This is a genomic window from Sporolactobacillus terrae (assembly GCF_019930545.1).
GTDB lineage: Bacteria > Bacillota > Bacilli > Bacillales > Sporolactobacillaceae > Sporolactobacillus > Sporolactobacillus terrae.
Genome location: NZ_CP082837.1, coordinates 807,400 through 1,268,772 on the forward strand (window position 1 = coordinate 807,400; position 461,373 = coordinate 1,268,772).

Below are 461,373 nucleotides of genomic sequence, written 5' to 3' on the forward strand. Positions count from 1 at the left end.
CTCTAGAAGCTATGATTCATACAGTGGAACAAATTAAAGGCGTGGCAGGACGATTTGAACCCGTTGATGCCGGTCAGGATTTCACAGTCATTGTCGATTACTCGCATACCCCGGACAGCTTAGAAAATGCCCTGAGCACGATCAAAGAATTTGCTCGAAAGCGTGTGATTACGATTGCAGGCTGCGGCGGTGATCGTGAGCGTGGCAAACGACCGATTATGGCAAAAATTGCTGTGGATAACAGCGATCTTGCTATTCTAACTGCTGATAATCCGCGAACCGAGGATCCCGAGCAAATTCTGCTGGAAATGGAAGCCGGCGTAAAGGGTCGGGACTATCGAAAAATTCCCGACCGCCGAGAAGCCATTCGCGATGCGGTAAATGAAGCTGATAGCGGAGATATTCTATTGATCGCCGGTAAAGGGCATGAGGACTATCAGATTATCGGAACAACAAAACACCATTTTGACGATCGAGAAGAAGCACGCAAAGCAATTCTTGAACGATTGAATCGGAATGAATAAACGGACGTACTGTTCGCATTAAGGGAGCGTAACCAATGAGTATTGGTATCGATATAATCAGAGGTCAAGCGATTCAATCGATCGGATCTGCCGATCATTTGATCGGTCGCTTGGCGATCATGACAGACAGCCGCAAGCCGCATCGAAACAGCCTTTTTGTACCTTTAATCGGCGATCATTTCAACGGTCATCAGTTCATCAATAAGGCCATTGAAAATGGAGCTTCAGCAGCGCTCTGGATGGAAAGGGAGCCTCTTCCGCAGGATCTGCCCGCGAATTTTCCTCTCTTTCTCGTTCGCGATACGTTAAAAGCACTTCAGAACATGGCGAAGAGTTATCTGAATCAAGTGCAGCCAAAGGTCATCGCGGTTACCGGATCTAATGGGAAAACGACGACCAAGGACATGCTCTACAGCATCCTTCAAGGCGCGTTTCGGACATTTAAAACGCAAGGAAATTTGAATAATCATATCGGCGTTCCGTTGACGATCCTTGCGATGCCTGAGGACACAGAGGTTCTCGTGCTGGAAATGGGGATGAATCATTTTGGCGAACTGACTTTTCTCAGCCAGATCGCCAAACCGAATGTTGCATTGATCACGAATATCGGCGAGTCGCATATCGAATATCTTGGCAGCCGTGCGGGCATTGCTAAGGCAAAACTCGAAATCGTAAATGGCTTGAAGAAACATGGAACGCTGATCATTGACGGTGACGAACCGCTGCTTGCCCCTGTTCAGACCAACGCTTTTCAGATTGTGCGTTGCGGTTATGGCGATCATAATAATTGGCATATTGAGGATGTCGAGGAGTCGCTGACGGGTACGCGATTCTCTCTAAGAGGACAGAAACATCCGTTTGATCTGCCGGTGCTTGGCAAGCATAATGTGAAAAACGCAGCGCTCAGCTTTGCAGCTGCTCGAGTCATCGGCACAGAAGTTGACACGATTCGTCATGGGCTCGCACATTTGCAACTGACCCATTTGCGGTTTGAACGAATAAACGGACTGAACGGCTCTTTGCTCATTAACGATTGCTATAACGCGAATCCGACATCAATGAAGGCATCGCTTGAAACATTGAAAAATTTGTCTGGATATGATCGGCGTGTTGCTGTGCTTGGCGATATGTATGAGCTTGGAAAAAATGAGAAAGTCATGCATAAAGGTGTTGCAGCAGAATTGACGCCACCGTTAACACATGTAGTTACCATTGGCGACAAAGGGGCTTGGATTGCTGATGGTTTACGCGAACAAAGCAGCGATTCTGCCGTTGAGGTTCGCGTCTATAAAACGAAGAAAGAAGCACTTCCGTACCTTCAATCGCTTCTGGATGCGAGGACTGTTATGTTGTTTAAAGCGTCGCGGCGAATGGCACTTGAACAACTCTCCAGCCATCTTCAGGCAGAAGCGCCTGCAGACTAACGAATCTTTTGATATGATCGAGATAATTGTATGCCGCGTATTTTAAAGGAGCGAAAGGATTTATGACATTGACATTATTATTTGGTTTATCGATCTCTTTTCTTGTAACCCTTGTTTTTGCACCTTTTTTTATCCCGATGCTGCGGAGACTTCACTTTGGTCAGTATATCCGTGAGGAAGGGCCGCAGAGTCATCAAAAAAAGAGCGGAACACCAACAATGGGCGGTGTTATTTTCTTGATTGGACTGCTCATCGGAATTCTGGTTATGGGCCTTAAATACCATGTAACAACACCGGAAACTTACATGCTGCTCTTTGTGACCTTTGGGTTCGGGCTTGTTGGATTACTTGATGATTTTATTAAGATTGTCATGAAACGAAATATGGGACTGACTTCGAAACAGAAAATGGCCGCGCAAATTGTTATTTCTGTGGTTTTCTGGTTCATTTTCACCTCCTATGATTATTCGACTTATCTGTCGTTCCCGGGTACAAATGTTATGATCAATCTTTCTTGGTTTTATCCGGTATTTGTTGTTTTTCTATTGATCGGTGTTCCAAATGCAACGAATTTGACGGATGGCATGGACGGATTGCTGACCGGGCTATCCATCATCGCTTTTGCTGCGTATGCCGTCATTTCATGGTACGCCATGAATCTTGGTGTTGCTGTTTTTGCGATGGTGATGCTGGGTGCGCTGCTGGGTTTTCTCATTTTTAATGCCCATCCTGCTCGTGTGTTCATGGGCGATACCGGATCGCTTGCTATCGGCGGTGCACTTGCCGGTATGGCGATTTTGACAAATACAGAAATTCTTCTGGCCATTATTGGCGGTGTGTTTGCGATTGAAACATTGTCTGTCATTATACAAGTCATTTCATTTAAAACAACTGGACGGCGTATCTTCAAAATGAGTCCGATTCATCATCACTTTGAATTGACCGGATGGTCTGAATGGAAGGTTGTTACGGTATTCTGGCTGGTTGGGCTGGCCCTTGCTGTAATTGGAATCTATTTGAAGGTGGGGATGATCAATTGAAAGCATTGGATACATTTGCAAATAAAAAAGTTCTTGTGCTCGGGTTAGCCAAAAGCGGATATGCTGCCGCTAAATTGATGAATGAACTTGGCGCCGATGTGACCGTTAATGATCGTGGCGACTTAAGCCAGAATGAGCACGCTAAGGCGCTTGTCAAACTGGGTGTACGGATCGTTGACGGCGGCCATCCATTAGAACTCATTGATCAAACGACGGCGTTGATGATCAAAAATCCAGGGATTCCATATTCAAATCCGATGATTAAACGTGCAGAAACGCTCGGTATCCCCGTGGTTACGGAAGTTGAAATCGCCGGTCGGCTTGCCGATGCACAATTTATTGGCATTACCGGATCAAACGGAAAAACCACAACAACCATGCTTATTGGCGAAATGATGAAGGGATCCGCCTATGAACCAATTGTTGCCGGAAATATCGGCACGGCTTTGACTTCGGTTGTTCAAAAGGCGAACGAGAAAAATGTGATTGTCGCCGAACTTTCCAGCTTTCAGCTTCAAGGGACGATAGATTTTCACCCGCATGTTGCGGTTGTCTTGAATATCTTCGACCATCATTTGGATTATCATGGAACCGTTGAAAACTACGCGAAGGCAAAAGCACAGATTACGGTTAATCAGACGGCAGATGACGCGCTGGTTTATAACGCAGACAGCAAGCGGGTAGTTCAGTTCATCGCCGAGAAAACAAAAGCAAAAAAAGTACCTTTTTCACTAAAACAAAAAGTAGCAAATGGTGTATATGTTTCAGAAGAAACGATTTATTTCAAAGATCAGGCGATCATGAAAGTGGAAGAGATGGGGCTTCCTGGAGAGCATAACCTGATGAATGCTTTGGCTGCAGTAGCCGTTGCAGGTGTATACGGCGTTTCAGTTCAGCATATGGCCGATGTTCTACGCTCTTTTAAGGGCGTGCGTCACCGTCTGGAATATGTCGGGGTTGTCCAAGGACGTACGGTCTACAATGATTCAAAAGCAACAAACAGTATTGCTACTTCAAAAGCGTTGCATGCGTTCCCAAAAAAAGAGATTGTATTGCTTGCTGGTGGACTTGATCGTGGGAATAGCTTTGATGTTCTGGTTCCCGATCTTGTCAAAGCGCCGATTAAAGCAGTACTTTTGTTTGGAGAAACCCAACAAAAATTGAAAGATGCCTGTTTGAAAGCCAAGATACCGCTCATTAAAGAAGTGGAAAATGTTGAGGCTGCAGTTCCTGAAGCATTCGCATTGTCACAACCGGGTGACGTCATCTTGCTTTCACCTGCTTGCGCAAGCTGGGATCAATACAAATCTTTTGAACAGCGCGGTGACATTTTTATCGCAGAAGTGAATAAGTTTAGATAAGGGGACAGGCCGGGTAAGGTTTGGTGTCGGCAATTTGGGTCCCCGATCTGAACGGAGTGTTGCACATGCGCAAGTATCGTCAGTCGCCGGATCTCATTCTGCTTGGGATCGCATTCACCTTGCTCATCCTTGGGCTTACGATGGTTTACAGTGCTAGTGCCGTTAAAGCTGCAAGCCAATTCGGCGATTCTTTGTATTTTTTAAAACGACAGTTGCTTTTCGCTGTCGTTGGCGTCGGATTAATGTTTGCTGTGATGCGTATCGACTATCATTTCTGGGGGGCGTGGGCAAAGCTTGCTTTAATCGCATGCTATGTTTTGCTTTGCGTGGTCTTAATTCCAGGCGTTGGTCTTGCGCGAGGCGGGGCACGTAGCTGGCTAGGGGTTGGCGCGTTCTCAATTCAGCCTTCTGAATTTACGAAAGTGGCGCTGATTATCTTTTTAGCCAAGTCTCTTTCCGAACATCAATCGTTGCTTCCCAACTTCTGGAGAGGGCTTGTCCGATCGTTTTTACCGGTACTCCTTGCTTTTGGGCTTATTATGCTCCAACCGGATCTAGGAACAGGGATGGTTCTTGTGCTGACTTGTGTGATCATGATTTTCATTGCCGGAGCGCGGATTAAGCATTTCGTCATGATGGGATCACTCGGAGTTCTTGGATTTGTGGGCCTAATTGTATCTGCTCCATACCGCATTAAGCGCTTGACCTCATTTGTTGACCCGTGGCAAGATCCGAAGCAGGGCGGCTTCCAAATCATCCAGTCGCTGCTTGCGATTGGCCCGGGCGGCTTACTTGGGTTTGGATTGGGCCAGAGCAGACAAAAATATCAGTATCTTCCTGAGCCGCAAACGGATTTTATTTTTTCGATTGTTTCGGAAGAGCTTGGTTTCATTGGTGCATCCTTTGTACTCGTGCTTTTCTTTCTTCTTTTGTGGAGGGGCATCTTAATCGCGATGAAGGCACCGGATTTGTTTGGAACATTGCTCGCGGTAGGCATTACAGGGATGATCGCCATACAGATCATGATCAATATTGCGGTTGTCACGGGTTTAATTCCCGTTACCGGAATTACGCTGCCGTTCCTCAGTTACGGCGGTTCCTCATTAACCTTAATGTTGGTATCGATCGGCATACTGCTGAATGTCAGCAAACACGCACATTAAGCGTCCGCTATATGTGCGAAACAAACCCTGCTTAACGCAGGGTTTGCTGTTTTTCACAAAAAAAAATACAATAGACTCATGAGAAAAAGACAGAGCATGGTGCTGCCATAGAAAATGGTCTTGCCATCAAATGAGGAGGAACATGTCCCATGGACAAGAAAAAGGTTGTCGCACTGGAAGATCGACTGCCCCAATTAAAAAAAGAGCGAAAACAGAAAGCAAATCGGCGTTTTGCGCTTTATGCGACTGTCTTTTTTCTCTTGGTCCTCATCGTCGTTTATATTCAATCTCCGTTAAGCCGGGTACAATCGATTACCGTACAGGGGGAACAAATTACGAGCAGTGCGCGCGTCATAAAAGCGAGCGGCATCTCGAATAAAACACATATATGGGATATTGGGGAAAAGGCCGTTACACGCAAAATTAAAAAATTGCCGGCGGTTCGCTCGGTTACGATTAAGAAGAAATTTCCCAACCATGTGACATTAAGCATCAGAGAATACACGCGCAAGGCATACCTGCAGAAAAACGACGGCTACTACCCGATCCTTCAAAATGGTGCGATGCTGAATAAACTATCAAAAGGAACGTTTCCTTTTGACGCACCGGTACTCATTGGCTTTTCAGAGCAAGACGCGATAAAAAAGGTTGCTGAAGGTTTGTCGGGCATATCAAAACAAATGGCACATAACATTTCTGATATTCACTACATAAAGGCATCAGAAAACAATGAAGATCTTGTTTTGTACATGAATGATGGAAACCAAGTGGTCGCCAGCACGCGAACGTTTGTAAAAAATATTAAACTGTATCCGGAAATTGTAGCCAATCTGCCCAAAGATCAGCGCGGAACGATCCATCTTAGTGTCGGCTCCTATTTTGTTCCAGAAGACGTAGGACAATCTTCACAAGAAAGCTCAAACAAACCGTGAAAACGTCAACAAAGTACGGATACTTTGTTGAAATAGTTAAATAGATCTTTTCTAGTTATTCATCTTGGTGTAGACTATTAAATAGTTAAGACTATTAGTAATGAGTAATACTTTTTGGCTGATTATGAGCGCATTTGCTTTAAAAAGCAAGGGCTAAGACCAGCAGATGCTGTCATGCATCAGGTTATTTTAGACGATTAAATTAAAAGGGAATTGCTCCAATGTGTAGAATACAAACAATAGGGTTTGTTTCTATTAATCGAGGAACAGTGAAAATGTTGGGTTGACTGAAATGTCTTTTAACACAAATCGCAGATGTTTATATGTCGCTTGCTCGATCCAATCATCCCTGAATAGAGAAAGCATCAAAGAGATTCAAGAGAAAAAGGGGGTGCCACAGAATGAACAGTGAGGATGTTTTTGTCAGTCTGGATATCGGAACGTCCAGCATAAAAACCGTGATCGGCGAGATGGCAGGAGAAAGGCTGAATGTTATTGGCGTAGGAGAATCGGTCTCGAACGGAATTAAAAAAGGATCGATTGTCGATATTGACGCAACGGTTCGGTCGATCAAGAATGCTGTTGAGCAAGCGGAACGCATGGTCGGCATTGATATAAAAAGTGTGGTTGTCGGCATCTCAGGCAACCACATCCAGCTCCGCAGTTGTCACGGCGTAGTCGCCGTTTCAGCAGAAACCCATGAAATCGGCAACGAGGACATCGCGCGAGTTATTGACGCTGCACAAGTGATGTCGATTCCTCCTGAACGAGAGATTGTTGATGTAATACCAGAACAGTTCATTGTTGATGGCGTAGATGAAATTCATGATCCAAGAGGTATGATCGGTGTGCGTCTTGAGATGGAAGGGACACTCATCACCGGGTCGAAAACTTTACTTCATAACCTGCTGCGCTGCGTAGAACGTGCGGGTTTGACCATTTCGGATATCTGTCTCCAGCCGCTCGCTCTTGGCTCGGTTGCGTTATCTGAAGATGAGAGAAATTTGGGTGTTGCTCTGATCGATATCGGCGGCGGCTCCACTAGTGTCGCTGTTTTCGATCAGGGGACGCTTATTTCTACATTTGAGCTTCCGATTGGCGGCAATCACGTGACCAAAGACTTGTCTATCATACAAAAAATTCCAATGGATGAAGCAGAACAGACGAAAATCAAGCATGGCGTTGCCTATCTTGGTGCAGCGTCTGATGAAGATACGTTTAGCGTTTCAAAAATTGGCAGTGATAAGAAGCAAACCATGAGTCAGGAAGACTTGGCTGAAATTATTCAAGCGCGTATGGGTGAGATGTTTGACATTGTTCAAGAAGAACTGCATCGGATTGGAATTAAAGAGTTACCGGGAGGCTTTGTCCTCACAGGCGGAGTAACAGCGATGCCCGGCGTTGCCGATCTTGCGGCACATCATTTCAATTCCAGCGTCCGTATTGCGTCACCGGACTACATTGGTGTACGCGAGCCGAAATATACAGCTTGCATCGGACTCATTCAATTCGCCTATCATAATGTCAAAATACAGGGCAAAGAGGTGGCAGCAGCCATCGCTCCTGAAGCAGTACATTATGAGGCTGTACAGAAGCAGCAGAAACAGAAAAAATCAAAACAGGCCCCGAAAGAGCGTGAAGGCGTAACAACCAAAGTGAAAAATTGGTTTAATCTGTTCTTTGACTGATCGGGCGGCGGTATGATTAAATGGGAGGAAATGAACAATGTATGATCACGATACGGAGATGGAACATTTAGCCAAAATCAAAGTCATTGGCGTTGGCGGCGGTGGAAATAACGCGGTTAACCGAATGATTGAAAGTGGCATTCAAGGTGTTGAATTTGTTTGCGGCAATACGGATGCGCAAGCATTAAAATTATCTAAAGCAGATATTAAACTTCAACTTGGCGAAAAACTGACACGCGGTCTAGGCGCCGGAGCGAATCCTGAGGTCGGCAAGAAGGCGGCGGAAGAGAGTCATGACCAGATTGAAGAAGTACTTAAAGGTGCCGATATGGTTTTCGTCACCGCGGGAATGGGCGGTGGAACGGGAACCGGTGCAGCTCCGGTCATTGCTGAAGTTGCAAAAGAAGTCGGCGCCTTAACGGTTGGCGTTGTGACGCGCCCGTTTACCTTTGAAGGAAGAAAAAGGGCAAAACAGGCGCAAAGTGGAATTGCCAATTTGAAGGAAAAAGTGGATACACTGATTGTCATTCCCAACGACCGACTGCTCGAAATTGTTGATAAAAACACACCAATGCTTGATGCATTTCGAGAGGCTGATAATGTGCTCCGTCAAGGGGTTCAAGGAATTTCAGATCTGATTTCCGTACCCGGCTTGATTAACTTGGACTTTGCAGATGTGAAGACGATCATGACCGAAGGCGGTTCGGCACTGATGGCGATCGGCATTGCCTCTGGTGAAAATCGTGCGGCCGAAGCGGCCAAAAAAGCGATATCCAGTCCGCTTCTTGAAAAGTCGATTGATGGAGCAAGAGGCGTCTTGATGAATATTACAGGCGGTACAAATCTAAGCCTCTATGAAGTCAATGAAGCTGCTGATATTGTAGCTACAGCTGCTGACGAAGAGGTCAATATGATCTTTGGTTCCGTCATCCGTGAAGAACTGGATGATGAAATTGTTGTTACTGTGATTGCGACAGGATTTGAAGAGAACAACGCGTCTTCTTCCGGAGAGGATCTTTTCATGCGGAGAAGACAAAGTTCGGAAAATGAGGGTACTGCAAAAGCACGTGACCATCATGATGAGTCTGTAAAACCTGTCGTTCAGCCTTCCAGCAGAAGGTCGCGCAGTGTTATTGATGATGAAGATACTTTGGATATTCCGACGTTCTTGCGCAATCGCCGCAGAAGAAACGAGTAATACGGTATCGCGAAACACGTTTTTGTTTTCTCCCTAATCCATGATTTCAAGCAGATAAGCCTGCGAACAAGGAAGCATAGTTCCCCTGTTCGCAGGCTTTTTTACAGGCTTGAATTGTCAAACTAAGTGCAACACCCGACGATAAAAAGCCTCAAAAAGCGTGCGCCATCCCAGACATTTGCGCGGACGGTGATTCAGTTCATCAGCGCTCTGTTGGACGTCGGCATCGGCATCTTGCTTCAGGTCTTGACCCTTAGGAAAGTATTCGCGCAACAGGTCGTTTGTATTTTCATTGCTGCCGCGTTGCCAGGGCGCATGCGGTGCTGGAAAATAAAAGGGAACGCCCAGTTTTTCAGTGATCCGTCCTGCCTGTCTGAGGAGGCTCGCGGTGCGCCCGCGGCAAGCGAGCAATCGGAGCGATGATTCAACCACCGAACAAGACACGAGCCCATCACACGTGTATGAAGAAACTTTCCCAAAGGAACTTTCGCTAATTTAAAGGAACTTCCGCTAAAGGCGTGTACGTCCTGTGCACAACGCGGAAGTCACCGCATCCTGCGGAAGTTCTGTTCTTTCTCCTTCAGCGTGCGACAAAACCAGCCAAAATAACAATTAATTTCCGACCACAGATTGACAGACTTTCCTCACTAAAGCCCGTATACTGTTCCTAAACACGCAAAGAAGGTGGGATGTTGGTCGTTTATTTAGATGCAGTTTGGGCGCTTAACCTGTTTATTGATGCTTGTCTGCTGAAATTAACGGCGCTGATGCTGAAACGTCAAATGACCTGGCTTCGTCTATGGCTGGGCGCGCTCATTGCTTCCACCATCGTTCTCGTATTGTTTACGCCAGCAGCCTTCATTGTCGAGCATCCGCTGGGAAAACTCGTCTATTCGATGCTGATTATATTCACGGCTTTCGGCTACCGCCGTCTCTCGGTTTTTATGCAAAACCTTGCAGCATTTTATTTTACTGCGTTCGCTATTGGCGGTGGCTTGTTCGCGGCCCATTACTTCTTTCAGGACGCTTCATTTTATGCGAACAGTCGCTTTTTAAACACTATGAATTATGGGGATCCAATCAGCTGGATTTTCGTCGTCCTTGGCTTTCCTTTATTGTGGTATTTTGCGAAAAAGCGTTTGGATCAAACGGTTGTCAGAAAGTGGCACAGCAGTACCATTGCCCAGGTGTCCATACGTTTCTTTGACGACTGGATCCATGCTAAAGCAATGATCGACAGCGGGAACAAACTGGTTGATCCATTGACACAAACGCCGGTTATGTTTCTTGAGAAGAGTGTATGCAGCTCTTGTATTCCTGAGGCGCTTATTCAAAATCGACAGACCTCAGAGCCTCTTCAGCTTGAGTCGATACCGGAAGAGTGGCGACATCGTCTGGCGTGGATTCCTTACCGAGCGGTTGACGGCTCCAGCCAGCTGACGCTTGCAATCCGTCCGGACGAGGTTGTGATTTATAAGGACAATAAGCAAATGGCCTGCAGGAAAGCCTTAGTCGCTTTTACCGATCATGCGCTGAGTTCATCAGGCGATTTTAACAGTATTTTGCATCCGGACATGCTGCTCCACGGAAAAATCATTAAAACGGCTTCATAACAAAAACGGGGAGGTTGAGTCTGTATGAAATTCGGTTTTTTAAAGTTATGGCGCTGGGTATTAATAAAGCTAGGGATCAAGCCTAATGAGATTTATTATATTGGAGGAAGCGACGGACTGCCATCGCCACTAAGCAAAGAAGAAGAGGCAGCATTAATGAAAAAGCTTCCTTCAGGTGATCCAAAGGTGCGCGCAACGTTAATTGAACGAAATCTTCGTCTGGTCGTCTATATCGCTCGAAAGTTTGACAACACGCGGATTAACATTGAAGATTTGATCAGTATTGGAACCATCGGGCTCATTAAAGCTGTCAATACGTTTAATCCGGAAAAAAAGATCAAGCTCGCAACCTATGCGTCACGTTGCATTGAAAATGAAATATTGATGTACTTGCGCCGCAACAACCGTACGCGTTCTGAGGTTTCCTTAGATGAGCCGTTAAATGTTGATTGGGATGGAAATGAATTACTTTTGTCCGATGTGCTGGGCACTGAAAATGACGTGACTACGAAAAATATGGAGCGAAAGGTTGACCGGACATTGCTGAAAAAAGCGATGCTGATGCTTAATGATCGCGAAAAAGAGATCATGACCTTGAGGTTCGGCCTTGCAGGAGGCAAAGAAAAAACACAGAAAGATGTCGCTGATGAGTTAGGTATTTCGCAATCGTACATCTCACGTCTTGAAAAGCGGATTATTAAACGGTTAAAGAAAGAATTCAGCAAAATGGCTTAGCAATACGCATTCGCCGTACACACATTTTTTCACGTGCATAAAATGGACGCCTGCGGAAATACTTGAGGATATAGCAAGGTTGAAAAAGAAGCCGTTCAAGATGATGCAATCATCGATAAACATTCTTTCATCAGCCCGCTATCGCAAGTTTTCGACAGTGGGAGGTCATTTTTATGGCACGGCATAAAGTGGAAATCTGCGGAGTGGACACATCGAAACTTCCGGTTCTGAAAAATGAAGAGATGCGTAAGCTGTTCACTGAGCTTCAGTCAGGAACACTTGAAGCAAGGGAAACATTAGTGAATGGTAATCTACGATTGGTTTTGAGTGTAATTCAGCGTTTCAATCATCGCGGCGAATCGGTCGATGATTTATTTCAAGTCGGATGTATTGGATTGATGAAATCTATTGATAATTTTGATTTAAGTCAAAATGTTCGTTTTTCAACCTATGCGGTGCCGATGATTATCGGTGAAATTCGTCGCTACTTGAGGGACAACAACCCGATTCGTGTTTCCCGTTCTCTGCGGGATATGGCTTACAAAGCGCTTCAGGCAAAAGAACGCTATATTGCGAAACACTCACAAGAACCAACGACACAGGAACTCGCAAAAATACTTGATCTTCCTGTCGAAGATGTGGTTTTTGCCTTAGATGCAATTCAAGACCCAGTTTCGTTGTTTGAGCCAATTTACAGCGATGGCGGAGATCCAATCTTTATCATGGATCAAATCGGCGATGAAAAGCATAAGGATAAAGAGTGGGTCGATAATATCGCACTTAAAGAAGCAATGAACAAGCTGCATGATCGAGAAAAGCGGATTGTTGCGATGCGCTTTTTTTATGGAAAGACGCAGATGGAAGTTGCTCGGGAAATTGGCATTTCACAAGCTCAAGTTTCCCGACTGGAAAAAATGGCGATTAAGGAAATGAACGCAGAAATTGGACCGTGACACTTGCTGCTATGCAAGTGTTTTTTTGCAAGCAAAGAAAGTGTGATGTTGCTTTGTGGTACGACGATTAGCGTCATAAAAAAGGAACTTTCGCTAATTGCACATACGTCCTGTATGCAACGCGAAAGTCACCGCATCCTGCGGAAGTAGGAACTTTCGCTACACGCTACATAAAACAAAAGTTCAAATCATTTATATAAGACCGGTCTTTGCCCGGTTTATGTCGAATTGAATCGGATAAACACTATTTCCTAGGCAATGATCGGGGCAATTTTTTACTTCTCAATACGCCTGCAGCGCCATATATATTAAGGATGGGACCGTAGAGGAGGAATAAAATGCCTAGAATATCGGATTTTCAAACAAAAGAAGTGGTGAATGTTGAGAACGGTAAGCGCTTGGGGCATATCGGCGATCTTGATGTGAATCTGTCATCAGGGAAAATTGATAACTTGATTATACCAGGTGCCGGGAAAATAATGGGGATCTTCGGAAAAGATGAGGACATCGTCGTTCCTTGGAATAACATTGTACGCATCGGTGCTGATGTGATTTTGGTACGCTTTTATAACGAGCATGATTCTTCAATTCAGGGCGAAAATTAAACAATTAAAGAGATTTTTTGCCGTCTATGGTAAAATGAAAGCTAAAGGAAGGTCCTTTGAATGAGAGAGGATGGCAAATCGTGAGTGAACCCTTTTCTTTTCAAAAAGATCCATTGCTTTGTTTAAAGACGGTCGTGTCCAAAAGCCATGCGCTTTATGCGGGTTTTACGCTGCGCTCCGGTGGGACGAGTCAAGGCGCGTTTCACTCAATGAATTTAGGGCTTCATGTCGGCGATCATCCGGAACATGTTGTTGCGAATCGCCGCATTATTGCTGGAAAAACCGGCTTTCCACTTGAGCAGTGGGTATGTGCTGAGCAGGTTCATGGGATTGAAATTGCTCAGGTCGATGCGACATCGGCCGGATCAGGGGCACAATCCCTCGACACGGTCATTCCCGGAGTGGACGGTTTGTTTACAACCGAGCCGGATCTGTTGCTTGCTTTATGTTTTGCGGACTGTGTTCCAATCTTTTACTATGCGAAAGATCCGGATGTTGTCGGCATCATGCACGCAGGTTGGCGCGGTACAGTAGCCGGCGCTGCCGGCCAAATGATTGAGCAAATCTGCCGCGCGGTATCCATAAAACCTGATGCACTTCATGTTGTGATCGGTCCTTCGATCGGCTCTGACTACGAGGTTGATCAGCAGGTGATTGATAAGGTAAAGAAACTCAGAAAATCCCTTTGGACACCTTCTGTTCGTAATTGCGGCAATGGCCATTATTTGCTGAATCTCAAATTGCTCAACCGTTCCATACTTGCTGAGAGCGGAATCCCTGAGCGGCAGATTCAGATGACCGAATACAGCACATACGCCCATCCAAACTTATTTTTCTCTTATCGGCATGATCTTGGAAAAACAGGTCGCATGATGGGGTATGTCGGAATGAAGAAGAAGGAGCATTGAGTCGTGAGAGTTGCAGATAACTTAAGAAACATACAAACGGCGGTTGCCCGTGCTTGCGAACGATCAGGGCGCAGTACAGAGGATGTTACGCTTATCGCAGTCACAAAATATGTGTCGCTAGAACGAGCACAAGAAGCGGTTGATTGCGGCATTTATCACCTTGCAGAAAATCGTAAGGAAGGGCTGCTTGAGAAACAAACGATCCTTCAGGACGATCGCATCATTTGGCATTTGATCGGCACCCTGCAGACGCGTAAAGTGAAAGATATTGTGGGGAAGATCGATTATTTTCATGCTTTAGATCGATTAAAATTAGCGAATGAGTTAAACAAACGGATTGAGGAAGGAATCCTGAATTGTTTTGTCGAAGTAAATGTTTCCGGCGAAGCGTCGAAACATGGCCTTACGGAAGACCAGTTGGATACTTTTATTGATGCATTGGCGCAGTTTGAACATCTGCGCGTGATTGGGTTAATGACCATGGCACCAAATACAGAAGATATCGATGTGATCCGCCATGTTTTTCGTCGACTGCGTGAGCTGCGTGATCAGATTCGCGACCGAAAGATTAGTTATGCACCGTGTTCGGAACTGTCCATGGGTATGTCGCATGATTATGAGATCGCTGTTGAAGAAGGGGCAACATTTATCAGAATTGGCACGGCATTGGTGGGAAACGCATGAAAGGAGAAGAGCAGCATGGGTCTGAAAGGGAAATTGAAACAATTCTTTGATCTTGAGGAAACCGTGGACAGCTCAGAAGACTTTGCAGCAGCAACTGTTGATAAAGAAAAGGAAAAACCGGTTCAAAATCAGCGCTCTGTGGAAAAAAACGGAAAAATTGTTGCGATACAGAACGTCCATCAGCAAACCAAGGTCGTGCTTGTTGAACCGAAGCGTTTTGAAGAGGTTGAAGAGATTGTTGCTTACTTGAAAAGCAAACAAACGGTCATTTGCAACCTTCAAGGAACCAGTAAAGATCAAGGGCAGCGTATCTTGGATTTCATCGGGGGAACGGCCTTCGCTCTGAATGGACAGATTCGCAAAATTGGAAAGAATACATTTCTTTTTGCTCCGGAACAGGTTGATATATCCGGCATGATCAGCAACTGGCCGGAACACTAATACCATTGAGGTGAATCGTTTGATCATAGCAGCTTTTCTTGCACAAGTTATTAATATCTATTCTTGGATTTTAATTATTTACATTTTAATGTCTTGGGTCCCGAGTGTTCAGGATTCGTCGATCGGCAGATTGTTTGCCAGAGTATGCGAGCCGTTTCTTGAGCCGTTTAGGCGCATCATACCGCCAATCGGCGGTGTCATTGACCTGTCGCCAATTATTGCGTTCCTTATATTAAAGCTTGCAACGCGCGGAATCTTTTATTTGGCGTATCTTTTCGGATGAGGCCGTTCTATGTCTGTTTATGAACATTTTCGTCCCGAAGAACGTGCACTGATCGATCATTTCCTTGATTTGATCGACCAGGTGTCACAGCGATATATTCCGAGATTAACCGACTTTATGGATCCAAGACAGCAGACAATATTGAAGTCTTTAATTGGCAAAAACGATGCTGTTCATTTGTCTTTTTTCGGAGGATATGGACATGCGGAGCGTGCACGTGCTTTGTTACTTCCGCCTTATGTTGAACCGGATACAGATCCCTTTCAGCTTGCTTACCTGGACGTTCGTTATCCTGCTAAATTTGGCTCAATTGCTCACCCTGAATTGCTTGGCGCACTCTTAGGTTCGGGTATCTCCAGAAACAAAATCGGCGATCTTTTGATTGGAGACGGACAGGCGCAATTTATTTGTGTTAAAGAACTGGAACCCTATTTTATGCTTCACCTTACATCCGTTGGGAGGATGAGCGTTTCATGCCGATCAATTTCCCAAAAAAGTTTGTTACATACCGACGATGCTTGGACTTATTCAGAGGGGACCGTATCTTCGTTAAGACTGGACACGCTGCTCTCTGAAATCTATCATTTGCCAAGAGCGAAAGCGTCCGAAGCGATTGCGCGCGGCTGGGCAAAAGTAAACTGGGAAATTGTTGAAAAACGTAATTTTGATATTTGTGAGGGCGATGTGATCTCGCTCAGGGGACATGGGCGAAGTAAAATTATATCTTGCGGAGGTTTGACAAAGAAGAACAAAATTCGGTTACAATATGGTAGACTAAACTAAACGAATTATTTGTAAATTGATACGGAGGTGGCCAGGATGCCATTGACACCCTTGGATATTCATAACAAAACGTTTACACGCGGTTTTCGCGGCTATGATGAAGATGAAGTTAATGATTTTCTTGATCAAATCATCAAGGATTACGAAGCGCTGATCCGTGAAAAGAAGGATCTCGAGCAGGAAGTCAAAAATACAAGTGAAAAACTGAGCCACTTTTCCAACATTGAGACAACGTTGAATAAGAGTATTCTCGTTGCTCAGGAAACGGCAGAAGAAGTCAAGCAAAACGCAAACAAAGAAGCAAAGCTGATCGTGATGGAAGCGAAAAAAAATGCTGATCGGATCATCAATGAGGCACTTGAGAAATCACGTAAAGTGACACTGAATATTGAGGAATTGAAGAAGGAAGCCAATGTCTACCGAACACGCTTCCAGATGCTTATTGAAGCGCAATTAGAACTGCTGAAAAGTGATGATTGGAAAAGCATGAGCATTAAATCAGACGATGAAGACGCAAACAATGAAGCAGAAGGCAGCGGAATGATTCAAACGCAGGCTTGACGCAGCACGACGAATTGCATATACTGTGCTTAAATCCATTTTTTATGAGCAACATGGAATGAAAAGGATAATAAATCTGTGAGAGGGAGAGTACTTGTTGCATGGCCACTCAGCGAGCCGGGGGAAGGTGTAAGCCCGGTGTGGACGGCAGCAAGGAAGATCACCCTTGAGTTCGGGTATGAACGATCTTGAGTGAGATCGAGTAGTACTTGACGTTGATTCGCGTTAAGATAATCATGAGTGGCAGACTATTCTTTGCTCTGCTATTAGGGTGGTACCGCGGTCCTTCCGTCCCTTTGGGATGGAAGGATTTTTTATATAGTAAAAAATAGATAACAGAAAGCTGGAGGCGTATTTCTATGGATTACAAGAAGACATTATTGATGCCGAAAACAAAATTTAAAATGCGCGGCGGTCTTCCGATGAAAGAACCCAAAATGCAAGAACAATGGGATCAAGAACATATCTATGAACAATCATTAAAAGTAAACGAAGGCAAACCAACGTTTATTCTCCATGATGGCCCTCCGTATGCAAACGGAAATATCCATATTGGTCATGCTGAAAACAAAGTACTCAAGGACATCATTAACCGATTCAAATCGATGAGCGGTTATCAAACTTATTATGTTCCCGGCTGGGATACACATGGACTTCCAATCGAGCAGCAATTGGCGAAAAAAGGTATTGATCGAAAGAAAATGTCCGTTGCTGATCTTCGTGAAAAATGTAAAGAATATGCTTTGGGTCAAGTTGAACAGCAAAAGAAGCAATTTAAAAGACTGGGTGTTCGCGGGGATTGGGAACATCCTTATCTGACACTTCATAAAGCATTTGAAGCGGAACAGATCAAGGTCTTTGGAGAAATGGCGAAAAATGGATATATCTATAAAGATAAGAAAACGGTTTATTGGTCGCCTTCTTCTGAATCCGCACTTGCTGAAGCAGAAATCGAATATAAGGATGTTAAATCATACTCGATCTATGTTACGTTTCATGTCACGGATGGTAAAGGTGTTTTAAATAATGATGAGGAAGTCATCATCTGGACAACAACGCCTTGGACGATGCCATCGAACTTAGCCATTGCTGTCAATCCGAAATTTGAATACAGCGTTGTTCAAGTTGAGGATCGCAAATTTGTGGTCGCTTCCGAGCTTGTGGAGACATTGACGAAAACCTTTGAGTGGAATGAGCCAAAAGTACTTCGAACGGTGAACGGCAAAGCATTGGAACACGTCGTATGCCGACACCCGTTCTATGATCGCCCATCACTGATGATTCTTGGCGATCATGTCACATTGGATGCCGGTACCGGATGTGTGCACACCGCACCTGGTTTTGGTGCCGACGACTTCTACGTCGGCAAAAAGTATGGATTGGATATTTTGTGCCCGGTTGATGATCACGGTTGCATGACTGATGAAGCGCCTGGTTTCGAAGGGCTGTTCTATGAGAAAACCAACGAACCGGTCATCGAAAAACTAAAACAAGTCGGCGCATTGTTGAAAGTCGGCACGTTTACCCACTCCTATCCGCATGACTGGAGAACAAAAAAGCCGGTGATTTGGCGAGCGACGGAACAATGGTTCGCTTCGATCAAAGCATTCCGAGATGATATTCTCAGTGCAATTCATGAAGTTCATTGGATCCCGTCATGGGGCGATGTCCGGATGACGAACATGATCAAGGATCGCGAAGACTGGTGCATCTCTCGCCAGCGCGCTTGGGGCGTTCCGATTCCGGTATTTTATGGAGAAGACGGAGAAGCGATCATCACTGATCAAACCATCCAGCATGTGGCGGACTTGTTCCGTGAACACGGTTCGAATGTCTGGTTTAAATGGGATGTCAAAGATTTGCTTCCGGAAGGATTTACTTCAGAACATAGTCCGAACGGTATCTTCAAGAAAGAAACGGATATTATGGATGTTTGGTTCGATTCAGGTTCCTCGCACCAAGGCGTTCTGACAACTCGCGAAGGTCTGCGGCGCCCGGCAGATCTATATCTCGAAGGATCCGACCAGTACCGCGGCTGGTTTAACTCATCGCTTGCGACTTCGGTAGCGGTCACCGGCCATGCACCCTACAAACAAGTGCTGAGTCATGGATTTACGCTTGACGGCAAAGGACTTAAAATGAGCAAATCGGTGGGCAACGTCATCGACCCGATGAAAGTGATGCAGCAGTATGGCGCCGACATCATCCGACTATGGGTTGCTTCCGTTGACTATCAGGCGGATGCGCGCGTGTCCAATGAAATTCTTGGTCAGGTTGCAGAAGTTTACCGGAAGATTCGAAATACCGTTCGTTTCATGCTCGGAAACCTGAATGATTTTACCGTTGACAAAATCGTTTCAACACAAGATATGCCGGAACTGGAGCAATATATGCTCGTGAAATTGAATCATTTTATTGATACATGCCTGAACAATTACAATGACTATCAATTCCTGAATGTGTATAAAGCATTGCAGAACTACTGTTCGCTTGATCTCAGTGCTTTTTACATGGATATCGCGAAGGACGCGCTTTATGTTCAGCCTAAGGATTCGCTGGTACGCCGTTCAGCACAAACCGTTCTTTATAAAACCGTTGTTGCGATGACAAAGCTTCTTTCGCCGATTATCCCACATACTGCTGAGGAAATTTGGCAACATATCCCGGATGCGTTGAATGCCTCCAAATATGTTCAACTGACGGATATGCCGGAAAAAGAACCAATTGCCGATGCAGAAGCACTGGAAAAGAAATGGACAGCATTACTTGCTGTACGCGATGATGTGTTTAAATCACTGGAAAAAGCGCGTGATGCTAAACAAATCGGCAAGTCTCTGGAGGCTTCAGTAACCCTTTATGCGAAACCGGAAACAGCTTTTCTTAAAAACATTGAGGATCTAGACAAATTGCTGATCGTTTCTCAAGTATTGGTTAAGGATTGTGAGGGTGCTCCTGAATCTGCAGATCAGTACGATCGTCTTGCTGTTTTGGTTTCAGTAGCAGAAGGACAAAAATGCGAACGCTGCTGGGCTGTATTGCCGAGTGTCGGAGAGGATCCTGAACATCCGACTTTGTGTGCACATTGTGCAGAAACGGTACAACATGATTACCCCGGCGTATCGCTTGACTAAATGTAATGATTAAGTAAATGTTTCCCAAAACATCTAAAAAATACGCGGGCTAAAAATCCTCCTTTACTCCACACTAATTGATGTGCGCGGGTGAAAAAGGGGGATTTTTTATAGTGATGTTTGGCTATCGAAGAATCAGAAAAAGACTTATGAAACGCAAATCCGAACTGGAGCACAAACTGCACAGTGATCAGGAGACAGCCGCTGAACTCGGATCGGTTTCGGATATCGCTTCTGGAGAACTGTCACAGTACGACAATCATCCGGCAGAGTCGGCAACGCAGCTCTATGACCGGGAAAAGGATCTGGCATTTCACAAAATGGAACGGAATGAACTGGAAGAGATCAATCATGCACTGAAAAAAATCGAGAAGGGTATCTATGGGTACGATGAGAAAACCGGCGAAAGAATTCCCCGTGCACGATTAAATGCTTTCCCAACCGCACGTACACAGGTCAGTCATTCAGACCGTACACATCATAATCGGCTTCGTCCCGTGGAGGAATCGGTCATTGCAGATTTGGAAAAACAAGATGTGAACGATTTTCAGAGCAACCGTTTTAATGAAGAAAATGCATTTGATCTTGTTGCACAATTCAACGATCAAGAAGGCGTTTTTGAAGACGCACCATACAGTGATGATGAAGAAGGGATCGGTTTTGTCGAAGAATTTGAAGCATTCGCCGCAACAGATATCGGCGGATTTTCGGGTGATGATGAAATAACGGTTCTGAAAAATCATCATTATGACCATTGGGCTGCGGAGAATGAAGACAACGATTAGTGTGCTCTGTACAGCGGGCAGCTTCCAAGCCCGCTGTGTACATATCTCTTTAGTGATAATTATGCTAAAATAAATTGGATTAACGCATACTTTCACGCAATGGAGGAATTCATTAATGGTTTATTATGCACTTGCGCTTATTATTTTGATTATTGACCAATGTTCAAAAGGGTTGGTTGTACATAATATGGCTCTGGGTCAAAGTATCACGATGATTCCCAATTTTTTTTATTTGACTTCGATACGCAATAATGGTGCTGCCTGGAGTATTTTAGAAGGTCAATTTGTGTTCTTTTTCATCATCACCGCGGTTGTTTTAATCATTGTCACTTATTACATGCAGAAACTTGGCAGAAAACAACCACTTTTGGGTACTTCATTAGGCTTGATCATTGGTGGGACACTTGGCAATTTCGTCGATCGACTCTTCCGCGGTGAAGTTGTCGACTTTCTTCATTTTTATCTGATCCGTTATAACTTTCCTGTGTTTAACCTCGCAGACTCCGCGTTGTTTCTTGGGGTGATCCTACTGATCATCTATCTTTTCCTTGATGGAAAGAAGGAGCGTCAATGAAGGCGATGACTAACACCATTACAGTCGAAGATGAAGGGAAACGAATTGACCGTTGGCTGAGCGGGAAGCTTGCCTCAGAATCGAGAAATCGGATCCAGCAATTAATTAAGAATGGTGACATTCGCGTGAATGGTTCACAAGTAAAAACCAGTTATAAGCTGCGTTTTAGTGATCAAGTCTTAATCCACCTGCCAGAGCCTGAACCCTTGGATGTCGCACCTGAGCAGATTCCGCTCGACATTGTTTTTGAGGATGGGTCAGTGATTGTGGTCAATAAGCCGAGAGGAATGGTGGTTCACCCGGCGCCGGGACATATGAGCGGCACGCTTGTCAATGCTTTACTTGCACATTGCCAGGATCTTTCTGGGATTAATGGAATCTTGCGTCCGGGGATTGTTCATCGAATCGATCGGGAAACCTCGGGTCTGTTGATGGTCGCTAAAACGGATCAAGCCCATCGCTCGCTAGCGAAACAGCTGAAAGATAAGTCAACAAAACGCAAATATCTGGCGATCGTTCACGGAAATCTTCCTCATGACGAAGGAATCATTGATGCTCCGATTGGCCGCTCGGAAAAAGATCGAAAAAAAATGGCGGTCACTGAGAAGAACAGTAAACATGCAGTGACCCATTTTAAAGTTCTTGAACGATTTTCGAATTATACATTTGTTGCGTGTAGGCTTGAAACGGGCCGCACACACCAGATTCGCGTTCATATGGCCTATATCGGTCACCCGCTTGCAGGAGATCCGAAGTACGGACCGCGAAAAACGCTGCCGATCAACGGTCAAGCACTACACGCAGCAGAACTTGGTTTTATCCATCCGGTGACCCGCCAACAGATGCGCTTTTGCGCAGCGCTTCCGGACGATATGGCGCGTTTGTTGGAAGAGTTGCGCAGCGGGCGTTATTCATAGAAAAAGAATTATTTTTTACGTTGACAAATTGTAGCGGTTTTGCGATACTATTCGTAGCCTAAATGAATTGAATGAATTCCTTTTAAATTTAGTCCAGAGAGACTAAGAAAGGTGATGTTTGTCAATGATTGACAACACTGCGGTCTCTTGCTCGAAACAGCAAGACTTTTTTTATGCTGTCAGAGGCAAAAAATGGAAAAGTGATCCGCTAAGAAATCGCAAACAATTGGCAGGTGACGATTCGTGGATGCAAAAGAAATTTTAGATGAAAAGGCAATAAGCCGAGCGCTGACACGGCTTGCGCATGAAGTGATTGAGCGTAATGAGGGTGTCGATTCCGTTGTGCTAGTCGGGATTAAAACGCGTGGCATCTACCTGGCGAATCGGCTCGCTGCACGAATTAAATCGATTGAAAAAAAAGAAGTTGCCGTCGGCGAACTGGACATCACGAATTATCGAGATGACCTTAAGGATAAAATGCTAGACCCTACATTGCTTGGCAGCATTCTGCCAATGTCCATTGAATCGAAAACAGTGATTCTTGTCGATGATGTCCTGTTTACAGGGCGGACAATCCGCGCCGCTATGGATGCTCTGATGGATGTGGGAAGACCACAACGTATCCAGCTGGCTGTACTGATTGATCGAGGGCATCGCGAATTGCCGATCCGGCCCGATTATATAGGTAAGAATGTTCCGACCTCCAAAGAAGAAGCAATTGCGGTTCAACTCAGTGAAGTGGATGGCAGTGATAAGGTTACGATTGAATCAAAAAATGAATAAAGAGATCCATGGAAGCACATCGAACACCTTTTAAAAGGCAGTCCCGTGAGACTGACAAAGAGTGGCTTGAGCGAACGATACGGCTTATTTGCAAAACCTCTTTGTCGAAAAATGACAAAGAGGTTTTTTTGTACGATAAGAAAGGAAAAGGCTATGGATTACAGTATAAGGGCAACTGAGGCTTCGCCGAGGTTTCTTTATAGGGGAAAACGGCACATGGTTGCATGTGTTAAGAAGCAGAATAACGCTTAGAGGGGGATTTTCAAATGGCTCATTTACTTCGCTTGAATGATCTATCGGTAGAAGAAATCCATTCACTATTGGACCGTGCAGAGCAAATCAATGCCATGAGTGATGAAGGATGGCTTGAACCAAACCATACATTAGTTGCTAATCTGTTTTACGAACCGAGTACGCGTACGCGCTTCAGCTTTGAAACGGCTGAACGACGTCTTGGCTTCCAAGTCCTTAATTTCAGCAGTAAAACGTCAAGTGCACAAAAAGGCGAGAGCCTTTACGACACGGTTCGGACGATGGAATCACTCGGTGCAAAAGCCGTAGTCATTCGCCATCAGCAGGAGGCATACTACGAGCAGCTTAGAACGATTAATATTCCGATTCTAAATGCTGGAGACGGTACAGGAAATCATCCGACTCAAGCCTTGCTGGATTTACTGACTCTGCGCGAAGCGTTCACTCACTTAAAAGGACGGACAGTCGCGATCATTGGTGACCTGCGCTACAGCAGAGTTGCAAATGCTGATGCCGAGGTGCTGCAACGCTTCGGCTGCCGCGTCCTGCTTTCCGGCCCAAAAGAATGGAGCAATTCTGCGCTGCCCGGAACCTATGTGACGGTCGATCAAGCGGTTGAGGAAGCTGATGCGGTGATCATGCTTCGTATACAACACGAGCGTCACCAACACACCATGAAGATGAGCAAAGAACAATACCACGCGCGTTACGGACTCACGCAAGACCGTGCACTGCGAATGAAACCGGACAGTATTATTATGCATCCGGGACCGATCAACCGTGGCGTAGAGATGGATGATGCACTGGTTGAATGCAGCCGCTCCCGATACTTTAAGCAGATTCGAAACGGTGTATCCGCGCGTATGGCTGCGTTAGAGTGGACGCTCAACAGCACTGCTACTTCACGGCATGCTGAACGCGTCCCTGAAATGCTTTAAGTGGTCATTGAAACAAAGACCTCTGAGTTCGTTATTCGAAAGGAGTACAATTCATTGAAAAGACAGTTGGTTTTGGAAAATGGTGCATCATTTATCGGTGAAGGATTTGGAAGCAGCTCTGAAATGAAAGGCGAAGTCGTCTTTAATACAGGAATGACCGGTTATCAGGAATTAATTACTGATCCGTCTTACTGTGGTCAGATTGTGACCATGACCTATCCGCTCATCGGCAACTACGGGATTAATCGCTCAGATAACGAATCAGCACGACCAAGCATCTCAGGGCTTATTGTAAAGGAAGTATCAAAGACGCCTTCTCATTGGCAAAAGGAAAAATCATTGAGCGAGTGGCTGGATGAGTATGATGTTCCAGGCATTGAGGGAATTGATACAAGAAAATTAACCAAGATCATTCGCGAGCATGGTACATTACGCGGAAAAATTGTCTCTGCGGATGCAGATCCGTCAGCCGTAGCAGAACAATTGAAAAAATGGCCGCTCCCGACCGATCAAATCAGTCGTGTATCAACAAAATCAGCATACGTGGCACCTGGGTCAGGTGCACGGGTCGTTCTCGTTGATTTTGGCGCAAAACAAGGGATCCTTCGCGAGTGTATCAAGCGTAATCTTGATGTGGTCATTGTTCCTTATCAAACCTCAGCTCACGATATTCTTAAGTTAAATCCTGACGGTGTGCTTTTAAGCAACGGACCTGGAGATCCTAAGGAAGTTCCCGAAGCGATTGATACTGTTCATGAACTACTCGGGAAAGTCCCGCTTTTTGGAATCTGTCTCGGTCATCAGCTGTTTGCACTAGCCTCGGGTGCAAACACAGTGAAAATGCGTTTTGGACATCGCGGTGTCAATCATCCGGTTAAGAATCTTCGATCTGGAAAATTTGTGATCACCTCACAAAATCACGGATTCACCGTAGAACCTGAATCTCTTGTCGGCACTGATTTGGAAATTACCCATCGCGCCATCAATGACGGTACGATTGAAGGACTTCGCCACACAAAATATCCGGCATTCAGCGTCCAGTACCATCCAGAAGCATCGCCAGGGCCGGACGACAGCCAAGACCTATTTGATGAATTTCTCAGCATGATCGAATCGAACAAGAAAGAGGGTGCTTCGCTTGCCTAAGCGTACAGATATAAAAAAAGTACTGGTCATTGGGTCCGGGCCGATTATCATCGGACAAGCTGCAGAATTTGATTATTCAGGAACACAAGCGTGTCAATCATTAAGAGAAGAAGGCTTTGAAGTTGTTCTCGTCAATTCGAATCCAGCGACGATTATGACGGATACTGACATCGCTGACCGTGTCTACATTGAACCGCTGACGGTTGAATTTGTAAGTAAAATTATTCGGAAAGAACACCCGGATGGACTGCTAGCCACATTAGGCGGCCAAACCGGATTAAATCTTGCCGTTCAGCTGCATCAAACCGGTATCCTAGATGAACTGCATGTCCAACTGCTTGGTACCAATCTCGAAAGCATCGAACAGGCGGAGGATCGCGAGAAATTCCGCAATCTGATGATTGCGCTTGGTGAACCGGTTCCGCCAAGTGAGATTGTTACGAGCCTTGAAGAAGCACGGACTTTCGTTGAGAAGGTGAAGCTTCCGGTGATCATCCGCCCGGCATTTACACTAGGCGGTACAGGCGGCGGAATTGCGACAACCGATGAAGAACTCAATACGATTGCAGAAAATGGATTAAAGCTGAGCCCGGTTCATCAAGTCTTAATTGAGAAGAGCATTGCCGGTTACAAAGAAATCGAATTTGAAGTGATGCGGGATGCAAATGACGGCGCAATAGCCGTCTGCCACATGGAAAATATTGATCCTGTAGGGATTCATACGGGGGATTCGATCGTTACTGCGCCTTGCCAGACATTGAGCGATCGCGATTTGCAGCACTTAAGAAGTGTATCGCTAAAGATTGTGCGTGCTTTGAAAATCGAAGGCGGGTGCAATGTACAGCTTGCTCAAGATCCCAGCAGCGACCGCTATTACATTATTGAAGTCAATCCACGCGTCAGCCGTTCTTCGGCACTCGCTTCTAAAGCGACAGGGTACCCGATCGCCAAAGTCGCAGCAAAAATTGCCGCCGGCTATCATCTCGACGAAATCAAGAATGCGGTGACCGGAACGACCTATGCGAGCTTCGAACCAACCTTGGATTATGTTGTGACCAAAATTCCGCGTTGGCCATTTGATAAATTTGATGATGCAAAACGAACCCTCGGTACACAGATGAAAGCGACCGGTGAAGTGCTTGCCATGGGGCGCAACTTTGAAGAATCGATTTTAAAAGCGGTCCGTTCACTTGAAAACGGTACGCTACATCTGGAACTGAAAGAAACCGACGAAATGAGCATGGAAGACTTGTTCAATATCATCAAGAAAAAAGATGATCGCAGACTGTTTCTCATTGCAGAAGCATTGAGGCGCGGTGCCGATATTGAAGAAATTTGGGCATGCACGCATATTGATCGCTTCTTCCTCAGCAAAATCGCCAACATCGTCGCGCTTGAAGGGCAGCTTAAAGAAGCTCCTTATGATGAACGAGTGCTGCGTCTGGCAAAAGAACACGGTTTTTCCGATTGGAAAATCGCTCAGTGCTGGAAAGCAACGGAAACAGCGATTACAAAGTGGCGTAAAGAACACCGCATTATTCCTGTATACAAGATGGTGGATACTTGTGCCGGCGAATTTGAGTCGGAAACCCCTTATTATTACAGCAGCTACGAAGATGAAAACGAATCGCTTGTTTCGAAAAGGGAAAGTGTGATTGTGCTCGGCTCGGGACCGATTCGGATTGGGCAAGGAGTCGAGTTTGATTACGCGACGGTGCATGCGGTCTGGGCAATTAAAGAACAAGGCTACGAAGCAATTATGATCAACAACAATCCGGAAACCGTTTCGACCGACTTCAGTGTTTCCGATAAACTGTACGTTGAACCACTGACCCTTGAAGATGTCATGAACGTGATCGATTTGGAAAAACCGAAGGGCGTCGTTGTCCAATTCGGCGGCCAGACGGCCATCAATCTTGCATCAGGTTTAGCAGCCAATGGTGTAAAGATTCTTGGAACGACCTTAGATGCGATGGATCAGGCTGAAGACCGTGATCGATTTGAACAATTACTGCTTAAGCTGAATGTCGATCATCCTGCCGGAGATACGGCATTTTCCACAGAAGAAGCGGTAAAAATCGCTAATAAGCTCGACTACCCGGTACTGGTGCGTCCTTCTTATGTGCTGGGTGGCCGCGCGATGGAAATCGTTTATAACGAAACCTCGCTTAAGCATTATATGGATCATGCCGTTTTGATAAATCCGGATCATCCGGTACTGGTTGACCGCTATCTTGTTGGCACAGAAATAGAGCTTGATGCATTGTCGGATGGTGAGAACGTCTATATCCCCGGCATCATGGAACATATCGAACGTGCCGGTGTACACTCCGGAGACTCGATTGCCGTTTATCCGACGCAAACATTGAGTGAGGCTGTGAAGCAAGAAGTCATCGATACAGCGATTAAAATCGCACGCGGCTTAAAGGTTGTCGGTATGCTGAACATACAGTTTGTCATTCACAAAGCGCATGTGTATGTCATTGAAGTGAATCCGCGTGCCAGCCGTACCGTCCCATTCTTAAGCAAAATTACCGGAGTACCAATGGCCAAGGTGGCGACCAAACTGATTCTCGGCGAAACGCTGAAGTCGCTTGGCTATAAGACGGGGATTCATCCGCAACCGCAGCGGGGCGTGTTTGTAAAAGTACCGGTATTCTCTTTTGCAAAATTGCGCAGGGTTGATGTGACGCTCGGTCCTGAAATGAAGTCAACCGGTGAAGTAATGGGTCAGGACGTAACTCTCGAAAAAGCATTGTACAAAGGATTGCTGGCCAGCGGAATGACGATTCCGTCGCATGGATCGGTGTTGTTTACGATTGCCGACAAAGATAAAGAAGAAGCGTTGGCGTTGGTTAAACGCTTCTATGATATTGGTTACAACATCTTGGCAACGGAAGGCACCGCTGCTCTGATTTCTGAACGGCATCTACCGGTGACCGCTGTCAATAAAATTGGCGGGGAAGCGCCGAATCTGCTGGACGTCATCCGCCATGGCGGTGCGCAATTTGTCGTGAACACCTTGACGCGCGGCTCGCGTCCGGCGCGGGACGGATTCCGAATCCGGCGCGAGTCTGTTGAAAACGGTGTGGTTTGTCTTACGTCGCTGGATACAACCGAGGCTCTGCTGACGGTTCTTGAATCGCTCGCGTTTCAAACCGAGTGTATGCCGCAGATGGAAGACCATACGGCATCGAAGAGAATCGAACAAAAAGCGGGTGTCGGCGAATGATACAGGAAGACATGCGTGTTATGGCGCATGAAGAAATAGCGGATCATATTTTTGAATTAAAGCTACAAGGGCAAATGGTTCAGCAGATCACTGAGCCGGGTCAGTTTGTTCACGTTCGGATCAGTGGAAAAACTGATGCCGTAGCACCGCTTTTGCGGCGGCCGATCAGCATTTGTTCGGCCGATGTAAAAAGCCGCACGTTGACACTGATTTACCGAAGCGGCGGTTTAAGGACCGGAACCGAGCTTCTGACGCATACGCGAACTGGCGATACCGTGGATGTGCTCGGACCGCTTGGACATGGATTTCCTGTCTCGGAAGCACCGGCACCGGCTCGCGCACTGATTATCGGCGGGGGTGTCGGTGTTCCGCCACTCTACGGGTTATCTCAAGCATTGGCAAAACGTGGCATCCAGGTTACCCATGTGCTCGGCTTTCGTTCGGCAAAAGATGTTTTTTATCAAACGAATTTTGAAGAATTGGGCAAAACGTTTGTGATGACTGAAGACGGAACCTACGGGAGATGCGGCCGCGTCACCGACCTACTTGAGACGGTTCCATTTGACATTGCTTATGCATGCGGACCGACACCAATGCTGCGTGCTCTAGAACAAACAATTACCGACAAACCGCTGTTTGTTTCACTCGAACAGCGCATGGCCTGCGGCATTGGTGCATGTATGGCCTGCGTCACGCAGACAACGGATCCGAACGACGCTAAAGGATACCGGCGCGTTTGCTGTGATGGCCCGGTCTTCAAAGCAAGGGAGGTCGAATTATGATAGAAGTTCACTTGCCTGGACTCGATTTGAAGAATCCGGTCATGCCCGCATCCGGCTGCTTTGCCTTTGGTGCTGAATACGGCGCGCTCTATGATTTGAATGAATTGGGCGCGGTGACGATTAAAGCGGCAACTTTGCAACCACGTTTCGGCAATTCAACACCACGCGTTGCTGAAACGCCTAGTGGGATGTTGAACGCAATCGGTTTGCAGAATCCAGGGGCAGATCAGATCATTAAAAATGAGCTTCCTCGACTGGAAAAACAAAAGGTGCCGGTGCTTGCCAACATTGCCGGCAGCGAAGTTGACGATTATATAGCGACGGCGAAAAAGATATCGCGGCATCCGGCGGTTAATGCGTTGGAACTGAACATCTCCTGTCCAAACGTCAAACACGGCGGCATTCAATTTGGAACGGTGCCTGAGGTTGCCGCAGAACTGACCTATAAAGTAAAAGCAGTATCGGAGAAACCGGTATATGTGAAGCTCTCTCCAAATGTTACAGATATTGTCGCGATGGCGAAAGCCGTGGAAGCAGCGGGAGCCGATGGATTATCCATGATCAATACGCTACTTGGCATGCGCATCGATTTGCACACTCAAAAGCCGGTGCTCGCTAACTTAACCGGAGGATTGAGCGGACCGGCAATTAAACCGGTCGCGATTCGTATGATCTACGAGGTCAGCCAAAAAGTGACGATTCCAATCATCGGTATGGGTGGCATTCAGAATGCCGATGATGTCATTGAATTCTTCCTGGCGGGAGCAAGTGCAGTCGCAGTAGGGACAGCGAATTTTGTCGATCCTTTTGTCTGCCCGAAAATTATTAAAGAGCTGCCTGAAAAACTGAATACAATGGGTGTTACCGATATAAATGAACTCATTGGAAGGAGTTGGAAGAAATGAATGAGGAAAAAAAGCTGATCGTTGCTTTGGATGTGGCATCGAATGATGAGATGTTACAGATGCTCAAGAAGATCCATCGTCCCGGCTGCTATGTTAAGGTGGGCATGGAACTTTATCTTCAAAATGGTGCGGACATCGTTCGTATACTCAAGTCAGAAGGCTATTCGGTTTTTCTTGATTTGAAACTGCATGATATTCCGCATACGGTCTACCGGGCAATGAAGGGGCTGGCTCTTCTTGGAGCGGATATGATTAATGTCCATGCTGCAGGAGGCGCTGAAATGATGCGCGCAGCTGCTGAAGGACTCGGCGAAGGCGCACGATCAGGCCGTCCGATCTGCCTCGCCGTCACACAGTTGACGAGCACCGATCAGACAATGCTTGAAAATGAGTTGTTAATTAAACGACCGATTGACGAGGTCATCACTCAGTATGCTTCGCTTGCCTATTCTTCCGGAATGGACGGCGTTGTCTGCTCGGCTTGGGAAGCACAAAAGATAAAGAATCAAACTTCTCCCGAGTTTCTCGCGGTGACACCGGGCATTCGATTGACCGATGATGATGCAGGTGATCAAAAGCGCGTCGCGACACCTTCGCAGGCACGAAACCTTGGAAGCGACTATATCGTTGTCGGCAGAAGCATCACAGCCGCGGCCGACCCCGCAGAGGCTTATCAGCGGGTACTTGATGATTGGAGGAACCAAACATGGAAAACAATAAACTAATTGCACAAGATCTTTTGAAAATAAACGCTGTCGTCTTGAGTCCGGACGATCCATTTACATGGGCATCCGGCATCAAATCCCCGGTTTATTGCGACAATCGATTAACACTGGCTTACCCAGACGTTCGCGGCGATGTGATCGATGCATTTGTGGCACTCATTAAAGAGAATTATCCGGATGCAGAAGTGATTGCCGGAACAGCAACGGCAGGAATCCCGCATGCGGCACTGATTGCTGAAAAAATGAATCTGCCGATGGCTTATATTCGTTCTTCAGCAAAATCACATGGCCGTAAGAAACAAATCGAAGGAATCATTAATCCGGGACAGAAAGTCGTTGTCATTGATGATCTGATTTCAACCGGCGGAAGTGTATTAACCGCAGTTCAAGCGGTTGAAGCAGCGGAAGCAGAAGTGCTTGGCGTTGCCGCTATTTTTACATATCAATTACCGCAAGCAACCATTAATTTTGAAAATGAGGACGTAGCATTAAATACACTTACCGATTTTGATACGTTGATTCATCTGGCTGAGGAACAGGGCAAGATCAGCGGTGCACAGCTTGAACAGCTTAAACTGTGGTATGCGGATCCAACATCAGAAGATTGGCGCACGCAAAAGAAATAATATAAGTTAATGAAACATAATCATTTAGGAAAAGGTGTCTCTAAAGTCCGTTTTTGACTTTGAGACACTTTTTTTTACAAGGAAAGAAAATTTAGGTTGTGCCTTGCTGGTATGATGATCAGTCATATAAGGTGCTAATTCCCGGTTCGTACTGTACGGTTGGGCGATCAGTTAAGCGCCCAATCTGAGAAATAGACGGAAAAATTCCGCTTATCGAATCGAAAAACGTGAAAATGGAGGGTTTTTCTGTGCATAAGCGGAAAAATTACCCTTATGTACCTGTGAAACAAGTGCCAGGATACAAATAACCGGAAAATCTCCGCTTATTTACTCTCGCCAGATTTAATTAAAGACTCATAAGACGGACGAACACTATTTTGCGCCTCGATTCTGTTCCAGGTAACGAAAGAATGTGATTTCTGATCAGGCAAAAGACAGTGCATCAAACGCGCAGCCGAAGTGTCCATTTAAGCACAAGGTTGATGATTCAAAGCCGCATTTGGAGTAAGCGAACCACCCATTCGCTCGGGTGGTTTTGAATGACGTGCGGATTGATGCGTGACCGCGCATCAAAATATGCGGACTTATCGATAAAGTATGCGGGTTTTCCTCGTGAAAAATAGATTACAATAAAAGAAAAAGAACGGAAGGTACTGATAGTGAACCATTTAAACGCCTCCTCATTCTATTTCTCCTGCTCACCCTTTATTTTTTCTCGTTAAACAATTATGTTGGCCTGAATTCGTTTATTGATTTTTCTAACAGTATGCTTGCAGCAACCATTATTTTCACACTTCTCTTCTTGTTCATTAACGGACTGACGATTTACTGTTATCGCTCCTGGAGGCAATGCTGGAAATGGCTGATTGGCCTCATTCTATCCGCGATTCCCTATGTTAACTGGCTATATGTTTATCCCTGGAAGCTACTCAAACCTATCCATCCTTCATAAATTACCTGGCAAAGCAAGGATTTTCCACCGCAGACATTGCCAGATACAGGGCATTTCCGGATCTGAAAATGGGCGGTTATTATTATGAGATCCACTTTAAAAAGGACAGCAAATATACCTATAGTTATAACCTTGACGCACATGAATTATTGATTTTCTCTGCTTTTAAGGACAGCGACTTTAGAAATTATAAAGATGCGAAAATTCGTGAAGTCTACAATGAAAAAGAATTCATGCGATTAAAGAAGGATTCGATTGCAGAAGCGAAGGATTACAGAAAATGGACAAAAGATCCGGCCTCGAACAGCATTCAACAACAAAAACGTCACGAGTCACAAAAGCATCGAATTGGCTTATATCAAGCCAAGGATAACAATTGAGTGGATGGAAAAAGGGGTGAACGTGGTATGACTATTTAACTGGCAAATATGCATAGCTCATGGCGTTCTTTATGATGATCGGTATGAACGATCGGAAGAATAATTAACTTTGTTCTAAAGTTGATGAGCAGGATGAAACTACAATCAATTTACGGGTCATCTCAATAGACTTATTGGAAAGGACTTTTAATGAGGAACTACTTTGAAACAAAAAATATAAGAGTGACTATTCAGCAGGTAAAAATGGCTATCAATTATATTGGTGGGGAATTAGAGTATGGTTAAATGATACCAATACATTTACTGTTGCTGAACTTTTAATTTTTGGCGGCAGTTCTTATGCTGCGGCTGCAGCAATTTCAAGAGTTATTAAATATCCGCCTGCATTAATTGCATCAACACTTGTAGGGCTTTCGGGCGGCGCTTTAGTTGGGTTAGGCGAATTAATGTTATCAGTAAATCGCGGTAAAGGAGTTAGAATGGATCTTAACTATGCTGTATTGCCTTCAAAAGTAGTGCCTCAATAAATAAGTAAAAGTAGATAAAAAAGAGTTTGCTATTTAATTAAGCATTCTCTTTTTTGATTCCTATAGAATAAGACTGTATTTCAAGAATGATGATATAATAAAGCAATTGTTTAAAACGATTTGTTTTTGAACCCAATATATTAATTAAGACAGATCCTTAGGGAGGAATTATTAACAAATTTTCAAAATGGACTTTTCATTGAAGAGGAGACAATATGTATGTTTACTATCTTATTATACACTATATTATTGATAACCTTTATAATCCGTACGCCACAATTTAATACGCCTCTTAAAAAATATTTAAATTTAGCTTTAATATTGGTTACAATTGCAGTAGTTTTTATCAATGCCTTAACGGGTTCAAAAGTTCCGGATATCATTATGTACTTTATCTTATTCATAGGCTACTTGCCAACATTGTTGAAACTTGGGGATCGAAAATCGTAAATAATATATAAGCGGATTTTATCTTAAAAAGTTTTCCGTAAACCCTGTTACTGGGTGCTGTAGGTGCACTAACTGCTGCAATTTCCGGTATGGTTCATGAGGTGTGGGTTAAAGTCCGTCGATATGGATTGGCACGTTTCATATAGCAGTAAGTTATGTAGTAAGAATAAAATACGATAGTTTTTTTAAAATACAGAATAGTCAAGGCGGTGCACTTGATAATTTCGCGTGAGAAAGTAGGTTCCGCAAATGACAAAAAAAGTATTTTATGATTCAGTGAAAGTAGCTTGTTTTGGTTTATTAGTCTCAATTTTGGTTCTGGTGTTATTGAGTATTTATAAAAAAGAATTTATCTTTAATCCACTATTTATACTGGGTATAACAATTGGAAATCTTTGCTATGGGATCTTTTGCTTCAGTAAAGGAGCTAAATTATTGTTGTGGTTAGTTGGTGCGGCGGTGCTTTGGATTTCAGGAATATCCTGTTTGTTCAGTGATCTTTGGTAGGTCACAAAATATTAAAAGAAAGCTAACTAAAAAATGATAATTATAAAATGGTACCTGTTGTTGGGACATTTGAGAAAGAGCATTTTATCTATAGGTATTTTTCATATACTTGAATTTTAAGAATATAGGATTGGGAGACAACATGAGTTGACTACCTCCCAAGACAAATCTTTACAGTGCGAGTTCGATGTGGACGTTATTGGAATAAGCGAATGGAACACTCTGCACATAGGTGAAAAAACCTATGAAAAATAGATTAATTGGGTTGACCGATTCGACGGCAGCTCGAAACAAAAACCGGGTTGTATGCTTATTATTATCGATTGGTGAGGCGACGGAAATTGCAACATTTATCGCCATTGATGGGCAATCGAACGAAGTAACCAATAAGTTGATATTTTTTAAAATAAAGTTGACACAGGTGTATAAACCTCTGGTCATCATGATAATCAAAATTAGCTACTCGATTTTAAATTTAATCCCAAATTGTGACACTCCAGATACAACCGTCCGCCATTCTTCGATACTCCGGCGCAGGTATTCCTGACCGGTATCGGTGATCCCATAGTATTTTCTTGTCGGTCCGGAAGCGGACTTTTTTTGAGTAATGGCCGTATACCCCGCAGTTTTTAACCGTCGCAAAATCGTATAAACAGAACCTTCGTAAACATCGGGGAAAATCTCACGTACCGATTTCATCAGTTCATAGCCGTAGAGCGGTTCATCCTTCAGCTTAAAAAGAATGCACATCTCTAAGATGCCTTTTTTCATCTGAGTATCCATTAGTGTTCCCCTCAAAATTTTATAACACGAGTATCTGCGAGCATATCATGAAGTGCTTTGTGTTCTTTTGTGAACAGCAATGTAAACAGCGAAATCAGTGGAATGATCGGAATGGAATTGATGACCGTTTTTCCTAAAAATTCTCGGTAAAAGATAGCCGACTTCGATGCCGGTTCTCCGGATGCAGCACGTACGCGAAGGCAAATCAGTTTTTTTCCGACTGTTTGTCCGTGCATTAGCCATGTGCAAATGAGTCCATAGAGCAAGTAGAATGCAATAAGCATGTAGCTGATGGTGATGACGGAGGTGGACGGCTTGCCGTACTCACGCTTGGTCGTTGTTGTTTGTTGATCAGAATCCGAATGCACGGTAACCGTTTTATCTTGATAATAGGATGCTGTTCCAGCATAAACGGACAGTCCGAGAGCGGGGCTTGGATAAGAAGTAAACAGTACAAACAGTGCCGGTGCGATGATTGAGCTGATAAAAAAAGAAGCGAGAATCGATGGACAAATGGAAATAAAGGCATCGATGATAAAAGCGAAAAAACGTCGACCGGGATCAGCTATTTTCTTTGTTGCTCGATGATCAAGTTTTTCTTGATCCTCAATGAGCGATTGGGCGACCATGGCTGGCGTTCCAAGTTCTTCAGCGATTTGTTGATCGCTTCGCCCTTCTTCCCGTCCGGAAATGAAAAAACTGCTGTAATCAGAAAGCACTTCTTTTAACTCTTCAGTAGGCATTCGATCTTGAAGCAATTGCTTGAGTTCACGAATGTAATTAGACTGGTTCACGTTTTATCCCCCTAAGTTACTATTTATTGAATAGTAGTATTATGGCATGCTACTAATCAATGCGCAATAGCTGGAACTACATCGCTTCGATTCTTTTTCTCACACGGCCTCTCTTAAGAAATCCTTCATTTTTTCCCATTGTCTTTTTTAAGAACCGCCCTTTACAATGAATGGAGTAAGATTTAGCGCGGGGGAGCGAAGCAATTGGAAAAATATAATGTGCTTGTTGTCGATGACGATAAAGAAATACGTGATGTCATCGCGATTTATTTGACGAATGAAGGGATGAATGTACTCAAGGCAGAGGATGGGCTGAAGGCGATCGAGCTTCTGCGCAGTCAGACGGTGCATTTAATATTACTTGATATTATGATGCCGCGCATGGACGGGATTCAGACAACCTTTAAAATACGCGAACAAAAGAATATACCGATCATTATGATCAGCGCAAAGAGTGAGGATATGGACAAGATTAACGGCCTTCAAGTCGGAGCGGACGATTATGTGACCAAACCGTTCAATCCATTGGAGCTTGTTGCTCGCGTGAAATCGCAGCTGCGCCGTTATGTCACGCTGGGGACCTATGAAGGGAAGAAGGAAACGATCAATTTAAATGGGCTAGTCTTGGAGCAAGCGGAAAAAAGGCTGATGGTCAACGGTGAACCCATTCGCCTGACGCCGATTGAGTATCGGATTGTTGATCTTTTGATGCGCCATGCCGGACGCGTGTTTTCCATTCACGAAATCTATGAACGGGTTTGGCAGGAACCGAGCTACCATGCGGAAAATACCGTTGCAGTACATATTCGCAAGATTCGTGAGAAGATCGAAATTGATCCCAAAAATCCAAGATTCCTGAAGGTGGTGTGGGGCATTGGCTACAAAATGGAAAAATAATACGGTTGCGAAGCTCGTTACTGGTTTATTGATTGTTGGTCTTTCTTTGTTGGTTTTTGTTTTTTCAACAGGTCACAACGCCATGTTTGGTTCTTTTGAAAAAACAGATGCTTTTATGAGTAGCTATTATGACTTTCAGCACCATTTGGCTTTGCTGAAGCTTAATTATCCGTTTAAGGCAACTGTCGAAAAGTTGCCGGTAACCGATTCGGATATCCACGAGTTCCGCTACCGCTACGGAAGCCTGGAAAAACAGTTGGCCAACGTGCGCGGTCAATATAAAGATGTGATTGCAAAAGCAGAGAAAAATAATGATAAAGACGTGGTCAGTTATTATAAGAAAGAACAAAGTCGCAAAGTAAAAGCGATTCAACAAAACTTTAAAAGCGACCAGCATGTGGTTAAACAAATACGCGATGAGCGTGTGGAAAAAATGGATGAGTATGATCAATCGCTTGATGAAGAACGGCAGCACTTTAAGCAATTGACGAAGGTATTTCACTACGATTTTGTCAATAAACGAACAGGTGAACGAATGACGAATGTTCGACATGTTGCAGATCAAGGGACGGAAACACCAACCCGTTTTGAGAAAAAGTTTACGGATTTATCCGCTTATCAAAATTCTGGGAACAGTGATAAAATTGTTGATCGCGTGTTGAAGCTTTCTGCTGATGACTATCAGGGAAGGATCTTTGTCGCAGAAAATGCACCGTTGAAACTGTTGCGTGGATATGCACAGTACCAGTCTGAAAAAAATACAGGTTTTAGCTTACTTGTATTAGGGGTGCTGATGATTGCTGCGGCACTTTTCATTGGCTTCAAACGATCAATCCGTTCACTTGCTGATATTGAGCTAATCCATCACTGGTATGCGCGCATACCAATCGAACTCAGATTGATCTTCTTTGCCATAGAAAGCTATATCTTTCTTGGCATCTTGGAAATGATTAAGGGTCAAAACTATTCGAGTAGTTATTATTTTGGGGTCATTGGCGGCATCGGCTTCTCAGCTGGGTTTTTCTCGATTGGGTTAGGAATTGCTGTAGCTGTCGCAACGTTGCTCTATCAGGTACAATGGCTGGCAGAGATGCTGCGCGATCCATTAAAACGGCAGGTGTGCTGGAACAACAGCATCGTCAAGCAAACCGGTATGATTTTTCAAGAACTGCTGCGGCCGCCATTTACTGTTTTAAAAGTACTTGTATCCCTTGCGGCGCTGTTCCTTCTTGGCATGTTTACAATGTTCTGTTTTGTCTACAATGTGTTTGCTTTTACTCTGTTCATTCTCTTCTGCACCGCAATGCCGTTGATGTGGTTCATTCTGCACCGCGCTGCTCAGCTTAATCGTATCATCAAACAGGCAGAGGTTGTAGCTGCAGGTGGTGATCCAATCGACTTTTCGACACATGGAAAAGGGACAGTAGGCAGGCTGAGCCGCACAATCAATCAGATGCAGGGCGGCATCAGATCTTCACGGCATGCGCAGCTTAAGAGTGAGCGCTTGAAGACCGAACTGATTACCAATGTCAGTCACGACCTGCGTACACCGCTGACGTCGATCATCACCTATAATGATCTATTGAGAAAACCAGGTATAAGTGAATCGGAACGGCACGATTATGTAGCGATCATTGACCGTAAAGCGAAACGATTGAAACGCTTAATTGACGATTTGTTTGAGGCCTCGAAAATGGCGAGCGGGGCGGTTGAGTTGACAAAAACAAAAGTTGATTTAAGTGAATTGCTTACTCAGGCGCTTGCTGAATACGATGAAGCCATCGAAAAATCGTCCCTTAAATTCCGGATAAAGACGCCGGATGATCGAATCCCGGTTAACGTCGACGGTCAAAAAATCTGGCGCGTGTTTGATAATTTAATCGGCAATATCTTGAAATATTCAATGGAAGGAACGCGCGTTTATATCGAATTGGAAAAGAAGCAGAATCAGACGGTGATTACGTTTAAAAATATCACAAAATATGAACTTGGACGTAATGTCGATGAACTCTTTGAGCGCTTTAAACGCGGAGATGCGTCAAGACATACCGAAGGATCGGGACTCGGGCTTGCCATCGCCAAGTCGATTATCGATCTGCATGATGGAATTTTCGAACTGGATTTAGACGGGGACTTGTTTAAAGTGATGATCAAACTCCCGCTTGTTTCATGATTGCTCAACCTTGACGCATAGGCATTATGAGTGAGACAATGGAATTCGATATTTAATCGGAAGTTGAAAAGCGAGGGCTCTGCCCCGCTTTTTTTTGAAAGTGAGGAATACGCCATGGCTTATGACGGTATCGTTACGCATGCTGCGGTTGAAGAACTTCAGGACTTTACAGGCGGACGGATTGCCAAAATCTATCAGCCGACACCCACAGATCTGATCTTTCATCTCCGCTCGCGACACGCGCGCGGCAAGTTGCTCATTTCGATAAATGCAGCATTTGCTCGAATGCATTTGACGGAACAGTCTGCCGACAATCCGCAAGAACCGCCGATGTTCTGCATGCTGCTTCGCAAGCATCTTGAGGGCAGTGTGATCCAGCGGATTGAGCAGCTGGGATTTGAACGGATTGTACACATTGACGCGCGGTCGCGCAATGAGTTCGGTGATTTAACGGAAAAACAACTCATTATCGAATTGATGGGGCGCCACAGCAATGTCATTTTGATTGATAAAGAAAGCAAGCGGATTATTGATTGCATGAAACATTTGACACCGGCAGTCAACCGTTTTCGTACCGTGCTTCCTGGTGAAACCTACGTGTCGCCGCCCGACCAAGCTAAACTAAACCCGCTTGAGATGACGGGCAGCGATTTAACGAGCAGAATTGAATGGAACACAGGAAAAATTGATCGGCAGATTGTCGGTATTGTCAGCGGTTTTTCGCCTCAAATCGCGGCTGAAGTGGTTCGTCGAGCAGGTCTCCCGCACAAGGATGCGATTGCAGCGGCCTTTGAGAAGATCCAGTCGGAAATCCGAGGGCACAAGTATCAGCCAACAATCTTCTTCAATGAACGTGGAAAAGATGACTTTCATGTTCTGCGTCTCAGTTTGAATTCAGATCGAACGGAGACTTTCAAGTCGGTGCATCAAATGCTTAACCGCTATTATATGGTTAAAGCGCAGACGGACGCCGTTCGGCAAAAGGCCGGAGATCTCAGTCATTTTATTACAAACGAATTAAAAAAATATAAAACGAAATTAAAAAAACTAAATAAAACGCTGCGGGATGCTGAGGATGCGGACAAGTACAGGTTGTATGGCGAACTTTTGACCGCAAGCATGCATCAGATCAAACGCGGCGATCAGCGCGCTGAAGTCGTCAATTATTATGATCCGAATCAAGAAAAAGTGACCATTAAACTGAATCCGAACCGTACACCTTCTGAAAATACGCAAGCTTATTTTAAAAAATACAATAAGGCGAAAACGGCGAAACATGTGGTTGCCGAGCAGGTGGTCGAAACCCAACGTGAAATTGCCTATTTTGAAGGGTTGGTGCAGCAGATCGAATCCGCTTCACTAAAAGATATTGAGGAAATTCGTGAGGAATTGGTTGATGGGGGCTATTTGAAAAAGAAACACAGGCAGAAAGAGCGGAAAAGCAAGCATAAACCGGTGCTCGATCACTATTATGCTTCCGACGGAACTTTAATCCTAGTCGGGAAGAATAATAAACAAAATGATTATTTGACGACTAAAGCAGCAGCGCGTGACGAGATCTGGCTGCACACGAAGGACATTCCAGGCTCCCATGTTGTGATCCGGTCTCAGGATCCGAGTGAAGAAACGTTGTTGGAGGCCGCTCATTTAGCTGCATTTTACAGTAAATCACGAATGGGCAGCGGTGTTCCTGTCGATTATACAAAAGTAAGGTATGTGAAAAAGCCAAGTGGTGCAAAGCCAGGATTTGTGATCTATACGGATCAAAAGACGGTTTACATCACTCCGGATGAATCATTTGTGCTAAAAATGCGCAATCAGCCGGCACGCGAAACGAAATAAATGGCTCGTACGGTCGTTTTGGGACTTGCTTCATTTCTATAAAGTTGTATACAATAAACAAGTGGAAGTGATCGGATGATTAAGAGTATGACCGGATTTGGGTTGAGCGAAAAATATGCAGGTTCCGCACAAGTGCATAGCGAGATTAAATCGGTCAATCACCGCTATTTTGAGTGTACGTTCAACGCGCCAAAGCCGCTCCTTTATCTTGAAGATCAAGTACGAAAGATCATACGCTTCTATGTGCATCGCGGCTCGCTTTCATTATTTTTGTCTGTGGCGGGCAGTTCGGCAATCGCTTCCCGAGTTGAAACCAACTGGGACGTCGTCGACCAATATATCCGTGCAGCAAAAAAAATTGAAAAGCGCAGCGGCTTATCCATTTCAGATGCAAATGCGTTTCTTCAGCTGCCGGGCGTCTTTTCACTAAGGGAAGCGGATAATCAGTCGGCAAAGGTTATTGAACCGTTTATTCTAGAAGCCGTTCACGAATCTTGCGAGCGTTTGATCCGTATGCGTGAAAAAGAAGGGGCGGCAATGCGGCTGGATCTGTTGCAGCGTGTGCAGACGATTCATCACGCTGTTGATGCGCTTGAGGCGTTTGTTCCACAAATCCACGCTCAGTATGAGCAGAGACTTCGTTCTTCTGTTGCTGCTTTTCTGGAAAAAAATCAAGCGATTGATGAAGACCGATTAATGAATGAAATGGCTTTATTTATAAACAAAACAGCGATTAACGAGGAAACGACACGATTGAAAAGTCATTTGCAACAATGCTCCGATCTCTTGTCTGAGGATGAGCAGGAACCGGTTGGAAGACGCATTGATTTTTTGATTCAGGAAATGAACCGTGAAGTGAATACGATTGGTTCAAAGGGCAATCATGCTGAAGTGACGCGTTTTGTTGTGACGATTAAAAATGAGATTGAAAGATTACGCGAACAAGTGCAAAATATAGAGTAAATGATTGTTTGATCGACTGCTTGGAGGCAAAGTGATGAGTTTTAAAGAGAAAGGCTTGCTGGTGGTTCTTTCCGGACCATCCGGTGTCGGCAAGGGTACCGTGTGCCGCACATTGCGCGAACGCGGCACACAATTAAACTATTCCATTTCAGCGACGACGCGTAAACCGCGCGAAGGCGAAATTGACGGTGTTCACTATTTTTTCAAGACGCGTGAGCAGTTTCAAAAGATGATTGAACAGGAAAAGTTACTTGAGTGGGCCGAATATGTTGGCAACTGCTATGGTACACCGGTGGACTACGTGCACAAAATGATTGAATCGGGTCAGGATGTTATTCTTGAAATCGAAGTTCAAGGAGCACTTCAGGTAAAAAAGAAATTTCCGGAGGCACTGTTTATTTTTCTCGCTCCGCCGAACTTGGACGAACTAAAAAGTCGAATCATCGGCCGCGGAACCGAAACAGCCGAATTAATTGAAAGCCGGATGAATGTCGCCAAGTCGGAAATGGAACTGATGCAGAATTATAATTATGTTGTGGAAAACGATCAAGTACAGAAAGCCTGCGACCGTATTGAAGCGATTGTACTCGCCGAGCATTGCAGGGTGGACCGTCTGATTGAGAAATATATGAACAAAGAAGGAGTTGACGGGAAATGATGATTTATCCGTCCATCGACAACTTGCTTGAAAAGATTGATTCAACGTATACGCTTGTGACGCTTTCTGCAAAACGCGCGCGCCAGTTGCAAGAGGGAAGCGGTCATTTAATGGTGGAACATCCGCGTTCGGTTAAGGAAGTTGGCCAGGCATTGGAAGAAATCAATGCGGGTTTGCTGACTTGCAAACGCTAATGTTGTGTTCTGCACACTTAAGGCAACAACCGGTTTAAGGTTGTTGCCTTTTATATATAACAAACCTTGGAGAACGATTCTCTCTGCGTTACTGGCAGAAAAACTGTGCAATTCGTGTATATCATTTATGACTTAGGAGAGTACAACATGGACACTTTTGCAGACTATTTGGCACATATCGATCATCCGCAACATCAGGCACGATTAAAAGAGATTCTAGATTGGGTCACGCAGCAATTCCCACAGTTAAAGCACAAAATTGCATGGAATCAGCCGATGTATACTGATCATGGTACATTTATTGTTGGCTTTAGCACAGCCAAGCGTCATTTAGCCGTTGCTCCAGAGCGGATCGCGATTGATCGTTTCTCTGATGAAATTGTGCAAGCCGGTTATACGCACAGCAAGGAATTGGTGCGCATCCCATGGGATCATCCAGTTGATTTCTCATTGCTCCAGAAAATCATTGCATTCAATATTTCAGATAAGGCGGACTGTGCAACGTTTTGGCGAAAATCTTTATAACGAAGAGCATTTCGAGATCTTGTAAGAATCAACCATTCAATGGATCTTTTAGCATAGAAAGCACATAAAATAACGGAAGTGATCAAATGACTTTGGAAGGAAAAAAGATTTTACTTGGCATTTGCGGCGGCATTGCCGCTTATAAATCAGCTGATTTAGCAAGTCGGCTAAAAAAAGCCGGCGCAGATGTTTCCGTTGTAATGACTGAATCGGCGAAGCAATTTATTGGACCTGTCACGTTCCAAGGCCTAACGAGGCATCGGGTCTATGATCACGTTTTTTTAGATGAAAAAGAAGGACAGATTGCTCATATTGATTTAGCGGATGAAGCAGATTTAATGATCATTGCACCGGCGACAGCTCAAACCATTGCGCGATTGGCGCAAGGATTCGCTGATGATATGCTTACCGCTGTTGCGTTAGCTACAAGGGCTCCGATATGGGTTGCACCGGCGATGAATGTTAATATGTATGAACACCCTGCTGTTCAGCACAATCTTCAGTTGCTTGAGAGCTATGGCTATCATGTGATCGGTCCCGATGAGGGGCATCTTGCTTGCGGCTGGGTAGGGGCAGGAAGAATGACGGAACCTGCCGATATCGTGCATGAAATCGAAAGCCAATTTTCAATTCAAAAGCTATCCGGAAAGAAACTATTGGTGACCGCTGGACCAACGAAGGAAGCACTCGACCCGATCCGCTTTCTCAGCAATCAATCCAGTGGGAAAATGGGTTACGCAATTGCTGAGGCGGCACGCCAAGCCGGTGCCGAGGTGACGCTTATCAGCGGCGCATCGCTCGCCGACCCAAAAGGGATGACGGTTGTTCATGTGACTTCAGCACAGGAGATGCATGACGCGGTAATGCAGCGGTTTGCAACGTGTGACGCTGTCATTAAGGCGGCTGCAGTGGCTGATTATCGCCCTGAGCATGTGGCATCTCGGAAAATTAAAAAGTCGGACGGACCGATGACCCTAACGATGGTACGCAATCCCGATATTTTGAAGGCACTTGGTGAGCACAAGACAGATCAGCTCTTGGTCGGATTTGCAGCGGAAACGGATCATTTAGAGGACTATGCCAAGAAAAAGCTTAAATCAAAGCACTTGGACATGCTGGTGGCAAACCATGCTTCTGATGGGTTTGGCTCAGAAACGAATAAAGTAACCCTTTACTTTGCTGACGGAAGAAAACAGGCGTTGGAAAGGATGCAAAAACAGCAGGTTGCTCGGCACATCTGTAATGCGCTCTCAGGTCTGTTCGAAATGAGTGGGTCAAAGTGATTGCTGAGGTCTATATTGATATTCCTGCAAAGCCGGTAAATCGCCCGTTTGACTATCGTATTCCAGACGACTTGGCTGAACTTGTCAGACCAGGCGTGCGGGTAACCGTTCCGTTTGGAAGGACGCGAAGGCTTGGCTTTGTAACTGCCTTAAAGGAGAAATCCGAGTTTAAACAATTAAAAGGGCTTGATTCGGTTGAAGATCATGTTCCGGTGCTTACGCCGGAACTGATTGAGTTAGGCGGATGGTTGGCAAACCAGACCCTGTGTTCGACGGTGACCGCTTTTCAGGCAATGCTTCCGGCTGCGATGAAAGCCGACTATAAAAAATTAATTGTGATCGATCAGATTGAACGGCTGCTTGAGGAGGACCCTGAACTTGCCGCATTTCTTCAGTCGGTCAAACAGCCGATTTGGTCTGAAATCATAAAGGCTCATCCTGAATGGGCGAAACGGATGCAGCGGGCAATCAAGCATGGGCTGATCTCCGTTCAACAGCTCGTTAAGAATCAAGCAAAAGCAAAAAAAGCAGCTGCTGTTACGGTGGAGGTCCCTCGTTCATTGTTGGAAGACGAACTGAATCAATTAGGCAAGCGCTCCTACCGTCAGAAAGAAGTGCTTGAATTTTTACTGAAGCAGCCCGATCTTCAGCACTTTCATGAAACCATCCAGAAATTAGTCAAGCATGGCTTGAGTCGAGAAGCAATCATGAAATTGGCGGAAAAAGGGCTGTTAAAGCATGGCTACATCGAACAATTTCGTGATCCCTATAATCGTCCGGTCGACCGAACAAAGCCACTTTCTTTAACGGAAGAACAAGCGCATGCGCTTGAGCCGATCTTAACGACGATGCAAAATGAAGAACACAAGGTCTTTTTGTGTCACGGGGTTACGGGAAGCGGTAAAACGGAAATCTACTTGCAATCGATACAGCGCGTCATCGAGCAGGAAAAACAAGCAATCGTCCTTGTTCCTGAAATTTCGTTGACACCGCAAATGGTGAGCCGATTTAAAGGGCGCTTCGGTGATCATGTAGCTGTGATGCACAGTGGATTGAGTCGAGGCGAGAAGTATGATGAGTGGCGCAAGATTCGTGAAGAAAAAGTTCAGGTGGTTGTCGGCGCGCGATCCGCGGTATTTGCTCCCTTTAAAAAACTAGGGCTGATCATTATTGATGAGGAACACGAATCCAGTTATAAACAGGAGGACATGCCGCGCTATCATGCACGGGACGTGGCAATCCATCGCGCTAAAAAACACCATTGCCCTGTCGTGCTTGGCAGTGCGACGCCTGCATTAGAGTCATTCGCTCGCGCACAAAAGAATGTCTATACATTATTAAGTTTAAAAGAGCGGGTGAATCATCGTCCGCTTCCATCGGTGCATATCATCGATTTGCGTGAAGAGCTTCGCGAAGGGAATCGCTCTGTCTTTTCAAAAGAACTGCTTGAAAAAATAAAAGATCGGTTAGCTAAACAAGAGCAGAGTGTGTTGTTTTTAAATCGACGCGGCTACTCTACATTTATGATGTGCCGTTCCTGCGGTGCGGTTGTCAAATGTCCGCATTGCGACATCTCGCTCACGTACCATCGTGCCCAGCAACTGCTTAAATGCCATTATTGCGGCTATGAACAAGCGGTTCCTGCGGCTTGTCCAAATTGTAGCAGTGATGCCATGCGCTTTTTCGGTACGGGTACTCAAAAGGTGGAGGCAGAACTCAATCGGCTGATTCCGGAAGCGCGTGTGATTCGAATGGATGTTGACACAACGAGAAAAAAAGGCAGTCACGAAAAGCTGCTGCGTCGTTTCGGCAAAGAAGAGGCCGATATTCTGCTTGGCACCCAGATGATTGCAAAGGGACTGGATTTTCCCAAAGTGACGCTGGTCGGCGTGCTGGCGGCTGATTCATTACTGCATCTTCCTGATTTTCGCGCCTCTGAGAAAACGTTCCAACTTTTAACACAGGTATCCGGTCGAGCAGGCAGGCATGCGTTACCAGGCGAAGTGGTCATTCAGAGCTATGCGCCCGATCATTATGCAGTGACAGATGCAGCCCATCATGACTACGGAGCCTTTTATCAGCAAGAAATGCTGTTGCGAAAGCGAGCCGGATATCCGCCGTTTTACTATTTAGTTCTGATCAGCCTGTCTCATCCGGAACCGGCGAAGGCTGCTGAATCTGCAGAACGTATTGCATCGATATTGAGGCGAAAATTGTCCCATACTTCGCAAATTTATGGACCGGTCGTCCCTTCTGTGGCTAAGATAAAGGATAGATATCGCTATCAGTGCATGGTAAAATACAAAAGAGAACCTGAACTTATGCCTGTGCTGCATCAAATTATGCAGCATTTTCAGGATTCAGGCAAAGCACAATTGCAGCTGACGGTTGACCTTAATCCCGTCACCTTAATGTAAGTATAGATGCAAGCAGTGGCGCAGATGGTTACGATCGTGTGCAGTAACGAAATGATCATAATGTGATTGAATAATAAAGAGGATGATTTAATGAGAATCGTTTTTATGGGAACACCGAATTTTGCAGTTCCTGTTCTTCAGCGTTTGATTGAGGACCCGAATAATGAAGTCGTATGCGTGGTCACGCAGCCGGACCGCCCAAAAGGAAGGAAACATCAATTAACCCCGCCGCCGGTTAAGCTTCTTGCTCAAAACTATTCCATTCCGGTCTTACAGCCGGAACGTGTGCGTAATCCAGAGGCGGTTCAGAGCATTTTAGCTTATCATGCGGACCTTTTCATCACGGCCGCCTATGGACAGATTTTGCCTGAATCTTTATTGAAAGAACCAAGGCTTGGCTGCATAAATGTTCATGCTTCCCTTCTTCCGGCTTATCGTGGTGCAGCGCCAATTCAACAATCAATTATTGATGGTCAAAAAGAGACCGGCGTTACCATTATGTACATGGTTAAAAAATTGGATGCCGGTGATCTTTTGACTCAAGTCCATGTACCAATCGAATCAGCCGACACTTTCGGCAGCCTGCATGACAAATTGAGCGCTGCTGGTGCTGATCTTCTCATGGAGACGCTTCCAAAACTTGCAGCAGGAGAACTGACACCGCAACCTCAAGATGAGACGCGTGTAACCTATGCACCAAGTATTCAGCGTGAGGACGAACAAATTAAATGGATGCGCAGCGCCGAGCAGATTCGCAATCAAATTCGCGGTCTGAATCCGTTTCCCGGCGCATTTACAAGCTTGTATGGAAAAAACTTTAAAATTTTCGCAGCTGAGATGACGGACGGAACAACTGACGAATGCCCCGGTACCGTTGTTGCATGCCATGCTGATGCATTTTTCGTAGCCGCTGGTGACAAACGTACTGTGAAAATAACGGAGTGTCAGCCATCGGGAAAGAAAAGAATGCGCGCGGCAGACTTCTTGCGCGGGAAACCGTTGTCTGTAGGCACTGTGCTTGGGGGACCATCATGAGTCATCAAACGGCTAGGGAGATGGCATTGGACCTGCTCCTGTCGATTACAACAAAGCATGCGTATAGTCAGATTGCATTGAATGAAGCGCTAAATGCGGGGCAGCTGCGGGAGAATGACAAACGGCTTGTTACCACACTGGTTTATGGCGTCCTGCAGCAGAAATCTGTGTTGCGCTTTTACTTATCGTCATTTGTTAATCGCAAACGGAAATTAGATGCATGGGTAGAAGTGCTGCTCTTACTGTCCATTTACCAAAAAGTATTTTTAGACCGTATTCCGGATCATGCCATCGTTAACGAATCGGTAACAATTGCAAAAAAACGTGGACATCGCGGGATCTCCGGATTTGTCAACGGGATATTGCGCAGACTCATGCGGGAAGGGGTGCCTCGCTTATCTTCAATTACCCCGGAACAAAAACGGCTCTCCATTCAATACAGTCATCCCGAATGGCTGCTTAAACTTTGGCGGGAGCAGTGGGGTCTGGATACAGCAGTTAAAACGGCTCAAGCAGATAATCAACCGCCAAATCTGTGTCTGCGCGTCAATCGTTTGAAGCTTTCGCGTCAAGAATTAATGGAACATCTCGCTCAAGAGGGGATCCAGACGATTCCCGGAACGTTGTCTCCGGACTGTGTCGTTGTTACAAGCGGGAATGCCGTTGCAACCGCAGCGTTTCAAAAAGGATGGTTCACGGTTCAAGATGAGAGTTCGATGCTGGTCGCCGATTGTGTGGGGGCAGAAGGCGGTATGCTTATTTTGGATGCTTGTGCCGGGCCGGGAGGGAAAACAACGCATCTCGGCGAGCGGATGAACAATAAAGGCAAAATCCTTGCCCTTGACCTGCATCCGCATAAAACAAAGCTGATCGATCAGGCGGCCAAGCGATTGGGCCTTGAGAACATTGAGACACGTGCGATGGATGCGCGAGCGGCTCGAGATACCTTTGGTGAAGCTGCATTTGATCGCGTTCTGCTTGACGTGCCCTGTTCCGGGTTAGGTGTCATTCGGCGAAAGCCGGAAATTAAATGGAGCAAAACGGCTGAGGAAATCAGCGGACTCCTCCCCATTCAACAAACAATTTTAGAGGAAGCTGCGCCTTTGGTTAAACCGGGTGGTCGATTAATTTATAGTACCTGTACGATTCAGAAAGAAGAGAATGAACAGCAAATCCTTGCGTTTCTTAAGCGGCATCCAGAGTACAGAACAGACTCTACTTTATTCGAACGCTTGCCAAGTGTTTTAAGTGATGATCGAGCATCGCGTAAGCCGGGAATGATTCAGATTTTCCCATATCAATTTGATACAGACGGCTTTTTTATCTGCTGTCTTGAACGTAAGGATAACTGATTTGCGTAAAGAGGTGATTCAGGTGAGAACAGCTTACTGCACGCATCCCGGCAAGATTAGATCGCATAATGAGGATAGTGTAGGCGTTTATAAGGGCGAGAACTGCTTATTAGCGGTTGTTGCAGATGGAATGGGCGGTCACGCTGCCGGAGAGGTTGCCAGCAAGATGGCTGTTGACTTGTCGGCTCAGCGATTTATGGAACATGAGGGCACCTTTACACGTGAGGAAGCTGAAATTTGGCTGAATCATCTGGTTCGCGGCATTAATTTACGATTGTATGAACATGCAGAATCACATGACACGTGCAAAGGGATGGGCACAACCTTTGCGGCGGCCTTGTGTACGAATGAATTTATTGCTGTTTCGTCTGTTGGCGACAGCAGGATATACATATGGAAGCATTCTCAACCGCTGAAGCAGATTACTGAAGACCATACCTTTGTCAATGAATTGCTTAAAACAGGTCAAATTACTGAGGATGAAGCAGCAGGCCATCCAAAACGGAATATATTAATGCGGTCGCTAGGGACCGAACCAACCATTGCACTAGATACGGCGATTGTAGAGTGGTCAAGTTGGTCGCATGTGCTGCTCTGTTCGGATGGTTTGTCAAATAAATTAACGGATGAACGATTAACAGAAATCATGAGTAAGTCAATGAATTTGGAGGAGAAAACGGAGATGATGGTCAGGGAAGCAAACCACGCCGGCGGCGAGGATAATATTTCAGTGATTCTCATCTCCAATGACAGAGATGGTGAAAAACAATGATTGGTAAACGAGTAGGTGGACGCTATCAAATCATCTCCCGTCTGGGCGAAGGCGGGATGGCCGTAGTATACAAAGCAAAAGATTTAATTTTGGACCGCCTTGTCGCAGTTAAAACCCTTCGCCCAGAGCTGGCCGGTGATGAAGAATTCGTGCGCCGATTCCATCGAGAAGCAGAGTCGGTTGCGAGTTTATCGCACCCCAATATTGTTGCGATCTACGATATTGGAGAGGAAGATTGTTACTATATTGTCATGGAATACATCGAGGGAATGACGCTTAAAGAGTTCATTAAAAATTATTCGCCGATTTCTATTGATGATTCCATTTATATAATGAAACAAATTCTGCTTGCCATTGGTCATGCGCATGAGCACGGAATCGTTCATCGCGATATTAAACCGCAGAATATCTTAATCAATGAGTCAGAATCAGTAAAAGTGACTGACTTCGGCATTGCGCTTGCAGTAAGCGGAGCGACAATTACCTACACGCATTCAATTATGGGATCAGCACATTATTTGTCGCCTGAACAAGCGAAGGGTGGCACAGCGACAATTAAATCCGATATTTATGCGTTAGGAATCGTCATGTTTGAACTTTTGACCGGAAAACTTCCATTTCCAGGGGCGTCACCGGTTTCCGTCGCTTTAAAACACCTAAATTCGCCGATGCCTTATCCAAGCGACTTTCGTTCAGATATACCGCAATCCATTGAAAACGTAATGATTCGTGCGTTGGCTAAAAACCCGGATGATCGGTATGAGCAGGTCACAGAGATGCTTGACGACTTGACAACGGCACTAAATCCGGACCGTGCTAACGAGCAACGGCTAGTTATCGCTGACCCATTACCAGATAAGGAGCGCACGGAAGAAGACTTAGAAAAAACAATTAAGATGACTCCGATTAATAACAGTACGGGCGCGCTTCGAGAACAGAAAATGAAGCCTTCATCCAAAAAGACGCAGGATGAAGGAAAAAAGAAATCAGGAGCGAAGAAATGGCTGACCATTTCGGGAATACTGATTTTATTGATCACAGCTGGACTAATTATTGGGATTACAGTCCTTCCGAAACTATTCTATGTATCCAATGTTCAGGTCCCTGATGTTACCGGACAAACTTATGGAACAGCCAAGCAAACGCTAATGAATCGGAAGCTAAAGGTGATTCGTACGGACCGTGTCAGTGAAACCATTGCATCGGGCAAGGTGATCAGTCAAAGTCCTGGGAAAGGTGTTGAGGTAAAGGAGAACACGGAAATATCGCTGACGGTAAGTAAAGGAGCTTCTAAAGTCGCGATGGATAACTATGTCGGCTACAGCAAGGAAACGGTTGAAGAAGCGCTGAAAGATGCCGGCTATAAGGATGTTGTCTGGCATGAAGAGGAGTCGACAAGCATTCCTGTTGATCAGATTATCCGTCAAAATCCTGTTAAGGGAACAAAAGTGATTCCGTCAAAAACAATTTTAGAGCTCACGTATAGCACCGGAGCACCGCAAGCAACCGTGCCGAATTTGCGGGGCAAGACCAAAGCAGAAGCCTCTGAACTCTTAGAAAACCGGGGATTAGTCGCCGACTTTTCCGAGGGGGACTATTCCGATGATGTTGCAGAAGGCCGTGTGCTTGAACAGGATCCGGATGCCGGAAGTAAGGTGAACCAGGGAGCGGAGATCAATGTTTCACTTTCTAAAGGAAGCGAATTGAAGCCTAAAGAGATCGATCAGCCAATCAAAGTGGTTTACCCAAACAGTAGCGACCAATCAGAAAACCCGTCACCGATCCGGGTACAGATCTACTATACCGATGCCAACCATACTGAATTTCCATTCATTGATGAAGAAATTACGGAAACGAAAACCTATACAATTCCGTTCACCATCAATCCGAATGAAAAAGGAAGTTACCGTGTATTAATTGATGAAAAAGAGCAAAAAACAGGAACAGTTGACTATCCGCGATCACGTTAATGGGGCGTAAGCGAAAAGTTAGGAGATTACCGATGCCTGAAGGAATAATCTATAAAGCCTTAAGCGGTTTTTATTACATTAAGAATGGAGATCAGGATATTCAATGCCGAGCACGCGGCATTTTCAGAAAACGAAGGGTTAGTCCGCTTGTTGGCGATCGCGTTACGTATGAGGCAGAGAAGCCGACCGATGGCTACATTTTATCGATCCAGACACGAAAAAATGCATTGAAACGACCGCCAATTGCTAATATTGATCAAGCCATTCTTGTCTTTTCAGTAATGGAACCGTCTTTTGACTGTCAGCTGCTCGACCGATTTCTCGTTACTATGGAAGCACATGCAATTCATTCGCTGATCTGTTTTACAAAAAAGGATCTGTTATCCGCGAATGATTTATCCAAGTTCAAGGCGCAGATAAATCGATATGAACGTATCGGGTATCCTGTTTTTTTTATCTCAAGTGTCACTAATGAAGGAATTTCCGAGGTGAAGAAACAAATGGCTCAGCGAATCAGTGTGGTCACCGGACAATCCGGTGTCGGGAAATCAACGCTGCTCAATCATCTTAATTCCTCCTTAAACATTGAAACCCAATCGATTTCACAAGCTTTGGGCAGGGGAAAGCATACGACACGTCATACTGAATTAATTCCAATTGCAGAAAACGGCTACATTGCCGATACACCGGGATTCAGTTCCCTTGAAATTCCAGAGATTGCATCCGTTGATTTGGAAAACTACTTTCCAGAATTTTCCGCTTACCGGGACGGCTGCCGTTTTAGAGGCTGCACCCATTTGGCGGAACCGAATTGCCGCGTGAAAGAAGCTGTTTCTGCGGGAGAAATCGATCAAACACGCTATGCGCATTACGGTGTATTTTTTCAGGAACTTAAAGAGCGTGAGCGAAAGAAATATCAATAATTCTTCGTTTTTTTTGAATTTGCGATAAGGAGATGCAGACACGTATGAAACTAGCAATTGTTGCTGGCGGACCGGATGTGTTAGTACCCGATTTACGTGCACCGGAATATTCGGATTATGATTGGATTGGTGCGGACCATGGGACGATCGTCTTATTAAGGCAGAAAATCAAACCGATGATTGCATTCGGTGATTTTGATTCACTCAGTGACGAGGAGCGGGAGGAAGTCAATGGACAACACGTGCTGCTTGTCTCCTATGCTCCGGAAAAAGACAAGACGGATCTCGAGCTGGCGCTTGATTGGGCATTAAACCGAAAGCCTGAGCACTGTTTAATCTTCGGTGCGACGGGCGGACGAATGGATCATACACTGGCAAGCGTGCAATTATTGATGAAGGCGGTCAGTCAATCGGTTGATGTGGCGATTGTCGATAAGAACAACAGAATCACATTATTGACTCCGGGCACATACCCTATAAGGAGCAATTCATCATATCGTTATCTTTCATTTCTTGCGCTGACTGAAAAAGTTGTGGGGCTGACATTGTCCGGTTTAAAGTATCCGCTTCAAGATGCTGTACTTCCTTTGGGATCAAGCCGATGCATCAGCAATGAGACCGAAGAAGATTCGTTTACCGTTTCCTTTTCGAAAGGCTGTCTGCTGATGATGCAATGTCGCGATTAGAAGAGCTGCCGGAGCCGGGCATACTTTTTCTCATCCACTCATATAGTTTAGAAGCACGTGATTATGGATGTCGGCGCATGAGACAAGGAGGAGCAGTGCAATGAAATTTTATACGATTAAGCTGCCAAGATTCTTAGCGAGTATTGTGAGAGCCCTCCTCGGTTCTTTTAAGAAGGGATAATCGGCTCGCAGAGCAAAAAAAGACATCTCAAACGAGGTGTCTTTTTTTGCTAAAGCAACTAGTCAAAAGAGCCGAATGCTATAAAAGATTCGGCTCTTTTGACGATCATCAATGCATTATTGTTACAGATTAAGCACGTTCAACTTTGCCTGATTTAAGCGCTTTTGTCGAAACATAAACTCGTTTTGGTTTTCCGTCAACCAAGATACGTACTTTTTGCAAGTTCGCTTTAAATGTTCTCTTCGATTTATTTTCAGCAAATGAACGGTTTTGACCAAACTTCGTTGTTTTGCCGGTTACAAAGCATCGACGTCCCATTAATATGACCTCCTTGACCATAGCAATTCAATAAAGCAATAACTCTATACTAACACGATCGCAGATGTCACGCAACTGAATCTGTCCGCTTGTTTTCGATGACAAGCGGGGGACTTGGGACCTTTGCTTTAAAATTTGTCTGGGCTAGTGTAAAATAACGTTAAGTAAAATCGGTTTGTGGATGAAACGCACCAATCACGGTGGACCGACGCATTTGTTTTAGTGCAAAATGAATTTGGAGGCAGCATATATGAGTGTTTCAATAACAAATAACTACGGCCAGATCGACATTTCGCTTGATGTCATTTCAAAAATTGTCGGCGGCGCAGCAATGGATTGCTATGGTATTGTTGGTATGGCATCAAAGAACCAATTGAAAGATGGTTTTACAGAACTGTTAAAAAAAGATAATTTAAGCCGCGGGATTGTTGTCCGTTTTGACGAGGAACAGAACTTATTAATTGATATGTTCATTATTGTTAGTTACGGAACGCGAATTTCAGAGGTGGCGGGCAATGTTCAGACGAAAGTAAAGGAAAGTTTGAACGAGATGCTCGGCCTCAATGCCGCCTCCATCAACATCTTCGTTCAAGGGGTTCGACTGGTTGAGAAGCAAGAACAGTCAGAGAATCAGACTTTGCAAGCATGAGGAGCGTCAAATAAGATGAACTATCGAAGTGTTTTTGATATTATCGGACCTGTAATGGTGGGACCATCAAGCTCCCATACTGCGGGCGCTGCAAAAATAGGGCGAGTTGCTAGAAAGCTGCTTGGCACGGTACCCATTAAAGCAGCGGTGACCCTTTATGGATCTTTTGCTGAAACTTATCAAGGACATGGAACGGATGTGGCGATTGCGGCCGGTCTGCTCGACTTTGATGAGCGTAACCCAAACCTTCCTGATTCATTAAGCATTGCTGAGAAACAGGGCATGCAGATTACATTTACAGCAGATAAGCAAACCCCTGTTGACCATCCGAATACAGTGCGCATCTCATTGACTGATGGCAGTGAAATGATGGAGATCGTCGGGGTATCAATTGGCGGCGGAAAAATAGAAATAAATGAAGTGAACGGTTTTTCCGTTTCCCTGTCCGGGAGCAATCCGGCGCTGCTTGTCCTGCATCATGACCGTTACGGTGCTGTAGCTGAAGTTGCTGGAATGATCGCAACCTATGAAATGAATATCTCTTATATGCAGGTGTCACGGAAACAAAAAGGAAGTTTAGCACTCATGGTGATTCAAACGGATGAAGAAATCGGGGATGATTTAGTTACCGGGGTTTCGCATCTTCCCAATATATTGAATGTTGCTGTTTTAACTTGATCATGAGTTGTATCGGGAGGGGGAGATGTTTCAATGTTTCAAACGGTCGAAGAACTAGTAAAAGAGGCAAACAGTCAAAATTTGCCTTTATCTGAAGTGATGATTCAAACGGAGATTGAAACAACCGGTAAAAATCGTGCGGAAATTATCGAAAAAATGTCCAGTCAGTTAACCGTTATGGAAAAAGCAGTTCAGAGAGGGCTGCATGAAGAAATCAAGTCACGCTCCGGTTTATCCGGAGGTGATGCACGACTCTTGAAACACTATATCGAGCACAATGAGTCGTTATCCGGATCGGTTGTACTGGATGCCGTGAGCAAAGCGATGGCGACCAATGAAGTCAATGCAGCCATGGGAACAATTTGTGCAACACCTACGGCGGGTTCGGCCGGCGTTGTACCGGGCGTTCTGTTTGGTCTGCAGCCTAAACTAAATCCGACGAGAGATCAAATGATCGCTTTTTTATTTACGGCGGGGGCGTTTGGTTTTGTTGTCGCAAATAATGCGTCCATTTCCGGTGCGGCCGGCGGTTGTCAGGCAGAAGTCGGATCGGCAACAGGCATGGCTGCTGCAGCGGCGGTCGAAATGGCTGGCGGAACTGCGGAACAATCCGCCCATGCAATGGCAATTGCATTAGGCAATCTGCTTGGACTGATTTGCGATCCGGTTGCTGGATTGGTCGAAGCACCTTGTGTGAAACGTAATGCAATCGGTGCGTCTAGTGCCCTTGTTGCCGCTGACCTGGCACTTGCTGGAATTAAAAGCGTGATTCCTTGTGATGAAGTGATTGATGCGATGTACCGGGTGGGTCGAATGATGCCTACCGCTTTGAGAGAGACGGCGCTAGGAGGACTTGCCGACACCAAGACCGGCCGTGCTCTGAAAGAACGAATTTTCGGGATCAATGCCAAGCGGTCTGTGCCAAAAGAATAATGAAAGCGATGCGTTCTAAATGTCCAATTACAGAGCTTCGCGGTGTCGGGGCGCGGCTGGCGGAAGAACTGGAACAACTCGGAATCAGAACCGTTGACGATCTTTTTAATTATTATCCCTATCGCTATGACAATTATGAAATCAAAGATCTTGCTGAAGTTCAAGATCAGGAGCAAACCACGGTCTTAGGAAAAGTGCAGAGCAACCCGCTGCTCAATTATTACGGGAAGAAAAAGTCTCGATTGAGCGTTCGTGTCTTGACCGGGCGCTATTTGATATCGGTAATCGTGTTCAATCGGCCTTATCTGAAACGAATGTTATCGATCGGCGATCAGGTAACAATTACTGGTAAATGGGAGCGCAATCGTGCAACACTGACTGCAACTGATTTTCACAAAGGTGAACCTGATCAAAACGCCCAATGGGCTCCGGTTTATCCGGTAAAAGCAGGGGTTTCTGTTAAACGCATCCGTACATTAGTGAGACAGGCATTTAAACAATTTCCAGACCTCATAGAGGAAAATCTCCCGGCTTCACTGCGCGCAGCCTATAAATTAGCAGGAAAAGCGCAGGCGGTCCATACAATCCACTTTCCCGAGGATCAGCAGCATTTACATCAGGCGCGAAGACGACTTGTCTATGAGGAATTTCTCAGCTATCAATTGAAATTGAAAGCCTACAAACGGATAAAGCGAGCTTCAGAAACAGGAATTACATTTTCTATCGATTCAAAACGGTTGCAGGCATTCATAACGTCTCTGCCTTTTCCCTTAACGCAAGCGCAAGATAAGGTGCTGTCTGAAATACTGCACGATATGGCCCATGCTGCGCCGATGAATCGTTTGCTTCAAGGTGACGTTGGATCAGGGAAAACGGTTGTTGCTGCCATAGCGCTCTACGCGGCGGTATGTGCCGGATATCAGGGCGCTTTAATGGCGCCAACTGAAATACTTGCGGAGCAGCACACGGAAACACTGCGTGAACTGTTCCGTCCCTTTTCCATTTCTGTTGGTCTTCTGACTGGGAGCGTTCGCGGGAAAAAGAGACGGGAACTGCTTGAACAGACGCGCTCGGGAACGGTTCAAGTTCTGATTGGCACCCATGCCTTGATCCAGCCGGAGGTTCAGTTTCATCAGTTGGGACTTGTAATCACTGATGAGCAGCATCGATTCGGCGTGGGCCAGCGAGGGGCTTTGCGGCTTAAAGGCAAAGAGCCGGATATTCTCTATATGACTGCAACCCCAATTCCTCGTACGCTTGCCTTGTCGGTATTTGGCGACATGGATGTTTCGACCATCGATCAATTGCCTGGCGGGAGAAAAGCAATTAAAACGTACTGGGTCCAAGACAATGCGATGGACCGAGTGATTCGTTTTATGAAACACGAGCTCGATCAAGGCAGACAAGCCTATGTGATTTGCCCATTAATCGAGGAGTCAGAGCAGCTCGATGTACAGAATGCACTCGATGTACATGGGTATCTGACTCAGGCACTGCCTGATTATTCGGTTGCCTTAATGCATGGAAAACTGACTCCTGAAGAAAAGGATCAAGTGATGGAAGCGTTTAAAGAGCATCGAGCGCAAGTTCTTGTATCAACAACTGTTGTTGAGGTCGGTGTCAACGTTCCAAATGCGTCACTTATGATCATTTATGATGCAGACCGTTTTGGCCTATCGCAGCTGCACCAGCTGCGCGGGCGCGTGGGACGGGGGAGCGCACAGTCTTATTGTGTTCTGCTTGCAGATGCTAAATCTGAGACGAGTAGAGAAAAGATGCGCATGATGACCGAGACAACGGATGGATTTAAGCTTTCCGGCTATGACTTGAAGCTGCGCGGTCCAGGAGATTTTTTTGGAACAAAGCAAAGCGGCGTGCCATCCTTTAAACTTGCGGATCTCGTACATGACTATCGAACGTTGAGTGCGGCACGAGATGATGCGGCCCGGTTGGTTCATTCTGAAGCTTTTTGGAAGTCGGACACCTTTCGTTTGCTGCGCGAGCCACTCATAAAAATGGGCCTCGGGGAATCCAGTCATTTAGATTAAGCCTATCCGTAGATTTTTTACGTTCCAGTTAAATCTCTGCTTGCGAAAGTAAAGTGGAAAAGCTTTTTAGAATCACGACGGATCAATAAAATGCCCGGTAAAAATGAAACCAATAGAGGAAGCGTATCGTATAGTTGATAGATTTTCTTGTTTACTGGAAATCTGTCACCGGTACGCTTGTTATGATATACTAACTATTATTACCTAGTCTTAACTCCAAATTGCTGGCAGTTAGGACGAGACGGCGGTGGCCAGTTGATGAGAAAAAGCAAGAAAGACAGACAGGAAACGTTAAAAAAAACGATTGATGAGAATCCGTTTATTACTGATGATGAACTGGCAAAGAAGTTTTCGGTGAGTGTACAGACGATTCGCCTTGATCGAATGGAACTATCCATCCCTGAACTCAGGGAGCGAATTAAACACGTCGCCAAACGGCAATTCGATGATGTTAAAGCCCTTCATAAAGAAGAAGTGATTGGAGATATCCTTGATCTACAGTTGGATGCAAGTGCCATTTCGATTCTTGAGATTACCCCTGATTTTGTTTTTTCAAGAACGGGGATCGCGCGTGGACATCATTTGTTTGCACAGGCCAATTCGCTTGCTGTAGCAGTGATTAATGACGCATTGGCTCTGACATCGAAAGCTGAAATTCAATTTATGCGGCCAGTAAAATCCGGTGAGCGCGTGGTCGCGAAAGCCAAGGTCATGCGTAAGGAACGGGTGCGAACAATCGTTGAAGTCAATAGCTATTCTGGTCGAGATCATGTTTTTAAAGGTGTATTTACGATGTTTCGTGCGCACGGAGGAAAAGAGCGGGCGGAAGAGTGAGCGTTCAGCTGCTCTTTCGCTTGTTTTGCCACGATGAATCATTCTAGTGGAGGTTGATGTGTTGTGAGTAAGATTGCATTTGTTTTTCCGGGGCAAGGATCACAGTCAGTGGGCATGGGTGCAGATTTGTTGGATGTTTATCCAGAAGCTAAAGCAATGTTTGAAGCGGCCGACAAACGTTTATCCTTTCCGTTAACCGAGCTGATCATGAACGGTCCCGATGATCAATTAAAGAAAACCGAGAATACACAACCGGCACTACTGACTGTAAGTGCAGTGCTATATACATTGCTGAAAAAGCAAGGCATTAAAGCGGATTACTTAGCCGGTCACAGCCTTGGAGAATACAGTGCGTTGTTTGCCGGCGGAGTTCTTGGATTTGAGGATGCCGTGCAGGCGGTAAGAGAACGCGGACGCTTAATGGAGGCCGCTGTGCCTGCAGGTCAAGGAACAATGGCAGCCGTTTTAGGACTTGATGCAAATCAATTATCCACCCTTTGTGCCGATGTATCAAAAGCAGGAGAATCTGTACAAACGGCGAATATTAACTGTCCGGGACAAATTGTCATTTCGGGAACGGTTTCAGGCGTTGAGCAAGCGTCCAAACGTGCAGTCGAAGCCGGTGCTCGTCGCGTGATTCCCCTTTCAGTGAGCGGTCCCTTTCACTCCGCTTTAATGAAACCGGCAGCCGAAAACATGCGAGCCGTTCTGGATCACCTTCCGGTTCAGAATGCGAAAATTGCTGTTATTGCAAACAGCACGGCTAAAGAAGAATCGGAAGCGGATGAAATTCGTCATCATTTAATTGAACAGATTTATTCGCCGGTACGCTGGACAGAAAGCGTTGAGCGGCTGATTGAATTGGGCGTTGATACATTTGTTGAAGTTGGTCCCGGGAAAGTACTTTCCGGTTTAATTCGTAAGATTAATCGTAAAGCAACGACCATCCAAGTTCATGACGTTCAAAGTTTGCAAAATGCAGTTGAAAAACTGAAGGAGCGTGTATCCTAAACATGGCACTTGAAGGAAAGATTGCCCTCGTCACGGGCGCTTCTAGAGGTATTGGCAGAGCAATTGCGTTAAAGCTTGCGCAACTCGGCGCTTCTGTCATTGTCAATTATTCAGGAAGCAAAACAAGAGCAGAGGACACCGCAGCAGAAATCCGCAGTACAGGCAGCGAAGCGCTTGTCTGGCAATGTGACATAGCCGATGAGCAAGCGGTTCAAAAAATGATAAAAGCAGCGATAGCGCATTTTGGAAAGATCGATATACTCGTTAATAATGCAGGAATTACGCGCGACGGATTGTTGATGCGCATGAAGGAAGCGGATTGGGATGCGGTTTTGAATACCAATCTAAAAGGTGTATTTTTAGCAACAAAAGCGGTTATTCGGCCAATGATGCGCCAAAAACAGGGAAGAATTATTAATGTAGCTTCTGTCGTCGGCATTTTAGGAAATGCCGGACAAGCGAACTATGTTGCCGCAAAGGCGGGTGTCATCGGTTTAACCAAATCTACAGCGCGGGAAGTCGCGTCTCGTGGGATAACGGTTAATGCCGTCGCACCTGGTTTTATCGTCACCGATATGACGGATCAATTGCCTGAAGAAGTAAAAGACAAGATGAAACAGGAGATTCCGCTTGGCCAACTTGGCACGCCAAAGGATGTCGCTAATGTTGTCGCCTTCCTTGCATCAGAAGATAGCAAATACATGACGGGGCAAACATTAAGTATTGACGGCGGTATGTCAATGCAATAAAATAATTGAGGTATGCTTGAAAAAAAGAGGCTTGGGCAACAGAAGAAATGTCGCACTGAAAGAAACTGCAGATGTTTTCCAGGTGGAAGGTGCCCCTCGAGAGGAGGTGAAGACATGGCAGCAGAAGATGTTTTGACACGTGTCAAGAAGATCGTTGTTGATCGATTGGGCGTAGACGAAGCAGACGTGAAGACTGAAGCTTCATTTAAAGAAGATCTCGACGCAGATTCACTTGACATTGTAGAACTTGTCATGGAACTTGAAGATGAATTTAATTTGGAAATCTCCGATGAAGATGCGGAAAAGATTCAAACCGTCGGTGACGTCGTATCTTACATAGAGAACCATAAATCCTGAGATTCTCTAAACCCATGGGTCCCGTTTTTATAAATCCGTTTATAAGGGCGGGACTTCTTATTTTTTATTGAATTGGGAAGAATGGATTTTGCGTTTGTTATCGGAGGTGATGTGTGTGCCAAGTTCAAAAAAAGAACTGAGCCACGAAAAAGAAGTAACGAAAAGGTTGCATCATTTTCTTGATGATTTTTCCTTTTCCTTTCAAAATGAATCAATATTAAAACAAGCATTTACGCATTCATCTTATGTGAATGAGCACCGTCGAGAGTCTCAGGATGATTACGAGCGACTCGAATTTCTTGGGGATGCGGTATTAGAGCTACTGATTTCGCAGCACTTATTTAAGAACTATCCTGAATTGTCTGAGGGAGATATGACAAAACTTCGCGCTGCAATCGTCTGCGAAACGGGCTTGTTTCAATTTGCTTCTTCGCTTTCCTTCGAAGAAATGATTTTTCTTGGCAGAGGTGAAGAAGTAACCGGGGGAAGAAAACGTCCTTCGTTGCTCGCGGATGTATTCGAAGCATTTGTTGGTGCGCTTTATCTCGATCAGGGACTTCAAGAGGTTGAGCGGTTTTTAGAAAAAGTCGTATATCCAAGAATCAGCGACGGTTCTTTTTCCCATGTGATGGATTACAAGAGTCAGCTTCAAGAAACCGTTCAACGAAAAAATCTTGGTGAACTGGATTATGAACTGATTTCAGAAAAGGGCCCGGCCCATCATCGCGAGTTTACGTCTCATGTGTTGCTCAATAGCGAAGTGATCGGGAAGGGCAAGGGACACTCAAAGAAAGACTCGGAGCAGAGCGCGGCATCAAAGGCGCTGAGAAATCTCGCCGAGTAACAAAAGCAGCCGGGAGATCTCGGCTGCTTTTGTTACAGGATAAGCGAGAATCGGGTATGCTCAAAGGAGCAGTTGATGGTGAGCCCAACTTGCTCTGTCACATGGAAGAAAGAAGCAGACGAAATCAATGAAGATGAATGACGGAATGAAACGGAGGGATTGAGATGTTCCTCAAACGATTGGATGTCTCAGGTTTTAAATCGTTTGCCAATAAGACAACGGTTGCATTTGTTCCAGGCGTGACTGCAGTTGTCGGGCCGAACGGAAGCGGGAAAAGCAATATTACTGAAGCGATCCGCTGGGTGCTTGGGGAGCAGTCGGCCAAATCCCTGCGCGGGTCGAAGATGGAAGATATCATTTTTTCAGGAAGCGATGCCAAAAAAGCGGTTAATATGGCTGAGGTTACCCTTACTCTAGAGAATAGTGATCGCTACATTCCAATGGATTACAGCGAAATTAGTGTGACGCGGAGAGTTTTTCGATCCGGGGAAAGTGAATTTCAACTCAACCGCCAAAGTTGCCGCTTAAAGGATATTGTTGACTTGTTCATGGATTCCGGATTAGGTAAAGAAGCGTATTCAGTGATCGGCCAAGGAAAAATTGACGAAATTCTAAATAGTAAAGCCGATGAGAAGCGGCGCATTTTTGAAGAAGCATCAGGCGTACTTAAATATAAATTACGCAAACAGGCTGCAGAAAAACAACTCAATGAATCTGAAGACAGCTTGAATCGTGTTGAGGATATTTTGCATGAATTAGCGGAACGACTCGAACCTCTAGAACAGCAGGCCTCTGTAGCCAAGGATTATTTAGCGAAAAAAAGCGAACTTGAAGAGGTTGATATTGCTCTGCTCGCTCATGATATTGAAACACTTCATCGTGAATGGACACAAACAAAGCAGCAGGTTGACGAATTAAAGACAAAAAAAGAAGCTTTGAGTACTGAGATCGATCAGCATGATCACATGTATCGGGACAATCGCTTGGCACTTGAGCAAATTGATCGAACGATTGAAGCAAAGCAAACCGCATGGGCAGAGGCAGGTGAACAACTGGAAAAGCTGCTTGGAAATCGGCAAGTATTAAATGAACGGAATAAACATGCACAAAGCAGTGCTGAAGAATTGAAGGATCGGATCACCCGGTTAAAGGAACAATTAGTCCGCGAAAAAGGACACGTCAAAGAGGCTTTTGCAAAGGATCAACAAGAAGCATCGATTCAGAGAGAACTTCAAAAGCAGCTGTCTGAAAAACAAAAAAAATTTCATGGCTTTGAACAAAATTTAGATGAACGAATCGAGAAACTGAAAAGCGACTATATTGAAATTCTGAATGAACAAGCATCGATGCGCAATGAGCGCCGCTACCTAACGGACCAAATTGAATCTTTGAAGACGAAAAAGACTCGCATTCAAACGAATACTGAAGAAGTAAAGAAAGTTGCTGAACAAGCAGGGAAGCGAAAGAAGGCGCTTGTTGAGAAACTGGAAGCAATGCAAAGAAATGGGAAACAGCTGCAAGTGGACTATGAGCGGTGTCAAACACGACTTGACAAAGGGCAAAAACGCTATGTGAAAGAGCGTGATGCCGTGGATCAAATCAGCCGGTTTATTGATCAGGCAAAGTCACGAAGGGAACTGCTCGAATCCTTGAAAGACGACTATGCCGGCTATTACCAAGGCGTCAAAGTAATCCTAAAGAACCGCAAACGTCTGTCGGGCATTCATGGCGCTGTCGCTGAATTAATCCAGCTGAAAAAAGCATACAGTACTGCTATTGAGACGGCCTTAGGAGCTTCTTCACAACATGTTGTGGTTTCAGATGAAGCAGCGGGCAGGCAAGCGATACAATTCCTTCGGCGCAACAAATCCGGACGTGCAACATTTTTGCCATTGTCGGTGATTCGCCCGAAATCAATTGGACGGTCAGAGCGCGCAAATCTGCAACAAATCGATGCTTTCATTGGTTCTGGTTCGGACCTTGTCACTTGTGCGCCGCAGTATCAAAAAATTATTGATTTTTTACTCGGAACGGTAATTATTTCAAAGCATTTGGAGGGCGCAAATCAGATCGCTCGGCTCGTGAATTACCGTTACCGAATTGTCACCTTGGAAGGCGATGTTGTTTCGCCAGGAGGTGCGATGACCGGGGGGAGCGCAAAACAGCGGCAAGCAAGTTTGATCGGCAGAAGTACGGAACTTGATGAACTCAGCCGTCAAATTAAAGAAATGACTGGGAAAAGAGACCAATTACATAAAGATTTCTCAGAACTTAAAAATCAAATTGCAGCCGATGAACTTGAGACAAATAAAATTCATGCACAGCTGCAGAAGGCACTGGATCAGTATCGTGAGATCGAGGTTCAGAAACGCGAAGCAGAAGCAGAAGAAAAAGCAGGTCAAGACAAATATCACTTGCTGACTAGAGAGAATGGCGACTTCAACTTAGAACACGAGAAAGTCAATGCTCGGTTAGCTGAAATTGACCGATTGTCTGTCGAATACGAAAAGAAAGGTACTGATCTTACAGCAGAGATTAGCAGCTTGACAAAGAGCCGTGAAGATATTGATTCCTCGAAAGCGGCCTTGCAGTCGGAAATTACGTCGCTTAAAGTTAAACTTGCTGAACAGATTCAGATTGCAGCACACCAAAAAGAACGTGCCGCACAATCAAAGGCTAAAGTGGATGAACTTGAGGCATCGATTGAAGCATTGCATGCATCGATGCAAGGGATCGATTCTGAAATGGCCGATCAGCACATGAATGAAGATAAATTAAAACAACGTATTGCCACTGCAAAAGAAGCAAAAACAGCTCTGGCTGATGAATTAACGTCGATGCGCAAAGAACGCAAAGAACGTCAAAGGGCTCTTGCAGATGACGAGTCAATGATTGCAAGCCGGCGCGATACACTGGACCGAATCACTGCGTTATATCAAGAGAAGAATGTGAATCTCGGTCGAATGGATGTTCAACTGGATCATCTTTTAGATACATTAAGGGATGAGTATGAACTTACGATCGAAGCTGCAAAAGAAAAATACACATTAACGATGGATGTTTCCGATGCGCGCAAAAAAGTCAAACTGATTAAGCGAGCGATTGAGGAGCTTGGGACGGTCAATCTTGGCGCCATTGACGAACACAGAGCAGTTCAGGAGCGCCATCAGTTTTTGACCAGCCAGAGAGATGATCTGCTGAAAGCGCGTGAGACGCTGAACCATGTCATGACTGAGATGGATCAAGTGGTTGAAAAACGCTTCACAGAAACCTTCACACAGATTCGCAAACATTTTCGAACTGTTTTTCAAGAACTGTTCGGCGGTGGACGCGCTGATCTACAGTTGATTGACCCTGAGGATATGCTGACAAGCGGCGTCGATATTCTTGCTGAACCGCCTGGCAAAAAGCTGCAGAGACTCTCGCTCCTTTCAGGGGGTGAGCGCGCACTAACCGCAATTGCGCTTCTCTTTGCCATTTTAAAGGTTCGTCCGGTACCTTTTTGTGTCTTAGATGAAGTGGAAGCAGCACTTGATGATGCCAATGTGGACCGTTATGCCGCCTTTCTGAAAAAGTTCAGTGCCGAAACACAATTTATCGTGGTGACGCACAGACACGGGACAATGGAACGCTCGGATGTGCTTTACGGCGTTACGATGCAGGAATCCGGTGTATCGCGGCTTGTTTCGGTACGCTTGGAAGATACGGAGGAATTACTTACTGTGGGAAGCTAACACGTTTTGGCACGCGTAGTGCAAAACGCGCATATAACGAGGAGGAGTAAAGATGAACTTCTTTAATAAAATGAAAGATAAATTAACAGGAAAAAGCACCGCAATGAACGAAAAGTTCAAGGATGGATTAACGAAAACAAGAAAAACATTCGCCGAGCGCATGAATCAGCTTGTCAAAAGATATCGCAAGGTTGATGAGGACTTTTTCGATGAGCTGGAAGAAATACTCATTGAATCCGATGTTGGCATGAATACGGTAATGGATTTAGTGGATCGGCTCAAAGATGAATCACGCGCACGCAACATTAAAGATACGGACAAATTGAAGGACGTTATTGTTGAAGTGCTTGCTGAGTTCTTGACAAAAGACAATGAAGAAACCAAACTCAACATGAATCCGAACGGTTTGACAGTGATCCTTGTGGTCGGCGTAAATGGCGCGGGAAAAACGACCACGGTTGGTAAATTAGCCGGGCGATTGAAAAATGAGGGAAAACATGTACTGCTGGCTGCTGCCGATACATTCAGGGCAGGAGCCATTGAGCAGCTTCAAGTTTGGGGCGACCGAACCGGTATTGACGTCATAAAGCATCAAGAAGGATCCGATCCGGCTTCTGTTGTCTATGATGCCATGCAGGCCGCTAAGTCGCGAAAAGTTGATGTGCTTATCTGTGACACGGCCGGAAGATTGCAAAATAAAGTGAATTTAATGAAGGAACTTGAAAAAATTAAGCGCGTCATTTCAAGAGAGTGCCCCGGAGCGCCGCATGAAGTACTTCTCGTGCTTGATGCGACGACCGGGCAGAATGCATTAAGCCAAGCAAAACTTTTCCGCCAAGCGTCAGAGGTCACCGGAATTGCACTGACAAAGCTAGATGGAACCGCAAAAGGCGGTATTGTACTTGCCATTCGTAATGAGATGGATATTCCAGTGAAGTTAGTCGGGCTCGGCGAACAGCTGAATGATTTACAGACGTTTGATGCAGATGCTTTCCTTTATGGACTATTCTCGGAACTTTTTCAGAATGAGAACGAAGATACGGAAGACCAATAATGCACTCCTCATTAAGAAAACTTGACACGGATACGAAAAAACTGTATGATTTACCAGTAAAGTAAAAAGCCTTTACAGTCAAGGGGATTTGCTATGCTTGAGAAGGTTTTACGCGTTAACGCCCTATATGATTTTTATCAGCCGCTTCTCACCCCGAAACAACAGGAGTATCTCAATCTTTACTATCTCAATGATTTTTCTCTTGGGGAAATTGCGGAAAAAAGTCAAGTAACGAGACAAGCTGTTCATGACAACTTGAAGCGGGCGGAACATGCTCTCGAAGCGTTTGAGGAAAAGCTTGGGTTGTTTCGCAAACATGAGGTTCGCCTTTCCGTAATTTCGAAAATGAGGGCACTATCCGGTCATTTAAATAGTGAAGAACGTGAAAAACTAGATTCTTTTCTCAATGAACTGGAGAATTTAGATTAGGATGTGAGAAGTATGGCATTTGAAAGTCTTTCGGACAGATTGCAAGCGACGATGAAAAAGATTCGCGGCAGAGGCAAAGTCTCCGAGAATGATGTCAAACAAATGATGCGTGAAATACGCCTTGCACTTCTTGAAGCCGATGTTAATTTTAAGGTTGTAAAAGCCTTTATTAAAAAGGTTCAAGAGCGGGCGGTCGGTCAGGAAGTTATGAAAAGTCTGACCCCGGGTCAGCAGATCATAAAAGTCGTTCAAGAAGAGCTTACCGAGCTGATGGGCGGCGAGCAGACCAAACTGAACTTTTCTTTGAAACCGCCAACGGTGCTTCTTTTTGTTGGCCTTCAAGGGGCAGGTAAAACGACCTCTGCAGCAAAACTTGCCAACCATATTCGAAAGAACAATAATAAAAAGCCGCTGATGATTGCAGCAGATATCTATCGTCCTGCAGCGATAAAGCAGTTACAGACGTTAGGGGCACAGTTAAGCATTCCGGTATTTTCACTTGGCGATCAAGTTAACCCGGTTGATATTGTTCGTCAAGGTATGGATCAGGCAAGGGCGGATCACAATGATTTGGTGATCATTGATACTGCCGGTCGGCTTCACATTGATGAAGGATTAATGAATGAACTGGACCAGATTAAGGAAGTCAGTCATCCAGATGAAGTTTTTCTTGTCGTCGATGCGATGACCGGACAGGATGCCGTTAACGTTGCCCGTGCGTTCAATGATCGTTTGGATCTCACAGGGGTCATTATGACCAAACTTGATGGCGATACACGTGGCGGAGCAGCCTTGTCGATTCGCTCAGTCACTGGTAAGCCGATTAAGTTCGTCGGTATGGGCGAGAAGATGGATGCACTTGAACCTTTTCATCCGGATCGCATGGCTTCGCGAATTCTTGGTATGGGCGATGTCCTCTCGCTGATTGAAAAAGCTCAGGCAACAATTGACGAAGAAAAAGCGCGCGATATGCAGCAAAAGCTGCTCTCGGTGAGCTTTACCTTTGACGATTTTCTTGAGCAAATTGGTCAGGTTCGTAATATGGGACCACTCGAAGATCTGCTTGCGATGATGCCTGGAGCAAATAAGTTCAAAGGCATGAAAAACATGCAGATTGACGAGAAAAAGATTGATCAGACAGAGGCCATTATCCGTTCCATGACATCCCATGAGAAAACGGAGCCGGAGATTATTAATGCAAGTCGCAAAAAGCGGATTGCACTCGGGAGCGGAACCTCTGTCGCTGATGTCAATCGCCTGCTCAAACAGTTCAAGGACATGAAAAAAATGATGAAACAGTTTATGGGCAAGGCAAAAGGCAAGAAACGCAATCCTTTTAATTTACCATTTATGTAAGTCCATTAAATTTGATTAAAATTAGGAGTTGTTCGATTATGTCAGTTAAAATTCGTCTCAAACGCATGGGTGCTAAGAAGCGTCCTTTCTACAGAGTTGTTGTTGCAGACTCACGTTCACCGCGTGACGGTCGTTTTATCGAAGAAATCGGTACGTACAATCCGGTAGCAACACCGAAATCGTTCACGGTTGATGAAGAAAAAGCACTGGATTGGCTGCAAAAAGGTGCCCAACCGTCGGACACGGTGCGCAACCTGTTCTCTAAAGAAGGGCTTATGGAGAAATTCCACCTTGCGAAACTACAAAAATAATGATTGAGGGCGGCAGATGAATGGAAGCATTAATTAAAGCCATTGTATTTCCGCTCATTGATGATTATGAACATGTTCAGATTAAGAAACGGGTAACGCCGGACCGTGTGACGACCTATGTGCTTACAGTTGCCAAACCGGACATGGGAAGAATTATTGGCAAACACGGTCAAGTTGCTGAGGCTGTGAGATCAATCATTTCCGCGGTTGGCAATGCGAACGGTATAAAAACCCGTTTCTTAATCCGAGAATAACCAAGAAAAAGAGAAGGGGAATGTGCCCTTCTCTTTTTCGCCATACATAACCCCGCAGCATTATACCCAAGGAGGCTCATCAATGGCTGTTCAGTGGCTTTATGTTGGAAAAATTGTAAACACGCAGGGAATCCGTGGTGAGGTGCGTGTAATCAGCGCTACCGATTTTGCGGACGAACGCTATGCAAAAGGTGCTACGCTCTATGTACGCGATCAGAAAAACGGTGATTATAAGCCGCTGAAGGTAAGCAATTACCGGAAACACAAACAATTTGATTGTTTGAAATTTGAAGGCCTTCCATCGATTAATGATGTAGAAAAGTATAAAGGGTGCTCACTGTTTGTAACAGAAGCACAATTATCTGAGCTTGAGGAAGGCGACTTTTATTATCATCAGATCATCGGTATGGACGTAATCACCGATACAGGAAAAGAACTGGGAACCATTAAAGAGATTCTGTCTCCAGGTGCAAATGATGTCTGGGTTGTGGATACCGGTGCAGCGGATGTTTTAATTCCTTATATTCGCGATGTTGTGAGAAAAGTCGATATGAAAACGAAAAAAGTGATCGTTCACTTAATCCCGGGGTTGATTGACCATGAAGATTGACATCCTTTCCCTTTTTCCAGAAATGTTTGACGGTGTCTTGCAAAGCTCAATCATCGGTAAAGCAGCGGAAAAAGGTGCTGTTTCTTTTAGGGTAACAAATTTCAGAGATTTCACGACGAACAAACATAATAAGGTTGACGACTACCCGTTTGGCGGCGGAGCAGGTATGGTTCTGATGCCGCAACCACTGTTTGACGCCGTTGATGCGGTACGCAGTAAGCAATGTGCAAAACCGCGCATTATTTTAACCTCGCCACAGGGCAAACCATTTAAGCAACGCGATGCAGAGTTGCTTTCAAAGGAGTCTGGCCTTATTTTTATTTGTGGTCATTATGAAGGCTTTGATGAGCGAATTCCGCAACACTTGGCAACCGATGAATATTCGATTGGGGACTTTGTAATGACTGGCGGGGAGCTTGCCGCAATGGCGATGATCGACAGTGTTGTTCGTCTTCTTCCTGGAGTACTGGGAAATGATACATCGGCAGTAACAGACTCATTTTCCACCGGCTTATTAGAGCATCCGCATTATACCCGACCGGCTGATTTTCGAGGAATGAAAGTCCCTGATCTACTGCTCTCGGGGAATCATGAAAAGATTGCGGAATGGCGCTTAAAAGAATCGCTTCGCCGAACCTATGAACGACGGCCGGATCTGCTTGAAGGACTTTGTTTAACCGATCAAGAAGAAAAATGGCTGCGTGCATGGGAAAAGGATTCTGACAATAAGTAACCGATGCATGGGTACAAAAAAGCTTGCAACCAATCTTTTAATTATGTTATGATTGAATGCGTGGCAATTGCCAGTGAATACGATGTTCCGCTGCGTTCTATAAGGATGCATGAGCATTTGTGCGGAAGGAGGACATTCCTCATGTCTCATATTATTGATGAAATTACCAAAGAACAACTGCGTTCAGATCTCCCGGATTTTCGTCCTGGCGATACGCTCAAAGTGCACGTAAAGATCGTTGAAGGTTCACACGAACGTATTCAGGTCTTTGAAGGTGTTGTGATCAAACGTCATGGCAGCGGCATTAGCGCAACGTTTACCGTACGTAAGATTTCTTACGGTGTTGGTGTTGAACGTGCGTTCCCAGTGAACTCGCCGAAGATCGATAAGATCGAAGTGGTTCGTCATGGTAAAGTACGTCGTGCGAAGTTGTACTATCTGCGTGCTCTGCGTGGTAAAAAAGCACGTATTAAGAGCAGATAAGCGATTTGAACGTCAAAGTACACAGAAACAAAAAGGAGAGGCTTGGGGTGACCGAGCCTCTTCGTTTTTTTACGAGATAAGAAGTCATAAAATTTGCGTTTGACGGTTACGGAGAAGAAGTAGAAGATCTTTAATAAATCAGCCACAGATACGAAAGGCGAGACGCTTGCAGGATCAGCGAGCCAAGGAAGGTACCCTAGGAAATGGAGTGTACGCGGAGGCTCTCGGACTGTACTTTTTTTCTGAAACCGATATTATTTACGTCTCCGGAGTATTTGCGGATGGGACAGACGTTACTGAAGCGCATAACCGAACTGAAGAAAATTTAGATTGGAGGATTATATAATGGCGATTCAATGGTATCCCGGCCATATGGCCAAAGCAAAGCGACAGATGATTGAGAAAATCAAGCAAATCGATGTTGTGATCGAACTGGTTGACAGCAGGGTTCCAATGTCTTCAAGAAATCCACTGGTAGACGAAATTGCAACAGGGAAACCGAGACTTTTGCTGATGAATAAAATGGATATGGCGGATCGACGTGCGACAAAAGCATGGCAGAATTATTTTGAAGGGCATGGTTTAAAAGTTCATTTGGTGAACAGTCAAACCGGACAAGGCGTTTCCATGATTCCAGAAGCTGTCCGCCAGTTGACTGCTACAAGGAGAAAGAAATTGGAGGACAAAGGTTTCCGACCACATGCAGATCGCGCCTTGATTTTAGGTATTCCTAATGTTGGGAAATCGACCTTGATTAACCGTCTTGCTGGGAAAAAGATCGCAAAAATCGGCGATCGTCCAGGGGTGACGACGGCTCAGCAATGGATTAAGGTTGGAAAGACAATGGAACTGCTGGATACACCGGGGATCTTATGGCCGAAATTCGATGATCCACAAGTCGGTCTCCGTCTTGCGGCAACCGGTGCAATTAAGGAGGAATTGCTTGATTTTCAAGAAATCGCGTTCTTCTTAATAAAAACAATGCTCGTTTATTATCGAGAAGCTTTTGCAAAGCGTTTTCAATTAACCGATCTTCCTGAACTTGATGGAGTGGACGATCAGAACCTAATTATCAAGGTATTTGATCAAATTGGTAAAAAAAGAGGTTGCTTAATGAGCGGCGGTATGATTAATTATGATCGCGTTTCTGAGCTAATTATTCGCGATTTTAGAGGACAAAAAATTGGACCATTAACACTTGAATGGCCGTGAATGGTGTCTGAAGTGCTAAATAGATAGGTAACTGCGTCCGATATAGAGAATACAGGGGAAGAAAATAAATGAGACGAATGACGATTGCTGAACTTAAAACGAGATTATCGGATGGTATTAGTCTAAGTGAAGAGGAGCAGCAGCAGCTTCGTACCGATTCGCGTGCGGGTGTCCGGCAGCTCTTGGTTAAATGGGAGAAGAAACGCGCACATCTGCAAGCTCTCGTTGAACGGTACCATCAAATGAATCACTTTGAGAACGAAGCTCGGCTGGCTGGTGCGCAACGAGTTGCCGGCATTGATGAGGCAGGTCGCGGTCCGCTGGCCGGCCCGGTTGTGGCAGCCTGCGTTGTGCTCAAACCTGAGACGGTGATACCGGGGATTAACGATTCAAAACAACTCACTGCGGCAAAACGGGACTTCTTATACGATCAAATACGTGAATCCGCAGCGTTTTACGGGATCGGAATTGCATCGGCTCAGGAAATCGATGCAATCAATATTTATCAAGCGGCCAAAAAAGCAATGGTACGGGCAGTCAAGCAAATGGATCGCCAGCCGGATCATTTGCTGATCGATGCGATGGAACTACCGCTAGACATTCCGCAAACGTCACTGATCAAAGGTGATGCGCGCAGCAACTCCATTGCAGCAGCGTCCATTCTGGCTAAAGTAACGCGGGATCGTTTGATGTGTGATCTTGATTCCGTTTATCCCGGATACGATTTTGCATCTCATAAAGGATATGGAACAAAAGCTCATTTAAAGGCGATCGAGCGCTTAGGCACATGTCCGGAACACCGAATGACCTTTGCGCCCCTTAAATCGTGAACACGCCTATGAGAAGGTGATTGTGTGAACTTCCAGCCTTATGCAATCAGTCAAAGCCAAATGATCGGTGCCTATGCTCCGGAACAAATACTGCGCGGCAAGGTTCTTGAACTGCTTCCCGACCGAACCGCCATTGTCCGGCTTGGTGCAAAGCAAATCGTGGCAAAGGTTGCAGCTGTGGAACCGCCATTGGAAATGGGAAAGGAATACTTATTTCAGCTTGAGCAAAAGCCAAATGAAGTGCGTGCGAAGCTGATTGCGCGCACACCTTCTGCATCGTTTACGGAACATGTACATAATGCAGCTGATTCGGTCACTCAGGCCCTCGACTTGAAAAATGATGGATTGACCCGAAAAATTGTTCAATTCTTTCTCGATCACAACATGCCGGTCTCGCGAGAACCGATTCAGCATGTGCGTGCGCTATTATCGATGAGTCGGGATTTAGCGACAGACTTGCAAGCAGTTCGCTGGCTGCAAGAGAAGCAGCTGCCGCTTTCAGAATCCTTTTTTAAAGCTGCCCGGGCATTGTCAGGGTCAGATCCGATACAGACGCAGCTCAATCAGTTGATTCAAGTGGTTGAGCAGATGCAGTCAGATCATCCGGCCATCCAAAAGTTGAAAGCCGCACTGCACGCTTTCATCGACTTCCCTCCGCAACAGGCGATTGCAAAATTCTTGCATCAAATCGGTGCTGAGAAGAGCGGTACGTTGTTAACGGAATATCTGTCGACCCAAGCAGGCACCGCTCACACAAACGATCTTAGACCAGCTGTCGCTTCATTTATCGCTGGGGCCAATGAACCCAAAGCACTTGCTATACTGTTAAACAAGATGAGTCTGAAACAAACGCCACAACAATTTTTTGAAAACTTTTTCACATTTGTCACAGAACATTCGGAAATTAAACAACCGTTTCATGCAGGTGATGGGGAAAACTTATTTTTCACGATGCTTAAGAAATTGGGATTCGACTACGAATTTCGGATCGGTCAACAGCAAGAGGCACAGACAAAAGAAAGCAGTTTGCCTTTGGATACCTTGAAGGGGCACTTGGTTGCAGTTTCCCAAAATCAGACAATGCCGCAATCAGTTCGTGAAACAGCGCAGATGATTGTTCAAAAGATTACCGGGCAACAATTGCAACTGGCAGCAGCTGATCCATTTGTTGCACAGTTTTCTTTGCAGATTCCCGTTCCCCATAATCAATCGCTGACGAATGTGTCGGTATATCTTGAAAGCAAACGGGACAGAAAGGGAAAGTTGGATCCGGATTCATGCACCATTGCACTATTACTTGACCTCGCACATCTGAAAGAAACCTTGATCACGCTGTATAGTCAAAATCGCTGCTTGTCAATCAATATACAAAATGATCACATGGATGTGCGCCCCTTTTTAAAAGCTGGAGAATCTCTGCTGAGTAAACGGCTTGCAGCCTTGGGTTACCGATTGCTTTCCTTGTCTCAGTCTGCCCAAATTGATGAACAGCTAAAAAAAAGAGTGTCTGAACCGCTCACCCAAACCACTTATCGTATGGATGTGGAAATATAATGGTACATTCTGAACGAAAGAAGAAAGCTGTTGCACTGAGTTATCAAAAAGGAGAAGATCAGGCGCCGCGGGTCGTTGCTAAAGGAGATGATCAACTGGCGGAGCGTATCATTATGGAGGCGAAACAGCATCATGTTCCTATTCAAGAAGACCCTGAACTTGTCTCAGTACTTGGGCAGCTCGACTTGGAACAGACGATTCCGCCTGAACTCTATCAAATCGTTGCGGAATTATTTGATTTCATCTATACTGTGGATGAACAAGTTTCAGAAAAAAAAGAATGAAAAAATAATTTGACCTCATTTTGACTGCCGTTTGCTACTTCCGCTTAGGTGCCCTCATGCTCTAATCGCTTACCTGATTTCGCTTGATCCCTTCTTTTATTTGTTTAATCGTTTTTATTGTACACTACTTTTTTGTATTGGCAGGTGTGTCCATGGATCACTTTACACGTGAATTAATTGTCCTCAATCATTGTCGCGGAGTGGGCAGAAAGATGATTTGGCGACTGTTGCAACGAGATCCGAATTTAATCCGCTTCCGCAACTATTCAACACGTGATATCCAGCAATTTTTTCATTTATCTCAAGCAAAAGCAACGATTTTTGTTGACGATCTTCATCAGCTAGACGCCAATAAACTGCTGTCAATGCTTCACGCACAGCAGATTACCCCCATATCCTTTCAACATTCATCGTATCCTAAATTATTGAAGCATATTTTTGACCCGCCGTATTTAATCTATGCCAAAGGAAATGTTTCGTTATTAAATGAAACAAAAATGCTAAGTGTAGTAGGTACGAGGCATCCAAGTCGTGAAGCACTTCAGATTATTAACAAAATTGTCGTTCCGTTAATTAAGAGTGGGTGGACCATTGTCAGCGGAATGGCGATGGGAATCGATGGGATGGCGCACCAGCAGGCATTGGCGCATCAAACGATTGCCGTGCTTGGTTCCGGACTGAACCACCCTTACCCAAGGCAGAACCATTTCCTGTTCAAACAGATGTGTGCTGCGCAGCTTGTGATCAGTGAGTATCCACCTGATGCCCGGCCGGAACGTTGGCGTTTCCCAGAACGAAATCGAATCATAAGCGGAATGACATTGGGAACATTAGTGATTGAGGCAAAAGAAAAGAGCGGTTCGTTAATTACTGCTGATCAAGCCCTTGATCAAGGTCGTGATGTGTTTGCGGTTCCGGGCTCTATTTTTAAGGAAACCTGTGGTGGAACGCATCGTCTTATTCAGCAAGGCGCGAAACTGGTCTGTGATTGGCAGGATATTATCCAGGAATTAAATTGGAGAATGGAATAATATTACGAAAAGAGGCCGGCGATTCGGCTTTCCTTACGGATCATTGACCTTGCAGTCCTGTTAATGTTTGACAAAGCTTTCATCAATCATTACTATTAGTGAAGATTTGACTATTCACAGAAAGGGGGAGAACAATCATGAATGATTATCTCGTCATTGTCGAATCTCCCGCTAAAGCGAAAACAATAAAGCGTTATCTTGGTTCAAAATATGAAGTGAAGGCATCAATGGGGCATGTTCGCGATCTGCCGAAAAGTCAGATGGGCATTGATGTGAATGATCACTTTAAGCCGCGTTATATTACGATTCGCGGAAAAGGACCAGTGCTCAAAGAACTGAAAAGTGCCGCAAAAAAAGCGAAAAAAGTATACCTTGCAGCCGACCCCGATCGCGAAGGAGAAGCAATTGCATGGCATCTTGCTCACAGTCTTGATATCGATGATCATTCCGCCTGCCGCGTTGTTTTTAACGAAATTACGAAACCGGCGATTAAGGCAGCGTTTAAAAAGCCGCGTACGATCAACATGGACTTGGTTGATGCACAACAAGCAAGACGTATTCTCGATCGGCTTGTCGGTTATAACATTAGCCCACTTTTATGGAAAAAGGTGAAAAAAGGGCTGAGTGCTGGACGTGTTCAATCGGTCGCACTGCGTATGATCATGGAACGCGAAAAAGAAATAAAAGCATTCGTTCCGGAAGAATACTGGTCGATCGGCAGCTCCTTTCGAGTCGGCGACGAATCGTTTGAGGCTGCATTCTACGGCATTGACGGAAAAAAGAAAGAATTGAAAACTGAGGATGATGTAAAAAACGTCCTCGCAAAGATAAAGGATCAAACGTTTACCGTTCAAAACGTTCAGAAGAAAGAACGCCTGCGCTATCCGGTTGTGCCCTTTACGACTTCCTCGCTGCAGCAGGAAGCTGCGAGAAAGCTGAATTTCAGAGCGCGAAAAACCATGATGATTGCGCAGCAGCTTTACGAAGGAATTGCGCTTGGCAAACAAGGCAGCACCGGACTCATTACTTATATGAGAACAGATTCTACACGCATTTCCGAGGTTGCTAAAACGGAAGCAAAATCCTTTATTTTTGAGAATTACGGCGAAAACTATTATAATAATAAACCTCAGAAAGCTAAAAAATCGGAAAATACACAAGATGCCCATGAAGGTGTGCGTCCCACCTCTGTATTGAGGCAGCCAAAGGAAATAAAAGACTATTTGAGCCGTGATCAATATAAGTTGTATAAGCTTATTTGGGAGCGCTTCGTTGCAAGTCAAATGGCACCGGCAATTTTGGATACAGTACGTGCAGATCTTGAACAGAACGGGGTTATATTCCGGGCATCAGGTTCTAAGGTTAAATTTCAAGGGTTTATGAAGGTTTACGTTGAAGGCAGTGATGATCCGAAAAAGAAGACTGCTGCAAAGGCTAAAGAGAATGATCTTCCTGAACTGGAGAATGGAATGCAAGCGCTGCAAGATCAAACAGATCCGAAACAGCATTTTACCCAACCGCCGCCACGCTATACCGAAGCAACACTCGTGAAAAAAATGGAAGAAATCGGAATTGGTCGGCCTTCTACCTATGCACCGACGATTGATACGATTCAGCGACGCAACTATGTGACAATGGACGCGAAGCGATTTGTGCCTACTGAACTAGGCGAGGTCGTACTGAATCTGATTGTTGAATTTTTTCCTGAAATCATAAATATTGATTTTACGGCTAAGATGGAAACAGATTTGGACGAAGTTGAAGAGGGCCAAAGAAACTGGATTACTCTGATTGATCATTTCTATGAGGACTTCTCAAAGCGGCTGGCCAAAGCTGAAAAGGAAATGCAGTCGGTATCCATTAAAGATGAGCCTGCAGGCATTAAATGTGAGAAATGTGGGCATGAAATGGTTTATAAGATGGGAAGGTTCGGCAAGTTCCTTGCATGTTCCAACTTTCCGGAATGCCGAAATACAAAACCAATATTGAAGAAAACAGGTGTACCGTGCCCAAAATGCGGTAAAGGTGAGGTCGTTGAGCGCAGAAGCAAAAAAAGGCGTATTTTCTACGGATGCGATCGTTATCCTGAATGTGACTTTGTCTCATGGGACAAACCGATTCAGCGCAAGTGTCCAAAATGTGATTCCTATTTGGTTGAAAAAAAGACGAAAAACGGCAAATCCGTTGAGTGTCCGAAATGCGACTATAAAGAAGAGGCACAGTAATCGTCTGAAATGATTAAAGAAATGAGGAAGATTAATGGCAGGACAATCAGTCAATGTTATCGGTGCCGGGCTAGCAGGCAGTGAAGCAGCATGGCAGATCGCAAAAAGAGGCATTCCAGTTACACTCTACGAAATGCGCCCGAAAAAGCAGACACCGGCGCATCATACGGATAAATTTGCGGAACTTGTATGCACCAACTCGCTTCGATCAAACAGTCTTACCAATGCGGTTGGCATCCTTAAAGAAGAGATGCGTCGCCTTGACTCATTGATTATTGCCGCTGCCGACTCCGCAGCAGTTCCGGCAGGGGGAGCCCTTGCCGTTGATCGTCATGATTTTTCCGGGATTGTCACAAGTAAACTAAAAGAATTGCCGAATGTAACCGTAATAAATGATGAGGCGGCAACCATTCCGCAGGCGCCGACGATCATCGCTACCGGTCCATTAACCTCTGCATCGCTATCAGAAGAGATAAAGCGTTTGACGGGTGAAGATTATTTTTATTTTTATGATGCTGCAGCACCTATTATTGATGGGGAAACGATTAATCGTGATAAGGTTTATTTAAAATCACGGTATGACAAGGGCGATGCGGCGTATTTAAATTGTCCGATGAACAAGGAGGAATTTGAGGCATTCTTCCATGAGCTGACGACTGCTGAGACCGCTCCTTTAAAAGCGTTTGAACAAGAGAAGTATTTTAGCGGCTGCATGCCCGTTGAAATTATGGCAAGGCAAGGCGCAAAAACCCTTTTGTTTGGTCCTTTGAAACCGGTCGGTCTAGAAGATCCTAAGACCGGCAAGCGGCCGTACGCGGTTGTGCAGCTGCGGCAAGACAATTCTGCGGGTACACTTTTTAATATGGTAGGGTTCCAAACGCATTTGAAATGGGGCGAGCAGAAACGTGTCTTTCATCTGATTCCTGGTTTGGAAGATGCAGAGATTGTGCGTTATGGTGTGATGCATCGAAATACATTTCTTAACGCTCCATCTTTACTCAAGCCAACGTATCAGACAAAGGTGAACGATAAGCTGTTTTTTGCAGGGCAAATGACCGGTGTTGAAGGCTATGTGGAATCGGCAGCTTCAGGACTAATTGCTGGAATCAATGCAGCGCGTCTCGCAGTGGCAGAACTGCCCATGAAATTCCCAAAAGAAACTGTAATTGGCAGTATGGCCCACTACATTACAACGGCCAGTTCAAAGAATTTTCAGCCGATGAATGCAAACTTTGGTTTATTGCCACCGTTGAATGAACGCATTAAGGATAAAAAAATACGTGGAGAACGCTATGCTGCACGAGCGTTAGACAGCCTCAATGATTTTGTTATAAAATTATAAATATTATTGCTAATTTAAATACCGTGTGCTAACATAAGTAAGCAGGATTTGTCGGTTTAGCGAGTTTTCCTTGATCATCATAACTATAGATGTTTTAATACGAGAATTTTTGACCATTTATAGATTTTATAGAAACAGTAATGGATGACACAGACCGAATCAGGGGGCTCAGTACAATGGGGGGGTGCCTGCCCATCGTATTGCGGCTTTATTTTATGAAAGCGTATAAAGATTCAATATTCTGACGAGACTGCAAGCGATGCTTCTTTGCATTGCAGATAGGGTACACGGTTTGAAAACTTCTTGGTTGGGAAGATTGACTACAATTTTTGGAAAACTAATTATGTTTAACCCAATAGAACAGATTCGATTCATTTGCTGCGGTCTGCATTTAAAAGCGGATGGCAAATGGACTCATTAGGATTGTACAAGTAGTTGTTTCTCAGCCAAACACTTTAACTCAGTATTTGTTGTTTTTAGGAGGAATTATGATGACGTTGCTTGAAAAAACTAGAAAGATTAATCAATTATTACAAGGTACTAAAACACAGGTTGATTTTAATGAAATGGCGCAAACGCTGCGCGATGTCATTCAAACCAACACGTTTGTTGTCAGCCGTCGGGGAAAAATTTTGGGTATGTCTTTGAAACTGGAATTTGATAACGAACGGATTCAAAAGATGTTTGAAAGCAGGCAGTTGCCTGACGATTATACTCAGAGCTTGTTTTCTGTAGTCCAAACTTCGTCTAATATTGATGTGGACAGTGAATTCAGTATTTTTCCTGATGAAAATAAGGAACTGTTCAAAAATGGTTTGACAACGGTCGTTCCGATTGTAGGTGGCGGCGAACGTTTAGGAACTTTAATCCTTTCGCGTCTTGGAGAAACATTCGCCGACGAGGATCTCATCCTTGCAGAGTATGGGGCAACCGTTGTTGGGATGGAAATCCTGCGTGAAAAAACCGATGAGGTTGAAGAAGAAGCACGTGAGAAAGCGATCGTTCAGATGGCAATCGGATCGTTATCGTACAGCGAACTTGAAGCAATTGAGCATATTTTCGAAGAGCTGGACGGCAAGGAAGGTTTGCTGGTTGCAAGTAAAATTGCCGATCGAGTCGGCATCACGCGTTCGGTCATTGTCAATGCACTGCGCAAATTAGAAAGTGCCGGCGTGATCGAATCACGTTCACTCGGAATGAAGGGTACTTATATTAAAGTACTGAATGATAAGTTCCTTTATGAGCTGAACCGAATCAAGGGCGAATAAGCTTCGAAAAATCATAGCTTTGGTGTCATCAAAGGACCTTTGGCAATTTATAAATTGCCAAAGGTCCTTTTTTAGTGCGCCCGGCATGGACGATAACTTGGCGGTGTAAGTCCGTCGTAGGCCGTAGCGGTCGGAACTACTAGCTGAGGACAAGGGTGTCTCCCGTGAGGGAGAATCTGAAGGAAGTCTAAAGCAAAGTGCTGAACTGATGCATCCATGACCCGCTTGAGGGGCGCGGGACACCTGCGGGATCACGCTTAGTTGATGTGTGCCAACGAGACCCCGCAGATGCCTGCCTGTCTGAGGAGGTTCGCGGTGCGCCCGCGGCAAGCAAGTAACCGAAGCGACGATTCAGCACTGAAAAGACACGACTCCATCACACATGGCTGAAGATTAGGGATCGGACGCTGCTAAAGGCGTGTCCTGTGCTCGACGCGGAAGTCAATGCATGCTGGGGAAGTAAGGACCAGGTGTTTTTCCCCCAATTTTCCTTACAAGTAAATAAGGCTTATGACTTTGGATTTGCCGATACCAGCTTAATCAGTTCGAATACATAAGGCAAGACGCCTGCGGAGCGGATCTGTTGATCGCGAGCGACGCAAATCTCTGCCTGCAATCATTCGCAGTAAAGGCAAGGGCCAGTAAGGTAGAAGCAGCAGTTTTACGATGCTTTTGCGATGAATTCAATCAAATATAGCATCTGATTATTGAGAATAAACCGAAAGTTTGGACAGGTAGTTCATAAGACCTTTTTTTATTTTTGGGTAAAAATCGAAAACGCATACATTGAATGTTTTTTATGCTTAATATGGAAAACAATGGAAATTCAAGAGTCAAAACGCCCACAAAAAAATGCTTGTGTCTGTCGAATTTAGTCGACTAATAGAAAACATCGTGAACTTTAGTCGAATAATTGATAAAATAGATAGCGTAAAGATTGTGTCTTGTCAGTACTTATCTGCAAGAAATGAAAGGGTGAGATGATCATGCAAATAACCCCAATGACTGCTTTGGAACAAGGGTTGAACAGATCAATAGCCGCTCAAAACGCAATCGCTCAAAATATTGCTAATGTTGATACGCCGGATTACAAAGCAAAAAAAGTGTTGTTTGAAGACGTTCTTGACAGTAAAATGCAAGCGAATCGGACCAATCCAAAGCATCTAAACTTCTCTTCCGCTGGTGAAACAGGTTTCCGAATCGCGAACGATTCATTTGGTGCGGTACAAAATAATGGAAACAATGTTGACCTAGAGCATGAAATGTCTGAACTGGCACAAAATCAGCTGCTTTATCAAACGTTGAGCCAAGCTGCAAGCGATCAATTTCAAAAGTTTAACATTGTTTTAGGAGGCGCTAAATAATGGGGATGTTCAGCGGACTTAATGTTTCGGCTTCTGGATTGACAGCACAGCGTTTTCGGATGGATGTCCTGTCAGCGAATATTGCAAATCAAGATACAACACGAGGTCGCTACGTGAATGGACACTGGGAACCGTACACGAGAAAAGTTGTCAACCTAAAGACGATTGATTCGCATGCGTTTGATACTCATTTTAATCAGGCGCTCGGCAACGCATCCGGTGGGGTCGAAGTGGCCTCGGTAAGTGAAGATCCGACTGCCTTCCCAGTGAAATACGACCCACAAAATCCTGATGCTGATGATGCCGGTTATGTACGTCAATCCAATGTTGATCCATTAAAAGAAATGGTCGACCTGATGGATGCCAACCGCGCTTACGAAGCAGGGGTTACAGTGATGAACGCAAATAAAAACATACTGTCCCGAGCATTAGAAATAGGAAGGTAGGCTGGAGCATTGACACTAAATGCAGTGAATCTAAATACATTTTCCGATGCAACGAATCAATCGGTTAAGTCTGTATCTCAAACGCAAAATGATTTTGCAAAGGTGCTCAAAGATGCGTTAGGTTCTGTGAATGACGCGCAGCAATCGACAAATCAATTGGTTAGTGAAGTGGCGAGCGGAAATAGTGATATGGACTTACATAACTTTATGATTGCCATGCAAAAATCGAACGTTCTGTTGAAAACCACGGTTCAAGTCCGTGATCGGGTTGTTGAAGCCTACCAAGAAGTTATGAGAATGCAAGTCTAAATTTGGTGTGTGCGGACGATGAACGGAGGTAGCGGAATGAAAGAACGACTCGTATCATGGTTTAATCGAATAAAAACATTTTGGGGCAAGATACCGAAAAAAAACAAGATTTGGATGATCAGCGGTTCAGCTGTTGTTTTAGCAGCGTTGCTATTGATTTTGTTCCTAACAAATATAAAGCATTACACGCCGCTGTACAGCGGCCTTTCGGAAAATGAAGCAGGGCAAATTACAGATGACTTAGATAGCAAGAGTGTTCCTTATAAACTATCAAATGGCGGAACAACGATCAGTGTACCTGAAAAGCAAGTTGATCAGCTTAAAGTTGAACTTGCTGCTCAAGGATTACCGAAGACGGGACAAATTGACTATTCTTTCTTTGGCCAAAATGCCGGGTTTGGGATGACGGATAAACAATTCGACGTTCTTCAGCGTGCCGCAATGCAAACGGAGCTTGCCAATTTAATCGCGAATACAAAGGGCGTGAAATCCGCTAAGGTAATGATCAGCTTGCCGCAAAACGATGTATGGGTGAGCGATCAGGACAAGAAGAGTGGCACATCGGCATCCATTGTACTTAATGTAACACCGGGTTATCAGTTGAGTGCTGATCAGATCAATGGACTCTACCATCTTGTAGCCAAAAGTGTACCGAACTTATCTGTAGATAATATTGTCATCATGGATCAGTATTTCAACTACTATGATTTGAAAAATAATAATAATACCAACGGATCAACATTATCTGCTTACGATCAGCAGCAAGCAATTATTCGCGATGTTGAAAACAATGTTCAGCGAAGAGTCACGCAAATGCTGACCATGATGATGGGTGAAGGCAAGGTAATGGTTAATGTAACGGCTAACGTTGACTTCACGCAATCAAAGGAAAAACAGGAACTTGTAGAGCCGGTCAACCAGCAGACGATGGAAGGTATTCAGACGAGTACTGAACACATAACGGAGAACTATACCGGTCAAGGGGCTGCAGGACAAGCCGGTACGGGAACCAATGATACACAAACGCCTACATATCAAGATGGAACAAGCGGAAACGGGAACTATCAGAAAGTTGAAGACCGAGTCAATTATGAATTTAATCGCATTCACCGAGAAGTCACAAACAGCCCATATAAAGTGAATGATTTAGGCATCCAAGTGATGATTGAACCTCCGACAGCAAGTAACAACACCAGCTTGTCGGCACAGAGCGTGAACGACGTACGGCAAATATTAAATTCTATTATTAAAACGACCATTTCCGATCCGCAAGGACAAGAACTAACGAACAACGCCATTAACCAGAAGACATCGGTAACCGTTGGACGATTTAATGGAAAGTCAACCGCGCAGGCGCAAGCTAGCAAGATCAATTGGCTCTGGATTGCAGGAGGGATTCTTCTCGCACTGCTCATGATCGGTCTCATTTTATGGCTGATTAAGCGCAGAAAAAATGATGAGGCTGCTGAGACGGTCGTTGAAGATATTCCGCAGCAAGAAGATTACCAAGCGATGCTTAATCAAGAAAATCCGGAACAAAAGAAATTTCATGAATTGGAAGAGATGGCAAAAGAGAAGCCTGATCAATTTGTTAAGCTACTGCGTGGCTGGATAGCAGAGGATAAGTAAGGGAGGCGATAATATGCCTGATCGAAGAACCAAATTAACAGGAAAACAAAAGGCCGCTATATTAATGATCGCTTTAGGAACCGATGTTTCCGCACACATTATGAAGCAATTTACAGAACAAGAAATTGAAGATATGACCTTGGAAATTTCCAATGCACGAAAAATAGATTCCGACACCAAAACGCAAATAATCGATGAGTTTTTTCAAACAGCGGTTGCGCAAGATTACATTGCACAAGGCGGAATCGGTTATGCGAAACAGGTCCTTGAAAAAGCGCTGGGATCAGATGAAGCCAATAAAGTGATCCAACGGCTGACGTCAACGCTGCAGGTGAAACCATTTGATTTCATGAGGAAAAGCGATCCACAACAAATCCTTAACTTTATCCAAAACGAACATCCGCAAACGATTGCACTGGTTTTATCTTATTTGGAGCCTGATCAAGCGGGCGCCGTACTTTCAGCACTGCCCGTAGAGCTGCAAGCTCAAGTTGCGCGCAGAATAGCCCAAATGGATCGCACCTCACCTGAAACGATCGCACAAGTGGAACGGATTTTGGAGAAGAAAATTTCCAGTTCATCGGTGACCGAGGACTATACACAAACAGGCGGCATTACGTCAATTGTCAGCGTCTTAAATGGTGTAGACCGTACAACTGAACGGAATATCCTTGAAAAACTGGAACAGCAGAATCCTGATCTTGCTGAAGAAATTAAGAAGAGAATGTTTGTATTCGAAGACATTATCATTCTGGATGATCGTGCGGTTCAGCGCGTCATTCGCGAAAGTGAGAATGAAGATCTGATCTTAGCGCTGCGTACAGCAAGTGATGAAGTGAAGGATCTTATGTTTAAGAATATGTCGGAACGTATGGCTGCAAGTTTTAAAGAAGAGCTTAATTATATGGGTCCGGTTCGGCTGCACGATGTCGAAGAAGCTCAAACACGTATCGTAAATACGATTCGAAAATTGGAAGATGCCGGTGAAATTGTAATTGCACGCGGAAATGGGGATGACGTGATTGTCTAACCTGCTCAAGAATATTCGCCTTGATGGACAAACAAAATTTGTGCATCGTACGGCAACAATCGATCCCAAGCTTGATTCGTTGAATGAATCCTCGGATGCACAATCCGTTGAAAAAACGCTGCAACAAAAAATTGAGGCAGCAAAACACGAGGCAGAACGGATCATTCAAAAAGCGCAAGCAAGAGCAGAAGCAGTTGAACAACAGGCTGTTGTCAAAGAGCAGGAAGCAGAACATCGGCGTGCTGACGCTTTCCAGCAGAAGGTTCAGGAAGGTTATGAAACAGGATTCAACAAGGGCACCAATGAAGCGGCGGCACACTATGCTGCATTGATTGAACAGGGAAATCAGTTTATTGATCAGGCGCATACCGTTTATGACGATGCGATTCAAAAGGCAGCGCCGGATATTCTTAGAATGTCGATCGCCATTGCCGAGAAAATTGTTAATGATTCGCTGGCAGAAGATAAAAAGAAGTGGCAGGGACTGGTTGCTAAAGCAATTCAGGAAGTTCGCGATCAGGAAAAAATCAAAATAATCGTTGCTCCGCTTCATTTTGATTTTCTTAACCAAAGTCGGCAAATTCTTCAACAATATGTTCAGGATGCCAAACTTTATATTTATGCTGATCCTGATTTTGCTGAAAATGATTGCATCATTGAAACAGCGTTTGGAAAAATTGATGCCGGAGTGGACAGCCAGTTGCAGGTCATTAAAAAGAGATTGACGGAACTGATGGAGGAAAAAGAGCGATGAATGCGGACACACTGATTGAACATCTAGCGGACATTGACAGTTATCGCCGTTATGGAAAGATTCATCGTGTTGTTGGGTTGCTCATTGAGTCCAAGGGACCTTCGGCATCTGTAGGTGATGTCTGTCTGATACATATTAAGAGTGGCAAGAAAGTATTGGCGGAAGTGGTGGGGTTTAAAGAAGAGAACATATTACTTATGCCTTTTACTTCGGTGACGACGATTGCACCGGGATGCTTGGTGGAAGCGACAGGTAAACCACTTGAAGTGAAGGTAAACGAGGAATTGATCGGTCAAGTTTGCGACAGCTTGGGCCGTCCGCTGTCTGACATGCGCTTTACGAAACCGGTTGATCGCGTAACAACGAATCAGAGTCCGCCCAACCCTATGACACGGCCCAGAATTTCAGAGCCTATTGAACTTGGCGTTCGCTCAATCAATGGATTGCTGACTGTTGGAAGAGGTCAGCGGATCGGGATTTTTGCCGGAAGCGGTGTGGGAAAGAGTACGTTGATGGGGATGGTTGCCAGAAATACATCGGCCGACCTCAATGTGATTGCATTGATCGGTGAACGGGGGCGTGAAGTCAGAGAATTCTTGGAGAAGGATCTGGGACCTGAAGGAATGAAACGCTCAATTATCATTGTCGCAACCAGTGATCAGCCGGCTTTAATGCGCATAAAAGGTGCCTTTACCGCGACATCGATCGCCGAGTATTTTCGATCAAAAGGAAAAGACGTATTGCTGATGATGGATTCATTGACGCGTGTTGCCATGAGTCAGCGTGAACTGGGGCTAGCAGTTGGCGAGCCCCCAACGACAAAAGGGTATCCGCCCTCGGTTTTTGCAATGCTACCGGAATTGCTTGAACGAACAGGGACAGATGCCCATGGAACAATTACCGCTCTCTATACGGTTCTCGTCGACGGTGATGATCTTGATGAACCGGTATCCGATACAGCACGTGGAATCCTCGACGGACATATTGTTTTGGATCGTGCATTAGCGCAGAAAGGGCAGTATCCCGCAATTAACTTGCTGAAGAGTGTCAGTCGAGTGATGAATGAGATTTGTACGCCTGAACATTTGAAAGCGGCACAACATTTCCGGGCACTGCTTGCTCAGTATACGGAATCCGAGGATCTGATCGCTATTGGTGCTTACAAGCCGGGAAGTTCTGCGTCAATTGATGAGGCAATCCATTTCCATCCCAAACTCATCAGTTATTTGCGGCAGTCGGAAAATGTTGGCGTAAGCCTTCACGAGTCGATCAAGCCATTAATTGCCGAATTTGGACAGGAGGCCAAAGCCAATGGAAACTGATTACCGCTTTGAACGCGTGATGAAACTTGCAGATCACGAAAAACAAAATCTGGAAATTGAATATAAACAACTCTATGAACAGTTTGATCAGATCGCGCATCGCTTAATTGATCTTGTTGATCAAAAGGAATCGATACAAATGGATATTCAAAAAAAGATGGTGCAAGCGATGCGCGTTGATCAAATGACGATGAAATTTGCCGATATTAATAAACTGGAAATTCTCATTGAAGAAACACGCAAATATTTCCTGTCTTTAAAAGAACGGCTTGAAGTGCTGCAGACTAAATTGCAGGAGAAAACGATTGAGGTCAAAAAATATAAGAAATTGAAAGCACGCAGACAAAGCTTTGAACGGAAGCAGAGAATGCGGGACGAAATGAAGAAAATGGATGAGATTGCTGGCAGACGTGCCGCCAATCGATAAAGGGAGGGTGATGCGGCATGGAAGAAACGAAAAAAACGAGTTTTGGGATGAAGCTTTTTAAGGTACTGCTGGCAATTCTAGTTCCCTTGCTTTTTATAGTGCTGCTTGCTGCATTATTTCTGAAACTCTCTGGTGTGGATCCGATCAACGAAGCAAAGCAGTTGATTTTTCCAGAATCGAGTACTTCTCAGCAGTCCGATTCATCTGGAACAGAAGAGACAGCACAACTAAAACAGGACTTATCGAATGCGCAAACACAGAACGAACAATTGAATAAGGACAATAAAAAACTAACAACTCAAATAAACGATTTGAAAGACCAATTCGAACAACTAAAAAATGATGCTGAGACAAGCAGCGATCAAATGAAAAGTCAGTCGGAAACCGCCACACAGGCGATGTATGCGCAAACCTATCGATCAATGGATCCGGCTAAGGCGGGAGCAATCCTAAGCAAGTTGTCCGTGAAGCAGGCTGCAAAATATATCAATTACTTGGATGATAAAACCAAAGCAGCAATTCTCGAAACAATGGATCCGGAGAAGGCGGCCCAACTGACCGAGTTGCTCGAGGCAAAGCAGTCGAACACCAATACGACAGAAAGTGCCGGCACGTCGGCATCAACCGCAACGACACCAGCACCATGATCGTCGGCTATTCCTTTGAAAGGAGGTGAAAATCATGAATGTAACGGGACTGAAACGGGGAAAAGCCATCGCTGAGTTTGCAGACCGACCCGCAAAAAAGAAAAAAAAGGCATCGGCTGCGGATTCTGTTTTTCTGTCATTCATTCAGGTGATGCAAGCGAACGAGAAGCCAAATCGTCGTGCGCACGCGTTTGACTCTGAACAGAAGTCTGGTTTCAAGAAGCATACGGTCACGAGTAGGGTCGTAGCTAAAGCGAACGAACAGGGCATCGGTTTGAGCAAAGACTTGCAGATTTCCGATGCGACGAGAAAACGAACCACAATACCGGTGACCGACCAATTATCAGATCGATCAACAGATTCTATGAAACGCCGAAACAATTTCAATGAATCGGCAAACGTAAATAAAACGGATGATCAAGCATCTGCACAAAGCAAATCTCAATCTGCTGCTGCCATGGATCAAACGAACAGAATGGCGAAGCAAATTTTTTCTGTCGATCAGAAATTGAACAAAGATGACCGACCCGAACCGTCAAAACCTTCTGCTTTTACCCATAAGGCTGACCAATTACCGGCGAATCTACTGCGGATTTCCGAAAGGCAGCTTAGTCAATTAAAAGCAAGCGATGAAAGGCCAGCGATCAATCGTTTTAAGCCCAAACAAATGGCGGCTAATGCGGATGTGAGTAAAGTCAGACCTAATGCGGAGGAAACGGATCTGTTTCAGCGTGTAAATAGAGGTCCCTCAGTAGGGGAAAGCTTACGAAACGCGAAAACATCGAGGGCTGCAACGGATCGATTGCTGGCTAAAGATCACTTCAATTCAGAAACAGAAAAGCAGAAAAAGGACGTACAGGACACCCGTTCAACACTGTCTGTGGATCAAACGTGGATCGGGTCAAGAAAAATGAACAAGCTTGAGCTGCTGCATCTTTTTCAAAACCATCCTCATCAATCAGCGGAAAAGCCGGTGCATGAACAAGTTGCGGATCATTTGAACGAGTGGCTGGGAAAATCTTCGTTCAAAACTGATGAAAGCGGAATGAAGTCCTATACGATGACCCTTTATCCACAGCATCTCGGAAAACTGACGGTTTCAATTCGACAAGATAAACAATTGGGGCTAACTGCTGAGTTTACCGCAGAAACACAACAGGCAAAAGCGCTGCTGGAAGGCGATTTGGGAAAACTGAAACATCAATGTCTGGCACACGGCATTTCACTAACGCGTGTAGAAATTCATCGGTTGGATCAGCAAGCCGTGGATCAGCTCTATAACCAAGATCAGTCGAATAATGAGTCGGGGCAACAGGATGACCATCGTCAGAATCAATCCGAGGACGAACAACAGCAGCATCTGCAATCAATAAATAGCAATAGTGAAAAGAACGAACATTCTTTTAATGAATGGATGACGGGAGAGAGGATATGAGATGAGCGATCTTTCGGTTCAAGCAAAAACTAATGCGAACACTTCGTCTTCCACATCTTCAAATGTCAATCAAGCACTGGATAAAGACTCTTTTTTGAAACTGCTGATTGTACAGCTGACGAACCAAGATCCAACGTCGCCAATGGACAGTGCGCAGTTTGTATCACAAATGGCAACTTTTACGACACTTGAGCAGACGCAGAATATGAGCAACGCGATTGATAAATTGGTTGCTTCGCAATCCAATCAGTCCTTGTCGGAACAGGCAGCAATGATTGGTAAGAAAATTAATTGGGATGAAATGGTCACCGATAGTAATGGAAATACGGTGATAAAGTCATACTCTGGCGTGATCCAAGCTGTCAGTCTAAAGGATGGTTCGCTTAGCTTTCAAACCGATGATGGTTCACAAGTTGATCCCTCATCGGTTACGGAAATAAGTCAGGTCGGAGAGGCGGAACAAAGTGTCTGAGTTTCAGCCGATCACTTATTCGCCCCTGCTTCCGGTAACAGAATACAGTAACCACAGTGCTGCATCGAAAAAGAAAACGACTCATTCGTCTTTTGCAAATACACTTGAGCGTGAGTACGCTGCGGCACAAATCACGATTTCAAAACATGCACGTGATCGAATCAATCAGCGTCACATTAATATTAGTGACCAAGAATGGCATTTAATTGATGCAAAGGTGCAGGAAGCAAAAAAGATGGGGATTGACGATTCATTGGTTTTAACAAAAAAAGCTGCCTTATTGGTCAGTGCGAAGAACAACACAGTGATTACAGCAATGGGTCTGGATGAAGCAAAGTCACGGATTTTCTCCAACATTAACGGTACGATTTTAATCAATCAATAATCAGGCTGGTCCTTTTAAAGGAAAGCTGGACTGTGGATGGATCGAAGCAGTCAGATAAAAAGGAGGATTTCTTATGTTATTACGTTCATTAGGGTCAGGCGTTTCCGGTTTGAAAAACTTTCAGACAAGCTTAGACGTGATTGGCAACAACATCTCGAATGTCAGCACGACAGGGTATAAGAAAGCAAGAGTCAATTTTGAAGACTTGTTTTCCAATAACGTCCAAACAGCAAAAACCGATCAGAATGCAATCCAGGTCGGCCTCGGTGCTCAGGCGGGCTCGATTGACAATATCATCACAAACGGAGTTGCCAATCCAACCGGTAATCCTTATGATGTGGCCATTAATGGTGAAGGGTATTTTAGTGTAACTGATGGTACTAACACTTACTTCACACGTGCAGGAGATTTCAAGCTAAGCTCAGATGGAACACATTTGGTGAGCTCTCAAGGTATGGCTCTTAGTGTTGAAGGAGGAGATGGTCATGATTTTAACGATGTCAGTGCATTTACCATCGACAAACAAGGGGTTATCAGAGGAACTTTGAAGTCGGATAGTGAAACGACTGCTAATTTGGGAACAATTCAAGTTTATACGTTTAATAATCCTGCAGGACTTGAAAAAGTAGGGAATTCACTTTACCAGACAAGTCAGGCCTCTGGAACTGCAAATAATGATCAAGGAACAAACGGTCAAGGCGAATTAGTTCAAAACGCGCTTGAAGGTTCCAATGTTGATCTGACCGATGAAATGACAGCGTTGATTGAAGCGCAGCGTGCCTACCAGGCAAATGCACGTACGATCACGACAGCCGATCAGATTTTGCAGGAACTCGTGCAATTGAAGCGATAATTAAGTAAAGGAGTTAAATGAGCTGGGGCAGCATTGCTCCCAGCCCATTTTATTGCACTTATGATTACATTAACTCATTTTAATAACCGGTCCTTTTTGCTTAATCCATTTCTTATCGAACAGGTCGAATCGCTTCCTGATACGACAATTACATTAACGAATGGGAAAAAGCTGATTGTTAAAGAATCTCCTGAGGAAGTTGGCCGCATTATGACCGCCTTTCTTAACAAGATTACTTTAATCTCAGGATTGGCTGCGGAAGAAGGTGTACACCGATGTTCAAAAGCCGAGCAATGAATTTGCTTTTTACACTCATGGTGTTAGTCATCATCGGAATGATCGTTGTTTTCTTTTTTGTGTTCCGTCAGCAAAGTGATGGGGAAAACAAAGGAACGGATATCGATGAAATTGTTAACCAATTGACGGTTGATACCGGTGAAATCACGACCAACATCAAAGGCGATCATTTCATTAAATTGGACTTTAATATTCAGGTCTCAAGCAAGGAAGCTAAAGAGGAACTTGAGAAACGGACCTTTCAAGTGAAGAATGCGGTGATCTATACGGTGTCCGGTATGACGCCGGAAGATCTTCAAGATCAGCAAGGCATTGCACAACTGGAAAGCTTAATTAAGAAGAGAGTTGATGGATTTCTTCAGAGCGGAACGGTGACGCATGTCTATACAACAGAGAAGATTGTGCAATAGCTCTAGTAGAAGGCGAAGGTGGTGAGAAAAAGTGGCCGAAGTTCTTTCACAATCTGAAATTGATGCACTGCTTTCCGCACTTTCAACGGGTGAGATGGATGCGGATGAGTTGAAAAGTGAGGAAAAAAAGTCAAAGGTTCGTGTCTATGATTTTAAACGTGCCCTGCGTTTTTCAAAGGACCAAATCCGCAGTCTCACTAGAATTCATGAAAACTATGCGCGACTGCTTACGTCTTACTTTTCAGCACAGCTCAGAACGTATGTGCAAATATCCGTTGCTTCTGTCGATCAGCTGCCTTATGAAGAATTCATTCGCTCGATTCCGTCGGCAACAGTGCTCAATGTTATCGAAGCCCCTCCGCTTGAGGGTCATTTGATTGTTGAAGTAAACCCAAATATTGCGTACGCGATGCTGGATCGATTGCTTGGCGGTGCAGGTGAGAGTATGAATAAAATCGAGCACTTGACAGAAATCGAGACGGACTTAATGAAGGGCCTGTTTGAAGGCGGCTTGCCGGCATTAAAAGAAGCGTGGTCTTCGGTTGATCAAGCGATTGATCCCCATTTAATGGAACTGGAGACCAATCCACAATTTCTTCAACTGGTCTCGCCGAATGAAACGGTCATTGTGATTTCATTGTCGGCAGTGATTGGAAAGTCCAGCGGGATGATCAATCTTTGTTTGCCGCATGTTGTCCTTGAACCGATCATTCCAAAGCTGTCCATGCATTATTGGATGAATGAAAAGAAAAGCGAGACGACCAATGAAGAATTGCAGGCATTGAAAAAGAATGTAGCGCATTCAGCGGTTCCTTTAACGGCTGTTTTAGGTCATTCAAAGATCAAGGTAAGAGAATTAATGAATTTGAGCGTTGGTGATGTGATTAAGCTGGACGAGCACTTAGATCAGCCCTTGATCATTCAAGTCAGTGGGTTTCCTAAATTTATCGGGCAGCCGGGAAAACGTAAGCATCAGCTTGCAGTTCAGATCATTAAAAAGATAACAGAGGAGGTTGAGACCGATGAGTGACGGGAAGCTTTCACAAGAAGAAATAGATGCATTGCTCGGAAATCACGAAGACGCTGCATCTTCTTCCGAGCAAGAGGCTCAGAAAACGGATCAAGGTCATAACGGTACTGACGGCAATTTTTCAGATTTAGATAAAGACGTACTTGGAGAAATCGGTAATATCTCCTTCGGCAGTGCCGCTACAGCATTATCCACAATCCTAAACAGAAAGGTTGAAATTACGACGCCGCAAGTCAGACTTGTCAATCGCGGCAATCTTTCTCAGGAATTCCCTGTTCCACATGTTTCGGTTCTCGTCAATTATACAGAGGGATTTCAAGGATCATGCCTGTTAATTATTAAAGTCCACGATGCCAGTGTCATCGCAAATTTGATGATGGGCGGAGACGGAACCCAACCAAGTGATCAAATCAGTGATATGGAAATGAGCGCTGTTCAAGAAGCGATGAATCAAATGATGGGTTCTTCATCGACTGCGATGTCGACTGTATTTAATCGCCGAATCGACATTTCACCGCCAAAGCTCAATCTTATGGATGTTAAATCACAGAAGGGGATTGAACATCTGCCTTCAGATGAAGAGATGTTTGAAATCGCCTTCCAGCTGAAGATTGGCGACCTTGTTGATTCACATATCATGCAGTTGGTGCCCATTAACTTTGGCAAGCAGTTGGTTCAACTGCTGGTTCAAGAATCCAGTGGGAAAGCTGCCAACAATTTACAAGCAGATCAATCGGAGGCAGCAGCTGCACGGGACGCTTCTAATGAGAGCGAAGCCGCGGCCGCTGTTGCTGAACCTGATTTGACTTTCTCTGAGAAGGATCAAGAACACAATGCTCAGCCTGATGTTTCACCAGTGGCTTTTTCTGATTTTGACGAGGACGAACAACCTCATACCGAGCCAACGCCACGAAATATGAACTTGCTCATGGATATTCCACTTGATGTGACTGTAGAACTTGGTCATACCAAGAAGACAATTAAAGATGTTCTGGAGCTAGGACCTGGGTCAATTATAGAACTCGATAAACTCGCTGGTGAGGCGATCGATATTCTTGTCAATCAAAAATATATTGCGAAAGGCGAGGTTGTTGTCGTCGATGAGAATTTCGGCATCCGAATTACAGAAATCCTTAATCAGAGCGATCGAATCAGTCAATTGTGAACCCGCGCATGATGGAATCGGCTCTGGATCACGTCAATCGTTAATTAAAAAAAGAACATTGGAGGTATTTATATGTCAGGACGAATTCTTGTTGTTGATGATGCAGCGTTTATGCGCATGATGTTAAAAGATATTTTAACGAAAAACGGTTATGAGGTTTGCGGTGAAGGAGCAAATGGTAAGGAAGCCGTGGCTAAATATGAAGAATATAAGCCGGATCTCATCACTTTGGATATTACCATGCCTGAAATGGACGGAATCAATGCATTAAAAAAAATAAAAGCTTCGGATCCGAATGCAAAGGTAATTATGTGCTCGGCAATGGGGCAGCAAACGATGGTGATTGACGCCATTCAAGCCGGAGCAAAAGATTTTATTGTGAAACCATTCCAACCTGACCGAGTGATCGAGGCAATTAAGAAAGCGATTGGATGAATAGTCGTGAAAAGATCTTTTTCAATAAAACGAGTGATGGCCGTTTTTCTTATCGTGCTCCTTTCATTCGGCTGTTCATCCGTTGTTTACGCGGATTCAGAGAATGGTACGGTTTCAGATTGGATTAAAGAAAATCAGCAGTCTCAAAAGCAAAAGTCACCATCAAAAAATGAAAAAAACGGCGCATCGACACAGAAGGCACAAACCGATTCCTCGGGCAGTGTCACCATGTTTGTGACATTCATTAAATTGATTGTTGCTCTGCTGGTGGTACTCGCTTTAATCTATTTGCTTTATCATTTGATTGTTAAGCGATCAAAGCGTTTTTCTCAAGTCAGTGCACTGAAAAATATGGGCGGTGTTTCTTTAGGAGCGAATCGTTCTGTCCAGCTCGTTCAAATTGGCACTGAGGTTCTGGTTGTCGGTGTAGGCGAGTCGGTCCAGCTGTTAAAAGAAATCAAGGACCCTGAGGCGATAAAAGCGTTGCTGACCCGGGAAAATGATCAAACGACTCCTGTTGAAGAACAAGTTCTAAAAGCATTGAAATGGACTTCTGATCATGCCTTTCACCGTCCAAGTTCTCGTCCGGAAAAGGATCAGCAGGCTACCGCTCCTACTAAGGTACTGAGGCAGCAGCTGAAAGCAGCAAATCAAGAGCGATCCGGTCAATTGCGGGACATGCTTCGGAAGGTTGTGAGAAAATGAATGCTATTCCAGGAATTCCTGCTGACTTTTTCACAAATCAGCCTCAGGATGTCGCAACGACGCTTCAGCTGTTGTTCGTTTTGACCGTACTGTCTCTCGCACCGGCGATTCTCGTGCTGATGACCAGCTTTACGCGAATTATCATTGTGCTTTCGTTTGTTCGAACCTCTTTATCTACGCAGCAGATGCCGCCGAATCAAGTACTTGTTGGGCTTGCACTATTTCTGACTTTCTTTGTCATGGCTCCGGTATATGGTCAAATCAATACCGACGCAATTCAGCCGTACATGAAGAACGAAATGACGCAGAAACAAGCATTGACTAGGGCGCAAGTACCGATTAAAAAGTTTATGGCCGATGAGACACGCGAGAAAGATTTACAACTGTTTCTTAATTATGGGAAATATAAACAGCCAGCCAAAGTCAGCGATATTCCATTAACGGCATTAGTACCGGCGTTTACAATTAGTGAACTGAAAACGGCTTTTCAAATGGGATTCATGATCTTCATTCCGTTTCTTGTCATTGACATGGTGGTAGCAAGCATTCTGATGGCGATGGGGATGATGATGCTTCCACCGGTCATGATTTCATTACCATTTAAGATTTTGTTGTTTATCATGGTTGACGGCTGGTATTTAATTGTGGAGTCCTTATTAAAGAGTTTTTAAACGGGGGTGAGTCCGAATGAGTTCCGAAATGATCTTATCCATAGCCGATCAAAGTGTTATGGCGATTTTAATGATCGGGGGTCCGATTTTGCTACTTTCGCTGGTCGTTGGTTTAATCGTCAGTATCATACAGGCAGCAACACAGATTCAGGAGCAGACTTTGGCCTTTATTCCAAAAATAGTTGCCGTCTTGTTCGGATTAATCTTGTTCGGACCGTGGATGCTCTCGAAAATGCTAACTTTTACAGAGAATATCTTTGCAAACTTACCCAATTTCATTCGATAGAAAGGGATTTGAAGAATCTTGTCGTTATTCAATGCGGTTCCATTGTTCTTGCTGATCCTTGCGCGACTGACCAGTTTTATCGTGACGATGCCGATTTTTTCGTACCGAACCATTCCGGCTCCGGTAAAAATTGGACTAGCAACCGTGCTTGCCGTGCTTGTTGAAGTGACTTTTTTTCAAAATCAAGGTCAATCGATTCCGCTTGACGGGCGCTATATTTTGCTTCTGCTCAAAGAGGTTCTGGTTGGATTAATGCTGGGATTTGTTGCTGGAATCATTACTTATGCCGTTCAGCTTGCAGGCGCGTTTATTGACATGCAGATCGGCTTTGCCATCGCGAATGTAATCAGTCCGGAAAGCGGCGTTCCGACTCCATTGACGGGGCAGTTTCTCTATGTCTTGCAGCTGCTTTTCTTTCTTGGTGTCAATGCTCATCACATGTTGATCAACGGTGTGATGTACAGCTTTCAAGTGATTCAAGTTGATCACTTGAACGTTGCCTTTGGTTCAGGAACGACGACTGAATTTGTCGCGCGGACAAGTGCACAAATGTTTCTTATTGCCGCGCAGTTAGCGATTCCAATCGTCGGTTGCCTTTTTCTTGTCGATGTTGCTGTCGGTCTGGTGGCGCGTACGGTTCCGCAAGTCAATGTGTTCGTTGTCGGTTTGCCGCTAAAAATACTTGCCGGTTTTGCGATCATGCTGGTCGTTTTTCCTTCATTAATCGGTTTGTTTCAGATCATTTTTGATGCGATGACGACAATTTTCAGTAATTTTATTCGTCTTCTTGGGAGCTGATAATATGGCCCGAGTCCATTATTCGCTAGATTTGCAGTATTTTGCCGGTGAGAAAACCGAGAAAGCGACGCCGCATAAGCGAGAAGAAGGTAGAAAAAAAGGACAAGTTTTCAAAAGTACGGATTTAAGTACAGCGGTGAGTCTGCTTGCCTTTTTCCTATATTTCCGTCTTGCCGGTGGTCAGGTCATTCAACGCTTGGCAGAAATGATGAGCAGCTACTATAGTCGCAATCTGTCCATGGCTGTTACTGAGCTGAATCTTCATGAACTGTTTGTCAGTTTATCGTTTCAGGTGCTCAAATTACTGCTCCCTGTACTGATCATTGCAATCGTGGTTGCGGCAGGGGCGCAAATGATGCAAATCGGGTTTTTATTCTTGCCAAATATGTTGTTGTTTAAGGGAGAGCGTCTCGATCCGTTGAAGGGGTTGAAAAGAATTTATTCCCTTCGCGGCATCATGGAATTGCTGAAATCGATGCTGAAAATACTGATTATAGGAATCATCGCTTTTTCTGTACTATGGCTGTATCGCCAGTCGATTGTGCAATCGGCGAGTCAGCCGCTTAGTGAAAGTATTCGCACGATGGCATCGATTATGCTGACGATGGGCATTACGGTCTCCATCGCATTGATTGCTTTGTCTGTGCTTGATTACCTTTATCAGAAATACGATTATGAAAAAAACATGAGGATGTCAAAACAAGACATTAAAGATGAGTTTAAGACCATCGAAGGGAATCCTCAGATTAAGTCCAAGCTCAAGGAAAGACAGCGGCAGATGGCGCTCAATCGGATGATGCAGGAAGTACCGAATGCAGATGTGATCATAACGAATCCAACCCACTTTGCCGTGGCACTGAAATACGACAAAAAAGAAATGGATGCACCGAAAGTCATCGCCAAAGGTGCGGACTTGATTGCGAAACGAATCAAAGAGATTGCACGCGAAAATCAGGTGACGATCGTTGAACGCAAACCCCTTGCACGCGCCTTGTATCATGATCTTGAGATTGGCGAGAGCATTCCTGAACAATTTTTTAAAGCAGTGGCTGAGATTCTTGCCTATGTTTATCGATTAAGAAGAAAAATCTGACGGAGAGGAGGAATCATTCATGAAAACGAGAGACTATATCGTGATGATTGGCGTTGTACTCATTGTGATGATGCTGATTATTCCATTGCCGGCTTCATTGCTGAGTTTTCTGATCATCATGAATATCTCGATTGCCTTGGTTATTTTGCTTGTCACGCTGAATGTTACCGAATCTCTCGAGTTCTCAGTTTTTCCATCATTACTTCTGATTATGACTTTGTTTCGCATTGCATTAAATGTGTCGACAACACGGTTAATCCTGACTGAAGGCAATGCCGGCCGAGTGATTGAAGCGTTCGGTCAATTTGTTGTTGAAGGAAATATTATTGTTGGCCTCGTTGTCTTTTTAATTCTTATTGTTGTACAGTTTATTGTTATTACTAAGGGCGCAGAACGTGTTGCCGAAGTTGCCGCACGGTTTACTTTGGATGCAATGCCCGGCAAGCAGATGAGTATCGATGCCGATATGAATGCAGGCTTAATTGATGATCAGGAAGCAAAGCGACGGCGCGAAAAAATTACGCGTGAAGCAGATTTTTATGGAGCTATGGATGGTGCCAGTAAGTTTGTGAAGGGCGATGCGATCGCCAGTATGATCATCGTTGCGATTAACCTGATTGTCGGGATGATCATTGGTGTCGCCCAGCAGGGAATGGATTTGGCAGATGCGGCACAAAATTTTAGTTTGTTGTCTGTTGGCGACGGCATTGTCAGTCAAATCCCGGCATTGCTTATTTCAACGGCGACTGGAATCATTGTAACGCGTTCTTCCTCAGAAAATAATATGGGGAAAGAGGTATCCCAACAACTTCTCTCCTATCCGATGATGCTGATCATTGCCGGCGCGGTTATTTTCATTCTCGGATTGACACCGATCGGGATGCTGGCAACATTTCCAATTGCACTGCTCTTGATCATATCCGGATTTGTGCTGCGCAGTCGGCGCAAGACGAATGAACAGGATTTGGTGGAAAAAGAAGATCAGAAAGCAGAGGACTCCTTTAAAAGTCCTGAAAATGTACTCAGTCTGCTCCATATGGATCCGGTTGAATTCGAGTTCGGCTATGCACTGGTCCCCCTTGCGGATAATACACAAGGGGGGGACTTGCTCGATCGTATCGTGATGATCCGTCGGCAGCTTGCGTTGGAACTTGGGTTTGTTCTGCCGGTTGTCCGTATTCGGGATAATATTCAGCTGGATCCGAACAGCTATCGCATAAAAATCAATGGAAGCGAAGTTGCCAAGGGTTCGCTGCTCCCCGACCATTATCTTGCAATGAGTCCGGGGGTTGATGATCCCGCCATTAAAGGCATTGAGACGGTTGAACCGGCCTTTGGGCTAAAAGCCTTGTGGATCGATGAAGCAACAAAGGATCAAGCAGAGCTTGCAGGGTATACCGTGGTTGATCCGCCATCGGTTGTCTCGACTCATCTGACAGAAGTATTGCGTCGTCATGCCTGTGAGTTGGTAGGCAGACAAGAGACAAAGCAATTAGTTGACCATTTGAAAGAACACTATCCGGCACTTGTCGAAGCCGTAATTCCGGATCCGCTGTCTCTAGGTGACGTGCAGAAGGTACTCGTAAATTTGTTAAAAGAAAATCTATCGATTCGCAATCTGCCTTTGATCTTTGAGACATTAGCAGACTATGGTCAGATGACAAAAGAAACGGGCTTGTTGACCGAATATGTTCGGCAGGCATTGTCTCGTCAGATCACAGAACAATTTGCTAAGCCTGGAGAAACGCTTAAAGTTCTAACTCTGAGTCCAGATCTCGAACGAAAACTGTCTGAATCGGTTCAGAAAACCGAACATGGAAATTTTCTCGCTTTAGATGGGACAACGACCGGTCAGGTTCTGAAAAACTTGCATGCATTAGTTGATAAATGGTCGGATCTTGAGAGTGATCCGGTCATTCTATGCTCGCCTGCGGTGCGTATGTATGTTCATCAATTAACCGAACGTTATTTCCCAACCATTCGCGTGCTCTCTTACAATGAACTAGAGACAAATGTAGAAGTACAAAGCATTGGGGTGCTGAATGCGGCATGAAAATGAAAAAAATTATTGCACCAACGATGGCGCAAGCCATTGAAAAAGTAAAACAAGAACTTGGCGATAATGCGGTCATCTTTCATACAAAGAAAGTGGCTAACGGCAAGTTTTTCAATCTATTTAAAAAAGAACATGTTGAAGTTTTTGCGGCGAGTGATCCGGATACGGAATCTTCATTTAATAAAATGAGACGTGAAACCGAAGTAAAGACTAAGGAGACTAAACCCCTCAATCGAGATGCAGTCTTAAGGCCAATGCCTTATAAAAAATTGGATGAGAAGGTCGATCGTCTTTTTTCTGTACCGCAATGGCTTAAATCGATCCAAGATCTGTTGCTCAATCAAAGTGTGCAGTGGCCGCATGCAGAGCAGTTGCTTCAGGGATTGGTTAAAAAATGGTATCAGAGTGACGAACAGATGAGCGGTGATGAAGCCAAAAAAGTGCTGTACGATGAATTGCTGCAGCGGCTAAACGCGGAACCTATACACACGTCTCATTTAAACGGCAAGTACATGATGCTGGTTGGACCAACCGGTGTCGGCAAGACAACAACCTTGGCGAAACTTGCCAGCCGCGCCGTCCTGGAAGAGGGGAAGAAAGTAGCCTTTATAACGGCAGATACGTATCGAATCGCAGCTGTTGATCAGCTGAAAATGTATGCGAATATTCTCGAGGCACCCATGGAAACCGCTTATACGGAGCAAGATTTTAATGAATTGCTGCAACGGTTTGCCAAGTACGATTATGTGTTCATTGACACCGCAGGGAGGAACTTTCAAAACAGTGTGTACATTGCGGAGCTGTTGCAATTTCTTAAAGCAGAGCGACAGATAAACATGTATTTAGTTTTAGCTGCAACGGCCAAATACGAAGATTTGAACCGAGTCATTCATCAGTTTGAGTCGCTTCATGTGTCACAACTTATCGTTACAAAGGTTGATGAAACTGCAACTTACGGCACATTGATCAGTATTTTGCTGCAACATCCACGATTAAACCTTGCTTATATGACAAATGGTCAAGAAGTTCCGGATGACCTTCAGAAAGCGCATGTTGGGAATTTGATTAATCATTTATTGGGTGGTTCAGATGGTCAATGATCAAGCAGAAAATTTGAGAATGCGCATTTTTCATGAAAAACGTGACACCAAGACAGCACAAGTGATTGGCATTGCCAGTGGTAAAGGCGGTGTCGGTAAATCCGTTTTTTGTGTCAATTTTTCATGGGCGCTTGGTGAGCTCGGGAAAAAGGTGTTAATTATTGATCTCGATGTAGGTATGGGGAATATCGAGCAACTGATGGGACAAGCCGCGCATTTAAACATTGTCGATGCACTGCAGCATCAATCCTCGTTTCAGAATGTTTGTGTGCAGGTGAGTTCACAAGTGTCTTTTATCGCCGGCGGTACAGGTCTTGGTTCATTGTTTCGACTAAACCCTGAGTATCTGAATCAATTCATTACGCAGCTTCAAATGGCAAGAGCTCAGTATGATTTTATTCTCTTTGATTTTGGCGCCGGTGCGTCGGAGGATCTGCTGCATTTTCTGCTAGCCGTTGATCGCATGATTCTTGTCACAACGCCTGAACCACCGGCAATCGCCGACAGTTATTCCTTGATGAAAATGGTTTACACGATAAAACAAGATTTGCAGATTATGGCTGTTGTGAATCAAACCTTGGATCGGCGTGAAGGAATGAAGACGTGGCGGCGCCTGTCCTCAACATCCGCTCGTTTTTTAGGCGCGTCGCCGTCATGGCTTGCTTCGCTGCAAAAAGATGATGAACTGTCTCTATCCGTGCGTCGTCAAAAACCGTGCATGCGCAGTTTTCCTAAGGCAGGCTACAGCGTACAAATGCGATTACTTGCCCGTTCTTTTCTTGTACAATCCGGACAGAAGGTATTTACTGCGCATGAGCGTACATTCGGAGATAAAGTCAGAGAGTATTTAGCACGAATTGGGAGGCATCAGAGATGAAGCAAATCAAAGTGCTGGTTGTGGATGATTCTGCATTTATGCGTCAAACGATCAAAGCAATGATTGAAGAGGATCCGGTGCTGCAAGTCGTTGCTACGGCTCGGAACGGTGCGGATGCGTTGGAAAAAGTGATCCGTTTCAAGCCGGATGTCATCACGCTTGATATTATCTTACCTGGAGACAGGGACGGGTTAGCAGTACTGCATGAGATTATGAGCACAAGACCAACGCCAACCATTATGTTAAGCGGAGCGTCAAATGAAACGATAAACTACGTCATTGAGGCAATCAGCAGCGGCGCTTTTGATTTTATATGCAAGCCCTCAGGAAAACCGGCCGATATTGCACGTATTGAAACAGAACTGCAGGTAAAGATCAAGCAGGCAGCAGAATCAGTGACAGTGAGGAAGAGAACAAACAATGCGGCACAAGTATACCAGCGGGAAGACCTGAGCAGTTCCGGAGGCGTTCAAAGTCATTCACAGCTTATTATCATTGGCTCTTCAACAGGAGGTCCGAAGGCTTTGCAAGCGGTTATTCCACAGTTGAGTGAGCATTTGCCTGCGCCAATTTTGATCGTCCAACATATGCCGCCCAAATTTACAAAGTCGCTTGCCGACCGGCTAAATCGATATGCTAAACTACCGGTAAAGGAAGCGGTGAACGGAGAAATTCTGAAAAAGGGGCATGTATACGTCGCTCCAGGCGGCCTGCACTTATGCGTCAGCTGCAATGAACAGAATCATCTTTGCGTCGACTTGTCTTCAAGCCCCCCAGTTAACGGCGTTCGTCCATCGATTGACGTCACCTTGCGCTCACTTGTCCAATTGCAAGGGTATTCGTTTATCGTTGCGCTGTTGACCGGTATGGGCAAAGATGGTGCGAAAGGTATTCTTGAGTTATGCGAAGCAGGAAAACAGGTACATACGATTGCTGAATCGGAAGAGACTTGCACCGTGTTCGGCATGCCGAAAGCAGCAATCGAGACAGGTCGCGTGAATGAGATACAGCCTATTTACCATATTGCCGATACGATCTGTAGACAATTCGGATTACGGGGAGACGATTAAGCATGGATATGAGTCAATACTTAGGTATATTTCTTGATGAAGCAAGGGAACATCTGCAGAATCTTAATGATCAGCTCATGACGCTTGAAGAGCATTCGGATGATTCAGAACTTCTGAACAGCATTTTTCGATCCGCTCACACGCTAAAAGGAAGTTCCGGACAAATGGGCTTTAACAACATGATGGAACTCACCCATACTATGGAGAATGTATTCGATGCATTGCGTAACAAAAAGATTACGGCATCTGCGGACATGGTCGATGTTCTTTTTGAAGGATTGGACCATTTAGCAGCGATGATCGATTCAATTGAACAAAGCGGATCGGATGCACGTGATGTAGCGGAGACGAAAAAACAGCTTGAAGCGCTTACGGGGAAAAAGGATACATCAAAATCGGAAACGGTCAAGTCTTCAAATGATGGGGCAATGAAGCAGCAAAACGATCCCCAAGCACATTTTTTGAAACTGGAAGACTATGAAAAAGCATACGTGAAACAAGCGCTTGACCAAAATTTAAAGGTCTATGAAATACAAGTGACCTTGAATAAGGATTGTGTGTTGAAAGCTGCGCGCGCCTATATGATTGCTAATGCTTTGGAGGAAGAAGGGACAATCCTTGCTACGCGGCCTGCAACTGAAGCGATCGAAAAAGAAGAATTTGATCAAAAACTGGTTTACCTTGCAGCAGTTGCGTGCGATGAGCAGAAACTCAAGCACAAGATCGAAACAATCTCGGAAGTCGCTGCTCTTGACGTGTCGTCTATTTCGGAAATAGAAGAACAACGTGCACCGCAAAAACAGCAAACCGTAGCGACTGAAAAGAAACGCGATCAAACGTCGCGTACATCCGCTGCGGCCGTGAAAAAGCCGGTTGCCGTCGCGAAAACGTTGCGGGTAAATCTTGACCGTATTGATCAATTAATGAATTTATTTGAGGAGCTTATGATTGATCGCGGGCGCCTTGAACGGGTTGCTTCTGACAATCATCATTCTGATTTAAGCGATACAGTGGAAAAAATCAAGCGTGTGACGAATCAAATGCAAGAGACGCTGCTCAACTTAAGAATGGAGCCAATTGAACAGGTTTTCAATCGTTTTCCAAGATTGGTACGCAGTCTTTCAAAGGAACTAAATAAGAAGGTTAATTTCGTTGTGAAGGGCGGGGATACCGAACTGGATCGAACGGTAATCGAAGAACTTGGCGATCCACTGATGCACATGATCCGCAATTCGATGGACCATGGCATCGAACTGCCCGCCGTACGAGAGGCAAAAGGGAAGAACCCAGAAGGGACGTTAACCCTTGCTGCTTATTACAATGGAAATCAAGTTATTGTTGAGATCAAGGATGACGGCGCTGGGATTAACAGAGAAAAAGTGCTTGACAAAGCAATTGAGAAAAATGTGGTGACAGAGGAAGAAGCGCGTACAATGACCGAAAATCAGATTGATCATTTGCTCTTTGCCTCAGGATTCAGTACTGCCGATAAAATCTCCGATATTTCCGGACGAGGTGTAGGCTTGGATGTCGTTGAAAGCAAAATTCAATCACTCAATGGAACCGTTGAAGTGGTCTCAGCTCCCGATCAAGGCACCACATTTACGGTGAAATTACCGATGACCTTATCGATTATTAATGCGCTGCTCATTCAAACCGGTGAGGAAGTTTATGCCGTACCAATCACGTCCATCACAGAAACGGCATTAAAACGGCAGGTTAAAACCTTTACCATCCACGATCAAACCGTCATGGACTATCGCGAAAGCGTCATCCCCCTTGTTTCACTTGCTGATTACTTTGCCGTTCCTGACCGTAAAACCGATAAACGGGAGGGTTCAGAAAATAGGGGTGCGGTTGTGATACTCAGCCATGGTGATAAGAAGGTGGCTTTGACGGCGGACCAACTGCTTGGCTATCAAGATGTTGTCGTAAAACCACTCGGAAAATATCTTGAGAAGGTACCGGGATTCTCAGGAACGACCATTCTTGGTGATGGACGAGCTGCACTAATTATTGATTGTCAGAGACTGATTGAAACCAATAAAACCATTAAGGAAAGAGCTTAAGGAGGAAAACCGATGACGAGTCAGGAGAAGCAACTAAAAGTAATTTTGTTTGAAATGAACGGTGAAACCTACGGCGTTCCGGTTGAACAAGTGTTGTCTATTGAGAAGGTCGACGGTATCACGCGTCTTCCTAATGCAGCTTCTTTCGTAAAAGGTGTGATGAATTTGCGCAGTATTATTACGCCGATTATTGATGTACGTGAACGCTTTCAAATGGGGCATTCTAAGATCACACCTGAAAGCCGAATTATTGTTGTTGAGCAAGATGAGATGAGTGTGGGCTTGTTGGTTGATTCATCAAAAGAGGTACTGGATATCGATGCGGACCAGCTGGAACAGACACCGGAAATGATCGGTGGGTCATCGGCAGAATACCTGAGCGCTGTGGCGAAGATCGGTGAAGATCAATTATTGCTGTTATTGAATCTGAAACAGGTGCTGAACCAAAATGATGTTGCCGCTTTACGTGCAATCGGAGACGAAGCATGAACCATCTGAATCAGCTTGACGGTCGACATCTCGACTTGCTAAAAGAATCAGCAAACATTGGTGCATCGCATGCTGCGACTTCACTATCCATGATGTTAAAGAAGCCGATCGATCTGTGCATTCCGTCCGTACGCTTGCAGTCTATTGCTGAGCTGATTAACGGGAAAGCAGAACAACAGGTTGCCGCTTCATTGATCCAAGTAAAAGGCAGAATCAAAGGCTACTTTTTCGTCATGTTTGCCATTGATCAGGCAAATATGCTGATTGAGGAGCTTGTTCCTCAGGGCAATATTTGCGATGATGGGATTGGCAGATCGGCATTTTATGAAGTCAGCAATATTCTTTGCGGCTCCTATCTGTCGGCGCTTGCTTCATTTTTGAATGTCACGTTTATTCAATCCCCTCCAGTTATTTCGGTGGATATGGCTGGGGCAATATTGAGTGAAGGACTCGTTGAATTATCACTCTATGATGAGTTTGCACTGCTCATTGATGCCGTTGTTTTTGATCGGCAAAAAGGGCATCAGTTGAATGGAGAATTTTTATTTCTGCCACTGCCCGATTCTCTGGATGTTATTTTCGAGCGGGTTGAAGGGAAGTTTTCTCAGTGATTCATGTTGGAATCTCGGAAATCAAGTTTGCCATCCATCCAGAGTCTTTAAAAACACTTGGTTTAGGTTCTTGTGTCGGAGTCGTGATCTATCATCAGCAAACACAAACTGCGGGGATGGCTCATGTTATGCTGCCTGATTCATCATTCGCTCGATCAACGATCTATCCGCCAGGAAAATATGCAGATACGGCAATACCGATGCTTGTGACAAAGCTGACAGAATATTATCATTGCCCGATCTCTGAGCTGAAGGCAAAAATGGCCGGAGGAGCAGAAATGTTCCGAACCACTCGAGTTCTATCCATGGAGAGTATAGGAAAGCGAAATATCGAGGCTGTCAAAGCGCAGCTAAGCGATTTTCATATACCGATTATTAGCGAAGAAATTGGTAAAGATTACGGCAGAACGGTTGAATTTTTTTGCGATTCTTGCAGGCTGGCCATTCACGCCCTGTTTCGAGGCAGCCATTTGATCTAAGATCGTTCAAAGGAGGGGAGAGAACTGGAAAAATCAGAAGCTTTGGAATCCATTTATTGGGAGCGCTGGATTCAGTCTCATGACCGAAAGGCAGCAAATTGTCTTCTGGAAATCTATATGCCCCTTGTAACGTATCATGTGCAGCGGATTGGTGCCGGATTGCCGCGCAATGTGGACAGGGAAGAGTTGCAAAGCTTTGCACTGCTCGGTCTCTACGATGCCCTAGAGAAATTTGATCGCAATCGGGACCTGAAATTTGATACCTATGCATCGTTTCGCATCCGCGGGGCCATCTTGGACGGGCTGCGCAAAGCGGACTGGATGCCGCGATCAATGCGTGAGAAGAGCAAAAGAATTGAGAAAGCAGTCGAGAAGATTGAGCAAAATCAGATGCGTTCCGCTACCCTTGAAGAGGTTGCAAAACTGTGTAAAATGACGGTTAATGAAGTGTCGCAGGTTGTATCGGAGAGTTTGTTTTCAAACTTGCTGTCTCTTGATGACGGGGGTTCAGATAATGGAGAGTCTGGTGCGAATGCAATTGAAGATACACGTTCCGATTCTCCGGAAGAACATGTCCTTGAAGAAGAACGACATGCGCAGCTTGCAAAGGAAATCGACAAACTCAATGAGAAAGAGCGTCTCGTGGTTTCTCTTTTCTATTATGAAGAACTGACTTTAACTGAGATCGGGCAAGTGTTGAATCTCTCTACATCTCGAATCTCACAAATCCACAGTAAAGCGCTGCTTAAATTACGCAACTATTTAACTGGAAAAGAACATTATGCTTAATCATCATGTAAAGCGGGGTGAATGCATTGTCAGCATTTTGGATTACGTTGAATTTCGTGCTGCTTCTTTTGGCTTTTTATCTTATCCTCTATCTGTATCAAAGAATTAAAGTGCTGCAAAAGACGCTTTCAGAACAAAATGTGCAGGAGTCCGAACAACTGCTTGCCGAGCATATTCAAGCGGTGCGCCATGAGAATGAGCAGTTTCTTGAAGCGGTTCAGGAACTTGTCATGAATGTGCGCACGGAAACGCGCGCAGCCGGTCAGGATCAGAGCGGAAAACCGATTGTGACTGCTCCCAAAACAAGCAGCAGCGCAAAAAATAGTGAGAAAGTAAAAGAAAAAACGTTTGAAACCGTCCTGAATCGTGTCAATGAGGATCAGGAATTGGCCTCCAAAAAACAAACCGGAAGTGAGCCAGAGCATGAATGGATGCCGCCGATTGATTCGATCCAAGATCATATCGAAGAGTCCCCCTATGTTCAGGCAATGAAACTTAAAGAAGATGGGAAATCAATTACAGAAATCGCCAAAAAAATGAAACGCGGAAAAGGCGAGATTGAACTTCTGCTCCGAATGCATGGAAAAAATTAATCGAATCTTGCCATGCACTGCAGAGTATGATATAGTTACGTTTGGTGTCAATCACACACGTCTGTTGATTTATGCGCGGGTGCTGAGCGCCATGCTCAGTCGCACACGAAAATGACATGGACGGAGGAATAAAACCATAATTAGGAGGCAACACATTCATGGCAGTTATTTCAATGAAACAATTACTGGAATCCGGTGTTCATTTCGGTCACCAAACACGTCGCTGGAATCCAAAAATGAAGCCGTATATTTTTACGGAAAGAAACGGTATCTACATTATCGATCTTCAGAAAACCGTACGAAAAGTCGAAGCAGCATACAACTTCGTCAGAGATATTGCGGCTGACGGCGGGAAAATTCTTTTCGTTGGTACAAAGAAACAAGCACAAGATTCTGTAAAAGCGGAAGCAGAACGTTCCGGTCAGTACTATGTAAATCAACGTTGGCTCGGCGGTACACTGACCAACTTCGAGACGATAAAAAAACGGATCAAACGTTTGAAAGATATCGAAAAAATGCAAGAAGACGGTACATTTGATGTACTCCCTAAAAAAGAAGTTGTTGGTCTTAAAAAAGAATTGGCACGTCTTGAAAAATTCTTGGGCGGCATCAAAGATATGGAAAGTCTTCCACAAGCACTTTTTGTTATCGATCCGCGCAAAGAACGGATCGCGATTGCCGAAGCACACAAGTTGAATATTCCGATCATCGCAATTGTTGATACAAACTGCGATCCGGATGAAATCGATGTAATCATTCCAGGTAACGATGATGCAATTCGTGCTGTGAAATTACTCACTGGAAAAATGGCGGATGCTGTTTTAGAAGCTAATCAAGGCGAAGAAACAGAAGAAGCTTCAGCTCAACCGGAACAAACTGAAAAAGTTGAAGAAGAGCCGGTTAAAGCGGAATAAAGAGCAAGTCAAGACTTAATGGGGTGATAAGGGGCTAGCCCTTTATCACTCTTTTCACGAAAACAAACAGCTTCACCATCAAAGGAGGATTCCCATTGGCTGCAATTAGTGCAAAGCAAGTAAAAGAATTACGTGAACTGACGGGTGCAGGGATTATGGATTGCAAACGCGCACTCGCAGAAACAGAAGGCGATATCAAGAAAGCGATCGACGTACTTCGTGAAAAAGGAATGGCAAAAGCTGCTAAGAAATCCGGGCGTGTCGCTGCCGAAGGTTTGGCTGAAATCAAAATCGACGGTAACAAGGCCGTTGCTCTTGAGGTCAACTCGGAAACCGATTTTGTTGCGAAAAATGCAGAATTCAAAGTCTTGATTGATACATTAGCACAACACATTCTCGACAAAGAGCCAGCCTCTGTTGAAGAAGCGCTGACTCAGAAGACCGCTTCAGGAGTTACTGTTGACGACTTGATTACTTCCGCTATTTCTAAAATTGGCGAAAAGATCAGCTTACGCCGTTTTGCAGTTGAGACGAAGACCGATGATCAAGTTTTCGGTTCCTACCTGCACATGGGTGGTCGTATCGCCGCTCTGACGAAATTAACAGGTTCTGATGCGACGGCAGCAAAGGATGTTGCCATGCATGTTGCGGCAATTCGTCCGCAATATCTGACAGAAGATCAGATCCCAGCTGACGTTGTTGCTCATGAAAAAGAAGTGCTGACACAAGAAGCACTTGGCGAAGGCAAACCGGCCAATATTGTTGAAAAAATGGTTGGTGGACGATTGAAAAAATTTTTCAAAGAAATCTGTCTAGTGGACCAGCCGTTTGTTAAAGACGGTGATGTGACCGTTAAAGAATATTTGAAGAGCAAGAATGCGGATGTTCTTTCATTCGTGCGTTTTGAAGTCGGCGAAGGCATTGAAAAGAAAGAAGATAACTTTGTTGATGAAGTAAAAGCACAGATGAAACAATAATTGCGCCTGTAAGGTGCTGTTGAACGACGATCGATTTAACAACCGTCATAAAACCGCCGATGCGGTTTTCAACACCCGATGAAACAGAGCAAGAAATCACAATGGGGCACGGGTAACGTGTCCCATTTTTTACACTGGTAAGAAAGTAAGAAAATAAAAGATTTAAGGAAACGAGTGTAAGTGCAACTAAGCCTTTGCCTTCGCCAGAGGCTTGGCAAAGCCAAGTTTTCTAAAAATCATCTAACGAGAGGTGCAGGAGCATGCCGAAAAAGGCAATTTATAAGCGGGTCATTTTAAAATTAAGTGGAGAAGCCCTTGCAGGTACAGGCGGTTTCGGCATCGAACCAAGCGTGATTCGATCGATTACGAAGCAAGTAAAGGAAGTTGTCGATCTCGGTGTAGAAGTTGCCATTGTTTGCGGTGCTGGAAACATCTGGAGAGGAAAAGCAGGCAGCGAAATGGGAATGGATCGTGCACAGGCTGATTATATGGGGATGCTTGCGACGGTACTCAACGCACTTGCTTTGCAGGATTGTCTTGAAGGAATCGGTGTTGAAACGCGTGTACAAACCTCAATCGAAATGAGGCAGGTTGCTGAACCTTATATTCGCAGACGCGCCATCCGACATCTGCAAAAGGGGCGTGTCGTTATTTTTGCCGCGGGAACAGGCAATCCTTATTTTTCAACGGATACAACAGCGGCGCTGCGAGCGGCTGAAATTGAAGCAGACGTGATCTTGATGGCAAAAAATAATGTTGACGGTGTGTATTCAGCGGATCCAAAAGTCGATAAAAGTGCGAAGAAATATAAGGAAATTTCCTATTTGCGTGTTCTGAATGAAGGGCTTCAAGTCATGGATTCTACGGCTTCATCGCTTAGCATGGATAATGATATTCCGCTTGTTGTTTTCTCATTATCAGAAGAAGGAAATATTAAACGTGCTGTGCTTGGCGAAGATATCGGCACAGTTGTAAAGGGGCGATAACTCATGGCTCAAACAGAGCTTTTTAAAGATGCACAAGAACGAATGGGTAAAGCGGTTAAAGCATTTCAGCGCGAATTAGTAACGGTGCGCGCAGGAAGAGCGAACCCTTCGTTACTAAATAAGGTAACGGTTGAGTATTACGGAGCAGAAACACCACTGAATCAGGTTGCCTCAATCACGGTTCCTGAAGCGCGGCTTCTGCTCATCCAACCTTATGATCGGACTGCACTGCCTAACATTGAAAAGGGTATTCTCAAGTCTGATCTTGGCATCACACCGACGAACGACGGTCAGGTGATTCGCATTGCAATTCCACCTTTGACCGAGGAGAGGCGTGCTGATTTGGTGAAATTGGTTCGTAAAATGGCTGAAGAGGCAAAAATTGCAGTGCGCAATGTACGTCGCGATGCAAACGATCAAGTGAAAAAAATGGCCAAGAACAACGAACTGACAAAAGATGATGTTCATGAAGCTGAGGATGATATTCAAAAGTTGACCAATGAAACAATAAAAGCAATTGATCAACTGGCAGCGGACAAAGAAAAGGAAATGATGGACATCTAAAGGGGCACAACCAAACAGGCAGCGCACCGGACAGCACGATCTGTTGATTGTATCCAAAGGTACGCAGCATCAGTACTGGGGGAAAATCAATGTTTGAAAAGTTTTCCTTAAATAAAGGAAAAACGGCTATGCCGAAGCATGAAGACACAAAATCGATAAGCATACCGAACCATGTGGCTATCATTATGGACGGCAACGGTCGATGGGCAAAAAAACGCGGGCTTCCGCGAGTTGCCGGTCATCGTGAAGCAATGAAAACCATAAAACGGGTGACGAAGGAAGCGGATCGCTTAGGTGTTAAAGTGCTCACCTTATATGCTTTCTCTACTGAAAACTGGAAGCGTCCGAAAGCAGAAGTCGACTTTTTAATGAAGCTACCGCAGCAATTCTTGAATTCCTATTTAAAGGAACTGATTGAACAAAATGTCCAAGTGAAAGCAATGGGCGATTTATCCCGACTTCCTACCTATACATTGAGTGCGGTAAATGACGCAATTGAAAAGACGAAGGCAAACAGCGGTTTGATCCTAAATTTTGCCTTGAATTACGGCAGCCATGCTGAAATCGTTCAAGCTGTAAAAAAAATTATTCGCGAAGCACACAGCCCAGAGGACATTAGTGAAAAGATGATTGCCGATCATATGATCAGTCCCGCGCTTCCCGATCCTGACCTTTTGATTCGAACCGGTGGAGAGATCCGGTTAAGTAATTTTATGTTATGGCAGCTTGCTTATACGGAACTTTATTTTTCGGAAGAGTATTGGCCGGACTTCAATGAGCAGAGTCTTCAAGATGCTGTTCGGGCATTTTCAAGCAGACAGCGCAGATTCGGCGGGCTCGCGGAAGGAAGCGAAAATCCTTGAAACAGCGTATTACAACCGGTTTACTGGCAGGTGCTTTTTATCTTGTTCTTCTTTGCATCGGTTCCTTGCCCTTCACTTTGCTGGCTGCAGCTATTGCGGTAATTAGTTATCTCGAATTAGTTAAAATGGGCAAAATGAATGTTGCTTTTCCAGAAGTTATCTTTGGCGGACTGGCGGTGGCCGCTCTTGTTCTGAATGCCGGTCGTTCTTCATTTTTAGCAGATGGGTTATGGATGAGAATGACTGCGCTGTTCGTTCTGCTGATGCTGACACTGATGATCTTGCGACGTTCCGCTTTTACATTTGCAAACGCTGCGTACCTCTTCTTGTCGGTGTTTTACATAGGGATTCCATTCTATTTACTGGTTCGGCTCCGTTTAGACAGTCTGCTTCTCGTATTGCTCGTACAAGTTTTGATTTGGACAACCGACAGCGGCGCTTATTTCGTTGGTCGAAAATTTGGCAAGCGTAAACTTGCGCCTGTAATCAGTCCGAATAAAACCCGAGAAGGCTCAATCGGTGCGGTAATTATCGCCGTTTTGATTGCGTTGCTGTTTAAGTGGATTGCGGGTCCGGCATTGGCACTGGCCTGGCCCACCCTCATTGGAATCAGTCTCGTTATTTCCGTGTTTGGACAGATCGGTGATTTAGTGGAATCTGCAATAAAACGCTACTATAATATCAAGGATTCAGGAACGATTTTACCGGGTCATGGCGGCATGCTTGACCGCTTTGACAGTTTGATTTTTGTACTCCCTTTGCTTTACGTTTTAGGATTCATTGTTTGAGGAGGAATGGTTGATGAAAAAAATCAGCTTGCTCGGTGCCACAGGATCGGTAGGAACCCAAACGCTTGCAATTCTTCGCGAGCATCCGGATCAATTTGCACTTGTCGCAATGGCATTTGGCGAGAATATTCAAACCGCACTCCCACTCATCCATGAGTTTAAACCTGCTTTGATCGCTGTTAAAAATAAACAGGTGGCGGATCGATTGAAGATCCACTTGGATCCTTCCACTCGTCTGGTTTACGGGATTGAAGGGATGATCGAAGCAGCTGTTCATCCTGACAGTGATCTGTTGGTCAACGCAGTACTCGGCAGTATTGGCCTCGAGCCCACACTTGCAGCAATAGAAGCCGGTAAAACAATTGGTCTTGCGAACAAGGAAACGTTGGTTACGGCGGGACATCTCGTGATGAGACGTGCGAAAAAATTTGGCGTTCCGATCTTGCCTGTCGATAGTGAACACTCGGCAATTTTTCAATCGATGCAAGGCCAGGACCGCTCAGCTGTTTCACGCATTATCATTACTGCATCTGGCGGAAGTTTCAGAGACAAAACGCGCGAGGAACTTGCTGGAGTTACGGTTAAAGATGCCCTTAATCACCCAAACTGGTCGATGGGCGCAAAGATTACAATCGATTCGGCGACGATGATGAATAAAGGTTTGGAAATCATTGAAGCGCACTGGCTGTTTGATTTGCCCTATGAAAAAATTGATACGGTTATTCACAGGGAGAGTATTGTTCACTCATTAGTTGAATATGCTGATCATAGTGTCATTGCACAGCTGGGATGTCCCAGTATGCTCGTTCCGATTCAGTATGCCCTTACTTATCCTTCCCGGTTAACACTTAGGCAAACGAAAACGTTGAATTTATCTGAAATCGGCAGTTTGCATTTTCAAAAAATGGACATGCACCGCTTCCCATGTGTATCATTAGCTTATCATGCAGGGAAAACGGGAGGTTCGATGCCTACCGTATTGAATGCAGCGAATGAAACAGCGGTTCAGGCATTCTTAGCTGGGAAAATTACCTTTCTGGATATTGAGCGCTATGTGGAGATGGCTTTGACCAACCATCATGTCATTAAAGCACCTGAATTAAAAACGATTGAAGCTGTTGACAAAGAAACACGCGCTTTTGTCAAGGAGCAAATAAACTAAAGACAGAGGTGTCTTCTCGTGGAAACGTTGATTATCGTTGTGATCATTTTCGGACTGCTTGTCTCAATCCATGAACTCGGTCATCTCATTGTCGCAAAACGCTCCGGTATTTTGTGCCGGGAGTACGCGATCGGTTTCGGGCCGAAACTCTTTGCGATTAAAAGAGGAGAAACCGTATATACGTTGCGTTTGCTTCCAATCGGGGGGTATGTGCGCATGGCGGGTGAAGACCCGGAAACTTTTGAGGTCAAGCCTGGACAAAGTATCGGGATTTTCCTGAACGATCGAAATCAGGTGACACGGATTGTCAGCGACCACCTTGAAAAATATCCGAATGCTCGCTTTCTAACGGTTGAACACTGCGACCTTGACAAGGAGCTCTACTTATCAGGATACGAAGAGGAAAATGGACCACTGATTCAGTACGCTATTGACCGTCAGGCAACCTATGTATCGGATCATCAGGATTTTCAAATTGCACCCCACGATCGGCAGTTTGCATCAAAACCGCTGCTCGCACGTTTTCTGACGATTTTTGCCGGTCCGTTTATGAATCTGGTCTTAGCAGTTGTTATCTTCATCATTTATTTCAGTATTCAAGGCGTACCGTCGAATCAGCCTCAGCTTGGAACCGTTATCGATGGCTACTCTGCACAGAAATACGGATTAGTGTCAGGAGACCGCATCCTGCAAATTGATGGTCAGGGCATAAAGAGTTGGCAAGATATTGCTGGATATGTGAGTAAACATCCAAAGCAAAAGATCGAAATGACCGTTGAACGAAATGGGGAGCAGCAGCAAATAGAACTGCTGACCGGCGAACGGAAGGGTGCCAATGGAAAGCCTGAAGGCATGATCGGCGTATATCAGCCGACGATTCATTCGTTTGCTGCGTCAATCGGTGCAGGTTTCAGTCAAACCTATTATTGGATAAAAATGGAATTCGTTGGTTTGAAAATGCTGATTTCCGGGGGATTTGATTTAAACAATTTAGCAGGTCCTGTGGGCATATATAATGCGACTGGAGCAGTGGTTTCACAAGGTTTATTCTTTGTTTTGAATTGGACGGCATTTTTAAGTGTCAATTTAGCGGTGATTAATTTGCTGCCGCTTCCTGCACTGGATGGCGGTCGACTCATGTTCATCATTTTCGAAGCTTTACGCGGCAAACCGATTGAGCCACAAAAAGAGGCACTCGTTCATTTTATTGGTTTTGCATTTCTGATGATCTTGATGCTGCTTGTCACGTGGAACGATTTGCAAAACCTCTTTACACGATAGATGAAAACAATGTTCCTAAAAAAGACTGAAACGATTTGAGGTGGTCATTAGTGAAACAAAGCCAAATGTTTATTCCAACGATGAAAGAAACGCCGGCAGATGCCGAGTCCGCCAGTCACCGTTTGCTGCTGCGCGGTGGTTACATACGGCAAAATGCTTCCGGGGTGTATTCCTATCTTCCGCTTGGTTATAAGATCATAAAAAAAATTGAGGCAATTATTCGCGAAGAAATGGATCGTACCGGTTCTCAGGAACTGCTTATGCCTGCGATGCAGCCAGCAGAATTATGGCATGAAACCGGACGATGGGACGTGTATGGTCCTGAATTGATGCGCCTAAAAGACAGGCATAACCGTTTCTTCGCTCTTGGTGCAACCGGTGAAGAATTAATCACAAGTCTTGTGCGTGATTATTTAAATACGTATAAAAAGCTGCCAATGAGCCTGTACCAAATTCAAACGAAGTTTCGTGACGAAAAACGGCCGCGTTTTGGTCTGCTCCGCGGTCGCGAATTTATTATGAAAGATGCCTATACCTTTCATGATTCTGCTGAGAGTCTGGATCAAACCTACTGGGTGATGTACCATGCGTATTGCAGAATTTTTGAACGCTGTGGACTAACGTTTCGCGCAGTTCTTGCAGATTCCGGAGCAATCGGCGGCAAGGACACGCATGAATTCCAGGCGCTTGCTGAAATTGGTGAAGATACAATTGCCTATTCGGATACTTCTGATTATGCAGCAAACTTGGAGATGGCCTCAGTACTTGATCAAGAAGAAGGGAAAGATGGCGAGACGCTTCCTCTTGAAAAAGTCGAAGGTAAGCAAGAAGTCGATGGAAATCAAGCAATCACTGCTTACTGGTTCCAAACTCGATCCGAACGTGTGGTTGTGTTTTTGAAAGCCTCCGATGAAATCAACGACGTTAAGGTGAAGAATCTTCTTGGGACCGATTTGATTGAGTTGATAACCGGTTCGAGTGAAGATGCGATGCACCCGGCAGAAGGGGTACGCGTTTTTGCAGACAATGGATTAAAACATGTGGCGCGCGCCGCTTATTATAACCAAGCGGAAAACAGCACTTATTTCCATCTTGATCCATCACGTGATCTGCCAATTGAATCCTTCGATGATCTTCGTTTCATTAAAGAAGGAGATCCATCTCCGGATGGAAGTGGTGTCATTAAATTTGCTCGCGGCATCGAAATCGGACAAGTTTTTAAACTTGGAACCAAATATTCCGAAGCGATGAACGCCACTTATCTGGATACTGATGGAAAGGCTAAGCCGCTGATCATGGGATGTTACGGCATTGGCATTTCAAGAACGCTGTCTGCAGTCTGCGAGCAGTATCATGATGATGAGGGCATGATTTGGCCTAAGTCGCTGGCACCATTCACCATTCATTTAATAACAGTTAATCCCAAAAAAGAGGATCAGTTGGCCTTATCGGAACAACTCTACAGCCAATTCATTCAAGAAGGCTATGATGTGCTTTGGGACGATCGAAAAGAACGGCCGGGCGTTAAATTCGCTGAAAGTGAACTAATCGGCTGTCCGGTACAAGTCATTGTCGGCAAAAGGGCTTCAGAGCAAATTGTCGAGCTTGCCGCACGAAAAGATACAGAGCGCGTAGAAACGAGTACTGCACAGCTTTCTGATGCGGTAAAACAATTATTAAACACACTCGCTTAATCTCATCTTTATTCTGTTCTAGAGGAGCTGACCGGCTCCTTTTTTACAGGATAAGAAAGTATATGATTTTGACCTGTCTTCAAACCAATAGCCCAGTGTCTTGGCCGAGAAACAAAGCGGAGGTGCGAGACGCCTGCGGGAACAGCGTGCCAGCGAGACCCCGCAGATACCTCTACCTGTCTGAGGAGGCTCGCGGTGCGCCCGCGGCAAGCGAGTAACCGAAGCGGCGATTCAGCACCGAAAAGACACGAGTCCATCACACATGGTTGGAGATTAAGGACCGGGCGTATTTTGCCCGGTTTTTCTTATTTGTGTTTCGCAGAATACGAGAATCAATGGCATTTCAGTAATAGTTTTAGTAGAATTGTAGAAAGAAAGGAGACGAGCAGTGATGACGAGTACAACAGCCGGAACGGATCGATTTGAACTATTGCTCAAACATCTTGAGGTGCCGACAGAGTGGATGGAGCGCTATTTTACGCATGGTGAAATCGACAAGCTATCTGTTTTCCGTTCGGAACGTCGTTGGCATTTTGACTTTCTCCTTGACGGAATTCTCCCCTATCAAGTCTATGAATGGTTGGAAGAAAGACTGAAAGCGCACTTTCAGTCGGTCGTATCGCAAATTACTTTTACAGTGCACGTCCGTGATGCTTCACGTGCCGAACACTATTTTTCCGATTATTGGCAGCCGGTTTGCGAACGCCTGTGTCATGAATTCCCAGCATTAAAAGGATGTTTGCAGCGGCAAAATCCGCAATTAAATGAACGGCAGCTGATGATTTCAACGACGAGCGATACAGAAGCAGGGCTTATTAAAAGAAAATTGCCCAAGGTACTTAACGAGAAGTTGCGTACTTTTGGGTTTCCACCGATCTCGCTTGAAATTAAAGTCAGTTCAGAAGAACGAACGAAGGCTTATGACTCATTTGTAAAACAAAGAGATGCAGAAGATAAGCAGAAAGTTGTTCAAGCAATGATTGAAATGCAGAAAAAGAAGGACGCTGAGGATGCGGCCGGCGATGTACCGGATGGACCATTCAAGATCGGTTATGATATTCATGATGAACCGGTATCCATCGAGACGATTCAGGACGAAGAACGGCGCATAACCATCCAAGGATATATTTTCGATTCCGAGATACGAGAACTCCGCAGTGGCCGTACGCTGCTGCTGTTTAAAATAACCGACTATTCCGATTCGCTCATGGTCAAAGTCTTTTCCAGAGACAAAGAAGATGCTGCAAAGTTTGCCCAAATGCATAAAGGAATGTGGGCAAAAGTGCGCGGCGGTGTGCAGAATGACAGCTTTGCCAGAGATTTGGTGATGATCGCTAATGATATCGAGGAGATCACCCCTCATGTAAAAAAAGATACAGCTCCAGAGGGGCATAAGCGCGTCGAACTTCACGCGCACACGGTTATGAGCCAGATGGATTCAGTGGTTACGGCGTCGGCCTTGATCAAGCGAGCGAAACAATGGGGGCACTCAGCGATTGCGATTACCGACCATGGGGTTGCCCAGTCTTATCCGGAAGCCTATGCCGCCGGACAGAAAAACGGCGTTAAAGTAATCTATGGTGTTGAAGCTAATCTTATTGATGATGGTGTACCGATTGCCTATAATCTAGCGCACCGGTTGCTTGCTGATGAAACTTACGTTGTCTTTGACGTTGAAACGACTGGATTATCCGCGGTTTATGACACGATCATCGAGCTTGCCGCAGTTAAGATTAAAAACGGTGAGGTGCTCGAAAAGTTTGATCAATTTGCAAATCCGCATCATCCGCTTCCTCAGAAAATCATTGAGTTAACCAGTATAACGGATGAAATGCTTGCTGACGCACCGGATGCAGATCAGGTTGTCCAGGCGTTTAAGCAGTTTGCAGGGGATGCAGTGCTTGTGGCGCATAATGCGACCTTCGATATGGGTTTTTTAAATACTGCCTACCAAAAGCTTGGGTATGAAAAAGCGGACAATCCAGTTATTGATACACTCGAACTGGGCCGCTTTCTTTACCCTGAATTTAAAAACCATAAGCTCGATACGTTGTGTAAAGCCTTTAACATCGAGCTTACCCATCACCACCGGGCCATCTACGACACGGAAGCAACGGGTTATCTTGCTTGGAAGATGCTGAAGGACGCTGCTGAAAAAGGCATGCAGTATCACGATCAATTAAATGATAATCTTGGTAAAGGAAATCTTGATCGGATTCGGCCATCGCATATTATTCTGCTCGTGAAGAACCAAATCGGACTTAAAAATCTCTATAAATTGATTTCGCTTTCACATGTTAAATACTTTTATCGCGTACCTAGAATTCCGCGCTCGTTGTTGACGAAATATCGAGAGGGCCTTCTGGTCGGTTCCGGTTGCGACAAGGGCGAACTTTTTGAAACGATGATGCAGAAGTCGGCGGAACTGGCAGAAAAAGTCGCTGAGTTCTATGATTACATTGAAATTCAGCCGCCGTCCAACTATCAACATCTTGTCGAGAAAGGGATCGTTCGCGATGAACTGGCGCTCAAAGATGTTATGATCAAGCTTGTAAAGCTGGGTGAGAAAATGAACAAACCGGTGGTTGCCACTGGAGATGTTCACTATTTGGACAGCCATGATAAAATCTACCGTAAGATTTTGATCGGCTCTCAAGCAGGGAATCCGCTCAATCGTCAGACGCAGCCGGATGTTCATTTTCGAACAACGGATGAAATGCTGGGCTGCATGAGCTTTCTTGGTGAAGAGAAGGCAGAAAAAGTTGTTGTCAGTGATCCTCATGCACTTGCTAACCAAATTGAAGAAGTATTACCGGTCAAGGACAAGTTATATACACCAACGATTGACGGCGCCGAAGACGAAGTTAAAGAAAAGACCTACGGCAGAGCACATAAACTTTACGGTGAGACACTTCCAGATCTGGTCGAAAAGCGGCTTGAGAAAGAACTAAAAAGTATCATCGGACACGGGTTTTCCGTCATTTATTTGATTGCCCATAAATTGGTGAAGAAGTCACTCTCCGATGGTTATCTTGTAGGATCACGTGGATCGGTCGGTTCGTCGCTCGTGGCGACAATGCTTGAGATTACCGAGGTTAATCCGCTTCCGCCGCATTATCTGTGTTTGAATTGTCATCATGTTGAGTTCTTTACCGATGGCGCGGTTGCCTGTGGGTTTGATCTTCCGGATAAAGCTTGTCCTGAATGCGGAACAAAGATGACAAAGGAAGGGCATGATATACCTTTTGAAACGTTCCTCGGCTTTAAGGGGGATAAAGTTCCCGACATTGATTTGAACTTTTCCGGAGACTATCAGCCGGTTGCTCACAATTATACGAAAGTACTTTTCGGTGAAGATAAAGTATTCCGAGCCGGAACAATCGGCACGATTGCCGACAAAACGGCCTACGGATATGTAAAAGGATATGAAGAAGACACGGGCAAAAACCTACGGGGAGCAGAGCGTGATCGTCTTGCAGCAGGATGCACAGGAGCAAAACGAACAACCGGTCAGCACCCTGGCGGTATCGTCGTTGTACCAAGGGATATGGAGATCTTCGATTTTACTCCGGTTCAATATCCGGCCGATGATATAACGGCCGAATGGAAAACGACACACTTTGATTTTCATTCAATCCATGACAACATTTTGAAATTGGATATACTCGGGCACGATGATCCAACCGTTATTCGTATGCTGCAGGATCTGAGCGGAATCGATCCGAAAACAATTCCTAAAGATGACAAAGAAGTCATGAAAATCTTTAGTTCAACGGAATCCCTGGGCGTTTCTCCAGAACAAATACGCTGCAAAACCGGCAGCCTAGGTATTCCTGAATTTGGGACGCGCTTTGTTCGGCAGATGCTCGAAGACACGAAACCAACAACCTTTGCTGAGTTGGTTCAAATCTCAGGCCTGTCTCACGGTACTGATGTTTGGCTGGGCAATGCCCAAGTGTTGATCGAAAATGGGACCTGCGTGCTTCGCGATGTCATTTCCTGCCGCGACGATATTATGATCGACTTGATGCACCAAGGCCTTGAGCCGTCACACGCATTTAAAATCATGGAGTCCGTGCGAAAGGGAAAAGGGTTAAATGACGAATGGATTGCTGAGATGAAGGAAAACGATGTACCGGGTTGGTATTTGGATTCATGCCTTAAAATCAAGTACATGTTCCCGAAAGCACACGCAACAGCTTATGTTTTAATGGCATTCCGCATCGCCTATTTCAAAGTGCATTATCCGATTCTGTTCTATGCAACCTATTTCAGTGTGCGCGCGGATGACTTTGATGTCGATGTGATGAAAAGAGGATCCGATGCGATACGGGCAAAAATGGATGAAATTGAGAAAAAAGGCAATGACGCGATGCCAAAAGAAAAGAGCTTGCTGACTGTGCTTGAAGTAGCACTCGAGATGTGCGAACGCGGACTCAGTTTCCAATCGGTCGATTTATATCGTTCGGATGCAACACGTTTTCTGGTAGAAGGGGATACGCTGATCCCACCATTTAATGCAATTCCCGGTGTCGGGACTAATGCTGCTAAGGCAATTGCCAAATCCCGGGAAGATGGTGAATTCCTTTCGAAAGAAGACTTGCAGCGCCGAGCCAAAATCTCAAAGACAATTCTTGAATATCTTGACGGTCAAGGTTGCTTGAAAGGAATGCCCGACGCAAATCAATTATCGCTATTCTGACCTGGCTTTTCTTGCCTAGATTAGACGGGTATGATATAGTGTTTATGGAAATACTGGAAATAGTTCGTCTCAAAGAGTGGGATTTTCCCACTCTTTCATTTTCAAAAGGAGGCTGAAAATGGCTAGCGTTATCGCAAAGATGGCCGATGAGTTGATTTCCCCGATTCTACAAGAAATGAATCTGGAACTCTTTGATATAGAATATGTCAAAGAGGGGAAAAACCGCTTTTTGCGTGTTTTTATCGACTCTCCTTCCGGCGTCGATCTAGATACCTGCGCTGAGGTCAGCGAAAAACTGAGCGAGGCACTTGATGTAAAGGATCCAATAAAAGAAGCCTATTTTCTGGAAGTCTCTTCACCGGGTGCCGAGCGTCCGCTGAAGCGGTATGAAGACTTCGAAAAGGCCGTGGGAAAAGATGTTCATTTGACCACTTATGAACCGATCGAGGGCAATAAAGTATTTGAAGGTAAATTAACTGAAGTGAACAAGGATTACGTTATACTTGCAATCAAGGACAAAACAAGAGTGGTTCATGTGACGCTTCCTTTTGACAAGATTGCCAGCAGTCGCCTTGCGATCATCTTTTAAAATAGGCTTTTTACAGGTTGTGTTGCTTGCTTTGAATGGGAATCTGTTCGCATTTGACCTTTGGCGGGAAGCGAACCGATTACATAGCAAATAATAACAACAGAAGCTGATGCAGCCGGTAAGTTAGAAAGAACTGCCGTAAAAGAAGGGGAGAACAAAATGAGCAGTGATTTAATCGAAGCGCTCACCGCACTGGAAAAAGATAAAGGAATCAGTAAAGAAGTTTTGCTTGATGCCTTGGAAGCAGCATTAATTTCAGCGTATAAACGCAATTTTGACCAGGCACAGAATGTGCGGGTAGATATTAATGAAGGTTTAGGACAAATCAAAGTTTATGCGAGGAAAGAAGTTGCGGAAGCGGTTGAGGACAAAAACCTTCAAATTTCGCTGGAACAAGCGAAAAGTCTTAATTCGCACTACCAAATCGGAGACACGGTTGAAATTGAAGTAACGCCAAGAAATTTTGGACGCATTGCCGCTCAAACCGCGAAGCAAGTCGTGACGCAGCGCGTTCGTGAAGCAGAGCGCGGCGTGATCTATTCAGAATTCATTGATCGTGCAGACGATATTATGACCGGAATTGTCCAACGCATTGATCATCGTTTCATTTATGTTGACCTTGGACGTGTTGAAGCGCTACTGCCGCAGTCAGAACAAATGCCGAATGAAACCTATCATCCGCATGACCGCATTAAAGTGTACTTAACCAAAGTCGAAGATGCCAAAAAAGGCCCGATGATTACGGTTTCGCGTACTCATCCAGGGCTGTTGAAACGTCTCTTCGAATTGGAAGTTCCGGAAATCTACGACGGCACTGTGGAAGTTAAATCGATTTCGCGTGAAGCCGGTGACCGTTCAAAGATTGCCGTTCATGCAGAAGATCCGGCAGTGGACGCTGTCGGTGCTTGCGTTGGGCAAAAAGGCGCTCGCGTACAAACGATCGTCAATGAATTGAAGGGTGAAAAAATTGATATTGTTCGTTGGTCTGAAGATCCGGTCATCTATGTCGCGAATGCACTCAGTCCATCTAAAGTCATTAAAGTGATTGTTCATGAAGAAGAAAAAGCGACTACAGTTATCGTTCCGGATTATCAACTTTCACTTGCAATTGGTAAGCGCGGACAAAATGCCCGGCTTGCTGCAAAACTGACAGGATGGAAAATTGACATTAAGAGCGAATCCGAGGCAGAAGAACTTGGTTTATTCGATGAAGCATCCGCTTCTGAGTCTTCAGAAACTGGAAGAGAAGATCAAGCTGCCGAAGAATCAGCGGAATTTGAGACGGACGAATCTCCGGATAACGAGCAAGATTAAGGAGGCGATTTTCATGCCGAAGCAGCGGAAAATTCCAATGCGCAAATGCATTGTTTGCCAGGAATCCACTGAAAAAAAGGCTCTTTTTCGTATTGTTCGTTCGCCAGAAGGCGATGTATCCCTTGACCTAACGGGAAAGAAAAATGGACGAGGCGCTTACCTTTCTAAAAAAGTGTCTTGTATTCAAAAGGCAAAAGACAAAAACCTGCTCACAAGACACTTGGGCGTTGCCGTACCAGATCATGTTTTCGAAGAAATGAATACTTATCTGGAGGCTCATCCGGAAGATGCCCAATCATAATCAATGGGCATCATTTCTTGGCCTTGCACAACGAGCAGGTAAGGTGAGTTCTGGCGAAGAAACGGTGTTGCGGTTAATTCGTCAGAATAAGGCTAAGGCAGTTTTACTGGCAGCGGATGCTTCCGACCGAACAAAGAAAACAATCACGAATAAGTGCGATTATTATCACGTTCCGCTTTTGACCGTACCGGATAGAGAGGTGCTTGGCCAGGCGATCGGTCAACCTTCGCGGGTGATCATTGCGGTCACAGATAGTGGATTCGCAGGCCAGCTGATCGAAAGGATCGGACCATCATCACGGGGGTGAATATATGAGTAAAATGCGTGTATATGAATATGCTAAAGAGCATCATGTATCAAGTAAAGTTATTATAGCAAAATTGGGAGAACTTGGCATTCAAGTCAAAAGCCATATGTCAATCATCGCCGATAACGCGATGAGTCAATTGGATCGAAAAATGAATGGCAATGCAGGAGCATCTGCACAAAATATAACGAATAAAAGTAAAGCAGAGGGTAAAGTGAATCAAACAAAAACTAAAGAAAAGAAACCAAATCAAACAACTTCACATGTAAAAAATAAGCAAACCAATTCAAGGACGAACAGCAATCGCTCCGGAGAAAGCAGCAACAGAAGATCATCCGGGCGTAATCAAAACTCGAATAATAATAATAATAATGAGCGAAATCGTTTTGGTGGAAACGGTCGAAATAACAATGGCGGCCGCCGAAACTTCGGAAGGAATCGTAACAATCGCAGAAGAGGCGGTGCACAAACCAACCGCCAAAATCTTGAGATCAAGCTTCCGGAAAAAATCACTTTATCCGGGTCGCTGACGGTTGGACAGTTTGCTGAAAAGCTGGGACGCCCATCTACCGATATCATCAAAAAGTTAATGGCCTTAGGCGTTATGGCCACCAAGAATCAAGACCTTGAACGAGAAACAATTGAACTGCTTGCAGCGGACTATGGCGTTGCCGTCGAGGATGAAGTGGTTGTCGACGAAGCAAGCTTTGAAGATGAAGGATTGGAAATCGATGAAGAAACTGCCGTTGTCCGTCCGCCGGTTGTTACGATTATGGGCCACGTTGATCATGGAAAAACAACTTTGCTGGACTCCATTCGCCATACAAAAGTAACGGCAGGAGAAGCCGGAGGAATCACGCAGCATATCGGTGCTTATCAAGTGACACATGATGGGAAGAAGATCACATTTTTAGATACACCAGGCCACGCTGCGTTTACGACAATGCGTGCGCGCGGTGCTGAGATTACCGATATTACTGTCCTAGTTGTTGCTGCTGACGATGGGGTTATGCCACAAACCATTGAGGCGATTCATCACGCCCGCGCAGCTAAGGTACCGATTATTGTCGCTGTTAATAAGATTGATAAAGCAAATGCCAATCCTGACCATGTCATGCAGGAACTGTCCGAACAAGGACTGATTCCTGAAGATTGGGGCGGCGACACGATTTTCGTCAAACTTTCCGCCAAGAAGGGTACGGGCATTGATGAACTGCTTGAAATGATTCTGCTTGTTGCTGAAATGGAAGAATGTAAAGCAAACCCGGATAAGAAAGCAAGAGGGGCTGTGATCGAAGCGCAGCTGGACAAAGGAAAAGGGCCAATTGCGACCTTGCTGGTTCAGAACGGTTCACTGCATATTGGTGATCCCATTGTTGTCGGCAACACCTATGGCCGTGTACGCGCCATGGTCAACGATGTTGGTCGCCGTGTAAAGAAGGCAACCCCTTCAACACCGGTGGAAATCACAGGATTAAATAATGTGCCCCATGCCGGTGATCAATTTGCTGCGTTTGATGACGAGAAAAAAGCACGGCAAATTGGCGAAGTCAGAGCAGAACGTGCGCTGATTACCGAACGCAAGCAAACGACGAATAAAGTTAGCCTTGACGATCTGTTTGAAAAGATCAAAGAAGGCGATATGAAAGAAATAAATCTGGTTATCAAAGCGGATGTTCAAGGATCGGTTGAAGCATTGGCCGGTTCCTTGAAGAAGATTGATGTTGACGGTGTGAAAGTGAACATCATTCATGCCGGAGCAGGCGGAATCAGTGAATCGGATATAATTCTTGCTTCAGCTTCTAACGCAATTATCGTTGGATTTAACGTACGTCCGGATAATCATGCACAAAAAGTTGCTGAAGAAGAAAACGTTGATATTCGTCTGTATCGTGTCATCTATGATGCAATTGATGAAATCAAAGCAGCAATGAAGGGTATGCTAGATCCTGAATACAAAGAAAAAGTGATTGGACAGCTGGATGTTCGAACAACATTCAAAGTATCGAAAATCGGCACGATCGCCGGATGCTATGTGACGAACGGTCTCATCTCAAGAGACGCCGGGATCCGGTTGGTTCGTGACGGGGTTGTCATTTACGAAGGCAATGTGGACACACTGAAGCGATTCAAAGATGATGCTAAAGAAGTCAAAGCAGGCTTTGAATGTGGTGTGACACTGGAAAACTTTAACGACATCAAGGAAGGCGACACAATGGAAGCCTATGTGATGGAAGAAGTCAAACCGAAATGATCGTTGGCGTTGTCCGCTGCGAGTGCATCCTTTTCAGTGCACACTCTCTGAAAGAGAAGCGGTCTGTTGTTCAAAGTATCCTTCGAAAAGCGGTGCACGGGCACAACCTGTCTGCAAGTGAAATCGCTTATCAAGATGCGTGGCAACACACCGAACTTGCCTTTGCCTGTGTGGGCAGCGCACGTACTGCGGTTGAACACGAGCTTTCACGCGCACTTTCTTTGGTTGATTTTAGAACAGAAATCGAACGTGTTCATACAATTTATGAATGGTTTTAAGAAGGAGGGTGACCCCATGGCTAACTTAAGGACCCATCGCGTCGCCGAACAGATGAAAAAAGAAATGAGCGATATAATCGGAAACAGGATCAAAGATCCACGCGTCGGGTTTGTCACGGTGACCGGCGTTGATGTGACCGGCGATCTTCAGGAAGCCACTGTCTATATCAGCGTCCTCGGTGATGAGGATAAGAAACAGGCGTCACTAGAAAGATTGAATAAAGCCAAGGGATTTGTACGCAGTGAAATTGGAAAACGAATTCGTCTGCGGAAAACGCCTGAAATTTCTTTTAAAGTTGATGAATCGGTGGAATACGGAAGCCATATTGATCAGCTTATTAATAAACTGCATCATAAAGATTAACGATGTGGGAACGTTCACAGGAATGAAAATCGGGAGGATGAGCGATGCCGGAGTATAATGGTTTGTTGCCGCTTTACAAGCCAAGGGGTATGACATCACATGATTGTGTTTTTCAGCTTAGAAAACTGCTGAAATTCCGTAAGATCGGTCATACCGGAACACTTGATCCGGCCGTCGACGGTGTTTTAGTCTTGTGTCTTGGAAAAGCAACAAAAATCGCCCAATATTTATTAGACTATAGTAAAATATATCAGGGTGTGATCCGTCTCGGTTCATCAACAACAACTGAAGATGCAACAGGCGATGTGATTGAAACAAAGCCTGTTGAAAAACGTCTTGATCGCGCGTATGTTGAAAAGATTTTGTCCCGTTTTGTTGGGGATATCGAGCAGACGACTCCGATGTACAGTGCGGTAAAGGTCAATGGTCGCAAGCTCTATGAATATGCGCGTAAGGGAATTGCAGTGACACCGCCTGTGCGTCATGTTACGATTTATCATTTCGATTTGGACAGCGATGCTGCATCTTTTTCTGTGGATATTCCGTTTAAAGTGGCATGCAGCAAAGGTACCTATATTCGTACGCTTGCCGTTGATGTTGGACGAAGAATGGGCTATCCGGCGCATTTACACCACATGACGCGAATCCAAGCGGGTCCTTTCTCAAGTGGAGATTGTGTGTCATTTGAAGAAATTGAGCGATTCATTCAAGAGGACACTTTTGAATCAGCACTTAAACCACTTGAATTTGCTTTACGCTCCATGGATCACTGGGTTGTTGATCAACAGACGGCGGAAAGAGTCGTTCACGGGGCATTACTTACAGCCCCAGAGGGATTTGGAGACGGACCTTATGCGGTTTTTTCGAGTCACAGTGAATGTCTGGCAATCTATCGGCGTCATCCGGAGAAACCGGAAATGTTAAAACCGGAGAAGGTTCTTGCAAACAGTTCGACTGTCCTCTCGTAAGAATCGGGAATTTGAGTTTACAAGAAGTGAAGGTGCCTGTTATGGAGTGTGTTTATTTAGATGGCCGACCGTTTATCGAACAAATGGACGGCAAGGAAAAAGTAATCGCATTGGGTTACTTTGATGGTGTACATTTGGGCCATCAAAAAGTCATTAAGACCGCCGTTCAAATTGCTGAGGAAAAAGGCATGGAAGCTGCAGTCATGACCTTTTACCCCCATCCTTCCGTTGTTTTGCGTCCTGATTCAAAACGGGAAGCAGAACTGACACCCAACGCGGCTAAAGCGGAGTTGTTCGAGCAGCTTGGCGTGAACACAGTCTATTTTGTAAAATTTGATCGGATACTCAGTCAACTGTCGCCGCAAAATTTTGTGGACGAGTACTTGATTCGCCTTCATGCAAAGCACGTTGTTGCTGGATACGATTTTACATTCGGTCGCAAAGCTATGGGGAATATGGACAATATTGGCGAGTATTCACGTAGTATGTTCAGCTATACAACGGTCGCAAAAGTTGAACTGTTCGGTGAGAAAATCAGTTCGACACGTATTCGATCACTAATTATGAAAAAAGGGGCGGTTGAGGAGGCTTCTGAACTTCTGCGCCGACCCTATCAAACTACGGGAACGGTGGTTCACGGTGACCAACGCGGACGTACGCTCGGTTTTCCGACAGCGAATGTGGAAAAAGATGCGGCTTATTTGATCCCAGCTAACGGTATCTATATTGTTCAATTGATCGTGAACGGGAAGGCTTTAAATGGGGTTTGTAGTGTTGGATTACGTCCAACTTTCTATAGCCATGAAGCTGCCATTCAAACGGTTGAAGTCCATGTTCTTGACTTTAACGGCGATTTGTACGATCAAAAAGTTGGCATTAAATGGTACAGACGACTGCGTCCAGAACTGAAGTTCAACAGTGCCGATGATTTAATTAAGCAAATGGAGAAAGATAAGGCAGACACGCGCGCTTATTTCCACAAAAATAAATGATCATAAAATTATTGCCCGTTGATGCTTGAAATTAATAGCTAAAACGTGTATTATAAATCAGTACGATTTAAATCGTCATAAGAACCCATGCTTGGCTGTACGCGCCACCGGCGGCAGCGAAGCTTGAGGGGATTTTAGATTGGGAGGTGAATGCAAGTGGCTTTGACAAAAGAAGAAAAAACGAACCTGATTCATGAGTTTGCTACTCATGAAAACGACACGGGTTCACCGGAAGTACAGATCGCTGTACTGACAAAGCAGATTAACACTTTGAACGACCACTTGAAGCAGCACAAGAAGGATCACCATTCTCGTCGTGGACTGCTGAAAATGGTTGGGAAACGTCGTAATCTTCTCACATATCTTCGTGAAAACGACGTTAAAAGATATCGCGAGCTCATCAACAAATTGGGCCTGCGCCGATAAGAAAGCAAAGAAGCGGGAGCATTCCCGCTTTTTATTCATATTAAGGGAAAACTTCTAGAGAGATTGTCTCAAAAGTCTGTGGACTTGGAACTCTCTTTTTATAGGAAGAGGTTAAGTGCGAGACGCCTGTGAGAGTGGCTGTCTGTTCGAGCAACTGCTGCGCAGCATAACACGGGATAACCTTTTGAGACAGCCTCGTTTGATCATGGGGAAAGAGGTGTTATAAATATGCGATCAGATAAAAAAGTCTATTCATTGCATTGGGCGGGAAAACCGTTGCGTATCGAAATCGGCGAGCTCGCGAAACAAGCGAATGGTGCAGCTCTTGTTTCTTATGGGGACACGGTGGTGCTGTCTACAGTCACGGCTTCCAAAGAAGCAAAAGAAGGCTCATTCTTTCCTTTAACCGTCAATTACGATGAGCGCGCTTATGCGGTGGGGAAGATTCCCGGCGGATTTATTAAAAGAGAAGGTCGGCCGAGCGATCAAGCAACGCTGTCTGCACGTTTGATTGATCGCCCAATTCGTCCACTTTTCCCAGACGGGTTTCGAAATGAGGTCGTGATCGGCAATATGGTTCTGAGCCTTGATTTGGACAGCAGTGCACAGATGGCGGCCATGCTTGGTTCATCGCTTGCACTGTCACTCTCAGATATTCCGTTCTTCGGACCGATCGCCGGTGTGATAATTGGACGAGTTGACGGTCAATTTGTCGTGAATCCGACGGTTGATCAGCAAAAGAAAAGCGATCTTCATTTAACAGTTGCCGGTACGAAAGAGGCAATTAATATGGTAGAAGCAGGCGCAGATCAAATTCCTGAGGAAACCATGCTTGATGCCATTCTGTTTGCTCACGAACAAATTAAGGAAGTCATTGCTTTTGAAGAGCAAATAATCTCGGAAAATGAGAAGAAAAAAATGGAAGTTACGCTGTTCCGAGCAAATAAGGCTTTCGAAGACCAAATTCGTGCTATGGCTGCCGAGCCCTTAAATCAGGCAATGCGTGTAGAAGAAAAGCAAGCACGTGATGCAGCAATTCAGCAGGTTAACGCACGCGTATTGAGCAAACTTGAAGAAGAGAACAATGGCGATCAGCCAATCGATCGTATGCTCATTGAAGATGTTCTACATACTGTCTTAAAAGAAGAAGTTCGGCGGATGATCGTTGAAGAACATCTGCGTCCGGATGGCCGGGCAGTTGATGAAATCCGTCCGTTGTCGGCACGTGTCGGAATTCTTCCGCGCGCTCACGGGTCAGGACTTTTTACGCGTGGACAGACTCAAGCACTGAGTGTTTGCACGCTTGCACCGCTCAGTGAGGCGCAAACACTCGATGACTTTGACGCTGAGGAAAGCAAGCGGTTTTTGCACCACTATAATTTTCCAGGATTCAGTACCGGAGAAGCGAAAGCAACTCGATCGCCAGGACGGAGAGAAATTGGTCATGGTGCACTTGGTGAACGCGCCTTGGCACCGGTTATTCCCGATGAACAGCAATTCCCCTATATGATTCGTTGCGTGTCCGAAGTACTTGAGTCCAACGGATCCTCATCTCAAGCAAGTATTTGCGGGAGTACGTTAGCTTTGATGGATGCCGGCGTACCGATTAAGGCGCCTGTCGCAGGGATCGCAATGGGTTTGGTGAAACACGGCGATCACGTGGTTGTACTCACGGACATTCAGGGTATGGAAGATTCGCTTGGTGATATGGACTTTAAATGCGCGGGTACGGAAAAAGGGGTTACCGCGTTACAAATGGATATCAAAATTTCTGGAGTTACTCGGGAAATCTTAAGCCAAGCACTGAGACAGGCGAGAGCAGGGCGTATGAAAATCATGGAAACCCTCTTGGCAACGCTCGAGGCGCCGCGTGATCATCTTGCCCGCTATGCACCGAAAATTATCCAGATGCAGATTAATCCTAATAAAATTAGAGATGTCATCGGATCCAGTGGAAAAGTGATCAACAAGATCATTGAACAAACTGGCGTAAAGATCGATATTGAACAAGATGGATCGATTAAGATCTTCTCAATTGATGAAGCAAATGCACGTAAAGCAAAACAGATCATTGAGGATTTGGTTCGCGTCGCTCATGTTGGAGAAATAGTTGTCGGCAAGGTCAAACGAATTGAAAAATTTGGTGCATTTGTTTCCTTGTTTGGTCATACTGACGGATTAATTCATGTCTCTGAATTGGATACAAAACGTGTCACCAATGTAGAAGACGTGGTCTCGATTGGAGATGAAGTTCGCGTTAAAGTGATTGAAGTGGATCAGCACGGCCGCATCAAACTTTCGCGCAAGGCGCTGTTGACGCCGTCAGAGGCAACAGCAAATAAAGAATAACCATCATTGAATTATGAAAGCAGGATGATTTTCAGCAGGATATCCCTGCTTTTTTTATTGAGGAATTTCAGCAGAACGATTAATTTATTGTATGATACCAATAAATACACATATAATTTTCAAGACATGAAAGGTAAACAAAAGCCAGGCTAACCTGGAACAGATGCGGATTAATGGTTTGTCGCCATTTTTTGATCGTGATATAGTATTTAGCGTGCGATCGATCTACGAGTTCAGGGGGAACAATTTTTGATAAGCAAAAAAACATTAAAGAATGGTGTGCGTATACTGCTGGAAAATATTCCAAATGTTCGTTCGGTCAGCATTGGAATATGGGTAGGAACAGGCACACGATTTGAAAACCATACAAACAATGGAATTTCTCATTTTATTGAGCACATGCTTTTTAAGGGCACCAAAACGCGTACTGCACGCGATATAGCGGAGACTTTTGATAAAATTGGCGGACAGGTCAATGCTTTCACCTCAAAGGAGACCACGTGTTATTATGCAAAGGTCATGGATCGGGATGCACACTTTGCGGTAAACGTGCTAGCCGATATGTTCTTCAATTCCAAGTTTGAAAAGCAGGACATGGAAAAAGAAAAGCAAGTGATTGGCGAGGAAATCAAGATGTATGAAGACACACCAGACGATCTTGTTCATGATTTATTGAATGCGGTAAGCTTCAACCATCATCCCCTCGGTTTTCCGATTTTGGGTACTCGCGAAACTTTGGCAGGCTTTGATCCCGATGGACTGCGCCGCTATATGCGTACCCACTATACGCCGGATCATGTCGTGATTTCCGTTGCAGGTCATGCAGACGAAGGGATCGTCCAAGAAATCGAAGCTCTTTTTTCTGACTTTGGTAGTGTGCAATCGGCGGAACGATCGGCTGTGCCTTGTTTTAATCCCGGGAAGATTGCCCGTAAGAAAGAAACAGAACAGGCGCATATCTGTCTAGGATTTTCTGGTTACAGTAACCATGACCGAGAATTAGCACCGCTTATGGTAATGAATAATGCGCTTGGCGGCGGGATGAGCAGTCGGTTGTTTCAAGAAATACGCGAAGAGCGCGGGCTTGCCTATTCGGTGTTCTCTTTTCACTCATCGTTTAAAGACAGCGGCTTGCTTACTGTATATGGCGGCACAGGCGCTGATCAAATCGATGATCTCGGAAAAGCATTGCTGGATACCATCCATCGATTTGTCGATCAAGGGATTTCAGAAGCAGAACTTGAAAGCAGCAAAGCACAGATTAATGGAAGTCTCATTTTCGGGCTTGAAAGTACGAATGGGCGAATGGGACGTAATGCAAAAAATGAATTGGTTCTGGGAAAAGAACGCAGTATTGATGAAACGGTTGCATTAATTGATGCTGTAACCATTGATGATGTTCAAAAGACGGCCCAACACGTGTTTGAACAACCTTACGCTTGCTCGATTGTCAGTCCAAGCGGCAAAATGCCAGGCACTCTCTGAATCGACAGCTCAATGGAATAGAACGTATCACAAAAGACTCGACATGACTTAACGTCGAGTCTTTTGTTCGATTATAGAGAGTTTAGCTTTTAGAACTTTCGCTAAGTGCGCATACGTCCTGTATGCAACGCGAAAGCCACCGCATCCTGCGGAAGTAAGGACCGGGCGTATTTTGCCCGGTTTTTCTTACAGGGAAAGAAAGTATAGAATTTGCCCTGTCTTCAAACCAATAGCCCAGTGTCTTGGCCAAGAATCAAAGCGGAGGGGCTCTGGCGCCTGCGGGACCAGCGTGCCAACGAGACCCCGCAGATTCCTGTCTGTTTGAGGAGGCTCGCAGTGCGCCCGCGGCAAGCGAGCAATCGGAGCGGTGATTCAGCACCGAAAAGACAGGAGACCATCATACATGTATGAAGAAACTTTTCTAACAGGTAAAGAAAGTTTATGATTTTGCTTTGGTGTAGAACGATAAGCGGCAATTTCATCAATAAGAGTTAGCTCGAGACACGAAAGCGCGAGACGCCTGCGGGAACAGCGAGCCAAGGAAGACCCCGCAGATCAATTGCGTGTCCGAGGAGGCTTCCGGATCGCCCGCGGCAAGCGAGCAGCTGGAGTGTCGTTTGTGCACAAGGTGATGAACAAAGCCCGAATGGAAGGCGGAAGTAAGGACCGGGCGCTTTTTGCCCGGTTTTTCTTACAGGTAAAGAAAGTACATGATTTTGCCCTGTTTTCAAGCCAATAGACCAGTGTCTTGGCCAAGAGTCAAAGCGGAGGTACTCTGGCGCCAGCGGGAACAGCGTGCCAGCGAGACCCCGCAGACTCGCGGTGCGCCCGCGGCAAGCGAGTAACCGAAGCGGCGATTCAGCACCGAAAAGACAGGAGACCATCATACATGGTTGGAAATTAAGGACCGGGCGTATTTTGCCCGGTTTTTCTTACCTACACGAAATGAAATCACACTACTGGGTATTCGTCATACCATAAAGTGTTGAAGGAAAATACGGCTATGCGCAAATTGAATTTTTATAGAAAATAGCCAAGCGGAGGGAACGTTGATGCTGACGAACAGACATATTGTGATCATGGGAGGGGACGCCCGGCAGATTGAAGTCATTAACAAATTAATCGCGCTTGATGCTCATCTGTCGCTTGTCGGTTTTGATCAGCTGGATCGAAATTTTAACGGTGCTTCGAAAGTCACAATGGATGAAATTAACCCTGGAACTGTTGATAGCATTATCCTACCTGTGAGCGGAACCAGTCAAGAGGGAATTGTTGAGACGACCTTCTCAAATGAAAAGGTTAAGTTGACAAAGGAATGGGTGGCAAAGACTCCGGAACATTGCGTTATTTATTCGGGAATCACAACCCGTTATTTGAATCAACTTGTCGCGGAAACCGGTCGCGGGTTAGTTAAGCTATTTGCACGAGACGATGTGGCCATCTACAATTCGATTCCTACGGTAGAAGGCACGCTGATGATGGTCATTCAAAATACTGATATCACGATACATGATGCAAATGTTATCGTCCTTGGTCTTGGACGTACCGGCATGAGCGTTGCACGCGCATTTCATGCGCTCGGTGCACATGTGAAAGTCGGTTCAAGAAATCCGGCGCAAATTGCGCGTGCGATTGAAATGGGAGTCAAAGGCTTCTACCTAAAAGACTTAGAAAAAGAAGTAGAAGACAATGAAATATGTATCAATACAATTCCTGCTTTAGTGCTGACAAGTCAAGTATTGTCGCGCATGCCTGCTAGCAGTTTTATCATGGACATTGCATCGCTCCCGGGGGGAACGGATTTCCGCTTCGCAAAAAAACGAGGAATCAAAGCAATTATAACGCCGGGGCTTCCGGGAATGGTTGCCCCCAAGACAGCGGGGCGAGTTATTGCAAATGTGCTGGCGGATCTGTTGCTCGATAATTTTTCAAAGGAGGATAAATCATGAGTCTTAAAGGCAAACATATTGGCTTTGGCATTACGGCCTCTCATTGTACCTATAGTCAAGTTGTCCCTCAGATTGAAAAACTGGTTGAAGCAGGTTGTGATGTCTCAGTATTTGTCACCTATACGGTTAAAACAACCAGTACGCGATTTGGCAAGGCAAGCGATTGGATCAGCAGGTTTGAAGATATAAGCGGAAAAAAAGTGGTTGATTCGATTGTTGAAGCGGAACCGTACGGGCCGAAAACACCACTGGATTGCATGGTTATCGCACCACTGACCGGGAACTCGATGAGCAAATTCGCCAACGCACAAACGGATTCGCCGGTCCTGATGGCCGCAAAAGCAACCTTGCGCAATGGAAGCCCTGTCGTGCTCGGCATCTCGACTAATGATGGTTTAGGGCTTAATTTACAAAATATTGCTAAATTAATTGTCGCAAAAAATATTTATTTTATTCCGTTCGGTCAAGATGATCCGATAAAAAAGCCGAATTCCCTTGTATCGCATATGGATTTGCTTGTTGAAACCGTTGAACACGCCATTCTTGGAAAACAAAATCAGCCAATCTTAGTTGAAAAATCAGCAAAAAACAAATAATACCTGCTTCTCTCTATATGTAATTGTGATAAAATAAAACTGTATTTTTCGGTAAAAAAGGACATTTTTTCGAATAGTCCTTTTCTTTAAGCCTCAAATGATAATATAATGATAGGAAAATCTATTGAGTGATATAGAGGAGAGATGGTTTTGCTTAAGTCAGAAGGTTTAAATGTGGCGGTTGTCGGCGTAACCGGTGCCGTTGGAACCCGAATGGTTCAGATGTTGGAAGGTTCGCCGCTGCCTGTGAAATCGCTTTTGCCGCTTGCATCCGCACGTTCAGCAGGAAAATCCATTATGTTTGGTGAAAAATCATGGACGATTGAGGAAGCAAAGCCTGAATCATTTGAGCATATAGATATCGCGTTATTCAGCGCAGGCGGATCTGTTTCAAAGCAACTTGCTCCTGAAGCAGCGAAACGCGGCGCAATTGTTGTCGATAATACGAGTGCGTTTCGTATGGATCCGCAGGTTCCGCTTGTCGTTCCCGAAGTGAATGAAAAGGCGTTGGCTCAGCATCATGGCATTATCGCCAATCCAAACTGTTCAACCATTCAAATGGTTGCTGCACTTGAGCCCATTCGCCAAGCCTATGGCTTAAATCGGATTATTGTCTCAACTTACCAAGCGGTGTCCGGAGCGGGAGCGAAAGCAATCGCTGAATTGGAAGAACAATCTCGTCAGGTCTTGGACGGAAAGAAACCGGAAGCAGCGATTATGCCGGTTAAAGGCGACAAAAAACATTTTCAAATGGCATTTAATGCAATTCCGCAAATTGATTTGTTCCAACCAAATGATTATACGTTTGAAGAAATGAAAATGATCAATGAAACAAAAAAAATTATGGATGATCAGGAGATCAAAGTTTCCGCGACTTGCGTGCGTGTGCCTGTAAGTATCAGTCATGGCGAGTCCGTATATATTGAAATCGACCAAACCGATGTTTCTGCATCAGATTTGAAAAAGCTGTTGGCAGATGCACCGGGAGTCATCTTGCAAGATGATCCAGCACATCAGATTTATCCAATGCCGGCTTCTGCATCGGGTAAAAAAGAGGTTTTCGTCGGTCGAATTCGCCGGGATCCTGATGTAAGCAACGGATTCCACTTATGGATTGTGTCGGACAATTTGCTGAAGGGTGCTGCTTGGAATTCGGTACAGATAGCGGAAAGACTTCTAAAACTTGGTTTAGTGAAGTTTTGATTCGTGTCGGCACAGAAATTGTTTCGAGATCTCCCTTATGCGAAAGGGTGAACAAATGTGAAAATCATTGTTCAAAAGTTTGGCGGAACATCCGTACAAACGGAACAAATGAGACAGCGTGCCGTTCAGCATGTGCGGCACGCTGTAAGCAAGGGATATAAAGTGGTTGTCGTTGTGTCGGCGATGGGACGTTCAGGCGATCCGTATGCTACGGATACTCTGCTTGGACTGGTGAGCGGTACGATGTGTTCGCCGCGCGAAAAAGATATTTTAATGTCTTGCGGTGAAACCATATCAATGGTCGTTTTCTCAAATCTTTTGAAACAAGCAGGGCTGCATTCGGAAGCGATGACAGGTGCTCAAGCCGGTTTTCGAACCAACCGCAGTTTCAATGAAGCAAAAATTGTCGAGATGAAGGTAAATTCGCTGATAAAGCGGCTAGAAACAAATGATGTGATTGTTGTTGCTGGTTTCCAAGGAAGTACAGCTGATGGCGAGATCACGACGCTCGGACGTGGAGGAAGCGACACATCGGCTGCTGCACTTGGCGCTGCACTGGACGCTGAATGGATCGATATATTCACGGATGTTGACGGCGTGATGACGGCGGATCCCCGAATTGTCAGTGACGCACGACAACTGTCGCTGCTTACTTACAATGAAGTATGCAATCTTGCCTACCAAGGAGCAAAAGTGATCCACCCTCGAGCGGTGGAGATTGCAATGACCGCCAAGGTGCCAATCCATATCCGTTCCACTCTGTCGGACGGCCTTGGGACGTTAGTGACCGCTGTGAATCGTACCGGACGGGGACAGGACTTGGCTGAACGACCAGTAACGGGGATTACCTATGTACGAAACGTGACCCAAATCCGTGTGCGTGCAGGCAAAAATGAGTATGATTTGCAGGCTAAGGTTTTCAAGACAATGGCAGAAAACGGCATCAGTGTCGATCTTATTAACATTAGTCCTAGCGGTGTTGTTTACACAGTGAGTGCAGAAACTACGGAACGCGCGGTACGTGTGCTTCGTGCAAAAGGCCATGTTCCTGAAGTACAGACCGGCTGTGCAAAAGTTTCAGCGGTCGGTGCCGGAATGGCCGGTGAACCTGGAGTGGCCTCACGAATCGTCAATGCATTAACGGAGCGAGGCATCCGGATTTTACAATCGGCCGACTCGCACAATACGATTTGGGTTTTGGTAAAGCAAACGAAGATGAATGAAGCGGTTAATGCGCTTCACAAAGCATTCCATCTAGAAAATGAAAAAGACGGATCAGCTTTGCAACATCCGAAACAGGAGTGAGAAAAATGGATTTTGGGCGATTATTGACAGCCATGGTCACCCCTTTTGATAAAAACGGAAAAGTGGATTTACATCAAACAACCGTGCTTTTAGAGCACTTAATAAAAACCGGTTCAGATGGGGTTGTGGTGGCCGGTACAACGGGAGAATCACCAACGTTGTCCCATGATGAAAAATTAGCTTTATTTGAGCATGTCGTTCGGGTTGTGGACGGGAGAATTAAAGTAATCGTCGGTACCGGCGGGAATAATACAGAGTTGTCTGTAGCATTTTCGAAAGAGGCGGCGAACTTAGGTGTCGACGCAATTATGGCTGTTGCACCATTCTATAATAAACCGAATCAAGCAGGAATCTATGCACACTATAAAGCGATTGCCGATCAGGTGGCCGTTCCTGTCGTTATCTACAATATCCCAAGCCGATCGAAAGTAAACATTGACGCAGAAACAATTATTAAACTATCGAAAATCGATAATGTTGTGGCGGTTAAAGAAGCAAGCGGGAATTTAGATCAAATGGCTGAAATTATTAACGGTACGGATGATCAATTCCATCTTTATAGCGGGGATGATGGATTGACGCTGCCTATTCTATCGATTGGCGGGCATGGCGTAATTTCGGTCGCGTCGCATGTGATTGCTCCAGAAATGAAACAGATGATGGAGGATTATAGTCAGGGACGGGTTAAAGAGGCGGCTGCAAAACATCGAATGATGCTCCCGTTAATGCGCGAATTGTTCGCTGCACCGAGTCCTTCTCCAGTGAAAGCGCTTCTTAATCATCTTGGGCTTCGCGTTGGCGGTGTTCGACTGCCAATGGTTGCACTGACAGATCAAGAGCTTGAGTCATTGCTGAATGTCTATCATGCATTTAAGAAAAGTTCTCGTTTAGGTATTACAAATAAATGAAAATGAAAAAAAGGTGAGAAGGCGGATAAATCCGCTTAAATCGCCTTTTTATTTTTTACTGGAGGAATTGGAAATGAGAGTATTGTTGAGCGGTTTCGCGCCATTTGGAGGAAGCAAGTGGAATGCTTCGTGGGAAGCGGTAAGGCGTTTGGATGGGATGCAGACGGGGGAATCAATTGAGCTTTTTGCCACCAAATTGCCCGTGACTTACAATGAAGCAGCAGAACGTCTTCTGGCATCAGCACGTGTCATTTGTCCGGATATTATTATTGCAGTCGGACAAGCAGGCGGCCGCAAAGCAATTACACCGGAATGTTTTGCAGTGAACAGAATTCATTCGGAAAGACCGGATAACGACGGAGTCATTATAAAAGAACAGAGAATTAGTGAAAACGGTCCTCAGCGTTATGCATCCGACTTGCCGTTGAATGAGATCGTCAGCGCGATACAACACATGAATATTCCGGCTGAACTTTCGGAAGATGCCGGCACCTTTGTTTGCAATCATGTTTTTTACAACCTGATGCATGGATTGCAAAAATTCGAGAAACCGATTATCGGCGGCTTTATTCATGTGCCCTATTTATCGGAACAAATTAAAAATAGTGAATCACCAAGTCTCCATATTGAGCAGTTGACTGAAGCAATGCGGATAGCAGCGGTTGAGTCTGCACACGATTTGCTTAATCAAACAAAATTATGCGAAACAAAGTAATGCAATGATGCGATCCGTATTCGGAATCATTGCGAAATAATTGTACTTTAGTAGAGGTATTGGGTATAATAAAGGCAATGATTAGTTCGGGTCAATAGCGATGACTGCTCAACTTTATAGGAGGAATGCCCATTGAAGCATGCTAAGAAGAAAGACAGCGTGAAAATTTATGCAATGGGCGGCGTTGGTGAAATTGGAAATAATATGACGGTCATTGAAGTTGAAAATGACATTTATATTATTGATGCAGGATTGATGCATCCACATGAAGATATGCTTGGCGTCGATACTGTAATACCGGATGTTTCGTATTTAGTCGAACGGAGTGATCAGATTAAGGGGATTTATCTGACACACGGACACCAAGCGAACATTGGTGGACTCCCGTATTTGTTGCGAAAACTGAGAGTTCCGGTTTATGGAACACGTTTTACACTTGCATTGGTTTGGGAAAGTCTTCGACGAGTCGGTGTTAGTTTCCCGAAGGATTTATTCCGTACCGTTAATCCGGACAAGCGCATTAAAACAGGACACTGTGTCATTGACTGTTTCAGAACTTATCACAGTGTGCCGGATTCAATCGGTTATGCAATCCAAACGGCACAAGGTTATATTGTGCATACAGGGGACTACAAATTTGACTTTACCCCAGTTGGAGGCGTTCGAACCGATGTCAGTAAAATCTCCGAATTTGGAGACAAAGGCGTTCTGTGCTTGCTTTCCGACAGTAAACGTGCGGAATTGCCGGGCAAAACCCCATCCGATTCGATCATCGGTGATAAGCTGAATCATATTCTTTATTCTGCGGAAGGACGCGTGATTGTCACGATTCACGCGACCAATATATACCGTATTCAGCAGTTCTTTGATGCCTGTGACCATCATAATCGCAAAGTAGCGATTGATGGAAAATATCTAGAACGGGTCATTTCAATCGCTGCACGCGAGGGATTTTTGAAAATACCGCAGCATCTTTTATTGAATTGGGAGAAATCGCTAAAATGCCCGGTTCAAGAACTTGCGATTTTATCAAGCGGTTCTGACGGCGATCCTTTGACACCTATGTCAAATCTTGCCGATCATCTTCATAAAAAATTGAGACTCAAAGAAAATGATCTGATTATCTATGCTGCATCACAAACCCCAAGTAATGAGAAAGCTGTAACGAATGCCATTGACCGTTTAATGAGTCAAGGTGCACGTGTAGTATTTGGCAAAGACGTCCATGTTTCAGGGCACGGGTCAGAAGAAGATATTAAATTGATGCTTCAATTGACGCGACCGAAGTATGTGATCCCCATTGGTGGCGAATTCAAAATGATGAAAGCTCATCAGGAAATTGCTGAATCAATGGGCGTGCAGCCAAGCCACGTTTTTTTGCTGGATAAAGGCGATGTTGTCGAGTTCAGCAAAGGTGCAGCACGGTCAGCGGATTCAGTGCCGGCGGGCCAATTGCTGGTTGACGGACTCGGAGTCGGTGATGTAGGAAATATTGTTTTAAGAGATCGCCGTCTCCTTTCTCAAGACGGAACAGTGATTGTTGTCGTTACCTTGGGACGTAGAACGAAAAGAATCCTTGCAGGGCCGGAAATCATTACGCGCGGATTTGTCTATGTGCGCGAATCAGAAGATCTTTTAGATCAAGCTAATCATATCGTTTCCAATGTGTTGTCTAAATCGCTTACACAACATGTATCTGAATGGTCATCGCTAAAAAGCGGAATTAGAGATTCGCTCAGTCGCTACTTTTTTGATAAAACCAAACGCCGTCCAATGATATTGCCAATTATCATGGAATTTTAAAACCAGGTTTGCAGCATTGAATGAGCCCCCTAAAGTTGGACGATAAAAATTCAACTTTAGGGGGCTTTATGTTGAACCAATCGTTAACTGATTTTAAGACGCAGGGCTCTGGATGGTGTGAAGGAGACGCATGGATCGCCTACGATCGTCTTTTGCTAAAAACAGACATATAGAGTAAATTAAAAATAGCAAGTACGACACAGAGATTCTATGAGAATGAAATGAGGAGCAGGGGAATCATGGCAAAGAAGAAACGAAGCAAGAAAAAAACGCGCACAAGCATTGGTTGGAAGACCACGCTGATTTATGAGATCGGCGGACTATGTATGTTTGCGTTAACCTGCATAGGGATTAGCAGCTTGGGTGCAGCTGGTGAAGTGATTAAAGAAGCTGCACGTCTCTTCACCGGAAATCTGTGGGTACTCTTCCTGCTTTTTTTCCTTGTGCTCTCCGTTTATTATGTGCTGTTTCGCAAACAACCAGAGTTTTTTACAAGAAGACTATGCGGCATTTATTTATTGATGTTTACCATGCTTTTAATCAGTCATGTTCGTTTATTTGAGGCGCTTTCTACGGTTAACACTTGGCAAAACCGTTCAGTCATTGTCAATACATTTCTGCTTTTTAAAGGCGAATTATCCGGGGCAATTCCTAGTCAAGGACTTGGCGGCGGCTTAATTGGTGCGATTGGCTTTGCCTTTTTTTATTATCTTTTTTCTACAACAGGAACCTACTTTATGACGTTCTTTTTGTTTCTTGTATCCGCAATCCTGATTACGGGACATTCAATTGGATCATTCGTCCGAAAAATCGTTGACGGATTTCTTCACTCAATAAAAACGAGTGCTGCACATTGGACAAGCTCATTTAAAACATTTTCAGATAATCGGGCAAAAAAGAAAAAAATGAAGGCGGATGAGAAACAACAGAACGAAACAAACAATGAGAAACCGCCTGTCGACGCGCCGCCGCTACATGAATCTGAGAGGGCGCCAGAGCCGGAGATCCATGATTTCAATGAAACGGCAATGAATCAAACAGAACAAATGTCGGCAGAAGAATTACTGTCACCGTCTGAGAAGAGCGATGAAGACATCCAGGCGCCTGATTTTTCACAAATGCCCGTAGAGAATGAAGACTATCAGTTGCCGCCCCTGTCGCTCCTGCGCATGCCGGGAAATAACGCACAGAAAAGCGAACGTAGCCATATCGCTGAAAATGTGCGCACATTGGAACGGACGTTTGAGAGTTTCGGTGTACGTGCGACGGTTAAAGAGGTGCATTTAGGTCCGGCGGTCACGCGTTATGAGGTCTATCCTGAGGCGGGTGTTAAGGTTAGCCGCATCCTCAACTTGAGTGATGACCTCGCGCTAGCGCTTGCCGCCAAGGATATTCGTATTGAAGCGCCAATCCCCGGAAAATCAGCAGTCGGCATCGAGGTCCCAAATCAGGAAGTGGCGATGGTCTGTCTTCGTGAGGTGCTGGAGTCATCCAATGCAAAGCGTGCCGCATCCAAACTGACCATTGGGCTTGGACGCGATATTTCCGGAGAACCGATACTTGCCGATTTAAATCGTATGCCACACTTGCTTGTTGCCGGGGCAACCGGCAGCGGAAAAAGTGTTTGCATCAATGGGATTATTATTACCTTGCTCATGCGAACAAAACCGAGTGAAGTGAAGCTGTTTATGATTGATCCGAAAATGGTTGAATTGAATGTATACAATGGGATTCCGCACTTATTAACGCCGGTCGTTACGGACCCTGCAAAAGCTGCACTGGGCTTGAAAAATGTTCTTGGTGAAATGGAACGGCGCTATGAGCTGTTTTCTGAAAGCGGGACGCGCAATTTGGAGAGCTATAATGAGGCGGTGCGCAAATTCAACAAGGAACATGAAGAAAAGCAACCGCTTATGCCCTATATTGTTGTCATTATTGACGAACTTGCCGATCTGATGATGGTTGCATCGAAAGACGTGGAAGAAACGGTGACCAGACTGGCACAAATGGCGCGGGCAGCAGGGATTCATTTAATTATTGCAACGCAGCGGCCATCGGTCGACATCATTACGGGCGTAATTAAAGCAAACATTCCTTCCCGGATTGCCTTTAGCGTTTCATCAATGATGGATTCCCGAACAATCCTGGATTCAGGAGGTGCTGAGAAATTGCTGGGAAAAGGCGATATGCTTTTCCTTCCAATCGGCGCTTCAAAGCCCGTGCGGATACAAGGTGCTTTTTTGTCGGATCAGGAAGTTGAAGCTGTGGTTCACCATGTCGTTGGGCAACAAAAAGCAAACTATCAACAAGATATGATTCCGGCAGATCAGCCGGAACAAGCGCATAACGACGTGGACGATGCGCTTTATGACGATGCCGTTCAGCTTGTTGTCAACATGCAGACGGCAAGCGTCTCAATGCTTCAGCGACGCTTCCGAATCGGCTATACACGTGCTGCACGATTAATTGACGCAATGGAAGAACGGCATGTCGTCGGTCCCTATGAGGGAAGTAAGCCGCGCACGGTGCTCGTGCCAAAACAAAGCGACGAAGTGAGCGGAAGATGAAGGAAACGGAGTGATGACCATGAACACGCTGTTAATCACGGGTGCCAGTGGGGCCATTGGCAGCGCGGCAGCCCGTGCGCTAGCTGCATCGGGTTCCTCATTGTATTTGCATTATTATTCCTCAAAAGAGAAAGCGGAAGAACTTCAGCAGGAGCTGAGAGAAAGGTTTCCAAATCAGGCTTTTCTTCTCGTTTGTGCGGATCTTTCGGATGAAAAAGGTCCGGAATGCTTGATGGCACAACTTGACCAACCAATTGACGGCGTTGTCTACGCAAGCGGGAATAGTGAGATTAACTTGTTTCAGGATGTTGCCAATGAAGTGATTAAACAAACCATTCAACTTCAGCTAACCAGTCCATTTCGATTACTTCAACAACTGATTAAGCCGATGATTCATAACAAAAGGGGACAGATCCTTATGGTTTCATCCATCTGGGGTCTGGAAGGTGCGGCAACAGAAGTGCTTTATTCCATGGTCAAAGGCGGTCAGAATGCCTTTGTAAAGGCATTGGCCAAGGAAGCGGCTCCAAGCGGGATCTCGGTAAACGCTGTTGCGCCGGGTGCGGTGGACACGCCAATGATGGATGTGTTCTCTGAAGAAGACCTCAAACGGGTTGAGGATGAGATTCCGATGGGGCGAATGGCCAAACCGCAAGAAGTTGCGTCGCTCATCAATTTTTTAATGAGTCCTTCTGCTGAATACATTAATGGCCAAATCATATCGATAAATGGTGCATGGTACTGTTAGTCATTTGTATGGCCTAAAAATAGGGGAACATCAGCCGTTTGAGGCTTACTGTCAATCAAAATCCATGCGCATAATGTATGGAAATTTATTCTTCTGCTTTTTAATGGATCTTATCGTTAAAAGTGCTAAGTTATGATAATATTAATAGTGAACAGCGTATGGATTATCAGAGATGTCTAAAAAGGGATTCAAAAGATTTTACGTTACAACAGTTCACATTGAACTGGGCTGGACCGATTTAGGGGCCATCTTAGTCGTGCTCATAAGATCTGTGGCGCGTCTAGATGCTGCTTCCATGGGATTCGGTTCGAACGTGACTGAAAAATTATCTCAAGGTATCCGGTGTTAGGCCTGGTAGTTAGGATTTTTTCCCTTCCAACGGCAAAATAGGGTATCTTGATTACGAAATACATATAATTAGGCAATGCACGCTAGAAAAGGGAGCTTTCCTATATCTCCAGATCGTGTTGCACATAGAGAAAAAGAGGGATTCAGTGCAAGTTTGACAATCGAAATGATGGTTTCGCACGTAAGAAAGTGAATGCAGCTCCGTTTATCCGTTGTTTGGATAAGAAAAATCTCGAAGATCGTTGGATTCGAATGGTTTGCATTGATGATGAGCAATCATGCTTAAACCGAACGGACATGGCCGATTGATCGATTTGATGGATGATGAGCGGACACGGTAGCCGAATTCGAGCTTATCGCTTTATTTAATTTCTATTGGCAGGTGTTAGTTTTGAGTGAACTTGGTCAAGAACTGAAGACAGCCCGAGAACAGAAAGGTTTATCCTTTGATGATCTCCAAAAGATAACAAAAATTCAAAAACGCTACCTTGAAGCAATTGAGAAGGGTGATTACAGCCAGCTTCCAGGAGAGTTTTATACGCGAGCTTTTATCAAGAGTTATGCTGAGTCGGTGGGCTTAGACTTTAAAAGCCTGGCGGAACAGTATCCGGGTGATATGCCAAAGGTTGAGCGTCAGCATATCGAAACGCGTGTAACGCCTCCGGATGGCAGCGAAAATGAACAGGCACCAAAAAAGCTTCGCCGCAGTGCAGTGCGGGTGAATAATTGGTCATCACTGATCAATAAAGCAATTATTGTTGTTTTTGTTTTAATTGGTGTGATGATTATCTACATCCTAGTGACACAGTTCGCCGGACATCAGCCGACTTCGCCATCCGACCAGAACAATACGAACTCGGTACAATATAAAGCGGACAGTACTTCTCAAAGCAGTTCGAAGTCACATACATCGGATTCCTCATCAACTGAATCTTCGGACACGTCTTCAGAACAAACTTTGAAAAAGGATAAACAAGAAGGCAACATAACCACCTATACACTATCTGGAACGGAGAAATTTGATGTAGTCGTTACGGCTGCTACAGCTAATCAAGCTTGGTTTCAGGCAAAAGACAATCAAACGGGACAAACTATTGCAGAGGGAACTGCATCAAAAACGGGGCAAGAATCGTATCACTTTGATGCCTCCAAAGTACAGTCGTTGTCACTGAAATTTGGCAATGCACCAGGTACAGAGTTGAAGATTAATGGAAAAAAAGTTGCTATCCCGTCTCAGAGCACGGTGCAAACCATGATCATTAATTTCAGCAAATGATTTATTCATCATGAGCCGGCCGATAAAGGCGGCTCACTTTTTTTGAGTGTAAGACTGTTTTTATCATGAGATGACGATGAAGGGATGACCGATCGATGAATATCGCGAATAAATTAACTGTTGCACGAATGATTATGATTCCTGTCTTTTTAATTCTGCTGCTTGTACCGATGCCGCTTGGGGCGATTGATTCCGGAAATTATCATCTTTCGGTTGCCCAGCTGCTTGCTGCGGTTATTTTCATGCTTGCTTCGTTTACAGATTGGTTGGATGGGCAACTGGCGCGCAAATATCATTTGGTCACCAATTTTGGAAAATTACTGGATCCACTTGCGGATAAATTGCTTGTTATGAGCGCTTTTGTCGCTTTTGTCGGTATCGGAAGAATGGCTTCTTGGATGGTCATTCTTATCTTGGCACGAGAATTTGCCGTAACAGGTTTGCGACTGGTTGCCGTTGAAGAAGGTGAAGTCATTGCGGCAAGTAAAATTGCAAAATGGAAGACTTTCTCACAAATGGTCGCCATTATTCTCTTTTTATTCAATAATGTTCCTTTTGGTATCCATGGATTTCCACTTGACCAGATCATTCTCTGGATCGCTGTGTTCCTGACCGTCTTTTCCGGAGTGGATTATTTTTATAAAAATCGTGAACTTGTTTTTCGATCGAAATAACTTGCGCAAGCAGGTATCTGTGTTTGATAATAAATAAGAGATTACGAGTTGCGAAAAACAAGGATAGGGGTTCTTGCTCATGAATGCGGAAATCATTGCGGTCGGTTCTGAACTTTTACTCGGGCAAATTGCCAATACGAACGCGCAGTTTATTTCGGAACAGCTCGCCGCACTTGGCGTCGATGTTTTCTTTCATACCGTATGCGGCGACAATGAGGCGCGCATGATCGATGTCATCAAAAATGCGGAGAACAGGGCGGACCTGCTCATTTTTACCGGCGGATTGGGCCCAACGAAGGACGACTTAACGAAGGAGACTGTTGCGCGTGTTCTCGGACGCAAGCTCGTCACGGATCAGGCGGCCATGGACAGTATTGTTCACTACTTTCAAGTCACCGGACGTGAAATGACTGAAAATAATAAAAAGCAGGCACTGATTATTGACGGAAGCCATGTGCTGCCTAATCGTCATGGGATGGCGCCAGGCATGATTGTTGACACAAAAAAGCATATCTATCTTTTGATGCCCGGCGTACCTTCAGAAATGAAACCGATGTTTCTTGATTTCGCACGCGGCTGGTTGTCCACACATAATGAAGAACATATTCAATCTCGTGTTCTGCGCTTTTTTGGGATCGGCGAATCTCAATTGGAAACAAAAATCCTTGATTTAATCGATGCCCAGTCAAATCCGACGATTGCGCCGTTGGCAAAGGAAAGCGAAGTCACGTTGCGGTTGACGGCGAAACATGCCCGGAAAGATGCAGCAGAGGCAATGCTTGACCAAATCGAGGCTAAAATCGCTGCTCGTGTTGGTGTCTATCTTTATGGATATGATGATGATTCACTTCCGCAAATTGTGTTTCAACTGATGCGTAATCAGAAGAAAACGATTGCTTTTGCTGAAAGTCTGACCGGGGGGATGGCTGCCGATTGGCTGGCGGCTTACCCTGGCGCTTCTTCTGTGTTGAACGGCGGCGTGGTCTGCTATACAAATCAAGTGAAGAATCAAGTGCTTCATGTACCTGAATCCATTCTTAATACGGACGGCGCGGTCAGTGCTGCTTGTGCGGAAAAAATGGCTTCTTCAGTCAGAATACTTTGCGATGCTGATCTTGGGTTGTCTTTTACGGGCGTTGCGGGGCCCGATAAGAGTGAAGGAAAAGCAGTTGGAACCGTATATATCGGACTGTCCGATCAGGAAGGAACTCAGAGCTATCGGTTTCAATTTAATGGATCACGGCGTAAAATTAGAATTCAATCAACAAAAACCGGTTATGACCTTGTAAGAAGACACTTGCAGAAGCTTCCAAATTTAAATCATTAAAAAAAGGGCGAATAAACATTCGCTAGAACACTTGTGCTTATCCTTGAAAAAATGTATGATGATAAAAAGAATGTTGAAGGAGATGAATCGCGGTTATGGCTGAAAAAAATGAACGCAAGGCAGCACTAGACAGCGCACTTCGCCAGATTGAAAAGCAGTTTGGTAAAGGATCAATTATGAGATTAGGAGAACGGCCGGAACAGCGTGTATCGACAGTATCGAGCGGTTCCTTGGCTTTAGATATAGCAATGGGTGTCGGCGGTTATCCGCGCGGCCGCATCATTGAAATTTACGGACCTGAATCTTCAGGTAAAACAACGGTTGCGCTACATGCGATTGCTGAAGCGCAGCAGAGTGGTGGACAAGCTGCTTTTATCGATGCAGAACATGCACTTGATCCGGTCTACGCAGAACATTTAGGCGTAAACATTGACGAACTGCTCCTTTCCCAGCCTGATACAGGGGAACAGGCCCTCGAAATTGCAGAAGCACTTGTTCGAAGCGGAGCAGTGGACATTATTGTCGTCGATTCGGTGGCTGCCTTAGTACCAAAGGCCGAAATTGAAGGCGAAATGGGCGATTCGCATGTTGGGCTTCAAGCACGTCTTATGTCGCAAGCGCTAAGAAAGCTGTCCGGCGCAATCAGCAAATCAAAAACAACGGCAATTTTCATTAATCAGATTCGTGAGAAAGTCGGCGTTATGTTTGGAAACCCTGAAACGACGCCGGGTGGACGCGCGCTTAAGTTTTATGCGTCTGTTCGTCTTGAAGTACGCCGCGCAGAAACGTTGAAAATTGGTAATGATATTGTCGGAAACAGGGCACGTATTAAAGTTGTCAAGAACAAGGTAGCACCTCCGTTTAAACAAGCGGAAGTTGATATTATGTACGGACAAGGAATCTCTCAAGAGGGTGAAATTCTGGACATTGGTTCAGACCTTGATATCGTTGAAAAGAGCGGGTCCTGGTATTCCTACAATAAAGAACGCCTTGGCCAAGGGCGCGAAAATGCTAAGCTTTACTTGAAAGAAAATGAACCGGTTAAAGAAGATATTAAACATCAAATTCGTGTTCACTATCATCTGGATGAGACGGCGGATGAAACTGCCGATGAAGCAGCAACGCTTCCAACCAAAGAATAAACAACTTGCTTAAACGAGTGCCGGTTTCAGGCACTTTTTTTACAGGTCAGGTAAGGAAAGTACAAGATTTGGCCCCGTCTTCAAACCCATAGACCCATGTCTTGACCGAGAATCAAAGCGGAGGTACTCTGGCGCCTGCGGGATCGCGCTTAGTTGATGCGTGCCAACGAGACCCCGCAGATTCCTGACTGTCTGAGGAGGCTCGTGGTGCGCCCACGCGACAAGTGAGCAGCTGCAGTGCCCGTCAGTCAGGTACAAAATTGACGGTTTATAACCGCGTCCTGCGGAAGTAATAGCCTGATTTTCTTACCTGTGATCTTTGTTATGTTATCTCAAAATGAATCCACTGCACGGATTCCAAATGCGCAAGGTTGACAACCTAAATGGGCAATTATACAATGATCTTGTAACTAAAAAGTTACTATTTACTTGATTATGTAAACTTTTCGCATGAAAATGCTTAAAAGAACGACAAAGAGAGTGAGCTAAGTTTCCATTTTCCTTTCAAGCGGTTCGTACTGTTTGAAAATTGTATGGGAATATCAAGTGAAAAACCTCTTACCTATCGTTTCTCTGTTAAGCATCATTCAAAAGGAAACGTATCTGCTTTACCTAATGACGATATGGAAAAGCAAGGAGGTGAAATGATGACATTCACGATTGTTGTGATCATCTCCATTGCGCTACTGATCTCTGTCGTTTGTCTGTTTGTTGGCTATTACATCCGAAAGAACATTGCCGAGGCGAAAATTGCGTCTGCTGAGACTGCAGCACACCAGATCGTTGAGGATGCTCATCGAGATGCAGAATCCTTAAAAAAGGAAGCACTCCTGGAAGCGAAGGACGAAATTCATACGCTCAGAAATCAAACCGAAAACGAAGCGCGTGATCGGCGTAATGAGCTCCAGAGGTTGGAAAACCGTCTCGTGCAGAAAGAAGATCTGCTCGATCGAAAAAGTGAATCTCTCGATAATAAAGAAAGATCATTGGAAAAAAGGGAGGAAACGCTTAGCAAGAAACGTCGACAAATTGAAGAGATGGAAAGCAAAGTGGAGGAAGCACTGCATAAACAGCAGTCTGAACTGGAACGGATTTCCGGTTTGACCAATGATGAGGCGAAAGAGCTTATCTTGAATCAAGTCAAACAGGAAACTGCTCATGAGGCTGCACAACTCGCTAAAGACATCGAATCGAAAGCGAAAGAAGATGCAGAAAAAAAGGCGAAGAGCATCCTTTCTCTAGCTATTCAGCGTTGTGCTGCTGATCATGTAACTGAAACAACGGTTTCGGTTGTGAATCTTCCGAATGATGAGATGAAGGGCCGGATTATCGGGCGCGAAGGGCGTAACATTCGAACACTGGAAACCTTAACGGGTATTGATTTAATTATCGATGATACACCGGAAGCAGTTATCCTATCAGGATTCGACCCGATTCGACGTGAGGTTGCGCGCATTGCCTTGGAAAAGCTTGTTCAAGACGGACGCATTCATCCGGCTCGTATTGAGGAAATGGTCGAGAAGGCACGCCATGAGGTTGATGAGAAGATTCGTGATTATGGTGAACAAAGCACTTTCGAAGTCGGCGTTCATAGCCTGCATCCGGATCTGATCAAGATTCTCGGACGACTGCATTATCGCACCAGCTATGGTCAGAATGTACTGAAGCACTCAATGGAAGTTGCTTTCCTCTCAGGAATGATGGCAGCTGAGCTGGGTGAAGATGAGAATCTGGCAAGACGGGCCGGTTTATTGCATGACATTGGCAAAGCGATTGATCATGAGGTCGAAGGCAGTCATGTTGAAATCGGTGTTGAATTGGCACAAAAATACAAAGAACACCCGGTTGTCATTAACAGCATTGCTTCACACCATGGAGATACTGAAGCGACATCGATCATTTCGGTACTCGTAGCGGCTGCTGACGCGCTGTCTGCGGCACGGCCTGGAGCTCGTCGAGAAACGCTTGAAGCCTATATTCACCGCCTTGAAAAATTAGAAGAAATTTCTGAATCATTTGAGGGTGTTGAAAAATCGTATGCGATTCAGGCTGGACGCGAAATACGAATTATTGTTCAACCGGATCTTGTCGATGATGCGAAATCGTTTCAATTGGCTCGTGATATCACGAAGAAAATTGAAAATGAACTCGATTATCCGGGCAATATCAAAGTAACGGTCATTCGCGAGACCCGCGCTGTAGAATATGCAAAATGAAAGAGGCGGCAGATTGCCGCCTCTTTTATAGGTTAGAAAAGTACAAGATTGGAAGTAGGAACTTTCGCTAAGTGCACATACCTCCTGTTGCAACGCGAAAACCACCGCATCCTGCGGTAGTACCCAATAGACCAGTGTCTTGGCTAAGAATCAAAGCGGAGGTACTCTGGCGCCCGCGGCAAGCGGTGATTCAGCACCGAAAAGACACGAGCCCCTCACATATGGCTGGAGATAAAGGACTAAGCACAGCTTGGTTTTTCTCAATCAAAAAAGATAAGGTTTTACTAGAAGAAAAGAGCGTGAATGATGAAATTATTATTTGTTGGCGACGTGTATGGACGAACCGGTAGGCAAATGATTGAGGACTACCTACCGAAATTGAAGAATAAGTTTCAACCAACCGTAACCATTGTAAATGCAGAAAATGCAGCACATGGCAAAGGCTTAACGAAAAAAATCTATCATAAGCTGCTTGAGGCGGGAGCAGATATGCTGACGATGGGCAACCATACTTGGGATAACCGCGAAATTTTAGAATTTGTTGATGAGGCAAAACAGCTGGTCCGACCGGCTAATTTTCCCGAAGGTACTCCAGGAACAGGAATTCGTTACATTCATCTGCCGCACAATCGTCAGGTGGCGGTCATTAATCTTCAAGGACGCGTTTTTCTTCCCGCGCTCGATGATCCGTTCCGTATCGCAGACGAACTGATTGACGAAGCACGTAAGAAAACGCCGATCATCTTTGTTGATATGCATGCGGAAACGACCAGTGAAAAACTCGCGCTCGGCTGGTATCTAGATGGCAGGATCTCGGCAATTGTAGGAACACATACCCATGTCCAGACAGCCGATGAGCGCATATTTCCACAAGGCACAGCCTATCTTACCGATGTCGGGATGACCGGTCCGTATAATGGAATTATTGGCGTGCAGCGTGCAGCAGTAACCAAACGCTTTGTTACGGCAATGCCGGTCCGGTTTGAGAGTGAAGAGGGTGCGGGTCAGCTTGGCGCGGTCCTCATTCAGATTGATGATAAAACAGGAAAAGCAACTGACATTAAACGCCTATTAATTAATGACGATCATTTATTTTTTGACTAAATACCTGTACGAAAGAAACATCAAAGGCACAAATGAAAAAGCATGCAATGCTGCATGCTTTTTTCTATGGGCATAAACAGATTGTGTGCTTCATGAAAAATAAGTCATGAGCTGAGCGGTCTATCTAGACTCAATAATTAGCTTAATCGCCGTCCGTTCCTCGCCATCGATCAGAATATCCGTAAACGCAGGAATGCAGATTAAATCGAGCCCGCTAGGAGCAACAAATCCCCTGGCAATGGCAACCGCCTTTACTGCTTGATTTAATGCTCCTGCGCCAATCGCCTGTATTTCTGCTGATTTTTGTTCCCTCATTGCATGTGCAAGGGCACCAGCAACAGAGTTAGGTACAGATCTTGCTGAAACTTTTAACACGTCCATTTCCGAATGTCATCTCCTTATGAGGATTGCCCATAAATTACTATATTCTTGAAGAAGATGACTATGCCAGTTTTAAAACGTTGTTGCTGCTGCTTACCGTGCTTCCGGCTGTGATTCTTTTTAACTGTCTCGGTGAAACAGGCCGTAGCTTTGCGTGTGCGCAACTTTAACACCCAGAGGGAAAGTCATTCGATTGAGCGTGCTAAGTCAGTTTAACGTATAAAACGCTTACATTTATATGTTATAATAAAGAAGGAGATCAGTGGTTTTATGATAAGGAGGCGGCAGCCATGCTTGTGGAACAATTAATGCTGAACCATGTCGTAACCATTACTGAAACAGATTCGCTGAAAGCATTCATTAAGCTTATGATTGACCACAAAATAGGCGGTGCGCCTGTCGTTAATTTTGCCCATCAGTTGGTCGGTTACATTAGTGACGGTGATGTTTTGAGAAAGATGATGCCGAAACAGAAAACAATCTATGATCTTTATTCTTTGATAGAAGCCATTGATGTCGAAATATCACAAGATAAATTAAAAGACTTGCTTGATCTGCAGGTGAACGGCGTTATGAAAAAAAGGAATGTGCAAACGGTTAGAAGAGAGCAAGACATTGACGCTGTATTACGCATCCTTTCCCACCACCACATCAAACAGATCCCGGTTGTTGATGATGAACGACATGTCGTTGGCTTGGTAAGTCGGAGCCAGATTATCCGTCATATTGGTGATCAGCTGATTCACCAATGAAAAAGCAGCATGCGAGCGATGTGCATGCTGCTTTTTCTATCAAATTTTGAGATACGATCATTTCTCATCAGCGGCGAGCGAATGAAACCCGTATTTCTCCGGTTGAACCTGATGAATTGCCGGGATACGACGCAGAATGGGTACTATGAAGATGTAGAGGGCGAGAAATAAGAGACTGATGCTTGCCGATGCAAACACCAGACGCGCACCAAGGAGTGCACTCAGTGCGCCGCCAATCAGTGAGCCAATCGGCATGATGCACGAGGAGATGCTCGCTACAACCGATATAGATCGCGCCATGAGGTGTTGCGGAATGATATTTTGCATCATGGCAAAGCTGAGTACGTTTGTTAAGCCAATTGGTATCATGCTGGAAGAGAAAAGAATGATTTTTAATGAAAGAACCGGGACGAACAGTGAAGTCAGCCAGCATAGAAAGCCGAGTGTGTAGCCGGCAATCATCAGATGGCCGAAAGCAAAACGCTCAAAAAGCCCGGCAGATCCTGCACCAATCAGACTGCCAATGGACATGCCGGCAAGCAAGAGACCGTAAGTTTTTGCTCCTCCGATTGTGTCTGAATACGCAGGTAGTGAAGCCATCATCGCACCAAAAACAAAATTTGTGATGGCACTTGCCACAAGGATTTTTGCAAGAAACGAATGAAAAACGAGCTGAAAGCCTTCTCTAAGATCAATGAAATAATGGTTTGCTTGTTCTTTAAGGGAAAGTGTTTTTTGATCTAATGGAGCATGGTGCAGCTTTAATGCTGAAAAAAGTAGTGCTGCAATAAAGAAAGTAAGAATGTCGGCAGAATACAAGGCGATTGCCCCGACGAGTGCAACCAGCGCACCACTAATTGCATTGAACGCGGCATCCGTTCCTTGCTGGGCGACAGCCATCAGTGAATTTGCACGGACACGCAGCGCTTTGGACAAAATTTGCGGGATGAGTGCGCTTTCTGCAGGAAAGGAAACTTGATTTAAACAAGCCGCGAGTGGCATGACAATAAGAACGAGCGTTACCGAGAGCATATGCCAATAATAGGCAATTGGAATCAAGCTCAATAAAATGGCTTGAAGAACTTGTGTTACGATGAGCAGCTTTCTTATTGAGCAGCGGTCGACAATGGGACCTGTGATGAATTGAAGCGACTGCGGCAGCATCGTCAGAAAGCCTGCAAGTCCTGAGTAGAAAGCGGAACCTCCCAGCTTGTAGACGAGCCACATGGCTGCGATGTAATACATACTGTCACCGATATTGGTGATTAACCGACCGATAAAAAGGATAGAAAAATTTCGATTACGAAATAAACGTTTCATTCACGGACAATCCTCCGAAGTTCAATTTGATTTGTTGACTCTAATGTATCAGAGGGATCAGCGCAATAAATCAGACTACAGGCGGAAAACAGCTGGTCATGAGACTGAATTGAGCTGATATGGCGATTCGATGCCGGGGTGAATCCATCATCAACGCGGAAAAAAGCGTTCATTAAGCATGACTTTGTCCATGAATGGCTTCTGTTTATGCGGAAAAGCCATAATTTTCGGGGTTTACCGCTGCTGCAGCAGGCAAACGTCGCAGTGATGGCATGAGCGCAACGTATGCGGCATATAGGAAAAAACCAATGCTGGAAGCGGCAAAGATTATCGGTGATCCGAAAAGATCGCTTAGTGAGCCACCGACAAGTGATCCGAGCGGCATAATACAGGTTGCGAGACTTGCAACAAGTGACATGGCACGGGCGAGCAAGTGTTGCGGCACAACGTTTTGAATCAGTGTAAAATTGAGAACATTGTTACACCCGGGAAAAACAAGGCTAACCGAGAATAAGATGAAAGAGAGCATTGGATTTGGAACAAGTGCTGCTGCAAGCCAAAGCAGAAATCCAATGGAATAACCAAAGATCAGCATTTTTCCAACCGGTTTGTTTTTAAAGCAGCGGGCAACCAGCGCACCAATTAAGGTACCCACTGCCATCCCGGCCATCATTAATCCATACATACCGGGGCCACCCAAGTGATCGGAGTATGCCGGTAAAACAGCAACTAATGCGCCCAATGCAAAGTTGGTCATTAACGAACCAACCATCATTTTACCGATAATGGAATGAATGACCATACGAAATCCTTCACGCAAATCAATAAAATATTGCTTACACTGATCGGGAATGGTTTGTTTGGTTGACGCTTGGGGATGCTCGGGTAATTTGAGCATTGTAAATAGTACAATCGCAAAACCAAATGAAAGGATATCGGCATTATACATCGAAACGGCGCCAAGTAATGCAACGAGTGCACCGCCTATCGCTTGAAAGGCAGCATCCGTTCCTTGATAAGCAAGTGTCATTAAACTATTCGCTTGAATCCATTGTTCTTTTTTCATGATTTGCGGAATCAGTGCACTTTCAGCAGGAAAAGAAAATTGATTGAGGAACGAGACCACCGGCATAATAATCAGAATCAGAGTAACTGAGAGATTTCCGGTTAATGCAGCAGCAGGAATGATTGCGAGCAGGCAGGCTTGGGCCAGTTGTGTGCCGACTAATAACTTTTTAATTGAATAACGATCAATAATCGGTCCGATCAGAAATTGCAACGTGCGGGGCATCATGGTCAAAAAGCCGGCAAGTCCGGAAAAGAAAGATGATCCACTTAATTGGTACACGAGCCACATCGCTGCAATAAAATAGACACTATCACCAATGTTTGTAATTAAACGAGCAGAAAACAACAATCGAAAATTTCTATTTTGTGCTAATAGAATCATCATTCACCCTCCATAATAACGTTCAAAAAAGTATAACCATTATCTTATCATGTCGTCTGCTAAGAGGATTAAATTGTTACCTATGTTATACACTCTTCAAGGTAGAAAAGCATTGCGAACACGCTGGATGGCAGGCGATTCGCTGGGAAATCGTTCTCTTTCTTTCATATCAGACTTGAGTTTGCTATAATTTAGGAATGAGATTTTGAAGGAGAGGTTGCATCGTGTCTGAACAGACATCAAGCAAAGTTGATTTTTCTAAATATTTTCAACCGCCGTCGTTAAAAGATGCACGCAGGCGTCGCAGACAAGCGGTTCAAATTATAAATGATTTCAGTATTCCTGAGGATATGGCAGCAATTGGTCGAGGAAAACAGTACTTGATTGAGACATACGGTTGCCAAATGAACGAACATGATACAGAGGTCATGGCCGGCATTTTAGAAAAGATGGGCTATCACGAAACAGATGATCCCAAGCTGGCAGATGTAATCCTGATCAATACATGTGCCATTCGCGAGAACGCCGAAAATAAAGTGTTTGGCCATATTGGGACTTTAAAAACATTAAAGCTTGAAAAGCCTGGATTGATCCTCGGGGTCTGCGGTTGCATGGCTCAGGAAGAGGTCGTGGTTAACAAGATTCTTGCCAAGCACCCACAAGTGGATCTGATTTTCGGCACGCATAATATCCATCGTCTGCCGCAGTTACTTAAGGAAGCGCTTTTCAGTAAAGAGATGGTTGTTGAAGTCTGGTCAAAAGAGGGAGATATTGTTGAAAATCTGCCCCAGTCGCGTCGCGGCCATTTTCAAGCGTGGGTCAACATTATGTACGGTTGTGACAAGTTCTGCACCTATTGTATTGTTCCTTATACGCGGGGAAAAGAAAGGAGCAGGCACCCTCAAGAAATCATTCAGGAAGTGCGTGAATTAGCACGTCAAGGCTATAAAGAGATTACGCTGCTCGGTCAGAATGTTAATGCCTATGGTAAAGATCTCCCGGATTTGCAAAACTACGGTCTAGGTAATTTAATGGATGAGATTCGTCGGATTGGCATTCCGCGCGTCCGTTTCACAACCAGTCATCCAAAAGATTTTGACGACCATCTGATTGAAGTGCTTGCTAAGGGTGGCAATCTGTGCGAGCACATCCACCTGCCGGTACAATCAGGCAGTTCGGATGTCCTTAAAATTATGGGCCGAGGCTATACACGCGAGCGTTATCTTGAGTTGTTCCATAAAATAAAAGACGCGGTTCCTAATGCCTCATTTACAACAGACATCATTGTTGGTTTTCCGAATGAAACGGATGAACAGTTTGAGGAAACCCTGTCACTCGTACGAGAATGTGAATTCGACGGTGGATTTACGTTCATTTATTCGCCACGAGCAGGCACTCCGGCCGCTCGGATGAAAGATAACGTTCCAATGGAAGTCAAAAAAGTGCGTCTGCAGCGCTTGAATAAACTGATGGATGAATTTTCGGCTAAAAGTAATGCAAAATATCAGGATCAAACGGTTGAAGTGCTGGTTGAAGGCGAAAGTCGCAAAAATCCTGAAGTGCTTTCCGGTCATACACGAACCAATAAGGTGGTCAATTTCAGGGGACCGAAATCGCTCATTGGTGAATTGGTGAATGTAAAAATTACCAATGCGAAAATGTGGTCGCTGAATGGCGAATGGCAAGAAGAAACGCAAGGTGTCCGTTGATGGAGCATTATTACTCGAAAGAAGAACTAGTTGCTAAAGCTGAACGACTTGCGCGACAGCTGTCTGAGTCGGATCAAGTTCGCTTTTACAAACAAGCTGAAGAAAAAATCAGTGCTAATAAAAAAGTTCAGCAGTTGGTTGAAAGGATCAAACAGTATCAAAAAGAATCGGTAAACCTGCAACATTTTGGCAAAACAGAAGCCTATCATCGGAACGAGGCAATTATCGATCAATTGCAGGCGGAACTCGATGCAATTCCAGTCGTTCAGGAGTTTAGGCAGTCACAGGAAGAGCTTAATGACTTCCTGCAAATGCTGACTCATTTAATTTCCCAGCGCGTTGTCCCAAAAAGTGAAAATCCAAGTCCGGAAGAGTAATGGGAGCATGCTGTACTTCTGGCGTTTTATAAGCTTCTCAATAGAGAAGCTTTTTTTCATTCCTGCGTCTTCTTTTTGTATCACACGTGGCATTCGCCCTGCATAACATGAAGTGAAGAAGGCAAAGGAGGTTTCGACTTTTGGCAGAGAATGTATATCGGGAAATTATAACGAAAGCCATATGCGGAAAAGGGAAAAAATTCAGCCAATCCGCGCACACAGTGACACCATTGCACAAACCTTCGAACATCCTTGGATGCTGGGTCATCAACAATAACTATAAAACTACCTATCATAAGGATGCGGTTCTTGTCGAAGGGACCTATGACATTAACACATGGTATTCGTATAATGACAATACGAAAACCGAAGTTGTTTGTAAAACCGTCAGTTATCAAGATCGTGTACCGTTGACCTTGCGCGATAAACAAGTGACTTCGGATCAGGTCGATGTTTCTTGTCGCGCATTGCAGGAACCAAATTGCTTGGAAGCAAAGATTTCAGAAGGAGAAATTGTCGCAAAAGTAGAGCGCGAATTCCTCGTTGAAGTTATTGGTGAAACAAAGGTTAAAGTTCAGGTCGATGACAATGGACTGGTTGAGGCAGACGATGTTGACGACGAAGATCTGGATTCGGAGTTAGACGGTCTGGACTCAGAACTTTTAACCGATGAAGAGAAAGATAACGACTAAAAGAAAGGGTATTCATCTCAGGCAAGAAATAGTGATGATTAATGCGTAGGTGCAGCACCTGCGACTTTTTTTATTCGTTGGGTGAAAACCAAAAACGCTTGAACGCGCTTGGACCGCTAAGCTAAAGAATCGCCATCGTCTCTGGTGCCCTGAGCGAGCAGCGGTAAGCCAAGAACCGGGCATGTTACCCGGTTTTCTTGCATAAAAAAGCCATGATCGCGTATTGGATCATGGCTTTTTGGAATCGAATCGATTAAGTATCCTGTCGTGTTCCATACATGAAAAGTTGTTTTCGCCGCATGAATAGGATGGCGCATTCCAGCATCAGAAGGAATGCAGAAATGATAAAAACGGTACGGACGCCGAGCCAGTCCGCTAACATGCCAATGAGAAGACTGCCAATAGCAAATAAAACAGATTGAACGGCATCAGCTGCCGAAAAGACATTGGCCAACTGCTTCGGAGGCACGCAGGTTTGCTCAATCGTGAGAAAAATTGTTGCTTTTAATTGAACGGCAAGCCCATATAAAAGTGAAAGGACGAGTGCCATTATCGGAATCGAGTTGATGCCGAACAAAAAGGTGAAGATACAGGCCAAAAGCGAACTAAATTGCGCGTAGAATGCTGCCTGATGTTTGATATGCCGATTCCAGCGCATCCCGCAAAGACTGGCCAGCATCAGCCCGGCAAAAAAACTGAAATTAATAGATCCCCACCATGATGCATCAACATGCAATACCTTATCGACAAAAATGTAGATGATCGCTGCAATCCACACAACATCGGCAACCGTGCTCAGTGAATCAATGATGAAAATGATGCGCAGCGATGGATGACGCCAGACCGTCAGCCAACCTTTCTTCATAAGCGTCCATTTCGGCTGGTTCGCTTTTTTTGCGTTTGCTTCGTTTACTTTAATCAACGCCATGCCTATTGAACTGATCGCATAAAGAAGTAAAGTTAATGCTAAGAGCTTGTAACTTCCAATCTGTACGACCAGCAAACCGCCCAATCCCCAACCGAGCATCGCCATACACTGATCAAGTAAGGAAAGAAAGCTGTTTACCGCGAGCAACTTCTTTTTAGATATAAGCAGTGGAACCAATGCTCCGCGCGCAGGCGCTGCCCATCCATCGAGAAAACTGATCAATACGAGAATGAGAAAAGCAAGGGCAATACTGCCGATTCGATCAGTTAATGCGATTGAAGTCAAGAGAAAGGCCAATAAAAAGAGGGTTTTAGCGGTTTGCGAAATGGCAAGACAACGTTTGAGCCCCATCCATTCGAGAACGATGGGTGCAATGGTCGCACTGACAAAACGTGATCCGGTGCTTAAAAAAGGAACAAACGCAATCGTTACGGCAGCGTCCGTCAAGCGATACAGAAGTGCCATTAAACCGACAAGGTAAAAGACATCGCCCAAGTTTGCAAGAGACTGTCCAAGCCATAGGTAATAAAAATGCTTGCTTCTCATGACGTATTCACTCCTATTCAATTGATTTCTTGAATTTTAGAATGAATACGTCAATCACATATTTGGATGTTCTTCCCTTCGTTTTCCTCGTTTCATTTTATCATAGTTGGGTTTTCTTAAGGGCAGGTTTTACTTTAAACGTTTTAGTTGTTTCTCAGCATCATGCACGCTGTCAAGATACATCGCCTGTTCAGAAGCAGTCAGTTCCTGATTCCCATAGCGTACTTTTTCATAATAAGTGATTAAACGATCTGTTGCGTTTAGATTTAACCGGAATAACCATTCTTGCAGTGATTCGTAAGGGTGCCGACCGCATCCCACTTTTTTCGCCTGTTTTTGAAGCCGGTAGATTGCGCGCCGAACGGTGTGTTTGGGCGCAGATAATCGAATAGGTTTCCTGTCTCGCTTGGGGGCACTCTGAAGTGGAATTTTTTCAGTTTTTATCGCATCATCCTGCACGTTCTTTTTTGCTTTACTCATGTTAATGCGCCGCAGCTGCCAAAAAGCAATGAGCAGGAGCAAGACTGCAATCAGAATACCGAACAGCAAACCAAAGTTAAAGTTAGCTTGTGCATCAGGGACTATTTTCTGCATTGACGTTTTTTTTTCGGTGCTTGAACGTTGAAGTGCACGCTTTATTTCACTATTGGCGTGCGGCGTTAAACGCCCGTTCAGCCAACCAAACAGCACTGAAAACGCTCCATAACTGAGCGGTTTAACAATGAAATTAAACAAGGAATCATAAATGAATGTCACTGCCGGCTTCAACAAAGCGGCGATCATCGATGTGATGCATGCGGTAACTGCTAGTATTCCGGAAATCAAAAGCAAAACATGTCCGCGTATTCCGCTTGTTAGATGAATCAAAGTGAGCGCAGCTGCCAGTTCTGCAATGAGCAATATAAAAAGTGCAGATGGATGACGGATTGGTGTAAAAAGGGCATAAATGCAGACAACAGCTGCAAAGAGTACAATCAGTCGCCAGAGCCGCTCTACACTTCGTCCCTCATCACCTCGAATTGAGAAGTAGGTAAGTAGCGCGGTTAAAAGCATACTCGCAAAGAGACTGAGATGGAAGAGAATAAGCGCTGCAAGACCGATCAACACGGAAACACTGAGAAAGGCAGCGAATGTTACATGCCGTAATTTTTGCAGACTGCCCAATAAGAGCATATGGATCACTGCTAAACAAGCAAATAGAATAAGCGGTGCCCATTGATGGGCAATGAACGGCAAAAGGACAAGAAAACAAAATAACCATTCACACACGAGGTACAGGATAAAGGTGAGTAAGTGTTTAAATGCTACCAACTGCGGATGCTCCTTTCTCAACCTGTTCAAGAATACAGCGCTTATCAACTCGGCGTAGCATAAAGAGTTGATGCCCGGTTTTTAACCATTTTTCGAGAAAAGGTGCAGCAAGCTCCGGCTGATCCAGAGTCAAGAAAATTAAAATTTGCGGCTGACCCAGTTTGCGGTCAATCCATTTCAGTGCTTGAGTGATGGGGGTTTTCATTTGCCAAGCTTGAATAAACGCGAGCAACTCCCATGTTTTTCGAAGCTGAACCTCTCCTTTTCCTGATTCAATGCCGATCATTTGTTGACCAATTGATTTCGTATTGCAGTAGAGGGACGTGTCAATGGTTCGTCGACACGCCTCCTGAGCGAGCCATGCTGCAGCAGCGACCCGCTGTTCAAAATCTGCTAGCGGCTGATGATGCACAGAGTTTGGTTGATTCAGAAAAAGAAACATCCAGTTCTGATCGGCAACTTGCTCGAACGTTTTTGTCTGAAGACGACCAGTTCGGGCGCTCGCTTTCCAGTGAACGTATTTAAATGGATCGGAGTAGGTATAATCACGAATTCCGGAAGGTGCTGAAACATCGTGATAGAGTGAATGCTTGGCAGAGCGTGTGCCCGAGATCTGAGGAGGAATGAGATTAAGCTGATGGACAGGCTCTGGATCAGGATAAACCACCACATTGCTTTTCAGAAATTGATCAAAATGTATCGAACAGCGGACAATATGAAGTGGATCCGAACAGATAAATTCAAGCGAGCGAACGCGCGCAATCCCGCGTTGCAATGCAGTGACGGGACAATGGACAATAACTTTTCCATGAGCGGGACCCGTGATTGTAAAGCTGTAAGCAGAATTCTGCCCCTTGCTATTGTCATTGGGAAAAACGACATTTTTGTCTGCAGCGATTCTTCCTTTAAGTGAAAAGAAGGGTATTGGCGAGCGATTTTCAAGACTAATTTTAAGGATCCTCTCATCGCCTACCGATAAGCGCAAATCATGTTGTTGATTTTCAATAACAAAGGTACGAATCATGTTCAGCACATACCATTTCGAAAGAAAAGCACAAATAACAAAGATAAGCCCGGTTAGTGAGCATAAAAATGAGTTTCCTATAAATCCGACAAAAAACACCAAGGTACCAAAAAAATAGAAAAGAGTCTGATTACGTGACTGCCAATCGGTTGCGTATCCTTTCATTTTTGCGAAGCCCCTGATTCAACGGGTACAGCTGTATGTTCCAGAACATCATCAATGATCTGCCTTTTGGTCGCATGCAGCTCGCCTTCCATCGAAAGAACGAGACGATGTGCAAGCACAGGAACTGCCATACTTTTTACATCCTCGGGAACAACGTAATCGCGTCCGCTCACCAACGCCTTAGCTTGCACGCTGCGCATAAAGGCAAGCGTTCCACGAGGGCTGACCCCATTTGCGATCCAAGTATTATCTCGGGTGGCTCGGACGATTTCGAGAAGATAGTGCTCGACAGCTTCGCTGACATGAATTTGTTTCACTTGTCCCTGCAGCGTAAGAAGCGTTTGTTTCGTAATAACCGGCTGGATTTTTTCCAATGGATTTCCGGAACGATGGAGATGAAGCATCTCCTTTTCTTCATCAAAGGTTGGGTATCCGGAAGAAATCTGCATGAAGAAGCGATCCATTTGTGCTTCAGGAAGTGCAAAGGTGCCATGAGATTCAATTGGATTTTGCGTTGCGATGACAAGAAAAGGTTTTTCAATGGCAAAGGTTTCGCCTTCAATGGTCACTTGACGTTCCTCCATGACTTCAAGAAGACTGGACTGTGCACGTGGGGTCGCACGGTTGATTTCGTCTGCCAGTAAAACGTTTGTCATGACAGGACCTAACTGCAATTCAAATGCTTGTGTTTTCGGATTGAAAAACTTAATTCCCGTGATATCAGACGGTAGCAAATCAGGTGTGAATTGGACACGTGTGAAGCGACCCTTTATTGATTTTGCAATAAGCTTCGCCATCATTGTTTTTCCCGTTCCCGGTACGTCTTCCATAAGCAAATGACCTTCGCAGATCATGGCGATAAAAACAAGCTCAACTAATCGATCTTTTCCCGTTAACACAGTATGTACATTTTTCTTTAAAGATTGCAAACTTTCATTCATATACAGGTGTTCCTTTCCTGATTATTTTTTCCATTATATCACTCAATTTTGTTATCGGGCACTTTGGTTTTCACGTAAGAGCAAAGCAGAAAGCAGCTGCCCTGTGCTATAATAATAGGATAATAAACCGCAGGAAAAGCGCAAGGTGGAATGAACAGATTATGAGCTATACCCCAATGATTCAGCAATATTTAGCAATTAAGGCGCAGTACCAAGACGCTTTTCTTTTTTTTCGACTTGGTGATTTCTATGAACTCTTTTTCGATGACGCGAAAAAAGCATCGAAAGAATTGGAGATTGCACTGACTTCAAGAAACGGTGGGAAGGACGAGTATATTCCGATGTGCGGGGTTCCTTACCATGCTGCAAAACAATATATTAAGGTGCTCATTGATAAAGGCTATAAAATAGCGATATGTGAACAGATGGAAGATCCAAAGCTTGCCAAGGGCATGGTGCGCCGTGAAGTAATTCAAATGATCACGCCGGGAACAATCATGGAAGACGAGTCGCTTCAGCCGAAAAAAAATAACTATCTGGCTGCGTTGACTGCCGCCAAAGACGGTTCATTTGGACTGGCCTTGAGCGATTTGACGACGGGTGAAATACGGGTGACGCTGATTTCCGGTTGGGATGGTGTGATTCAAGAACTGGATGCCAATGATGTGCGCGAACTGATTCTTGCGTCCAATTTTGATCCGGATAAAAAAGAAGAAATGGTTGAACGCTTGAATATGACTTTCTCTGAAAGCGATGCGAGTCAAGTACCCGACCCATTACAAAAGATTGCCGTGGGCATTGATCAGAAAAAATTAATCGATCCGCTGGGCAAGCTACTCAGCTACCTGGTAAACACGCAAAAACGTTCGCTTGATCATCTTCAACGTGCAGAAGTCTATCAAATTAATGCCTATATGATGATTGATCAGCATTCGCGGCGCAATTTGGAATTGACGCAAACAAATCGCGAGAAGAAAACGTATGGATCGCTACTGTGGCTGCTCGACGATGTGAAAACAGCGATGGGCGGAAGAAGGCTGAAGCAGTGGATCGAGAAGCCGCTGCTCAGCAAGAGCAAGATTGAAAAGCGCTTGGATGCTGTTGCGGCATTAAAAGAGCGTTTGCTGGAGCGGGAGACCTTGCGTTCACTGCTCGGTAATGTCTATGATCTGGAACGTTTGGTCGGCCGGGTTTCTTTTGGAAATGTTAACCCGCGCGAAGTGGTTCAGTTGAAACGCTCGCTGGAACAAATTCCGGAAATCAAACGAATATTGGCTGAATTAGATGAAACAGCGTTAGCTCAATACGAACAAGAAATGGATCCGTGTACGGAGGTTCGCGAGCTGATTACGGATGCAATCGTGGATGACCCTCCGTTTACCACTTCAGACGGCGGGATGATTAAACCGGGTTATCATGAAACCTTGGATCAGTACCGCGATGCATCGAAAAACGGCAAGCGCTGGATTGCCGAACTTGAAGCGAAGGAGCGCGAAACGACCGGGATTAAATCATTAAAGATCGGTTACAATCGAGTGTTTGGCTATTATATTGAGGTCTCTAAACCTAATTTGAAGCTGATCCCGGAAGGACGTTATGAACGCAGACAAACGTTGTCCAACGCCGAACGGTTTATTACCCCGGAATTAAAGGAGAAAGAGCGCGTCATTCTCGAAGCAGAAGAAAAGCGCGTCGGTCTTGAGTTCCAAATCTTCGGCGATGTTCGTTTGAAGATTAAAGAACAGTCTGAGCGTCTGCAAAAATTAGCGCGACTTGTTAGCAGTCTGGATGTGCTGCAAAGCTTTGCCTCGGTCAGCGACCAAAACGGCTATGTTCGGCCGCAATTTTCGAATAAACGGGCACTTGAAATTAAAAACAGCCGCCATCCGGTCATTGAGCGGGTGATGCGGCGCGGCACTTTTGTTGCGAATGACATTAGAATGGACGAAACATGTGATCTATTGATGATCACCGGACCGAACATGGGCGGAAAAAGTACGTATATGCGCCAAGCTGCATTGACTGCGATTATGGCGCAGGTCGGTTGTTTTGTCCCGGCGGATCATGCGGAGCTGCCGATTTTCGATCAAATTTTTACCCGCATCGGAGCCGCCGATGATCTTGTATCCGGACAGAGTACGTTTATGGTTGAAATGGATGAAGCCAACTATGCGCTGAGTCACGCGACTCAGAACAGTTTGATCCTGCTCGATGAGATTGGTCGCGGAACGTCAACCTATGACGGAATTGCGATTGCACAAGCGATTGTTGAATTTATTCATGACCACATCGCAGCGAAAACATTCTTCTCAACGCACTATCATGAATTAACGTTTCTTGAAGAGAAGCTCGAGCGGCTGAAAAATATTCATGTTGGAGCGATGGAAGAAAACGGAACGGTTGTCTTCCTGCATAAAGTGCTTGAAGGTCAAGCGGACAAAAGTTACGGCATCCATGTTGCCAAACTGGCTGGCCTGCCGGACGCACTGATTGAGCGCGCGGATACAATTCTTCAAGGACTGGAGGGCAATGCAGCTGCAGATTCTGTAACCGATGATGGGAATCAATCCGATTTACGGGGTGAAGCAGCTGCAGCACAAGAAGTCGAGGAAGAACCGCAGCAATTAGCGCTCTTTACAGAACCGAAAGAACAGGAACAACCACCACGCAGCAAGCAGGAGCGAAGGGTGCTGCAAGAATTAGATAAAATCGAATTATTGTCGATGACGCCGATGGATGCAATGAACAAGCTCTTTCAGCTTCAGAAAACATTAAAAAAATAAATGGATGAAAGGAGAAGTCTCTCGTGGGTGTCATCAAAAGGCTGAGTGAAACACTGGCGAACAAAATAGCAGCTGGGGAAGTGGTCGAACGCCCGGCATCGGTTGTTAAAGAACTGGTGGAAAACGCGATCGATGCGGAAGCATCCTCAGTATTAATTGAGATTGAAGAAGGCGGATTGAAGCGCATAAAGGTTACCGATGACGGTCGCGGTTTTGCTCCTGAAGATTGTCGCATCGCCTTTGAGCGCCATGCGACCAGTAAAATTCATGAGGATTCCGATCTTTTTCATATTGCGACACTGGGGTTTCGCGGTGAAGCATTGCCAAGTATTTCCGCAGTTTCACATCTTGAGTTGACAACCTCTGACGGAGTGCATCCGGGCACGCATCTTGTACTGCAAGGCGGTCATGTGATTGCCGATGGACTGGCGCAAAGCCGGAAAGGAACGTCAATCAAAGTTGAAGGCCTTTTTTACAATACGCCGGCACGATTAAAGTATCTGAAAAGTATTCACACGGAACTTGGGAAAATGACCGATGTGGTCAACCGAATGGCACTCGCTTATCCCCACGTACGTTTTACATTAGTTCATGAGCAAAAAACTGTTTTTCAATCAAATGGTAGTGGCCAATTGAGCCACGTTTTGGCTGCAATTTATGGTGTGCGCACGGCGAAAGCAGCATTTCCATTCTCTGGGAAGTCACTTGATTTCAAGGTGGAAGGACTGGCAGTGCATCCACAGATTTCACGAGCGGGAAGACAGTACGTCTACATTTTCATTAATAACCGCTTCATTCGCAACTATCCGATTTTTAACAGCATTATGGAGGGCTATCATACGTTAATGATGATTGGACGCTATCCAATTTGTGTTCTTCATATACAGATGGATCCGTCTCTTGTTGATGTGAACGTTCATCCGGCGAAACTTGAAGCGCGAATCAGCAAGGAGAAAGAATTGTGCGCGTTGATCAGCGAATCGATTCGTTCTGCATTTCATCGTGAACGGCTGATTCCTTCTGTAACCGGAAAACCCCATAGTCGTGCTTCAAAACCGAAAAATGAGCAGCAGACTTTGGACTTTTCACCAACAGCCGTGACCGGACCGGATCTCTCAGAACCGATCGAGCATTCAGAACAGACCCAAACAGAAAAGGCATTTTCGGAACAAGTCCATGAACCTGAAACGCATACTTTTTCATCGCAAATGGCAGGAAAGGATGAATCGGCAACCACGTTGGAGCAGTCTGTGCAGGACACAAGCGACGTAGAAGATTCTCCATCGGATGAACCGCAAAGAAGAATGCCGAAGCTTTACCCGATCGGTCAGATGCACGGAACCTATATTTTTGCCCAGAATGAGGACGGGCTGTATATTATTGATCAGCATGCGGCTCAAGAACGCATCAAGTATGAATTTTTCCGTGAAAAAGTTGGCGAAACCGCGCGTGAAGTGCAGCAATTGCTTGTCCCAATGACCTTCGATTTCAGTGCCTCTGAGTATGAAACAGTCACTGAGTATCAAGATTATTTACAGGAAATTGGGCTGAATTTTGAATCCTTCGGCACGCGTAGTCTGATCATCCGTTCCTATCCGACTTGGCTGCCAGAAGGCAGGGAAGAAGAAATGATCAATGACATCGTTCATCAACTGATTGAAACGGGGAAAGTTTCGATTAAAAAGCTGCGTGAAAAGCTGGCCAAAATGATGGCCTGCAAACGTTCGATTAAAGCCAATCACTACCTGCGGCCCGATGAGATCCAAGCATTGCTGGACAGCTTGAGCAAAGCGCAGGATCCGTTTACCTGTCCGCATGGCCGCCCAGTACTCGTACATTTCACGCCCTACGAAATGGAAAAGATGTTTAAACGCGTGCAGTGACGGGGTTTTCAGCACCCATGTGAACCGTTTGCCCATAATTTGCCCATGTAAATTTTATTTGCCCAGATAAGCGTCCAAGTTAGAGACCATTTCGTTCTCAAGGTTCTGGGTAAAATGAACATAAACATTCGCGGTCATCGTGACATTGGCGTGGCCCAAACGATCACTCACAGACTTGATATCTGCCCCGCTCTCGAGTAACATGATCGCGTGTGTGTGACGCAGTCCGTGAGGTGTGATGTGGTGAAGGCTTGTCTTAGCAAGAATCATATTGATGACCTTGTTCACACCATATTCGCCCATCTCACGACCGTTCGGAATAGTAAGCATATATTCAGAGTCAAAGCATATCTTGTGTTTGAGACGTTCCTTCTTCTGCCAAGTCTGATATTGCTTCAATTGATCGATGAGCGTATCGTCAATGGCAATCGTCCGGATACTGGACGCAGTCTTAGGCGGGTGGCAGCCGCTCTTATCACGTGATTTCGTAATCTTAATTCGCTTATGAACCAGGTCGATGTCGTCCCATGTGAGGGCGAGCATTTCGCCTTTCCGCATTCCCGTTCGTAAAAGCAGGGAGACCATGATAAAATGATGAAAGGGCGATGTAGCTGCCGCATCCATAAAGATGCTGACTTCGTCTTTCGTCAGATAATTCGTTTTTACAACGTCGTCTTTCTTCGCAATTGATACGTTTTGAAACTTATTGAACGGCAGCATTTCCAATTCAACCGCTTTATTCATGGCCGTGCAGAAGATGGAGTGAATCGACTGTATGGTTCTTTTTTTGTACTTTTTGGTCAGTCCATTGATGAATCGCTGATATTGTGTCTTGCTGATCGTCGCTAATCGGTATCCGCCGAGTTCCGGAATGAGTATGTCATTGATGTAATGCTTGCGGTATGCTCGTGTCTTGGCATTGATGGATTCGTTATATACTTTCTAACCATTCGGTCAACCAACTCTTTACAAGCGTGTCTCGGCTCTTTATAATCGTTGTCTGTCCGAGATAGATTTTTTCTTCAATATCCGCGGCTTCCATAGATGCTTCTTTCTTTGTACGGAAGCCGCCTTTGGTTTTCTCCTTGTACTTTTCAGTAACGGGATCACGGTAAATGATCCGGAATTCCCACTTGTCGCCGCGTTTTCGAAAACTGGCCATTATTTTCACCTCCTTTCAAGGGAAGAAGTGACGTAGTTGCTTCGAATGTATACAGAGTAACTACGCTTTTTCTTGGAGAGAACGAGCGATTAGATCACTCGCTAAAGCGTAGTTACCTCTTAATTATGCGCAGTAACTACATCGACGATCAAATGCCCCATTGCTTTTTCAGCTTGCCGAGAAATTTCATCATAGTGTCGTCATGGTTTGAAGTGACGTCTGGATGAAACTTGGCGGCGGCAACACGGTAGATTTTTTTCAGCATCTTTTTCTCGCTATCCGAATAATTACTTGTTCCCACGTTTCCGAGTAATGAGCTCCAATCGCAGTTATCACTTGAATAGGATTGGTAACTACGTTTTGTATACTCATCACTTTGCCGCTTTCGCTCTTTCAACCGTTCTAACTGCTGTGGATCACGGAGCGTGTTGAATACGTCATAGCAGGTCTTATAAGTGTCCTGCCGTAAAGTTCATCAAAGGCTTGCTGAGCGTCCTGATAGGCAGCAATTAAAGCATGATGTTTCTGAGCAGCACGGTACTCTTCAGTCTTTTCATATTCTTCTTTGATGCCTTTCTGAATAGGTTGTTATTTTTAATATTAAATTGCACACCTATAAAATAAAATATTGCACTGTCAATTTGGATAAATAATGATAAATCAAAATGATCAATGTTCTAATCATGAGGAAAGTTTCTTTTATATCTTACCAGCGTACTTGTACTTATCCCAGTTATTTCAGCTTTAGATAGTCAATCTGTTGACTGTTAAGCCCCTTTATTTGCAAAAATCCTTCATGCTTTCTTGCTTGCTTTATACTCTCATGTTTATACATAATGAGAATTCTTCTTTACACGAGAAATAATGCACAAATAAACTAAAAACTTATCTTCCATCAGTCAACTCCCATATTAAACATTTTAAATTACATATTAAAAGCATTTGACCTGAATTATTCATAGCCTAATTTGCTAACTGGCCAAAACGCTTTCCCCACAAGGAGATAACCCTTTTCGTTTTTTCACCGATTAGGTGAAAAAAGTTAATGAAAAAGGAACCATTCCTTTGTATGATAATAGGTGACTAAACCAAAAACATACAAGGAGGTTCCTCATATGCTCAGTGTAGAGGAAAAGTCGTGTCAATTCAACAGGAAGATCAAAATCAATTTTACCGGTGGCGAACTTTCTTCCGACAGCGGTCATCTGATTTTTAAAGAATTTGATGAAAAACTCGGTTTCTCAAAAACGCTGACTCACCATCTGGTGCTGAACGATTCGCGCAAAAGTCCGGATTATTCCAATGAGCAACTTTTGCGCCAGAAGATCTATCAGCTGCTGGCTGGTTATTCTGAAGATGATGCAGCGGATTCATTGATTCACGATCCCGTGTTCACTCAGGTTGTTGAATCACCAACACTTGCGTCACAGCCGACACTCTCCCGTTTTTATGATCGCTTTGATCCTAATGCTCTGGATCAGCTTGGCATGGCCAACCAAAAATTACTCGACAAAGTTCACCGCTATCGCAAGAATCCAGCACTGATCCTTGACTTGGATTCCACCCATGTTGATACGTATGGAAAGCAAGAATCCTCGGACTATAACGCGCATTACGGTACGATCGGCTTCCATCCCTTGGTGGCGTTTGATGGGGCAACGGGTGATTTTTTGAAAGCGAAACTGCGTCCTGGAAATCGCTATACATCGCATGGCGTTGTGGACTTTGTCCGGCCGATTCTCGAACACTACAACGAGCACTTTCCAGAAACCACGCCGCTCGTTCGCGCTGACAGCGGTTTTGCCACACCGGACCTCTACGAGGCGTGCGAAACAGAATCCGTCTACTACGTGATTCGGCTGAAGACCAACGCCGTGCTTCAACGGCTGGCCGAAGAACTTCACCCGAATGATTCACCAACCGGTAAAACTCAGTGTTACTATGAAGAATTTGATTATCAGGCGAAGTCCTGGGGTAAGCCAAGACGGGTTGCCGTTCAATCCATTCGCCCGGCCAATGAACTTTTCTTTACGCATACCTTTATCGTGACCAATCTGGTTGAATGCTTCTCCCCGAAACAGGTCTTTCAGACTTATCAGAAACGAGGGACGATGGAAAACTACATCAAGGAAGCCAAATCCGGATTCAGTCTGGATCAACTGTCTAGTCACAAATTCGAAATTAACGAAGTCCGATTGATGCTCAGTCTGCTCGCCTACAATTTAACGAACTGGATGCGGACGATGGCATTCCCAAAAAGACAGAAGGCCATGCGAATCGAAACCATCCGAACGCGGATCGTCAAAGTGGCCAGTAAGCTCGTCCGGTCAGGACGATCCCTTTATTTCAAGCTGTCTTCCAGTTTTGTCTATCAGGCATTCTTCTGGAACGTGCTCAACCGGATTCAACAACTTCACATCGAGTAACAAAAAAACACTCAGCTCAAAATTCAAAACGGGTTCATCAGATCAACGGGGGAAGTCTGTCTCAAAATGGCCTTCTTTTACGTGAATGTTCAGAAATTGATCTTCAAGGTCATTTTTCCATTCAAAAAATCAAGTGAAATCAGGTTGGCTGCATCCTGGTGAGCAAAATCCCGAAAAAACGGCAAGCGGTGAATAATTCAGGTTTGATTTTTTGCTTTATTACAAACAAATGGATAATATGTGAATATTCATTTAAATATCCATGAACATTCAAAAATATTATTGAAGTAATCCCAAAAAGTATTAGATTAAAAATAGAATTAATGAAAAGAGGTGTTAACAATGGCTAAGAATCAAAAAGTTGAAGTCAAAGTTAAGAAGGTTGACCTCGGCGAAGTAATGAATGTTTCTGTAATGGCAAAAGGTGATGGATGGTAAGTATTGATTTAGGGCTGCCTTGAGATTAGTTTTTCTCTTGAGGTAGCCCTTTTTCAATAATATGAATAATAAATTAAAGGAGATAATTACTTTGTTATTTCAATTGAAAAATGATGTAATCGTTAGAAGAGAATTTTGGGGTGGATTAATTATAGTAATTAATAAGGGTGAATTTGAAATTAATGATTTTACTACAGACTTACTACTGTTATTTGAACTTACCAATGATATTTCGCAGCAAGCTGTTATCCTTTCAGCTTTGTACCAACAAGATATTGCCCAAGATATTATTACGGATGCAATTTCAGAATTGGATAATTTTTTAAGACCAGCAAAACATAAGTACCATTGTTTAACTGATTTAACAATCAATAAATTCAAGAAAGAGAAAGAGGAGGTTAAAAAAATTGATTTTTTATCTGCTCCTGTCAACGTATCGTTATATCCAGGTATGGTTTGTAATTTGAAATGTAAATTTTGTTTTGTCTCTCAGGAAAAATGGGATGATAAAAAAGTCGTTTATCCCATGAACCAATGGATTCCTGTTTTAAATGAAATAAAGAAATTAAAGATTCCATATTTAACCATACTTGGTGGTGAGCCTTTACTTTATCCAGATATTTGGAATATGTTAGATTATCTTGATGCAATTGGTCAAAAAACGCATATTACTACTAATGGAAGTATTTTAAGTACAAGTATTATCGATCACCTTAAGAAATATCACAATTTGACCTTAAAAGTATCTTTACAATCTCTAGATGATAGACACAAAGAATTAACTTATGGATCATGGGAAAAGACAGTGAATTTTGTTAAAAATTGTCGTGAGGTAGGAATTGATTGTGGGATTCATACACTGGCATTACCAAAAACTATTGATGGTATATATCAATTAGTTGATTTTGCTGTTAAAGAAGGATTATATGAGTTTTCCATGGGCGCTTTTGCGAATATAAATCAAGTTGAAATTAAAGGATTCTCACTAAAAGAAAATCGGGAAATCTCAAGTAAAGTCAAAAAATACATTAAAGAAAAATATAACGATGCCATAAATTATAGACTAGAGGGATGCCAAATTTGGACAGGAGATCAGCAATTACAAAAGTCTAATATTCCCAAGTCACCCTACGAAATTTTGAAAAGTGGTTGTTCTGCAGCCCAAACAAGATTAGAAATTATGAACGATGGGACCATGCTAGGATGTGCGTTGTTTGATAAAAATAAATTTAGTGCGGGGAATGTTTTTGAAAGTTCAATCAAAAATATTTGGCTAAACTCTTCGGTATTTAAAATACTTAGGTCAGGAAAGACAAAGGATATATTTTGCAATAGTTGCAAGTTTGAATATTTTTGTCACGGCGGATGTCCAGCGCTCAACTATGTAACGACTGGTGATATGTGGTCAGGAGATACAAGATGTCAAATTAGAGACAATCTAATTAAACATGGAAAAGAGGACGTAACCATCGTATAAATTCATTAATTATTTTGAATGATTTAAATATCGCAAAAGAAAGTGTGGATAATTGTGAATAGGATTAGAGATTCATGGGCTAATTGGAAAAGTACACTCAAAAACAAAAATATGCGCGCATTTACTCTTAGTAGAAGTATGAGTCGCTTGGTAACTAACATTATCCCTATTGTCATACCATGGCAGATTTTGAAAATTGAACATTCTAGTTCCTCATTACTAGCATATTATCTGACGATTTATACTTTGTTTTTAGCAATAGGATCAATTTTATCTGGATTTTTTATTGATCGATATGGTCCAAAATTAAGTTTACTATTTTGTGAAGTATTTAGATCGTTAATAGCGGTTATGACCCCACTTGGCCTTCTTACGTCATATGGAGGCTCATTCTTATTAGGAGCGATTTTAGGTTTTTTTGGAGGAGCAGCTTCAATAGCGACTAATGTAATACCAAAACGAATATTAACTAACTCAGAAATTCCACATGGTGTTGCAACACTACAGTCGTCTGGGCAATTCATATTTTTAATTATTCCTTTCATCTCAGGTGCTGTATTGAGCAATATTAACTCTTATTCACTATGGTATTTGATTGGGTTATTTTATTTATTTGCATCGTTTCCGTTATTATTAATTAAAGAAAAAAATGTAAAAGATGATCGTGTAATAATTAATAAAAAAAGTAGGGGATCTATTGAGGAAGTTAAGGAATCGATGCAACTTTTATTCCATAATTCATATATACATGTTTTTATAATAGCAAGTATCGTTATTGGGATAACAATGACTGGAATTCAAGATGTTATTGTCCCACATGAGTTAATTAATAGTATGCACGTGAATTCATATGTATATGGAATGGTCACCCCTATCTGGCAGTATGGTCTTTTAGCTGGAAGTCTTCTATTAGGCATATTCCCACCAAAAAAGCTTAGAGTATTTATTTATTCATCGATTATGTTTTCGTTTACTATAATCTTCTTTATATTTCCGTCTGAAATTTTGTTTATAATTGGTTTAATATTTCTTGGCATTTTAATGAGTTATCAGCGCTCTACCAGTATAGTGTTTCTAAACCAAACAGTTCCAGGGAATGTATTAGGGAAAATATCTGGGATATTGGATTTCATTGACTTTGTATTTCAACCACTGTCCCTTTGGTTAGCTAACTTGGCAATTGTTTATAATCTAATAAATACTTATGAAATGGCGTGCATAGCAATAATAATTGTTCCACTAATCTTCTTGCTAGGAAGAGTTAATACTTTAAAGTTTACGAATGAAGAAAAAAGCAATTTTCCAAAGTAAGTTCTAACGTCTTAAGAAGGGCTATCAATAAGATCAATTTGTCTCGATTACGATTGTTTTTGAGACGTTTTTCTTTTTGTCATAAGTTACAGCTATTTCGTTGAATTTTATGTATTAAAACATTGCTCATAAACTATATCTCTATAACCACCCTTTGTGCTATTATTAAAGTCAGAAGGTGGTTTTTTATTATGGAATCTTATGTCTATGGTTATGCTCGAGTAAGTACACGTCAACAGGATTTAGCACGACAACTTGATTTACTAAAAAAATATAATTGTAATGAGGTACTGACAGAAAAAATGACAGGAACAAAAGCTGATCGGCCACAACTTAATCGACTAAAAGATAAATTGCGTCCGGGAGATGTTGTCGTTGTGGAAAGCTTTTCACGGTTAGGACGAAGCACAAAAGATCTAATTGAACTTGTGAGCTATTTTGAAGAAAAACATGTCAAATTAAATAGTATCAAAGAAAGTTTTGATACATCGACACCACAAGGGCGTCTCATGATGACTGTATTTCAAGCGTTCAGTCAATTTGAGAGAGATTTGATTGTCAAAAGAACTAAAGAGGGATTAAAAAGTGCCAGAGCACGTGGCCGTAAAGGTGGCCGTCCAAAAGTTAACTCGCGTGATATTAACAGAGCAGTCAATTTGTATCGTTCAGAACAATACAGTGTTAAAGAAATTGTGGAAATGACGGGTATTAGTCGAGCAACTTTATACCGTTACTTGAATCAAGAACTGGTTATATCCTAAGTACCTACCAAAATATGAAGGGAGCCTTTCTATGCAAGAGCCTCCTCCACTTACATTCTTCTCGGATGAACAAGACAAGCTGCTGTGGAAAAGTTTACTATTATTTCTCCGTATCTTACGAATGAAAAGAAACTACAGGCAATATCAAAGGAATTTGGCATTTCGAGAAGAACATTGCATTATTGGGTCAGCAGTTATGAAAAACTTGGTTTAAAAGAAATTTTTTTGGATAGAACGTCTGAGTTAAAGCAGGATTTACCAAATTTCAAAATTCTTCTTTCACGTTTAAAAAGTGGCGATTCGTTAGTCGTCCCAAAACTTGACTCTTTTGCACGCAGTTACTCAGAGGCAATGACAATAGTCAGTAACCTGTTTCATATGCAAGTAACAGTTAATATATTAAATATGGGAATTATGGATAGCACGCCAGATGGAGAGCATATTTTTAAGATTTTCTGTGCATTTACTCGTGCAGAGAGAGAGTTCGTAATTACACGAACGCAGGAAGGTAAAGAACAAGCAAGGAAACATGAAGGGTTTCGCGAAGGAAGACCAAGAAAATTTAATGATCAACAGATCGAATACGCACTATCTCTTCTTACATTTTCTTCATTCGGTGAAGTAGCTGAAATCACTGGAATAAGTGAGAGTACATTAGCAAGATATAAAAGGAAATCATTCTCAAAAATGAGAAATTAACCATCTATAATCATAATACTCTGATGTGCAAGTTAATATTTCATAGATGTGCAATTTAATTTTAAAAGTAACAATCGAAATAAGATTTCCGATAATCATTTTGCTATAAATACGGATCGTCCTAATGCCAAATATAACTATATTATTCAGGAAATGGAAGGTTGTGACTACAACATGTATTCTAATAATATGTTCACGCAGAATCATGTACAAGCTGAACCACTGGTTATTGTTGGTGAGCACTCTCAATCAATTGGAAATATGGATTAGACCTCTCAAGGTCTTTTTATTTTGCATGAAATGGGGTGTTGGTGATGAATAAATATGAAACGATTTACCGATTAATCGCGGCGGTGATTGGGGCGGTAACAGGTTACTTGTATCCTGGATTCCCGTTACACATCACTAGGTAGTGGGATATCTAGAGCCGCATAAATAGCCTTCTGCGCGGTCAAAATCTCACCCACTCTTAGTGCCTGACCTGGGGATTCAAAGGCCTCGATCACATCTAATTTATCGAATAAAGATTGAATCGTGTAGTCTTTGAAAAGCTTCTGTGCCTGCATTTTTTTCTTGATCTGCGCAAGCAAAATCAACCCAACAAAACTTACAAAAAGCTTCCCGTCTAACGTGGCTTCTGATGAAACCAACATGCGACGTAAGTTCAGCCGCTCTTTTATGTCTCCAAAGCACTTCTCAATGGGATCTTTTCCCCGATAAAGTTCGAGGGCTTGGATGGCATCCATTTTTTCATTGGAAAGCAGGGAGAAATACCCGTAGTACCGCTTGGCCTTCTCAACCATTTGATGATTGACTGTAATCTGTGCCCCTCGCTTTGGTGTTGATTTAACCGTGAAATACTTTTTGTAAAAGGCTTCGTGTTCCGGAACGCGCTGCCCGTTTTTCAGTTCTTGATGATGGCGCATCAGCTTGCGATCAAACTTTTTCTGATCTTCTGCCGCTTGATCGACATTGTAGTAGAGATGCAGATAAACGCGACGCTTCTCTTTGAGCGTATCTCCTTTATATGGGCGATCCTGCGTGTAGTCCCAGTCCGTTCTCACCGTCAGGGCATAAAGATCGTACTGCTCATCCAGATTTTCGAAAGTGTCAAGCGTGTCATAGACGTGATCAAGTTCATGACGTACCCAAGATAATGAGGGACGGACGGCAATCAAAAATTTCAGATGTTCCTTCATCAAAGCGTTGATATTGGCCGCACTGTAAAAGCCTCGATCCATCACCAGCTTGACCTTTTCAAAACCGAGGGTTTTGAAATCACCTAAAAGATTCAAAACCGTTTTGACATCAGGAATATTCCCAGCCAATTTCCGATAATAGAAGGGCAACCCGCTGGATTCACCAAAGATGAGGGCTAAGTTGATTTGGGGAAGACGATCATCTTCCTTGTTCTTGCCATAGGCGACCTGTTTGAGCACTTCGGAATAGCTCGAGATACTGGTCGTATCATAAGCCCAATACTCATCCTCATGACAACGCTGCTTGCGACGTGAGAAAAACTGGTTCTTGCCCGCTTCAGAGATGGATGAAAAAACAGTGCTGCTACGCTGAGAAGTCACATTTTTCCCGTACGGATGCTTATGTAGATGATCCCATTTCTCAAAACGAGTCAGAGGATTCGGGTGTTCCAAAATCATATAATAGGCAAGCGACAGAATCTGTTGATAATGCCTTGGAAAACAGGTCTTGAGATCCTCAGTGAGTCCAAGCTGTTCACCGATTTGATCCAGTAAATAGGTGGCTCCGTAAAAAACACGCTTCGCTTCAGCAGCAGGAGTGGGACCTCGTTGAGGCTTTTCCTCAGATGTTTGCCTGCGTCGTTTCCCTCGCCCGTCTGTAGGGATTATTTTTCCCGTCTTTTCATCGACACGTCCAATGAGTTTGCGTCTTGAACGCGGTTGTTTCTTCTCTTTATCCCAGTACGATTCCGATTCGTAAGCATAGGTGAGTCCGCTACGCTTGTCTTTTTGCCTGATGATCGCCATTTTTAGCCACCTACCTAGTGATGTAATTATAACACATAACTAGGTAGAAGAAAAGCAAAAAAAGTCCCCCAATCCCCATGTAATCAACCTTTTTGAGGGCTTGGGGAAAATCATAGGGAGATACGGGAATCCAGGTTGTATGGAGGGTGGACGCCGCTGATTCAAATTCTCTTAACGTTTGTGATTATTGATTATGTAAGCGGACTGCTGGCCGCAGCTTATACCGGCACACTGTCCAGCAAAATAGGATTCAGGGGCATTGCCAAAAAGGTGATGCTCTTTTCTATTGTCGCTGTGGCGCACTTGGCAGATGCGGCCGTTGGGTTTGGGCATGTGCTTATGGACGCGACCGTTTATTTTTATTTGGCAAATGAACTTTTGTCTATTTTGGAAAATGCCGGGAGGACAGGCTTACCCGTTCCGGAACAAATTAAAAATATGGTGTCAATACTGAAAGGAAAGGGTGAAAACAATGGTGGAAATCAAGGGCGTTGATGTGGCTCGCTATCAGGGCGACATTGATTTTAAAAAAGTTAAAGACGCAGGCTACAAGTTTATGATCGCTAAAGCAACCGAGGGCAGTGAAGCAGGGAGTCGGATTGTCGACCCATATTTTAAAAAGAATATTGCTGGAGCAAAGGCGGCCGGTCTTGCCGTGCATGCCTATCATTTCTTCCGCGGTGTGTCTGAAGCAGATGCTCGCGCAGAAGCGCAGTGGCTGCTCAAAAACATAAAGGGTCTGCCGCTAGGCTATCTGTTCGCAGACGTGGAAGCGGGGACGCTGACGAGTGATCGCGCGAAGCTGACCGCGTATGTTAATGCGTTTTTGGACGAGTTGGCTGTATATTGCCATCGCAAAAGCCCAGTTATGCCATGTTTTTGGGACACTTAGGACATAAACGAGGGACATGTGTGCCATGCGAGGGACAGGCAGAGCTAAAAATGCAGAGGGATCATCCGTAGATGATGCCTCTGCGACCCATTTTTCTTATTCTTTTAATCCGTGTCTTTCTCTCATGGACACTTCTCCATCAATTAAGATGGTGTATGAATCGTGAATGATACGATCGAGAATGGCATCGGCGAGGGTTGCCTGGCCAATATTTTCATACCATCCTTGTGCATCAAATTGAGAACAGAAAATCGTTGAGGACACTTGATGTCGAGTCTCGATAATTTCCAGTAAATCACGTGCTTCGTTTTCTCTCAATGGGGTGAGTAGCCATTCATCCAGGATAAGAAGATCGACTTTGCGATATAACTTCATGACTTTTTGGAAAATCCCTTCTCCTCTGGCAACGGCTAGCTCATCGAGTAAATCAGGCAGACGAGTATATTTCACTGTATAAAACTGTCGACAGGCCGCCATGCCAAAAGCACAAGAGAGATAGGATTTTCCGTTCCCAGAAGCCCCTTGAATGATCAAGTTATGCTTGTCCTGAATGTATTGTCCGGAGGCTAATCGTAGAATCTGAGTTTTGTCCAGTTTGCGATCAGGATGATATTCAATGTCTTCAATACAGGCTTGATTATATCGAAATCCTGCCTTCTTAATCAGGCGATCCAGTTTGTTGTTCTTTCTTCGATCCCACTCACGATCCACTAAGAGACTGAATCGATCTTCGAATGATAAATCATTGTATTGGCTATCGCGTAATTGCTCGCTATATTGTTCAGCCATAGCGGTCAATCTCATATCATATAATTTTGATAAGGTATTTTCGCTCGTCATTTTTCTTTCCTCCCATAGTAGGCTGCACCTCTAACGAAACCGTGAGTATCGCTTTGATTTGTATTTGATTTTGGTGGATTGATAGAGTCTAGTTGTTGTTTATCCTGACCTGTTTTTAAAATGGTCTTAATACTGTTCAGATTGGGTCTTGGCGAATAGTCTAAGGCACGTCCACATGCCCGTTCGAGGCGTTCTACAGAGTATTTATCTGCTAGTTTTGTGAGTGATGAACATGATTTAAGTGCCTGTTTTTCTACTTTGTATGAAGCGAGAATCGCTTTTACAGTAATGAGTGTATGAACCCCGACTTCCTTAGCCCAGGACATAAAATAATCTCGGTTCATCGATAAATAATCCTTATGTTTATCGGGCATATGCTCGGGATTGGTAGATAGCTGACCTTTCTTCCCATAAAGTCTGATATGCGAAGCAACGCGGAAGTGATTAAAATAGATTTCGATCATGTTTCGGGTCACTCGAACATCCACCTGGTGTTTCATGTATTCATAGGGAACGGAATAGTACATTTTTTCTACAGATATGTGATAATCAAAGGGTACGGTAGCTTTTTTCCATGTCGCTAATTCGTATGAGGAAGCAGGTAAAGGGAGAAGGGCAAACTTCTCCTCCTCCGCAAAAGCGGATTGCCTGCTTCCATCTTTTTTCTGAAAGGGCTTCTCATTATATTCCGTTAATTTCTCTCTTATCGCTTGATTCAGCTCGGAAATCGAAAAGTATTGACCGTTTCTCAGGGAGGCAATAATCCAAGTTGATATGATTCGAACACCCCCTTCTACATTGGGTTTGTCCTTCGGGTGGCGAACCCTGGCAGGAACAATCGCTGTTTGATAATGCTCAGCCATTTCCTGATACGAGCGATTGATCACCGGGTCTGTTGAGGATGATCGTTCAACACCAGTCTTTAAATTGTCAGGAATAATCATTCGGGGAACCCCACCGAAAAACTGCAGGGCATGGATATGAGCGGTTATCCAGCTTGGTGTATCCATGGATAGAAATGCCTCGACGTAAGCATATTGACTACAAGGTAACACAGATATGAAGACGTAAGCAGGAATGGTCTGTCCGGTGATAGAATCCTGAATTGAAGCAGTTTGACCTGCCCAATCCACTTCCATTGCTTCACCAGGCTTTCTTTTAATTCTCATGGTTGCTTTGGTCTTTATCACATAGCTGTTGTAAAAACGACAGAATTGCCGATAACTGTAAGGGATCTCCTTGTTTTGTCTACACGTTTCTACATATTCATGCCAAAGCAATGACAGGGTCACTCCGCTTCGAGCCATTTCCTGGTGGAGATAGCTACAATCCGGTGGACGTCTCATCTCAGATCGATGCTTTTCAGGAAAAAGAATATTCTGGAGTTCAGGATTATCCATGTCCTTATCCAGTGGCCATGAGACTCCTTTCTCTCCAGCCCGCCTCAGGACATTGCCAATGGTATTCTTCGAACATCCGCAGCTCGAAGCAATATGCCGATGGCTAAATCCCTGAGCATGAAGCCGCAAAATTTCACGGTATTTGATCATTAAAAAAACCTCCTGTAATGGATTTACACCACTAGGTGCAAGCTCATTATACAGGAGGTGTCCCTCACATGTCCTAACTGTCCCAATTTGATGTCTTTACTGTCCCAAAAACTTGGCACAGCTGTCCCTATTCAATGGCAATATACATTGGCGAAAAATGGTCAGTCAAAGCTTGGCGTCTATAGCGGCAAATCGTTTTTAGAGAGTCGGTTGAACGAGTCCGACTTGCGTCCAGGACTGCTTAAATGGATCGCTCGGCACAACTCGACACTTGGCCGGAGTGCGGATTTCTGGCAGCATACGTCCGGCGCCAACGTTCCCGGAATCAGCGGAAACGTCGATGAAAATATTTCCTATACGGATACAATTACGGGGGGAAGCGGCAAAGTTTCAAAGCCCGCTGAATCTAAACCAGCTAAGGAAAAACCTGTTGCAAAGAAATCGTCTTCCGGATCTCTTCTAAAGCGTGGATCTCGTGGTTCTGCGGTACTCGCGTTACAGAAGAGGTTTTCGAGTGTTTATTTCTATCCGGATAAGGGTGCAAATAATCATGGCTGTGATGGTATCTATGGATCGAAAACGGAAGACGCGGTTCGCCGCTTTCAGCTGACTCACGGACTGACCGCAGACGGCATTTATGGTCCGCAGACCGCGAAGGCATTGGACAAGGCTGTTGCCACACAGAAAAAATCCAAACCGAAAAAATCACCGACACATAAAGTAGTGAAAGGCGATACGCTTTGGGATCTTGCGATCAAGAACAAGACGACGGTTGCGGAATTGAAGAAACTGAACAAGCTCAAGTCGGACATTATCTATCCAGGACAAATTCTGAAATTAAAATAAGGGAGAGAATTCACTATGAAAATCAATCGGATTTTACGTCTCAAAAATAAGGCGACGGTAACAGCCCTAGCCGCTCTATTAATTGGTATCGCTTCCGGCGTGATTAGTGTCGGCAATCTGCTTGGTTGGTGGTCTGTATCCTTCGATCAGGAGCGGGCGACAACGACTGTAACGGCATGGATTGGACTAGTGTTTACGCTGGTCGGCGGTATTGTTGGTACGATCACTGATCCCACAACTGTCGGCATGGGGGACAGCAAACAGGCACAAGGCTACACAGAGCCGAAGAAAGACACGGATGAGCAGGCCAAGGCGCAAACTGCAGCTGCAAAAGAAAAGCCGACCGCACAAGAGACTGCGCAGGACGCAATCAAAGTACAGACAGAAGCACTGGAACAGAAATAACATAAGTCTTCCCGCCTGGGTGACCGGGTGTACATATTTGAGTGATACGAAGATGAGATCGTTTAATAGTGTGGCTAAAATGTGAACGTGGATTTTTTGTAGTTTGCTAATTTTATAGGTGAATCAGACAGATATTTTGTCATATAATGTCGAACAATGCCGGAATTAGAGATTAGCACTCGGAAATGTGTGTGTTCGCACATCAAAACGTGCGGAATACCGCAAAAAAAATACGTGATCACGCATGAAATGTGCGGATTAGCGCGGCATGAGCTATGGTAATATTTTCATATAAACCATAAGGAGTGATTATATGAATAGTATAAGTTCAATAAAATTTAAAAGATTTATTATTTTGGTCTTAACATAGCTATAACGCTTGCCCCACTTTCGCTATTTGCAGATAGTGCCCATGCGGAAACACTAAAAAAAGATTCTTTAAACGTTAATGTTCCGGAATCTTTTGCTCCCTATTCGAATAAAGAAAACATTGCTGATAATTTAAATGAAAATGCGATAACTCCATTTCAAATGACACCTGGTCCAGGTGGCGGTGGAATAAGCTGGACATATTGGGGTCACTTAAGTATTCAAAAAAGTTTATCGCGGTTACGAAATCAGCGATAGGTGCTGCCATCATGGAATTTGTTCCTTGGGCACAGGTAAAGGCTGTTTATGATATTGCCGCAATTTTCTATGCCGCATATGCTCCTAATGAATATGTTACAGAAAAAATTTATAGAAAATGGTATAATGGAGTGCCGATAAAAGAAAAAACAACTTATTATTTCTATACAAACAAGGCAAGAACTCATCTTGCAGGTAAAGTGAGCCGTACCTATAATAAATAGTGAGGTGAAGGGTATTGGCGAATAATAAGGTATTTATTTTAATTAAAGTTATTCTGGTTATTATTTTATTCACATATATTTTTATTAATCCTGATGGAGGAACTGGCTATTATATTCCCGCTTTAATAGCGTACGTGGTTATCTCCTTCGTATTAGATTATATAAAAAGTAAATTTTCGAAATGACATTAAGAAGTATGTTTATTGGCGCACTCCCGCATTCGCAGTGCACAAAAATGCCCATCCACCCCACACTGGATGGGCATTTATTTATGCTAGCTCTCTGCTGATCCCCTCAAGAACATTATCCATAATGTGGGGAAACTGTGCAAATCACAGTTTTAACGAAAAGAACGATTACATGCGTAAGCGTCAAATAATGGACACCTTCTCTTGATCAGTCAAGCATGCGATAATGCCTCTATCAAATGATCTGGAGGATGATCCATGACGCGTATCGAGTTACAAAATCTTTGGCAAGAGCGCATGAAAGATTTTGAGAAAAGTGAACAGAACGGCAAAGAATGGTGTTCGACACAAGGAATTTCACTCAGTCAATTTCGATATTGGCGACGTAAGCTAAGATTGATGCCAGCGACACCTTCAACGCATTCATGGATGACCATGGATTTTGATCGTGCACAGAAACAAGAGAGTCTTTTTGTCCATCTTGGAGTTTCAAGGATCGAGGTCCACGCCGGGTTCGATCCGGATCTGTTGGCTGATGTGGTTCGTGTGTTGCGAACGCTATGATTCGGGATTCGATCATTGAGCAAGTGTATTTAGCCAAAGGTCCTACGGACCTGAGAAAGTCGATTGATGGGTTGTCCGTTATCGTACAGGAAGGCTTTCATCTTAATCCTTTTTCCTCCTGCCTATTTGTGTTCTGTAATCGTAAGCGGGACAAGTTAAAAATCTTGCATTGGGAATATAACGGCTTTTGGCTTTATTATAAGCGTCTGGAGAAAGGAGCCTTTGCATGGCCAAAGGCTGACGATTCCTCGCCTTCTTTAAAAATTACGCGACGACAGCTGAATTGGCTGTTGGATGGTTTGTCTCTTGAGCAGCGACACGCACATCAACCGGTGAACGCGCAAACCTTGATCTGATTCAAGAAATCAGAGACAGGAGGCGTGTTTTCTATTATAATGAAAAAATGGAAAAGCGAGCGGATTCTAACACCCCCACAATCGAAGCATTGCGTGAGGAACGTGATGCGCTCAAAAGAGAGAATACCGAACTGATACTCAAGCTAAAATGGTTCGAAGAACAATTGCGCCGGGGCAAAGAACGGCAATTTGGTGTTTCCAGTGAAAAAACCAATTCGGTACAGCTCACACTGTCGCTCTTCAACGAAGCAGAAAGTGATGCCGATCCTCAAGCTCCAGAGCCTACCGTTGAAACAATCACTTACAAAAGGAAGAAAAAGCAGGGACAGCGTCAAGAAAAGTTGGAAAACCTACCGGTTGAAGTGGTCAACTATACATTGTCTGAACACGAACAGACCTGTACGTGTTGCGGTGGTGATTTGCATGACATGTCAACGGAAATTCGTGAGGAACTTAAAATCATTCCTCCTCAGGTTAAAGTGATCCGACATGTTCGTCACACCTATGCCTGCCGGCATTGTGAACGACAAGCCACGCAAACACCCATCATCACGGCACCGGCACCGAAAGCTGTTTTTCCAAAAAGCCTGGCTTCACCATCAGCGATGGCCTACATCATGTGCCAGAAGTATCTAGATGCTCAGCCGCTCTATCGACAGGAACAACAGTTGAAGCGACTCGGTGTAGCCCTGTCTCGGCAAACCATGGCCAATTGGATGATTTACGGAGCAAGTCATTGGCTTCAGTTGATCTATGATCGGATGAAAGCCAAGCTGGTTAAGCAGGATCTTCTTCATGCCGATGAAACGATACTTCAAGTTTTGAAGGAACCTGAGCGGCCAGCTACATCAAAATCCTACCTATGGCTTTATCGAACGGGACACCTTGGCCCTCCAATCGTATTGTATGATTATCAAACAACGCGAGCGAGTAAGCATCCGGCTCGATTCTTAGCTGATTTTAAGGGCTACCTTCACGTGGATGGCTACGCTGGCTATCATGCGCTTCAAAGCATCACCCTGGTCGGGTGTTGGGCACATGCGCGGAGAAAGTTCAGCGAGGCAATCAAGGCTTTACCGGATTCGGCAAAAGATTCGGTTGTACTCGCTAAAGAAGGCCTTGCTTACTGCAACAATCTATTTAAAATTGAACAGAACCTCAAGAAATCCAATGCTTCCGATGAAGAACGCTACCAAACGCGACTCAAGCAGAGCAAGGTCATCGTTGAGGCTTTTTCAGCATGGCTGAAAAAGCAGACGCCTCGAGCCCTTCCTAAAAGTGCATTAGGTAAAGCCATCCATTATTGTCGTACACAATGGGAGAAACTGATTGTCTTTTTACAGGATGGACGGTTGGAGATGGATAACAATCGAGCTGAGCGCTCGATCAAGTCCTTTGTGATGGACGAAAAAACTGGCTGTTCAGTAATACGCCAAGAGGTGCAGTAGCTAGCAGCACCATATACAGTCTCATCGAAACCGCAAAAGAAAACGGCTTGATTCCGTTTCAATACCTTAGCTATTTATTCGAACAACTGCCCAATCTTGAAGACCAGACCAACGAGACACTCGATAAACTACTGCCTTGGTCCTCAAGTCTTCCGGAAAACTGTAAACTATCTTCCCAACAATCATAAATCAAGCCCACATCTTTGACTAGGTGTGGGCTATTTGACGCTTACATTAAAACATGCGGAATACCGCACAAAAAATGCGGGGTAACGCATGAAATGTGCGGATTAATATGGCATAAGTTATGGTAATATTTTCATATAAAATTCGAGGGAGGCTATAAAGTGAAAAAAATGAGTTGCATTACAGTATTTATTATTTTCTTAATATCTTTGATTTCATCCCCTTTGTCAGCTTCTGCAGCTACGGTGAAACTTTCATCTTGGTGGCTTACAGATTCAGGGAGGCATTTAGATTGGGATGGTGGCTCAAAGTACATATCATATTTTAAAAAAGGAGTTAGCACGTGGAATAAATATAAAAGTGGTGTCATAAGACCAGACTCCATTTGGGTGATACAGGATGTATACATTTCCGATTACAGTGAAAAGTCTAATACTTGTGCCTATACTTCAGCAAATGGAACATTACACTTTAACAAATACGTTATGGGGGATTTAAGTTCTAAGGGAAAGCAAAATGTGGCTACCCATGAATTAGGGCATGCTCTCGGGTTAGCGCACAATGGCTCTAATGATATAATGTATAAATATCAGACTAATCGAATATCCTTGAGTGCAAACGACAAAGCCTCCTATAAAGCGGCTTATAAAAGATACTAATTTTGAAAGAAAGTGCGGTGTATATGAAACATAAAAGTAGTATTTTTTTGGAAGTGTTGTTAGTTTTAAGCGTAATCACTGTACTAGGTGCATGCTCGAATAAAGTAACAAACCAAAAAAATTTAAAGAAGGTATATGTTGAAGGTTCGTTTTCTATAAATGTTGATAGTCCTAGAGCAACGGTTGGTGATGCAGATTATGTGTTTGTTGGTCGCGTTATTCAAAAAGACAAAACAAGTTATAAAGACACAGTGACGGTAGAAACTGCTAATGGTGGGGCAAAAGAAGTATCTACTCCCTATTCAAATTATAAAGTATCTGTTTTAAAAAACATAAAGGGGAATCTTAAGGTAGATTCTTCTATTCCAATTCAGAAATTTGGCGGTGTCAATAAAGATCATACAGAGATTGTGTTGTATGAAGACGATCAATTGCCTGAAGAAAATAAAACATATGTTTTTTTAGCGTATGCTCAAGATGATGGTTCTTTGCTCATTTCTGGCCCCAATTCAAACAAGATTATAGGAGATAATAGTAACGAGGCGACAGCAAAGAATATTTCCTTATATGCTAAGAAATCTGACGTCATTTCAGATTATCAAAATGCTTATGAACATCAGATCGAAACAAAGCGAGATAGGTCAATATCTAAATACGATACTATGAAAAACGATTAGTTGTAGCCCACGAACATTTGGCAAAATAAAAAAGATCGTTACCGGTAGCACAGAATTGGTCTGAATTTAAAGATCCGATTCTTTTCCGGTAATGATTTTTTTATGCAAATAATCTCTTGATAAAAGGCACAGAACCACCAGAGCGTTATCAATAGGGCACAGCTTATGTTATAAAGATATGCAATATAAAAATTCCCACGCAATTAAGCGTAGGAATGGGATTATTTAATGTATAGTGTCCGTTCAATCTCTTTCTTTCCGAAATACGTAACCGTCACATTAATTTGTTTCACGGGATAGTTTTCATCAATTACAGCAGCATATAACTTGCTGATCTTCCTTAGCCCGTCGCGCCTTGCATTCGACTGTGACCAACCTGATCCGTCCCAACCCTCAGCTTCTGCGCGAATCGTCATGACACCGTCCTTGACACGGTAAACGGCTACGTGGTCATCGAAGATTTGGGTGACGGCGTGATGCAGGTTCACAGGTTTGCCTAATGTTCGATAGGCAAAAAAGGTGCAGGATACAAAGATGAGCAATATCACGGCGATTTCGAATTTTAATCTCAATTTTTTTGTCATGAGAATCACCGTTCGGCAAGCCAAGCGTTTTGTTTTTCAAGTCGGTTAATTTCATTCTCAACCGCATAGTATACGGCACGATCTTTAAAGCTATAGCGATGCTCGTCCGCATATTTTCTGAGGTCAATTAGGCTTCGGCTGTTTTCTTCAATTAATGCATCAGTTGCGTTCCATTGGTTCATTTATCCGACACTCCTTGCCCATAATTTGCCCATGTAGATTTGAAATGCTATGATTTTACTTGAAAATGGCATTCTCAAAAATGGCTCTACAAAGGGATTTTCATAAAATATGAAACTGTAAAAAAGGCTCTGACTATACGCCCTACGAAATGGAAAAGATGTTTAAACGCGTGCAGTAAAAGGATTTTTAAAGCCCTATGAGCCATAAAACCATTAATTAGTTTTGCAATTAATGAAGTAAGGGCAAAATTCAATGAAAAAAAGTAATGAAGATCATCTCTTATTATTGTTAGCAACGGATAGCTCAAGTCCCTTTGGCGTGTTTTTATTTTGCATAATTACAGGACAACGATGGGGAAAGTTGCCAAAATTAAGTTTGACGATGTGGTGTTGTTTTTGCGTTGCGTTATACAGTTAACGATAACATCGCAATGATCTAGATTTTGTCCACTATTTATTGATAGGGGGTCTGAAATGTTAAAACAGAAAGAATATTGGAACAAAGTTGCAGATGAAAAACAGTTTACGACGCCTTTTCAATTTGAAAGGTTTTCTAAATACTTGAATTGTCAAACTAAGTGCAACGCCTCATTATGTCGATTTTTCAGAAGAAATGATAAATCGGGCTCAGCTAAATAGTAAAGATGATATAAATTTTGTGGTCATTAATAGCGGCAAGTTGCCTTTTGAAGATAATTCTTTTGATGCCGTATTATTATTTGCTGTCCTTACCTGCGTCTCTAAGGACATGGAACAAGATGCAATTTTAGATGAGATTAGAAGAGTGCTCAAACCTAATGGTATTATTTACATTAATGATTTCTTATTAAATGATGACGCAAGAAATTTGAGTCGATATAAAGAATATGAGCCAAAATACCAGACTTATGGTGTATTCGAGCTTCCAGATGGGGCAGTCTTGAGACACCATAGCGATGAACGTATTAAAAGCTGGAAACACGGTTTTAAAGATTTGGCGTATGAAAAAGTTGTTTACACCACAATGAATGGACATCGTTCTAATGGGTTGATTTACATCGGCAGGAACAATAAATTACTTTAATTTCAAATCGATGATTCGCATTATCCTTTTATAGTTGTAAATCGCTAAAAGTTGTTGTCCAAGATAGGAAAGCCTGAGGACGTTGAAATGACGGTTAAATCCGTTGTTTCTACGTCTTCTTTTTGCTCAAATATCCATTACAACCAATCTTTTTTCTTTTCCAGGTTCTGCGTGAAATGCACGTAAACACCGGCAGTAAATTCGGCATTCCTGTCACATGAAATAGGAACACATGTTCCTTTTTGTAAAAAAATAAAAGCCCGGAAAGGGCCAAAGCAACCATTTATTTGATCTACGCTTTCTCTTCTCTTGAATCGACAGTCTCTATTTAGGGCGCAAATTCATACTAAAAAGTCTTCAAAATCATACATGAGTTTATCAAGTCAATTTGAAACTTTCTCAATAAGTTTTAATCGCGTTTCCATGGAGATACAAATAAAATCTAAAATGGGATCAGTAATTTTAAAGACATCCCACCGCTGGCCAGAGATCAAAGTAAAGCCAACTAGACGCTTGGAATCGCTAATCATGGATGAAAGACCTTCGGAAAAATGTTGAGCTTCCCATTGTGTTAATAGACCTTCATCCAGTACTTGTTCGATCGAGTAAATTTTCATTTTTATCGCCTCCTGATATGTATGTAGGAAGCAGTGACGTGAGATGGTTAAAGCAATTGAAAAAAATAATAAATTTTATGCGAGTTCTGTGCATGGGGTGTTGAGAAAGCTGAAAAGCCTTGATGCTTTCGCATTTTTTCCATAACTGAATTGTTGAACCAATAAGTAAAGTTCCTTGATGCAGTCCAGGCTAATGAATGGTTCTTTCATTAAACAAAAACAGCTATTGAGTTAGCCAACAGCTGTTTTTGTTTAATGAAGTTTCAGTTAAGCCTTATTGGACTGAAAATGATAGATAACCAGTCCGATCAAGCTGCCGATTGTGGCTGGTACGAGCCAGCCTAATCCCAAACTATAGAGTGGCAGTACATGCGCATAAAATGTGGCAACACTATCTAGGAACATGTTTTGTGTCGATGGGACCATTGTGATCAGCGTATTGTACCCGTCAATCAAACTAATGATTAATGTTAAAATAACGGCTGAAAAATAAACGGTTGAGCTGCTATGGAACCCATTTGCAAAAAGGGTTAGCAAAATGAGTACAATGGCAACTGGATAAACAACCATTAAAACGGGAACAGCCAGCTTCACAATGTTGGTCAAGCCAACATTTGAAACAATATACGAAATGCAGCTAATGGCGACAACAAATTTTTTGTAGCTGATTTGCGGCATCAGTTCATGAAAAAATGTACTGGATGAAGTTACGAGTCCGATGCTCGTCTTCATACAAGCCAAAATGATGATCGCAGCAAGCAGTAAGCCGCCAAATGTGCCGAAGTAATGATGCGATACAGCGCCGAGAACAAGACCGCCGTTTTCGAGCAAGCCGACCTGAGCAACACTTGTCCCGCCAATGAACGTAATGCAGCCATAAATCACCATCATCAGAATCATGGCAACGAGACCGGATTTCAAGGTGACTTTGGCAATCTGTTTTGTACCCGTGATGCCACGAAGCTTAATTGCATTGATGACAACAATGCCGAATGCAAGTGAGGCCAGCGCGTCCATCGTGTTGTAGCCTTCTTTAAATCCAGTGGTAAAGGGTTGCGAAGCATAGATTCCTTGCGCGTTTCCAAGACCGCCCATGGGATGAATCAAGGCGACAAGAATTACAAGAAACAAAACAAGCAAGAAAATCGGTGTTAAATATTTACCAATATAGTCCATAGCCTTTGCAGGGTTTAGTGAAAAATAGCACACGCAAGCGAAAAATAGGAAACTGAACAGTCCCAACGGTAAAATTAATGATGAGGAACCGATATAGGGTTGAATGCCAACCGCGAAAGGTACGGTAGCCGTTCGGGGAAGCGCAAAGAGTGGCCCAATGATTAAATAAAGGCAGATCGAAAAAATGATTCCAAAAAGCGGATGCACACGGCTGGCGATATCTTTTACACCATCGGTACCGGATAAGCCAACGGCAAGAATACCGATAAAAGGCAATCCGATTGCTGTAGCAAGAAATCCAGCTAAAGCGAGCCAGTAATGTTCACCGGCAAGCTGGCCGAGTTGGATCGGAAAGATTAAATTGCCTGCACCAAAAAACATGCCGAACAGCATGGTGCCGACCATTAAATAGGTTTTGGTCACTTTTGAAATAGACACAATAAAACTCCTTTTTATTTACTTTGCGGATTGGGAATCGTTCAATTTATTGAGTGAACCGTTAACAGTATAACCTTGTGAATTATAGCACGTACTTTAATGTGCTAAAACAAATTGCCGATATGTTTATCTAATTGAATGATTAAAAAAATACAGAAACTTGATATTCAATTGAGAGTAGCTATGCATCTGTTTTTGCTGTTGATTATCAATAATGAATGATAATTATCATTATTTTCTTGGCGTATTTAGTGGAAATGGGATAAAAAACAAGTTCATGTATGAGCAGATTAGTTTGATTATAAATAAATATTTGTTACTATCTAAGCGAAGCAAAATGAAGAACGTAAGTCAATCAAATCTTAGTTTGCTTCGCCATATAAATCTCATACCATTTACAGGAGGATGAATCATTTGAATATTGTTGTTGTCGGAACATCGCATGGTGGGTATGAAGCGGTAAAAACAGTCTTGGAAAATTATCCAGATGCTAAGGTTAAATTGTTCGAGCAGTCGGATAAAGTATCCTTTTTGTCTTGCGGCATCCAGTTGTACTTGGAGGGAGCCGTTCAGGATATCAATTATATTCACTACGCAACAAAGGAAGGCTACAGCGACCAGGGTGTTGATGTCTATACCCGCCATCAAGTGACGGGATTAGATCCTGATCAGAAGACGATCCATGTGAAAAATCTTGATACAAATGAGACCTATGATGAATCTTATGATAAATTAATTTTGGCGCCGGGTGCGACACCGCGTAAACTCCCATTTAAAGGAAATGATCTTGATAATGTTTATTTCTTACGGGGGAGAGAATGGGCACTCAAAAGCAAAGCGAAGATTGAGGATCCAAGCGTTACCGATGTCGTAGTTATTGGCAGTGGCTATATTGGCATTGAAGTCGTTGAGGCCTATGCAAAAGCAGGAAAGAAAGTCACCGTTATTGATGTGACGGATCGAATTTTGCCGACTTATTTGGATCATGAATTCACGGACATTCTCACAGCGGATCTCCAAAAGCATGGCATTAATGTACGCACGGGCGAATTTGTTCAGGAAATTCAAGGCCGAGATGGAAAAGCATCTGCAGTTATTACTGATAAAGGCACTTACCCTGCCGATCTTGTTGTTGAAGCAGCAGGCGTTGTACCGAATACAGATTGGTTGAAAGGAACGTTGGAGCTCAACAGTAACGGCACAATCGTTGTTGATGCTTATCAAAAAACAAGTGCACCGGATGTGTTTGCTGCTGGTGATGCATGCATGATTCGCTATAATCCAACGGGTAAAGAAATGAATATTGCCTTGGCAACCAATGCGCGTCGCCAAGGGGTTGCAGCCGCATTAAATCTTGAAAAGCCTACGTTTAAAATCGAAGGCGTTTCCGGGACTTCAGCACTCTCGTTGTTTGATTATAAATTCGCGACGACTGGGATTAAAGATGCGACAGCAGCAAAGAGCGGTTTGGAAACCAGCTCGGTATTCGTTACCGATTACTATCGTCCGGCATTTGTTCCCGGAACGGAAAAAATCTATATGAAATTGACTTATGAGGTAGGCAGCAATCGTATTGTTGGTGCACAGCTGCTGTCCAAACATGATATTACGGCGGCAATCAATACACTTTCTCTAGCGATTGCAACGAAACAAACCACGCAGCAATTAGCTTTTGCCGATTTCTTTTTCCAACCTGAGTTTGATCAGCAATGGAACTACCTTTGCGCGCTTGCTCATGCTGCCTATAAGCAGGCAAAAGAAATTCAACCGGTGGCCCTGTAAACAAACGCTTTGATCACGCACTCAATCAGAACGATTGTTCCCCCCTAAAAGAATGAAGCGAAAGGGGGCTTCTGCTGAGGGCAGAAGGACTTAACGAGGTATCGCTATAAAATAGAGTGAAGCGACAGGATTAGAGGCCACTGCAACAATAGTGGATAGGTTACAATTAATTGGACAAATAATTTAAGGTCATGTACACTTGGTTCAACTATTCCAAGGGAGACCGGAAACATGAAAAAGGAACGGAGAACTTTTTCAAAAGAGTTCAAGGAACAAATCGTCAGTCTACACGCTTCAGGTAAGCCCAGACATGAAATCATTAAAGAGTATGATCTCACGCCTTCGGCCTTTGATAAATGGGTTCGTCAACACAAGACAAGCGGTTCTTTCAAGGAGAAGGATAACCGAACGCCTGAGCAGGAAGAACTGATTCATTTAAGGAAAGAAAATCAACAGCTGAGAATGGAGAATGATATTTTAAAACAAGCCGCGCTGATCATGGGACGAAAGTAGATGTGATTCGACAGAACCGTCACAAATACTCGGTATCAGCAATGTGCGACGTCCTACAACTTTCTCGCAGTACCTACTATTACGAAGCTAAAGTTCGTGAGAATCAACAGGCTGAACAGGAATTGACACGCCAAGTGGTTCAAATATTTAAAACAAGCCGATCGATCTATGGACAGCGAAAGATCAAAAAAGAACTGGAGAAGCAGGGAAAACAAGTCTCGCGAAGAAGAATCGGGCGAATGATGAAAGAACAGGGCCTCGTTTCAAAGTATACGATTGCACAGTTTAAGCCGCATAAAATAGGCTGCAACGAATCTCCCACTGGAAACACGTTGAATCGTCAATTCCAGCAGGAAAAGGAATTAAAAGTGGTAGTCAGTGATCTGACGTATGTCCGTGTGCAGCAGAAATGGCATTATATTTGTATCTTTATTGATTTATATAATCGCGAGATTATTGGTTACAGCTCTGGTCCAAATAAGGACGCTCAGTTAGTCCACCGTGCCTTCGCCACGGTAAAAGGTGACCTAAGTCAACTCGAACTATTCCATACAGATCGGGGAAACGAGTTTAAAAATAGGCTTATTGATGAGACTCTGGAAGCGTTTCAAATCAACCGATCACTGAGTCACAAAGGGACACCCTATGATAATGCTGTGGCGGAAGCGACCTTCAAAACGATTAAAACTGAGTTTATTAGCGGACGTGATTTTCCTAACCAACACGTTCTTGACCTTGAATTATTTGATTACGTCAATTGGTTCAATAATGTTCGCATCCATGGATCACTAGACTACCTAACACCAACTGAATACAAGCTGCGACACCTTTAAAAATTTGTTTGATTTAGTGTTGACATACCAATAGGGGTGCTTAGACCTCCTACACCAATGCGCGTCATTCATAAATCTTTAACCAATGAACAAGAGGGTGTCTCAATCGTCTATGACGATAAGACACCCTCTTCCGTTCTTTTATTGAAAGGGTACGTCAAGATGGCAGTCGGACAAGTCGATGGAATAGCGCACCGCTTGATTGCCGCGAACTGTCATGGCAAAATCGGTGGCATAGATGATCAATCCTAACTGGTGACCGGCAGCCAACTTGTGAAAGGTTGGTTGCAGTTTGATCTCAAATGTGTAGAACTGGTTGGGCATCAGTTCATTAACCTTCCATGGATTCTCCCGGTTCTGCAGATTAAGATGCCCCTTTGTAATCATCTTGAACGGCGTTGGAAATTTAGCCAACGTGAATTCACGGAGTGTATCTTCACGCCAGTTGCAGCCTAATTCCATTCGTTGAATCGGAGTGGGCGATGGGTTGAGCCGTTTCTCTTCTCCGAAGTCGATCAGTTGAAAGCTGAGCATGCCGAAGGGTTGACTCGACGCTGTTTTGACATGGATGGCAACTTTTCCGTTTACAATTTGAGCTTTTTCAAAAGGTGCAGACTTAAAAATTAAACGGTTCGCATGTAACGCTTGTTTTTGATTCGAAATCAGCTCATTTTCCCATTGATCGATATGTTCCGTGTACCGTTTAAAGTCGTCTATCGGTAAATCATCTTTAAAGGATTGAATGGAGTTGCTGCCGCATCCCTCCGTCAATGTTCCAGGCGAGAGGTGGAATACCGTTTTGTCCGAATGAGGATTAGACCAGTCCGAGTATGCGGTCCATGTTTCAGGTATTAGATTGTCTTGTACAATCACATCCGGCAAGACCTCTTTTGCACCATTTTGCACGCCATACAATTCATGGCTAATCCAAAGATTGATCATATCCGTATAGTCGATCGAACGAAACGCATTGATATAGATGTGCTGACCTTGGTGTAAGATGATCTTTTTACTTACCGGGACACTTCTTAAGCCCTGCCATAGCGCCTCAACTTGCCCGGGTTTCACGTTCCAGTCATTTAGCCCATGAATCATTAATACGTCACATTTAATCTTATTGATGCTTTTGCGGTAATTGCGTGCATCCCAGAAAGGCGTGTAGTTTCCTGATTCCCGATCCATGCCGCGTGCCATCTGATCCATTTGTTTCGTAAAAAAGTCTTTGACGCGGAGTATGTAATCTGCCGGCGCTTTCATACGACTTTGGGTTTCAATTGCCAAAACATCAGCATCTTCTCCTGGAAAACCACCCGGTGCAATAACGAGCCCGCCTTCACGATAGTAATCATACCATGAGGAAATCGCTGCTTCTGAAATTATTGTTTTTAAGCCTTCAACACCGGTGGTCGCGGCCGCAGTTGCAAGCGTTCCTAAGTAAGAGCGGCCGGTCATTGCTACCCATCCATTGCACCACCATGCCGAGATGGCAATGTTGTCAGTACGATTGGTAAACGCGCGCCGTTTTCCATTTAACCATTCGATGACATTCTTAGTCGCTTCCGTTTGCTGCGGATCACCGCATGTTTGAACGCCGTCTGAATCCAATGTACCGATCCCGGCAGCGTAAACGGCGGCAAATCCGCGTACAAGAAAGTAATCATTTAACGTATAAGAACGTTCTCGACTGAACGTCTCGGCGGCATGTCTGGTCTCGCCGGCTACAGGGCGAGGGGCAGGCAAACTGTGCTTTTCTTTGCGATAAGCGATGTCCTGATAGGTAAGGCGGTTTGCTTTCTTCGCTTGCAATGGAACATTGACGTCATGCATCGCTCTGCTACCTGCTTCATGGTTTATTCCTTGATTATAAGGACTTGCTGTAAAAAGAGCCGGTACGCTTAACCCATGTTCCGTATCTGAAGGGCGCAGGATTTCGACCTTGAGTAAGTCAAGCTGACCATCACAATCGGAATCCACAGAGGACTCCACATAAACGACTTCTCGAACCAGTTTTGCAGGATCAAATACTGCTTGTGCTTTTCCATTAAAAAACAAAGGCTTTTCACGCGCCGGCAAATCATAAAACGGGATAAAGTAACCTTGGTTTGTTAAACGATCAAGGAAGGTTTGGCCGTTTTTTGTATGTGTTGTTAAGAGAAGATACCAGGCATCAAGCAGCTGATCTTTATGCCAATTGCCCTTTGTTTCAACGGTCGGAAGCTGCATTTGGTGCATTGCCTCTACTGGGTGATCGATCGCAAAATCCTCTGTAACGAGAAACTCAAGCAGCTGGAGCGCAACCAAATAGAAGATTTCCGTGGTTACTGGTTTCTTCGAAGCGCAATAGTCTTTAAGGTCTAAGCTCGGAGTTGCTAAATAGTTTTTCAGTTTGTTTGTAAATGAACCCTCTTCTTTCGTTGTTAAAAACGCTTTGCGTAGCAAAAGCTGGTAGACTTCTGTAGGAGAGGTCACACCTATACTTTGGTCATCATAGAAATGAATGGCTTTCAACTCATTAACAACCGTCTTATGATCGACGGTGAGCCTGGCAAATTGATTGTTCTTCATAAAGATTCTCCTTGTTACATTATTGAAGCCATTATACCATTATCTGCCTGTTCCTTAGAGATGCAATCCATTTGTTAACTAAATCCCATTATCGCTTTTAAAGGATCATTTTGTTTTTTGCCATTAATCTCTGTCTGGAGTCTGATGACAAAGCACGTTCATGCATTTAAGGTTAAAATAGGCTTATAGTTTTGTCTGTAGAATGGGAGAGAAATGCATTGTTAAGAAAACGAAAAATGGTATTCCTATGTTTGTTATCCGTCTTGAGCTTGGCGATGCTTGCCGGATGCCAGGTGTTTGACTTTTTCACAACACAAGTCGAAGGCAATTTAAAAGGCTTAAATGTGACGATGCAGACGTATGATGCCGACGGCCAGCCGATTGATACGATTAAAGGTGTTTCAGGAGCGATTAAACGGGACAGTACCTTCGATCGAACCAACGAGAAAGGGGAAAAGACAAAAGAATCTTCGGTATTAAATATAACAATTGGAGGAAAACAAGTGCTTCATGTCGGCAGTACTTTAATCATGTATGAGAAGGGACTTCAAGACGTGATGAACAAACTGCCGCAAAAAGTACTTGTCACGAACCAAGACCGCAGCTTGCCATTTGTAAATCGGATGGTGAATCAATTTCATAATTATTTTGATGGACGCTCAAAAATAGTCTTAATTCGTTCACAGCTCGGGAAACCGATTGCCACTTTTGCAGGAAATCGCGTTTCGTATTTTGCTACGGACGTCCCCAATTCCACCGGACTTATTATAGATGGGAAGTATTTGTTTATCTATCGATGCGATTTCACGATGTACGATACTTCACTCATTAAGCGCTAATCTTTTTCATGTTAAGCGTGAGGTGCAGTACGGGTGGAGAATGTGCTATACTGAGTCCACTAATTATCCGGGAGTAATTCAATGAATACAGCAACAATTGTGATCGTGGGTCCAACCGCAGTGGGCAAAACAAAATTAAGTATTGACCTGGCAAAACGATTAAACAGCGAGATCATTAATGGAGACGCATTTCAAGTCTATCGAGGGATGGATATTGGTACAGCGAAAGTATCAAAAGAAGAGGCTGAGGGAGTGACGCATCATCTGATTGATATTTGCAAGCCAGAGCAACCGTATACAGCTGCAGAATACCAACAGGATGCACGACGGATCATTGAAAACATACGATTGAAAGGGAAACCACCAATTCTTGTCGGCGGAACCGGTTTCTACATAAAAGCAGCACTGTTTGACTATCAGTTTTCTTCAACCGGCGCAAATCCGGCATATCGTCGGCAGCTGGAGCAGATTGCAGCTTGTGAAGGCAAGGGTGTACTTTTTGAACGATTAAAAAAAGTTGATCCGATCGCTGCAAAACGGATTCATCCCAACAATCTCATTCGAGTGATTCGCGCTTTGGAAGTTTATCATGAAACCGGAAAGCCCTTCAGCTTACACAAATCTGATGAAACGGTTCGCCCTCTCTACCCGTACCTCTGTATAGGCTTATCGATGAATCGCCAATTGCTCTATCGCCGAATCAACGAAAGGGTGGATCAAATGATTCACGAGGGCCTTGTTGATGAAGCGCATGATCTGTATACTCGAGGACTAAAAGATGCGCAGGCAATGCAAGCAATTGGCTACAAAGAGTTTATTCCTTATTTCGAAGGAGGGACATCTTGTGAAGCATCCGTGGAACAATTAAAAAAGAATTCACGCCATTATGCAAAAAGGCAATTAACCTGGTTTAGGCGTCAGATGTCTGTGGATTGGTTCGACATGTCGGATGCTTTAGTCAATTTTGATGCCAAGTCGGAAGAAATTTACCGATTTGTTCTGAGAAAATTGGACGGGCACTCAGATTCGTGAATTTTTCTAACACTTTTGGTTAGATTTCTTATATCATCTTTGCAAATGCTGGGAATATAAAATATAATCTTAATTGTAGATCTTTCTGACTAGACTCGTGAATTCCTTCTCAGAAAAAAGATCAAGCAAGTCGAGCAGCATGTGCAGGATATTCTATAAATTAAATCGAACTAGTTTTATTTAGAGAGAAAAGAGGAGGAATAAAATGAAACAGTCAATTAACATCCAGGATACATTTTTGAACCAGTTACGTAAAGAAGGAACATTTGTGACGGTTTTTCTAGTCAGCGGCTTTCAATTGAAAGGAAAAGTGAAAGGATTTGATAATTTCACGGTACTGCTGGACAGCGAAGGAAAGCAGCAATTGATTTTTAAACATGCGATTTCAACATTTACTCCTTCGAAGCCAGTAAATTGGACCAGTCAAGACGAGGAGTCATGATAAATTCTGCGAAGACAGCGGCCCCGCTGTCTTTCTTTTGTTTCCTGAAAATTCCGCTCCCATAAAAATGATGATGCGCTCTGTTGCATAGGGTGAAGCACTTCTGAATCTGTCCGCTGTTTCATAAACTAGAGCAGTCCAATTTATTTCGTTCTATTGCCGAAATTAGGCAACTGTCACGAGACACCCTGCTGATGTGTATACCTATAAAAGCAGGCAGAAGAATGTGCCCTGAGTTCATCAACAGAGAGGTGATCGGATCATGCGAGAAGCCTATACATTTACCAAAAAGAGTCAGATCAATGTGGTCTTTAACCAAAAACCGCAGAAGACTCCGCCCGTCCATTTCCCAATCGAAGAACGAGTAGCTCATGAACCACTAGAAAAATTGGAACATCAACTTGATCGTTTAGTCGGAATGGATCAGGTGAAACTCATGGTGCGTGAACTCTATGCATGGCTATATGTTTATCGCAAAAGGCAGGAAGTGCAGTTAAAGGTCAAAAAACAATCTTTTCACATGCTTTTCAAAGGAAATCCGGGGACTGGAAAAACAACCGTAGCGCGATTACTAAGCCACCTGTTTCATGAGATGGAAATATTGCCAAAAGGTCAATTAATTGAGGCTGAGCGAGCCGATCTGGTAGGAGAATACATCGGACAAACCGCACAGAAAACAAGAGAACTGGTTAAACGAGCGCTTGGCGGTGTATTGTTCATTGATGAGGCCTATTCGCTCTCGCGTGGCGGAGAAAAAGATTTTGGCAAGGAAGCAATTGATACGTTAGTCAAACAAATGGAAGATCACAAAGATGAGTTTGTATTGATCCTTGCTGGCTATTCTGATGAAATGGATGAGTTTCTTAGAATGAACCCAGGTCTGCCTTCGCGTTTCCCGATCATTATGTCCTTTCCCGACTACTCCGGCGTCGAACTGCTTGATATCGCAAAACAAATGCTTGATGATCGCGAATACACAATGACGGTTGAAGCACAGAAAAAGTTTCTTCGCCTTCTGCAACGGAAGGTACAGGCGCAAGAGCCGCATTTTAGTAATGGACGTTTTGTTCGCAATGCAGTTGAAAAAATGATTCGCCAGCAAGCGGTTCGCCTAGTGAAAGAGAACAGCTTTGATCGTGATGCGCTCATGACGATAAGAGCTTGTGACCTTATGGCAGACGATTCTGATCATCCGATCATTAGTCAAATGGGTGAAGGCGAGTAAAAAGAGAGGTAAAATATGGAATATGTCATTCTTGCAGCATGTCAGCTGCCTCATCAATCGGATGAGCATTTCCAATCATCCCTTGATGAACTGGAAGCATTGGCGAAAACTGCCGGCGGTGAAGTGGTTGCCGTCGTCACACAGAAAAGAGCAAAAATTGATGCTGCAACCTATATTGGCAGTGGTAAAGTTCAGGAAATTGCTGCGCTAGAAAAACAACTTGAGGCCAATGCTGTTATCTTTAACAGCGAACTGTCTCCCGCGCAGCAAGGCAGACTTGGTGCTTTGCTTTCTGCAAAAGTGTTGGACAGGACTCAGCTCATTTTAGATATTTTCGCCGTTCGCGCGCGTTCTCGTGAAGGGAAACTTCAGGTTGAGCTTGCTCAGCTTAAGTATCTGCTGCCGCGGCTAAGCGGTATCGGGCAATCTCTCTCTCGGCTCGGGGGCGGCATCGGCACACGCGGACCCGGTGAAACAAAGCTGGAAAGCGATCGACGTTACATACGCAGCCGAATGAAGGACATCAGCCATCAATTAAATGCGGTGGTCAGCCATCGGCAGCGCTACAGGGAACGAAGGCTGTTAAATAATCAGTGCCAAATTGTTCTTGTCGGTTATACGAATGCCGGAAAATCAACACTGTTTAATCAATTGACTGAAATGCAGACCTATGCAGAAAATAAACTGTTTGCAACACTGGATCCCTTAACCCGGAAAATGAATTTACCAAATGGATTCACTTGTCTGCTGTCAGATACCGTTGGGTTTATTCAACAGCTTCCCACTCAATTAATTGCAGCCTTCCGTTCGACTTTGGAAGAAGTCACCGGGGCGCAGCTGATCGTACATGTACTTGATGCGTCCAATCCGGATGTGATCGAACATGAGAAAACGGTGTGCAAATTGCTTCAGGAACTGGAAGTGGATGACTTGCCGATGCTGACGATCTATAATAAAAAGGATTTATTGCAAACCCCATTTATCGTTCCCAAAGGTGCTTTGCTTGTTTCAGCGCACGATATTAATGATCGAAAACGGATTCTTGAAGCGATCGAATCACAGATTATGCAGCAGATGGTTCCATTTCATACTAAACTACTTGCTTCGGAAGGAAAACTGTTAAGCAGTATAAAGCGCAATGCTATTTTACAAAACCAGACTTTCGATCAAAAGACACAGATGTATGAAGTAGAAGGTTTCGTGTATCCGGAAACGTCGATCGCATCAAAACTGATCCAGCATCAAGGCTCAGCAGATAAGGAGTAGACAGCATGTTTGAAACACTCGCCTATGGCGGAGAATTGACTAAACTCGCCGCCGCTATAGATGAACAAGTTGCAGAGCAATTAAAGGCGGCGGACGCAACTGCACTAGAGAATCAATATCGCGTTTTATCGAGTTTTAAGAAAAATAAAATAAGTGATGCCCATTTCAGCGGAACGACAGGCTATGGATATGATGATTTTGGGCGAGACGGTATTGAATCGGTTTATGCCGACTGTTTCGGCGCTGAGTCTGCACTCGTCCGTTCACAAATGATCTCCGGAACCCATGCGATTACAACCGCTTTATTCGGTATCCTCAGACCCGGTGACGAGTTAATGTACATAACCGGCAAGCCTTATGATACTTTGGAAGGCGTGATCGGCCTTACAGAAGAAAGTCATGGTTCTCTAAAAGACTTTGGCATCGGCTTTCGGCATGTTCCCTTAAAAAATGGATGTATTGATACGGAAACGGTAAACCGCATGATTGCACCCAATACAAAAATGATTGGCATTCAACGTTCTTGTGGCTATGACCAGCGCCCGTCTCTTCATGTCGCACAAATTGGAGAAGCGATCGCTGCAATTAAAAAGCTCCACCCATCTATTGTTGTCTTTGTCGATAATTGCTATGGCGAATTTACCGAAACGAAAGAACCCTGTCATGTAGGTGCTGACTTAATGGCAGGGTCGCTGATTAAAAATCCCGGTGGAGGATTAGCGGAAGCAGGCGGCTATATTGTAGGGAAGAGCGAGCTGGTTTCACTTTGTGCGGAACGACTGACCGCACCCGGACTAGGCAAAGAAGTGGGGCCTTCGCTACAACATCTGAAAGATCAGTATCAAGGCTATTTCTTATCGCCGCATATGGTTGCTCAAGCGGTTAAAGGTGCTATTTTTACATCTGCAATGATGGAACGATTGGGTATGGAGACCGCTCCATCTTGGGAACAAAGACGTACGGATTTGATTCAAAGTGTAACTTTTCACGATCCGGATCAGATGATCGCGTTTTGTCAGGCGATACAAATGGCATCACCGATTAATGCCCATGTTATGCCTTATCCAAGTCCAATGCCGGGCTATACGAGTGAGGTCATCATGGCTGCGGGAACCTTTATTCAAGGGGCCAGCTTGGAATTGACCGCTGACGGGCCGATTCGGCCCCCTTACACGCTTTATGTGCAAGGCGGACTGACGTTTGAACATGTGAAAACCGCTTTAATTGTTGCTGTAAATCATTTGCTTGAAAGAAAATTGCTTGATCCAATGAGAATAAAGTTGTGACAATATTATGAAACGCATCCCATTTGCTGTAAGATAACCTAACACCAATTGACAACTAATAGGCGGATGGATATAATGTAACTAAGAAAGGGGCGAGGCGAAATGGCTGAAAATGTACGCCGCTCTATGCCTTTGTTCTCAATGGGTATCGTGCAAAAATTGACAGGGCTGACTGCTAGGCAGATCCGCTACTATGAGGAAAACGATCTCATTCATCCCGAACGTAGCGATGGAAATCGCCGCGTCTTTTCTTTCAATGATGTTGATCGACTTCTTGATATAAAGTCGCTGCTTGACGAAGGGGTTAATTTGGCCGGAATCAAACGTGTTCTCAGTGAAAAGCCAGTGGAGGCGAATACTCCGGCTCAAGGAAAGAAGTCAATGTCCGAGGCTGAGTTGATGAACTTTTTGAAATCTGAACTTGTTCAATCCGGCAAGTTCGGCAAAACTTCGTTAATACAAGGAGAGTTGTCCCGATTTTTTCGGTGATTGCTGCCTGTGTATATAATTTTTGAAAGAAAATAGACATTTATATTGGGGAGGATCAAGAGAATGGCAAAGTTTACAAAGGAAGACATTATTTCTAAAGTGAATGAAGCAAATGTAAAATTTATTCGTTTGCAATTCACCGACCTGCTTGGAATTATCAAGAACGTAGAAATTCCGGTAAGTCAACTTGAAAAAGCGTTGGATAACGAAATTATGTTTGACGGTTCTTCTATCGAAGGATTTGTTCGGATCGAAGAATCGGACATGCTTCTGTATCCGGATTATGACAGCTTCGTCGTATTCCCTTGGACTGCAGAAAAAGGGAAAGTTGCGCGTCTGATCTGCGATATTTATAAACCAGACCGCACGCCATTCCCAGGAGATCCTCGTTCGGTGCTGAAAGCTCAACTTGCCGAAATGGAAAAAATTGGTTTCACATCCTTCAACATCGGGCCTGAACCTGAATTCTTCTTATTCAAAATGAATGATGCAGGCGAACCAACTCTCGAATTAAACGATAAAGGCGGTTATTTCGACCTCGCTCCTACTGATCTTGGTGAAAACTGTCGCCGTGATATCGTCCTTGAACTCGAAGATATGGGCTTTGAGATTGAAGCCTCTCACCACGAAGTGGCTCCTGGACAGCACGAAATCGACTTTAAATATGCTGATGCAGTAAAAACTTGCGACAACATCCAAACGTTCAAATTGGTTGTTAAGACGATCGCCCGCAAACACGGATTGCATGCGACCTTTATGCCGAAACCTTTGTTCGGTGTAAACGGTTCGGGAATGCATTCGAACATGTCGCTCTTCAAAGGCAAAGAAAATGCATTTTATGACGCCAACTCTGAAGATGGTTTGAGTGATACAGCAAAAGCATTCATTGCAGGTATTCTGGAACATGCTCCGGCATTTACTGCAATCGCTAACCCAACGGTTAACTCGTATAAACGTTTGGTTCCCGGTTATGAAGCACCAAGCTACATCGCTTGGTCCTTGAGCAACCGCAGTGCCTTGGTTCGTATTCCTGCTTCACGTGGTCTTGGTACACGTATCGAAGTGCGTAGCGTCGACCCAACGACCAACCCTTACCTTGGTATGACTGTATTGCTTGCAGCCGGACTTGATGGCATCAAGAAAAAATTGGCACCTGCTGCTTCTGTTGACCGCAGCATTTATGTTATGAATGATCAAGAACGTGAAGAACTTGGTATTCAAGAATTGCCGGCTTCTCTGAAAGATGCAGTAACCGCATTGAATAAGGATGAAGTAATTACAAGTGCATTAGGAGAACATACCATATCACACTTCAATGACGCAAAAGAAATTGAGTGGGATATGTTCCGCACGCAAGTACACCCATGGGAACGCGAACAATACATGGAACAATATTGATCAAATAGATTTGCTGAAACCCCTCGAGCCGTATGGCTTTGAGGGGTTTTTGTTTGTTTGGAAGTTTGTTATAGAAAGGAGGGGCGTTTTTTGAAAAAGTCAAAGAAATATTTTCAAACACACCCAAAATTTTCTTGTTTTGTTAATGGCATCATCATAATCCTCTTCGTGTGGCTTCTACCATGCTATGTACTTGGGAATAATAAATCAAGTTACATTTTTGGGATCATCTCGGCTTTGCTCATCGTGAATATCCTCGGAGCATTTTGGTATCCTTGGTTTACAATTAGAGGTAAAAATAAGGAGCATGAAGATAATGATTAAATATTTGTGTCCTTGATTCCTGCGCTTTCTTGCAGTTATAATTACAGTTATGTTACATAGAGAAAACAACAGAAGGATGAGTTAAAAAATGAAATTAAAAAGAGGCTTGAGTGCACGCCATATTCAAATGATTGCGTTAGGCGGCACAATTGGTGTTGGTCTTTTTATGGGATCCGCCAGTACGATAAAATGGACAGGGCCATCTGTATTGCTTGCTTATGCAATAAGCGGACTGTTTATTTTCTTTATCATGCGTGCGATGGGCGAGATGCTGTATGATGAACCGAGTACAGGTTCATTTGCGAAGTTTGGCTATACGTATATTCATCCGCTGGCAGGTTATTTGACCGCCTGGAGCAACTGGTTTCAATGGATCATTGTGGGGATGTCGGAAGTGATTGCTGTAGGTAGCTATATGAAGTTTTGGTTTCCGGAGCTTCCTGCATGGATTCCCAGCGTCATTGCAGTACTTATACTTGGAACGGCAAATCTGGTTTCCGTTCGATCATTTGGTGAATTCGAGTTTTGGTTTGCCATGATCAAAGTAGTGACGATCGTATTAATGATTATTGCCGGTCTCGGTTTAATTTTCTTTGGGCTAGGTAATGGTGGCAAAGCGATCGGTTTAGCGAATTTATGGGCACATGGCGGATTTTTTACCGGTGGATGGAAGGGGTTCTTCTTTTCCTTATCGCTCGTTATTGCCGCCTTTCAAGGGGTTGAGCTTATTGGAATTACAGCGGGCGAAGCAAAAAATCCACAAAAAACGCTTACTCATGCAATTCAGAATATAATTTGGCGGATTTTAATTTTTTATTTAGGCGCTATTTTTATCATTGTAACGGTTTATCCGTGGAATGAGCTTCAATCACTCGGCAGTCCTTTTGTTACTACGTTTTCAAAAATCGGCATTACAACCGCAGCTGGAATCATCAACTTTGTTGTCATTACTGCAGCGTTATCGGGTTGCAACAGCGGGATTTTTAGTGCCGGTCGCATGCTTTACACACTAAGTGCACTGGGGCTAGCGCCTAACTATTTTATGAAAACCTCACGTTCTGGTGTGCCGTTATACGGAACCATTGCGGTACTGATCGGATTGGCAATCGGCGTTGCGTTAAACTATCTTGCACCGGATCGAATTTTTGTTTATGTATACAGCGCTAGCGTCTTACCGGGAATGGTTCCATGGTTTGTCATTTTAATAAGTCAAATTCGCTTTAGAAAGCTCAGAACAAAGGCAGACAATGCTAATCATCCATTTAAGTTACCGCTTGTGCCTTTCTCAAACTACGCGACCATCGTGTTTTTAATGGTCATCTTAATAGGGATGGCATTTAATCCAGAAACACGTTTATCACTTGTTGTGGGAATTGTTTTCCTGACACTTATTGTGATCAGTTATTATGCGTTCGGACAAAATAAGAAACAACCTACGGCAAAGTAAGATCCGTTAACCTGCATTTCACTCATCTGTTCTTAGGTTGTATGGAGTAACCCTTTTTCCTGTTTAGGAATATCAAATAATGACCATGCTGTTTCCTAAAAGGGTTGCTCGGAACATTGCTGGAAGGGATGGATGAATGAGAATGAAACAACCTGTTCTTTCACGTCCAGAACGACTGACTTGGAGGCAGAAAGTTAAAGCAGCTAAACTCTTTGTTAATATATACCGAAATAATCGCCAAGATTTATCGGTCTTAAGTTCTATTGTTGTTGCCCTGCGTCATTGTTCGATAATTTGTAACGACGAGTCTTATCGCTCAAAATAATAGAATATTTGCTTTATCAAAACAGTATTGCCTGTTGGCAGTACTGTTTTTGGTATTTTCGTTTAAAAAGTTGAAAAACAGGAAAAAAGTACAGGGTCAGATGCGGGATGATGCGTACCCCCGCACAAAATATGCGGGGGTACGCATCATAAATTCGTTGTTGGTGCGTGGGAAAATAAGCTATGATATTAATGGTTAATCGATAGGATCGATTGCTGGTAATTTTAAGGTGAATCAATGGCGAAACTTCTGTAAATCCGACCCCAAATACTTAATGATTCAAACGTACGACGAGCCCAAGTGCGTTTGATGTTTCATTTTTCCTCTCTAACTGTAATTCCCATCCGAAGTAAATTGGATTTGCATGACAGACCGCAGGATTCACCTTAATTTATTATTAAAAGATTTTTGATTCTCATGATCGATAACGCTAAACCTCATGTTATTGTTGTCATTTGAACTAAAGAAGTGAATGTTAAACCTTTAGCAATAACTCCCAAAACACTATTTTATGGATCCCGATTGCGGGATCTTTTTTTACAGGAAAAGAAAGTTTATGATTTTGCTTTGGTGTAGAACGATAAGCGGCAATTTCATCAATAAGAGTTAGCTCGAGACACGAAAGCGCGAGACGCCTGCGGGAACAGCGAGCCAGCGAGACCCCGCAGATACCTACCTGTCTGAGGAGGCTCGCGGTGCGCCCGCGGCAAGCGAGTAACCGAAGCGGCGATTCAGCACCGAAAAGACACTAGTCCATCACACATGGTTGGAGATTAAGGACCGGGCGTATTTTGCCCGGTTTTTCTTACTTTCTGCAGCTTAACAGCACTATAAAATAATTATTAAGAATAAAAAGAATATTGAATAAACATAAGTTTTTCTTTGTTTTCGATAAACCAAGCCTTATAATTCAATTAAAACACTTTTTGTTAGAAAAACAAATGAAGGAGATTATCATGAGAAACGAGAGCAAGAATGCCACTTATCGCTTAGTTTTACTAAGCATATTTACCGCTATTATCCTCCTGCAAAATTTTGTTCCATTTCTGGGCTATATACCCATGGTTGCCTTAAGCCTCACGATTATCCATATTACGGTGATTATCGCAGCGATTGTGCTCGGGCCAACTGGCGGTGCTATTATCGGTGGCGTATGGGGAATGACTACATTTATTCGCGCATTTACTTTTCCAACCAGTCCTGTTGCGCCCATTGTTTTTACGAATCCGCTTATTTCTGTTTTTCCTCGTATCATGATCGGAATTATTTCTGGGAATGTGTACCTAAAATTAAAAAAAATGGGATGCCCACAATTTGTCAGCATGTCGATTGCAGCACTGCTTGGCGCTTTGACGAACACGGTTCTCGTGCTGGGATTGATTTATTTATTCTATCGACAACCCTATGCAAATGCCTTGCATATGGACGTCACCCAGTTGCTGCCGGCGCTATTGGCCATTGTGTTTACAAATGGTATTGCCGAAGCGGTAGCGGCATGTATTGTCGCACCAACCGTTGCAACCGCAATCCTTAAAGCAAGAAACAAGACAGCTTCATAACCAATGGATCTGACAAAACTCCATTCAGGTGTTGTGTGCATATGATGGAGTAATGCCATTGGGAGAGGAGGTGGGATCTCTGTGAACAGAAAAGAATTATCAGAGGGTTTCGCACTCTTATCCATTACGATTGGAAAAGTGATGGCTGCTATTGGGCAGACGCCGATTAAAACATTGGATCGCGAAACTCAGGATCAGTTAATTCTTTTAGGCAGCATCATCCAGGTTGGGGCAGGTGCGTCACTTATTGATCTCACCTCCAATAACTCGTCTGAACAATTAGGACTGGCGCTCACCGTTATTGGTTATGGTTCTTTTGTTCTTCAGTTTATTAGAGACGAAGATGATGATCGTATCTTACTGAAACGCGCAATTTCCTCAAATCTTAAAGAAGTATTGGCATCCTTTGTGATAGCTACCGATCCGATTTTTTGGAGAAAAATGTATCAGATTATCGGCACCATGTTGGTATGTATCGGGAACTATATTCAAGTCATGGGGAGAAATCGTTTACTTGCGGAAGGCGAAGATTATACATTGTTTGATCCCTTGGTTACCTTTGGAACTTGGATGGAAGCAGGAGGATCAGCTATACTGACACTCGGGACTATTGAAGAAACAATTTAATAGAAATGAAGTTAAAAATAAGGAGGGCATCGCAACGTCTGTTTGACGCTTTGATGCCTTCCTTGTGATTTAAGTGAACGTACAGCAAATCGGGTGGGATGGTCAAGTGTTGTATTTGCCACGATATCATTTCATCCCTAATGATTGTCTTCATGGGACAAGAACCCTTAATAAAAAAATGGAAAAGGATAAAGAAATGGGGTCGCAAATAGGAAGAATGGGAATAGAAAACGATTAAACCTGCGATACCTTGGACGCGGTCCAGGACCATAGAAATAACGCGTGTCGGATTCAGGTTCAGCATTCTCAGGTACCAGCATGATTACCCCTTGATCAGTAACATCTTCGACTATTCCTTCCATTTGTGTACCATCAGCCATCTGTGCAATGACATAGTAATTCATGTATTTTCGGCATAGGTTATTTATTGCTTGCGTGTTGTCAGTAGGCTGATTTACATTTCGATCATTCATTTCATGGGGAACAAAAAATGACGGATTGTTTTCTTCGTACGTATAACTCATCATCATCTCTCCTTTATGCCTTAGTGTATTCACCCATTTTTCGAACCGTGACAAAAACACTTTTTTCGATAAACTGCGGAAGTATTCATTTATAAGCAGCGTACAGAGGTTAATTATTTTTTGACGTCAAGAGAAAAACAAGCGGTACATGCTGTGCTATAATGTGTCAATGAGTTAATCTACCAATAAATCAATGGTAACTAGTAGACAAGGTTGTGTGATGAATGAATAATAAGATGCGCTGCGCCGAACAAATGCAGCAGGAGTTGCAACACTTTCGTTGTCCGCTTTGCGGAGAAGCGTTTACGCTTGTTAATGAACAAAGAAGCCTAAGGTGTCCAAATACACACACCTTTGATATTGCCAAACAAGGGTATGTCAATCTGTTAACAAAAGCCGTGCATACTCATTATGACAAGCAGCTGTTTGAAGCGCGCCAAAGAATTATTGTTGGGCATAAGTTTTTTAATCCGCTCGTGAAAAGTATCGTGAACGCTATAGATGAGCAGATGGGCAGTGATAAGGTTCAACAATCGACGATCCTCGATTTAGGTTGCGGTGAAGGATCACATCTGGCAGCTATTTGTGACGCGCTTTCACAACAGACGTCGAAACAAATTACGGGCTGTGGTATTGACCTTGCGAAACCGGGTATTCAATTAGCTGCAAAACATTATCCGAATCAAATCTGGTTTGTCGGAGATCTTGCGCGGCCACCTTATCAAAAACACAGCTTTCAATTTTTGCTTAATATTCTGTCGCCATCGAACTATGATGCATTTGATTCATTACTTGAATACGGCGGTTCTGTCATTAAAGTCATACCGGGAGAACACTATCTTCAAGAGTTGCGTCATGCATTTTACAGCACGAGCAGAGCAACCTACTCGAATGTCGAAACACTTCGTCTGTTTAAAGAGCATTATCCTGAATCCGAAATGCATCATCTTCACTATACAGTAGAGCTTGATAAAGCAGGATTGAGTGATTTGCTCTACATGACGCCGCTTACTTGGAACATACCTGAATCAACGCGCCAAACGTTTTTAAATCAAGAAACCGCCATCATTACATGTGATCTTCTATTGCTGATCGGACGGAGATCGAACAAAAGCTAACTCAAAACCAGTCATATTCATTCAATAAGTGCTGTATCTAAAGAATTATTTTGAAATCCTTTGATTGATTTTGAAAGAAAAAGTGGTACAATAGGTGATGTGGAGGAATGAATATGTTGGCTGAAGAAAGACAGCTGATGATCTTGAAGACTTTAGCGGCTGACCATGTGGTTAAGTTGAAAGCACTCGTTTCTATGCTCAATGCTTCTGAATCGACTGTTCGACGGGATTTGCAAGAACTAGAGGGTCGTCATCTTCTCCGCCGTGTGCATGGTGGTGCATCACTTCTGCGTAAGTTAAATGATGAACTGGATATGGAGACAAAAACATTCAAAAATGTGCAGAAAAAGAAAGCGGTTGCGAGACTAGCTGCAACGAAGATCAAAGATAATGATTGTGTATTCCTTGATGCTGGGACAACGACATTAGAAATGATTCCTTTTATTACAGCAAAAAATGTAACCGTTGTCACTAATGGCCCTGCACACGGTGACCTGCTCGTTCGAAAGAAGATCATTTGCTATTTGTTGGGTGGACAAATGAAATCAACGACAAAAGCCGTTATTGGAAGTTTGGCGCTGCAATCGATTAATTTGTTTCGATTTGATACTGCATTCATTGGCGTAAATGGGATTGATCCTTCAATGGGCTATACAACGCCGGATCCGGAAGAAGCAGCGCTGAAGCGGCGCGCACATGATCTTGCACAACGCACTTACATTGTGTCGGACAGCAGCAAGTTCTCTGAGATCTCTTTTTGCAAGATTTTTGATCTCGGCGAAGCGATCATCATAACGGACCATCTGCCTGACTTAGATGGCTTCAAAGTCACCGACAAAACGGAGATCTATGTTGCTGATCAAGAAACCGTTGATCGGTAACCGCTGAGATTGATCAGCCAATGCGTTCAGATGTTGCTGGAAAAAACGAAGTTTTGTTTTTGATAAAAAATGAAATCGTTTACCTAAAACCAGTATCTGGAACGATGATGCTCTACAGACTTAGATTAGCAAAAAGGAGTGGAACTTCTATGAAAATTACAGATTTAATGATTGAAAGCGCTATGCTTTTGGACATGAAAGCGACAACTAAAGAAGGCGCTATCGATGAACTGATTACCAGTCTTGAAAAAAATAATCGAATTAATGATCCGCAACTTTTTAAAGAAATGATTTTGAAGCGTGAAGCACAATCAAGCACAGGCATTGGCGACGGAATCGCAATGCCTCATGCGAAAACAAAAGCGGTGAATGAAGCGACCGTTGTTTTTGGTCATAGCAAAAAAGGGATTGATTACAAGGCTCTTGATGGACAACCTTCATACCTATTCTTTATGATTGCGGCCCCTGAAGGAGCGGCTGATGTCCATTTGCAGACGCTGGCAGCATTGTCCCGACTGCTGATTGACCACGATTTTGTTGAACAAATAAAACAAGCCGTTACTGCACATGAGGTTGCCCAGCTTTTTAATGAAAAGCAAGCAGAGCATGATGCAGAAGAAAAGAAAGAGGCAGAAGCAAAAAATGCACATGCTCTGAAAGCATCATCTGAAGAGCAATTCGTCGTTGCCGTTACCGCATGCCCAACGGGAATTGCACACACCTACATGGCCGAAGATGCTTTGAAGAAAAAGGCAAAAGAAATGGGCGTAGCCATTCGTGTTGAAACAAATGGTTCAGAAGGGGCAAAGCATGTGCTTACTAAAGATGAGATTGCACGTGCTGCTGGAGTCATTGTTGCTGCAGACAAGAAAGTTGAAATGGCTCGCTTTGACGGTAAAAAGGTACTGCAAACCCCTGTAAGCGACGGGATTCGCAAACCGGAAGAATTAATCAATAAAGCACTGCATGGCCAAGCACCTGTATACCATGCGGAAGGCGGAGGAGCTGAAGAGAGCGAGCAAGTCGGTAAGGAATCAGTCTGGAGCAAGGTTTATAAAGATCTGATGAACGGTATTTCCCATATGCTGCCGTTTGTCGTCGGTGGTGGTATTTTACTTGCCATATCGTTCCTTTTTGAACATCTGGGCAAAGATAATACAATCTTTCAGATGCTTAGCGCTATCGCCGGGGGAGACACAGGGGCCTTCCACTTCTTAATCCCAATTCTCGCCGGATTTATCGCAATGAGTATCGGTGATCGACCAGCATTGATGCCAGGTATGGTTGGCGGTTTTCTAGCAGCAAGTGCGAATGCTGGTTTCCTTGGCGGCCTTGCCGCTGGTTTTCTTGCTGGATGGGTGATTATCTTGCTGAAAAAAGTATTTAGCGGTCTTCCGCGTACTTTGGACGGTATAAAACCGATTCTGCTTTATCCTGTTTTGGGCCTGTTGGTTACGGGAGGATTAATGTATTACATCCTTAACCCAATTTTTAAATGGATTAACACAGGATTGATTGGCGGCTTGAACCATCTAGGAACCGGAAATGCAGTTTTGCTTGGTGTTGTTCTTGGCGGTATGATGGCCGTTGATATGGGTGGTCCGGTAAATAAGGCTGCTTATACCTTTGCGATTGGTGTCTTTACAAGCAGCGGCAACGAAAATGGTTTAATGATGGCTGCCGTCATGGCGGGTGGCATGGTACCGCCGATTGCGATCGCTTTAGCTTCATCGCTCTTCAAACACAAATTCACTGAAGAAGAACGCAAAGCAGGTATTACAAACTATGTGCTCGGTTTATCGTTTATTACAGAAGGTGCAATTCCTTTTGCGGCTGCCGACCCGCTTCATATCATTGGTTCAAGTGTGATTGGTGCAGCAATTGCTGGGGGATTAACTCAGCTTTGGAACATTAATATTCCGGCACCTCATGGCGGCATCTTCGTTGTACTCCTTGGTAATCATCCGATTCTGTTCTTGGTTTCGATTATCATCGGATCAATCGTTTCCGGGTTAATTCTTGGACTTTGGAAAAAGCCCGTAAAGCAGTAAATGAGCATGAGCAAAAGCATTATTCCAATGCGTTAAAAGCGGCTGAAACTTCGACCGCTTTTTTTTATGTCTGAAAAGTGATAATAGCAGGGGTTTTGACAAATACTAGTCCAGTAATGACTGAAAATCAGATCTTCTGGGTGTGAGCATTTTTGGATGGTAAACGTCGATTAATACAATTATTTTCAGGGGCGTTTTTTCTGTTTGGCGGGGTTTTTTTGCTTATGAGCATGATAGGTCCACTTTTTCTTGGGAACTATTTAAAATATGGAAATCTTGCCTATTCATCATTGGACTTGACCTGGATCCTGTTACTATTAACGGTTGTTTTTATACTTTTCTTACTGTCGATGCATCGACTGTTGTGTGCGTGTCACGGGAAAACGGTGTATCGCTTGCGCTTTTTGCTGGTTGCTGTGATTGGTGGCTATGAACTTTTCCTCCTTATCGTATTTTCAGGGATCCAGCCTCCTGAAATTGATGGCGGACATGTGTTTATGAAAGCCTATCATTTATTGGAAGCAAACAGAAATAATGCAGACACGATTTATTTTCAAATCTATCCGAATAACATCCCCTTGCTGCTGATCCGCTATGGACTTTACCGTATCTTTCCATTGCAGTCGGTCGATGCATTTTTGTTTCTTGATCATTTGCTATGTATGGCTGTTTTAAATTGCGCTATTCTTTTCTCTGCAAAAATAGTTAAGATAATTTTCGGAATGAGAATGAGTGTGTTCTTTTTAGTGCTGATCGCTACTTGTTTCCCATTGTTTTTCTATTCGCTTTACTTTTACTCGGATACTTTGATGATTATGATGCCTCCGCTTTTGATCTATTTATGGATGCGCTATGAGCAGGGCAACAAGCCTTACGGTCTTTTATTTTGTCTTCTGCTTGCTGCCGGTTGCGTTATTCGCCAGAATCTGATTCTCTTTTTGCCCGCACTCATCATCTATCTGCTGTTACAGAAGCGTATCAAGCATGTTTTGATGTTTACTGTTGTGACACTTGGCGCATTGCTTATCATGCAAAACTCAGCGATTCAGCTGGCTGAAGGAATCCATCTTAAGTCAAACGATCATGCAAAGATGCCGACGACACACTGGATAATGCTTGGCCTATCCGAACAGGGGCGGTATAATTACAATGATTTTCAACGAACATTCACCAAACAGACCCAGGAGGAGAAAAGAAAAGCAACAACGGATGAAATCAAGAAAAGGCTGCATGAGAAATCAATCGGAACACTGATATCTTTGTGGTTTGTTAAAGCGTTCCGCGTCTATGCAGATGGCTCGATGGGCTACTATTGGTATCTGGGAAATACATCCACACACTCCTTGATGTACGATTATTTAATTGGGGGACAACGCGCGTTATTCCTTCTAATTATTCAAGCTTTCCACTGTGCCAATTTGTTTTTTCTTCTTTGTTCTGCACTTCGCGCGTATCGTAAAAAGCACATCGATACGGGTCTGCTTTTGCAAATGATGCTCTTTGGGAATTTCGTATTTTATATTTTTGTTTGGGAAGCAGAGCCTCGCTATGCGCTACTGTTCCTCTTTCCATTTCTAATCATGAATTGTTACGGTGTTTCCAAGGTGCAGCTGTGGCTCGGCGAAAAGAGGCAGATGAATCGTTCGCTGTGGTCAATAACGGGTCAGCGTGCCGCACATCTGCTTGTGATCCTGCTTTTAGCTGTGACGGTCTTCCATTTCCGTGTGATTACACAAGAGAGTGATGTACAATACCGCTATGCGGTGAATCAAGATCAGCGCAAAGGCTCGCTTCAAGCTCGAGTTTCGCTTGATCACTATGTTTCACAAACCTTTTATGCGGATCGGTCATTTGATCATATTTCTTTAGGCATGTCTCGTTCAAAAGGGGATGGCATTTATCAAGTAACACTTCGTTCTCGATCCGGGGATGAAGAACAAACGAAGCAATTTACAAAACATGGCTTGAAGAAAGGCACACTTTCTAATTTTAATTTTGTTCGTCCTTTTCGTGGCAAGAAGAAGTATGTCTTAACGGTTTCGATGATTGGAAATCAGCAGCATAGTTATCTGGATTTAGCGATTCATGGAAAAGGATTATTCGAACAGCGAGATTTGTATCGAGGCGGCTCTTTAATGTTCAACGGACGAATATTAGAGGGAAGAGACTTACAATTCCGTGCTTATATGCGTGATACACGTCCCTATTTATCAACAACGAGTTATTTCGTGTTTGTGAGTGTTCTGCTGCTGATGATCATCCTATTTACCGATGTATATCGAGACCCAGTTGGAGTGCATTCCCGCATACCTCCTGATCCTGCTTAATTGGCTTATGAAAAATGCCTCCGTCTTTACTGTGCTTGAATGGATTGTGGTTGTCAAAAAACAACATTTGATTTGGATAACCCGGCGGAATAGGTTAAACTAAAAAAAGAGAAAACATAAATTTTGATAAAATAGGTGATTGAAATGAAGATCGGACTCATTGGATTGGGAAAGATGGGGTACAACCTTGCACTTAATATGTCTGAACATGGTTTTGCGGTTAATGCCTTCGACCTGTCCGAAGCAGCTGTAAAAAAAGCACAAGAAACTGAAGGGATTGAAGGGTTTACTTCAGTAGAAAAGTTGGTAAACAGCCTAGAAACGCCGCGGGTATTCTGGCTGATGGTTCCAGCAGGGGATCCGACAGAGCAAACGCTCAACACGCTTCTTCCTCTGCTTGACGAAGGGGATATTGTGCTTGATGGAGGCAACTCACGCTACACCGATACACTTCGCCGTTACGCGCGATGTAAAAAACAAGGAATCTCATTTATGGATGTCGGTACATCCGGCGGGATGAGCGGTGCGCGCCATGGTGCTTGTATCATGGTTGGCGGAGAAGAACGATCCTTCAGCTATCTCGAACCGCTCTTTAAAGCAATATCGGTTGAGGATGGTTATCTCTATACGGGAAAAGCAGGGAGTGGCCATTTCTTAAAAATGGTTCATAATGGTGTCGAATACGGCATGATGCAGTCGCTGGCTGAAGGTTTTGAAGTTTTGCAGAAAAGTGAATTTGATTACGATAATCAGGCTGTCGCAAAGGTGTGGAACCATGGTTCAGTGATCCGCAGCTGGCTCGTGGAACTTCTTGAAGATGCTTTTTCAAAGGATGGTAATCTAGAGAAGTTGAGTGGGGTTATGTCCTCATCCGGTGAAGGAAAATGGACACTAGAGACCGCTCTTGATATGCAAGTGCCGACTCCGGTCATTGCTCTATCACTTTTGATGCGTTATCGTTCTCTGGAAAGCGATACGTTCTCTGGCAAAGTGGTTGCTGCATTGCGTAATGAATTTGGCGGACATGCTGTCGTTAAAAAATAAAACCTTGGGAACCAAAAAAGGATCTGCCCTCAGAGGGGCAGATCCTTTTTTCACTTTATGATCAAATCGATTACAGGAACCGACGCATAACCGTCTTCATTGGCGGCATTTTTTCCATTTTGTGATTTTCAGCAATTGATTTCGCCGTGAATCGTGCATAACCCTTTGCTTCATCCATCACAATTTTTCCTGGAAGCGGCGCAGCATTTACATCTACGGCAACGTCAAGAATTACCGGCACATCTGATGCTTTGGCTTGCTCTAGAGCAGGCTGGAGTTCTTCATATTTTTGAATCCGGAATCCTTTTCCGCCGCATGCTTTGGCAAACTTGGCATAATCAATGTCACCAAAGTCAACAGCATATTTTAATTGACCGGCGGACTGTTGTTCATATTTAATGAACGCCAATTGTTTGTTGTTTAAAACGACAACGATAATCGGCATTTTGTAATGAACGGCAGTAGCAAAGTCTTGCATCACCATTGCAAATGCACCATCCCCCGTGATGGCGATGGCTTGACGATCTGGGAATGTCTGTTTGGCTGCGATGGCACCGGGAAGACCGCATCCCATCGTACCTAGCCATGCAGAAACAATAAAGTCTTGATTATCTCTAAGTCTGAGATAACGTGTTGACCAAACCGTTGACGTACCGACATCCACAGAATAAATCGTGTCATCCTCAGAAATGGATTCAATGCCTGCCATCAATGCTTCAGGAGCAATCGGCGATTTCTTTTGATCCTGATCCTCATTCATCCAGTTCCACCAAGTCTTCATGTTGTCTTGGCATGTTTTCAGGAATGGACGGTCAGAAACAGGTGTTACATGTTCTGTTAAGTAGGCGAGCGCTTCAGCAGCATCACCGACAATTCCGTTAGTTACCGCATAACGCTTGCCGATTTTTTCAGGATCAATGTCGATCTGAACACATTTTGCACCTTCCGGAAGATATGCTGCATAGGGATAATCGGTACCGATCATGATCAGCAAATCAGAACTTTTCATTGCTCGATAGGCAGGCTTTGTACCGATTTTGCCAATATTGCCGATAAAGTTCGGGTGCAAATCTGAAATTGCTCCTTTGCCGGGCAATGTGATCGCAACGGGTGCGTCGATACGTTCTGCAAAGGCTTTGAGTTCATTCTTTGCATTTTTCGCGCCAACACCTGCTAAAATGACCGGACGCGTTGCATTGTTAATTAAGGCTACCGCATCATTCAAATCATCTTGAACAAGACCAGGCGTTTTCTTCTCAAAAATCGTTGAAAGTTGAGGCGCACTGTCGGAAATCTCACCTAGCGGAATATCATCCGGAATGGAGAGAACCGCAACGCCGCGTTTTGTATAAGCCGTGCGGATTGCTTGGTTGACAACAGCCGGGAAGCTTTCGGCGCTTGTGATTTTTTTGTTGTATACAGCAACATCTTTAAACAGTTCCACTGTGTCGACTTCTTGAAAATAATCGGTTCCGGTCAAACGTGATGGAATATGTCCGACAAGTACAAGCATCGGTACATGATCCATCTTAGCATCATACATGCCGTTGAGTAGGTGAATCGCACCAGGACCGCCAATTGCAAGGCACACACCGATTTTTCCGGTTAGTTTTGAATAAGCTGCAGCTGCGAGTGAAGCGACTTCTTCATGACGAACCGTGTAAAATTTTATTTTGCTTTCTTCTTTGCGTAATGCTTCAACCATCGTGTCAATGGAGTCGCCGGGGATACCATAGATATGATCAATGCCCCAGTTTTCCAGCAACTTGACGACTGCATCACTTGCTTTTACTTTTCCCATATTGGGTTCCTCCTCCAGAGTTGAATACATTCTTGAAACAGATTTTTGTTTACGTTTCAAGATCTTTCTCTATATAAAATGTGACAATAAATTGAACCTTATGGGTTCATTTTATGACAAATAGAAAAAAATGCAAACCGATATGCTCATAAATCATCGACGGACAGGTTGATCGATACTTCTTTTTCGAATGGATTGTTTCTATAATAGAGAAGAAGCCTTGAAGGAGGGGTTATATTTGAGTTTTGTTTCGATTATTGCATCGAACCAATGGATATCTGTGGTGAGTGACGGAAACCAAGTTGAAGCGAACGATGAGGGAGAAATTCAGATCAGTCTGTCGAAGAAACCAAATTTTGTACGTATTTCAGACTATCAATTCATCGCATGTACGGGAAGTGAGAAACGATTGAAAAGGATAAAACGCATGTTTACGTTTCAAGATCATCCTTATGCGATCGATTCTGCAATGCTTGCACAGCTGAAGGAAGAGGTAACAGCCGTATCTAGTGACCGGCAAGATGTTTTGCTCGCGATAGCCGATGCTGCTGAAGGCTGTGTCTGCCGTATGATCTCAAATAAACCCGGAGCGCGTTGGATCACGATACGTCCGGAGCATGGTAGAGCAGCTACACTTTTTTTAGCGGGGAAAGGAATTGATGAGCAGAAAATCCGCTTTCTGTCTGATGAGTGCAATCGGCTTTTGCGCCATAAAGAGGAGAAATTAGACAATGCGATTATCGTGCAGGTGCAGCTTAATCGCATTGCAGCAACACTTGATTCGACGATTGGTTCCCGAATTTTTCGTTTGACGATTAAGGCACCTTGACGATAAGAAAGTCATCCTGAGTTTGGCGGCAAACCGTGCAAGCGGATGTCATTGCCTGTTCACCAAAGAATCCAACGTTTAATCCTGATCAAAAGTAAGGAAGGCTCCGATTTTAAAAGCGGCCGGAGCGGAAAATTGAAAGAAGGACGATCATAAACATGAAAAGAACGATGGTGACCGCTATGCCAATAATTGGCACGTTACTGATAAGCGATCGAGCACCAAATGCCTCACCGAGAATAATGCATGCCAAAATGATGCTGAATGAAAGCAGCATAATACTGAATGAAATACGGTTCGCAGCGCGATCAACTTTTGCAAGTAGAAATTCTAATTGGGGAAGTTTCATTTCTACACGAGTTTTCCCTTTATTTAAATGCGTGAGTGTTTTCCGCAATAAAGAAGGCAGTTGTATACTGTTGTCAACAACATCATAACTGTTCATGAATAGTTTCTTTGTAAGATCAGTCAGGTTCAATCGGTGTATGAGTAATTTATGACCATAGGGTTCTGCAAGTTCAAGAATACTTATTTCACAATCGAGCTGGGTAATGATTCCTTCGAGCGTGATGAGTGATTTCCCGAGCAGTGTATAGTTCTTTGGAATGCCAATACGATGTTTTTTGGTCACTTCAAAGATATCATGAACGACTTTGCCGATGTGTACTTCTTTAAAAGGGAGCATGTAATATTTTTCACGCAGTGCATCCAGATCCATTTTGAACTGACGTTCATTCAAATCGTCCGGAATGTCAGTCATTACAGACAACGTACGAACCAACATGTCCGTGTTGCCTTTCATTAATCCAATAATTAAATCGCCGAAATCTCGTTTCATCGTTTCATTTAAATAACCGACTTGACCAAAATCAATGTAGCCGATTTTGTTGCCGGAGAAGAAGAATAAATTTCCGGGATGAGGATCTCCGTGAAAAATGCCGAAGACGAGTGCTTGATCCAGAAAGGAACGAACAAGCCATTCACAGAGCGTTTTTTTATCAATATCGGCCGGGGTACGCTCAAGTAAATCCTGCACCTTATAACCGTTAATATAGTCTAAGGTTAAGACGCGAGCTGAGGAGTAATCATCGTAAACCTTAGGAATGACGACTTGATCGTTATCCCTAAAAAAGGAATAAAGCTTTTTGGTGTTTCGCGCTTCTAGTGTATAGTCTAATTCTTTATGAACGGCTGTAGAAAATTCTTCCACGAGATCCAACACTTGATAAGTGCGTGCCCATTCGTACCGTTTATCGACAAGGGAGGCTAAGTCCCATAGAATTTCAATGTCATTGGCAACAACCGATTCAATGTCCGGACGTCTGATTTTAACTGCAACTTTCTCGCCGCTTTTCAATTGAGCATAGTGCGCCTGACCCATTGAAGCCGCAGCGATACACGAATCGTCAAAACGAGCAAAGACGTCTTCAACGGGTGCTCCGAATTCTTCAGCAATAATCTGCTTGATGGATTCTACGTTTACGGGTGTAACCTGATCCTGAAGATTGCGCAATTCGTCAGCAATTTGTTCCGGCAATATATCGGTTCTCAAGCTAAGCAGTTGGCCAAGTTTAATAAAAGTAGGTCCGAGTTCTTCTAACATAAGCCGTATACGTTGCCCTAATGATCTTTGCTCTTGTCCGTTTCCGGATAAATCAGCCGCAATCTGTTTGGGTAATGAGAGCAAATGAAACAAGCCGACATCTTTTACAAGATAGCCGAATCCGTATTTAACCAGAACTGAAACAATTTCTCGATATCTTTTAAGATGACGAATGTGTTTTCCAATCATTGTCGCTTCACCTGAAAAAAGGTTATTTTTCTTCGTTTTCGTTCTGGCTGACAACCGCCTTTAACTGCTTAATTTCAGTTTCCAAAAAGGCTATTTGTTGCTGAAGCTGTGCCAGTTCTTCATGTGTTACAAATCCAAGTTCGTGAAGTGAATCGCTGATGCCTTGATGCAGCTGTTGGTTCAAATTCTCTGTACTTTTCTTACCTTTATCACCTAATGTTTTCAGCAATACCTTCGTTTCATCAGCTGCCGCGCTGCCGTTATTGGAAAGATCACTAAGTATCTTTTCGACTTTCTCCTTGCCGGCAGAGGCTGCCCCGATCCCAATAAGGAAACCTGTTTTCAACCATTCGTTCATCATTCATTCCTCCTTTTCTTTTCTCTATTTTAACCGACTGAACGGTACCTGTATACGGAACCAACCTATTGTCACTTGAAATGCTGTTCTGGAGCACTCGATGGATGAGTTCTAAATCATTCGCTATCCTTTTTATTCCATAAAACAAAACCTCCTGAAGAACGAGACCCTTCAGGAGGTGGTAACAAGCAATGAACGACTGAGAGAAGTTATTTGATAGTGCGAAATACGCCGATTACTTTTCCGAGGATCGCACAGTTATCAAGTAAAATCGGATTCATTGACGGATTCTCCGGTTGTAGACGAATATGGTCCTCCTCTTTGAAGAATCGTTTGACGGTTGCTTCATCCTCATCGGTCATTGCGACAACGATTTCTCCATTTTCTGCAGTGCGCTGCTGACGGACAATCACTTTGTCGCCATCGAGAATTCCGGCGTTGATCATACTTTCACCAGTTACATTAAGAATAAATGCGTCATCGTCTTCAACGATTGAGAGCGGAACAGGGAAATATTCTTCAATATTTTCAACTGCGCTAATCGGAAGCCCTGCAGTTACTTTACCAATAACCGGAATATTGACGGTTTTCTCGGTGAAAATGTCTCCATCATGATCGAGAACCTCAATCGCCCTTGGCTTTGTGGGATCACGTCTGATTAAGCCTTTTTTTTCAAGTCGCGCTAAATGACCATGTACCGTTGAACTCGATGCGAGCCCAACAGCATCACAAATTTCACGTACAGAAGGGGGATAACCTTTACTGGCAACTTCATGTTTTATGTAATCAAGGATTGCTTGCTGCCGATTTGAGAGTTTCATGATACTTCTCCTTTTCCTTATCTTGACAATAGTATAGCATTTGAAAAAAACAGATGCAAACATTTGTTCTAAATGCATTGACACAAATACATGTTCGCATTAAAATAGAGAAAACGAACAAACGTTCTTGAGAACAAGCATTCCTAATGAGGGGGAACTTAAATGAATATGCAGGCAAATCACAAGACCAGAGGACTATCATTTATTATCATATTCTGCATTTTATCTGTTGTCTTATTTTTTACATTAACGAATACAGTTGCTGCGGATCAAACAATATATAAGGAAGTAACGGTCAAGCACGGAGACTCATTGTGGTCAATTGCGACCGATTACAAAGATGAAACGCCGAGACTTACCAAGCAGGCATTCATTGATTGGGTGAAAAATGAAAATGGTTTGGTGCGCGATCAAATTGTTCCCAACCAAAAGCTGATTATTCCAGTGAAAAAAAATAAATAATGAAATCCCAAGCCTTTAAAAGGAGCAAAAAAGACGATTGTGTGCTATACTGTTATATAACAAAAGGATTGATGAAATGATGTATTAGTACAATTGTTTCTTTTCCTTTTTGTTTTTGAAGCTTATGAATCCATTAATGGCATTTTTCCATTAATGGCCATTTTTCATCCTCCTTCAGATGGAAAGCGGACTGATATTCAGTCTATGCTTTCTTTTTTTTACCGATAAAGACAGTAAATCTTGACTTGTGATTTTCCAGTACGGAATCAGCGTCATCTCTTTATTAACTGGGCTCTAAATGCAACCACAAGACACCTGTGGTAGACGAACAGCTGAAATGTTCAAGAAGCGCAAGATTGATGAATAAAAACTGCATGCAGCGTAACCGTACGGAACAGATGCCGCCCGTTCTTTCTGTAACAGAGTTGACCATGATTCGCGAGATAGTGTAAACTGAACTATGGAAATTTGATACAAGGAGGACGCACACTATGCTCTGGTTATACATATTAATAGGCGTGATCTGTCTCGCGGTCGGATTGATTCTCGGTTTCTTGATCGCCCGTAAATATATGATGAGTTATTTGAAGAAGAACCCGCCGATTAACGAAAACATGTTACGCGTGATGATGACACAAATGGGTCAGCACCCATCGCAGAAAAAGATTAATCAGATGATGAAAGCCATCAATAATCAAGTGAAATAAAAACCCTATTGGAACAGGGTTTTTAAGCGGTGAGACTTTAAAAGTCTTGCGAGCGATACATTTACTTGGTTGATCTGTCGATACGTTTTCAGCATCAAATCGTTTAACCTTTCAGGTTTACTTTTCAATAACACTTCACTCTGTAGAAAGATCAAACAGATTGGGGTGTTTTTTTATGAGCAACTTTGTGATTAACGACCTAATGCAGGAATACCTTTACCACTGTGCAGCAAGCGGCTTTACTGAAAAGACCATGAAGAATAAGACCTTCGAAATCGAGCACCTTGTGACGTATTTAGAGCAGAAAAGAGGAATCACAAAACTAAATACTCTGACGCATTTTGATCTACAAGCCTATTTTCACCTTAAAAGGCTCAAAGGAAATAAAGCTTCTTCGCTTGTCACACTCCATAAATGCATTCATGCTTTTTTTTCATGGATGGTTTCGGAAAATTACCTCAAAGAAAACATCATGGATAAAGTGGAATGCCCGAAAACTCCAAAAACGATCATCAACACTTTCACACCTAATCAAGTTTACAGAATGATTCACTCGTTTAAGGAAAACTCATACCTAGAAGTAAGGAATAAAGCAATCATTTCAATGCTTGCCGATTGCGGCTTGAGAAGCATTGAAATCAGACGACTAAAACCCGATGACATAAAACTCACACAAATCAATGTATTAGGGAAAGGCAATAAAGAGCGCATTGTTTTTATTTCACCTGCGCTTAAAAAGGTTTTAATACGCTATGAGCGTTTTCGACGTCAATTTGTGAAACGTGTTTTCCCACATGATGAAAATTATTTCTTGAATTACCTTGGTGAAGAAATAACCCACACAGGCTTATATAACATCATTAGGGAAGCTGGGAAAAGAGCCAGTATAACAGGTGTACGCTGCTCACCACATACATTCAGGCATTATTACAGTGTCGAAGCATTGAAATCTGGAAAAATCGACCTTTACTCATTAAGTCGGCTGTTAGGGCATTCCTCAACGGCGATCACAGAACGTTACTTACGTTCACTAGAGGACAGTCAACTTATTGATAAAGCAGTGTCAAGCAGCCCCTTGATGAACCTAAATAGAGCAAATAGGAGAGCGACAAAAAATGACTAAGAAACAGCAACATGAAGCAGACAAACAGCTTTTCAAGCTTTTAGATTCAAAGGAATTAAAAAAATTTGTTGATGATTTTTTAAACGATATTGAAGGAGAGCGAAAAAATGTTTGATCTTCACTCAAGCATGCAGAAAAGTATTCGTCAATTTGACGCATTTTTGGATGGTTGGACTTTTGGCACTCTAATCATTGAAAATAACACAGTCACACTTGTCACTGAAGCCGCTGAAATTCATCTGAATGACAGTTACCTATTAGAGATTCAAAACGGCAACGAGTACATGCAGATAACCGTTCAGCAAGCATTGAATACCTGTGATTCAATTACAAACTTTCCACTATTCGCAGGAATGGCAGCACGTATTAAAAAAGGGTAAAACAAAAGCCACATGCGGGAACATGTGACTTCAGCACTTGAATATTACGGTTATCCAACGATAATCATAGTCTAACATTCGTGAAAAAAAACGTCAACCGTTAGGCTTATTCAAGTGCGCCAATAAATCATAAAATTGGAGCGCACACACATGAAAAACCGAACAATCATAGAACATTCAACCTTCAGACAAATGCAATCCCATGAAGCACTACACGACAAATCCATTAAAGATAAATTCTTAAATTCCATCATTTCATTTTATGGTGACAGATATTATAGGCTCAAACAAGGCACAAGGGACGCTCTAGACTGGCTCTGTTTCCTTGCACATAACAAAGGCTATTGCTACGCTTCCCAGACTTACCTTGCTGAAAATGGTGTCTCTGAGCGTACAATAAGACGAATAATGAAAAACCTTCAGCAAGCAAGCATAATTTTTATAGCTTATCGCAGAAAAGGACACTTCAATTGCTGTGGCAAGCCTGTTTATTTCTTCGTGCAGCATCCTTATTTTACTGAGTGGTGCAAACTATTAAATATTAATGTCCCTGATAATGACAGAGACAATAGCCATCACAATTCCAGTGAAAATGGCTCTACAATGGGCGAAAATGATAGTTTTCAAGAATCTACCTATTCATTACCTAAAAAATTATCTAGTAATCCTTTAAATAATCGTGAGACACTCGACTTGCTGCCTGACAATATAGATCATGACTTTGCACATCTTTATCATGCTATTTTGGTGTCAACCTGAAGCAGATAAATGAATTGTGGCATATCTGCAAGCATCAAGCATGGAAAATTAACATATTACCTGAACATATCGCATCAGGTGCTATTCATGCCTTAAAACAGACAGTAGGACAAGCCAAAATCAAGAAAATCCGCAACTTTGCCGCATATTTTACTAATACAGTAAAAAACATATATCATGATATTTTTATTAATGAATGTGATGCGCTGTTAGCTGAATAGTTTACACTTGCCGCCAAGCGAGATATAAGAAAGATGAACATGAAATATTAATGATTATTATGTTATTAATTAATCTAATATTAATGCATAATAAGCATTAAATCTTTCATGCAAAGTAAAGTAAATTGTCAGACAATAGAGGTGAGGAAATTTTCCTCTATTTTTATACACTTATAAAAAATGAAAAACGAACAAAGTTTTTTGGTATATAAAGAATCAAAGAAAACACTTAATCTTTATATACAATAAAAGATTGTTCTTTTTTGAAGGAGATAGAATAAACTTGGACGCAATAAGAAAGCCAATAAAAGATGCAATCGAGTTTGCGGAAATAATTGATCCTGATTTTGATTTTTCTGCTATGAAGCAGCAAATTGGAAAATACGGAATATTGAAAAATAGTTACTACCCTGAAAAATTAAAAAGTGAATTAGAACGGTTCTATTCTAATGTTTATTACACTGGTAGAGGTAAGAAAAAAGTAATAGTTTGTGAGAATAAACGCGATAAGCCACTCATGAGAGTTGATCATAGGAAAGGACGTTCAGGCAGAACACTAGAGCTAACGACTAATACAATGTTAAAAAGGTTATTGTCATATTTGATGCTTGATAATTCAGGGACGCCCCATTCATACACTGAATGGATTAAATTAATTGGTTTATATCCTGATAATCGGCTTATTAATGATGCGATTAAATCTCATCACTATGATTCAAACGAACGGTATTTATCTGATATAAATATCAATGGTAAAAACATAAATTGGCAAATTAGGCGTGACATTGTGCAGCAAGAAGAAATAAGAGCAAAAAAGGCAATGTGTCGAGCAATTAATTATCTCCATGATCGCAAACTGATAAAAATAAATGAAACGCAATACGGAGCATTAAGATATGACAATAACGATAGGCACTATTTTGATCGTTTAGACGATGAATTGAGCCGCAATGTTCACGAAACGCAAATTAGCCTGTTAGATAAAGAGAAAATAACTTTGCGTGACGTGATGTTTCCACCGCATGACAAAGACATTAGAGAAAAAGTAAATTGCTATCAGCAAGCAATGAATGCTTTTTTAAAATCACATCACATTATATTTTTTTATAGTTTAGTGGGTATTCAGCGGAACACTAAAAAGAAAATCATTCAGGAACTGAGCAAAGACAGTTTTTCACTTGAGGAAATTCATGAGTTAATGAGTGATAAAGCATTGAAATTAGCGGAGAAAAGGCAGAAAAAATTTAGAGAACAAATAAAAAAAACTAAAGGATTCGGCACTTTAGTTTTCACAAATGAATTAGATAGATCAAAATATGAAGGTAGTTATATTCAAGATGCTGAACTGCTTTTCGACTATTATATTAAAGATAATTCTAATTTAAAAGTAGAAGAAGTTAAATAAAATATCCGTTTTAAATATTAAATGTATTGCCTTTCACTTATATTATATCGCAAAGATATAAACTGTAAACCAAAAAATAACAGATAGATAAAATAAAAAGACCACCATTTTTGGCGGTCTTAATTTATAATTGGATTATCGAATGGCGTTCAGAAAGTCGCTGAAGGTAAGTGAACGTTTTTCCTTTTCCTGATCTGCTGTATCTTCATCTTCAGGCTGTTCATCGGCTTCAGGTGCTTCAGGTTCAGCTTTTTGATCTTCCTTAGTAGTAGAATCATCTTTGCTGCCTTGCTGCTTCTCAATAGCGGCTGTGAGAGCCTGAACGCTGTCATTCAATGTGTTGATTGCTTCAATAATATCTTTGTTATCTTGTTGCTCTTGTGTATCCATTTTTGTATCTTCCTTTAAATTAAAGTTATTTGCATTATCTAAGCTGCGGAACTCATAGGCAGGGTTAGCGGTCAATGAAATTTCAATAAGTTTTATTTTTTCTAGTGACCTTTTGGCAATTGTTTTTGATCTGTCCCAAATATCTTTCAAAGGCTTAAAGCCAAACGAAAAACCAAATTTTTTATTATTTTGCTGTAAGGCTTCATAGTCACTTTTGCTCAACTCTACTGTGAAATTTAAATTTCCGTTTCTGTATTCTGTTTTTGCTTTGCCCATAACTTTTCTAGTGTCATGTTCAAATAGGAGGGGGACACTATCAGGCACGTGCTGCAAGGCTTCAGGGTTGATTTGTTCAACAAAAGAGCCGCCTACCCCTTGAATTTGGTGCGAGAGTGTGTTACTTTTTAGTTGACCTCGAAGAAAGTAACGACCTTCATTTGTAAATAATTCCATTAAAAACACCTTTTAAAAAATTTAATATAAATATTGAAAAACTACTCAACCTTGAAAGTCCGTTTTGGTACAAGGTTGATTTGCGAAACCCAGCGCGGCATAAAGCGTTAGACACCGTTTTTTTCTGAGATAATGGGGGAAAGACCCAGAAACCCCATAGCAGCGGGGTTTATGAGCTTTTGGCATCTGGCTGTTATACTTTTGCGCTGTCATTTTGCGCTCAAACTTTTGCATTTTTGGCTGCCGTAATTTTTCAGTTTTGAGCAAAATTCACTTCAAAAACCCACAAAATCGACTTAAAACCCACCCAAAATGAATAAAACTATGTTTATATATTACTTTGTCACACAATGTTCACAAAAAAGCTATGCGACAATATGTATACTAAATGGAATATAATTCCATTTAGTAGTGTCAATTTTTGGCGAAAATCTATATAAAATCGCCCAAAAAGGATGATTTTTACTCAAATTGTGCCTGACTCAACGGTAATCAGCATAAAAGGTTGATTCAGAAAGTCTTTCTCAACTGAAACTATGTTCAACTTCTGCGTTTCGTCATCAGGGTTATGAACTTTCATTGTTATATCAGGGTTATCTTCATCAAGAAGCGATTGCCTGATAATATATTGTTGTGTATTCTGCATTTGGCTGCCGTTAGCGGTCATTGTTATGACCTCAGTTGTCGTATAGTTGCGCCTAGCTGCCCAGCGAGTGAACGCTTCTTCTTCACTTTCAACAACTCGACCGCCAACTTTTTCCTCACTTATTTTTATAAAGTGTAAACGATATTTGAAAAGTTTCAAATCAATCTTTGCCAATTCAATCACCCATTGCCCAAACACGAAATGGACTCAAGATTGCTTGATACATTAACGGTAAAGGCTCTTGCCCTCTACTTTGCTCTGAGTATATTTCCCTGTGGTTATACCACGTACCTATGAGCGATAGGGCGGCTATTGTGAACTCTTGCGGCACTGGGTCAAAGTCAGTGTATGGGCGGTTAAGAAAAGTTTGAATGGTTGACCTAGCGGCATCAAGCATGTTTTGCAAAAGTGCATCATCATCGTTATAGTCTACTCGTAAATAGGTTTTGATTAAATCAATATTTAACTCTGTGATTGGCGTACTCAATGTATCGGACATAAGCTATCACGCTTCTGTGATGTTCAGTAAGCGAATAGCTTCAAGACTTACTGGCGCAACGTGAACATGAGCGCAAGCAACAAAAAGCGTCGTATCCGATAAAAGTGTAGTGCTGTCATTGTTTACACTGGCAATGTTAATGTCTTTGCTAGTGAATGAAGCGAGTGAAGCGGCAGGAATAATCAAGAGTACACTATCAGCCTTAGCGTGTTCACTGATTTGAATCGGCAAGCCTAGCAATACATATCCTTGAGCTTGTGACCACTGAACTAAATAATAGTCGCCTTGCGTGTTCTTCAGGTGTAGTAGTTTATCGAACATGTCACGATTCATTACCCACATTGCGCCGTTAATATACTCTTGCTTCAATGAAGCATATTCAGTGATAACAGCATCTGCAAGCTGTGCAGCTTCAGCGGTCTGTACGCTTGCCGTACCGTCAATGAATTTATATATGCCTAGCATGTCAACTGGTGTCTTGTCACTGTTGGCTTGACCATTTAGAATAACGTTATCAAGTTTGTTACCGATCCTACGACCCAAATAATTGCTGAAATAAGTCTCAAGTCCTGCTGTTGTTCCGTTCAAAAGCTGATTAGTTGCTGATAGGCTAGCGGTCAAACGTTTTGGCTTCAGTTCAACTGTATCTATCTCATGGTCTACTGGCACTGAAGCAATACCTTCAGCTAACATTTCAGCATCTTCAGGTTCAGCCTTTTCAACTGGAACGGAAATAGTGCCGACACCTTGAAACTTCTGTGACTGGGCATAGAGTGGAGCTATTTCAGATACGATTTCAAAAATCTTATCGCTCACTTGCTGCGGAATTACTGGCACATTATTCGTGTCGGTGAACGCATTCATAGAGCGCAATTCAATGCTATTGTTTAAAACATTCTGCAAATTATTTTCGTGATCTTCTGCTAATTTTACCATTTAAAAAAACTTCCTTTATTTAAAAATTCTGATATTAATAATCAAGCTGAAGCCTGATCGTTATTTTTTTGTTGTTGCGGCAAGTTTGGCTGAAACAAAGTGCCATCAGCATTCTGATATGCCTTACCTGTTGAGTAGTGCTTTTGCGGGTTTCCTGTTGGCTTTAAGCCAAGTGCTGCACGTGCTTCATCAGTGTTAATGAGACTGTAATCTAACTGATCTTTAAGCAGCTGCATTTTGGATTCTTGGTCTAGTTTGTTTTCGAATTGCGTAACATCAAACTTGATGTTTGAAATAATCCTCTGCAAACCGTTTTCAAGACAATTAATAATTGGCTGCAAAGTGTCATCCATATATAGGGAATTACGCTGTGGCAAACTATTATATTTGTTGCTGCTGCTTATAATCATTTCCGGTTGCAAGTTTAGCGCATCAGCAATGGAGACATTTAATATCTTACTCATTTCGGGCATGGTCATTTGATCTGGGTTCAATGAAAGCTGTTTATATTCCAAACCGCTTTCTAGAACAGCTATTTTATTGCCCTTAATAAGATTTTCCCATTGGCTGCGAATCTTTTCTGCACTATCTTTCATTAGTTTCCCAGTGGTTGTTAAAATGCCGTTGGGCTTTTGCGCTTGTTGTAAGGTAATCGCTTGATAATGCTGCATTTGCAGGGCAGCTTGTAATAACTCGTCATAATTCAGAACGCCATTGCCATAGTGGAAGCAGATTAGCTTTTCAGGCGATATTTCTTTTTGTCCCGCAAGTCCACTATACACATATCGATAATGATCTACTGTTATTGCATCTTCACTAATTCCATTTTCTGTCATTCTTTTACTCTCTAGCACCTGCCATGCTTTGCCGCTGTTATAGAGATACGCTCTACCATGTAGCAAAAGTTGCTGAATCAAGTCTTGGAGCCATTCTTCCTTACTTTGAAAATCTGGCACATGCAGCGCATCGGATGCGCATTCTTTTTCATTTTTGAGTAGGGGAATACCTGCAATGTCATTTGCTATTAGATTAATGCCTTTACTTAAAAGAGGTATTTTCAAGGCACTATTTTCATCAATTGTGAAGCTATGATAACGCTGCCCAACGATAACACCACTAATTTTTTTATTACTTTGTCTGTGACTATTCCAATTTAAAAAACCCATTATTTACGCCCCCTTTGCCCATTTAAATATTGAACTTGCGCATAGCGCACTGGTTGCATGTTTTCTTGCTTTAGTGCGGCATTAATGACGTTAGTCAAAAACATGAGTGACAAATACTTATTCTCGTTTAACGTCATATAAATAATGACTTTACGGCGGTAAGGTTCAGGAAAAGATGACATCATATTGTTGACTTTGTGAACTATATTTTTTACATCGTTTAATATTCGTTGATTCATTTTAAAAACTTCCTTTATGTATCCCGCCCCTAGGCTAAGGGCGGGTGTAAAATTGAAAGAAATAGTGAGAAAAAACTAAAAGTTGATTGAGCGAGCGAGAGAGGAAGAAAGAAGAGAACCTCTCTCTATTTATAGTATAACACTTATTATCAAATAATTCAGATAATTATGCAGAAAATTTAATTTTTTTTAAACTTTTTCGGTAAAAATATTGATTAATCCTCCTAATAGGAGTATATTTTTCATATTGAATAGTGAAGTGTCAAAGAAAATAAAAACCTGATTAAATCAAGGGTTACGCGTGATGATGACACAAATGGGTCAGCACCCATCGCAGAAAAAGATTAATCAGATGATGAAAGCCATCAATAATCAAGTGAAATAAGGACGATTAATCACGATTGTAAAATAGGTTAATCTTTCACAAAACACCATCCTCTGTCGATGGTGTTTTTTATTGTTTTGAAAACTGGCAGCCAACCGATGACGTGCAATCGTACTTGCATCAAGTACGATTCAACAAGAGTTTCGTATCTTTGCGTATCAATGAGATCATGGTAACAAGAAAAGCCATGGGATGTATTGTGAGTTTATAATGCAGACAAAGTATAGATGTCTAGACAGGATGAGCTGCAAAATGCTACAATAAAAGAAAAAAGGAAGCGATTTTATGGCGACTAAAATTGATGGTTGTTCCATTTATAGTCAGAATGAATGGATTGAAAACGGGAGCCTGATTATTGATGGAGAAACAATCGAAAGCATTAACGCTCATTCGTCTCAATCAACAGATCAGACCCTGCATTTTCCTTCGACCTACAAGTGTTTGCCGGGAATGATCGACATGCATATCCATGGTGCCGATGGCGCAGACACAATGGATGCAACACCAGAGGCATTGAGCAAAATTGCTTCGGCGTTGGCGAAAGAAGGGACAACCTCATTTCTAGCAACGACGATTACCCAATCGGTTCCTGCAATCGAAAAGGCGGTTGAAAATGCAGGAGCGGTTATCGGTCATCAGAAATCCGGTGAAGCAGAGATCATTGGGATTCATCTTGAAGGGCCATTCATTAACAAAGAAAAAGCAGGCGCTCAGCCTGAACGCTTCATCATTGATCCGGATGTTTCCTTATTTGATCATTGGCAGAGCATTTCAGGAAACCATATCAAGGAAGTGACCATGGCACCAGAATTAAATGGTGGTCTTGACTTCATTCGTCATTTGAAGCAGCAACATGTTGTTGCTTCAATCGGTCATACGAATGGAATTGATGAAGATGTCATTCGCGCTATTGATGCCGGAGCAACACAAGTCACGCATCTTTATAATGGGATGAGAGGGATGCATCATCGTGAACCTGGCATTCTCGGTGGTGCGCTGCTACATCATGACCTTTATACTGAACTGATTTGTGACGGCCATCACGTATGTCAAGGTATGGTAAATCTTGCTTATAAATTAAAAGGCAGTGATCGGATGATTTTAATTACCGATTCGATGCGCGCCAAATGCCTGAAAAATGGTGTTTATGATCTCGGCGGCCAGGATGTTTTTGTAGATAAAGGGATGGCCGTATTAAAGGATGGAACGATTGCCGGCAGTGTACTTAAAATGAAAGATTCATTGCGAAATATGCTTGCGTTTACTGACGCGACACCGGCAGATGTTGTACAAATGGGTGCAATCAATCCAGCATTGCAGTGTGGGGTATTTGATCACAAAGGATCACTAGAAGCAGGAAAAGATGCCGATCTAATTGTTTTAAATGAGAAGAATGAACTTGTACTGACCATTTGTCGCGGCACCATTGCCTATCAAAAAGAAGAGGTGGATTGACATGAAAATTATTTCTGTTAAAGATAATCAAGAAATGAGTACGAAAGCTGCTGAAATCATTCGGAAACTTGTCGTGAGCAAACCCGATGCTGTTCTTGGTCTTGCTACTGGAGGAACCCCCGAGGGCACGTATCAAGAACTGGTCAATGATCATCAAGCAAACGGAACCAGTTATCAATCGATCCATACGGTAAATCTCGATGAGTACGCTGGGATTGACCCACAAGATCCAAACAGCTATAACTCATACATGAAGCAGCACTTTTTTGATCATGTTGATATACCTGATGGACGGTATTTTTTACCGAACGGCTTGGATACTTCAGATGAGGCTTGTGCACGTTATGACGCTTTAATTGAAAGCCTCGGAGGGGTAGACCTCCAATTGCTCGGAATCGGACGCAATGGACACATTGGTTTTAATGAGCCGGGGTCTTCTCTGACACTTGGCACACATGTGGTGAAGTTAACAGAATCGACACGCCACGCGAATGCTCGCTATTTTGGAAGCATAGAGGATGTACCAACTGAGGCCGTTACCATGGGCATCGGTACGATCTTAAAGAGCAGGCAAATTCTTTTAATCGCTTCAGGTGAAGAGAAAGCAGATGCAGTAGGTAAGCTGGTGCTTGCAAGTCGGGCAGACAGCAGTTTTCCAGCATCAGCGCTCACGCAGCATAAGAACGTCATCATTATTGCTGATGAAGCGGCACTTTCTCAAACAAAAGTCAGCAAGGATTGATGAAATGATTGACCACAAATCTCCGATGCCTATGTATTATCAGATTGAAAGGTATATCGAAGACCTAATTAACCAGAAGCAGTTGACGACTGGGGACCAGATTCCTTCTGAACGCGAATTTACGGATCAGTTTCATGTATCGCGTATGACTGTACGCCAAGCCATTATGAATTTGGTTCATGCGGGTATCTTAATTCGAATCAAGGGAAAAGGGACATTTGTTGCTGCTCAAGAAAAGATTGAGAAGAAATTGCTTGGCTTTAATGGCTTCTCCGAAGACATGATCAGCCGCGGTTTGAAGCCGGGGAGCAGGATGCTGCACTTTTCCATCGTGCACCCCCCAGACAAAATTGCGATGCAGCTTAAATTGCAAGAGGGAGAAAACGTCTACGAGATAAAACGTGTGCGCCTGGCTGATGATGAGCCTATGGCAATCGAGACTTCCTATATTCCGGTACGCGTTCTGCCGCATTTGACTGATCAGCAAGTTAGTCCTTCTCTGTACCATTACATTGAACGAGAAACCGGTATGACGATTAACCATGCGGAGCAGTCCATTGAAGCATCAATTGTGACCTCTGAAGAAGCAAAAATTTTAGATGTTGCCAAAGGTTCACCGATTCTGCTCATCAATCGTTGTGCCTATCTAAGCAACGGTCAGCCGATTGAACAGACAAAATCATTATTTCGTGCGGATCGATATAAATTTAAAATTGATTTACCGAGAAGATAAACAACTTGGTTGCTTATCTTTTTTGCATGTAAAGAAAGGATATGATTTGCCCTTACTGGTACGACGATTAGCGTTATTAAAAAAGGAACTTCTGCTAATTGTAAAGGAACTTTCGCTAAGTGCGCATACGTCCTGTATGCAACGCGAAAGTCATCACATCCTGTGAAAGTACGTCCGGTGCCAACGCAGAAGTCACTGCATCCTGCGGAAGTCATGTAAACGCTCAGCGCCGGAGGAGTAGCCATTCTAATGCCCCAAGACTGCCGCAGCGTTTTATTCGAATTCCCCCTTAAATAAGTAAAACTTATACAAACTAATTAAATAAATAAAATTTACTTAATGGTTAAGTTCGATTATGATAAAAATATATAGAGTTATTAAGATCGGACAGGAGGGAAAACATGTCTGGAGCAGTTGGAACAAAAGGTACGAAAGCTACAGATGTATTTCATGCGATCAAAACGTTTATCAGTCTTGGTCAGCCTATTCACTATTATCAATTAAGCGCTTTAGCGGATTACGGGAATATTGATCGTCTTCCATATTCGATCAAAGTATTGCTTGAGGCCGTCCTTCGTCAATGTGATGGGGGAGCGATTAAAAAGGAGCACGTGATTAATTTAGCCAAGTGGGGAACGGATCAATTAGATAAAGCGATTGACGTCCCGTTTAATCCATCGCGAATTATTCTTCAGGATTTCACCGGTGTTCCAGCTGTCGTTGATTTGGCATCGATGCGCAAAGCGATGGCAGATATGGGGGGTGATCCTGAGAAGATCAATCCTGAGAAACCTGTCGATCTCGTTGTCGATCACTCCGTCCAAGTCGATCGATTCGGTACGAATCAGGCACTGCGATTTAATATGGAACGTGAGTTTGAACGGAACAAAGAACGGTATACATTTTTAAAGTGGGCACAATCATCGTTTGAGAATTTTCGTGCGGTTCCTCCTGCCACAGGAATTGTTCATCAAGTCAATTTGGAATATTTGGCATCGGTTGTCCACAAGGTTGAGCGTGACGGCACATTGTTTGCTTTCCCAGATACTTTGGTCGGAACAGATTCGCATACGACAATGATTAACGGTTTAGGCGTACTCGGATGGGGCGTAGGCGGTATAGAAGCTGAAGCAGGTATGCTAGGGCAGCCCTCCTATTTTCCGGTTCCGGACGTCGTTGGTGTACGGATCGTTGGAAGTTTGTCAGAAGGAGCGACGGCTACCGATTTGGCCTTAAGCGTCACGCAGCTTCTTAGAGCGGAAGGTGTGGTCGGAAAATTTGTTGAATTTTTCGGACCTAGTCTGTCTCATATGGCGCTTGCGGATCGTGCAACCATTGCAAACATGTCTCCGGAAAACGGTGCAACAGCGACTTATTTTCCAGTAGATCAAGTGACTTTGGACTATCTTCGTTTAAGTGGACGTGCGGAGGAACAGGTGCAGCTGGTTGAAGATTATTGCAAGGCAAATGGTTTATTCTATACAGCCGGTGCGAAAGACCCACATTTTACAAAAGTTTTGGAACTGAATTTAAACAATGTAACACCGTCACTGGCTGGTCCGAAGAGACCTCAAGATCGCATCTCGCTTCGGGATATGAAGCGTGAATTTGAAGCATCACTCACTCGGCCATCCGGAAATCAGGGATTTGGTTTGGGAAAAGATGAACTGAAAAAGTCGACACTTGTCAGTGGGAATAACGGCAATCAAGAGCATCTTGGTACCGGAGCTGTGGTCATTGCAGCAATCACAAGCTGCACGAATACAAGTAATCCAAGTGTCATGATTGGTGCCGGGCTTGTCGCTAAAAAAGCCGTGGAAAAGGGATTGACTGTTCCTGATTATGTAAAGACCAGTCTTGCTCCCGGATCAAAGGTTGTTACAGATTACCTTGAAAAGGCCGGCTTATTACCTGATCTGGAAACATTAGGTTTTAATGTTGTTGGCTATGGATGCACCACTTGTATCGGCAACTCCGGGCCATTGCCGGAAGCTGTTGAGCAAGCGATCGTTGATCAAGATTTGACTGTGGCGGCCGTACTTTCAGGGAATCGTAATTTTGAGGGGCGCATTCATCCGCTCATTCGCGCCAACTATTTAGCATCGCCGCCTCTGGTTGTTGCGTATGCACTGGCCGGATCCGTTAATTTTGACCTGCTCCATGATTCGTTTGGGAAAGATCGAGACGGAAATGAGGTTTATTTTAAGGATCTCTGGCCATCTCGTTCTGAGATTGAAGCGGTCATGCATCGTGCAGTTGGACCTGAAAGCTTTAAAAAAGAATATGCGCGTGTCTTTACGGAAAACAAGCGATGGAATGCCATTGAGACGAGTGCGGGCGAATTGTATGATTGGGATAAAGCGTCAACCTATATCCAGAATCCGCCATTTTTCGAAAATCTTTCGGCAGAATTAAAAACGATTGAGCCGTTACAGGCAATGCGTGTTATCGGAAAATTTGCCGACTCGGTCACCACCGACCATATTTCGCCAGCAGGATCAATTGCGGGTGACAGCCCGGCGGGACGCTATTTAATGGATAAAGGAGTCGATCGGATTGACTTCAACTCGTACGGATCAAGACGAGGGAACCATGAGGTCATGATGCGCGGTACGTTCGCAAATGTCCGCATTCGAAATCAAATTGCCCCAGGCACAGAAGGCGGATATACGACGTATTGGCCGACTCGAGAAGTGATGCCGATTTATGATGCTGCGATGAAGTACAAACAAGATGGCACCGACTTAATCGTTCTTGCAGGTAAGGATTACGGCATGGGCAGTTCACGCGATTGGGCCGCAAAAGGGACGAGGCTGCTTGGAATTAAAGCAGTCATCGCCGAGAGTTATGAACGCATTCATCGAAGCAACTTGGTCATGATGGGGGTTCTCCCGCTTCAATTCGAGAGCGGGCAGAGTGCCGAAACACTTGGACTAACAGGAGAAGAGGCAATTTCCGTATCGGTTGACGAGACGATTGTGCCAGGTGCACGTGTTCAGGCGGAAGCGGTCGCCTTAAACGGAAAATCGGTTAAGTTTCCCGTCATTGTCCGCTTTGACAGCGAAGTTGAAATGGACTATTACCGTAATGGAGGAATCCTGCAAACGGTTTTACGTAAAAAACTTTTGAAAAAATAAACCGCTACGTATAATTCTCTCACAAATAGCCATGATAATGAACGAAGGAGATTATGAAAGTTCCTTCAGACATACGGATGATTTTCGAGGGAGTGAGTTCCGTTGGGATGGTTAACGTTTGATCCTAGGGTTATCACTGAATTCTTTTTTTAAAGAAACTCAAGAAAAGATTCGCTATGCATGAACAAACTTCATAGAACTTCTTCAATGAAAAAGAGGCTGCCGATATGGCAGCCTCTTTTCTTATGCGCAAGGTCTTTATCAATGAGTAATTAGTTCATTTGTTTGGAAAGCTCGAATAAAAACTCAGTTAAAGCGCGCAATCCGCGATCAAAATTCTTAAGATGAAAATGTTCGTTGGGCGCATGGAAATTCTCACTGTCCAATCCGAACCCCATGAGTATCGGGGCAAGTCCTAGTTTGTCATGGAATGTATTGACAATAGGTACTGATCCGCCTTGGCGTGACAGAATAGCCTTTGTATGGAATGCTTTTTCAAGGGCATTGTGGGCAGCTTGTAAAGCAGGATGGTCAACAGGCATAATGAATGGATCGGCATGGTCCATTAATTCTACTTCCAATTTAACACCGGCAGGCAGATGGTCCTTAAGATGTTTTCTCAAAAGAGCTCCGATGAGTGCCGGATCCTGATCAGGAACAAGCCGGCATGTTATTTTGGCGGTAGCTGTAGACGGAATAACGGTTTTTAAACCTTCGCCTTGAAAGCCGCCGTAAACACCATTCAATTCCAATGTCGGGCGTGACCAGATGCGTGCAACCGTTGGGTAACCTTCTTCACCATATAACGCATCAACATCAAGCTCTTTTTTCAGCACGTCATCATCAGAAAGCGTTTCACAAACCTTTCGTTCCTCTTTTGTCAAAGGCTTTACTTGGTCGTAGAAGCCGTCAACCGTTACACGGCCATGATGATCATGCAGGCTGGCCAACAATTCAACCATTGCATGCAGTGTGTTTTGTACAGCGCCGCCGTAGACACCGGAGTGAAGGTCTCCTTTGGGGCCGCGCAAACGTACTTCTAGGCCGCAAATACCGCGGAGACCGTAGCTGACAGCCGGCTGATCCATGCCAAGCATGGTCGTATCGGAAACAAGCAGAACATCCGCTTTCAGTAGATCAAGATGCGCATCAACAAAATCATCGAGATGAGCACTACCAATTTCTTCTTCACCTTCAAAACAGAATTTAAGGTTGACCGGAAGTGTTCCGGTTGCGTCAAGAATCGTTTCAGCCATCTTAGCCAGCATGAAGACTTGGCCTTTGTCATCGCTTGTCCCGCGTCCGTAAATGATGTTGTCTCTGATCTCTGGTTTAAAAGGATCCGTTTGCCATTGATCGACTGGATCAACCGGTTGCACGTCATAGTGTCCGTAACAGAGAACGGTGGGTTTGTTCTCATCAGTTAAATAATCGGCATAAACAACCGGGTGACCGGCTGTTTCAAGAATCTGCACATGACTCAGACCACCGTGTTTTAAATCGTTCGCCAACCATTCAGCAGCGCGGCGTACATCTGCTTTGTGCGTTGAATCAGAGCTGATACTGGGAATAGACAGAAATTCAATCATTTGTTTTAAGTAGCGGTCTCTATTTTTTTCTAAAGTCGTCACGATAGGTTCTTCCATGGAAAACCCTCCCATTTTGATTGATCCTATTTATTGTAGCAGACTGCTGAAATAAAAGAAAAATACGCGAGTCGTGATAAACGGTGCCGTAAGACGTGATTGCGTACAACAGACAAATATAAAGAAAAGCGCGGTGGTTCACGAAAAATCTTATCGAGGGATGATCCGGTTTTGAAATTTGAGTTTTTTAGCACTTTTCTCTGACGTGAACAATCGCCTATGTTAGAATGATCACGAGTCTTTGCTATGAGAGGTGATTTGAATGGCTCAGAATAAGCTTCACGTTGTTCCTTATGATCCCAAATGGGAGGTCAACTATAAGCGTGAAGCCGCACATGTTGCACATATCCTTGAACCGCTGCTGACTGCTATTCACCATATTGGAAGTACGTCCATTGAAGGCATGGCAGCTAAGCCTACCATCGATATTCTTGCCGAGGTGCATGATTTGTCCGGTGTTGATGCGTATACTGGCAAATTGTCTCAAGCCGGTTATGAAGCACTAGGGGAATATGGGATTCGAAGGCGCCGTTATTTTGAAAAGAAAGATGCTTCGGGCGATCACCTGGTACATTTGCATGTCTTTGAAGCTGAATCAGAAGATGTTGTTCGTCATCTTGCCTTTCGCGACTATTTAAGAACGCATGATGACGATGCTGCAAGCTACAGTCAGATCAAGATTAAGCTTGCCGAACAGTTTTCAGATGATCGCGAGAGTTACTGGTTGGGAAAGAAGGAAATGTGTAGGTACATTGAGCAGCGTGCCTTGCAGTGGTGGTACGACGCATAAAGAAAAAGTAAGAGGGGTCGAAGGAAATTAAAAAGAAAGCAATCATTTATCTTTTAATTGTATTAATGGCTGCAGCAGTGATTTTTGGCTATATCGCGCTGCGGCCGAGTGCTGCTCCCAAAAAGCCGAAACCCATCCTTTACAAAATAACGGCTTTAGGCGATTCGCTGACTGAAGGTGTCGGGGATCTTGAGAATCAGGGCTATGTTGGAGCAGCCGCTGAAATGCTCAAGAAAGAAAAAAATGTAAAAAGTGTTTCAGTAAGCGATCTTGGTCATCGTGGAGATACCTCCGCTGATTTGTTAAAGAAGCTCAAGCAGCCAAAATATCGCAAGGCGATCAAAGCTTCCAATACCATTTTTCTTACCATAGGCGGCAATGATATTGTTCATGTTTTCAGACAGAATTTTCTTGATCTGCACGCCGGTGATTTTAATAAAGAACAAACAATCTTTTCGACTAAATTGAAGCAAGTATTGAAGGAAATCCGTCAATTAAACCCCGATGCCTCTGTCTATTATTTTGGACTTTATAATCCTTTTGAAGACTATCTCGGTGAAGCCAATGAAGATTTTGTACCAATTTTGGCTAAGTGGAACGCCAACAGCAAGCAGATTAGTGAAAATTATCAGCCCATTTCATTCATCCCGACGAGCGACTTGTTTCGAAACAAGTCGAAACAGCTGCTCTCTAAAGATCACTTTCACCCAAATCGTGAAGGCTATAACAAAATGGCTAAGCGACTGATTGAAGAAATTGTAAAAAAGCAAACAAAAAAATAATAGATCACTTAGGATTAGTAAATCTGAATAGTACGGGATTGTCGTGCCGACAAAAGGAGCATATAATCAGATTATCGATTGTAAGAGGGGGTTGCGGCGTTGGCAACGATATTGTATCAGGATCAATTTATCGATCGCACGCAAGCAAAGGTGGATATTGAAGACCGAGGCTATCAATTTGGAGATGGCATTTATGAAGCAATGATGGTCTACAGCGGAAAAATTTTCTTACTTGAGCCGCATCTGAAACGCTTGGAACGCAGTGCACGCGAGCTTAGTTTGACATTGCCTTACAGCATTGAGCATCTCGCAGATAACATTAAAAAGCTGATCGAACTGAACCAATTAGAGGACGGCGTTGTCTATTTCCAAATTACAAGGGGAGCAGCTCCGCGACAGCACTTTTTTCCGGAACACACGCCGCCTGTAATCACCGGCTCCGTATCGTCCAAGGTTCGCGATCTGTCAAAACGACCGAAAGGAATTAAAGCGGTGCTTGCAGAGGATATTCGCTGGCTGCGGTGCGACATTAAAACGCTGAATCTGCTGGGAAATGTCCTTGCGAAACAAAAAGCGCACAGTGTGAGCGCTGGAGAGGCGATTTTGCATCGCGGGGAAACCGTTACAGAAGGATCATCAAGCAATGTATTCATTGCCAAAGCTGGGGAACTCGTGACGCATCCGGCTGATCATCTGATTCTTAATGGGATCACACGCTTGTTTGTTCTCGATCTGGCAAAACAACTTGATATTCCGGTTTCTGAGCGTGAATTCACGCTGGAAGAACTGTTGCATGCAGACGAAGTATTCATTACGAGTACAAGCAATGAAGTAAAACCAGTACTGCAAATTGACGATCAACTGATCAACGCTGGAGAACCTGGTGCACTCTCGAAAAAGCTGATTGCCGCATTTGATGCTGAAGTAGAACGGATTCGAACTCAAACGGTTTCATAAATCATTTTTCTACAGAATAAAGCGCCTCGCTTAATGCGAGACGCTTTATTTTTTGTAGGATTATTATTTATTCCATATGCATGATTGGCCACCAATGATGACCGTGTTTTTCCAGTAATTCGTCTGCTGTAGATGGCCCCATTGAGCCGGCCTCATAGTAGTCAATCGGTACATGCCGCTTTTTGCAGGAATCAACAATTGAGTCAATGATTCCCCATGAATACAAGACCTCATCCCAACGTGTAAAATTCGTTGAATCACCTTTAATACAATCGGCGATCAGGCGCTCATAGGCATCTTGCATATTTTCCATCGCCAATTCATTATTGCGGAACTTTAGAGATATAGGAACGGTATTGCTGCCTGCCTCACCATTTGCTTTTACATTTAATTTCAACGAAAGTCCCTCGTCAGGTGATATATAGATGACGAGCAAGTTCGGACCGACATGGTTGACGTTATGGAAATAGGGATTTTTGGGCAGCTTTCTAAATTGAATCACAATCTGTGTTGCCTTTTCAGCCATTCGTTTTCCTGTACGTACGTAAAATGGAACGCCTTGCCAGCGGTAATTATCAATTTGAAATCGTGAAGCTACAAAGGTTTCAGTATCTGAATCACTCCGAACATTGTCCTCATTAAGATACGCACGCATTTTTTCACGTTTCGGTGAAATACCGCGCGTATACTGACCGCGAACAATTTCTTCAGCGATATTATGAATGTTCATTGGTCGGATTGCTTTCAGCACTTTGACCTTTTCGTAACGCAAATCATCGGTCTCAAGTTGTGTCGGCGGCTCCATCGCAATCAAGGTCAGTAGCTGCATAATGTGATTCTGTACCATGTCCAAAAGCGCACCGGTTTGATCATAATAGTTTGCTCGGTCACCGACGCCGAGAGTTTCACTGAGCGTGATTTGCACATTTGAAATGTAACGGCGGTTCCAAATTGCTTCGAAAATCGGATTTGCAAAGCGCAGAACCTCTATGTTTTGTACCATTTCTTTGCCTAGATAATGGTCGATTCGAAAAATTTCCTCTTCAGAGAAGGCATGGAGCAAACTTTCGTTTAATTCTTTCGAGGATTTCAGATCGTGCCCAAAAGGCTTTTCGATAACTAACCGTTTCCAACCTGAAGTGGTTGATAGTCCGGATTTTTTTAAATTTTTCGCAGCTTCAGCAAAATATGCTGGAGCCAAGGAAAGATAAAAAATTCGATTACCTTTTAACTGATAACGTTCATTAAGTTCGTCACTGAAACTTTTTAGGGTAGCAAAATTTTCAGGACGCGTAATGTCTAAGCGGCGATAATAAAAGCGTTCCAAAAAGTGCTGACGCTGACCAACCTCGGAAGGTAGCGAGTCATTAATTAAATCGCGATAGGTTTCATCCGTGTGCGCGCGACGTGCAAGACCAATTACAGCAAATTCTTGATCCCGTTTATACAGTCGATAAAGAGCGGAATATAACTTCCTACGAGCGAGATCTCCTGTTGCCCCGAAAAGAAAGATTAATACCGGCTCTTTTGACGTTTCGATCATCTGTTCATTCCCTCGTTCCTCGTTCATTATACTTGAATGTTATCACACTTTTTATTGAATGTGTTACACTTTATTCGCTTTTCGTTTGAAATGAATGTGAACATTGACCATTATTATTGACGAAAACGGTTGGATTCAACCCATGCGTTCATTCGCCTTCGTTGCAATTCATCGCTGTACATGGTAAGGTGAATCTATGTGCTTAGGTAATCATAGGGATGGAAGAGGTTTACTTTTGAAAACAACGATGAGATCTCGTTCAATGTTTAGTAGGCATTTTCCGTCCGGCGCGGGGAATGCCTAATCATTTAATTGATCGTACTAAACATGAAAAAGGAGATAGTATAACTTAATGAAATTTTCAGAACTCGAAATCAGTCAAGAAGTAAAGAAAGCAACCGAGCGAATGGGGTTTACCGATATGACTCCAATTCAGGAACAAGCGATTCCGGTTGCGGAAACAGGTGTTGACCTGATCGGTCAAGCACAAACGGGTACAGGAAAAACAACTGCATTTGGTATCCCGATGATCGAAGCAGCCGATCCCCACAACTCGGATATTCAAGGAGTTGTCATTACACCGACGCGTGAACTTGCGATTCAGAATGCTCAAGAACTTAACGCGCTCGGCTTTTATAAAAAGGTCAGAACGGTTGCGATTTATGGTGGTCAAGATATCCAGCGGCAAATCCGTGATTTGAAAAGGCGTCCAAGTATTATTTCGGCAACTCCTGGACGATTGCTCGACCACATCAAGAGAAGAACAATTCGCTTGGATCAGATCAAGGTAGTTGTGCTTGATGAAGCAGATGAAATGTTGAACATGGGCTTTATCGAAGATATTCATGCGATTTTGGAAGCTACACCGGAGAATCGTCAAACCTTGCTGTTCTCAGCAACGATGCCGAGACCGATTCAAGTGCTGGCTGAGAAATTCATGCATGAACCTAAAAAAATTCAGATCAAAGCAAAGACCCTAACGACGTCATTAATTGATCAAAGCTATGTTAAGGTTCGTGAGCTTGAAAAATTTGATGCTCTGACACGTTTTCTTGATATTCAATCGCCTGAACGGGCAATTGTCTTTGGTCGGACAAAACGACGCGTCGACGAACTGATGCGTGCGTTGCAAAAAAGAGGCTATGAGGCAGAAGGAATTCACGGCGATCTGACTCAGTCAAAACGTGATCTTGTTCTGCGACGTTTTAAACAGAATGAAGTGAAACTGCTGGTTGCTACGGATGTGGCGGCACGCGGACTTGATATTAGCAACGTGACGCATGTCTACAACTTTGATCTTCCGCAAGACCCGGAAAGCTATGTACACCGGATCGGCCGTACAGGACGCGCTGGGAAAACCGGAATGGCACTCACTTTTATTACGCCGAGTGAATTCCCGCATCTGAGATCGATTGAACGTTTGACGAAACAGCCAATGAAACAACTCAATGCACCAAGCTATGAAGAAGCATTAGCGGGACAGCAGAAAATTGCTATTGACAATTTAAAAGAAATGATTGAATCCGGAAAATACCGTAGCTATGCAGCAAAGGCTCAAGATCTGCTTGATGAATTTGATGCAACGGATGTGCTCGCTGCAGCCCTTAAGCTGATTACTAAAGAGCCGGATACAACTCCGGTACGTTTAACCCGTGAACAACCGCTCATGGTTAAACGATCAAATCGGCAGCAACGAGGCGGCGGAAGAGGTCGCAACAATTACCGTTCACATGATCGTGATCGTCGAAACAACAATTATCGCGGAAGAAGCAAACAAAAATCACAGCATTATTGATGCAACAAGTTTTCCAAGAAGCAGCCTTCGGGTTGTTTTTTTTTTTTTAGAAGAAAGTTTATGATTTTACTTTGTGGTACGACGATCAGCGAGACGCGAAAGTGCTCTGGCGCTAAGAACAGTGAAAGATGAGCGGAAAAATAATGGCTAAACTGTTAATCCTATCCATTTAAATCATAATATTTAGAAATATTAATATTAGGCGGGATGAAATGGTTGTAACTTTCAGAAAAGTAGTGTAAGATAGTAAAAAGTGCAAAGGGGGCAATAAAAATGAACAATGATCACTCTACTCAGGAGAATACGAACGCGCTTGTTGTCTACAAAGAGAAACAAGCTAAAGTCTCGGTTGTTGAAATGTATGCCCAAATGATCCTTGATGAAATGGAATTCAATCAAAAAGCAAAATACCTTCGCAAACAGATTGATGCAAGTTTGGATTCAAGGAACAAAGCACTCTTTATGAAACTCACTGCAGAATACGCGGCATTAACTCGTTAGTAAAGCGAGCTCTATAAAAGAGAATGAATCGATACTTGTGTTTGTATTACCCATTTGTTCTCAAGCCTTTATCGGTACACAAAAAGAAACAGAGATGCGCATCTCTGTTTCTTTTTTGTGCATTCACCTTTCATTTCCATTCAGGTTCTGTATTCTTGCGATTGCTTCGGCTTTCGCAGGTTTTCCGGCCATTCAGCAAGCAGCATCCCGACCAAAATAAGTAAAGATCCGGCGATTTCATGTGTACCAAATTGTGCATTTTGAAAGAGTATCGATGTCCATGCGGCAAAAACAGGCTCCATAATGTAGATAATACCGACATGAGTTGCCGGTGTATCTTTCTGAAGAGCGGTCTGAAGCAAAAAGGCAAGTGCAGTTGCAAACAGCGCCATAAAAAGAATGATGACAAGAACATCCAATTGTACAATCTGTTGAATCGCAAATGCATTGCCGCCTTCCAAAAAAAGACTGAATGCAAAGGCGAGGCAGGAAACCGTAAATAGTTGAACAATGGTCAATGCATAACTATCATAACGCTCCGTTACTTTTGCAGTGAAAACGATATGTAATGCAAAAGTAACGGAGCTGACAAGAACAATTAAGTCGCCTTTGTTTAAGACAAACGAACCATGTGTGGTGAGGAAAAACAGCCCCACTGCTGCCAAAGGTACACTAAGGAGTGCTGTCCGGCGCGGCGTTTGATGTAACAAGAAGGCTGAAAAAATTGGCACAAGCACGACGCTCAAACCGGTGATAAATGCTGCGTTTGACGCTGAAGTGTAGAGAAGAGCAATCGTTTGACAAAGATAACCGGCGAATAGAAATCCGCCTAACAACGTGCCAGATCCTATTAGTGGCCAGTTGATGTTTTTCAGTGTATGTGCACTTTTTTTGCGGCGCACGTATTGCCAAAGAAGTAAAAAGAGGGCGGCAATAAGAAAACGCCAAGCATTAAAAGTAAGCGGCGTTAGTTTATCGAGAATATTTTGAACAACAATGAACGTTGTTCCCCATACAAAAGTGATACCGAGCAGAGCGGAATCAGCGATAAGCACACGTTTTCGATTCATTAGCTGTGAACCCCTGTCTTTATTTTTCGCTTTGTTGTTTAATGGCTAATCTTGCCAGAGCATCAGCATTTTTATTTTGTTTATCTGGAATCCATTTGCAAAAAAACAAGTCAAACTGATCGATGTAATGTAAAGCATCTTTTAAGTAAGCTGCATAGAGACTATTTTTGACGTATCGCTTTTCCAGTGCTTGATTCACCAGTTGGGAATCGGTGCGGAATGAAACGGTACGGTAATTATTTTCCAAAGCAATGCGAAGTGCGGCAACGCAAGCGGCAAATTCTGCTTCATGATTGCTTGACAGGATACCAAAAGGAAGGGCATGTCTCATCTCGTGACCTTTTCCATCTTTTATGTAAATTCCACCGCCGGCAAGACCGGGGTTGCTAGAAGCAGCACCATCAAATGAAACCTCGATCAATTTAAGGACAACCTCTCAGGTATTGTTTAAAAAAGTTCATGCTTCAGCCATCGATGCGATGTCAGCGTAACACTCATTATGTTATCATAATAAAAGTAAATTGGCTGGAATAATTTAATTTTCGAATGGGTGAGTAAAAGACAATGTCAAAAACAGTAAAATCCGATATTGAAATCGCTCAAGATGCGGTTCTCAAACCAATTGGATCTATTGCAGAACAGCTTGGGCTCGAGGAAAAGGATTGGGAACCTTATGGCCGATATAAAGCGAAAGTATCGGCAAACACGTTAAAAAAGTTAACCGAAAAACCAGATGGCAACATTATTCTAGTCACTTCCATTAATCCGACACCTGCCGGAGAAGGGAAGTCTACAGTTACTGTGGGGCTTGGACAAGCCTTGAATAGGATTGGTAAAAAGGCGGTCATTGCTTTACGCGAACCATCGCTTGGCCCGACAATGGGTTTAAAAGGCGGGGCAGCTGGGGGCGGGTTTGCTCAAGTTGTTCCGATGGAAGACATTAATCTTCATTTCACTGGCGATTTTCATGCGATTACAACCGCCCATAATGCATTGGCAGCTTTATTGGACAATCATATTCACCAAGGAAATGCACTCAATATTGATCCTAGGCGCATTGTTTGGAAACGAGTCCTTGACTTAAATGACCGAGCGCTTAGACACGTTGTTGTCGGACTTGGCGGTCACGCAAACGGAATTCCACGCGAAGACGGATTTGACATTACCGTCGCTTCCGAAATCATGGCAATCCTCTGTCTGTCGGAAAACATTGACGACCTGAAAAGAAGGCTCAGCAACATGCTGATTGCCTATACTTATGATCGAAAGCCTGTTTTTGTACGTGATTTGCATGTGGAAGGAGCGCTGACACTTCTTTTGAAGGAAGCCATTCACCCAAATCTTGTTCAAACGTTGGAAAATACTCCAGCTTTTGTACATGGGGGTCCATTTGCCAATATCGCGCATGGCTGCAACAGTGTGCTGGCAACAAAATTAGGAGCAAAACTCGGCGATTATCTCATTACGGAAGCTGGATTCGGCGCAGACTTAGGTGCGGAGAAGTTTCTGGACATCACGACACGTGCCGGACATTTCAAGCCAAGCGCGGTAGTGATCGTTGCAACAATTCGTGCGCTTAAAATGCATGGCGGACTGACTAAAGATCAATTAAAGCATGAAGATCTGAATGCATTGAAACAAGGCTTGGACAACTTGGCCCGCCATATTGATACAATCAAGTCATTCGGCCTGCCATACATTGTTGCGATTAATCACTTTATCTACGATACAGAACAGGAAGTTACCCTTGTTAAAGCGTGGTGCACCGCTGAAAAGCACCCGGTTGCTTTGGCGAAGGTTTGGGAACAAGGCGGGGAAGGCGGCAAGGAACTTGCACAACTCGTTGTCGATACTGTGGAAAAAAATGAAAATCACTTTAAACCGCTCTATGATTTGAATGCGTCAATTCAAGAGAAAATTCAAACCATTGTTACTCAGGTGTATGGTGGAAAAAATGTTGAGTTCTCAGCGAAAGCACGCAAACAGTTAAAGACGTTCAAAGAAAATGGTTGGGGTGGGTTACCGGTATGTGTGGCGAAAACACAATATTCACTTTCCGATAATCCAAAATTGATTGGCAGACCAAAAGACTTTACGATTCATGTACGTGAATTGAAGGTATCTTTAGGTGCAGGATTTATTGTTGTTATGACAGGCAATATGCTTACGATGCCAGGTCTGCCAAAGCATCCTGCAGCATTAGACATGGATGTTGATCAAGAGGGAAGAGTACTCGGTTTGTTCTGATCCATTACCAAATGTATTCATTAAAAAAGCGTCTCAAAGTCTGTTTATGACTCTGAGACGCTTCTTACTTTTATGGGGAGTCAAGCGTAAAATCAGGATGAGCACGGTGCGGATTTTACTCTAGGAATTAATCAGTAATGAATGAAGGCAATGGTGACATTTCACATTACTGTTTACAGCCTGACAAATTGTGCAGCTGCTGATCCGGCAGCATGTCCGGTCGTAAAAGCACTTGTTATATTATACCCACCCGTATAGCCATGGATATCTAAGATCTCGCCACAGAAATAAAGCCCGGGCATGAGTTTAGATTCCATGGATTTAGGATTTATCTCTTTCAGTGAAACGCCGCCGCCTGTGATAAATGCCTTTTCAATCGAAAGCGTACCGGAAACTCGGACAGGAAATGCCTTCAACGCATGCGCCATTTTTTGAACCGCTTCTTTTGAAAGCTCATGAAAATGACGATCCGGCGATAAGGCAATAGAGTCAAGTAGAAAACTCAGATAGCGCTCAGGAACAATGCCTTTCCACGCGTTCTTCACTGTCTTCTTTGGATCGGATGCGGCAAGCTGGAGCAGCTGCTCGTAAATTTCATGTTCGCTTAAGTCAGGTTTGGCATCAACCAAAACAGTGACTTCGTTTGTTTTAAATTTCTTTAAGGCTTTGACAACGAATTGGCTGAGTCGAAGAATTGCCGGTCCAGATAAGCCGAAGTGGGTGAAGATTATATCCCAGCGATGCGTCTGAATCGGTTTGCCTTTTGAATTGATTAGTGTTACGGCGACATCAGATAAGGAAAGCCCTTGCAGTATTTTTGCTTTGATGAAGGATTCGTTTGAGGTGAGCGGAACTTCGGTTGGATAGAGTTCAGTAATTGTATGACCGGCCGTCTTGGCCCACGTATACCCATCTCCTGTACTTCCGGTACTTGGGACACTTTTTCCGCCAACAGCGACAATAACAGAATGTGCTGAATAGATCCTTCCGTTCACCGTTTTGACTCCGGATACACGATCTGAATAAAGGACTGCCTGCACGGGTGTATTTGTTTTAAGTGTAACATTTAGTTCGCGCATCCTTCTAAGCAAAGCTTGAACTACAGATTTTGCATCATTACTCTTCGGGAACATACGCCCGTGGTCCTCTTCTTTTAAGTCAACACCAAGCCGTTTGAAGAAGGAAACAATATCCTGATTATCAAATGATGATAGGGCACTGTATAGGAAGCGGCCATTGCCGGGGATATGCTTAATCAATTCATCAATAGGCATCGCATTGGTCACGTTGCAGCGTCCGCCGCCTGAAATGGCTAATTTTCTTCCGAGCTTGTCTCCTTTGTCGAGCAGTAGCACACGCGCATGCTGTTCAGCCGCGGCGATGGCTGCCATTAACCCGGCAGGACCGCCACCAATCACAATCACATCATAGTTCATGACTTTTCCTCACTTTATTCATTTACTATCGTAACCTTAACAGATTTCATGATCCTTTTCATCAAGCGATGGCTGTTTTCTGGTGTGATAATTGTCACAGACGGTGAATTTTGATAGGATAGACACAGAACAATTTGCAGCGATGCCGTCAGTGGCGGATTTCTATATGAGGTGATTGGATTGACAGAAGGAAAACCCTATCGAGTACTGTTGTACTATCATTATGTAATGCTCGATGATCCGAAGCAGTTTGCTGAAGAACATTTACGATTTTGCAAAGCACTCGGACTAAAAGGACGCATTTTAGTTGGCCGTGAAGGATTAAATGGAACGGTATCCGGTACTACGGAGCAAACCCAAAGCTACATGGACACGTTGCACCGCGATCCCCGATTTAAAACGATGCCGTTTAAAATCGATGAGGCAGATGGTCATGTCTTTAAGAAGATGCATGTGCGCCCGCGCAAAGAGATTGTTGCGTTGAAACTAAATGAGGATATTGATCCGAAACAACTCACCGGGAAACACTTGAAACCTAAGGAATTTTATAAAGAACTGCAGCACGATGACGTCCTTGTCATTGATGCCCGCAATGATTATGAAACACAAATCGGTCATTTTCAAAAGGCAATTCTGCCGAATATCCGTAATTTTCGTGATCTGCCAAAATGGATCGAGACGCATCTCGCTGATCAAAAAGATAAAAAAGTGCTCACCTATTGCACCGGCGGTATTCGCTGTGAGAAGTTTAGCGGCTATTTGCTCCGCGCCGGGTTTAAGGATGTCAGCCAGCTTGATGGCGGAATTGTTGAGTACGGCAAGGATCCGGAAGTAAAAGGCAAACTCTACGATGGAAAGTGCTATGTTTTTGATCAGCGTATTTCGGTACCGGTCAATCAAACGGATGAAGACGTGGTCGTTGGTCACTGCCACCATTGCGGAAAGTCGTGCGACCGCATCGTTAATTGCGCAAATCCAGAATGCAATGTACAGTTTATTTGTTGTGAAGCATGTGAGAAGCAGCACCACCGTTCATGCAGCGACACATGCCGTCATCACCCGAGAAATCGATATAAAGTGGAAGTCGTTCAGGCAGCGGAGAAACAAACCGTTTCATAAGTAAAAGCAAGGAAAAAGGGTCGGCCTCGGGTCCGATCTTTTTCTGTTTCAATGTTATTTTTCTTAGATAATATGTATCGAACACGTGTTGTACGTGTCCGATACGTGTTATAATCAAAGAGAGGTGAGGAACAGTGTTTAAAGATCAATATATTTACCCTGCTGTAATTATGAAAGCCAATGACCAGTTCACCATCACTTTTCTTGATTTCCCGGATACTCAAGTGAAGGCGAAAACGGTTGAAGACGGATTTGCACAAGCGAAAGAAGCGCTGGCACATGTTCTATTTGATTACGAAGAAAGAAAGGAGAATCCGCCTACTCCTTCAGAGCTGTCTGCGTTTGAGAAAGGGGATCCGGATCAATTTGTTACGCTCATTGATACATGGATGCCTCCTTTCCGTAAGAAAATGGAAAATCAAGCCGTAAAAAAAACACTGACGATTCCTAAATGGCTTGATGATGCGGCAAAGGAAGCCGGATTGAACTATTCACGGATTTTGCAAGATGCACTGAAGGAAGAACTGAACATTGATGAAAGTGGCAATTCTTTTTCAGTTCAGGATCGTTTAAATAATCAGCTCAAGAAAGTCAAGAAAAGTTTGAAGGATTTGTCCAAAATTCGTGTCCATGTCAATAGAGCAAGTGATGATGCATCAGAGAAAAAAGAAACTTCCGTTAAAGAATCTTTGAAACAAGACATTGACCTTATCAAACAGGAATTAAATGAAGTGGCAGATCGGTTGAAAAACTCAAATGAATACCAGCAACTCAACGAAAAAATAAATCGTCTCATTGATAAATTAAATCGATAATTGTTCATTAACAAACTACATTGTAGTTGAGGACAGCTCAAGTTCTAACCATGAGCTGTTTTTGTTCCGAGATAAGAAAGAATGTGATTTTGTCCTGTCTTTAATCCAATAGGCCCGTGTATTGACCGAGAATCAAAGCGGAGGTGCTCTGACGCCAGCGGGATCGCGCTTAGTCGATGCGTGCCAGTGAGTAACCGAAGCGACGATTCAGCACCGAAAAGACACGACCCCATCACACATGGCTGCAGGAACTTTCCTGATTGTAAAGGAACTTTCTTAAAGGAACTTTCCTAAAGGAACTTTCGCTAAGTGCGCATATGTCCTGTATGCAACGCGAAAGTCATCACATCCTGTGAAAGTATGTCCCGGGCGCTTTTTGCCTGTTTTTTCTCATTTAAAGTATGAAAGAACTATGAATCATTTGACGAAATTCGTTGCATTCAAGTAAAATAAAACGATTGAACGTTTTATTTCGGAGGCAACAATGAGGGAACAGAAAACAAATAAAACAACGGTGCTGATTGGCCTGATGATCGGTACGTTTTTAACGGCGATCGAAGGAACGATTGTCAGCACAGCCATGCCTAAAATTGTCGGCGATTTACAAGGCATTGAAGTTATGGATTGGGTCTTTTCTATTTTTATGCTCACTTCAGCGATCACCGTTCCGCTTTTCGGAAAACTTGCTGACCTTTTCGGCAGGAAGAAAGTATTTACGATTGGAACGTTAATTTTTTTATCCGGATCTGTGCTTTGCGGCTTTGCATGGTCGATGGCTGCACTGATCGTTTTTCGTGGTATTCAAGGAGTAGGTGCCGGAGCCGTAATGACATTGAGTACGACGATCATTGGCGATATTTTTCCAGTAGAAAAACGGGCGAAAATGTTCGGGATGATGGGCATGATTTGGGGAATCGCAGGGATACTTGGACCGCTCGTGGGCGGTTTTTTTGTCGATATATTATCTTGGCATTGGATCTTTTTTATTAATCTTCCCTTTGGCATTTTAACCGTTTCGCTCATTTCTATCGGGCTTATGGAGAAAATAAGTCACGAACAGAAGACGGTCGACTATGCGGGCATTGCTGTTTTTTCAGCTGCGATGGGCCTGTTTCTTTTTGTCCTTCAAAGGATTGGGGAATACGGTTGGCATAATCTCTTGAATATCGGATTATTGATTAGCTCTTTTTGCCTGATGGCAGCGTTTGTTCTCGTAGAAAGCCGAGTAAGGGAGCCGGTGATGCCGCTTACAATTTTACAAAACCCGATCGTTCTTATGACCAATATACTGGCTTTTCTTGCGAGTATTGTCTTGATTGGCAACGATATTTATATGCCGATGTGGCTGCAAGGACTGCTTGGTTATAGTGCGATGACGTCTGGATTCGTTTTGACCCCCATGTCACTTACCTGGATGATCGGTTCCTTTCTGTCCGGGCATTTGCTGACAAAATTCGGTTTGAAAATCGGCGAAGCAGTCGGCGCACTTGTTCTAATGATCGGCACTTTTTTGCTGATGTTGCTGCGGATGGAAAGTCATCCATTATCGTATTATTTCATCACAGCGATTGTCGGAATCGGTTTTGGCATTACGCTGACGTTGACGACAATTGCTGCACAATCTGCAACGGATCGGGCAATGCGCGGAGCAGCAACGGCTTCCAATCAATTTTTTCGCAGTGTTGGACAAGCGGTTGGTGCAGCCGTTTTCGGCATGTATTTTAATACGCAAGTCGGCCAGAGCATTCGTGAACAAGGGACAGCTGCGATGTCGGCCAATCAATTAAATCAGCTCGTCCATCCGGAAGGGCACGAACAACTTGCATCATCCGTGCGCAACTTGCTGCGTGAAGTTCTCTTTAACAGTATTCATCACGTATTTATCTTGTTTTTTGTTCTTGCTGCTGTAGCAGTCACAGTCGCACTGCTGCTTCCAAAACATACTGCCTCAGTTCATAACGAATAAAAAGAAGTACCTGCTGCGATGCGAATGCCGTCTGTTTGCGTGCCGTCAGAAAGTGCGGACAGCGAGAGGTAATTGGGCCGTGTCGCATTTCGCATCAAAAAGGCTGAGGTCATTGCACCCGGGCGCCGGAATTTATTTAATTCAGTAATGATCTGGTTCGCCGACAAAATGCCGATCCCATGCCCATAATACCGATCATCCGCTAAGTCAACGGCGTTTTCTCCTTGCCATTGCGGCGTTTGCGGACTGACCTCCGGATTTTTAAAATAGCGAACATCCCCAGGAATTCCCGCACCGACTCCTGGCACATTTCTCAATGGAAAGAATGGGTGGTTCTGCCAATCCCAGAGATAAAGATGTTGAAACACTTCGTTAAAGCGTTCGTTAGGAATGGTGTTGATTAGCGCTTTATAAAAAATGATCATCATTGCTGTTGCGCATTCAAACGCATACGCCTCTCCATTCACAAAGATATCATTGACCGCTTGAGCGGCGGGGACTCCAGGTTTCAATTCAAAACCACCGTCTCCGGTAAGCGTCCAGTAATAATCGTTGCACTCCGAATAGTAGAACGTTGCAAAAGATGCACCACTTTCCAAAAGCGCGTACGAGGCCTCAATGGTCTCGTTTCTCAGCTTGATTTCAAAATTAAGCTCGCGTTTCGTCGGAAATGCAAACCATTCATGAGAATCGGCCATTGCCCGGTAAATGGTTGCAGCAAATCGGCCAATACTCGAATAACCGGCGAAATCCTCACTGAGAAGTTGCTCGTTTGCAGCAATAATCATCCTTCATACCTCCCGTGCACAGGCATACTGATCGATTGCAATTGTTCGTTCAAGTTCAGAACAATCCATGGACGCCAAATCTTTGGCTGCTCTTTTCGTAATCGGCAAGAGTAGGTCGACAAATTGATTTGCTGACGCATCGGTAAGCGAACGAATCCATAATAGTTTTCTTTTTCATTGGACATTAAGGCCTGAAGCGGTTCTCCTTTTCGCGGCGAAACATATTTTCCAAGGTATTTTGCACTGTAATGAATCCGGTAGGGTCTTCCACCAGGGACCGCATCGTTGGTTTCACCCGTATAAACTAAATAATGTGCATTCTCTTCATACCATGTTTCAAAAGCGAGAAACGCTGAGGCATTGTCGTTCGCGTGCTTTACCTCGGGTATGAAATGCAGCATGCGCCGCGCATAGTTGCTCTCTACTGATTGGTTGGATAGCAGATAATTGGCTAGATAAACGAGGCAAAGCGGATTGGCTGTTTCCCACATGGCACTAATTAAGTAATGGCGCTGACTTTTATTCTTATAACGGTAAAATACCAGATCTACCATTTCTTTCAGCCAATTTTCATGATAGGTATGCAGAAAGTTAATCGCCGTTTGGTCAATGACCTGCGTATAGTCCATTGACACGATGTTTTTCCAGCCTGTGCTGAGCATCCAATGCATGGCTTCAACGACTTGGTGGTGCTGATTTGCAAATGATGCCATCTGATCAATACCAAGATCTGCTCCATGAAGAATATTTCTTATTTGTGATAGCGCAATGCGCGGACGCGATTCTAATGCTTCGCTTCGCGTATCTAATTGATCTCGGAGCATGTAGAGGACTGGAAAGTCTAGTTTTGGATCATTGATGATTGCCAAAGCATGTTCAGGATCATCTTTATTAATACGATCCCATTCGTTGCTGAGCATCCCCGGCTGTTCTTGTCTTATTTGATTTAACGGATTATCAGCGCTCATTGCAACCTCCTCCAATCAATTCAATCTTGTAGGATATTTATTGATGGGAACATGGGATTATTCACGTTCATTTATCAGCAGCGCTGTCTTCTTGATGAGGAGAGTGTAGAACAAGAGCATTAAAAATGGTAAACTAAGATTCAGCAAAGAAGAGTGGAGTGATCAGTATGAAACAGTATCTTGATCTTTGCCGTAAAGTTCTTTCGGAAGGTCATCAAAAGGGAGACCGTACAGGCACCGGTACGATCAGTACTTTCGGATATCAAATGCGTTTTAATTTGCAGGATGGATTTCCGCTCATGACGACGAAGAAATTACACTACAAATCGATCATTTATGAATTGCTTTGGTTCTTAAAAGGAGATACCAATATCAAGTATTTGCAAGAACATGGTGTCCGCATCTGGAATGAATGGGCAGATGAGCAGGGTGATCTTGGTCCCGTTTACGGGCATCAGTGGCGGTCATGGCCGGGCAAGAACGGCGGAACCATCGATCAAATTGCTAATGTTGTCGATGAAATAAAAAAGAATCCGAATTCACGACGCTTGATCGTCACTGCTTGGAATCCTATGGATATTCCGAACATGGCGCTGCCGCCGTGCCATTGTTTGTTCCAATTTTATGTCAATGATGGCAAGCTGAGCTGCCAATTGTATCAGCGCAGTGCAGATATATTTCTCGGTGTTCCATTTAATATCGCTTCGTATGCATTATTAACGCATATGATTGCTCATGTTACTGGTCTCGAGGTTGGCGATTTTGTACATACGCTCGGTGATGCACATATTTATTTGAATCACTTGGAACAAGTCAAAATGCAGTTGGATCGTACGCCAAGACCGCTTCCAGAGTTAGAAATTAGACGGTCTGTTTCTTCTATTTTCGATTTTGATTATGACGATTTTGTGTTTCAAGGCTATAACCCTTACCCAACGATCAAGGGCGAGGTGTCCGTATGATTTCGTTTCTACTCGCCATGGATCGCAACGGTTTAATTGGACGAGGCAATAAGCTTCCCTGGCATCTTCCAGATGATCTGCGCTATTTTAAAGAAACAACTTGGGGTCATCCGGTTATTATGGGCAGAAAAACATTTGAATCGATTGGAAAGGCTTTGCCTGGAAGAGAGAATATTGTGCTGACACAGAATCTCGATTTTTCAGCTCCCGGGGTGACCTATTATCATTCAGCAGAAGAGTTTCTACATGCAGGAAAAGCTTATGGAAACGAATGCTTTGTCATCGGTGGCGCTAAAATTTTCGATCTGTTTCTTCCTTATGCTGACCGCCTTTATATTACGCATATTGACGCTGAATTTGAAGGAGATACCTACTTTACAGGGCTCCGAGAAAAGGATTGGCAGCTCGTCAGTCAAGTATCCGGCAAACTCGATCAAAAAAACATCTATCCGCATGAATTTCATGTATATGAACGAAAGTCTGTTCTGAATTTGCATTAAATCGCGATCTGCACCACTTCGACTCCGGTGCATAAACTGTTAAAAAGAGTGACGGAGTTGGTAAAAATGATCGTATCAAATCTGCAAATTTGGCTTTGCTATGGATTGATCGGACTGATTATGGGATCAATGATCGGCTTTTTTCCAATAGGACGCAGATTGACGATGAAATATTTCGCATTGATTCTTCTTGCTGCAGCAGTTTGGCTCCCTGTCGTTATACTTTCCTTGCTTGCTGCACCGTTTGCCAATCACTATCGACTTCAGGAAACAGATTTTTGAATGATAAGGCTCCTGGATGGGGGAGCCTTTTCATCTGCATCTTGCTTCTCTGAGTTCACCGCATGCATCTTTTTACTTATTTTGGTATCGGATTTGGCGGATTCAACAAGGACAAGCCCTTAAGAGAAACGCGTTCAAATCAAAAGATTTGACGCCGTTCTTCGCTATAAATTGAAAGGAAAGATCGTGATTAATGAATCAAAATCGAATTTATTTTCTTGACAAACAGATGAATTTGCTTTAAAAAATAATAATAAACGGTTAAAATTGGTATGATCATTGTTTTAATTCTATGGGCTACTTCTTGCTTTGAGCAGAAAATTGGAAATCAACTGTGTTTCGTGGGAGAATAAAACTATTCATTAATAGTTCCCAGTGAAAACTCTTATGATTTTCTGCACGGAGCGGGTGAAAGTAATTGTCAGCGCTTGTTCATTAAGTTTGGAATATGATTTAAGATTTACTCTATTTTACAGCAAACAGTTGGCAAAAAAAAGAAAAAAGGAGAAGGTACAGGTATGGCATCAAATGTATCAGAATTGACTACCTACAAGGCGTACCTCCAAGGTGAATGGAAGAAGAGTTCATCTGACGAGACCATTGCCATTCAATCCCCTTATCTAAGAAAAACGATCGGTTATGTTCAAGCGGTCACACAGGATGAAGTGGATGAAGCAATCAAAGCAGCACATAAGGCTCAGAAGTCATGGGCTGAATTGTCTTTAAGTGAGCGAGGCGCTTATTTGGATAAATGGGCGGATGAACTCGTCAATAACAGCGAAGATATTGCCACTGCAATTATGCAGGAAGTCGGCAAAGGCTTTAAAGATGCAAAAAAAGAAGTCGTCCGTACAGCAGACCTTATTCGCTATACTGTTCAAGAAGCATTGCACATGCATGGCGAAAGCTTGAAAGGCGATGGCTTCCCGGGCGGCGATCAGAAAAAAATCGGTATCGTTGAACGTGCACCATTAGGTGTTGTGCTTGCTATATCACCGTTTAATTATCCGGTAAACTTGGCTGCATCGAAAGTTGCCCCGGCACTGATGGCTGGAAACGGTGTAATCTTTAAACCGGCAACGCAAGGATCAATCAGCGGGATTAAAATGATTCAAGCACTCGATAAAACCGGTCTTCCAAAGGGACTGCTCAGCTTAACTACCGGACGCGGTTCAGTGATCGGCGATTATCTCGTTGAACATAAGGGAATTGATATGATCAGTTTCACCGGAGGTTCCGGTACCGGACGCCACTTGTCAAAACAAACGGCAATGATTCCGCTTGTTCTGGAACTTGGCGGCAAAGATCCTGCACTTGTTGCAGAAGATGCCGATATGGATGTTGCGGTAAAGAGTATCATGAACGGTGCATTCTCTTACTCAGGTCAACGATGCACGGCAATCAAGCGTGTTCTCGTAAATGAGAAAGTAGCTGACGAACTTGTTGCCCGACTGAAGTCTGAAATTGAAAAATTAACGGTTGGCTCTCCTGAAGAAGACAGCACCATTGTTCCTTTGATTGACGACAAGTCTGCAGACTTTGTTCAAGGCTTGATTGATGATGCGCTGAACAAGAAGGCGACCTTGGTAACCGGCAACAAACGCCAAGACAATTTGATTTATCCGACACTGCTTGACCAAGTCACTGAGGATATGGATGTCGCTTGGATCGAACCATTTGGTCCGGTTCTGCCAGTCATTCGCGTAAAGTCAGATGAAGAAGCGATTGAATTGGCGAATAGATCTGAATTCGGTCTTCAAGCGAGCATCTTCTCACAAGACATTGATCGTGCTCTTGAAGTTGCACGACAAGTTGAAGCAGGTACCGTTCAAATTAATGGCCGTACGGAACGTGGTCCGGATCACTTCCCATTCCTTGGTGTCAAAGCTTCCGGTATGGGCGTGCAAGGGATTCATCACAGTCTTCTGTCGATGTCTCGCGAACGCGTTACCGTTCTCAATCTTAAATAAAGATTGTTATATGATAAAAAAGGTGTCTCTACTTGGGACACCTTTTTTAATGGTAATTTTCATTACAATAATGTAGAAGAAAGGATCAAAACATCTCTAGCTAATCGTTTTGATCCTTTTCTTACCATCATGAATGTTTCAGCGATCATCACTCAATAAGGTTTAGTAATAGTAGGAGCCGTCGCTTGGTCCGGGACCATAAAATCCGCCACCACCGCCATAGGGTGGACGCGGACCATAGCCGCCCCAATATCCAGGCCTCGGCGGACAGAACGGGCATGGACGTACACCAATAATTGTGCCCAGTCCAACGCCAAGCAGGCCGCCTGCAAAGCCGCCTAAGAAGGCTTGCGGACCGAATGCACCACCGAAAAATCGATCATCGCCTCTAGATTCGTTTTCGTCTAGTGTTTGATTATTGCTCAAAGGTTTAAGATAAACGTTATTTTGGTCGAAGGACTCGATAATTCCCATATGAACGGACCCATCACTGCATTCAATCTCGACAGGTTGATGGAGCAGATTTTCCCAATACTGCTGATTTGACATGAATGTACCTCCTAATCAATTGTTGCTTTGGCTAAACAATAGCCTAATTTCAGATTATGCGATCGTTCACCAAAAGGAATGGGCAAATGCACATGAAGCAGCTGATTCTTAAAATGATTTTCCGATTATAGGAAAATTTTCGTTCGTCTATGTGTAAAATGTTTCTCGGGGGATAAATTTGATGTGGGCGTAAGAGGATGCGATGGCATGCAGTTCTTTCTTTATTTCTTTTTAGTCCAATTTTGACTGGACGAAAAGGAGAAGGCTCCTTATTCTAAATGTATACCGACCAAGGTGAATACATCAGGAATAGAGGCCTTCTCTCAATGGATAGTATAAAAGATTTATTAGAAATTTGGAAGAACCAAACGAGCCTTTTGGCGTTTGAGGAAGAGGCAACCGCCTATATGTACCAATTTATGAGGCGCAGTGTTGAACAGGTATTTTCTTTGCTTGATCAAGCAATCACTCGGGAGAAACAAGCTGAGGGATGGAAAGTAGACAGCCATAAAGATCAACGTATTCTCCAATTTTTATTTGGACCTGTGACGCTGTATCATACGCGTATGATTAACCCGGAGGGTCATGCCTGTTATCCGTTGGATAACCTTCTGAGGTTGAAAAAGCACATGCGGTATTCGCCAAATGTTGAGTATGAAACAGCAACTTTAGCCAGCCGTATGACTTGTCGGGAGGTCGTGAAGACTTTAGCAACGTGGACTCAGGTTCAAATGAGTCACACTACCGTCATGCGCTGTGTTCGAGCCGTCGGCGAAGCTCAAGAAAAGCAGGATCAGGAGCTTGTCATCCAAGCAGAGAATGGAGAATTAGATGGAAAAAGGCAGCCGAATTTTCTCTTTGCGGAGGCTGATGGAACCTTTGTCCGGGGATTGAAAAAGCGCCAACATATTGAAATCAAGCATTTCATTTTATATGAGGGTTGGGTGAAGAATGGAAAACGGCGGCTCCTGAAAGAGCCTTACGCGGTCATGACAAGCAAGGGACTGGATACTTTTTGGGAACAGGTTGGAGCCGCAGTCGAACAGCGCTATCGCTTATGGCAGACACAAGTTGTCGCTAATAGTGACGGAGGAGTAGGCTATGACGAAGCTCATTTTAAAGATGCTTTTTGTGGGTCACACAAACGTATTTGGGTTCAACTTGATGCGTTTCATGTTGCCCAATCCCTTATTCGTTCACTACACGGTGATAAGGCATGGATCACCCGTATACAACAGGCGATTCAGAGAAAAGACCGTACAGAGGTCATCCTGTTACTGGATACGTATGAAAGTAATTTAGACGAGGATGAGCGTATTAAGCAAGTCGAAAAGGTAAAGCAATATCTGATAGGACACTGGGATCGTCTGTTTGACTGGCGAGAAATTATGGCGAAAGAAACGCTTCCCGAAAATGCGGGGAGATTGGGTGCTATGGAATCCAATCAACGGCATTTGACGTTCCGCATGAAAAAGCGTGGCATGCACTGGGGTGAGTCGGAAGAAGGCATGGTTAAGGTTATTCAAGGTATACGTAACGGGACGTTAAAAGCGGCGTATCTTTCTTCGTTCATTCCGACCAAACGCGACGAACGAATCATAAAAAAAATGATACGAATTGCATCCTTGTTGAAGGAACCTACGGTTCCGTCTATTGGTGCCCATCGCGGTCGAATTGGAACCAACGCGTCCTCTTCGAGTGCAGTAGGCAAACTGAACAAAGTGCTTACGTTTGCCTAAAAAATATGATTTTATACCTAAGGTGTACAAATTTAGAATTAAGAAGCTCTTTCCCAATAAAGAGTTCCGAGAAAAGCTTGACACATACTTCGTTCGTGCAGGAGTTGCTTTTCGAGTTGCCGGGGATTAAAATGAAATAAGTATTTAAAGAAGGAGTGGAAATATCGATGTTTTTGTCTGATTGTCTGCAACTCAAATTGGCTTGAGATGGGTGAAGTATGTCTTCTTCACGAAAGACTTTTTAGGCCAATTGATTGCGTGACAACGGACCAGAGATGTTTCTGTTTCTAACGGGTGAGAGGTAACTCAAAGAGCGAAGCGTCCTGCTTCGCTCTTTTTGCATGGATTCAGAAAATCTTGTATCTGTTTCCCCAATCAGTTTGGCCTAATAAAAAGGGGAGTGAGCATTTATGCTGCTTATAGAAGCAAATGACGTATTTTTCTCATATGGAGATAAGCAAATTTATCAAGATATGAACTTCAGACTTATGGAAGGTGAACATATTGCGCTTGTTGGTCATAATGGTGCTGGGAAGTCAACGTTCCTAAAGCTTTTGCTGGGCCAACTTCTGCCAGACAGTGGATCAATTAAGAAGCGACACAATTTAAATATCGGTGTAATCGAGCAGCATTTACATTTTGAAAAAGAGAAAAGCATCTACGAAGTCTTGCAGGATGCATTTGCCGATTTGTTCAATGCGGAGCGAAAGATGAATGCATTAGCAATGAAAATGCAAGAGCAAGATGCAGATCCGGAATGGATCAATCAGTATGGAGAACTTCAAGAGAAGCTTATCACCAATGACTTTTACACGATCGATGCGCGAATAAAGGAAATGGCAGATGGTTTAGGGCTGTCGGCAATCGGGTTAGAAAAGAAAATAAACCAATTGAGCGGTGGTCAGTTGACTAAATTGTGTTTGGCCAAACTGCTATTGGAGAATCCGGATATATTGCTTTTGGATGAACCAACGAACTACTTGGATGTTGGGCATATTCGTTGGTTGACCAACTATCTGAACACGTATTCTCATGCGTTTATTGTGATTTCTCACGATACGGAATTTTTGGACCAAATTGCTCAATTTGTCTATCACTTGGAAAACCAGCGTCTGATTCGCTATGTGGGCAACTATCAAATGTTTGTCAAGCAACATGAAGCTCGACTGGAGCAACAGGAAATTGCCTTTCGCCAGCAGCAGCGCGAGATTAAGAAACTGGAGACCTATATACAAAAGAATAAGGTCCGTGCTTCAACAGCGAAACAAGCCAAAAGCAGAGAGAAGCAATTGGACAAGATTGATCGACTGGATCCTCCGGCACAGCAGCGAAAACCGATTTTCCAATTCACCGTTGCAGGTCAGCCGGTCCGTGTTGTTTTCTCTGCGGAAAACCTTTATGTCGGCTATGACCGGCCACTGTTCCCGCCGATTAATTTGACCGTCGAGCGTGGTGAGAAAGTTGCGCTCGTTGGCCATAACGGTATTGGAAAAACGACATTGATTCGTACCTTGCTCGGTGAACGAAAACCTTTGTCCGGAAGCGTTGTATCTGGTGATCGTGTTCTGCCTGGTTATTTTTCTCAGCTCTCTGCACCGCTTCATTTGACACCAATTGAATGGTTGAAGCAACATTTTCCAGACCTTCCAGAACAAGTGCTTCGCCAGCATCTCGCTCAATGCGGTGTCTATGCAGAGCACATGCGCCAGCCAATGGATACACTAAGCGGAGGCGAAGAGACAAAAGTGAGAATCGGGCGATTAATGCTGCAAAAGAGCAATGTCCTTATTTTTGACGAACCGACCAATCACTTGGATGTTGACGCTAAGGCAGCGCTGAGTAAAGCGCTCAATGACTATGAAGGTACAGTTGTGGTTGTCAGCCATGAACCAAGTTTTTATGAACAATGGATTACAAAAACCTTGAATGTTGAAGCGTGGGCTAAAAGCAGTAAGCGATAAAATCATATTTCGTAGAACGGGCAGGTAGCTGATGGCAAAAGCCGATTCGGTAGCGGCATAAAGGACATATAGTACTAGAGAATATCCAATGAATTGAGGCGATCATGAATGCCAAAACCATCCGCTTATTCTCAATGCTGCCGCATGCTAAATCAACCCGTTGAAATTCGTTGTTATGATGGATCCATCCATCGGGGAATTCTCACACATGTTGACCGAACGAATGCTTATCTGCAAATGCCGGACACGAATTCCACTTCAAATCCAGGATTGTTTCTCTGGGGAGGATATGGCTGGGATTTCCCGGTCGCACTTGCATCCATTGCAGCAATACTGGCTCTCGGTTTTCTATGGTGAAGGAAAAGCGATCTGTAAAAAAGTTTCTCCAAGAGAGAAGCTTTTTTTATATGCAGAGAAACTGCTCTTGAATTGCCTGTGTTCCTGTTCAATGAATTTACAAGGTTATGCTTTTCAATCGAAAAATGTTATGCTGAAGCTTAGAATAAGTTGATTTGCTGAAACAGAGGTGATTCTCAGTGAACAAAACAGAAGCTATGGACTTATTGAAAAATAAGGGATATAAACATACGGATAAACGTGAAGATATTCTTGATCTATTTGAACAGAAAGGCGGATATCTCTCGGCGAAAGAAGTTCAGCTTGCTTTAAAGGACAGTTATCCGGGTATCAGTTTTGACACCGTCTATCGTAATCTGTCGCTCTTTCGTGAATTAATGATCCTTGAAGAAACAGAGTTAGATGGTGAAAAGATCTATCAGTTCCATTGTACGGAGCACCACCACCATCACCTGATTTGCTTGAACTGTGGAAAAACACGGACGGTCGATGTCTGTCCGATGCAAGATTTATCGCAGATCGATCCTGAATTCCAAGTGACCGGTCATAAATTCGAAATCTATGGTTATTGCAAGGCATGTCAAAAGAAACTGTCGGGGGAACAAAGTCATGAGTCAACTTTAAGACCAAGAGCGTGATTGACTGTAAAGACTTGTTCAATGGTTTGCTGCAAACGAGAAGGGCAGTTCACGGCAATGATTACAAAAGCTGTTTGTTCCTTGAATGTTTTTGTATAACAAAAATTGATCAGTAAACCGAGTAAAAAACCGATCAAGCTGGACAGAATTCCCCAGAAAATCGGTCCCAAAATGATCCTAAACCCGATACTGGCTCCGACAACCCCAAAAATGGTCGCAAAAATAAAGCCTAGATCTGCTTTTTTCGTACGGCCGTCCGGTTTAGAATCATGCTGAGATTGTAGGGACCTGGGCGGATCAAGAAAAAGACAATGTATGGACTCTCTTGTTAAGCCCTCTCGCTTAAGCGCTTGAAGTGAGAGCTCAACTTGCAGACCTGAACGGAATATGCCGATTACTGTTGCCATTCGTGTGGGTCCTCCCTTTGAAATAAAAAGTTTGAGTCAGACGGCCATTCTTTTTCTAAGTAAGCGCGTTGTTCCTTTTCAAAGAGTTGATTGATTTCAATAGCTTTGCTGTAGGCATCATAAGCAGAGCCAAAAATGACAGAAGGTAAGAAGAGCAGCCACTCAGGCTTAAGCACTTTCATTGAATCGATGGCATGCCCGTCGATAAGCAATTGCAAGCTGTCTAACTCGTGACAGTTCACATAAATCATCACCGACCATATAAATAATGATAGCGCAGGAATGATGCGGCGAAGATAAAACTGACCGGCCCCCGGAAGTAGCGCCGACCAGGCAGCACCAACCCAAGGCAGTTTTTTTTCTAAATAGTTCATGCCAAAAGTATGAATGGTGAGCATAGGCACATGTAATGGGCTTTTTTGCATCAATGCATTTTGTTCATTTATACTTATTGCTGAATGATAACTGTCCCAAATACTAAAAAAATAGAAGGGAATATAAATAAGCGCCCATTGTGCGTTTAAATCGATTTTGGCTTTATCAAATTCGCCGATAAACGTATCAACCATTGCCGAATTTAAGTTGGCATGATAATTGATTATGATCTCAAATAAAAAAAGAATAAAGCCTTTTAAATGCAGATCAAGCAGCATATGTCCCAAACCAGGCAACGCAGCAGACCACCATGCGATCACAATAGGCGTTTTGTGACAGAGTACGGTTTGTCCCCAAAAGTTTAATTCTGCATTGGCTCGTCTTCTCTTCATCGTTAAGCTCCAATCGCTCTTACAGGTATTGACCTATTTTGCCTAGATGGGAGTAGTGTTCCACCGGCTTGAGTGATTCATGCAGACAGAACAGAGTTTTGAAACCATTTGCAGGTAAAGGAAAGAACTATTCTTGAATTTTTTAAATATTGACAAAGTATCTTTTGACGAATATACTTGAACTGTTCCTTAAGCTTTCTTAATTGAAGAATCCGAAAGTAACCGCTTGTCGGCCGCTTCAATTAGCTGAATCCTATTGCGGAAGGACTTTTTTATGACATACCCTGGAGATACGATATATTTGATCGGTGATGCAAAATCCTCCCAGAAGAACCCGATTACTTTTCAGTACAGTCAGTTCTTTATCGGACTCGTTGTTGATCCGACTAATGGAAGAATTATTGATGCAGATTGTTCCGCAACCATTAAACTGACGTCACGATTTGTACGCTCCTTGCTAATGGGGCGTTTCATGGACGATCCGAATGTTCTCAATGAGATTCAGAAACGCTATTTTGGCTCATCGCAAAAAGCACTGATCGTTGCTTTTGGTGATGCGCTTAAGAAATTCAAACAGTATCAAAGCGACGTTGCTTTGTCTAAATAAGCCTAGACAAAATCCAGTTCACCCAATTAGTGGGACTGGATTTTGTTTTTTATCACTATCTTTTGAAAGGGGTGTACACATGATCATTCCAAGTCGTTTATTTGAAGGCGATACAATTGGTGTAATCAGTCCAGCTGGATCACCGAATAGAGAACGTTTGAGCGTAGGGACTGAATGGCTTAAGCAACTCGGATTTCATGTCCGTTTAGGTACCGGAAGCACGAAAAAATATGGCTATCTTGCTGGTTCTGATGATGAGCGGCTTGACGATTTTCACACGATGTTTGCAGATGATTCGGTTCGGGCAATTATCTGTTCCCGAGGGGGGTACGGTTGTGCACGTTTTGCCGAACGTATCGACTATGAATTGGTGCGAAGCCATCCAAAGGTGTTTTGGGGGTACAGCGATATTACTTACCTACATACAGCCATTCGACAAAAAACAGGATTAGTGACCTTTCATGGTCCAATGCTTGCGTCTGACTTGGGCGATCCTGATGCGCCTTTGCTTTCAAAACAGTTATTTTCCCAGCTTTTTCAGCCGATGTCGCTTCGCTACGATGAGCATTTATCCCCGCTAGCGTGCATCAGTGCAGGCAGCAGCGAAGGAAAACTGGTCGGCGGAAATTTATCGCTGCTCGTGAGTTCACTAGGAACGCCTTTTGAAATCGATACTAAGGGCAATTTATTGCTCATTGAGGATATCGGCGAAGCGCCTTATCGGGTAGACAGTATGCTGAATCAGCTCCGTTTGTCCGGAAAACTAAACCAAGCGGCAGGTTTTGTCATCGGCGATTTTCATCAAAAAATTTCGGATGATCCGGACAGCTTGACCTATCAGGAGGTTTTTCATACCTACTTAGGCGGATTAGGAAAACCGGCTGTCAGTGGGTTCTTGATCGGCCACTGCGCGCCGAATTTCTCCGTACCGCTCGGTGTCGATGCGCTTCTTGATGCGGACAGAAAACAATTATGGATTCAGCCTGGCGTTATGTAAGCACGAACGGAAACGGTTGGAAGTGTCACGTGAAAGGATGAAACGTGTGAAAATCATTGATATACAAACGAAGAAACTGTCAATCCCGCTCATTAAACCTTTTAAAACAGCACTGCGTACAGTGAATACTGCAGAAAGCATTATCGTAATGATTTTCTGTGACGATGGGACAGTGGGATTCGGCGAAGCCCCTCCAACACATGTGATCAGCGGCGATAGTTTGGCAAGTATCGATTATGCGGTAAAGCACGTAATCGGTCCACTTATTATCGGCATGTCGATTGAACAAAAAGAAAGAATCAACCGCGTGATTAGCCAAGCAATGATACACAATACTAGCGCCAAGGCAGCGCTCGATATCGCCGTCTACGATTGTCTTGCTAAAAGAGCAGGGCTTCCGCTTTACCAGCTGTTAGGTGGCAACAGCAACCGGCTCGAAACGGACTTTACAGTCAGTGTGAACCCTGTTAATGAGATGGTACAGGATGCCCTAGATTATGTAGAAGAAGGGTTTAAAACACTAAAAATAAAAGTTGGTGACGCGACAATTGCAGAGGATCTTGAACGCGTCAAAGCTTTGCGGCAAGCAGTTGGTGATCAAATAAAATTAAGACTCGATGCGAATCAAGGCTGGAATGCAAAAGAAGCAGTGGCCGCCATTCACCATATGGAAGATATGGGTTTAGCCATTGAACTGGTTGAGCAGCCCGTACCCGCCGCTGATTTTGAGGGAATGAAGTTCGTTACGGAGCATGTGGATACATTGATCATGGCTGATGAAAGTATCTTCAGTCCCACCGATTGTGCACGCTTATTGGCAATGCACGGCTGCGACATTGTTAATATTAAGTTAATGAAGGCAAGCGGTATCACCGGAGCAGAGAAAATTAACACACTTGCCGAAGCTTATGGAGTCGAATGTATGATCGGCTGCATGGTGGAATCCAACGTTGCGATTTCCGCCGCATGCCATTTTGCAGCTGCAAAAGTCAACGTTACGCGCTGCGATTTGGATACCCCGCTGATGTTCGCTGAAAATCCAGTTGCCGGCGGCGTTGAATATAAGCAAAATTGTATTTTGCTTCCAGACCATCCCGGACTCGGAATCAGCAGTGTTCAAACCAACTGATGGAGGAAGTTGCATGAAAAAGAGAAGAACAGCAGTTCCGGTTGCAACGATCTGGTCCACTCCCGAATCGATCCGATCGATTGACCAACCAGCATTTCGAGAAGATCCGGATATGACGGAATGGTTGGATCAAATGAGTCGCGATGAGACGATTGCGCTTTGCCGTGAAAAGAGAATTCAGACTCAAGTCTTATTTGGTGAAGAGATCATCATTGAGTCGGTGAAGGGGACCTGGGCGAATGTGTGCATCCCAAGTCAAGCCACATTTAAGGATCAACGTGGCTACCCTGGCTGGATGCCGCTGAATCAGTCCGTGAGTTCAGAGATGACAGAAAATAAAAAGAAGATTATGGTTCAAAGCAAGTCCGCCTCTTTTTATGCTCTGATCCAAGAGAAAAGGTTTGATTTAAGCTTTTCTGTTTTTTTACCGCTAATCGATGATTCAGAGTCTGTTGTTAAAGTGGATAGCCCGATTGGACCCGGGCTGATACAGAAGCAAGATGTGCTCATGCCGGATCAGCAACATCGGCAAAGCGGTGAAGAGATCGTCAATAATGCTGTTCGTTTTCTGGAACTTCCCTACCTATGGGCAGGAATGAGCGCTTATGGATTTGATTGCTCAGGTTTCAGCTATACACTTTTGCGTGCAGGCGGTTACCTTATTCCGCGTGATGCCGATGATCAAGCTGTTTGCGGGAGCGCTATACCGATTGAAGCCGCCTTGCCTGGGGACCTGCTTTTTTTTGCCTATGAGAATGGAAAGGGTGCTGTTCATCATGTGGGCATCTATTATGGCAACGGAAGAATGATCCATTCGCCAACACCTGGCGCAATCCTCAGCATTACGGAATTAAAAGGAACGAAATATGAACGGGAAATATGTGCCGTTCGCAGATATTGGAACGAGTAAATCAAGTTCGCGTCCAGAAGCACTGAAAGGGGGACACGTCATTGGTTGTATTGAACGATCAATTACATAAGGATCTTATGAAAATTGTGCGCCTGCACGAGGATCAGATTTCAGTTGCTGCCGAGGGTTCCGATGGCTTTTCATTTACGTATCAAGCCGGCATGCCAATGGTGTCCGCAAGTCTGATCAAATTGCCGATTCTGCTATACGCATTTAAAGAAAGTGATCGTTATAAAAAGCTGTTCGAACACGTTGTCCGCTTTGATGACCAGCAGATTGTCGGCGGCTCCGGCGTCCTTCAAATTCTCTCATCAAGAGAATGGAAATTGAGCGATCTTTTGGCGCTAATGATCAACGTATCCGATAATACGGCAACGAATTTAATGATCGACTTTTTTGGGATCAGTAATCTGCAGAAATGGGTAAGGGATCAAGGATTTCTGGAAACCAAGATTGAACGCAAATTGATGGATGAGGCCGCCCAAAAAGAAGGGCAGACGAACTGGATCAGTGCGCGCGATGCGAATAGAATGATTCAGCAACTATTTATTGGAAGCGGTGCTCTTCCAAAAGAAGCGCAATCATGGCTGTTAAAACAACAATTCAGATATAAATTGCCGGGGTTGTTCGATGAGAAAGATCAGCCGGTTGCCGTTTACAACAAGACGGGTGAGATGGAAGCAATTGACCATGATGCCGGATTTTTTGTTTATCAAAAGCATTCAATGGCAGTTACGGTCATGACAAGCGGCTTTTTAAACCGTCAGGCGGCCTTGTTTGCCATACAAAACATCGGTATGCATGTGCAGAACTACCTGATCAACGTCGCACAGGCACAAACCGAGTCGCTGGAATGAACCCTATTCCTTTTATTGACAAACTTTGGAAGTCACTATAAAATGAAAATAACTGTTTAAAAAGCATGGACTTTGATGATCAGCCTCTCTGAAAAATGAGGGGCTTTTTGTACAGTTTCAGCGTTCAGGGTATGATAGAACTGTGATGAATTGAAATTCGGAGGTAGTGAATACAATGGAGGCAATGAACTTTATCCGTGTTGCGGCAGCATGTCCGGTGACACGCGTCGCAGATATTCCTGTTAATATAGAGAATATAAAAAAATGTATTACTGAAGCGCTAAATCAGCAAGCAAAACTTGTTGTTTTTCCAGAATTATGTGTTACTGCTTATACCTGTTCCGATTTGTTTCTGCAGAAACAGCTGCTTGATGAGTCGGAACGCGGGATTGAAGCACTGCTCACCTACAGCAAGGGCAAGGACATCTTGATTGCTGTTGGTGCCCCGCTTCACACGCAAACCTCTGTCTATAACTGTGCGTATCTTCTGTTCGACGGAAAGATACTGGGTATTGTGCCGAAAAGTTACATACCCAATTATGAAGAATTTTACGAACAACGCTGGTTCACCTCAGGTAAAGACATTAGAAATCAGACAATCAATTTGCCGTTTCAAACAGATATCCCATTTGGCGTTGATTTGCGCTTCGAAAGCGGTGCTGTGCAATTTGGATTCGAGATTTGCGAAGATTTGTGGAGCGTTGTCCCTCCGAGCAGTTTTCTTAGCTTACAAGGTGCCCAGATTATTGGCAACCTGTCCGCTTCAAATGAAGTGGTCAGCAAGTCAGATTATCGCCAGTCGCTTGTATCGGCACAAAGTGCAAAATGCATGGCATCCTATGTATATGCCGGAGCCGGTACCGGCGAATCGACGACAGATGTTGTATTCGGCGGTGAATTGCTGATCGCTGAAAACGGTAATATGCTGCAAAAAAACAAACGGTTTCAAAGAGACAATGAAGTCGTCAGTGCGTTGATCGACCTAGACCGGTTGAACCTGCAGCGCATCAAAAACATCAGCTTTCGTGAAGCGGCAACGACCTTACCTTGGACTTCCAGAACCGTATCCTTTTCATTTAAGACTAACAATTTTGGTATGTTTGATCGATTTGTTGACAAGCATCCATTTGTTCCTGAAAATGCAAAACAACGCGAGCAGCGATGCAGCGAAATTTTTAATATACAAGCAACAGCGCTCGCAAAACGAATGCAGCATACAGGCTTAAAAAAAGCGGTCATCGGTATTTCCGGAGGGCTTGATTCGACGCTTGCTTTGCTAGTTATTACGAAAACCTTTGCATTGCTTGGCTATTCACGAAAAGACATCATTACCATCACATTACCCGGATTCGGAACAACAGACCGGACCTATCAAAATGCGGTTTCACTTTGCAAAAAACTTGAAACAGATTTTCGCGAAGTCAATATCGTGGCTGCGTGTTTGCAGCATTTCAAAGATATTGGACATGATCCGGATGTTCATGATGTGACCTATGAGAATGTTCAAGCGCGAGAACGGACACAGATTCTAATGGACATTGCCAACAAGGAAGGTGGTCTTGTGATCGGGACCGGCGATTTGTCGGAAATGGCACTGGGATGGAGCACTTATAATGGCGATCACATGTCCATGTATGCAGTCAATTGCTCTGTTCCCAAGACGTTGGTTCGCTATCTTGTCAACTATGTTGCTGAAGAAGAGACGGGAGCGGAGATTCGTTCCATACTGCTTGATGTACTCGACACACCGGTAACGCCCGAATTGCTTCCTAAAGATGTTAAAGGAAAAATTGCACAGAAAACGGAAGATATTGTTGGGCCTTACGAGCTGCATGATTTCTTCCTCTATTATTTTGTACGCGCTGCTTATCCGCCTGTTAAAATTTTTTATCTCGCAACGAAGGCATTTGCCGACTGCTATGATGAAGAGACGATTCGTAAATGGCTACAGATTTTCATTCGCCGATTCTTCGCGATGCAGTTTAAACGTTCCGCCATTCCCGACGGACCGAAAGTGGGCACGGTCAGTCTGTCTCCGCGCGGTGACTGGCGGATGCCTTCGGATGCCAGCCGCTCGATCTGGATGAAGGAAATCTAACTTAATAGGAAGGCGAGGCGTGCGCATGATGAAACGCTTTTTCTCATATTACAAACCATACAAGAAATTATTTTTCCTTGATTTTTCCTGTGCCGTTTTGCTTGCACTGCTGGAGCTGGTCTTCCCGGTGGCGGTTAATCAAGTGATTGATCGGCTGCTGCCCGGACGCGATTGGTCGATTATCGTGCTCGCATCAGCAGGATTGCTCGTTTTTTATATTCTAAATACCATTCTGCATTATATTGTCACGTATTGGGGCCATATGCTTGGAATCAGTATTGAAACCGATATCCGCCAGGAACTGTTTGAACATATACAGCGTCAGTCTTTTCATTTCTTTGATAATCATAAAACCGGACACATGATGTCACGGCTGACCACCGATCTATTTGATATCGGCGAAACCGCCCATCATGGTCCGGAGGATCTTTTCATTGCATTAATGTCGCTATTCGGTTCCTTCGCCTTGATGCTTTCAATCAATTGGAAACTCGCCTGGATTACCTTTCTACTCGTTCCGATCCTTGGTGTTTTTATTACTCTGTTTAATGTGAAAATGACGCATGCAACAGATAAAATTTATCAAGATATCGCTGTTTTCAATGCCAACGTTGAAAATGCGGTTGGCGGTATCCGAGTTGTTCAGGCCTTTTCAAACGAAAACCATGAAAAAAAGCTTTTTAAAGAAAACAACAAATTGTACCGAAAAGCAAAGTTGTTCTCGTACAAAATTATGGCAACAAGTGTGACGACAAACTATTTTTTTATGCGCTTGATTACTTTGTTTACTTTAATCAGCGGTTCCTGGTTTGTGATCCATGGTGAATTAAGCAGCGGACAATTTGTCGCATTTTTACTCTTAGCGAATATTTTTGTTCAACCCATTGAAAAGTTTAATGCCATTATTGAACTTTATCCGAAAGGGATCGCTGGGTTTAAACGATTCTTAGCATTAAAAGATCAGGCTCCAGAAATTGTCGACCAACCGAATGCGGTTAATGTGACGACCATTCAAGGCCGGATTGATTACCAGGATGTCAGCTTTGCTTATGAAGGGAAGAAACAGGTACTGAGCCACATCAATTTACAAATAAAGCCAGGAGAGACCGTTGCTTTTGTTGGGCCAACCGGAGCGGGAAAAACGACGTTGTGCAGTTTGCTGCCACGCTTTTATGATGTTAATGAAGGACGGATTTTAATTGATGGGATCGATATCCGTGCGTTCAAACTTTCTTCATTACGTCATCATATTGGCTTGGTACAGCAAGATGTTTTTCTCTTCTCAGGGACACTTCGCGAGAATGTTGCTTATGGAAAATTGAATGCGAGCGACGAAGAGATTTGGCGAGTCTTACGTCTCGCTCGACTCGAAGCAACCGTCGCCAACATGCCGGATGGATTGGATACGGTAGTCGGCGAACGTGGTGTCAAGCTGTCCGGGGGACAGAAACAGCGTTTATCCATTGCGCGGATGTTCTTGAAAGATCCGTCGATTCTCATTCTGGATGAAGCAACCTCTGCACTTGACACAGAGACTGAGACGGCAATCCAACAAGCGCTTGAGAAGTTATCGGAAGGGCGTACAACGCTGATCATCGCCCATCGTTTAGCCACGATAAAGCATGCAGATCGAATTGTCGTTGTGACTGAGAATGGAATTAGCGAGCAGGGGACTCATGAACAACTGATCAAGAGCGGCGGTGTCTATAGCCGGCTCTATGAATCGCAGTTTGCTTTGACAAGGTGAGTGACCGCGAGTAAGTGCAAATGCCCATTAAATAGAAGAATAAGTATCGTCTGTGTACCGGTAAATGGGTTTCCGGTACACTTTTTTGCTTATTCATTGATGAAAGAAATGTCCGGATAGCTTTCTTTTTGTTGAAGCGGGCATTGACTGGAAAAAAGAACTTCAATCGTTCGAGAACACTAAAAGAGCGGATGGCTGAAAAACGTTCTGCAAAAAAATAACATAAAATTGATTATGTAAACTAAATGAATGTTGCTGGGATGAATCCGTTTTCTAGTGCGATAAAAAATATTAAGCACTGCAATTTATTTGCAGAAAAAAAGCACCCTGCTTCCTAACACGCAGGGTGTAGATCATTCATACAAGAGCCGCTGTTTCCTAGTTAATAAAATGACATCATTCTTACTTGGACGATCAGACCTTAGCTGCTTGCAGCAGATCTTTCGCACACTTGTAGTCGAAGCCATGTGCATCGGCGACTGCTTTGAAGGTCACGTAACCGTCCAACGTGTTCAAACCTTTTAGTAGGGCTTCATCTTCAAGACAAGCTTGGATATAACCTTTGCTCGCAATTTTTGCTGCATAAGGAATCGTTACGTTTGTCAGAGCCAAGGTAGATGTATTCGGTACAGCACCCGGCATATTGGCAACTGCATAATGAATGACACCGTGTTTTACATAGGTTGGATCATCATGCGTTGTACTGTGATCCGATGTCTCGACAATACCGCCTTGGTCGATTGCAACATCGACAATTACTGAGTTGTCTTTCATTGTTGCCACCATTTCTTCAGTGACCAGTTTCGGTGCTTTCGCGCCCGGAATCAGAACACATCCGACAACAAGGTCCGCTTCTTTAACTGCTTCTGCGATGTTGTATGGATTTGACATCAAGGTATTCAACGAATTGCCGAAGATGTCGTCAAGTTCACGCAAACGATCTGCACTGATGTCAAGAATTGTAACATCAGCTCCGAGACCAACAGCAATTTTTGCAGCATTCGTGCCGACAATTCCGCCGCCAATGACTGCCACTTTACCGCGGGAGACACCTGGGACGCCGCCAAGAAGAATTCCTTTTCCTGCTTCGTCACTGAATTTTTCAAGATATTGTGCACCAATTTGAACCGCCATTCTTCCGGCCACTTCACTCATAGGCTGAAGCAACGGGAGTACTCGGTCTGCACGCTGAACCGTTTCATAAGCGATTGAAACAACTTTGTTTGAGACGAGTGCCTTCGTCAACTCAGCACCAACGGCTGGGGCAAGATGCAGGTAGGTGAACAGAATCAGTCCTTCATGGAAGAAGTGGTATTCTTCCGGTTCTGGTTCTTTAACCTTAATCACCATATCGGCAGACCATGCTTTTTCAGCCGAGGTAATCACTGCACCTGCTTCTTCATACTGTTGATCGGAAAATCCTGCACCTGCGCCTGCGTTTGTTTCGACATAGACACTATTACCTTCTTGCACCAAGTGATACGTGCCTGCAGGAGTGATCGCCACACGACGTTCGTTGTTCTTCAATTCTTTTGGAATACCGATAATCATTGATTAAAGCCTCCCAGTTATTTTTTTGATAGCTCATTGAATAACAGATACTTCGATTTCCTGCCTTTCGTCTGCTTGAATCGATTCAGTATGTGTTATCCTTTAATTAGAATCTTACAAACAATGAAACAGTTTTTCATCGTACGTTTTGTCTACAGTTTTGGCAATTTACTTGACATTTGATGTACCTGTTAGATAATATGACAACACACAGCCGCTTATAGGCAATCTTTGGAGGTATTCATACATGGATGAAATGCCGTTTTGTGTTCATGATGTACTTAACCGTCCACTATTTCAACGTGCAATTGTACTTGCCGGTGCACAAGGAATTTATCGTGAGGTACGCTGGGTACATATTCTAGAAATCATTCATGCAGCTCCTTATGTCAGCAAAAATGACCTGATTCTGACAACTGGACTTTGGTTGAAGCGGTCCGCAAAATCGGGACTCGAGTACATGCGACAGATCATTGAGCACCAAACTGCAGGATTATGCATTGAATTCGGTACGACCGTTGATGAAATACCCGATCAAATCATTGATCTGTGCGATTCGTATGATTTTCCGTTAATTCTGTTCCGCCAGCCGGTTCGTTTTGAAGAAATCACCCAAGACATTCATGCACACATCATTAACCAACATTTCGGACTGCTGAAAAAATTGGAGCAATTCTCTCAGCAACAACAACAGCTCATCCTGCAGAGTACAGATATTCCTGCCATTCTGCGTTTGCTGCAAAACTATTCCGAACATCAGATTTTGTATTTGTCTCGCATTGAAGCCAACACTTATTTTCCGCCTTTGCCTGAGGAGATGCGTGAAGCGATCAATACATTTTGTAATCAACAGATGAAGCACTCTGATCAGATCCAGGAAATGGAGCTGTGGAAAATGGATGAACATCGCTACGTTCTCATTCAGCCGGTCGTCTGTTTCGGTCAGGTTTTTTCCTATGTCGGCATGCTTTTGCACCAAGCACATCCTACTGAATATATGAAATTATTAGTGGACTATACATCCAAGGCTGTAGCGACTGTTTTGCTTCGCACACAGTTTCTTGAGGAGAAAATTCTCAGCAATCAGAATGAGTTGATTCAGGATATTCTCAATCGCAGCATTGACAGTGAAGAACAGGCGCAGATGCGTATGGGACTGCCGTCGCCAAATGGTGAAAAGTATATTTTTGTTGGCGGAATCATTGAATTTGAGCATAATGTTATTGAAGCAGGACCCGAACGCATGGAATCGCGCAATCAAGATGTTTTAGTATTGATTCGTTCGCTTTTGAAACGAGATCGAATGCACCATGTGTTGATGATGAAAAACAATCAAATCTACTTACTGTGTGCCAAAGCACGCATTGGAAAAGATTCGGAATCAAGTCTGTACCACAAAATTCAAGGATTAATCGACGGTTTGAATAAATACATCAATCAAGCATGGCCTCATTTCCATTTTCATATTGGCTTTGGCAAATCTAGAACAATGCTTCTTGATGCTTGGATGAGCTTTAAAGAAGCTTTTCAAGTGATCGAACTTTCACAAACGGTTCCAGCGATGAAACAGAATCATTACTATGCAAGTATCGGCGTGTATCAACTGTTACACGCGGTACCCTATCCGATTCTCAGCGATTTCGTTCAGGATCAGCTGGGCGATCTGATTGCTTATGAAAATAAACATCATCTCCATCTCATTGACACGTTAGCAATGTATTTCAAATGTATGGGTTCAAAAGGGGAGACCGCCAAACGCCTGTTTATTCATCGACAAACCTTATACAATCGATTGGACAAAATCAGCGATATTCTCGGAGAAGATTATTTTCAGCCGCAGCGGCGTCATTGTTTGGAAATGGCTATGCTCGGCTATCCGCTCATCGAATCCTATCATGCAGATCAATAAATGAAAAATGGGCTGCGCGTCATGGCAAGCGCGGACCTGCAGCCGGACATCGGGCAGACAAGCAGCAGCATATAAACACTAGAGCGTTACTATGAAGGAAGGGGTCTTATGGGCTATTTACGTGTCTATTGGACGAACTATAGAATCAGATTTTTGCTGGCGCTATTCTTTTTATCAGGAGAAGCGCTTGCCGATCTGTTACAACCGGCGCTTATGTCTCGCATTGTAGATCAAGGCGTTGCTTTAAGAAATATGAATGTTATCGAGCGTTTGGGCTTTCTCATGTTGGCGATTACAGCAATGGGAGCGATTTGCGCGAGTTTCCGGAATCTGCTCTCAGGAATCATATCTCAGCGATTTGCTCAAGATTTACGACAGGATCTATACATAAAAATACAAAGTCTTTCACAGCAACAAGTCGATCAAATCGGTAATGCGTCATTGATTACTCGGCTAACGAACGATGTGACACGCATTCAGACGTTTGTGAATGGGTTGATGCGGATCATGGTTAAAGCGCCACTTGTTGGTATCGGAAGCTTAATGATGGCTATTCATTTAAACGCGCGGTTATCATTGGTGCTGCTCGGCATCGCGCCGATTATTGCTGCGATCATTTTTCTAAACATGAAGATCACGTATCCTTATTTTCACAAAGTGCAGACTGCACTTGACTCCGTTAATCGCGCTATGCAGAACTTCCTGGCGGGTGTACGGGTCATCAAGGTGTTTAATCGCTCTGATTTTGAACAAAGACACTTTCGAAAATACAATAAGGACTTTAGCGACAAAGCAGCTGCTGCTACAAAAATCAGCAGCCTCTTTGGTCCCTTAGTCAATTTGACGGTAAACGCCGGCATAATCGCCATTCTTTGGTTTGGTGCGATAGGGGTTCATCAAGGCTCTATGGAAGTAGGATCGATTATTGCTTTTACTAATTATATGACGCAGCTGCTTTTTGCGATTATGATGGTCAATCATGCATTCACGATGATGGTTCGTGCACGGGCATCTTCAGAACGTATCGGAGAAGTGATGAATCTTCCGCCGGCCAAACGATTTACTGCACAATCAAAACCGACTGATGCACCGCCATGTCAGGGGACACTCCTTTTTGATCATGTTACCTTTGCTTACCAAGAAGGATTGCCGGTGCTGCATGATCTAACCTTTCGAGTCAATCGTGGGGAGACGCTGGGCATCATTGGGCCGGTTGCTTCAGGTAAAACAACGCTGACACGGCTCATTCTTCGCCTATATGACCCGGTCAAAGGGACAATTCGATTTAATGGCCAAGACCTCACGACATTTGGTGAGGATGATTTACGCAAAAAAATTGCTATTGTTCCGCAGCACTCACTGTTATTCAGCGGGTCGGTGAGCGACAATATCCGTTGGGGAAGCGAGGGGGCAAGTGATAAAGCTGTACGAGAAGCTGCCGAAATTGCTGATGCGGATGCGTTTATCCGCAAGCTTCCCGGCGGATATCATGCGCGAGTCGGCCAAGCCGGTGTCAATCTTTCCGGTGGACAAAAACAGCGCATCGCGATTGCGCGTGCGTTAATTCGTAATCCGGATCTTCTCATTCTCGATGATGCAACGAGTGCCGTGGATGCACGTACGGACAAAACAATCCGTTCCCGGCTTAAAAATGGGCAAAATCAGATGACTTGTCTTCTCATCTCTCAAAAAGCGTCGACATTAAAAGACGCAGATCAGATCATTGTACTTAACCAGGGACGAATTGAGGCTGTCGGCGATCATCAAAGGTTGATGGCCTGCTCTTCATTCTATCACAGCGTATGTGAACAGCAACTTGAGGAAAAGGAGGCGACGGAAGAATGAATGAACGCAGTGGAGAGCGCCCGGGATCTGGCAGAAGCAATCCGAGGCGAGGGGCTGCCCGCTATGCCCCCGTTGAAAAGCCAAAACAAATGCGTTCAACCTTGCACCGATTAGGAAGCTATTTTGCAAGAGAGAAACGGGTGCTCCTGGTTGTCTTTCTGTTCGTATTCCTCGATGCGGTCGTGTCGTTATTGGTCCCTTATTTAATTGGGATGGCAATTAATCAAATCGGTATTCGCAGGCAATATGTCCATTTTTCAATGCTTTGTTTCATACTTATTAGCCTTGCCGCATTTTACGTGGGTGATGCTGTGCTGACCTTCCTTCAAGGTTGGCTGATGGCGTCGGCAGGACAACGCTTGGTGTCGCATCTCCGTGAACAGTTATTCAAGAAACTGCAAAAGCTTCCGATTGCCTTCTTTGATCGCCATAGTCACGGAGAGATTATGAGCCGTCTGAGCAACGATATTGAAAACATTGACACAACGCTCTCACAATCAACGGTGCAGCTGATGAATGATCTGATTATGATCAGCGGATCTCTGCTCATCATGCTCTGGATCAGTCCTCAGTTAACTCTGACCAGTCTGATTATGGTTCCACTTGTCCTTTTATTAACAAAAACAATTGCTTCACGTACATCTAAGCTGTTTATAAAACAGCAAAAAGAACTTGGTGCATTAAATGGTCAGATTGAAGAATCGATCTCCGGCATGTCCGTCATTAAAGTATTCAGCCATGAAAAACAGGAAATTGCACGTTTTTCCAAGCAGAATGAGCAGCTGACCCGAGTGGGGATAAAAGCGCAAATATGGTCGGGTTTTTTTATGCCGCTAATGAATGTCATCAATAACTTAGGGTTTGCCGCTGTAGCGACGGTTGGTGGGTTATTAGCTGCAAACGATCGAATCACAATCGGCATGGTTGCCAGCTTTCTAGCTTACTCAAGACAATTCTCACGTCCGCTCAATGATATTGCCAGTATTTTTAATACACTTCTGTCAGCGGTTGCTGGTGCAGAGCGAGTGTTTGCTGTTTTAGATCAAAAAGAGGAAGAGGCTGATCCATGGGATGCGCGTTCGATTAACCGCAATCAGTGTAAAGGTGATGTCCGGTTCTGCAATGTTTCCTTCGGTTATGTTAAGCATCAGCCAATTTTGAAAGAGATCAGCTTTCATGCCCATGCGGGCCAAGTCATTGCACTTGTCGGAGCAACCGGTGCAGGAAAATCGACCCTTGTAAATTTGTTAACGCGGTTTTATGACCCGAGCAGCGGTTCGGTACAGGTGGACGGCATTGACATAAAAAGGTATCGACGTTCTGATTACCGCGGATTATTCGGAATGGTGCTGCAAGAAACGTTTTTGTTTCATGGCAGTTTCGTAGATAACTTACGCTATGGAAAGCTGGATGCTTCCAAAGACGAAGTGATTCGTGCTGCCACAGCTGTCCACGCCGATTCGTTCATTCGAAAATCAGAAAAGGGATACGATACAATCCTACAGGGAAATGGTGGAAATTTGAGTGAGGGGCAGAGACAATTGATGACCATTGCACGTGCCCTTCTGGCGAATCCTGCCATCTTAATTATGGATGAAGCGACGAGTCACATCGATACACAAACAGAACAAGCCATTCAAAATGGAATGGCTCAGTTGATCAAAGGTCGAACATGCTTTATCGTTGCCCACCGCCTTTCGACAATTCGTCACGCGGATCAAATTTTAGTAATTGAAAACGGACGCATTGCCGAACAGGGCATTCATGAACAGCTTTTAGAGAAAAAAGGGCACTATTACTCATTGTACCGAGATCAATTCTCTTCATGAGTTGCCGACGAGATTTTTTTATTCATTTAAGGAATGTTGCCAGTGAATCGCTTTTAAATACAGTTCCATAAATGCTTCGTCCGTGAATTTGCTTTTACTGATAAATTCACTGAACGCTTGCCAGTCCGCTTTTTCAAATGAAACAATTGCATCTAAAAAAATGCGAATCTTGTTTGGCTTCCCCATTAATGCATCTTTTACTTCTTGATCCAGCGGCAGCTTTGCCAGAATTTTTTTCATCGGCTGATTAAGAATCTGGTCCAATGAAGAAAAAATACCGGTGATGAAAAAGTTGGAACCTTTCTGTACCAAACCGCTTCTGCAGGCAAGCAACTCCAGCAGTTTGCCGCGGATCAGCGATCTTTTGATGAGTTCCGAATTCTCGCTGCGTTCTGCGCCTTTGATCATCATGATATGAATCCATTGAATCATCTCTTTAGCACCAATACGTGATAATGCTTGACGTATGGAATGGATAGGGTATTTTGATCCGTATTGGATCGTATTGGCAGCGCGCAGCAGCTTATAAGCAAGCCCGATATCTGCACTGATGAAATTGGTGAGCTGATTCAAATCTGGTTCTTTTTTATGCAGTTCTTTGAGAATTCTAACGAGCAATGTTTCTTGGTAACCAATTTCTTTCGCATTTACAATAACCGGCTTGCTAAAAAAATAACCTTGGAAGAGGTCATATCCCATAGCAAGAGCTAAGCGGTAATCATTCATGGTTTCTACTTTTTCGGCAAGAAACATTTTTTTGCCTCGGTACTTTTGCAGTAACAACAATTGCTCTTTTATTGTAGCTCTTGAAAATTCAATTTTAATCATATCGGCAAGTTCAATAAGCGGTCCGTATCCGTTGCGATCAAAAACAAAATCATCGAGTGCCAAAATATAGCCGTCCTTTTTTAACGCGCGGCATGCCTCAATCACCTTCTCGCTCGGATTCACGCGCTCCAGTACCTCGACGATAATTTTCTGTTGCGGAAGCAGACGGGGAAGCTGCTGAATCAGAAATTCTTCAGGGAAATTGATAAACCCATGCGTGTCTTCGATCAACTCATCAAAACCAAGGACGAGAAATGAGTTAGACAAAAGAGAGGCCGTTGCTTTTTTGTCACTGAGCCCGTTAAATTGATTATTCTGATTCTCTCGATACAAAAGTTCATAACCATACAGTTTCATCTTTCGATCAAAAATTGGTTGTCGTGCAACATATATATCCATAAGATCATCCTGCGTCACATCGTTATTATTTTACTAACTTTTTATCGGACAGAAATGAAAAGAAGTAAAGGAAAATGATTAAACCGTTTCAATTTTATACGTTTTTCTGTGCAGAATACCCGATACAAGGAATACCTTAACCACGCAATAAGCGGCAATCACTTTATTGATGCAAACGGCTGATTTTTGCCGCTGTCATGAGCAGCACTGAGAAAACGCAATATCCAATACCAACAGCACCGGCAGACATCAGCGAAAAGGCAATCGAAAATGAGTTAATATGTCCGGTGATTTGCGTGATAAAATGCACCGGGTAAAAGAGATCCCAAGAGTTAAGCCTTAAGAAGCGTCCAATATAGACGGCAGCACCGCTTGTGATAAAGATCATGAGCAACGCAAGTTCAGCAAGCGGCGAAATGAGCCGTTTCAGAAAACGGTGATGAATAATCCACAGCGAGAGCATACCGGAAAAGAGACCGATGAAAACCGCAGTGCCAATTTGAATCAGTCCCAACCATGACCAAAAATTCGTAGTATAGACATCTGTCGTTTCGGTTGTGTAAAAAGTAATGTTCTGTAAATGAATAAAGTCAGTGACTAAATAGGGAGCATTCGGGAAAAAAATTAGCCAGAGAACGCCGAGCAATCCCGTCCGAAAGCTGTCGCGCCGCTGATCTTCAAGACACATCAATAAAACAAGAAGCAAAGGGACATTGGCCAAAAACACGTTCCAAAGAATGACAAGATGGACGCTGCGTTTTGTGATTATAAATAAAAGCAGGCTGATGAGAACATAGCATGCAGTGCAGTATACGATTGGATGCGGCGCGTGCCTTCTTCTGTAGAACATAGCATCTTAATCCTTTCCATGGTCACCGTCTCATCATGGATTATATTAATTAAGGACAAGATTTAGGATTCATGAAAGCAAGCTGCCGAACGCCTGCAAATTGACAGATCTAAATGCGAAGAGTTATCTTTAAAAAGACATAATATGTTCACATTGTAAACGATAACAGGTGATTTATTTGATTGGAAATGTTACATCTTTATCAGAAACAGTCCATGCAGCGATTGATCATGCACGTCGATCGCATCAGTCTTGTGTGGTTAGTAAAATAGAAGAACTGAATCGGATTCTACCGCTTGATTTTTATCAACGTGCGGGAAGATTATACAGCGGTCAGCGTTGTTACTGGAGCGACTCATCGGGAGAATTGCAGCTGGTTGGCGCCGGGATCACCGCCATGATCTCAACCCAACAAGAAGATGCCGCTGTGCAGGTTAGACAAGCACAAGCGCGACTTTTTCGTAACGCCTATACGTTGGGTACGCAGCGTGTTGCCGGTACAGGACCAATTTTTTTAGGTGGATTTTCTTTTGATTCAAAGAAGGAACGGGCGGAAATGTGGCAGAATTTCGGCTCTGCTTATTTTATCCTTCCAGAGTTTTTATTGACGGTTCACCATGGTCGCTGCTATCTCACACACACCATTTTGTGCAGGCCGAATGATGACGTTGCTGAACGGGTGGGCGCTTTGGAAGCTCAGCCCCATGAACTATTTAACAACGTGTTTCATGCAGAGCCGGACACGCACGATCAGCAGCTTCTGGACCAGAATGATCAAGATCAAGATACATGGTGTCGGCTGGTTGCTGAAGCAGTGCAAACGCTGCAAGAGACGCCGATGAAAAAAATAGTATTGGCACGTGCACGAAGCTTAATCTATCAAAGGAAGCTTTCTCGCCATGCATTGCTGCGTGTCTTGAGCGAGCAGCAAAAGGGAACCTGTATTTTTTGTCTGGAAAAGGGGTCGGCAGCATTTATTGGCGCAACGCCGGAGCGACTGATCAAAAAAAGCGGACGTTCAATTGAATCCGCTTGTCTGGCCGGTTCGGCTGCACGTGGAAAAACGCAGCAAGAGGATGATGAGTTCGGCAAGTGGCTGTTAAATGACGGCAAAAATCTTAAGGAGCATCAGTATGTGGTTGAATCGGTACGTGACGCTTTAAATGCGTTGTGTACAAGCTTGTCCATACCCAAGCAACCGGTCCTGATGAAAAACAAGAATATTCAACATTTATATACACCGGTTAAAGGACGATGCAAGTCAGCAACATCGTTAATTGATCTGGTTGCTCGATTGCATCCCACGCCAGCCCTTGGCGGGTTGCCTAAAAAAGATGCTATGGCTTGGATTCGTACCCATGAAGCAATGGATCGCGGTTTTTACGCTTCTCCGATCGGTTGGGTTGATTCGGGCGATCATGGCGAATTTGATGTCGGTATACGCGCTGCACTGCTTCGCGGCAATGAAGCTGTTTTGTTTGCGGGTTGCGGCGTGCTGGCCGATTCAGATCCAATTCAGGAATATCAAGAAACCGATGTTAAGTTTCAGCCGATGCAGCATGCATTGATGAGGGGGACACTATGAATCATCGAGATCTGCTCACAAACTACTTGTCATCATTCATTCAGACTCTTTATGAACACGATGTGCGTCACGTTGTCATCAGCCCAGGTTCGCGTTCAACGCCGCTTTCCATGCTCTTTGATGCGCATCCGGATTTCACCACCCATTTGGATATCGATGAGCGCTCCGCTGCATTTTTGGCACTTGGTATTGCTAAGGCATCAGCTAAACCGGTTGCCTTGGTCTGCACCTCTGGAACTGCAGCTGCAAATTATTATCCGGCGATTATTGAAGCATCTTTGGCACGTGTACCGTTAATTGTAATCACAGCGGATCGTCCCTATGAATTGCAGCATGTCGCTGCACCTCAGACTATAGATCAAACGGAGATGTACGGCAGACATGTCAAGCAATTCTTTCAGCTTGAATTGTCGGAACATGATTTAAGTCTGCTTCATTACAACCAGGCCTTGGCCAGTCGTGCTGCCGCATGTGCAATCCGTACGCCACAAGGACCGGTACATATTAATGTTCCGCTTCGCGAACCGCTTGTTCCTAATCTATTGATTCATAAATTCGATAATGCGCATGACGCCATGGCCGCACCATCGGTTACTCAAGGCACGCGGTCTTTAACTGTAAATCAGCTTCAAGAACTTGCCGCCCGTATTAACGCTGCTCAGCGCGGGATTATTCTATGCGGCGCATTGGCACGCGAGGCGCGTTCGAGTATCCTTGCATTGGCCCGTCACGCTGGCTTTCCCATTCTTGCGGATCCGTTATCGCAGCTTCGCCGTGGCGCGCATGAACAAAAATTAGTCATTGAGAATTATGATCTGTTTTTGCGCTGTCGAGAAATTGCGTCATGCTTCAAGCCGGATTTAATTATCCGTTTTGGTGCACCGCCGGTAAGCAAAAGCGTTAAACTGTGGATGGAAGATCAGGAATGTGCCAATCTGGTGATCGATGCAGGGGCAGACTGGAGAGATCCTGCCTGCAAAGCAACACATATGGTTTACTGTGATGAGCAGTACTTTTGTGAACACATGCGCTCTCAAATTAATCGACATGTCAATGCAGCTTGGGCAGGATTATGGCAAACGATTAACGCGTTGGCTCGATCAACCCTGCAATCGATTCGCGATGAACCCATGCTCAGTGAAGAAAAGCTGTTTTTGAAACTGTGCGAACAGTTACCGGAACAAGCCGATCTTGTTGTCGGAAATAGCATGCCGATTCGTGAACTTGATACGTTTATGTTCAAGCGTTCAACACCGGTTCATGTGTTTGCAAATCGGGGAGCGAACGGAATCGATGGAGTCGTTTCAACTGCAGTCGGTGTCGCTTTGTCAAAAGGGAGAGCGATTCTTGTCATTGGTGATCTTAGCTTTTTCCATAGTATGAATGGATTACTCGCGGCAAAACAAAACCATGCCAACCTAACCATTGTATTGGTTAATAATGACGGTGGCGGCATTTTCTCGTTTTTACCTCAAGCATCCGAAGAAACGTATTTTGAATCACTGTTCGGAACACCGCATGGTCTCGACTTTTCTCATGCAGCAATGCTTTTTGGCGCTCACTATACAAAGATTGTTGATTGGCCGATGTTTGACGCAGCATTTCGTAAAGCGATAAAAGAAGAGGGAATAACAATCCTTGAGGTGCCGACAAAGCGTCGAGATAATGTGCAGAAACATCAAGCATTACGGTCCCGCCTGGTTAAACGCTTTAAGGAGGCAAATTCCGTTGAAGATTAACTTGCGCGGCGTTCACTATCATTATGAACAAACCGGCTTAGGGACGCCGGTACTTTTGCTTCATGGGTTTACAGGCAGTTCGACGACATGGCATTTTCTTGAAAAAGAGGCAGCGGAGCAAAAGATTCGACTGATCACCGTCGATATTATTGGGCATGGGTTAACCGAATGTCCTGAACGCCCAAACAGATACGCGATCACCGAAGCGGCAAAAGATCTCGCGGCACTGCTTGATGTTCTGAAGCTTGATGCGGTACATCTCGTCGGCTATTCAATGGGGGGCAGGCTCGCGCTTAGTTTCTCGTGTATGTTTCCAAAACGTGTCCGAACGTTAACCCTTGAGAGTGCCTCGCCAGGCTTGAAGACGGAGATGGAGCGACAGAAAAGACGTGATCGAGATGTTCATCTTGCAGAGCGGATCAAAAAGTATGGCCTTTTGTCTTTTGTTAACGATTGGGAAAATATTCCGTTGTTCGCCTCGCAAAAAGACTTGCCGAAGAATGTGCGCTCATCATTGCGCGATCAGAGATTGGCCAGCAGCGCACATGGACTGGCCTGCAGTTTAATTGGTATGGGGACCGGGGTTCAACCGTCTTGGTGGACTCAGTTGACAACCTTGCATGTACCGACCTTTTTGATCACCGGAGCCCGTGATCGCAAATTTTGTACCCTTGCTTCTGAAATGAAGCAAGCATTGCCGTGTGCAGAATGGTACATGGTCCCGAATGCTGGACATGCGGTTCATTTAGAAAAACCGGACCCGTTTAAAAACGCATTGGTTTCATTTATTCATCGATTTTCTGCATCATCAGAGGAGGGAAGGGCATGAAGATTCGTTCGGTAACGATGCGCCTCGTCGCTTCGCCGCTGAAGGTGCCTTTCACCACGCATTTGCAACAGGTGTCGACGCGTGAAGCACTGATTCTGGAGGTCATGGATACTGACGGCCGGATCGGCTACGGCGAAGCCGATCCTTTTTCATCTCCCTGGTATTCTGAAGAAACGATTCAAACCTGCCGCTACGTGTTGCGCGAGTTCTTGATCCCAATCCTGCTCCATGTTCCGATAAAGCATCCAGAAGAGTTAGAACAAAGATGGTCCGCGGTGCGCGGCAATCGGATGGCCAAATCAGGGCTCGACCAAGCGGTTTGGGATCTCTATGCAAAACAAATGAACACTTATCTTGGGAAACTATTCGGTGGGCGCAAAGCAGAAGTAGACGCTGGTGCAGTCATTACCGCAGCCACATCGGAACAGGCGATCCGTCAAATCGAGCCGTTGCTGAAAAAAGGCTATAAGCGTTATAAAATAAAAATATCACGGGAAAATGACCGACCGTTGTTGGAAGGCATCCGTACAGCATTTCCTGATCTTCCCATCATGGCTGATGCAAATTCGGCCTACACCATTCGGGATAAAGACCATCTTCAAAAACTGGATCGATACCGGCTAATGATGATCGAACAGCCCCTGGCCTATAATGATCTATCGGAACACGCAATACTGCAAAAAAATTTGGCAACACCGATCTGCCTTGATGAGAGCATTAGCTCTTACGCTGCGGCTGCAAGTGCCGTCATGCTCCAAAGTGCAAAAGTTGTTGCTTTAAAAATGGGCCGCGTTGGCGGCTGGACTCAGGCTGCACGCATTCATAAGCTTTGCCTCCAACATTCGATTCCGCTTTGGTGCGGCGGGATGATTGAGTTTGGCATTGCAAAAGCACATAATCTGGCACTTGCAACACTTCCCGGTTTTACATTACCTGGCGATTTTTATGCCTCGGATCACTATTGGACGTGTGATCTTATTTCGCCAAAGATCACAGTCGATCATGGCGTCATTTCCGTTCCCAAGGATCGTCCCGGCATAGGCTTTTCAATTGATCATGACGCATTAGCCCATTTGACGTGTGACGTTCAATCCTTTGTCCATCGTTGACTTATTTAGCAGTTGACTTCAAAACACTTTGACAAATGTTTCCGTTTGATAGGATACTAGTCTTAGTTAGATGTTTTGCAAACTTGAACTTGGAGGCATGTTTTCATGCGACTGCACAATGTACTTTTTGATTTCGACGGAACGCTGGCAAATACGCTTCCGCTCACCGTCCATGCAATGAAAAAAGTTTTCAAAAGATTTGACAGCAGAACCGTCACAACAGACGAAGTCATCGCGATGTTTGGCCCGCCGGAAGAAAAGATGATTTCGATGAATCTCACCAATCAGGCAGATGTTGCCGAAGCTGTTGAATTCTACTTCGTTATCTACGAAAAGCAACATGACGCATACGTGGAAAAGAATCCGGAAATTTTCAAACTGTTGCATCTGTTGCGTGAGCGCAACATCAACATTGGTTTAATTACAGGGAAAGCAAGAAGGTCTTATCTCATTTCCGAGAAGAAACTCGGGTTTGGCGGCAAGTTCGACAGTATTATTACCGGAGACGACGTCAGTGTTGCAAAGCCGGATCCTGAAGGCATCAATCGGACGCTCAAAAAATTTGACGCGCTGCCGGAAGAATCCATCTATATTGGCGATGCGAACGGGGATACATTGGCCGGTAAAGCCGCGGGCATTCATACCGCTGCCGTACAATGGCTGGAAATGGCACAGTCCAGTGAATTTCCGGCGAAACCAGAATTCTATTGGACAAAAGTCGAGCAATTTATCGCTATGCTGAATAATGAAATTGAGTGACCGGCCATAAAATCAGGACACCAGGAGAAATGTGTAAAATCTGCCTTGATCCAGTGAACGGCCATGAGGCCATGTACTACGGTTTTATTAAATAGAACACGATTCGTTGAGTATCGTTCCGCACGCTAGATTGAGCAGTGCGGGACGTTTTCATTTTTAAGCACACTTCATGAACCAACCAACATCACGGGCAGCAAAAATAGCGAACATCCATTCGTTATGCTATACTATTGAACAACAGAACGTCAAAGAAGCATTGAGATTTAGAGGTGACACAATTGATCGGAAAACAAACCATCGAGGACCTTCTTCATCGATTGAAAAACGATCAGAATACAGTGCATTGGCAAACGATACCGGGGCGAGCAGCACATACCGCACCGTTTCCAGACGATTTGGACGAGCATCTTAAAGATGCTTTGCGTCGACGCGGGATCCATTCGCTCTATACCCACCAGGCGGAGGCCTATAACTCGGCGATGATGGGTGCAGACCTCGTCCTTGTCACGCCGACCGCCTCTGGAAAGACCTTGTGCTATAATCTGCCGGTTCTCCAGACTATGATTGAACATCCGGAGAGCCGAGCACTTTATTTCTTTCCGACAAAAGCATTGGCTCAGGATCAAAAGAATGAGATGGCTGACCTCATTGATGCGGTCGGACTGCCAATCAAGAGCCACACTTATGATGGCGATACTGCCGGATCGATCCGGCAAAAAATTCGTCAAGCCGGTCAAATTGTGATGACCAACCCGGATATGCTGCATGCCTCTATTTTACCGCACCACACAAAATGGGTCTCTTTATTTGAAAATCTGCGCTTCGTTGTGATTGATGAGCTTCACACCTATCGCGGCGTATTTGGCAGTCATGTAGCTAATGTCATTCGCAGACTGAAGCGTATTTGCCACTACTACGGCAGCAATCCTCAATTTATTTGTACGTCGGCGACGATTGCCAATCCGCGAGCACATGCAGAAGCGCTGACCGGACGCAAAATGTTGCTTATCGACCGCAATGGGGCTCCAAGCGTAAAGAAACACTTCCTAATCTACAATCCTCCGGTTACCAATAAGCAGCTTAATGTGCGCGAGGATGAAACGCATTCCGTGGTTCGGCTTGCAGGTGAATTTTTAAAGAATAAAATACAGACCATTGTCTTTGCAAAAAGCCGATTAAAGGTTGAACTTCTTGTCAGTCACCTTCAGAAAATAAACCGTGGCAGACAAGATCGTGCGACAATCCGAGCATATCGCGGCGGCTATTTGCCGCTTGAACGCAGGGGCATTGAAAAAGGACTGCGTCAAGGTGAAATTATGGGCGTCGTGACTACCAATGCATTAGAGCTTGGGGTTGATATCGGTCAGCTTCAAGTTTGTATTCTCACCGGATACCCTGGAAATATGGCAAGCGTCTGGCAACAAGCAGGAAGAGCGGGCAGAAGAGCGGAAGACGCGGTGATTATCATGGTTACCTCATCGAATCCGCTTGACCAGTACATGGCAAATCATGCCGACTATTTTTTCTCACGAAAACCCGAGAGTGTGCGGATTAATCCGGATAACATGATGATTCTGATGGAGCATATTAAGTGTGCCGCTTATGAACTTCCTTTCAAAAAAGGCGAACAGTTCGGAAGCGAACCGGTAGATGAACTTTGTGACTACTTGACCGATGAAGATTTGCTGCACTATCAACGTGGCAAGTGGTATTGGATGAGCGATGGGTTCCCGGCAAATAACGTCAACTTAAGATCAGCTGCTCAGGATTCGTTTGCTATTATTGATGTCACCGATCGAGGCCATGCAAAAGTAATTGGTGAAGAAGACCGCTTTGGCGCCATGACCATGCTTTATGAAGATGCAATTTACATTCATCAAGGCACGCAGTATCACGTGGATGAACTGGATTTGAATGAACGGAAGGCCTACGTGCGAAAAGTGAATGTAAATTACTATACGGATTCAGACCTTGCCGTCCAGCTCGATGTACTGGCAATGGATAAGCATGCAGCCTTTGACAATGAGCATATTGAAAAGGGCTACGGCGATGTTTCCGTACGTGCTTTACCGACTGTATTTAAAAAAATTCGTTTTGAAACCTATGAAAATATCGGATGGGGAAAGATCCATCTTCCAGAACTGGAAATGCATACCAATGCTACATGGATCAGTTTTGATTCAACCTATTTGGATCAATTCGGAAAAGATGTGTTTCAAGGGGCTTTGGTCGGCCTGAGCCATTTACTTCGCCATGTAGCACCGCTTTTCGTGCTGTGTGATCAAAATGATCTCTCGGTTGTTCCAAAGATCAAAGCACCGCATAATGAGAAACCATCGGTATTTATCTATGATAAATACCCTGGCGGTGTCGGATTAAGCGAAAACTTGTATCAGCTGATGCCGAGACTGCTCGAGAAAGCAAGCGATATGGCGCAAACCTGCCCTTGTGAATCCGGTTGTCCGTCTTGCATTGGGTTTGTTAATGAGGGGAGAGCGGCAAAACAAGCATTGATTCGGCTGCTAAAGGAACGATCAACGTGTCACTAGCACAAAAGTTAAAACTCTATCGAAAACAATTGCATGAGCAGAACCGTGGAGCCCAGGAATCATCGCTGAATCGGCAACAACAGGATCAGATGCTAAATGACGAGCGACAGAACCAAGCGATCCGACGCGCGGCTACAGCACTTGCTGCTGATTTGCGAACTTTTGAGGATCAATACGTCCTTGTTCATTCCGAACGCTTGCCTTTAGCAACACGAATCGGCCCGTACGCATTAGGCGACTTATGGCAAACGGTTGCTTCATGGCAAGCGTTTGATGCGGCGCATCCGTTATCAGCGAAGGGTTTACATGCAGAAGATCTGCTTTTTTTCGATACCGAAACCACTGGATTAGGTTCAGGTTCCGGGCAAATGATTTTTTTAATTGGCCTCGCCCGAATGACGGATCATTTTCTTGAATTAAAACAATATTTTTTACCCGGGCCGGGTCACGAGGCTGCTTTCTATGATTCTTTTTTAAAGGACTGCACATCTTTAAAGCATTTGGTGACCTTTAACGGCAAGGCGTTTGACTGGCCAAGAGTAAAGACACGCCATCAATTTGTTCGCGATCAAGTGCCGAAACTGCCGGCATTTGGTCATTTTGATCTTCTGCATGCGTCCCGCCGCCTTTGGAAAAATCGATTAGAGTCGGTACGGCTTCAATCCATTGAGTCGAAACTATTATCGATGAACAGAGAGAACGATGTGCCGGGAAAATTGGCTCCCTTTCTTTACTTCCAGTTTCTGAAGCATCCTGAGCCGGGCTTAGTTAAGGGAATCATTGAGCATAATCGAGAAGATGTGCTCACTTTGGTCAGTCTTTATATCCATCTCTCAAATAAAATACTTGGCAAGGCAGCGGCTGACCCAGAAGAAAACTATGAAATAGCACGTTGGTTTGAACAGATTGGCGATCACGCGCATGCCCAGACCATTTGGAAAACACTCATCCAAAAGGATTCTGCTTTCCAGATACCGGCAAAGGCACGACTTGCAGCATGTTTAAAGCGAAAGGGGGACTATAGGCAGTCTCTGAAGCTTTTTGAATCGGTTATTGCTGCAGGAGGGGATGAGGGCGGACTGATTTCCATTGAGGCAGCCAAATTATTGGAACATCGCTTTCATGATTATTCGCGGGCAATTCAGTATACAAAGTCGGCGATGATTCAGATCGGTCATCAGCAGAATGATGAAAAGCTGTATCAATATAAAAAGGCGGCCTGCTTGAAAAGGCTCAATCGCTTAAATCTGAAACGTGCTAAGAAATTTTCTTGAAGAAATACGACTATTGCCCGGGCAAGCGCAGATATTGCCTGGAATCGCCATAACTCGTCATGTTCTGCCTAATCAATCAGCATCGATTCGACAATTTGCCTGCTTTCTCGCGTAATATAAAAAAAACAGGGGGAAAATGAATTGACTGAAGAGGGAAAAGCGATCCTTGTCACCGGCTACAAAGCACATGAACTCGGTATATACTCAGCAGATCATCAAGGGATCTCCGTGATCCGTTACGCATTAAAGAAAAGCATGCGCGAATTTGCTGATCAGGGTGCACAATGGTTTGTCATCAGCGGACAAACGGGTGTTGAACTGTGGGCTGGACGCGTATGTATCGAATTAAGAGACGAAGAGAAGCTGAATGTGCACTTAGCCGTTCTTGTTCCTTTTTTAAATCAAGAAGAGCATTATAAGGAGTGGCAGCAGGAGCTTTATACCGATGTACTGGGTCAGGCGGATTATACAGGGGCGATCAGCAACCGCCCCTATGAGAATCCCGCGCAGCTCCGCTTGAAAAATGATTTTCTCGTAGCAAAGACAGAAGCGATGCTGATCGTTTATGATGAAGAAGCCCCCGGCACGCCGAAATATTATTTAGCTGCGGCCAAAAGAAAGAAACGAAATCATGACTATCCAATTCAAATCATTAATCGTTACGATCTGGACTTTGCTGCTGAGGATCTGCAGCAGCAGAACCCGAATTACTGGACGCAATGACAAACCATTGCATGCATCACCATCCTTTGAAACCCAGACACTAAAACGTACGTAAATACCGAGCTGACAGGAAAACAGTACTGAATCGAACATTGACACCATAGATTAAATTTGAAAAAATAAGACGAGAGATCATTAGTTTGGAGTGGACCAGCATGGCGGAGCAAAAAACGATTCGATTAACCAAAAACGATATTCTTCACAAAGAATTCAAATCAGGGTTTCATGGCTACCAACAAGATGAAGTTGACCAATTTCTTGACATCATCATTAGCGATTACGATGTATTCAATGCAGAAATTAAGCGTTTGCGCGAAGAAAATAAACGATTAAAAAATCAAGTTACGGAAGGAGAGGAACAAAGAGTTTCGAAACCATTGGAAAACCAAGGCCTAACGAATTATGATATTCTGAAGCGGTTGTCTAATCTCGAAAAACATGTTTTCGGGAATCGCCTTGGCGAATAAATAAATATGTTAAATATGGGTTGCATCTTTAGTGAAATGAGATTATAATATCTACTTGTGACATTATTTATGTTCGGGTAATCGCTGTATTCCCTGTGAATATAGAGGAAAGTCCATGCTCGCACGGTCTGTGATGACCGTAGTGTTCGTGCCTGGCGAAGTCATAAGCCAGGGTAGTTCGGAGTGATCTGGACTAACGGCGGGAGAGAGACCTGTGTTCCTTTTGGAATATGGTTTGCTATCCCATAAAGTGCCATAGTGACGATGTCTTTTGGAAACAAAAGAAGTGGAACGCGGTAAACCCCTCGAGCGGGAAACTCAAACTTGGTAGAGGACCCCTTTGGAAGGAACCAAACGGAAAAAGGGACAGATGATTCTGTAGATAGATGATTACCGCTTTTGTACGAGAAGCCGTTTGCTTCGTTTGAGTGCGAGAGTACAGAACATGGCTTACAGAACATGGATAATGCATTTATATTAAAGAAAAAAGCCCATTTTAGGGCTTTTTTTTGCTATTTATGGCAATTAACCTGAGAAGGGATTCTATTCATGACACAAAAATTGACGCTCATTGCCACAACTGCAATGGGACTTGAAGCTGTTGCAGCTCGTGAATTAAACGATTTAGGCTATAATGATCTGAAGGTTGAAAATGGTAAGATCATCTTTTCAGGCGACCCGATTGATCTTTGCAGAAGCAATCTATGGTTGCGGACAGTAGACCGAATCCGCCTTCGCGTTGGCTATTTTAAAGCAGTCACTTTTGACAGCTTATTCGAACAAACTAAAGCATTGCCTTGGGCCGATTTGCTTCCTGAGCAGGCACAATTTCCAGTAACCGGGAAATCACATAAATCGGTTTTGCACAGCGTTCCCGATTGCCAAGCGATTGTCAAAAAAGCAATTGTTGAATCCTTGAAACAACATTATCACAAAGAATGGTTTCAAGAAGACGGACCGATGTATAAGATACAGGTTGCCTTGGATAAAGATCAGGTTACGCTCTCAATCGATACATCCGGTGATGGCTTGCATCGGCGCGGATATAGACGCCTGCATAACGAAGCGCCTCTGAAGGAAACATTAGCAAGTGCCATGATTTTATTAAGCCGCTGGACGCCTAATCAGCCGTTCGTCGATCCTTTTTGCGGCTCAGGAACACTCCCAATCGAAGCGGCTATGATTGGACAGAATATAGCGCCTGGATTTAATCGTTCGTTTGTTTCGGAATCATGGCCGATTATTGATTCAACGTGTTGGACGCGCGCTCGTGATGAAGTCGAAAGTAAAGCAAACTATGATCAACCGTTAATGATTACGGGCAGTGATATTGACCACAATATGATTGAATTATCAGAACATAATGCACAAGAAGCTGGATTTAGCGGATTGATCACCTTTAAACAGATGCAGGTTGCTGATTTTACCACGAAAAGCAAATACGGCTGTATGCTTGGAAACCCGCCGTATGGTGAACGAATGGGCAGTGAGCAGCAAATTAGAGACCTATGCCGTTCCTTGGGCCGTTTGTTTAAAACAAACAAAACTTGGTCGTTTTATTTTATTTCTTCCTACGCGCAATTTGAATCCGATTTTGGGCGTCCGTCCAGCAAAAAAAGAAAGCTCTATAATGGACGTATTCGTACCGATTTCTATCAATATTTTGGGAAAAAGTATTCGGACTAACCGCTCAAAACGCAAGCTTCTTCGGAAAACAAGAAGGACATTGCCTATAAAAAAGAGAATGAATGGATAAAATCCACATTTATGACAAAGAAAAGGGACGGTTTTCATGACAACAGATGAAGTGGTCGCTTCATACACTCACTATGTAAAAAAGATCATGGATTTTAATGAATCCATTGCGTTGGCAGAATGGGATCTACGCACGGGTGCGCCGAAAAAAGGCGTGAAGCAAAGAGCAGAGGTCATTGGAACACTTTCAGAAGAAGTGTTCAAGCGATCGACATCAGATGAAATGAAAGGATACATAGATGCGCTCACTGATCCAACGATACAGGGTCAACTGAATTCGGTTACCAAGAAAATGATTGAAAAGTCGCAAAAAGAATATGATCATTATGTGTCGATTCCGGCTGAAGAATATAAAGCATATGTCATACTCCAATCTGAAGCACAAAGCGTGTGGCAAGAAGCAAAAGCGAAAAGCGATTTCTCCCTGTTGCAACCGTATCTTGAAAAAATGGTTGACTATAAACGACAATTTATTGAGTATTGGGGGATTCATCACAACAAATACGATGCATTGCTTGATTTGTACGAACCAGGCCTGACCGTCAAAACAATCGATCAGGTCTTTGAATCGCTGCGAAACGGGCTCGTTCCCCTCGTAGAAGCGGTTGTCGCCTCGGGCAGTCAGCCTAAAAAGGAGTTTTTAGCGCAGCCTTTTCCGGTTGATCGTCAAAAGAAACTCTGCCTACACTTATTAAAGGAGATCGGCTATGATTTTAATGCCGGACGTCTTGATGAGACAGAGCATCCTTTTGAGCTGACGCTAAATCCTGGAGATGTACGCGTCACCACCAATTATCAAGAACATGACTTTATTTCTACGATTCTGGGTACGATTCATGAAGGCGGTCATGCCTTGTATGAACAGCATATCTCACGCGAACTGGTGGGTACACCACTTTGCGAAGGAACATCCATGGGCATCCATGAATCGCAGTCTCTGTTCTTCGAGAATTTTATTGGACGCAGCAGAGCCTTCTGGTCCGATCATTATGACGAATTGAAACGCTATGCAGAGGGTCAATTTAGCTGTGTTTCATTGAATGATTTTTATCGTGCAATTAACGCATCTCATCCGTCACTCATTCGTACTTTAGCAGATGAATTAACCTATCCGCTTCATATTATGGTACGCTATGATCTTGAAAAGGCACTTTTTAATAGCGATTTGCAGGTTAAAGATCTTCCTGGAGTGTGGAATGAAAAAATGAATGAATATCTTGGAATTACCCCAAAAAATGATCGAGAAGGCGTGCTCCAAGATATTCATTGGCCAGGCGGCGATTTTGGCTATTTCCCATCCTATGCATTGGGCTATGTCTATGCTGCTCAGTTTAAACATGCAATGCTCAAGGATATCCCCGACTTTGAAGATCGTCTGCAGTCGGGAAAGCTGCATGAAATCACCCATTGGCTCAGTACGCATATTCATCAGTATGGAAGCTTAAAAAAACCACTTGAGCTCTTACAAGAGGCGACCGGGGAAGGTCCGAATCCCGAATATCTGCTTCATTATCTAACGGAAAAATACAGTGAAATTTATCATCTTTGATGCATCGATGTTCATGATAGGAACTATGGCATGGATGCCGTCGGTTGTTGATGCACGTCCTGCCGAAGGAGTGGCAGGATCAAGAAAGGGGTTCTTTATTTGACTAAAAATGTTTCGGCTTATGATGACGATACCATTCAAATACTTGAAGGACTAGAAGCAGTACGCAAACGACCGGGGATGTATATCGGTTCAACCGATTCCAGGGGACTGCACCATCTCGTTTATGAAATCGTTGATAATGCAGTTGACGAAGCGCTTGCAGGTTATGGTCATGAAATTCGCGTACGCCTGCACAAGGATGGCAGTGTTGGTGTACGCGATTTTGGTCGCGGGATGCCGACGGGGATGCACCGCACAGGAAAACCAACGGTCGAGGTTATCTTTACGGTGCTCCATGCCGGTGGGAAATTCGGCCAAAATGGTGGTTATAAAACAAGCGGGGGACTTCATGGTGTCGGTTCATCCGTTGTCAACGCACTGTCTGAGTGGCTTGAAGTAACGATTTGGCGCGATGGAAAGGTGTTCAAACAGCGCTTTGAACACGGCGGCCATCCGGTAACGACTTTGGAACAAATCGGCACCACCCGAGAAACCGGTTCACTGATTCGCTTTAAACCGGATGCTGCACTTTTTAGCACAACAAACTTTCAGTTCGATATACTGAGTGAACGGTTGCGCGAATCCGCCTTCTTACTTAAAGGAATGAAAATCGTTCTGACCGATGAACGCAGTGATGAAGAAGAAGTCTTTCATTTTGAAGAAGGCATTAAAGAATTTGTAGCTTATTTGAACGAAGACAAGGATGTTTTGCATCCCGTTGTTGCCTTTGAAGGTGAAGCAAATGAGATTGAGGTCGAGGTTGCCTTCCAGTTTAATGACGGCTATTCAGAAAATCTGATTTCCTTCGTAAACAATGTGCGGACAAAGGATGGCGGCACACATGAATCCGGTTTCAGAACGGCTTTAACCCGCGCATTTAACGACTATGCGCGCAAAGCCGGCATTTTGAAGGAAAAAGACAAGAATTTGGAAGGTAACGATATTCGCGAAGGCTTTATGGGGATTGTATCAATCAGAGTTCCAGAACATTTGCTTCAATTTGAAGGACAAACGAAAGGAAAACTGGGAACAAGCGAAGCACGTTCTGCTGTCGACACAGTCGTTTCAGAGCAGCTTGCCTACTATCTTGAAGAGAACCCGCAATCGAGTGAGAACTTGATTCGCAAAGCGCTGCGTGCGAGACAAGCGCGTTTAGCTGCGCGTAAGGCACGCGATGATGCGCGGAGCGGCAAAAAATCAAAGCGAAAAGAATCGATGCTCAGTGGTAAACTGACACCGGCATCTTCTAAAAATGCTGATCGTAATGAATTGTATCTTGTCGAAGGAGATTCGGCCGGCGGCTCTGCAAAACAGGGACGTGACCGTAAGTTTCAAGCGGTGCTGCCGCTTCGCGGAAAAGTCATTAACACGCAGAAAGCACGGCTTGAAGAGATTATGAAGAATGAAGAAATTAATACCATCATTCATGCAATTGGTGCCGGCGTCGGTTCTGACTTTTCAATCAAAGACAGCAATTATAATAAAATCATCATCATGACCGATGCCGATAACGACGGCGCACATATTCAAGTGCTGCTGCTGACTTTCTTCTATCGCTACATGAAACCGCTGATTGATAACGGCAAAATCTATATTGCACTGCCCCCGCTTTATAAAGTAAGCAAAGGCATCGGCAAGAAAGAGACCGTTGAGTATGCGTGGGATGATCGTGGTCTTAAAGAAGCGATTCAAAAGATTGGTAAAGGGTACACGATTCAACGCTATAAGGGCTTAGGCGAGATGAATGCCGATCAATTATGGGAAACGACGATGAATCCTGAAACGCGAACTTTGATCCAAGTGGGTATTGAAGATCAGGCATACGCGGAACGGCGCGTGACCACGCTCATGGGCGATAAAGTTGAGCCACGCCGAAAGTGGATCGAATCGCATGTCGCATTCGGTCTTGATGATGATGCGAGTGACGGACTAACCGCCGTGAAAGGTGCTGAATAATTATGGCAAATAATGAAAAACTGCTAAATCGAACGCTCGAAGAGGTCATGGGTGATCGATTTGGCATATACAGTAAATACATTATTCAAGAACGCGCGCTTCCAGACGTGAGGGACGGCCTGAAGCCTGTACAGCGACGCATTCTCTATGCAATGCTCCGAGACGGAAACACAAGTGACAAACCGTTCCGCAAATCGGCAAAAACAGTGGGTAATGTGATCGGTAATTATCACCCGCATGGCGACTCTTCTGTGTATGAAGCAATGGTACGGATGAGTCAGGACTGGAAAGTACGGATGCCGCTGATTGAGATGCACGGGAACAACGGTAGTCTCGACGGCGATCCGCCCGCAGCGATGCGCTATACGGAAGCAAGGCTGTCGAAAATTTCCGCAGAACTGCTGCGTGATATTGATGCAAAAACCGTCGATTATATTCTCAACTTTGATGATACGACCGAAGAGCCGACCGTATTTCCATCGAAATTTCCTAATTTGCTGGTCAACGGGTCTACGGGTATATCTGCCGGATATGCGACGGAAATCCCGCCGCATTGTCTGTCTGAAATTATTGATGCGACCGTTCACCTGATGGAACATTCAGAAGCTACGGTTGATGATTTGATGCATTTTGTCAAAGGTCCGGATTTTCCAACTGGCGGCATCGTTCAGGGGCTTGAAGGTATTAAGAAGGCTTATCGTACCGGCAAGGGTAAAATTGTACTTCGCGGCCGCACGAAGATCGAGACTCTGCGTACCGGACGAAAACAGATCATCATCACGGAACTCCCCTATGAGGTCAATAAAGCGCTGCTGGTGAAGAAAATGGATGAGCTTCGTCTTGACCATAAGGTCGAAGGCGTTTCTGAAGTTAGGGATGAGACGGATCGCAGCGGTATGCGTGTCATTATTGAACTGAAAAAAGACGCAGATCCCAATGGAATTCTTAATTACTATTTTAAAAATACAGATCTACAGATCACCTATAATTTCAATATGGTCGCTATTGACCGAAAAACACCGCGTCAACTTGGACTTAAAGATATACTTCAGGCCTATATTGCGCATCAGAAAGAAGTTGTTACAAGAAGATCGAAGTACGAGCTCCAAAAGAGCATTGATCGTCAACATATTGTTCGCGGTCTTATTAAAGCAATTTCCATTTTGGATGATGTCATTCGAGTGATCCGAAGCTCTAAAGACAAAAAGAATGCTAAACAAAATCTTTCCGAATCATTCGGCTTCACAGAGGCTCAGGCGGAGGCAATTGTCAATTTGCAGCTATACCGTTTGACTAACACGGATATCGTGACGCTGCAGAAAGAAGAACATCAGCTTGACTTGACCATTGCTCGCCTTAAGGGAATTCTTGGTTCTGAAAAGAAATTGATTGCTGTAATAAGAAAAGAATTGCTGGCTGTTCGTGATCAGTTTGCCGATCCAAGGCGAACAACGATAGAAGCGGAAATTGAAGAAATTAAAATCGATCTTGAGGTTATGGTTGCCTCAGAGGAAGTTATGGTTGCTTTAAGCAAACATGGCTATGTAAAAAGATCAAGCCTTCGCTCCTACGCGGCCAGCGGCAATGATTCCGTTGCGATGAAAGAGACCGACCATACACTTTTCCAACAGCAGATGAATACGACCGATACGTTACTGGTCTTTACGGATAAAGGGCGCTATGTTTACCTGCCGGTTCACGAAATCCAAGATCGGCGCTGGAAAGAACTCGGCCAGCATCTTGCCAGTATTGTTCCAATTGAACCGGATGAATTAATTATTTCAGCAGTCCCTGTCAAGGATTTTACAGAAACAACGCGCTATATGACTTTCTTTACCAAGAACGGAATGGTAAAGAGAACGAAGCTTAGCGCATATCACGCGCAGCGACGTTCAAAACCGTTAACAGCATTAAAGCTTAAGAAAAATGATACCTGTCTGAGCGCATTGGCGACAAGCGGAACTTCAGATTTAGTGTTAGTCACCCACAACGGCTATTGTCTGCGCTTTAAAGAAGAGGATGCTGGAGAGGTCGGTACACGTGCCTCCGGTGTAAAAGCAGTACAGTTAAAACCAGAGGATTATGTTGCGGGCGCCAGATCGCTAATTAAAGAGGCTTCCTCGAACGTTGTGATTGTGACGGATCGAGGAGCTGTAAAACAAATGGCACTTGAAGAACAAGTTGAGTGCACTGGTCGGCCGAGACGCGGCGTTCAAGTGCTGCGTGAACTAAAGACAAAGCCCCATCATATCGTTGGATTTGAGCGTGTGCAGCCCAAGGACAAGCTAACCCTTTTCACGAATAAGGGGAAACTGTTCACCGTGTCTGCAGCAGAAATACGCTTGTCCGACCGTTACAGCAATGGGTCCTTCATTTTGGATCAAGAAGAGGACGGAATGGTTTCCGAGGTGTGGAAAGAGGTAGCTTCGGAAGATTAAAGAAGCTCATTTTTCTTGCGTACAAAGAATGTATGGTACATCAGCGTAATCGATATGACGATGAGATAGATGGGCAGTGAGTAGAACATTTGGTATCCGTTTTTATACTGGTAGACGTTTGCGTGCCAAGCGAGCGCTTCAGAAGCGATGGCAATCAACGTCCATACAATAATAAAGAAGAAATATGTGGTTCGATTTTTTGGGATTTCGGTGTAAGCATAAATCAACAGATAGGTGTACGGACCAAACATAACAAAGGAAAACAGGTCCCAAAGGTCGAAAAACGGTGTATCGTTAATATCATAGTAATCGAATGGATTCACACATAACGTTGTGTCAAAAAAACAACTCCAATACGAACTGATCAGCAGCATGGTGATGATTTGTCGTTTGGTAAAGCGTTGGGGAAGAGCGAGCATCAGTAAATAGGCACCTGTCCCTGCTATAAAGATGAAAAGCTCATTACTGCTGGACTGTATCAGGCTTGAAATCATTGCGAACTCCTTTGGTGAATCGACCGTTTTTTATTACCCTTTGTGAAAAGCGATAGTGCAACTAAAACAAACAGATAATAGCAGCTAAAATAGGTGGTCAATCCACTAATACCGATGGATTTGAAGGTTGTATGGACGGGATCAATGCGACAAAAGAGCAGAAAAATGACATAGCTTCCCAAACAGCTCAAGAGTTTTTCCCACAGCTGTCCGGATTTCCAAAGATTCAACGCAACCAAGGTCAGCATTGGAAAGGTGATATTTCGATTCATATGGAAAGCGACTGCATCCTGCATCGGAAAGTCGCGGTAAGTTGGGCTGAAATACAATTCACCTGCTGAATATATCATCGACAGCATGATTGTCAATGAACTTAAAAGAAACAAAAATAAGAACGTTTCACGATCTAGCCGTTTAGGCATCATCATAAATCCATTTATAATGATCCAATCGAAGCAAATTACAATAGCTACAGCCATTTTGGTCTCGCCTTTCATGTACAAAAGTTGATTCCTATTTACCGTTCATTCATTGATTAGATTGCGCCTTTTAGCAGTAAATCATTCGTCAGTGTACTGCTAAATTAACTTTTTGGATGTGCCGTTTTATTGGAATTGATAATAAATTTCAATTAGAATGTACATGACCGAATGAGACCGTACAGAGGATATTGGAGGGATAGTTTTGGTACAGAATCAGGAATTATTTGATATAACAATTATCGGTGGCGGGCCGACTGGACTTTTTACTGCTTTTTACGCAGGCATGCGGCAAATGAAAGTAAAAATCATTGAAAGCCTGCCTCAGCTTGGCGGACAGTTGAGTACCTTGTATCCGGAAAAAGAGATTTTTGATGTTGCCGGATTTCCAAAAATTAAAGCAAAAGATTTGGTCGCCAATTTGATCATACAGGCGAATCAGTTCAAACCAGACATTGTATTGGATGAAAAAATTGAAGCGCTTGTACCGGATGAAAACGGTGTGATTGAACTTAAAGCGGCTTCCGGCCGTAAGCATCGGACAAAAACAGTCATTATTACAGCGGGAGTCGGCGCTTTTGCGCCAAGGCCGCTGTCGGTCGATCAAGAGGTTTCATCGTATAAGAACATTCACTATTTCATTCAGGATGTATCTGTTTTTAAGGACAAGCGTGTCGTCATCTTAGGAGGCGGAGATTCAGCGGTTGACTGGGCTAATACATTAGCGCCGGTTGCAAAGGAAGTCACGATCGTGCATCGCCGTGATCAATTCCGTGCACATGAAATCAGCGTAGAAGCTATGAAAAAGGCGTCGGTGAAAATTAAAACACCTTTTGTAGCCAAATCCGTAGAAGGCACGGGCGATCAAATCACACAATTGACGATTCAAAGGGTGAAAGGTGAAACGGAAGAGAAGATACCGCTTGATGATCTGATCGTTAATTACGGTTTTGTTTCTGCACTTGGTCCGATTAAAAATTGGGGTCTTGAGCTCGAAAAGAATGCGATCGTTGTGAATACAAAGATGGAAACGACAATTAAAGGTGTCTATGCGGCCGGGGATGTTGCTAGCTATCCTGGAAAAGTAAAGCTGATTGCAACTGGTTTTGGTGAAGCGCCGACCGCTGTAAATAATGCAAAACACTATATTGATCCCGATTCACGCACACAACCGATGCACAGTTCGAGTGCCGGAGATCTTTTTTCATAATAAACAATAACAATGAAGGCGTGTCTCAAAAGTCTGCGTTTGACTGCGAGACACTTTTTTATACATACGCGAGATCTCGCTTATATAAACTAGATCATCAATGATTGGAGACTCCTGATGATTATTCGCTCCGTAAATGTAATGAATTATCGATTAAAGGAAGAAATTCATACGCTCGAAAAGCGCTGCACGCAGGCAGATCACGTTGCCTACTTGACTGATTTAGATGATTCGCTTAATGTTCATAAAGAGATGAATCATACGTTTCTTTGTTACGAGGACAAGAGGCTGATCGCTTTTAGCCATTTGTTTGTGCCCACCGATGCAGAAGCTGAACTATATGCACAGACAGATCCTGAATTCCGCAGGCAGGGCTATTTTTCAGCACTGTTGAAACGAACATTGGAAGAGGTGAAACGCTTTCATATTCCGGATCTTCTTTTGGTCGTTCAACCTGGAAAAATCGGCACTTCGATTCTTGATCATCTAGGCGCTTCTTATGATTTTTCAGAGTATATCATGTCGCTAGATCGCGCAACCTACCATCCGCCCAAAACAGATCAGCGGCTGGAAATCAAGCAACAGACGTTACGAGAGTTGGAGCGGCTCATTGAGATCAGTATCTCAAGCTTTGGCGATGATCGTGAAGAAGCGCGGAAGCTTATCGAGATGGCTTTGCTTGCACCTCATCGGGAAGGCTATATGGCAGTGTTTAAGAAGCAAATTGTCGGAATCTGTTACACGCGTTTCGATGAAGGTGAAGCTTTTCTGTTCGGACTGGGCATTGACTCGGCTTTTCAAGGAAAGGGATTGGGGAAAACATTTCTTGTCCATTTGTTAGACAGATTATTTTCTAGAGCTGTGCATACGGTGAGGCTTGAAGTTGACTCCAGAAATCGAGCTGCGCTGAACATCTATCAAGATGTGGGGTTTGCTCCGACAGACACCGTTAATTATTACCGCATGCACGTCAAAGAAACAGAGGCGATGATTTATGACCGAGAGCGTAAGGAATAATGATGATCAATGGCTGCCTGCCATCATTAACGCGTGGCAGCTTGTCAAAAAAGAAGGAATTGCAGCAACGATTGAAGGGGCGGCTGCCTTGCGTCTCCATGGATGTGCGATCAGTCCCGGACCATGGATCGAAATTTCCGTTCAGTGGGACGCGATTGAAACATTCTTTAAGAACGGTTCGCTCAATCAAAAGAGCATACTCAATAAATTTAAACGAATTTGCTTTTTTACCTTTAAGCTTGATGATTATTATGTTAAAATCATCGGGTATTTAGGAACGGTTGTGCGAACAGATCCTGACCGGATGTCCATTTCTATAGGTACAGAACAAATAGCCGTTAAATCATTAAGTTCCTTTTTGCGTTGTACGGATCCGGATGACACGTGTCGAAAAGCCGCCAAAAGCTATATGCAGAAATTGCAGGCACAAGACGCAGACCGTAACGGACAAGCCTGGAATGATGAAGCATATCGGGCGTGGATTAATCGATTTGGTACACCGGAAGAAGCGGCTGCTAAGATAAAACGTGATCCGATTGGACGATTAGGCAGCCTTGCGGACTATCTAACGGATTGCAACGATCAGTGCGTGATCAATTTACTCGGCTCTCATGCTGGAAAAGCACTTGCTCTCAGCTTACTTGGTGCAAATGTGACCGTTGTCGATATCTCGGCAGAAAATGCCGCCTACGCTGGAAAGACTGCTGAAGCACTTGGCGTCTCGTTAAACTATATTGTTTCTGATGTTTTGAAGCTTCCAATCGCTGAACATAAAGGCCGTTATGACAAAGTGTTCATGGAACTTGGTATTTTGCATTATTTCATTGACCTTGAACCACTTGCTGATCTGATCGAGCAACTTTTAAAGCCCGGAGGAACTTTCATTATTCAGGAGTTTCATCCAGTCTCGACAAAACTCGTAACGACTCGTGGCAAGCGGCAAATTGTATTCGGCAATTATTTCGATCAGTCTCTTCATACGCGATCTGTTGCGTTTACGAAGCATCTTGATCCGTCACATCAGTGTAAAGCGCATGAAGAACGAACGGTCTACTTGAGAGAATGGACACTTGGCGAGATTGTCACAACGTTCGCACAAGCAGGCTTAATTGTAAGCCGTTTGGATGAGCAGCCGAATATGAAAATTAACGATATTGGACTGCCAAAATTATTTACGCTTGTTTGCGTGAAACCGGGCGGGACGAAACAGATACAGAGAAAATGCTGATCGCAAAGGGTAGCAGGGTGAACTTGCTAGGGATGATGTAGGACGAACTGCATCAATCCTAGCAAACACAAAGAAAGAGCAGCAAAAAGCTGCTCTTTCCAATAGAACGGTTTATTTCATAACCTTAGCTTACTGTTTTGATCGCCGACTGCAATTTTACGTCCTTTATTGCGGAAATAGATCTCCAACGCTTCAAGCGATTTTCCTCTCGTTTCCGGTAAAGCGAGTTTGACGAAAAGAAGGGCAGCAATACCGCATAGGAAGAAAAGAAAGAATGTGGCTGAAAGACCGATAAATTCTTGAATGACCGGGAACAATAGGCTGATCATGAAGTTGGTTATCCAAAGACAAAAAACAGATACACCCATACCAAGCCCACGAAGACGCTGTGGGAAGATTTCCGACAGCATCAGCCAAGTAACCGGAGAAATGGTCGATTGTTGAAAAGCCAGAAACATGACGGTCATGCTGAGCACTAAATAGGGTAATAGAGCTGTTCCGTTCAAAGTCATTGAAAATATACTGATCATAAGTAACGCAAAAGAAGTACCTGCGAAGCCAATCATGAGCATGGGACGATGATTCACCTTGTCAAGCAGCCAAATTCCCAAAAATACGGCAAGCACGGAAATGATCCCATTCGCAACATTTGCGATCAGCGCGACATTTGTGCTAAATCCTGAATCTTTTAGAATTTGTGTACCATAGTACATAATTGAATTAACGCCTGTCACTTGCTGAATGACCGATAAGCCGATACCAAGAAAAACAATTCTTCTGATCCAAGGAATAGCCAAATCTTTAAATGACGCTTTAGAAAGCTTCTGTTCGGTATGAACCGCTTTTTTAATTGAGGTGAGTTCCAGCTTCGCTCGTTTCGGATGTCGAATTTTCATTAAAACACGCCATGCGCTTTTAAATTTTCCTTTAGAAGCGTACCATCTGGGACTTTCGGGAACGAAGAACATGCCAATCCATAGAACAATTGCTGGAAGCGTAGCAAGTACAAGCATAAAACGCCAAATATGGGAAACGCCTCCAGAATAGTTTGCAAGTACAGCATTAAACGTGTAGGCAAGGAGCTGTCCGGTAACAATCATCAGCTCGTTTTGAGTAACCATTCTGCCGCGGAGTTCAACTGGAGAAACCTCTGCAAGAAATGCAGGTACGGTAACGGAAGCTCCTCCAACCGCCAATCCAAGTAAAAAGCGGAAGAAGATCATGACTTGAGCATTTTGAGCAAATGAGCAACCGATTGTGGTCACCAGAAATACAAAGGCAAGATACATGATGACTCTTTTTCTTCCTTTGCTGTCTGCTAATTTTCCGGTGAATACAGCTCCAAATGCGGCGCCTAATATTAATGAACTCGCAACGAGTCCTTCCAAGAACGCACTTAAATTTAATTGATCGGGTCTGGCCATATAGGGAAGGGCACCATTGATCACGCCTGTGTCGTACCCGAAAAGAAGGCCACCGAATGAAGAAATGAGAGTAATCGTTTTCAAATATCTTTTGGGATGATTTGTAGTACTGCTCTGTTGCTGACGATGATCCAACCTCGCGGGATCGTTTGACGATTCTAAAGGTTTATTCATACTACTAATAACAAATCTCCTCCTTAGAGTAAAAAGCAGCAAGGAAACCTTGCTTGTTCATGCATACAGATCAATTTGTTGGAATTAACCCGCGATCAGTCAAGTTTGACCAACGAAGCGAAAATCCAACTCTTTTACTCTGTGTTTATCAGGGGCATTTTAAGTTTAGCATTAAACCGATATTAAGTCAAAAAAGGTGAAATAAATTGAAAATAAGGACAACAGGAAATTCAACAGAAAACCTTTCGGAAACCGCAATCCAACTGTGGTTTCAGCTGTCTCGTGCCTATCATGTTCAATTAAAAAGTTACAGTCAATTTCTAAAAAAATGGAACTTTACGATTTCTCAACTCGAACTGCTTGTTAAAGTTGGGGGAAATGAACATGTCTCGCAAAAGCAGCTCGCTGAAATGATGTTTTTCACAAAAGGAAACATTACGCAGCTCATTATAAAGATGGAAAAAGAAGGCTATTTGAACCGCGAACAAAACTGGAAGACAAAGTACATCCTGTTAACACAAAAGGGCAGAGCGGTGTATGAACAAATGATTCCTGAGCAGAGACAATTTTTCTTGAAGCGGTTTAAAGGATTATCGATCAAAGAACAAAAACAGTTCCTTCAGTTATTGAAAAAATTAGACAATCAGTAATTGTCGATGATTGACCGCATATAACATAAGTTTCGTTTTAAATAAACGTTTGTTTAATTGCTGTGTTCGCTTTATAAGCATCTGAGCGCAGCCTTTTTACAGCGATTTACATAATTCTGTCGATCAGCTTTAAAGAAACCAATGGGATCGATCCGGATAATAATGAGGGCAATCGGCCCAGTCTCAAGCAATTTATGACTAAAAACTGAGCTGAGATAAAAAGCATCCGTCTTGTCCTGTAGAAGACGATCTGTCAGCGTCTCTTTTGCAGGATAAGAAAGTATACGTTTTTCCCCGTCTTCAAACCAATAGACCCGTGTCTTGGCCGAGAATCCAAAGCGGAGGTACTCTGGCGCCAGCGGCAAGCAAGTACCCACAGCGACGATTCAGCACCGCGAAGACACGAGCCCATCACATATGGCTGGAGATTAACGACCAGGTGCTCTTTGCCGGTTTTTCTTATTATTTTGTAGGTGTATTTTACGATATATGTACATCCCACATAGGTATATACAGAAAATATATGTATATTTTCTGTATATACCGCTTTTAATATACGTATAAAGCGTGTATATTTATATGTATAAACTAAGTAGGCGAAGAAAGGGAGCGTACGTTGATGCCGAATAAGACCATTTATGTTCCAGACGCTGATTTGGAAGTATTTGAACAAGCCCAAGAAGTATCCGGTAAAAATCTGTCCGCTACGATTGTACAGGCACTCCGCTTTTATACAAAGATCGGAGAGGGGAAAGGTTTTGAACATATTGAAGTCTCTGTAGGTGAAGATGGTTATTATAAAAGGAAACGATTCATCGGACGTGAACTTGCTTCTGCCAGTGTGCACGATGAGGATCATTCAATACTAACAACCTATACGGTTTATGAAACGACCCATGGCCGATACGCTGTCTACATCCGCGAACAGAAGCGTATCCCTTTGGAACAATCGATTGAAAACGAACTGCGAAAAAGGATTATGGAGAAAATTGCAGGAGAAAGTACCAGTGGTCTTTCGCTGACGGCCGAATCGGATGATCTGATCCCAGATAAACGGATTTTAAGTGTTTATAACTCCATTGATGACCTTATCGGCAAGGTGCCCACTGATTTATACCATGCCTTGCATGAAATCAAAGATGGAGAATTTCTTGATATCTAACCATTTCTTGAGTCGACAAAAGGCAGGTGCTTGTTTCTGTGATACGGATACTGACTCATGATCAGCAGAATCAATTGGTTTCAAACTTGGCTCTTTCAAAATTAGCATCCGCGGATTCGGACAACTTTTGGCTGGACATCAGTGCGGCAACGGAAGAAGAGCTAAAAGAAGTCAAACATTTCTTTCCAGAGTTTTACCGGCAGAATAAGCTTGTTCAAAAACAGCCCAATCGTCCGCAACTGAAATTATTCAAGGACAGCTACTCTGTTTCAATGCGCGTGATCAGTCCGAATACATTGAAGACGCATGAACTCTATCTATATGTCAGTGAGCAAAAGCTTATCACCTTTCACCGAAAAAATTTGAAAGCAGTCAATGATGTTTGGCATGATTGCAGATCCGATCAACAGTTTCAACCCGAACACATTCCTGAAGAGATCTTACGTCGATTGATGAGCAGACTGATCGATCAATATATTATGGCTGTCAATGATCTTGAGGATCAGATTGATGACCTGGACTTGAATGCAAAAAATGAGCCGATCCATAAACTCAACCGCAAAGTTTTTCAGTTACGCAGTCAATTGCTTAGTTTTCGCCGCGTCATTGCACCATTAATGGATATCATTCACCGGATCATCGGCTCTGCAATGATTAAGACAAGCCGGGATCAGGAACTTTTTTTGCGCGATATCAATGAAAATTTAAGTCGGCTGACACATATGATTGAATCGAATTTGGAAATCACTTCGGATATTCGCGACAGTTATCTGTCGTTGACGACATACCGTATGAATCGAATTATGCAAACATTGACCGTCATTACAACGATCTTCATGCCTTTAACATTTATTGTCGGCATTTATGGGATGAATTTCGCGTATATGCCGGAACTGAACTTGCGATACGGTTATTTTATTGTTCTAGGCGTGATGGCTGTGATTGCGCTCATCATGTTTTATTGGTTCCGCAAAAAAGGCTGGTTTGATAAGTAAATAAAGTATTGGGTTCCATTCGTCCTGCTTTGAGCAGGTCTTTTTTGCAGCGACGCAGTCTTGATAGGCTAGTGCTAGCTGTGATCCAAGTGTTATACTCGTTTACACAAGCAGTCTATTTAATCAAATAAGGGAGTGTATCATTGTAGTGGATGAATTAAAGTCTCGTATTCGCAAGGATGGAACAGTGATTAATTCGGAAATTCTGAAAGTTGATCGATTTCTCAATCATCAAATTGATCCGCAATTAATGAAAGCGATTGGCAAAGCTTTCGCCATACACTTTCAAAATGCCGGGATTACAAAAGTTTTGACTATTGAATCTTCCGGAATTGCACCGGCACTAATGACCGGCTTAGAAATGAATGTCCCCGTACTGTTTGCGCGCAAGAAAAAATCGTTAACGATTAATGAGGACAGCTTAACAACCGACGTTTATTCATTTACGAAAAAGGTACATAACACTGTATTACTTGAAAAAGATACGATTATTAAAGAAGATCATGTCTTAATCATTGATGATTTTTTAGCTAATGGTGAAGCTGCACTTGGTTTGACTCGCCTCGTTGAGTTAGCAGGTGCTGCTGTCTCAGGAATCGGCATCGTCATTGAAAAATCGTTTCAACAGGGGCGAGGCAGACTTGACCGGGCTGGCTATGCCGTCTATTCGTTAGCGCGTATCGCTTCTTTGAACGATCATCACGTCCAGTTTTTGGACTAAACTAAACACTTACTGAGAGGAAAACATGCATCCTTATAAATTTTTATTGTTTGATGTGGACGATACACTGCTTGACTTTGGGGAAACGGAAAAGTTAGCACTTCGGCTGCTGTTCAAAAAACAAAACATTCAATTGACTTCGGAAATTGAAAATTATTATAGAAAGATGAACAAAAAAATGTGGCGCAACTTCGAAAAGGGCGATATAACACGTGATGAATTATTATTCACCCGTTTTTCAAAACTTTTCAAAGCATTTGGCAAAACAGTGGATGGAATTGCTATGGAGAAAAACTACCGTCATTTTCTTGGTGAGGCTCATCCATTGGTTCCGGGCGCACGTCGCGCATTGGAGAAGTTAAAGCGCCATTTTGATTTGTATGTCGTTACGAACGGCGTCGCCGATACACAGCGGAAACGACTGGCAGATGCAGCACTGACGCCTTTCTTTAGGGCGATCTTTGTGTCTGAAGATACGGGTTATCATAAACCGGATCAACGTTTTTTTGAGTATGTAGCACGCCACATTCCCAATTTCACTTCTGAACATGCACTAATTATTGGTGATTCACCGATTTCCGACATGTATGGCGGAAATCGAGCCGGAATGGACACATGCTGGTTCAATCCAAATCATTTGAACAATCCGCTTGATTTGAAACCTACTTATGAAATTGATGATTTAAAGCAGTTGTCCACGATTGTCCTCAAATCGGAATAGCTCAGGATACCTTAAATTATTTATGTAAACAAATCACACCTGATCATGCGCGATCAGGTGTGATCCATATTATCGACTGCACGCTTCAGTTCATCATTTGATAAATGCGTGTAGATCATGGTGGTTTGGATCGATGAGTGCCCAAGCTGACGACGGAGCTTAGGAATATCGTTGTTTTCCGCTTGATAACGTGTTGCAAACGAGTGACGCAATTTGTGTACAGAGAGGGAAGGCTTGCCAAAGGCGATGGCATACTTTTTAACCAGATTCTCAATCGCCCGCGCGCTGAGTCGCCGTGTTGTCCCTTTTGGACCCATCGATGCAGCGACAAACAACGCTTGGTTCGAAGCCGGCAGCCGATACTTTTTTGCACGTACATTTAGATAATCTTCAAGATCCAACTCTGCTTGTTCACTGAAAAATACATATTGTTCTTTATTTCCTTTTCGCACAACACGAACCATTCGTTTTTGGAAATCAACATCATGTAAGTCAAGACCAACCACCTCGGAGAGCCGAAGGCCTGATCCAAGGATCAGTGAGATAATCGCGGTATCGCGTTCAGCATTTTGCGTATGAAAATTTAACAGCTTCCGATTGTCCTTGACCGTTTCGCGATAATCGCTCGCCACAAATTGACGGAATGCCTCGTATTCATCATGCCAAAGGATTTTCCCAGCCATTTTTTGAGCAACTGTTTCTTGATCTTCCTTAATCTTATTAAATGAAATTTTCGCCATCACATTACGTGTAAGGTATGGCTTTAGCTCACTTGTCTCAGCAATATTTTGTAAATAGTTAAAAAGTGATTTTAATGAGGACAGCTTTCGGTTCATGGTAAACTTGTCATTTTGCAGCCGAAATTGGAGGTAGGAAAGGAAATTCTCGATCGACTGGGGCGTTAATTTCTCGAGACAGTCCAAGGGTACCGACGTACGATCGCCTTGGTGAAATCCTTCAGCGATCATCCAATCAAAAAAGATCAAGTAGTCATGACAATAGTTGAGCAATGATCGAGGGGACATCACCCTCATTTTTTTATCCACGTATTCGCGAACATACCAGGGAAGACGCGCTGTTTTTTCATCAATTCGTTCATAAAGATGTTGTGAACGTTCGTCAGCCATAAGGATGCCTCCATATAAATGGTAATATTTAACATATATAGAATAACATAATGATAGCGGTTTAGCAAATATTTTACGAAGTAAATGCTGGACAATTCAAGATTCATCAACAATAATCTTGAGCAGATGTGACATTCATCATCTTTTTTTCGGATTCTGCTTTTCTTTTCACGTCAATCCATGCTATATTGTAAGGGATGATTAATGTAATAGTCATATCGTGTGTAACTGGCGTAGCATGGGGAACCATGAGGGAGCACATGAGGTAATGATAAGCCGTACGCCTGGGCAAAGTATTTGGAGAAGACCAACCAAATACTTTTTTTATTTGTTTATGGAGGTGTATCCATTGGGAAAATTGCTTGAGACAGCGGCACTTGCAAGTGAAATATTGGATCACTTAAGTATAGAAGTTAAGCAACTGAAAGAGAAGGGAATTGAACCCACTATATCTGTGATTGTTGTTCAGGGCGATCCTGCGTCAGAATGCTATGCGAAAGTTAAACAAAGAATTGCGCGCAGACTGGGCATTCGTTATTTGCTCACCTTCGTTCATTCACAAGTAACGGAAACAGAACTTCTTGAACGCATTAAATGGCTGAACCGTTGTCCGACAATTCACGGCATCATTTTGGAACTTCCACTTCCGAAACATCTTGATGCAGCGCGCTTGGCAGCGGCCATTTCTCCTGAAAAAGATATTGACGGCCTGACACCGTCAAATAAACTCGCTTGTTTTACCGGCAATAAAGGGCTGTACCCAGCAACTCCGTTAGCATGTATCCGAATCATGAACTATTTCGGCTATACGCTTGAAGGAAAGAATGTTACGTTAATTGGACATGGCGAGACCGTAGGCAAGCCGCTCGTACAACTTTTGTTGCGTGAAAATGCAACGTTGACCGTTTGTCATAAATACACAAAGGACCTGCGAATGCATATTGAAAAAGCTGATGTTCTCATTACAGCAGTGGGGAAGGTCGGCCTAATATCGGCTGACATGGTTCATCGCAATTTAATCATCATTGATGCCGGTATCAGCGAAACGAAGAACGGGATTATGGGTGATGTGCAGCCTGAGGTAGCAGAATTCGTTAAAGCAATGACACCTGTTCCAGGCGGCGTTGGTAAAGTAACGACCATGCTCTTATTTGAAAATCTAATCAAAGCGGTGCATCTGCAAACGAGTAAAAGAAAAAGGGAGGTTGACCAGCGTGAAAGTCTTTGACCAATCCATTCGCCAATTTATTGAGGCTGCGTGTTCCGCATCACCAACGCCCGGAGGCGGCAGCGTCGCTGCGGTAAGCGCCGCACTCGGTGCATCAATGGGTTCCATGGTTGCCAGCCTTTCGACAGGTACACGTTTTGAAAAAAATGCAGCTCAGATGAATACAATCATTGCACAGATAAAAACCGCTATTGATGAATTCGAACAAATAGCAAAACAGGATATGGAATCATTCCGTTTGTTTATGGACGCTTTGAAAATGCCAAAAGACACCGATGAGAAACGTGCACAACGTTCCGAGTGTTTGCAGCAAGCAGCGATTCAAGCAGCAAATGTTCCGCTCAGACTAATGACTCAAAGCCGGGATATCATGGCACTGCTTGAAAAAGCCTCGCAAATTTATAACAAGAATGTGATTTCAGACCTTGGCGTGGCCGTCATTACGCTTGATGCAGCGATTCAATCGGCTTGGCTGACCGTTAAAATCAACTTATCATCAATCAAAAATGAAAAAACAAACAGCAATTATGAAAAACAAGGGATGCATTTATTAAATGATGCACAAAAAATCAAACAGTCGGTCATGAACGTTGTCATGGATAAAATCGGCTGATGGAGGCATCATTTTTAAATCCTCGGACTTTACTTCGTCAAAATTATATTTTACGTAGTAATCTAGCGGCGAGATTTTTACCCCTTCTTGAATAAGATTGATTACTTTTATTCTTTGCTTTTAAGATTAAAGAGTTGCAAAAGTTTATGCAGCTCATTATATTGTTCTTGATTGTTCTTGGACTTTAACGGCATCTATATTTTATCGCGTCTCTTGTCAAAGAGCTGTCAATGCTATGACGAGACGCATACTTATGAACGATGAATCTTATTGTCAAACGCTGGTCATCCTCGCTGTTTCCGCATTTTTTCATCGGTTAGTTTCTCCGAGTTCAGCAGTTTCCTGCTCATATCGGTCGCAATTCGTTTGATTTGAAGCAAATCTCCTTCATCCATCCATTCAGTTTTTCCAGTTCGATTGTAAGGATCGGCTTCCCTGCCTGAGCTTTTTCCTGTTCAAATAGATTTTTCGTACGATTTCTTACCACAACTAGCACAACTGGCACAATTTTGTCTTTGCAAACGCCTGTATCTGTTTGAAATCGCCCTTTTCCATAACACTGATCGAGGCAAGTTGCTCGAATCCCTCTTTCAATACTTTCCAATCCGGTCGCTGCACGAATCCTGAAATGATGCTGTATTTCTGCTAAATGATCATCTTATTTATCATCATTACGAAATAGATAGTCAAAAAACAGAGTATCAATTAACACAAAAAGTGTACCTAGCGAAGTGGGATTTACTATTGAATTCCCATTTTTGCGTTGAGAAAAATTTATCGATTGAAAGTAAAGATTATATGGAACCAATGTTGCAAGCTCATTATTTTTGAAATCTGAATCAGTAATGGATAGTACGGGAACATGCTTGAATTTTAGCATACGGATATCTTCTATAATCTCTTTAATTTCACCGCTTAACGAAATAATAATCAGCAGATCCCGTTCTGTAAAATATTGACGCGCTATTTCAAACTCTTTTTTTGCAGTTAGATCAATAATTCTTCGATCACAGCTTAGAAAATTCCGCTTTAATTCGAGTACTGCATTGCGCTGCGCCCAGCCTGTTCCATAGGCATAGATATGTTCAGCCATTTGGATGCGATGATAGATTTGTAAGCGGTCTGTTGCCCGAAATCGTTTAAGCGTAGTCTCAATTGCCATGTTTAGCTGCTGGTAGTAATTTTCCTTTTCCAATTTATTAAAGGTAATATCACTTTTTAGAGAGTACTTAAATTCGCTAAACCCTGAAAATCCTAATTTTTTCGTCATTCGCAATATGGAAGATCTAGAGAGATTACAGTAAGTTGCAAGATCTGTGATACTCATCCTAACACATTCTCGTTTGTGATTAATAATATAGCGCAGAGTTAATCGATCATTTTCATTTAAATTATTGTAATACTTGTTAATCAGCATCTCCAGCTCCATTGATGACACTCCTGTCCGCTCTCTATATATATGATACTAATAGCGATCAATTCAAGCAACAGATAAATGTAAGCGTAATCATTTACAGCAATAAGTCATACCCCATCGCTGAACAAGCGGCTGATTAACTGTACAATTACCTCATGAATAAACGGATTACCCTGTTAAGCTAATCGTAACAGGGTAATCCGTTTATTTCAATTAACCCAACTTGGGCACGGTTTATGATCTTAGGCACCCCACTCTCCTACTCTGACACGAGGATAATGAGGATCCATCAGCAGATACGATTGAAAATTGTTCATTATCAGCGCCACTTAGATTATTTGATACCCATTTGCATTAATTTTTCAAATTCTTCTCTGACCTGAGGTACAGATAGTCCGACGATTACCTGGAACGCTTTTCCGTGGCGTACCACTCCATGTGCTCCACCCTGTTTGAACGCGCGATCTGGTCCCACCAGACTTTTGTCCTTGACAGTGATGCGGAGTCGAGTGGCACAGTTTGTCACATCGCTGATATTGTCATATCCGCCAAACGCATCGAGATAAGCGGCTGCTTGTGTTGCGTATTGATTTGTTGACTCAGCTGATGGGGTGTGTTTTTTGTCTTTGTTACGATAATCTTGTTTTGTGAACAATTTTGTTTCCTCATCATCAGCTTCACGACCGGGTGTTGGGAAGTTAAATTTGAGAATTAAAAATCGAAATACAAAAAAGTAGATGCATGTAAAAATGAGACCGATCACGATTTGTGTCAAGTACATCATCCAATGGTTAGCAAATAACGGGATCCAATTAGTCGTCATCATGTCGATGATCCCATTTGTCATTCTTCCGACAACGCCGAAGAAAAACATGGCAGCATCCATTGTTGCTGCCAGAATTGCATGGACGACAAACAACAGAGGAGCAGCGAAAAGAAATGTGAATTCAAACGGCTCAGTGATTCCCACAAGCATGGCAGTTAGTGTTGCCGGTATCAACAATGCTAAAACCTTTCGTCGCTTCTCAGGTTTAGCCGTAAAGTAAAATGCAGCGGCAATTCCTGGGGGGGCAAATATTTTTTCATTCCCATACAAAGCAAAGCCTCCCTCCGGAAAAAGCTCTTTAAGTGGCTTCGTTGAATCCGCAAACTCCTGCATATGGCTGAACCAATATTTTACAATTCCTCCGTCAACAGCTGCCGGACCATACATAAAGGGAATATAGATAAAATGGTGTAGTCCAGTCGGAATGAGTAGCCGCTCAAGAAAACAATAGATCCACACACCGAGAACTCCGGAAGTGGCCATAAAATGCTGTAATGACGCAATCCCTCCCTGAAAAATAGGCCATATCCAGCAAAACAGAAAAGCGACGGGTATCATTACAAAGAATCCGATGATGACCACGAATGAAGACCCCTGAAATACACCAAGCCAATCAGGTAATTTTGTGCTGAAATAACGATTATGAATCCATACCGTGATACCTGCAATAACCAGAGCCCCCAGTACACTTGTATCAAGCGTCTTTATCCCCGCAATCATCTTCAATCCACTGCCCGCAGCCCCATCAATAAGGTCCTGAGAGAAGTCAACACCGAATAACCCGCCCCAAGAAGTTAGTATTGAATTCACGAAATAATTAAACGTAAGGTAAACGACTACAGATTCCATGGCGGCCCGACCGCTGGCTTCTTTGGCTAAGCCGATTGGCAATCCGATAACAAATAGCAACTCCATTTGATTGAAGATTGTCCAAGCCCCGTTTTCAATCATTGACCAAAACTGTGTCCAAAGGGTTCCTTCGTTTGCGACACTGCCAAGCAGGATCGGGTTCGTTAATGAGATTGAAAGTGCGAGCATTAACCCGGAAAATGCAAATAACAAGACCGGTGTGAACATCGCTCCGCCAAAGCGTTGTATTTTCTGCATCATTCTGAATCCCCTCTCATTTGCGCTTTAAATGCGATTTCTTTCTCACAGAAAACGATTAAGAGTCGTCCATGTAAGTGCTAGATCCATGAGAATTTATTTTTTAGCTTCTTTAATAGCGCTTACATCGTTATCCTACACGACTTAGTACGGGATGCAATAGAATCCAAGTATTCTGTGAAAACGTTTTCATTTGTGGTCATTGTTTCATTTTACGGGAATTTTTCCGGTTTTTATCTAAACTGTCAATGCTCCTTAACCGACGTGCCAAAGCAACTTGCAGAAAGGATCCTTGAACCCTCGTGCTAATTTACCAATGAACGATCAAGATGATTTTTTCAGTCATCTTTTTGCTTAAACGATTGTGTGTCGTCTGATGGAATGGCTTTCTTTTGATTGCGTGCGCCAGAACCTACAGATTTGCTGGCTGTATGCTAAACTATAAGGAACGAATGATGAGAATTGAGGGATAGCATTGGAACAACGGTTAAAAAGAGAGCAAGTGCCAACAGAACAGACTTGGAACCTCAAGGATCTGTTCTCTACTCGAGAAGCCTATGTCGAAGAACTTAATGATGTGAATGCTGAAGCAGCGAAAATCATTGCACAAAAAAGCAGCATAACCAGCAACAGCAAAGCGCTCTATCAGGCCTTGGAAACCTATTTCGCTTTAAAAGGTCGGCTTTGGCGGCTTTCTGCTTTTGTAAGCCTTAAACAATCCGCCGACAGCAGCAACGCCGAAAACCAAGCAGATGCCGCTCGCGTTGATGCGGTCATTACTGAAATTGAAACGCAGTTGTCTTTTTTTGAAGATCAATTGATGGCTGTAGATGAAAACAAACTGGCGGATTTTGAGAAAACCACACCTGAACTGAAGGAATACGCACCCTATTTTCATAAGCTTTTGCTTCGAAAACCACATCGTCTGCATCCAGAGGCAGAGAAAACGATTAAGGCATTTTCGGAGGTGTTTGATGCTCCCTATACGATCTATTCACGCAGTAAGCTTGCCGACATGCAGTTTCATCCGGTTACTGACGGCAAGGGCAGAGCATTGCCCATGTCTTTCACGCTTTATGAAAACAGATACGCGTCGAGTCGGGATACCACGTTAAGAAGAAACGCCTATGCATCATTTACCGAGACCCTTGCCGCCTATAAGAATACCTTTGCTGCCGTGTATGCTGCCGAAGTTGCAAAAACGATTGCACTTGCCAAACTGCGCGGTTACAAATCAGCAACGGAGTATATGCTTCAAGAACAACAGGTAAGCGAATCAATGTACACGAACCAATTGGAGATTATCTACAAAGAATTGGCGCCCCATATGCGGCGTTACGCAAAAATAAAACAAAAGCAGCTTAAACTAGATCGCATGACCTATGCCGACCTGCTTGCTCCGATTGACACGTCCGCCCCACAAACGACCTTTGCGGAGAGTAAAAAAGTACTTCTTGAAGCCCTCGAAATAATGGGCCCGGAATATCGTGCAATCATTGAAGAAGGTCTTAATAACCGGTGGGTGGATTACGGCGATAATGTTGGAAAATCAACCGGTGGCTTCTGTTCTTCTCCATACGGTGCGCATTCCTATATCTTAATGACTTGGACCGGAGACATCCGCAACATTCTCACCCTTGCCCATGAATTCGGACATGCCGGTCACTTTATGCTTTCTCAAAAGTATCAAAAGTTAGCGAACTACCGCCCTTCCCTATTTTTTATTGAAGCACCCTCTACGATGAACGAATTGATTCTCGCCCGTTATCTGAAACAGCAAGCAAAATCAGATGAAATGAAACGATCGGTCACCGAAAGGATTTTGAGTACCTACTATCACAATTTTGTTACCCATCTTCTGGAAGGCGTTTATCAGCGAAAAGTATTCCGCCTAGCTGAAAATGGTGAGGCATTAACGGCTTCAGTACTGACCAAGCTGTTCAATGAGACGCTCAAAGGGTTTTGGGGTGATGCCGTTGCACTTGATGAACGTGATGGTTTAACCTGGATGCGGCAGCCGCATTATTACTCAGGATTGTATTCGTACACGTACTCAGCCGGACTAACGGTTGCAACGGCTGTTGCTGCTCAAATTGAAAAAGAAGGTCAACCAGCAATCAATCGTTGGCTCTCTATTCTAAAAGCAGGAGCAAGTCTTTCCCCGCAGCAATTGATCGAAAAAGCGCATGTCGACATCACGAATCCGGCAACGATTCGCGCTGCTGTTGGTTATGTTGGCTCACTTGTGGATGCCATGCAGAGTGCTCCGCCCAACGAACACAGAGCAACTGTTTAAAAAGAGCTGCCGACAATCACATCGGCAGCTCTTTTTTTATGTGGATAAATGAATCGCTTGCAGAACTTGACTGGAATATTTTAATGCTCAAGTCTGAAGCGCTGAATCACCTTTTCAAATTGATTGGACGTATCGTCGATCATTTTTGCTTCCTTCATGTATCGACCAATGGATCGCTCAATTTTGTTCATCGACTGATTCACTTGAGCAACACTTGCCGCAGATTGCTGAGAGACTGCAGCAACTTCAGTAAGTGACTGCTTCATTTGCACACCGATCAAGCTGACCTCATTCAAGTTTGACGATACATCCGTTAAGCTTGATCGTATATCAAGTGCATCCTGATTAATGACTGATAATACTTCCCCAGTATTTGTAATCTGCTGGACACCATTTTCTACCTGTTCTTGACTCGCATTCAGCGCATCATTGACACGATCAAATCCCTTGTACACCGCGCTGAGCATCAGGGACATCTCCTTTGTCGATTTAGAGGTTTGATTCGACAGTTTTCGTATCGAATCGGCGATTACACTGAATCCACTGCTCTCTTGATCTGTTCGCGCCGCTTCGATCGCTGCATTTAACGCCAATAGATTGGTTTGCCCTGCAATGTGGCCAATGGATTCAATGAATTTAGTCAGTTGTGCCAATTGCTGCTTAAACTCTTCCATTTTGCGGCTTGAGTCGTTCACACTCAATTTAATCGTCTTCATGTGCTGTTGCGAGTTTTCAATCATTGACCGTCCGGTTTCCGTTAAGTCTGAAGCGTCCTGTGCCTGATGGAGCACTGAGGAAAGCATGGCAACTTCCTTGGTTAAGCGTTCACTAAAATTCTCAGTGAACTGTGCAATGTGGACGGTATTTGCCGCTTGCCGATCAAAACCATTGGCAAGTTGATCCATGATTCGGATCATCTCTTTGCTTTCCGTTGAGACGGACTGGGTCGATTGAATTAACGCTTGTCCACTTGTTTTAGATCTTCTCGCTGCCTGAACCATCATCCGAATCAGTTCGAGCAGATCGGCCTTCATTTTTTCCATAGAATCCGCGATCAAGCCGAGTTCGTCTTTATTTGTTTTTGCTTTCTCATGTTCGGTTAAGTCACCGGCAGCAATCCGTTCGGTAAGTCCAATGACGTATCTGAAGGAGTGCTTCATTTCTTTGCTGACGCGCCATGTAATCGCGCAACTGATTAAAAGCGTCACGACGATACTCACGGCTAGAAAAAGCATCGCCCCGATGACTTGTTTTCGAACAAGATCCATCGCCCGCTGCTGTTCATCAATGACTGAATCTCGCAATTGATTAATGCGCTTTATGCTTCTTTCTTGAATCGTATTCTGTTCTTGATGCACTCTTGATAGTTCCTTTTTCTGATTCATCAGAACCGCAGGCACAAATTCACTTTGAAAAAGATTAAACAGCCGTGAATCATCAGTTATAATCTGAGAAAACCACTTTTTCTGATCGGGTGTATTCATATAAGGCTTTAATTTCTTTTCCGCTTGGTTGAGTTTGTTCTGCTCTTGCGTGTACAGCTTCACAGATCGGTCCCCAGGATCGAGAAGATAATCAATGATGCGCGCGTCTTTTGATTTAAATAGCGTTCCAATTTCAGTAATCTGCGCCGCACGTTCACCCGCCGCACGCGCTTCCTCTGCTCCTTTCATAGACTGATAAAGCAAAAGTGTTGATGCCGCAGCTGAGAGAAACATCAGAATGATGACTACCCATAAGCCAACTGAAAATTTCATGCTGATTGTACTTTTCTCCCACAGTTTGCGCATTCGATTCATCGTTTCACACACTCCATTGACCTGTGTCATTTCCTACTCTATAAGTATTCAATCAAATCGAACGCAAATAAAGAGGTAAAACGTTAAAGGAATGTAAATTTATCTTTACAATTTCTTTTTGACGGATTCATTTATCGGCTACGCTTGAAAAAACACGTCTATCTTGGCCCCTTCGGATCATAGATTAATAGAGCAGCATGCAGCAAAATCGGGAGGGACAAGCTTGAAAAAAATCAATCCAACACTAAAAATGCAGCAAACAGCCCAACCATCGCTCCTCTTCTACTACCTTTTTTTTATCACTTTGGTTTACGGTTTGGCGATGTTGATCAGTATCAGCCAATTCAAAATTGGTGCTGTTGAAGACGTAATGCAAAAAGCTGATTGGCCCGCCGAGGTCCTGCTCACTGAAACCTTTGGCAGTGAAAATAACATCTTTAATCATGCATTGGACAAGCAAGAACGTCCCAAATCGCTTTCTCACGTCATCTTTGAAACGATCACGGAGCTGCATTTTGATGACAATCGCAGCCTGTTTGGCTCTGAGCTCCCAGGTTTTTCAATTTACAATACACGAATTTTTGTCGCCGGAAAGGGCCTGAATTATACAAATCTCCCGAAAGACAACCCCCCGCCGTCACAAATTAATATCGAAACACCTGAGCCTGATGAACCGAAACCAGATGAAACCAATAAAAGCAATGCGAAGCTTAAAAAGACAGTGTTAATCTATCATACGCACCCATGGGAATCTTATCATCCAATCAATAATGGGCAGGTCACGACAACCAATCCGAATAAGAGTGTCGCGATCAATGGAAAAGAAATCGGCCAAGTGCTTGCTCAGAACGGAATTGGTTATGTGCACCTGATCAAGCAAGGATGGGGCTATAATGAGGCTTATCAAAGTTCACGAGCGATGGTTCAAAAGGAATTGAAAAAAACACCGAGCCTCAACTATCTCATTGACATTCATCGTGATTCTTCTGGTAAGAACGTCACGACCATGAAAATTGGCAAAACCTCTTTTGCACGCATCAGTATCATCATTGGTGAAGCGAATCCGAATTACTCCGCCAACCTTTATCTGGCGAAAAAAGTAAAATCTGAACTTGATAAGCGTTATCCAGATCTGGTTCGTGGCATTGTCGGCAAAACAAAGTTAACTGGAAACGGGGTTTACAATCAGGATTTGTCAAAGAATGCCCTTTTGGTTGAAATCGGCGGTATCGATAATAACCAAGAAGAGATCACACGCAGCTCTCAAGCATTCGCCGAAGCTCTAGCTAAGATCATCAAACAAAATAATTGAAAAGAGTTGTAATATTTAGCACCAGGTATTAATATTAACTTATAACATCGCTTTTGAATGGCTTCCTTCAAAAGTGAACCTTATAGGGAGATGGGCGAATAAAATGGAACTCACAGACCTTATTGCACCACAGAAATACAATCTTACAAATGAAATTGATCGGTTTGATTCAGATCGGATCGCTTTGTACTGGGAAAATGAAGCGGGTGAAAAACGAACCGTTACCTATCATGAACTCATTCAAAAAGGAAAGCAGTTTGCCAATGTACTCAACCACTTAGGCATTAAAAAAGGCGATAAAATCATGACGATCGTGCCGAGAATCATCGACGCTTACGTGATCTATTTAGGGGCGTTGCGCGCGGGAATTGCGGTTATTCCAGGCTCTGAGATGCTTCGCGCCAAAGATATCAGTTATCGTATTAATCAGGGTGAAGCAAAAGCAATTGTCGTTTATAAAGCATTCACCGAACAGGTGGATCACATCGATGAGACGATGCCATCGCTTCAACATAAGATCTCTGTTTCCGGCGAATCAAACGGATGGCTTTCAATGGATCGACTTATGGATCAAGCGCCAACGACCTATACAACCGTGGATACCGAGAAAGATGATATGGCTTTTCTCACCTATACCTCCGGAACAACGGGCACGCCTAAAGGCGTGGTGCACACCCATGCGTGGGCCTATGCTCACCTCAGAATTGCTCCCGAACGTTGGCTTGATGTCCATGAGGGTGATACGGTATGGGCAACGGCAGGTCCGGGGTGGCAGAAATGGATTTGGAGTCCTTTCCTGTCTGTACTTGGAAAAGGCGTTACCGGTCTCGTCTATTTTGGACGCTTCCACCCGGAAAAACAGCTTCAGCTGCTTCAAGATTACAAAGTTAATGTCCTTTGCTGCACACCGACCGAATATCGTTTGATGTCCAAAGTCGACCATTTGGATCACTATGATCTTTCCCAGCTTCATACCGCCTGCTCTGCAGGAGAAGCGTTGAATCGCGGCGTCATCGATGTATTCAAGCATACGTTTGACCTTCAGCTCAAAGATGGCTATGGTCAGACCGAAAGCACTCTGCTGATCGGTACGCTCGTCGGTAAAGATATTCGTATTGGCTCAATGGGACAGCCGATCCTTGATGAATTTATTACGATCATTGATGAAGAAGGTCATGAGGTCCCTGAAGGCGTTGTCGGAAACATTGCTGTTCGCCGCGACTTTCCCGCACTGTTCAAAACCTATTACCAGCAGCCGGAGCGGTATCAAAAATCAGTGATCGGTGATTATTTCCTAACCGGTGATCGTGCGTCAAGGGACAAGGACAACTATTTCTGGTTCAAAGGCAGACGTGATGATATCATCATCAGCTCGGGTTATACAATTGGGCCTTCAGAAGTTGAGGATGTGCTTCTGAAGCACGAAGCGGTTAAAGATTGTGCCGTCGTTGCCAGTCCTGATCCAGTCCGTGGAAACATTGTTAAAGCCTTTGTTATTCTGAAAGAAGGCTACAAAGAAAGTCCGACTTTGATACCGGAATTGCAGACGTTTACGAAAAAGAATACCGCTCCATACAAATACCCAAGAGCGATCGAGTTTGTTACCGATTTACCTAAGACTGTATCAGGCAAAATTATGCGTTCCGCGCTGCGCGATTTGGAAATTCAGCGCGCAAAAGAACAGCAAAACTAAAAAAATTGCGGCATTAAAAATCCGAAAGGTGCTTAGGACCTTTCGGATTTTTTTAGTGCTTTGTTGGTCGTGTCGCCATCTTCACAGCCTTAGCGCCCAAGACTCGCGGGAGAAATTTTGCAGCAACCGCACCAAATTGATTAAGCGCCCCGGGTATAACAACTCGCTTCCCCCGTTCCATTGCTTGATAGCCAAGCTTTGCTACCCGTTGTGCATCCATCGAGCGGCTGAAAAGCCGTACATCTTCCGCATGTGCGGTCGTGCCAAAATTTGTATGAGTCGGTCCCGGACATAGCGCAGTGACCGTCACTCCGCTTCCCTTCAGTTCTTCAGAAAGTGCCTCGGAAAAAGAAAGGACAAAGGCTTTCGTTGCAAAATACACCGCCATATACGGACCGGGCTGATAAGCAGCCGTGCTTGCGACATTCATGATCTTTCCTGATCGACTTCTAAGATCGGTAAGAAAATAATAGCTGAGTTCGGTCAGTGCGCTGCAATTCAGTCGGATCATGTCACTCATCTGTTCGACTGGCAATTGATCGAAACAACCAATTAACCCAAATCCTGCATTATTAATGAGCCGATCAACGACCAGTCCCCTCTGCTTTACCTCTTCATAAACTTCGCGAGCGGCATTCACAACACTTAAATCTTTTTTGATAAGGGTAACGTTCCGATGCGGCATCCCATCTTTCATCTTGCCCATCACGGTTTCATTTCGTGATACAAGAATCAGGTGGACCGGTTCATGAGCAAACAATTTTGCGAGAGCATTGCCGATCCCGCTTGTAGCGCCCGTAATTAATACTGTTTTGACCACGCTATCCCTCCCTACCTCAATCATGCACCGTGGAAACTCAATGATCAAGAACATTCGTATACGGAGTAATCGGCAGAACATTCGAAAGCACAAAGCCGAGTGTTACCGTACAAAGAACAATGAGCACAAAGTAAATATCCTTTCTGCTCCAGCTGATTTTATAATAATAAGTCCGTTCCGCAGTCATTGAAAAACGTTTCGCTTCCATTGCAATGGCTGTGCGCTGTGCACGGCGAATCGATTGAGCGAGCATGGAAAGGCAATAACGGGTCATACGCTCGCAGAACGCCTTAACTCCTTTTTGACGGTTCATCCCGCGCACACGCATCGCCTGGCGTATTTTCACAAATTCCTCTGCCATCATTGGAATCATGCGAAAAGCGGCCATAAACCCATAAGCGTATCGGGCTGGAACTTTCAGCTGCTGCATTAATGAATAGAAAAACGGAACCGGCTGCGTCGTTGTTGCAAAAACCATGCCGATTAAGCTAAACGTAAACGTTCGAAGCCCGAGCAGTACGCCTCGAGCCAGACTTTCCCGTGTAATGAGGATCAGTCCTTTTTGAAAAAGGACCGAACTACCTTTTCCGAAAAAGATCATCGCTGATGCACTAAACAGCGAGACGATTAAGGTCAGGAGCACAAACCAAAACGACCACTTGCCTGATAACCCGCTGACAAAAAAATACAGGATGAAAAACAAGAGTGCTGTCCAAATCATTGTATTTAGATTCGTGACAAACAGGTACAAGATGAACAGCGAAGAGACGAGGAGAAATTTCAGACTTGGATTCACTTTAAAAAATAATTTGTTCGTGTTTCCCCAAACCGTATCCATGCCCCTGCTCCTTTCCTACGCCTTCATCTTGCGTGTCCATCACAATGGATCCATTCTCTACCTTCAGAATGCGGCTGGCAAAGTGTCGCACGATCTCCATCTCATGAGTCACCATGAGCAGTGTCGTTCCCCTCTGTTGGAGCTGTTGAAAGAGATCGAGCAGTGCAAACGTATTCTTGGCATCCTGTCCGAATGTCGGTTCATCCAAGATCAGCACATCCGGATAAGTGATTAATGCAGATGCAACACTCAATCGCCGCTTTTGCCCCATCGACAGTTGGAACGGATGTTGATGGCGCTGTTGTTCAAGAGAATAATGGTGGAGATGCTCTTCAACACGATCTGCACATTCAGGCTCATCCCGTTTTCTAACCCGAAGGCCGAAAGCGAGTTCATCCTGTACCGAATCGGTAACAAACTGATATTCAGGATTTTGAAAGACAAATTGCACATGATCGGCAGGATGTCCAAAAGACCAGACGCATTTGCCTTTTGATTTAAGAAGTCCCATAATGCCTTCAATCATCGTGCTTTTTCCTGCCCCGTTTTCACCAATGATTGCAATCCATTCCCCTTTGTGAATGTTTAAAGATTCAGCAAAAAATTTAACTTCCTTTTGCCTGAGTACGGCAAAATTATGAAGACTGAGTTGAACCTCGCCTTGAACGGATTGCTTTGAATCATTTTGCTGATGAATACGATAGTTCATCCAGCTTCCCGGATGCCAGACCCCATATTCATCAAGCTTTTTTTCGTAACGAGACAGCATTTCCTGCTTTGGACCATCGGCAAAAATGGCGCCTTGCTCGTTGAAAAGAACGACGCGATCAATGAAATCAAGCACGTGGTCAATTTTGTGTTCAACGATAATCAATGTACGGTCATTTCCAATTTGTTGCACGGTCTCCCACAGCTTGCGGGTTCCAGATGGATCAAGTAATGCCGTCGGTTCGTCCACGAACAGTACTTCCGGTTCAAGTGCGAGAATACTGGCAATGGCCAACCGCTGTTTCATCCCTCCTGAGAGCGTACGAATCAACCGATGATTATCGGTCAAATTCAGATCGACTAAGTTCAGATAGTGCTGAATCAGAGACGGCATCTGCTCTCGGGGTACACGTCGATTTTCCAAAACAAATGCAATCTCCTCATCAACATACGGCATGCAGAACTGAGTGTCAGGGTCTTGAAAAATATACCCCCAGTTTTCCGGTATCACGCAGCGTTCTGCGCGCATCGGTAATTGGATACTGTTTGGAATGAGACCAGAAAGAACTTGAAGCAGTGTGGACTTACCGCATCCTGATGGTCCTAAGAGCAATACTCGCTCACCTTTCTTATAATGAAAGGAAAGATCTTTAAATAACATCGATTTTTTCTTAGGGAATGCTAGACGCAGTTGATCAACGCCCCACTCTTCCCGCTTACTTAAGGACATCGTAATCTTCCTTAGTTACCGGGCGAAGCGATTGCGTGACACCGGTCTTCTCAAGTCCTTTCACCAAAGCATAGGGAAATAGCCCTGAAAGTAAAATGGAACCAATCAAGCGAAAAACGAGGTATAAGATAAGATTCCATCCGGCGAGTAAGGGCAGGTATGCATAGCCGGCATCAAGAATGATTGATGCAATTAATGCAGCGAATGCGGACAATGAAGCAACGCCGATCGAAAATTTCTTATAGCGCCATGCGGCAAAAATTGCTTCTGAAAATGCCCCTTGAAGCAAACCATAATAGAGGTTGATAATGCCCCCGCTGCCTGCAAAAAGCATTTCAGCAAGCGCTGCAGCAGTCTCTGCCAGGAATGCGACACCGGGTTTGCGAATTAGAAGTGCAGCAAAGGGTGCGGCGATAAACCAAATCCCATACAGAAGTGCATCCAGATGTATCCCCAGCGGCTGTACCAAATCATAGACCGGTCCCATTAAGCGAAAAACCAGTCCAAAAACAAGTGCAATCACGATCGTTACAAGAATGTCGGTTAAATTAAGCTTCAGATTACGGCTTTTTTCATGAGCCATATCTGTTCCCCCTTTAATTTTGACTGTTCCTCCGTTCATCCGGTCACCATGTTTGAAAAGTTTAAAAAACCGCTTTCATCGTAAGACGAAAGCGGTTTGAATAACGTTTGAGTTACCACTTTCCTACGCTGGTATTAACCAGATCAGGTCCAAGGGTCGGGACCATGCCCTCTCAGCAAACAGCACCCCTAGTGGACGAACCAATCATTTAGTTTTTCTAACAGATTAAACATACTATACCTTCACGAAATGTTCAAGATTAACCGCTTGAATGATCGTCAATAATCCAATCCAGCAATGCTTTCCCATGTATAGAATGCAGCGCTGCGAATCAAGCTAAACAAAAAAAGATCGGAGCTGTCTCAAAATGCCGCTAGGTCGTTCTTCTCACACACTGCTGGTCGCTGTTCTCCTGCTTTCCAGCCTTATTTGGCATCCTGTCCACATACACGCAGAATCAATGAATGAACTCATCAAAACTGTTCAACCGGAAAGCAGCCAGCGCATGATCCAACAATCGGACCTTATCGTATACACGCATCTGAATCAATCAATTAAAAGATGGAATACCGGAAAACGCTTGCCTTCCGGTGCGCGCTTTGTCAATGCAGAACAACTGCTACAGATTCATGAAGTGCTCAAAGGCAGCGTTCAAGCGCCGGTCAAACTGCTGACCACCGGGATCGATCCGCTTCCACAGCCGTCGGATCCTCTAAATAATCGATATACTGGACCGCTCGCCGACGGGGATTACCTTCTTTTCCTGAAATCATACAGCCAGACGCAGCATTATATCCTAAATGGAGGATTTGCCGCCGTCTATCCGGTTTATGCTGGAAAATTAATTGCACTCAATGAAGGGTTTAAAGCATTCAATGGCAAAACGATTGCTGAGATAAAACCAATGCTTCACTGAATCCTCCACCTACTTTGCATATTTTCATCGGACAAGCCATATAGTCTATCAAAGGCAGTCATTAGGGGGAAGCATTCATGGAAAAAACACATACCACACCATTATCCAAAAAAAATGAACCATTCAATGATTCGCTGCAGCAGCTCAGACAAAAAATTGAGCAGCTTTCTGCTGAAGAATGCTTTGAATGGGTCACAAAAATCATGTATTATGCAATTCTGTTTCTGGGAGTCCCTTATTTCATCTTTGTTCTGATCTCATTTATCCGGATGGCAGCTTGATTCACTTTAGATCCTGCTCCAACTGCTCTTGAATATTTTCCAAAACATAGTCAATCGATTTAATGGTTTCATAAAATCGCCGTCTGCGCGTGTCCTTCTGAAATGCCGTGACGCATATAATCGTTAAATTATCGCTCGTATCTTTAATTTGTATTGGAAAAACATACCTGGGTTTGCGTTTTCTGACCCAATGTTCCGCTAATGGATGCCATTCATCAACAACCTTTTGCATCGCATCGGCAAACGGCTTGACCTTGCCATAAAAATCGGTCTGATAAGCTTTATCCTGCGTTTGTTCCGCATACTGTTTATAGGCGGTTTGGTTGAGTTCCCTCAGCTTTACCGTCAGCTGATGCAGCCGGGACTTTGATTCAATAGGCACACTGATTCACTCCATAAACAAGTTGATTAAACTTAGTGTATCATGATCAAATCGTCAATTCACCAAGTCTGCTCATGAAGCGTCAACCCAAGCGTGCTTGTTACATCTTTCAGGCTGAACGGTTCTGATCCTTCGAAGCGTTTGTGTTCGGTTCGAATAAAATCGACTCTAGCTGGTTTGAATAGTATATTTCTGTTCCACGAGCCGCTTTTTCAAGCATCCGATCCACCTGATTCATTTTCCTTTTTGAATGGTCCATCTTTTTTTTGCACAGATCCAACTGTTGTTCAATTAACTCACTATTATTGCGCATAATTTTATGATCCAACTGCTCCAATTGCATGGTTAAATAATCCATCCGAAAATTCAGTTCACGAACCGACATGCCAAGACTTTTGACTGAGTGCATGTACGTCCCTTCTCTCTTAGTTAGATTAATTTAGAGGTTCCATAAAAGAGAGGGATCACCTGCACACTCGACAAAACTAGCAGCAATCTTTCAAAACTAGCCCTTTCTCGCAAGCAATCATGACCGATTGGACCGTTTTAAATAAAATTAACCCCTTCGAAGCGTACTTTGGTATACTGTTCTAAGAATAAAGCAGACGACATTGCTTTTGAATGAAAGGAAAGGAGCAGCCGCATCATGAGCGTCTTTTATCCCAATGGACAGCCCTACAAGGGAAAAAGTCAAGCGGTCCAATCTGGCCCCGCTTCGGAAATCGTCTATGGGCACCGCGGCATGTCTTTAGAAGAAGATTTGAACGTGACAAACCGTTATTACATTGAAACGGATCAGGCAGTGATTTACAAAAAGCCGACACCAATACAAATTGTCCATGTAGACTATCCGAAGCGAAGTGCTGCCAAAATTACGGAAGCTTATTTTCGTAGAGCATCTACTACCGACTACAACGGGATCTATCGAGGGAGATACATAGACTTTGAGGCAAAAGAAACAACGCACGAGAACTATATTCCCTTGAAGAATTTTCATCGCCATCAAGTCGAGCATATGAAACGAATCAAACGACACGGCGGTATTGGGTTTATCATTGTCAAATTCACAAAGCGTTCGGAGATTTTCCTGCTTGATGCGGATTATTTAGCGGCGGCTTGGGACGAATCTTTAAACGGCGGCCGCAAATCAATCCCGAAACGAATCTTTCAGGATCATGGTTCATTGATTCCGCAAAAGTATCTTCCGCGTGTCGATTATCTTCAAAATGTGTGTGAAGTCTACTTTTAATTAAGTCATAATCAGCGGGAACTCTCGAATACTATGTCACGTAAACCATGGGACAGGTTTTTTTGGAAAGGTAGGATCAGTCATGGTTGAATACCATACCCGAATGGAAAGACGGCGTGCAGCCGAAGCAGAAAAACAGAAAAACGAAACACATAAACCTGCAAAAAAGAAAAAGAAATCCGGTGGAAAAAAACATTGGGTAAAGCGGACTTTCATTCTTTTATTGCTGGTTTTCTTATTCTTGATCTTGGCTGGGACGATTTTCGTCTTCGCTGTGATCGGACAGGCGCCGAAATTAAACGCAAATGCATTGCATAATGAAATATCATCGGTCCTCTATGATCAAAATGATAAAAAAGCAACGGATGTCGACTCCGGCGAGCATCGCATGTATACAGATATCGATAACATCCCTAAAACGATTCAAGATGCTTATATAGCGACAGAGGATGTTCGTTTCTATAAACATATCGGTATCGACCCGATTCGAATCATGGGTGCAGGCGTCGCCCAGTTTACGAAGGGGTATAAATCTGAAGGAGCAAGTACGATCACACAGCAGGTCGTTCGCAATGCAATGCTCACTCAGAATAAGACCTTTACACGTAAGATTCAAGAAATGTATCTAGCGATTCAATTGGAGAAAAGTTACACCAAAAAGCAGATTCTTGAGTTTTACTTAAATCAAATCTATCTCGGTGGGGGTCCCACTTACGGTGTAGCCGCTGCTTCTGAACGCTATTTCGGCAAGAATGTTAAGAATGTCACTTTAGACCAAGCAGCAATGCTTGCCGCGATGACACGGAATCCCGGCTACTATGACCCGATCAAACATCCTGATCGGGCAAAAACACGCCGTGATTTGGTTCTTGACTTGATGGTGCACAATCACGCCATCTCATCGGAGGAAGCAGCAAAGGCAAAAACCGTTTCGATGAAGCAAATGACAAAGGGACATCGGCAGATTAAGGTCAGCAATCGCAAATATGGCGCCTTTCTCGATTTCGTTCGCAAAGAACTGGTTGAGGATAAAAAAGTAATTACGGAACAGGAATTCAATTCGGGAGGATTGAAGATCTACACCACTTTGGATCCGGAGATTCAGAATCAGGCGCAGGATGTGCTGAATAATAAACAAAATTTCCCGGTTGTACAAAAGAATTTCAACGCCGGCGTTTCGGTGATCGATACGCAAACCGGGGCAATTCGTGCCCTCGGCGGCGGGCGCAACTACACCTATTTAATGAACAACAACCGCTCTTATAAAACAGCGGGAAGCGGCAATGTCGGTTCCACTGCCAAACCAATTATGGATTATGGTCCAGCCATCGACTATTTACAATGGCCGACCGACTATCAAGTCGATGATACGCCGGATGTTAAATACAGTTGGGGAAAAAAGATCAATGATTTTGATAATCGTTTCCTTGGTTCAATGACAATGCGCCGAGCGCTTTACCTGTCACGCAATGTTCCTGCTTTGCAAACGTTCCAGAAGGTTGATCAGGCAAAAGGCACAGGTAGCATTCGTACATTTGCCAAAAAACTCGGCATCCCAAGCGAAACGCTTAAAAAGCTTGGCGAAAGCTATTCAATTGGTGGCGGCGGATTCAGTTCCAACCCGCTCGAAATGTCCGGCGCCTATGCTGCCTTTGGCAATAAGGGCATATACAATCAGCCCTACGCAGTACGAAAAATTGTAAAGCCGGACGGAGAAGTGATTCAGCTGAACCATACACGTCGTGTTGCGATGCATGACTATACGGCATACATGGTTACCGATATGCTTAAAGATGTCATGACAAATCCACAAGGGACCGGGCGCAGTGCAAATATAGGCGGATCAAACATGGCGGGTAAAACCGGCACGCATAATATTCCTGATGATTACGCGAAGCAATACGGCATATCAGCCACGCAGCAAAGACATGGTGCCCTCGCTTCTTGGTTCGTCGGCTACAATACAAGATTAACTACCGCTGTATGGACGGGTTACGAAGTTAAAAATGAGCAAAAAAATGACAAAGACTATGGTACTTTTCTCGGGCCGACCGAACAACAATATGCAAAAACCATTTTCAGAAACATTATGGCTCAATTTATGGTTGGTGCTCCGGATTTCACAAAGCCAAATTCCGTTGAGACATTGGGCAACGGTGAATTGGCTGTGATGCATTCAAATGTCAGCAATCACTTCCGCTCAGATAAGTCGGATGCATCAAGCAGTGAAAGCAGCAGTGAGCAAAGCAGTTCTTCAAGCAGCGAAAGTAGCAGTAGCAGTGAAGAAAGCAGCTCGTCAAGTAGTGAGAGCAGCGGTAGCAGTGAAAGCAGCAGCTCAAGTATTGATGAAAATACTGAAGATACCGGGGAAAATGAAAACGCTGAAAACAACGGAAACAATGGTGATACTGAAAACAACGGAAATAATGGTGATGCGGGAAACAACGGAAATAATGTGGACACTGGAAACAACGAAAAAAATGGAGACACTGAAAACAACGGAAATAATGGTGACGCGGGAAACAACGGAAATAATGTGGACACTGGAACACCACCACCAACTACTAATCAGTAACCTTAAAACAAAAATGTAAATGGCCTCCCTAAGGTTGGACAGATAAAATTCAACTTTAGGGAGGTTTGCTATGTCTAAATACTTAACTGATTTTAAAAAGAATACTTCAAACTGATGAAGAGCAACTCATCGCTATCTGGGAAAAAGCATTGCAGACATTAAAACTTAAAACATCGATAAAATATAAAAAAGAACCGTTCACCACTTGAACGCGCAGCACTTTATTTAAAATTTCAATCTCTTTACTTTCATCGATTTATCAGTGAAGTCGTAACAGATTTAGATGGATTCGAAACCAATTGAGTACATCCCCTATGGGGGGAAACGCACGAAGAATCCAAAGTCTGCAGTCAAAAAAGAACAACGAATCAAAAGTTACTTATTAAACAGGAGTGACTTCAGGAGTTTGAATCAGAAAACGAACTTCTAATGATGCCCCGTGCTAAAGGGAAAAATTATAAACGGTTTTGTGTGCTTAGATCAAGTATTATAATTAATAAAGAATCAAAGAAAAATTCGGCGGTTAAAGTCCAATTGAATATCGGATTTTAACCACCGAACAGGCATTTAAAACTACATCAACTTTACGGGGAGACATCATCAAGACGTTGGGGATTTTGTCTCTCTCATTTATTTTCGAGGCGACGCATGCTCGCTGCTCTTTTTTTGGTAAATTCCTGCTCCAACTCATCCAACTGAATAAACGCCAGATAACGCGCCGGTTGACGAAGCAAGTAACCAAGTCGTTCGTCAATATTCAATGGTGCGTAGGGAGCAGCCTTGATCTGTTGGATCAAATCGTCATGAACTAATGAGGAAACCGGAGCGCCCGCAGACCAGCAAAGCTGATCAATGAATGCAGCAATGCAACGAATCATCGGCTTTCGAACCAAAGCTTGATCACGCTGGTGAAAAAGCACGCGAAGCGCTTCGCTGCGCTCCTTCCAGTACGCATGAAAAAAATTGTCCTCTTCCTGCCAGGGCCACTTTTCCAGCTGATTGGGCGCATTTACATTTATATAAAGTAAATCATAGAGAAAGGGAATCTGATAAACCTCTTCTTCCGAGAGTACACCGTCAATGACCTGCTGCTTTTCGTAAAATGGGAAAACTTGAAACGTTTGAGGCAGCTCAAGCTTTAGAAATGGCTTTGTCAAACTTGCTTTCACCTCTTCTCATTCGTTTCTGCCCCTCTCGGCATACGTCAAGAAGCGGACATTCCGGACACTTCGGATTTTGTGCTCTACAATGATAGCGTCCGAAAAAAATCAGACGATGATGCGTTTCCGACCACTTCTCCCTGGGAACCCGCCGCATCAATGTCTTCTCGACTTCAAGGACGCTGTCCTTCCATCGGCAGATTCCCAGCCGCTTGGTTACCCGTTCAACATGGGTGTCAACAGCAAGAGCGGGTTCACCAAATGCAACCGAGACAATCACATTCGCTGTTTTTCGTCCAATACCGGGAAGTTTGATGAGTTCATTACGAGTTGTTGGCAGCTCGCCATTATACTTTTCAATGAGCATCTGACACATTTGCCGTATATGTTTCGCCTTATTTCGGTAAAGCCCAATAGAGCGCAGATCATTTTGAAGTTCTTCAATGGGTACAGCTAGGTAATCCTCAGGCTCATGATATTTTTGAAATAGACTCGGTGTGACGCGATTGACTAGAGCATCGGTACATTGTGCGGAAAGCATCACCGCAATCGCCAGTTCAAAAGGATTGGAATGGTTTAATTCACAATGGGCATCAGGAAACATGTCTGCTATCGTATTTAAGATGTAGTCACATTGTTTTTGGTTCAGGAGTTTGCACCTTCCTAATCGAGTTTGCCTAGCCAATTATACGTCGGCATTTTCGGAACATCGCTTTTTTCTTGTTTGGTCACTGTGTTACGATGTTGGTGAGCTCTGATTTTTTCACCATGTTTCTTTGCCTGATCCAATGTTTTGATTCCGTTTTTCTTCCAGTCAAATAAGATGCGATCGATATAACGGAAATTCATTTTTCCGGATAGAACCGCTTCACGCAAGGCACCTTTAATCAACGATGGCGAATGGTGGTCTTGATCCAGCCACATCGCAAGCGTCTCGCACTCAATTGGCGAAAGCGGTCTTGCAAATTCATTTTCAAACAACGTATACAGCTTATCATCGTTTTCTGTTGACACCTTGCTCACCCTCTTTGAGTAAGCGGCGCGAATCAGCTTGTTCCAAAGCGGCTCCAACGAGTACGCTTCAGAATATAGTTTACGATCATTTTTTTGTATGATTGCCAAATAGCCGCGTTGGATTAAGCTGCGCAGACAATCTGCGCACGCGGTTTCATCAAAGCTCATTCTGCTCGCCAAATCGTCAAACGTTGGAAAATCGTCACCTTTACTTAGAAATGAGTGGATTTGAACCAGCAACATACACTCTTGCTCATTCAAACCAATCCCGTGATAGTTTTCAATAAGAAGTGACGGGACAGTGACACTGCCGTTCCCAACGAGTTCAAGCATGAAATTCATATCCATCATTCTATGACACCTCATTGAACATTATAGCATGGATCATCGCAGACTGCGGTCCATGTACTGAGGGAGATTCTCTCAAATTGCACCGCAAAAATAGCAAAAGACTCGGGAACACCCGAGTCTATCACCATGAAAAACCTCGATTAAGGATAGATACGATTCAACAATCTCGGGAACGGAATCGTCTCGCGGATGTGATCCAATCCGCAAATCCATGCGATTGCTCGCTCTAGCCCCAACCCGAATCCCGAATGTGGAACGGTGCCATATTGGCGAAGTTCCAGATACCACTGGTACGCAGGATCCGTAAGATGGAACGCTTCATAGCGCTTCTTCATCAGTTCCAGATCATCGATTCGCTGGCTTCCGCCAATAATTTCACCATAACCTTCCGGTGCCAAAAGATCGGCGCAAAGAACGACATCGTCACGTTCAGGATCCGGTTTCATATAGAATGCCTTAACTTTTGTCGGGTATTTCGTCACGAAAACCGGGACATCGAAATGTTCAGCAATTGCGGTTTCATGTGGTGAACCAAAATCATCGCCCCATTCAATATCATTAAATCCTTCTTTCTTTAAGAAGTCAATCGCTTCATCATAGCTGATACGCGGGAACGGTGCTTTAATCTTCTCAAGCCTTGTCGTGTCACGTCCAATCGCTTTAAGCTCCGATTGACAATTGTTCAAAACACGTTGAACAAGATAAGCTACATAGTTTTCTTGAACCTTTAGACTTTCTTCATGATCACAGAAGGCCATTTCCGGTTCAATCATCCAGAACTCAATCAAATGCCGCCGTGTTTTTGATTTCTCAGCACGGAAAGCCGGTCCAAACGAGAATACCTTTCCAAAAGCCATTGCAGCAGCTTCCATATAGAGCTGCCCGCTTTGCGAGAGATAGGCATCACGATCGAAATATTTTGTATGGAAGAGATCGGTGGTTCCCTCTGCAGAACTTCCGGTCAGAATCGGCGGGTCAACTTTAATAAAGCCGTGATCATTAAAGAAATCATAAGTTGCTTTGATCACTTCATTGCGAATACGCAAAATGGCATGCTGCCTGCTGGAACGCAGCCACAGGTGCCGGTGATCCATTAAGAACTCAACGCCATGCTCCTTAGGGGTGATCGGGTAATCATGTGCCATTTGAATAATCTCCAGATCAGTGACCGTTAACTCAAATCCACTTGGCGCGCGTTTATCTTCGCGCACACTTCCCGTAACATAGAGCGAGCTTTCTTGTGTTAATTCTTTCGCCTTTTCCCAATTTTCTTCACTGATCTCATTTTTTAGAACAACGGCTTGAATAAATCCAGTGCCGTCCCGAAGTTCCAAAAAGGCAATCTTACCGCTTGATCGTTTGTTGGCCAGCCATGCACCAATGGTCACTTCATCGCCCAAATGATCTTTCACTTCAGAAATTCTTACATTCATTTTCCATGACCCCCGCATTCATGTAACAAATTACTTTGTATGTTCTTTAATAAAGTGTTCGATGCGATCGAGCGCTTTTTCCAAATTATCTAAGGATGTCGCATAGGATAAGCGGATATAATCAGGCATTCCGAAACCTGCACCGGGAACTACGGCAACCTTTTCTTCGTCTAGTAATGCTTTGACCCAATCTGTAACACATGAAAAACCACATGCATCACTCAATGGTCGTATATTTGGGAAGAGATAAAAGGCCCCTTGAGGTTTGACACAAGTCACACCAGGCAAGTTCACCAATCTCGGGTATATTGTATTTAATCGTTGTTCAAACGCCTGACGCATGGTTTCGATACTTTCTTGAGGACCGTTATACGCCGCAATTGCCGCATATTGTGACACTGACGCCGGGTTTGATGTACTGTGACTTGCTATATTTGTCATCGCTTGAATTAAGGCCGCATCAGCTGCCGCATAGCCGATACGCCAACCGGTCATTGAATGTGATTTAGAGACTCCGTTAACAACAACCGTCTGTGCTTTCACTGATTCAGACAATTGTGCAATTGAGAAGAAACAGTTGCCATTATAAACGAGCTTTTCATAGATTTCATCCGAAATAATCACAAGATCATGTTTCACACAAAACTCAGCAATCGGTTCAAGTTCTTCTTTAGAATAGATCATCCCGGTCGGATTGCTCGGCGAATTAATAAGCACTGCTTTCGTTTTTGCAGTAACCGCTTTTTCCAAATCAGCAACCGTGATTTTGAAATGATCGCGCTCGGAGGTCTCAATTGTGATTGGAACACCTCCAGCTAGTTTAACCTGTTCCGTGTAACTTACCCAATATGGAGCAGGAATAATCACTTCGTCAGATGGATTCAGCAAGGCTTGGAAGAGCAAATAAAGAACGTGCTTCGCACCGTTTCCAACAATAATTTGATTTCGTTCATAGTCAAATCCTTGATCACGCTTTAATTTTTTGATAATGGCATCCTTCAGTTCTGGAAGACCTGCCGAAGGCGTATATTTCGTATGTCCGGCTTGTGCAGCCTCCGTTGCTGCATCAATAATAAATTCAGGTGTATTAAAATCTGGTTGTCCTGCCCCTAGTCCGATGACATCAAACCCACTTGCTTTCAATTCGTTCGCCTTCGCTGTAATGGCAAGGGTACTTGACGGAGTGATCATTTCCGCTCTTCTTGCAAATTGCATTCTCTCTTCCTCCCTGAACATTTATCAAGATCAGCACAGTTACAAATTTAGAATTCGTTGTGCTTCTTTCCCAGAATCAAAATAAAATGAAACATAATTATAATGTTGATTCGGGCTTAAAAAGGTAATTTCCCATACCGGATTGCCATTGATCGCCCCGAGTCGAACGGAAATGAGTCGTTTAACATCGAACCTCTGACGTTCAAAAAGGGTCAAAACTTGATTCTTTGTTATCCCGTCACTTGCTCTGCGTTCAATATAAGCCGCTTTTTTCGAATCATCGGGCACCCAAAAATAAACCGTTTTCCCATTTCTTTTGGCCTTAACCACTTGATAGGCATCTGACCCATGATAAGCTGAAACAGAAAGCGTGCGATCAAAGGAATAATGCTGCTTTGCTTTCTCAACCGCTGCTGCCGCGTCATGCGTTTGATTACTCATGTTGCTTGAATACAAATGCCAAGCACCAAAAATCAAGATCAATAACACAGTAAAAGCAGTGACATAAATCCATGTTCGTGTTGTTCTCAAAAAATCACCCGAATCACTTTATGTATCTGGCGAACCACGCGTCACGCGGTGCCGCCATTGCCAAATACTGGCGGGTATAACCCTTACCCTTTCCGTTTAAACTACGCCTACCCAGTTATGGGAAAAAAGCTCCTGAACCGACTTATGCATTGCGGGTAAACCCGGTCTTTCGGGTTTATTTTCATTTGCTCAGCAAAATAATCGTATCGATTCTTCCGGTAGATTGCAAGATCATTTTTTGTTCGAACCACCGGTTGCCCTCATACACGAACTGCGTGATTCCACCCTTTTAAATAATTATAACAAAATGCTGCTCGTTCTGTGCGATAATTGAAACGCTTTAATCCCACTCAACATCTGCAGAATATACATTTGCAATGGTTCCATCCGTCTTTTTCAATCGCAGCACTCCGTCATCATTAATCCCCAATGCCGTACCAATGAGAACGCGTCCCCCAGGTTGACGTACTTTTATCTGTTTTCCTAAATTCAGCGCACGCTTTTCCCAAAGCGGTCGTATTTTTTTAAATCCTTCGCTCAAATACAACTGATACAGCGTCTCAAACGAAGCGAAAAATTGCTGCACAATCGGCGCTAAGGCAAACTGTTTTCCTGTCAGCGATGCAAGGGAGGCTGCCTCGCTTTTTATTGGATCGGGAAAAGCAGTTGTATTGACATTAAATCCGATGCCGATTACCACAGCTTTTACATAAGTAGCCTCTGCCATTAGTTCAGTTAAAATTCCGACAAGTTTTTTTCCTTCAAACAATAGATCGTTCGGCCATTTGATCCCGCATGACAAACCTGCCTGTTTTTCAATGGTTTCAGCCGCTGCCACAGCGGTTAGTAATGTAAGCTGCGGCGTTTGATCGATCGGAAGCTCCGGTCGCAAAATTAAGCTCAACGCAATGTTCGTCCCACGCTGCGATTGCCACGTATGCCCCAGTCTTCCACGCCCGCTTGTCTGTTCATTGGTTAGTACAACGGTTCCGTGCTCAGCACCTTCATCAGCAAGGCGCAGCGCTTCTTTTTGTGTTGATCCTATTGCGTCATAAAAACAGATGTGTCGCCCAATTACCTTTGTTGTTAGATGGGCGCTTACCGCTGCTTCACTTAATCCCATTGGAGCATCAATAAGCTTATAGCCTTTTTTTTGTACCGATGAGATCTGATACCCTTCAGCGATTAGTGATTGAATGTGCTTCCATACTGCCGTTCGTGAGCAGCCGATGTGTTCAGAGATCCATTGTCCGGAAAGAAATTGATCATTGTGTGTATAGAGCAGTTTTAGAATTGCTCCTTTTGTTGAGTGCTCCACTCTTTGAACCATAATCGAATCTCCTCCGTCTCATTTTTTACCCGCTCATTGACTACTTCACGCTCGAGTTCACTGATCACTTGAGCAAGCCATGGTCCCGGTCGTTTGTTGGCCCACTGTTTGAATTCATTTCCAGTTGCGGCAAGTTCCGCTCGCGAATGAATCGGACATGCTTCCCATATCCTCCTGACGTCACTTTCCCGATCAGCCAAGCTGCTTTGCAAAATCATTCCCAGTGCAGCGCATACGCGATCAGCAGCATTGGCATTGTCTGGCCCATCTGAATAGATCGTTTCTCTCGTCCACGCTTGCGCCTTGCGCAGTTTCAATAAATCCAAAAGATGGGCGGTTTGCTGTCGCAGGCGGTTGGACCATTTCCATGCTTTTGCAAAGGCATAGCTATCCTTTATGCCAAGTGCGGAAAGAAATGCAGTCCATCGCTCAGCATCAGAACGAAGCACAGTAAAATGAACGTCAAGGACCTCCTTAGCATCTGCCTGCTCAAGCAGCGGCAGTACATGGATGCACTGCGTTTCAAAAAGCAGCCGAAGTGCTTGTGTCGCCGCTTTCCCCGCAAGCAGACGCGTCATTTCCTGATTCACCCGTTCAATGGAAATATTTTTTAATAGCACGGCCTGCTTGCGAAAAGCATGACGCTCACTGCTGCCTAGTGTAAATTCAAGCTCTGATGCAAACCGCATCCCACGCATGATGCGTAGCGGGTCCTCGCTGATCCGCTCCTCCGCACACCCCACTGTGCGAATGCGTTTCATGCGCAGATCACGTTGTCCATTGAATAGGTCAATGATTTTTCCCGTTCGATCCATCGCTAGGGCATTGATGGTGAAATCGCGTCGCATCAAGTCCTGATCCACCGACGACACAAACGCAACCTGACTGGGATGACGGTAGTCCTCATAAGCTGCTTCGGAACGAAACGTGGTGATTTCATAAGTTTTTCCGCCTGAAAGAACGGCAACCGTGCCGTGATCGATGCCAACCGGTATGGTCCGTTTAAATAGTGAGACAACGTCAGCTGGTCGTGCCGACGTTGCAATATCAATATCATGGATTGGTCGCCCAAGCAAATAATCGCGTACTGCTCCGCCAACAATATACGCACCAAATCCATGGTTGATTAATTGATCAAGTAATCGTTCAGCTTGCTTAAAAGGAAAACGCAAAAGGACACCTCATTTATATCAATACAAAAACTGTGCTTATTTATTTTCTTTGTTCTGGTGCAGAAGCTCTCGCCAATGCAATTCGCCATGCATCAATGCATACATCAAAATCTCTGCTGAAGCGAGATTTGTCGCAAGCGGAATACGGTACACGTCGCTTAATCGCAGCAGAGCATTAACATCAGGCTCATGCGGCTGCGCAGTCAGCGGATCGCGAAGAAAGACAACCAAATCCATTTGATTGGCGGCAATCATTGCACCGATTTGCTGATCACCGCCCAGCGGTCCTGATTGAAAACGATGAACCGTTAGGCCTGTCGCCTCCATGACCTTCGATCCTGTTGTTCCAGTCGCATACAACGCATGCTTTTTTAATAGCGATTTATAGACGATGGTAAAATTGACCATTTCCGGTTTCTTCTTATCATGGGCAATCAATGCAATCTTCATGCTTTTAGCACACCTCGATCCCTTGGATGCTCGTCCATGTCATTTAATCAAGAATATTTTCAAGACCGTATACTAACGTTTCCAAATCCATCACTGTTTTTGCCGCATAATGCACACCGTTCATGAATGAAGCACGATCCATGGAATCATGACGAAGCGTGAGCAGTTCCCCTTTACCACCGAAAAGGACTTCTTGATGGGCAATTAACCCAGGAAGACGGACACTGTGAATCCGCATTCCTTCATAATCAGCGCCACGTGCACCTGGAAGTGTTTCTTTTTCATCGGCTGCACCTTGTTTTTTTGCTTGGCGCGTTTTTGTCATCAGTTCAGCGGTTTTAACTGCTGTTCCAGATGGCGCATCCTTTTTCTTATCATGATGCAATTCAATAATTTCCGCATCGGGGAAATACTTTGCAGCCATTTGACTGAACTTCATCACAAGAACGGCACCAATGGCAAAATTTGGAGCGATGATGCCGCCAAGTTTTTTTTCATCCATTTGTGAACGGTATGCCGCAACGTCATCATTGCTGAATCCGGATGTACCAATAACTGGACGTACGCCATAATCAATTGCCTTTTGAAGATTACGTTTTCCTGAGTCAGGATTGGTGAAGTCAATCAGGATATCTGCTTGCTCATTCGAAAAACAAGCATCAATGTCCGTATAAACCTTTGCATCCGCCCCCTCTGCTCCCGGGACCAACTCTGAAACACGAGCACCATCATGACCATGGTCAACAGCTGCCACCAGTATCAGATCAGGCGCCTTCTCGATCATACGAATGGTTTCCGAACCCATTCGTCCTCTCGGTCCGGCTACAATAATACGAAGTTCTTTTTTCTCAGTCATGTTGTTTAAGTTCCCTTCCTTATTTTCTCGTCCACCGATCCTTGTCGCGCGTTTGGAATTTATCCAACACCGTTGTTAAAGCTTGTCCTAAATCAATATGCAGACTGTTCGCCATGCAGATGACGACAAAGAGCAAGTCGCCAAGCTCTTCTTCAACGGTTTTTTCAGCTTCGGTCGGTTTCTTCTTCTTCTCGCCATAATAATGATTTATTTCTCTTGCCAGTTCGCCGAGTTCTTCCGTCAATCGAGCGGTAAGCGCAAGCGGCGAAAAATAACCCTCTTTAAATTGACCGATGTATGCATCGACATCATCTTGAAACGTTTTCAATGTTTTCTGTTCCATAACAATCCCTCACCCCTGTTCCATTTTAGCGAAAAAAGAGCGGTATGCCAAAAAAAAACACTAATTGCAGTTGGATTATACCACTGTTTTCCACCCGATGAAAATCATACAAAGCAATTGTTTTTATAATTGCTGCCTCATGTGTATTGAAGTATTATTTTGTAAACCGTATGATTAAGGTTGCGACTTTGATACGAAAGGGCTGTAGGTACATGAAACTCAATTTACAAGCAAAAAATATTCTCTTTATTCTGCTTGGGGCAGCCGTGTTTTCATTTGGGTTAGTGAATTTCAATATGAAAAATACATTGGCCGAGGGCGGGGTTACCGGCATTAACCTGATTTTATATAATTTATTATCGTTTGATCCTGCTGTAAGCAATATTGTGATTAATATTCCATTATTTTTCGCGGGCTGGCGATTCTTTCGGAGAAATGAATTTATTTATACATTGATTGGAACGTTCTCCCTCTCCGTGTTCCTTTTTATCTTTCAGCATTGGATTACCTTTGATTTTTCATTAAAGCATGATCTTCTCCTTGCTGCGCTCTTTGCCGGCGCTTTCATCGGCAGTGGACTGGGAATCATTTTTCGCTATGGGGGAACTACCGGCGGCACGGATATCATTGCTCGAATTACCCATAAAAAATATGGGTGGGCGATGAGCAAAACGATGCTTGTACTTGACGCGGTCATCATTGTTCTTTCACTGTGCTACTTGGACTATCGTCAAATGATGTACACATTGGTCGCTGTGTTTGTTGGTGCGCGTATGATTGATGTGATTCAAAAAGGTGCCTATGCCGCTAAAGCGGTTATGATTTTCTCGAAACAAAGCGATCGGATTGCGGATCAAATCATTCAATTGTTCGATCGAAGTGTTACGCTCATTGACGGAAAGGGCGGCTACACGGGAAGGAAGATGAATATACTGTATTGTGTTGTCAGCTCCAATGAAGTGTTCCGCTTAAAAAGCTTGATCCATGAAGTTGATCCCAACGCCTTTGTGACGGTCAATGACGTTCATGAAGTGTTCGGAGAAGGATTTTCGATCAATGATGCCGATAACGGATTAAATCAGCGGCAGCCTGAAAAAAACAATAAATGAAACGCATGATCCGATGGAGCAGTTATACGCGGTTTAACTAAAAACAGATCGAGCATGATCGCTCGATCTGTTTTTTCTCACAGAATAAGAAGTATACAATTTTTGGCAAATCCTAAACGCATGAAGCCCATGTGCACATAGGCGGCTCGAAACTATTTTTCGTTAAAGGAGCGGATTTACTCGTATTTCTGCTGCCTGTTCAAAAGAATAGGCCAATTCGATTAAGCGCGGTTCACTGTACGCCATGCCGACAAAGGTGATTCCAACCGGTTCACCGGCAGAGGTATAACCGGCGGGAACGGTAATCGAAGGATATCCGGCTTTTGCCGCAATATCCGATCCCTGATAATCAGCAAAGATCAGCGCATCCAGTTTGCGCGTTTTTATCACGGCATCTATACCTTCTTTTCTTGACAGCCGCAAGTCTTCCGCACGGTCAACAAGATACTGACGCTCGCTAAGGTCGCCGCTTCGCTGATCTGCCTTTTCTAATAGGCTTTGCCCATAGGCTAATGCCTGATCCGCGTGCGCCTTATTGAACGCAATCAGTTCAGAGAGCGTATGTACCGGAACGTCATCAGACAATTGGTGTAAGTAGCGATTCATATCATATTTAAATTCCTGCAGCATGACTGAGGATTCGCGGTTTTCTAACGAATCGGTTGACGGGATGACCGCCGGATCAACAATATATGCACCTTTATCACGCATACGGTCAAGCGCACGGTTAATCAATGCGGCTTTTTCATCACTCACTGAATCCAAGAAGCGCCGATCAATCCCCAGACGGGCATTCTTTAACGCACCGCGTTTTAAAAAGACGGTATAATCTTTGGCAACATCGCCCTGGCTCCAAATCGTCTCTTCGTCATCTTCATCCATTCCCGTCATTGCATTGAACAAAAGCACGGCATCTTGCACCGTGCGCGCAATCGGTCCTGCAGTATCCTGACTGTGTGAAATCGGCACAATGCCGCTCCGGCTTACCACGCCGATCGTTGGCTTTATGCCGACTAGTGAATGGTAAGCGGCCGGGCAGATTATAGAACCGGAAGTCTCTGTACCGATGCCAACAGCGGCTAAATTGGCAGCAACCGCAGCGGCCGTTCCGCTGCTTGAGCCGCCAACATCAAACGACGCGCCATACGGATTGCGGACTTGTCCACCAAGCGAACTGTAACCATTAGGCATTTCCTCTGAAACAAAATTAGCAAGTTCTGTAAGATTTGCTTTTCCGAGAATGATTGCCCCCGCTTTTTTCAGCTGAGTGACCACAAAAGCATCTTTTGCAGCATGATTGTTCTGCAAAGCGATTGCCCCCGCGGTCGTGTGCATCGCGCCTGCTGTATTAATATTATCTTTAACGATCACAGGAATCCCGAAGAGAGGGCCAACATCTTTCGTAACTGACCGTTTTACATCGCATGCTTCCGCATCATGCAGGACATCCGGATTCACTTCTAAAACCGAATTTAATGTTGGCCCGTCTTTATCAAAGCGTTCAATACGATCCAAGTAGATCTGCACCAGCTCTTTTGAAGTCACTTGCCCAATCTTTAACGCTTTTTGCATTCTACTGATCGTCATTTCTTCAATTTCAAACGGTTTTCGTTTTGCAGCTTCTTGACGAAGGTACATTCCCGCAGTTACTGCTGCTGCGGCTGCACCCGTTAAGGCTGCTGCAAAGGCAAACGTTCTCTTTTTTGACATGAGGTTCACTCCATTGATCGATTTGCTTAATTTATGTAAAGCCTGTCTGCAAATTTAACCTCATCTTACCGTTTCAAACCGAAACTTGCAAGAATGGACAATATCATTGAGCTTAAGTTCAAAAAAAGAACTTAAGGCATTCCCCTTAAGTTCGATCAATAGATATCGGTTTAGTTCACTCTTGTTGCGGATTCAGTCATTCTTGTCGTAAGGTGAACACCCTGAGTCTTTAAAGCGCGGTTCGAATGATTTAATCGCAACCACATCATCGAGACAGATATCGATTGTGGAAACAAAATGACGCTCACAGTCAAACAAAGTCAACACATTTTTAGAAACCCCGGCGAAATAGCCTGTGACTGGTTTTGAACTTTTCAAGAAGACCTTAACAAAATCATTCTTTGAAATGCCTTCCAGTAATTTTTTGCCGCAATCGCGATCGCGACGGCCATAGTCACCACCGTAATTATCTCCACACCCGCAACCGGACTGAGTTCCATATACGAAGTTATTCCAACCCATAGAATTACTCCTTCCTGATTCTTTATTGATCTTACATAAATAGCTTATGTGCCAACGGCTTAAAAGTTAGGGACAAAGTATCCAATATATCTGCGTAATTTTCGAGCCTTTTGCCACAAAGCAGCGATTCCAGACAAATAAGATTGCATTTCAATTGATAAAGCGGATACATTTATGGTTCAATGAAAGAAAAGAGAATAGAATCGAGGGCTGACAATGGAATTAAAAAAAGGAACGAACCGTTTTTATATGCTTGATGGTGACAAAGAGATTGGTGAAGTCACCTTCACTGAAGATCAACCTGCAGTATTGAGCATTAATCATACCTTCGTCGATTCGAATTACCGCGGAAAGGGCATTGCACAGCAATTAATTCAAGCAGTTGTTGCTTTAGCTAGGGACGACCAAAAAAAGATTAATCCCGTTTGTTCTTATGCACAGGCATTCTTCAAACGAAATAAAGACTATGCTGCAATTGAATATCATCGATAAGAAAAACTAGGCTATGCCTACATCAACAACATGCTTGAACGGCACTTCAGCTTCTCGCTGGCATCGGAGCGTTTTCATGTCTGTAACGGACTTCGTGATGAAGGGATGCTGATCATCGTACCAGCAAAGCTAAATCATACTTTCTGTAACGATAAAAAGACGGGTTGGCAATAGCCACCCCGTCTTTTTATTGACCTAAGATTTTGGCAAACAATCCTTTCTTATGCCTTTTTTTCTCTTCCGTCAGCTCTCTCAAGTGCAGCATCAGCTGCTTGTCTCTAAGCTCAATTCTGCGTTCAAGTTCAGTACTAAAGTTTTTCATCACTTGATTTGCTGCCTGTTCAGCCGCAGAGGCGGCAACTTCTTCAATCATGGAATGGATTTGCGGATCGGGCAAAAAAACTTTTTTACGGGCCTGAGGCAGTACGGTCTCTTCAATGGCTGGCAGATTACTCTTTTCTATTGCCTTGCATAGTAATTGCGCCGCCTCATCAATGGTCACATCATTTTTAACTTTTTGGAGTAATTTTTCAATCATCTCCAGATTTTCTTGGAAATAGATCCGTTGATTGCTTTTATTACGTGTAAATTGATAACCATGTTTTTCTAAAGCCATCGTCAAATGTCTGAGTTTATTTTTGGTAATTCCTAATTTTTCAGCAGCAAGTTTTGTGAAAAAACCGATCGATTCTTCGTCCGCACGCATTAAAGTCCCTCCTTAATGAGTCTATAAGTATATGCTACTTATAGAGTTACACATTGAGGTCCTCTTTTCCTATTCGCTTTGCGATCATTCGTCAAAGACTTATCGACGATATTTGATTAAAACAGCCAATGTTGGACAAATAGTGAGACAATTGCCAGCACAATCCAGCATATCAATCCAAGAAAGATCGGTCGAATTCCGTTTTTCAGCAGCTTGACAAAGTTCGTATTCAGCCCGATACAGACCATGGCCATGACCATCATATATTTCCCAGTTACTGTCAAAGCGTCCGTTAAACCTTGTGGTAATGAAAAAACAGTCGTCATGACGGATGCAGCTGCAAATCCAAGCACAAACCAAGGAAAGATTTTTGAAAAACGATAGGATCCGGCCTGTCCGCTGCTCTTTCGTGCAAAAATGAATGCGAGTGCCAGCGTTACCGGAATAATCATCAAGGTCCGCGTCAGCTTGACAATGACCGCCAAATTGCCCGCATCATGACTGTATGTATATCCTGCTGCCACAACAGACGATGTATCATTAATTGCCGTTCCTGCCCATAAACCAAATTGGTCATTACTCATGCCAAATAAGTGACCTAGAAATGGAAATAAAAAAGCAGCAATGACATTAAAAAGGAAAATTGTGGAGATGGCATGCGCGACTTCCTCATCTTTCGCACGAATAACCGGAGCGGCAGCCGCAATTGCTGATCCGCCGCAAATTGCCGTTCCCACAGCAATTAATGTCGTTGTTCGTCCTTCAGTCCGCAGCAGCTTCCCTGCGAGATATGCACCGAGAAAGGCTGCAGTCAAGGTGAAGATCATCAGGAGCAGGGTTTGTCCACCAACATGGAGGATATCGAACAAGTTCAACCCGAACCCCATTAGAATAATGGCATACTGAAGGACCTTCTTGCTCGTGAAGACAACTCCAGGATGCCAAACTGCCGGCCTCTTCCAAAAGGAGAGAATCAAGCCAAGCAAAATGCCGATAACCGGACTGCCGACAATCGGAAAATAGGATCCGACCAGCCATGCGGGAATAGCAAGTCCAGCAGCCAGTCCAATACCCGGAAATTTTTCAATAAATGATGACATAAATCAAATCGTTCCCCTTTTTTCTAATAAACATAAAGCAAGCCCTTGAAAGGGCGAACGAATGGGTAAGCTGAGTAACCCGCTCTCTTATTAAGTTTGAATGCCATTGACTCAAGCGTACACCTCTTTCAAAACGAGCAGCTATTTATGTTTACATCATTCGTTTATTGAAGCTTTTTTGGTTCAATAAACCCAAAGATTGATTATACACCGAGACCGCGATGTGTGATCAGTGCTACTTTGTCAAACCTGTTAAAATCATACGCTAAATAATGGCGCCAAGAAAATGAGCAGAACAATCGCTGCAATGATACAAACCGTTTGTTTTGTCGACAGCGCTCTACGCTGCTTTCCGTGAAAAAAATATTTAAATTGAAGCTTGTTTTGATAAACAAGTAACAAACCGAGTGCTGTTGCACTTAATATCATCAAAAAACCGATCACATTAATTTTAAAATGAAGCAGCGTTTCCATGAAGGTGATGACAAGAGCAGCAAGCACACAAATCAGACTATGCATTATCCAAGGTCGAAAAGGCACACCCCATTTTCTATTCATTCGAATCCCCCATTTTGAACTTAAGGATGTAGCAGTTCACATGTTAAGCTTGTTTTCATTTTATTGCAGTGCGTCTTGATTATGCTGGCATACTGGCGGAAAAGTACTGCTACATAAAAACAATCCGTACGGTTCATCCTATAACGGATAAACGAAAATGGCTTCTAACCATTCACGCAGCTTTAAAAAAGGAGGAGAAAAAATGGTTGATACTGTCGTTCATGATCCTACAAAAGAATACACATCAAGCACCTATCCGAAACAGGAACAGCCGGCGCCGGGCCTGCAATCGCGTATGACCCCCATTCCTAATTGCGGTGAGCAGACCTATAAGGGCAGCGGGAAGCTTACAGGAAGGAAGGCACTGATTACCGGCGGAGATTCAGGAATTGCGCGAGCAGCTGCGATTGCTTACGCGCGTGAAGGTGCTGATGTTGCTATAAGTTATTTACCCTATGAACAGCCCGACGCTGACGAAGTAAAGACGCTCATCGAAAACGCCGGTCAAAAAGCTGTCCTGATTCCCGGAGATCTGACAAACGAAGGTTTTTGTCAGCAAATGATCGATCAAACCGTTAAAGCACTGGACGGCTTAGATATACTTGTTCTATCCGCCGGGATGCAGCAGGCATACGAAAGCATCAGCGATATTCCATCCAATATTCTGATCAAACATTTTGAAACCAATGTTTTCTCCATGTATTGGATTGTAAAAGCGGCATTAAAGCATTTGCCAAATGGCGCTTCCATTATTACCACAAGTTCGGTTGAAGCCTACAATCCAAGCCCGGATCTGCTTGCCTATTCGCCGACAAAAAGTGCCATCGTTGCGTTTACAAAAGGACTTGCCAAACAGTTGATTCATCAAGGAATACGCGTCAATTCAGTTGCTCCCGGTCCCATTTGGACGCCGCTTCAAATAGCTGGCGGACAATTACAAAAAAACATTGCAAAGTTCGGTCAAGACACAATCTACAAAAGGGCCGGTCAACCTGCAGAATTAGCCGCTGCGTATGTATTGCTTGCTTCAGCAGAATCCAGTTATGTAACCGGACAAGTTTATGGTGTCACCGGCGGTATCCCTATTGCCTAATCACAAGCACAAGGAAACGCTCCTCGTTTAACCCGCGGCTCAAAAGTGCGCTGCGGGTTTAAACGTGTTTTCCTCCTCACCAAGTCGATCATCATCAAAATTGAATGGAATTGCTGTTTGATACTTTTCGATTAGTCATTCTGTGCTATACTTTTTTAGTACGCTGGCATGGCTGTACGAATACATAGATTTATGGAGTGTCTCGCGTGAAATACAACCCCAAAAAACTGCCTTTGCGCTTGAAGGCTTTAATCATAACGCTGATCACAATCGGCGTTATTGCAACGGTTCTCATGACAATTGGTGCGCTTTATTTTGGGTTTATTGGCCTATTTAATTTATTAGGGATTCATTATGATGACTTCAATACGCTCTTTATGTTTACGATCCTTTATTGCGCGTTCAGCCTCATCGGCGAGGTCGTACTCAAAGGGTTTATTTATGTCGTTCACTACTTCAAAGTAAAAAAATGGCAGATTAAATGGATCTTTCTTTTTCTCACAGCATTTTTTGTAAATATCGCAATCATTTCATCGCTTGATGATCAATTGACCGGGATCTATATTCATCCGGAAACCAAATTTATTGTCTCGTTGTTCCTCGCCGCACTCGATCTTGCCATGGAATGGGACAAAATATGAGGCCTTCCCAAAAGGGTATTGGATACTGCGCTCCGGTTGCACGCATCAACAGAGCGCGACCGCGGGCAATTCAGGAGTCTCGCATCTTCGCACTTAATCCCAAAATAGACGTTTTTGGTTTCTGCCAAAAAACTGGACTTGATTCGTGAAGATTTGGCCAGGTGTGCATTCGTTCAACAGCTTCAATTCAGTTAGCGGAACGTTTGCCTTTAAATTCTCATGTTTACATAATTTTATTTCTGTAATTTATTTTAGCTTCTTAGCGCACGATCAACTGCCGCACCATAGCCTTCGCCAAACATGATCAAGTGACAAAGCAGATAGTACAGCTGATACCATGGAACGCGTGCTTGCCATCCTTCTTCAAGTGGATACGCTTCTTGATAAGCTTGATAAAATTCAGATCCGAATCCTCCAAAAAGCAGCGTCATCGCCAAATCCATCTCTCGGTTCCCGTAGAAAACAGACGGATCAATCAAAACAGGATCACCGTTTCGATCATACATAATATTTCCACCCCAAAGATCACCATGAAGCAGACTTGGTGTCACGGTGCGGTTTTTGTAGGTTTGGCTGAATCGTTCGCCGAATCGTTCAAAGGCCTGCTGACGCGTAACATTCCAATACCCGCGCGCTTCTGCGTAACCGATGAGCGGCCCCAGTTTTCGTTCAAGATAAAAGGTTGCCCAATCCTTTTCACGCCGATTATCCTGGGGCAGCTGACCGGCGTAACTATTAAATGCAAAGCCGAATCGCGTGTCCGTTTGTCGATGTACATGTGCAAGGACGCGGCCAAGCTTTGCTTCATTCCGACGTGTCCCCTCTGCAATCCACTCAAGGATTAAGTAATCCTGAGCCCCGATCACTCCTTTATGTATAACTTTTGGCGTACGAGCGGCCTTTCTCAGCAGTTCCAGCCCAGTGGCTTCCGAAGTGAAAAAGTTGTTATCGGTATGCTTATGAAGTTTTAAAAAGTAGCGCCGATCACCTGAATAGATGCTATATGCATCATTGATGTCGCCGCCGGGTACCGATTGAACGTCATGAATCGATTTAAGGGGCAGCTGCGTTATGATTTGCTTTGATAACATGAGTCGTTCCTCCTTGTCTGTACCATGTTTAACTCGACCACAGTATATAAATATTTGCTGATTACGTAATGCTAAGTCCAAGTTTATCCATCAAAAAAGCAACTTGCGCGTCTGGCTGCTCCGCTTGAAGTGCTTTCATTGCGTCACAGAATGAGTGAATCGGTCTGCCCTGCCGATCAACGGTTGCATCCGCATGGATAAGCGAGCTAAGTACCGACTCTTCTACCACGGATGCCGTCGCTCGAAAAAGCGAATCCATGACACTTTCGTGAAGCGACACATGCGTGGTCAACATTGTAGTTGAAGCATGCGGGATACGATTTGCTGTTGAGAAAGCGAGTGCAATTTCTCCACTGCCATTCCCGATAAACGCTCCTGTTCGTGAGATGCCCACACTGGAACGTTTGCATAGCCGTGTTAATTGCCGATGATCCAAAGGTAAATCCGTTGCCAAAATAACAAGGATGCTCCCTTTCTCCACTTCTTCATTTTCTTTGAAAAATGGATGCAACTTCGTACCAATTGGGCATCCGTAGATATTTAAATCACGCAGGCTCCCAAAATTCGACAGTACAAGTGAACCAATGGTAAAGGGAAGCCCATCAATGACGACTTGACGCGATGCTGAGCCGATCCCGCCTTTAAGCCCGTAACAACACATGCCTGTTCCTGCACCGATCGCCCCTTCAGCGAAAGTATGTTCCACCGAAGCGATTGCTTGATTGACGTGCAGCTCCTGAATCGCCATTGCTCGAATATCATTAATCGTCCCATCGTTACATTCTAAAACAAGCGGATTCACGGTGCACGTTGTATCCCCTATGTCTGCATTCTGATTCAGCATATACTTAATCAACGCATTCATTGCTGTGCCCACAGCAAATGTGTTTGTCAGTAAGATCGGCGTTTCCAGTGAGCCAAGTTCATTGATCTGAATTAAACCGACACTCTTGCCAAATCCATTAATTATATGCGCAGCTGCAGGGAGTTTGGATTGAAACAGGTTGCTCGTTTGCGGAAGAATGGCGGTTACGCCGGTGTTTATTTGCTCCGTTTTGATTGTTGAATGTCCAACTGTAACGCCGGGTACATCCGTAATTAGATTTAGTGGTCCTTTCATGCCAACGCTTAATTCATCATAAAGCGGCTTATTTAACCCCATAATCGCATGCATACTCCTTTAATGGTCGAAAAATTAATTCGATAAATAAGATAGATCTATTTCTCCCCATTCTATCATAACAGCATCAATGCTTTGCACTGAAAAGGGACTGGCAGCGCGCGGAACACGAATTAACGATCATCTGAAGAAACACAAAAAAGCTGTCGTTTCCTGTTGATCATGAAACGACAGCTTTCTTAAATTAGAGTTCGTCTGCCTCAGCCCATTAACTCACAGATATTTTTGGAGAAGGCGACGGGGTCTTGAATTGGAAGCCCCTCAATTAATCGCGCTTGATTATACAAAAGACTCGTATAGAGGGCAACCTTGTTCTGGTCATTTAGATCGAAAGCGGCCTTTAAAGCCTTAAAAACGTCATGATTTGTATTCACTTCAAGAACTTTATCCGCTTTAATGTTTTCATTATTCGGCATTTGATTCAATACTTTTTCCATTTCAATCGATACTTCACCCTCCGTTGCAAAGCAAACCGGATATGACTTCAAGCGTTTCGAAGCACGAACACCCTTTACTTGATCAGACAGAACTTCTTTCATCTTATCAAATAGGCCTTTATTCGCTTTTTCTTCTGCTTCATCCTGTTTCTTTTCTGAGTCATCCTCAATGCCAAGATCACTGCTGGATACCGATTTGAATGCTTTTTCTTTATAACTCTGAAGCATTTTGATTGCAAATTCATCGATATCTTCAGTGAAGTAGAGGATTTCAAATCCTTTATCTGCGACAAGTTCCGTTTGCGGAAGTTTACTGATCTTTTCGATTGAATCGCCGACCGCATAATAGATATATTTTTGTTCTTCAGGCATCCGTGATACATATTCACCCAGAGTAACCATTTTCTTTTCTGTTGACGAATAGAACATCAGCAGGTCTTGAAGATCATCCTTGTGCTGACCGAAATCTGAGTAAACGCCATATTTCAACTGGCGACCGAATGCTTTAAAAAATGTTTCATACTTTTCACGATCATCTTTCAGCAGTTTTTGCAGTTCCTTTTTAATTTTATGATTAATATTCTTAGCAATTAATTTCAACTGCTTGTCCTGCTGCAAGATTTCGCGTGAAATATTTAGTGAAAGGTCTTCAGAATCGACAATTCCTTTGACGAAACTGAAATAGTCCGGCAGCAGATCCGCACATTTTTCCATAATCATGACGCCGTTTGAATACAGTTCCAAACCTTTTTCATATTCCTTTGAATAGTAATCGAAGGGAATGTTTTCTGGAATGTAGAGGATTGCATGGTAGCGAATCATACCGTCTGCTTGAATATTAATGTAACGCAGCGGTGTGTCAAAACCATAATGCTTCTCTTTATAGAAGTTTTCATAGTCTTCAGGTTTAAGCTCCGATTTATTTTTACGCCAGATCGGAACCATGCTGTTAATCGTTTGAACGTCTTTTACTTCTTCAAATTCCTTGTCGTTGTCTTTCTTTGGGCGGCTCTCAGTGATTTCCATTTTAATTGGATAGCGAATGAAATCTGAATATTTCTTTATAATTTCGCGCAGACGGTATTCTTCCAAATACTCGCTGTACTTGTCATCCTCAGTATCCTCCTTGAGGGTCAAAATGATATCGGTACCCACCGAGTCCTTGTCCGCGGTTGTGAGGGTGTAGCCGTCGATGCCTTCCGATTCCCACTTAAATGCTTGATCGCTATCCAGCGCTTTACTGATTACGGTTACCTTATCTGCTACCATGAATGCCGAATAGAAGCCGACACCGAATTGACCGATAATGTCATGGTCGTCTTTCGATTCATTTTCCGATTTGAATTTTAAGGAACCGCTTTGCGCAATCGTGCCCAAATTTTCTTCCAGATCTTCCTCAGTCATGCCAATCCCGGTATCGGAGATTTTTAACGTACGGTTTTCTTTATCCGTTTTGATTTCAATAGAGTAATGGTCTTTGTCAAAATTAATTGCGTCATCGGTGAGCGCGCGATAATAGATCTTATCAATCGCATCGCTGGCGTTAGAAATGAGCTCTCTCAAAAAGATTTCTTTCTGAGAATAGATCGAGTGGATCATCATTTCCATCAATTTTTTGGATTCTGCCTTAAATTCTTTTACTGCCATCAGTAATCCCCTTTCTCGTGAACCTCTATGTGAATGAGTTTTCCTACGCAAAGATTAGCACTCTATAGCAAAGAGTGCTAACACTCTTTTTATAGCCTATACGAACGGTTTTGTCAAATGAATGGTGATGCGCTGTTTCCCTAATAAAACGTTTACCTATTTTTCTTATCCATGATACAATCGCAAAAGAAAGTTATACAAATTGAGGGTGAATGAATGAAAACACTTTATATTGTTCGCCATGGCGAAACACTATTAAACTTGCTTAATCGCTCACAAGGGTGGGCAGATTCCCCTTTAACACAAAAGGGTACGGATCAGGCAATTGACTTAGGAAATAGATTTGGGAAGGCTGGCATCCATTTCGATAGCGCCTTCTGCAGCGATACCGGGCGTGCCCGGCAAACCGTGCAACAGATTTTGATGTCCTCCAACAACACAACTGCACGGGTTCAGGAAAACATTCATCTCCGTGAAGCCTCTTTTGGCCGTTTTGAGGGAGCAGACAATGATGAAATGTGGGCACAAGGAGGTGCTGCTGTCGGCGAAACCGGAATGAGCAGAAAATCATCGATCGGCCGTAAGATTAAAGCACTCTCGGGAATTAAACGTTTAGACACAATTCATTACGCCGAAGACTATACCGACGTTCAGAAGAGAATCAAGTCCTTTCAAGAAACACTTTGTCACACCCATGCTTCGAACATTCTGATCGTCACCCATTCCCTATATATCTGCTGTCTCGTTTACACACTAATCGATGATCAACAAGTGATCGACAAAGTTCCCAATTGCAGTGTCACGAAACTGACCTTGGAAAACAACAAGTTTCAGCTTGGCTACATTGGACGCACCAACCAATTTTAAACAAATTTTAAACAAATTTTAGCGAAGCAATTGATGAAAACCAAAAAGAGGAGATCTTATGAATTCATGAGACCTCCTCTTTCAATCGCTCACTAGTTAACAGCTTCAAATGGATGACCCCATAATCCTGCTGATTAAAGATTGTCGACAAAATGACGAATACGTTTCATCGCTTCTCTCAATTGATGCATTGACGTCGCATAGGAGCAGCGTACATACCCTTCGCCACTGTCTCCGAACGCATTGCCGGGAACAACGACGACACGTTCCTCATGAAGCAAACGCTTGGCAAACGATTCGGAATCCATGCCGGTTGATTCAATGTTCGGGAATGTATAAAAAGCGCCTTCAGGTTTGTAACAAGAAAGCCCCATCTCATTCAATGACTCAACAACAAAGTTGCGCCGCAAACGGTAACTTTTGCGCATTTCCGCCATATCGGATCGCCCATTGCGTAACCCTTCTAATGCGGCGTATTGGGCCATGGTTGACGCACACATAATGGCATATTGATGGATCTTCAGCATCCCCTGCGTGATCTCTGCTGGCGCGCAGACAAAACCGAGCCGCCAACCGGTCATTGCCATATCTTTCGAAAAACCACTCACTAAAATCGTCCGTTCCCGCATCCCATCGATTGCGGCAAAACTAGTATATAGATCGTCATAGACGAGTTCCGCATAAATTTCATCGGAGAGAATCAGCAGGTCATGCTTTTCAGCAACACCGGCAACCTGTTCCATCTCTTCCTTGCTCAGCATGGAACCGGTTGGGTTGTTTGGTGAACAAATCATAATCGCTTTTGTTCGTTCCGTGACGGCGTCTTCCAACTGACGGGCTTGCACCTTAAAATCATTCTCTTTTTCTGCTGCTACAATAACGGGAGTACCTCCGGCTAGAGTGACGAGCGGCGCGTAAGAAACAAAGCACGGTTCAACCACCAATACTTCGTCCCCCGGATCGAGAATCGCACGCAGCGCAATGTCGATTGCTTCGCTTGCGCCAACCGTAACGGTAATCTCATGCGCCGGATCATAGGAAACACAATAATAGTCGTCAACGTATTTCGCAATCGCTTCACGAAGTTCCAGCAAGCCGGCATTAGCTGTGTAGGAAGTATGGCCGTCCTCCAATGAAAGAATGGCTGCTTCCCGCACATTCCAAGGCGTTACAAAATCCGGTTCTCCAACACCGAGCGAAATAACATCCGTCATCCCGGCAGTCGCATCAAAAAATTTGCGGATTCCTGAAGGTTTCAGGTTTTGAACATGATTTGCAAGATATGATGTTTTCAGCACCATTACGGCGACACCACAATTCGTTTATCCCGATCATCCGAGTCATAAATTGTCCCATCGTGCTTAAATTTCTTCAAAACAAAATGAGTTGTCGTTGAAATGACTCCTTCGATTGTGGATAATTTCTGACTGACAAAATGGGCAACGTCATTGACCGATTGCCCCTCCACTTGAACCGACAAATCGTAGGTTCCCGACATCAGATAGACGGACTTGACCTCTTTATGCCGATAGATCCGTTTCGCAACTTCATTGAAACCGACATCTCTTTTCGGTGTCACTTTAACATCAATCATTGCCGTTACACCCTGATGTCCGTCAATCTTTGTCCAGTCAACAAGAGATACATAACGAACAATGACTTTTTGATCTTCAAGTTTTTTCACAATTTGACTGATTTGATCTACACTCAGATCCGTCATTTTTGCAAGCTCATCATTCGTGAGACGTGCATCTTTCTCTAAAATACCCGCGATTTCGATTTCCGTTGCGGTCAGTTTCACCTTAATCATTCCTCTCTTGATGATCCTGCATAAATAAGCTAAAAACATTATATAACGTTCTGGCCGCATGAACCACTTTTTTATCATAAAGCGGGCAACCCTTTTTGTGTCGCCGGGATTATTGGAAAAACATTTTCAATAAAGTATACTAACAAGTAACAAGTTTTTTTGATTTTGATCGCGGTGTGGAGGGTATACGCATGAAATTAGTTGTCGTACGTCATGGAGAAAGTGAATTTAACGAATTGAACCTGTTTTCCGGCTGGGAAGACGTTGATTTGACAAATAAAGGCATTAAAGAAGCCAAACATGCCGGGGCTCTATTGGCTAACCAGAACTTGAGTTTCGACGCTGCCTTTACTTCCGTATTAAAGCGTTCCATCAAATCATTAAACTACATATTAGAAAGATTGGATCAAGAATGGATTCCTGTACATAAGTCATGGCGGCTCAACGAACGGAGCTATGGCGCCTTGCAGCGATTAAACAAGGCCGAAACAGCTGAAAAAGAAGGAAAAGAACGTGTCAATCGCTGGAGAAAAAGTTATGACGCACTTCCGCCGATGTTGAATGTTTCCGATCCAAGACACCCGGTCCATGATCGCAGGTATCATAACATTGACCCGCACGCCCTTCCTGGAGGAGAGAGTTTGAAAACAACATTGGATCGTGTCCTTCCTTTTTGGACGGATCAGATTGCACCTTTACTGCGTGACGGAAATAATGTGCTTGTTGTCAGTCATCGCAACACATTGCGCGCATTAGTAAAACATCTTGAAAATCTGTCTGATGAAGAGATTGTCCATGTTGATGTTCCTACAGGGGTACCGGTTATCTTTGAGTTTGATCAAGCGTTGACGCTTGTCTCAAAAAAAGAACTGCTCAGTAAAGAAACATAATTTATTTTTACGCAGCGAGTGGCGCTGTGTTGGTTAAGGCTGGTTGATTGGATTTGAATGTACCATTAAGGAAGAAATGCCGTGACATACTTGTTTTAGCGATTCCGGCGATGATTGAAAGTCTTTTGCAAACTGTAGTCGGTTTTGTCGATACACTTTTTGTTGCGCGATTGGGATTGACTGAAGTTACAGCCGTCGGCGTGGCAAATACATTGCTTGCCGTTTATATTGCAGTGTTTATGGCAATTGGTATTGGAACTTCATCACTGATTGCGAAGCATATCGGCGCCGGAGATCTGGAAACGGCTCGGGAAGCCGCATGCAGATCGACACGGATCGCACTGATTGCAGGCTTTATCTTTGGCTTAGTTACACTAATCCTTGCGGAACCGTTGCTTAAGCTCATGGGTGCGGATGGTGAAGTGCTCCGTCAAGCGGCCCTCTATTTCCGTATTGTTGGCACCCCTTCGTTTGTTATTTCGTTAATGCTTCATTTAGGTAACGTATTGCGTGCTTCAGGAAATACAGTTTCGCCAATGATGATCAGTTTCTGGATGAATCTGATTCATATTGTACTTGATTATCTACTCATTTTCGGTATTTTTTCATTTAGCGGATTCGGCGTCTGCGGTGCTGCGATTGCAACCGTATTGACCCGAGTGATTGGTTCTGCTCTTTTAATCGTTGCAATGAAAAAATCACCCGTACATTTCTCATTTAAACGTCATACATCGTCTGAGCACAGCACATTGACTCGCGAAATTATCCGACTATCGATTCCTGCAACAGGAGAACGACTGGTTATGCGGCTGGGTCAAGTGGTTTATCTCGGTTTAATCGTTCATATGGGAACAGAGATTTATGCTGCCAACGCAATTGCCGAAAACATCGAAACATTTGCTTATCTGCCTGGGCTTGGGTTAAGTGTCGCTGCAACGGTGCTCGTCGGTAAGCAGCTCGGTGCGAAAAAATATGCTCTTGCCTATTCCTATGGGCGATTAACTGTACTCATTTCGGTTGCAATTATGAGTATCACTGGCGTGCTGTTATTCTTTTTAACGCCTTTTATGGCGTTCTGGTTTACTGGACAGGTTCATACGGCATCAATGATTACATTGGCGATGCGGATCGATGCCTTTTTCATGCCCCCACTTGCCGTCGGCCTTGTGCTCGCCGGCGCGCTTCAAGGAGCAGGTGATACGAAAACACCGCTGTATAGTACAGCAATCGGTATGTGGGGCATTCGCGTTCTGTTTATTTATCTGCTCGGTGTAAAGGGCGGAATGGGCATTGCCGGAATTTGGATTGCCCAAGGGATTGATTTGACGGTAAAAGCATTGTTTCTCTATTATTGTTTCCGGAAATTGTTCAAGCGCATCAAAAGTGCTCAAAACGAATAGTGCGCCCTCTGCTGTTTAGGCCCTAAGTGATGCTTCTTTTGGGTAATGAACCAAATAAAAAATAGATCGTTCGTCCCTTCTCATAAAAAGATCATGGCCTATAATGAAGTCAATAGAGTCAGGAGAGGTGGGACGGGTGGGATGCAGGTGCCTCAGGTTCGTACAGTGATCACTACCGGTCAGTCGTTAAAGAATACATATAACCAATTAAAAGCACTGGAACAAGAAAAAAGGGCTTGGCAATACGAGGAAGATCGAACTCATTTCTCAACCAAGGATGTAACGGATCAAAGAAAATTAAATCAAATTGCTGTGAAAATTGGTGCCCTGAATCGACAGATTAACCAAATTCATGTGCAACAGTCGATCGCTTCTCAAGACACACTGACCATTAGCAGCACCGCGATCAACCAGTATCGTTTCCATAACGAATAAGAGAGCCAAAATTGGCTCTCATTTCTTTTTTTATGATTGAATGGGAAGATGGTTGATCAAATTCGTGATGAATGAATCGATACATGCTTTATCTTCGTTTGTTCCGTAAAAGTTCGTTGCGAACGTCATTCTTTTCTGAAATGTGGTCACCGCAATTTGGAAATAAGGTGCATACTTTATCGATCCAGAAATAAAAACATCACGAATGCTTAATCCCGAAAAACGCAGTTTGTGTTCATCAATGATCCCTATATTTGTCATCCCATTAACAGGAATGCGATAAATACTTGGAAACAGTTTTTTCGCTTGATCCAGATGATGATGGTGATACGTTTCCTCAAGCTCCCAATAGACTTTCAGCGGCTTAAAGCTCTTTTTTTCCTTATCCATCACCTTTTTCACTTGCATTAATGCCTGATCAAAGCCAATTCCTGCATCTCTTGGAACAATGCAAGTAATGTTGGACGTTAGATTACAGAATCCTGGTTTGACCTCCTTGGGCAGATAGCTGCGCAAATTAACCGGGCAATCGAGAATAATTTGCTCTGCCTTGATGACTCGAGCCAAGGCACAGACATAAGCTGCGAAAAGTGCATCGTTAATGGTTGCCCCCTTGCTCTTTACGTAACCCCGCAGCTGATCAAAAGCTTTGGCACTTAATTGATGCGTCATAATAAAGGGCTGCCGTTCGTCCCCTTTAAGCGGAAGATAGTCTCGTTCATCCTGTTCATGCTTCATCAATCGTGCATGTTTCATTTCGTTCAATTGTGCGTCATTCAACGCGTCAAACACTTGTTTTATGCTGCGTGAACCAAGATGATCTGCGTTCGGATGTGCGCAAGTACTGCCATCAATGAAACGTGAATAGTGTGCGCTTAAGAGGGCCAGGTAGTCATTAAATCCTCCACCGTCACAGAGCATGTGATTTAGGATTACAGCTAGAGAATCTCGCTCATCCTTTCTAATAATCGCTATACTCAGCTGCGGTCCTTTTTTCTCATTGAGCTTTCGCGTCAGCTGTTCTTGAACGGCCTGTTCTCGATCCATTGCTTGAACGACATGCACCATGTCGCTTGCGCTCCAATCGCTTTCTTCCCAATAGGCATTCTCGGTCGCTTCAACGTATCGGCATGAAAGTAATGGAAATAATTTTTGCGACTCATGTACGGCCTGGATGAGCACGCGTTCATCAATTGTTGTGTCAAAATGAATGACGGCATGCAGATAATGATCATTTTTCTTATTCAATCCGGAAATAAAGTGCTTAACGTCTGAACTCTCAGCTGCAAAAATCTTTTGTTTTGTCGCCATTCACAACACCCTTTCTCCTACATTTCTCACATTTTTTCATATGTCAAAATGATGATGAATTCATTATATAATTTGATTGGTTTGCCGATCAAATATGAGACACTTATCCGCCAGCACAAATAGTAAACCGGATCAGCAAAAGTGCTGATCCGGCTACTGTAAATGAAGCATTTGAACGTTTTTAATGGTGAGAATCAAGCAAGATAGGCGGCTCTCACCTGCTCATTTTTCATTAGCTCGTCCCCGTTGCCATCAAGTACAATTTGACCAGTCTGGATGACATAACCCCTATCGGCAATCTGCAACGCTTGATAAGCATTTTGCTCGACAAGCAAGATCGTCATGCCCTCTTCGTTCATTTCTTTGATAATATCAAAGATTTGTTCAACGATTATTGGCGCAAGACCCATCGAAGGTTCATCGAGCATAAGCAGTTTTGGCTTCATCATCAGTGCTCGGCCAATCGCAAGCATTTGCTGCTCGCCACCGCTCATTGTGCCTCCTTTTTGATTTAAACGTTCCTTTAGTCTTGGAAAGTAGTTAAAAACACGCTCCATGCGTTCCGCAATGACATGCTTGTCTTTTACGGAAAAAGCACCGATTTGAAGATTTTCACGGACGGTGAGCCGTGGGAATATTCTCCGTCCTTCGGGGACTTGTGCAATTCCAAGCAGTGCGGTTTTATGTGCCTGAAATTTGCTGATTTCTTGACCGTCAAAAATAATTGATCCGTTTTTTGGGCGAACCTGCCCACTGATTGATTTCAATGTTGTTGATTTTCCGGCACCATTACTGCCAATCAAGGTAACAATTTCACCTTTATCAATATAAAGGTCAACACCCTCCAATGCTTGAATCTGACTATAAAAGCTGTCAATTTTCTTTACTTCAAGGAAATGGTTCGATACCTCAGCCATTTGAAACTGCCCCCTTGCCCAAATATGCTTCGATGACTTTTTTGTTATTTCTGATCTCATTGGGTTTCCCAGAGGCGATTAACTCACCATGATCGAGCACATAAATTGAATCGGAAATTTTCATGACCAAATTCATGTCATGTTCAATTAGAATAATCGTGACATCAAGTTTGGTACGCATATCATGTATGAGATTGGTCAACCGTTCGGTTTCTTTTGGATTCATTCCCGCTGCCGGTTCATCAAGCAGCAGAACTTTAGGTTTAGCTGCGATGGCACGCCCTATTTCCAAGCGCCGCTGCGCCCCATAGGCTAAGTTGCCTGCATTCTCGTTTACATAGTTCTCTAAGCCCACATAGTTCAAGATATCATACGCCGTAACCCTAGCATCTTCTTCGATCTTCCGAATATGCGGCAATTGGAGCAATGTTCCGATCCAATGCGACTTCAGATTTTGATGCATACCAACCAATACATTCTCTAAAACCGTCATGTTTTCGAACAAACGGATATTCTGAAAAGTTCGCGTAATGCCGAATTGAGAAACTTGATGCGGTTTTAATCCGACAAGTGATTTTCCATTGAGAAGGATATCGCCGGATGTGGGTTGGTATACTGCCGTAATCATATTAAAAAAAGTTGTTTTTCCGGCACCATTCGGTCCAATCACAGCAGTTATGGCGTTTTTTTCAACCGTCATATTAATATCTGATGTGGCTGTCAGACCACCAAATTCTTTTGTCAGGTGTTTTACTTCCAATATGTTCACGAGTCAGCACCTCCTGAGGCTGTTTTTTCACGCTTCAGTGCTGCTTGTTCCGACTCTTTTTTCAAAGCGGCCACATCGACTTTGCGATTTTTATGTGGAATCAGCCCTTGTGTTCGATAAAGCGCGAAGACAATTAAAAGGATTCCAAAGATAAGCAGCTGCATTTTTTCAGGTGACAGAGCTGGTGGAATGGAGATGCCGTAATTCGAACTCATGGCCGACAACCAATTCGAGATATTGGTAAGCACCTGTGTTCTCAGAATGATGACGACAGCAGCACCGAGAATAACCCCTGGAACACTCCCCATTCCGCCAAGAATGACCATAACAAGTACCATGGTCGATTCGAGATAGGTAAAACTGGTTGCATCAACAAACATCTGTTTCGCTGCAAAGACAACCCCCATCATTCCAGAGAATGAGGCGCCAATAGCAAATGCGGCTAATTTTGTTTTTACTAATGGAATACCCATTGATTGTGCGGCGATTTCGTTATCGCGAACCGCTTTCCAAGCACGTCCTAATTTAGAATACTCAAGTTTTCGAACCACATAGATGACGAGAAGAAAAATCGCAAACGCAATATAGTAGAACTGATTCGATGAACCAATACTTATTCCGAAAAAGTTCGGCGGTGCGATCGATGCAATCCCCATCGAACCGTTTGTAATATTAATCGGATGATCCATATTGTTCAATAAGATTCTAATGATCTCGCCGAATCCTAACGTAACAATCGCTAGATAATCGCCGCGCACACGCAAAACCGGTACACCTAACAAGATCCCAAAAATGGCTGCGACAATCGCTGCAATAAAGATGAAAATCCAAAATGCGCCGCCAGAAAGCGGATAATGACCAAATGGCATAAACTTTGATGCTTGATCGCTGGCAAAAATGGCGTACGTATAAGCGCCAACTGCGAAAAAAGCAATAAAGCCAAGATCGAGTAATCCAGCAAAACCAACGACGATGTTCAGTCCTAAAGCCATGGCACAGTAGATGCCGACCAATGTCCCGACTTCCATATACGTTTGATACGAATCACTGAAGCTCGCAATAAATGGTACAACTACTGCAAGAATAACAATTCCCGTCACCCATTTTGCTCTGAGATTCAAATTGAGATAATACAAAATAAGAATCGAGAAAAGCAGCAGCAAGAAGGCAATCGTTGAATCCGGCAAAAGGAACAGTCCAGCACCAGTCACAATGACATATGCGAGGAACAGGATGCTTTGATTTTTTTTGCTTTGCGCTATTTTTTCAAAGAATGCACTCAAACTTGTCACCTACACTTTCTCTACGACGGCTTTACCAAATAAGCCTTCTGGTTTGAAAATTAAGACAAGAATCAAAATGATAAAGGCAAACACATCTTTATATTCGGCTCCCATTGCCCCATGGGTAATAATGGACAGGTTTGAAGCTGCAAACATCTCCAGCAGTCCGAGCATGACGCCACCGAACATAGCTCCTCGAATGTTTCCAATCCCCCCAAGAACAGCAGCGGTAAACGCTTTGATGCCGAGTACAAACCCAATATACGGATCAATGGTTCCATATTGGATCATAAAAAGTACACCGGTTGCCCCGCCAAGTGCAGATCCGATAAAAAAGGTCACTGAGATCACTCGATTCACATTAATTGTCATCAGCGACGCTGTATCACGATCCTGGGCAACCGCTCGCATCGCCATTCCCCATTTTGTCTTGTTCACAAAAAGATCAAGCGCAATCAGCATAATGATCGTCACAATGAGCACGAGTAAAAATGATGACTGGAAGGTTGCGTTGTTAAAAAAAGGTAAGGCACTATGGAGATTCAGCGTAAACTTGTGATTAAACATCGGCGGCGCTGTCACAATGTAGTTACCTGTTTTTAATTCCGCAATAAAACGAACCAAATCTTCAAGCACAAAAGAGATACCGATAGAAGTGATCAGTGCGATCAGTTTCGGAGCATTTTTCTTTCGCAGCGGCCGATAGGCTACCCGCTCAATGCCGACCCCCAAAAGTCCGGTAGCAATGGCGGCAATCACGATAACGATGATAAATACGAGTATGGCCGGTAACGCTGCAAGAAATCCCATTCCCATTAATAAGAAAAGAACAATTGCTCCCATAAAAGCTCCCGTCATGAATACGTCGCCATGTGCGAAGTTAATCAACTCAAGAATGCCATAAACCATCGTATAGCCGATTGCCACGACCGCATAAACTACGCCAAGTGTCAGACCATCAATGAGTACTTGGGGCAAATTCTGAATGATATGTGCAAGCATGCTCTCACCACTTTCCTCACGAGTTGTTGGTTTGGATGTATTTTATTTGTTGGAACAGCTAATTTCTGTCCAAGGTTATGTGAAGACTGCCAATAAAATCCTAAAAGGGCATAAGCGTGCTGCTCAATACCCTTTTAGTCCACATTAATTATTCATGAATATCCTTGAATTTCATTTACTGATTCATGGGTTCAATTATTGGCTGATTTCCGCTTTCTGAACTGGCGGATACTTAGCTTCAGCGAAGTTATAGATGTAAACTTTGGCGTATTTGTTATCGCCTTTGTCATCCAAACTTACTTTAGTTGTTACACCATCATAATTTTGAACCGAACGAATCGCTTTTGTTACTTGTTCACGAGTTGGTTTTTTATCGTCATTACCATCGATCGCTTTCATTAGCCCTTCCAGAATAACACCGGCTGCATCATAACCATAAGCTGAATAAGATTCAACGTTCTTACCAAATTCCTTCTTGTACTTTTTGGCAAATGCTTGGCCTTTTTCCGTTTTTGATACATCTCCGGCAACCGATGTTAGGTATACTCCTTTAACTGAGTCCCCGGCAATCTGAACGGTCGATGAAGAATCAAGACCATCGCCGCCCATGATCGGGCCATCGAAGCCTTTCTGACGCGCTTGTTTAATGATCAGGCCGCCTTCAGCATAGACACCGCCGAAATAGATCAGATCAGGTTTCTTCGCTACAGCTTGACTAAGAACACCGTTAAAGTCCTTCTCACCAACTGTGATTCCTTCATAGCCGACAATCTCAGCACCCAGCTTCTTGGCTTGATCTCTAAACTGTTCAGCAAGACCTGAACCGTATGCTGTTTTATCTTGAATAACAAATATCTTTTTCGCTTTGAGTGTTTTTACTGCAAAGTTTGCGCCTGCTGGACCTTGGAAATCATCACGAGCACAGATACGATTAACCGTAGGAAGTTTACGATCAGTAACAACCGTTGCTGTAGTAGCTGGCGATACCATTGCTAAATTGTTTTTGTTATAAACTTCAGAAGACGGAATCGCAACGCCCGAGTTCAAGTGGCCGACAACAGCAAGTACATCTTTATCAGAGGCAAGAATCTGAGCGTTTGCCACACCTTTTTTCGGATCACCTTGATCATCAAGATCTTTTAATTTAATTTGAAATCCTTTTTTCTCAAATTCTTTTTGGCGATCTTCAATTGCTAATTTTGCACCGAGCCGGATGGCATCGCCAAGGGTTGCACTGCCGCCTGAGAGTGGCGATTGACTGCCAATCTCAATCACTGTTTTTCCGTTTGATCCGCCTGATTTTGGCGAGCATGCCGCAAGGACACCGACTAATAATGCAATAATTGCTAGTAATGGTACGACTCTCTTTAATTTCATTGTCATCCTCCTTTTTATAAAAGCAAAAACACTTGAATAAATCCCAATTATCTGTCTTTTATGTAGCGTTCACCCCCGCTATCTCTTTCTAAACTATCTCTATTTAATGCGGCTCTATAATGTAATAATAATTTAATCTTCTTTCACAAACACTATCTATGTCAGATATTCCGACAAAGTTTTTGAATCCTGTTAATTTTCTAATATTTAAAACCGCAGTTATTCCCTATGTAATCCTTGCAAATAAGCGATATTATAATTAAGTAAAAAATAGAAGGAGGACGTCCCAAAAGGGTGTTGGATTTATACTGCGCTCCGATTGCTCGCATCTTCGCGCTTAATCCCAAAATAGACATTTTTTAAGGGTGTCTCAAAAGTCAATTGACTTTTGAGACACCCTCCCTAATGAATCAAACCGTTTTAAACGATGCAACCATTTTTTGCAATTGATCGGATACATAGTCCAAACTATTGGTGATTTGGTTTAAGCGCTCCATTTCCGAGGAGACCTCATGCAGTGTTTTCATTGATGCTTCACTGCTTGATGCGTCTTCAGCCGTTCTCCGCTTAATTTCATCGGCTGATCGATTAATCGACTGTACAATCTCATTCAAATCGCTGCTCTCCTTCGTTGTTATATCCATCAATTGATCGGTTTTCTCAGAAATCTCGCCAACATTACTGGATATATGGTTAAACGAACCGATTGTCGTTTTGATTTGAGACGACGATTGATTGACTTTATCATTGGTTTGCTTGATCTCTTTCAAGGTTTGATTAGTCTCGTCTTGAATACTCTGTACAAGGGTTGCCACTGATTTTGTCGCCATTTCTGTTTGTTCGGCAAGTTTTGATACTTCCTTAGCAACTACTGCAAAACCTTTTCCCGCTTCGCCCGCTCTTGCTGCTTCAATTGCAGCATTAAGTGCGAGAAGCTGCGTCTGCTCGTTAATGTTCTTAATTACCGTAACCGCTTTGGTGATCGACTTAGATTGTGTATGTAATTGGTCAATGCGGTTCATGGTTGCATCCATTTCCTGTTCTAGCTCACGCACCATGTTAAGTGCTACTGAAGATGCCTTATTTGCCTGAATCGTTCGATTCTTCGTATCATCAGTATGTATACTTACCTCGTTTATGAGCGCGCTCATTTCCTGAATCGAAGCGAAAAGTCCATTAAAATGATTGCGCGCATTTTGAAAAACCATGTTTTGTTCGCTGGCCGCAGCGACCAGCTCATCAACGTTATCTCCGACAAGATCCATACCGCTTGCCATACGACCGGCCATCTTTGATGCTGTAAATGAGACGCTTTGTGATGCCCTAGCCGATGCACCAACGCGTTGGATCATCTCCATTTGACTGTTAATAAATTTATTGAACCAACGGGAAAGTTCGCCTATTTCGTCTTGCGTATTTTTATTGAGCCGCTTTGTGAGATCACCATCGCCTTCTGCAATTTCATGGAGTATAGCGACGGTTTTTCGAATTGGTGTAATGACGATGTGGTTGGCAGCAAACAGGAAGGCTAGCGATAGGAGCACCCATGTTGCCACGGTGCACCCGATTCCTGCCGCAAGGGACACGGAATAACCGATTCCATTTAGCCCTGCTGCAATCAATGTTCCGAGTGAAAAGTAAATGGGAAGCCGTAATCTTAAACTTTTGAACTGATAAATTTCTTGAATGTCGCCTTCACACATCATGCCCCAGACTTCATCACAATACGGAGGATGAATCAATGTACCTTTTCCCCCAACCATGACATGCCGATAATCGGGGTAACCCGGCCACGTATCAAGATTGTGCCCATGGTCGATTGTTTTTTGAATACCGGGATGCAGTTCCCCTGTTTCGGGATCAGTAAAACGAATTTCAAATTCAGTATGTTTTTTTATTTGTACGAGGCCCCATTTTGCAGTGTGTACCCCTGCTTTTAGATTATCCCCGAGTGTATAGGTGTTATCTTCAAATCGGCTCCGCGAGATTGCTGTTCCCGGCAGTATATCACGATTCGTTTTAACCATAAAAAGATAGTTGTCACCAGAGTCTTTATAGACATGAGCATCCTCATTCTGAATGACATTGCTCATAGTATCGTTGAGCACGCGGCCCATGAATACACGCGGAATGCCTTTACCATTTACCGCTGGTGTCGAAAACATCAACGTGATTTCATCTGCAAAATGTGTGCTGCTTAGATCAAGATCCAGCGTTCGATGATCGATATAAGGGCCGTACATCGATTTCTCTTTATTAAGGCCGCGCGCATAATTTGGCAAATCAGTCATTTGTAAACCTAAATGCTTGGTACAAGTGGACACCATGACTTTGCCCGTTTCGTCCAGCAACATAAATTCAATAAATGCATCACTATTCTTCAATTGTTCTTTAAGCACTTCACTAATTTCTGTACCGCGTTCATCATAGCTGTAGGCAATCTGATTCGCATTTTCCAGTTCATTCCACCGATCATGGAACCAATTGTCAAGTGCTTTTTTACGTCCTCTTGATATCCCATCAAAAATACGTTCAGATTGTTTCTCAATCGAACGATTTAATAAATGCATCATCCTTGAGCTAAGCATGGACAAGCCCCCCCTTTAAGGAATTAAATACACTCTGTTCTTCGCGTCTTTGTTAAGACGAAAAATATTTTCTTTTTTTCTATACTAATAGTTTCGACATTTTTTTCTAAATCTTTAGGTTTTATGAAAATACACGCGACGGATCAAACTTATGCTATTATTAATACAAAGTTTACCATGAGGAGAACTGATGTTATGCCTATAAAATTACCAAAACTGCTCCCGGCAAGAGAAATTCTCGAGAACGAAAACATCTTTGTGATGGATGAAGATCGCGCTATGACCCAGGACATCCGTCCATTAAACATATTGATTCTAAATTTAATGCCTGAAAAAGAAATGGAAGAAACGCAATTACTTCGTCACTTAGGAAACACACCTTTGCAGGTTAATGTAACCTTTCTGAAAATGGCAACCCATGAGTCAAAGAATACGAGTCACCTTCATCTTGATCAATTCTATTCAATTTTTGATGAGGTGCAGCAGAAAAAATTTGACGGCATGATTATCACCGGAGCACCCGTCGAGCAACTCCCATTTTCCAGTGTAGATTATTGGAATGAATTAAAAGAAATTATGCACTGGTCCCGAGATCATGTCACCTCAACCCTGCATATTTGCTGGGGTGCTCAAGCCGCGCTGTACTATCATTTTGGTGTCGATAAAATTCCCTATCCGGAAAAGTTATCCGGAGTATTCAGCCACACTTTATATGAGCCAAAGGAAAAATTGCTGCGCGGTTTCGATGATGTCTTCTTTGCACCGCATTCCCGTTATACGACTAGCGACGTAAAGGCACTTGAAGCTCATCCTGACCTACATATTCTCTCGGGTTCCGACGAAGCCGGACCTTTTATTTTAATGGCAAACCAAGGAAAACAAATTATGATTACCGGTCATCTGGAATATGATACAGGGACGCTTGCGACCGAATATGAACGCGACTTAAAGAAAGGGTTGAATCCGCATCTTCCCACACACTATTTCCCGAATGATGACCCGCAAAGGACACCGTTCAACACTTGGCGCTCGCACGCGCATCTCTTGTTTTCCAATTGGCTGAATTACTATGTTTACCAAGAAACTCCTTACCAATGGGATTAATCCATTGATTTAAGACAACCCGGGTAAAAAAGCACCTGAATTATCGCTTCGATTACTCGCTTGCCGCGGGCGCACCGCGAGCCTCCTCAACCAAACGATTCCTGCGCGTTTGGTTCGCAACCGTTTGCTTTGCTGTAAAAAAACGTATACTTCCTTTTCTTAAAAAAAGGCTCGGGCAGATGCCCAAGCCTTTTTACATTTCAGTTTATGCTTTGCTGTTCAGCCAATCGTAATGTTTGTCATGGAATGTATGTTCAATAATTCCGACCACATCTTCATCGATCAAAAGCTGTGCCTGTTTAATTGCTGTATATACAGCTTCACTTTTTGCCGAGCCGTGAACCTTAATGATTGGTGCGGCAAGGCCAAAAAGAAGTGCACCGCCGTATGCAGACGTGTCCATATGTTGTTTCACTGCTTTTAACTTGCCATACATCAGACCGGTCAGTACTTTTGTGTACAACGAACCACCTAGGGTTTCCTTTAGCAGCGTCATCAGTGAAATCGCAGTTCCCTCAATACTTTTCAATACCATATTGCCTGAAAAACCATCTGCAACAATAACGTCTGCCGGTCCTTCAAGCAACTCGCGGGATTCAATATTCCCGACAAAATTAATCGGAGCATTGCTCAAAAGTTTATAAGCCTCTTTAACGAGATCGTTTCCTTTACCTGCTTCTTCGCCAATGTTCAAAAGTCCAATTCGAGGATTCGGGCGATGCATGACTTTTTCTGCATAGATGTTGCCCATGATTGCGTATTGCAGCATGTTTTCCGGCTTCGTCTCCGCATTTGCACCAACATCAAGGAACAGGAATCCCTTATTTTGATGAATTGTCGGTAAGGTTGGTGCGAGCGCGGGACGGTCAATGCCTTTAATACGCCCAACACCAAAAAGTCCTGATGCCATCAGCGCTCCGGTATTGCCTGCAGAAATGGCCGCTTCACAACGCTTTTCGCGAACCTCTTTTACTGCCAGAACCATTGAAGCCTGCTTTTTTTGGCGAACCGCTTTTACCGGTGCATCGGTTCCTTCAATCTTTTCAGTGGTATGCAGAATGTCAATGCGATCCTGTTCGCCTACCAGATCCTTCAGTTTTTCCTTGTCGCCAACGAGCGTAATCTCAAGCTCAGGAAATTCCTTCAAGGCTTTGATTGCCCCTTCAACCATTGCATCAGGTGCATGGTCGCCGCCCATCGCATCAATTGCTAACCTCATTACATTCGCTCCTTTATAAGAACAGCTTTTCACGCTGAATTGCTTAAGTTCATCAAACCGGTGTTCATAAATTGATTCTCGACTCACTCTAACATTAAATACGTGATCTGTCCAAACTATGTTTCAAAAAAGTTTTTATGTTCGAAAATGATTCCGTTTTTTTGGAACAGTAATGAAGTAGTAAACAGAAAGTGGCCACCAAAGAACCGCAAAAGCTGGAAATACCGCCCATATTCGGTTCGGTGTTGTCAAATAATTCACGCTCGCTAAATAGACAATGGTCATCACAGCACAAATCATTGCAAATCGAAAGGGCTTTTTCGCAAAGTAAAGACTGAGCGGCCACCAAAGAACGGCAAAAGTGGGATGAATCATCCATAAATAATTGGGTGTTGTGATTCCGTTCAGTACCATAAAAAAGAGTATGATCCAAAATGATCCCGCAAATGCAAACCGTTTGGGTAAATGCGCAAAACTGCAACTAAGCGGCCACCAACCCATTGCAAATAGTGGAAAAAGGCTCCAAAAAAAGCGTGTTTCAAAAAAGAGATTAAGCAGCAAATAGCTCGCTGAAAACAAAATACTGATCAGTACTGCAGCAGTTCTGGATTTTGCCGATGAACCGATCCAAACGACGATTGGAAAGCAGACAGCAATCGGCAGCACATAAACAAACCACCAGTAATCAGGACTTTCAAGCATATTGATGGTTATGCATGTGCCCATAAGGATTACTGACGTTATCACCGATGCGCGTCTTTTATTTTGCATGAAGAACCAACTTGATGCGCAAGTTAAGACTGCCAGCGGTGCAATCGTGAACAGGTACCCGGAATGGATCGACAAATTGACACCGAGCAGAAAGATCCCGGTCATCATACAGCCTGCTGCTAAAAAATTCTGAAGCTCTTTATTCATAGTTCCTTCTCCAGCCTTTTGCGGCGTAAATGATAAAACATGGAGAGCGGCCACCAAGAAATGGCAAAGGCAGGATAGATAAACCAAATAATATGCGGTGTGTAGTAAAAATTAATAAACACAACCAATGCGATAATCAATGCACTGCCCCATATAGAGAAACTGAAATTGATGCGCGCTAATTCACGCTTTCGATTAAATGTATTCTGCGGAAGATCCATCTCGCGTTTAATTTCCTCAATATCTCCAAACTCAACAATCACTTTATTGACTGCGTCTTCTTCTGTTTTTCCTTCTTCAATTAAGTCTGCTACCTTTTCTTCTAGATCACGCGTAATCTCTTCCTTAACTTTTACCGTTTGTTCGCTGCTTGGCAGATCCTCAAATAATTTGTCAAGATACATGTTCAGCCGTTTCATCAATCAGTCTCCTCCATGAATAAGTCCACAATTTCCTTTACCTCGCGCCATTCATCGATCATTTCTCGAAAATAGGCTTTCCCGAGTGTGGTAATTCGGTAATATTTTCGCTTTCCACCATGGGAACGCTCACCATAATAAGAGTCAATCAACTGCTTTTTTTCAAGTCTCTGAAACACGGCATAAAGTGTCGCTTCTTTAATTTCAAAGCGTCCTTCTGTTTTACGGCTAACTTTTTTTGAAAGCTCGTAGCCGTACGAATCGCCATCTTTAAGTAGTCGCAGAATGATTGAGTCGAGATGCCCTCGTAATATATCGCTGCGAATAATACCGCCTCCCGCTAATCGGTTATTACTCTATCTGATGTAGCAATAATAGCATAGATTACTCTATCAGTCAAAGTAATAGATAAATAATCGAATGCAGATCTCATTTACAAGTAATGAATATGCTCCGGCTACCGAGAGCGTTTCCTCGGCTTACTCCAGCATGTCTCGTCAACAAAGTACGATTGTACAGGAACTTGAGCACCCACGCGTTGGTCTCGCAATCTTTTATTTCATCAATTATAAATTTTTGCCCATTAAAAAGGACCGGGTGATTTCCCGATCCATGCATGTGATCTTATTTTGAAAGCAGTATCGCTTGTTTGATTTTCTTAATAATGGAGCCGTTACTATAGGTGAGCACTGAACCACGATAGAAACGCAAGCTGAACATGAACAAACCAATGATCGTAAGCACGAGGAGTACAAGCGAGACAAAGGCCTGCCAAAGCGCCATATCGGTTGCCCCAATACGCATCGGCATGATCATCGATGCTGTAAATGGGACGTAGGAGAAGATTTTGATGAGAAGCGTATCCGGATTGCTCATTCCGCTGATTGCGATAAAGAATCCCACCATGAGCAGCATCGTCACCGGCATCACCGCTTGACCAACATCCTGAACTTTATTGACGAGCGATCCCAGCACTGCGCCAACCAGTGTATAGAGCAGACAGGCCAGAAAGAAAAACAGTATTGCAAAAACCGTGTAGCCCAGTGTCAGTTCGCTAAATAGAGTACTAACCATGTCCCAGTACTTACCTGCCTGGAACCCGCGTGCCATAAGCAATGCACCACCGATCAATACAATAAACTGAGTCATCGCCAATGCCAGTGTGCCAAAAACGCGGGATAATAAGTGAATAACTGGTGAAGTGCTTGAGATGATAATCTCCATAATTCGCGAGTCCTTCTCTGCCGCAATCTCAGAGGAAATAATCGACAGGTAGGATAATACGAACAGATAGATGACAAACGCAACCGCATAGGAGACAAAGGTTGCCGTTGACTTTTGTCCGCTTGTTTTTCCTTTTTCAGCATGCTTGGTCAGTACTTTTTGATGGAGTTCAATCTTTTGATTCATGATTTTTTGTGCCTGTTCAGCACTTAAATTTAATTGCTGGATCGTGAATAGTTGATTTGCTGCGCGGGTCTGTTCTTCCAGCATTTGCTGATCGGTTAATTGAAGCGGATTTTTCGTCTTGAGTTCTGCCTGTAAAGCACCTTTCTGATCCAGTGAGAGCACAAGCAGCGCATCCGTTTTTCCCTTGACTATGCGCTGTTCTTCCTGATGCACAGAACGTGTTGTCGGTGTAAATTTCATCTGTTTGCTGCTGTGAAAATAGGTTTCTGCTTGCGCATTCGTCTGATCAGAGACTGCTATGGTCATCGGCTTGTCATCCGAAGAAAACCAGCTGCTGATCGTTGGCCACATAAAAAAGCAGGCAATACCGGCAAGCATAATCAGCGTAGTAATTAGAAAAGATTTGGCTTTTAGCTTATTCGTGTAGGATTGAGAGAAGAGCAGAATGAACTTATTCACCTTTACCTGCCACCTTTCGTGTAAAGATCTCCTCAAGCGACAGATAGTCTAAGCTGAATCGCTCGATAAAGCCGTTCTTTGCAAGGGTTTGAAAGATCGGCCGTGCATCATGTTCATGGTGTAAGCGCAAACGATACATGTCTTTTTCTTTCGTGACCGATTCGACCCCTGGAAGCACCGCAAGTTCAGTCTCGACATATGGCCCGCGAATGGTCAAGTTTATTTTCCCGTATTGTTTTTTCAGATCGAGGATTGCTCCGGAGAATAGCGACCTCCCCCTCTTGAGCAGACAAATATGATCGCACAGCTCTTCGACATGATCCATGCGGTGACTGGAAAAAATAATCACGGTTCCCTCTTTTTTGAGAGAAACGATCGCATCCTTCAGTAATCCGGCATTTACAGGATCGAGCCCGCTAAACGGTTCATCGAGGATCAGTAATCGCGGTTTATGAATCAGGCTGGCAATCAATTGCACCTTCTGCTGATTGCCTTTTGATAAAGTCTCCGTGAGCACTTTGCGTTTCTCGTTTAACTCAAATCGTTCAAGCCATTCATTAATCTCTTTTCTGAGCACCGTTTTGGGCCAACCGCGCAATTGACCGAAGAATAGTAATTGATCTTCGACAGGCATTTTTGGATAGAGTCCACGTTCCTCAGGCAAATAACCAATTTGATCGCGTTCCAATCCACGAATCGGATGTTCTCCCCAGTTAATCTTCCCAGAGGTTGGTGCGAGCAAGTTTAAAATCATGCGAAATGTAGTCGTCTTCCCTGCACCATTCTGACCAATCAATCCGAAAATTTCTCCTTCTTCAACTTTGAAATTAAGATTATCAACTGCTAAGAAATTTTGAAAGCGCTTTGTTAAATGTTCTGCAGACAGTGTCATTTTTTCCCTCGCTTCTCCATATTTTTACCTTTTCATTTTTCCTGTTAGATATATTCTTTCATAGTTTACCAATTTCACTTATTTTATTGCAACCGAATGGCCGGATCGCGTTATAATAATCAGGAATGCTAGAATCATTTGGAGGATTCGCGATGAAAAAATTGTATGCGGCAGCACTCGGGTATATGATTGCCGGCCTTCTTTCCGGAATCTATTATCGGGAATTAACGAAGGCACTGAACTTTAGCGGTGAAACCATGCTGTCTGTTTTGCACACACATTTGCTGATTTTAGGTATGTTCTTTTTCCTTATTCTGATCAGCCTTGAAAAACTGTTTCAGTTGAGTACGAACAAACGGTTTTCACTCTTTTTTTGGATCTACAATATCGGTGTCGTTTGGACAATCACTTTGATGGCGATTCATGGAACACTTGACGTGCTCGGTATCGCTTCAGGTCCTGCAATCGCCGGACTCGCAGGAATGGGACATATTATTTTATCCATAGGGCTCATACTTTTCTTCATGATTCTTAAAGAGGTGTTATTTAATAAGAAGGCATGAGAAAAACCAAGCTGTGCTTGGTCCTTTATCTCCAGCCATGTGTGATGGATTCGTGTCTTTTCGGTGCTGAATCGTCGCTTCGGTTACTCGCTTGCCGCGGGCGCACCACAAGCCTCCTCAAACAGACAGGAATCTGCGCGTTGATGCACGGTCTTTTGCATGACCAAAAATCTTATACTTTTGTACGTAAATGTGATGAGCGCTAAAAAAGTTAAAAAAAAGAGAGGTTCTCCTCTCTTTTTTTATGCCTAAATAGTTGATTCAAGATGATCTTATTTATCGTAGACCGGCGTGCAAGATTCAGCATATTTCGAATTTTTTCCGATCGTTAAATTAAAGAACAGTTCTTTAATTTGTTTACAAACTTCGCCTTCATGACCGGTTCCGATCTGACGATGGTCAACGGCAACAATCGGTGTAACTTCCATAGCAGTACCGCTGAAGAAGACTTCATCAGCAACATAGAGTTCGGAACGTGAAATGCTGCGTTCTTCAACTTCAAGACCTAACTCTTCTTCTGCCAGTTTCATAACAAGATCACGTGTGATTCCTTCAAGAATATTATCTGCCGGAGGAGGGGTAACCAGCTTGCCCTTGCGGAAGATAAAGATGTTTTCACCGGAGCCTTCACAAACATGGTCGCCGTCAGTTAAGAAAATCGCTTCGTCAAAGCCGGCGCGTTTTGTTTCAAGCGCAGCCAGTGCGGAATTCAAGTAAGCTGCGGTCGCTTTCGTACGAGGCGGAAGCTGGTTATTCGAAAGCCTTCTCCATGATGTTACACCGACGCTCAGTTCTGGTTTTCCAGCATACTTGTTAAGCGGCTGTGTATAAATCACAACTTTTACATCTTTTCCGTCAAGGGTAGGACCGATGTCTAGAGCATCATTATATACGATTGGACGAAGATAGGTCGTCGTCCTGCAATTATTCGCTTTTAATAGGTCGATTGTACCTTGGATCAGATCGTCAACTGAAAAATCAAAATCCATATTCACGGTTTTTGCTGATTCTTTCAATCTGTTGTAGTGTTCCTTAAGTTTAAATGCGTATAGCTGCTGTTTTTCATCATCCCAATAAGCGCGGATACCTTCAAAAACACCTAGGCCATAATTGAATGCCTTGCTGCGGACGCTGACCTTAACATCATCCTCTTTTACGATTTTGCCTTGATAATAAACATAAGCCTCTGTCAACGCGAATTCCTCCTTGGTTTCTGATAGTAACAGAACGTTCAGACTACTTTAGTTCGGCACGTCGTCCTTAGTAACTAAAGTGTTCAACTGTCCTGCCTTTTTTTGTGTACACCTATAATAACATAAATCTTCCAAAATATTTTCTAAAAGTGAATTTTTTTCTCGAAATCTCGCAAGATTCCAACACGTGCTTAATTATTTTTTATTTGTTGTTTTCACGACCAAGAGGGCCTCTCAAAGTAAAACGAACGTTTGAGACACCCTCGAAGTACTATTCATGACCGGTCAAAGTGATAATAATGATACTCCATCGGTTCCGATCGATCCCCGTTCAGGTCTAGCGACTGCAGACAGGAGCGGAGCAGAGAACCATTGGTCTCATCCTTCAACTGCCCTAGACTTATATTAACTGAATCGCGAGTTGGGTTTACGAGGAGAACAGTAAATTGATTCATCGATACGTAACGAAGACAGCCAAATAGAGGACCGAGAGAGAAAGGATAGAATGCGCCATGCTGCAAGTGTGGATCGGTTCGCCTCGCATGAATTGCTTCCTGAAACACTGCTTTAAGCTGCTGATTTTCTTTGCCCCATGGATAGAAACTACGGTTATCCGGATCCTTTCCGCCAACCACCCCTGCTTCATCACCATAATAGATACACGGAACCCCAGGCAAAGCCATTAAAAGCCAAACAGCTAGCCCCAGTTTTCGTTGACTCTCTTGAAACACGGTCAGAATGCGTTCCGTATCATGCGTGCCCAGATTATTCATATTGGCGAGCAAAGCCTCAGGGGGGTAATTTGATTTGAGCGTCATAAAACTTCGTACAGCCTGTCGCGCATTAATTTTACCATTAATCAGGTTAACAATCAGATCTCGGAATGGATAGTTCATTACGCCATGAAGCATTCCGCCTTCAAGATAATGGCGTCTTTTTCCATAAGCGATTTTATTAGTCGCATCCTCCCACACCTCACCAATCAGTACTTTATGCTCCCCTTTTTTTTCATGCCGCTGCAACGCATTTCGAATGCCGGCGATAAATCCATCGCTCAGTTCATCGGCAACATCAAGTCGCCATCCGCCAATTCCCGTTTCTGTCCACGTATCAACAACGCTTTCTTCAGAATCGTAAATGAATTTTTGGTAACTGATCTTCGCCTTATTCACTGTAGGAAGATCCGTTATACTCCACCAGCAGTCGTAATGATCCCGGTCGCCGTGAAAAGTAAACCAGTCATGATAAGGTGATGAAGCATCTTGATAGGCACCTCCCGATCCGTAATTTCCATAGCGGTTAAAGTAAACACTGTCAACCCCTACATGATTGAATACGCCGTCCAAAATGACTCGAATCCCAAGTTGCCCTGCCTTAGACACAAGTTTTTTAAAGATCTTTTCGTCGCCGAACATCGGATCGATCTTTTGAAAATCCCCGGTATCATATTTATGATTACTTCGCGCTTCAAAAATGGGACTGAGATAAAGGATGGTTACACCAAGACGCTTTAAATTAACCAGTTTGGCGATAATCCCGCTCAAGTTTCCACCAAAGAAGTCCCATCGGGCGATTTGATCATTTTTATCACGAATATAGTAAGGCCGATCCTCCTCGGTTGCATAGATAAATGAGTTTTTCTTCGGGTGGAGCATCTGTTTATGGCGATTACCGTTAAAAAAACGGTCAACAAAAATATGATAGATAACGCCGTGAAGATACCATTCCGGTGCAGGATCAGCGTATTGAAAACAGGTCATCTGATACTGTTCGACTTGACTCAGATCTGAAACGATACGACCCTCACCACCATACAAGTCGGCAGCTTTGCAATAATAAATGGTTTGAACGTTTCCTTCTTCCTGAAAAGTGATTCGAAAATGGTAGAAATAAAGGCCTGGTGTACCCTCTGTTTTGAATTTACAGGTGAAGCGTCGACTTTCATCCGCTGCCTGATTCATCAGCACTTCGTGAAAAGGGTTCCCATCTTTCTGAATCATTAAGTTGACTTCAGCAGCTGCATCCTGTTCAATCTGGATTGAAAAATAGATCACAGACCCGATTCTTACTGCGCCAAACGGACGGCGATACTGTTCGGACCACGAGTTGAAATAGACCAGCGGAACCCCCATATAGCATTCCTTCTTTCTTAACTTCGATGAACATTAAATTCGATGAACCTTTGATGAGACATCCCAAATCTGACTCGCATATTGCTGAACCGTATAATCCGACGAAAAAATACCCGCACTCGCAATATTGATGAGTGCCATTTTCTGCCAGATAAGCGGATCACGATAGAGCCGATCGATTCGTCCTTGAGCAGCAGCGTAATCGTCAAAGTCGCGAAGAACAAAGTACTCATCACCATAGCTAACGAGAGAATCGAAAATCGCATTTCCTTCTGCTTCTGCTCCGGGGATTGTGCCGTCAATCAACGCATTCAAGACGCGGTGAAGCACTTGATTCTTTTCATAATAGTCGTGCGCGTGGTAGGTTCCTTCATTATAGTAGTGATAGACTTCATCCGCTCTCAATCCAAAGAGTACAATATTATCTTCACCAACATGTTCCTTAATTTCAACATTAGCACCGTCCAAAGTTGCCAGAGTAATGGCCCCGTTCAGCATCAGTTTCATGTTGCTCGTCCCGGATGCCTCTTTTGATGCAAGAGAAATCTGTTCGCTAACATCAGCCGCTGGAATGATCTTCTCTGCCAACGACACCCCGTAATTTTCAACGAATACAAGCTTCAATTTGTCATGAATGTCAGGATCATGGTTAATCAGATCAGCCACTGAATTAATCAGCTTAATGATCTGTTTTGCATAAGTATAGCTGGGTGCTGCTTTGGCACCAAAAATGAAGACATGTGGATAGAGATCTGCTTCCGGGTGATCTTTCAGCTTAAAATACAGACTGAGTATGTGGAGCAAATTCAATAATTGCCGTTTATAGGCGTGAAGCCTTTTTATTTGTACATCGAAGATTGCTTCAGGGTTGATTTCCAATCCCATGCTCTGGTCAACAAACCGAGCAAATCGAACTTTATTTTGATGCTTCACTTCCGCTAGTTCTTGCAATGTCCTTTTATCTTCACGAAACGCCTTCAGCATTTTTAATTCAGTTGGCATGGTCGCCCATTCATTGCCGATTTTTCGATCAATCAAATGACGAAGCGGTTCATTAGCAAGCATCAGCCAACGCCGTTGGGTGATGCCATTGGTCTTATTATTAAACTTCGACGGATAAATCAGACAGAATGGATGAAGCACCTTTTCTTTTAAAATATTTGTATGCAACTGAGCGACGCCATTGATACTGTGACTGCCAATAATAGCCATATGAGCCATTCTTACATGCCCACCTTCTACGATTCGCGTGCTCTGAATCAGCTTTGAATCGAACAGCCGCCCCATTTCCATGACGTAACGGCGATCAATTTCGTGAATAATCTGTACGATTCTCGGCAGAAGTGTTTGAATCATTTCAATCGGCCATTTTTCCATGGCTTCGGCCATAATCGTATGGTTCGTATAGCTCATGGTATTGATGGTTAAATGCCATGCATGTTCCCAATCCATGTGCTCTTCATCAAGCAGAATGCGCATGAGTTCTGGAATACACAGAGCCGGATGCGTATCATTAATATGAATAGCAACTTTTTCCGCCAAATGCTCGATACCAAGATGCATCTTTTTATAATGGCGGATGATGCTCTGCACACCTGCGGATACAAAAAAATATTCTTGTTTTAAACGCAGCAGTCGTCCTTCATAATTCGAATCATCTGGATAAAGCACTTCTGATATACTTTCTATTTCATTGCGTTGATGAATAAAAGACCAATAGTCCGTGCTCTCATCTTGAGGAGGCACTTCCGCAGACCATAATCTCAACGTATTGACAATCTCATTATCAAATCCGATAACCGCACTGTCATACGGAACAGCCAGCACTTCTTGAGCATCTTCATAATGCGGAACAAGATGCCCTTCACCTGAATGTTCCAGCCATACATGACCATAAAAGCGTACCGTCACTGCAGCATGCATCTTTCTCGTTTCCCATACATTTCCATTCTGCAGCCAGTTTTCTGGAAGTTCGACCTGGTAACCGTTGACAAACTTTTGCTTAAATAAGCCATATTTATAACGTATCCCGTTGCCGTGAGCAGGTATTTCACTTGTCGCCATTGAATCGATAAAACAAGCAGCTAAGCGACCTAATCCCCCATTGCCTAATCCTGGATCCGGTTCAATTTGAACCAGCGCTTCAAGATCAATGCCTAAATCACCCAATCCGTCACGTACCGTTTCCAAAATTCCTAAATTCAGCAGGTTGCTCTTCAGCATGCGTCCGAGCAGAAATTCCATAGAAAAATAGTAAACTTGTTTCTTTTTCTTCTCGATATACGCTTGATTTGTCTTGCTCCAGTTTTTGGCAATGTAAGAACGAATTAAGTTCCCTAACGTAAAAAACTGCTCCGTTGCTTCTGATTCTTTCAGACCCATTGAATAGACTTCAGTGAGCATTTTTTTGAAATCCGCTTTAAATTTATGCTTCGACAGATCCATAATTGACCATCCTTAATTCATCGTAATCGTTCTCAAGCGACAGATAAGTCGATAAAGAAAACTAGGTTAAACCAGCTGCTTTAAGCACCTGCTGAGACTTCGTTGCAATGCCGACGCTGCGGACGGCTGTATGAGAAATCGATCATTGGCGTTTACAGTCAAAATTAGACGAACTATGATTCCCATTCTTACCAAAAGACGCTAAATTTAAAAGAACAATGAATTAATAGTGATGAAAAAAGCCTTTAGAAGACTGCTTGCTGTCCACTTCCGGAATCGGCTTACCTATATTTGTCAGACGCGTGAAATCTCCTTCCACAATTCGACTGATCACTGAATTTTTCTCAATAACAATCGGGTTTGCTTGCGTGCCGATTAATTTAGTATTCGGTTCAATGCGCACATTTTTATCGAGAATAACGTAATGCAGTTCGGCTCCACTGCCAATCGAGCTTCCTTGCATTACGACAGAGCTGTTGAGCACCGTTTTTTTTTCAATCAGAACATTACGAAAAATAACTGAATGAGCAACTTCTCCATGAATCATGCAGCCATTTGCAATCAGTGAGTCGGTTACATCTGAGGAGCGTGAATAGAAGGTTGGCGCTTCGTTCTTTACTTTTGTGTGAATATGCTGACTTCCCTTCAATAAGGCTAATAGATTTGAATCGTGCAGCATATCCATGTTTGCTTCATAAAATGAGCGAACTGAGTGGATATTCTTCATGTATCCGGTATATTCAAATCCATTTGATGGAAGGGCAACAATCGCTTGATGAAGCAAGTCGCTTAAATTGCAGTGTTCATTTTCAGCGACTCCATTGCGAATTAATTTGGTAAGCAGCTCTGTCTTTAAAAGATAAATTTCCATATTCATGTACACATGGTCAGTCTTGTCATGCAAGACACTTGACTTCAACCCGCGTACCCTCCCGTCTTCATCGATCGTCAGACAGGACGTGTTTTGATCATCATTATCAACGTTTTCCATTGACTTATACACAACCGTAACCTCCGCGCCTTGTTCAATATGATGGCGCAGGATGGCCTGCACATCAATCGCACACAACATACGGGTACCCATAACCACGGTATACTCGGACTCTGACTTATCGAAGAACTCGATATTGTTATAATAATTTAGCAGATCCCCTTCAGTACTGAATCGGTTCGCTCTTCGATCAAGGCGCGGATCAGAGAAAAAAAATAGTCCGCCGTAAATACTGTCTAGGCCCCACTCCTTGCCGCTTCGTACATGATCATAAATCGAACGCAGATTGTCATGAGTAAATACACCGATCGTATCGACACCGGCCGTAGTCAGATTGGTCAATGGAAAATCGATCAGTCGATATCTGCTGCAAAAAGGCAGACTGGCAATGGGGCGATGACGTGTCAATGGATCGATCGCCGATTTAGATTCCGTCAAATTTAAAATGCCGCAAATTTTATTCCGCCTCATCATTTAACCCTCCCACAATTTCGTTGTATCCGACAACTGCAATCGCTGAATCACCAACCACTTGTGCATGATCAGCAAACACCGCATGTTCTCCGACAATTGCGTGATCAATCACTACATGTTTGCCAATGACCGTATTGGCCATGACGATTGAATCCTTAATCACTGAGCCTGTTCCGATTTTCACATTTTGTGAAATAATCGAATGATCGATTTTCCCTGATATATAGCAGCCGTCAACAATCAATGACTCTTGAACCCTCGCGTCCTTGGAAAGATAATGAGGCGGCGCTACTGGGTTCTTTGAGTAGATCCGCCAATGCTTATCGCGAATGCTGAGTTCATGGTCGGGATTGATAAACGCCATATTCGCTTCCCACAGGCTCTCAATGGTACCAACATCTTTCCAGTAGCCGTTAAATGAATAGGCGAACACATTTTCTCCATTTGCAAGAAAAGTCGGAATCACGTTTTTTCCGAAATCATCCATGTTCTGACCCGTTGCATGGCTTTCAGTCAAGTAGCGGCGCAGGACATCCCATGAAAAAATATAGATTCCCATTGAAGCCAGATTACTCTTAGGCTTCTGCGGTTTCTCTTCAAAGTCGATAATTCGGTCCGTGTTATCGGTATTCATAATGCCAAATCGCGAGGCCTCATCTAAGGGCACATGGATAACCGCAACAGTCGCGGAGGCTTTCTTATGTTTATGAAAATTCAGCATATGCTCATAGTCCATTTTATAGATGTGATCCCCGGACAAGATTAATAAATAGGTTGGATGATGACTGTCGATATAACTTATATTTTGATAGATCGCATGAGCGGTGCCCTTAAACCATTTTTCTCCATCAAGACTTGAATGCGGCTGCAGGATGGTGACGCCACCATCCTTATGATCAAGACCCCAATGGGCACCATTGCCGATATGACCATTCAATTCAAGGGGCTGATATTGGGTAACTACACCGATCGTGCGCACACCGGAGTTGGAGCAGTTGCTTAAAGAAAAATCGATGATTCGGTATTTCCCGCCAAAAGGTACTGCTGGTTTTGCAATCGTTCGCGTCAGCTTGCCTAAACGCGATCCTTGACCTCCCGCCAAAATCATTGCGATCATTTCATTTTTCATATCATTTGGAAAAAGAATGGTGCAACCACCTTCTTCCGCACACCTCCTTCATCCTGTAAAAGTGACGTTATTTCATCCTATGAGAATCATTGGAAAATCATATTTAAATTGAGCAGGATCTTATAAAAAAATAATTATACGGATACGCTTTCAATTTTTGTTAAATCGGTCCCTAAAGAAAAAGAACATAGGTATGGTAACAAAACCAAGTCTTAGCTTAGGATTATTAAAATGCATCATGGAGTCGGATAGATCGATGATTTCTTCATCGCTGACTATTTCCTTTCTGTCACTGGACAATACGGCGATACAGGTTTAGATAATCATTGGCTGACTGGTCCCAGCCAAAATCTAACCCCATTGCGCGATTTGTCAGTTCATCGAATACATGGCGATTGTTACGGAACAGATGAATCGCCCGTTCAATGGTATAAAGCATGTCGTGGGCATTATAATTGGTAAAGCTGAAGCCATTTCCCTCATGTGTAAACCCATTATAAGGAACGACCGTATCGTTTAATCCACCGGTTTCGCGTACAATTGGCAGGCTGCCGTAACGCATGGCCAATAACTGACCAATCCCGCACGGTTCAAATTTTGAAGGCATAAGAAACAGATCAGATCCCGCATAAATTTTTCTTGCCAAGGAATCATCAAAATAGATATTCACTGAAACGGCGTTTGGATAGCATTCGGCAAGCCATTTAAAGGCATCCTCATAATTACGTTCCCCCGTTCCCAGCAGCACAAATTGGACATCGAGCTTCATGATTTCATGAAACACGCTTAGAACAAGGTCAATGCCTTTTTGGTCAGTGAGTCGGGTAATCATGGCAATCATAGGTGTCGCTTCATCAACAGGCAGGCCAAGATCACTTTGTAGCGCCTGCTTATTTGCTTGTTTTCCTTGAGTAGCGCTGTACGTTTCATACAGCGCTTGATCCGTTAGGGGATTGTAAAGTTCTTGATCAATACCATTAATAATCCCGGATAGTTTATCATGATTCCAGCGCAGGAAACCATCTAGGTTTTCACCAAAATAAGGATATTGAATTTCCTGTGCATAAGTTGGGCTGACGGTTGTCAGCAGATCTGAGTAGGCTAATCCTGCCTTCATATAACTGACATGATCATAGAATTCTAAACCATCTTTATGAAAATAGGTTTGATCTAAACCGAGAAGATCACCGAGTACAGATTTAGGAAAAACACCTTGGTAACGTAAATTATGGATGGTAAAGAGGGTACGCATGTTTTGATAGAAAGGGTTGCTGCGATAATGCGCGCGAAGAAATACACTGATTAATCCCGTCTGCCAGTCGTGACAATGAATCAGATCTGTTTTTTTTGCTAAATGGGGCAAAAGCTCAAGTACTGCGCGAGCGAAAAAAGCAAACCGTTCTCCATCATCCGCATAGCCATAACTGCCTGAACGCTTAAAATAGTACTCATTGTCGAGAAAGTAATAATCAATGCCCGCTTCCTTACAATAAAAAACGCCACAGTATTGATGTCGCCATCCTAGCGGAACATAAAAATACTTCAGGTAAGTCAGCCGATCGGTAAAGTTAGAATTAAGATCCATATATTTAGGCAGAACAACACTGACGGATACCCCGTCCCTTTGCAAAGCTTTGGGCAATGCACCAATGACATCGCCTAATCCTCCCGTTTTAATAAAGGGGGCACTTTCAGACGCAGCAAACAGAACATTCATCTCTCTCTCTCCTTTTCCTGGACACAGACCGTTGTTATTTTGTTTTATACTTGTTCGTAAGCGGTCATTATTTTTCTTTTCTTTGTCTCTTTCATTAAAATAGTGATTCCCAGCGGTGGAATCGTCAATTTAATATGGTACGGCTGATTGTGAAAAGGAGCTTCCTCCACGATAATCGGTCGATGATTGCATTGTCCTGAACCGCCAAAAGAAGCAGCATCACTATTGAACACTTCTATATAGCTGCCCACTGCCGGTACGCCTAACTTAAATTGATGATACACAGCAGGCGTAAAATTGCAGACGACGATGCAATAATCCCCCTTCCTTTTTCCTTTTCTAATAAAGCTAATAATACTTTGTTCGGCATTGTCCGCATCGATCCATTGAAATCCGTCCAATTCATGATCAAGCCGCCATAAACATGAAACGGAGCGGTAAAAATGATTGAAAGCCGTGACGTACTGTTGGAACGCGCGATGCGTTGAAAAGTCAAACAGATTCCAATCGAGTTGTTCGAGATCCTTCCATTCATCGAACTGCGCAAATTCGCTGCCCATAAAAAGCAATTTTTTTCCTGGATGAGTCATGAAAAAGCCAAAAAGCACGCGAAGATTTGCAAAGCGCTGCCATTCATCCCCTTTCATTTTATTTAAAAGCGAACGTTTGCCATAGACAAGCTCGTCATGAGAAAACGCCAGGACAAAGTTCTCTGAATATGCGTAAAGCATTGAGAACGTAATGAGATTATGGTGATCGCGTCGTTCAGATGGTTCATAGGACATATAGCGCAGCATATCGTGAACCCAGCCCATGTTCCATTTATAATTAAAGCCAAGGCCTCCCTGGTCCGTTGGCTTTGTAACCATTGGGTAGTCGGTTGCCTCCTCAGCAATCATCAACGCCTCCGGAAACTTCAGAAATACCGCTTCATTTAGTTTTTTGATGAAGTCGATCGCTTCGAGATGTTCATCACCGCCGTATTTATTCTTCAATTCAAAGGGCAGGTCGCCATTATGATTTAAGTAAATCATTGACGATACTGCATCAATTCTGAATCCCTCCACATGATAAATGTCCATCCAAAAACGAACATTGGAAATGAGAAAACTGATCACTTCGTTTTTAGAAAAATCAAAGGTGTAGGTTCCCCATTGCGGACGATCTGCCAATTTGGGGTCGCACGGCTCGTATAACGGTGTTCCATCAAATTTTCCCAAACCATGTATATCCCGGCAAAAGTGTGCCGGCGTCCAGTCGAGAATAACGCCAATACTGTTTTGATGACAGGTATCAACAAAATACATAAAATCCTCTGGGCTGCCGAAGCGGCTTGTCGGTGCAAAGTAGCCGGTAATCTGGTAGCCCCAAGATCGATCATACGGGTGTTCCATGATCGGCATGAGTTCGATATGAGTAAACCCGTTTCGCGCGACATAATCAACCAGTTCATCCGCAAGCTGTCTGTAAGTCATCAAATGATTGGTGTCGTTTTTTCGCCAAGACCCTAGATGGCATTCATAAATGTTCATCGGACGATGATATTGATCCTTTTTAGCTCTTTGCCTCATCCAGCGTTTGTCATGCCACGCGTATGCATGAAGTGGACTGCACGTAAGCGATGCAGTATTGGGTCTCTTTTCTGCGTAGAAAGCGTAGGGGTCGGCCTTTAAAACAATCGAACCAGTCGGTGTTTCAATGGCATATTTATAACGCTCTTCATTGCCAAGATCTGCAATGAACCCCGTCCAGACACCAGAATTTTCTACTAAACCCAATCGATTTGCTTCAGTATCCCAGTCGTTGAAATCACCGACAACTGAAACGGCTCGTGCATGCGGTGCCCATACCGTAAAGCGAAATCCTTTTCTACCATTATATTGTTCTAAATGGGCACCGAATACCTTATACCCTTCATAAAGCGTGCCTTCATGAAATAAATACAGATCGACTTCGCTAGGAGACATTTGCGACTCATAATCAACGGTTAACATCGACACACGTCCCTTTATATTTTTTGATTGCATTTCTTTTAATACCGCTGCTTTAATGCTCCAATCATCATTCCTTGTTCTTGGAAAAATTTACAATGCTGCATTTTGGGTAATCATTTTTGTTAGGACATAAAACGCCTCCGAAATCCGAGTTGACGGGACAACCCCATTTTTTGTTGCTTTATACAAACCCTGTTTCTGTGCACAGAGGGTCGAATTATTGGACAGTCATTTTTATTTATAATTAAATATTCAACGAAGTGCAGGTTTATCCTCTTGAAAAAACTCTCTTTTTTTGTCAAAAAAGAGAATTTTCTAAAATTAGAAAGCGAACATTGTCCTTCCTACAAGTCATCTGAAAATCGGGCATAAGAAAAACCGGGCAAAATACGCCCGGTCCTTAATTTCCAACCATGTATGATGGTCTCCTGTCTTTTCGGTGCTGAATCGCCGCTTCGGTTACTCGCTTGCCGCGGGCGCACCACGAGCCTCCTCAGACAAACAAAAATCTGCGGGATCTCGCTGGCACGCTGTTCCCGCTGGCGCCAGAGTACCTCCGCTTTGACTCTTGGCCAAGACACTGGTCTATTGGCTTGAAAACAGGGCAAAATCATGTACTTTCTTTACCTGTAAGAAAAGCCAAGCTGTGCCTGGTTTAACATTTCTTGTGCGCTTTCGTTTCCCACTATCTCTAAACTTGAAGGTCGTGTACTATCGCTTCATTCTCCTGCATAGCATTGATCGAAAACACTTTTTTCGTTCAGCCTATGCTATGATTTGAAAGGTTGCGCCCTCGCCAATTCATTTGAACCAATGCATATTTAACAAGCCGCAAACCAAGTTGATCTACTTTATCAATAAAAGCATCGTCAATTTCTGAAAACTCTGCATCGGATAGATAAAGTGTCACTGGGACTTGGCAATTGATCGCCGCCAGTCGTTTCGATAAGTGCAACATTGACAGATCTGTACTGATCTTCTTTCGCTGTCCGTTTGGAAGCAGTTCCAGATGAGATAGCATCGTATCGATGGAGCCAAATTGTTTCATAAGCTTAAATGCTGTTTTCTCTCCGATACCATGAACACCCGGGTAACCATCGCTTGCGTCACCCATTAACGCCTTAACATCCACATATTGCTGAGGCGTAACGCCGTAATGATCAAAAAAGGTTGACTCGGTATAACTTCGATAGTTGCCGTAACCTTTTTGCAGCAAGTCAACATGTATGTCACGATCAAGGAGCTGAAGCAAATCACGATCACCGGTAACAATCGATACTTGGACATCGTGATGCAGATGTTTGGCAAGCGTACCAATACAATCATCCGCCTCATAACCCGCTAAACCAACGTTAGGGATACCAAATGCATCAACCATTTCCTTTGCCAAGTTAAATTGGGGAATCATCTCCGCCGGAGGTGCCGAGCGGTTTGCTTTATATTCGTCAAACAATTGATGGCGAAATGTTTTTGATCCCATATCCCAGCAAACCGCAATATGGGTTGGCTTCCTATTCTCAATAGCTAATAACAGGTGACGGAGAAATCCTTGAACACCATTCGTTGGAATACCTTGCGCATTAAACATAAACTGACCCGTTGGGGCTGTTGCATAAAAAGCGCGAAACAACAACGCCATCCCGTCTACAAGCAGCAATCGTGATTGTTGTACCAAAAAAACGCCTCTCTTCTTGTTAACTGCCCCCATTATACCATGAATGGTTCTCCCAAAAGGGTGAGACGTATGGTTTTAAAATGCATCGCTTTGCGTTAAGCTATATAGTAATTCATAAGCCGATCTTAATGGAGTGTTCTACGTGAAAATCAAGCGATTCATCTTTATTGCTGCTGCAGCAGTTTTCCTACTTGCATTCTATCTCATTTTTGAACATAGCAGAGCCTCAACAGCAACACATACGGTGACCAACGCTACCGAGACTGCTGCTGAACAGACTGCAGCGGATAATAAGATAAACCATCAGCAGATTCCAACCGTTTTTATTCATGGCTGGAAAGGATCGAAACGTTCTTACCGCACGATGTTGGAACGATTGCACGCAAACTACGATGGTCCGGAACGCGCAATGATTGTTACAGTCCGACCAAATGGAGTCATCAACGTTAGTGGAAGAATAACGAACCAAAAGATCCCAATCATTCAAATTATCTTTTCTCGTAATCATGAGCCTATGGAGCAGCAAGCCGCCTGGCTGAATAACATTTTTCGCATATTAAAGAAAAATTACACCATTGATCAAGTTAATGTTGTTTCCCACTCAATGGGTGGAAAAGCGTTTACCTGTTATTTAGAAAAGATCAAAACTCCGGTTGATTATCCAAAGATACGCAAGTATGTTGCCATTGCTGCTCCATTTGATTGGATCAGCGGCCCGCTCAATGATACTCATCTTTCTATTAAATTTCTGAAACAGCAAAGCTATCTGTATCACCATCGTGATCGTTTGCCTAATAATTTGGATGTTTTAGCTATTGCCGGCATCATGAGCAATGCTCAAGAAGGCGACGGTGTTGTGACATTAAAAAGCGCCTTTTTCGGAAAATATTTCTTTAATCCGAAGCACTATTCCGAGAAGATTGTTTACGGTCCGAATGCCCAACATAGTATGTTGCATGAGAATCCGGAAGTCGATAAAATTGTCGCCGATTACCTTTGGGGACTGCGGCCAAAAAATTAAAAAAAGAAGTGCTTCACTTAAGAAGCACTTCTTTTTTTATCCCCTTAGATTAACTTATCAAGTTTGGCACGACGATTGATTGCATACATAATCGGCATACCAATCAACATTACAACACATTCGCCAATGGCGACTGTCAACCATGTCCACAGAAACGGCAGCTTTAGAACAATTGCAAGTTCCCAGGCAATAAAACACATGGTCAAAGTAAATACCCCTGTGTTTACCAGCATGCGTGCCCAGATGTTGGTTATAAATTTAGAAACAATCATTGTAGTTAAAAGTGCGAGCACTGATTGTCCCGTTCCGAAAATCAGATCATATGGGAGCATCGGCGAGAAAAACAAATTGCCAAGAAATACACCGCAAATAATGCCCCAAAAATATTTCTTGTTGAATACAATCATGTGATTCAACATTTCTGAAATACGAAATTGAACTGCTGAAAAACTGATCGGCTGAAGAAAAAAAGTCAACACAATATAAATGGCGGCAAGCAATGCATTAACCGCCAGCATTTTTACAGTCTTCATACTTAAGACTCCTCCTTAGTTTTTTGATAAACGTGGGATGGTTTCGAACCACGTGAGCATGCTCAAACTCTTTTAGTTTAATCTAAAATGTGGCATTGTCAAGCAATGAACTTCCGCTATTGCCGGTAACGATACAGAAATCAATCTTTGAGTTACAGCTCAAGTCTTGTTTTAAGGAACTTATTCAATCATAACCACCCTTCAAAAGGGTGGTTTGCTCCAAGGCTATAAGCCTTGGATTACCGGCCAGCGTCTCAAGGCGCTGGCCTTCACTTTGTTCAGGCTATATTGACTTTGCCTCTTTTGCTTACCCATAATGGGTGTTTGTACTACTCAGCGACCTCTAAAGGGGTCCTCATATTCTCGAACGCTTAATTTATCCAGTGCAATATCGTGTTTTTCTTGATCTTGAATATATTTCTTGATGGTTGCTTCATTCAATCCTACGGTACTCACATAGTAGCCTTCTGCCCAAAAATGACGATCGCCAAATTTGTACTTTAAGTTTGCATGCTTGTCAAGCATCATCAACGCACTTTTGCCTTTTAAATAGCCCATAAAACTTGCCACGCTCATTTTAGGTGGTATGCTGAGCAGAAGATGCACATGATCAGGCATCATATGTCCTTCCAAAATTTCTACTCCTTTATACCGACAGAGCTGCTTGATGATTTCCTGTAAGCTTCTCCGATATTGATTGTAGATAATTTTTCGTCTATACTTTGGTGTGAATACGATATAGTATTTACACAACCATTTGGTATGGGCTAAACTGTTTGCTTTATTAGCCATTCTAGCGCTTCCTTTCATGTAGCAATATAGCCTGAACATCTATATTCTATCGAAAGGAAGCGCTTCTTTGTATAACGATTTGGTACTCCCCCCGCATAGCGGGGGGTTTTATGTTTCGCACGCTACGCGTACTCAACGGACTAAAGTCCATAAAAAAAAGCTGCCACTTATGTGGCAGCAGACAGGCACATCTCATTGTATGCATTCAGCATTTGAAAGATCCGCTTACTCTTCTCGATTGCTCATCGTAATCATCAAAATAAAACGAACGAGTTCCATTACGGATACCAGTGCAGCGGCAACATAGGTCATTGCTGCTGCAGACAATACCTTTTTGGCCTGTGGCCGTTCATTTTCCTGAACAATGCCTAAGCTGACAATCTGTTTTAATGCACGGCTTGATGCGTCAAATTCGACAGGTAAGGTTACGACCTGGAAAAGCACAGCCGCTGCAAAGAAGACCACGCCCAGCGCAGCAAGCTGAAACATGCCGAGAAATACGCCTGCAAGAATCAAGATGTACGACAAATTTGATCCTAAATTCGCCACTGGAACGAGGGCGCTGCGTACACGCATAAACGTATAATCGTTTGCATCCTGAATTGCGTGCCCGACTTCGTGAGCCGCAACGGCAGTTCCCGCAATAGAAGCACCATGATAAATATCCGTGGAAAGATTAATCGATTTGTCACGCGGATCATAGTGGTCGGTTAAGGATCCTGCAACCTCCCTGACCGTTACATCGTACAAACCGTTATCGTCAAGAATTCGCCGCGCAGTTTGCGCACCGGTCATTCCGGTTGAATTACTGACCTCTGCATAACGAGCGTACGTTGAGCGAACACGCATTTGTGCCCACATGGGGATCAGCATCAGAATGCCCAGATAGATTAGGTATTGAATCATGCTCATTCCTCCAAAATTGATCTAATTAATTGATTCAAGCCTCTTGAAAACGGTACAATCGTCAAACGTATTCAAGCATCAGTTTTCAATCGGAACAATACTATTATAGTCAATTTTAGTCAAACAATCTATCTTTGTCAAAATTTTTACTTTTTCAATGGATCCGTGCTCTTCTTTTCCGTTCTGCTGTATAGCGCACCCAAGATACATAGGCCAGTACGGTTACAACAATTCCCCCAATTATGGGCATAAACCCCATTGTATTTTCTTCTTTACCATTTCGTGATTGTTTAAATAGCCGATTCAAGTCATCGGTTATTCTGTTTAATTGACGTATTCGCTTTGATTCCGTGATATCTTCTAAACGGTGATTGGTTAATGTTGTGATTCGCTGATCAAGCAAAGTCACCATATCCGGCTGACCGTCGATGATCAGTGCTGGATATATGATCGCATATTCATTAAGAAATTGATTAAGTTCATATTGATAATATTCTTGTTTCTTATTTTTCAATGCGGTGTTCATTCGGCTCAGGGGCTTCATGATATCCGAACGTTTTTCCTTCCACATCGGAGTCCCTTCATTTTGTAGCGCATCGAATCCAAGCCGCAGGGAGGCAGCTGCATCAGCTATTTCCTGCTGATTCGCCTGCGTCTTAAGTAAAACCTTAAGCTTTACGATTGAGGTTCCGATCACTTGCTGTTCTTTTTCCGAATACAGATCTAATGAATGATTCCATTTCTCGCTCAGCTCATTCAGAAGGCTTGCGGCTGCTTTATCCTGTTTGGCGATTGAATAGTGAAAAACTTGATCAGAAAGACTGATTAAATTGTCGGTTTGATTTTTCATTGCGGCGCTGCTGTTTTCGGCATATCCGCGTTCTGGAAATCCTATAAACAATGTAAAGCAAACAAAAATGATAAACAGCTTTACGTTCATCGCTTGTCCTCCCTTTAAACGCCTTATCGGAACTATATGAGTTGAGGGACAAGAGTAGACCGCCAAGTGTTTATCATTTAGAGAAGGTTTTCTGTTTATCCGTTCATTTGTTTATTGATTGTATTTAACCGTTTCGTGAGCGTGTAAAACTGCTGCTGATCACCCTCATCAAGTGCATTGTTAATGGCACGAGTCAGCCGGTTGATCATGAAGGTGCGCTCTGCCTCATCCGTAGCATGTTCTGCCATTTGCCCGTACTTCTCATGAATATCCTCATGACTGTTCGGATTTTCTTCCAAAACTGAATAAAAAATAGGCGAGCGGTAGACCGCTTCAATGGATAATTGAAGATAAACATCCTCAATCTGATTCATTCGTAAATCGTGAAATGCTTTTTCAGGATCATCGGTTTCAACCGTTGTTTTCACATAACGGAAGAATTGAATTCCTTTTGCCGAATTACCGATTATAATGGATCGATTCACGCGCGTGACATCATCAACGATATGAATTAAAGACAAGAGTTGGTCATTACTCATTAAATAATGGAGCAACCAAATAATTTCCCGGTTGGTCAGCAGATGACGATCTAAGATCCACCGAAGGAATGTTTTCTTCTGCACATTTGATACCATCTGTTCCATCCTGACGTCCCCTCCTCGCGACCATTCGCATTCATCAAGCGTCATATTATTTATATTCGCCTTTTACTGAATTTCATCCTGCTTAATTCGTTCGACAAATGCTGCAAGATCTTGATTTTCCGGACTCAAACGCGATGCCGTAATTAAAAGATCAAGCCCCTCTTTTAAATGACCTGTTTCTCTTAAAAATTCTCCGTATTCCTGGAGAAATTCTGGATTGTCAGAGAATGCGGACAAACTCATTTTATAGAGCTGCGCTGCCTTTTTGAGTTCGTCTGTTTGATTATAAGCGGTGGCAAGAAACCAGTGCAACAATGGGTCGCCCGTTTCAACCGGCTCGAGCAGCTCAACAACGGCTTCGTAATCCTCATCCTGTGCTTTTAACTCGACAAGATGAGTTAATGCATCCATATTTTCCGGATTCAACTTGAGACATTTTTTGAAGTATTCTGCCGCCTGCTTCTCTTCATTCAATTTTGCTGATAAAATGCCCGCACGTTCAAAAAGACGCTCATTATATTCATCCTGTTCGATTCCCAATTTGATCGATTCTATGGCTTTTTTTAGTTGCCCTTCGTGCTCATACGCTTCGGCAAGTACATTATAAAGCGTACTGTAGCCCGGATCCATTGCTCTTAATGTCTCTAAAGCTTTAATTGCTTTTCGATGTTTATGGATACGTAATGCGGTAACTGCGTAGCCAAAGAGCCCGTCCAGCGTTTTTTCTTGTTTGAAACCCAATTCATATTCTTGCATAGACGCTTCAAATTGACCACTGAGGCTGAGTGCTTCGGCAAGCTTCAAATGGATTTTTTGATCAGCAAGCTCTGGATTATCTTTAACTTCCATCAGGCAGTCAACCGCTTTGCTTGCTTCGCCAATCGATAAATAGAGCTCTCCAAGAGCAAGAATAAGTACAGGCTGATGTGGTGAAACCTTAAGTGCATGAAGCAATTTATGTTCAGCAACCTCATCCAAGCCTTCCATTTGGTACAGATCGGCCAGCATGACTTGTGCACTTAAATAATTGGCATCCAATGAATGAATCCGCTGCAAATAATCAATCGCACCTGTTTCTTCATTCTTATCAATCAGTAGTTCTGAAAGCTGAATAATTAAATCACTGTCATTAGGATAGCGCTTCAGCAAGCGTTCATAAACCGCTTGGGCATCATCAATAAATCCGAATTGTTGATAAAGATCTGCAGCAGCAAACTGAATCCGGTCGTCATGTTCTTCAGCTAACTGGTGCAGCAGGTCGAGCCCTTCCTCAGTTTGTCCGCTTCCTAATAACGCGCGTGCTGTCTCTAATGTACGCATCATGATTCCTCCCAATACGATTCCGATCAAGTTTTTTCTTCTTAAGCAATCATAAGCAACTTTTTTAGGAACTGCAAGGAATGCTCCTTATCCAGAATAGCGCCGCTTGTTTCTTTTTGATTTGTTACACTGAGAAAAACCAAGCTGTGCTTGGTCCTTTATCTCCAGCCATGTGTGATGGACTCGTGTCTTTTCGGTGCTGAATCGCCGCTTCGGTTACTCGCTTGCCGCGGGCGCACCGCGAGCCTCCTGAGACAGGTAGGTATCTGCGGGGTCTCGCTGGCACGCTGTTCCCGCAGGCGTCTCGCACCTCCGCTTTGTTTCTCGGCCAAGACACTGGGCTATTGGTTTGAAGACAGGTCAAAATCATATACTTTCTTATCCTGTGAGAAAAACCGGGCAAAATACGCCCGGTCCTTAATTTCCAACCATGTATGATGGTCTCCTGTCTTTTCGGTGCTGAATCGCCGCTTCGGTTACTCGCTTGCCGCGGGCGCACCACGAGCCTCCTCAGACAAACAAAAATCTGCGGGATCTCGCTGGCACGCTGTTCCCGCTGGCGCCAGAGTACCTCCCCTTTGACTCTTGGCCAAGACACTGGTCTATTGGCTTGAAAACAGGGCAAAATCATGTACTTTCTTTACCTGTAAGAAAAACCGGGCAAAATACGCCCGGTCCCTAATCTCCAGCCATGTGTGATGGGGTCGTGTCTTATCTGTGCTGAATCGTCGCTTCGGTTTCGGTTACTCAATTATTCTATCGAAGCAATGCCGTTTATCCAAGAATCAGTACGTTCTTTATTTGTCATGCAAGGGATCCGTTCCTGCTTACTCGTATTCATTTGAAGCGAGCGGTTTATGATTGACCCGTTCTGGTAGCAGATGCTGATCAAGCGTAAGCTTAATCTCGCGTATCGCTGCAGTTCGCGTCGATGAATCAGCCAATTGCTCCGCTCTTCGCCCAACCTCAGCAACAATTGCACTTCCAACGATAAATCCATCCGCATAATGCTCCAGTTCTGCGACTTGATCGCGCGATGAGATGCCGAAACCAACCGCAACCGGTAACTGCGCCACCTGCTTGACGCGTTCAAGGAATGGATAGACGTCAGGGTGGAACGTTTTGCGCATCCCGGTCACACCTAGAGAGGAGACACAATAGAGAAAGCCTTGTGCATGATCGCAGATCCTTTTGAGACGCTCATCAGATGTCGTTGGAGCAACGAGTGAAATCAAGCTTATTTTGTGTTCCGCACATTGATCGGCAAGGCTCCTGCTTTCTTCATAGGGCAAATCAGGGACAAGCAGCCCGTCAACCTCATGACTTACCGCCTCTTCAAAGAAACGATCTAAGCCAAATTGAAGCAAAACATTGGCATAGGTAAAAATAATGACCGGGAGATCAAGCCCCTGTGTACGCATTTCTTCCACAAGACGCATTGCCTGATTTAAATTTTCGCCATGACGCAGGGCTCTTTGCGATGCCTCTTGGATCACCGGTCCATCTGCCAGTGGATCTGAATAAGGAATGCCAAGTTCGAGTGCATCGGCACCAAGGGATTGGAGCATTAAAGCCAACGCAACGGTTGCTTCATCCGTTGGGTCACCCGCGGTTATAAATGGGATAAACCGCATAGTCTTAGCATTCGTCACGTGTTTCTCCATACGAACAGTCATAAACGCTCCCCCCTTTTTTCATGATTCGCTAAAACGTGCATGATTGTTTTAACGTCCTTATCGCCGCGACCCGATAGACAGACAATCACCTTTTGTTCTCTTCGCATCGTTTTTGCTACTTTGAAGGCAAGTGCGAGTCCATGGGCACTCTCTAACGCTGGAAGAATGCCTTCCAGTTCGGATAATTCAAGCAGCGCAGCGACTGCCTCGTTATCTGTAATTGCCTTATAGTCTACACGTCCCGACTCAGAAAGATAAGCGTGTTCCGGTCCGACACCCGGATAATCCAAACCTGCAGATATGGAATAAGGCGCTTTAATTTGACCATACGCATCTTGCAGCAGATAGGTTTTCATCCCATGGATAATTCCAACCGTTCCTTTCGTTAAGGTTGCGGCATGTTCGCCGGTGGCCACACCCTTGCCTGCTGCTTCCGCACCATACAACGAAACGGGATCATCTAAAAATGCGGTGAACAGGCCGATCGCATTGCTGCCGCCGCCAACACATGCAACCGCCGCGTCAGGCAAACTTCCCGTTTGTTTCAAGCATTGTTCGCGTGCTTCATCGCCGATAATACGTTGAAAGTCGCGAACAATCATTGGATAAGGATGCGGACCAACGACCGAACCGTCAATATATGCTGTATCATCGCTATGCGCAGCCCAATAGCGAAGCACCTCATTGACAGCATCCTTTAAGGTGCCATTTCCTGAATGTACCGGGATCACTTCCGCACCTAACAGCTTCATTCGGAACACATTCAATGCCTGTCGCTTGACGTCAAGCGCACCCATGAATACCTTGCATGGCAATCCGAAGTAAGCAGCAACCGTAGCAGAAGCCACCCCATGCTGCCCGGCGCCGGTTTCTGCTATGATCTGTTTCTTGCCCATTCGACGTGCCAGTAAGGCCTGGCCAACCGCATTATTGATTTTATGTGCGCCAGTATGATTCAAATCTTCACGTTTCAGAAAGATTTGCGCGCCGCCAAGTGTTTTGTTTAGTCGCTCACAATAACTAAGCGGTGTTGGCCGACCTGAATAGTCATGGAGAATGCGGCGATATTCACGCAAAAAAGATGAATCGCTGATGGCGTCTTTAAATCCCTTTTCCAATTCCAGAACGGCATGCATCAACGTTTCCGGAACGTATTGTCCGCCAAAAGCCGCAAATCGTCCATTTTCATCGGTTCTGTATTTACTTTCGGCTTGTGCTTGTCTGACCATCATTAACCCCCACCTTTTCCTCTAAACTGCGAATAAGCGCTTGATCTTTACCAAAATGACGTTCAATTCCTGATGCGATATCAATGCCTGTTGGCTGATACATCATGAGTTCCTCTATATTTTCCGGAGTGATTCCACCTGCAATGAAACAAGGCACCTGCTGACGCTTTGCTTCGGATAAATAGTTCGGAATACGGTGCCAATCAAAGCGTTTTCCAGTCCCGCCAAGTGTTCCTTTTCGTTTTGTATCGATGATAAATCCATCGGCAGCTCCACGAAAACGGCGCATTTGATCCAACGTTGTTTCATCGTGATGGAGCGCTTTCCAAACGGATTGATCAACCATTTTTTTTACGGCAATCAAGTGATGCAGCGATTCTCCGCCATGCAGCTGCACAACATCAAGCGGAACATGCTCGCATACTGATTTGATAGTATCCAGTGAATCATCCGCAAACACGCCGACTAGCTGCTTTCCTTTGCATCGACCGATCTGATTCAGCCATTGTGATACTTGTTCGGTGCTGACTGTACGCTTGCTTTTGTGGGTGAAGACGAAGCCGATATAATCAGCATGGCTTGCATAGACAGCACGCAAATCGTTCAGGGAGTGATTGCCGCAATATTTAAGTGCGGGAGACATGAGCATTCACGCCCTTACCGAACAAATCGCAAATTTTCTGTTTCGGATCTGCTGCACAAATTAAAGCTTCACCGACAAGTGCAGCGTGTGTCCCTTGTTCCAAAAGGAACTGAACATCTTGCGGGCGATGCACACCCGATTCACTGATAAGCACTGCGTTTCTGGGTATGTTAGGGGCAAGTGCTGCCGTTACATGCAAATTCGTGTGAAAAGTCCTCAAGTCCCGATTGTTGACACCGATTATTTCAGGGGTAAAACCGTTTAAGAGCGATGCCAGTTCTTGTGCATCGTGCACCTCAACTAACGCCTCAAGTCCACGCGCTTTTGCCGCTAAGTACAATTCATGTAACGCGGTTGGTTCAAGCGCTGCAGCAATCAAGAGAACCGCATCTGCACCAATACGCGCACTTTCTTCAATTTGACGTTCATCGATAATAAAATCTTTGCGCAGAATGGGAAGTTGAACGCTTTGTCTTACTTCTATTAAGTCGTTAATGGAGCCATGAAAATAGTTTCGATCCGTGAGAACACTGATTGCGTCCGCACCTGCGGACGCATAGCGTGTCGCCGTTTTTTTTGCACTAATCTTCGTGCGAAATATGCCTTTAGACGGCGAAGCATGTTTCACTTCAGCAATTAACCCCAACTGATGGTTGGGCCGTAATAATGCGTCTTTCAATGAATAATGCGGTTTAGGTTGAGACATGGGTTCAGGAAGCGAAAAGTGGGCCAGTTCTTCTTTCTTTGTCTTTAAGATCTGGTCGAGAATGGATTCAGGCATGCAGCATCACCTTCGTTTTTGCACGCAATAGTTGAAGCTGTTTGGCCGCACGACCGGATTGAATCGCTTCACGTGCTACATGAACGCCTTCTGCGATCGACTTTGTTTTTCCTGCGGTAAAAAGCCCTGCACCTGCATTCAAAAGTACCGCATTGATTGCTGAGGCGTTACGTGAGGTCCCGGTTAATACCGTTTCAATGAGCTTTGCACTCTCCTGAGGATTATGAACGCGGAGCTCCTCAATGGTACCTCTCGTTAACCCAACATCCTCAGGAATCAGCGTGAAAGTGTGGATCTGATTCTTTTCGATGAGGTATGCATCCGTTTTCCCTGCGATGGTCAGCTCATCCATACCGTCTGAACCAGTGACGACCAAGGCTCGTTTTGTGTTCAATTTAACCAGCACTTCGGCATAGCGTTTCGCTAATTCACGGCTGTATACACCGAGTAATTGATACGCAGCAGCAGCAGGATTCGTTAATGGGCCCAGTTGGTTGAAGATTGTCCGAAAGCCGAGCGATTTTCTCGGTTCGATTGCATAGCGCATTGATGCATGATAGAGCGGGGCAAAAAGGAAACACATATGCGTTTGCTCAAGCAACGCTGCTGCCGATGCTGGGGTGGATTGAATTGAAATACCTAGTGCTTCTAATGCGTCGGCAGCTCCACTCGTTGATGAAACCGAACGATTGCCATGTTTTGCGACATTCACGCCAAGCGACGAGAGCACAATTGCTGCAGCAGTGGACAAATTAAATGTAGCCATGCCGTCACCGCCAGTACCAACAATATCCAACAATGGATCCGCATACTTCAGCGGTAATGCATGTGCCCGCATGCCCCGAACCGATCCAGTCAGCTCATCTGCTGTTTCCCCGCGCAAACTTAGTAGCGCTAAATAGGCAGAAATCTGATTGGAATCGACCTTGCCGTCCATGATGTCGTTCATCACAACTTCGGCTTCTTTTTCCGATAATGTCTTGCCTTGAACCAATTCTTTTAAAGTCGCTTGAAACATTCCGGTTCACTCCTCTTTTTTGAGGAATGAGCAGTTTGTGGAGTATAAAGGAGGGTGATCAGTTCAAAAAAATACTGATCACAAAGAAAAATCCGCAGAAGCTTCTGCGGGTATCTTGGCTATCTTAGCGTGGCAAACCCTCAGCTCTACTCAACTCAGCTCATTCTTTTTCTCTTCTCAACTTTTGACTGATCGCGTCCTGTGACGCAATCCAATCGTCAACATAATATAAAGATTATGTATTCATTATCTTAGTCAACAAGGAGACAACTGTCAACCATTTTTTGTCTGTTCATGCGTTGCATGCCGCACCGCATAAATTATGCTTCTTTATTGCGAATAACCGCTAACGCGGCTCATAGTTTTTCATAAAAAAAAGTTTCCGACGCCTTCAATTGATAGCGTGCAGCATTGAAAATTTGTTCCGTACTACCAACAAATAGGATACCTTCCGGCTTAAGCGCTTGTCCTAATTTATGATAGATCGATTGTTTGCCTTCCTCGGTAAAATAAATCAGTACATTGCGACAGACAATTAAGTCAAACGATTTCGGTGGAGGGTCGAGCAGCAGATCATGTTTACGAAAATGAACGCTTTGTTTCAGCTGTGGCTGTACTTCGAATTGTGATCCCTTATTTATAAAAAAACGGCGCTCGTCAGCATTTAGCCCATGAATCGCCAGCTCCGGATAAATGCCATCTCTCGCCCGTTGCAAAACCTTTTCATCAATATCCGTTGCAAGGATCGAAAATTGGTTTTGCGGCAAATATTTGCTCATCAAAATAGCCAAAGAATACGCTTCTTCTCCGGTTGAACACGCTGCGCTCCATACAGTGATTGTGCCTTTACGCGAAGCCATTTGGCTGATCTTTTTTTCTAAAACAGTCCATCTCTGGCGATTCCGAAAGAATTCAGTCACATTTATCGTCATTCGGCTCAGCGTTTCGTCCAATAACGCATGGTCCTCACGTAAATGATGCGCCAAGTCTTCAAAGGATGAAAAACCGTGCCGCATGCGCAATGTATTGAGGCGGCGTTTCATTTGTTCTTCTTTATAAAGACATAAATCGATTCCTGTCAAATTAAAAAACAAGCGTTTAAACGTTTCATAGTCTCCGTTGCGTAGTTCGGACATTTCTTCTACTCCTTAGCAAGTTACAGGCGTGCAACGCATTCATCTTCATTAAAGAACAGATTGATTTCCCGCGCTGCATTTTCTGGCGAATCCGATCCATGGATCACATTACGATTCATTCGCGTTGCGTAATCACCGCGAATGGTCCCTGGCGCAGCCTTTTCCGGATCGGTCGAACCCATCATGAATCGAGCAAGTTTGATAATATTTTCGCCTTCCCATACCATTGCAAAAACGGGTCCGGAAGTCATAAATGTCGTTAAATCATTATAATAAGGTCTTCCTTCATGCTCATAGTAATGCTTTTTAACCAATTCATCCGAGATGGTCATCAGCTTACCTGCAATCATTTTAAAACCTTTTGCTTCAAATCGAGCGATAATCGTGCCGATTAATCCGCGACGTACACCGTCTGGTTTGATCATTAAAAATGTGCGTTCCATCTTTACTCGCCTCCTAAGCGATAAATTCAATGATAAATCAACTATTCAAGACACTCATCACATGTACCTTGCATGCGGGTATCTGAATTAATAGTTTCTTGTACCAATATAATCTGCAATTACCCTTAATGCATGGGTTACCTTCACTTGTGGCAACTGTTCTAAGAGGTCGATTCCCTTTTGCAAATAAGCGTTACTCAATTGTTCGGAATCCCGGATCGCACCTGATGCGCGGATTGAATGAATCACAGCGTCCCATTGTTCATGACTTGGATTCTTGTTCTCAAGTACTTTCCGGATACTATTGCGCAGGCCATATCGATTCATTGCGAAATAGGTTGGCAAAGTAATGTTTCCATTACGCAGATCACCGCCAGCGGGTTTGCCCAGCTGTTTCTTGGTACCTATAAAATCGAGAATATCATCCGTAATCTGATAACTCATGCCCAAATAATAGCCAAAGTAATAGAGTTTTAACCCAATTTCAGACGAACAGCCCGATGAAAGTGCCCCTAACTGACAGCTCAAAGCCATAAGCAGTGCTGTTTTCCGTTTAATTCGTCTTAGGTAGGTTCGTAAATTTTGCTTCCAATGATACAGCTCTTTTATTTGATCAATTTCACCAAGACTGAGATCGCGGATGACACGCGAAATGCTGCGGTGCACTTCAAGATTGTCCACATCTGAGATAAGCTCGATTGCCTTCGCAAAGATAAAATCGCCAGTGAACATCGCAACACGATTATTCCATTGTGCTTTGACCGTCGGTTTTCCACGTCTCAAGTCAGAATCATCAACGACATCGTCGTGAACAAGCGACGCCATATGAATTAGCTCCAGCATCACTGCTGAATCTTTAACTGCCTTTCGCTCCGCATCACCATATTCGGCGCAAAGGAGAGTCAGAAGGGGGCGTATACGCTTTCCCCCCGCTTTGAGCAAATCAAGCGATGCTTCGCTCAATAGTGGATTGGCTACAGAAAGTACAGATTCCAATTCGCGTTCAACGCTTTTTAGCTTGCTTTTTTTTTCCAAATATATTCTGGACAGGGTCATCTCTTTCACCTTTCACTAAGTCGTGGAACTGCTAGGCATGTTACCCGTTTCGATCTGGTTTCAAGCCTTTATTCCTCTATGAATAGCCGCAATACCTCCCATTAATGAGTGAACCGAAATGTTGGCAAAACCGGCCTGCTCAAACAACTTGGAAAGTGTCTTTTGGTCTGGAAATTTTGAAGCGGATTCATTTAGCCAAGCATACTCTTTATAACTTCCCGCAAACAACTTTCCAAGCATCGGCATCATAAATCGAAAATAAATGAAGTACAGTTGTCGATAAACCGGTATCTTCGTTTGCGACGTTTCAAGGCATACCAAAGTCCCCCCTGGACGAAGGACACGATTTATTTCTTTAAGAACCGTTAAATAATCCGGAACGTTCCTCAAACCGAAACCAATCGTAGCACGATCAAACGAAGCGTCTTCGTATGGAAGATCCATGGCATCACCATTTACAAGCTGCACATGTTCAAACTGATTCGCATCTTGTTTCATCTTTGCGATTTTCAACATATTATCGCTGAAATCAAGACCGACAACTCGACCCGTTGCTCCAACCTTTTCAGCAAGAGACATTGTCCAATCACCGGTACCGCAACAAACATCAATAATACGATCACCCGGTCTTGCTGCGACAAGCTCATCAGCCTTTCGACGCCACGCTTTATGTTGATTAAAACTGATCAGCGAATTCATCGCGTCGTACCGCTTATAAATTTTTTGAAAGACGTGGTGCACTTTCTCACGTTTTGCTTCTTTCTCCATTATTTCGTTCAGTCCTCTCTTTATCACCTTTATGCCGTTAGCGGCAATTGCAGGTTTATATAATCCTTTAATTTGAGAAAGAGCTCGGACTGATCCTCTGACCGTTTCAATGCTTGTGACAGTTGTGCGGTTCGGTTTTTTATTTCCGAATCTAATTTTTCAACCAGCTGGTCATCATCATCGAGGCGCATTTTTGAAAAGTATCCCGTATGTTTTTCCTCATTTCTAAGATCCCTTTCCGCAATGAGCCGTTTAATTAAGAAAAAATCACTAATGTACGGAACAACATGCTTAAAGCCCAGCTGGCGCGCGATCTTCCCTACTAGAGCGCTCTCAATTTTCTTTATTTCATGGATTAGCTCCTGCCAGCCAAAATGGACGGGAGGGAAAAATAAGGCACATTTATATTCATTAAAATTTTGTATTGCTTGAGCGACCCATTTAACAAGTTCAATATTCGATTGTCGTGCAAGTGTGTAATAGTACAGTGCACTGTAGAAATCACCGGATAGCACCGTTAGCTGCCTTTGCTTGAGCAGTTCTTTGTTCGTTCGCTTTTCGCAAGTCATGGTTTCATGGGTGTTTAATCCGATTTCAGCAACCATCACACTTTTCGTGTAGGAGCCGGCGGCTTGTTGCGGCTCATTCATTCGAAAAAGCATATAGTAAATCGTCAGCTTATCTCGATCAATGTCCGGTTTCGGCAGAACCGCTTGTACATACTCATGCTTTAATTCAAGACAAAGCTGATGACAGACCAAGTCTAATTCTTTAAATAGCGACAAAGCTTGCCCCCCCATATCAAACATTTTCAAATGGCAGAACGCATCATGCTTTCGATTCAGCTTGGATTACCCCATGTTTTGTCTGAATGGTTGCCTGCCCGTGTACCTTAATCGCTGAAGTATGCTCGGTGAACTGTGCAATCATGACCTCACCTTTATCCAGTTTCTCCGTGTGAAAAAAACGCGTTTCCGCTCCGCGGGTCAGACCAATGACATTCACACCGTCTTCTTCTGCCTTGATCACGAAGTAATCCCCTAATACTTCTTCATTTTTCAGTTCCATCAAACGATCCCTCACTTTCTTCATTGTTTAATGATTGATAAGCGACATCGCTTCCGCACGCGCATTCAAATCCTTTTGAAAAATTCCGCGTACCGCAGAAGTAATTGTTTTTGCTCCTGGTTTTTTTACACCGCGCATCGTCATACACATATGCTCGGCTTCGATTACTACAATCACCCCATAAGGCCGCAAGGTTTCAACGATACTGTTCGCAACTTCTGAAGTTAATCGTTCCTGAAGCTGCGGTCTCTTGGCAACCGCTTCAACCGCCCGTGCCAGTTTACTGAGACCAGTTACCCGTCCGCCTCTTGGAATATAGCCAACATGTGCCTTGCCGAAAAAAGGAACAAGATGATGTTCACACATTGAATAGAAGGGTATATCTTTTACTAATACCAATTCTTCATGCGCTTCATGAAACGTTTTCGACAAATATTCTCTCGGATCCTGCCGCATGCCCTGAAAGATCTCTTCGTACATACGAGCCACACGTTTCGGTGTCTCAATAAGTCCTTCCCTGTCCGGCTGCTCCCCAATAGCCTCAAGAATCATCCGAACAGCTTTCTCTATTTTTTCATGATCCACGTTCACTAAACATATCCTCCCAAATTCCATGTCCCGCAAAACGAAATCGTAAATGGTGAGCTCTATTGATTCAGGCTCAATAATGCAAATCTATGTACGATTACTTGCTCTAATAGAAAATTCTAGCATAGCCCAATACAAAAATAAAGAAAAGTTGATCGATCCTTAAGAATCCTTCCAATAAAAAACGAAGCGGGTCTGCTTCTTATGAGAATCTTCCGGCTGCCCTTCTCTAAGCCCCTTTGCTGTCGCTCTGTACTTGTTTTAATAACGATACGTTACAAGACGCTCACATCAACAGGCTGAACCGATGAACGTCGCCCTGCGCGCTATTCGCAACCGTTTGCCTTGTACAGGATCATAAACTTTCTTTAGCTTGCAAAAGGAGCCATCCGAAATGGATGGCTCCTTCCAATGTACGTCCTATGTAATCTTTCAGATCATTGGACGGCTTCTTTTAATGCTTTACCCGGTTTAAATGCCGGCACCTTGCTTGCGCTGATTTCGATTTCTTCGCCCGTTTGAGGATTGCGCCCCTTACGTGCAGAGCGTTCGCGAACTTCAAAGTTGCCAAATCCGATTAATTGAACTTTGTTGCCATCTTTCAATGCATCGGCAATCGTTGACAGGACAGAATCAACCGCTTTTGTAGCATCCTTTTTAGACAATTCTGCAGATTCTGCAACCGCAGTAATTAATTCAGTCTTATTCAACACTTTCACCTCCTTAAAAGGGATTAACTCCCCTTTTGCGCTGGATGAAACATCAACAACGCTTATCATATACGAAGTAATGGAAGAATTCAACAGCTTTTATAAAAATATTGCCCTATTATCAGCTTTTTAATCGTTCTTCCTATGAAAAAGGCGAAAAAAATTGAATCACAGCGACCGATTTGGATGGCGATGTATCCAAGCTATTTTTTGCAAAGAAAAAGACCCCTGGTGGGATCTCAAGTGATTTCATTCGCGTGTTATAGGATGATCGCAATCAGTCCCCCGGAGCCTTCGTTGATAATTCGTTCCAAGGTTTCTTTTAGTTTATACCGTGCATTTTCCGGCATTAATGCCAGTTTAGCAGAAATGCCTTCTCGAACAATCGAGTTCAAGGAACGCCCGAAAATATCGGAATTCCAAATTGAAAGCGGATCGTCTTCAAAGTCTTGCATCAGGTAGCGAACGAGTTCTTCACTCTGTTTTTCTGTTCCAATGATTGGGGAGAATTCAGATTCAACATCCACCTTGATCATATGAATGGACGGTGCGACAGCTTTCAGCCGCACACCAAAACGAGAGCCTTGCTTAATGATCTCCGGTTCATCGAGACTCATGTCATTGATGGATGGTGCTGCAATTCCATAACCGGTCTGTTTCACCATCTTCAATGCATCGGCCACTTGATCATATTCACGTTTCGCATGCGCAAATTCCTGCATCAGTTGCAGCAAGTGATCTTTACCGCGGATTTCAACGCCAACGACCTCTTTGAGCACTTGATCATAGAGATTATCCGGTGCATACAGATCAATTTCTGCCGTTCCTTTCCCCATTTCGATTCCGGACAGTTGCGCATTCTCAATGAAATCGTATTCGCCAAACGTGCCGACGACCCGATCTACATCGCGAAGCCGCTTGATATCCTTAACGGTGTCTTTGACCGCGTCTTCATAGCTCTTGCGCAGCCAGTGTTCATCGCTGAGCACCATCACCCAGCTTGGCAGGTTCACATTCACTTCCAGCACTGGAAATTCAAAAAGTGCTTCGCGAAGAATGTTGTTAATATCATGCTCCGTCATGTTCTCGACACTCTGGGCGAGACATGGGATATCGTATTTCTCAGACAATTCTTTTCGCAATCCCTCGGTTTCCGGATGGTAGGGATGCGTTGAGTTGATAATTAAAATAAACGGCTTGCCGACCTCTTTTAATTCATCAACAATGCGTTCCTCAGCTTCAACGTAATCTTCTCGGCCAATCTCTCCAATGGATCCATCAGTCGTAATGACGACGCCAAGCGTCGAGTGTTCTTGAATAACCTTGCGCGTTCCAATTTCCGCCGCTTCCTGAAAAGGAATCGGTTCGTCGTACCACGGTGTGTGCACCATGCGCGGACCATTTTCATCCTCAAATCCTTTTGCACCTTTTACCGCATAACCGACACAGTCAACGACACGAATATTGACATCCAGACCTTCTTCCACCGTAACCTTAACTGCATGATTAGGAATAAATTTAGGCTCGGTTGTCATAATCTGTTTGCCTGCTGCACTTTGCGGTAATTCGTCTTTAGCGCGAACACGGTCTGCCTCATCTTCAATATTTGGCAGAACCACCAGTTCCATGAATTTCTTAATAAACGTCGATTTCCCGGTTCGGACAGCTCCAACGACCCCTAAGTAAATATCTCCGCCGGTTCGTTCCGCAATGTCTTTGAAAATATCCACTCGTTCAAGTTTTTCCAAAGTTGGCACCCTCCCGCTCCTCCTTCTGCAATAAATTACCTCGGTGATCGTTCTAAACATATGACTTTGTCCATTAAATATGCCTATAATATTTGGATCTTCCGAAGGTGTGATCAAAGTTGGACCGGCAGCTGGACTATATGCTGCCTATCCCTATTAAGCTATTGTTTCTATGCTTTTTTATGACTACTTTGCGCAAAAAAAATTAGAGAGAAGACCATAAAGTCTTCTCTCCGCATGACTAAGTCCTTCCACGCCCTTAAACTCTTGCAAAATGGTTGACGCCCCTATATTTTATGCAAATCCTGCTTTCTTTGCCGCTGACGTCAGCCCATTACTTTTGCTTTGGGCTGAAAATTTTAGACAGTGACGAAAAATTCCCCGGTATGTTTCCTGAAGTAATCGCTTTAACAATTGCGTCTTCTTTTTCCTTAGAAACGGGTACCCCTGCTGTCTGACCAATTCGGGCAACTAAGTCTTTAACAACCTGCGGATCACTGAAATCGGCGTTAGAAACAGAATCAGCGATCTTAAAAATCTCATCTTTCTTCACGTTTGTCTTCTTCTCGATGTTATCAAAAAAAGGATTATTGGAATCCAATGAGCGTCCTCCTTTACCCTGCATTCTTTATAATGTATGCGCGGAATATTGGAGGTGTTCCTTGGCCATTAATGTTTTTGTTCCATTCGTTCGTTTAAACTGTGTGTCAACGGAGCAATTTCATCCTTCTTGTCGCGATCCATTAGTTCATCAACTGCAGTCTTTGGATGTTTTCCCTCAAAAAGAACTTGATAAATTGCGGTTGTGATCGGCATTTCGATATTCAGCCCTTCTGCCAATGCATGTGCTGCTTCTGCGGTCCGTACGCCTTCAACGACCATTCCCATTGATTTGAGGACCTCGTCAAGTTTTTGACCTTTCCCAAGCATATTTCCTGCACGCCAGTTACGGCTATGCACACTCGTACAAGTGACGATCAAATCACCCATTCCGGTTAAACCGATAAACGTCAATGGATAGGCGCCCAGTTTGGTTCCTAAACGGGAAATTTCCGCCAAACCCCGTGTAATTAGGGCTGCTTTGGCGTTATCCCCATAGCCGAGACCGTCAAGCATACCCGCACCCAGTGCTATAATATTTTTTAATGCACCGCCAATCTCAACACCAATCATGTCTTCGTTTGTGTACACTCGGAAATAATGGTTAAAAAATAAATCCTGTGCTGTTTTTGCTGCTTGGGAATTTGGTGAAGCAACGGCAACGGTTGTCGGGTGTCTAAGTGAGACCTCTTCGGCATGGCTGGGCCCGGAAAGTACAACAACCCCTGAGCGCAAGGATTCAGGAATCTCTTCCATGATCACTTCAGACATACGTTTGAATGAGCCCGGTTCAATTCCTTTAACGCCATGAATAAATAAGAGCGGGTGATTCAGTTTCGTACGAATTTGTTTAAGAACGTCGCGCATCGCTTTTGCAGGAACAACAAGCAACAATGCAGATGCATCTTTTAGTGCTTCATCTAAACGGTCGGTACCTTTGATCAAGTTGGATAGAACAACACCCGGGAGATACTTCTCGTTTGTATGCTGATTTTGAATTTCTTCCGCCTGCAGTTTCCTGTGGCTCCATAGTGAGACATTATATCCATTATCGCTAAGCACCATGGACAGCGCGGTACCCCAGCTGCCTGCACCAATTACAGCTATTTTCTTATCCATCATTTTTCCTCCTCGCTTCAGCAGTTAGATTGAACAAGAAATCGTTATGCCTGTACTTTCTTGTGTCCGAGCTTATTTTCTTTGCCATGGATCAATCGATTAATATTTGCGCGATGCTGATAGAATGCAAGAATGGTGATGAGAAAAGCCACGACCAGAACACCTGCTGAATAATTATGAAAGATCCAGCCTAAGACCGGGACCGCCAAGAGAAAAAATAAGGAACCAAGCGATACAAACCGTGTTGCAAAAATAATCAGGAGCGTGATCACTCCGGCAATCAGTGCGTAAAGCGGCATAATCATAAAGAATACACCAATGGTTGTAGCAACGCCTTTGCCGCCCTTAAAACCATAATAGATTGGAAAATCATGGCCGATTATTGAAGCCAATCCCGAAAGTGCAACGGCCCATTCTGGAAGTCCAAACGCTTGAGCAATCAAAATGCTGATCACGCCTTTCAAAACGTCCAGAAGCAAAACGCCGACAGCAGGACCAGTGCCAAGAACCCGCAAAGTATTCGTAGCTCCTGCATTCCCACTTCCGGTTTTTCGAATGTCGATCTTTTTTATTTTTTTCGTGATAAGATAACTAAAGCTTATTGATCCAATCAGGTATGAAATAATTGTTGATAGCGCAATCCACATGATTTAATGATCCCCTCTTATTTCTCATTTTTCTTGCGGGACAAGAGTTTAATTGGTGTGCCGATAAAACCGAACGTTTCACGAAATCGGTTCTCAATATGTCGTAAATAAGAGAAATGCAGCAGTTCCGGATCGTTGACAAACAGCACAAAGGTAGGCGGCCGAACGGCAACCTCCGTTACATAATAAATTTTGAGTCGTCTTCCCTTGTCGGATGGCGGCGGTGTCATTGCAACAGTATCCATGATGCAATCATTAAGCAAGCTTGTCTGAATACGCAAGCTGTGATTTTCTGCAACCTGTTGAATGACCGGCAAAATTTGATCCACTCGGCTGCCGGTAAGCGCGGAAAGAAAAACAATCGGTGCATAATCAATAAATTGAAATTGTTCACGAATCTTCTTTTCAAACTGATGCATTGTTTTGCCATCTTTTTTTACTGCATCCCATTTATTAACGACAATGATAATTGCTCGACCAGCATCATGCGCATATCCGGCAATTTTCTTATCCTGTTCAATAATGCCTTCCTCACCGTTAATTAACACAAGCACGACGTCGGCTTCTTCAATCGACCGCTGCGCACGAAGGACACTGTACTTCTCTGTCTTTTCGTAGACCCGTCCGCGGCGGCGAATCCCCGCTGTATCAATGATCACGTAGCCTTGCCCGTCTCTAGTGAACGGTGTGTCTATCGCATCACGGGTTGTCCCTGCAAGATCGCTGACGATGACTCGCTGTTTGCCCAAAATGGTGTTTACAAGAGAGGACTTCCCGACATTTGGGCGGCCGATTAGTGCGAATCGGATCGCGCCGTCATCATCTGATGCCTGTTCTGCGGCAGGAAATTTAGTAACTGCTGCATCAAGCAAATCGCCGATTCCTTGACCGTGAGCGCAAGAAATAGCGTAAGGGTCGCCAAGCCCCAGTGAATAGAACTCATACATCTGATTTCTTTGTTTATAATGATCCAGCTTATTTACGCCAAGAACAACAGGCTTACTTGAACGCCTCAGCAGCTGCGCAACCGCTTCATCCGCATCGGTCAGTCCCGTTTTTCCATCAACAATAAATAAAATGACATCAGATTCATCTACAGCAATTTCTGCTTGTGCACGCATCTGTTGCAGCAAGGGCTCATCGCCAAGCTCAATTCCGCCGGTGTCAATCACATGGAATTCGTGCGTCAGCCATGTACCGTTTCCGTACAACCGGTCCCGAGTTACTCCGGGTTTGTCCTCGACGATGGCCAGACGCCCGCCGACAATCCGATTAAATAGAGTCGATTTACCAACGTTTGGACGTCCAACGATGGCGATCGTGGGTTTAGACATAATCTTCCTCCTAGAAAGCAGTTGCGAATCACTCATCCTGTGAACCCCTACTTATCGGGCTGCTTTGGTTCACGTTTATGAAACATTGAGCCTAATTCGTGTTCTCTTTTTTTGATAGGTTTCCTTACTTAAATTAATACAGAAACAACTTTTGATTTTAACACATTTAAACGGAAAACTCTTTTATCATTTTAATCACAATAAAGGAACCTTTCCTTTTGCAGGAGAGGTTCTTCATCAAGACTCCTTGGTCATACTATATCCTTTGATCGGTCATTTAAACCGCTTTAATTCTGGTTCACATCCACTAAGATACAGAAAAAGCGAAAAAACGAAGGAAACAGGTACATGCTCCCAACAATTTCCGCTTGTTTGCTGCAATCATAGAGCTTGTTTATTTTAGCTTCTTTAATTGGTCGCCAATCATGTCGCCAAGAGAGAATCCTGTCGATGCTTCTTCGATTTCAGGATTTTCTTCCGGTTGCACTTCTTGTTTTGCTTCCTGTTGAGGTTCTTCAAGCGCCTTAATGCTTAACGATACCCGTTGTTCATCAAAATTCACATCAAGAACCTTGACCTTGATTTTCTGATTTTCGGTGAGTACCTCTTCCGGAGTTCCAATATGTTCGTGAGAAATCTCAGAAATATGAACAAGCCCTTCAACACCTGGCAGCAATTCAACAAATGCCCCAAATGGAACCAGCCTCTTTACCGTGCCTTCAAGCACGTCGCCAACGTTGATTTTTGATTTTGCAGTTTCCCATGGACCAGGCTGTGTTGCTTTAATCGACAGAGAAATTCGTTCATTTTCCGGATCTACAGCCAGCACTTTAACCTTCACATGGTCGCCTTCAGCGACTACTTCTGAAGGGATTTCGACATGATAATGGGCGAGCTGAGAGATATGAACAAGACCGTCAACGCCGCCAATATCAACGAATGCGCCAAAATCAGTCAAACGTTGAACAGTTCCCTCAAGAACAGACCCTTCCTGGATTGATTCGAGAGTTGCTGTTTTCTTTTTATCGGCTGCTTCGTCAAGGACGGCACGATGTGACAGAATGACTTTCCGTTTTTCACGGTCAAGTTCAACAATTTTCACATCAAGTGGTTTGCCCTTATAGTCGCTGAAATCTTCAACAAAATGACGTTCAACAAGTGACGCAGGAATAAAGCCGCGTACGCCCAAGTCGACAACTAATCCGCCTTTTACAACATCCGCAATTTCAACTGAGAATGTTGTTTTGTTATTGAATTTGTCTTCAAGGTCGTCCCATGCCAAATCTGCATCTACTTCACGCTTCGATAAGACGAGTTCATCGTCTTCAAGTTTTGTCACTTTGACGCTGATTTCATCGCCTTCTTTGAGCAAATCAGCAACCTTTTCAACATGGAGACTGGAAAGCTCGCTGATCGGAAGAATGCCGTCCACTTTATATCCAACATCAACTAGTGCATGTTTTTCTTCCACTTTTGTTACTTTGCCGTTTACAACTGTTCCAACATTCAAGGCATCGAATTGTGCCATATCATGATTCACTTCTTCAACCATTCTCCGGGACCTCCTTTAATTAACCAAACGAGAAAATATCCTAGTTCTAACTTCTTACAATTAACCGGTTTTGTCAAGCCGTAGAACCTGTATGAGTAGCAATCAATTGTTCGATATGCTTCATAATAATTGCGGTTACTTCGGAAGCTTTCAGTTTCCGATCTTTTAATTCTTTCATGTTTAATGGTTTGCCAAACACAACTTTCATTTTTCCGCGAAATTTAAAATTCCCGATAATGGCGCAGGGAACGACAAGCGCATTCGTTTTCAAGGCGAAAAAACCAGCGCCTGAGTAGGCATGCTGCATCTTCGTATGTTTCAAATTCCGATGCCCTTCAGGAAAAATCAACAACGCATGTCCTTCGCGAAGCAGCTTCATCGCTAAACGGATCGCCCCGCGGTCGCCTGTCCCTCTTCGAATCGGGAAGGCATTCAAGCGGTGAAGCACCGCTCCGAATAAAGGGATTTTGAACAGTTCCTCTTTAGCAACAAAGCTTAGTGGCCGTGAAAGCGATGTGCCGACTAAAGGCGGATCAAAATTAGAAAGATGATTACAACAAATCAGTGTACTGCCTTGATCCGGTACGTTCTCCTGTCCAATCACTTGGATTTTAAATCTGAAACGAAAGAACAGCGCAACTAATGGCTTCCCAATTGAATAAAGGTTCAAGATAGCTGTTTCTCCTTTACATAATGCAGAATCTGTGACACAACGTCTTCAATACTCATTGACGTTGTATCGACTGCGATTGCATCTTCTGCTTTAACCAGCGGAGAGATTTCTCGTTCCATATCTTTTTTGTCCCGCAGTGCAATCGCCGCCTTTAACGATTCCATCGATGGATGCCTGCCTTTAAGTTCCTCTTCTCGATACCTGCGAACGGCCCGCTCATCAACGGAAGCAATTAAGAAAATCTTGACCTGAGCATTGGGAAGCACATGTGTACCGATATCCCGTCCATCCATGACCACACTGCAGGATTCAGCAAGTTTTCTCTGGCGTGCAACCATTTCCGTCCGTACTTCTTCATAAGAAGATACAAGTGAAACCTGTTTGGTAACATCAGGATAGCGAATGCGTTCGGTAACATCTTCGCCATCAACATAGACTTTTTGCCCCGACTCGTCATGTACGAGTTGAATCTCTGTTCGGTCAAGCAATTGCTTTAACTGATGACCATCGTTTAAATTCGCATTTTCGCTTAGCGCTTTAAAAGTCAGTGATCGATACATTGCGCCTGTATCGATATAAACAAACCCCAATTTTTTGGCAGCAATCTTTGCAACGGTGCTTTTTCCTGCCGCTGCCGGTCCATCGATTGCCACTTGAAATAAATTCTCCATGTTCCTTGCTTGCTCCCATCCGTCTTGTCTCTTACATAGTCCTGTCACCATATCACGATCTGCGCATTTCCAGATCCATTTGTTTCTTCCTTGCTTCCAGTTGCTTTTCAAAGCAATAGCGAATGATCGGCTGCCTTTCTTTTTCCGAATCAGGGAGAAATTGAATGCTCGCCCTTTGTCCATTCGTCCTCTTATCTGTGAAAATACGTGTCACTTGTGCACGAAGTACAAGGTAATGATAGCTTCCGGATGCCGTTGGCAAAGAAAGCCATGCATGAATCATCATGTCTTCATGAAGCCCGTCGCATTTATCCGGCAGCAGAACCAACGCGCCGCCGCCGCCAAGATCACTTGTCAATGATGTAAAAGGACTGAACATACCTTCCGTCGAGTGAATCGCTATGTCGACGTTGCAAGCAACGCGAACATAGTCTCTCCGCTGAATGCTTTGCATTTGATTCTCTCCGCCAAAGCTTATTGCCAGCAACGGTACTTTACCCGCTGATCGGTGCAGCAGAGTTGTTGGGAAACGGAACACATGATCGTCAACTAAATAAACAGCCATGAAGTTCGTTCCGTTTAACAGCAAAGGCGTCCGACCTGTCTTCTCATCTATAGGATAATCGATAAGAAGCAGTTGATCCCGAATTTCTGCAAGTTTGCATCGGTAGCGCTTGATTTCGTTCTGGTTATTTCGGTGTTCTAATATGAGTGTGCTGCCGACCTTCATTTGCATCGTTGTTTCCCCCAACGCTTAATCAAACACGAGTTGCTTGATTTGCCAAGTCATGCCAATGGTTCACATCTAGCACCTATTATACATTAGATGGCTAAGTTCAGCCAAGTCATTGAGCAATACTCATCTGCGCATGATGCATGGTCAATCATTCTTTAAGCAATTCGACCTTTTCTTGATTGCCATTCGCCGCATTCAGCAATACACGATATGTGTCATTGCCCCGTGTTGCAAAGAACTCGTAACACAATACGTTCTTAAGCATTGCATTCTGGAAAACGGCAAGATCAGTTTCCTGTACTTTCAAATTCTGGTTCAATTGTTTTCGTGCTTCCGCTTCAGACAGTCCCGGTTTCAACGGCACATTGTCGCATTTATTAAACAGATAATCCGTTTGATCAAATGCAAGGATTTCACCATTATCGAGTGCCACTTTGATCCGAATTGATGCCGGGTACACACGAATGTTGTTTTTCCGCAGAACATAGGTGAGTACAGCAACATGATTATACTTGTTCCGTTTTGTCAGCTCCATATTTTTAAACGCGTGCTGGTTTAAATAGTTTCCTGATCGCTGAGACGCTTCATAAAGCGAAAGCGTTTCCTTCCTAACCGGGCGCTCAAAAAGATACCAGATCACATGCCCACCTTTTTTGGTCACCGATGCACTCAGCGAACGTTTTTTTGCTTTCATGCTGATCTCATAGGCGGGCACATTCGAACCTTTTCCCGCTTTAGCCACTTTAACAACTTGAGCATTCGAAAGTCCGGTCCATTTTTTTAAGTGGGAAACCGCCTGACTGCCGGAGACCTCTGTCCCTTTTATCGGATTTAGGTTTTTCTTCTGTAACACCACATTTTTGGGATTTTCAGGACTGAAGCTGTTTGTATATTCAGTCGCTTGGTTATCAATCCGTTTCATCCCGTCAATGACTTGATTATCTTGATTCTGGTTTTTATCTTGAAGCACATACTCAACGTCCATCCAACGCAAATGCTCTTTCATCACTTTTGCCTGGACATCCCTTAATCCGTCACGAATCGTTCGTGACTCGGAATAGAGTTGTTGAAGATTCTTATATTCTTTGTCACTTAACTTTCGATCGTTGGTCGATTTTACACCGGTGTTATAGGTGAATTCGCCGACATGTGACAAGAATTCATTGGTGCGATTAAAGGGCATCAAGGTGAGCGGAAGTTCATTCGCTGCCGCATGAGCAAGCGCACTTAAGCGCCACGTTTCAACGAGTTGCGGACGCATCGTATCGCGCGTTTGCATTGCGAGTGCTGTTCCTAATGATTCTTCCAATGAATCGACATAGTAGTTCAGTTCATGAAAAGCTTGTTGATAATGATTCTCTGCATGGATCATCACGTTCTTTTTCATTTGCCGTTCCTGAAAACCCCAAACAGCTAAACCGATAATGAGCATGACGCATGCTGCTGACAATATGATAATCCAATACCGGCGTCTCAATAAAATTACCTCCTATTTACAAAAAATGTGTTTTCCAATTTTTCCAATTTGCGGTCTTGTCCAAATCCAAGCTGAGGTTGCCGTGTCCGGATTAAAGTAATAGATCGCACCGTTTGAAGGATCCCAACCGTTAATCGCATCCATGACTGCTTTTTTTGCCGATTCATTCGGTGTCAGCCATATTTGACCATCTGAAACGGCTGTGAATGCACCCGGCTGAAAAATTACGTCAGAGATATTGTTTGGAAATCGGGGATCTGCGACACGATTGACGATGACTGCTCCGACAGCCACTTGACCTATATAAGGTTCCCCCCTTGATTCCCCATAGACCGCGTTAGCCATCAAGTTAATGTCTGATTTTGAATAGCCTTGCGGCAAATTATCAATCGTATATTTTCCCTGGTTTTGTTTTCCTGTAGTTGCAGACCCGCTTGGCGATTGAGCTTTCTTTTGAACTTGCTGACTGAGCGGAATCCCCCCATAGTAGGTAAATGTATTGCCTGCATTGAGATTGCTTATCACAAAATTACGATCGTATTGGGAAGCTTTCACCAGTTTCTGTTTTGTCTGAGCGCCTCCCATTCCATCGATCTTTAAACCAAATTGAGATTGAAAATTTCGAAGCGCCCAATAGGTTCCGTATCCGAAAGCACCATCAATTTTTCCCTTATAGAAACTGATATATTGAAGACGCGCCTGCAGTTCAATAACATCATCACCCGTATCTCCCCGCATAATGACACGATCTGAAAATGCCGCTGCCTCATTCGTGTGAACAAACAGCAGTACAGATGCGAGCATCGCAGCATAAAAAACTCGAATCAGTCGTTTTTTCAATGATTTGATCCTCCCCGAGTGTATCGAACACTCCTTGATTATTCTTCTGATTTCCAGCAACTCAGAAATCACATTTATGGTTCCAACTATGAGCCAAATTATGTATTTCATAAAAAGAGAAACGGTCGCAAAAGTGCTCGAATCACCTGCATGCGTTACTGCCTGCTTCAGCAAATGTTTCGTGTAATGAAACAAAAAAAGAGATCGTCTCATCGTTATAGGATGTTGAGACAACCTCTTCAATTCATTTATTCAGTTTATCGACGGTCATTTTTATTATTTAATGAAGCATGACATGAAAAATGTGTGGCAGAGATAAACTATAACCAGCCGCGTGTTCGTGCAGATTCAGCAATTTTATATACTCCGGCAAGAAATGCAGCCGAACGCATGGATATGCTGCGCTCCTCAGCAATATGATGAATGCGTTCAAAAGCATCGGCTAAGATCTGTCGAACACGCATTTCACCTTCTTGTTTACTCCAAATAAGCCCCTGTCTGTTCTGTGCCCATTCAATGTATGAAGCAGTCATATCTCCCGAACTGGTTAAAATTTCCGGAAGAAACAAAATGCCATTTTGGGTCATCCATTCCGCAGCATCATCAGAAACCGCATCTTCGGCCGCTTCGACGACGAGCGAGCTGTTAATCTTTTGTGACGCCCTGCCCGTAATCTGATTGGCTACTGCTGCCAAGACCATAATATCACAGGGTTTCCCCAGAAGTTGCTGACTGGTCAGCGAATGTTCATGCAGCTTCGTGATTGTTCCAAAGCTGTCTCTGCAGGCAATCAAATGCGTTAAATCAAGACCATCAGGATCATATACGGCGCCATAAGCATCGGATAAACCGGTAATCGTAACCCCTGAATCAGCGAGTGATTGAGCGACATAACCTCCGAGTTCACCAAATCCTTGAATAATCGCTGTAGCGCGACTGAGATTTATACCCTTTTTACGTGCCGCTTCTGAAATAAATAAGACGATACCACGTCCAGAAGCATGTTCCCGACTTTTCAAACCACCAAGTACAATCGGTTTGCCGGTAATAAATCCGGCCGACTGGTCGGGACACATTTTACTATACTCATCCATCATCCAAGCCATCACTTGGGAATTTGTAAAAATATCAGGCGCAGGAATGTCAAGATATGGGCCAATTACAGAACGAATGGCCTGTATGTAGCCGCGGCTCAGCAATTCAAGCTCTCGAACGGAGAGCTCTCTTGGCTCACAGAGTACGCCGCCTTTTGCTCCGCCAAACGGTATATTAAGTAAACCGTTTTTTAAACTGTTCATTAAAGACAGTCCATGCAATAAAGGTTCCGAAACTTCCGTATGAAACAAAACGCCACCTTTTGTAGGCCCAACTGAGAAGCTGTGCTGCACGCGGTAACCGGTGAACACACGAACTTGTCCATTATCCATTTTAACTGGAATTCTGACGGTAAGGGTTCTTTGAGGCGCTTTGAGCAGCTCAAAAACTTCTTCAGAATAGCCTAGTTCAGCGAGTGCTTCTTGGATCATTCCGTGTACTGAAGCAAGAAAGCAAACCTGCTTTTTTGTAAAGTCTTGTTGAAATACCGACACCAAAATCTTCCTTTCTGCGCCGGCAGCAATGAATGGCTGCATAAAGCTTATTCATGCGAATTTCACTCATGAAGCAGCCTGCTTGCGCATAAAGTCTACTATAATTATAATACCTGACACAAACAGATGGAGCGAATGAACCATTCGCTTTCTGCCCATTGCTTGTGCAAAATAAAGTAAGAAAAACGATTCCGCCGCTGACCTCCGCTTTGATTCTTGGCCAAGGCACGGATCTATTGGCTTAAGGACGGGAAAAAATCATAAACTTTCTTTATCTGCCATGAAAAACTCCGCATTACTTCGTATGCGGAGTCTTAACAAAATAGCGGTATAGATCGGCAACTGCCTGATCCTTCATCAGGCATTTCCCGTACTCTTCCAGTCGAAAGATTGTAATGGTTGATGTATTGCCGTACTCCGCAAGAATTGCAACCAACGTATCAACGTCAAACGAATCATCTAAATGGTGTTCATCGAAGTGCAGATAATATTTATGCTCAAATAGAAATAGGCTTCCTGTACGAATACCTGAATCATATAGTGTCTTCGCTAGTGCAATGACATCATCCAGCTGCTCAAACTGATAAAGAACATCTTGGCTTTCATCCATCGTTACCTGCATTTGGATAAAGTCGTCGTCATCACTGAAATCATCATCTGTTTGATCATGACTACTCTTCATCCCTTTAGACACAATCACAACCATTCCCTGTGCCGGAAGGGAAAATATTTCAACATCGATCGGTCCCGATGCTTCAAAGCCCAGCTCATCACCTGCTTCAAGCATCATGTCCCGAAAGAGTTTCTCAACGCTTGGCAAGTCGTGCCACATATCTTCTTTTGTAATGCCTCGTTCTTTAAGGTCGTCAAAAGTCAGGAAAATCTTAATCCTGTTTGCATTTAAACGTTCCAATCGCATCGCAAATGTCCCCCTTGCCGTCCAGCCTGATCTCAATTGCGCATCACTGTAGACCTTTACTGTATGTATATGATCTCAGCATATTTCGGTGTCTCCTGTCTGAAATACAGGCCGAACACGACGCAAACTGCTGCGCTCCGAAAGTGTGCACGATGAACTTGAGTGTAGTATACAACGCCAGACTGAAAATGTACAAGCATTTCTTCTCTTCAAAGTCGATTGCGTTGCAGCGTGAGCAGTAATACATCAGGCTTCGCTCCAAGTCTTAGCGGAATTTTAGTCGTCCCGTAACCGCTGCTAATGATTAGTGTCCCAAACGGCAGTTTTTTTACACCTGCCTTCTCCTTTAAAGTGAACCCGAAAAAATTTATTTGCCCGCTGTGTGTATGCCCTGAAATAACATAATCAATCTTCATTTTCCCGTTCAATTCATGCTTAATATCCGGATTATGACTGAACAGTACGGTTGGTGCATTGCTTCGACGGCTGTTGAGCACCTGTTCAAGATCAGGTTGACCGGCAAGCAAGTCATCAATCCCGCAAAAGTTGAGCGAATACCCCTGCTCATCAATGATGTAGGTTGCATTTTCGATTACGGTGACGGCGTATTGATCCAGCAGCGTCTTTATTTGTTGTGTCTTTGCTTCACGATCATGGTTCCCCCAAACAAAAAATACTGGTGCGCAAGAAGTCAACAGACGAAGGTTAGCTTCGACTCGTTTAAGCGGAACTCCTTTTTCCGTCAGGTCGCCTCCGATTACCACATAGTCCATGGATTTCTTTAATGCATTCAGCCAAGATTCAGAGATGCGGCGCCGATGAATGTCGGAGATAAAAAACAGATGCTTGCCAATAAAAGGATCCGGCAAATCAGCAAATTCCAGATCGAGCGTTAAAACGCGATTTAAGTGTCCCTCAAGAAACATCCAACCTAATAAAAGTACGGCAGCCCCAATCAGTAAAGCCGCTAAAAAAGTAACCATCATTTCTCACTCCATCCGCGTACGATTAAACCGGTATTTTATTTATTCGCATCAGAAAGCAGATCTGTGTCAGGGCGAATAGAAAAGATAAATGAAATCCGGTCTATGTACGAGCCGTTCACGCATATACAATGATGTCGAAGTAATTTCAAGGTTTAGAAGGGAGGTAATAACGTGGCATCCTCACGAAAATGGTATGCACCGTACATCAGTCCGCATGATCCCTGTCCTCCTTTAACCCCCGTCTCTTATGAAACCCCGGTGCAGCTCTATCTTGGCTTTCAACCAAAAGGGATGGAACAATTTTCTCCCTTTGACGCGCTTGCACACGGCACGTTATGGCCAGGACTCTATACACCGTATACCAATCCATACAAAACAAAGGAAAGGGGCTGAGGATGTGGCTGATTCAACACCAGTACCGGAGAGTTATTATCCCGATCTTAAAGCACTTCAAGCCATCGATTTCACACTCGTGGAACTTAATTTGTATTTAGACACACATCCTAATGATTTGGAAGCACTGAAACAATTCAATTCGGCGGCCAAGAAAAGTGCTGAACTCCGCGAAAACTTTGAGGCGCGTTATGGTCCGCTGCAGAATTTTGGACATAGTCTCTCCGCTTATCCATGGAAATGGAAAGACACGCCTTGGCCATGGCAAGTGTGAAAACGTCCTAAGGAGGCGGAATTTGTGTGGTATTATGAGAAGAAATTGCAGTATCCGGTTCGTGTCGGCATCTGCAACCCTGGCGTTGCCAAGTTTCTTATCGAGCAATACGGTGGAACAGACGGCGAATTGGCCGCCGCACTGCGCTATCTGAATCAACGGTACACGATACCGAGCCGTGTTATTGGTTTGTTGAACGATATCGGTACAGAAGAATTTGCCCATTTGGAAATGATTGCCACAATGGTCTACAAACTGACAAAGGATGCGACACCGGAACAACTAAAAGAAGCGGGTCTCGGCGATCACTACGTCGATCATGGGAAATCGGTTTATTATCATAATGCAGCCGGTCAAAAATATGATCTCGGCGTTCAGTCAAAAGGCGACCCAATCGCTGACTTGTATGAAGATATTGCTGCAGAAGAAAAAGCGCGATCGACGTATCAATGGATTATTAATATAACTGATGATCCGTTGATTAACGACTCTCTGGGTTACCTGCGTGAGCGTGAAATCGTTCATTCGCAACGTTTCCGAGAGGCAGTAGAAATACTTAAAGAAGAGCAAAGCAAAAAAAGGATCTTCTGATCATTGAACAATTCGATCAAACAGGCTGCTTTCCAACTTTGGTTCGGCAGCCTTTTATTTATAGAAAAGATTAATATCAAACTCTTTCTTTAAGAAAGTCAGTACATGAAAGCGAATCGTATCGTTTTGTACATCAGCCTCCTCAGACGTCCACAATTCGTCTGTACGTTCAATGATTTCATCTTTAAGGTCGTCGTAGTCATCATCCGCATCTTCTCTTTCACTGTGCGTGTAACTAAAAACGAGTAAAAGAAGCAAAGACAAGAACAGAAAACTTGCGCTAAATGGCTGAGTAACGCGCATATAAAAGTCATGAATTGAACGAATGGCGCGATCATTTAATAAAAATGCATAGACAACTACGATACCGGCACAAAGCATAAGGCTAAATCCGGCGGCAGCTTCTCTGCGCGCCCACCGTTCTTTGGCCTTCTTTCTTTTGATCATTTCAGTTAGTATCGTGAATAAAACGCCGGATATCTGACCATTATCTCGATATTCTTTTAGAGACATCGCCCCATCACCTCATTTCAATACTATGAAGGATGTGGTGAAAATAGGACGCGTTCATGTTCGATCTCTTTATGTACTCCTGTTGTTGTTCATTTTCTCAAGCAATACCGGCAAGCTGTTGATAAAAAAATGTGCGAGGATTGGGGCAATCAATCCACCGGATACTTCGCGAAGTCCGCCCAAAATGAAACTAGCGCCAATAATAAAGACTAATAAAACCGGTCGTTTAAGGTAACGAAAATGAATCAATGCAAAAATTGTATTGGCTGCCCAAAATCCGATGAGCGATTGCAAGATTCCGCGAAATAACGTTTCTTCAATCCATGCAACACCCAGCATGACGACGATCAGTTCCGGCAGTCGAAATGCTTGTATAAGCTGTTTATTTATCCCTCCGTCATTAATCCAGTGATTGGGCAGCCACTGCTCAGCTGCAGCTTGTAGCAGAACAAAGAGCAGTCCAGTACCCGCGCCTTGAAGCATATGAATGATGTGAAAGTGATACCATTTGCTTAGAGAGCTTGTGCCATCGAGCACGAGAATTAACACTGCCGAAATGAGAATCAACGTGCCTTGCGATGCAAAGAGCGCTTTTCTTATTTCTGGATTTCCCAGTGTACGATTTGATTTATTCAAAGTGGCGATCGCTCGCTTTCTTGAAACAGCGCCGCTAATTTCTGCTTCCAATCCATTAACCGCAACGGTTCTGTGCGTTTCTTCTTTGGTATCTTTTGCATCAGCTCACTAAGAGGGATCCTGCAACGGTCACAACAATAGGCCGGTTTTTCTTGCAACTTTTCATGGTATACCTGTAAATAAAACCTTCGCCTGCAGGAAGAGGTCTCCAAATAGTTTTTCATAATCGAGAGATCATTGACCTGTACGGCCACACGTTCTTTAATCCGCATACGGCACGGGTCAAGCAGCGAAGAATAGGTTTGCTGCATCGGCTTTTCGGAAGCGTGTTCAAACAGAAAACGTGCGGCTGTTTCTGAAACCCCCTCCTCCATCAGAACATTCATGAATTCATTTTTATCCGCAAGGGATCGAGTGCCTTGATCCAGCTGAAGGAGTACGCGGCGGAGCGTTTCATCGCTCGGAAAGTTTCCGTCAATAAACCCCTCCGGCAATTGTTCATCACTTTTTGTGTAAAAGAGAACAGCAAGCCCTTGCTTGCCGTCGCGCGATGCACGGCCAATTTCCTGCAAGTAGGCATTCATGGAGGATGGAAAATGAAAATGAACGATTAAGCGAATGTCCGGCTTATTTATCCCCATTCCAAATGCATTCGTGCAGCACAGGAGATCAATCTGATTATCGAGAAACTGATTTTGTATTTTTCGTCGGTCAATGGAAGCCATTCCACCGTGATAGAAAGCTGTTCGAAGCCCTAGTTTCTGCTTCGCCTGTTCTGCCAGACGTTCTGTCCAGTCACGACTGGCACAATAAATAATGCCCGGATAGGGCGCCTTTTCCAGCAAATGAAAGAGCCGTTCTGTTTTTTCCTCCTGATTTGCAGTCTTCTGGACGATTATTGCAATATTCTTTCGGTCAACACTCATGATTATTTGAGCGGGATGAGTTAAATTGAGCGAGCGAACCACATCATGTCTGACGTGTTCATCTGCTGTTGCGGTAACTGCGAGACAAGGGGGCTGACCGAGTTGTGCTCTAATGTCGGCCAAATGCATATAATCCGGACGAAAGTCATGCCCCCACTGAGAGACGCAGTGCGCCTCATCGACAACAAACAAAGCAATTGTTATTTTTGACAGTGCTTTCATTACCGCTGGAGCGCGCAGCATCTCTGGCGAAAGATACAAGAATCGCAGCGAACGCAGATTCCGAAGCACGCGTGACCGTTCAAGCGGATGCATCAATCCATTCAAAGTGCGGACATTTTTTTCCCCCGTTAATCGTAACGCATGCACTTGATCTTCCATTAGCGACAAAAGTGGCGAGATGATCAGCACGGTTCCCTGTAAAAGATAACCGGGAATCTGATAGCAAAGCGATTTTCCGCTTCCGGTCGGCATCATTGCAAAAACATCTTTTCCATTCAGTACATTGAGAATAATTTCCTCCTGGCCGGGACGAAACTGTTCATGACCGAATTGCTTCTTCAGGATTGTTTGCGCTTGCTTTAAAAACCGTTGGTTACTGTTCATTGGTACGCACCACTTTTCTTCCTGATACTGCATTTTTGGCTAATGCTAAGCGGATTTGAAAATACGACACATGCTCGCCGAGATGATTTTTGATCGGTTTCAATTGACGCGTTTTTAGAAGACCGGCCACGTTCATAATTCGCTGCTCACACGCTGCGGAAAGATAATCGGGCAACCAGTGATTAACCTTCTTCAAGGTCAATTCAACGAGATGATCTTCGATTGTACTCACTGCCAAATGACGTTCATTTGCGATGTCGTGCAGCGTTAATCCGGTTTGAAGCAGCTTTCGCGTTGTTTCAGCGGTTTTTGAAAGGCTGCTTTGTCTGCCGATAAGCAGTCGTGAAAGGAAAGGAAACTGATCGGGGGATTCTACGAACAGGTGCATCATACGCCTCAACGCCGATTTAAAAAGTATACTGCATTCTAGCGTATCTTTCCCACTCACTTCTGCCATTTGGTCCAGTGTAAGACCAGACGCCTTCCATCCACTCAAAAGCGCAGACAAACTGTTTGCTTCGCCATCGGGCATTGTTAAAAAAAGCTGATATAATTCATTAAAAACAATACGACCGAGCTGATCGCGCGTTGGCAGACCGGATAGAATAAGCTTGCGTACATGCTCGCTGATTTCCGGCTGGCGGACAACAGGTAAGAAGGTTGACTGGCCTTGGCACAATGCAGATACCGTCTGCACAAGCAATTGTAGTTTCAGCCAAAAGCGACCTTCTTCATTGATTTGATCGATAATTTGTAGCCCATCAGGAATCAACCTGCTTTTCGGAAAAACATCGAGCTGCTTTACGCCATTTTCCGTAAGCACAAATCGCGTGCAATTAGCATCGATAGACCTAATCAACTGTGCGCGCTGCAGATGTCCGATCCGTGTATCAAAGTAGCTGCGACTCAGTTCAGAACATGAATGAAAGAAAGGTGCAACATGAAATAAATAGCTGTCCTGAACACTCTGTGAAGACTTTTTCCCTTTTAGCAGGTGGTAGATTCCTGAACATGTGCGTTCACCGCAGAACTTTTGGATTAAATAGAGCAAGAGCACATCCTGATACAATTAGCATCCCCCTCTCATACACAGTTAAGGAAACAATCGTTCTGTGGATCGTCCAGCCGCATGAGCGAGCGGCCGTACGTCCCTACGGTTTGATGACCTTCATGCTCATCGATTACATTCTGTATCCTGCTCCTTTTATTTTACCTTTTTTATGCGCTGATTTCGACAAATAGTCACGGTTGTGTCCATAACTCTATTGAAAAGATTAAGCCGCTTCTTTAAAATAAAAGTCAATGAACCGAATTAATCGACGAGTGACAGAAAGGAAATGACTATGGCTGAGAAATTTACAATTGTAGATAAAGAAACATGTATTGCGTGCGGTGCATGTGCAGCATCAGCACCTGATTTATATGATTACGATGAGGAAGGCATTGCTTTTTCAATGCTTGATCTCAATAAGGGAGACACCGCCGTTCCTGATGAGCTGATCGACGACTTGGTTGATGCCTATGAAGGCTGCCCAACCGAATCGATCTGTGTTTCAGATCAGCCGTTTCACGGCAAGCCAAATCATACGGTTGGCATCTGACCAGAAATAAAAGAGGTAACGTGAAGCTGAGGGCGTCCCAAAAGTCAATTGACTTTTGAGACACCCTCAGCTTTTTTCATTCACTGGTGACGTTGCTCTGCTCCACTTGTTCAGAATATCCCAATCTCTCTTAGGGTCAAACCGTGATAAAGTTAACGCCCCTGTACTCTGCTATGATTCTCTGCAGCTTTTATGACTAAAGAACTACCCGCTTGAGAGAGCGCGAGTGTTTCTAGTCTTATAAAATAGGCTTGCAGAGCAAACATGCTTTAAAGGAACGCATAAAAGACGCGCAACTGCGATTTTTCATCTTTAAACGCTGTCAAAAGAAAGTGTACCGATCGATAAATCCAAAACCGTGAAATAAGAGACAAGCTTTGTCGATTTATGATTGAACAGGCAACGTCTTTTTTAAGGTAAATTGAAAGGTTGTTCCTTCGCCCTTAATACTGTTAACCGTAATCTCGCCGCCATGCGCTTCGACGATATGTTTCGCAATGGCCAGGCCAAGACCCGTACCCGTTTTGCCGCGTGTTCTTGCCTTGTCTGCTTTATAAAAACGTTCAAAAACAAACGGAATATCCTCTTTGGCAATCCCGACGCCTGAGTCGGTAATCCATACATGAAGACGATCCATCTCAATCCGCGCTTTGACGGTGACTGCTCCGCCTTCTCGTGTATGTCGGATCGCATTATCAATCAAATTGGTCATGACCTGTTCCACACGATCCGGATCCATAAAGAACTTGGTTTTATCGATACCCTCTAGGTCCGATTGAATCCTAATTTTTGTATCAGCAGCTAATTTACTGAATTTTGTAATGTTATGTTTAAAAAAGTCGTCTAGTGCAACCTCGCGACGATCCAATTGAAAGTGGCCGGCCTCTAGTTTAGCGAGATCTAATAGTTCATTGACAAGACGCCCCATTCGTTTTGATTCATCAACAATAATTTGCGCCATGTCCTTTTTGTCTTGAACACTCTCTGCAATATCATCAATGATTGCTTCACTATAGCCCTGCATCATCGCAATCGGCGTTCTTAACTCATGACTAACATTCGCGACAAAGCTGCGAATCATCTGATCGTTATGGCGCTCCTCTGTCATATCGCGCAGCACAGCCACAGACCCGCGCACTTTTTCCTGATCATACAACGGACGCAAGATTACGACCCAGATCCGTCCCTGCACCTCGAGTTCGAGTGTCTGCTGCTCATTTTTTTCAGCGCCTTTATGAAACAGCCTTTTCAACGGATCCGGCGTCTCTGCATGCGATCGAATACTTTTGTGCTCATAGTTCCATGAGTAGATAAAGTGCGCAGCAGGCGGATTGGCGGCAACAATCTGAGCTTTTGTATCCATAAGAAGTACGCCGTCGGCCATGTTCTGAAGAATACCGGCGAGCTGCTCCTTTTCCTGACGTAAAGCATTCATATTTTCCTTCAATTTTTCGCGCATATGATTAAAAGCTACCGCTAAATCGCCAACTTCATCACGCGTTACGACCGGGACTTTAATATCAAAGTTGCCAAGAGCAACTTGACGTGCAGCTTTCCTCATTTTTCTCAGCGGGGAACCGATTCGCGTTGATAAAAAGAATGCGAAAAACGTTGTTAATAAAATTGAAAAGCCCGCTGCAATAAAAATAAGCTTCTTTGACTGATCAATCGCATTTTGCGCAATCTGTATGGACTGCACCATATAAACCGCGCCGTATGTTCCCGATTCATTGCGCACCGGAACGCCTACAACAAGCAGTCGTTTGCTTGAATGCCTCTCAGATACCTGGAACATCCCGATTTTTTTGACCGGTTTTCGCCCGGTAAGTGCTTGTTTTAACGTTGCATCCTGTTCGAAGAATGCGCGATGCAATCCGAAAGTAACGGATTTAGAGGCGCTGCGCCACTCCTGATCCCGCAAAATCAGAACATACCCCGCATTATATACGTCCGCCAAATCATTTACTGTTCTCAAGGTCTCATTCATTGTTCGTCCTTGAGGATGTACAACTAATTCAGCGGATTTCCAGCCAATTTTCTCCATTTGCTGTTCCGCTTGCTGAATATTATTATTCTGAAAAAATTGAAGCAGAAACAACGTAAGAAACAACAAAACAATCGTAACAATAGCAATGATGGTTGCCCATAGCTTGCCAATCATACTCCGCCAAATCATGTTGCAGAGTCTGCTTCAATCTTATAGCCGACGCCCCAAACGGTAACAATCATCTCTGCTGCTTCTTCCGAAACCTTGTTAAGTTTTTCGCGCAGTCGTTTGACATGTGTATCCACAGTTCGCAAATCACCGAAGAATTCATAGTTCCATACGTCCTTCAAAAGCTGTTCTCTTGAGAAAACTTTATCCGGATTTTGCGCTAAGTAATAGAGCAGTTCATATTCTTTTGGCGTCAGGCTAACCTCATGCTGATCAACTTTGACACGGTGCGCATCATGATCAATAGTCAGATGCGGAAAGACAATAACATTTTTTGTTGTTGTTTCCGTTTCTAAAAACTTCGTTTTAGAAGAACGCCGCAACAATGCCTTAACGCGAAGAACAACTTCGCGTGGACTAAACGGCTTAACGATGTAGTCATCCGTACCGACTTCAAAACCTTGGACACGATTTGCTTCTTCACCTTTCGCTGTCAGCATGATTACAGGCGTTGCCTTTGACTCACGAAGTTTCTCACAAACGGTCTCGCCATCCATTCCTGGAAGCATCAAATCAAGCAAGATTAAATCATAATCTTTCTCCAATGCCATTTGTAAAGCAATCGAACCGTCTTCAGCCTCATCAATCCTATATTGCTCACGTTCCAAATACATTTTCAACAGCTTACGTATTCTTTCTTCATCATCAACAACCAAAATAGATGCCGTTTTCTCTTTCATCCAGATCCTCCCTTTTCCAAGCAGCGCCTCTATCTCTCTGTATTCGATTTTTTTAGCTTTAACGCGATCCCTGATTTTCCAGCATGGTTAAGCAAAAAATCTGTCATACATCGACATTTCCTGCAATTGTGTCAAACCTATGTCTTATTTTAAACAATTTCTTTAAAAAATACAGTATTATTTCTGAGTGTCGGTTTCACGCGCGAGTGTTTTGACCTCAGAAACGGTCAGTTCACGAGCCTCGCCCGGATGCAATCCTTTCAAGTCGAGAAATCCGTAGCGTTCTCTTTTCAGTTTGCACACATGTAAATGAAGTGCTGAGAACATCCTTCTGATTTGACGATTTCTGCCTTCATGAATCGTTAGCTGGACAGAAGCTGTTCGTTTTTCTTGGTTCGAGGAAAGCAGCCTCACGCGTGCCTTTGCTGTCATTCCATCCTCCAAACGAATGCCATTAGCCAGTTGGCTCAGTTGCTCGGCTGTTGGGGCCGGACGAACTTCAGCTATGTATGTTTTATTAAATTTGTAACTGGGGTGCATTAACCGATTCGCAAGTGCCCCGTCATTGGTCAAGAGCAGTGCCCCCGACGTGTCGTAGTCGAGCCGGCCGACCGGGAAGATGCGTTCCGGAACTTGCTTAAAGAAATCAACAACCGTTCGACGTCCACGATCATCTTTCACACTTGAAATCACACCAACCGGTTTATAAAAAAGGTAGTACACAAGTTTTTCTTTATCAAGCGGGACACCGTCAACAGTTACTCGATCAGTTGCAGAGACCTTTGAGCCTAACGTATCCGTCACTTTACCGTTAACCGCTACTTTGCCATCAAGGATTAATTGTTCCGCTTTGCGTCTCGAAGCAATGCCGGCACGCGCGATCACTTTTTGTAAACGTTCCATTCTTCCACCTCAACAGATATCATAACGCGGCAACTCTGTTTTCTCAAGTTTCATTTTTTATTCATGGTTTTGACACACTCCGCTCACTTTCGTTCTTCATCGTAGATAGCGCATGCAAATGGGTCACCCAAAAGCCCAAGTAACGATGCAAACGGCACTGATTACACCGACAAGATCAGCAAGCAGTCCAACCTTTAATGCGTCCCCGATTCGATGGATCCCTACGGCACCAAAGTAGACCGTAACAACATAGAAAGTCGTATCGGTGCTGCCTTGCATGACGGAGGCAAGGCGTCCAACAAAGGAATCGGGACCGTAAGTCTTGACCAGATCAGTCATCAATCCGAGAGCGCCGGTTCCGGATAATGGACGCATTAAAGCAAGCGGCAGCACTTGAGACGGCATGCCGATTGCCGACATCAGCGGACGAATGAAGTGGATTAGCGCATCCATTGCGCCAGACGCGCGAAAGACACTGATCGCAACCAGCATGCCGACCAAAAAGGGCATCACAGAGATGGCCAGTGAAAATCCCTCTTTTCCGCCTTCAACAAATGCATCATAAGAAGGTACTTTTTTGAGCGTCCCATAAAGCAAAACAACAGCGATCAGACATGGAACCAGCCATGTTGAGAATGTTGTAATCAGACTCATTTTTTTCGCCTCCTGCGATGATAGAAGTAACGGTCAATAAGAAGTGCTGCAGCAGTTGTACAAAGTGTTGCCAGCAAGGTTGGACCGACAATGTCCGTCGGTGAATGGGCACCGCTCTGCATCCTGATTGCAATGACCGTCGTCGGTACCAGCGTCAGTCCTGAAGTATTCAGGGCAAGCAATGTGATCATTGATCGGCTCGGCGTTGCTTTGCCTCCGCTAAGTTTTTTCAATTCTTCCATCGCTTTAATACCCATTGGGGTTGCCGCATTACCCAATCCGAACATATTGGCGATTGTATTCGATAAAATATAGCCCATTGCCGGATGATCCGGAGGAACCTCAGGAAAGATTCTTTTCATCACCGGTTTAAACAGATTGCTTAGTTTGTCCAGCAAGCCGGATTTCTCTGCAATTTTCATCAAGCCCAGCCAAAAGATGAGAATGCTGACAAGTCCAAAACAAATCTGCACGGCGTCACTCGCTGAAGAGAACAATACCTTGTTGACGTCATCCATCGTACCGTTTACCGCAGCGTAACCCATGCCGATTAAAAAAAGCGCAACCCAAATTAAATTAATCATCGGTTTGTCCCCGTCAAGATCGATTGAAACAAGCCGCTAAAACGTGACCAAAAATGAGTTTCTTTTTTCTTTGCCTGCTTATAGTAAATTGGAAGCGATGCGAGCTCTGTCCGTCCCAGAAATAAGCTTAACCGGCCGGCAGGCGAATCTGGCTCCCAATTTTTCACATTTCTCGGTTTAATGAGTACGAGCCGTTTTTGAATCTTTCTTTTTTCATCATTGGTAAGCGGCAGCACCAGAGAGCGCTCCGCATAGATATGATGCTTATAAAATTTATGAACCTTTGCCCTTATTTTGCCTTTTTTAACCACTTCAATCGGTGTAAAACGATCAAATGCCCAGTCAAACATTGTTTGATGATCCTTCCAGTCATCGCCGTCATTGAGCGTTACAGCAACGAGATTCAGATCATTCTTCGAGGCAGTTGAAATAAGCGTTCGGTGTGCTACTTTAGTAAATCCGGTTTTTCCGCCAGTCGCGTATTTATATAAAGACAACATTTTATTTTTATTCTTCCAAACGCGCGCTGCTTCTTTATTGGTTTCAGGTACCCGGTGCAGTTTTGTTCCCGTCACTTCGCGAAACGTTGCATTCCCCATCGCGTAACGCATCATCAACGCCATATCATAAGCCGTTGAGTAATGCTTCGGATGCTCAAGTCCATTAGGATTGGTAAAGTGTGAATCGGTCATACCAAGTTCGCGTGCTTTTTCGTTCATCAACAGTACAAAACCGTGCTCACTGCCGGCCACTGCTTCAGCGATTGCCCGTGAAGCATCATTTCCCGAACGCAGCATCAACCCGTATACGAGATCTCGAAGCTTCATTCTTTCGCCCACTTTTAAGTAAATCGACGATCCTTCGGTGCGCAACGCTTCCTGACTGGTAGTAAAAGTTCTGTTCATTTTACCTGACTCAATCGCTAGAATGGCAGTCATGACCTTCGTAATGCTGGCAATGGGCAATTTCTCCTTACTATTTTGTTGAAATAATACGCGTCCGGACGACTGATCCATCAGTACAGCGGATTGCGCAGAAACATGCATTGCCGAAGCCTTTGAAGTTCGTGGAAAAATTGAAAAAACTATGCTGAAACACAGAAAAAACAGGAACGCTCTTTTTAGCATGACTCCCACAGATTCCATCCCCTGTCCTAATCTTTAGCAGACACGTTTAGGGTAAAGTATATCCGGGATCATCATTTTCATAGGAGCTGATAAGATGATTCACGACATGTGAGGTACTTGTACCCGGACTGTTTGGACACCCTTTATAAGAACGGTATGCGAGGACAAGCAGAATATGAATGGATTTCCAAAAGAAATACCGGGCAAAATACGCCCGGTCCTTAATTTCCAACCATGTGTGATGGACTCGTGTCTTATCCGTGCTGAATCACCGCTCCGGTTGCTCGCTTGACGCGGGCGCACCGCGAGCCTCCTCAGACAAACAGAAATCTGCGGGGTCTCGTTGGCACGCATCAACTAAGCGCGATCCCGCAGGCGCCAGAGTACCTCCGGTTTGATTCTCGATCAAGACATTCGTCTATTGGTTTGAAGACGGGGCAAAATCCTACACTTTCTTATCCTGTCAGAAATAGAAATGAGCGATTTGAAACAGAATGATCCAAAAGACGAAAAAGACTGTTTGAACGATGATCCAATAAAGTTGAAATCGCTTTGACCCAAAGGATGCACTCATAAGGAGTATGATTGGGATTAGGACAAAAACAGCAAAAAAAGCCAGTAAAATCAAAAAAAGAAACACTTTGGTGAGGAAAGCGCCATGCACCATCAATACGGTAAGCAGTGCCGGTATCGCGATAAAAAGGGGCATACTTAGACCGAAAGCAATCACCTGCTGACGATATTCTTCAGCAAAATTTTTCCAGTAGTTTTTTAGCTGTTCAAACACGGAAATCTCCTCCTGTTAGCTGCTGCTGCAGCTTATACGACAAGGTGCTGTACTTGGCTCAAGTTTGAATCAGTGAAAACAAGAATGATTACAGGTCTTTTACGGTTTCTTTGTACTGGTCATAGAATAGATCATAGGTATCAACTTGTTCATTCTGTTGCTTCATCATTTCGGCAAGCGGAGGAAGTTCACTTAAGTCATGGAGTCCAAAATAGTCGAGAAATAAAGGGGTAACACCATATAAGATTGCTCGACCGCTTCCTTCAGCGCGTCCAACTTCTTTAATGAGTCCCTTCACAACGAGCGTTTGAAGTGCTCGTTCAGACTTTACGCCACGAATTTCTTCTATATCGATACGCGAAACCGGTTGCTTGTATGCAATAATAGCTACCGTCTCCAAAGCTGCCTGAGACAGCGGCGCTGTTTTTGGAATAGCTGCAAATTGTTTCGCATAGTCTTTCATGAACGGTTTGGTTGTCAGACGGTAGCCATTAGGAAGATCCGTAATCATTAATCCGCTTGATTCATTTGTTTGATAATTTTCTTTCATCCGCTCTACAATGTCACTAATTTCATCTCTCGTACATTCTGGAAGCACCCTATGTATTTGTTCGACTTGTACGCCGTCTTCTCCTGTTATATAGAGTAGTCCCTCAATAATCGAATGAATTTTCTCCCGTTTCAAAATCATCTGCTCCTTCTCCAAGATTGATCATGATATCATCAAAATTTTCATTCTGCATGCAGTGAATCGCATTCAGTTTCATTAGTTCCAGCAGGGCAAGAAACGTCACAATGAGATGTGTCCGATCCGGATAGGAGAAAAGTGACTGAAAAGATAAGGGATGCTTGGCGGACACTAACTTGTTCATCACCAAATTCATCTGCTGTCCAATCGGTAAAACTTGACGATCAATTTTTGTATTTAATGGTTTTTCCAATTTATTCTTTAACATAAGCCGCCTGAATGCATGCAACATGTCATGAACCGTTGCTCTTCCGGAAACTGGAATAGACGTCAGATCATTGTTCTCGTACGCAGTCAAATCCGACGGCGGTTTTGAGTAAAGCTGCATTCGACCCTGCTCATTTTCCTTTAGCGCTTCAGCCGCTTCTTTATATTGACGGTAATCAAGCAGCTGCTGCATCAATGCTTCACGCGTCATCTCTGGATCTTCATAGCTGTCATCATCATTCACGGATTGAAGCTCTGTTTTTGGTAAGAGCATTTTGCTCTTCATCGCAATAAGTGTTGCTGCCATAAGCAGATATTCGCTGGCAATATTCAATTCAAGCTTTTGCATATGGTGAATAAAATCTAAATATTGGTCGGTGATTTCAGCAACCGGTATATCATAAATATCAATTTCCAGTTTTTTTATCAGATGCAGAAGTAAATCAAGAGGACCTTCAAAAGCATCGATTTTCACTTTGTATTCCAAGCTTTATCCCCCTGATTTCATCTTTTTTTCCAGCATTTCCTGATCTTAAGTGATGAATCGTTTGATCCTACGGACGAGCAAAAAAAAGAAACCATATCAGGAATTGGTTTCTTTTTCCTCACCTTCTTGAAAACATTTGTTGAAGTAGGACTTAATGGCTTGAGACGGAGCCAGATGAACATGCTCGCCAATAAACTGCCTCAATGCCAAAATCATCTGCTTGCCGACCCCTTCCGCTCGGTAGGAAGGATTGACACTAATATGCTCGATTACCGCTTCGTGCTCCGAAGTCAAGTGAACCCCGACCACACCCAGTATATCTTCATCATCTTTCCATAAAAACAGCTGCCAGCTTTCGTCCTCTTCGTACTTTTGTACGGTTTGCAAAAGCAGCTTTATCTCTTTTTCAGACGGGATAAAAGACAGCAGACCCATGGCTATCTTCTCGTAACTCTTTTTATAGCGAATCAGCATGTTGAACCCCTCATAACTATGAGATAACATAATCTTTTCATTGCTAAGAAACCAAGCACACGATTTATATTATACCCAAAACAATCAGGCTGTGCATCTTTTCACCTGATGTAACGATAAAATGGACGTTTGAACCTTCCGAGTTTAACTCGTGATAAAGCGCATCTGTTCATTAAATATTTGGAGAAAGGTTCTTTAACGGTACATCGTAACGAATCAAATCTTCGTAGCTTTCACGTCTGACTACGAGTGCTGCTTCACCGTTTTCAACAAACACAACGGCAGGATTAGCAATGCGATTGTAGTGACTGGCCATTGAATAGCCATATGCGCCTGTTGAAAACACGGCAAGTAAGTCACCGGTGCTGCAAGTTTCAGGAAGCATGAGTTCTTTAATTAGAATATCGCCGGACTCACAACACTTTCCGGCAATCGCAACCTTGTTTGTTTTCGGTTCAAGCGCCCGATTTGCGCAAATCGCTTGATACTCTGCTTGATAAAGCGACGGACGAATATTATCGGCCATCCCGCCGTCAACAGACAAATAATTGCGTATACCCGGGATCGTTTTCGCAGCCCCGACGGTATACAGCGATGTTCCTGCTTCTCCGACAATCGAACGTCCCGGTTCAATCCAAAGTGCAGGCAGTGGTAATCGATAACGCGCACACTCCTCTTCTGCTGTTTCAACAATGGCATCAATGTAGGAAGTAATGGGCAGCGGACGATCCTTTTCTGTGTAGCAAATTCCGAAGCCGCCACCGACATTTAGCACGTTAAGTGCAAAACCCAATTCTCGTGTCCACTTATTCACGTGCTTGAGCATGACACGAATGGCACCAGTGAAGCCATCCGTTTCGAAAATCTGAGAACCGATATGGGCATGGATACCGATTAATTGAAGATGTGCTGCTTGCAGCGCTTGCTGCACAGCCTGCTGCGCCATTCCATTGGCCAAGTTGAATCCAAATTTCGAATCGTCTTGGCCGGTCATGATAAATTCATGAGTATGCGCCTCAATGCCCGGCGTCACACGAAGCAAAATAGCTATTTGTTGATCGCGCTCGGCGCACATGCGTTCAAGTAGCTCCAGCTCATCGCGATTATCGACAATAACGGCTCCGATTCGTGCATCCAAGGCCATCGCAAGTTCTGACTCAGACTTATTGTTCCCATGAAAATGAATCCGTTTAGGATCCATTCCTGCTTTGAGAGCCGTAAACAATTCGCCTCCGGAGACAACGTCAAGCGACAAGCCCTGTTCATTCACCAATTGGATCATAGCAAGAGTGGAAAAAGCCTTGCTTGCATAAGCAATTTGCCAGGTAATCCCTTCGTGTTTATCAAACGCCTTTTTAAATTGATTAATTTTGTCTTTAATTAACGCTGTATCATAAACATACAGCGGCGTACCAAACTCTCTTGCCAAATCTTTCGTATCAATACCGCCAATGTAAAGGTGGCCGTCGCGATTAATTTCCTGTGTGCCGAACACGGCAATCCTCCCCATTCTAGACAAAGCGTCCGCTACCGTATGTAAAAAGCGCACCCTTTTCCCCGCCTGATCTCTTGAAAAATACGTACAAAATTTTAGTGATAGTTTATCATGATTAACTGCTCAAGACAAGGTTTACTTCGTCTTGCTTTTCGCAGGCTGGCGGTATTTATCCACAGGACGTACAATGCTCGGACGGATAACCGAAGTTGGCAAAGCACGGCGAATGACGATATTAAAGAGACCGGTTGGATTAAACGGGATGAACGGCCACAGATATGGGGTATTCATATTGCGAACCTGCGCCAAGTAAATGATGAATAAGGTTGAAGCAAACATAAATCCAGGGACATGAAATAAACCAACCGCCAAGATTAATAGGATTCTTACCATTTTGTTTGCTAACTGAAGCTCGTAACTTGGGGTCGCAAAACCGCCGATGGAGGCTGCCGACGTATACAAAATGACTTCGGGAACAAATATCCCTGCTTCAATTGCAATCTGCCCAATCAAAACCGCTGCAATAAGTCCGAGTGCTGTCGACAGTGCAGTAGGCGTGTGAATCGCGGCAAGTCGAAGCGTTTCAATCCCCACTTCTGCAATCAGAATCTGAAGGATCAAGGGAATATTATAATCCTTATCATTCGGCCCAATGAAATTAAGAAAATCCGGCAACAGATGATTCGTTACAAGAAGCAGCCATAATGGCACAAGAAAAATGGAAGCAAGAATCGCCATAAAACGAAACCAGCGCAGCAGCGCTCCTGAAGCGGTGACTTGTCGGTATTCCTCCGCGTGCTGAACATGGTGAAAAAGCGTTGTCGGCAAAATCATGACACTTGGCGATGTATCCGAAACAAGGACGACATGCCCTTCAAGAAGATGAGCAGCCGCGACATCCGGTCGTCCCGTATAGCGGACAAGCGGGAAAGGGTTCCATCCCTGCTTTAAGATAAATTCTTCAATAGCATTATCAGCCATCGGGATTCCATCAACATCAATCGCTTTTAATTCTTTGCGAATTGTTTTGATTAATCCTGGATTGGCCACATCCTTCAAGAAACAAATGCAGACATCCGTTTTTGAACGGACACCGATCTGTGAAATTTCACAACGAAAGCGAGGATCACGGATACGCCTTCGAATTAGACCTGAATTTTCAATAATATTTTCTGTAAATCCATCCTTAGAACCGCGCACAACTTTTTCTACATCCGGTTCTTGCGGCGTTCGTCCTGGATAGTGCCGAAGATCAATGCACAAGCCTGTTGATTCGCCATCAATAAAAATAACGATGCGCCCTGTCAGCATTTTATCGATCGAGTCATTAAGTGTTGTGACTTCTTCAACCTGCTGATGTACTAAATGCTGTTTGATCTCTTCAAATACATTTACATTTTTCTCATTTTTATTCGGAAAACGCATGAATTCCCGCATCATAACGACAAGGATGCTCGAGTCCACCAGACTGTTGGTATAGTATATTCGGCAATCTCTGCCAAGTATCCTGATTTCACGCATCCCTACATCAAAATTATGGGGACCGATGTCAAGAATCTGCTGCATTTGATCCGCATTATCTGTGATTGCTTTGCTTATTGGTTTGGCTGCTTGTTTTTCCATTCTCCTGAATCCTCCATCCAGCACAGACTCATCCCTTCGGTTTAAAAATCAGAGCAACAATAAATCCGAAGAGAATTGCAGAAGTAATCCCTGCTGAAGTCAATTTAAAAATGCCCATTGCAATACCTAGATAACCGTGCTCATGGCCTTCCGCCATCGCGCCGTGAAGCAAAGAATGACCGAAACTTGTTATTGGAACGGTCGCACCGGCCCCAGCGAACTCAATAAGATGATCGTAGATACCAAAGACATCCAAAGCCGCACCTAAAACCACAAAGCTGGCAACAACATGTGCAGGCGTCAATTTGAACACATCCATAAGCAATTGTCCGACAACACAAATTCCCCCACCGACGAGAAAAGCATAGATAAAGATCATTTTTAACCCTCCTTAGCTGATTCCAAAAGCACGGCATGTGCGATACACGGGATGGTATCTTTCTCCTTCGGGGTCGAACTATTAAGCAGCGCCCCGGTCGCGACCACTAAAACGCGCTTCAATGAACCCTCCGCCAATCTGTTGAATAAATAACCATAGGTCACGACTGCGGAACAGGCGCAGCCGCTTCCTCCTGCACTTACCGGTTGATCAGACGTATAAATCATCGTTCCACAATCCTGGTGAACGGAACTGATATCTAGACCCTTTTCTAAAAGAATCTCATCTAAAATCGGCGAACCAACAGCTGATAGGTCACCGGTAACAACGAGATCATAATCGTCAGGTGTTCTGCCTGTATCCTGAAAATGGGTCCATATTGTATCCGCTGCAGCAGGAGCCATCGCCGTTCCCAAATTAGCCGCATCATTAATTCCCCAGTCGATGACTCTTCCAATCGTTGCTTCCTTAACTTTCACTTTTCCAGGTTCTTTGGTTAGCAGCGCAGCGCCCGCTCCCGTCACTGTAAACGTTTGGGTCAGTTTTGTCGGGCCACCGTATTCCGTTGGATAGCGAAATTGCCTTTCGGCGGTTGCATTATGGCTGCTGACGGCACAGAGCACGTTGTCCGCAAAGCCACTGTCAACCAGCATTGCTCCGGTTGCCAATGTTTCCATTGAGGTTGAACAGGCACCAAACATGCCGAGAAACGGAATTCGGCTCTCTCGGGCAATGAAATTTGACGTCACGGTTTGATCCATTAAGTCGCCTGCGAGAAAAAGATCGATGTCTCCCTCTGCTTTTCCGGCTTTTGCCAAACAAAACGAGATCGATCGTCGGAGTAAAGCACGTTCGGCTTCTGTCCACGATTTTTGGCCGCAATTAAGATGTTCATAACATTTATCAAAACTTGCGGATAATGGCCCCCTCGCTTCTAGAGGCCCTACGACCGTACCCGTCGCTCCCAAATAAATCGGTTGATCGAATCGCCAAGTTTGCTTTCTAACTTTACTCAAGCGCTCACGCCTCCTCAGAATAAATGTTCAATAAACAGACGAATTATGCCTAATACTGCTGCAGACACAACCCCGAACACAATGACTTCACCGGCCAGTTGAAACAAGTTCGTTGCTATTCCAAGAACGATACCCTCATTTTTATGTTCCAGCGCACTGCTTGTAATCGAATTTGCAAATCCAGTCACCGGAACAATGGTTCCCGCTCCAGCAAAATTAGCAATCTTGTCGTATATACCAAAGCCAGTCAGCAGTGCTGAAGCCAGAATCAGCGTGGCTACCGTAGGATTTCCTGCAGCTTGTTTTGAAAAATGAAAGACATGCATATAAAATGTTTGCACACCTTGACCAATCAAACAGATGAAGCCGCCAACCAAAAATGCTTTGAAACAATTCATAAAGTAAGGCACCTTCGGCTGATACGCTTTGACGTTTTCTTTATAATTTTTGGGATCATTAAGCATAAGCAGATACTCCCTTCCGAATCGTACTGATTCTTAGTATCTGCCAAGTGGTTTAAATTATGCTCAAGTGTGAGAATTCGTGGATTGGAGAAGTTAAACGGCGTGGCAAAGTGAAAAACGAAAAAAGCCGGATAACCGTTATTCGGCCATCTGGCTTTTGATTTCTTCGAGTATTTTTTTTTCAAGACGTGAGACTTGAACCTGCGAGATACCAAGTCGCTGCGCAACCTCTGTTTGTGTCTGATCTTTAAAATAACGAAGATACACGATCAGTTTCTCACGCTCATTCAATTGTTCGACAGCTTCCCGGACGATCATTTGATCAAACCATTTTCCGCTCTCCGTGTCTGAAATCTGATCCAGAATGGTAATTGGATCTCCATCGTTTTCGAAAACCGTTTCATGGATTGATGACGGAGCACGGATTGCTTCTTGAGAAAGCACCACATCTTCGGGAGACAGTTCCAATGCCTCAGCTAATTCGCTAATTGTTGGATTTCTCCCGAATCGTTTCGATAACTCGTCCTTCTTTTTTCGCACCTTGATTCCGGTTTCCTTTAAAGACCGGCTGACTTTAACGGCCCCATCATCACGAATAAAACGCTGAATTTCTCCGATGATCATCGGTACCGCGTAAGTAGAAAAACGAACGTCATAAGAAAGATCGAATTTATCAACCGACTTCAGCAAACCAATACAGCCGATCTGAAACAGATCATCTGGCTCATAACCGCGGTTGATAAAACGCTGAACAACCGACCAGACCAGCCTCATATTCTTCTGAACCAGCCGGTCGCGTGCATCATGATCTCCCGCCTGACTTTGTTTAATCAGCTTCTTCACTTCACCATCATCAAGCAACGGTTCCTTAGATGCCGTTTTTCGATCAAGCTCCATTTGCATGTCTCCCTATTTGCATACCGCTCGATTTTGGGCAATTTCCTTGGTCATGATGATCGTGGTTCCTTTGCCTTCCTCAGTCTCAACCGTGACATGATCCATAAAGTTTTCCATAATTGTAAAGCCCATTCCTGAGCGTTCCAATTCAGGCTTTGTCGTGTAGAGCGGCTGTTTCGCCTTCTCTACATCGTTAATCCCAACACCGTCATCATGCACCGATACCGTCACATTGCCGTCCTCAAGAACGGCTTTTATCGTAACATCACCAACACCGCTGTTTCCATAACCATGAATGATACAATTCGTAACTGCTTCAGAGATCACGGTTTTAATCTCCGTTAGTTCATCAAGCGTTGGATCGAGCTGCGCGACGAATGCCGCAACGGTGACACGTGCAAAAGACTCATTCTCACTGACAGCCGAAAAGGTTAGCGACATCTTGTTTCTCATTCAGGCCACCCCCAGAGTGTGAAGTGCATAGTCTTCATCAGTTTCAAGTCGGAGAATTTTAAACATACCGCTTAGTTCGAAAAGCCGGCGCACGGCTGGTGAAATCGAGCAGACAACCATTTCTCCGCCAAGTCCTGAAATACGTTTGTATCGTCCAAGAATAACGCCTAGACCTGAACTATCCATAAATGTGAGATTTCCTAGATTTAACAAGATATGCTGCACCATTTGCTCATCCATAACACGGTTGACCTTTTCCCTCAATTCATCAGCAGTATGATGATCAAGCTCACCTTCAAGCCGGATACACAGCACCCCATACTTCACTTCTAACTCGGTTTTCAGACTCAATGCTGCTCCTCCCTCCATGAACCGTCCAACGAACGGACGACCCATTTATTTATATATTCAGTTCTCTCTTCTTCTCGCATACTCCTGCCTGCCGACAGAACTAGTGCCTTTTCGTCAAAACCATCATGAACATGCCAAAATAGCACGTTCCTTTCCTAGAACCTTAGTGGGTTAAAATAGATCCAGCACTCCGCTTAAATAACTGCCACCATGTCGCGCGCTTGACCTGATGCTTAACAATAAGCGGTGTTTTTGATAGGACTTTTCCCTTTTTCATCACAATGTATTGACCGACAACCGTCCCTGACTTTATTGGCGCCTTAAGCGCCTTGTTCATCTTGATGGTTTTTTTGATTCCTTTCGTACGCTCACCTTTTTTTAGGAGCAGTACGGTGGGCTGCTGTGTGACAATTGGAACTTGGGCTTGATCCCCTTTATTCACTTTTGCCATCGCTACTGGTTTATGTTTTTTTAGAAGCAGTTTCGTTGAATAGTTTGCAAAAGCATTATCCATGAGAGCGGCAATCTCCTTGTTGCGCTCTTTAGGGGACGGCGCTCCCATTACGACCGCCACAACGCGCATCCCATTTCTTTGCGCGGTTGCCGTTAAACAATATTTTGCATTGTTTGTAAAGCCGGTCTTTAATCCATCTGCGCCTGGATAGGTTTTAATCAATTTATTTGTATTGACCAACCAAAATTTCTTATCCGTATTCTCACGCAAGTAATCTTCATATTTTGAAGTATAGTGAAGAACTTCTGGGAACTTTATAAGCGCGCGCGCCATAATCGCCATATCATGCGCTGTCGTATAATGATTGGCTACCGGAAGACCTGTTGGATTGACAAAATGGGTGTTATTCATCCCCAAGCGTTTTGCTTCATGATTCATTTTTTCAACAAATGCCTTTTCTGACCCGGCAATATGCTCTGCCATCGCGACAGAAGCATCGTTTGCCGAAGCGATACAAATTGCTTTGAGCATTTCATCTACCGTCATCGATTCACCGGGTTCAAGGAACACCTGAGAACCGCCCATTGATGCCGCGTGCTCACTCACATTGACTTTATCTTTCAAGGTAAGCTGGTGACTTTTCAGTGCTTTAAAAATGAGCAGCAGTGTCATCACCTTGGTCATACTCGCCGGTGGAAGCTTTTTATTTTCATTGTTTGCAAAGAATACCTTCCCTGTTTCCTGCTCCATAACAATTGCTGATTTCAGTTTACCATTCTCCTGATCGGCCTTATTCTTTTGTTCGGCAAAAGCCGATCCTGCAGGAACAAAAGAGGCAAAAAGAAGTGAGGCACAGATTATCCAAACAGAAAATACCTTCATCAAAAAACCCCCTCAATATGCTCCATAACATTTTGTCCATACCCACTGCTTTTATACCGGATATGGAGAGAAAAAATATGAGATTTCTTCAATGATTTCTTTAGAATCACGCAACCGTTGTCAGGTTGATAGACACTGGTGGTGAGGAACGGCAGTTGGATGCGCCGACCACCTTAGGAAAATGCTCATCTCTGCGTTTTTAAGTAAGAAAAACCGGGCAAAAAGCGCCAGGTCCCTAATCTCCAACCATGTTTGATGGGCTCGTGTCTTTTCGGTGCTGAATCGTCGCTTCGGTTACTCGCTTGCCGCGGGCGCCAGAGCACCTCCGCTTGATTCTCTGCCAAGACATGGGTCTATGGGTTTGAAGACGGGGCAAAATCTTAGCTTAATAAAAAGGGCATCTCAACGGCGCAAGCGAACGTTGAAATGCCCTATAAAAAATGAAAAGGTTATATTGAACGGATGAGCGACTGAATCAGTGCAGTAAAGTCATTTCTTACGCGATCTGCCGTCTCAATAACTTCTTTATGAGACAGTGGCTGATCCAAAATTCCGCAAGCCATATTGGTAATACAAGAGATACCGAGAACCTCCAGGCCAAGATGACTGGCAGCAATCACCTCAGGAACCGTAGACATGCCGACCGCATCCGCCCCCATAACGCGCATCATGCGAATTTCTGCAGGCGTTTCATATTGAGGCCCATGAGTAGCCAGATATACGCCCTCCCTAACCTCGATGTTGCGCTGTTCTGCCAGTTCCTTGGCTGTTTGGATCAACCGCGGACTATAGGCATGGGACATGTCCGGAAAGCGAGGCCCCAACGCTTCATCATTTGCGCCTATGAGCGGGCTGTCACCAAGCATGTTAATATGATCGGTAATCAACATCAGATCTCCTGGATTAAATTCAGTGTTGATGCCGCCGCATGCATTGGTAACAATTAATTGTTTCACGCCCATTGCCTTCATGACGTATACAGGGAAAGCCACTTGTGCCAGGGAATAGCCTTCATAGTGATGATAACGCCCTTGCATCGCTACGACAATTTTGTCCTCAAGTTCGCCAATGACAAATTGTCCTTTATGCCCTTTTACCGTTGATTCCGGAAAATGAGGCAGAGAACGGTAGGGAATGCGTACCGCCTGATGCAATTGATCAGCCAAATCACCAAGCCCTGATCCAAGAATTAACCCGATCGTGGGTTTGTAAGCGGTTGCTTCTCTAACCTTCATTATCACTTCTTCGATTGTTTTCATAAAATCGCTCCTGTCTTGAATCATTCATTTTATTTTTTTGCACGTGGATGGTACGCCATGTAGATTTTTTTTAGCGGCTGCCGACGCGAGCGCGGAAACCGCAGTGCCGCTGCATGTGGTGCTCGTCCCATCAATTCATCGACAAATTCGATCGGTGCTCCATTTGCGAATAAATGTGCGGTGAGAGACTGGCGGATCGTTTCCGGCGAAAATTTATCTTTAATCCCTGCTTGTACGGCATAATATTTCATGATCTTCCAAACCCCTTGCCGAGACAGCCTTTTATTCAATCGATTTAGAAAAAGTGGCCGATCCGGTGCTTCTTTAGCCGGATCTTGGTCTCGGTCATCTATGTATTCCCGCAATGCCTGCACAGACTGCGCATTAAGCGGAAGCACTCGTTCATGATTGCGACTTCCGCTGCAACGGACAAATTCCATCTCTAGATTGACATGCTCGCGATTTAACTTAATACATTCGGAAACACGCATCCCTGTTGCATAGAGCACTTCAAGCATGGCATGATCACGTTTTCCTGTTGGCGATGTTTGATCCGGTGCGGAAAGAAGCTGTTCGATTTGATCCAGTGACAACACAGCCGGAGGCAACTTTTCAGAGCCTTTCGTCAAATGATTGAGCGTATAGGCAGGATCATTTTCCGTTTGCTGGCTTCTGAGCAGGTAACGGTGCAGTCCACGTACTGCTGCGGCCTTTCGAGCAAGCGTCGCTGGAGCCAGTCCCCGATCTTTTAAAGCATAAAGGTAGTTCATCACCATCACACGGGTTACATCGCGCCATTGCCTGCAGTTCGATCGCTCTAAGAATTCGAGATACTGAGACAAGTCGCCTCGATAAGCATCAATTGTATTTTCTGATAAACCGCGTTCATCAGCAAGTTGTATCAAGAAATTATCCAAACTGTTTTTCAATTCGCTTATTCTCCATCTCTTATAAATTCAAAAAAGCGTGAAAGTGGACGTGGTCCGCCTTGATCGTTCCTGTTTGCTTTGTGAAGCCCGACGTCTATTGTCCGTGTCACTTTAACAGCCTCTGAATCCGGTTCATCATAACGGTGCAGGTAGTCTTGAACGTTGTCCATTCCGGAAAGTCCATAATAAAAAAGTGCTGTAAAAAGTATAAAGAGAAAAATAACCTTAATCAGTTCAGCACTGATACGAAAGAATAGCTTCAATTCATTCATCTCCGCTCCATCAAATGGATTTTAGTTCATCCTATGAAACAGAGCGGAGAATATTGCGAAAAAGGCATACCTTTTCTGTTGAGGTTGACGCTCTCCTATCGATTGGTTGTCGAAAGGAAAGATATGAAAAAACAGTCTGATTCACTCAGGCTGCTTGAAAACAGGAACAGTTATACTTTCTCTGTCTCCTGAAGATACGGTTTTTCTTTATTTAATCGACTTTCTTCTTCGTGCTTTTCCAAGCATCGATGACAGATGCCGTGAAAGGTCAGACGATGATCCTTCACTTTAAAATGCCACTTACGTTCAACAACCTTTTCGACTTCACTCAGTAAATCTTCCTGAATTTCATCAACTGAACCACATTCAACGCAGACCAAATGGTGGTGAAAGTGGCTTGCCCCCTCGCGGCGAAGGTCGTATCGTGCCACTCCGTCGCCGAAGTTAATTTTGTCTACAATTTTAAGTTCTGTTAACAATTCAAGGGTTCGATAAACGGTCGCCAGTCCGATTTCTGGTGCTTTCTCTTTAACGAGCAGGTAGACATCTTCAGCACTCAGGTGATCTTGCTCGTTCTCCAGCAAGACTCTAACAGTCGCTTCTCGTTGTGGCGTCAGCTTATACTTCTGTCCATGGAGCTGTTTTTTAATCCGGTTAATCCTGCCTTCCACAAAAGCGCCCCCTTTACGCACCAATGACCCACAAACAATTGAGCTGCTTCTCCGAACCAAACCATCCTTTTCTCAATCATTAGGATTGTTCAAAAAAGGCTTCTATTATCAATAAGATCATTTGTTTTCACAAAAAATTATAATCCTTATTGATAACAGTGTCAATTAGAGATAATTATTTTCAAGTTATAATTATTTTATTTTAAAAAAAGAAGCGGTTCTCTGCTCATGAGATGAAAATACGGATCAGCGCAGGAGACAGATAAGATTCATACCCTGAAGCGATTACCGCAACGAAGCATACAGCTGCTAATACGATTGCATAATTGATAAATTGCGGTAAAAGCGGGTGCTTTCGTGTCCTCATTAATAATTGTCGGATCATTTTCAATGAAAAGGCAACGGAAAGTACGGCGATAAATAAAAAATTCGGCAGAATGATCAAGTTCTGAGGGAAAATGCTGACGAGAACAGCCATCAATCCTTTTGATCCCATCTGGCTGATCAAAAAGCCGACCGTAAAGCCAAGAAACATCCCTTTAATGAAAACCAGTAAGAATATAATCGGAAGACCGATTATAGAAAGACCAAGCACCCAGATTAATAGGATCAATTGAAAATGATGCAGAAAGCTCTCTTTAAATAAAGCTTGAGGTCCAGCGATCTGATGCTGTGCCAATTCACCGAAAAATTGTTGTAAATAATGCAGCAAATTGCTTTTTGATTCATAGGACAGACAGTTTACAACGATTGCACCGAAAATAATTCCCATGAGGATAAGTCCGGTGACAAAAGTATAAAGAGAAAGATAATCGCTGATGTGCTGCTTCAACGCAATTTTGATCCGCTGTGAGAACATGTGCGTAACCTCCCGACAGGATTCGAACATCTAAAATCTATAATCCTATTCTATGAGATAGAAAGAAATCTATGCTCACTGCGAGAGATTCACGCATTCTTTCATTTTTTTGCTTGTAACGCACGCAATTTCAAGAATTGCACTGCATATACCGACTTTGCATCATAGATTTGATGCTCGGCAACCATTTTTTCTGCTTCCGCAACCGTTGCGGAGCTTAACTCAAGAAATTCATCGGGATCCAAATGTTGTTTGCCTTCGATCAGTGTATCGGTGAAGTAAACATGAAGCAGTTCATCAGAAAAACCGGGTGATGAATAAAACGAAGCAACCTTTTCCATCTTTTTACAGCGATAGCCGGTTTCTTCTTCCAACTCGCGCATTGCGGAGTCATCGGGATCTTCATGAGGTTCCAGTTTGCCTGCTGGTATTTCATAGATCACTTGATCCAGCGGATAGCGGTATTGGCGAACAAGAAGCAGTTTGCCTTCCTTATTCACTGCGATAATCGCTACGGCCCCCGGGTGCTTCACAACTTCACGCGTGGACGATTTGCCATTAGGCAGCTCCACCTCATCCAAAAATAAATGCACAATTCGTCCCTTGAAAATTTCCTTTGAACGCTTCTTTGTCTCAGTTAAGCCATCCATAACAACACATCCTTATTCTCATTCAGCGCTTGACCGCCCAGCTTAATGTCATGCTAATTTTACCACAATCCGCAAAATACTTAATACAAATTTATGGTCACAAACCATTCCCTCTGGTTATTCCTGTCGGCTATTTATTTACTGGCTAGTTCTCTGAAGCTGTTGCGGTATCTCAGCAATGATGACACTCAGCGTCGTATCGTTTCTGCTCATTGCAAGCGTGCTTTGCGTCCTAAAATCCAAAATTTTAATTAATTCGCTTTATCTTGCGTGGTAAGACATTGGCTGTAGCAGAAGCAGCCGGTTTCATGATCATTCACCATACCTGATGCTTGCATGAATGCATAACAAATGGTTTCACCCACAAATTTAAATCCTCGCTGTTTCAGCGCTTTGCTCATCAGAAGTGATGCCTTGCTCGATGCCGGGATCGCTTCTGCTTCTTTGTAATGATGTATGATCGGTGTACCTCCGGTGAAGGACCATAGAAAATCACTGAATGACTGTTGTTTTTCAAGTGCTAGATACATTTGCGCATTCGTAATCATTGCTTTAATTTTCAAGCGGTTGCGAATGATGCCCTTATTCTTCATCAAATGTTCGATTTTTTGCTCCGAATACGCGGACATCCGTTTCGGATCGAAGTGGTCAAAGGCCTCTCTGAAACTGCTGCGTCGTTTCAATATCGTAATCCAGCTTAATCCTGCCTGCATGCCTTCAAGACAAAGCAGTTCAAACAATTCCTGAGAATCATACTTGGGACGCCCCCATTCAAAATCATGGTAGGCAACATAATCGGGATCTGCGCTTACCCATGCACAGCGCTGTTTAACGTCCTCACATCTTTTTGTCACGTGATGAGCCTCCGTTTTAGTCAATGATTGTCGTTTTAAAAATTGCATGCATGTGCTCAAGAAATCGTTCATGCTGATCTGTAAACGTTGCCATACCTTTATTGTATGCAATTGTCGCATAACCTCTTGAATAAGCACCGTACGCAGTCAGAAAATCACAAATATCCGTGCAGACACCAACCAATTGAACGGTATCAACTTCATATTGCTTCAGCAGTTGATCGAGATTGGTGCGGATGAAGGCGTCATATTCAGGCTTCGGTATAAAGTGAACCTTTTGTTGCTGCTTATGAGTGACATACCATTCGCCAAGAGAGCCATAGAGATGTGCCCCCCACGTTCCTTTCACATTGTGGACCGGCCAGAGATTAAAATGAGCATCGTTGGCTTCATGCGCATCCATGCAAAAGAAAATCGGCTTTCCCGTTTCGTTGAATTGATCGGCAAGTTTGACGATAAAAGGGACAATTTTTTGAGCCGGTTTTCCAGCACTCAGCCCTCCTTGATCATGGACAAAATCATTACTCATATCAATGATAAGCAATGCATCTCTACTCATCAGCAATACCTCCCTTTTTTTATGGATAACTCTACTTTATCATGAGCCGCCGAGGAGAAAAAAGTGCTCAGCTCCTTTATTGCCGCCCTGCAAACGGCTTTTTTCCATCAACCTTGTGCTAGAACGGCATTCAGCTCCCCGCCGTCAGCCAGTCCCAAATCATAAACTTTCTTTGCTTACAAACCATGCGAACGACTTTACGCCGTCCGCATGGTTTATGCCTGCTCTATTAGTATATTCTGACTTTGAGCCGAATGCCGACATGGGTCAATGATGCCCGTGATGGGCACAATCCGATCGGCAGGTATTGAAATGAACACTCTCAATCTGAATGGTTGAATGATCCAGTCGATAATGTGAAAGAAGCGTTTCCACGTGTCGCAGTAATTCATCGCGATCCACACCATCCTTTGCTGTCAAATGACAGCTGAGCGACAAAAATTCGGAAGTGATCGTCCAAATATGCAGATCATGAATTCCATCAACGCCATCGATTGCTGTGATTTCTTGGCGTATCTTTTCGATATCAAGATGATCCGGCTTTGCCTCCATCAGGATATTAATCGAATCCCTTAAAATGCTCCAGCTGCTTTTAATAATGATCAGTGAAACAACAATACTTGCAATCGGATCTGCAAGATTCCACCCAAAAAGAAAAATCAGCACCGCTGCAGCAATCGCGCCGAGCGACCCAAGCAGGTCGCCAAGCACATGTAAGAATGCGCTATGCACATTAAGATTATCCTCCGAGCCGCCATGCAAGATACGTGCAACAACAAGATTGACCAAAAGCCCGATACAAGCGATCACCATCATTTCAAAGCTTGCGACCTCGACAGGCGCGTTAATCCGTGAGATTGCCTCAACGACGATCCAAACCGAGATCAACAATAATAAAGCACCATTAAATAAAGCTGCAAGAATTTCAAACCGTTTATAACCAAACGTTTTACGATTATTAACCGAAGCTCGATTGCCAACTAAGATGGCTGTATAGCTTAAACCGAGTGAAATTGCGTCACTGAGCATATGTCCCGCATCAGAAAGCAGTGCCAAACTACCGCTCACATAGCCGCCAATCGCCTCGACGATCATAAACCCGCTTATGATGATAAAACTGATCAATAGCGCCCTTTGATTTGCCGCGTGGTGATGAACATGATGATCCTTTTTTTCGTGATGCACTATGTCTTTCCCCAAGTCTGACTCACCTCTTCTTTCCCAAGAAAACTGCCTGAAATCAGTGAATACAGGTAACATCGTTTCTATGTTCAGTATCATCATTTTCCGATGTACTGTCAATCGTATCTTATCTTATTCACTACACATGGAACACTTTTTGCTATACTAATAGCAAAATAATTTATGAAACGAGTTGATTGTCATGTCTGTTCATTCGATTCATCATTGTGCCGTCATTTGTACGAATTACGAACGATCCAAGCAATTTTATGTTTCTGTTTTAGGACTGAAGGTGATCCACGAAACCTATCGGCAGGAACGCGATTCGTATAAATTGGATCTTGCTGTCGGCGACAGCGGCGCTCAAATCGAGCTGTTCTCCTTTCCAAACCCTCCCAAACGTCCCACCCATCCGGAAGCATCCGGACTCAGACATTTAGCATTTGCCGTTCAAGACATCGAGGCGTCGGTTCACATGCTGAGCGCAAAAGGTGTGGCAACCGAAGCGATTCGTGTGGATCCCTTTACAAAGAAACGTTTTACGTTTTTTAGAGACCCCGATGATTTGCCGCTTGAACTCTATGAGTTATGAATTTTCCTTCTTTTGACGTGACATGTTAGAATAAGATGAATTTGATATGATCCAGTTAAGGAGGACTACATTTTGAGCATACATATTGAAGCAAAGTCCGGTGAGATTGCTGATCGCATTCTGCTTCCCGGTGATCCTTTACGTGCAAAATATATTGCGGAAACCTATCTTAAGGACGCAAAGCAATACAATAACGTCCGCGGCATGCTCGGTTTTACAGGGAGCTATAAGGGAAAACGTATCTCTGTTCAAGGGACAGGAATGGGTATTCCGTCTATTTCTATTTATGTTAACGAGCTGATTCGTGATTATGGCGTTAAAAAACTAATCCGCGTCGGTACCTGCGGCGGTGTCCAGAAAGGGATTCATGTTCGGGACGTTATTCTCGCAATGTCGGCAACGACAGATTCAGCGGTTAATCGCGGCATCTTTCCAGAAATCAACTTTGCGCCAACTGCAGACTTTTCGCTGCTCCATAAGGCGTATACGGTTGGGAAAAAACTTGGTGTACCGCTGCGCGCCGGTAATGTACTTTCTGCTGATGTCTTCTACCGCGATAGTATGGAACTCGTCAAGAAATTAGGGGAATACGGCGTCCTTGCTGTTGAGATGGAAACATCAGCGCTTTACACATTAGCAGCAAAATACGGTGTTCAAGCGCTGACCGTTCTCACCGTCAGCGATCATATATTCTCAGATGAACCGGACACTACAGCGGCAGAACGACAGACGACCTTTAACGAGATGATCCACATCGCTCTTGAAACGGCTGTCACTGACTAACAGAAAAGGATTAGAAAAAAGCAATGATCCGTAACCAACGTACAGATCATTGCTTTTTTACTGTTTTTCGTCAGCACTGAAATAATCCTCAATAATTTTCAACTGGTTTTTTAATAAGGTACTTGGCAGCTCGTCTTTGCTGCGGAATTCGAACGTTTCCGATTCATTCGGATCGATCAGCCACTTTCCTTCAAAGGACTGCGCCTTGTATGCAATCGTTACCGGATAATATTGATCGCCGTTTTCGGCAACCGCAGGCGTGCGTACCCCTGAATAAATATTGAAAAGTTTAAGGCCGCTCACGGTCAAGCCGGTTTCTTCCTTAACCTCACGAACTGCCGTCTCTTCCGCAGATTCCCCCAACTCCATAAGTCCGCCAGGCAGCCCCCAGCTTTCTTTCGGATAGTTCCGTTTTTGCAATAATAATCGATTCTGATGATCAGCAATTAAAACGACGGAACCAACCAAGATTAACGGTTGATGCCCAATCATTTCGCGCAATTTCTGAATATAGCCCATGCGTCCGCCTCCTTAGTTTAGTGTATCATAGAGGTTCACTCAAAGTGCATCGCGTTCTGCACAATCAAAGCTCATTGTTTGCGCAACTGAAACAGCTTATAAAGCCGCGTGATAATCACTTTGCAGACTGCGTATACAGGAATAGCAAGCAACATGCCAACAATTCCCGCTAAATTTCCGGCAACGAGCAGCAAACAAATGATCGTCAGCGGATGTATGTCCAGCTTCCTTCCCATCACAAGCGGTGAAATCACATCTCCTTCAATCTGCTGAACAACGGTCACTCCAACAATAACGTAGATTGCTAAAACAGGGGACTGAATAAAAGCAACGATAACAGCAGGTATTGTCGCAATGAATGAACCGATAAACGGAATAACATTCGTAAATAAAAT

The 461,373-nt window shown here is 43.8% G+C and carries 434 protein-coding genes, 1 other RNA gene, 5 pseudogenes, 3 riboswitches and 1 other annotated feature (2 of these 444 cut by a window edge); of the genes and pseudogenes, 271 read left to right on the plus strand and 169 right to left on the minus strand.

Annotation, left to right across the window (positions count from 1 at the left end; translation table 11 throughout):
- From K7399_RS03655 to ftsZ, 8 genes are all read left to right on the plus strand, one after another.
- Positions 1 to 524, plus strand: the 3' end of a protein-coding gene (locus tag K7399_RS03655) for a UDP-N-acetylmuramoyl-L-alanyl-D-glutamate--2,6-diaminopimelate ligase (RefSeq protein WP_028977874.1). 952 nt of this gene lie to the left of the window's left edge; only the last 524 of its 1,476 coding nucleotides appear in the window; its start codon lies beyond the left edge, outside the window; its stop codon occupies positions 522 to 524.
- Between the two features lie 35 nt (positions 525 to 559).
- Positions 560 to 1,948: a UDP-N-acetylmuramoyl-tripeptide--D-alanyl-D-alanine ligase gene (locus K7399_RS03660; protein WP_028977875.1), complete on the plus strand. Its 1,389-nt coding sequence runs from the start codon at positions 560 to 562 to the stop codon at positions 1,946 to 1,948.
- 62 nt (positions 1,949 to 2,010) lie between these two features.
- Positions 2,011 to 2,988 (plus strand): phospho-N-acetylmuramoyl-pentapeptide-transferase, encoded by a 978-nt coding sequence (gene mraY, locus K7399_RS03665; RefSeq protein WP_028977876.1) that lies wholly within the window; start codon positions 2,011 to 2,013, stop codon positions 2,986 to 2,988.
- The gene (murD, locus tag K7399_RS03670; protein WP_028977877.1) at positions 2,985 to 4,349 is read left to right on the plus strand and encodes a UDP-N-acetylmuramoyl-L-alanine--D-glutamate ligase; all 1,365 of its coding nucleotides are present in this window, start codon (positions 2,985 to 2,987) and stop codon (positions 4,347 to 4,349) included. The genes mraY and murD overlap by 4 nt, the downstream gene beginning before the upstream one ends.
- Positions 4,350 to 4,414: 65 nt before the next feature.
- On the plus strand, positions 4,415 to 5,512 hold the full coding sequence (gene spoVE / locus K7399_RS03675; protein ID WP_028977878.1) for a stage V sporulation protein E: 1,098 nt from the start codon (positions 4,415 to 4,417) through the stop codon (positions 5,510 to 5,512).
- A gap of 149 nt (positions 5,513 to 5,661) precedes the next feature.
- Positions 5,662 to 6,444: a cell division protein FtsQ/DivIB gene (locus tag K7399_RS03680; protein ID WP_028977879.1), complete on the plus strand. Its 783-nt coding sequence runs from the start codon at positions 5,662 to 5,664 to the stop codon at positions 6,442 to 6,444.
- A gap of 401 nt (positions 6,445 to 6,845) precedes the next feature.
- Positions 6,846 to 8,132, plus strand: a complete 1,287-nt coding sequence (gene ftsA / locus K7399_RS03685) for a cell division protein FtsA (protein WP_028982941.1) — start codon at positions 6,846 to 6,848, stop codon at positions 8,130 to 8,132.
- A gap of 37 nt (positions 8,133 to 8,169) precedes the next feature.
- Positions 8,170 to 9,330, plus strand: coding sequence for a cell division protein FtsZ (ftsZ, locus tag K7399_RS03690; RefSeq protein WP_028977881.1), 1,161 nt, complete (start codon positions 8,170 to 8,172; stop codon positions 9,328 to 9,330).
- Positions 9,331 to 9,447: 117 nt separating this feature from the next.
- Here the strand turns inward: ftsZ and K7399_RS03695 are convergent.
- A pseudogene (locus tag K7399_RS03695) lies at positions 9,448 to 9,690 on the minus strand (IS30 family transposase); the annotation flags it as partial.
- Between the two features lie 329 nt (positions 9,691 to 10,019).
- On the opposite strand from K7399_RS03695, the gene spoIIGA reads away from it, so the two are divergent.
- The 23 genes from spoIIGA to K7399_RS03810 all read left to right on the plus strand — a co-directional run bounded on the left by spoIIGA (position 10,020) and on the right by K7399_RS03810 (position 33,024).
- A complete protein-coding gene (gene spoIIGA, locus K7399_RS03700) occupies positions 10,020 to 10,943 on the plus strand; it encodes a sigma-E processing peptidase SpoIIGA (protein ID WP_172968964.1) in 924 nt (307 codons plus the stop codon).
- A gap of 24 nt (positions 10,944 to 10,967) precedes the next feature.
- Positions 10,968 to 11,678, plus strand: a complete 711-nt coding sequence (gene sigE, locus K7399_RS03705) for an RNA polymerase sporulation sigma factor SigE (RefSeq protein WP_028977883.1) — start codon at positions 10,968 to 10,970, stop codon at positions 11,676 to 11,678.
- 173 nt (positions 11,679 to 11,851) lie between these two features.
- Complete coding sequence (gene sigG / locus K7399_RS03710) at positions 11,852 to 12,631, plus strand: RNA polymerase sporulation sigma factor SigG (protein WP_028977884.1); 780 nt, start codon at positions 11,852 to 11,854, stop codon at positions 12,629 to 12,631.
- A gap of 338 nt (positions 12,632 to 12,969) precedes the next feature.
- A complete protein-coding gene (locus K7399_RS03715; protein ID WP_028977885.1) occupies positions 12,970 to 13,236 on the plus strand; it encodes a YlmC/YmxH family sporulation protein in 267 nt (88 codons plus the stop codon).
- Positions 13,237 to 13,316: 80 nt separating this feature from the next.
- Positions 13,317 to 14,144, plus strand: a complete 828-nt coding sequence (pgeF, locus tag K7399_RS03720; protein ID WP_028977886.1) for a peptidoglycan editing factor PgeF — start codon at positions 13,317 to 13,319, stop codon at positions 14,142 to 14,144.
- 3 nt (positions 14,145 to 14,147) lie between these two features.
- Complete coding sequence (locus tag K7399_RS03725) at positions 14,148 to 14,828, plus strand: YggS family pyridoxal phosphate-dependent enzyme (protein WP_028977887.1); 681 nt, start codon at positions 14,148 to 14,150, stop codon at positions 14,826 to 14,828.
- 15 nt (positions 14,829 to 14,843) lie between these two features.
- Entirely contained in the window at positions 14,844 to 15,269 is a 426-nt protein-coding gene (locus K7399_RS03730) for a cell division protein SepF (RefSeq protein WP_028977888.1), read from the plus strand.
- Between the two features lie 19 nt (positions 15,270 to 15,288).
- Positions 15,289 to 15,552 carry a YggT family protein gene (locus K7399_RS03735; RefSeq protein ID WP_028977889.1) on the plus strand — a complete coding sequence of 88 codons (264 nt, stop codon included), beginning with the start codon at positions 15,289 to 15,291 and terminating at the stop codon, positions 15,550 to 15,552.
- Between the two features lie 9 nt (positions 15,553 to 15,561).
- On the plus strand, positions 15,562 to 16,335 hold the full coding sequence (locus K7399_RS03740) for a YlmH family RNA-binding protein (RefSeq protein ID WP_028977890.1): 774 nt from the start codon (positions 15,562 to 15,564) through the stop codon (positions 16,333 to 16,335).
- A 36-nt stretch (positions 16,336 to 16,371) separates the two neighbouring features.
- On the plus strand, positions 16,372 to 16,896 hold the full coding sequence (locus tag K7399_RS03745; protein ID WP_028977891.1) for a DivIVA domain-containing protein: 525 nt from the start codon (positions 16,372 to 16,374) through the stop codon (positions 16,894 to 16,896).
- Positions 16,897 to 16,965: 69 nt separating this feature from the next.
- Positions 16,966 to 17,195: a binding site (T-box leader), on the plus strand.
- A 60-nt stretch (positions 17,196 to 17,255) separates the two neighbouring features.
- Positions 17,256 to 20,027 carry an isoleucine--tRNA ligase gene (gene ileS, locus K7399_RS03750; protein WP_028977892.1) on the plus strand — a complete coding sequence of 924 codons (2,772 nt, stop codon included), beginning with the start codon at positions 17,256 to 17,258 and terminating at the stop codon, positions 20,025 to 20,027.
- A 116-nt stretch (positions 20,028 to 20,143) separates the two neighbouring features.
- On the plus strand, positions 20,144 to 20,812 hold the full coding sequence (locus K7399_RS03755) for a TraR/DksA C4-type zinc finger protein (protein WP_028977893.1): 669 nt from the start codon (positions 20,144 to 20,146) through the stop codon (positions 20,810 to 20,812).
- A 115-nt stretch (positions 20,813 to 20,927) separates the two neighbouring features.
- Positions 20,928 to 21,386, plus strand: coding sequence for a signal peptidase II (gene lspA / locus K7399_RS03760; RefSeq protein WP_028977894.1), 459 nt, complete (start codon positions 20,928 to 20,930; stop codon positions 21,384 to 21,386).
- Positions 21,383 to 22,303 carry an RluA family pseudouridine synthase gene (locus K7399_RS03765; RefSeq protein ID WP_028977895.1) on the plus strand — a complete coding sequence of 307 codons (921 nt, stop codon included), beginning with the start codon at positions 21,383 to 21,385 and terminating at the stop codon, positions 22,301 to 22,303. The genes lspA and K7399_RS03765 overlap by 4 nt, the downstream gene beginning before the upstream one ends.
- Before the next feature lie 243 nt (positions 22,304 to 22,546).
- Positions 22,547 to 23,086 (plus strand): bifunctional pyr operon transcriptional regulator/uracil phosphoribosyltransferase PyrR, encoded by a 540-nt coding sequence (gene pyrR / locus K7399_RS03770; RefSeq protein WP_028977896.1) that lies wholly within the window; start codon positions 22,547 to 22,549, stop codon positions 23,084 to 23,086.
- Between the two features lie 266 nt (positions 23,087 to 23,352).
- On the plus strand, positions 23,353 to 24,276 hold the full coding sequence (locus K7399_RS03775; RefSeq protein ID WP_037563895.1) for an aspartate carbamoyltransferase catalytic subunit: 924 nt from the start codon (positions 23,353 to 23,355) through the stop codon (positions 24,274 to 24,276).
- A 54-nt stretch (positions 24,277 to 24,330) separates the two neighbouring features.
- Positions 24,331 to 25,422 (plus strand): glutamine-hydrolyzing carbamoyl-phosphate synthase small subunit, encoded by a 1,092-nt coding sequence (gene carA / locus K7399_RS03780; protein ID WP_028977897.1) that lies wholly within the window; start codon positions 24,331 to 24,333, stop codon positions 25,420 to 25,422.
- Positions 25,415 to 28,654, plus strand: coding sequence for a carbamoyl-phosphate synthase large subunit (gene carB, locus K7399_RS03785; protein WP_028977898.1), 3,240 nt, complete (start codon positions 25,415 to 25,417; stop codon positions 28,652 to 28,654). The genes carA and carB overlap by 8 nt, the downstream gene beginning before the upstream one ends.
- A complete protein-coding gene (locus tag K7399_RS03790) occupies positions 28,651 to 29,436 on the plus strand; it encodes a dihydroorotate dehydrogenase electron transfer subunit (protein ID WP_028977899.1) in 786 nt (261 codons plus the stop codon). The genes carB and K7399_RS03790 overlap by 4 nt, the downstream gene beginning before the upstream one ends.
- Entirely contained in the window at positions 29,433 to 30,341 is a 909-nt protein-coding gene (locus tag K7399_RS03795) for a dihydroorotate dehydrogenase (protein ID WP_028977900.1), read from the plus strand. Before K7399_RS03790 ends, K7399_RS03795 begins: the two co-directional genes overlap by 4 nt.
- Entirely contained in the window at positions 30,338 to 31,066 is a 729-nt protein-coding gene (gene pyrF, locus K7399_RS03800) for an orotidine-5'-phosphate decarboxylase (RefSeq protein WP_028977969.1), read from the plus strand. The genes K7399_RS03795 and pyrF overlap by 4 nt, the downstream gene beginning before the upstream one ends.
- Entirely contained in the window at positions 31,048 to 31,692 is a 645-nt protein-coding gene (gene pyrE, locus K7399_RS03805; protein ID WP_028977901.1) for an orotate phosphoribosyltransferase, read from the plus strand. The genes pyrF and pyrE overlap by 19 nt, the downstream gene beginning before the upstream one ends.
- A gap of 957 nt (positions 31,693 to 32,649) precedes the next feature.
- The gene (locus tag K7399_RS03810; RefSeq protein WP_328286239.1) at positions 32,650 to 33,024 is read left to right on the plus strand and encodes a hypothetical protein; all 375 of its coding nucleotides are present in this window, start codon (positions 32,650 to 32,652) and stop codon (positions 33,022 to 33,024) included.
- 1,943 nt (positions 33,025 to 34,967) lie between these two features.
- Here the strand turns inward: K7399_RS03810 and K7399_RS03815 are convergent.
- Both K7399_RS03815 and K7399_RS03820 read right to left on the minus strand, forming a co-directional pair.
- Positions 34,968 to 35,291 carry a PadR family transcriptional regulator gene (locus tag K7399_RS03815; protein ID WP_028977904.1) on the minus strand — a complete coding sequence of 108 codons (324 nt, stop codon included), beginning with the start codon at positions 35,289 to 35,291 and terminating at the stop codon, positions 34,968 to 34,970.
- An 11-nt stretch (positions 35,292 to 35,302) separates the two neighbouring features.
- Positions 35,303 to 36,085, minus strand: coding sequence for an RDD family protein (locus K7399_RS03820; protein ID WP_028977905.1), 783 nt, complete (start codon positions 36,083 to 36,085; stop codon positions 35,303 to 35,305).
- 204 nt (positions 36,086 to 36,289) lie between these two features.
- Here K7399_RS03820 and K7399_RS03825 point away from each other — a divergent pair, with 204 nt between their 5' ends.
- The 16 genes from K7399_RS03825 to spoVM all read left to right on the plus strand — a co-directional run bounded on the left by K7399_RS03825 (position 36,290) and on the right by spoVM (position 53,956).
- Complete coding sequence (locus tag K7399_RS03825; RefSeq protein ID WP_028977906.1) at positions 36,290 to 36,982, plus strand: response regulator transcription factor; 693 nt, start codon at positions 36,290 to 36,292, stop codon at positions 36,980 to 36,982.
- Entirely contained in the window at positions 36,960 to 39,155 is a 2,196-nt protein-coding gene (locus tag K7399_RS03830; protein ID WP_028977907.1) for a sensor histidine kinase, read from the plus strand. Before K7399_RS03825 ends, K7399_RS03830 begins: the two co-directional genes overlap by 23 nt.
- A gap of 114 nt (positions 39,156 to 39,269) precedes the next feature.
- Entirely contained in the window at positions 39,270 to 40,997 is a 1,728-nt protein-coding gene (locus K7399_RS03835; protein ID WP_028977908.1) for an Rqc2 family fibronectin-binding protein, read from the plus strand.
- A gap of 75 nt (positions 40,998 to 41,072) precedes the next feature.
- Complete coding sequence (locus K7399_RS03840) at positions 41,073 to 41,960, plus strand: YicC/YloC family endoribonuclease (protein WP_028977909.1); 888 nt, start codon at positions 41,073 to 41,075, stop codon at positions 41,958 to 41,960.
- Positions 41,961 to 41,994: 34 nt separating this feature from the next.
- Positions 41,995 to 42,618: a guanylate kinase gene (gene gmk / locus K7399_RS03845; protein WP_028977910.1), complete on the plus strand. Its 624-nt coding sequence runs from the start codon at positions 41,995 to 41,997 to the stop codon at positions 42,616 to 42,618.
- The gene (rpoZ, locus tag K7399_RS03850; protein ID WP_028977911.1) at positions 42,618 to 42,812 is read left to right on the plus strand and encodes a DNA-directed RNA polymerase subunit omega; all 195 of its coding nucleotides are present in this window, start codon (positions 42,618 to 42,620) and stop codon (positions 42,810 to 42,812) included. Before gmk ends, rpoZ begins: the two co-directional genes overlap by 1 nt.
- Before the next feature lie 147 nt (positions 42,813 to 42,959).
- A complete protein-coding gene (locus tag K7399_RS03855) occupies positions 42,960 to 43,337 on the plus strand; it encodes an iron chaperone (RefSeq protein WP_028977912.1) in 378 nt (125 codons plus the stop codon).
- A gap of 86 nt (positions 43,338 to 43,423) precedes the next feature.
- Entirely contained in the window at positions 43,424 to 44,620 is a 1,197-nt protein-coding gene (coaBC, locus tag K7399_RS03860; protein WP_028977913.1) for a bifunctional phosphopantothenoylcysteine decarboxylase/phosphopantothenate--cysteine ligase CoaBC, read from the plus strand.
- Positions 44,617 to 47,037 carry a primosomal protein N' gene (gene priA, locus K7399_RS03865; RefSeq protein WP_028977914.1) on the plus strand — a complete coding sequence of 807 codons (2,421 nt, stop codon included), beginning with the start codon at positions 44,617 to 44,619 and terminating at the stop codon, positions 47,035 to 47,037. The genes coaBC and priA overlap by 4 nt, the downstream gene beginning before the upstream one ends.
- 90 nt (positions 47,038 to 47,127) lie before the next feature.
- Positions 47,128 to 48,072: a methionyl-tRNA formyltransferase gene (gene fmt, locus K7399_RS03870; RefSeq protein WP_223362479.1), complete on the plus strand. Its 945-nt coding sequence runs from the start codon at positions 47,128 to 47,130 to the stop codon at positions 48,070 to 48,072.
- A complete protein-coding gene (gene rsmB, locus K7399_RS03875; protein ID WP_028977916.1) occupies positions 48,069 to 49,424 on the plus strand; it encodes a 16S rRNA (cytosine(967)-C(5))-methyltransferase RsmB in 1,356 nt (451 codons plus the stop codon). The genes fmt and rsmB overlap by 4 nt, the downstream gene beginning before the upstream one ends.
- A gap of 22 nt (positions 49,425 to 49,446) precedes the next feature.
- Positions 49,447 to 50,196 carry a Stp1/IreP family PP2C-type Ser/Thr phosphatase gene (locus tag K7399_RS03880; RefSeq protein ID WP_028977917.1) on the plus strand — a complete coding sequence of 250 codons (750 nt, stop codon included), beginning with the start codon at positions 49,447 to 49,449 and terminating at the stop codon, positions 50,194 to 50,196.
- Positions 50,193 to 52,166 (plus strand): Stk1 family PASTA domain-containing Ser/Thr kinase, encoded by a 1,974-nt coding sequence (gene pknB, locus K7399_RS03885; protein ID WP_028977918.1) that lies wholly within the window; start codon positions 50,193 to 50,195, stop codon positions 52,164 to 52,166. Before K7399_RS03880 ends, pknB begins: the two co-directional genes overlap by 4 nt.
- 32 nt (positions 52,167 to 52,198) lie before the next feature.
- Positions 52,199 to 53,089, plus strand: coding sequence for a ribosome small subunit-dependent GTPase A (rsgA, locus tag K7399_RS03890; RefSeq protein ID WP_028977919.1), 891 nt, complete (start codon positions 52,199 to 52,201; stop codon positions 53,087 to 53,089).
- A 44-nt stretch (positions 53,090 to 53,133) separates the two neighbouring features.
- The gene (locus tag K7399_RS03895; RefSeq protein ID WP_028977920.1) at positions 53,134 to 53,775 is read left to right on the plus strand and encodes a thiamine diphosphokinase; all 642 of its coding nucleotides are present in this window, start codon (positions 53,134 to 53,136) and stop codon (positions 53,773 to 53,775) included.
- Positions 53,776 to 53,875: 100 nt separating this feature from the next.
- The gene (spoVM, locus tag K7399_RS03900) at positions 53,876 to 53,956 is read left to right on the plus strand and encodes a stage V sporulation protein SpoVM (RefSeq protein WP_010023251.1); all 81 of its coding nucleotides are present in this window, start codon (positions 53,876 to 53,878) and stop codon (positions 53,954 to 53,956) included.
- Positions 53,957 to 54,085: 129 nt separating this feature from the next.
- On the opposite strand, the gene rpmB is transcribed toward spoVM, so the two are convergent.
- Positions 54,086 to 54,274: a 50S ribosomal protein L28 gene (gene rpmB / locus K7399_RS03905; RefSeq protein ID WP_010023250.1), complete on the minus strand. Its 189-nt coding sequence runs from the start codon at positions 54,272 to 54,274 to the stop codon at positions 54,086 to 54,088.
- A 250-nt stretch (positions 54,275 to 54,524) separates the two neighbouring features.
- Between rpmB and K7399_RS03910 the strand changes: the two genes are divergently transcribed.
- The 96 genes from K7399_RS03910 (at position 54,525) to K7399_RS04385 (ending at position 154,622) form a co-directional block, all read left to right on the plus strand.
- The gene (locus K7399_RS03910; protein ID WP_028977921.1) at positions 54,525 to 54,923 is read left to right on the plus strand and encodes an Asp23/Gls24 family envelope stress response protein; all 399 of its coding nucleotides are present in this window, start codon (positions 54,525 to 54,527) and stop codon (positions 54,921 to 54,923) included.
- 15 nt (positions 54,924 to 54,938) lie between these two features.
- Positions 54,939 to 55,601, plus strand: a complete 663-nt coding sequence (gene sdaAB, locus K7399_RS03915; protein WP_028977922.1) for an L-serine ammonia-lyase, iron-sulfur-dependent subunit beta — start codon at positions 54,939 to 54,941, stop codon at positions 55,599 to 55,601.
- 33 nt (positions 55,602 to 55,634) lie between these two features.
- Positions 55,635 to 56,534 carry an L-serine ammonia-lyase, iron-sulfur-dependent, subunit alpha gene (sdaAA, locus tag K7399_RS03920; RefSeq protein ID WP_028977923.1) on the plus strand — a complete coding sequence of 300 codons (900 nt, stop codon included), beginning with the start codon at positions 55,635 to 55,637 and terminating at the stop codon, positions 56,532 to 56,534.
- Complete coding sequence (recG, locus tag K7399_RS03925; protein ID WP_236628103.1) at positions 56,534 to 58,582, plus strand: ATP-dependent DNA helicase RecG; 2,049 nt, start codon at positions 56,534 to 56,536, stop codon at positions 58,580 to 58,582. Before sdaAA ends, recG begins: the two co-directional genes overlap by 1 nt.
- 258 nt (positions 58,583 to 58,840) lie before the next feature.
- Complete coding sequence (gene fapR / locus K7399_RS03930; protein ID WP_028977925.1) at positions 58,841 to 59,416, plus strand: transcription factor FapR; 576 nt, start codon at positions 58,841 to 58,843, stop codon at positions 59,414 to 59,416.
- A gap of 63 nt (positions 59,417 to 59,479) precedes the next feature.
- Positions 59,480 to 60,427, plus strand: a complete 948-nt coding sequence (fabD, locus tag K7399_RS03935) for an ACP S-malonyltransferase (protein ID WP_028977926.1) — start codon at positions 59,480 to 59,482, stop codon at positions 60,425 to 60,427.
- 2 nt (positions 60,428 to 60,429) lie between these two features.
- A complete protein-coding gene (gene fabG / locus K7399_RS03940) occupies positions 60,430 to 61,176 on the plus strand; it encodes a 3-oxoacyl-[acyl-carrier-protein] reductase (protein ID WP_028977927.1) in 747 nt (248 codons plus the stop codon).
- 114 nt (positions 61,177 to 61,290) lie between these two features.
- Positions 61,291 to 61,533 carry an acyl carrier protein gene (gene acpP / locus K7399_RS03945; RefSeq protein WP_010023240.1) on the plus strand — a complete coding sequence of 81 codons (243 nt, stop codon included), beginning with the start codon at positions 61,291 to 61,293 and terminating at the stop codon, positions 61,531 to 61,533.
- Between the two features lie 109 nt (positions 61,534 to 61,642).
- Positions 61,643 to 62,377: a ribonuclease III gene (rnc, locus tag K7399_RS03950; RefSeq protein ID WP_328286240.1), complete on the plus strand. Its 735-nt coding sequence runs from the start codon at positions 61,643 to 61,645 to the stop codon at positions 62,375 to 62,377.
- Positions 62,378 to 62,541: 164 nt separating this feature from the next.
- Positions 62,542 to 66,111, plus strand: a complete 3,570-nt coding sequence (smc, locus tag K7399_RS03955) for a chromosome segregation protein SMC (RefSeq protein ID WP_028977929.1) — start codon at positions 62,542 to 62,544, stop codon at positions 66,109 to 66,111.
- 52 nt (positions 66,112 to 66,163) lie between these two features.
- Positions 66,164 to 67,165 carry a signal recognition particle-docking protein FtsY gene (gene ftsY / locus K7399_RS03960; protein ID WP_028977930.1) on the plus strand — a complete coding sequence of 334 codons (1,002 nt, stop codon included), beginning with the start codon at positions 66,164 to 66,166 and terminating at the stop codon, positions 67,163 to 67,165.
- 93 nt (positions 67,166 to 67,258) lie between these two features.
- Entirely contained in the window at positions 67,259 to 67,594 is a 336-nt protein-coding gene (locus K7399_RS03965; protein WP_028977931.1) for a putative DNA-binding protein, read from the plus strand.
- 12 nt (positions 67,595 to 67,606) lie between these two features.
- Positions 67,607 to 68,950, plus strand: coding sequence for a signal recognition particle protein (gene ffh, locus K7399_RS03970; protein WP_028977932.1), 1,344 nt, complete (start codon positions 67,607 to 67,609; stop codon positions 68,948 to 68,950).
- A gap of 38 nt (positions 68,951 to 68,988) precedes the next feature.
- Entirely contained in the window at positions 68,989 to 69,261 is a 273-nt protein-coding gene (gene rpsP, locus K7399_RS03975) for a 30S ribosomal protein S16 (protein WP_028977933.1), read from the plus strand.
- 20 nt (positions 69,262 to 69,281) lie between these two features.
- The gene (locus K7399_RS03980) at positions 69,282 to 69,515 is read left to right on the plus strand and encodes a KH domain-containing protein (RefSeq protein WP_028977934.1); all 234 of its coding nucleotides are present in this window, start codon (positions 69,282 to 69,284) and stop codon (positions 69,513 to 69,515) included.
- Between the two features lie 82 nt (positions 69,516 to 69,597).
- A complete protein-coding gene (rimM, locus tag K7399_RS03985) occupies positions 69,598 to 70,125 on the plus strand; it encodes a ribosome maturation factor RimM (RefSeq protein WP_028977935.1) in 528 nt (175 codons plus the stop codon).
- Positions 70,115 to 70,858 (plus strand): tRNA (guanosine(37)-N1)-methyltransferase TrmD, encoded by a 744-nt coding sequence (gene trmD, locus K7399_RS03990; RefSeq protein WP_028977936.1) that lies wholly within the window; start codon positions 70,115 to 70,117, stop codon positions 70,856 to 70,858. The genes rimM and trmD overlap by 11 nt, the downstream gene beginning before the upstream one ends.
- Positions 70,859 to 70,999: 141 nt before the next feature.
- A complete protein-coding gene (gene rplS / locus K7399_RS03995) occupies positions 71,000 to 71,341 on the plus strand; it encodes a 50S ribosomal protein L19 (RefSeq protein WP_010023499.1) in 342 nt (113 codons plus the stop codon).
- 345 nt (positions 71,342 to 71,686) lie between these two features.
- Complete coding sequence (ylqF, locus tag K7399_RS04000) at positions 71,687 to 72,553, plus strand: ribosome biogenesis GTPase YlqF (RefSeq protein ID WP_028977938.1); 867 nt, start codon at positions 71,687 to 71,689, stop codon at positions 72,551 to 72,553.
- A gap of 68 nt (positions 72,554 to 72,621) precedes the next feature.
- Complete coding sequence (locus K7399_RS04005; RefSeq protein ID WP_028977939.1) at positions 72,622 to 73,383, plus strand: ribonuclease HII; 762 nt, start codon at positions 72,622 to 72,624, stop codon at positions 73,381 to 73,383.
- A 24-nt stretch (positions 73,384 to 73,407) separates the two neighbouring features.
- Positions 73,408 to 74,937 carry a hypothetical protein gene (locus K7399_RS04010; RefSeq protein ID WP_028977940.1) on the plus strand — a complete coding sequence of 510 codons (1,530 nt, stop codon included), beginning with the start codon at positions 73,408 to 73,410 and terminating at the stop codon, positions 74,935 to 74,937.
- The gene (locus K7399_RS04015) at positions 74,937 to 75,221 is read left to right on the plus strand and encodes an EscU/YscU/HrcU family type III secretion system export apparatus switch protein (RefSeq protein WP_028977941.1); all 285 of its coding nucleotides are present in this window, start codon (positions 74,937 to 74,939) and stop codon (positions 75,219 to 75,221) included. Before K7399_RS04010 ends, K7399_RS04015 begins: the two co-directional genes overlap by 1 nt.
- A gap of 152 nt (positions 75,222 to 75,373) precedes the next feature.
- The gene (dprA, locus tag K7399_RS04020; RefSeq protein WP_028977942.1) at positions 75,374 to 76,252 is read left to right on the plus strand and encodes a DNA-processing protein DprA; all 879 of its coding nucleotides are present in this window, start codon (positions 75,374 to 75,376) and stop codon (positions 76,250 to 76,252) included.
- Positions 76,253 to 76,389: 137 nt separating this feature from the next.
- On the plus strand, positions 76,390 to 78,477 hold the full coding sequence (gene topA, locus K7399_RS04025; protein WP_028977943.1) for a type I DNA topoisomerase: 2,088 nt from the start codon (positions 76,390 to 76,392) through the stop codon (positions 78,475 to 78,477).
- A 34-nt stretch (positions 78,478 to 78,511) separates the two neighbouring features.
- On the plus strand, positions 78,512 to 79,819 hold the full coding sequence (trmFO, locus tag K7399_RS04030; RefSeq protein ID WP_028977944.1) for an FADH(2)-oxidizing methylenetetrahydrofolate--tRNA-(uracil(54)-C(5))-methyltransferase TrmFO: 1,308 nt from the start codon (positions 78,512 to 78,514) through the stop codon (positions 79,817 to 79,819).
- Positions 79,820 to 80,310: 491 nt separating this feature from the next.
- On the plus strand, positions 80,311 to 81,087 hold the full coding sequence (gene codY / locus K7399_RS04035) for a GTP-sensing pleiotropic transcriptional regulator CodY (protein ID WP_028977945.1): 777 nt from the start codon (positions 80,311 to 80,313) through the stop codon (positions 81,085 to 81,087).
- A 986-nt stretch (positions 81,088 to 82,073) separates the two neighbouring features.
- On the plus strand, positions 82,074 to 82,451 hold the full coding sequence (gene flgB, locus K7399_RS04040) for a flagellar basal body rod protein FlgB (RefSeq protein WP_051578080.1): 378 nt from the start codon (positions 82,074 to 82,076) through the stop codon (positions 82,449 to 82,451).
- Positions 82,451 to 82,897: a flagellar basal body rod protein FlgC gene (gene flgC, locus K7399_RS04045; protein WP_028977947.1), complete on the plus strand. Its 447-nt coding sequence runs from the start codon at positions 82,451 to 82,453 to the stop codon at positions 82,895 to 82,897. The genes flgB and flgC overlap by 1 nt, the downstream gene beginning before the upstream one ends.
- 9 nt (positions 82,898 to 82,906) lie before the next feature.
- On the plus strand, positions 82,907 to 83,206 hold the full coding sequence (fliE, locus tag K7399_RS04050) for a flagellar hook-basal body complex protein FliE (RefSeq protein ID WP_028983000.1): 300 nt from the start codon (positions 82,907 to 82,909) through the stop codon (positions 83,204 to 83,206).
- A 36-nt stretch (positions 83,207 to 83,242) separates the two neighbouring features.
- The gene (gene fliF / locus K7399_RS04055) at positions 83,243 to 84,835 is read left to right on the plus strand and encodes a flagellar basal-body MS-ring/collar protein FliF (protein ID WP_028977949.1); all 1,593 of its coding nucleotides are present in this window, start codon (positions 83,243 to 83,245) and stop codon (positions 84,833 to 84,835) included.
- Between the two features lie 13 nt (positions 84,836 to 84,848).
- On the plus strand, positions 84,849 to 85,865 hold the full coding sequence (fliG, locus tag K7399_RS04060) for a flagellar motor switch protein FliG (RefSeq protein ID WP_028977950.1): 1,017 nt from the start codon (positions 84,849 to 84,851) through the stop codon (positions 85,863 to 85,865).
- Entirely contained in the window at positions 85,858 to 86,619 is a 762-nt protein-coding gene (gene fliH / locus K7399_RS04065) for a flagellar assembly protein FliH (RefSeq protein WP_028977951.1), read from the plus strand. Before fliG ends, fliH begins: the two co-directional genes overlap by 8 nt.
- Positions 86,616 to 87,941, plus strand: coding sequence for a flagellar protein export ATPase FliI (gene fliI / locus K7399_RS04070; RefSeq protein ID WP_028977952.1), 1,326 nt, complete (start codon positions 86,616 to 86,618; stop codon positions 87,939 to 87,941). The genes fliH and fliI overlap by 4 nt, the downstream gene beginning before the upstream one ends.
- Positions 87,931 to 88,368, plus strand: coding sequence for a flagellar export protein FliJ (fliJ, locus tag K7399_RS04075; RefSeq protein WP_028977953.1), 438 nt, complete (start codon positions 87,931 to 87,933; stop codon positions 88,366 to 88,368). Before fliI ends, fliJ begins: the two co-directional genes overlap by 11 nt.
- Before the next feature lie 17 nt (positions 88,369 to 88,385).
- On the plus strand, positions 88,386 to 89,015 hold the full coding sequence (locus tag K7399_RS04080; protein WP_028977954.1) for a magnesium transporter MgtE N-terminal domain-containing protein: 630 nt from the start codon (positions 88,386 to 88,388) through the stop codon (positions 89,013 to 89,015).
- Positions 89,016 to 89,049: 34 nt separating this feature from the next.
- A complete protein-coding gene (locus K7399_RS04085; RefSeq protein WP_028977955.1) occupies positions 89,050 to 90,450 on the plus strand; it encodes a flagellar hook-length control protein FliK in 1,401 nt (466 codons plus the stop codon).
- 1 nt (position 90,451) lies between these two features.
- The gene (locus K7399_RS04090; RefSeq protein WP_028977956.1) at positions 90,452 to 90,922 is read left to right on the plus strand and encodes a flagellar hook capping FlgD N-terminal domain-containing protein; all 471 of its coding nucleotides are present in this window, start codon (positions 90,452 to 90,454) and stop codon (positions 90,920 to 90,922) included.
- Entirely contained in the window at positions 90,915 to 91,307 is a 393-nt protein-coding gene (locus K7399_RS04095) for a TIGR02530 family flagellar biosynthesis protein (protein ID WP_051575135.1), read from the plus strand. Before K7399_RS04090 ends, K7399_RS04095 begins: the two co-directional genes overlap by 8 nt.
- Before the next feature lie 73 nt (positions 91,308 to 91,380).
- A complete protein-coding gene (locus tag K7399_RS04100; RefSeq protein WP_028977958.1) occupies positions 91,381 to 92,160 on the plus strand; it encodes a flagellar hook-basal body complex protein in 780 nt (259 codons plus the stop codon).
- Positions 92,161 to 92,193: 33 nt separating this feature from the next.
- Entirely contained in the window at positions 92,194 to 92,457 is a 264-nt protein-coding gene (locus K7399_RS04105) for a flagellar FlbD family protein (protein ID WP_414625725.1), read from the plus strand.
- Complete coding sequence (locus tag K7399_RS04110; protein ID WP_028977960.1) at positions 92,436 to 92,867, plus strand: flagellar basal body-associated FliL family protein; 432 nt, start codon at positions 92,436 to 92,438, stop codon at positions 92,865 to 92,867. Before K7399_RS04105 ends, K7399_RS04110 begins: the two co-directional genes overlap by 22 nt.
- Before the next feature lie 31 nt (positions 92,868 to 92,898).
- Entirely contained in the window at positions 92,899 to 93,897 is a 999-nt protein-coding gene (gene fliM, locus K7399_RS04115) for a flagellar motor switch protein FliM (protein ID WP_028977961.1), read from the plus strand.
- Complete coding sequence (fliY, locus tag K7399_RS04120; RefSeq protein ID WP_028977962.1) at positions 93,890 to 95,062, plus strand: flagellar motor switch phosphatase FliY; 1,173 nt, start codon at positions 93,890 to 93,892, stop codon at positions 95,060 to 95,062. The genes fliM and fliY overlap by 8 nt, the downstream gene beginning before the upstream one ends.
- A gap of 72 nt (positions 95,063 to 95,134) precedes the next feature.
- Positions 95,135 to 95,497 (plus strand): response regulator, encoded by a 363-nt coding sequence (locus tag K7399_RS04125; RefSeq protein WP_028977963.1) that lies wholly within the window; start codon positions 95,135 to 95,137, stop codon positions 95,495 to 95,497.
- Positions 95,498 to 95,503: 6 nt separating this feature from the next.
- The gene (locus K7399_RS04130; protein ID WP_028977964.1) at positions 95,504 to 96,202 is read left to right on the plus strand and encodes a flagellar biosynthetic protein FliO; all 699 of its coding nucleotides are present in this window, start codon (positions 95,504 to 95,506) and stop codon (positions 96,200 to 96,202) included.
- Positions 96,199 to 96,873, plus strand: a complete 675-nt coding sequence (fliP, locus tag K7399_RS04135; protein ID WP_028977965.1) for a flagellar type III secretion system pore protein FliP — start codon at positions 96,199 to 96,201, stop codon at positions 96,871 to 96,873. The genes K7399_RS04130 and fliP overlap by 4 nt, the downstream gene beginning before the upstream one ends.
- A 16-nt stretch (positions 96,874 to 96,889) precedes the next feature.
- Positions 96,890 to 97,159 carry a flagellar biosynthesis protein FliQ gene (gene fliQ / locus K7399_RS04140; protein WP_028977966.1) on the plus strand — a complete coding sequence of 90 codons (270 nt, stop codon included), beginning with the start codon at positions 96,890 to 96,892 and terminating at the stop codon, positions 97,157 to 97,159.
- Positions 97,160 to 97,177: 18 nt separating this feature from the next.
- Complete coding sequence (gene fliR, locus K7399_RS04145; protein ID WP_028977967.1) at positions 97,178 to 97,957, plus strand: flagellar biosynthetic protein FliR; 780 nt, start codon at positions 97,178 to 97,180, stop codon at positions 97,955 to 97,957.
- 4 nt (positions 97,958 to 97,961) lie between these two features.
- On the plus strand, positions 97,962 to 99,050 hold the full coding sequence (flhB, locus tag K7399_RS04150) for a flagellar biosynthesis protein FlhB (RefSeq protein ID WP_028977968.1): 1,089 nt from the start codon (positions 97,962 to 97,964) through the stop codon (positions 99,048 to 99,050).
- A 19-nt stretch (positions 99,051 to 99,069) separates the two neighbouring features.
- The gene (flhA, locus tag K7399_RS04155) at positions 99,070 to 101,103 is read left to right on the plus strand and encodes a flagellar biosynthesis protein FlhA (protein WP_028983011.1); all 2,034 of its coding nucleotides are present in this window, start codon (positions 99,070 to 99,072) and stop codon (positions 101,101 to 101,103) included.
- Between the two features lie 2 nt (positions 101,104 to 101,105).
- Positions 101,106 to 102,206 (plus strand): flagellar biosynthesis protein FlhF, encoded by a 1,101-nt coding sequence (locus K7399_RS04160; RefSeq protein ID WP_160168725.1) that lies wholly within the window; start codon positions 101,106 to 101,108, stop codon positions 102,204 to 102,206.
- A complete protein-coding gene (locus K7399_RS04165; protein ID WP_028977257.1) occupies positions 102,196 to 103,083 on the plus strand; it encodes a P-loop NTPase in 888 nt (295 codons plus the stop codon). Before K7399_RS04160 ends, K7399_RS04165 begins: the two co-directional genes overlap by 11 nt.
- Positions 103,080 to 104,153 (plus strand): protein-glutamate methylesterase/protein-glutamine glutaminase, encoded by a 1,074-nt coding sequence (locus K7399_RS04170; protein WP_028977258.1) that lies wholly within the window; start codon positions 103,080 to 103,082, stop codon positions 104,151 to 104,153. Before K7399_RS04165 ends, K7399_RS04170 begins: the two co-directional genes overlap by 4 nt.
- 2 nt (positions 104,154 to 104,155) lie before the next feature.
- Positions 104,156 to 106,222, plus strand: a complete 2,067-nt coding sequence (locus K7399_RS04175; RefSeq protein ID WP_028977259.1) for a chemotaxis protein CheA — start codon at positions 104,156 to 104,158, stop codon at positions 106,220 to 106,222.
- A 12-nt stretch (positions 106,223 to 106,234) separates the two neighbouring features.
- A complete protein-coding gene (locus K7399_RS04180) occupies positions 106,235 to 106,711 on the plus strand; it encodes a chemotaxis protein CheW (protein WP_028977260.1) in 477 nt (158 codons plus the stop codon).
- Positions 106,708 to 107,322 (plus strand): chemotaxis protein CheC, encoded by a 615-nt coding sequence (locus tag K7399_RS04185; RefSeq protein ID WP_028977261.1) that lies wholly within the window; start codon positions 106,708 to 106,710, stop codon positions 107,320 to 107,322. Before K7399_RS04180 ends, K7399_RS04185 begins: the two co-directional genes overlap by 4 nt.
- The gene (locus tag K7399_RS04190) at positions 107,319 to 107,801 is read left to right on the plus strand and encodes a chemotaxis protein CheD (RefSeq protein WP_028977262.1); all 483 of its coding nucleotides are present in this window, start codon (positions 107,319 to 107,321) and stop codon (positions 107,799 to 107,801) included. The genes K7399_RS04185 and K7399_RS04190 overlap by 4 nt, the downstream gene beginning before the upstream one ends.
- 42 nt (positions 107,802 to 107,843) lie before the next feature.
- A complete protein-coding gene (locus K7399_RS04195; protein ID WP_223362480.1) occupies positions 107,844 to 108,590 on the plus strand; it encodes a FliA/WhiG family RNA polymerase sigma factor in 747 nt (248 codons plus the stop codon).
- A gap of 26 nt (positions 108,591 to 108,616) precedes the next feature.
- Entirely contained in the window at positions 108,617 to 109,183 is a 567-nt protein-coding gene (locus tag K7399_RS04200; protein ID WP_028977264.1) for a DUF6115 domain-containing protein, read from the plus strand.
- 158 nt (positions 109,184 to 109,341) lie between these two features.
- Positions 109,342 to 110,097, plus strand: a complete 756-nt coding sequence (rpsB, locus tag K7399_RS04205; RefSeq protein WP_028977265.1) for a 30S ribosomal protein S2 — start codon at positions 109,342 to 109,344, stop codon at positions 110,095 to 110,097.
- Between the two features lie 95 nt (positions 110,098 to 110,192).
- Entirely contained in the window at positions 110,193 to 111,074 is an 882-nt protein-coding gene (gene tsf, locus K7399_RS04210) for a translation elongation factor Ts (RefSeq protein WP_028977266.1), read from the plus strand.
- Positions 111,075 to 111,334: 260 nt separating this feature from the next.
- Positions 111,335 to 112,060, plus strand: a complete 726-nt coding sequence (pyrH, locus tag K7399_RS04215; RefSeq protein ID WP_010026100.1) for a UMP kinase — start codon at positions 111,335 to 111,337, stop codon at positions 112,058 to 112,060.
- Between the two features lie 3 nt (positions 112,061 to 112,063).
- Positions 112,064 to 112,624: a ribosome recycling factor gene (gene frr, locus K7399_RS04220; protein ID WP_028977267.1), complete on the plus strand. Its 561-nt coding sequence runs from the start codon at positions 112,064 to 112,066 to the stop codon at positions 112,622 to 112,624.
- Positions 112,625 to 112,713: 89 nt separating this feature from the next.
- Complete coding sequence (locus K7399_RS04225) at positions 112,714 to 113,487, plus strand: undecaprenyl pyrophosphate synthase (RefSeq protein WP_028977268.1); 774 nt, start codon at positions 112,714 to 112,716, stop codon at positions 113,485 to 113,487.
- Positions 113,484 to 114,275, plus strand: coding sequence for a phosphatidate cytidylyltransferase (locus K7399_RS04230; protein ID WP_028977269.1), 792 nt, complete (start codon positions 113,484 to 113,486; stop codon positions 114,273 to 114,275). Before K7399_RS04225 ends, K7399_RS04230 begins: the two co-directional genes overlap by 4 nt.
- A 13-nt stretch (positions 114,276 to 114,288) precedes the next feature.
- The gene (dxr, locus tag K7399_RS04235; protein ID WP_028977270.1) at positions 114,289 to 115,437 is read left to right on the plus strand and encodes a 1-deoxy-D-xylulose-5-phosphate reductoisomerase; all 1,149 of its coding nucleotides are present in this window, start codon (positions 114,289 to 114,291) and stop codon (positions 115,435 to 115,437) included.
- Positions 115,438 to 115,455: 18 nt separating this feature from the next.
- Entirely contained in the window at positions 115,456 to 116,718 is a 1,263-nt protein-coding gene (rseP, locus tag K7399_RS04240; RefSeq protein WP_028977271.1) for an RIP metalloprotease RseP, read from the plus strand.
- A 50-nt stretch (positions 116,719 to 116,768) separates the two neighbouring features.
- Positions 116,769 to 118,412, plus strand: a complete 1,644-nt coding sequence (locus K7399_RS04245; RefSeq protein WP_028977272.1) for a proline--tRNA ligase — start codon at positions 116,769 to 116,771, stop codon at positions 118,410 to 118,412.
- 391 nt (positions 118,413 to 118,803) lie between these two features.
- Positions 118,804 to 123,114 (plus strand): PolC-type DNA polymerase III, encoded by a 4,311-nt coding sequence (locus tag K7399_RS04250; protein ID WP_028977668.1) that lies wholly within the window; start codon positions 118,804 to 118,806, stop codon positions 123,112 to 123,114.
- A 118-nt stretch (positions 123,115 to 123,232) separates the two neighbouring features.
- A complete protein-coding gene (rimP, locus tag K7399_RS04255; protein WP_028977667.1) occupies positions 123,233 to 123,703 on the plus strand; it encodes a ribosome maturation factor RimP in 471 nt (156 codons plus the stop codon).
- A 159-nt stretch (positions 123,704 to 123,862) separates the two neighbouring features.
- On the plus strand, positions 123,863 to 125,017 hold the full coding sequence (gene nusA, locus K7399_RS04260) for a transcription termination factor NusA (RefSeq protein WP_028977666.1): 1,155 nt from the start codon (positions 123,863 to 123,865) through the stop codon (positions 125,015 to 125,017).
- A gap of 13 nt (positions 125,018 to 125,030) precedes the next feature.
- The gene (gene rnpM / locus K7399_RS04265; protein ID WP_028977665.1) at positions 125,031 to 125,318 is read left to right on the plus strand and encodes an RNase P modulator RnpM; all 288 of its coding nucleotides are present in this window, start codon (positions 125,031 to 125,033) and stop codon (positions 125,316 to 125,318) included.
- The gene (locus K7399_RS04270; protein WP_028977664.1) at positions 125,305 to 125,625 is read left to right on the plus strand and encodes a YlxQ family RNA-binding protein; all 321 of its coding nucleotides are present in this window, start codon (positions 125,305 to 125,307) and stop codon (positions 125,623 to 125,625) included. Before rnpM ends, K7399_RS04270 begins: the two co-directional genes overlap by 14 nt.
- 4 nt (positions 125,626 to 125,629) lie before the next feature.
- Positions 125,630 to 127,879: a translation initiation factor IF-2 gene (gene infB, locus K7399_RS04275; protein WP_028977663.1), complete on the plus strand. Its 2,250-nt coding sequence runs from the start codon at positions 125,630 to 125,632 to the stop codon at positions 127,877 to 127,879.
- Positions 127,876 to 128,157 (plus strand): DUF503 domain-containing protein, encoded by a 282-nt coding sequence (locus K7399_RS04280; protein WP_028977662.1) that lies wholly within the window; start codon positions 127,876 to 127,878, stop codon positions 128,155 to 128,157. The genes infB and K7399_RS04280 overlap by 4 nt, the downstream gene beginning before the upstream one ends.
- A 16-nt stretch (positions 128,158 to 128,173) precedes the next feature.
- A complete protein-coding gene (rbfA, locus tag K7399_RS04285; RefSeq protein WP_028977661.1) occupies positions 128,174 to 128,521 on the plus strand; it encodes a 30S ribosome-binding factor RbfA in 348 nt (115 codons plus the stop codon).
- Between the two features lie 44 nt (positions 128,522 to 128,565).
- Entirely contained in the window at positions 128,566 to 129,489 is a 924-nt protein-coding gene (gene truB, locus K7399_RS04290; RefSeq protein ID WP_028977660.1) for a tRNA pseudouridine(55) synthase TruB, read from the plus strand.
- A 41-nt stretch (positions 129,490 to 129,530) separates the two neighbouring features.
- Positions 129,531 to 130,481 carry a bifunctional riboflavin kinase/FAD synthetase gene (locus K7399_RS04295; RefSeq protein WP_028977659.1) on the plus strand — a complete coding sequence of 317 codons (951 nt, stop codon included), beginning with the start codon at positions 129,531 to 129,533 and terminating at the stop codon, positions 130,479 to 130,481.
- 156 nt (positions 130,482 to 130,637) lie between these two features.
- On the plus strand, positions 130,638 to 130,907 hold the full coding sequence (rpsO, locus tag K7399_RS04300) for a 30S ribosomal protein S15 (protein WP_028977658.1): 270 nt from the start codon (positions 130,638 to 130,640) through the stop codon (positions 130,905 to 130,907).
- A 228-nt stretch (positions 130,908 to 131,135) separates the two neighbouring features.
- Positions 131,136 to 133,256, plus strand: coding sequence for a polyribonucleotide nucleotidyltransferase (gene pnp, locus K7399_RS04305; protein WP_028977657.1), 2,121 nt, complete (start codon positions 131,136 to 131,138; stop codon positions 133,254 to 133,256).
- A 249-nt stretch (positions 133,257 to 133,505) separates the two neighbouring features.
- Positions 133,506 to 134,741, plus strand: coding sequence for a M16 family metallopeptidase (locus K7399_RS04310; RefSeq protein ID WP_028977656.1), 1,236 nt, complete (start codon positions 133,506 to 133,508; stop codon positions 134,739 to 134,741).
- 1,052 nt (positions 134,742 to 135,793) lie between these two features.
- Complete coding sequence (gene dpaA, locus K7399_RS04315; RefSeq protein ID WP_028975722.1) at positions 135,794 to 136,690, plus strand: dipicolinic acid synthetase subunit A; 897 nt, start codon at positions 135,794 to 135,796, stop codon at positions 136,688 to 136,690.
- The gene (gene dpaB, locus K7399_RS04320; RefSeq protein ID WP_028975723.1) at positions 136,687 to 137,286 is read left to right on the plus strand and encodes a dipicolinate synthase subunit B; all 600 of its coding nucleotides are present in this window, start codon (positions 136,687 to 136,689) and stop codon (positions 137,284 to 137,286) included. The genes dpaA and dpaB overlap by 4 nt, the downstream gene beginning before the upstream one ends.
- Positions 137,287 to 137,430: 144 nt before the next feature.
- Positions 137,431 to 138,489 (plus strand): aspartate-semialdehyde dehydrogenase, encoded by a 1,059-nt coding sequence (locus K7399_RS04325; RefSeq protein ID WP_223362481.1) that lies wholly within the window; start codon positions 137,431 to 137,433, stop codon positions 138,487 to 138,489.
- A 57-nt stretch (positions 138,490 to 138,546) separates the two neighbouring features.
- The gene (dapG, locus tag K7399_RS04330; protein ID WP_028975725.1) at positions 138,547 to 139,794 is read left to right on the plus strand and encodes an aspartate kinase; all 1,248 of its coding nucleotides are present in this window, start codon (positions 138,547 to 138,549) and stop codon (positions 139,792 to 139,794) included.
- 5 nt (positions 139,795 to 139,799) lie between these two features.
- Complete coding sequence (gene dapA, locus K7399_RS04335) at positions 139,800 to 140,702, plus strand: 4-hydroxy-tetrahydrodipicolinate synthase (RefSeq protein ID WP_028975726.1); 903 nt, start codon at positions 139,800 to 139,802, stop codon at positions 140,700 to 140,702.
- A 73-nt stretch (positions 140,703 to 140,775) separates the two neighbouring features.
- Positions 140,776 to 141,417: a pyroglutamyl-peptidase I gene (locus tag K7399_RS04340; RefSeq protein WP_051577734.1), complete on the plus strand. Its 642-nt coding sequence runs from the start codon at positions 140,776 to 140,778 to the stop codon at positions 141,415 to 141,417.
- A 174-nt stretch (positions 141,418 to 141,591) separates the two neighbouring features.
- Positions 141,592 to 143,220 (plus strand): ribonuclease J, encoded by a 1,629-nt coding sequence (locus K7399_RS04345; RefSeq protein ID WP_051577739.1) that lies wholly within the window; start codon positions 141,592 to 141,594, stop codon positions 143,218 to 143,220.
- Positions 143,221 to 143,459: 239 nt separating this feature from the next.
- Positions 143,460 to 145,787: a DNA translocase FtsK gene (locus tag K7399_RS04350; RefSeq protein ID WP_028975729.1), complete on the plus strand. Its 2,328-nt coding sequence runs from the start codon at positions 143,460 to 143,462 to the stop codon at positions 145,785 to 145,787.
- Between the two features lie 19 nt (positions 145,788 to 145,806).
- A complete protein-coding gene (ymfI, locus tag K7399_RS04355) occupies positions 145,807 to 146,535 on the plus strand; it encodes an elongation factor P 5-aminopentanone reductase (protein ID WP_028975730.1) in 729 nt (242 codons plus the stop codon).
- Between the two features lie 730 nt (positions 146,536 to 147,265).
- The gene (locus K7399_RS04360) at positions 147,266 to 148,159 is read left to right on the plus strand and encodes a helix-turn-helix domain-containing protein (protein ID WP_223362482.1); all 894 of its coding nucleotides are present in this window, start codon (positions 147,266 to 147,268) and stop codon (positions 148,157 to 148,159) included.
- 95 nt (positions 148,160 to 148,254) lie between these two features.
- Positions 148,255 to 148,833 (plus strand): CDP-diacylglycerol--glycerol-3-phosphate 3-phosphatidyltransferase, encoded by a 579-nt coding sequence (pgsA, locus tag K7399_RS04365; RefSeq protein WP_028975732.1) that lies wholly within the window; start codon positions 148,255 to 148,257, stop codon positions 148,831 to 148,833.
- A 79-nt stretch (positions 148,834 to 148,912) separates the two neighbouring features.
- Positions 148,913 to 150,160, plus strand: a complete 1,248-nt coding sequence (locus tag K7399_RS04370; protein WP_028975733.1) for a competence/damage-inducible protein A — start codon at positions 148,913 to 148,915, stop codon at positions 150,158 to 150,160.
- A gap of 95 nt (positions 150,161 to 150,255) precedes the next feature.
- On the plus strand, positions 150,256 to 151,302 hold the full coding sequence (gene recA, locus K7399_RS04375; RefSeq protein ID WP_028975734.1) for a recombinase RecA: 1,047 nt from the start codon (positions 150,256 to 150,258) through the stop codon (positions 151,300 to 151,302).
- Between the two features lie 647 nt (positions 151,303 to 151,949).
- On the plus strand, positions 151,950 to 153,518 hold the full coding sequence (rny, locus tag K7399_RS04380; RefSeq protein ID WP_028975735.1) for a ribonuclease Y: 1,569 nt from the start codon (positions 151,950 to 151,952) through the stop codon (positions 153,516 to 153,518).
- Between the two features lie 306 nt (positions 153,519 to 153,824).
- The gene (locus K7399_RS04385) at positions 153,825 to 154,622 is read left to right on the plus strand and encodes a TIGR00282 family metallophosphoesterase (protein WP_028975736.1); all 798 of its coding nucleotides are present in this window, start codon (positions 153,825 to 153,827) and stop codon (positions 154,620 to 154,622) included.
- 120 nt (positions 154,623 to 154,742) lie between these two features.
- Here the strand turns inward: K7399_RS04385 and K7399_RS04390 are convergent, their stop codons facing one another.
- Positions 154,743 to 155,003: a stage V sporulation protein S gene (locus K7399_RS04390; RefSeq protein ID WP_010023072.1), complete on the minus strand. Its 261-nt coding sequence runs from the start codon at positions 155,001 to 155,003 to the stop codon at positions 154,743 to 154,745.
- Positions 155,004 to 155,293: 290 nt separating this feature from the next.
- Here K7399_RS04390 and K7399_RS04395 point away from each other — a divergent pair, with 290 nt between their 5' ends.
- Positions 155,294 to 155,755 (plus strand): CBS domain-containing protein, encoded by a 462-nt coding sequence (locus K7399_RS04395; RefSeq protein ID WP_028975737.1) that lies wholly within the window; start codon positions 155,294 to 155,296, stop codon positions 155,753 to 155,755.
- Between the two features lie 57 nt (positions 155,756 to 155,812).
- Here the strand turns inward: K7399_RS04395 and K7399_RS04400 are convergent, their stop codons facing one another.
- Complete coding sequence (locus tag K7399_RS04400; protein WP_028975738.1) at positions 155,813 to 157,075, minus strand: MFS transporter; 1,263 nt, start codon at positions 157,073 to 157,075, stop codon at positions 155,813 to 155,815.
- A 205-nt stretch (positions 157,076 to 157,280) separates the two neighbouring features.
- Entirely contained in the window at positions 157,281 to 158,528 is a 1,248-nt protein-coding gene (locus K7399_RS04405) for an MFS transporter (protein WP_223362483.1), read from the minus strand.
- A 221-nt stretch (positions 158,529 to 158,749) separates the two neighbouring features.
- Here K7399_RS04405 and miaB point away from each other — a divergent pair, with 221 nt between their 5' ends.
- The 3 genes from miaB to cotE all read left to right on the plus strand — a co-directional run bounded on the left by miaB (position 158,750) and on the right by cotE (position 161,303).
- Positions 158,750 to 160,234 carry a tRNA (N6-isopentenyl adenosine(37)-C2)-methylthiotransferase MiaB gene (miaB, locus tag K7399_RS04410; RefSeq protein ID WP_028975740.1) on the plus strand — a complete coding sequence of 495 codons (1,485 nt, stop codon included), beginning with the start codon at positions 158,750 to 158,752 and terminating at the stop codon, positions 160,232 to 160,234.
- On the plus strand, positions 160,234 to 160,611 hold the full coding sequence (locus tag K7399_RS04415; protein WP_128166609.1) for a YlbF/YmcA family competence regulator: 378 nt from the start codon (positions 160,234 to 160,236) through the stop codon (positions 160,609 to 160,611). The genes miaB and K7399_RS04415 overlap by 1 nt, the downstream gene beginning before the upstream one ends.
- A gap of 140 nt (positions 160,612 to 160,751) precedes the next feature.
- Positions 160,752 to 161,303, plus strand: a complete 552-nt coding sequence (gene cotE / locus K7399_RS04420; RefSeq protein ID WP_028975742.1) for an outer spore coat protein CotE — start codon at positions 160,752 to 160,754, stop codon at positions 161,301 to 161,303.
- Positions 161,304 to 161,556: 253 nt separating this feature from the next.
- Here the strand turns inward: cotE and K7399_RS04425 are convergent, their stop codons facing one another.
- The 4 genes from K7399_RS04425 to K7399_RS04440 form a co-directional block, all read right to left on the minus strand.
- Positions 161,557 to 162,777 carry an MFS transporter gene (locus K7399_RS04425; protein ID WP_028975743.1) on the minus strand — a complete coding sequence of 407 codons (1,221 nt, stop codon included), beginning with the start codon at positions 162,775 to 162,777 and terminating at the stop codon, positions 161,557 to 161,559.
- A 129-nt stretch (positions 162,778 to 162,906) separates the two neighbouring features.
- Entirely contained in the window at positions 162,907 to 164,088 is a 1,182-nt protein-coding gene (locus K7399_RS04430) for a DUF4129 domain-containing protein (protein WP_028975744.1), read from the minus strand.
- On the minus strand, positions 164,075 to 165,277 hold the full coding sequence (locus K7399_RS04435) for a DUF58 domain-containing protein (RefSeq protein WP_028975745.1): 1,203 nt from the start codon (positions 165,275 to 165,277) through the stop codon (positions 164,075 to 164,077). The genes K7399_RS04430 and K7399_RS04435 overlap by 14 nt, the downstream gene beginning before the upstream one ends.
- On the minus strand, positions 165,274 to 166,218 hold the full coding sequence (locus tag K7399_RS04440; protein ID WP_028975746.1) for an AAA family ATPase: 945 nt from the start codon (positions 166,216 to 166,218) through the stop codon (positions 165,274 to 165,276). Before K7399_RS04440 ends, K7399_RS04435 begins: the two co-directional genes overlap by 4 nt.
- A gap of 161 nt (positions 166,219 to 166,379) precedes the next feature.
- Between K7399_RS04440 and mutS the strand changes: the two genes are divergently transcribed.
- Both mutS and mutL read left to right on the plus strand, forming a co-directional pair.
- Complete coding sequence (gene mutS / locus K7399_RS04445) at positions 166,380 to 169,001, plus strand: DNA mismatch repair protein MutS (protein WP_028975747.1); 2,622 nt, start codon at positions 166,380 to 166,382, stop codon at positions 168,999 to 169,001.
- 23 nt (positions 169,002 to 169,024) lie between these two features.
- The gene (gene mutL, locus K7399_RS04450) at positions 169,025 to 170,884 is read left to right on the plus strand and encodes a DNA mismatch repair endonuclease MutL (RefSeq protein ID WP_028983042.1); all 1,860 of its coding nucleotides are present in this window, start codon (positions 169,025 to 169,027) and stop codon (positions 170,882 to 170,884) included.
- Between the two features lie 54 nt (positions 170,885 to 170,938).
- Here the strand turns inward: mutL and K7399_RS04455 are convergent, their stop codons facing one another.
- From K7399_RS04455 to K7399_RS04470, 4 genes and pseudogenes are all read right to left on the minus strand, one after another.
- Positions 170,939 to 171,628 (minus strand): site-specific integrase, encoded by a 690-nt coding sequence (locus tag K7399_RS04455; protein WP_223362484.1) that lies wholly within the window; start codon positions 171,626 to 171,628, stop codon positions 170,939 to 170,941.
- A 117-nt stretch (positions 171,629 to 171,745) separates the two neighbouring features.
- Positions 171,746 to 171,808, minus strand: a pseudogene (locus K7399_RS16245) (hypothetical protein); the annotation flags it as partial.
- Positions 171,809 to 171,815: 7 nt separating this feature from the next.
- Complete coding sequence (locus tag K7399_RS04465) at positions 171,816 to 172,046, minus strand: Arm DNA-binding domain-containing protein (RefSeq protein ID WP_223362485.1); 231 nt, start codon at positions 172,044 to 172,046, stop codon at positions 171,816 to 171,818.
- A 148-nt stretch (positions 172,047 to 172,194) separates the two neighbouring features.
- Positions 172,195 to 172,443 (minus strand): hypothetical protein, encoded by a 249-nt coding sequence (locus tag K7399_RS04470; RefSeq protein WP_128166611.1) that lies wholly within the window; start codon positions 172,441 to 172,443, stop codon positions 172,195 to 172,197.
- 718 nt (positions 172,444 to 173,161) lie between these two features.
- Between K7399_RS04470 and K7399_RS04475 the strand changes: the two genes are divergently transcribed.
- The 5 genes from K7399_RS04475 (at position 173,162) to K7399_RS04495 (ending at position 179,158) form a co-directional block, all read left to right on the plus strand.
- Positions 173,162 to 174,472 carry an IS1380 family transposase gene (locus K7399_RS04475; RefSeq protein ID WP_223362486.1) on the plus strand — a complete coding sequence of 437 codons (1,311 nt, stop codon included), beginning with the start codon at positions 173,162 to 173,164 and terminating at the stop codon, positions 174,470 to 174,472.
- A gap of 529 nt (positions 174,473 to 175,001) precedes the next feature.
- Positions 175,002 to 176,387 (plus strand): radical SAM/SPASM domain-containing protein, encoded by a 1,386-nt coding sequence (locus K7399_RS04480; protein ID WP_164875485.1) that lies wholly within the window; start codon positions 175,002 to 175,004, stop codon positions 176,385 to 176,387.
- 54 nt (positions 176,388 to 176,441) lie between these two features.
- Positions 176,442 to 177,698 carry an MFS transporter gene (locus K7399_RS04485; RefSeq protein WP_128166617.1) on the plus strand — a complete coding sequence of 419 codons (1,257 nt, stop codon included), beginning with the start codon at positions 176,442 to 176,444 and terminating at the stop codon, positions 177,696 to 177,698.
- Between the two features lie 191 nt (positions 177,699 to 177,889).
- Complete coding sequence (locus K7399_RS04490; protein ID WP_128166619.1) at positions 177,890 to 178,459, plus strand: recombinase family protein; 570 nt, start codon at positions 177,890 to 177,892, stop codon at positions 178,457 to 178,459.
- 84 nt (positions 178,460 to 178,543) lie between these two features.
- A complete protein-coding gene (locus K7399_RS04495; protein ID WP_128166621.1) occupies positions 178,544 to 179,158 on the plus strand; it encodes a recombinase family protein in 615 nt (204 codons plus the stop codon).
- A gap of 395 nt (positions 179,159 to 179,553) precedes the next feature.
- Here the strand turns inward: K7399_RS04495 and K7399_RS04500 are convergent, their stop codons facing one another.
- Positions 179,554 to 181,164 (minus strand): IS1634 family transposase, encoded by a 1,611-nt coding sequence (locus K7399_RS04500; RefSeq protein ID WP_128166623.1) that lies wholly within the window; start codon positions 181,162 to 181,164, stop codon positions 179,554 to 179,556.
- 135 nt (positions 181,165 to 181,299) lie between these two features.
- Between K7399_RS04500 and K7399_RS04505 the strand changes: the two genes are divergently transcribed.
- Both K7399_RS04505 and K7399_RS04510 read left to right on the plus strand, forming a co-directional pair.
- A complete protein-coding gene (locus tag K7399_RS04505; RefSeq protein WP_241557119.1) occupies positions 181,300 to 181,659 on the plus strand; it encodes a phage holin family protein in 360 nt (119 codons plus the stop codon).
- Positions 181,637 to 182,056, plus strand: coding sequence for a glycoside hydrolase family 25 protein (locus tag K7399_RS04510; RefSeq protein WP_128166627.1), 420 nt, complete (start codon positions 181,637 to 181,639; stop codon positions 182,054 to 182,056). Before K7399_RS04505 ends, K7399_RS04510 begins: the two co-directional genes overlap by 23 nt.
- A 96-nt stretch (positions 182,057 to 182,152) precedes the next feature.
- On the opposite strand, the gene istB is transcribed toward K7399_RS04510, so the two are convergent.
- The gene (gene istB / locus K7399_RS04515) at positions 182,153 to 182,896 is read right to left on the minus strand and encodes an IS21-like element helper ATPase IstB (RefSeq protein ID WP_028977444.1); all 744 of its coding nucleotides are present in this window, start codon (positions 182,894 to 182,896) and stop codon (positions 182,153 to 182,155) included.
- Complete coding sequence (gene istA, locus K7399_RS04520; protein ID WP_028977443.1) at positions 182,893 to 184,446, minus strand: IS21 family transposase; 1,554 nt, start codon at positions 184,444 to 184,446, stop codon at positions 182,893 to 182,895. The genes istB and istA overlap by 4 nt, the downstream gene beginning before the upstream one ends.
- A gap of 90 nt (positions 184,447 to 184,536) precedes the next feature.
- Here istA and K7399_RS16250 point away from each other — a divergent pair, with 90 nt between their 5' ends.
- The 8 genes and pseudogenes from K7399_RS16250 (at position 184,537) to K7399_RS04565 (ending at position 190,626) form a co-directional block, all read left to right on the plus strand.
- Positions 184,537 to 185,292 (plus strand): peptidoglycan-binding protein, encoded by a 756-nt coding sequence (locus tag K7399_RS16250; RefSeq protein WP_164875486.1) that lies wholly within the window; start codon positions 184,537 to 184,539, stop codon positions 185,290 to 185,292.
- 15 nt (positions 185,293 to 185,307) lie between these two features.
- The gene (locus K7399_RS04535) at positions 185,308 to 185,697 is read left to right on the plus strand and encodes a phage holin (RefSeq protein ID WP_128166629.1); all 390 of its coding nucleotides are present in this window, start codon (positions 185,308 to 185,310) and stop codon (positions 185,695 to 185,697) included.
- Positions 185,698 to 186,335: 638 nt separating this feature from the next.
- Positions 186,336 to 186,548 carry a hypothetical protein gene (locus K7399_RS04540; protein WP_128166631.1) on the plus strand — a complete coding sequence of 71 codons (213 nt, stop codon included), beginning with the start codon at positions 186,336 to 186,338 and terminating at the stop codon, positions 186,546 to 186,548.
- Positions 186,549 to 186,994: 446 nt separating this feature from the next.
- Complete coding sequence (gene tnpA / locus K7399_RS04545) at positions 186,995 to 187,300, plus strand: IS66 family insertion sequence element accessory protein TnpA (RefSeq protein WP_028976544.1); 306 nt, start codon at positions 186,995 to 186,997, stop codon at positions 187,298 to 187,300.
- Positions 187,297 to 187,656, plus strand: coding sequence for an IS66 family insertion sequence element accessory protein TnpB (tnpB, locus tag K7399_RS04550; protein ID WP_128166633.1), 360 nt, complete (start codon positions 187,297 to 187,299; stop codon positions 187,654 to 187,656). The genes tnpA (K7399_RS04545) and tnpB overlap by 4 nt, the downstream gene beginning before the upstream one ends.
- Positions 187,657 to 187,703: 47 nt before the next feature.
- Positions 187,704 to 189,292, plus strand: a pseudogene (tnpC, locus tag K7399_RS04555) (IS66 family transposase).
- Positions 189,293 to 189,451: 159 nt separating this feature from the next.
- Positions 189,452 to 189,949 (plus strand): matrixin family metalloprotease, encoded by a 498-nt coding sequence (locus tag K7399_RS04560; protein WP_415640320.1) that lies wholly within the window; start codon positions 189,452 to 189,454, stop codon positions 189,947 to 189,949.
- Positions 189,950 to 189,972: 23 nt separating this feature from the next.
- The gene (locus K7399_RS04565) at positions 189,973 to 190,626 is read left to right on the plus strand and encodes a hypothetical protein (RefSeq protein ID WP_197737500.1); all 654 of its coding nucleotides are present in this window, start codon (positions 189,973 to 189,975) and stop codon (positions 190,624 to 190,626) included.
- Between the two features lie 221 nt (positions 190,627 to 190,847).
- Here the strand turns inward: K7399_RS04565 and K7399_RS04570 are convergent, their stop codons facing one another.
- Both K7399_RS04570 and K7399_RS04575 read right to left on the minus strand, forming a co-directional pair.
- Positions 190,848 to 191,210, minus strand: coding sequence for a hypothetical protein (locus K7399_RS04570; RefSeq protein ID WP_128166635.1), 363 nt, complete (start codon positions 191,208 to 191,210; stop codon positions 190,848 to 190,850).
- Positions 191,211 to 191,215: 5 nt separating this feature from the next.
- Positions 191,216 to 191,392, minus strand: a complete 177-nt coding sequence (locus K7399_RS04575) for a hypothetical protein (protein ID WP_164875487.1) — start codon at positions 191,390 to 191,392, stop codon at positions 191,216 to 191,218.
- A 511-nt stretch (positions 191,393 to 191,903) separates the two neighbouring features.
- On the opposite strand from K7399_RS04575, the pseudogene K7399_RS04580 reads away from it, so the two are divergent.
- Positions 191,904 to 192,455, plus strand: a pseudogene (locus K7399_RS04580) (class I SAM-dependent methyltransferase); the annotation flags it as partial.
- Positions 192,456 to 192,838: 383 nt separating this feature from the next.
- Here K7399_RS04580 and K7399_RS04585 read toward each other — a convergent pair.
- Together K7399_RS04585 and brnQ are read right to left on the minus strand one after the other, a co-directional pair.
- Complete coding sequence (locus K7399_RS04585; protein WP_028983043.1) at positions 192,839 to 193,072, minus strand: hypothetical protein; 234 nt, start codon at positions 193,070 to 193,072, stop codon at positions 192,839 to 192,841.
- Between the two features lie 267 nt (positions 193,073 to 193,339).
- The gene (gene brnQ / locus K7399_RS04590) at positions 193,340 to 194,686 is read right to left on the minus strand and encodes a branched-chain amino acid transport system II carrier protein (RefSeq protein WP_223362487.1); all 1,347 of its coding nucleotides are present in this window, start codon (positions 194,684 to 194,686) and stop codon (positions 193,340 to 193,342) included.
- 405 nt (positions 194,687 to 195,091) lie between these two features.
- Between brnQ and K7399_RS04595 the strand changes: the two genes are divergently transcribed.
- Both K7399_RS04595 and K7399_RS04600 read left to right on the plus strand, forming a co-directional pair.
- On the plus strand, positions 195,092 to 196,468 hold the full coding sequence (locus K7399_RS04595; RefSeq protein WP_223362488.1) for an FAD-dependent oxidoreductase: 1,377 nt from the start codon (positions 195,092 to 195,094) through the stop codon (positions 196,466 to 196,468).
- A 231-nt stretch (positions 196,469 to 196,699) separates the two neighbouring features.
- Positions 196,700 to 197,814 (plus strand): IS3 family transposase gene (locus tag K7399_RS04600; protein WP_223362489.1). Its coding sequence is split into 2 segments (ribosomal slippage): positions 196,700 to 196,952 and positions 196,952 to 197,814, totalling 1,116 coding nucleotides; the frame shifts between segments, so codons are not numbered across the junction.
- 141 nt (positions 197,815 to 197,955) lie between these two features.
- Here K7399_RS04600 and K7399_RS04605 read toward each other — a convergent pair.
- Complete coding sequence (locus tag K7399_RS04605; RefSeq protein ID WP_128166637.1) at positions 197,956 to 200,379, minus strand: Xaa-Pro dipeptidyl-peptidase; 2,424 nt, start codon at positions 200,377 to 200,379, stop codon at positions 197,956 to 197,958.
- Positions 200,380 to 200,597: 218 nt separating this feature from the next.
- Here K7399_RS04605 and K7399_RS04610 point away from each other — a divergent pair, with 218 nt between their 5' ends.
- The 11 genes from K7399_RS04610 to K7399_RS04660 all read left to right on the plus strand — a co-directional run bounded on the left by K7399_RS04610 (position 200,598) and on the right by K7399_RS04660 (position 212,638).
- Positions 200,598 to 201,218 carry a DUF5052 family protein gene (locus K7399_RS04610; RefSeq protein WP_028977709.1) on the plus strand — a complete coding sequence of 207 codons (621 nt, stop codon included), beginning with the start codon at positions 200,598 to 200,600 and terminating at the stop codon, positions 201,216 to 201,218.
- Between the two features lie 81 nt (positions 201,219 to 201,299).
- Entirely contained in the window at positions 201,300 to 202,250 is a 951-nt protein-coding gene (gene miaA / locus K7399_RS04615) for a tRNA (adenosine(37)-N6)-dimethylallyltransferase MiaA (protein ID WP_028977708.1), read from the plus strand.
- Positions 202,251 to 202,455: 205 nt separating this feature from the next.
- Complete coding sequence (gene hfq / locus K7399_RS04620) at positions 202,456 to 202,692, plus strand: RNA chaperone Hfq (protein WP_010023814.1); 237 nt, start codon at positions 202,456 to 202,458, stop codon at positions 202,690 to 202,692.
- A 262-nt stretch (positions 202,693 to 202,954) separates the two neighbouring features.
- On the plus strand, positions 202,955 to 203,917 hold the full coding sequence (locus K7399_RS04625) for an AAA family ATPase (RefSeq protein WP_028977707.1): 963 nt from the start codon (positions 202,955 to 202,957) through the stop codon (positions 203,915 to 203,917).
- A gap of 15 nt (positions 203,918 to 203,932) precedes the next feature.
- On the plus strand, positions 203,933 to 205,183 hold the full coding sequence (gene hflX, locus K7399_RS04630) for a GTPase HflX (protein ID WP_028977706.1): 1,251 nt from the start codon (positions 203,933 to 203,935) through the stop codon (positions 205,181 to 205,183).
- 5 nt (positions 205,184 to 205,188) lie between these two features.
- Positions 205,189 to 206,469: a methionine gamma-lyase family protein gene (locus K7399_RS04635; RefSeq protein ID WP_128166639.1), complete on the plus strand. Its 1,281-nt coding sequence runs from the start codon at positions 205,189 to 205,191 to the stop codon at positions 206,467 to 206,469.
- 102 nt (positions 206,470 to 206,571) lie between these two features.
- Positions 206,572 to 206,958 (plus strand): MerR family transcriptional regulator, encoded by a 387-nt coding sequence (locus K7399_RS04640; RefSeq protein WP_028977704.1) that lies wholly within the window; start codon positions 206,572 to 206,574, stop codon positions 206,956 to 206,958.
- Positions 206,959 to 207,021: 63 nt separating this feature from the next.
- Entirely contained in the window at positions 207,022 to 208,356 is a 1,335-nt protein-coding gene (gene glnA, locus K7399_RS04645; protein WP_028977703.1) for a type I glutamate--ammonia ligase, read from the plus strand.
- Between the two features lie 412 nt (positions 208,357 to 208,768).
- The gene (locus K7399_RS04650; RefSeq protein WP_037563801.1) at positions 208,769 to 210,127 is read left to right on the plus strand and encodes an amino acid permease; all 1,359 of its coding nucleotides are present in this window, start codon (positions 208,769 to 208,771) and stop codon (positions 210,125 to 210,127) included.
- A 1,281-nt stretch (positions 210,128 to 211,408) separates the two neighbouring features.
- Positions 211,409 to 212,011: an ECF transporter S component gene (locus K7399_RS04655; RefSeq protein ID WP_028977701.1), complete on the plus strand. Its 603-nt coding sequence runs from the start codon at positions 211,409 to 211,411 to the stop codon at positions 212,009 to 212,011.
- 81 nt (positions 212,012 to 212,092) lie between these two features.
- Complete coding sequence (locus tag K7399_RS04660) at positions 212,093 to 212,638, plus strand: DUF6944 family repetitive protein (RefSeq protein ID WP_028977700.1); 546 nt, start codon at positions 212,093 to 212,095, stop codon at positions 212,636 to 212,638.
- A 167-nt stretch (positions 212,639 to 212,805) separates the two neighbouring features.
- Here the strand turns inward: K7399_RS04660 and K7399_RS04665 are convergent, their stop codons facing one another.
- Entirely contained in the window at positions 212,806 to 213,162 is a 357-nt protein-coding gene (locus tag K7399_RS04665) for a hypothetical protein (protein WP_051578054.1), read from the minus strand.
- A 224-nt stretch (positions 213,163 to 213,386) separates the two neighbouring features.
- Here K7399_RS04665 and K7399_RS04670 point away from each other — a divergent pair, with 224 nt between their 5' ends.
- From K7399_RS04670 to gnd, 5 genes are all read left to right on the plus strand, one after another.
- Positions 213,387 to 214,280, plus strand: coding sequence for a putative RNA methyltransferase (locus K7399_RS04670; protein WP_128166641.1), 894 nt, complete (start codon positions 213,387 to 213,389; stop codon positions 214,278 to 214,280).
- 113 nt (positions 214,281 to 214,393) lie between these two features.
- The gene (locus K7399_RS04675; protein WP_028983052.1) at positions 214,394 to 215,161 is read left to right on the plus strand and encodes a DeoR/GlpR family DNA-binding transcription regulator; all 768 of its coding nucleotides are present in this window, start codon (positions 214,394 to 214,396) and stop codon (positions 215,159 to 215,161) included.
- A 149-nt stretch (positions 215,162 to 215,310) separates the two neighbouring features.
- A complete protein-coding gene (locus K7399_RS04680) occupies positions 215,311 to 217,212 on the plus strand; it encodes a PTS fructose transporter subunit IIABC (RefSeq protein ID WP_128166643.1) in 1,902 nt (633 codons plus the stop codon).
- 224 nt (positions 217,213 to 217,436) lie between these two features.
- Positions 217,437 to 219,539, plus strand: coding sequence for a glycosyltransferase family 39 protein (locus tag K7399_RS04685; RefSeq protein ID WP_128166645.1), 2,103 nt, complete (start codon positions 217,437 to 217,439; stop codon positions 219,537 to 219,539).
- Between the two features lie 144 nt (positions 219,540 to 219,683).
- On the plus strand, positions 219,684 to 220,583 hold the full coding sequence (gene gnd, locus K7399_RS04690; RefSeq protein WP_028977694.1) for a phosphogluconate dehydrogenase (NAD(+)-dependent, decarboxylating): 900 nt from the start codon (positions 219,684 to 219,686) through the stop codon (positions 220,581 to 220,583).
- A gap of 70 nt (positions 220,584 to 220,653) precedes the next feature.
- On the opposite strand, the gene K7399_RS04695 is transcribed toward gnd, so the two are convergent.
- Positions 220,654 to 222,384, minus strand: a complete 1,731-nt coding sequence (locus tag K7399_RS04695; RefSeq protein ID WP_128166647.1) for a pyruvate oxidase — start codon at positions 222,382 to 222,384, stop codon at positions 220,654 to 220,656.
- Between the two features lie 238 nt (positions 222,385 to 222,622).
- On the opposite strand from K7399_RS04695, the gene K7399_RS04700 reads away from it, so the two are divergent.
- On the plus strand, positions 222,623 to 223,213 hold the full coding sequence (locus K7399_RS04700; protein WP_128166649.1) for a hypothetical protein: 591 nt from the start codon (positions 222,623 to 222,625) through the stop codon (positions 223,211 to 223,213).
- Between the two features lie 112 nt (positions 223,214 to 223,325).
- Here K7399_RS04700 and K7399_RS04705 read toward each other — a convergent pair whose 3' ends face one another.
- The 3 genes from K7399_RS04705 to lexA form a co-directional block, all read right to left on the minus strand.
- The gene (locus K7399_RS04705) at positions 223,326 to 225,005 is read right to left on the minus strand and encodes an ABC1 kinase family protein (protein ID WP_206612228.1); all 1,680 of its coding nucleotides are present in this window, start codon (positions 225,003 to 225,005) and stop codon (positions 223,326 to 223,328) included.
- A 22-nt stretch (positions 225,006 to 225,027) separates the two neighbouring features.
- A complete protein-coding gene (locus K7399_RS04710; RefSeq protein ID WP_128166651.1) occupies positions 225,028 to 225,366 on the minus strand; it encodes a phasin family protein in 339 nt (112 codons plus the stop codon).
- Positions 225,367 to 225,572: 206 nt separating this feature from the next.
- Positions 225,573 to 226,187, minus strand: a complete 615-nt coding sequence (gene lexA / locus K7399_RS04715; protein WP_028977690.1) for a transcriptional repressor LexA — start codon at positions 226,185 to 226,187, stop codon at positions 225,573 to 225,575.
- Positions 226,188 to 226,346: 159 nt separating this feature from the next.
- Between lexA and yneA the strand changes: the two genes are divergently transcribed.
- The 7 genes from yneA to K7399_RS04745 all read left to right on the plus strand — a co-directional run bounded on the left by yneA (position 226,347) and on the right by K7399_RS04745 (position 231,241).
- On the plus strand, positions 226,347 to 226,646 hold the full coding sequence (gene yneA / locus K7399_RS04720; protein ID WP_028977689.1) for a cell division suppressor protein YneA: 300 nt from the start codon (positions 226,347 to 226,349) through the stop codon (positions 226,644 to 226,646).
- A gap of 491 nt (positions 226,647 to 227,137) precedes the next feature.
- Positions 227,138 to 227,353 (plus strand): YneF family protein, encoded by a 216-nt coding sequence (locus tag K7399_RS04725; protein ID WP_010025811.1) that lies wholly within the window; start codon positions 227,138 to 227,140, stop codon positions 227,351 to 227,353.
- A gap of 175 nt (positions 227,354 to 227,528) precedes the next feature.
- Entirely contained in the window at positions 227,529 to 228,476 is a 948-nt protein-coding gene (locus K7399_RS04730) for a tyrosine-type recombinase/integrase (RefSeq protein WP_223362490.1), read from the plus strand.
- On the plus strand, positions 228,469 to 228,591 hold the full coding sequence (locus K7399_RS16130) for a hypothetical protein (RefSeq protein ID WP_263282754.1): 123 nt from the start codon (positions 228,469 to 228,471) through the stop codon (positions 228,589 to 228,591). Before K7399_RS04730 ends, K7399_RS16130 begins: the two co-directional genes overlap by 8 nt.
- Positions 228,584 to 228,856, plus strand: a complete 273-nt coding sequence (locus K7399_RS04735; protein WP_128166653.1) for a hypothetical protein — start codon at positions 228,584 to 228,586, stop codon at positions 228,854 to 228,856. The genes K7399_RS16130 and K7399_RS04735 overlap by 8 nt, the downstream gene beginning before the upstream one ends.
- 150 nt (positions 228,857 to 229,006) lie before the next feature.
- A complete protein-coding gene (locus K7399_RS04740; RefSeq protein ID WP_128166655.1) occupies positions 229,007 to 229,615 on the plus strand; it encodes a helix-turn-helix domain-containing protein in 609 nt (202 codons plus the stop codon).
- Positions 229,616 to 230,119: 504 nt separating this feature from the next.
- On the plus strand, positions 230,120 to 231,241 hold the full coding sequence (locus tag K7399_RS04745) for a hypothetical protein (RefSeq protein ID WP_128166657.1): 1,122 nt from the start codon (positions 230,120 to 230,122) through the stop codon (positions 231,239 to 231,241).
- A gap of 135 nt (positions 231,242 to 231,376) precedes the next feature.
- Here the strand turns inward: K7399_RS04745 and K7399_RS04750 are convergent, their stop codons facing one another.
- The 6 genes from K7399_RS04750 to K7399_RS04775 form a co-directional block, all read right to left on the minus strand.
- The gene (locus K7399_RS04750; RefSeq protein WP_128166659.1) at positions 231,377 to 232,084 is read right to left on the minus strand and encodes an HK97 family phage prohead protease; all 708 of its coding nucleotides are present in this window, start codon (positions 232,082 to 232,084) and stop codon (positions 231,377 to 231,379) included.
- A gap of 466 nt (positions 232,085 to 232,550) precedes the next feature.
- Positions 232,551 to 232,904: a phage head completion protein gene (locus K7399_RS04755; RefSeq protein WP_128166661.1), complete on the minus strand. Its 354-nt coding sequence runs from the start codon at positions 232,902 to 232,904 to the stop codon at positions 232,551 to 232,553.
- A gap of 1 nt (position 232,905) precedes the next feature.
- The gene (locus K7399_RS04760) at positions 232,906 to 233,229 is read right to left on the minus strand and encodes a head-tail connector protein (RefSeq protein WP_128166663.1); all 324 of its coding nucleotides are present in this window, start codon (positions 233,227 to 233,229) and stop codon (positions 232,906 to 232,908) included.
- A 6-nt stretch (positions 233,230 to 233,235) separates the two neighbouring features.
- Complete coding sequence (locus tag K7399_RS04765) at positions 233,236 to 234,165, minus strand: phage major capsid protein (protein WP_128166665.1); 930 nt, start codon at positions 234,163 to 234,165, stop codon at positions 233,236 to 233,238.
- Between the two features lie 41 nt (positions 234,166 to 234,206).
- Entirely contained in the window at positions 234,207 to 235,331 is a 1,125-nt protein-coding gene (locus K7399_RS04770) for a phage portal protein (protein WP_128166667.1), read from the minus strand.
- The gene (locus K7399_RS04775) at positions 235,331 to 235,570 is read right to left on the minus strand and encodes a hypothetical protein (RefSeq protein ID WP_128166669.1); all 240 of its coding nucleotides are present in this window, start codon (positions 235,568 to 235,570) and stop codon (positions 235,331 to 235,333) included. Before K7399_RS04775 ends, K7399_RS04770 begins: the two co-directional genes overlap by 1 nt.
- Positions 235,571 to 235,859: 289 nt before the next feature.
- Here K7399_RS04775 and K7399_RS04780 point away from each other — a divergent pair.
- The 5 genes and pseudogenes from K7399_RS04780 to acnA form a co-directional block, all read left to right on the plus strand.
- Positions 235,860 to 235,955, plus strand: a pseudogene (locus K7399_RS04780) (YneF family protein); the annotation flags it as partial.
- A gap of 285 nt (positions 235,956 to 236,240) precedes the next feature.
- Positions 236,241 to 237,410: an N-acetylglucosamine-6-phosphate deacetylase gene (nagA, locus tag K7399_RS04785; RefSeq protein ID WP_028977688.1), complete on the plus strand. Its 1,170-nt coding sequence runs from the start codon at positions 236,241 to 236,243 to the stop codon at positions 237,408 to 237,410.
- A 1-nt stretch (position 237,411) separates the two neighbouring features.
- Positions 237,412 to 238,152, plus strand: a complete 741-nt coding sequence (gene nagB, locus K7399_RS04790; protein ID WP_028983058.1) for a glucosamine-6-phosphate deaminase — start codon at positions 237,412 to 237,414, stop codon at positions 238,150 to 238,152.
- 4 nt (positions 238,153 to 238,156) lie between these two features.
- Positions 238,157 to 238,885, plus strand: a complete 729-nt coding sequence (locus tag K7399_RS04795; protein WP_028977686.1) for a GntR family transcriptional regulator — start codon at positions 238,157 to 238,159, stop codon at positions 238,883 to 238,885.
- 401 nt (positions 238,886 to 239,286) lie between these two features.
- Positions 239,287 to 242,022 carry an aconitate hydratase AcnA gene (gene acnA, locus K7399_RS04800; protein ID WP_051578052.1) on the plus strand — a complete coding sequence of 912 codons (2,736 nt, stop codon included), beginning with the start codon at positions 239,287 to 239,289 and terminating at the stop codon, positions 242,020 to 242,022.
- A gap of 272 nt (positions 242,023 to 242,294) precedes the next feature.
- Here the strand turns inward: acnA and K7399_RS04805 are convergent, their stop codons facing one another.
- Positions 242,295 to 243,668, minus strand: coding sequence for a dipeptidase (locus tag K7399_RS04805; protein WP_028977684.1), 1,374 nt, complete (start codon positions 243,666 to 243,668; stop codon positions 242,295 to 242,297).
- A 262-nt stretch (positions 243,669 to 243,930) separates the two neighbouring features.
- Here K7399_RS04805 and K7399_RS04810 point away from each other — a divergent pair, with 262 nt between their 5' ends.
- The 3 genes from K7399_RS04810 to dat all read left to right on the plus strand — a co-directional run bounded on the left by K7399_RS04810 (position 243,931) and on the right by dat (position 246,197).
- The gene (locus K7399_RS04810) at positions 243,931 to 244,458 is read left to right on the plus strand and encodes a GrpB family protein (protein ID WP_028977683.1); all 528 of its coding nucleotides are present in this window, start codon (positions 243,931 to 243,933) and stop codon (positions 244,456 to 244,458) included.
- Between the two features lie 65 nt (positions 244,459 to 244,523).
- Positions 244,524 to 245,240, plus strand: a complete 717-nt coding sequence (locus K7399_RS04815) for an SGNH/GDSL hydrolase family protein (protein ID WP_128166672.1) — start codon at positions 244,524 to 244,526, stop codon at positions 245,238 to 245,240.
- A 99-nt stretch (positions 245,241 to 245,339) separates the two neighbouring features.
- Entirely contained in the window at positions 245,340 to 246,197 is an 858-nt protein-coding gene (gene dat, locus K7399_RS04820) for a D-amino-acid transaminase (protein ID WP_128166674.1), read from the plus strand.
- A 67-nt stretch (positions 246,198 to 246,264) separates the two neighbouring features.
- Here the strand turns inward: dat and zwf are convergent, their stop codons facing one another.
- Positions 246,265 to 247,740: a glucose-6-phosphate dehydrogenase gene (gene zwf, locus K7399_RS04825; protein ID WP_028983061.1), complete on the minus strand. Its 1,476-nt coding sequence runs from the start codon at positions 247,738 to 247,740 to the stop codon at positions 246,265 to 246,267.
- 352 nt (positions 247,741 to 248,092) lie between these two features.
- On the opposite strand from zwf, the gene cshA reads away from it, so the two are divergent.
- Positions 248,093 to 249,535 carry a degradosome RNA helicase CshA gene (gene cshA / locus K7399_RS04830; RefSeq protein WP_028977679.1) on the plus strand — a complete coding sequence of 481 codons (1,443 nt, stop codon included), beginning with the start codon at positions 248,093 to 248,095 and terminating at the stop codon, positions 249,533 to 249,535.
- A 273-nt stretch (positions 249,536 to 249,808) separates the two neighbouring features.
- Positions 249,809 to 250,036: an IDEAL domain-containing protein gene (locus K7399_RS04835; RefSeq protein ID WP_010027219.1), complete on the plus strand. Its 228-nt coding sequence runs from the start codon at positions 249,809 to 249,811 to the stop codon at positions 250,034 to 250,036.
- A gap of 140 nt (positions 250,037 to 250,176) precedes the next feature.
- On the opposite strand, the gene K7399_RS04840 is transcribed toward K7399_RS04835, so the two are convergent.
- Together K7399_RS04840 and K7399_RS04845 are read right to left on the minus strand one after the other, a co-directional pair.
- Positions 250,177 to 251,106: a DMT family transporter gene (locus K7399_RS04840; RefSeq protein ID WP_128166676.1), complete on the minus strand. Its 930-nt coding sequence runs from the start codon at positions 251,104 to 251,106 to the stop codon at positions 250,177 to 250,179.
- Between the two features lie 19 nt (positions 251,107 to 251,125).
- Positions 251,126 to 251,527: a reverse transcriptase-like protein gene (locus tag K7399_RS04845; RefSeq protein ID WP_028975511.1), complete on the minus strand. Its 402-nt coding sequence runs from the start codon at positions 251,525 to 251,527 to the stop codon at positions 251,126 to 251,128.
- Positions 251,528 to 251,670: 143 nt separating this feature from the next.
- Here K7399_RS04845 and K7399_RS04850 point away from each other — a divergent pair, with 143 nt between their 5' ends.
- Positions 251,671 to 253,353, plus strand: coding sequence for a formate--tetrahydrofolate ligase (locus K7399_RS04850; protein ID WP_028983063.1), 1,683 nt, complete (start codon positions 251,671 to 251,673; stop codon positions 253,351 to 253,353).
- Positions 253,354 to 253,526: 173 nt separating this feature from the next.
- Here the strand turns inward: K7399_RS04850 and K7399_RS04855 are convergent, their stop codons facing one another.
- Positions 253,527 to 254,789 carry a BaiN/RdsA family NAD(P)/FAD-dependent oxidoreductase gene (locus K7399_RS04855; protein ID WP_128166678.1) on the minus strand — a complete coding sequence of 421 codons (1,263 nt, stop codon included), beginning with the start codon at positions 254,787 to 254,789 and terminating at the stop codon, positions 253,527 to 253,529.
- Positions 254,790 to 254,969: 180 nt separating this feature from the next.
- Between K7399_RS04855 and trhO the strand changes: the two genes are divergently transcribed.
- The 3 genes from trhO to K7399_RS04870 all read left to right on the plus strand — a co-directional run bounded on the left by trhO (position 254,970) and on the right by K7399_RS04870 (position 258,689).
- Complete coding sequence (gene trhO, locus K7399_RS04860) at positions 254,970 to 255,908, plus strand: oxygen-dependent tRNA uridine(34) hydroxylase TrhO (protein ID WP_028975514.1); 939 nt, start codon at positions 254,970 to 254,972, stop codon at positions 255,906 to 255,908.
- A gap of 134 nt (positions 255,909 to 256,042) precedes the next feature.
- On the plus strand, positions 256,043 to 256,723 hold the full coding sequence (locus K7399_RS04865) for a type II toxin-antitoxin system HicB family antitoxin (protein ID WP_028975515.1): 681 nt from the start codon (positions 256,043 to 256,045) through the stop codon (positions 256,721 to 256,723).
- A gap of 484 nt (positions 256,724 to 257,207) precedes the next feature.
- On the plus strand, positions 257,208 to 258,689 hold the full coding sequence (locus K7399_RS04870) for an MDR family MFS transporter (RefSeq protein WP_028975516.1): 1,482 nt from the start codon (positions 257,208 to 257,210) through the stop codon (positions 258,687 to 258,689).
- Here the strand turns inward: K7399_RS04870 and K7399_RS04875 are convergent.
- Together K7399_RS04875 and K7399_RS04880 are read right to left on the minus strand one after the other, a co-directional pair.
- Complete coding sequence (locus K7399_RS04875) at positions 258,677 to 259,477, minus strand: hypothetical protein (protein ID WP_028975517.1); 801 nt, start codon at positions 259,475 to 259,477, stop codon at positions 258,677 to 258,679. The two genes, K7399_RS04870 and K7399_RS04875, sit on opposite strands and share 13 nt — an antisense overlap.
- A complete protein-coding gene (locus K7399_RS04880; protein ID WP_128166680.1) occupies positions 259,474 to 260,445 on the minus strand; it encodes a hypothetical protein in 972 nt (323 codons plus the stop codon). The genes K7399_RS04875 and K7399_RS04880 overlap by 4 nt, the downstream gene beginning before the upstream one ends.
- Before the next feature lie 167 nt (positions 260,446 to 260,612).
- Between K7399_RS04880 and K7399_RS04885 the strand changes: the two genes are divergently transcribed.
- The 4 genes from K7399_RS04885 (at position 260,613) to K7399_RS04900 (ending at position 264,159) form a co-directional block, all read left to right on the plus strand.
- Positions 260,613 to 261,407 carry a thymidylate synthase gene (locus K7399_RS04885; protein ID WP_128166682.1) on the plus strand — a complete coding sequence of 265 codons (795 nt, stop codon included), beginning with the start codon at positions 260,613 to 260,615 and terminating at the stop codon, positions 261,405 to 261,407.
- Positions 261,404 to 261,907: a dihydrofolate reductase gene (locus K7399_RS04890; protein WP_028983069.1), complete on the plus strand. Its 504-nt coding sequence runs from the start codon at positions 261,404 to 261,406 to the stop codon at positions 261,905 to 261,907. Before K7399_RS04885 ends, K7399_RS04890 begins: the two co-directional genes overlap by 4 nt.
- 66 nt (positions 261,908 to 261,973) lie before the next feature.
- A complete protein-coding gene (locus K7399_RS04895) occupies positions 261,974 to 262,189 on the plus strand; it encodes a hypothetical protein (RefSeq protein WP_028975521.1) in 216 nt (71 codons plus the stop codon).
- A gap of 518 nt (positions 262,190 to 262,707) precedes the next feature.
- On the plus strand, positions 262,708 to 264,159 hold the full coding sequence (locus K7399_RS04900; RefSeq protein WP_028983070.1) for an NADP-dependent glyceraldehyde-3-phosphate dehydrogenase: 1,452 nt from the start codon (positions 262,708 to 262,710) through the stop codon (positions 264,157 to 264,159).
- Between the two features lie 162 nt (positions 264,160 to 264,321).
- Here K7399_RS04900 and K7399_RS04905 read toward each other — a convergent pair whose 3' ends face one another.
- Complete coding sequence (locus tag K7399_RS04905; RefSeq protein ID WP_028983071.1) at positions 264,322 to 264,708, minus strand: LSm family protein; 387 nt, start codon at positions 264,706 to 264,708, stop codon at positions 264,322 to 264,324.
- A 326-nt stretch (positions 264,709 to 265,034) separates the two neighbouring features.
- Between K7399_RS04905 and K7399_RS04910 the strand changes: the two genes are divergently transcribed.
- The 4 genes from K7399_RS04910 (at position 265,035) to K7399_RS04925 (ending at position 269,403) form a co-directional block, all read left to right on the plus strand.
- A complete protein-coding gene (locus tag K7399_RS04910; RefSeq protein ID WP_164875488.1) occupies positions 265,035 to 266,447 on the plus strand; it encodes an ISLre2 family transposase in 1,413 nt (470 codons plus the stop codon).
- A 410-nt stretch (positions 266,448 to 266,857) separates the two neighbouring features.
- Positions 266,858 to 268,408, plus strand: coding sequence for an ABC-F family ATP-binding cassette domain-containing protein (locus K7399_RS04915; RefSeq protein ID WP_128166686.1), 1,551 nt, complete (start codon positions 266,858 to 266,860; stop codon positions 268,406 to 268,408).
- Positions 268,409 to 268,516: 108 nt separating this feature from the next.
- A complete protein-coding gene (locus K7399_RS04920; RefSeq protein ID WP_128166687.1) occupies positions 268,517 to 268,765 on the plus strand; it encodes a hypothetical protein in 249 nt (82 codons plus the stop codon).
- Positions 268,766 to 268,944: 179 nt separating this feature from the next.
- Positions 268,945 to 269,403, plus strand: coding sequence for a Fur family transcriptional regulator (locus K7399_RS04925; protein WP_051575145.1), 459 nt, complete (start codon positions 268,945 to 268,947; stop codon positions 269,401 to 269,403).
- Here K7399_RS04925 and K7399_RS04930 read toward each other — a convergent pair.
- Positions 269,373 to 269,810, minus strand: a complete 438-nt coding sequence (locus K7399_RS04930) for a hypothetical protein (protein WP_028983074.1) — start codon at positions 269,808 to 269,810, stop codon at positions 269,373 to 269,375. The two genes, K7399_RS04925 and K7399_RS04930, sit on opposite strands and share 31 nt — an antisense overlap.
- A complete protein-coding gene (locus K7399_RS04935; protein ID WP_139693034.1) occupies positions 269,798 to 270,463 on the minus strand; it encodes a hypothetical protein in 666 nt (221 codons plus the stop codon). Before K7399_RS04935 ends, K7399_RS04930 begins: the two co-directional genes overlap by 13 nt.
- A gap of 388 nt (positions 270,464 to 270,851) precedes the next feature.
- On the opposite strand from K7399_RS04935, the gene K7399_RS04940 reads away from it, so the two are divergent.
- From K7399_RS04940 to K7399_RS04970, 7 genes are all read left to right on the plus strand, one after another.
- On the plus strand, positions 270,852 to 271,184 hold the full coding sequence (locus tag K7399_RS04940; protein WP_028983075.1) for a DUF3870 domain-containing protein: 333 nt from the start codon (positions 270,852 to 270,854) through the stop codon (positions 271,182 to 271,184).
- Positions 271,185 to 271,263: 79 nt separating this feature from the next.
- Positions 271,264 to 272,181 (plus strand): S66 peptidase family protein, encoded by a 918-nt coding sequence (locus K7399_RS04945; RefSeq protein ID WP_028983076.1) that lies wholly within the window; start codon positions 271,264 to 271,266, stop codon positions 272,179 to 272,181.
- Positions 272,182 to 272,227: 46 nt separating this feature from the next.
- The gene (locus tag K7399_RS04950) at positions 272,228 to 273,310 is read left to right on the plus strand and encodes a mandelate racemase/muconate lactonizing enzyme family protein (protein ID WP_128166692.1); all 1,083 of its coding nucleotides are present in this window, start codon (positions 272,228 to 272,230) and stop codon (positions 273,308 to 273,310) included.
- A gap of 13 nt (positions 273,311 to 273,323) precedes the next feature.
- Positions 273,324 to 274,220, plus strand: coding sequence for a C40 family peptidase (locus K7399_RS04955; protein WP_128166694.1), 897 nt, complete (start codon positions 273,324 to 273,326; stop codon positions 274,218 to 274,220).
- Between the two features lie 41 nt (positions 274,221 to 274,261).
- Positions 274,262 to 275,077, plus strand: coding sequence for a serine hydrolase (locus tag K7399_RS04960; RefSeq protein WP_223362491.1), 816 nt, complete (start codon positions 274,262 to 274,264; stop codon positions 275,075 to 275,077).
- Positions 275,078 to 275,252: 175 nt separating this feature from the next.
- Positions 275,253 to 277,175, plus strand: a complete 1,923-nt coding sequence (locus tag K7399_RS04965; protein ID WP_037581241.1) for an NAD(+) synthase — start codon at positions 275,253 to 275,255, stop codon at positions 277,173 to 277,175.
- 25 nt (positions 277,176 to 277,200) lie between these two features.
- Complete coding sequence (locus K7399_RS04970) at positions 277,201 to 278,922, plus strand: ABC transporter ATP-binding protein (protein WP_028983081.1); 1,722 nt, start codon at positions 277,201 to 277,203, stop codon at positions 278,920 to 278,922.
- 414 nt (positions 278,923 to 279,336) lie between these two features.
- Here the strand turns inward: K7399_RS04970 and ald are convergent, their stop codons facing one another.
- Positions 279,337 to 280,473 (minus strand): alanine dehydrogenase, encoded by a 1,137-nt coding sequence (gene ald, locus K7399_RS04975; RefSeq protein WP_028975533.1) that lies wholly within the window; start codon positions 280,471 to 280,473, stop codon positions 279,337 to 279,339.
- 247 nt (positions 280,474 to 280,720) lie between these two features.
- Here ald and K7399_RS04980 point away from each other — a divergent pair, with 247 nt between their 5' ends.
- The 3 genes from K7399_RS04980 to K7399_RS04990 all read left to right on the plus strand — a co-directional run bounded on the left by K7399_RS04980 (position 280,721) and on the right by K7399_RS04990 (position 286,056).
- The gene (locus K7399_RS04980) at positions 280,721 to 282,382 is read left to right on the plus strand and encodes a PucR family transcriptional regulator (protein WP_128166696.1); all 1,662 of its coding nucleotides are present in this window, start codon (positions 280,721 to 280,723) and stop codon (positions 282,380 to 282,382) included.
- A gap of 108 nt (positions 282,383 to 282,490) precedes the next feature.
- Positions 282,491 to 284,227, plus strand: coding sequence for an ABC transporter ATP-binding protein (locus K7399_RS04985; RefSeq protein ID WP_128166697.1), 1,737 nt, complete (start codon positions 282,491 to 282,493; stop codon positions 284,225 to 284,227).
- Positions 284,224 to 286,056, plus strand: coding sequence for an ABC transporter ATP-binding protein (locus K7399_RS04990; protein ID WP_128166699.1), 1,833 nt, complete (start codon positions 284,224 to 284,226; stop codon positions 286,054 to 286,056). Before K7399_RS04985 ends, K7399_RS04990 begins: the two co-directional genes overlap by 4 nt.
- An 18-nt stretch (positions 286,057 to 286,074) precedes the next feature.
- Here the strand turns inward: K7399_RS04990 and K7399_RS04995 are convergent, their stop codons facing one another.
- A complete protein-coding gene (locus K7399_RS04995; protein ID WP_128166701.1) occupies positions 286,075 to 287,283 on the minus strand; it encodes an EAL and HDOD domain-containing protein in 1,209 nt (402 codons plus the stop codon).
- A 163-nt stretch (positions 287,284 to 287,446) separates the two neighbouring features.
- Positions 287,447 to 288,133, minus strand: coding sequence for a DUF1361 domain-containing protein (locus tag K7399_RS05000; protein WP_128166703.1), 687 nt, complete (start codon positions 288,131 to 288,133; stop codon positions 287,447 to 287,449).
- Positions 288,134 to 288,311: 178 nt separating this feature from the next.
- Here K7399_RS05000 and K7399_RS05005 point away from each other — a divergent pair, with 178 nt between their 5' ends.
- The 14 genes from K7399_RS05005 to parC all read left to right on the plus strand — a co-directional run bounded on the left by K7399_RS05005 (position 288,312) and on the right by parC (position 306,967).
- Entirely contained in the window at positions 288,312 to 289,718 is a 1,407-nt protein-coding gene (locus K7399_RS05005) for an isochorismate synthase (protein ID WP_128166705.1), read from the plus strand.
- Positions 289,715 to 291,457 carry a 2-succinyl-5-enolpyruvyl-6-hydroxy-3-cyclohexene-1-carboxylic-acid synthase gene (gene menD / locus K7399_RS05010; RefSeq protein ID WP_128166707.1) on the plus strand — a complete coding sequence of 581 codons (1,743 nt, stop codon included), beginning with the start codon at positions 289,715 to 289,717 and terminating at the stop codon, positions 291,455 to 291,457. The genes K7399_RS05005 and menD overlap by 4 nt, the downstream gene beginning before the upstream one ends.
- Entirely contained in the window at positions 291,447 to 292,286 is an 840-nt protein-coding gene (menH, locus tag K7399_RS05015; protein ID WP_128166708.1) for a 2-succinyl-6-hydroxy-2,4-cyclohexadiene-1-carboxylate synthase, read from the plus strand. Before menD ends, menH begins: the two co-directional genes overlap by 11 nt.
- On the plus strand, positions 292,283 to 293,395 hold the full coding sequence (gene menC, locus K7399_RS05020; protein WP_128166709.1) for an o-succinylbenzoate synthase: 1,113 nt from the start codon (positions 292,283 to 292,285) through the stop codon (positions 293,393 to 293,395). Before menH ends, menC begins: the two co-directional genes overlap by 4 nt.
- Positions 293,396 to 293,500: 105 nt before the next feature.
- Entirely contained in the window at positions 293,501 to 294,154 is a 654-nt protein-coding gene (locus K7399_RS05025; protein ID WP_128166711.1) for an HAD family hydrolase, read from the plus strand.
- A 278-nt stretch (positions 294,155 to 294,432) separates the two neighbouring features.
- The gene (locus K7399_RS05030; RefSeq protein ID WP_037581249.1) at positions 294,433 to 296,703 is read left to right on the plus strand and encodes a DEAD/DEAH box helicase; all 2,271 of its coding nucleotides are present in this window, start codon (positions 294,433 to 294,435) and stop codon (positions 296,701 to 296,703) included.
- A complete protein-coding gene (locus K7399_RS05035; RefSeq protein ID WP_028983091.1) occupies positions 296,694 to 297,977 on the plus strand; it encodes a ribonuclease H-like domain-containing protein in 1,284 nt (427 codons plus the stop codon). The genes K7399_RS05030 and K7399_RS05035 overlap by 10 nt, the downstream gene beginning before the upstream one ends.
- A gap of 141 nt (positions 297,978 to 298,118) precedes the next feature.
- Entirely contained in the window at positions 298,119 to 298,700 is a 582-nt protein-coding gene (locus K7399_RS05040; RefSeq protein ID WP_028983092.1) for an SLOG family protein, read from the plus strand.
- A gap of 155 nt (positions 298,701 to 298,855) precedes the next feature.
- Entirely contained in the window at positions 298,856 to 299,167 is a 312-nt protein-coding gene (gpsB, locus tag K7399_RS05045) for a cell division regulator GpsB (protein ID WP_028975545.1), read from the plus strand.
- A 69-nt stretch (positions 299,168 to 299,236) separates the two neighbouring features.
- Positions 299,237 to 299,625: RNase P RNA component class B (gene rnpB / locus K7399_RS05050), an RNA gene on the plus strand.
- 91 nt (positions 299,626 to 299,716) lie between these two features.
- The gene (locus K7399_RS05055; protein ID WP_128166713.1) at positions 299,717 to 300,853 is read left to right on the plus strand and encodes a THUMP domain-containing class I SAM-dependent RNA methyltransferase; all 1,137 of its coding nucleotides are present in this window, start codon (positions 299,717 to 299,719) and stop codon (positions 300,851 to 300,853) included.
- A 106-nt stretch (positions 300,854 to 300,959) separates the two neighbouring features.
- A complete protein-coding gene (locus K7399_RS05060) occupies positions 300,960 to 302,471 on the plus strand; it encodes a carboxypeptidase M32 (protein ID WP_128166715.1) in 1,512 nt (503 codons plus the stop codon).
- Positions 302,472 to 302,570: 99 nt separating this feature from the next.
- Positions 302,571 to 304,529: a DNA topoisomerase IV subunit B gene (gene parE, locus K7399_RS05065; RefSeq protein ID WP_028975548.1), complete on the plus strand. Its 1,959-nt coding sequence runs from the start codon at positions 302,571 to 302,573 to the stop codon at positions 304,527 to 304,529.
- Between the two features lie 2 nt (positions 304,530 to 304,531).
- Positions 304,532 to 306,967: a DNA topoisomerase IV subunit A gene (gene parC, locus K7399_RS05070; RefSeq protein ID WP_128166717.1), complete on the plus strand. Its 2,436-nt coding sequence runs from the start codon at positions 304,532 to 304,534 to the stop codon at positions 306,965 to 306,967.
- Here parC and K7399_RS05075 read toward each other — a convergent pair.
- Both K7399_RS05075 and K7399_RS05080 read right to left on the minus strand, forming a co-directional pair.
- Positions 306,964 to 307,461, minus strand: a complete 498-nt coding sequence (locus K7399_RS05075; RefSeq protein ID WP_051575149.1) for a hypothetical protein — start codon at positions 307,459 to 307,461, stop codon at positions 306,964 to 306,966. The two genes, parC and K7399_RS05075, sit on opposite strands and share 4 nt — an antisense overlap.
- On the minus strand, positions 307,458 to 307,940 hold the full coding sequence (locus tag K7399_RS05080; protein WP_128166719.1) for a hypothetical protein: 483 nt from the start codon (positions 307,938 to 307,940) through the stop codon (positions 307,458 to 307,460). Before K7399_RS05080 ends, K7399_RS05075 begins: the two co-directional genes overlap by 4 nt.
- A gap of 205 nt (positions 307,941 to 308,145) precedes the next feature.
- Between K7399_RS05080 and K7399_RS05085 the strand changes: the two genes are divergently transcribed.
- The 3 genes from K7399_RS05085 to K7399_RS05095 all read left to right on the plus strand — a co-directional run bounded on the left by K7399_RS05085 (position 308,146) and on the right by K7399_RS05095 (position 311,395).
- On the plus strand, positions 308,146 to 309,150 hold the full coding sequence (locus tag K7399_RS05085; protein ID WP_028975551.1) for an NAD(P)/FAD-dependent oxidoreductase: 1,005 nt from the start codon (positions 308,146 to 308,148) through the stop codon (positions 309,148 to 309,150).
- Between the two features lie 117 nt (positions 309,151 to 309,267).
- Positions 309,268 to 310,167 (plus strand): GNAT family N-acetyltransferase, encoded by a 900-nt coding sequence (locus tag K7399_RS05090; protein WP_051577711.1) that lies wholly within the window; start codon positions 309,268 to 309,270, stop codon positions 310,165 to 310,167.
- Entirely contained in the window at positions 310,145 to 311,395 is a 1,251-nt protein-coding gene (locus K7399_RS05095; RefSeq protein ID WP_081791683.1) for a class I SAM-dependent methyltransferase, read from the plus strand. The genes K7399_RS05090 and K7399_RS05095 overlap by 23 nt, the downstream gene beginning before the upstream one ends.
- A 116-nt stretch (positions 311,396 to 311,511) precedes the next feature.
- On the opposite strand, the gene K7399_RS05100 is transcribed toward K7399_RS05095, so the two are convergent.
- The gene (locus tag K7399_RS05100; protein ID WP_128166721.1) at positions 311,512 to 312,993 is read right to left on the minus strand and encodes a sugar porter family MFS transporter; all 1,482 of its coding nucleotides are present in this window, start codon (positions 312,991 to 312,993) and stop codon (positions 311,512 to 311,514) included.
- A gap of 206 nt (positions 312,994 to 313,199) precedes the next feature.
- Here K7399_RS05100 and K7399_RS05105 point away from each other — a divergent pair, with 206 nt between their 5' ends.
- The 5 genes from K7399_RS05105 to K7399_RS05125 all read left to right on the plus strand — a co-directional run bounded on the left by K7399_RS05105 (position 313,200) and on the right by K7399_RS05125 (position 317,242).
- Positions 313,200 to 313,643 carry a MarR family winged helix-turn-helix transcriptional regulator gene (locus tag K7399_RS05105; RefSeq protein ID WP_010024159.1) on the plus strand — a complete coding sequence of 148 codons (444 nt, stop codon included), beginning with the start codon at positions 313,200 to 313,202 and terminating at the stop codon, positions 313,641 to 313,643.
- Between the two features lie 619 nt (positions 313,644 to 314,262).
- On the plus strand, positions 314,263 to 314,805 hold the full coding sequence (locus K7399_RS05110) for an EXLDI protein (RefSeq protein ID WP_028975555.1): 543 nt from the start codon (positions 314,263 to 314,265) through the stop codon (positions 314,803 to 314,805).
- A 38-nt stretch (positions 314,806 to 314,843) separates the two neighbouring features.
- A complete protein-coding gene (corA, locus tag K7399_RS05115; RefSeq protein ID WP_028975556.1) occupies positions 314,844 to 315,800 on the plus strand; it encodes a magnesium/cobalt transporter CorA in 957 nt (318 codons plus the stop codon).
- Between the two features lie 148 nt (positions 315,801 to 315,948).
- On the plus strand, positions 315,949 to 316,521 hold the full coding sequence (locus K7399_RS05120; protein ID WP_028975557.1) for a xanthine phosphoribosyltransferase: 573 nt from the start codon (positions 315,949 to 315,951) through the stop codon (positions 316,519 to 316,521).
- 25 nt (positions 316,522 to 316,546) lie between these two features.
- Complete coding sequence (locus K7399_RS05125) at positions 316,547 to 317,242, plus strand: YjjG family noncanonical pyrimidine nucleotidase (protein ID WP_028975558.1); 696 nt, start codon at positions 316,547 to 316,549, stop codon at positions 317,240 to 317,242.
- A gap of 53 nt (positions 317,243 to 317,295) precedes the next feature.
- Here K7399_RS05125 and xerS read toward each other — a convergent pair whose 3' ends face one another.
- Positions 317,296 to 318,369 carry a tyrosine recombinase XerS gene (xerS, locus tag K7399_RS05130; RefSeq protein WP_028975559.1) on the minus strand — a complete coding sequence of 358 codons (1,074 nt, stop codon included), beginning with the start codon at positions 318,367 to 318,369 and terminating at the stop codon, positions 317,296 to 317,298.
- 214 nt (positions 318,370 to 318,583) lie between these two features.
- Positions 318,584 to 318,666, plus strand: a riboswitch (ZMP/ZTP riboswitch).
- Positions 318,667 to 318,709: 43 nt separating this feature from the next.
- Between xerS and K7399_RS05135 the strand changes: the two genes are divergently transcribed.
- Both K7399_RS05135 and K7399_RS05140 read left to right on the plus strand, forming a co-directional pair.
- Entirely contained in the window at positions 318,710 to 319,597 is an 888-nt protein-coding gene (locus K7399_RS05135; RefSeq protein WP_420542170.1) for a bifunctional 5,10-methylenetetrahydrofolate dehydrogenase/5,10-methenyltetrahydrofolate cyclohydrolase, read from the plus strand.
- Positions 319,584 to 320,210, plus strand: a complete 627-nt coding sequence (locus K7399_RS05140; RefSeq protein WP_028975561.1) for a cyclodeaminase/cyclohydrolase family protein — start codon at positions 319,584 to 319,586, stop codon at positions 320,208 to 320,210. The genes K7399_RS05135 and K7399_RS05140 overlap by 14 nt, the downstream gene beginning before the upstream one ends.
- A 658-nt stretch (positions 320,211 to 320,868) precedes the next feature.
- Here the strand turns inward: K7399_RS05140 and K7399_RS05145 are convergent.
- Positions 320,869 to 321,639, minus strand: coding sequence for a MurR/RpiR family transcriptional regulator (locus K7399_RS05145; protein WP_028975563.1), 771 nt, complete (start codon positions 321,637 to 321,639; stop codon positions 320,869 to 320,871).
- A 322-nt stretch (positions 321,640 to 321,961) separates the two neighbouring features.
- Entirely contained in the window at positions 321,962 to 323,563 is a 1,602-nt protein-coding gene (locus K7399_RS05150) for an alpha-glucoside-specific PTS transporter subunit IIBC (protein ID WP_028975564.1), read from the minus strand.
- A gap of 472 nt (positions 323,564 to 324,035) precedes the next feature.
- Here K7399_RS05150 and pepF point away from each other — a divergent pair, with 472 nt between their 5' ends.
- Positions 324,036 to 325,856 carry an oligoendopeptidase F gene (pepF, locus tag K7399_RS05155; protein ID WP_028975565.1) on the plus strand — a complete coding sequence of 607 codons (1,821 nt, stop codon included), beginning with the start codon at positions 324,036 to 324,038 and terminating at the stop codon, positions 325,854 to 325,856.
- A gap of 80 nt (positions 325,857 to 325,936) precedes the next feature.
- Here the strand turns inward: pepF and K7399_RS05160 are convergent, their stop codons facing one another.
- Positions 325,937 to 327,655, minus strand: coding sequence for a methyl-accepting chemotaxis protein (locus tag K7399_RS05160; RefSeq protein WP_028975566.1), 1,719 nt, complete (start codon positions 327,653 to 327,655; stop codon positions 325,937 to 325,939).
- Positions 327,656 to 327,878: 223 nt separating this feature from the next.
- Between K7399_RS05160 and spoIIP the strand changes: the two genes are divergently transcribed.
- Together spoIIP and mbcS are read left to right on the plus strand one after the other, a co-directional pair.
- A complete protein-coding gene (spoIIP, locus tag K7399_RS05165) occupies positions 327,879 to 328,967 on the plus strand; it encodes a stage II sporulation protein P (protein WP_028975567.1) in 1,089 nt (362 codons plus the stop codon).
- Positions 328,968 to 329,070: 103 nt separating this feature from the next.
- The gene (mbcS, locus tag K7399_RS05170; protein WP_028975568.1) at positions 329,071 to 330,660 is read left to right on the plus strand and encodes an acyl-CoA synthetase MbcS; all 1,590 of its coding nucleotides are present in this window, start codon (positions 329,071 to 329,073) and stop codon (positions 330,658 to 330,660) included.
- A 52-nt stretch (positions 330,661 to 330,712) separates the two neighbouring features.
- On the opposite strand, the gene K7399_RS05175 is transcribed toward mbcS, so the two are convergent.
- Genes K7399_RS05175 through K7399_RS05190 form a run of 4 tightly spaced genes read right to left on the minus strand, consistent with a single transcriptional unit; the run spans position 330,713 to position 334,339 of the window.
- Entirely contained in the window at positions 330,713 to 331,480 is a 768-nt protein-coding gene (locus tag K7399_RS05175; RefSeq protein ID WP_028975569.1) for an SDR family NAD(P)-dependent oxidoreductase, read from the minus strand.
- A 37-nt stretch (positions 331,481 to 331,517) separates the two neighbouring features.
- The gene (locus K7399_RS05180) at positions 331,518 to 332,318 is read right to left on the minus strand and encodes an energy-coupling factor transporter transmembrane component T family protein (RefSeq protein ID WP_028975570.1); all 801 of its coding nucleotides are present in this window, start codon (positions 332,316 to 332,318) and stop codon (positions 331,518 to 331,520) included.
- Positions 332,278 to 333,756: an ABC transporter ATP-binding protein gene (locus K7399_RS05185; protein ID WP_028975571.1), complete on the minus strand. Its 1,479-nt coding sequence runs from the start codon at positions 333,754 to 333,756 to the stop codon at positions 332,278 to 332,280. The genes K7399_RS05180 and K7399_RS05185 overlap by 41 nt, the downstream gene beginning before the upstream one ends.
- On the minus strand, positions 333,743 to 334,339 hold the full coding sequence (locus K7399_RS05190) for an ECF transporter S component (protein ID WP_028975572.1): 597 nt from the start codon (positions 334,337 to 334,339) through the stop codon (positions 333,743 to 333,745). Before K7399_RS05190 ends, K7399_RS05185 begins: the two co-directional genes overlap by 14 nt.
- 103 nt (positions 334,340 to 334,442) lie before the next feature.
- Positions 334,443 to 334,539, minus strand: a riboswitch (TPP riboswitch).
- A gap of 167 nt (positions 334,540 to 334,706) precedes the next feature.
- On the opposite strand from K7399_RS05190, the gene K7399_RS05195 reads away from it, so the two are divergent.
- Positions 334,707 to 335,255: a hypothetical protein gene (locus K7399_RS05195; protein ID WP_051575153.1), complete on the plus strand. Its 549-nt coding sequence runs from the start codon at positions 334,707 to 334,709 to the stop codon at positions 335,253 to 335,255.
- Positions 335,256 to 335,332: 77 nt separating this feature from the next.
- Positions 335,333 to 335,536: a hypothetical protein gene (locus K7399_RS05200; protein ID WP_028975573.1), complete on the plus strand. Its 204-nt coding sequence runs from the start codon at positions 335,333 to 335,335 to the stop codon at positions 335,534 to 335,536.
- A gap of 1 nt (position 335,537) precedes the next feature.
- Here the strand turns inward: K7399_RS05200 and K7399_RS05205 are convergent, their stop codons facing one another.
- A complete protein-coding gene (locus K7399_RS05205; protein WP_128166723.1) occupies positions 335,538 to 335,918 on the minus strand; it encodes a YppE family protein in 381 nt (126 codons plus the stop codon).
- A gap of 109 nt (positions 335,919 to 336,027) precedes the next feature.
- The gene (locus tag K7399_RS05210; protein WP_028975575.1) at positions 336,028 to 336,327 is read right to left on the minus strand and encodes a hypothetical protein; all 300 of its coding nucleotides are present in this window, start codon (positions 336,325 to 336,327) and stop codon (positions 336,028 to 336,030) included.
- Between the two features lie 237 nt (positions 336,328 to 336,564).
- Here K7399_RS05210 and recU point away from each other — a divergent pair, with 237 nt between their 5' ends.
- Together recU and K7399_RS05220 are read left to right on the plus strand one after the other, a co-directional pair.
- Positions 336,565 to 337,167 (plus strand): Holliday junction resolvase RecU, encoded by a 603-nt coding sequence (gene recU / locus K7399_RS05215; RefSeq protein WP_028975576.1) that lies wholly within the window; start codon positions 336,565 to 336,567, stop codon positions 337,165 to 337,167.
- An 82-nt stretch (positions 337,168 to 337,249) separates the two neighbouring features.
- Positions 337,250 to 339,742, plus strand: coding sequence for a transglycosylase domain-containing protein (locus tag K7399_RS05220; RefSeq protein ID WP_223362492.1), 2,493 nt, complete (start codon positions 337,250 to 337,252; stop codon positions 339,740 to 339,742).
- A gap of 626 nt (positions 339,743 to 340,368) precedes the next feature.
- Here K7399_RS05220 and K7399_RS05225 read toward each other — a convergent pair.
- From K7399_RS05225 to K7399_RS05275, 11 genes are all read right to left on the minus strand, one after another.
- A complete protein-coding gene (locus K7399_RS05225) occupies positions 340,369 to 340,899 on the minus strand; it encodes a YpoC family protein (protein ID WP_223362493.1) in 531 nt (176 codons plus the stop codon).
- The gene (gene nth, locus K7399_RS05230) at positions 340,874 to 341,551 is read right to left on the minus strand and encodes an endonuclease III (RefSeq protein WP_169736928.1); all 678 of its coding nucleotides are present in this window, start codon (positions 341,549 to 341,551) and stop codon (positions 340,874 to 340,876) included. The genes K7399_RS05225 and nth overlap by 26 nt, the downstream gene beginning before the upstream one ends.
- Positions 341,552 to 341,565: 14 nt before the next feature.
- Positions 341,566 to 342,264, minus strand: a complete 699-nt coding sequence (locus tag K7399_RS05235; protein WP_028975579.1) for a DnaD domain-containing protein — start codon at positions 342,262 to 342,264, stop codon at positions 341,566 to 341,568.
- A gap of 143 nt (positions 342,265 to 342,407) precedes the next feature.
- Positions 342,408 to 343,700: an asparagine--tRNA ligase gene (gene asnS / locus K7399_RS05240; RefSeq protein WP_028975580.1), complete on the minus strand. Its 1,293-nt coding sequence runs from the start codon at positions 343,698 to 343,700 to the stop codon at positions 342,408 to 342,410.
- A gap of 30 nt (positions 343,701 to 343,730) precedes the next feature.
- Complete coding sequence (locus tag K7399_RS05245) at positions 343,731 to 344,915, minus strand: pyridoxal phosphate-dependent aminotransferase (RefSeq protein WP_028975581.1); 1,185 nt, start codon at positions 344,913 to 344,915, stop codon at positions 343,731 to 343,733.
- Between the two features lie 39 nt (positions 344,916 to 344,954).
- Positions 344,955 to 345,446, minus strand: coding sequence for a cell wall elongation regulator TseB-like domain-containing protein (locus tag K7399_RS05250; RefSeq protein ID WP_051575155.1), 492 nt, complete (start codon positions 345,444 to 345,446; stop codon positions 344,955 to 344,957).
- Positions 345,447 to 345,786: 340 nt separating this feature from the next.
- Positions 345,787 to 346,776: a biotin--[acetyl-CoA-carboxylase] ligase gene (locus K7399_RS05255; RefSeq protein WP_028975583.1), complete on the minus strand. Its 990-nt coding sequence runs from the start codon at positions 346,774 to 346,776 to the stop codon at positions 345,787 to 345,789.
- A complete protein-coding gene (locus K7399_RS05260) occupies positions 346,734 to 347,948 on the minus strand; it encodes a CCA tRNA nucleotidyltransferase (RefSeq protein ID WP_028975584.1) in 1,215 nt (404 codons plus the stop codon). Before K7399_RS05260 ends, K7399_RS05255 begins: the two co-directional genes overlap by 43 nt.
- A gap of 36 nt (positions 347,949 to 347,984) precedes the next feature.
- Positions 347,985 to 348,398: a methylglyoxal synthase gene (gene mgsA / locus K7399_RS05265; RefSeq protein WP_028975585.1), complete on the minus strand. Its 414-nt coding sequence runs from the start codon at positions 348,396 to 348,398 to the stop codon at positions 347,985 to 347,987.
- A 43-nt stretch (positions 348,399 to 348,441) separates the two neighbouring features.
- On the minus strand, positions 348,442 to 349,254 hold the full coding sequence (gene dapB / locus K7399_RS05270) for a 4-hydroxy-tetrahydrodipicolinate reductase (RefSeq protein ID WP_028975586.1): 813 nt from the start codon (positions 349,252 to 349,254) through the stop codon (positions 348,442 to 348,444).
- Between the two features lie 19 nt (positions 349,255 to 349,273).
- On the minus strand, positions 349,274 to 349,597 hold the full coding sequence (locus K7399_RS05275; RefSeq protein ID WP_028975587.1) for a nucleotide pyrophosphohydrolase: 324 nt from the start codon (positions 349,595 to 349,597) through the stop codon (positions 349,274 to 349,276).
- A gap of 212 nt (positions 349,598 to 349,809) precedes the next feature.
- Here K7399_RS05275 and K7399_RS05280 point away from each other — a divergent pair, with 212 nt between their 5' ends.
- Complete coding sequence (locus tag K7399_RS05280; RefSeq protein WP_028975588.1) at positions 349,810 to 350,706, plus strand: YitT family protein; 897 nt, start codon at positions 349,810 to 349,812, stop codon at positions 350,704 to 350,706.
- Between the two features lie 162 nt (positions 350,707 to 350,868).
- Here the strand turns inward: K7399_RS05280 and K7399_RS05285 are convergent, their stop codons facing one another.
- Positions 350,869 to 352,416, minus strand: a complete 1,548-nt coding sequence (locus K7399_RS05285) for an amidase family protein (protein WP_037562547.1) — start codon at positions 352,414 to 352,416, stop codon at positions 350,869 to 350,871.
- Between the two features lie 192 nt (positions 352,417 to 352,608).
- Complete coding sequence (locus K7399_RS05290; RefSeq protein WP_028975590.1) at positions 352,609 to 352,938, minus strand: hypothetical protein; 330 nt, start codon at positions 352,936 to 352,938, stop codon at positions 352,609 to 352,611.
- A gap of 216 nt (positions 352,939 to 353,154) precedes the next feature.
- On the opposite strand from K7399_RS05290, the gene K7399_RS05295 reads away from it, so the two are divergent.
- The gene (locus tag K7399_RS05295; RefSeq protein ID WP_028975591.1) at positions 353,155 to 353,430 is read left to right on the plus strand and encodes a GNAT family N-acetyltransferase; all 276 of its coding nucleotides are present in this window, start codon (positions 353,155 to 353,157) and stop codon (positions 353,428 to 353,430) included.
- 187 nt (positions 353,431 to 353,617) lie between these two features.
- On the opposite strand, the gene K7399_RS05300 is transcribed toward K7399_RS05295, so the two are convergent.
- The 3 genes from K7399_RS05300 to K7399_RS05310 all read right to left on the minus strand — a co-directional run bounded on the left by K7399_RS05300 (position 353,618) and on the right by K7399_RS05310 (position 355,794).
- Positions 353,618 to 354,136 carry a MerR family transcriptional regulator gene (locus K7399_RS05300; protein WP_028975592.1) on the minus strand — a complete coding sequence of 173 codons (519 nt, stop codon included), beginning with the start codon at positions 354,134 to 354,136 and terminating at the stop codon, positions 353,618 to 353,620.
- A gap of 116 nt (positions 354,137 to 354,252) precedes the next feature.
- A complete protein-coding gene (locus K7399_RS05305; protein WP_028975593.1) occupies positions 354,253 to 355,236 on the minus strand; it encodes a YeiH family protein in 984 nt (327 codons plus the stop codon).
- A gap of 258 nt (positions 355,237 to 355,494) precedes the next feature.
- Positions 355,495 to 355,794, minus strand: coding sequence for a hypothetical protein (locus K7399_RS05310; protein ID WP_028975594.1), 300 nt, complete (start codon positions 355,792 to 355,794; stop codon positions 355,495 to 355,497).
- A gap of 202 nt (positions 355,795 to 355,996) precedes the next feature.
- Here K7399_RS05310 and K7399_RS05315 point away from each other — a divergent pair, with 202 nt between their 5' ends.
- Complete coding sequence (locus K7399_RS05315; protein ID WP_028975595.1) at positions 355,997 to 356,887, plus strand: SDR family oxidoreductase; 891 nt, start codon at positions 355,997 to 355,999, stop codon at positions 356,885 to 356,887.
- A gap of 206 nt (positions 356,888 to 357,093) precedes the next feature.
- Positions 357,094 to 357,528, plus strand: a complete 435-nt coding sequence (locus K7399_RS05320) for a YrvL family regulatory protein (protein WP_028975596.1) — start codon at positions 357,094 to 357,096, stop codon at positions 357,526 to 357,528.
- Between the two features lie 251 nt (positions 357,529 to 357,779).
- On the opposite strand, the gene K7399_RS05325 is transcribed toward K7399_RS05320, so the two are convergent.
- From K7399_RS05325 to htpG, 3 genes are all read right to left on the minus strand, one after another.
- On the minus strand, positions 357,780 to 358,619 hold the full coding sequence (locus K7399_RS05325; RefSeq protein ID WP_028975597.1) for a fructosamine kinase family protein: 840 nt from the start codon (positions 358,617 to 358,619) through the stop codon (positions 357,780 to 357,782).
- A gap of 61 nt (positions 358,620 to 358,680) precedes the next feature.
- The gene (locus K7399_RS05330; RefSeq protein WP_028975598.1) at positions 358,681 to 359,781 is read right to left on the minus strand and encodes a DmpA family aminopeptidase; all 1,101 of its coding nucleotides are present in this window, start codon (positions 359,779 to 359,781) and stop codon (positions 358,681 to 358,683) included.
- A 218-nt stretch (positions 359,782 to 359,999) separates the two neighbouring features.
- A complete protein-coding gene (gene htpG / locus K7399_RS05335) occupies positions 360,000 to 361,883 on the minus strand; it encodes a molecular chaperone HtpG (protein ID WP_028975599.1) in 1,884 nt (627 codons plus the stop codon).
- Positions 361,884 to 362,099: 216 nt separating this feature from the next.
- On the opposite strand from htpG, the gene K7399_RS05340 reads away from it, so the two are divergent.
- Positions 362,100 to 362,750, plus strand: coding sequence for a histidine phosphatase family protein (locus K7399_RS05340; RefSeq protein ID WP_028975600.1), 651 nt, complete (start codon positions 362,100 to 362,102; stop codon positions 362,748 to 362,750).
- 134 nt (positions 362,751 to 362,884) lie between these two features.
- Here the strand turns inward: K7399_RS05340 and K7399_RS05345 are convergent, their stop codons facing one another.
- Together K7399_RS05345 and K7399_RS05350 are read right to left on the minus strand one after the other, a co-directional pair.
- Positions 362,885 to 364,051, minus strand: coding sequence for an aminotransferase (locus K7399_RS05345; protein ID WP_028975601.1), 1,167 nt, complete (start codon positions 364,049 to 364,051; stop codon positions 362,885 to 362,887).
- A complete protein-coding gene (locus tag K7399_RS05350; protein ID WP_028975602.1) occupies positions 364,051 to 364,551 on the minus strand; it encodes an Lrp/AsnC family transcriptional regulator in 501 nt (166 codons plus the stop codon). Before K7399_RS05350 ends, K7399_RS05345 begins: the two co-directional genes overlap by 1 nt.
- Before the next feature lie 200 nt (positions 364,552 to 364,751).
- Between K7399_RS05350 and gpmA the strand changes: the two genes are divergently transcribed.
- The 3 genes from gpmA to K7399_RS05365 all read left to right on the plus strand — a co-directional run bounded on the left by gpmA (position 364,752) and on the right by K7399_RS05365 (position 367,285).
- Complete coding sequence (gpmA, locus tag K7399_RS05355) at positions 364,752 to 365,450, plus strand: 2,3-diphosphoglycerate-dependent phosphoglycerate mutase (RefSeq protein ID WP_028975603.1); 699 nt, start codon at positions 364,752 to 364,754, stop codon at positions 365,448 to 365,450.
- A gap of 53 nt (positions 365,451 to 365,503) precedes the next feature.
- Complete coding sequence (locus tag K7399_RS05360; RefSeq protein WP_028975604.1) at positions 365,504 to 366,850, plus strand: MATE family efflux transporter; 1,347 nt, start codon at positions 365,504 to 365,506, stop codon at positions 366,848 to 366,850.
- A gap of 147 nt (positions 366,851 to 366,997) precedes the next feature.
- The gene (locus tag K7399_RS05365) at positions 366,998 to 367,285 is read left to right on the plus strand and encodes a hypothetical protein (protein WP_128166725.1); all 288 of its coding nucleotides are present in this window, start codon (positions 366,998 to 367,000) and stop codon (positions 367,283 to 367,285) included.
- A gap of 30 nt (positions 367,286 to 367,315) precedes the next feature.
- On the opposite strand, the gene K7399_RS05370 is transcribed toward K7399_RS05365, so the two are convergent.
- The 7 genes from K7399_RS05370 to K7399_RS05400 form a co-directional block, all read right to left on the minus strand.
- Positions 367,316 to 368,596 carry a condensation domain-containing protein gene (locus K7399_RS05370; RefSeq protein ID WP_028975606.1) on the minus strand — a complete coding sequence of 427 codons (1,281 nt, stop codon included), beginning with the start codon at positions 368,594 to 368,596 and terminating at the stop codon, positions 367,316 to 367,318.
- A 194-nt stretch (positions 368,597 to 368,790) separates the two neighbouring features.
- Positions 368,791 to 369,513, minus strand: a complete 723-nt coding sequence (locus K7399_RS05375) for an ABC transporter ATP-binding protein (RefSeq protein WP_028975607.1) — start codon at positions 369,511 to 369,513, stop codon at positions 368,791 to 368,793.
- Positions 369,506 to 370,282 carry an ABC transporter ATP-binding protein gene (locus K7399_RS05380; protein ID WP_028975608.1) on the minus strand — a complete coding sequence of 259 codons (777 nt, stop codon included), beginning with the start codon at positions 370,280 to 370,282 and terminating at the stop codon, positions 369,506 to 369,508. The genes K7399_RS05375 and K7399_RS05380 overlap by 8 nt, the downstream gene beginning before the upstream one ends.
- Entirely contained in the window at positions 370,279 to 371,565 is a 1,287-nt protein-coding gene (locus K7399_RS05385) for an ABC transporter permease subunit (RefSeq protein WP_037562574.1), read from the minus strand. The genes K7399_RS05380 and K7399_RS05385 overlap by 4 nt, the downstream gene beginning before the upstream one ends.
- A gap of 9 nt (positions 371,566 to 371,574) precedes the next feature.
- Positions 371,575 to 372,567 (minus strand): branched-chain amino acid ABC transporter permease, encoded by a 993-nt coding sequence (locus K7399_RS05390; protein ID WP_028975610.1) that lies wholly within the window; start codon positions 372,565 to 372,567, stop codon positions 371,575 to 371,577.
- A 195-nt stretch (positions 372,568 to 372,762) separates the two neighbouring features.
- A complete protein-coding gene (locus tag K7399_RS05395) occupies positions 372,763 to 373,944 on the minus strand; it encodes a branched-chain amino acid ABC transporter substrate-binding protein (protein ID WP_028975611.1) in 1,182 nt (393 codons plus the stop codon).
- A 410-nt stretch (positions 373,945 to 374,354) separates the two neighbouring features.
- Positions 374,355 to 376,532, minus strand: coding sequence for a methyl-accepting chemotaxis protein (locus K7399_RS05400; protein ID WP_028975612.1), 2,178 nt, complete (start codon positions 376,530 to 376,532; stop codon positions 374,355 to 374,357).
- A 195-nt stretch (positions 376,533 to 376,727) separates the two neighbouring features.
- On the opposite strand from K7399_RS05400, the gene metA reads away from it, so the two are divergent.
- The gene (gene metA, locus K7399_RS05405) at positions 376,728 to 377,636 is read left to right on the plus strand and encodes a homoserine O-acetyltransferase MetA (RefSeq protein ID WP_028975613.1); all 909 of its coding nucleotides are present in this window, start codon (positions 376,728 to 376,730) and stop codon (positions 377,634 to 377,636) included.
- 205 nt (positions 377,637 to 377,841) lie between these two features.
- On the opposite strand, the gene plsX is transcribed toward metA, so the two are convergent.
- The 6 genes from plsX to K7399_RS05435 form a co-directional block, all read right to left on the minus strand.
- Positions 377,842 to 378,855: a phosphate acyltransferase PlsX gene (gene plsX, locus K7399_RS05410; protein ID WP_028975614.1), complete on the minus strand. Its 1,014-nt coding sequence runs from the start codon at positions 378,853 to 378,855 to the stop codon at positions 377,842 to 377,844.
- A gap of 135 nt (positions 378,856 to 378,990) precedes the next feature.
- Positions 378,991 to 379,773: a hypothetical protein gene (locus K7399_RS05415; protein WP_223362494.1), complete on the minus strand. Its 783-nt coding sequence runs from the start codon at positions 379,771 to 379,773 to the stop codon at positions 378,991 to 378,993.
- Positions 379,770 to 380,192 carry a permease prefix domain 1-containing protein gene (locus K7399_RS05420; RefSeq protein WP_028975615.1) on the minus strand — a complete coding sequence of 141 codons (423 nt, stop codon included), beginning with the start codon at positions 380,190 to 380,192 and terminating at the stop codon, positions 379,770 to 379,772. The genes K7399_RS05415 and K7399_RS05420 overlap by 4 nt, the downstream gene beginning before the upstream one ends.
- On the minus strand, positions 380,192 to 380,521 hold the full coding sequence (locus tag K7399_RS05425) for a PadR family transcriptional regulator (RefSeq protein WP_028975616.1): 330 nt from the start codon (positions 380,519 to 380,521) through the stop codon (positions 380,192 to 380,194). The genes K7399_RS05420 and K7399_RS05425 overlap by 1 nt, the downstream gene beginning before the upstream one ends.
- A gap of 295 nt (positions 380,522 to 380,816) precedes the next feature.
- On the minus strand, positions 380,817 to 382,061 hold the full coding sequence (locus tag K7399_RS05430; protein WP_028975617.1) for an ABC transporter permease: 1,245 nt from the start codon (positions 382,059 to 382,061) through the stop codon (positions 380,817 to 380,819).
- Positions 382,054 to 382,953 (minus strand): ABC transporter ATP-binding protein, encoded by a 900-nt coding sequence (locus K7399_RS05435; protein ID WP_028975618.1) that lies wholly within the window; start codon positions 382,951 to 382,953, stop codon positions 382,054 to 382,056. Before K7399_RS05435 ends, K7399_RS05430 begins: the two co-directional genes overlap by 8 nt.
- Positions 382,954 to 383,105: 152 nt before the next feature.
- Here K7399_RS05435 and K7399_RS05440 point away from each other — a divergent pair, with 152 nt between their 5' ends.
- A complete protein-coding gene (locus K7399_RS05440) occupies positions 383,106 to 383,516 on the plus strand; it encodes a DUF2871 domain-containing protein (RefSeq protein ID WP_028975619.1) in 411 nt (136 codons plus the stop codon).
- A gap of 272 nt (positions 383,517 to 383,788) precedes the next feature.
- On the opposite strand, the gene K7399_RS05445 is transcribed toward K7399_RS05440, so the two are convergent.
- From K7399_RS05445 to K7399_RS05480, 8 genes are all read right to left on the minus strand, one after another.
- A complete protein-coding gene (locus tag K7399_RS05445) occupies positions 383,789 to 384,709 on the minus strand; it encodes a branched-chain amino acid transaminase (protein WP_028975620.1) in 921 nt (306 codons plus the stop codon).
- Between the two features lie 275 nt (positions 384,710 to 384,984).
- Positions 384,985 to 386,841, minus strand: coding sequence for a glycoside hydrolase family 13 protein (locus K7399_RS05450; RefSeq protein ID WP_128166729.1), 1,857 nt, complete (start codon positions 386,839 to 386,841; stop codon positions 384,985 to 384,987).
- Positions 386,842 to 386,874: 33 nt separating this feature from the next.
- Positions 386,875 to 389,286, minus strand: coding sequence for a glycogen/starch/alpha-glucan phosphorylase (locus K7399_RS05455; protein ID WP_028975621.1), 2,412 nt, complete (start codon positions 389,284 to 389,286; stop codon positions 386,875 to 386,877).
- A gap of 223 nt (positions 389,287 to 389,509) precedes the next feature.
- Positions 389,510 to 390,751: a glucose-1-phosphate adenylyltransferase subunit GlgD gene (glgD, locus tag K7399_RS05460; RefSeq protein ID WP_223362495.1), complete on the minus strand. Its 1,242-nt coding sequence runs from the start codon at positions 390,749 to 390,751 to the stop codon at positions 389,510 to 389,512.
- Positions 390,735 to 391,880: a glucose-1-phosphate adenylyltransferase gene (locus K7399_RS05465; RefSeq protein ID WP_028975623.1), complete on the minus strand. Its 1,146-nt coding sequence runs from the start codon at positions 391,878 to 391,880 to the stop codon at positions 390,735 to 390,737. Before K7399_RS05465 ends, glgD begins: the two co-directional genes overlap by 17 nt.
- Before the next feature lie 289 nt (positions 391,881 to 392,169).
- Positions 392,170 to 393,597, minus strand: a complete 1,428-nt coding sequence (gene glgA / locus K7399_RS05470; protein WP_028975624.1) for a glycogen synthase GlgA — start codon at positions 393,595 to 393,597, stop codon at positions 392,170 to 392,172.
- A 44-nt stretch (positions 393,598 to 393,641) separates the two neighbouring features.
- Positions 393,642 to 395,591: a 1,4-alpha-glucan branching protein GlgB gene (glgB, locus tag K7399_RS05475; RefSeq protein WP_028975625.1), complete on the minus strand. Its 1,950-nt coding sequence runs from the start codon at positions 395,589 to 395,591 to the stop codon at positions 393,642 to 393,644.
- Positions 395,592 to 396,351: 760 nt separating this feature from the next.
- Positions 396,352 to 397,299 carry a 5'-3' exonuclease gene (locus K7399_RS05480; RefSeq protein WP_420854102.1) on the minus strand — a complete coding sequence of 316 codons (948 nt, stop codon included), beginning with the start codon at positions 397,297 to 397,299 and terminating at the stop codon, positions 396,352 to 396,354.
- A gap of 109 nt (positions 397,300 to 397,408) precedes the next feature.
- Between K7399_RS05480 and K7399_RS05485 the strand changes: the two genes are divergently transcribed.
- The gene (locus K7399_RS05485; protein ID WP_051578047.1) at positions 397,409 to 398,287 is read left to right on the plus strand and encodes an alpha/beta hydrolase; all 879 of its coding nucleotides are present in this window, start codon (positions 397,409 to 397,411) and stop codon (positions 398,285 to 398,287) included.
- A gap of 44 nt (positions 398,288 to 398,331) precedes the next feature.
- Here K7399_RS05485 and K7399_RS05490 read toward each other — a convergent pair whose 3' ends face one another.
- The 33 genes from K7399_RS05490 to K7399_RS05650 all read right to left on the minus strand — a co-directional run bounded on the left by K7399_RS05490 (position 398,332) and on the right by K7399_RS05650 (position 429,429).
- The gene (locus K7399_RS05490; protein WP_028977678.1) at positions 398,332 to 398,820 is read right to left on the minus strand and encodes a QueT transporter family protein; all 489 of its coding nucleotides are present in this window, start codon (positions 398,818 to 398,820) and stop codon (positions 398,332 to 398,334) included.
- Positions 398,821 to 398,829: 9 nt separating this feature from the next.
- Positions 398,830 to 398,878, minus strand: a riboswitch (PreQ1 riboswitch).
- A 275-nt stretch (positions 398,879 to 399,153) separates the two neighbouring features.
- Positions 399,154 to 399,612 carry an IS200/IS605 family transposase gene (gene tnpA, locus K7399_RS05495; protein WP_051575261.1) on the minus strand — a complete coding sequence of 153 codons (459 nt, stop codon included), beginning with the start codon at positions 399,610 to 399,612 and terminating at the stop codon, positions 399,154 to 399,156.
- A 225-nt stretch (positions 399,613 to 399,837) separates the two neighbouring features.
- A complete protein-coding gene (locus K7399_RS05500) occupies positions 399,838 to 400,518 on the minus strand; it encodes a zinc metallopeptidase (protein WP_028977676.1) in 681 nt (226 codons plus the stop codon).
- Between the two features lie 154 nt (positions 400,519 to 400,672).
- Entirely contained in the window at positions 400,673 to 401,458 is a 786-nt protein-coding gene (locus tag K7399_RS05505; RefSeq protein ID WP_028977675.1) for a sporulation protein YpjB, read from the minus strand.
- A gap of 95 nt (positions 401,459 to 401,553) precedes the next feature.
- The gene (locus K7399_RS05510) at positions 401,554 to 402,102 is read right to left on the minus strand and encodes a YpiB family protein (RefSeq protein WP_028977674.1); all 549 of its coding nucleotides are present in this window, start codon (positions 402,100 to 402,102) and stop codon (positions 401,554 to 401,556) included.
- Between the two features lie 63 nt (positions 402,103 to 402,165).
- On the minus strand, positions 402,166 to 403,425 hold the full coding sequence (locus K7399_RS05515) for a tetratricopeptide repeat protein (protein ID WP_223362496.1): 1,260 nt from the start codon (positions 403,423 to 403,425) through the stop codon (positions 402,166 to 402,168).
- 824 nt (positions 403,426 to 404,249) lie between these two features.
- Positions 404,250 to 405,098: a tryptophan synthase subunit alpha gene (trpA, locus tag K7399_RS05520; RefSeq protein ID WP_037563025.1), complete on the minus strand. Its 849-nt coding sequence runs from the start codon at positions 405,096 to 405,098 to the stop codon at positions 404,250 to 404,252.
- Positions 405,095 to 406,327: a tryptophan synthase subunit beta gene (gene trpB / locus K7399_RS05525; protein ID WP_128167323.1), complete on the minus strand. Its 1,233-nt coding sequence runs from the start codon at positions 406,325 to 406,327 to the stop codon at positions 405,095 to 405,097. Before trpB ends, trpA begins: the two co-directional genes overlap by 4 nt.
- Complete coding sequence (locus K7399_RS05530; RefSeq protein WP_028984223.1) at positions 406,299 to 406,970, minus strand: phosphoribosylanthranilate isomerase; 672 nt, start codon at positions 406,968 to 406,970, stop codon at positions 406,299 to 406,301. The genes trpB and K7399_RS05530 overlap by 29 nt, the downstream gene beginning before the upstream one ends.
- Positions 406,954 to 407,751 carry an indole-3-glycerol phosphate synthase TrpC gene (trpC, locus tag K7399_RS05535; RefSeq protein ID WP_128166734.1) on the minus strand — a complete coding sequence of 266 codons (798 nt, stop codon included), beginning with the start codon at positions 407,749 to 407,751 and terminating at the stop codon, positions 406,954 to 406,956. Before trpC ends, K7399_RS05530 begins: the two co-directional genes overlap by 17 nt.
- Positions 407,744 to 408,769 (minus strand): anthranilate phosphoribosyltransferase, encoded by a 1,026-nt coding sequence (trpD, locus tag K7399_RS05540; protein ID WP_128166736.1) that lies wholly within the window; start codon positions 408,767 to 408,769, stop codon positions 407,744 to 407,746. The genes trpC and trpD overlap by 8 nt, the downstream gene beginning before the upstream one ends.
- 356 nt (positions 408,770 to 409,125) lie before the next feature.
- The gene (locus tag K7399_RS05545) at positions 409,126 to 409,905 is read right to left on the minus strand and encodes a CheR family methyltransferase (protein ID WP_037582253.1); all 780 of its coding nucleotides are present in this window, start codon (positions 409,903 to 409,905) and stop codon (positions 409,126 to 409,128) included.
- A 20-nt stretch (positions 409,906 to 409,925) separates the two neighbouring features.
- Positions 409,926 to 410,348, minus strand: coding sequence for a nucleoside-diphosphate kinase (gene ndk, locus K7399_RS05550; RefSeq protein ID WP_028984219.1), 423 nt, complete (start codon positions 410,346 to 410,348; stop codon positions 409,926 to 409,928).
- Between the two features lie 87 nt (positions 410,349 to 410,435).
- On the minus strand, positions 410,436 to 411,404 hold the full coding sequence (locus K7399_RS05555) for a polyprenyl synthetase family protein (protein ID WP_028984218.1): 969 nt from the start codon (positions 411,402 to 411,404) through the stop codon (positions 410,436 to 410,438).
- 60 nt (positions 411,405 to 411,464) lie between these two features.
- Entirely contained in the window at positions 411,465 to 412,172 is a 708-nt protein-coding gene (locus K7399_RS05560) for a demethylmenaquinone methyltransferase (protein WP_128166738.1), read from the minus strand.
- Positions 412,173 to 412,201: 29 nt separating this feature from the next.
- A complete protein-coding gene (locus tag K7399_RS05565; protein ID WP_164875489.1) occupies positions 412,202 to 412,957 on the minus strand; it encodes a heptaprenyl diphosphate synthase component 1 in 756 nt (251 codons plus the stop codon).
- Positions 412,958 to 413,000: 43 nt separating this feature from the next.
- Entirely contained in the window at positions 413,001 to 413,240 is a 240-nt protein-coding gene (gene mtrB / locus K7399_RS05570) for a trp RNA-binding attenuation protein MtrB (protein ID WP_028976313.1), read from the minus strand.
- A gap of 27 nt (positions 413,241 to 413,267) precedes the next feature.
- Positions 413,268 to 413,831 carry a GTP cyclohydrolase I FolE gene (folE, locus tag K7399_RS05575; RefSeq protein ID WP_028976312.1) on the minus strand — a complete coding sequence of 188 codons (564 nt, stop codon included), beginning with the start codon at positions 413,829 to 413,831 and terminating at the stop codon, positions 413,268 to 413,270.
- A gap of 434 nt (positions 413,832 to 414,265) precedes the next feature.
- The gene (locus tag K7399_RS05580) at positions 414,266 to 414,538 is read right to left on the minus strand and encodes an HU family DNA-binding protein (RefSeq protein ID WP_010023597.1); all 273 of its coding nucleotides are present in this window, start codon (positions 414,536 to 414,538) and stop codon (positions 414,266 to 414,268) included.
- A 260-nt stretch (positions 414,539 to 414,798) separates the two neighbouring features.
- Positions 414,799 to 416,286: a stage IV sporulation protein A gene (gene spoIVA / locus K7399_RS05585; protein ID WP_037563031.1), complete on the minus strand. Its 1,488-nt coding sequence runs from the start codon at positions 416,284 to 416,286 to the stop codon at positions 414,799 to 414,801.
- Positions 416,287 to 416,620: 334 nt separating this feature from the next.
- Positions 416,621 to 416,887 (minus strand): stage VI sporulation protein F, encoded by a 267-nt coding sequence (locus tag K7399_RS05590; protein WP_028976310.1) that lies wholly within the window; start codon positions 416,885 to 416,887, stop codon positions 416,621 to 416,623.
- Between the two features lie 68 nt (positions 416,888 to 416,955).
- On the minus strand, positions 416,956 to 418,008 hold the full coding sequence (locus K7399_RS05595; protein ID WP_028976309.1) for an NAD(P)H-dependent glycerol-3-phosphate dehydrogenase: 1,053 nt from the start codon (positions 418,006 to 418,008) through the stop codon (positions 416,956 to 416,958).
- A gap of 41 nt (positions 418,009 to 418,049) precedes the next feature.
- Positions 418,050 to 418,652, minus strand: coding sequence for a glycerol-3-phosphate 1-O-acyltransferase PlsY (gene plsY, locus K7399_RS05600; RefSeq protein ID WP_028976308.1), 603 nt, complete (start codon positions 418,650 to 418,652; stop codon positions 418,050 to 418,052).
- A 17-nt stretch (positions 418,653 to 418,669) separates the two neighbouring features.
- Positions 418,670 to 419,986 carry a ribosome biogenesis GTPase Der gene (gene der, locus K7399_RS05605; protein WP_028976307.1) on the minus strand — a complete coding sequence of 439 codons (1,317 nt, stop codon included), beginning with the start codon at positions 419,984 to 419,986 and terminating at the stop codon, positions 418,670 to 418,672.
- Positions 419,987 to 420,380: 394 nt separating this feature from the next.
- The gene (rpsA, locus tag K7399_RS05610; protein ID WP_028976306.1) at positions 420,381 to 421,538 is read right to left on the minus strand and encodes a 30S ribosomal protein S1; all 1,158 of its coding nucleotides are present in this window, start codon (positions 421,536 to 421,538) and stop codon (positions 420,381 to 420,383) included.
- Between the two features lie 73 nt (positions 421,539 to 421,611).
- On the minus strand, positions 421,612 to 422,208 hold the full coding sequence (locus K7399_RS05615) for a lysophospholipid acyltransferase family protein (RefSeq protein ID WP_028976305.1): 597 nt from the start codon (positions 422,206 to 422,208) through the stop codon (positions 421,612 to 421,614).
- Complete coding sequence (gene cmk / locus K7399_RS05620; protein ID WP_028976304.1) at positions 422,205 to 422,882, minus strand: (d)CMP kinase; 678 nt, start codon at positions 422,880 to 422,882, stop codon at positions 422,205 to 422,207. Before cmk ends, K7399_RS05615 begins: the two co-directional genes overlap by 4 nt.
- A gap of 52 nt (positions 422,883 to 422,934) precedes the next feature.
- Complete coding sequence (locus tag K7399_RS05625) at positions 422,935 to 423,618, minus strand: flagellar brake protein (RefSeq protein WP_028976303.1); 684 nt, start codon at positions 423,616 to 423,618, stop codon at positions 422,935 to 422,937.
- A gap of 148 nt (positions 423,619 to 423,766) precedes the next feature.
- Positions 423,767 to 425,095 carry a germination protein YpeB gene (gene ypeB / locus K7399_RS05630; protein ID WP_197021233.1) on the minus strand — a complete coding sequence of 443 codons (1,329 nt, stop codon included), beginning with the start codon at positions 425,093 to 425,095 and terminating at the stop codon, positions 423,767 to 423,769.
- A 12-nt stretch (positions 425,096 to 425,107) separates the two neighbouring features.
- Entirely contained in the window at positions 425,108 to 425,899 is a 792-nt protein-coding gene (gene sleB, locus K7399_RS05635; protein ID WP_051575338.1) for a spore cortex-lytic enzyme, read from the minus strand.
- Between the two features lie 356 nt (positions 425,900 to 426,255).
- The gene (locus K7399_RS05640; RefSeq protein WP_414625733.1) at positions 426,256 to 427,566 is read right to left on the minus strand and encodes a Glu/Leu/Phe/Val family dehydrogenase; all 1,311 of its coding nucleotides are present in this window, start codon (positions 427,564 to 427,566) and stop codon (positions 426,256 to 426,258) included.
- Positions 427,567 to 427,819: 253 nt separating this feature from the next.
- Positions 427,820 to 428,443 carry a genetic competence negative regulator gene (locus tag K7399_RS05645; RefSeq protein WP_028976299.1) on the minus strand — a complete coding sequence of 208 codons (624 nt, stop codon included), beginning with the start codon at positions 428,441 to 428,443 and terminating at the stop codon, positions 427,820 to 427,822.
- Positions 428,444 to 428,652: 209 nt separating this feature from the next.
- Entirely contained in the window at positions 428,653 to 429,429 is a 777-nt protein-coding gene (locus tag K7399_RS05650; RefSeq protein WP_081791724.1) for a metallophosphoesterase, read from the minus strand.
- A gap of 171 nt (positions 429,430 to 429,600) precedes the next feature.
- Here K7399_RS05650 and K7399_RS05655 point away from each other — a divergent pair, with 171 nt between their 5' ends.
- From K7399_RS05655 to K7399_RS05665, 3 genes are read left to right on the plus strand one after another with little or no spacing between them, the layout of a single operon-like run.
- Positions 429,601 to 429,822, plus strand: a complete 222-nt coding sequence (locus tag K7399_RS05655; RefSeq protein ID WP_028976297.1) for a spore coat associated protein CotJA — start codon at positions 429,601 to 429,603, stop codon at positions 429,820 to 429,822.
- Positions 429,823 to 429,826: 4 nt separating this feature from the next.
- On the plus strand, positions 429,827 to 430,096 hold the full coding sequence (locus K7399_RS05660; protein WP_028976296.1) for a spore coat protein CotJB: 270 nt from the start codon (positions 429,827 to 429,829) through the stop codon (positions 430,094 to 430,096).
- Between the two features lie 24 nt (positions 430,097 to 430,120).
- The gene (locus K7399_RS05665) at positions 430,121 to 430,687 is read left to right on the plus strand and encodes a manganese catalase family protein (protein ID WP_028976295.1); all 567 of its coding nucleotides are present in this window, start codon (positions 430,121 to 430,123) and stop codon (positions 430,685 to 430,687) included.
- Positions 430,688 to 430,741: 54 nt separating this feature from the next.
- Here K7399_RS05665 and K7399_RS05670 read toward each other — a convergent pair whose 3' ends face one another.
- The 4 genes from K7399_RS05670 to K7399_RS05685 form a co-directional block, all read right to left on the minus strand.
- Positions 430,742 to 431,200, minus strand: a complete 459-nt coding sequence (locus tag K7399_RS05670) for a DUF2663 family protein (RefSeq protein WP_028976294.1) — start codon at positions 431,198 to 431,200, stop codon at positions 430,742 to 430,744.
- A gap of 69 nt (positions 431,201 to 431,269) precedes the next feature.
- Entirely contained in the window at positions 431,270 to 431,887 is a 618-nt protein-coding gene (locus K7399_RS05675) for a CPBP family intramembrane glutamic endopeptidase (RefSeq protein ID WP_128166742.1), read from the minus strand.
- The gene (locus K7399_RS05680) at positions 431,833 to 433,368 is read right to left on the minus strand and encodes a RecQ family ATP-dependent DNA helicase (protein ID WP_028976293.1); all 1,536 of its coding nucleotides are present in this window, start codon (positions 433,366 to 433,368) and stop codon (positions 431,833 to 431,835) included. The genes K7399_RS05675 and K7399_RS05680 overlap by 55 nt, the downstream gene beginning before the upstream one ends.
- Complete coding sequence (locus K7399_RS05685) at positions 433,358 to 434,437, minus strand: YpbB family protein (RefSeq protein WP_028976292.1); 1,080 nt, start codon at positions 434,435 to 434,437, stop codon at positions 433,358 to 433,360. Before K7399_RS05685 ends, K7399_RS05680 begins: the two co-directional genes overlap by 11 nt.
- Positions 434,438 to 434,711: 274 nt before the next feature.
- Here K7399_RS05685 and K7399_RS05690 point away from each other — a divergent pair, with 274 nt between their 5' ends.
- Positions 434,712 to 434,969 (plus strand): ferredoxin, encoded by a 258-nt coding sequence (locus K7399_RS05690; RefSeq protein WP_028976291.1) that lies wholly within the window; start codon positions 434,712 to 434,714, stop codon positions 434,967 to 434,969.
- 385 nt (positions 434,970 to 435,354) lie between these two features.
- Here the strand turns inward: K7399_RS05690 and K7399_RS05695 are convergent, their stop codons facing one another.
- The 28 genes from K7399_RS05695 to K7399_RS05830 form a co-directional block, all read right to left on the minus strand.
- The gene (locus K7399_RS05695; RefSeq protein ID WP_028976290.1) at positions 435,355 to 437,145 is read right to left on the minus strand and encodes an ATP-binding protein; all 1,791 of its coding nucleotides are present in this window, start codon (positions 437,143 to 437,145) and stop codon (positions 435,355 to 435,357) included.
- Positions 437,142 to 437,864 (minus strand): response regulator transcription factor, encoded by a 723-nt coding sequence (locus tag K7399_RS05700; protein ID WP_028976289.1) that lies wholly within the window; start codon positions 437,862 to 437,864, stop codon positions 437,142 to 437,144. Before K7399_RS05700 ends, K7399_RS05695 begins: the two co-directional genes overlap by 4 nt.
- 177 nt (positions 437,865 to 438,041) lie before the next feature.
- Positions 438,042 to 438,767 carry a pseudouridine synthase gene (locus K7399_RS05705; protein WP_028976288.1) on the minus strand — a complete coding sequence of 242 codons (726 nt, stop codon included), beginning with the start codon at positions 438,765 to 438,767 and terminating at the stop codon, positions 438,042 to 438,044.
- Positions 438,768 to 438,890: 123 nt separating this feature from the next.
- Positions 438,891 to 439,421, minus strand: coding sequence for a spore maturation protein (locus tag K7399_RS05710; RefSeq protein ID WP_028976287.1), 531 nt, complete (start codon positions 439,419 to 439,421; stop codon positions 438,891 to 438,893).
- Positions 439,418 to 440,005, minus strand: coding sequence for a nucleoside recognition domain-containing protein (locus K7399_RS05715; RefSeq protein WP_028976286.1), 588 nt, complete (start codon positions 440,003 to 440,005; stop codon positions 439,418 to 439,420). Before K7399_RS05715 ends, K7399_RS05710 begins: the two co-directional genes overlap by 4 nt.
- Complete coding sequence (locus K7399_RS05720; protein ID WP_028976285.1) at positions 440,002 to 441,132, minus strand: serine hydrolase; 1,131 nt, start codon at positions 441,130 to 441,132, stop codon at positions 440,002 to 440,004. Before K7399_RS05720 ends, K7399_RS05715 begins: the two co-directional genes overlap by 4 nt.
- A 463-nt stretch (positions 441,133 to 441,595) precedes the next feature.
- On the minus strand, positions 441,596 to 441,919 hold the full coding sequence (locus tag K7399_RS05725) for a hypothetical protein (RefSeq protein ID WP_028976284.1): 324 nt from the start codon (positions 441,917 to 441,919) through the stop codon (positions 441,596 to 441,598).
- An 88-nt stretch (positions 441,920 to 442,007) separates the two neighbouring features.
- On the minus strand, positions 442,008 to 442,610 hold the full coding sequence (gene scpB / locus K7399_RS05730) for an SMC-Scp complex subunit ScpB (protein WP_037563011.1): 603 nt from the start codon (positions 442,608 to 442,610) through the stop codon (positions 442,008 to 442,010).
- Positions 442,573 to 443,361 (minus strand): segregation/condensation protein A, encoded by a 789-nt coding sequence (locus K7399_RS05735; protein WP_028976282.1) that lies wholly within the window; start codon positions 443,359 to 443,361, stop codon positions 442,573 to 442,575. The genes scpB and K7399_RS05735 overlap by 38 nt, the downstream gene beginning before the upstream one ends.
- 96 nt (positions 443,362 to 443,457) lie before the next feature.
- On the minus strand, positions 443,458 to 443,835 hold the full coding sequence (locus tag K7399_RS05740; protein WP_028976281.1) for a GNAT family N-acetyltransferase: 378 nt from the start codon (positions 443,833 to 443,835) through the stop codon (positions 443,458 to 443,460).
- A 172-nt stretch (positions 443,836 to 444,007) separates the two neighbouring features.
- Positions 444,008 to 445,336 (minus strand): diaminopimelate decarboxylase, encoded by a 1,329-nt coding sequence (lysA, locus tag K7399_RS05745; RefSeq protein ID WP_028976280.1) that lies wholly within the window; start codon positions 445,334 to 445,336, stop codon positions 444,008 to 444,010.
- Positions 445,337 to 445,465: 129 nt separating this feature from the next.
- Complete coding sequence (locus K7399_RS05750) at positions 445,466 to 446,953, minus strand: spore germination protein (protein ID WP_037563009.1); 1,488 nt, start codon at positions 446,951 to 446,953, stop codon at positions 445,466 to 445,468.
- A 28-nt stretch (positions 446,954 to 446,981) separates the two neighbouring features.
- Positions 446,982 to 447,332 (minus strand): stage V sporulation protein AE, encoded by a 351-nt coding sequence (gene spoVAE, locus K7399_RS05755; RefSeq protein ID WP_028976278.1) that lies wholly within the window; start codon positions 447,330 to 447,332, stop codon positions 446,982 to 446,984.
- A 2-nt stretch (positions 447,333 to 447,334) separates the two neighbouring features.
- Positions 447,335 to 448,348 (minus strand): stage V sporulation protein AD, encoded by a 1,014-nt coding sequence (spoVAD, locus tag K7399_RS05760; protein ID WP_028976277.1) that lies wholly within the window; start codon positions 448,346 to 448,348, stop codon positions 447,335 to 447,337.
- A gap of 14 nt (positions 448,349 to 448,362) precedes the next feature.
- The gene (gene spoVAC, locus K7399_RS05765) at positions 448,363 to 448,812 is read right to left on the minus strand and encodes a stage V sporulation protein AC (RefSeq protein WP_028976276.1); all 450 of its coding nucleotides are present in this window, start codon (positions 448,810 to 448,812) and stop codon (positions 448,363 to 448,365) included.
- A 138-nt stretch (positions 448,813 to 448,950) separates the two neighbouring features.
- Positions 448,951 to 449,709, minus strand: a complete 759-nt coding sequence (gene sigF / locus K7399_RS05770; RefSeq protein ID WP_028976275.1) for an RNA polymerase sporulation sigma factor SigF — start codon at positions 449,707 to 449,709, stop codon at positions 448,951 to 448,953.
- A gap of 12 nt (positions 449,710 to 449,721) precedes the next feature.
- Positions 449,722 to 450,162: an anti-sigma F factor gene (gene spoIIAB, locus K7399_RS05775; protein WP_010027230.1), complete on the minus strand. Its 441-nt coding sequence runs from the start codon at positions 450,160 to 450,162 to the stop codon at positions 449,722 to 449,724.
- Positions 450,163 to 450,513 (minus strand): anti-sigma F factor antagonist, encoded by a 351-nt coding sequence (spoIIAA, locus tag K7399_RS05780; protein ID WP_010027231.1) that lies wholly within the window; start codon positions 450,511 to 450,513, stop codon positions 450,163 to 450,165.
- A gap of 163 nt (positions 450,514 to 450,676) precedes the next feature.
- Complete coding sequence (locus K7399_RS05785) at positions 450,677 to 451,852, minus strand: D-alanyl-D-alanine carboxypeptidase family protein (RefSeq protein ID WP_028976274.1); 1,176 nt, start codon at positions 451,850 to 451,852, stop codon at positions 450,677 to 450,679.
- Between the two features lie 446 nt (positions 451,853 to 452,298).
- The gene (locus K7399_RS05790; protein WP_028976273.1) at positions 452,299 to 453,108 is read right to left on the minus strand and encodes a purine-nucleoside phosphorylase; all 810 of its coding nucleotides are present in this window, start codon (positions 453,106 to 453,108) and stop codon (positions 452,299 to 452,301) included.
- Between the two features lie 29 nt (positions 453,109 to 453,137).
- Entirely contained in the window at positions 453,138 to 454,037 is a 900-nt protein-coding gene (locus tag K7399_RS05795; RefSeq protein WP_028976272.1) for a tyrosine-type recombinase/integrase, read from the minus strand.
- A 5-nt stretch (positions 454,038 to 454,042) separates the two neighbouring features.
- The gene (locus K7399_RS05800) at positions 454,043 to 454,309 is read right to left on the minus strand and encodes a DUF4227 family protein (RefSeq protein ID WP_037563004.1); all 267 of its coding nucleotides are present in this window, start codon (positions 454,307 to 454,309) and stop codon (positions 454,043 to 454,045) included.
- A gap of 170 nt (positions 454,310 to 454,479) precedes the next feature.
- Positions 454,480 to 454,980, minus strand: a complete 501-nt coding sequence (gene fur, locus K7399_RS05805; RefSeq protein WP_028976271.1) for a ferric iron uptake transcriptional regulator — start codon at positions 454,978 to 454,980, stop codon at positions 454,480 to 454,482.
- Positions 454,981 to 455,206: 226 nt separating this feature from the next.
- Positions 455,207 to 455,839 (minus strand): stage II sporulation protein M, encoded by a 633-nt coding sequence (gene spoIIM / locus K7399_RS05810; protein WP_028976270.1) that lies wholly within the window; start codon positions 455,837 to 455,839, stop codon positions 455,207 to 455,209.
- 101 nt (positions 455,840 to 455,940) lie between these two features.
- Positions 455,941 to 456,489: an NUDIX hydrolase gene (locus tag K7399_RS05815; protein ID WP_028976269.1), complete on the minus strand. Its 549-nt coding sequence runs from the start codon at positions 456,487 to 456,489 to the stop codon at positions 455,941 to 455,943.
- Between the two features lie 251 nt (positions 456,490 to 456,740).
- On the minus strand, positions 456,741 to 457,343 hold the full coding sequence (locus K7399_RS05820; protein ID WP_028976268.1) for a DNA-3-methyladenine glycosylase I: 603 nt from the start codon (positions 457,341 to 457,343) through the stop codon (positions 456,741 to 456,743).
- A 16-nt stretch (positions 457,344 to 457,359) separates the two neighbouring features.
- Positions 457,360 to 457,902 (minus strand): cysteine hydrolase family protein, encoded by a 543-nt coding sequence (locus K7399_RS05825; RefSeq protein ID WP_028976267.1) that lies wholly within the window; start codon positions 457,900 to 457,902, stop codon positions 457,360 to 457,362.
- Between the two features lie 267 nt (positions 457,903 to 458,169).
- Positions 458,170 to 459,102: a cation diffusion facilitator family transporter gene (locus K7399_RS05830; protein WP_223362498.1), complete on the minus strand. Its 933-nt coding sequence runs from the start codon at positions 459,100 to 459,102 to the stop codon at positions 458,170 to 458,172.
- Between the two features lie 184 nt (positions 459,103 to 459,286).
- On the opposite strand from K7399_RS05830, the gene gloA2 reads away from it, so the two are divergent.
- Positions 459,287 to 459,676, plus strand: coding sequence for an SMU1112c/YaeR family gloxylase I-like metalloprotein (gene gloA2, locus K7399_RS05835; RefSeq protein ID WP_010024835.1), 390 nt, complete (start codon positions 459,287 to 459,289; stop codon positions 459,674 to 459,676).
- Positions 459,677 to 459,748: 72 nt separating this feature from the next.
- A complete protein-coding gene (gene deoD / locus K7399_RS05840; protein WP_028976265.1) occupies positions 459,749 to 460,459 on the plus strand; it encodes a purine-nucleoside phosphorylase in 711 nt (236 codons plus the stop codon).
- A 57-nt stretch (positions 460,460 to 460,516) separates the two neighbouring features.
- Here the strand turns inward: deoD and K7399_RS05845 are convergent, their stop codons facing one another.
- Complete coding sequence (locus K7399_RS05845) at positions 460,517 to 460,978, minus strand: NUDIX hydrolase (protein WP_028976264.1); 462 nt, start codon at positions 460,976 to 460,978, stop codon at positions 460,517 to 460,519.
- 71 nt (positions 460,979 to 461,049) lie between these two features.
- Positions 461,050 to 461,373 carry the 3' portion of an AI-2E family transporter gene (locus K7399_RS05850; RefSeq protein WP_028976263.1) on the minus strand. Its footprint extends 753 nt past the window's final position, so the window shows 324 of its 1,077 coding nt (coding positions 754–1,077); its start codon lies beyond the right edge, outside the window — the gene reads right to left on this strand; it ends in the stop codon at positions 461,050 to 461,052.

Coding starts and splice junctions, on each gene's coding strand:
- K7399_RS04995 (WP_128166701.1), bottom strand. CDS start 287,283: ATGGATATATATGTTGCACGACAACCAATTTTTGATCGAAAGATGAAA.
- K7399_RS04880 (WP_128166680.1), bottom strand. CDS start 260,445: ATGAGCGCTGATAATCCGTTAAATCAAATAAGACAAGAACAGCCGGGG.
- K7399_RS05390 (WP_028975610.1), bottom strand. CDS start 372,567: ATGCTTGCACATATCATTCAGAATTTGCCCCAAGTACTCATTGATGGT.
- fabG (WP_028977927.1), top strand. CDS start 60,430: ATGGCACTTGAAGGAAAGATTGCCCTCGTCACGGGCGCTTCTAGAGGT.
- K7399_RS04695 (WP_128166647.1), bottom strand. CDS start 222,384: ATGGGAAAAGTAAAAGCAAGTGATGCAGTCGTCAAGTTGCTGGAAAAC.
- pyrE (WP_028977901.1), top strand. CDS start 31,048: ATGGAAAACAATAAACTAATTGCACAAGATCTTTTGAAAATAAACGCT.
- rnpM (WP_028977665.1), top strand. CDS start 125,031: ATGCCGAAGCAGCGGAAAATTCCAATGCGCAAATGCATTGTTTGCCAG.
- sigE (WP_028977883.1), top strand. CDS start 10,968: ATGAAATTCGGTTTTTTAAAGTTATGGCGCTGGGTATTAATAAAGCTA.
- smc (WP_028977929.1), top strand. CDS start 62,542: ATGTTCCTCAAACGATTGGATGTCTCAGGTTTTAAATCGTTTGCCAAT.
- xerS (WP_028975559.1), bottom strand. CDS start 318,369: ATGGCTGACGAACGTTCACAACATCTTTATGAACGAATTGATGAAAAA.
- K7399_RS04675 (WP_028983052.1), top strand. CDS start 214,394: ATGTTGGCTGAAGAAAGACAGCTGATGATCTTGAAGACTTTAGCGGCT.
- parC (WP_128166717.1), top strand. CDS start 304,532: ATGGCAAATAATGAAAAACTGCTAAATCGAACGCTCGAAGAGGTCATG.
- K7399_RS04395 (WP_028975737.1), top strand. CDS start 155,294: ATGCTTGTGGAACAATTAATGCTGAACCATGTCGTAACCATTACTGAA.
- K7399_RS04160 (WP_160168725.1), top strand. CDS start 101,106: ATGAAAAAAATTATTGCACCAACGATGGCGCAAGCCATTGAAAAAGTA.
- ymfI (WP_028975730.1), top strand. CDS start 145,807: ATGAACACGCTGTTAATCACGGGTGCCAGTGGGGCCATTGGCAGCGCG.
- ndk (WP_028984219.1), bottom strand. CDS start 410,348: ATGGAACGCACATTTTTAATGATCAAACCAGACGGTGTACGTCGCGGA.
- K7399_RS05800 (WP_037563004.1), bottom strand. CDS start 454,309: ATGAATGAATTGAAGCTATTCTTTCGTATCAGTGCTGAACTGATTAAG.
- K7399_RS04080 (WP_028977954.1), top strand. CDS start 88,386: ATGGAAGAAACGAAAAAAACGAGTTTTGGGATGAAGCTTTTTAAGGTA.
- K7399_RS05710 (WP_028976287.1), bottom strand. CDS start 439,421: ATGAGTCTGATTACAACATTCTCAACATGGCTGGTTCCATGTCTGATC.
- istA (WP_028977443.1), bottom strand. CDS start 184,446: ATGATCAAATACCGTGAAATTTTGCGGCTTCATGCTCAGGGATTTAGC.
- K7399_RS05210 (WP_028975575.1), bottom strand. CDS start 336,327: ATGCACTCAGTCAAAAGTCTTGGCATGTCGGTTCGTGAACTGAATTTT.
- K7399_RS03745 (WP_028977891.1), top strand. CDS start 16,372: ATGCCATTGACACCCTTGGATATTCATAACAAAACGTTTACACGCGGT.
- K7399_RS05750 (WP_037563009.1), bottom strand. CDS start 446,953: ATGGAAAAACAAGCAGCCAAACCAATAAGCAAAGCAATCACAGATAAT.
- dxr (WP_028977270.1), top strand. CDS start 114,289: ATGAAAAAAATCAGCTTGCTCGGTGCCACAGGATCGGTAGGAACCCAA.
- fliY (WP_028977962.1), top strand. CDS start 93,890: ATGAGTGACGGGAAGCTTTCACAAGAAGAAATAGATGCATTGCTCGGA.
- K7399_RS05480 (WP_420854102.1), bottom strand. CDS start 397,299: ATGGGGGCAGTTAACAAGAAGAGAGGCGTTTTTTTGGTACAACAATCA.
- K7399_RS04425 (WP_028975743.1), bottom strand. CDS start 162,777: ATGAGAAGCAAGCATTTTTATTACCTATGGCTTGGACAGTCTCTTGCA.
- K7399_RS04280 (WP_028977662.1), top strand. CDS start 127,876: ATGATCGTTGGCGTTGTCCGCTGCGAGTGCATCCTTTTCAGTGCACAC.
- K7399_RS04990 (WP_128166699.1), top strand. CDS start 284,224: ATGAATGAACGCAGTGGAGAGCGCCCGGGATCTGGCAGAAGCAATCCG.
- glgA (WP_028975624.1), bottom strand. CDS start 393,597: ATGAATGTTCTGTTTGCTGCGTCTGAAAGTGCCCCCTTTATTAAAACG.
- recU (WP_028975576.1), top strand. CDS start 336,565: ATGAGCGTCTTTTATCCCAATGGACAGCCCTACAAGGGAAAAAGTCAA.
- K7399_RS04175 (WP_028977259.1), top strand. CDS start 104,156: ATGGATATGAGTCAATACTTAGGTATATTTCTTGATGAAGCAAGGGAA.
- K7399_RS03740 (WP_028977890.1), top strand. CDS start 15,562: ATGTCTGTTTATGAACATTTTCGTCCCGAAGAACGTGCACTGATCGAT.
- K7399_RS05440 (WP_028975619.1), top strand. CDS start 383,106: ATGAAAAAATTGTATGCGGCAGCACTCGGGTATATGATTGCCGGCCTT.
- fapR (WP_028977925.1), top strand. CDS start 58,841: ATGAGAAAAAGCAAGAAAGACAGACAGGAAACGTTAAAAAAAACGATT.
- K7399_RS05000 (WP_128166703.1), bottom strand. CDS start 288,133: ATGTTCTACAGAAGAAGGCACGCGCCGCATCCAATCGTATACTGCACT.
- K7399_RS05465 (WP_028975623.1), bottom strand. CDS start 391,880: ATGAAAAATGAAATGATCGCAATGATTTTGGCGGGAGGTCAAGGATCG.
- K7399_RS04900 (WP_028983070.1), top strand. CDS start 262,708: ATGGCATCAAATGTATCAGAATTGACTACCTACAAGGCGTACCTCCAA.
- K7399_RS05640 (WP_414625733.1), bottom strand. CDS start 427,566: ATGCAGCCATTCATTGCTGCCGGCGCAGAAAGGAAGATTTTGGTGTCG.
- mbcS (WP_028975568.1), top strand. CDS start 329,071: ATGGAACTCACAGACCTTATTGCACCACAGAAATACAATCTTACAAAT.
- K7399_RS05300 (WP_028975592.1), bottom strand. CDS start 354,136: ATGCGTGCGGACGAAGAATCGATCGGTTTTTTCACAAAACTTGCTGCT.
- miaA (WP_028977708.1), top strand. CDS start 201,300: ATGAATACAGCAACAATTGTGATCGTGGGTCCAACCGCAGTGGGCAAA.
- K7399_RS04345 (WP_051577739.1), top strand. CDS start 141,592: ATGGGCGGCGTTGGTGAAATTGGAAATAATATGACGGTCATTGAAGTT.
- hfq (WP_010023814.1), top strand. CDS start 202,456: ATGAAACAGTCAATTAACATCCAGGATACATTTTTGAACCAGTTACGT.
- fliF (WP_028977949.1), top strand. CDS start 83,243: ATGAAAGAACGACTCGTATCATGGTTTAATCGAATAAAAACATTTTGG.
- K7399_RS05095 (WP_081791683.1), top strand. CDS start 310,145: ATGACCGAGAGCGTAAGGAATAATGATGATCAATGGCTGCCTGCCATC.
- K7399_RS03660 (WP_028977875.1), top strand. CDS start 560: ATGAGTATTGGTATCGATATAATCAGAGGTCAAGCGATTCAATCGATC.
- sleB (WP_051575338.1), bottom strand. CDS start 425,899: ATGCTCGCATCTGTACTGCTGTTTGTTCACACGAATGAGGCAGCGGCA.
- flhB (WP_028977968.1), top strand. CDS start 97,962: ATGGCCCGAGTCCATTATTCGCTAGATTTGCAGTATTTTGCCGGTGAG.
- K7399_RS05845 (WP_028976264.1), bottom strand. CDS start 460,978: ATGGGCTATATTCAGAAATTGCGCGAAATGATTGGGCATCAACCGTTA.
- K7399_RS05825 (WP_028976267.1), bottom strand. CDS start 457,902: ATGAGTAGAGATGCATTGCTTATCATTGATATGAGTAATGATTTTGTC.
- ileS (WP_028977892.1), top strand. CDS start 17,256: ATGGATTACAAGAAGACATTATTGATGCCGAAAACAAAATTTAAAATG.
- dpaA (WP_028975722.1), top strand. CDS start 135,794: ATGCTGACGAACAGACATATTGTGATCATGGGAGGGGACGCCCGGCAG.
- K7399_RS03795 (WP_028977900.1), top strand. CDS start 29,433: ATGATAGAAGTTCACTTGCCTGGACTCGATTTGAAGAATCCGGTCATG.
- pyrH (WP_010026100.1), top strand. CDS start 111,335: ATGCCGAAAAAGGCAATTTATAAGCGGGTCATTTTAAAATTAAGTGGA.
- K7399_RS04415 (WP_128166609.1), top strand. CDS start 160,234: ATGGAGCATTATTACTCGAAAGAAGAACTAGTTGCTAAAGCTGAACGA.
- K7399_RS04655 (WP_028977701.1), top strand. CDS start 211,409: ATGAGAAACGAGAGCAAGAATGCCACTTATCGCTTAGTTTTACTAAGC.
- rbfA (WP_028977661.1), top strand. CDS start 128,174: ATGGCTAACTTAAGGACCCATCGCGTCGCCGAACAGATGAAAAAAGAA.
- sigG (WP_028977884.1), top strand. CDS start 11,852: ATGGCACGGCATAAAGTGGAAATCTGCGGAGTGGACACATCGAAACTT.
- metA (WP_028975613.1), top strand. CDS start 376,728: ATGCCTATAAAATTACCAAAACTGCTCCCGGCAAGAGAAATTCTCGAG.
- rpoZ (WP_028977911.1), top strand. CDS start 42,618: ATGATTTATCCGTCCATCGACAACTTGCTTGAAAAGATTGATTCAACG.
- frr (WP_028977267.1), top strand. CDS start 112,064: ATGGCTCAAACAGAGCTTTTTAAAGATGCACAAGAACGAATGGGTAAA.
- K7399_RS05515 (WP_223362496.1), bottom strand. CDS start 403,425: ATGATGCGTACATTAGAGACAGCACGCGCGTTATTAGGAAGCGGACAA.
- scpB (WP_037563011.1), bottom strand. CDS start 442,610: ATGATTTTGAAACGGGAGAAAATTCATTCGATTATTGAGGGACTACTC.
- K7399_RS05315 (WP_028975595.1), top strand. CDS start 355,997: ATGGTTGATACTGTCGTTCATGATCCTACAAAAGAATACACATCAAGC.
- K7399_RS05450 (WP_128166729.1), bottom strand. CDS start 386,841: ATGGGGGTTCCGCTGGTCTATTTCAACTCGTGGTCCGAACAGTATCGC.
- K7399_RS04665 (WP_051578054.1), bottom strand. CDS start 213,162: ATGAGTTATACGTACGAAGAAAACAATCCGTCATTTTTTGTTCCCCAT.
- K7399_RS04740 (WP_128166655.1), top strand. CDS start 229,007: ATGAAAAACCGAACAATCATAGAACATTCAACCTTCAGACAAATGCAA.
- K7399_RS05625 (WP_028976303.1), bottom strand. CDS start 423,618: ATGCAAATGAAGGTCGGCAGCACACTCATATTAGAACACCGAAATAAC.
- nagA (WP_028977688.1), top strand. CDS start 236,241: ATGGCGACTAAAATTGATGGTTGTTCCATTTATAGTCAGAATGAATGG.
- trpB (WP_128167323.1), bottom strand. CDS start 406,327: ATGGTCAGACAAGCACAAGCCGAAAGTAAATACAGAACCGATGAAAAT.
- K7399_RS04730 (WP_223362490.1), top strand. CDS start 227,529: ATGAGCAACTTTGTGATTAACGACCTAATGCAGGAATACCTTTACCAC.
- K7399_RS05125 (WP_028975558.1), top strand. CDS start 316,547: ATGCATCCTTATAAATTTTTATTGTTTGATGTGGACGATACACTGCTT.
- K7399_RS04670 (WP_128166641.1), top strand. CDS start 213,387: ATGAATAATAAGATGCGCTGCGCCGAACAAATGCAGCAGGAGTTGCAA.
- K7399_RS04090 (WP_028977956.1), top strand. CDS start 90,452: ATGAGCGATCTTTCGGTTCAAGCAAAAACTAATGCGAACACTTCGTCT.
- K7399_RS04795 (WP_028977686.1), top strand. CDS start 238,157: ATGATTGACCACAAATCTCCGATGCCTATGTATTATCAGATTGAAAGG.
- K7399_RS04935 (WP_139693034.1), bottom strand. CDS start 270,463: ATGCTGCTTGATCTGCATTTAAAAGGCTTTATTCTTTTTTTATTTGAG.
- tnpA (WP_051575261.1), bottom strand. CDS start 399,612: ATGGCTAATAAAGCAAACAGTTTAGCCCATACCAAATGGTTGTGTAAA.
- fliJ (WP_028977953.1), top strand. CDS start 87,931: ATGGAAACTGATTACCGCTTTGAACGCGTGATGAAACTTGCAGATCAC.
- K7399_RS04250 (WP_028977668.1), top strand. CDS start 118,804: ATGACGAGTACAACAGCCGGAACGGATCGATTTGAACTATTGCTCAAA.
- fliP (WP_028977965.1), top strand. CDS start 96,199: ATGAATGCTATTCCAGGAATTCCTGCTGACTTTTTCACAAATCAGCCT.
- K7399_RS04180 (WP_028977260.1), top strand. CDS start 106,235: ATGACGAGTCAGGAGAAGCAACTAAAAGTAATTTTGTTTGAAATGAAC.
- K7399_RS05310 (WP_028975594.1), bottom strand. CDS start 355,794: ATGAATAGAAAATGGGGTGTGCCTTTTCGACCTTGGATAATGCATAGT.
- K7399_RS04085 (WP_028977955.1), top strand. CDS start 89,050: ATGAATGTAACGGGACTGAAACGGGGAAAAGCCATCGCTGAGTTTGCA.
- K7399_RS04475 (WP_223362486.1), top strand. CDS start 173,162: ATGCTCAGTGTAGAGGAAAAGTCGTGTCAATTCAACAGGAAGATCAAA.
- K7399_RS04170 (WP_028977258.1), top strand. CDS start 103,080: ATGAAGCAAATCAAAGTGCTGGTTGTGGATGATTCTGCATTTATGCGT.
- K7399_RS04340 (WP_051577734.1), top strand. CDS start 140,776: ATGAGAGTATTGTTGAGCGGTTTCGCGCCATTTGGAGGAAGCAAGTGG.
- dpaB (WP_028975723.1), top strand. CDS start 136,687: ATGAGTCTTAAAGGCAAACATATTGGCTTTGGCATTACGGCCTCTCAT.
- K7399_RS04985 (WP_128166697.1), top strand. CDS start 282,491: ATGGGCTATTTACGTGTCTATTGGACGAACTATAGAATCAGATTTTTG.
- K7399_RS05305 (WP_028975593.1), bottom strand. CDS start 355,236: ATGTCATCATTTATTGAAAAATTTCCGGGTATTGGACTGGCTGCTGGA.
- K7399_RS05055 (WP_128166713.1), top strand. CDS start 299,717: ATGACACAAAAATTGACGCTCATTGCCACAACTGCAATGGGACTTGAA.
- K7399_RS05415 (WP_223362494.1), bottom strand. CDS start 379,773: ATGAATAAAGAGCTTCAGAATTTTTTAGCAGCAGGCTGTATGATGACC.
- coaBC (WP_028977913.1), top strand. CDS start 43,424: ATGACTTTGGAAGGAAAAAAGATTTTACTTGGCATTTGCGGCGGCATT.
- K7399_RS04270 (WP_028977664.1), top strand. CDS start 125,305: ATGCCCAATCATAATCAATGGGCATCATTTCTTGGCCTTGCACAACGA.
- gloA2 (WP_010024835.1), top strand. CDS start 459,287: ATGTCTGTTCATTCGATTCATCATTGTGCCGTCATTTGTACGAATTAC.
- K7399_RS05145 (WP_028975563.1), bottom strand. CDS start 321,639: ATGGAGCTGGAGATGCTGATTAACAAGTATTACAATAATTTAAATGAA.
- K7399_RS04915 (WP_128166686.1), top strand. CDS start 266,858: ATGCTGCTTATAGAAGCAAATGACGTATTTTTCTCATATGGAGATAAG.
- ftsZ (WP_028977881.1), top strand. CDS start 8,170: ATGTATGATCACGATACGGAGATGGAACATTTAGCCAAAATCAAAGTC.
- K7399_RS04440 (WP_028975746.1), bottom strand. CDS start 166,218: ATGAATGAAAGTTTGCAATCTTTAAAGAAAAATGTACATACTGTGTTA.
- K7399_RS04775 (WP_128166669.1), bottom strand. CDS start 235,570: ATGAATCAACGAATATTAAACGATGTAAAAAATATAGTTCACAAAGTC.
- istB (WP_028977444.1), bottom strand. CDS start 182,896: ATGACGAGCGAAAATACCTTATCAAAATTATATGATATGAGATTGACC.
- spoVE (WP_028977878.1), top strand. CDS start 4,415: ATGCGCAAGTATCGTCAGTCGCCGGATCTCATTCTGCTTGGGATCGCA.
- topA (WP_028977943.1), top strand. CDS start 76,390: ATGAATGATTATCTCGTCATTGTCGAATCTCCCGCTAAAGCGAAAACA.
- K7399_RS04735 (WP_128166653.1), top strand. CDS start 228,584: ATGTTTGATCTTCACTCAAGCATGCAGAAAAGTATTCGTCAATTTGAC.
- glgB (WP_028975625.1), bottom strand. CDS start 395,591: ATGTTAACCGTTGATTATGAGTCGCAAATGTCTCCTAGCGAAGTCGAT.
- spoIIAB (WP_010027230.1), bottom strand. CDS start 450,162: ATGAGAAACAAGATGTCGCTAACCTTTTCGGCTGTCAGTGAGAATGAG.
- rsmB (WP_028977916.1), top strand. CDS start 48,069: ATGAGTCATCAAACGGCTAGGGAGATGGCATTGGACCTGCTCCTGTCG.
- K7399_RS05075 (WP_051575149.1), bottom strand. CDS start 307,461: ATGATTTCAAGCCTGATACAGTCCAGCAGTAATGAGCTTTTCATCTTT.
- K7399_RS04625 (WP_028977707.1), top strand. CDS start 202,955: ATGCGAGAAGCCTATACATTTACCAAAAAGAGTCAGATCAATGTGGTC.
- trmFO (WP_028977944.1), top strand. CDS start 78,512: ATGGCAGGACAATCAGTCAATGTTATCGGTGCCGGGCTAGCAGGCAGT.
- K7399_RS05545 (WP_037582253.1), bottom strand. CDS start 409,905: ATGTCCGAACTACGCAACGGAGACTATGAAACGTTTAAACGCTTGTTT.
- K7399_RS05150 (WP_028975564.1), bottom strand. CDS start 323,563: ATGATGCAGAAAATACAACGCTTTGGCGGAGCGATGTTCACACCGGTC.
- trpD (WP_128166736.1), bottom strand. CDS start 408,769: ATGTTTCAAGCGACTTTAAAAGAATTGGTTCAAGGCAAGACATTATCG.
- K7399_RS05720 (WP_028976285.1), bottom strand. CDS start 441,132: ATGCTAAAAAGAGCGTTCCTGTTTTTTCTGTGTTTCAGCATAGTTTTT.
- pyrF (WP_028977969.1), top strand. CDS start 30,338: ATGAATGAGGAAAAAAAGCTGATCGTTGCTTTGGATGTGGCATCGAAT.
- mutS (WP_028975747.1), top strand. CDS start 166,380: ATGAGCTATACCCCAATGATTCAGCAATATTTAGCAATTAAGGCGCAG.
- K7399_RS04650 (WP_037563801.1), top strand. CDS start 208,769: ATGAAATTAAAAAGAGGCTTGAGTGCACGCCATATTCAAATGATTGCG.
- K7399_RS05505 (WP_028977675.1), bottom strand. CDS start 401,458: ATGAACGTAAAGCTGTTTATCATTTTTGTTTGCTTTACATTGTTTATA.
- trpC (WP_128166734.1), bottom strand. CDS start 407,751: ATGCCTGAATCCATTCTCGACCAGATCTTAAAGACAAAGAAAGAAGAA.
- K7399_RS05645 (WP_028976299.1), bottom strand. CDS start 428,443: ATGCGATTGGAACGTTTAAATGCAAACAGGATTAAGATTTTCCTGACT.
- K7399_RS04565 (WP_197737500.1), top strand. CDS start 189,973: ATGAAACATAAAAGTAGTATTTTTTTGGAAGTGTTGTTAGTTTTAAGC.
- gnd (WP_028977694.1), top strand. CDS start 219,684: ATGAAGATCGGACTCATTGGATTGGGAAAGATGGGGTACAACCTTGCA.
- K7399_RS03765 (WP_028977895.1), top strand. CDS start 21,383: ATGAAGGCGATGACTAACACCATTACAGTCGAAGATGAAGGGAAACGA.
- K7399_RS05110 (WP_028975555.1), top strand. CDS start 314,263: ATGCCGAATAAGACCATTTATGTTCCAGACGCTGATTTGGAAGTATTT.
- K7399_RS04400 (WP_028975738.1), bottom strand. CDS start 157,075: ATGAAACGTTTATTTCGTAATCGAAATTTTTCTATCCTTTTTATCGGT.
- K7399_RS05200 (WP_028975573.1), top strand. CDS start 335,333: ATGGAAAAAACACATACCACACCATTATCCAAAAAAAATGAACCATTC.
- K7399_RS04110 (WP_028977960.1), top strand. CDS start 92,436: ATGTTCAAAAGCCGAGCAATGAATTTGCTTTTTACACTCATGGTGTTA.
- K7399_RS04165 (WP_028977257.1), top strand. CDS start 102,196: ATGGTCAATGATCAAGCAGAAAATTTGAGAATGCGCATTTTTCATGAA.
- K7399_RS04945 (WP_028983076.1), top strand. CDS start 271,264: ATGATCATTCCAAGTCGTTTATTTGAAGGCGATACAATTGGTGTAATC.
- spoVAE (WP_028976278.1), bottom strand. CDS start 447,332: ATGATCTTTATCTATGCTTTTCTCGTCGGTGGGGGAATTTGTGTTGTC.
- K7399_RS05680 (WP_028976293.1), bottom strand. CDS start 433,368: ATGAACAGTAACCAACGGTTTTTAAAGCAAGCGCAAACAATCCTGAAG.
- K7399_RS04325 (WP_223362481.1), top strand. CDS start 137,431: ATGGTTTTGCTTAAGTCAGAAGGTTTAAATGTGGCGGTTGTCGGCGTA.
- flhA (WP_028983011.1), top strand. CDS start 99,070: ATGAAAACGAGAGACTATATCGTGATGATTGGCGTTGTACTCATTGTG.
- K7399_RS04540 (WP_128166631.1), top strand. CDS start 186,336: ATGGAATTTGTTCCTTGGGCACAGGTAAAGGCTGTTTATGATATTGCC.
- flgB (WP_051578080.1), top strand. CDS start 82,074: ATGCAAATAACCCCAATGACTGCTTTGGAACAAGGGTTGAACAGATCA.
- K7399_RS04385 (WP_028975736.1), top strand. CDS start 153,825: ATGAAATTATTATTTGTTGGCGACGTGTATGGACGAACCGGTAGGCAA.
- ftsY (WP_028977930.1), top strand. CDS start 66,164: ATGAACTTCTTTAATAAAATGAAAGATAAATTAACAGGAAAAAGCACC.
- K7399_RS04015 (WP_028977941.1), top strand. CDS start 74,937: ATGGTACATTCTGAACGAAAGAAGAAAGCTGTTGCACTGAGTTATCAA.
- K7399_RS04870 (WP_028975516.1), top strand. CDS start 257,208: ATGAGGGAACAGAAAACAAATAAAACAACGGTGCTGATTGGCCTGATG.
- K7399_RS05400 (WP_028975612.1), bottom strand. CDS start 376,532: ATGCTTAGCTCAAGGATGATGCATTTATTAAATCGTTCGATTGAGAAA.
- K7399_RS05100 (WP_128166721.1), bottom strand. CDS start 312,993: ATGAATAAACCTTTAGAATCGTCAAACGATCCCGCGAGGTTGGATCAT.
- K7399_RS05060 (WP_128166715.1), top strand. CDS start 300,960: ATGACAACAGATGAAGTGGTCGCTTCATACACTCACTATGTAAAAAAG.
- hflX (WP_028977706.1), top strand. CDS start 203,933: ATGGAATATGTCATTCTTGCAGCATGTCAGCTGCCTCATCAATCGGAT.
- K7399_RS04765 (WP_128166665.1), bottom strand. CDS start 234,165: ATGGTAAAATTAGCAGAAGATCACGAAAATAATTTGCAGAATGTTTTA.
- fliG (WP_028977950.1), top strand. CDS start 84,849: ATGCCTGATCGAAGAACCAAATTAACAGGAAAACAAAAGGCCGCTATA.
- K7399_RS04770 (WP_128166667.1), bottom strand. CDS start 235,331: ATGGGTTTTTTAAATTGGAATAGTCACAGACAAAGTAATAAAAAAATT.
- K7399_RS04970 (WP_028983081.1), top strand. CDS start 277,201: ATGATGAAACGCTTTTTCTCATATTACAAACCATACAAGAAATTATTT.
- K7399_RS05370 (WP_028975606.1), bottom strand. CDS start 368,596: ATGGCGACAAAACAAAAGATTTTTGCAGCTGAGAGTTCAGACGTTAAG.
- K7399_RS04930 (WP_028983074.1), bottom strand. CDS start 269,810: ATGGCAACAGTAATCGGCATATTCCGTTCAGGTCTGCAAGTTGAGCTC.
- K7399_RS04100 (WP_028977958.1), top strand. CDS start 91,381: ATGTTATTACGTTCATTAGGGTCAGGCGTTTCCGGTTTGAAAAACTTT.
- K7399_RS04920 (WP_128166687.1), top strand. CDS start 268,517: ATGCCAAAACCATCCGCTTATTCTCAATGCTGCCGCATGCTAAATCAA.
- K7399_RS04955 (WP_128166694.1), top strand. CDS start 273,324: ATGAAAAAGAGAAGAACAGCAGTTCCGGTTGCAACGATCTGGTCCACT.
- sdaAB (WP_028977922.1), top strand. CDS start 54,939: ATGAACTATCGAAGTGTTTTTGATATTATCGGACCTGTAATGGTGGGA.
- fmt (WP_223362479.1), top strand. CDS start 47,128: ATGAGAATCGTTTTTATGGGAACACCGAATTTTGCAGTTCCTGTTCTT.
- K7399_RS03965 (WP_028977931.1), top strand. CDS start 67,259: ATGCTTGAGAAGGTTTTACGCGTTAACGCCCTATATGATTTTTATCAG.
- K7399_RS05375 (WP_028975607.1), bottom strand. CDS start 369,513: ATGGCTGAGGTATCGAACCATTTCCTTGAAGTAAAGAAAATTGACAGC.
- K7399_RS05275 (WP_028975587.1), bottom strand. CDS start 349,597: ATGGAACAGAAAACATTGAAAACGTTTCAAGATGATGTCGATGCATAC.
- menC (WP_128166709.1), top strand. CDS start 292,283: ATGAAGATTCGTTCGGTAACGATGCGCCTCGTCGCTTCGCCGCTGAAG.
- acpP (WP_010023240.1), top strand. CDS start 61,291: ATGGCAGCAGAAGATGTTTTGACACGTGTCAAGAAGATCGTTGTTGAT.
- K7399_RS03730 (WP_028977888.1), top strand. CDS start 14,844: ATGGGTCTGAAAGGGAAATTGAAACAATTCTTTGATCTTGAGGAAACC.
- pknB (WP_028977918.1), top strand. CDS start 50,193: ATGATTGGTAAACGAGTAGGTGGACGCTATCAAATCATCTCCCGTCTG.
- K7399_RS05670 (WP_028976294.1), bottom strand. CDS start 431,200: ATGTCTCTAAAAGAATATCGAGATAATGGTCAGATATCCGGCGTTTTA.
- spoIIGA (WP_172968964.1), top strand. CDS start 10,020: ATGTTGGTCGTTTATTTAGATGCAGTTTGGGCGCTTAACCTGTTTATT.
- K7399_RS04850 (WP_028983063.1), top strand. CDS start 251,671: ATGTCAAAAACAGTAAAATCCGATATTGAAATCGCTCAAGATGCGGTT.
- K7399_RS04855 (WP_128166678.1), bottom strand. CDS start 254,789: ATGAACTATGATGTGATTGTGATTGGTGGCGGTCCTGCCGGGTTAATG.
- K7399_RS04680 (WP_128166643.1), top strand. CDS start 215,311: ATGAAAATTACAGATTTAATGATTGAAAGCGCTATGCTTTTGGACATG.
- rplS (WP_010023499.1), top strand. CDS start 71,000: ATGTCTCATATTATTGATGAAATTACCAAAGAACAACTGCGTTCAGAT.
- K7399_RS04750 (WP_128166659.1), bottom strand. CDS start 232,084: ATGGAATTATTTACAAATGAAGGTCGTTACTTTCTTCGAGGTCAACTA.
- sdaAA (WP_028977923.1), top strand. CDS start 55,635: ATGTTTCAAACGGTCGAAGAACTAGTAAAAGAGGCAAACAGTCAAAAT.
- K7399_RS03755 (WP_028977893.1), top strand. CDS start 20,144: ATGTTTGGCTATCGAAGAATCAGAAAAAGACTTATGAAACGCAAATCC.
- rnc (WP_328286240.1), top strand. CDS start 61,643: ATGTGTGTGCCAAGTTCAAAAAAAGAACTGAGCCACGAAAAAGAAGTA.
- K7399_RS05815 (WP_028976269.1), bottom strand. CDS start 456,489: ATGGATGGCTTAACTGAGACAAAGAAGCGTTCAAAGGAAATTTTCAAG.
- acnA (WP_051578052.1), top strand. CDS start 239,287: ATGTCTGGAGCAGTTGGAACAAAAGGTACGAAAGCTACAGATGTATTT.
- fliQ (WP_028977966.1), top strand. CDS start 96,890: ATGAGTTCCGAAATGATCTTATCCATAGCCGATCAAAGTGTTATGGCG.
- spoIIM (WP_028976270.1), bottom strand. CDS start 455,839: ATGTTCTCACAGCGGATCAAAATTGCGTTGAAGCAGCACATCAGCGAT.
- K7399_RS04585 (WP_028983043.1), bottom strand. CDS start 193,072: ATGAAAATTTACTCGATCGAACAAGTACTGGATGAAGGTCTATTAACA.
- cmk (WP_028976304.1), bottom strand. CDS start 422,882: ATGGAGAATTTATTTCAAGTGGCAATCGATGGACCGGCAGCGGCAGGA.
- gmk (WP_028977910.1), top strand. CDS start 41,995: ATGAGTTTTAAAGAGAAAGGCTTGCTGGTGGTTCTTTCCGGACCATCC.
- K7399_RS05285 (WP_037562547.1), bottom strand. CDS start 352,416: ATGTCAAAAAAGAGAACGTTTGCCTTTGCAGCAGCCTTAACGGGTGCA.
- glnA (WP_028977703.1), top strand. CDS start 207,022: ATGGCAAAGTTTACAAAGGAAGACATTATTTCTAAAGTGAATGAAGCA.
- K7399_RS04510 (WP_128166627.1), top strand. CDS start 181,637: ATGGTGGAAATCAAGGGCGTTGATGTGGCTCGCTATCAGGGCGACATT.
- K7399_RS05395 (WP_028975611.1), bottom strand. CDS start 373,944: ATGAAATTAAAGAGAGTCGTACCATTACTAGCAATTATTGCATTATTA.
- gpmA (WP_028975603.1), top strand. CDS start 364,752: ATGAAATTAGTTGTCGTACGTCATGGAGAAAGTGAATTTAACGAATTG.
- K7399_RS04965 (WP_037581241.1), top strand. CDS start 275,253: ATGGAGGCAATGAACTTTATCCGTGTTGCGGCAGCATGTCCGGTGACA.
- plsY (WP_028976308.1), bottom strand. CDS start 418,652: ATGTGGATTGCGCTATCAACAATTATTTCATACCTGATTGGATCAATA.
- K7399_RS05290 (WP_028975590.1), bottom strand. CDS start 352,938: ATGGGTTGGAATAACTTCGTATATGGAACTCAGTCCGGTTGCGGGTGT.
- rimP (WP_028977667.1), top strand. CDS start 123,233: ATGGCTAGCGTTATCGCAAAGATGGCCGATGAGTTGATTTCCCCGATT.
- ald (WP_028975533.1), bottom strand. CDS start 280,473: ATGATTATCGGTATTCCAAAAGAATTGAAGAACAACGAACGTCGTGTG.
- K7399_RS05160 (WP_028975566.1), bottom strand. CDS start 327,655: ATGAATCGAATGCGCAAACTGTGGGAGAAAAGTACAATCAGCATGAAA.
- plsX (WP_028975614.1), bottom strand. CDS start 378,855: ATGAGGTTAGCAATTGATGCGATGGGCGGCGACCATGCACCTGATGCA.
- K7399_RS05490 (WP_028977678.1), bottom strand. CDS start 398,820: ATGAAGACTGTAAAAATGCTGGCGGTTAATGCATTGCTTGCCGCCATT.
- K7399_RS04885 (WP_128166682.1), top strand. CDS start 260,613: ATGAAACAGTATCTTGATCTTTGCCGTAAAGTTCTTTCGGAAGGTCAT.
- K7399_RS05530 (WP_028984223.1), bottom strand. CDS start 406,970: ATGTCTCCCGCACTTAAATATTGCGGCAATCACTCCCTGAACGATTTG.
- K7399_RS04225 (WP_028977268.1), top strand. CDS start 112,714: ATGTTTGAAAAGTTTTCCTTAAATAAAGGAAAAACGGCTATGCCGAAG.
- K7399_RS16130 (WP_263282754.1), top strand. CDS start 228,469: ATGACTAAGAAACAGCAACATGAAGCAGACAAACAGCTTTTCAAGCTT.
- K7399_RS05595 (WP_028976309.1), bottom strand. CDS start 418,008: ATGATGGATAAGAAAATAGCTGTAATTGGTGCAGGCAGCTGGGGTACC.
- gpsB (WP_028975545.1), top strand. CDS start 298,856: ATGGCGGAGCAAAAAACGATTCGATTAACCAAAAACGATATTCTTCAC.
- K7399_RS03790 (WP_028977899.1), top strand. CDS start 28,651: ATGATACAGGAAGACATGCGTGTTATGGCGCATGAAGAAATAGCGGAT.
- K7399_RS04575 (WP_164875487.1), bottom strand. CDS start 191,392: ATGAACCAATGGAACGCAACTGATGCATTAATTGAAGAAAACAGCCGA.
- K7399_RS04435 (WP_028975745.1), bottom strand. CDS start 165,277: ATGAAAGGATACGCAACCGATTGGCAGTCACGTAATCAGACTCTTTTC.
- K7399_RS05235 (WP_028975579.1), bottom strand. CDS start 342,264: ATGGATATGAATTTCATGCTTGAACTCGTTGGGAACGGCAGTGTCACT.
- K7399_RS03910 (WP_028977921.1), top strand. CDS start 54,525: ATGAGTGTTTCAATAACAAATAACTACGGCCAGATCGACATTTCGCTT.
- ylqF (WP_028977938.1), top strand. CDS start 71,687: ATGGCGATTCAATGGTATCCCGGCCATATGGCCAAAGCAAAGCGACAG.
- der (WP_028976307.1), bottom strand. CDS start 419,986: ATGTCTAAACCCACGATCGCCATCGTTGGACGTCCAAACGTTGGTAAA.
- K7399_RS03815 (WP_028977904.1), bottom strand. CDS start 35,291: ATGGATACTCAGATGAAAAAAGGCATCTTAGAGATGTGCATTCTTTTT.
- K7399_RS04595 (WP_223362488.1), top strand. CDS start 195,092: ATGAATCATTTGAATATTGTTGTTGTCGGAACATCGCATGGTGGGTAT.
- K7399_RS04405 (WP_223362483.1), bottom strand. CDS start 158,528: ATGATGATTCTATTAGCACAAAATAGAAATTTTCGATTGTTGTTTTCT.
- K7399_RS03715 (WP_028977885.1), top strand. CDS start 12,970: ATGCCTAGAATATCGGATTTTCAAACAAAAGAAGTGGTGAATGTTGAG.
- K7399_RS05340 (WP_028975600.1), top strand. CDS start 362,100: ATGAAAACACTTTATATTGTTCGCCATGGCGAAACACTATTAAACTTG.
- zwf (WP_028983061.1), bottom strand. CDS start 247,740: ATGATCGAAACGTCAAAAGAGCCGGTATTAATCTTTCTTTTCGGGGCA.
- menD (WP_128166707.1), top strand. CDS start 289,715: ATGAATCATCGAGATCTGCTCACAAACTACTTGTCATCATTCATTCAG.
- glgD (WP_223362495.1), bottom strand. CDS start 390,751: ATGATGAGGCGGAATAAAATTTGCGGCATTTTAAATTTGACGGAATCT.
- asnS (WP_028975580.1), bottom strand. CDS start 343,700: ATGAATGTAAGAATTTCTGAAGTGAAAGATCATTTGGGCGATGAAGTG.
- trmD (WP_028977936.1), top strand. CDS start 70,115: ATGAAGATTGACATCCTTTCCCTTTTTCCAGAAATGTTTGACGGTGTC.
- K7399_RS04760 (WP_128166663.1), bottom strand. CDS start 233,229: ATGTCCGATACATTGAGTACGCCAATCACAGAGTTAAATATTGATTTA.
- rpsP (WP_028977933.1), top strand. CDS start 68,989: ATGTCAGTTAAAATTCGTCTCAAACGCATGGGTGCTAAGAAGCGTCCT.
- K7399_RS04295 (WP_028977659.1), top strand. CDS start 129,531: ATGGAGTGTGTTTATTTAGATGGCCGACCGTTTATCGAACAAATGGAC.
- K7399_RS04490 (WP_128166619.1), top strand. CDS start 177,890: ATGGAATCTTATGTCTATGGTTATGCTCGAGTAAGTACACGTCAACAG.
- lspA (WP_028977894.1), top strand. CDS start 20,928: ATGGTTTATTATGCACTTGCGCTTATTATTTTGATTATTGACCAATGT.
- K7399_RS05650 (WP_081791724.1), bottom strand. CDS start 429,429: ATGATGGTTACTTTTTTAGCGGCTTTACTGATTGGGGCTGCCGTACTT.
- K7399_RS05555 (WP_028984218.1), bottom strand. CDS start 411,404: ATGACCCTGTCCAGAATATATTTGGAAAAAAAAAGCAAGCTAAAAAGC.
- mraY (WP_028977876.1), top strand. CDS start 2,011: ATGACATTGACATTATTATTTGGTTTATCGATCTCTTTTCTTGTAACC.
- recG (WP_236628103.1), top strand. CDS start 56,534: ATGAAAGCGATGCGTTCTAAATGTCCAATTACAGAGCTTCGCGGTGTC.
- nusA (WP_028977666.1), top strand. CDS start 123,863: ATGAGCAGTGATTTAATCGAAGCGCTCACCGCACTGGAAAAAGATAAA.
- K7399_RS04840 (WP_128166676.1), bottom strand. CDS start 251,106: ATGAATCGAAAACGTGTGCTTATCGCTGATTCCGCTCTGCTCGGTATC.
- K7399_RS05090 (WP_051577711.1), top strand. CDS start 309,268: ATGATTATTCGCTCCGTAAATGTAATGAATTATCGATTAAAGGAAGAA.
- dprA (WP_028977942.1), top strand. CDS start 75,374: ATGGATCACTTTACACGTGAATTAATTGTCCTCAATCATTGTCGCGGA.
- K7399_RS04705 (WP_206612228.1), bottom strand. CDS start 225,005: ATGATTGGAAAACACATTCGTCATCTTAAAAGATATCGAGAAATTGTT.
- K7399_RS04685 (WP_128166645.1), top strand. CDS start 217,437: ATGAGCATGATAGGTCCACTTTTTCTTGGGAACTATTTAAAATATGGA.
- K7399_RS04005 (WP_028977939.1), top strand. CDS start 72,622: ATGAGACGAATGACGATTGCTGAACTTAAAACGAGATTATCGGATGGT.
- K7399_RS04350 (WP_028975729.1), top strand. CDS start 143,460: ATGGCAAAGAAGAAACGAAGCAAGAAAAAAACGCGCACAAGCATTGGT.
- mgsA (WP_028975585.1), bottom strand. CDS start 348,398: ATGAAGATTGCATTGATTGCCCATGATAAGAAGAAACCGGAAATGGTC.
- K7399_RS05245 (WP_028975581.1), bottom strand. CDS start 344,915: ATGCAATTTGCAAGAAGAGCGGAAATGATCACTCCGTCAAGTACCCTT.
- dapB (WP_028975586.1), bottom strand. CDS start 349,254: ATGACTGAGAAAAAAGAACTTCGTATTATTGTAGCCGGACCGAGAGGA.
- K7399_RS04725 (WP_010025811.1), top strand. CDS start 227,138: ATGCTCTGGTTATACATATTAATAGGCGTGATCTGTCTCGCGGTCGGA.
- dapA (WP_028975726.1), top strand. CDS start 139,800: ATGGATTTTGGGCGATTATTGACAGCCATGGTCACCCCTTTTGATAAA.
- K7399_RS03775 (WP_037563895.1), top strand. CDS start 23,353: ATGGCTCATTTACTTCGCTTGAATGATCTATCGGTAGAAGAAATCCAT.
- pnp (WP_028977657.1), top strand. CDS start 131,136: ATGCGATCAGATAAAAAAGTCTATTCATTGCATTGGGCGGGAAAACCG.
- K7399_RS04125 (WP_028977963.1), top strand. CDS start 95,135: ATGTCAGGACGAATTCTTGTTGTTGATGATGCAGCGTTTATGCGCATG.
- sigF (WP_028976275.1), bottom strand. CDS start 449,709: ATGGAGCTTGATCGAAAAACGGCATCTAAGGAACCGTTGCTTGATGAT.
- K7399_RS05080 (WP_128166719.1), bottom strand. CDS start 307,940: ATGGCTGTAGCTATTGTAATTTGCTTCGATTGGATCATTATAAATGGA.
- K7399_RS04500 (WP_128166623.1), bottom strand. CDS start 181,164: ATGGCGATCATCAGGCAAAAAGACAAGCGTAGCGGACTCACCTATGCT.
- K7399_RS05220 (WP_223362492.1), top strand. CDS start 337,250: ATGGTTGAATACCATACCCGAATGGAAAGACGGCGTGCAGCCGAAGCA.
- K7399_RS04535 (WP_128166629.1), top strand. CDS start 185,308: ATGAAAATCAATCGGATTTTACGTCTCAAAAATAAGGCGACGGTAACA.
- fliI (WP_028977952.1), top strand. CDS start 86,616: ATGAATGCGGACACACTGATTGAACATCTAGCGGACATTGACAGTTAT.
- K7399_RS05455 (WP_028975621.1), bottom strand. CDS start 389,286: ATGGATCTGTCGAAGCATAAATTTAAAGCGGATTTCAAAAAAATGCTC.
- nagB (WP_028983058.1), top strand. CDS start 237,412: ATGAAAATTATTTCTGTTAAAGATAATCAAGAAATGAGTACGAAAGCT.
- K7399_RS03855 (WP_028977912.1), top strand. CDS start 42,960: ATGGACACTTTTGCAGACTATTTGGCACATATCGATCATCCGCAACAT.
- tnpA (WP_028976544.1), top strand. CDS start 186,995: ATGACGCGTATCGAGTTACAAAATCTTTGGCAAGAGCGCATGAAAGAT.
- K7399_RS03835 (WP_028977908.1), top strand. CDS start 39,270: ATGGCTTATGACGGTATCGTTACGCATGCTGCGGTTGAAGAACTTCAG.
- K7399_RS04465 (WP_223362485.1), bottom strand. CDS start 172,046: ATGGCCAGTTTTCGAAAACGCGGCGACAAGTGGGAATTCCGGATCATT.
- K7399_RS03895 (WP_028977920.1), top strand. CDS start 53,134: ATGAAACTAGCAATTGTTGCTGGCGGACCGGATGTGTTAGTACCCGAT.
- K7399_RS05790 (WP_028976273.1), bottom strand. CDS start 453,108: ATGAAAACAATCGAAGAAGTGATAATGAAGGTTAGAGAAGCAACCGCT.
- recA (WP_028975734.1), top strand. CDS start 150,256: ATGGCTGAAAAAAATGAACGCAAGGCAGCACTAGACAGCGCACTTCGC.
- pgsA (WP_028975732.1), top strand. CDS start 148,255: ATGAATATCGCGAATAAATTAACTGTTGCACGAATGATTATGATTCCT.
- rpmB (WP_010023250.1), bottom strand. CDS start 54,274: ATGGGACGTCGATGCTTTGTAACCGGCAAAACAACGAAGTTTGGTCAA.
- K7399_RS04980 (WP_128166696.1), top strand. CDS start 280,721: ATGGATGAAATGCCGTTTTGTGTTCATGATGTACTTAACCGTCCACTA.
- K7399_RS05325 (WP_028975597.1), bottom strand. CDS start 358,619: ATGTTATCAAAGCAAATCATAACGCAGCTGCCCCTTAAATCGATTCAT.
- K7399_RS05715 (WP_028976286.1), bottom strand. CDS start 440,005: ATGATTAATTTAATTTGGGTTGCGCTTTTTTTAATCGGCATGGGTTAC.
- K7399_RS05700 (WP_028976289.1), bottom strand. CDS start 437,864: ATGAAAGAGAAAACGGCATCTATTTTGGTTGTTGATGATGAAGAAAGA.
- K7399_RS04640 (WP_028977704.1), top strand. CDS start 206,572: ATGGCTGAAAATGTACGCCGCTCTATGCCTTTGTTCTCAATGGGTATC.
- K7399_RS05705 (WP_028976288.1), bottom strand. CDS start 438,767: ATGGAACGTTTACAAAAAGTGATCGCGCGTGCCGGCATTGCTTCGAGA.
- K7399_RS05510 (WP_028977674.1), bottom strand. CDS start 402,102: ATGGAACAGATGGTATCAAATGTGCAGAAGAAAACATTCCTTCGGTGG.
- rny (WP_028975735.1), top strand. CDS start 151,950: ATGACATTCACGATTGTTGTGATCATCTCCATTGCGCTACTGATCTCT.
- rimM (WP_028977935.1), top strand. CDS start 69,598: ATGGCTGTTCAGTGGCTTTATGTTGGAAAAATTGTAAACACGCAGGGA.
- K7399_RS05420 (WP_028975615.1), bottom strand. CDS start 380,192: ATGAAACGGCTGAACATGTATCTTGACAAATTATTTGAGGATCTGCCA.
- K7399_RS04905 (WP_028983071.1), bottom strand. CDS start 264,708: ATGTCAAATCAGCAGTATTGGGAAAATCTGCTCCATCAACCTGTCGAG.
- K7399_RS05435 (WP_028975618.1), bottom strand. CDS start 382,953: ATGACACTGTCTGCAGAACATTTAACAAAGCGCTTTCAAAATTTCTTA.
- K7399_RS04875 (WP_028975517.1), bottom strand. CDS start 259,477: ATGATTATTGCTGCAAACGAGCAACTTCTCAGTGAGGATTTCGCCGGT.
- K7399_RS04185 (WP_028977261.1), top strand. CDS start 106,708: ATGAACCATCTGAATCAGCTTGACGGTCGACATCTCGACTTGCTAAAA.
- yneA (WP_028977689.1), top strand. CDS start 226,347: ATGAATATGCAGGCAAATCACAAGACCAGAGGACTATCATTTATTATC.
- K7399_RS05690 (WP_028976291.1), top strand. CDS start 434,712: ATGGCTGAGAAATTTACAATTGTAGATAAAGAAACATGTATTGCGTGC.
- K7399_RS04635 (WP_128166639.1), top strand. CDS start 205,189: ATGTTTGAAACACTCGCCTATGGCGGAGAATTGACTAAACTCGCCGCC.
- K7399_RS03840 (WP_028977909.1), top strand. CDS start 41,073: ATGATTAAGAGTATGACCGGATTTGGGTTGAGCGAAAAATATGCAGGT.
- K7399_RS04390 (WP_010023072.1), bottom strand. CDS start 155,003: ATGGACGTGTTAAAAGTTTCAGCAAGATCTGTACCTAACTCTGTTGCT.
- mtrB (WP_028976313.1), bottom strand. CDS start 413,240: ATGGAACTGAAAAATGAAGAAGTATTAGGGGATTACTTCGTGATCAAG.
- K7399_RS05330 (WP_028975598.1), bottom strand. CDS start 359,781: ATGGGGTTAAATAAGCCGCTTTATGATGAATTAAGCGTTGGCATGAAA.
- codY (WP_028977945.1), top strand. CDS start 80,311: ATGACGTTGCTTGAAAAAACTAGAAAGATTAATCAATTATTACAAGGT.
- K7399_RS03980 (WP_028977934.1), top strand. CDS start 69,282: ATGGAAGCATTAATTAAAGCCATTGTATTTCCGCTCATTGATGATTAT.
- K7399_RS05025 (WP_128166711.1), top strand. CDS start 293,501: ATGCGACTGCACAATGTACTTTTTGATTTCGACGGAACGCTGGCAAAT.
- K7399_RS16250 (WP_164875486.1), top strand. CDS start 184,537: ATGTCTTTACTGTCCCAAAAACTTGGCACAGCTGTCCCTATTCAATGG.
- tnpB (WP_128166633.1), top strand. CDS start 187,297: ATGATTCGGGATTCGATCATTGAGCAAGTGTATTTAGCCAAAGGTCCT.
- htpG (WP_028975599.1), bottom strand. CDS start 361,883: ATGGCAGTAAAAGAATTTAAGGCAGAATCCAAAAAATTGATGGAAATG.
- flgC (WP_028977947.1), top strand. CDS start 82,451: ATGGGGATGTTCAGCGGACTTAATGTTTCGGCTTCTGGATTGACAGCA.
- K7399_RS05740 (WP_028976281.1), bottom strand. CDS start 443,835: ATGCTGATTCGCTATAAAAAGAGTTACGAGAAGATAGCCATGGGTCTG.
- K7399_RS05695 (WP_028976290.1), bottom strand. CDS start 437,145: ATGATTTGGCGGAGTATGATTGGCAAGCTATGGGCAACCATCATTGCT.
- K7399_RS04805 (WP_028977684.1), bottom strand. CDS start 243,668: ATGGAAGAACCTATCGTGACGACTTTAGAAAAAAATAGAGACCGCTAC.
- K7399_RS04910 (WP_164875488.1), top strand. CDS start 265,035: ATGGATAGTATAAAAGATTTATTAGAAATTTGGAAGAACCAAACGAGC.
- K7399_RS05255 (WP_028975583.1), bottom strand. CDS start 346,776: ATGGTTCAAAGAGTGGAGCACTCAACAAAAGGAGCAATTCTAAAACTG.
- K7399_RS04895 (WP_028975521.1), top strand. CDS start 261,974: ATGATCGTATCAAATCTGCAAATTTGGCTTTGCTATGGATTGATCGGA.
- K7399_RS04370 (WP_028975733.1), top strand. CDS start 148,913: ATGAATGCGGAAATCATTGCGGTCGGTTCTGAACTTTTACTCGGGCAA.
- rpsB (WP_028977265.1), top strand. CDS start 109,342: ATGGCAGTTATTTCAATGAAACAATTACTGGAATCCGGTGTTCATTTC.
- truB (WP_028977660.1), top strand. CDS start 128,566: ATGCCGGAGTATAATGGTTTGTTGCCGCTTTACAAGCCAAGGGGTATG.
- K7399_RS04570 (WP_128166635.1), bottom strand. CDS start 191,210: ATGACAAAAAAATTGAGATTAAAATTCGAAATCGCCGTGATATTGCTC.
- K7399_RS05280 (WP_028975588.1), top strand. CDS start 349,810: ATGAAACTCAATTTACAAGCAAAAAATATTCTCTTTATTCTGCTTGGG.
- K7399_RS05500 (WP_028977676.1), bottom strand. CDS start 400,518: ATGATTCAATACCTAATCTATCTGGGCATTCTGATGCTGATCCCCATG.
- ffh (WP_028977932.1), top strand. CDS start 67,607: ATGGCATTTGAAAGTCTTTCGGACAGATTGCAAGCGACGATGAAAAAG.
- K7399_RS04835 (WP_010027219.1), top strand. CDS start 249,809: ATGAACAATGATCACTCTACTCAGGAGAATACGAACGCGCTTGTTGTC.
- K7399_RS05195 (WP_051575153.1), top strand. CDS start 334,707: ATGCCGCTAGGTCGTTCTTCTCACACACTGCTGGTCGCTGTTCTCCTG.
- K7399_RS04810 (WP_028977683.1), top strand. CDS start 243,931: ATGGCTCAGAATAAGCTTCACGTTGTTCCTTATGATCCCAAATGGGAG.
- K7399_RS03680 (WP_028977879.1), top strand. CDS start 5,662: ATGGACAAGAAAAAGGTTGTCGCACTGGAAGATCGACTGCCCCAATTA.
- cshA (WP_028977679.1), top strand. CDS start 248,093: ATGAAATTTTCAGAACTCGAAATCAGTCAAGAAGTAAAGAAAGCAACC.
- K7399_RS05560 (WP_128166738.1), bottom strand. CDS start 412,172: ATGGAGAAAGAAGCAAAACGTGAGAAAGTGCACCACGTCTTTCAAAAA.
- K7399_RS05295 (WP_028975591.1), top strand. CDS start 353,155: ATGGAATTAAAAAAAGGAACGAACCGTTTTTATATGCTTGATGGTGAC.
- K7399_RS04940 (WP_028983075.1), top strand. CDS start 270,852: ATGACATACCCTGGAGATACGATATATTTGATCGGTGATGCAAAATCC.
- K7399_RS04815 (WP_128166672.1), top strand. CDS start 244,524: ATGGCTGCAGCAGTGATTTTTGGCTATATCGCGCTGCGGCCGAGTGCT.
- K7399_RS05345 (WP_028975601.1), bottom strand. CDS start 364,051: ATGGTGCTGAAAACATCATATCTTGCAAATCATGTTCAAAACCTGAAA.
- spoVAC (WP_028976276.1), bottom strand. CDS start 448,812: ATGCTTAATGATCCCAAAAATTATAAAGAAAACGTCAAAGCGTATCAG.
- rsgA (WP_028977919.1), top strand. CDS start 52,199: ATGCCTGAAGGAATAATCTATAAAGCCTTAAGCGGTTTTTATTACATT.
- K7399_RS04455 (WP_223362484.1), bottom strand. CDS start 171,628: ATGAATAAAGCGGTTGAATTGGAAATGCTGCCGTTCAATAAGTTTCAA.
- K7399_RS04890 (WP_028983069.1), top strand. CDS start 261,404: ATGATTTCGTTTCTACTCGCCATGGATCGCAACGGTTTAATTGGACGA.
- rpsA (WP_028976306.1), bottom strand. CDS start 421,538: ATGGTTGAAGAAGTGAATCATGATATGGCACAATTCGATGCCTTGAAT.
- infB (WP_028977663.1), top strand. CDS start 125,630: ATGAGTAAAATGCGTGTATATGAATATGCTAAAGAGCATCATGTATCA.
- ftsA (WP_028982941.1), top strand. CDS start 6,846: ATGAACAGTGAGGATGTTTTTGTCAGTCTGGATATCGGAACGTCCAGC.
- K7399_RS05180 (WP_028975570.1), bottom strand. CDS start 332,318: ATGGATACGGTTTGGGGAAACACGAACAAATTATTTTTTAAAGTGAAT.
- K7399_RS04710 (WP_128166651.1), bottom strand. CDS start 225,366: ATGATGAACGAATGGTTGAAAACAGGTTTCCTTATTGGGATCGGGGCA.
- trpA (WP_037563025.1), bottom strand. CDS start 405,098: ATGACTGTTCGTATGGAGAAACACGTGACGAATGCTAAGACTATGCGG.
- K7399_RS05185 (WP_028975571.1), bottom strand. CDS start 333,756: ATGTCCTTAAGTAAGCGGGAAGAGTGGGGCGTTGATCAACTGCGTCTA.
- K7399_RS04605 (WP_128166637.1), bottom strand. CDS start 200,379: ATGAAGAACAATCAATTTGCCAGGCTCACCGTCGATCATAAGACGGTT.
- spoVM (WP_010023251.1), top strand. CDS start 53,876: ATGAAATTTTATACGATTAAGCTGCCAAGATTCTTAGCGAGTATTGTG.
- K7399_RS05190 (WP_028975572.1), bottom strand. CDS start 334,339: ATGGCTCATGAAAAAAGCCGTAATCTGAAGCTTAATTTAACCGACATT.